The following is a 457,721-nucleotide window of genomic DNA, read 5'->3' as shown; positions in this document are numbered from 1 at the left end:
ACTTGCACCAGCCACTCCACGGTCCCGGGATCCAGCACGCCGCGCGCGTGCAGGTAGCGGGTCGCGGTGTTCACATCGAGGACCGGCATGTCGACGACGGCGTCGACGCCGCCCAGGGCAGGCACACTACGACCGACCAGCACCAGCTTCACGTGGCCCAGCGCCGGGTCGTCGACGAGTGCCTGGAGCGCGTGCAGAACCTCGGGATAGCCGGGCTGGCCCTCGAGCTGGTCCAACCCGTCCACGAGCAGCCGGACCGGATCGGGGTACAGGCTGAGCGGCCCGGTGAGCCGCTGCCACGGATCCAGGTCATCCCACCGTGCGGCGTTAGCCTGCCAGTACCGGCGCGCGACTTCAGGGAACCAGGCCAGCTTCTGCAGCTGCCCCCGCAACGTGGCGGCCAGCTCCGGCACGGAGGATGCCACCGCCATGAACCCGACGGCATGCACCAGTCCCAGCGGCACCTTCTCCACGCTGGCCGGCGGGTGCCGCAGCGCCGCCGCCAGCGTCGACTTCCCCGCCCCTGGACCCCCGACCACCGCAGTGACCCGATGGGCTCGGATTGAATCGGTGACCATGTCCACCGCGAAGGTCACGTAGCTCTCTGTCAGCCGCAGCAGCAGCGTCTCGGTGCCCGCATCCACACCCAGCGCGGCCCCCAGCTGGCTAGCCCGCCGGTTGCGGGCTACGAACAGCACCGGATTGTGGCTTTCGAACCCACCCAGCCGCGGCGCCTGGTCCTGGCAGCCCGTCAGCACCGGCTCCAGGTCGCTGGCCAGCAGGTCCGGCACTAGCGCCCTGCGGGGGTGCTCGGCCACGTCCAGGCCCTGCCCGAGCACCTGGACCAGCGTCTTGGTGAAACACCCATCCCACGCCGGCTGGTCCCCCGAAGAACCCAGCCACGCGGACAGCAGCCCGCCTTGCACCCCGCTCCAGGCGTCCACCTGCTGCTTGGCCCACGACGCGTAGCACGCGTCCACCAGCAGTACCAGACCCACGATGTTAGGTAGATGGTTGCGCCGTCGCCGGATCAGTTCATAGGGGTCCCAGCCGTTGCTCTCCGGCTCGGTGTCCACCGGCTTGGCGACCGTGTCCCAAACATGCAGCAGATGCCGTGCCGGCGCCGCGGGATCGTCCTGGTGCCGGCTGCCGTGCCCCACGAAATGCACCACCAGCACTGCCTGCAGCTCATCGGCCTGCTGCAAAGCCGCCAACAACGCCGCATCCGCGACCGCCTTCGTCGGGTTCAGCAGCAGCCCGGGAGCCGACTCACACTTCACGGACACCGGCGCACACCCACCCGGCCCGTCCACCAGCAGATCAAGTAACCCCAGGACCAGCCGCTGCCGAGCCGGCAAGCCGGCCGGCTCCACAGGACCCGGGGCGTCCGGCAAGAACGACAGCGGCCGACCCAACGCCGCGCACTGCGAACCCACCACCAACACCAACCGCCGGTCCCCCATAACTCCCAAACCTAGAACGGACAGAGCGCCTGAAACAGTCAAACAATCAAACCGAGGCACCGGCACGCACCGGGTCTGCGGGTGGTGTGGACGTGGAAGACTCTCGCTCGCATGGGGCCGGCTACCGCGGGTCCTACTCAGAGGGACACGCTGTTGTGGAGGCCTTGTGTCGACGACACCGTGCCCGGCACGCAAGCCCGCATCCACCTACTCCTTCACCCGGGCCGTGTCCCCTGAGTCAGGATTTGCGAGCCGTCGTCGGTCCTCCAAGAGAGCTCGAACAGTCATCATCTGCGCGTCCAAGGCGTCAGCGATACACCACTCTGCTCAGTGTCAAGGTGACGTGCAGGGCTCGGCTGGCTCGCTCCACCACTCTGTGCCGTTGGTGGCCATGTCCAGTTGTGCGGCCGTCCGGGTCCTGCTGGACCGGCCGGCGTGGCTTGATAGGAGCGTGGCGTCGCCCCAACTGAGCTGTGCCCACCGGCCGGTCCTGTCACCCATCACCGAATGAAGAGAACGGGAGACAGGTTCCATGGTCGTACTCGGAATCGATGCTCACAAGCGCAGCCACACCGTCGTCGCGGTCGACGACCTCGGTCGTAAGCTCGGCCAACGCACGACTGGAACAACCACCGACGATCACCTGGCCATGCTGACGTGGGCAGAGCAGTTCGGCGACGAGAGGATGTGGGCGGTCGAGGACTGTCGCCACCTGTCCCGACGCCTCGAACGAGACCTGCTCGGTGCAGGGGAACGCATCGTGCGCGTCCCTCCCAAGCTGATGGCTCATGTCCGCGACAGCGCCCGCAGCTACGGTAAGTCCGACCCGATCGACGCATTGGCGGTTGCGCGAGCGGCCCTACGCGAGCCGAACCTGCCGACCGCGCGTCTGGACGGGCCTGCACGCGAAGTCAGGCTGCTGTTAAGCCACCGCGACGACATGGTCGCCGAACGGACCCGTGTGATCAACCGCCTTCGCTGGCACCTCCACGAGATCGACCCGTCCTGGCAGCTCCCGCCCCGCACTTTGTGGAGGCCGAAGAACCTTGCCGGCGTCACCGCTCGCCTGATCGGCATCGATGGGCTGGTGGCCCGACTTGCCCGAGACCTCGTGGACCGCTGCCGCGACCTCACCGCGCAGATCCGTGCGCTCGACCGTGAACTCGAACCGCTGGTATCCCGCCTGGCGCCGAACCTGCTTGAGCTGCCCGGGTGCGCGATCCTGACCGCCGCAAAGATCATCGGAGAGACCGCCGACGTCACACGGTTCCGCTCCCGGCACGCCTTCGCACGCCACAACGGGACCGCCCCCGTCCCGGTCTGGTCCGGCAACCACGAACGGCATCGGCTATCCCGCATCGGCAACCGACAACTCAATGCCGCTCTGCACCGCATCGCAATCACCCAGGCCCACTACCACCCACAGGCACGAGAGTTTCTCCAACGACGACGGACTCAAGGCGATACCAAGACAGAGTCGATCCGTGCCCTCAAACGACGACTCTCCGACGTCGTCTACCGTGCCCTGCAAGCCGACGCCAACATCAACCACGACCCGGCCGTGACGGCCGCCGCTTGACATAGGAGCAACTGGACGCCACTGATCGTTGCCGGCTTCGCGTCGCCTCAGCTTGCTTGGCTTCTGCCTGTGCTCGGCGCCGCTGGTTGCGGTTGCTATAGCGAGCGCTCAGTCATTGCGGCTCTCCCTGCAAGGCGGTGCGGTGGGCGGGGTGGATGAAGTACGTGGGACTGGGCTTGCGCCCTGGCCGGTTGCCGGGTGGTGGGTCGGGTCCTCGGCGGATGTGACCGTGGGTTTCGAGGGTGTCGAGTGCAGGTTGGAGATCGGGGACCTTGGCGAACGTGCCGCGGTTGGCGCGGTAGGCGTCGCGGATGGTGAAGCTGGCTTCGCCGTTGCGGCGGATCCAGGTGAGGAGGGTCCGGGCGTCCTCGATGGTGGGGTCGGCGCCCATGTGGTCGTAGGCGGCGTAGGCGTGGGCGGCGTAGTAGCGGCCGATCTGTTCGGCGGCCTGCCAGGTGTCGGCGGTGATGGGGTGTGCCCAGCCGTCGGTGAGGTGGGTGGCGAGGTGGATGAGGCCGGCGATGCGGGCGGTGGCGCCGACCCATTTGCCGTACCAGTCGCGGGCGTGGCTCCACTCGGCGCCGGCGGCGAGCTTGGGTTCGGTCTCGGCCTCCAGGGCCAGGACGAGCTCGCCGGCTTCGGGGGTGAGGGTGAGTACGGCGGGATCGGTCCAGTCGGCCAGGGAGCGGGTCAGCGCGGCGAGGTTGGTTTCGTAGGCCTCGGCGACGTCGGCGGGTACGGGTGGTGGGCCGATCTGTCGGCGGCCTACCAGGTCCTCGGGGAGGGCGTAGAGGATGCGGCCGAGGAGGCCTTTCCCGCGGCCGCCCGGGATGTTGGCGATCTCGCGGAGTACGTCGGGTTGGAGCGCCAGGCCGAGGGTGAGGGCGGGGTGGCATTGGACCCAACTGCCAGATTAACCTCGGCGGAACAGGCCGGAGCCAACGGCGTCGGCCGTTTCTGGCAATAGCGTCAATTGCGTCCAAGTCCAAAGGGTCACGGATCACCCCCACATACGCGGGGAGCACGGCGCCGCTGGCCTACGTGTGGGACGACCACGACGGATCACCCCCGCGTACGCGGGGAGCACGGCTTGGCGACTTCCTGCCCCCACATCGGGTCCGGATCACCCCCGCGTACGCGGGGAGCACGCAGAGCTCGAGCGTCGGCGGGAACGCAACAACGGATCACCCCCGCGTACGCGGGGAGCACCCGAGGTCGTAAGGGTTCCACCGGTAGCAGGCCGGATCACCCCCGCGTACGCGGGGAGCACGCGACCACGGGCGCCGGTGCGACCGGCGGATCCGGATCACCCCCGCGTACGCGGGGAGCACGTGCGCTTTGGCGACCTCGGCGGCCTCTGCGGCGGATCACCCCCGCGTACGCGGGGAGCACGGTCGAGGCGCCTGACGCCGAGAGGCTCGGCGCGGATCACCCCCGCGTACGCGGGGAGCACGAGTGACCGCCCGCGCGGCCGAGGTGATCGGCCGGATCACCCCCGCGTACGCGGGGAGCACCGGCGCACTGCGTCGGACAGGCGGTCCCAGTTCGGATCACCCCCGCGTACGCGGGGAGCACGGCCTGATCCTGCTGTTCGAGAAGAACAAGACCGGATCACCCCCGCGTACGCGGGGAGCACGTTCCCGAACGTCACTGTGCGCACCGCCGGCGCGGATCACCCCCGCGTACGCGGGGAGCACGTCAGCGCGTTGGGCGCACTCGGGGCGCTGTCAGGATCACCCCCGCGTACGCGGGGAGCACTCTCCCAGCCCCAGGAGGGCACCCGCATGGCACGGATCACCCCCGCGTACGCGGGGAGCACCCCGTCTCCAGGGTGTCCACCATGTCGCGGTCCGGATCACCCCCGCGTACGCGGGGAGCACGCTCGGCAACGGCGGCACCGACCCGCAGGCCTTCGGATCACCCCCGCGTACGCGGGGAGCACTAGCAGTGGCGCAGCACGTGATGCCCCGTGATCGGATCACCCCCGCGTACGCGGGGAGCACAGGCCGCGCTGTCGGAGCAGGACAGCGCCAGCCGGATCACCCCCGCGTACGCGGGGAGCACGGGCTCTCCATGACCGCTATCCAGGACTACGACGGATCACCCCCGCGTACGCGGGGAGCACCTGCTCTGCGGGGTGACGGGGTTACGCGGGAGCGGATCACCCCCGCGTACGCGGGGAGCACCTCCCGGGGCGGGCGGGATGGGCGCGGTTCAACGGATCACCCCCGCGTACGCGGGGAGCACGTCAGCGGCGACACCTGGTCGGCGTGCCTGAACGGATCACCCCCGCGTACGCGGGGAGCACAACCTCTCTAACGCCGCGGTGTTCCGGTTGGAGGGATCACCCCCGCGTACGCGGGGAGCACGCGTTTCCGGTGGTGCTTCCCTTGCCGCGGTACGGATCACCCCCGCGTACGCGGGGAGCACGCTTCGATCTCGTGCCGGGCCTGGCAGTCGTTCGGATCACCCCCGCGTACGCGGGGAGCACAACCGGCGCCAGGACTACGTCCGACTCTTCGGCGGATCACCCCCGCGTACGCGGGGAGCACAGGGTGGACAGGGTTTCCTTCATGGCGGCGATCGGATCACCCCCGCGTACGCGGGGAGCACTCGTGTTTCCTGATCGAACTGGGCGCGAACGACGGATCACCCCCGCGTACGCGGGGAGCACACTTCTTGACCTGCGGGTTTGCTATGGCTCGTGGCGATTCTCAATCACTTTCAGGGCCCCTTCCCTGGAGATGGGGGTGTGCTGGTGCGACGGGCTGCCTGCTTTCCGAAGCGCTTCCGTTTAACTGCCTTGCTCCAGCCGGTCCGGCCACTCGACGGTGACGCCAAGTCGTGACTGGGCGGGCGGCGGATGAGCATGACACCGTCGTAGTCGACGGGTTTCCAATGATGTTCGTGGACCTTGAACTGGAGCCGTTGCTCGCCGTCGGTGCTGTACACCATCAGCGCTCGACCTTGCCCGGATAGCTCGATGACGCGTGCCCACATGAGGTCACGGACTCTGGACGTCACGTTGCCGACGAAGACGCCGGCGGAGATCTCAAGAAGCCACCGCGTGAGGTGGCCGCGAAGGCCTGCAGGGCAGGCTGTCAGGACGATGACGGTCATCAGAAGTCGACCTCGTCGTCGGATTCGTACGCGTAGTTTGTACCGCCCTCGATCGGCGCTACCTTCTCGTCCCACAGTCTGACGATGCTTGTCTCGAGGTGTTCCTGCCCGTTGGTCACCGGATCCTCCTCCGACAACAGCAGGCGCCGGATATCGCGCACGCATCGCTGAAGGAAGAGACCATCGTGGAGCCGCCCACGCACGGCTCGACGAGTCTCGCCCGCGACTTCGGCGGGCACTGATGCTGCAATGTCGAACGCGATCGGAATGGTCATCTCCGCCTTGTACAGGTCGGCGACGTCGTAGACGAACGAGCGTTCATGGCCGGTGTGGACGAACCCGAGGCCGGGAGCACAACCGAGCGCCACGATCACGGCGTGGCACACCCCGTAGAGGCTGGTATGCGCCGCGGACAGGGCCTGGTTGACGACATCTCCGGACGCGAAGTTGTCCATGTCGTAACGACGGCTTTCCCAGCTGACGCCGGTCCGCTCGGCGTGCTCGCGGTACAGCCGGCGGACGCGGACGCCTTCTCGACCACGCAACTGCTGCATCGTCAGCCCGGCGACGTCTTCCTCGTCGGGGAACCGCAGGGCGTACATGGCCCGGGCGACGGCCAGGCGGCGGTCTCGGTGAGAGACCGCCGCCGCTTGAGCTTCGAGCAACCTTGTGGAGTTCGCGAGCGATCGACCGTGGGCGTAGTAGCGGACTCCGCGTTCACCGACCCACACAGCGGTCGAAGCGCTCTCCGCCAGGAGCATCATGGCCTGGTGGGTGACTCTGGTGCCTGGCCCGATCAGCAGGGCACCGAGGGAGGCCGCCGGTATGTGCACCGTTCCTCGTTCGTCGGTTGCGGTGATCGCGTTGCTGTCACGGTGGACGATGCAACGTTCGACGTAGATGAACGAGAGCCTGTCCTGCGCCCGGACGAGTTCAGGCAGCCGCGGTGGCGGCGTTCCGGGCGGGCCTGTCATTCGGTCGGCGCCACGGTTAGCAGACCACACCCGTAGGCCTTGCCGTGCCCTAGGCCGGACATCATGACGCGGCGTAGCGCGTCCGGGTCGACGACCTCCAGCCGGCCGTCGTAGGTCGCTTGGCGGATCGTCACCCGCGAGCCGTTGCGCTGGAAGTTGAGGGTGGACCGTTCGCGAATGATCACGTCCGGTTCATCCATGGTTCCGAGCAGGACACGGAATCCGTTTCGTTCGGCACGTTGCAGCAGCCAGTCGTGCTGTTGGCTGACGGTCACGTGTCCGAACCGCTGGGACGACCGATTCTTCCCCTCCGACTGGTCTGCACCTGCCTTAGGGTCGGGCTGCTCAGCAGGCTTCTCCTTCGTGGTGTCGGGCCTTGGTTTGGTTCCGCTGCGGGCCGGGTTGGCGGTGAGGCGGAAGGCCCAGTGCTGGCCCCGTTCGAGTGTGGCCAGGAACTTGTCGTACGGGCGGGTCTGCCAGGTCTGAATGGTGGGCCATCCAGCCTGCTCCATCAAGTGCGTCAGGTCGGGCGCTGTTGGGCTCGAGATGTACAGCAGGACCTCGTGGGCGCCGGAGCGGTCGAGCCGCCACAAGACCCTGCCGTCGGCGTGGTCCTGGCGCGACGGGAAGCCGTTCAGTACCGCGGCGTGCATCGCCTGCGGTGAAGTCAGCAGCCGACGCGCGTCGCGACGTTGCGGATTGATCTGGAAGCGGGTGAGGAACACCGCTCATCCTCCCAACAGGGCCATCGGGTCGTGCCCGAACTGTTCGGCAACGGAATCGGAGATGTCAGGGTTGGTGAGTGACACGGTTTCCCGTACGACGGGCCGCCACCCGTACTCCCGACGTTGTGGATCGAAGCTCTCCGGCTCATCACGGACGACATCCCCCTGCTCGTCTGGATGTGCATCGCGAATCACCTCCAGGCTCACTTGTGGCTCTCGACGCCGACGTCGATACCACTGCGACGCCTGCCACGACACGGCACTGATCACCTCGGTGAGGCTTCCGTCGCGAACGCCCAAGCTGAGTGGTTGGACAGGTGGGCAGGAGCGCCGGCCCAGGTAGAGCGGGAACACCGGAGCGCGGAGCGCGGCGTCCAGCCCGGCCAGGAGCTGACAGTCCCCCTCCAGCACTGCGACGTAGACCGCGTCGGCCATGTAGTGCCGATACGACAACGGCATCGCCCGACTGCCGTCAAGAGAGCGGGCAGTCTGGAAGTCGCGGATCAGCGTGCCCGGCTGATCGACCCGGACAGCGAAACGGAGCCCGAGCAGCTCGGTCAGGTCATCGGTCCGCCGCATCCCCCGCGCCGCGGCGAGGATCCCGATGACACCGGACTTCGTGGGCGCCCGCTCGGTCTCACGCCGGACGAACCGGCTCCGGGACCCCCACGACTGCAGGGGTCCGGCGAGCCTAAGGACGAGCCCCGTCACGCTGTCCCCGCCAACCGCTGAGCAACCTCGTCCCCGACGCCCTTCACCAGTTCGTCGAGGGTGCCGTCCTGGCCAAGGCCGGCGAGCGCTTCGGTGGCGCGACCGACGTGAACGACCCACGACGCAGCCGGGGGCTGGTCGTACTTACGCTCCACTTCCACCGCGTACTCGGCAAGCCGGATGGCGGCCTGGCTGAGACGGCCAGCAGACGTGCCGGCCGTGACGGGCTCCTCGAACGCGCCGACGAAGCTGATCGGCTGCGTCTCCCGCAACCGGACCAGGACCGCGTCGGGCAAGGTGCGGTTGCCGAACGTGGTGATCTTCCCGGTCGGCATACTGGTCACGAAGGTGCGGGCGAAGGCCTCCACGGCGCGTTGGGCCGCCTCAGGGCTGCCCAGTGTCTCCGCCAGGCGATCCACGTCCACGGCCGCGTAGCGGTAGAGGGTGGCGGAGTTGAACTCCACGGTGCCGATCATCCCCGCACCGGTCCGCTCCTCGTCCTCATCGTGGTCATCGACCGCGGTGAAGTAGTCGTACTCGTTGTCCACCGCGTGCACGCTGATGGCATGTGCGACCTGAGCCGCGGCCTCGACGTTGATGTCGGACACGTCGGCGACCATTCGGCCGAACAGTGCGACGTCGATGGAGTGCTCGCGATCGGCAAGCGCCTTCACGTCGCGTTCCTTCAGCGCCTTGTCCAGGTTCCCGCCGGCTCTTGCAGCGGAGGCAGCGGCATCGGCGAGATTGTCGTACTGGCGGCTGCTCAAGAACACGAGGTAACCGGACTGTTCAGGCTCCTCCTTCTTCGCCGCAGACGTCTTGATCCCGACCGCCTTGAAGGTGGCCTTCGCCAACTCTTCGGCCCGGTCGGCCAGTTCGGGTGCCCGTTCACGGATCCGTCTGTCCAATACCTCGACCACGTGCCTGGTCCGCATGCCGAGGTCGCTGTCGTCGAGCTCGGTCTCGAACTTGTCGCGGACGGCGTGTTTCCATGCCTGACTGGACACCCTGGACCTGCGGACTCCCCCGTAGACGGCAGTCTTCGGGCTGCCGGTGTCGTCTCGGTTGAGGTTCGACGGCGGCACCGTCTGCAGGACGTGGATGTCGATGATCGTTCGGCTCATGTGGTGGTCTCCCCGTCTTCGGCTACGGCCCCCGTGGCCGCAGAGTTGTCTTGGTCTGTTGGTTCGCTGCCGGCCTGGTAGAAGTCGCGGCCCCAGGCAAGACGCACCTGGTCCCCGCGTCCTGGCCGTTGCAGCAGCACCAGGTCCTGTGCGAGCCGGCCGTAGTCCAACGGCACGTTGTGGGTCCGCAGGAGCGTTACCAGCGCGCGGCCGTGGTGCATGACCTCGCTGAAACTGACGGCTGTACCGATGGCCTCGAACCGCCGCCGCACGGCGTCCTCGCTGCCACCTGCTGCCTTCTTACGTGCTCGCAGGACTCGTGCCGCCGCGCCAAGTCCCTGCCCAGGCTGGTGCATGGGTTCACGCCGGGACTGCTGGTGAACCGCGTACAGGGTCAGCGCGGCGTACGCGGCGTTCTCGAAATCGGTGGGGGCGTCGGTGTACCAGGCGGGCAGCGGAACACCCTCCAAGGTGAGCTGCCACAGCTCCGGAACCGCCCCCGGTTCCTTTCCCACGCCGCGCCTGAGCTTCGCCAATGCGGCCGCAGCGTCAGGTCGGTGGTCCAAATACTCGCGTTGCAGACGTGCTACCCGGCTGGCCACAAACCTGGCCAGGTCACGTGGCTGGGACGGTTTTGGCGGCTGCGGAGGGACTTCCTCGGCTTGTGCCTGTGTGGTCGTGGTCATGCTGGCACCTCGTCCCTGTCTGGTTTGCCGGCGAGTTCGAAGGCTTTGGCAATCTGGCGGCGAAACGACAGGTCGGCTTCCGGGCTGCTGACGTGTCGCGTGTCTTTGCCTGGGCGTGTGTCATCGACCTCACGGCCCACCCATGCGGTCGGGCCGGCATCCGCGACCATCTGGCGTCCCAGGTCGCCAAGGATTCGCCGGGCGGCCAGCTGCCACTCCCGGCGGGCCTGCAGGATGTCGGTATCGGTGCGTAGGCCGGCCAGCCACGACCGGAACGGGCCGTCCAGCATCGAGTACCCAAGCTCGTGCGCCTTGCCTCTCGCGCCAGGTTGCCTGTCACCTGCAGCCTGCGCGAGGTTCGAAGCCAGGTTGCCAAGAGCCTGAACACCCCGTTCAGCATCGGCCACCGCGCCGACCGCACAAGCGCCAAGCTCGGTGTCCTGCTCCTTCAGCAGGGCCGCCGCCAGCGTCAACGAGTCGTCGAAAACCTCCGCTGTCGTCGCGGCCTGACTGCCGTACTCCATACCGATCGCCCGGGTACGGACTACGTAGTCGCCAGCCAGGAGCCCTTCTACCTCGAGTTGTGCGATCCACTCCAGGACCGCCGGGGCGACCGCGGTAGCGCCGTCGCGGCTACTGCGGCTACCGGTAGCGCTAGGCAGCAAAGCCCCCAGGCCCTGCCACAACGAGCGATCCGGGTCATGCGTCCTCGGCAGGTAGACCAGCGGCTCCTTACGGGCCTTCTCCTGCGCCGGGCTGCGCCGCCATGCCGTCAACGGCTCCACCCCATGAAGGTTGTGCGGATCCAGCTTGTCGCCGTTCGCGATCAGCACGCCGTAAACACCGTCAGCATCAGCGAACAGACGGATGCGCCTGCTCTGCCAGGTGTAGAGATCCACCTGCCCGTCAGGGCGCCCGGCGACGTCGGCTTCCCGCGCGTCGGAGGGTGGGCGTTCCCAAGCGGGCAGGTCATCCTCGGAAAGCCCGCCGCTCAGATTCAGCAGCAGCGTCTCCCGCACGTTGCGGCCTTCGGCGAAGAGCCCACCGAGACGTCCACACCATCCAGTGCCGATCGGGTAGCCACGGCCACCCTTCACCCTCGGGTCCCCGACCGCTCCAGACTTGATGCCGGACGGGTCGAACGCCTGACAGTGCACCACCCACCGCGCAGCCTCCGCGAACGACACCCGCGTCAGCCCGTCCTTGACTCGGCTGGTGAAGAACGGCTCACCGTTGGGCACGTCCGCGATCAACCGCTCCAGGCCGAAGAACTCGTTCTTGCTCGTGTGAAGGTCCGCGACCTGATAGAAGGGCGTCCGCGGGTGCAGGAGATCGAACCGGTCCCGGAATCCATCGAGGTAATCGGTGATGTCCTCCATCGGAAGCTCCCCGGACCGCCACAGCTCGTGCCAGTCCTCCGTCGTCTGCGGGCCATCGATCGCCCGATGCAGAATCGCCAGCAGCAGCCGGACGGTGGCGAAAGTCTGGGTGGGTACCTCACCCACGATCGAACGCAACTCCGCAGCCGAACCGAACAGTTCCAGGATCGACACTTCGGTCGGCCGACCGTCATGTCGAAGCGCCCGGATCCAAGGCGCTTCAATCAGGTCGAACGAAGCCTGTCCCCTCATTGACATCTCCCCGTTGTCATCCTCGACTCAGAACCGCAAGCCGCTCTGAGAGGGAGGCTATACCAAAATTTCTGAAGGTGGCTAGCCGTAGGGTAATGCGATAGTGGTACGGTCCGAATCGCAGCAACGTGGTTCCCGCTTGTGCGGGAGTGACCCAGTGGCAAGCCGCAGGGCGAAGTGCTCCCTCTATGAAGAGGGCGACAGTGCAGGCCACCTGCCGGACGTATGCAGTCCGGCAGGTGGCCTGATCGAGGTAGCGCCAACGTCTTCGGCGCAGATGACATCACTGACGAACGCTTTGAACTTGCGGGGTGGGCACGACGATGCACAGCAATGGGACAGCCATGCGCGAGGCCATGGCACCTTCTAGTTACCGGAAGCGAGCGAGCACGCGCACCCCACTGGGGTGGATGGCGAGTTCCACGGATGCTTGAACTCGTTCCCACGGTGGCTGTCAGCGTGCCTCTGCTGCTGCTACTAGCCAAACCACTCCGGGCGCTAGTCATCGGGGTAGTCGTTATCATCTTGGTGCTGCTTGCTGGGGACAGAATCCGGGCGATCCGCATCCTCGCTCCAGCACTACTCGACTCCAGTGGACGCAGACAGGACTCGAACGCGCCGCTCTCGGACACAAACCGCAGAAGATCCCGCAAACCAGTCCTACCTTCCAGCCCTGGCGAGGATGTCTGAGACCGCTTCAACCGAATTACTCATCGCCCACGGCCACGCGGTCAAGTCACACGGAATCCGAACCGTCGGTCGTAGTGCAGCATGTGATCGAGGATGGCGGCCCGACCGTCCTCGTCCAGAATCAGCACCAACTGCTCATCGAGCAGCGGGCTTTGCCGCCAGCCAGGCATGCACCCCAGCCGCTCGATCTCTTCGAGCACCGGTAGCCCACTGAGCTCGACAGGCAGTGCGAGGGTGCACGAGGCCACCGTCCGGGCGAGTTGCGGAGGTGGCGGTTGATCGACCGGAAGTTCCATGTCGGAATGCTTGTCGAGCCACGGAACGGTCGCGAGCGTACCGTCGGATCGCCGCATGACGACCAGCACTTCCACTGTCTCCGCGGGCGTGTCGCGCACCTGCGCGCGCCCCTTGGGATCATCGTCGCCCAGGTCCCCGACGTTCGCGCGGAGCCACCCGATCAAAGGTGTGCCGGCCTGCGCGGGGCCGGCGAGCCGAAAACTGTCAGCCTTCTTGCGCTTGTCCTTCTGCATCCGGGTGAATTCTTCGCGCGCAGCAAACAGCGCCGACTGCCACTCGACCGGCCCTATATCGTCCGGCCCGTAGGCGTCCTGGACGAGCGGCGCAATCCTCGATTGCAACTGCATGGGTTCACCATCAAGGAACGGTTTCAACACCGCGAGTGCGCGCAGCAGCGGGTACCGCTTGTAGACCGTCACCGAACCCCGCACTGGCTCAGGAGGCATGCACGCCCAGTCCACTCCTGTGATCAGGCAGCGCGGCCTTGCCACCCGATCCGGTCGGCCGGCGCGGTCGTGACGGTGCAGCCGGCCCATCCGCTGCAGCACCAGGTCAACTGGTGCAAGGTCGGTGACGAGCAGGTCGAAGTCGATGTCCAATGACTGCTCGGCGACCTGACTTGCAACCACCACATGACCCCGCGGCCGTCGCGCCAACCCGTCGTCGGCTTGGTCCTGCTGTGGCGGGCCGAAGCTGTCACGAAGCCACCTGTCGTTCGCCGCTCGGTCCGGCGCCAGGAACCTTGAGTGCGCCACCGACACCCGGCTCTTCCCTAGGATCTGCTCGAAGACGCGAGCCGTTTCCTGCACACGCCGCACGGTGTTGCGGACCACCAGCGCGCACCCACCGTCCTCCAACTCCACCCGAAGCATCTGCGCCAGTGCGACTGGATCATCGTCAGCGCGGTCGACGATGACCTGGATCGTTCTCGACGAAGGCTCGGTCACGCGGACGACCGGACGAGCGTTCCCACTCGTAGCGACGAGAACGGGGTAGCCGATGTCACCGTCGAGCGCAGCGTAGGGATCGGGAGCAGCTTCGGGCTGAGGCGTACGCCGCACACTGGCACGCTGTCGCGTCGGCCGGTCGGAGCGTCCTCGGTCGTATGCCTCCACCATCGCCTTGCGGCGTTGGGCGGGCAGTGTCGCTGACAAGACGATCACGGGAGTGCGGTACGCGCCGAGCCATTCCAGCGCCCGGTCCAGGTACTCGCTCATGTAGACGTCGTAGGCGTGTGCCTCGTCGATGATCACGACCTTGCCGGCCATTCCCAGATGGCGGAGCACGACGTGTCTGGCTTTCAGCGCGCCGAACAGCAGCTGGTCGACGGTGCCGATCACGAAAGACGACAGCATCGCCTTCTTCCGGCCCATCAGCCACTGATGCGCTGCCAGCTCCTGGGTCCGGGCGCAGCCGTCAACGTCGACTGAGACGCTCCGGCCTTTCCGAAGGAGCTCGTGGAACTCCTCGTTCAGCCGAGACTTGCCATGCGCCAGCGCGACAGCATGTGCGCCGCGCTCAACGTCGGCGTCCGGTAGACGGCCCAGCCACGACAACACCCGGGAGAACATCGCATCGCTCGTCGCCCTCGTCGGCAACGCAACAAAAACTCCGCCCGCACCTGACCGGGCGGCGAACACCTCGGCAGCCGCCAGCGCCGCCTCCGTCTTCCCCTCGCCCATGGGTGCTTCGATGACCAGCAGCCCCGGCTCCTCCATAGACCGTGCGAGCTCGACTGCAGCCTGCTGTACCGGCCGAATTACCGCCTCATCAGGGAGTTCGAACCGCGCCGCGAACGTCTCCGCCGGCGTGCCCGTACTCTCCACAGCCTGCCAGGGCGTGGGCAGGTCAAGCTCATCCCAGGCCGCCTTAAGCCGTTCCTGCTGGTCCAGCTCGAGCACGTCATAGGGGAACAGATCGTCGTTGCTCGCGATCCAGTCGGCGACGATCACCACGCCCATCAGCAGGGCCTGCGCCGGCTGGGACAACCGCACACCCCGCCAGTGCGGTAGGCGCTCCGACGCCCCAGTGAGGTCCGCTGTTCTGTCGAGGAGCTGGCGCTGTACTTCACGCCAGACCTCAGGTGCTCGTCGAACGCCGAGCAGAGATGCGCGGTCTCGAACAATCTTGAGGTCGACGTTTTCGGGTGGGACACCATGGTGGCCGCCCACCACGACGGTGAACTGCTGCGCATCTGCCTTCTCCAGGCCGTAGATGTCAGCGAGCCAGTCCTCCAGCAGCACCTGACCCGCCGTCGAGTGGGGAACGAGCTTCCGGTCCGGGTCAGGCCTCATAGCCAAGCCGTGGTCGCGCATCCGATCGGCCAAGTGCTCGACCTGGATCGAGAACGCCGGGGTTGCCTTCCCCACGTCATGAATCCCAGCCAGCCACACTGCCAGGACGCGGCCGTCCTCCTCCCCCGCTGGGAGGCCGGCACTGATGACCTGCTTGACCGCACGCGGCAGCCACTCATCCCACAGCCGACCAGCAACCGCGGCGCTATCGTCCAGGTGACGCCACAACGCCAGCCAGCTGCCATCATCTCGCTTCGACTTCGCCCAGACACTTGCAGCCGGTCCGACCGGCACTTTCCCCGTGTTCAAGTGCACGGGCGTCATCTAACACGACGGCACCGACAACCATCCTGCTTTTCGATCACTCCGGTTACTTCGCGCCGTCAGCTACAGGCGAAAAGACTACGGACTGCTACGCATCTCGTCGTCACACCGGGTCAGTCAGAGCCGATCCCTCGAGGATGGGAAATGCGCATCAACCCCGGCGCCGTCCGCAGACCGCCCCGGCGTACGCGGGGAACACACTTCGGGCGGCACCAGCGGCACCGCGAACGCCGGATCACCCCCGCGTACGGGGAGCACTCGATGCGGGTGCACGCCGCCTCGAACGCCGCGGCGTACCACTGCGCAGGATCACCCCCGCGTATGCGAGGAGCACGTGACGTTCCACTGCCAGCGCGGCTTGCCGTCCGGATCACCACCGCTTACGCGGGGAGCACTCGGTGTGGAGCACAACGCCAACCGGCTTAATCGGATCACCCCGCGTACGCGGGGAGCACCGTGGCCGGCCGTTGTAGCGCCGTCATGGCCCAGGATCACCCCCGCGTACGCGGGGAGCACTCGGCGGAGTCCTTCTCCAGTTGGTGTTCGACCGGATCACCCCCGCGTACGCGGGGAGCACGTCCAGTCGTTGAGGATGAACTGGCCCTCGTGCGGATCACCCCCGCGTACGCGGGGAGCACACCGCGAGCGCGGCGCCGATCGACATTTCCGGCGGATCACCCCCGCGTACGCGGGGAGCACGCTGCCTGCCGCTCGATTCGCTCGACCGCGGACGGATCACCCCCGCGTACGCGGGAAGCACAGGCCGAACATTTCGCCGCAGAGCATCAGGTCCGGATCACCCCCGCGTACGCGGGGAGCACTCAAGGGCGCTTCGCGTCCTTCGGATTTCACCCGGATCACCCCCGCGTACGCGGGGAGCACTCCGGGTCCGGCCTGCCACCACGACAGCGCCGAGGATCACCCCCGCGTACGCGGGGAGCACTCCCACTCGCCGTGGAAGGCGCGTACGTATCCCGGATCACCCCCGCGTACGCGGGGAGCACGGCTCGGGCACGCTGTCCGACGTCGGCGCCGGCGGATCACCCCCGCGTACGCGGGGAGCACGGATCCCGTACGGCCGGTGTCTGGTCAGGCGACGGATCACCCCCGCGTACGCGGCCAGGTCGAGCGCACCCGGATCACCCCCGCGTACGCGGGGAGCACTGGTGCGCGGGGTGCCAGTGGTTCGTCCCGCTCGGATCACCCCTGCGTACGCGGGGAGCACCACCAAGAAGGGCGACGCCAACCGGCAGATGCTCGGATCACCCCCGCGTACGCGGGGAGCACTGCCTCGGCCTCGTCGTCCGCGGTACCCACTACGGATCACCCCCGCGTACGCGGGGAGCACCGAAGTACGAACCCACCGCGGACGTTCCGAGTCGGATCACCCCCGCGTACGCGGGGAGCACTCTGGGACGTCGATCTCTTCGCCGTGCATGAGCGGATCACCCCCGCGTACGCGGGGAGCACGGGCGCGGTGGCACCCTGCAGGGGGTCTATCTCGGATCACCCCCGCGTACGCGGGGAGCACCGCCTCGGGCCAGTAGACGCCGCCGTACCGGTTCGGATCACCCCCGCGTACGCGGGGAGCACGACCGCTTCACCGGATCTTTGATCCCGCGGAGCGGATCACCCCCGCGTACGCGGGGAGCACGTCTCCCGCGGCGTCGCCGCCGTGGTCCGCTTCGGATCACCCCCGCGTACGCGGGGAGCACCCCTTGCATCCGTATCCAGTTGGCCGAGCGCGCGGATCACCCCCGCGTACGCGGGGAGCACAGGCGCGGCCGGATCCGCCCCTACCCACGCCCAGGATCACCCCCGCGTACGCGGGGAGCACGCGCGCTGGCCGGTCAGGCCCTCGCCGCCGATCGGATCACCCCCGCGTACGCGGGGAGCACCCCTTGACGATCAGGCCCCGGGTTCGGGTTCACCGGATCACCCCCGCGTACGCGGGGAGCACATCGGCGCTTTCGATGTCGTCTGGGTCCAGAACGGATCACCCCCGCGTACGCGGGGAGCACAGTGGCCCGCCTGCGCGGCCGTAGTGATCGGCCGGATCACCCCCGCGTACGCGGGGAGCACGATCTCCGACGCAGTGACACCGGCCCGCCGCGCGGATCACCCCCGCGTACGCGGGGAGCACGCCGTCGCGGCCCTGTCGACAGGGGCGAAGAGCGGATCACCCCCGCGTACGCGGGGAGCACGTCTACCACTCGTTCCAGATCGGCCGGGTCGCCGGATCACCCCCGCGTACGCGGGGAGCACTCGTGGTGGCCGCCAAGGTGTTCCAGCCGTGGCGGATCACCCCCGCGTACGCGGGGAGCACAGCCGCAGCCGGTCCAGCACTTTGCCGAGCGACGGATCACCCCCGCGTACGCGGGGAGCACATCGACGAGGCGTCGATGGTGTCGCGGCAGCACGGATCACCCCCGCGTACGCGGGGAGCACGGTTCCTGGCTGCCTTGGTGGCGTTCAGAGTCCGGATCACCCCCGCGTACGCGGGGAGCACACTTGTTGACCTGCAGCTTTGCAGCTGACGCAGCAAGTTCTCATTCACTTTAGTCGACCGCAGCCAGGGCCCAGGCAACCGATCGTCGCGCGGTCTCGCTTAGCGGGATGCTCCCTGACGCCCTGCTTCGCGGATGCGACGTCGGCCTGGGCTAGATGTTGTGGCTCATGAGGTTGTTGACGGTGGTCGGGGTGTGAGGGAGGGGTAGATCGCCGGTCGGCAGGATGGAAGTGCGACCAACCGTCCTCCGAAAGGGATCTACCCCTCGTGTCCCACGCTAGCGCCCCGTTGACTGCTGCCGGCCGGCTGCGTCTTGTCACCCGCTGCCAGACCCGCCCGATCGCCCACGTGGCCGCCGAGGCCGGCGTGTCGCGGCAGTGTCTGTCGAAGTGGGTGAACCGCTACCGGGCCAGCGGCGACGCCGGTCTGCTCGACCGGTCCTCCGCGCCGCATTCCTCCCCGTCCCAGACCCCGGATGGGGTGGTGGAGCTGATCGAGACCTGGCGCCGGGAGCACAAGTGGTCCGCCCGCAAGATCGCCGCCGAGCTCGCCCACCGCGGCCACCGGGTCTCTGTCGCCACCGTGGGCCGGTGGCTGGCCCGCCTGGGTCTCAACCGGCGCCGCGACCTGGACCCCACTGGCGCGTCGAACCGGCGGCCGGAGCGGATCACCGCCCGCTATCCGGGGCACATGGTGCACCTGGACGTGAAGAAGGTCGGCCGGATCCCCGACGGCGGCGGCTGGCGGGCCCACGGACGCGGCAGCGACGCTGACCGAGCCGCCCAGCGCGCCAAGGCCAAGAAGAAGGGCGCAGCCAAGGCTGGCTACGTCTACCTGCACTCGGCGGTGGACGGGTTCTCCCGACTGGCCTACACCGAACACCTGACCGATGAGACCGCGAAGACGTCGATCGGCTTCTTCCACCGGGCCCGTGCGTTCTTCGCCGACCACGGCATCGTCCGGATCACTCGCCTGGTCACAGACAACGGTGCGAACTACCGGGCCGGGGCGTTCGTGCGGACCGCGACAGCATTCGCCTCACGTCACCAGCGCACCCGCCCCTACACACCACGCCACAACGGCAAAGTCGAGAGATACCAGCGCACCCTCGCCGAAGAACTCCTCTACGCCCGGGTGTGGACCAGCGAAACCCAACGCGCACAGGCGATCCAGGTGTGGAACATCCACTACAACTACCATCGAGCCCACACCGCCGCCGGCGACCAACCACCCGCCTCACGCCTCCGGCAGACCGTCACCAACGTCATGACCCGCAACAGCTAGACACCGCAGCCAGGAGACCTAGACGATCAACCTGCGCCGAAAGCGCCGGCTCAGGCAGGCCACTCGTGGGCCACTTGCCAAGGCGAATGAGGGTCACTCTAGGCCGGTGCGGGACATTCATTCCCGCGCGCACGTGAGCCGTTCGTGGTCGTCTCGACATCTTCCAAGCTGGTCATGCGGGTTCGATTCCCGTCACCCGCTCCACCGCACCACCCCAGGTCAGAGCCGCCAGCGACTCGACGTGGATCTTCTCCACGTCATTCGGCGGCGTAGAGATCACCGCGCGACGTCGGACGTGAGTAATACTCGACCACGTCCTCGCGGCGTTGCCCTTTCCGCCACAGCGCGAGGGCGATATCGGCCGGTGCCGGTGCGTCGTCCGGACGCCAAGCGCTCGGGTCCCACGCGTCGGCGCGGCGGAACGCCTTCGGGCAGTGGAAGAAGACCTCCTCGACGTCGATGACGACGGCGAGCGCCGGGCGGTGGCCCCGCACCTGCATGGCGTCCATGAATGGTGCGTCGCGCACCAGCGTCGCCCTGCCGTTCAGTCGCATCGTGTCAGGCCGGCCGGGGATCACACAGATCATGCCTACGTGCGGGTTGGCGAGGATGTTGTGGTGGCCGTCCATCCGGCGGTTGCCGGGGCGCTCCGGCACCGCGACCGTGTGCCGGTCGAGTACGTGCACGAAGCCGGAGGGGTCGCCCTTCGGGGAGACGTCGCACCGGCCGTCGGCCCCGGCGGTCGCCAGAAACACCAGTGGCGTCGCGGCCAGCCACGCGATGTGTGCGTCGTGGAGTACGTCGAGCACCTTGTCGCGGACGACCGGTATCGGCGTACCCAGCTCTTCGAGCTCCTCGACCGTCGAGATCACGCGCGCCGTGTCGCGCCACCCGCGGGCAGTTCGGCGCGTGTCGGGGACGTCAGGCATCGGGTTCTCCTTGCTTCGGGTGTCGGTCGGACTGGCTGGACGGGTTGGATGGGCGGCCTCAGGTGTACTCGGCCCACCCTTTCTCCTCAGGTCATTAAGACGGCCAGCCGCCACGACCTGTGACACCTCCCTGCAGCCACGATGACCGAGAGGGACCTCTTCCAAGCTGGTCATGCGGGTTCGATACCCGTCACCCGCTCCACCGCAGAGTGATCAAGCGTTGCCGGAGGGCGGCGCTGCAGCGGCAGTCCTCCTTCTCACACAGCAACGCGGCAGGGTCGGCCCGGATCAGCCGGGTCGCGCACGCCAGCACGTCCTGGACGGCGACCAGCCGGGCCCGGCACCGACCGATCAGCGTCTGCGCCGTGAACGGCGCCAACTCCGGTTCGATCTCGTCGAAGGAGTCGCTGTCACCGGGGATGTTCGGCAGCTCCATCCACACGCCCGGCGCCGCCTTCGCGTACCGATGGAACAGCGACCGGCCCAACCGCTGCTCGGCCAGGTGGATCGTGGTGTTGGACGTGTGACCCACCCCGAGCAGCAGCACGTGGCCGCCGAGGTCGGCAAGCTCCTCGATCGGTCCGAGCGGCCGGTCCACCCGTTGGGCGGCGATCAGCCGCCCGGCATGGGTGCCGACAGCCAGGAACGAGAGGAACGGATGAACGCCCCGCTCGTGCGGGAAGCTCCGGCGCAGGGACTCGGCGATCCGTCCGAGCCAGCGGTCGACGGGCAGATCCGGGCTGAACGGAACGGCGCCGGCCAGGGCGGCATCGAAGCTCTCCCAGCTCTCGGCGGTGTAGTAGGCGTTGTTGGGCCGGACCAGACCCGGCGGGGCGGGCACCCGGGTGAGGTCCCCGCTGCCGGCGAGCATCATCACCGTTCCGCAGGTCCCGACGAGCGCCCGGCAGACGGCGTCAGCACCGCCGTCGACATGGCCGAACGACCGCAACGAGGCGTGCACGATGACCGAGGACGACTCGTTCAGTCCAAGATTTCGTAGCCCTTCGGCGACGTCTCGTTCGGTGACTGCCCGGCCGGTGTCCATGGCACCGGATTCGATCACCGACGGGTTCCACGGTCCAGCGAATTCGAGGCTCCGCTGACCTGTCCAGTTCTGGTCCGGCCGGCGGCTGTCCGATCCCTGCAGGTGTCTTACCTGCCTTCGTTCCGGCCCGTAGGTTTGTCACGCCTCAGCGCGCCGCATCCGCCGCGGGGCTCTCTTCGTTCATGTCTGGCACGTACCTCGAGAAGGCAGGCCGAGTCTTGTCCACCGCGCTTTCGCGTCGCCGAGTTCGTACTGTCCTCATCGGAGTCGTCGCCCTTCTCGTCGGCCTGGCGCCCGCCGCTGTCGCCTCCGCCGAGTCGGCCGGTACGACAACTGCCGACGGCCCGACCGCCGTGGCGCGGGCACGCGTCGCGGCCGACGTGCTGATGGCGTCCTACGACCCGGAGAAGGCGTGGTTCCCCTCCAGTTGGTGGAACTCCGCGGTCGCCCTGCAAACCATCGGCGACTACATGCAGCGGACGGGCGACCGGCGCTACCTGCCCCAGTTGAACAACACGTTCGTGAAGGACCAGGGCACGTTCCCGGCCGGTGAGTTGTCCGGCGACGAGCTGTGGGGCAACTTCACCAGCCGCGCGATCGACGACTCCGAATGGTGGGGCCTGACCTGGATCCAGGCGTACGACGTCACCGGCGACGCCCGATACCTCCGGATGGCGGTCAAGATCGCCGAGTTCACCAACGGGTACTGGGACAACACCTGTGGCGGCGGCGTCTGGTGGAACGCGGAGAGGACCTACAAGAACGCGGTGACCAACGGCCTGTACATCCGGCTGACCGCCGAACTGCACAACCGCATGCCGGGCGACCGGCGGTGGCTGGCCCGGTCGCAGGCCGCGTGGGACTGGTTCGCCGGCAGCGGCATGATCAACTCGTCGGGTCTGGTCGAGGACGGCCTGAACGACGACTGCAAGAGCAACGGGCAGACCGTGTGGAGCTACAACCAGGGGCTGGCCATCGGCGGGGCTCTCGAACTGTGGCGGGCGACCGGTGACCAGAAGTTGCTGAGTACGGCACGCCGGCTCGCCGACGCGGCGATCGACGGAGGCCTCACCACCGACGGCGTACTCACCGAGGCCTGCGACACCCTCGACCGGACCTGCGACGACAACGCCAAGCAGTTCAAGGGAATCTTCCTGCGCTACCTGATGGACCTGGCCGACACCACGCATGCCGACAAGTACAAGGAGTTCGTGACCAGGCAGGCGGAGACGATCTGGGCGCAGGACCGCGACGCCGCCGATCGGCTCGGTACGCGCTGGGCCGGCGGCACCAGCACCGAGCATCCGAACGTGTTCGACTGGCGTACGCAGGCCAGCGCCCTGAGCGCACTGGTCGCCGCGGTGCCCGTACCGGCGCCGAAGCGGTCGCTGGCCGCGACCACCTCACCTGCTCAGCCGGTCGTGATGCCGGCCGCCAACGGTTCCACGAAGATCACTGTCAAGATCGGGTTGTCAGTCACCGGGCCGGCCTCGCAACCCGTGACTGCCCGGGTGAAGGTCACGGCACCGGACGGCTGGACCGTCTCCCCCACCACCGGGACGATCGTCCTCAACCCCCGTGGCAGTGCGCACCCGGTCTACGGCACCTTCCCGGTACAGGTCACCGTCCCGGCGGCCGCCGAGGACGGCCACCACGACGTGTCCGCGACGGTCACCGACGACTCGGGACTGTCGTTCGCTACGCGGTCGGAGGTGACGGTCGCGCACGAGATCGACTTCGACACCGGCACGGCCGCGGAGATGCCGTGGCTGTGGGACGCCGACGGCTCACAGAGCAACGGCATCCAGAACCGCTTCGCCGACGGCAACCACTACTTCGTCTACAGGTTCCCGTTCCCGGCCGACACCGCGAAGGCCGCGGCCACGCTCACGATCGACAACGAGTACGTCGTCGAGGCCAGCGCGGACGGCGAGCACTGGACCACCGTCTCGAAGGAGGCCCGGCGCATCACCGACGGCTCCAACAAGGCCGACCAGGTGATCGACCTGACCGCGTACCTCGGTCCTGACAAGGCGACCTACCTGCGGGTCTCCGACTCGTTCCCCGAGGACGGCTGGGGAGGCCGCGTCTACCACGTCACCGCCACTACCACCGCCGGCTAGGGCGTGTCTCCCGAATGTCGGCCTTCCGGGCTGCGATGGTTGACCGATGTCGCGTTCAGCCGTGCTGTCCGATGCCCAGTGGGAGCTGATCGAGCCCTTGATGCCGTCCTCGGACGGCAAGCGGGGCAACAGGTTTCGGGACCACCGCAGGATCGTCGAGGGTGTCGTGTACCGGTTCCGGACCGGCATCGCCTGGCGTGACCTGCCGGAGCGGTTCGGGCCGTGGCAGACGGTCTGGAAGCGGCATCGCCGGTTCTGCGGCGACGGCACTTGGGACCGGATCCACACCGCGCTGCTCGCGCACGCCGACGCGGCCGGTGACATCGACTGGTCGGTCAGCGTGGACTCGACGATCAACCGCGCGCACCAGCACGGCACCAACCTGACCAGGCCCGCCACTGGCACAGGGGGAACTGTCGAATCACACGAATCTGCGGATCGAGCCGGCTGACCACGCCATCGGCCGCTCCCGCGGAGGCCTGAGCACGAAGATTCACCACTTGTGCGACGGCAAGGGCCGCCCGCTCGTGCTGCTGCTCGGGCCCGGCCAGGCCAACGACTCGCCGATGTTCGCGAACCTGCTCAAGGCGATTCGCGTACCCAGGCAGGGTCGAGGGCGCCCGCGGACCCGACCCGACGCGGTCCTGGCGGACAAGGCGTACTCCTCCCGCGGCAACCGGGCGCTGCTGCGCTCCCGTGGCATCACCGCGGTGATCGCCGAACCGTCCGACCAGACAGGAAACCGCAAACGCAAGGGCTCCAAGGGTGGCCGACCACCGACGTTCGACGCCGAGGCGTACAAGGGGCGCAACGTCATCGAGCGTTCTTTCAACGTCCTGAAGCAGTGGCGAGGCTTGGCCACCAGGTACGACAAGCTCGCCCTGACCTACCGCGGCGGCGTCGTACTCGGCGCGATCATCACCTGGCTACGCGAACTGGGAGACACGCCCTAGTTGCGAGCCGCTCCACGTTCCACCTGGCCTGCATCGCGAACCACGGGTCGGCGCGCCGGTTGGGCTTGATGGCCCACCAGAGCATCGACGACCACGCGAGCAGGATCGTCTCCAGCCGGTCCAGCGCCGACGGGTCACCGATCGGAAGGCCCAGCGACCGTCGCGCCTCGGCAAGGAGCGGGACCAGCCGAGGAGTCCCCTCCTTGCCCGAGAGCATCTGAGCGTAGGCGGCATCCCATGCCCAGTTGGAGGTCCGGGGAGTCGGGTCGATAAGCAGGACCGGGCCTCCCGGAACCTCCGAGAGCGCGTTGCCGAAATACACGTCGCCGTGACACCGAACGCGAGCAGAATGCTCGTCCACCCAGCTGAGGTCCTGATGCAGCCTGGCCAGGACTTCCGCGGCCGGGCCCGGACAGCCGGCCCTGATCGCTTCCGGCATGCACCATTCGAAGAAGGCGGCATCGATCGGGGCGTACGTCGGCTCGTCGATGTCGGATGCCACCTGCTGGAAGCGCGCCGCCGCGAGCATCAGTTTGCGCCAGTCGGCGTGGGAGCCGGCGTCGAGGTGGTGGGGCACCCTCCGCAGGACGAGCCAACCCACGTCCGCGTCGCCCAGACGCCGGCCACTGGCGTACACCTGAGGTACCAGGCCGGGCGCGCGTTGCGAGACCTCGAGCATCCAGTCGAGCTCGATCGCGGTGGCGTTCAGCTTCAGCACGACGGGCTCGCCCGTGGGTCCCCAGGCCGCCCGGAAGATCATGCCGATCTCGTTGGTGGTCCGAGGCTGGTACTCGATCTCCGTCAGTGCGGCGAGCGAGGGTTCGCGGCCGAGTTGTTCGTACAGAAACTCGGTGACCTCGGGTGTGTCCACCAAGGCTTCGCCGTTCCACAGATCCACGACACACTCCCGTTCCGGCGGCACGACCTGTAGAACCCAGGATGACAGCACGAAGGAGGTGGTCTTTCTGGATCTTCGGCGACGGTTCAGCCGACTGCGGGTGGCCGCTCGGCCCGACCGGCGGGAAGCTGGATCCCCGCGCCATTCCGTCAGCGTCGCGGCCGCCGTCCTCGACGGACACGGCCGCGTGCTGGCGATCCGGCGACGCGACAACGGTCACTGGGAACCGCCCGGCGGGGTCGTCGAACTCGGCGAGGCCATCCACGACGGCCTACGCCGGGAGGTCGAGGAGGAGACGGGTCTGCGCGTCGAACCCGACGTTCTCACCGGCGTCTACAAGAACATGCTTCGCGGCGTGGTCGCCCTCGTGTTCCGCTGTCACGTCGTCGGCGGGACCGAGCGGACCAGCGACGAGACCGACCGGGTTGCCTGGCTCACCCCGGACCAGATCCGCGACCGCATGAGCGAGGCGTACGCCATCCGCCTCCTCGACGCCCTCCCCACCGGCGAACCACGGCCGGCCGTCCGCACCCACGACGGCGAACACCTCATCCTCTGAACCTATGGCCGGCCCGCGCGATCCCAGGCTTCGTGGGAGGCGCGAACCCGTTGCCACAACTTGGAAAGTAGGTCAGCCCCGACCGCATCGACGCGAAGGCCGAACTCGTTGCACAGCAGCCCGAACCACTCGTCCTCCGCAGAGACATCCCGGTCCGTTCGCCCGTCGGCGTCGACCCGGGTGAGGACGCAGCCGCGCAGGACGAGAGTGTGGTCTGCTCGCCGCGCCTGGACGACGAACTTCCGTACGAACGAGGAGTCAGGCGCAGTCGACATCCACTCGTGCATCGGCCGGAACTCCCCCAGAGGCACAGGCCGAACATCGAGGTCGAATCCGGCGATCGACGAGCGCCGGTCGTGATGGAACCGCCAAGTGGGACCGCCGAGATGTTCGAGGCGGTAGGCGAACGGCGGTTGGTCGACCATGCCGGCGGCCAGTGGCGCGGGGTCGTGGAAGCCGTCGCCCAGGCCGACGTCCGCGAGCCACAGTCCCTGTGGGAACCGAACGAGTACGACGAGATGACTCCCCCACGGACGGCGGCCCACTGACGTTCGAATCGTCGCTCGTACCGGCGCGGCGTCGTAGCCGAGGCTGGAGAGAAGGGCACCGAAGGAACCGTTGAGGTGATAGCAGTAGCCGCCGCGCCCGGTGAGGATTCTCTGTACCGACTCGGCGGGATCGATCGATGTCGGCCACCCGAGTTGGATCTCGATGTTCTCGTACGGCACGTGATTCAGGTGGGCACGGTGGAGGAGCCTGAGGCCGTCCGGCGAGGGCGTGGACGGTGGCGGGATCTGGAGATGACGGAGATACCGATCGACCAGATCTTCATCCAGGCTCGGGAACCTCACGCGTCGACCGGAATCACCGGGACCACCATCGGCATCATGTGCTCACCGTAAGCCCGCTTGGGCATTCATGGCCGGGACGCAGATCGACTGTGACCGTCGAGTGGTCGGGCGGGCTCGTCAGGCGGGTTCGAGTTGCTCCGCCTCTTGTGCGACCTCGCGCCGGGCGAGCATCGCCAGGCGGGCAATGCCGTACAGGCTCAGCAGGCCGACTCCGAGGGCGAGCGAGGCGAGTACGTCGGTGGGCCAGTGCACGCCGAGGTAGATCCTGCTGGCGGCCACGAGCAGCACCACGCCGGCGGCGGCGGAGGCGACCACCGGGCGAGTACGCGCCGAGACGCCACTCAGTGCCAGGATGGCGACGATCCCCCATGCCACGGTCGCCTGGATCGTGTGGCCGGAGGGATAGGACCAGCCACCCGCGCCGGACAGCCAGTCCGCCGACGGTGGGCGGGCTCTGTGCACCCACTCCCGGACCACCGCATGGACCAACAGGGCGGATCCGTAGGACGCGACGATCGCGACCACCGGGCCCCACGATCGGCGCTGCCGGACCAGCACGATGGCCGCGATCGCCAAGCCAGGTAGCAGAAAGGTGTTCGATCCGAGCCAGGTCACGACCCGCAGGACGTCGTTCAGCCAGGCCACGCGGTGGTGGAGCACCCAGGTGTGGACGGTCGGGTCGATCGTCGCGAACTCCTCGTGAGCGAGCACGTCCTGGGTGATGCCGAGGAAAGCCCACGTCGACCCGACGGCCACCACCACGGAGACGGTCAGCGCGAGGCCCGTCGTCGCACTCGCGTCGAGCCGGGCGACGACCCAGTCCACCTGTCCGGGGAACCGGCTCATCACCCAGGTCGCGGGCCGACTCTCGCGGATCCGCTCCCCCTGCCGACGCCACCAGCCGCCGGACGCCCGGCGGAGCAGATACCCGGCCACCGCCAGCACGATGACGACGGCCAGGACACCCAGCCCGATGCGGGACGCCAGGTGTTCCACGTGCCGCCAACTGCTTCCACCCAGGTAGCCCAGCAGCACACACATGGCGCCCCAGGCGACACCACCGGCGATGTTGAACGCGGCGAACTTCGGGTAGCGCATGCGCGCCATGCCCGACAGGCCGGGGATCATCACCCGCAACGCGGCGGTGAAGCGGCCGAGAAACACCGCCTTCCCTCCGCGCTCGGCAAGGTAGCGCTCCGCGCGATCGAAGTGTTTGTGGTTGACCAGCTTGCCCAGCGTGCCCTCGAGCAGCCGCCGGCCGTACCTGCGACCGACCAGGTAACCGACGGAGTCCCCGACCACCGCACCACCGATCCCCGCGATCAGGACCGCGGCCAGGCCGACCCGGCCCTCGTACGCCAGCACTCCGCCCAGGATCAGCGCGATCTCGCCGGGAAAGACGAACCCCACGAACGCCGACGACTCCAGCGCGGGAAGCGCGAACACCACCACCAGCGCCACCCAGGCCGGCAGCGCCAGGATGTACGACGCAACCGTGTTGATCACGTGGCCACGCGATCCCCGGGCGCGTCGACCGTTTCGGGCGGAGGTACGACGGACAGCAGCGGACGCAACGGCGTACGGGCCAATGTGTCCACCAGCCATACCAGCGGACGGCGGCACAGGGCGAAGCCGATCACCGACACCGCCGCTCCCACCAACAGCCCGGCCAGTACGTCACCGGGGAAGTGTGCGCCGACATACACCCGCGCAAACGCCATCACCAGCGCGGCGAGGAGTCCGACCAGGCCGAGGCGGCGGCTGACCAGGAACAGGCCGGCCGCCACCGCTCCCGCCATCGTCGCGTGGTCGCTGGGGAACGAGGCGTCGGTACTGCGGGACACCAGGACCAGCACGTGCGGCAGCGCGGTGTAGGGGCGTGCTTCGTGTACGCCGTGCACGATCGGCTGGTTCAGCCCGACGGCGACGAGCATTCCCACCGGCGCCCACAGTGCCGCGGCGACTCTGGCCAGGTCGCTGGTCCCGCGGGCCGTCCACCATCCCCACAGCAGCAGGAGGGCGAACAACACAACGCCGAACTTCGCGTACGCGGTGATCGGCGCGTGCAGCCACCCGGTCGCCCGGGAAAAGGCGTTGACCGCCCGGAACCACGCCGGATCCTCCGGCAGCTGCCCGGCCGCGGAGGCAAGCATCACTGTGCCCATGAGGCCGTTCTCCTATCGGTAGTGCGGCCGCAGCCTCGAGATCACCTGGCGTCACCTACAGTCTTTGTAGGTGGAGGGTACTACTACAAGTTTTGTAGTCTCAGGAGGACGCGTGACTTTGCCTCGACGCGGGCACGGTGATCTTGAACAGGAGATCCTCACCGCCCTCGACCCGTCGGACGGTCCGATGACCGCGGGCCAGGTCCGCGAGCGGCTCGGCGACGCACTGGCGTACAACACGATCACCACGGTGCTCGGCCGGCTCCACCGCAAGGGACGGGTCACCCGCTCCCCGGTCGGGCGCGGATACCGCTACGAGATCGTGCGCGACCCTGCCCAGGTGACGGCGTTCCAGATGAGACGCCTGCTGGATGGCGACACCGACCGCGGCGCGGTCCTCACCAGGTTCGTCGGCAGCCTCTCCCCGGAGGACGAGGACCTGCTGACCCGGCTACTCCGCTCGACCGACCAGGAGTGATCCGATGATCGGATCCGTGGTTGTGGTCCTGGCCTGCGCCGGCGCGTACGGCTGGGTCGCGCCCGCGCTGGCTCGGAGCCTTCCCCCGGCCCTGGCGACCAGGCTGCTCGTCCCCGCCGGACTGGCGGTCAGCGCGGCGGCGTGGTTCGTGCTGGCGGTCACGGCGTTCACCTGGATCGGGCAGGACGCGGAGATCGCCGAACTCGGCCCCTGGTCACCACAGCGGCTACGTGCACTGGCACCGATCGCGCCCGCGATCGCCGAGATCGCCCTGGGTGTACTCGCCGTGGTGTGTGTACGGACGATGCTGCGGCTGGCCGCACGGACCCGCGCGTTGCTGCGGATCCACCGCGCCTGCGGACGGCTCGGCGAGCCCGGCGCGGTGGTGGTGGTCGACAGCGATGTCCCCGACGCGTTCGCCACACCGGAGGCCACCGGCCGGATCATCGTCACCCGGGGCATGCTGGCGCCCCTGACCGACGACGAGAAGGCAGCCCTGCTCGCGCACGAGCGGTCCCACGTCCGGCACCGGCACAGTTGGTGGATCCTCGCGGCGGACGTCGCGGCGGCGTCGAACCCGTTCCTCTCACGTATGTCCCAGGCCGTACGCCATGCGGTGGAACGCTGGGCCGACGAGGACGCCGCCGCGGACGTGGCGAACCGCCGCCTCGTGGCCCGGGCCCTGGCACGCGCCGCCCTCACCCGCCAGGCTCACACCCGGGCTGTGTCCACCCTGTCCGCTCTGCCCGCGCGGGCCGACGGCGCCGCGACCGCCGCGGTCGGAGGTGACGTACCGACGAGGGTTCAGGCCCTCATCGACCCGCCCACTCGGCACGTCCGCGCCGGGATCGCCGCCGTCGTCGCGCTCCTGGTCGTGGTGACCGTGGGCGGAGCAACCGTCGAACGCCAGGGCGAGCACCTCTTCGAACAGGCCACCACGACGTCGGCACCGCACCACTGACGTACGCCGTGCCTACCGAACTCTTCCCACGTATCCCCGCTTTTGTGTCGCACCAGGGCCGGCGTTGTGGTGGGCTCCGGGTATGAACAACCTGCTGATACGCATCGTGGATCCGGCGTTCGGACATCCACGGGGACTCCTCGGCCGGCTCGGCGGCCGGCTCATGGCGCGTGGCAACGCCGAACAGGAGAGGTGGGCGGTCGGTACCGGTGAGCTGAAGCCGGGCGAACAGGTGCTGGTGGTCGGCCACGGCCCGGGCGTGGGGCTGGCGCTCGCCGCGCATGCGGTGGGGCCCACCGGACACGTGGTGGGCGTCGACCCGTCCGAGACGATGCGCCGGATGGCGGCCGAACGCTGCGCGGCCGAGATCCGGAACGGCACCGTCGAGCTTCGCAGCGGGACCGCCGAGGTCACCGGCGCCGAGGCGGCAAGCCTCGATGTCGCCATCTCGGTGAACAACGTGATGCTCTGGCGGCTGCCGGACGGATTCGCCGAGCTCGCGCGGGTGCTGCGGCCTGGTGGTCGACTCGTCCTCACAGTCCATCGGCACGTCCTCGGCCGACCGCCGGAGGAGTTACGGCGGGCGGCAGAGGAGGCGGGCTTCGAGGACGTCGTACTCAACCTGCGCCCTCGCCGCAGGAACAGCCCCGCCGTCGAGCTCACCGGGCGGAAGGCCCCCGACGCCGCCTGAAGTGTCGGGTCTTCGCCGCCTGGGTAACCAGATGCACCGTGAGCCTGTCACGGAGCGGCGTTCGGCGCCCGTACCAGAAACTGACCCTGATGGCCGTCGCCACAGCGATCGGCGCGCTCCTCACAGGGTGCGGGCCCAGCGACCCGGGCACCACGCAGGAGCCCGGTGCCGCGTCCCCCACCGCGTCCGCGCCGGCCGGAAAGCACAACGCGCAGGACGTGGCGTTCGCGCAGGGAATGATCCCTCACCACGAGCAGGCGGTGGTGATGAGCGAGCTGGCCGCGACTCGTGCGTCCAGTCCACAGGTGAAGGCACTGGCCAAGCGGATCGAGAAGGCCCAGGAGCCCGAGATCGCGGAGATGACCGCCTGGTTGAAGGCCTGGGGCGAACCCGTACCCAGCCTGGGGCACGACATGGCGCCCCACATGGAGGAACCCGGCGAACACTCTCCGGGTCACGGCATGACGCCCGGCCACACCATGCCGGGCCCGCACATGACGAGCCACGGCATGACTCCCGGTCCTCACATGCCCGGCATGATGGACAACGAGGACATGGACGGGATGCGCCACGCTTCGGGGGCGGGGTTCGACCGGATGTTCCTGCAGATGATGATCCGCCACCATGCCGGCGCGATCGAGATGGCCAAGGTCGAAACAAAGAAGGGCATCTATCCACCGGCCAAGAGCCTGGCTGCCCACATCGCCACCAGCCAGGCCGCCGAGATCACCCAGATGCGCGCACTCCTGAAGAGCCTCTGACCCGGCAGCGTCTGGCAGCATGTCGCCGGTGACGGACGTTCGGTGTGGAAGCGCGGACCCGGAGCTCGCCGGTTTCCTCGCGGACCGGATCAACAGCTTCAACGTCGCGAAGACGGGGATCGTCTTCGGCGGGTCGGTGACAGCTGCCGTACGCGACGACGCCGGTGAGGTCATGGCCGGCGTGGCCGGCTGGGTCTGGGGCGGCACGTGCTGGATCGAGTCCCTGTGGGTACGGGAGGACCGGCGCGGATCCGGCCTCGGTTCCCGACTGCTCCAGGTGGTCACCGAGGAAGCCCGCACGCGCTCCTGCACCCAGATCGTTCTCCACACGCACTCGTTCCAGGCACCGGGCTTCTACCGGCGACATGGCTTCGAGGTGGTGGGGCGGGCCGACGGCTATCCGGCCGGGCACGCGTTTCTCCTCATGCGTAAGGACATCGCGGGCTGACGAGACACCCGCGACGGGCGCTGTGTGGGCAGGGTCCCAGGCAGGTGAGTTACCGTGAAGCGCCAAAGGCCACGAGCAGGGAGAACGCGATGATCGGCAGGTCGGGGTCCGCCGCGGTGCGGTTGCTCCTCCTTGGCCTGCTCACGCTCGGAGTTGTGGGGATGCACACGCTCGGGCACCCCTCCTCCCACGACGCGCCGGCGATGAGCACCTCAGCCGGGGCGCCTCACTCCCCTCACTCCAGCCAGCCCTCCGAGCACGTCGACCTGGCGACGGCTGACACGGCGGGCATGGGCATGGGTGGCGACGCCCCCTCGATCATTCCGGGCATGCACCTCGCGGTGTCGTCCCACCAACCTGGCGGGCCCGGCATGGGGCTGGATCCGCTGTCGGTCTGCCTGGGCGTACTCACGATGCTCGGCCTGATGATCGCCGGCCGGCTGGTACGGCTCCTCCGGGACGATGGCACCGCGGTGCGACGCCATCTCGGCACGGGCGTCGGCGGGTCCGGCACCCGCGGACCACCTGACCTGCCTGCTGTCGGTCTTCACCTCGCCGATCTGTCGGTGCAGCGGATCTAGGAACGCCCACCCGGTCGCGATCTCGTCGCGCCCGGACTTCGGCGTACTCCCACACCGCTGCACTTCGACGATCGTGAGGTAACTCCACCATGCGTCCAGTTGATCGACGTACCCTTCTGCGCACCGCGCTGGCCACTGCCAGCGCGGGCCTGCTCGCCTCCTGCGGCGACGACAACACCTCTGCCGGGTCCATGGACCACAAGTCGATGGGCCACGGCTCCATGGGCGAGGACTCCGCCGCCACTCCCACCGCACACGCCTCCGGACGGCTGCCGGCAGGGTTCGTCGACCCGGACGGGCCGCAGGTCCGGGCGGCCGAAGCGGCCCGCAAGCCGGGCAAGGTCCGCGACGTCCGCCTCACCGCCACCGCCGGCGAGGTCGACCTCGGCGGAAGGACGGTCACCACCTGGACCTACGGCGGCCAACTGCCCGGCACGCCGATCCGGGTCACCGCGGGCGAGGTGGTCCGCGCCCGGCTGACCAACGAGCTCCCCGCCGACACCACCGTGCACTGGCACGGCCTTTCCCTGCGCAACAACGCCGACGGCGTACCCGGCGTCACCCAGAAGGACGTTCCGGCAGGTAAGGACTTCACCTACGAGTTCACCGCGGCGAACCCGGGCACGTACTGGTTCCATCCACACACCGGCCCGCAACTGGACCGCGGCCTGTACGCACCACTGATCGTCGAGGACCCGAACGAGCCGCTCGACTACGACGACGAGTGGATCGTCGTCCTCGACGACTGGCTGGACGGCATCACCGGGACTCCCGAGAAGGTCCTGGCCGAACTCCGCCGCGGCATGGGTGGTGGCATGAGTGGCGACAGCGGCTACATGATGATGGGCGCCACGAGTCCCCTGCTCGGCGGCGACGCGGGCGACGTGCGCTACCCCCACTTCCTTGTCAACGGCAGGTTGCCCACCGCCCCGGCGACCTACCGGGGCAAGCCCGGAACCCGGCTGCGTATCCGGTTGATCAACGCCTCCGGGGACACCGCGTTCAGGGTCGCCCTCGGCGGCCACCGCATGACGGTCACCCACACCGACGGGTACGCCGTGAAACCGGTGCAGACCGACGCCCTCCTGCTGGGCATGGGCGAACGCTACGACGTCGTTGTCACCCTCGACTCCGGCGTCTTCCCGCTGGTCGCGCTGGCCGAGGGCAAGAAGGCCACCGCGCTCGCGGTCGTACGTACAGGCTCGGGGTCTGCCCCAACAGCACGTGTGCGGCCTCGCGAACTCGACGGCCACGTGGTCTCCTACCGCGAGCTGAAGCCCGCCGAGGACGTCCGGCTCGCCGACCGCGCCCCCGACCGTACGCGGACGCTGAAGCTGACCGGCTCGATGATGAAGTACGACTGGGCCTTCGACAACAAGCCCTACAACCTGTCCCACGTCACACCGGTGCGGGCCGGTGAACGCGTACGGCTCAACTTCGTCAACACCACCACCATGTGGCACCCGATCCACCTGCACGGCCACACGTTCGCCCTGGGCAACGGCCTGCGCAAGGACACCGCGATCGTGCTGCCCCGCAGGACACTCACGGTCGACTTCGACGCCGACAACCCGGGCATCTGGATGCTGCACTGCCACAACGTCTACCACGCCGAAGCAGGCATGATGACCCTCCTCGGATACCGAACGTAGGATCCCGCCGGGCCTGGTGCACATGTTTCGCGGTTGCGCCGGCATCGCTGTTCACGGGGTGCTGCAATCGGGTTCGGGTGTGATCCTTGTGTCGTGACCTCGTCCCACTCTGACAGTCAGAAGCATGCACATGGGCACGGACATGGACACGGGCACGGCCACGCGCACGGGTCCCGATCGTGGCTCGCCAGGCTCCGGCACGTCGTCGCCCCGCACGGTCATGACAGTGCCGACGTGATCGACGGGGCGCTGGAGGCCAGTAAGCGAGGCATGCGTGCTTTGTGGATCTCCTTCGCCGCCCTGACGGTCACCGCGCTCGCCCAGGCTGTCCTGGTCGGCGTGACCGGTTCGGTGGCTTTGCTGGGCGACACCCTGCACAACTTCGCGGACGCACTGACCGCGGTCCCTCTCGCGATCGCGTTCGTGCTGGGCCGCCGTGCCGCGAGCAGACGGTTCACCTACGGACTCGGCCGCACCGAGGACCTGGCCGGGCTGGTCGTGGTCCTGGTCATCGCCGCCTCCGCCGGTCTCGCCGCGTGGGAGGCCGTCGACCGACTCGCCCATCCTCGGCCCGTCACCAACCTGGGCTGGCTCGCCGTGGCCGGGGTGGTCGGCTTCGCCGGCAACGAACTCGTCGCCCGCTACCGCATCAAGGTGGGCAGGCAGATCGGGTCGGCTGCCCTGGTCGCCGACGGGCTGCACGCCCGCACCGACGGCTTCACCAGCCTCGCCGTTCTGCTGTCCGCCGGAGGCATCGCGGCCGGCTGGTCGTGGGCCGACCCGGTGGTCGGCCTGGCGATCACCCTGGCCATCGTGAGCGTGCTGTGGGGTGCCGCCCGCGAGGTCTTCGGCCGGCTGCTGGACGGGGTCGACCCGGAGCTGGTGCACCTCACCGAACAGGTGGCCGCCGAGACTCCTGGTGTCGGGGCTGTGCAGACCGTACGTCTGCGCTGGGTCGGCCATGCCCTCCATGCGGAGCTCGACATCGCCGTCGATGCACAGTTGAACGTCGTCGAGGCCCACGACATCGCCCACGAAACCGAACACCGTCTGCTGCACGCGGTGCCACGCCTTTCCCACGCCAACATCCACACCAATCCCCTCGGCCCGCAGGGTCAGCTCGCGCATCGCCGCACCTCGCACCACCACGAATGACCCGCCTCCGGGTGAACACGAGGCCGCTCACTCCTCTTCGGTACGGGACCGGGCCGGTGACCGTGGTTCGGTCACCGGCCCTCGAACCGTGGAGCTTCTTCGTCAGGCGGCGACCTTCTCCGCCGGGTCGGCGTCCGTCGCGGCGACGGCGCGCCTGCCCCGGACGGTGACGACGGCGAGTCCGGCCCCGAGGAGGGCCAGCACTGCCGCACCCACGAAGGCGGCCGAGAACCCGTCGGTGAGTGCCGTGACGTCGCCGATCCGGCCGGCTCCGTTGGCCGCGGCGATCGCGGTGACGACGGCGAGGCCGAGCGCGGAGCCCACCTGGTAACTGACGTTGACGATTCCCGACGCCAGACCGCCGTCCTCGGGCGGTGCGGCCGAGATCGCCGTGCCCAGCGACGGGATGAACGCGAGACTCATGCCGAGCGCGGCCAGCAGGCTGGCGGGAAGGACGTCCACCCAGAAGCTACCGTCGGGACGTACGAACGACAGCCAGCCCATCGCGACGGCGAGCAGCGCGAGGCCGGTCACGATTATCGTGCGTACGCCGAAGCGGGCCATCGCCCTGGGCGCGAGCACGATCATCCCGAGCATGATGAGTCCGGTCATCGGCAGCAGGGCCGCACCAGCCGGGAACTCGCTGTAGCCCAGAACCTGTTGCAGGTAAAGGTTGAGGAAGAACCACATCGGAATCCACGCGGCACCCAGCAGCAGCTGTGCGAGGTTCGCCCCTGCCAGGTCGGGCCGCCGGAAGATGGTCAGCCGCATGAGCGGCTCACGCCGGTTGGCCTGCACCACGACGAAGGTCACGAGCAGCAGCAGCGCCGCACCGAGCAGGCCCAGGGTCGAGCCGGAGAACCAGCCCACCTCCGGCGCGCGCACGATGCCGTAGACCGCGAGAGCCAGGCCGGCGGTGACCGTGACCGCGCCCACCACGTCGACGGATCCGCCGCGTCCTCCCCCGGCGGGCATCAGCGCCCGGCTGCCGAACAACGCGAGGAGCGCCACCGGCACGTTCACGAAGAAGACCCACGGCCACGACGCGTACTGCGTGAGCACCCCGCCGAGAAACACTCCCGCCGTCCCACCGGCCGGCGCGGCGGCCCCGTAGAGTGCCAGCGCCCTGGTGAGCTCCTTCGGGTCGGACCCGAACAGCATGAACAACAACGTCAGCGCGGACGGCGCGATCAGCGCGGAGCCGGCACCCTGGACGGCTCGTGCGGCGAGCTCGACACCGGGGCTGGTGGCCAGGCCGGCCGCCAGCGACCCGGCGAGCAGGGTCACCCAGCCGGCTCCGAAGACTCGGCGCGCACCGTACAGGTCCGACAACCGGCCACCCAGGAGCAACAACCCTCCGAACGCCACGACGTAGGCGTTGAAGACCCAGGACAGGTTCTCCTGGGTGAAGCCCAGATCGGTCTGGATCCTCGGCAGCGCGACCCCGATGATCGACGTGTCCATGATCACCATGAACTGCGCCAGGGCGATCAGCCCCAGCGCAAGCCCGCGCCGCCGCGCGGGTCTGTGGACGGCACCCATCAGTTCTCTTCTCCTCGACTCGACTACGACCAGATGACCATACCCTACGGGGGTACCCTATCCGGGACCGTCGAGCTCACTTCCACCCACCGGAGTGCTGTTCGGCGAGGGTGGGAGGTCCACCGAGCGAGGCGCGCCGGTCGGTAGCATCGGCGCGTGAATTCCGACCAGGTGCGGGAACTCGCAGCGAGCTTTCCTGGCGCCGAGGAGTACGACCACGGCGGCCGGCCGTCGTTCCGCGTCCACGGCCGGCCGCGCTTCGCCAGCGGACTGGACGAGAACGGCATCAGCCTGATGCCCGGCGAGGACGCGATCCGGGAGGCCGTCGCCGAATGGCCGGAGATCTGCACCGAGGACTGGCACGGCAGACGGCTCGTATCCGTACGCGTCGCCTATCCGAGGCTGCCGGACGCGGTGGTCGTGGAGCTGGTGACAGAGGCCTGGGCCCACCGGGCACCCGCGCGCCTGGTCCGGGCCTACAAGGCCAGGCCGGCGCACGAGGCATAGGCGGCGTAGGCGGCATAGGAGCCGCGAACTGGCTCACCAGTCACGGATCTCGGTGATGCGAGGCCTGCGAGGCCCCAAGGTGTCAAGCCACGGTTGTCAGGCGCCGGTCGGACGGGCTCAGGCGAGACCCGCTCGCCAGGGATGGTCCGGAGCGGTGAGCGCCAGCGCGTCGTCCAGCCACCGACGTGCGTCGGGGCTCAGCAGTGGCAGGACGGCGGCACGGTCGGCCTCGTCCTTCGGCCGCGCACCCCTGGCCTTGTAGAACAACTGCACCTCCGGCAGGAGGAACGGCGTACCGTCCGCTGAGCGAAGCCCCAGCGTGGAGATCGGACGACGGATCCGGGGATCGCGGCGAGACACCCACTCCTCGCCTTCGGCCACGTCCAGCATCACCTGGACGCGCCACGGACCGTCCGGGTGTTCGCGGCACCAGATGTCGTGCACCGACTCGGGCAGCGTCTCCCCCGCGGGCCACGGCCGGAGAGTGCCGGGAGGATCGGCCGCGTGGATGTCCCACCCCCGCAACACCTCGTGGACCACTCCCTGGTCACGGCGCAGGAGGAGTACGTCGATGTCGTCATGGGAGCGGAACGGCTGCCCGAGGTACAACTCGATCGCGTACCCGCCCGCGATCCACCACGGCGTCGTCACCTGGCCGAAGAGTCCGGCGACTTCCTCGACCGACATCGGCTCCCACCGCCCAAGGTCCGCACCCATGCGGGCAAGCCTCGCACTCGGACGGCTCGTTCGTCACGACGATTTGCGGCGCCCGGCCGAGATCCGGGTCCCCAGTACGTGCGCGATCACGTCGTCGACCATCCCGTCCGGGATGGGCCGGTGGGCGACGAACCGGCGGTAGAAGAACGGGCTGGTGAGCAGGTCGGTGACCAGCTCCGCGTCGAGGTGGTCGGGTAGCTGGCCGCGCTCGCGGGCGCGGTCGAGTACGACGAGGACCGGCTCGCGGCGGCGTTCGGTGAGATCGGCGTGCAGTGCGGCCAGCGCCGGGTCACGCTCGGCGGCGTCGACGAACGCGGCGAGCAGGCGCGGGAACGGCGTCTCCTCCAGCAACCTGACGAACGCGGTGAGCAGGTGCGCGAGATCGGTCTCGACCTGACCGGTGTCGGGTACGGGGAACGGCTGGAACGTCGCGTCCATGGCGTCGATCAGGAGTGCGCCGGCGCTGTCCCAGTGGCGGTAGAGCGTGGCCTTGCCGGCGTTCGCGCGCCGGGCCACCGCCTCCATGGTGAAGCCGGGCAGGCCGTGCTCGTCGAGAACCTCCAAAGCGGCGCGCAGCACCCGCTGCCGGGCACCGGCACCTCGCGAGATCGGCTCACCCTGCTTGGCCGAAGCGGGCTTGGCCGAAGAGGGCTTGGTCGACTTGGCCGAAGGCATTGCCCCACCTCCATCGGACGCGTAGCGTTCCATGCTATAGGAACGGCACCGTATCGATAGGATCCGGCCGATTCCGGCGGGAGGTTTCTCGATGAGCCGAACGACTACCGCGTTCCGGCCTACGGCTCCAGCGCCTTCGACGCGATCCCGTTGGCGCGCGGGCCTCTACTGGAGCGCCACCACACTCGTCGTCGCCGAATGCGCGATCGGCGGCGCGATGGACCTGTTGCGGATGCCGCCCTTCTACCCGGTGATGATCGCGCTCGGATACCCGGGCTACCTCGCCACCATCATGGGTACGGCGAAGATCGCCGCCGCCGTGGTGGTGGTGGCGCCTCGCCTGCCCCGGCTGAAGGAGTGGGCGTACGCCGGAGTCATGATCAACCTGGTCGGCGCGATCGCGTCGACCATCGCCGTGCACCAGCCGGCAAGCGGACTGGTCGTGCCGACCGCGTACACCGGCCTGACCCTGCTGTCGTGGGCACTGCGCCCGTCCACTCGCCGCCTCTGAACGCGCCGAGCACTTCGAAGAACCTCGCCTAGCATGGGCAACGTGCCACGCGCGGGAGTGATCATGGTCGAGAACGGATGCGTCGCGGCGATCGAGCGGGTCCGATCGGGCAGGCGCTATCACGTGCTGCCCGGAGGCCAGCTCGAACCCGGCGAGGACTACCCGCACGCGGCGGTACGCGAGGCCGCCGAGGAACTCGGTGTCGACGTGCGCATCGACGGGTTGGTCGCCGTCGTGCGTTTCCGTGGCCGCGAGCAACACTACTTTCTTGCCCGGTCGACGGGCGGCACGTTCGGCACCGGCGACGGACCTGAGATGGGGAGCCCGGTCGACTCCGATTCGGGAAGCTACCGAGCGGTGTGGTTACCGACGGACTCACTGCTCACTGCGGACCTGCGGCCACGTCCGCTTGCCGAACGCCTGCAGAAGTGCGCGTCGCGGTCGTCCTTCGAGGCGCTCCTGGCCGGTCCCCTGGTCATCCACGAGCACCCGGCAGACCTGTAGAACTGGCGCATGTCAGAGATCGACGTGCCCGGCTGTCACTTCTGCGACGAGGTGCGAGGGCGGACCACCGAGGCCCCGCGGGCCTTCTGCGACGAGAGCTTCAGCGTGTTCGTGGGCCGGTATCAGCCGACCGGTCCCGGCTACGCGCTCGTCGTACCCTCCTGGCACGTCGAGGATTTGCCCGCACTTCCCGAAGACCTGTGCGGGCCGATGCTGAGAATGGCCCGTCGTACGTCGGTCGCGGTCCAACAGGCCTTCGGCGCGACCGGCACGACGGTCCTTCAGAACAACGGCAAGCCAGGCCAGTCCGTGCCCCATCTGCACTTCCACGTGATCCCTCGCCGACCCGGAGACGGCTATCCGAGAAGAGCAGAAACCCCAGTACACGTTGACGAACTGACCCGGCAGGCGACCATACTCGCCACCGCTCTTGGCAATCCTGCTCCTCGACCGCGCCCTCGAGCCGGGCTCAGTTGATCCGGTCGAGGAAGTCGAGCACGCGACGGGTCAGCAGCTCGGTGGCGGCCTGGTCGTACGACCGCAGCGAGGAGTCGGCGAACAGGTGCTCCTTGCCCGGGTACAGGAACAACTCGGCCTCCTCGACCGAGCCGACCAGCTCCCGCGCAGCGTCGAGGTCACCCTCGTCGGCGAACATCGGGTCGCCCTCCATCCCGTGCACCTGCACGGGAACGCCCGCGGGCCAGGCGCCGAACTCCTCCACCGGCAGGCAGGAGTGGAAGAACAGCGCGCCCTTCGCGCCGGCACGGGTCTGGGCCAGCTGTTGCGCCGGCATCACGCCCATCGAGAAGCCCGCGTAGACGAGGGCGTCGCCGAGCGCCTCGGCCGCGGCGATCCCGCGCTCACCGACGATCCCGAACCCGGTCTTCTTCGCGTAGGCCAGGCCCTCCTCCAAGGTCCCGAACGTGTGCCCCTCGTAGAGGTCCGGCACGTGAACGGTGTGGCTGGCGCCGCGCAGCTCCGCCGCGAAGTCCTGCACTCCCTGGGTCAGCCCCTGCACGTGGTGGAACAGCACGACCTCGGCCATGACGCGACTCACTTTCGGTGCGAATGATCCAAATTTGTCGAACGATCGACGATGCTAGTCTGTTCGGACCATGGCGAGCAATACCCCTGCCCCGGACTACGACCTCGACGACCGGCTCGAGCTCACCACCGCCGAGCAGGTGCGGGCGATCAGCGACCCGTTGCGTACGACCCTCCTCGGACTGCTGCACGAGCGGGCCGCCACCGTCACCGAGCTGGCCGATGCGGTGAAACGCCCGAAGAGCACGGTCGCCCACCACGTCAACCTCCTCACCCGGGCAGGCCTGCTGCGCGTCGTACGCACCCGGCGGGTCAGGGCGATCGAGGAGCGCTACTACGGCCGCACGGCGCGGATGTTCTATGTCGGACTCGGCCGGCAGTCCGGCGCCGGGGACAAGCTCCCGCACGACTTCAACGACTTCGAGGTCGCGGCGAAGGAGTCGGCGGCGGCGTACGAGGACGGCCGGATGAGGGCGTTCATCCGGCACGCGCGGATCCCGGAGAAGCGCGCGAAGGAGTTCTGGCGCCGCGTCGACCAGGTGATCCACGAGTTCGACCAACTGCCCCGCTCCGGCGACACGGTCTACGGGTTCGCGGTCGGGCTCTACCCGATGCCCGACTACCCGACCCTGCCGCCCGCGCCCGGGGAGGACTCCGAGGAGGACTCGGCGTCGGACTCCGCGGAGGACTCGGGCTGAGCGACGTCCGCCGGGATGTCGCCGTCGCCGAGGTGCTTGCCGTACACGACCTGCGGGCCGTCCTTGTGCGGTCCCCCCGGGCCGAGCAGCGTCCAGCCGCAGCGTTCGTACAACCCTCGCGCTCTGCCGTTGGCAGCCTGCACGTGCAGCTGCGCACTCCGGTAGCCGGCGGCCGCGAGCGCTCGCTCCGCGAAGTCCAGCACTGCCCGGCCGTAGCCCAGTCCCCAGTACGGCGGCGCCACCGCGACCAGACTGACGTGCGCCTCGACCTCGGACGGAACGTTGTCGGCCGACCGCGCCGGACTCCCGAAACAGCAGGCCACCGTCTCGGCGCCGCGTTCCCCGACGACCACCACCGTGCGCGGCGCGTCCAGGCGGGCACGGAGCACCTCCACCAGCCGCCGGTCGGCCACGACGGGCTCGACCGCACCGAGCCGGCGCGCCGTCGCCCGCTCGTACACGAGGGTCACCGCCGCCGCCACCCGGCTGTCGGCCACCCGGAAGCCAACCTCTCCGTCCCGCAACGCCATGCCCGAGAGCGTAGGACGAGAGCCTGGACATCGAGCGCGTTCAGCCGGGGTCGGCCTCGAGTGTCCTGGCGTACCAGTGGTCGGCGCCGTCGTGGGAGGCCTTGTAGGACTGGGTTTCCCGGTAACCGTGTGCCTCGTACAACGAGCGCGCCTCGGACAGTTGCTTGTTGGTCTCCAGGACCATCCGGGTGGCGCCGAGCTTCCGGGCCACCTAGTCCCGGATCGCGTCGTCCACCCAGGGCCCGTCCACCGACTCGGGGCTGATCGTCCATGTGGGCATGGCGGTCACGCTACGACAGGGCGCCGACCCTCGGGACTCCTTCGGCGAACCTTGCTAGAAAGAGTCATGTCCACGAAGTCACTGCCCGACGACCCATCCGAAGCTCCCGGCCACACCGACACCGACACCGACTACGGCGGCTGGTTCCAGGACGAACTGATCGTCGAGGTCTACGACCGTCGCCCGCCCTACCCCGAAGAACTGATTCGGCTGCTCGCCGACCTCGCCGGTGACGCGCCCCACCGAACCGTGCTCGACATCGGCTGCGGGACCGGCGAGCTCGCACGAAGGATCGCTCCCCTCGCCGATCGGGTCGACGCCGTGGACCGCTCGGCGGCGATGCTGGCGCGCGGCCGGGAGCTCCCCGGAGGCGACAACCCCAACCTGCGCTGGCGGCAGGGCACCGCGGAGGACGCCGAACTCGATCCGCCGTACGCCCTGATCACCGCGGGCCAAAGCCTGCACTGGATGGACTGGGACATCGCGCTACCGCGGTTCGCCCTGGCGGCGGCACCGAACGCCGTGCTCGCCGTGGTCGAGCGCTCGTGGGACGGACCGCCCGCGATGAGCTCACAGCTGGGCGAGATCTTCTCCCGCCTTTCTCCCGTACGCGAGTACCGGCGGCGTGACGTGCCCGGTGAGCTGGAACGCCACGGCCATTTCACCAAGCTGGGTGAGCGGGTGTGTGGGCCCGAGGCGTGGCATCCGACGGTGGAGGAGTTCATCGAGGCCCGGCATTCGCAGGCAGGTGGATCCCGCACCCACATGGGAGAGGCGACCGTGGCGGAGTTCGACCGGGCGGTCCGCGACCTGCTCGACGATCTCGTGGCGGCAGGAGATGTCCGGCGCGTCGGCGACCGGCTCGACCTGTCAGTCGAGGGCCAGGTCACCTGGGGACGCCTCCACCTCTGAGGGCACGGCCTGTCACCCCGGTACGATGACGCGGACCGCCTACATCGATCGGTCACCCTGCCGGCCGTGATGGTCCACGAGCTTCGCCAGCAGGCGGGTCAGCTGTGCGCGTTGCGCCGAGGTCAGCGGCGCCAGCACCTCGTCCTCCACAGCGGCGAGCAGGCTGTCCAGCCTGAGCAGATGGCGTCGGCCCGACCTGGTCGGCGTGACGACGTTCCGCCTGCGGTCGGCAGGATCCGGTGCGCGTTCGACCAGGCCACGGCCGGCCAGTTCGTTGAGGACCCCGACCATGTCGCTGCGATAGATGCCCGTACGGGCGCTCAGCTCGGCCTGGCTCGCGGGCCCGAACTCCTCCAGCGTCGCGAGCACCGCGTAATGCCACTTGCGTGCATCTACGCGTGCCAACTCCTCGTTGACGCGGCGGTCGGAATGGACAGCGGCCAGGGACAGCAGCCGGGTGGGCAGCTCGCGTAGCCGCTCCGCACCCACCGCCCGGCCTCCCGGACCGGCCGCCCCGGACGGGTCACCGGGCGCTTTGTCGTTCATGCGGCCAGCATACCTCTTGTGTTAGTACGACTAACGGTTTAGCGTCGACCTCACAAAGCCGTTAGTGTGACGAACGAGTTGAGGTGTCATGCCGATCACCAACGTGCTGGACTCGACCATCTACCACCAGGAGCTGCCCGGCGACGGCACGCCAGTCGTGTTCCTGCACGGCAACCCCGCCTCCTCGCGCCTGTGGCGCAAGGTGCTGCCCGCCGTCGACCTCCCTGCCCGTCTCATCGCTGCGGACCTGATCGGAATGGGCCGCTCCGGCAAACCCGACGTGCCGTACCGCTTCGCCGACCACGCCCGCTACCTGGACGCCTGGTTCGACGCGCTGGGGCTGGACCGGGTGGTCCTGGTCGGCCACGACTGGGGTGGGGCACTCGCCTTCGACTGGGCAGCCCGGCACCCGGACCGGGTGCGTGGCGTGGCCTTCTTCGAGACCATCGTTCGGCCCATGTCCTGGAGCGAGCTCGGTGAACAGCCCCGCGCACGCGCGCAGGCCATGCGCGGACCCGAGGGAGAGGAACTCGTGCTCGACGGGACCTTCTTCGTGGAGTCCGCCTTCACCGGTGGCGTCCTGCACCCGGTCGACGAGCGTGACCTCGCGTCCTACCTGGCCCCCTACCCCACCCGCGAGAGTCGCCGACCCATCCTCGAATGGGCTCGGTCGCTCCCACTCGACGGTCAGCCGGCGGACGTGGCCGAGCGGGTCGAGCAGTACGACAGGTGGCTGGCCGGCAGCCACGACGTCCCCAAGCTCCTGCTCACCTTCGACTCCTCCCCGACCTTGCTGATCGGGGAGGAGATGGCCGCGTGGTGCCGGGCCCACATCACCGCGCTGGAGACCCTGCACTGCGGCCCGGCCGGGCACCACGCGGCCGAGGACCAGCCAGAGGCGATCGCCGGAGCCATCACCGCCTGGGCGGAGCGGCACCTGCTCATACGACCGGTGCCGGCCGACCACAGCAGCCCAGACAGCTACCTGGCCCCGGAGGCACGGCGGATCTCCTCGGCCAGGTCGGACTCGGTGGTCGGGTAGTCGCGCCACTCACCGGCACCGGTCGCGGCCCGGTCGGCGAGAATGCGCTCGTCCACGCGGATCGGCGCACCCGTGATGCAGGCAAGACACAGCGCGTCGCTCGGCCGGGCGTCAACCTCGCCTTGCCCGGCCGGACCGTCCAGCAGGACGGACGCGTAGAAGCTCCCACCGGCGAGTTCGTTGATCCGCACCTCCGTGACCCGCGCGCCGGCCGCGCCGAGCAGGTTCGCGGTGAACTGGTGCGTCATCGGGCGCGGCATCTCCACGCTCTCCACGATCATCGTCAACGCGACCGCGGCGTTGGCGAGTACGCCGATCGGGAGTTCCCTCCGGCCACCGTTCTCCCGCAAAAGCACGACGTGCACCTTGAAGGCGGCGTCCTCGCCGCCGGGCCGCCGGATCCCGGCGACGCTGACGTCCACCCAACGAGGCTCCGTCGGCGTTTCGGGCGGTGAAGTGGGTGACATGGAATCCTCCTGTACGAAGGGAGACAGCCGGGGCGCGAGCGCGGCCCGCGCCTGGTGCAAGCGAGCCTTGACAGCACCGGGACTGATACCGAGTTCGGCCGCGACCTCGCGGTGGCTCAGTCCCTGCAGGTAGTAGTGAAACACCGCATCGCGTTGCCCTGGCGCGAGGTCGCCGATCGCACGACGCACTCGATGCGCGAGTACGGATGTCTCGGCGAGGTCCTCAGGCCCGGGGCCGCGGTCCGGCAGGTCCGTCTCCGGCAACTGCCCGAACCGACCCGACTCCCGCAGCCAGCGGCGGGCGACGTTCAACGCGATGCCGCACAGCCACGGCCCGAAGCTGCGCGGGTTCGCGAGCCGCTCGAGGCTGACCAGCGCGACGACGATCGCCTCCTGGCTCGCGTCCCGAGCGAGGTCGCGATCGTTCAGCACTCGTTCGGCCAGTCGGCGCGCCTGGTCGCGGTGGCGGAGGACGAGCGTGGCGAACGCCGCCTTGTCACCCGCCCGCGCACGTACGACCAGCACGTCATCCGACGTGTCCGCCACGTCGTCTCCGGCATCCTCGTCGGGACCTTCGACCGCCGCACCGGACCGGGACATGCCCCATAGTGCGGTGGGGGGTCACGGAGGTTGGCTCCGCGCGCGACGGGTGACCGGAATCGGGCACGATACGGCGAGACGCATGCGGCAGGCGGCGAGCACAGGAGGGCAACCAGATGGAGCAGGAGACGAACGAGCGGTCCGGCCAGTTCGCCGTACGCCAGATCGGCCGGGTCGAGTCCCCGTTGCGGGACCCGGCGTCCGCGCCCAGGCAGGGCGACGAGGGCGCACCCGAGGCGACCATCGTCTTCGCCCCGGAGGTCGAGGACGGCCTGCGCGACCTTCGGCCCGGCGCCGACGTTCTCGTACTCACCTGGCTGCACCTCGCCGACCGGGACGTCCTCGCCGTCCACCCCCGTGGCGACGAGAGCAGGCCGCTCACCGGCGTCTTCAGCACCCGCTCGCCCGACCGCCCGAACCCGATCGGCCTGCACCGGGTGCGCGTCCTCGCGGTGGACGGCACCCGGATCCGGGTCGCCGGCCTGGAGGCGCTGGACGGCACCCCGGTCCTGGACGTGAAGCCGGTGCTCGACCCCGGCACCGAACGCTGACCCCCCGAGGCCCGACTCACACAGGGGCAGGCGCGGGCGACCAGCACCGGAAGCGGCCGGCGCGAGTCCGGTCGGCCGGTGGAAGGATGGCAGGGCCAGACCCGTACGCCATTCCCGGCGGTCCGGGTCCCGCGAGCAGAGCGAAGCAGAGGAGTCTCCGACCGTATGACGTCGCTCAAGGTCTTGTTCATCGGCGGTACCGGCATCATCAGTTCGGCGTGCGGGGCCCGCGCCGTCGAGTCCGGTGTCGACCTCACCATCCTCAACCGCGGCTCGACCTCGATCCGCCCCGTGCCCGACGGCGCCGAGGTGGTCCAGGGCGACATCCGCGACCCCGAGTCGGCACGGGCGGCACTCGGTGACCGCGAGTTCGACGTGGTGGTCGACTTCGTGGCGTTCACCCCCGACCACGTGCAGGCCGACGTCGACCTGTTCGCCGGCCGCACCGGGCAGTACGTCTTCATCAGCTCCGCCTCGGCGTACCAGACTCCCCCGGCCCGGTTGCCGATCGTGGAGTCGACGCCGCTGCGCAACCCGCGCTGGGAGTACTCCCGCAACAAGATCGCCTGCGAGAACCTCCTGGTCGAGGCGTACCGCGACAACGGCTTCCCGGCCACGATCGTGCGCCCGTCCCACACCTACGACCGGACCGCCATCCCGACCACCGGCAACTGGACCGACCTGGACCGGATGCGCCGCGGCCTGCCGGTCGTGGTGCACGGCGACGGCACCTCGCTGTGGGCGCTGACCCACCACGTCGACTTCGCGAAGGCGTTCGTCGGCCTGCTGGGCAAGCCGGCCGCCGTCGGCGACAGCTTCCACATCACCTCCGACGAGTCGCTGACCTGGAACCAGATCTACACCGCCCTGGGCACCGCCCTGGGCGTCGAGGCGAAGCTGGTGCACGTCGCCTCCGACACGATCGTCGCCGCCGAACCCTCGCTGGAGGGCGCGCTGCTCGGCGACAAGGCGCACTCGGTGATCTTCGACAACAGCAAGGTCAGGGCGCTGGTGCCCGACTACGTGGCGACGATCCCGTTCTCGGCGGGCGCCCGCGAGATCGTCGAGTGGTACGACGCCCACCCCGAACGCCAGAAGGTCGACGACGACCTCAACGCGACGTTCGACAAGCTGATCGCCGCCGCCGGCCAGTAAGGGCCCGCGGACCAGCCGGCGCGCCAGGACCAGCACGCAGCCCAGCACGCAGCACGCTCACCCGGGTCGGTGCCACATCCGACCCGGGTGAGATCTGTCCGCGTGACCCTCGTCCCGGTCCGCTCGGGACGGACCGGCCCGCCCGCCGTCCTTTGTCCCCTGGGTGTCCTCGCACCCAGAGCCGCATCGTGGGTGTGGCACCCACCGGCGAACAGGTACGCGACCACCGCGAGGGGGACGGTCCGGTCACGACCGACCGAGGCGGGCTCGGGCTCGAACCAAGCCCCACACGGTCCGTGCGACGCCCCGTCGGTGGGTGCCTCCTACCCGGCAGCGCGCCGCAAGGAGGCCGGACGTGGCGGTCATCGCTCCAGAGCGCCCCGAGCTCCCCGAACGCCCGTCGCGCCGAGGGCGCTGGAAACGGCGCAAGGCCGGCGAGCCCGGCATACATGGCAAGTTCCGCAAGCCCGGCAGGTTCCGCAAGCGCGGCCACAACGGCGACAACGGCCCGCACCCCAAGCGCCCGAAGCGCACGCCCGTTCACCGGCGAGTGCTTCGGCGGCTGGGGCGGCTGGTCGGGCACCGCCCCGTCTGGCGGAAACCGAAACCCCCGCTGCGGTTCCTCCCGCAGGCGACGAAGGTGTCCACCGTCGGGCTGGTGATCGTGCTCGCGCCGGGCGGCACGTTCCTCGGCCGGGTGGTGCGGCTGCTGGTGATCGTGGCCGTCGCGCTGCTGGTCCTGCGCGCCCAGCGTGGCGCCGCTCCGCGCAGGCGGGCGAAGCTGGCCGCCGTGGTCGGGCTGGTGGACGTGGCCGCCGGCTTCGGCATCGGACTGCCGCACGCGAGCGCCGACGGCCTGTCGTTGCGGTCGATGTTCGGGGTGGTCCTGGTCGTGGTGGGGTTGCCGCTGCTGCTGGCGGCCGTCCTGGCGTACGGCAGAACGGTGCGCCGTTGGCTGCGGCTTCCCGTCCTGCTCGCGTCGGCGGTCGCGGCGGCGGTGCTGCTGCCACCGGTCGTGTCCGGGGTGGCCGCGGTGAACCCGCCGCCGGCGCCGCTGGACAAGCTCGACCCGGGCGACAAGGGCTTCGTGTACGACGACGTGGAGCTGCACACCTCCGACGGCGTGCTCCTGCGCGGGTGGTACATCCCGTCCCGCAACGGAGCCGCGGTCGTCCTCGCCCCCGACGCCGGCATGACCCGCTCCAACGTCCTGCCGCAGGCGGCGCTGCTGGCCGACCACGGGTACGGCGTCCTGCTGTACGACCCGCGTGGCACCGGTGCCAGCGAGGGCGACGCGATGGACCTCGGCTGGAAGTGCGAGCGCGACATCTACGCCGGGGTGAAGTTCCTCGCCCACCACTACGGCGTACGGCGGTCCAAGATCGGGGTGATCGGCCTGGGCCGGGGCGGCGAGGCGGCGATGGCGGCGTCGGTGCACGACGGCCGGATCCGCGCGGTCGTCGCGGAGGGCGTCGGGCGGCGCTCCCCCGGCGACACCCTGCGGATCCCGGGCACGCCGACCGGCTGGCTGCAACGGGTCACCGAGAACGTCGAGTACGCCACGGCCGCCGTACTGCGGCGCTCACTTCCGCCGCGGAGCCTGCGGCACGACATCCGGGCCATGCACCCGCACAAGCTCCTGCTGGTCGCCGAACGCGGCGAGATCCGGGTGGGCCAGCTGTACCGGCGGACCGCCCCGGGCACGGTCACCTTGTGGAAGCTGCCCGACACCCCGCACCTACAGGCGTACGCGACCCGGATCGCGGCCTGGGAGGACCAGGTGGTCGGCTTCCTGCAGAAGAACCTCAGGCCTCGCCGGGTGCCGATGAGTTCCTGACCGGCGGGAACGCCAGCCGCTCCCGGATCGCCACCGACTCGTCGATCGCCACGAACGCCTCCACGAGGTAGCCGCGGGCGTCGTAGAGGTGGGCCATCTCCTCCAGCGCGTCGGCGAGCAGCGCCTGGTCGTCCAGCCACGCCCGCTCGCTCAGGTGCACCGGCCCGGCATGGGTCAGCTCGTCCTCGGTCAGCGGGTTGTCCAGCATGTCGTCGTCGAGGACGGCGTCGATCAGCGCGTCGTCGATCAGCGCGTTGTCGGGTCGTACGTCATCGCGCCGCCCGTCGTCGGGCAGGGCGCCGCCGTCGTCGGCGCGCCGGGACTCCTCTGAGAGTACGGCGTCCGCCGGCATCGCCTGGTCGCCGGCGAACCGCGCCGCCCGGGACCGCAGCAGCGCGATGGTCTCCTCGATCACCTGGGCGGCCTCCTCGGGCTGGCCGGTCGTCCGGCAGCGGGCCCCGAGCAGGTAGAGGTCGCGCGCGAGCAGGTGCTCGGCGTCCGCACCGGAGGCGTCGGTGCCGGCGACGTTCGCGGCGAGGAGCCGGCGGTCGACCGCAACGCGTTCGGCGGTGAGCCGGATCGCGGGCACCCGCCGTCCCATCGCCCACATCAGGTCGGCGAACTCCATCAGCAGCGCCGCCAGCGGCCACAGCTGGGCGGGCGAACCCGTCGCCAGTCTCCGGCGGAGAGCGACCGCCTCCTCCAGTGCGACGATCGCGTCGTCGGGCCGGCCCTGGGCGCGCAACTGGACGGCGAGGCACCGCAGGGCGTACGCCAGACCCGCGCCGGCCCGCTCCGGCTGGACGTCGAGCTCGTGCCGGAACAGCGACACCGCGAGGTCGGCGCCGTCCAGCGCCTCCGCGTGCTGGCCGAGGGCGCCGCGCCACCGCGCCACCTCGGTGAGCAGCGAGGCCTGGACGCAGCGGTACTCCGCGGGGTAGGCACCGGCCATCAGCTGGAAGTACGCCAGCGGCCGGGCACTCTGTTCCAGGGCCTCGGCGTAGCGCCCGAGGGCACCCAGCTGACGGGCCAGCTCACCCTGGGCGCCGAGGTAGGGGACGGTGTAACGCCAGCATCCCCGCCGGAACAGCCGTTGGTACCGCACGACCGCCTCGGCGTAGGCCACCAGCGCCTCCTCGTGCCGCCCGGCGGTGCCCAGCAGGCCGCCCAGCCGGCTCAGCCCCGCGGCCAGCACCGCCACCGCGGTCCGGCTCGGCGCGACGTCCAGCGGGAGCAGCAGGTTGACCGCGCGTTCGACCGCGGCCAGCGCCTCGTCGGGCCGCTCGGCCTGCGCGTGCACGACCGAGAGGGCGGACCTGGTGGCGGCCAGCGTCACGACGTCCACGCTCTCCTGGCGTTCGGCGAGCGCGACGGCCTCCTCTGCCAGCGCGAGCGCCTCACCGGCCGAGCCGAGATCGGCCAGGCGCTCGGCGAGCACCCCCAGGGCCCGCGCCAGCCCGGGGCCGTGCCGGCCGGGGCGGCGGGAGTCCAGCGCACGCCAGCAGTGCACGCCCGAACGCGCGGCCGCGGCCGCCTCCTCGCGCCGATAGTGGAACGCGAGCTGCTGGGCGGCCCGCACCCACACCGCGGCGAGCCACACCGGACCCCACACGGGCACCACCTTGGCCGCCACCCGGGCGGAGGCGATGCGAGCGCGGAGAACGATCACGGGGCTCCCTACCAGTCATGAGGGGACGAGCCGCCAAGGCCAGGGGCGAGCTCACCGAGCCGGTCGAGCATGGGACGTGTCCCGAGATCATCTCACCGCTTCGGCGCTTGGTCACCCCGTTGGTTCCGCAGCCAGCCACGTACCGAACATCTCCAGGGTGTCGTCCAGCTGGGAATGCCGAGGGCTGGGCAGCGCGTCCAGCGGGAACCATCCCAGGGCGTCGAACTTGTGCGGCTCCCCGATCGAGACCGTGTCCGGTTCGACCGCGACCGCGAACACGACCGCCACCCAGTGCGAGACCGGCTCGCCGCGCAGGACGTTGCGTACGCCGAGAGTCGTCACGGTCCGCGCGGCCGTGGCGTACTCCTCCCGCACCTCGCGCGCCACCGCCGCCTCGAACGTCTCACCATGCTCGAGCGCACCGGCGCCGCAGTCCCACGAGCCGGGCTCGTCCCGGGCGCCCGCGCTCCGCCGGGCCAGCAGCACCCGGCCGTGGCCGTCGTGGCAGACGAAGACGCACGACACGACGGGTTCGGTGAGTGCGCGGTCACGCCGGCCGGACATCGCCACCTCCACGTGGATCTCGGGTTGCACGGCTCAGAAGTCAGTACGGGCTCAGAAGTGGGTGACCAGATCGGTGAACGCGTCCAGCCGGAGTACGCCGTCGTCGGCGGGGTCCACCTCGTCGTGTTCGAGCACCCAGGTGTGCGGGTTGGGGATGAAGACCGCGTTCATCCCGGCCTGCCGCGCCGGGTTGATGTCGGACTTCGGCGAGTTGCCGACCATCCAGGTGCGGGCGGGCTCCAGCGCGTGGCTGGCGGCGAGCTCAACGTAGGTGTCCACCCGCTTCTCCGCGACGATGTGGATGCCGGCGAAGTGGTGCGCGAGGTTGGACACGTCGATCTTGCGTTGCTGCTCGTCGAGGTCGCCCTTGGTGAGCAGCCGCAACTGGTGCCGGCTGCCCAGGGATTCCAGGGTCTGCGCGACGCCGGGCAGCAGCTCGACCCGGTGCTCGATCAGCGCCACCGCGAGCTCGTCGATCTCGGCCCGCTCGCGGGCGGTCGCGGGTCGGGCGCGCAGGTGTTCCAGGCACTCGCCGAGGCTGCGCAGGAACACCTTGCTGCCGTACCCGTGCGCGGTGGCGTTGGCGGCCTCGATGTCGTCGAGGATGCGCCGGATCTCGGCCCGGTCGAGGGTGGGGTGTTCCAGCCAGTCGACGTAGTCCTCGATGACCCGCTCGAACAGCACGTTCATCTCCCACAACGTGTCGTCGGCGTCGAAGATCAGCACCTGGCCGGGCTGCACCTGCAGGGACGTGGTGGTGGCGGCGGGCGGGGTCGTCGGTGAGGTCATGCCGGAACCTTCGGGTAGGCGTCGTCGAGAACGCCGGCCAGTCGCCGGCGTACGGAAGGATCGGCGAAGCTCGCGGCCAGCGCCGCGCGGTTGACCTCGCCGAAGTCGGCGCGCGTCCAGCCGAACGCCTCGCCCAGCTTGGCGTACTCCCTGGTCAGGTCGATGTCGGTGACGGCCCTGGTGTCGGTGCTGACGCTCACCGGCACTCCTGCCGCCCGCAGGGTGTCGACCGGGTGTGCGGCGTAGCTCGCGACCGCCGCGGTCTGGACGTTGCAGCTCGGGCACACCTCCAGGTGGATGCTCTCGGCCGCCAGCCGGGCCACCAGGTCGGCGTCCTCGACGGAGCGGACGCCGTGACCGATGCGCCGGGTGGTGGTCTTGTCCAGCGCCTCCGTCACGCTGTCCGGACCGCCGCCCTCACCCGCGTGCACGGTGACGCCGAGCCCCGCGTCGGCGACCAGCCCGAACGCCGGCAGGTGGGTGTCGAGCGGGTGGCGTGCCTCGTCTCCGGCGATGTCGAACGCCGCCACCGGGCCGATCCGGGCGTGGCGCACCGCCAGACGCGCCGTCCGCAGGCTCTGCTCCGCGTCGTAGTCGCGCAACGTGCACAGGATCAGGGCGGCGTCGACCCCGGTCGCCTCGATCTGGCGTACGGTCTCGTCGCCGACGGCCTCGACCACCTCGTCGGCGGACAGGCCGTCCTCGACGTGGATCATCGGCGCGAACCGGAGTTCGGCGTACGCCGCGCCGTCGGCGGCGAGCTGGGCGAACGCGTCCTCCACCGCGATCCGCAACGCGCGCTCGGACTGCAGCACGGCGCGGTAGTTGAACGTGTGGGTGAGGTAGTCGCCGAGGGAGTCGCACACCGACGGCGCGACGAATTGCCGGTCGTAGTGCTCGCGCGAGATGCGGGGATCGATCCGGCGTACGGCGTCGTAGCTCAGGCCGCAGTCGAGGTGACTGTGCAACTCGATCTTGGGCAGGGCGCGCAGCTCGCCCAGGTCGTCCAGCTCGGTCATGGTCGGCACCACCTCCGGCGGGCAGGTTACACAGGGTGGCCCGCCGTTCCGAGGGGATAAGTCACTCCTGAGCGGGGTTCTGCCGCGTTACCTGACATTCTGCCGTCAGGTTCGCCGCCGGGCCTCAGGAGGCTGTGCGAGACTCTCGGGCCATGTCCACGATGCCGGCGACGCCCACGACGCCCTCCCCGCACAACTCCGCCCTTCCGCACCGGCACCAGGCCTTCATCGCGGGCCTGCCGAAGGCGGAGCTGCACGTGCACCACGTCGGCTCGGCGTCCCCGCGCATCGTGGCGGAGCTGGCCGCCCGGCACCCGAAGGCGGGGGTGCCGGCCGACGAGGCCGAGCTGGCGGAGTACTTCACGTTCACCGACTTCGCGCACTTCATCACCGTCTACCTCAGCGTGGTCGAGCTGGTCCGCGACGCCGAGGACGTCCGCACGCTGACGTACGGCGTGGCGGAGAACATGCACGCGCAGGGCATTCGGTACGCCGAACTCACGGTCACGCCGTACTCCCACATCCACCGCGGCATCCCCGGTGAGGCGTTCATGGAGGCCATCGAGGACGCCCGGCTGGCGGCAGAACGCGACCTCGGCCTGGTCCTGCGGTGGTGCTTCGACATCTCCGGTGAGTCCGGGATCCCGGCCGCCGACGTCACCCTGGACGCGGCCACCCGGCTGGCGCCGGAAGGACTCGTGAGCTTCGGCCTCGGCGGCCCGGAGATCGGCGTCGGGCGTCCGCAGTTCAAGCCGCACTTCGACGCGGCCCGGGCGACCGGACTGCACAGCGTGCCGCACGCCGGTGAGACGACCGGGCCGGAGACCATCTGGGACGCGCTGCGCGTCCTCGGTGCCGAGCGCATCGGCCACGGCACCTCCGCCACCCGCGACCCCGACCTGCTCGCCCACCTCGCCGAGAAGCAGATCCCGCTCGAGGTGTGCCCCACGTCGAACATCGCCACCCGGGCGGTGCCGACGCTGGCCGAGCACCCCCTCGCCGACATGGTCGCCGCCGGCTGCCTGGTCACCGTCAACTCCGACGACCCGCCGATGTTCGCCACCGACCTCAACACCGAGTACGCAGTGGCCGCCGACCTGCTCGACCTGGACGAGTGCGGCATCGCCGCCCTGGCACGCAACGCGGTCACCGCGTCGTTCGCGCCCGAGGATGTCAAGACGCGCTTGACAGCGGAGATCGACGGCTACCTCACGACGTGGACCTCCTCCTCGTAGTCGGCGCGCCTTGGTAGACGCAACGCGGTAGGCCCACCGCGACAAGCGCAACCCGGTAACCGCCGCGGACCGTTGCCGGAAACCTGTCGACGTTCGCGGCGACCGGTCAGGCGATCACGGCGCACCGGCCGCGGCACTTACCCGCCCGTTGCGCCGTAATGCGCGGCTCACCGTCAGCACCCGGGACGAACTGTCCCCGTACTGGTGGCCAACCGTCCTCGCGCCGACCCTCCCCCGGCCTGTAGGGCAGGTACTGAGGACGCGGGTACGGAGGAGTCGTGGGCGGGGAGGGCTCGGGACATGGCGTGGTGGAAGCCGAGGCGGTCTGGCTCCGCCTCCGACCCGTCGTCCTCCGCGCCGGAGCCGTCCGAGCAGTCGGAGCAGTCGGAGCAGTCGGAGCAGTCGGAGCAGTCGGAGCAGTCGGAGCAGCCCGGACCGCCCGGCTCCGGCCTGTGGTTGCCGCCGCAACGGCCCCGCCCGGCTCCTGCTCGAACTCCGCCTCCAGCGCGCGAGAACAGGGCGGAGTCCGAGCCGTCCGAGCCGCCGCGAACGCCCTCCGACGGCCGCCGGTGGGTGCGGGTAGAGCGGTTACAGGTCTGGCTGCGTCAGCACCTGCTGGTCGCGTTGCTGCTCGCCGGCCTTCTCGGTGGAGCGGTCAGCGACCTCGCCACGCGGTATGGCCCGCTGAGGGTCACCGGCGACCTGACCAGCGTCACCAACCGGGCGCTCGGCAGCGACTTCCCCGGGGGCGCGTCGGTCCGGATTCCACTCATCGTCCCCAAGCTCACCCCAAGCGTGGTGGAGATCCACGCACGCTCGCTCACGGGAACGTCCGTCGGCTCCGGCATCGTGCTCAGCGCGAACGGCCTGATCCTCTCCAACTTCCACGTCGTGTCTCCCGCCTCGCCGGCCGGAAGCCTCACCGTCCGGCTGGCGCGCGGCCAGCAGGTGCGTCAGGCCACGCTCGTGGGGGCGGACCCGGCCGCCGACCTGGCGGTTCTGCAGGTCCGGCAGACCGGTGGGCTCACCCCCGCCCCACTCGGCAACTCCAGCAGAACGCGGATCGGCGAGGCCGTCATCGCGATGGGCTCGCCCGAGGGCCTGCAGGGGTCGGTGTCGGAGGGGATCGTCAGTGCCCTGAACCGCACCATCCGGGTGGCCGGCGCCAAGTCGGGTCTCGCCGGGAACGGCCCGCCGGTCACGTACAAGGCAATCCAGACCGACGCCGCGGTCAACCCCGGCAGCTCAGGCGGCGCCCTGGTCAACATGCGTGGCGAAGTGATCGGGATGACCTCCTCGGTCTATCACCCGGTCGCCGGCGGCGCCTCCACAGGGCTGAACTTCGCCATTCCCATCAACGACGCGAAGGCTCTGGTGACGCGCATGCTCACCGCACACAGCTGAGCCGTCCGACCCGGACGGCGTACGGCATGGACCAGGCAGGGGGTGGAAGGAATGCGGAGAGCCGGGAAGTCGGCGCCGGGCTCCAGGTCGCCCGCCGCCCGACCTGAGACGGATCGACCACGGTTGGGCACCCTCGTCATCCCCGGCGTGGGCAGGGTGCTGACCGACGCTAGCCGCCACACGGTCTACGTCCACGACGGGCCGAAGGATCCGCGCAAACCGCACTGCATCGGTGTCTGCACCAACGTGTGGCACCCGGTCGTCGTCGCCGCCCGAACCCTCGCACCGGACCTACCGGGGACCGGCCTGAAGGTGTCCGTCCTTCCGCGACCCGGCGGACTCGACCAGCTGACGATCGGCGGCCGCCGTGCGTACACGTTCGTCGACGACAAGGTGCCCGGGGACGCCCACGGCATCAACTTCATCACCGGTATCGGGCCCAACGGCCCGATGGTCACCTGGGGGGTCGTCCAACTGCCGGCGAAGGCACCGGACAGCCTCCCCCTCCGCCCCGGCACCCCGGGGGCCACGCCCACTCATCCGCGCTGAGGTGGAGATGACCAACCGAACGATCCCGAAGCGAGCCGCGGCGGTACTCGTCGCCTGCCTGGTCGGCTGCCTGGTCATCGCGAGCTGTCAGGGCCGGGCCCCGTCACAGACGACGCCTGGCTCACCGGCCGGACTGGCCCCCAGCCAGCCGGCGACCTACCAGCCGACGGCGGGCCCGAACCTGGTGCACACGCGCGTCGTTCCGGGACTCGGGCGGGTGCTGACCGACGCGGCCGGCAACACGATCTACCACAACAACGGAACGCCGTACAACAAGGTCCCGCGTTGCGTCGGCGTCTGCACCAACGTGTGGCACTCCGTCCTTGTCCGGGTGCCGGACGTCCCACGGCATCCCGCCGGCCTCTCCCTCGAACTCTCCGTACTCCCCCGGCCCGGCGGGCTGCACCAACTGACGATCGACGGCCACCGCGCGTACACGTTCGTCGGCGACGAGAGGCCGGGTGAGGCACGCGGCGACGGCTTCGTCACGGGGACCGGACCTACCAAACCGTTCGTCTGGCGAGCCGTCCGAGTCCCTGCCGGCGCACCGGCCAGCGTCCCCCTGGACCGCTGAACCCCTGGACCGCTGAGCCCGATGCCGGGCCCTTCGCCCTACGAGCGGTGCGGTGGGCCGTTGCCGGAGTCCGCGCGGGAGCGGGGATCTGCCTTGCCTGGTGGGAGAACGACCACGCCACGGTCCAGGTCGACGCCGAAGCCCGGCGGGGCTCCCTGGGGGTCCTCCTCGCGGATCAGCGAGACCGACTCCCGGTGCTCCAGCTCGGTCCGCTTGGTCGCGTGGAACACCGCCGTGAACTCGTTCAGGTACGTCGACGACAGCGGCGTACCCTGCCGCCTGCCACGCCGCTGTTGCACCTTGTCGTACGCCCAGAAGACGACAAGGAGGACGACGACCGCCGGAACGGTCAGCCCGAAGACCAGCTCCACCCGGTCACGGTAACCGGCGATCGCGCGACCGGGGATCGAAAATCCACGTAAGTCCGCACAGGTGTCGGCGGGCCCTCGTAGGCTCCGGGCCATGAACGACCTCACCGCGTTCGCGGAGCTGATCCCCGCCGACCACGGCCTGTGCGTGCTGAGCACGTTGCGAGGCGACGGCAGCATCCAGTCGTCGGTGGTCAACGCCGGGGACCTGGAGCACCCGCTGCGAGGCGGGCGGGTGGTCGGCCTCGTCGCGATCGGCGGGAGCCGCAAACTGAGCAACCTGCGCGCCGACCCCCGGGCCACGGTCGTCGTCCGGGCGGGCTGGCAGTGGGCGGCCGTCGAGGGTGACGTCGACATCATCGGCCCCGACGACCCGCATCCCGATGTCGACGACGAGGCACTGCGGCTGTTGTTGCGGGACGTCTTCTCCGCCGCCGGTGGAACGCACGACGACTGGGAAACCTACGACCGGGTGATGGCACAGGAGCGGCGGGCCGCCGTGCTCGTCGTTCCCCGGCGCGTCTACACCAACGCCCAGACCTCGTGACCCGAGACGACCTGCTCGCCACCTGCGCCGCGATGCCCGGCGCGGTCGAGGACTATCCCTTCGGCGAGGGCGTGGCGGTGTTCAAGGTGGGCGGCCGGATCTTCGCGCTGGTGCCACTCGAGGGCAGCCCGACCACGAACCTCAAGTGCGACCCGGACGTCGCGCTGGAGTTGCGGGCCCGCCATCCGTCCGTCCGACCCGGCTACCACCAGAACAAGCGGCACTGGAACACCGTCGAACTGGACGGTTCCGTCGATGACGACGAACTGCGGTGGATGATCGACCACTCCTACGAACTCGTTGTCGCCAAGCTCCCCCGGGCCGTCCGCGCCCATATCCCCACCCCCTGACCGTCCCCGAGCGGACGTTCTGACGTTCTGCTCGCGTACGACCGCGCGGCGTGGTGTCAACTCGCTATTGTCAGCGCCGATCCGTGATTCGGACGGCCGCGATGGCCGTTGTGGGCCACGTTGCTCGTCATGATCGCTCCCGAAGTGCGTGGTTAGACCGCGTTGGAGTAGCGTTCGGGCACCGATCCGCTGGATCACATCACTGCCCCCGGCGTTCCCCCGTCGCCGGTGAGCGGTGACCTCCGTGTGGTCCAGCGGATCGGGCCCCCGACAGCAACTGCGCACGTGTGCGTGCCCGCTCGGGTTCGGACAGCCGTTCGAACGTGAACCACCGCAGGGAAATCTCCGCCAGCGAGTGGGACGAACCCGGTCTAGCCTTTCCGCAACCTCGGCCGAAGCCACCGACTTCCGCCGGGTGAACGGTGCGAGGAAATCCGGCAGCGGCGTTGGGATTGTGGATGGACGGGGCAGACGACCAGCGGCTCACGGATGCGCTCGACGGGTTCACCCACGCCCTGTCTTCCAACGAGTCCCCCGAGTCGTCCCTCGGCCGGCTGACCAGGGCCGCCGTGACGGCGGTGCCCGGCGCGGTCGCAGCAGGGGTCACGCTGCGCGATCAACAGGGCTCCCTGGACAGTTTCGCGGTCACCGACGACTTCGTGCTGCACGTGGACGCGGTGCAGTACCGCTTCGGTGAGGGACCGTGTGTCGCGTCGTTGCGCAGTGGACCCGTTCACCTGGTCAGTGACCTGGCCACCGACCCACGATGGCCGGCATTCGCGCCCGCCGCGGTGGCTCTGGGCGTCGGCGGCATGCTGTCGGCGCACGTGTTCGCCTGGGACGGCACGGCCGGCTCCCTGAACTTCTACGCCGACCGGCCGGACGCCTTCGCCGCGGGTGCGGAGTCCGCCGGGCGCCTGTACGCCTCCCAGCTCGCCATGATGTTCGCCCTCAGCCGGCAGCCGACGCGACTGCAGGACGCCCTGATCAGCCGGACCGAGATCGCTACGGCGATCGGGATCATGATGGAGCGCCACCGGGTCGACAAGGAACACGCGCTCAGCCTGCTGCGGCAGCGTTGCCAGAGCCGCAACCTCACGTTGCGGGAGGTCGCCCGGCAGGTCGTCCAGCCGCGGCAGAGCCCGAACCCGCCCGGCCAGGACGTCGGCGCCTGAACCGTGTCCCTCGAGGACACCGAACACGCGCCGCCGTAGCCCGGTCAGCGCAGCGAGCGCACCGCGTTCGATGGCAGTACGGAAGTGGTGCTGTGAGGTTTGCACGAGCCGGGAGACGGGCGAGGATGGGAAGGTGATCATTCCCGAGGTCCTAGCGTTCGGCGACCAGGTGGCGGACGCACTCTTCCGCATCCTCGGCACGGATCTTGTCGGCACGTACTTCGTCGGCTCGGTCGCCCTGGGCGGGTACGTCCCCGGTGAGAGCGACATCGACATCGCCGCCGTGTCGAGCGCCGCACTGACCGATCAGCAGAGGCGGTCGGTGGCGAGTGCCGTCGTCGAGGCGAGTGCGGGTTGTCCGGCCCGCGGCGTGGAGTTCACGCTCTACCGCCGCGACGTCGCGGGCTCGCGTCCCGCGGGCGCCGACTTCGAGGTCAATGCCAACGGCGGACCACGGATGCCGACGGCCATCCATCTGGACGCGGCTGCCGAATCCGGCTTCTGGTACGTCCTGGACCGGGCCATCGCGCACCGGTCCGGTGTCGCGATCAGCGGACCCCCGGCGCGGGAGATCTTCGCCGACGTCCCCCGCCACACCCTCCTCGACGCCATGTACGAATCCATGACCTGGCACCGCGCCCACGAGAAGGCGACTCTCTACTCGGTGCTGAACGCGTGCCGGGCATGGAGATTCGCCGAGGACGACGTACTCGGGTCGAAACTCGAAGGTGCCGCCTGGGCTCGTGCCCGCTGGTCCGACACGGGCGTGATCGATGCTGCGGTGGCGCTTCGGCGCGGGGAGGACGCCGCACTGGCCGACTCCGCGGTCGACGCGCTTCTCGCGGCGGTGGCGACCCGGCTCAGTGACGCTACGCGTGGATGAGCCGCGCGAGGCCACGCGAGGGGCTGCCTTCGACAGGCTCGGACGATGACTGCCGTACGGCATGAGAAGAGGCCGGTCCCGACGTGGGAAACCGGCCTCTGAACCTGCGGTGGAGCTGAGGGGATTCGAACCCCTGACCCCCTCCATGCCATGGAGGTGCGCTACCAACTGCGCTACAGCCCCTTTGCCCGTGTGGGCGCGGCCCACTCTATCGGGTCCACCCGGCACAGGCGAAACCGGGCACCCCCGGAGATCCCGACCGCTCGCCGCGGCCCCCGGACGACTCCGAACCCACCCGGCCGGCGGCCTCAGCGGTCGTCGCTGAGCACCGGCTCGGGCAGCGTGCCGGCGTTCCACTCCACGATCCGCCAGCCTCGCCGCCCCGGCTCGCAGACCACCCACGAGCAGTTGCTCAACCCGCCGAACGCGTCCCAGTGAGCCGGTGCGAGACCGACAAGGCGGGCGACTCCGACCCGGGTGGCGAGGCCGTGCGAGGCGACCACGACGGTCTCGCCGTCGGCGACGAGTTCGGTGGCCCGCCGGAACGCCTTCTCCGCGCGCTCGGCGACCTCGGCGACCGTCTCGCCGTCACCACCGCGGCGGACGTCCTCCCCCGCCTCCATCCGGGCGTGCAGGTCGGGGTGACGGGCAGCGAACTCGACCTTCGTCATGCCCGCCCAGGAGCCGACGTGGATCTCCCGCAGGTCGGTGTCGTACGACACTTCCAGCCCGGTCAACCGGGCCAGCGCCGCCGCGGTCTGGGCGGCGCGTTGCAGGTCGCTGGCCACGAGGGCGGCCGGACGCAGGGCGGCGAGCCGGGCCGCGGCGGCCTCGGCCTGCCGCAGCCCCACCTCGTCCAACGGGATGTCGGTCTGCCCCTGGAAGCGGTCCGTGTAGTTCCAGCCGGTCCGCCCGTGTCGCCAGACCACCAACCTGGCGGCGGTCACGCGTCGGTTCCGGTGGGACGCGGCCCCTCCGCGCCGCGGAGGCCGCCGGAGAGGTCACCCGGCATGTCACCCGGCATGTCTCCGGCCAGGTCACGAGGGCCACCGCCCACGGTGACGGCCTCGGGGAGCTTGATCTCGGGGCAGTCCCGCCACAGTCGTTCGAGCGCGTAGAAGGCGCGCTCCTCGACGTGCTGGACGTGGATGACGAGATCGCCGTAGTCCATCAGGACCCAGCGGTTTTCCCGGTCGCCCTCGCGGCGGGACGGCTTGTGGCCGGCGGCAGCCAGTCGGTCCTGGATCTCCCGGACGATGGCGCCGACCTGACGGTCGTTGGTGGCAGAGCACAGAAGGAACGCGTCGGCGATGGCGAGCCGCTCGGAGACGTCGAATGCGATGACGTCGCGGGCCTGCTTGTCAGAAGCGGCCAATGCGGCCAGCTGTGCCAGCTCGACGGCTTCGGTCGTTGCGGGCACGAGGTCCTTTCTCGCCGATTCCGGGACAAACGTTTCGGAACGGCGTATCTGTTCGGCGTAAGGTCCGTTCCAGGATCTCACGGCTTGAGGTACATCCGCCTCTTGTTGATGTACTGAACGATGCCGTCGGGGACGAGGTACCAGATCGGGCGACCCGCGGCGACGCGTTCGCGACACTCCGTGGAGGAAATGGCCAGCGCCGGGATCTCCAGGAGCGTCACCGCGTCGGGAGGAATCTCGTCGATCTCGAAGGTGTGGCCGGGCCGGGTGCACCCGACGAAGTGCGCCATCTGGAACAGCTCGTCGACGTCGCGCCAGGTCAGGATCTGGGTCAGCGCGTCCGCGCCGGTGATGAAGAAGAACTCCGCGTCCGGCCCCCGCGCGGCCCGCAGGTCACGCAACGTGTCGACGGTGTAGGTGAGCCCCGGCCGGTCGATGTCGACCCGGCTCACCGAGAACCTCGGGTTGGACGCGGTGGCGATCACCGTCATGAGATAGCGATCCTCGGCCTCCGCGACCTGCCGGGCGCCCTTCTGCCAGGGCTGACCGGTGGGTACGAAGATCACTTCGTCCAGGTCGAACGTGGCCTGGACCTCGCTCGCGGCCACCAGGTGGCCGTTGTGGATGGGGTCGAAAGTGCCACCCATCACGCCGAGTCGGGGACGTCGGTCGCTCACCAGGCCCTCCGGACCGCCGGGCTGTGCGTACGCATCTGCGTCGTCCAGTCCAGGCTCAGGCGTGCGGCCGGCCCTTGCCGAAGGCGAGCAGGATCGCCAGGAGCGCGACCAGGATCAGGAAGGCGATGAGCCCGAACACCGGCCCGGGGAAGGGCAGCTCCGGGCCTTCCTGTGCGAGAAGTACGAAGGACGCCATGGCCGCAAAGCCTACCCCGCACCCCTGCGGGCACGACGCCCCGGCCGACCGGCGGCCGCCCGTTGCCGGCGGGTGATCGCTCAGCCGCGGATCTGCCCCTCGCCGACCACGACGTACTTGGTCGAGGTGAGCTCGGGCAGGCCCATCGGCCCGCGTGCGTGCAGCTTCTGGGTGGAGATGCCGATCTCGGCGCCGAACCCGAACTCCCCGCCGTCGGTGAACCGGGTCGAGGCGTTCACCACCACCGCGGCGGAGTCGACCGCCTGGACGAACCGCCGGGCGGCCGGCTGCGACCGGGTGATGATCGCCTCGGTATGGCCCGAGCCGTGCCGGCGGATGTGCCGGCAGGCGTCCTCGAGTGAGTCGACGACCGCCGCGGCAAGGTCGAGGGAGAGGTACTCGGTGTCCCAGTCGGTGTCGGTCGCCGGAACGACCAGCTCGTCGTACGCCGCGACTCTGGCGTCGCCGTGCACCGTCACCCCCGCGTCGCGCAGCGCCGCCAGCGCACGCGGCAGGAACGCCTCCGCGGCGTCGGCGTGCACGAGCAACGTCTCCGCGGCGTTGCAGACGCTGGGGCGCTGGGTCTTCGCGTTCAGCAGGATCGAGACGGCCATGTCCAGGTCGGCGTCGGCGTCGACGTACACGTGGCAGTTGCCGACGCCGGTCTCGATCACCGGCACCGTGGAACCCTCGACGACGCTGCGGATCAGGCTCGCGCCGCCACGCGGGATGAGGACGTCGACCAGTCCGCGCGCCCGCATCAGGTGCCCGACCGACTCGCGGCTGTCGCCCGGCACCAACTGGACCGCGTCGGCGGGCAGTCCGGCGTCGACCAGCGCCTTGCGGAGCACGTCGACGATCGCGGCGTTGGACTCCCGCGCCGAGGACGAACCCCGCAGCAGGGCAGCGTTTCCGCTCTTCAGGCACAGGCCGGCCGCGTCCGCGGTCACGTTGGGACGGGCCTCGTAGATGATGCCGACCACGCCGAACGGCACGCGTACCTGGCGAAGCTCCAGACCGTTCGGCAACGTGAAGCCACGGACCACCTCGCCCACCGGGTCGGTCAGCGCGGCGACCTGGGTCAGGCCGTCGGCCATCGCCGCGATCCGGCCCTCGTCCAGCCGCAGCCGGTCGATGATCGCGTCCGGTGTCCCGGCCGCACGGGCGCGCTCCACGTCGGTCGCGTTGGCGGTGACGATGGTCGCCGCGTCGGTACGCAGCGCGGCACCCATCGCGGCCAGGGCGGCGTCCTTGTCGGCGCGGGACCGGCCGGCCAGGTCGACGGCGGCCTCCCGGGCGCGGGCAGCGGTGTCGAGGACGGCCGCGCGCTCACGGTCGGTGTCAGCGCCCGCGGTCACGGCGCCGGCGTTCACGGAAGCAGTCACGGTCCCGATCCTATTGCGGTCGCGTGGCCCTCCGGTTACTGACGTACGCCGAGATCAACCGGTCAGTACGGGCGGACGCTGCCGATGCCGGCGAACGGCGGCGGAGCGGTTCCCTCGTCCACGCGGGTGGTGAAGGTGTCCCGGTCGAGCACCTCCAGGCCGATGACCTCCCACTGGGGCAGGCCCGCGCTGTCGCGGTGCTCGGTCCACAGCCGCAACGCCAGCGAGGCCGCGTCCAGAAGATCGGTGGCCTGCTCCCAGTAGCGCACCTCCGCCCGGTTCGGCTGGAAGCGCACGGTCAGCAGGAACGGCCGCTCCTCGACCAGTCGTTCGAGCCCGGCGCGTACTTCGTCCGGATCGTGGGGTTCGCCGGCAACCGTCACGGTGATGTGCCACATCCGCGTCTCGTCGGAGCTCACACCGCCGCCTTTCTTCAGTGCGTGAGTCAGGTGTGCGCGATCGTACGGTCACGTTCGGGCAGAAGCACGAGATCGTCGCGGTGGACGACCTCGCGTTCGTAGGCGGGACCGAGCTCACGAGCGAGGTCCCTGGTGGAACGGCCGAGCAGGTCGGGAAGCTCGTGGGCGTCGAAGTTGACCAGCCCGCGGGCGACAGTACGGCCCTCGGGATCGACCAGGTCGACCGGATCCCCCACCTCGAACGTCCCGTCCACCGCCACGATCCCGGCCGGGAGCAGGGACGCACGGCGCTCGCAGACCGCGCGCACCGCGCCGGCGTCGAGCCGGAGCCGACCGCGCGGCGTGGTCGCGTGGGCCAGCCACAGCAGCCGGATGGGACGTCGCCGGCCGGTCCGGTGGAAGTAGGTGCCAACCCGCTCACCGGCCAGCGCCCGGCCCGCGTCGCCTGCCTCGGCCAGCACCACCGGAACCCCGGCGGCGGTCGCGATCCGGGCCGCCTCCACCTTGGTGGCCATGCCGCCGGTGCCGACGCCGGACCTTCCCGACCGGCCGAGTGACACGTGGGCCAGGTCGGCTTCGTTGCGTACCTCCTCCACCCGTTCGGTGCCGGGCCGGCGCGGGTCGCCGTCGTGGAGGCCGTCGACGTCGGACAACAGGACGAGCAGGTCGGCGTGCACGAGGTGGGCGACCAGCGCCGCCAGCCGGTCGTTGTCGCCGAACCGGATCTCCTCGGTGGCCACCGAGTCGTTCTCGTTCACGATCGGCACCACGCCGAGCTCCAGCAGCCGCGCCATCGTGCGGTAGGCGTTGCGGTAGTGGGAACGCCGGGTCACGTCGTCGAGGGTCAGCAGCACCTGCGCCACCCGGAAGCCGTGCCGGCCGAACGCCTCGGTGTAGCGGGCCACGAGGAGTCCCTGGCCGACGCTCGCCGCCGCCTGCTGGGTGGCCAGGTCACGCGGGCGGGTACGCAGTCCGAGCGGGGCGAAGCCGGTCGCGATCGCGCCGGAGGAGACCAGCACGATCTCGGTGCCGGCCGCGCGGCGGGTGGCGAGTGAGTCGACGAGCGCGTCGATGCGGTCCTGGGCGATGCCGCCGCGCGAGGTGGTGAGAGAGGACGACCCGACCTTGACGACCACGCGTTCGGCGGCCGTCACGTCGGTGCGCAACCCTCTGGTCACCGGTCGGTCACCGGCCGTCCAGCCGGGGATCGCTGCCTCGTGGACCCTGCAGCAGTTCGGCGCCGGACTCCACGCTGGGGTCGAAGTCGAACACCACGGCGTTGTCCTCCTCGCCGATCGCCACCGCGTCGCCACGCTGGGCGCCCAGCTTGCGGAGCTTGTCCTCGACGCCGAGCCGGTTCAGCCGGTCGGAGAGGTAGCCGACGGCCTCGTCGTTGCTGAAGTCGGTCTGGCGTACCCACCGCTCGGGACGGCGCCCGCGCACCCGCCACACCTCGCCCTCACGGTTGATGGTGAAGTCGGACTCGTCGACCGCCCGGGGACGGATCACGATCCGGGTGGGCTCGGCCGGTTCGGCGCTCGCGCGCCGGCCCTGGACCAGACGTGCCATGGCGTACGACAGCTCGACCAGGCCGGCGTGCGTGGCCGCGGACACCTCGAAGACGAGCAGCCCGCGCGCGGCGAGCTCGGGCTTCACCATCTCGGCCAGGTCGTGGGCGTCGGGCACGTCGACCTTGTTGAGTACGACGAGGCGCGGCCGGTCCTCCAGCCCGCCGTGCGCGGCGAGCTCGGCCTCGATGATGTCCAGGTCGGACAGCGGGTCGCGGCCCGGCTCGATCGTCGCGCAGTCGATCACGTGGCACAGCGCGCTGCAGCGCTCGACGTGGCGCAGGAACTCGTGGCCGAGGCCCCTTCCCTCGCTCGCGCCCTCGATCAGGCCGGGGACGTCGGCGACGGTGAAGGTCGTGTCGCCCGCGGTCACCACGCCGAGGTTGGGCACCAACGTGGTGAACGGGTAGTCGGCGATCTTCGGCCGGGCCCGGGACATCGCGGCGATCAGGCTGGACTTGCCGGCACTGGGAAACCCGACCAGCCCGACGTCGGCGACGAGCTTGAGCTCCAGCACGATGCTGCTGCGGTCGCCGGGCTCGCCGAGAAGCGCGAACCCCGGGGCGCGGCGGCGAGCCGAGGCCAGCGCGGCATTGCCCAGACCGCCGTTGCCGCCCGCGGCGACGACGTAGGACGTCCCGGCGCCCACCAGGTCGATCAGCACATCGCCCCCGGTGGTCTTCACGACCGTGCCGTCGGGCACCCGCAGCACGAGGTCCTCACCGTCGGCACCGGCGCGGTTGCTGCCCTGGCCGGGCCGGCCGTTGGCCGCCCGGCGGTGGGGTGCGTGGTAGTAGTCGGCCAGCGTGGTGAGGTTGGGAGCGACCTCGAGGACGACGCTGCCGCCCCGGCCGCCGTTGCCGCCGTCCGGGCCGCCGAGAGGCTTGAACTTCTCCCGGTGGACCGAGGCGCAGCCATGGCCGCCGTCACCGCCGGACACATGCAGCGTCACCCGGTCGATGAACGTGGGGACCGCCACGGCGCACCTCCTCCCTGCTGGAACCGCTCTACTGGAGCCAACCGCCTACGCCACTCGCGCGACTGCTGGTCAAAGACTGCTGGTCAAACAGGTAAGGGGCGGGCCCAGATGGCCCGCCCCGCCCCATGTGTGTCCGGGTGTGGCTTACGCGCTCGGGAGAATGCTGACGGTGCGACGACCGCGGCGGCTCCCGAACTCCACGGTGCCCGCGGACAGCGCGAACAGCGTGTCGTCGCCGCCCCGCCCGACGTTGAAGCCCGGGTGGAAGTGGGTGCCGCGCTGGCGGACGATGATCTCACCGGCGTTGACGAGCTGGCCGCCGTAGCGCTTGACACCGAGTCGCTTGGAGGTGGAGTCGCGCCCGTTCCGCGAGGACGAGGCGCCCTTCTTGTGTGCCATGAGATGTCAGCCCTTGGTCTTATTCGGTGGGTTGGTCCGGAGGTGGTGCCTGACGGACTAGCCCTGCTTGATGTCGGTGACCTTGACCTTGGTCAGCGCCTGGCGGTGGCCCTGGCGCCGGCGGTAACCGGTCTTGTTCTTGAACTTCAGGATATGGATCTTCGGGCCCTTGGCGGCACCGAGCACCTCAGCGGTCACCGAGACCTTGCCGAGCGCCGCGGCGTCGGACGTGACGCTCTCACCGTCGACGACGAGGACGGCCGGAAGCTGCACCGTCGAACCCGTCTGCTCGGCCAGTCGGTTGACCTCGAGGACGTCGCCGACGGCCACCTTGTGCTGCCGGCCGCCACTGCGCACGATCGCGTACACCGCTGGTCTCACTCTCTTCGGACGTTCGGGAGCGCGTCGCGGGGAACGGACGCGCGAAGATGGCGCGGACACCGCGCCGACGGATCAGACTACCGCAGGCCCTCGGCGCGGATCAAAGCCGGGCCACCCGGCGGGCGCCGGTGGACCTGCCACCGGGCACCCGCGTCGGGTGTTCTGCTCGGACCGGGCACCCGCGGACCTACTCGGCGGACACCCGACGGCGGCCGCGCCGACGGGCGGGACGGCCACCGAAGTCTTCCGGCGACTCCTCCTCGGGGGCGCCGGACGGTTCCTCGGACGTGGCTGCGGGCTCCGCGCCGTTGCGGGCCGCCTCCTGTGTCTCCTGCGTCTCGTGTGCGTCCTGGGTCGCGTCCTGCCCCGGCTCCGCGTCCTGGGTCGGTTGCGCTTCCTGGGTGGGCTGCGCCTCCTGGGCCGGCTGCGCTTCCTGGACCGGCTGTGGCGTACCCGACGCTTCCGGCGTACCGGACGTTCCGGGCATGCCGACCGCCGGCCCGGGGGACGCGGGCTCGGCTGCCTCCGGACGGGTAGCTCCGACGTCCACCCATGTGGCCACCGGCACGGTCTTGACCGGTGCGGCCTTCGCCGGCGCGGCGACAACCGGTGCGGATTCCGCCGGCTCGGCCTGCGGCTGCTCAGCTTCGGCCTTGTCGGCGATCGCGTCCTCGGACTCCGACCCGACCTCGGCTGCCTCGGACTCGACAGCCTCGGACTCGACAGCCTCGGACTGGACAGCCTCGGCGGACTCCGCCTCGACCGGCTCGGCGTCCACGGACTCCGCCTCGACCGGCTCGGCGTCCACGGGCTCGGCGTCGATCGGCTCGGCGACGCCGTTGCCGCCACCGCCGCCACCACGGCGCCGACGGCGGGAGCGCCGGCCGGGCTCCTCCTCACCGCTGGGCTGCGAGGGCGCCTCGACGGGCTCGAGGCGGACCTTCACGCCGCGTCCCGAGCACGCCTCACACGGCTCGCTGAACGACTCCAGCAGGCCGGTGCCGATCCGCTTACGCGTCATCTGGACCAGGCCGAGCGAGGTGACCTCTGCCACCTGGTGCTTGGTCCGGTCGCGGCCGAGGCACTCCACCAGCCGGCGGAGCACGAGGTCGCGGTTGGACTCCAGCACCATGTCGATGAAGTCGACGACGATGATCCCGCCGATGTCGCGCAGCCGGAGCTGGCGCACGATCTCCTCGGCGGCCTCGAGGTTGTTCCGGGTGACGGTCTCCTCGAGGTTGCCACCGGCGCCGGTGAACTTCCCGGTGTTGACGTCGATGACGGTCATCGCCTCGGTGCGGTCGATCACCAGCGAACCACCGGAGGGCAGCCACACCTTCCGGTCCAGAGCCTTCACGATCTGCTCCTCGATCCGGAACGAGGTGAACACGTCGTCGTGCTTCGCCCAGCGTTCCAGCCGGTCGGCGAGGTGCGGCGCCACGTGCTCGACGTACCCCTCGACCATCTCCCAGGCCTCGTCACCGGAGACGACCAGGCGGGCGAAGTCCTCGGTGAACAGGTCTCGTACGACCTTGATCAGCAGGTCGGGCTCGGCGGAGAGCAGGTTGGGCGCCTGGCCGTTGGCGGTCTTCTTCTCGATCGCCTCCCACTGAGCCTTCAGCCGGGCGACGTCGCGGGAGAGTTCGTCCTCGCTCGCGCCCTCGGCAGCGGTGCGTACGACCACACCCGCCTCGTCGGGAACGATGTCCTTCAGCAGTGCCTTGAGCCGGCTGCGCTCGGTGTCGGGAAGTTTGCGGCTGATGCCGTTCATCGAGCCGTGGGGTACGTAGACGAGGTAACGGCCGGGCAGGCTCACCTGGCTGGTCAGCCGGGCACCCTTGTGGCCGATCGGGTCCTTGGTGACCTGGACCAGCACGCTCTGCCCAGACTTGAGCGCGAGCTCGATCCGGCGGGGCTGGTTCTCGTGGCCCAGGCTGGTCCAGTCGACCTCGCCCGCGTAGAGCACCGCGTTGCGGCCGCGGCCGATGTCGATGAACGCCGCCTCCATGCTGGGCAGAACGTTCTGCACCCGCCCGAGGTAGACGTTGCCGATCATCGACGACTGCGACTCGCGGGTGACGTAGTGCTCGACGAGTACGTCGTCCTCGAGCACCGCGATCTGGGTCCGGTCACGCTGCTGACGGATCACCATCGTGCGCTCGACGGCCTCACGGCGGGCCAGGAACTCCGACTCGGTGAGGATCGGCGGACGACGGCGCCCGGCCTCCCGGCCCTCGCGCCGCCGCTGCTTCTTGGCCTCGAGCCGGGTCGAGCCCTCCAGGGCGCTCGGCTCGTCGTCGCCCTTACGGGGTTCGCGCACCTTGACGACGGTGTGCTCGGGGTCGTCGGGCGAGGCGTCCGCGGACTCACCGCGACGGCGGCGACGGCGCCGGCGGCGACGCGAGCCGCCACCGTCCTCGTCGGAGTCGTCGTCCTCGGAGTCGTCCGACGCCTGCGACTCCGGGGACTCCCCCGCGTCGTCGGTGCCGGCCTGGCCCCCGTCGTCGGAGGTGGAGTCGGTGGAGTCGTCGTCGGCGCCGGTCTTGTTCCTGCGGCGCCCGCCACGACGGCGACGGCGACGGCGTCCGCCCTCGGACTCCTCGCCGTCGTCGGAGTCGTCGCTGTCGGGTTCCTCCGCGACGGGCTCGGCCTTGCGGCCACGCCGTCCGCGGGTGGACCTGCCGGCGCCGTCGGCGGACTTGTCCGCCTCGGCGGCCTGGTCCTGCCGGTCCTGCTGGTCGGTGTCCGCGGTCTCGGAGGTCACCGAGGTCGCCGCGGTCTCGGAGGTGGCCGCCGGCTCGGCGGCTTCCGCGGCCGCCCCGCCGCGGGTACGCCGGCGCCGCGACGGCTTCTGCTCGCCGGACTCGGCCTGCTCTCCCGCAGGAGACTTCGCGGCGGGAGCCGTCGGTGCGGTCTCGATCGCCGGCGGCTGGAACAGCACGGTCGGCGGCTGGAAGGCCACCACCGGCGGTGCCTCGGTGGTCGCGGCGGGCTGGGTCACTGCCGGCTCGCCACCTGTGACCGGCGCCGACTCGGCCGGCACCGACTCGGCCGGCACCGACTCGGCCGGCGAGGAGGTCTCCGGCTGGGCGTTCTCCTGCGGAGTGTCGTCCGCCTGATCCGGCTTCGGCTGATCGTCCTTCGGGGCGGCGGCCTTCTTGGCCCGGGTGCGCTTGGCGGCGGCTCGCTTACGGGGCGCCGGCTTCTGCTCCTCGGCCGGACCGTCGGTCACGCCGTCGGGCGCACTGTCGGTCGCACTGTCGGCTGAGCCATCAGCCGAACCTGACGGGGACTCCGCTTCCGCGGCGGGCTCGGCCGGCGCGGCGGCAGCCTTCTTCGCCCGGCTCACACGCTTACGGGTGGTGCGGCGCGGCGTGGTGGGCTCCGCCTCCTGCGGCGGGCCGTCTGCCTGCGGCGGCGAGCCGCCGGTGTCGGCAGCGGGTCGATCGGAGTGTTCGGGTGTCGCGCCCGTTTCGGCGCCGGGCTCGTTTTCGAGCAAGTCTGTCTCCTGTCAGCCCCCGGGCTGGTGAGCCGCGCGGAGGCCTGTGTCGGTCGTCAGGGTCACCGGCAGGCGGCCTCGACGTAAGTCGCTTGTCAGTCCCGAGCGAGAGCCGTAGCTTCGCTTCGGAACCGCGACGGCGCCTTCGCCACGGCATCGCTCCCGATCGGTGTCCCCAACCGCGTCAACGGCTCCTGTCACTCACGAGGTGACGGAAGCGTCGCGGTCGGGGGCCAGCGGGTCGCCCACGGTGCCGGACTCCTCGTCCCACGGGCCCTGGCTCCGCCGGGTCATGCGATGTGGTGGCGGAAGCTCGAGCCCAGACGCCAGGCGGAGCCCAGCGAGGACGTCGTCGGGTCGCACAGCGGGCGTTCCGTGCCGCACGACCACCTGCAGTATCGCACAAGGAATCGAGAGGTCGGTCGTACCGCCGGACGGTGCGCCCGCGGCCGGTTCCGGCCGGGTCAGGTCGAGCCGCCGGACGGCGTCCCGAATGTCGAATACGCGAAGTCCGTTCTTGGTGAGACGCTCCACCTCCACTACGTCGCGGGCGAGGAACGCCTCGACCGCCGAGGCCAGGTCGCCGGCGGCTTCCACCGGGCAGGCGATCTCCCAGAACGAGGCCTGCAGCCGGTCCGCCAGCGCGCCCGACCCCGCCTCGACGACCTCCAGCACGTCCAGCCCGTCGGGCAGCGCGGCGTCCAGCCCGGCACGCAGCGCCTGCGGGTCGCAACGCACGGCGACACCGAGTTCGGCGTACTCCGCCTCACTGGCGGCCCCGGTCGGCGCGGCACCCGCGTAGGAGATCTTCGGATGCGGACTGAAGCCGGCGGAGTACGCGATGGGTACGCCGGCCCTGCGGACGGCACGCTCCAGCGCCCGCTGGAAGTCGCGGTGACTGGTGAAGCGCAGCCGTCCCCGCTTGGCGTACCGGAAGCGCAACCGCTGCACGGTCGGCGGGGTGTTGCGGTCGGGTGGCTTCGGTGTCCGGCTCATATCGCCGCAGACCCTATCGGTCGGCCCGCGCCGGCCGGTCGGTCAGCCGGTCAGCCGGAGTCACGGCTGCCGGCGGGGGCGACGAGCTCGGCCTGCCGGGTCTGGGAGACCCCCACGATGGGGAGCATCTTCTGCCCGGTCGGGCCGACCTGGATCTCCGTACCCATCTGCGGGCAGACACCGCAGTCGAAGCACGGCGTCCAGCGGCAGTCCTCGACCTCCACCTCGTCCAGCGAGTCCTGCCAGTCCTCCCACAGCCACTCCCGGTCCAGGCCGGCGTCGAGGTGGTCCCACGGGAGCACCTCGGTCTCGCCGCGTTCGCGGGTGGTGTACCAGTCGAGGTCGACGGGCTCGCCGGCCAGTGCCTCCTCGCACGCCTTCACCCACCGGTCGTAGGAGAAGTGCTCGCTCCAGCCGTCGAACCGGCCGCCGTCGGCCCACACAGACCGGATCACCCGGCCCACCCGGCGGTCACCGCGGGACAGCAGTCCCTCGACCACCGAGGGCTGCCCGTCGTGGTAGCGGAGCCCGATCGCCTTGCCGTACTTCCGGTCGCTGCGGATCGCGGACCTCAGCTTGGACAGCCGGGAGTCGACGTTCTCCCAGGACTCCTGGGCGGCCCACTGGAACGGCGTGTGCGGCTTGGGCACGAACCCGCCGATGGACACCGTGCACCGGATGTCGTTGCGCCCGGACACCTCGCGTCCGGTGGCGATCACCCGCTGGGCCAGGTCGGCGATGGCGAGCACGTCCTCGTCGGTCTCGGTCGGCAGCCCGCACATGAAGTACAGCTTCACCTGCCGCCAGCCGTTGGCGTACGCGGTGGCGACGGTGCGGATGAGGTCGTCCTCGCTGACCATCTTGTTGATGACCTTGCGCAACCGCTCGCTGCCACCCTCGGGCGCGAACGTCAACCCGGACCTGCGGCCGTTCCGGGAAAGCTCGTTGGCCAACGTGACGTTGAACGCGTCGACCCGCGTCGACGGCAGTGACAGGGAGACGTTGCTTCCCTCGTACCTGTCGGCCAGCCCCTTGGCCACCTCGCCGATCTCGGAGTGGTCGGCGCTGGACAGCGACAGCAGGCCGACCTCCTCGAAGCCGGACGCCTCCACGCCGTTCTGCACCATCTCACCGATCGTGGAGATGTTGCGTTCGCGTACCGGCCGGGTGATCATCCCCGCCTGGCAGAAGCGGCAGCCGCGGGTGCACCCGCGGAAGATCTCCACCGAGAAGCGCTCGTGCACCGTCTCCGCCAGCGGGACCAGCGGTTGCTTGGGGTAGGGCCACTTGTCGAGGTCCATCAACGTGTGCTTGACGACGTGCGACGGAACGCCGCTGCGGTTGGGGGCGACCCGCTTGATCCGGCCGTCGGGGAGATAGTCGACGTCGTAGAACTTGGGTACGTAGACCCCGCCGGACACGGCCAGCCGGAACAGCAGTTCGTCCCGCCCGCCCGGGCTTCCCTCGGCCTTCCACTCCCGGACCACCTCGCTGATCGCGAGGACGACCTCCTCCCCGTCGCCGAGGACGGCGGCGTCGAGGAAGTCGGCGATCGGCTCGGGGTTGAACGCCGAGTGGCCGCCGGCCAGCACGATCGGATGCTCGTCGGTGCGCTCGCAGGCCTCCAGCGGGATGCCGGCCAGGTCGAGCGCGGTGAGCAGGTTGGTGTAGCCGAGTTCGGTGGCGAACGACACACCGAGAAGGTCGAACGCACCGACCGGGCGGTGCCCGTCGACGGTGAACTGCGGGATGGCGTTGTCCCGCATCACCTTCTCCATGTCCGGCCACACGGAGTACGTGCGCTCGGCCAGGATCCAGTCGCGTTCGTTGAGCACCTCGTAGAGGATCTGCACGCCCTGGTTGGGCAGCCCCACCTCGTAGGCGTCGGGATACATCAGCGCCCAGCGGACCTGGGTGGAGTCCCACTCCTTGACGGTCGAGTTGAGCTCACCGCCGACGTACTGGATCGGCTTCTGTACCGCCGGTAGCAGGGGCTCCAGCCGGGGGAACAACGACTCCACGGCCATGGTTCTCAGCACACCTTCGATCGGGGTCTCGTCGGCCAAAGCATCCAGGGTAACCGCCGGCCGGGTCCCGGCCCGGGCCGCCGGTCCGCCGGGCGGGTTCGGCACGGGTTCGGCACGGGTTCGGGGCGGGTTCGGGGCGTCCGACGAGGCTTTGCCGCAGGGTCGGCCGGGCGGGCGAGGCCGTTCCCCCTCGAGAGGGAGGCAACACCAGGTCTGCTCCGGCCAGCGTGAAAGCCATGCGATTTCTCGACGGAACGCGGATCGGCCGCGACGCGGACGGCTTCGACAAGCTGGACGGCCTGGATCCCCTGAACTGCCTCGAGTGCCACCCGCGAGGAGATGCCGGGGTCCGGCGAGGCCCGGAAGCCGCCGCGAACCCGCCCCGACCCGAGGTCCACTGGTCGGCGCGGTTGCCGGCGCTGGTGATCGGGTGGGCCCTCGCGTACGGCGCACTTCGGACGTACTGGGCACTCGGCCACCGGCCGTGGTTCCCGCCGATCGGGCCGGACCTGCTGGCGTTCTCCGGCTGGGGCGTGGTCGTCCTGTGCGCGGCGGCGGCCGTGGTGGCGCTCGGCATCCGCCTGCTGGTCGGCCCGCTCGGCGTGGTCTCCGGACGCGGCGGTCCGGCCGGGCCGCGGGTCACCGGGGCCCGGGCGGTCGCCGGCTGGACCGTGGTGGCGCTCGCCTGGGCCGTGAGCGCGGTGATCACCTCCGCCGCCTGCCTCCTGCTGCTCGACGTCGTGGGACTGCTGTTCGTCGGCACCCGCGTTCCGTTCGACGTGGGTGCGCTGCTCAGCCGGGCCGGCTGCATGGCGGCCGCGGTGCTGGTGGGCGGGACCGCGCTGGCGGCAGGCCGGCGGCTGCGGGGAGGCTGCCTGGGCTGTGGGCGGCCGGCGCGTCGCACCCCGGCCGGGTCGTCCGGGTCCACCGGGCCCGTCGGCGCGGAGACCCCCGGGATCGCCGGGACCGACGGCGAGGTGCGGGCACCGTGGTGGGCGTTCGCGGCCGGTTACGCGGCGGTCCTCGGGTGCGTGATCCGGTTCGGCGCCCAGGCCCTGATCGGGTTCGGCCCGGAGGCGGCACCCGCGACCGGATCCGCGGGAAGGGTGGCGGGCCTGGCGTTCCTGGCGGCCGCCGCGCTCGCGGGCACGTTGCTGCCGCTGGCGCAGGTCCACCGCTTCGGGCGGACCTGGCCCCGCTGGGTGCTCGGCCTGGCCGGCCGCCGGGTGCCGCGGTGGCTGGTCCTCGGCCCGGGGCTGGGCGTCTCGGTGGGAATGACGGCGTACTTCGGGACCGGTCTGGTCCAGCTCCTCACCGAGCCGGCGAGCGCGGCGCAGGCCGACCCGTACCCGTCCTGGTTCATGGGAGTGGCCATGTCGGCGTACCTCGTGTGGGGAGCCGGCCTCGGCGTCGCCGCGCTCTCCTACCGGCTGCTCACCCGGCCGCGGTGCACCTGGTGCGGAGCGCGGGCTCGGTAGCCGAGGTCTGGCGGTTGAGGTAGATCCTGCCGGTGCGGGCGGAATCCTGGCGGCACGGGCAGGATCTGGGGTACGGCGGGATAATGTCCGCGCGGTGGGCAGGGCAGGGACGCAGTCCCGGCCCGTCGCCTGCGGAGCGCCCACCTCTACTGACGCAGCACGGGGAAGGCGGCCATGACCGACCAGCAACCCGAACCCAGCCGGTCCGAGCAGTCGGGACCTGACCACCCGGCGGTGGGCGAGGCCTCCATCCTGGCCTCCGACGCGGAGCGGGAGGCGGTCGTCTCCCGGCTCAACGCCGCGTGCGGTGAGGGCCGGCTGACGCTGGAGGAGTTCAGCGACCGACTGGAGCGTTCCTACACCGCACGCACCCGCGGCGAGCTCGAACCGCTCCTTCGCGACCTGCCGCTGGGCGCCGAGCAAGCCGCCGAGCCCGCCGTCCACCCTTCCGCGGGCCGCGGTCGCACCGACTGGCACGTGACACCACTGGGCGGACTGCGCCGGAGCGGCCGCTGGCGGATGCGCGACCAGCTGGTCTCGGTGACGCTGATCGGTGGTGTCGACCTCGACCTGCGCGAGGCGCAGCTGGACGCGCCGGAGGTCACCCTGACCTCGGTGTCGGTCATCGGCGGCGTCAGCCTGACCGTGCCGCCCGGGGTCTCGGTGGTGACCGAGGGGTTCAGCCTGCTCGGCGGCCGGCGGATCGACGTCGACGAGGTGGCCGGCGACGACGCACCGACCCTGCGGGTTCGTTCGTTCTCGGTGCTCGGTGGTCTGCGGGTGTCGAGCTCGCGGCCGTACGACGGGTTTCGCGCCGCCCGGGAGAGCAGGCGGGAGGCCCTCGCCGACGCCCGGTCCCAGCGTGGCGCGGCGCTCGCCGACGCGCGGTCCCAGCGCAGGTCCGCACTCGCCGACGCCCGGGCCGGACGCCGGGACGCTCGGCAGGCCCGGCGGGACGCCCGGCGCGACCGCCGGCGTGGCCGGTAGCCGGCGTACCGGGAAAAGCGGTACCCGCCACCCCTGGAGCCGGTCCGGGTAGGAGGTGCCGGGGTCTGATGGGAAGATGTGCCGCATGGCCGCGTTCCTGTGTCTCCCGGCAGGGTCGGGACTCACTCTCGCCGACATCGAAGACTGGGCGTCTCGCGCCCGCGCGCTCGGCGCCGGCGACGACGCCGAGGTGGTGGTCGGCGAGCCCCCGCTGGCCGACGGCGGCGAGCCGCCGACGCTGAGCGTCCCGGTCAACGTCAGCCGGACGGTCCTCCCCGACGCCTGACCGACCCGCGGCAGCACGATCCGCGCCCTTCCCCGACTCCGACCGCGTTTCCGGCCGGGTCCGGAGGCGGTTCGAGTGCACACGGGGTCACCGGCGCACAGACGTGAGGTAGGCGGCCGTCTCGGCCTGGCCGAAGTGTTCGGCCCAGCCGAGCGGGGTGGCCGCGAAGGTCGGGTCGGTGCGGTCCAGGTCGGCGCCGCGCTCGACCAGGAGGCGTACGACCTCGAGCGCGCCCGCCCCGGCCGCGTAGTGGAGCGGGGACGGCGCCGGCGAACGCTCGGGGGCGTCCACACCGAACCCGAGGTCGACGAGCAGGCGTACGGCGTCCCAGCGCTCGCGGGAGGCAGCCCGGGACACGATCCCGGGATCGTCCGCACCGAGGCGCTCGACCACGCCGGGATCCTGCTCACGCAGCCGCTGCGCCTCGGCCCGGTCACCGCGCAGGCACGCGTCGGCAAACGGGTCCTGGGGGCGCTGGTGCTGGTAGAGGTCGCGAACGACCCCGATCTCCGCGCCGTGGTGGATCAGCTCGTCCAGGATGTGCAGCGCGAACGCCGCGCCGTCGGACTCGGCGAACGGGCCGGCGATGTCACCCATCGGGCGGGCCAGCGCCTCGTCGGTCACGGCGGCGAGGCGACGGCGCCAGATCGCGTGCGCGCGTTCGAGCGCAGCGACCGCCGCGGCGGCGGTGCCCCGCGGCGCCGGCTCCTCGTCGGCACCGACCGGCAGGCCGAGCCAGGTGGCGGTCCGGTCCTCGCCGAGGACGTCCGCCACGTGGGCGATCCGCCAGGCCAGGGTGGTGAACGGCGCCGGCTGCGGGGGCATGGCCGACCCGTCGGCGGCGTACGTGCCGTCTCCGGACGGTCTCAGCGTCCAGGCGTCGGGCACCGGCTCCCAAAGGTATTCCTCGTCGGTGAGGCCACCGAGCCGGTGGTGCAGTCGTTGCCAGGCGAAGTCGGAGAGTTCGAGCAGGTGGGCCTTCATCGAACTGCTCGCCGGGTTCTTCGTGGAGGAGCCGGCCGAGGTGTCGTTCTGGGTGGTCATGGCCGCACGCTAGCCCCGGTGGCGGACAGCTCCGGTCCGGTATTTTCGGCGAACCACGTGGTCAGCGGGCGCAGCGCGGCGAACTCCGCGAGCAGCCGGTCGACCACCTCCGGCGTGTGCAGCCAGGCCTCGCCGCCGACCGGGCGGGCGGCGGTCAGCGACCGGTGGCGCAGCAGGTCCGCCCTGGGATGGCCGGGCGGGAAGCCGCGGGGCACCCGCTTGAGCAGATCGCCGCCGATCTCGTACCCCTCCTCCGCCAGGTCCTCGACGAGCCCCGCCAGCTCCGCACCGGCCTCCCCGGCCACCGCGTGCCGATAGCGCTCCACCTGCTCACCCGGCGCGTACCACCACGAGCACTGGACGGCCAGGCCGTCGAGGTCGAACGACACCCCCAGCTCGACGTTGGGCGCGACCCGGACCATGCCGACCTGCCGCTGCCAGGGCCACAGCATCTTGGCGAAGCCCCAGACGTGGAAGTCCTCGTAGGCCTCGTCGGCGCCGGCGACGTCTCGCAGCAACGCGATCATCGGCCCGCGGACCAGCCGCTCACGGTCGCCGCGATGTCGTTCGCGCTCGGCCTGGGTCGGGTCGCCGTCCAGCCGCAGCAGCACGTCGAACGCCTCCTCCGGCCAGCCGGTGCAGTGACGTTCGCCTGTTGGTTTCGAAGCTCGGTCAGGGGGCTGGTGGTCAGCAGGTCGTCCCACGGGGACCTCCCGGGCGGAAGCGCGATCGCTGGACATCGCTGGATGAGTGCGGAGCATGCCACCGCCCACCGACAACCGGCAGCGCGCGACCGCTCGGCACCTACCAGGGGCTGGCCCCCGGCGAGCGTGCGCGCAAGGATCGGCGATCTCATGGATGTCATGGACGTCAAGGACACCGCCGTGCGGCTTCTCCGGCTGCTCTCTCTCCTGCAGGCCCGCCCACACTGGCCCGGCGAGGAGCTCGCCGAACGCCTCGGCGTCACCCCGCGTACCGTCCGCCGCGACGTCACCCGGCTGCGCTCCCTCGGCTACCCCGTGCAGGCCGACCTGGGTACGCACGGCGGCTACCGGCTGGGCACCGCGGGCAGGCTGCCTCCGCTGCTGCTGGACGACGACGAGGCGGTGGCGATCGCGGTCGGGCTCGGCGTCGCCGCGACCACCGCGGTCTCCGGTGTGGCGGACGGAGCGGTCGCCGCGCTGGCGAAGCTGGACCAGGTGCTCCCGGCCAGGCTGCGGGAACGCGTGAGCGCCGTCCGGGCGAGCACCGTGCAACTGCCCGGGCGAGACCTCCCCCGGGTGGACGCCGACGTCCTGGTGGCCCTGGCCACCGGGTGCCGGCGTACGGAGGAAGTGCGGTTCGGCTACCTCGACCACCAGGGGCGGGCCGGCGAACGGACGGTCGAGCCGTACCGGATCGTGCACACCGGCCGGCGCTGGTACCTCGTCGCCCGCGACCGTGACCGGGCCGACTGGCGGACGTTCCGGGTCGACCGGGTGCGGGATCCGGTGCTGACCGGCCGGCGGTACGAACACACCGACCCGCCGGACGCGATCGCCATGGTGTCGGAAGGGACCAACCTCGCGCCGTGGTCGATCCAGGCCCGGCTCCGGGTGCCGTTCGACGTGGCGGAGGCCCGCCGGAGGTTTCCGCCCAGCGTCGGCGTCGTGGAGCCGGACGAGAGTCCCGGCGGCGGGGAGCCGGCGGCGATCCTGCGGGTGGCCGCCAACGAGCTGGGACCGCTGGTGTCGTTCGTCGCCGGGCTGGACTGCGAGGTCGACGTGCTCGGCCCGGAGGAGTTGCGGGCCGCCGTCCGCGACCACGGCGCCCGCCTGGCCGCGCGGCACGGCCACCCGCCACGCGGGTGATCACCGGCCTACCGGTCGTCGCCCGGAGGTGGTGCTCGCATAGGGTCGACGCAAGATTCCACCCGAGGCCAACCCCAGGCCGGGCACAGGCCCACCCCCACGCCCACCCCACGTCGTCGACGGAGATCACCAGCGATGCTCGACCGCGCCGAAATCGACGCCCTCTTCCCCGCGGACCTGCGCGAGCCGGCGTACTGGGAACAGCAGTACCCGCCCCGGCAGCTGCCCGAGGGTGCGAAGGTGACGCGGGTCGGTCCGTCGCCCACCGGGTCGCCCCACCTCGGCCTGCTCTACGTCGGGGCGATCGACCGGTCCGTCGCCGACGAGTCCGGCGGGCGCTACCTCTTCCGGATCGAGGACACCGACCAGGCGCGGGAGATGCCGGGGGCGCTGGAGCAGTTCGACCGGGCCTTCGCCTACTTCGCGGTGAAGCCGGACGAGTCCGACGAGCTGGGCGGCGACTACGGCCCGTACCGCCAGTCCCGGCGTTCGCACATCTACCTCAGCCACGTCCGCGAGCTGCTGCGCCAGGACAGGGCGTACCTCTGTTTCGCCACCAAGGAGGAGCTGGCGCAGATCACCGCGACGCAGCAGAAGACGAAGCTGCCGACCGGCTACTACGGGCGGTGGGCGATCTGGCGGGACGCCGAGCCCGACGCCGTACGGGCCAAGCTCGCCGAGGGCGCGCCGTACGTCGTCCGCTTCCGCGCGCCGGCCCGTCCGGGCGCGCGGACCCGCTTCACCGACGCCATCCGGGGCGAGCTCTCCCACGAGTCCAACCGCAACGACGTGGTGATCCTGAAGACCTCCGCCCAGGAGCCGCGGCTGCCGACGTACCACTTCGCGCACGCCGTGGACGACCACCTGATGCGGGTCAACCTGGTGATCCGCGCCGACGAGTGGATCTCGTCGGTGCCGCTGCACCTGCAGCTGTTCGAGGCGCTGGGGTTCGAGGCGCCGGAGTACGCCCACATCGCGCCGCTGAACAAGCAGGACGGCGGCAGCAAGCGGAAGCTGTCCAAGCGCAAGGATCCCGAGGCGTCGGTCGACTTCTTCCTGGAGGCCGGCTACCCCGCCCCGGCCACGCAGTACTACCTGCGCGGCCTGGCCAACGGCCGGCTCGCCGACCTGCCGATGGAGCAGGCGCTGTCGGCGCCGATCCGGCTGGAGGACTGCGGCGTGGCCGGTCCCCTGGTCGACCTGGTGAAGCTGTCCGACATCAGCGCCGACCACATCGCCACCCTGTCCGGTGAGGAGATCCTCGACCAGCTCTCCGTCTGGGCACGGACCTACGACCCGGAGCTGGTGGACGTCGTGGCGAACGACCGCGACCTCGCGCTGCGCGCGCTGGCGGTCGAGCGCGAAGGGGTGGAGAACCCGCGCAAGGACCTGCGCCGGTGGTCGGACTTCCGGCCGGTGTACGGCTTCTTCTTCCCCGCGCTCTTCCCGCTGGTCGCCGATCCGGGCGACGAGCGGCTGGGCGGGCTGGACCCGGAGATCGTCCGCACGCTGGCCGGTGAGTTCGCCGACGGATACCAGGAGCTGGACGACCCGCAGGAGTGGTTCGGCCAGATCCGTGAGCTCGCCGCCCGGCACGGCTTCGCCAAGAACGCCAAGGAGTACAAGCGCGACCCGGACGCCTTCCCCGGCTCCATCCGGGAGGCCTCCCAGGTGATCCGGGTGGCGCTCACCGGCTCCACCCGCAGCCCCGACCTGTTCTCGGTCGCCCGGGCGCTGGGTGCGCCGGAGGTGCTGCGGCGGGTGCGTGCGCTGACCGGCGCCCAGGCGTAGGGCCGAGGCGGGCCGCGACACCCCGATGCCGACCACGATCGGGGGTACGGGGGACGCACGCAGCCGGGCCCGTGCGCCGCGGACGGGGGTGCGAAAGCGCTCCGGGGCGGCGCTGATCGGTCCGGCGCTGGTCGCCGCGGTCGCCTACGTCGACCCCGGCAACGTCGCCACCAACGTCACCGCCGGCGCGACGTACGGCTACCTGCTGGTCTGGGTGATCGTCACCGCCAACCTGATGGCCGGGCTGGTGCAGTACCTCTCCGCCAAGGTGGGGCTGGTCACCGGGCGGTCCCTGCCGGCCCTGGTCGCCGACGAGCTCTCCCGGCCGGCCCGGTTGGCGTACTGGCTGCAGGCGGAGCTGGTCGCGGTCGCCACCGACCTCGCCGAGGTGGTGGGAGGGGCGATCGCGCTGGCGTTGCTGTTCGACCTGCCGCTGCTGCTCGGCGGGCTGGTCACCGGCACGGTGTCGATGGCGGTGCTGGCGGTGCACGACCGGCTCGGCCGGCGACCGTTCGAGCGCGTCATCGTGTCGTTCCTGCTGATCGTGACGGTCGGGTTCCTCGCCGGTCTGGTCGTCGCGCCACCGGCGCCGGGCGACGTCGCGGCGGGCATGGTTCCGGGGTTCGCCGGCCTGGACAGCGTGCTGCTGGCCACCGCGATGCTCGGCGCGACCCTGATGCCGCACGCGGTCTATCTGCACTCCGGCCTGTCCGCCGACGGTCCGGCCGCGCGCCGGCTCGCCGCCTGGACCTCCGCGGGACGGCACCCGGCAAGGCTGCTGGCGGCGGACCCCGCCGCTGCCCGGGTGCGCCGCCGTGCCGGCCGGGTGGTGCGCCGCTACCTCGCCGTCACCCGGATCGACGTGCTGGTGGCGATGGTGCTGGCCGGCACCGTCAACCTCGGCCTGCTGCTGGCCGCCGCCACGGCGCTGCGGGGCGTGCCGGGCACCGACCGGCTGGAAGGTGCGTACGCCGCGATCGCCGACCAGCTCGGCGGCGGGATCGCGGTGGTCTTCGCGGTCGGGCTGCTCGCCTCCGGGCTGGCGTCCACCTCGGTCGGCTGCTACGCCGGCGCGATGATCATGGAGGGGTTGCTGCGCCGGCGGATCCCGCTTCTCGTCCGGCGGCTGGTGACGCTGGCGCCGGCGCTGCTGCTGCTCGGGGCCGGCGTCGACCCCACCCGCGCGCTGGTGCTGTCCCAGGTGGTGCTGTCGTTCGGGGTGCCGTTCGCGGTGGTGCCGCTGGTGCTCCTCACCGCCCGACGGCGGCTGATGGGCGAGGCGACCAACCACCCGGCCACCACAGCGGCCGCGGGAGTGGTCGCCGCCGTGGTGACCGCGCTGAACCTCGGCCTGGTGGTGCTCACGTTCACCGGAACGGGTTAGCCGAGGACGCGCCGGAACGAGCTAGAGCTTAGGGAACCAGAGGGCGATCTCGCGGGCGGCCGACTCGGCCGAGTCCGAGCCGTGCACGAGGTTCTCCCGGTTGGACAGCGCGAGGTCACCGCGGACGGTGCCGGCGGCCGCCTTGCGCGCGTCGGTCGCGCCGTTGAGCGCCCGGACGACCTCGATCGCCTGGTCACCCTCCAGCACGGCCGCGAGCAGCGGACCGCTGGTCACGAAGTCGCGCAGCGGCGGGTAGAACGCCTTCTCGACGTGCTCGGCGTAGTGCACGTCAGCCGTCGCCGCGTCGATGGTGCGGAGTTCGGCGGCGACCAGCGCCAGCCCCTTGCGTTCGTAGCGGCTCAGGATCTCCCCGACCAGGCCACGGCTCACGGCGTCGGGCTTGATCAGGACCAGGGTGCGCTCGGACACGCGTACTCCTCGCGGTGGGACGGGCCTGCGTGCGGGGACGCCGGCCCGGAAGAACGGACAGAACTGATCAGACGGACAGGATGCGCAGCGTAACCGGTCACTCGGCGCGGTCCCGCTCGGCCCGGAGCGCGACGATCCGCCGGTCGAGGACGAGGCAGACGAACCACAGCACGGCGAAGATCCCGCCGAGGAAGAACATCAGGGGTACGAAGACTCCCAGCGCGATCGCCACCACCTGCAGCACCGACCCGATCACGCGACCGGCGGGGAACCGCAGCAGGCCCGCGGTGACCAGGCAGGCGACGGCGATCCCGCCGCCGACCGCACCGGCCTGGCCGCCGCCGACGCCCTCGATCGAGACGGCCACCGGGATGGCCAGCCCGACGATGATCGCCTCGAAGACGAGGACGGCCGCCAGTACCGAACGCACGCCGTCACCGTCCCCCGAGCAGGACCCGGGCCTCGCCGGCGGTGATGACCGAGCCGGTGACCAGGACCCCGCCGGAGCCGAGTGCGCTGGCCTCCTCCTCCGCCAGCCGCATGCCGAGGTCCAGCGCCTCGTCCAGCCGCGGCGCGAGGGAGACCCGCTCCTCGCCGAAGATGTCCATCGCGATCTCGGCGAGTTCTGCGGCCGGCATGGCGCGCGCGGTGGAGTTCTGGGTGACCACGATCCGGCTGAGCACCGGCTCGAACGCCTCCAGCACGCCCTCCACGTCCTTGTCCGCCATCACCCCGACCACGCCGATCAGCGGCTCGAACGAGAACGACTCGGTGACGGCCGCCGCGGTCGCGGTCGCGCCGTGCGGGTTGTGCGCCGCGTCCAGCAGGACCGTCGGGCTGCGCCGGACGACCTCCAGCCGTCCGGGCGAGCTGACGTTGGCGAAGCCCTCGCGTACCAGGTCGGCGTCCAGGCCTTCGCCCTCGGTGACCCCGCCGGCGAGGAATGCCTCGACCGCGGCCAGCGCCACCGACGCGTTGTGCGCCTGGTGGGCGCCGTGCAGCGGCAGGAAGATCTCACCGTACGTGCCGTGCAGGCCCTGCAGGGTCAGCTGCTGCCCGCCGACCGCGATGTCGCGGTTGACGACCCCGAACTCCAGGCCCTCTCTCGCCACCGAGGCGCCGACCTCCGCGGCCCGGCGCATCAGCACCTCCGCGACCTCGACCTCCTGCTGGGCGATCACCGCGACCGCGCCCGACTTGATGATGCCGGCCTTCTCCCCGGCGATCTCGACAGGCGTGTCGCCGAGGTACTGCGCGTGGTCGACCGCCACCGGGGTCACCACCGCGACCCGGCCGTCGGCCACGTTGGTGGCGTCGAAGCGCCCGCCGAGCCCGACCTCCAGCACCGCCGCGTCGACCGGGGCGTCGGCGAAGACCGCGAATCCGATGGCGGTGACGATCTCGAAGAACGACAGCGGGCGATCCAGCCGCGGGTCGGCGAGGTCCACGAACGGCATCACCTCGTGGTAGGCCTGCACGAACCGCTCCGGCGACACCGGCTCCCCCGACAGGCTGATCCGCTCCCGGATCTCGGCCAGGTGCGGGCTGGTCAGCCGGCCCGCCCGGACACCGAACGCCGCCAGCAGGGAGTCGACCATCCGGGCGGTGGACGTCTTGCCGTTGGTGCCGGTCAGGTGGATCACCGGCGCCGCGTGCTGCGGCTCACCCAGCAGCTCGCACAGCAGCCGGATCCGCTCGAGGGTGGGGCCTTCGACCGACTTGTGCTCGGGCAGCCGGCGCAGCAGCGCCCGCTCCACCTCGACGTAGGCCTGCTGCGCGGCCCGGTCGGTCTGCGCGCCCTGGCCCGCCCGGCCGGCGTCACCGCGTGCCATGGCGACCAGCTCCTGCTCGTGTAGTCACCCGGGCATTGTTTCGCGCGCGGGCGCCGGGCCGCCGCAAGGGGTCCCGGGGTCGACGGAAGGGGCCACAACCTCGCGGTTATCCCGGGTCATCGGTTCTGCTCGCGGACGAGTTCGACGAGGCGGGCCAGCAGCGCCGCGCGGCGGGGCAGCTGCGCGATCTCGACGTACTCACCGGGCGCGTGGGCGTTCGCACCGACCGCGCCCAGCCCGTCCAGGGTCGGGGTGCCAACGCCCGCCGCGATGTTGCCGTCGGAGGCGCCGCCGACGCTCGCGCCGGTCAGGGGTTCGAGGCCGAGCTCACCGGCCGCCCGTTCGGCCAGGGCGAACAGCTTCGCCGAGGCCGAGGGCTCCAGCGGAGGATGCGCCCAGCCGGCCAGCACCTCCACCGAGGTACCGGCGACCTTCGGGGCAAGGCGGCGGATCGCGGCGTCGATCCGGTCCCGGTCGGCCGCCGAGGACACCCGGACATCCACGTGCACAGACGCGTCGGCCGGCACGGTGTTGTTCGTCGTACCGGCCGCCAGCACGGTCGGGGTCACCGTCGGGCCGTCCGGCCCCTCGTCCAGTTCGGCGAGCGCCACCACCATGTGGGCCAGTGCGACGCCGGCGTTGGCGCCGTTCCAGGGTTCGAGTCCGGCGTGCGCCGCCCGGCCGCGCACGCGCACCTCGTAGTGGGACACGCCCCGGCGCGCGGTCTTCAGCGCACCTCCGTCCGCACTCGCCTCCAGCACGAACGCCGCGACGCTGCGGCGGGCCTCCTCCTCGATCAGACCGCGCGAGCTCGGGGCGCCGATCTCCTCGTCCCCGGTCACCAGGACGGTCACCCCTTCGCGGCCGGGCAGGACCGACAGAGCGTGGAACAGCTGCACCAGCCCGGCTTTCATGTCGAAACACCCCGGGCCGTACGCCAGTCCGTCGCGTACTCGCCAGGGGTGTTCGGCCAGCGAACCCACCGGCCACACCGTGTCGTGGTGCCCGAGCAGCAACACCCGCGGACCACTCGGCTCGCCGCCGAAGCGCCACCGCAGGTGCGAGCGCCCGTCCACGACGATCCGCTCCGGCGCCTGCCCGGTCAGGCGTTCCCCCAGCTCGGCCACGACGTCCGCGCTCGCGGCGACCGCGGCCGGGTCCGCCGACGGCGACTCCTGGCGCACGAGCCGCGCCAGGTCGTCCACCATCGCCGGCAGGGCGTGCGCGAGCAGAGCCGGTATCCCCGCGAGCGAGGACGATTCGGGCGTCACCGTGCCTCCCGGATCGCGTCGATGGCCAGCCGCGCGACCCGGCCGATCGCCCGGTCGGCGTCGGGGTCGCGCCGGGCGACTCGGTGCCCGCGGAGGTACACCGCGACCGCGTACGCCTCCCCGCCCCCGAAGTCGACCACGCCGACCTCGCTGCGGATCCCGCCGAAGAGGGTTCCGGTCTTGCCGGAGACGCTCGGACCGTTCGGATAGGCGGTCGACAGCCGGTGCGGCGCGAACTGGTGGCCCATGACCCGGCGTACCTCCGAGCACGCCTCCGGTGGTCCGGCCTCGTCCCGCCAGACGGCGCTCAGCAGGCTCGTCATGTCCCGCGGCGTCGTGGTGTTGCCGCGTTCGCCCCGCAGGGACGGGCTCCGGCGGAACCGCTCGGCGAGTTCCTCCGGCGTCAGCGCGTCCCGGTCGTCGCCGAGTTCGTCGAGCAGGGCGGCGATCAGGTGGTGGCAGTCCAGCTCGAAGCTGGTGTCCGTCAGGCCGAGGGCGCGCAGCCGGGCCGTGACGGCCTCGTGCCCCACGAGTTCGTGCAGGACGTCGGTCGCGGTGTTGTCGCTCACGTGGATCATCAGCATCGCGAGGTCCCGCACGGACATCTCCACGTCGTCGTTCAGGATGGAGATTCCGGTCGGTCCGGTGGTGCGGCGATCGGAGGGCACCCGGATCCGGTCGGCGGCCCCGATCCTGCCCTCGGCGGTCTGGCAGGCGACCTCGAGCAGTACCGCCACCTTGTAGGTGGAGGCGGCCGCCGAGCGCCGGTCGGCGTCGAGCCCGACCTCACCCGCACCGAAGATCGACCTGGCATGCAGGGCGGCGTCGGCGTGCGCGTCGCGGAGCACGGCGCGAATCCGTGTCGAGACGTCACCGCCCGGGCCGGAACGGTCGCCGGAAGGCGCGCCGGGCGGGTCGCCGAAACGCTCGTCCGGGGCGGCGGAGCCCAAGTCCCGAGCCCTCATGGGTCAGCCGGTGGGCAGGGCGGCCAGCTGGGCTTCCAGGCGGGCGATGTCGGCCTCGGCCGTGGCGTACTGGCGGTTCACCTTGTCAACCACAGGTTGCGGTGCCTTGGCGAGGAACTCGGCGTTGCCGAGCTTGCGCTGGGCCTGGTCGCGGTCCTTGTTGGCGTTGCCGAGGTCCTTCTCCAGGCGCCGCCGCTCGGCCGCCACGTCAATCGTGCCGGCGGTGTCGAGTTCGACGCGGACGTCGCCGACCGGCAGGGACGCCGACGCGGTGAAGTCCGGGCCCGCCTCCTCCAGCCGCAGCAGCGTGCGGATCGCCGGCTCGTGCGCGGCGAGGACGCCCGCCTCGATACCGGCCAGCCGGGCCGGGACCCGCTGCCCGGGGCGCAGGCCCTGGTCGGAACGGAACCGCCGGACCTCGGTCACCAGCCGTTGCAGGGCAGCGATCTCGGCCTCCGCGGCCGGGTCGGCGTACGCCTGCTCCGGCACCGGCCACGCGGCCACCACCAGCGACCGCTCCGCCTCACCCGACGCTCCGGCCACCGCTGCCTCACCGTCAACGCCGCCTTGCGTCAGCGCGAGCCACAACTGCTCGGTGACGAACGGCATCACCGGGTGCAGCAGCCGCAGCAGCCGGTCCAGGACGTGCCCGAGCACCGCCCGGGTGGCCCGGGCCGCGTCCCCGCCCGCTGTCAACGACGTCTTGGCAAGCTCGACGTACCAGTCGCAGAACTCACCCCACGCGAACGCCTGGATCGTCTCGCACGCCTTGGCGAACTCGTGGTTGTCGTAGGACGCGTCGACCTCGGCCATCACCGTGTGCAGGCGGGACAGGATCCACCGGTCCGCACTGGACAACCCCGCGGCCGGCGGCACCGGCAGCGCGGTGGACGCGCCGTTCATCAGCGCGAAGCGGGAGGCGTTCCACAGCTTGGTGGCGAAGTTGCGCGAGCCCTGCGCCCAGTCCTCGGTGATGGGTACGTCGGAGCCGGGGTTGGCGCCGCGGGCCAGGGTGAAGCGGGTGGCGTCGGCGCCGTAGCGGTCGATCCAGTCCAGGGGGTCGACGACGTTGCCGAACGACTTCGACATCTTCTTGCCGTGCGCGTCGCGGACCATGCCGTGCAGGACGATCTCGCGGAACGGCACGCTGTCGGCGGGGCCGCGGTCCTGCATGGCGTACAGGCCGAACATCGCCATCCGCACGACCCAGAAGAACAGGATGTCGTAGCCGGTGACCAGCACGCTGGTCGGGTAGTAACGCGCCAGGTCGGGTGTCTGCGCGGGCCAGCCGAGAGTGGAGATCGGCCACAGCCCGGAGGAGAACCACGTGTCCAGCACGTCCTCGTCCTGCGTCCAGCCCGGTCCGCTGGGCGGCTGCTCGTCCGGCCCGACGCACACCACCTCGCCGTCCGGCCCGTAGTAGACCGGGATGCGGTGGCCCCACCACAGCTGCCGCGAGATGCACCAGTCGTGCATGTTGTCGACCCAGGAGAAGTAGCGCTTGGCGAGCTCGGGCGGGTGGATCGCGATCCGCCCGGACCGCACGGCCTCGCTGGCGGCGCTGGCCAGCGGCTCCACCTTCACGAACCACTGCAGGGAAACCCGCGGCTCCACCACGGTGTCGCACCGCTGGCAGTGGCCGACGGCATGGCGGTACGGCCGGACCTCGCGTTCGATCCGCCCGTCCGCCCGCAGCGCCGCGACCACGGCCGGCCGGGCCTCGAACCGGTCCAGCCCCTGGAACGGCCCGTGCGCGGTGATCACGCCGTGCTCGTCCATGATCACCAGGCTGGGGAGGTCGTGCCGGCGGCCGATCTCGAAGTCGTTGGGGTCGTGGGCGGGGGTGACCTTCACCGCGCCGGTCCCGAACTCCGGGTCGACGTGCTCGTCGGCGACCACCGGGATCCGGCGGCCGGTCAGCGGGAGCTCGACCTCGGTGCCGACCAGGTGGGCGTAGCGCTCGTCGTCGGGGTGCACCGCGACGGCGGTGTCGCCGAGCATCGTCTCCGCGCGGGTGGTGGCGACCACGAGGGAGTTGTCGCCGTCGCCGTAGCGGATGGAGACCAGCTCACCGTCGTCGTCGGAGTGCTCCACCTCGATGTCGGACAGCGCTGTGAGACAGCGGGGACACCAGTTGATGATCCGCTCGGCGCGGTAGATCAGCCCGTCGTCGTACAGCCGCTTGAACATCGTCCCGACGGCCCGGGACAGTCCCTCGTCCATGGTGAACCGCTCGCGGGACCAGTCGACCGAGTCGCCGAGCCGGCGCATCTGGCCGAGGATCTTCCCGCCGGACTCGGCCTTCCACTGCCACACGCGTTCGACGAACGCCTCCCGGCCGAGGTCGTGGCGGGACAGACCCTCCTTGGCGAGCTCGCGTTCGACGACGTTCTGGGTGGCGATGCCGGCGTGGTCCATGCCCGGCAGCCAGAGGGCGTCGAAACCCTGCATCCGGCGCCGGCGGACCAGGACGTCCTGGATGGTGTGGTCGAGCGCGTGCCCCACGTGCAGGGAGCCGGTGACGTTCGGCGGCGGGATGACGATGGAGTACGGCGTGGCGTCGGGCTTGCCGCTCGGGGTGAAGTAGCCGCGCTCGACCCACCGCTCGTACAGCGTGCCTTCCACCTCGGCCGGAACGAACGTCTGCGGAAGCTCGGGCGCGGACTCGGGCCGCTGCGGCGCACTCATGCGGTGAAGTTTAGGGACCGGCTCCCGGGGTCCGATCACGCGGGAACGGCGTGCCGCGCCGATGCCGGTTTCGTACGAAATGGGCTGGCGGGGTTCCCGGCCGCCGGGCACACTGCCCGGGTGCACCCCATGAACTCCGCCGAGCCCGGCGCCGGCCGCCCGGCCTACGCCCTGCGCGCCGCCACCGCCGAGGACGCCGGCTTCGTCGCCGAGATGACCCTGGAGGCGTTCAACTGGTCACCGGACCGGCCCGCGTTCACCCTCGAGCAGATCTGGGCGGACCCGGCACTGCGGAAGTACGTCGAGGGCTGGCCGGCACCGGGTGAGCAGGGCGTGGTCGCGGTGGCCAGGGCCGAATCCAGGGACGCCGAATCCGGGGACGCCGAGGACGACGCCGGGAGCGGCGGTTCGCCGGGCCGGCCGGTCGGCGCGGCGTGGTGGCGTTACTTCCCCGCCGACGGGCCCGGGTACGGCTTCGTCGCCGAGGACGTGCCCGAGGTGGGCATCGCTGTGGCGCCGGACTGGCGCGGACGCGGACTGGGCCGGGCACTGATCCGGGCGATCGTCGACCAGGCGCGGGCGGCCGGGATTGCCCGGCTCAGCCTGAGCGTCGAACGCGCCAACCACGCCGCCGCGCTCTACGCCGCCGAGGGGTTCGAGGTCGTGGGCGGCGACGAGAACGCCGACACCATGGTCCGGAAGGTCTGAGGCCGCACGCGGATCAGCGCGGATCAGGCGTGGATCAGGCGGGCTCGGCCGCGGCGCGGCCGGTGTGCCTGAGCCAGGCCAGCCCGAGGATCGGCAGCACCAGCGGCACGAACAGATAGCCCCGCCCGAACACCGACCAGACCGTGGCGTCGGGGAAGGCCACCGGGTCGAACAGGCTGAGGAACCCGATTGCCAGCACCCCGGTGAGCTCGACGCCGCACGCGCACCAGGCGACCCTGCGGGCGGTCGGGCCGCCGCGGGCGAGCGCCACGGTGGCCACGACGTACACCACCGCGGAGAACGCCGACAGGACGTACGCCAGCGGGGCCTCGGCGAACTTCGTCAGCATCTGCACCGCCGCCCGCGACGTCGCGGCCACGGCGAACACCGCGTACACCGCGACCAGGACCCGCCCCGGGCCGGAGCGAGTGCTCGCCGGCACCCGTCCCTCCTCAGGCACCGGTCGCTCCTCAGGCACCGGTCCACACCTGCTGCATCCGCAGGACCAGCACTACGACCACCAGGCCGCCGACGCCGAGGACGACGCTGCTCCAGCGGTTGCGTTCGGAGGCCGCCCACAGCACGGCGACCGGCATCACCAGCACCGACACCACGAGGTAGGCGAGAAACGTGCCGAACTCCGCCGGCCGCTCCCCCAGCACGAGCTGGACGATCGCCGTCACGAGCTGGACCAGGGCGAGGAGTTCGACCAGAGCGGCGCCGCCGACCTGGAGTGTGCCGGGCAGCCGGTTGAGCGCCGCGCTCACCAGGGCCAGCACGGCGTACGCCAGGGCCACGACCATCACCGCGACCGCCAGGGGGCCGATCACCGCTGCTCCTCCGTCCGGTCCGATCGCCGTCGCCGGGCCGGAAGGTCCTCCGGGCCGGTCCGCCGGTCAGTCTACGAACAGGCGAGGACATGTCCTACGCCTGGTAGTACAAATGCCGCGCGCGCGGTTGGCTCCCTCGCGTACTATCGGCGGCGATGGCTACGAACGGTCCGTTCCTCCCTCGCGCCCGCTGCCGCGCCCTCGGCGCCCGGGCGCGAGTAACCGTGCGCCGCCAGGGCGCGTAGCAACACCTTCACGCGCATCCTCGCGGCGCGCCTTCGCCGACCGCACACACTTCCGGCGTACGCCACCATCCTCCAGCGGCGCCGCGACTCCAAGGTGAGCCATCGTGACTACCCACGCGACGACCACAACACCCGGATCCACCCGCGCCACCACCGCGCCCGACGCCACACCCGAAGCCGGCACACCCGCGGCCGGTACGTCCGCCATCCCGGACAAGCCGACCCTGGACGGCCTGCACCAGACCTGGGCGCGGCGCTGGCACGAGCAGGGCCTCTACCGCTTCGACCGAACCGCGGAGCGTTCGGAGATCTACGCGATCGACACGCCCCCACCCACCGTGTCCGGCAGCCTGCACGTCGGGCACGTGTTCTCCTACACCCACACCGACCTCATCGCCCGCTTCCAGCGGATGCGCGGCAAGGAGGTCTTCTACCCGATGGGCTGGGACGACAACGGCCTGCCCACCGAGCGCCGGGTGCAGAACTACTTCGGCGTCCGCTGTGATCCCTCGCTCCCGTACGACCCCGGCTTCACCCCGCCGGAGAAGCCGGACCCGAAGCGCCAGGTGCCGGTGAGCCGGCCGAACTTCGTGGAGCTGTGCGAGCGGCTCGTCGAACAGGACGAGGAGGCGTTCGCCACCCTGTGGCGCAAGCTCGGCTTGTCAGTGGACTGGGAGCAGTCCTACACCACCATCGGGCCGGTGGCCCGGACCGCGTCCCAGCGGGCGTTCCTGCGCAACTACGCCCGCGGCGAGGCGTACCTCCAGGAGGCGCCGACCCTGTGGGACGTGACGTTCCAGACCGCGGTCGCCCAGGCGGAGCTGGAGTCCCGGGAGTACCCCGGCCACTACCACCGGATCGCGTTCCACGGCCCGGCCGGACCGGTGTACGTCGAAACCACCCGGCCGGAGCTCCTGCCGGCAGCGGTCGCTCTGATCGCGCACCCCGACGACGAGCGCTACGCCCCGCTGTTCGGGAGCACGGTGACCTCGCCGGTGTTCGGGGTGGAGATCCCGGTGCTGGCGCACGAGGCGGCCGAGCCGGACAAGGGCGCCGGCATCGCGATGTGCTGCACGTTCGGCGACCTGACCGACGTCACGTGGTGGCGTGAGCTACGCCTGCCGGTGCGTACGGTCATCGGCCGCGACGGCCGGCTGCTGCGCGACACCCCGGAGTGGCTGGCGCACGAGCCGGCCTCCTCCGCGTACGCCGAACTCGCCGGGAAGACCACCCACGGTGCCCGACAGGCGACGGTGGCCCTGCTGCGCGAGTCCGGCGACCTCGACGGCGAACCCACGCCCACGCAGCGGATGACGAACTTCTACGAGAAGGGCGACAAGCCGCTGGAGATCGTCTCCACCCGGCAGTGGTACATCCGCAACGGCGGCCGCGACGACGGCCTGCGGGCCGAGCTGCTGGAGGACGGCGCGCGGATCACCTGGGTGCCCACCCACATGCGGCACCGGTACGACAACTGGGTCGGCGGCCTGAACGGCGACTGGCTGATCTCCCGGCAGCGGTTCTTCGGCGTGCCGTTCCCGGCCTGGTATCCCCTCGACGGCGACGGCGAGCCGGACTTCGACCACCCGCTGCTGCCGAGTGAGGCCGAGCTCCCGGTCGACCCGTCCGCGCAGGCGCCGCGAGGGTACGACGAGTCGCGGCGCGGCAGGCCGAACGGCTTCCTCGGCGACCCGGACGTGATGGACACCTGGGCCACCTCCTCGCTGTCCCCGCAGATCGCGGGCGGCTGGGAACGCGACCCGGACCTGTTCGCCCGGGTCTTCCCGATGGACCTGTGCACGCACGCGCACGACATCATCCGCACCTGGCTGTTCTCCCGGATGGTGCGCGCCCACCACGAGCACCAGACCGTGCCGTGGACGCACGCGCTGATCTCCGGCTTCATCGTCGACCCCGACCGCAAGAAGATGAGCAAGTCCAAGGGGAACGCGGTGGTGCCCGAGCAGATCATCGACACCTTCGGCGCGGATGCCGTGCGCTGGCGGGCGGCGATGGCCCGGCCGGGCCTGGACTCGCCGTTCGACGAGACCCAGATGAAGGTCGGCCGGCGCCTCGCGATCAAGATCCTGAACGCCAGCAGGTTCGTGCTCGGCCTGGGCGCGAACGGGAAGTCGAGCGCGGCCGACCCGGGTGCGGTGACGCAGCCGCTCGACCAGGCGATGCTGGCCGCACTCGCCGAGGTGGCCGCCCGCGCCACCAGCGCGTTCGAGGCGTACGACTACACCACCGCGCTGGAGGTCACCGAGCGGTTCTTCTGGACGTTCTGCGACGACTACCTCGAGCTGGTGAAGGACCGCGCCTACCGTGGCGACCCGTCTGTCAAGGCGGCCTTGGCACTGGCCCTGTCGGTGCAGCTGCGGCTGTTCGCGCCGATCATGCCGTTCGTCACCGAGGAGGTGTGGTCGTGGTGGCAGGACGGCTCGATCCACCGGCAGCCGTGGCCGCGCGCCGAGGAGCTGCCGACCGGGGGTGCGAACGCGCGGCTGCTGGCCCTGGTGGGTTCGGCGCTGTCGGCGGTGCGCGGGGAGAAGTCGGCCCGCAGGCTGTCCATGCGTACCGAACTGGACCGGGTGGAGGTGCGCGGCCCGGCCGCCGACCTCGACCTGCTGGCGTCGGCGCGTGCGGACCTCGCCGCCGCCGGCCGGATCCGCACGCTTGACCTCGCACCCGACCCCGCCGCGGACGGTCTGTCGGTGACCGTCGGCATCGACGATGGCAGCGAGGACAGCGACGACAGCAGCGACGCCGGAGACTGAACGTCAGTCGCCGAGCAGGATCGACCAGCCGTGGGCGGGGACCGTCGTGATCGGCGTGTCCTCGCCCCGGCCGGTCGCGGCGGCCGCTGCCGATGCCCTGTCGGAGCCGCCGCCCCGGTCGGTCTCGGCGAGGTGGAAGCCGGTGGCGTCGACCGGGAAGTCGTACGCCTCGTCGTCAAGGTTCAACAGCAGCAGGGTTTCCGTGCCCGCCGCTCCCTCTGCCGCACCACTCGCCGGCCTCGACCGCAGCGCCAACCCGCGGTTGACGACGTGCTCGGTGGTGGTGTGGGCGTGCGTCAACCACGGGTTGCGGCGGCGGAAGGCGAGCAGCCGCCGGTGCAGGTGGTACATCGGCCGGCCGGACGGCGCGAGACCGGCGGGCGTGAGCGGGAACTCGGGGCGGATCGCGTCGTCGCCGCCCTCGCGTTCCTCCTTGGTTCCCTGGAACGCCTGCTCGTCCCCGGCGTAGATGCTCGGCACCCCCGCCACGCACATCAGCACCGCGAGCGCGTGCCCGAGGTGGCGCTGGTCGTCCAGCCGGGTGGCGAGGCGGGTGACGTCGTGGTTGCCGACGAAGGTCTGCGGCAGCTCCGCGGCCGCGAACTCACCGTGCCGGCGCAGCGCCCACTCCAGCTCGAACAGGTTGCGGTCGTTCAGGCTGCTCCAGATCGCCTTCCACAGTTCGTACTGCGTGACCGAGTCGACAGTGCTCTCCGTGGCGAACTCCGCGTAGTCGCCGTGGATCACCTCGGCCAGGAACCACGCTTCGGGGTGCGCGGCGCGGACCGGCGCCAGCACCGTACGCCAGAACGCGGGCGGCACGGCGTAGGCCGCGTCCAGCCGCCAGCCGGAGATCCCGCGGTCCAGCCAGTACGTCAGCACCCGGGTCACGTGGTCGGCGACGGCCGGCTCGGTGTGGTCCAGGGCGACCAGCTGGTGGTGGCCCTCGAACGTCGCGTAGTCGTCCGGCCCGCCGCCGGTACGCCGGAACCACCGGCCGGCCGGTGAGTGCGGGCCCGACCGCTTCGCCTCGGCGAACACCGGGAACGACCGGCCGACGTGGTTGAACACCCCGTCCAGGACGAGCCGCAGCCCGCGCGCCCGGGCGGCGGCCACCAGCCGGTCGAAGTCCGCCTCGTCGCCAAGCCGGGGGTCGATCCGGAAGTGGTCCTCGGTGTCGTAGCCGTGCGTGCCGGAGGCGAAGACCGGACCGAGCAGCAGTCCCGAACACCCCAGGTCGGCGGCATAGTCCAGCCACGCCTCCAGCCGGTCCAGCCTGTGCTGAACCGGCCGGTCCGCACCGTCTCCGGGAACCTCACCAACAGAGGTCTCGGCGCCGACGAAGCCCAGCGGATAGAGGTGCCACAGCACCGCGTCGTCGAGCCAGGTCGGCACCGCTCCCCCGTTCGTACCTCAGGACGTGCCGGCGGTGATCAGGCCGGGGTCAGCGCAGGTCGCCGTTGACCATCGGCGACGCCGCCGGCGGCCAGGCCACCAGGCCGAGTTCGGCCGGCGAGCTGAGGTCGGCGTTCTTCGGCAGGATCCGCACGGTGTAGCCCACCGGGCCGGTCCGGTCGAAGCGCACCTGTCCCTCGTAGCGATAGCGGCCCGCCTCGTAGTCCTCGGCCCGCTCCAGCGACACCATGCTCGGGGTCTGCAGCCGGTCGGCCTCGTCGACCCGGCCGTGCAGGACCTGGATGTCCACGTCGTCGGGTGAGAGCCCGCCCAGGCTGACGAACACCCGCAGCCGCGCGGCTCCGCCCAGCTCGGCGCCCTCGCCGGTGCCGACGGACTCCACGTGGTCGACGTGCACGCCGCCCCAGCCCTCCCGGACCCGCCGCTTCCACGCGGCGAGCTGCCGGGCGCCGTCGAAGGAGGAGTTCATCGCCCGCGAGCTCAGCGCCGCCGGGGCGTAGAGCTTGGTCACGTAGTCGTCGAACATCCGGGTGGCCAGCACCTTCGGCCCGAGCGACTTCAGCGTGTGCCGGACCATCTCCAGCCACCGGCGCGGCAGGCCGTGCTCGTCGCGGTCGTAGAACCGCGCCGCCACCTGGTGCTCGAGCAGGTCGTAGAGCGCGTGCGCCTCGAGGTCGTCGCGCCGGTCGGGGTCGTTCACCCCGTCGGCGGACGGGATCGCCCAGCCGTTCTGGCCGTCGTACCACTCGTCCCACCAGCCGTCGCGGATGGAGACGTTGAGCCCACCGTTGAGGGCCGCCTTCATGCCGGACGTACCGCAGGCCTCGTACGGCCGCAGCGGGTTGTTGAGCCACACGTCGCAGCCGGTGACCAGCGGGTGGGCCAGGCCCATGTCGTAGTCGGGCAGGAACACGATCCGGTGCCGGACCTCGGGGTCGTCGGCGAACCAGACGATCTCCTGGATCAGCCGCTTGCCGCCGTCGTCGGCCGGGTGCGACTTGCCCGCGATGACCAGCTGGATCGGCCGCTCCGGGTCGAGCAGCATCCGCTTGAGGCGGTCCCGGTCCGACAGCATCAGGGTGAGCCGCTTGTACGACGGCACCCGGCGGGCGAACCCGATGGTGAGCACGTCCGGGTCGAGCGCGTCGGCCACCCAGCCCAGCTCGGCCTCGGAGGCGCCGCGGGCGAGCCACGACTCCCGCAGCCGGTCGCGGGCGTAGTCGACCAGCCGGGCGCGCATGGCGGCCTTGGTCTTCCAGATCGCCGACTCCGGAACCTGGTCGACGCCGGCCCAGTCCTCCGCGCCGTCGCGGTCGGTGGGGTCCACCTCGGGGCGGGACACCAGCTCGGTCATCTCCCGGGCCACCCAGGTCCCCGCGTGCACGCCGTTGGTGATCGACGCAATCGGCACCTCGGTCTCGTCGAAGCCCGGCCACAGGCCGGCGAACATGCCGCGGCTCACCACGCCGTGCAGGGCGCTCACGCCGTTGGCGCGCTGGCCGAGCCGGAAGCCCATCACGGCCATGTTGAACAGGCCCGGGTCGCCGCCCTCGTAGTCCTCGGCGCCGAGCGCGAGGATGCGGTCGACCGGGACGCCGTCCGCCTCGTTGTCGCCGCCGAAGTGCTGCTGGACCAGATCCCGGGCGAACCGGTCGATTCCGGCGGGTACGGGGGTGTGGGTGGTGAACACGGTGCCGGCGCGGGTGACCTCCACCGCGGCGTCGAAGTCCAGCCCTCGGTCCTCGACGTACTCCCGGATGCGTTCCAGCCCGAGGAAGCCGGCGTGGCCCTCGTTGGTGTGGAACACCTCGGGCGCGGGAGCGCCGGTGATCCGGCAGTAGGCGCGCAACGCGCGCACGCCGCCGACGCCGAGCAGCATCTCCTGCAGCAGCCGGTGCTCGGTGCCGCCGCCGTAGAGGCGGTCGGTGGTGTCGCGCTCGGCGGGCTCGTTGTCCTCGATGCCGGAGTCGAGCAGCAGCAGCGGCACCCGGCCGACGTGCGCGACCCAGACCTGGGCGACCAGGCGGCGGTCGCCCGGCAGGCCCACGGAGACTCGGGCGGCGGTGCCGTCGGCCTCGCGCAGCAGGCTGAGGGGCATCGCCTGGGGGTCGACGATCGGGTAGCGCTCCTGCTGCCAGCCGTCACCCGACAGTGACTGCTTGAAGTAGCCGTGGCGGTAGAGGAGGCCGACGCCGATCAGCGGGGCGCCGAGGTCGCTGGCCGCCTTCAGGTGGTCACCGGCGAGGATGCCGAGGCCACCGGAGTACTGCGGGAGGACGGCGGTCAGGCCGAACTCCGGCGAGAAGTAGGCGATCTGGCGGGGTACGTCCGATCCCAGCGTCTGGTACCACCGGTCCTGGTGCACGTAGGCGTCCAGGTCGGCGGCGACCGAGCGCAGGTCGGACAGGAAGGTCTCGTCCGAGCCGAGCTCGGTGAGCCGGTCGGTGGCGACCTCGCTGAGGAGCCGCATCGGGTCGTGCCCGGTCGACGCCCACAGTCTGGGGTCGACGGCGGCGAACAGGTCCTGGGTCGGCGGGTGCCAGGACCAGCGGAGGTTCATGGCAAGGTCGCCGAGCGGCGCGAGCGGCTCGGGTAGGACCGGCCGGACAGTGAATCGACGGATGGCACGCACGAGGGCAGAGGCTAACCCAGAGAAGGGTCCGACACGCCGTCGGCATGCCTTCCTGTTGCAGGAAGAGCAAGGTTTTGCAACGTTCCAGGGGGAACCACTCCGTTATGAGCACCCCCGGATCGCATGCCCGCAGGGACCGGCCGGACCACCTGGAAGGTCGACCAGAGGATCGACCGGAAGATCGACGAGGTGGACGCCCGGCCACAAACCCTGATACTGGGGTAGGTAGGTTCACCGATGTGCCTGCGCGCCGACAGAAAACCCGCCGACTCCCTACTCGGAATCCGATGCCTGCCAAGAACGAGCAGCCCAGGACCACGACCGGGACCGCCCCGACCGCCAGTCCGGTGACCGCGGCCACCGACGGCGGCGCCTCCGGCACCCCGAACAGTCCCAGTCCCAGCCCCGCCTCCCCTGCCGCGACCGCGGCGACGTCCACGGTCTTCGACACGGTCGTCGGCCGGATCCCGATCATCAACGTCACCCCCGACGTACGCGCCGGTGGGCGGCTGCCCGCGAAGGCCGTCGCCGGCGAGTCCCTCACGGTCGAGGCGACGGTGTTCCGGGAGGGCCACGACGCCCTCGGGGCCAACGTCGTGACCCGCGGACCCGGTGGCCGCACCCTCGGCTGGACGCCGATGCGGTGCGACGAGCCGGGCACCGACCGATGGTCGGCGCAGATCCGCCCCGACGCCGAGGGCGACTGGACGTACTCCGTGGAGGCGTGGAGCCACCCGGTGGCGACCTGGCGGCACGCCGCCGAGGTCAAGATCGCCGCCGGCGTCGACGTCGAGCTGATGCTGGCCGAGGGCGCGATCGTCCTCGAGCGCGCCGGCGCCAACCTGCCCGGTGAGGAGGCGCACGGCCGCGACCTGCTCCAGGCGGCGGTCCGGGCGCTGCGCGACGACTCGCGCCCGGCCCAGGCCCGTCTCTACGCCGCCACCGCGCCGGACGTCGAGGAGATCCTCGCCGCCCACCCGCTGCGCGACATGGTGACGACCTCGGAGGAGTTCCCGCTGCGGGTCGACCGCGAGCGTGCGCTCTACGGCAGCTGGTACGAGTTCTTCCCCCGGTCCGAGGGCGCCTACTACGACGAGCACCAGGGCCGCTGGGTGTCCGGCACGTTCAAGGCCGCCGCCGACCGGCTGCCCGCGATCGCCGACCTCGGCTTCGACGTGGTGTACCTCCCCCCGATCCACCCGATCGGGCGGGTCAACCGCAAGGGCCCGAACAACACCCTCGACCCCGCGCCCGGCGACCCCGGCTCCCCGTGGGGGATCGGCAGCGACGAGGGCGGGCACGACGCCGTGCACCCCGACCTCGGCACGTTGGAGGACTTCGACGCGTTCGTGGCCCGGGCCAACGAGCTCGGCCTGGAGATCGCCCTCGACCTCGCGCTGCAGGCGGCGCCGGACCACCCCTGGGTGAAGGAACACCCGGAGTGGTTCACCACGCTGGCCGACGGGACGATCGCCTACGCCGAGAACCCGCCGAAGAAGTACCAGGACATCTACCCGATCAACTTCGACAACGACCCCGCCGGGATCTACGCCGAGGTCCTCCGCGTCGTCCGGCACTGGATGAGCCACGGCGTCCGGATCTTCCGGGTGGACAACCCGCACACCAAGCCGGTGCGGTTCTGGGAGTGGCTGCTCGCCGAGGTCCGGCGTACCGACCCCGACGTGCTCTTCCTGTCCGAGGCGTTCACCCGGCCGCCGATGCTGCAGACCCTGGCCAAGGTCGGGTTCCACCAGTCGTACACCTACTTCACGTGGCGCAACACCAAGGAAGAGCTGGAGTCCTACTTCACCGAGCTCAGCCACGAGTCGTCGGACTTCGTACGCCCGAACTTCTTCACCAACACCCAGGACATCCTCACGTCCTTCCTGCAGACCGGCGGGCTGCCGGCGTTCCGGATCCGCGCGGCGCTGGCCGCCACCGGCTCGCCGACCTGGGGCGTCTACTCCGGGTTCGAGCTGGGCGAGCACGTCGCGCTCCGCCCGGGCAGCGAGGAGTACCTCCACTCGGAGAAGTACCAATACCGCCCGCGCGACTGGGCGGCGTACGAGCCGGGCGCCGAACGCGCGGGTGAGTCGATCGCGCCGTACCTCCGGCAACTCAACGAGATCCGCCGCCGGCACCCTGCCCTGCAGCGGCTGCGCAACCTCGCGCTGCACCAGGTGCCCGACCCCAACCTGCTGGTCTTCTCCAAGCGGGACGTGCTCCCCGACGGGCGCGACGACACGGTGATCGTGGTGATCAACATCGACCCGTACGGGCCGCACGACTCGGTGATCACCCTCGACATGCCCGCACTCGGACTGGACTGGCACGACTCGTTCGTGGTCCAGGACGAGTTCACCGGAGACAGTTGGCGATGGGGCCAACACAACTACGTCCGGCTCGACCCGGCGTACCACCCTGCCCACATCCTCACTCTTCAGCGGGGTTCCGCATGACCCAGACCCAGCTACTGCACGAGGGCGGCCTGAGCTCCGAGCCGGAGTGGTACAAGCGCGCCGTCTTCTACGAAGTCCTCATCCGGTCCTTCCACGACTCCTCCGGTGACGGCGTCGGTGACCTCAAGGGCCTGAAGGAGAAGCTCGACTACCTCGAGTGGCTCGGCATCGACGCCCTGTGGCTGCCGCCGTTCTACGTCTCCCCGCTGCGCGACGGCGGCTACGACGTGGCCGACTACACCGCCATCTCCCCCGACGTGGGGGCGCACGAGGACTTCGTCGAGTTCATCGAGGCGGCTCACCAGCGCGGCATCCGGGTGATCGTCGACTTCGTGATGAACCACACCTCCGACCAGCACCCGTGGTTCCAGGCGTCGCGGTCGGACCCGGACGGCCCCTACGGCGACTTCTACGTCTGGGCCGACACCGACGAGGGCTACGCCGACGCGCGGATCATCTTCGTCGACACCGAGACCAGCAACTGGACGTTCGACCCGGTGCGCAAGCAGTACTTCTGGCACCGGTTCTTCTCCCACCAGCCCGACCTGAACTTCGAGAACCCCGCGGTCCAGGAAGCGATCGTCGACGCGCTGCGCTTCTGGCTCGACCTCGGCATCGACGGGTTCCGGCTGGACGCGGTGCCCTACCTGTTCGAGGAGGAGGGCACCAACTGCGAGAACCTCCCCCGCACCCACGAGTTCCTCAAGCGGGTCCGCAAGGAGGTCGACGCCGACTACCCCGACCGGGTGCTGCTGTGCGAGGCCAACCAGTGGCCGGCGGACGTGGTGGAGTACTTCGGCGACCTCGGCAGCGGCGGGGACGAGTGCCACATGGCGTTCCACTTCCCGGTGATGCCGCGCATCTTCATGGCGGTGCGGCGGGAGTCGCGCTACCCGATCTCGGAGATCATGGCGCAGACGCCGAAGATCCCCGACGGGTGCCAGTGGGGCATCTTCCTGCGCAACCACGACGAGTTGACGCTGGAGATGGTCACCGACGAGGACCGCGACTACATGTGGGGCGAGTACGCCAAGGACCCCCGCATGAAGGCCAACATCGGCATCCGCCGGCGGCTGGCCCCGCTGCTGGAGAACGACACCAACCAGATGGAGCTGTTCACCGCGCTCCTGCTGTCCCTGCCCGGCTCGCCGATCATCTACTACGGCGACGAGATCGGCATGGGCGACAACATCTGGCTCGGTGACCGCGACGGCGTACGCACCCCGATGCAGTGGACGCCGGACCGCAACGCGGGCTTCTCCAACTGCGATCCCGGCCGGCTGGCGCTGCCGGTGATCATGGACTCGATCTACGGGTTCCAGGCGGTCAACGTCGAGTCGCAGCTGTCCAACGCGTCGTCCCTGCTGCACTGGGTACGCCGGATGATCCACGTCCGCAAGCAGAACCCCGCGTTCGGCTCGGGCAGCTTCACCGACCTCGGCGGCAGCAACCCCAGCGTGCTGTCCTTCGTCCGCGAGTTCGGCGACGACGTCGTACTCTGCGTCAACAACCTGTCCAGGTTCCCCCAGCCGGTCGAGCTCGACCTGCGCCGGTGGGAGGGTGCCGAGCCGATCGAGCTGCTGGGAGGGGTGCGGTTCCCGAAGATCGGCGAGCTGCCGTACCTCCTCACTCTCGGCGGCCACGGGTTCTACTGGTTCCTCCTCCCGAAGTTGGGTGGGGAGGAGGCCACGGGGTGAACCCGTCCGGTGGGGCCGGTCCGTCAGTGCGCTCAGCACGGTCAGCGCGGTGCGGGCTCGCGGGGGTGTGCGTTCCCCGTGAGCCCGGCCACCTAGTGAACGAAAGGCGATGATGGTGAAAGCCACTCAGACCACCGGCCTGCACGACTTCCTGGAACGGCAGCGGTGGTTCGCGGGCAAGGGCCGGGAGTTCACGGTCGAGTCCGTCCACCCACTGAGTTGGCTGTCCGAGCGCGGCGCCTGGCCCGCGGTGCGGGTGGTGCTGGTGTCCGTGCGGTACGCCGACGCCGACAACGCCGCCCCCGACGTCTACCAGGTCCCGCTCAGCTACTACCCCGAGCCCGCCGACCACCTCGGCCACGCCGCGGTGTCGGAATGGACCGAGGACGAGCTGTCCTCCGAACCCGTCTGGGTGTACGACGCGCCGCACGACAAGGCGGCCATGTCGCTGCTTCTCGGCGGGCTGCTGGGCGAGGTGGCGCGCACCGACCTCGCGTTCCACCGCATCGGCGAGCTCGACGTGCCCGCCGACGAACCCTCGCTGGTGCTGACCGGCGAGCAGAGCAACACCTCGCTGGTGTACGGCGAGGACGTTCTGCTCAAGCTCTTCCGCCGCGTGCACCACGGCCGCAACGCCGACATCGAGGTGCACGAGGCGTTCGCCCGCAACGACTGCGACAACGTGGCCCGGCTGTTCGGCTGGATGGACGCGGAGTGGCCCGACGCCGACGGCAAGACCGGCCGCGGCGACCTCGGCATGTTCAGCACCTTCTTCCGTACCGCCACCGACGGCTGGGAGCTCGCCATCGCCAGCGTGCGCGACCTCTACGCCGAGGCCGACCTGCACGCCGACGAGGTGGGCGGCGACTTCGCCGGCGAGTCGCACCGCCTGGGCGCCACCGTCGCGCAGGTGCACGCCGACCTGGCCCGGTACCTCCCGACCGGCGAGTGGGGCCGGGAGGAGCTGGCGGGACTGGCGGCGGCGATGCGGTCCCGGCTGGACGACGCGGTGTCGATCGTGCCCGCGCTGGGCGAGTACGCCGACCGGCTGCGCGGCGCCTACGACGACCTCGCCCGCACCGAAGCGCCGGTGCCCGTCCAGCAGGTGCACGGCGACCTGCACCTCGGCCAGGTGATGCGCACCGTCCTCGGCTGGCGGGTCATCGACTTCGAGGGCGAGCCCAACCGGCCGTGGGAGGAGCGCAACCTGCTGGACTCCCCCGTCCGCGACGTCGCCGGCATGCTGCGTTCGTTCGACTATGCCGCGCAGCACCTGCTCGCCGACCACAGCCGGGCAGACGAGCACCAGCTGAGCTACCGCGCGGCGGAGTGGGCCGAGCGCAACCGGACCGCGTTCTGCGAGGGGTACGGCGAGGTCGCCGGCACCGACCCGAACGAACACGCCGTGCTGCTGCGTGCGTACGAAACCGACAAGGCGGTGTACGAGGTCGTCTACGAGACGCGGAGCCGGCCCGACTGGGTGAGCATTCCGCTGACCGCGATCCAGCGCCTCGCCGGCTGACCGGGCCGGTTGCGGGCGCGGGTCCCGGGTACGACCCGCACACGAACGGAACACCCACCACGAAGCCAGCCGAAAGCCAGACCAAGCCAGACGAAGAAGGTGTCCCCCGGATGTCCGACCACCGCACCACTCCCGAACCGTCGAACGGTTCCACGTCGAAGCGGTCGAAGGGCGTCGGCACCACCCGCCCACGGTCCGGAGCCGCGGAGCAGGCCGGCACGGAGCAGACCGGCACGCCCCGCCCGACCGGCGAGCCGCCGAAGGTCGACCCGGCCGAGATCGACCGGCTGGTCGACGGTGACCACCACGCGCCGCACACGATCCTCGGGCCGCACGTGCACGAGGGTGAGGTGACCCTGCGGGTGCTGCGCCCGATGGCCGAGCGGGTGTCCGCCCGCGTCGGTGACCAGCGGGTCGAACTGGAGCACGAGCACAACGGCGTGTGGGTGGGAACGCTGCCCGGTTCGGAGGTGCCCGACTACCGGCTGGAGGTCGGCTACCCACACGGGGTGACGGTTCCCGCCGACGACCCGTACCGCTTCCTGCCCACGCTGGGCGACGTCGACCTGCACCTCATCGGTGAGGGCCGGCACGAGAACCTCTGGCAGGTGCTCGGCGCGCACGTGCGCAGCTACGAGACCCCGAACGGAACGGTCACCGGCACGTCGTTCGCGGTGTGGGCGCCGAACGCCCGCGGCGTGCGCGTCGTCGGCGACTCAACGGCTGGGACGGCCGGCCGCACCCGATGCGCTCACTCGGCAGCAGCGGCGTGTGGGAGCTGTTCGTCCCCGACGTCGGCGACGGCACCGTCTACCGCTACGAGATCCTCGGCCGCGACGGTGTGCGCCGGCAGAAGTCCGACCCGATGGCCTTCCACACCGAGGTGCCGCCGGCGAACGCGTCGGTGGTGCACACCTCCCGGTACGACTGGGGCGACGAGGAGTGGCTGGCCCGGCGGGCCGCCACCAAGCAGTACGCCGCGCCGATGAGCACCTACGAGGTACACCTCGGGTCGTGGAAGCGCGGCCGCGGCTACCGCGAGCTGGCCGACGAGCTGGTCGCCTACGTCGTGGAGATGGGCTTCACCCACGTCGAGCTGCTGCCGGTGATGGAGCACCCGTTCGGCGGGTCCTGGGGTTACCAGGTGTCGTCGTACTTCGCGCCGACCGCCCGGATGGGCGACCCCGACGGCTTCCGCGCCCTGGTCGACGCGCTGCACCGGGCCGGCATCGGCGTGATCCTGGACTGGGTGCCGGCGCACTTCCCGAAGGACGACTGGGCGCTGGCACGCTTCGACGGCACCCCGCTTTACGAGCACGCCGACCCCCGCCGGGGCGAGCACCCCGACTGGGGAACGCTGATCTTCGACTTCGGCCGGCGGGAGGTGCGCAACTTCCTGGTGGCGAACGCGCTGTTCTGGCTGGAGGAGTTCCACCTCGACGGCCTGCGGGTGGACGCGGTCGCCTCGATGCTCTACCTCGACTACTCCCGCGAGGAGGGCCAGTGGACGCCGAACGAGTACGGCGGCCGGGAGAACCTCGAGGCGGTGAGCTTCCTGCAGGAGGTCAACTCCGCCTGCTACCGCCGCGTCCCGGGAATCACCACGATCGCGGAGGAGTCCACGTCCTGGCCCGGGGTCACCCGGCCGGTCCACCTCGGCGGCCTGGGCTTCGGCTTCAAGTGGAACATGGGCTGGATGCACGACTCGCTGGACTACCTCTCCCGCGAGCCGGTCTACCGTTCCTTCCACCACCACCAGATGACGTTCTCGCTGGTCTACTCCCACTCGGAGAACTTCGTCCTGCCGCTGTCGCACGACGAGGTGGTGCACGGCAAGGGCTCCCTGATCAACAAGATGCCGGGTGACCGCTGGCAGCAGCTGGCGAACCTCCGCGCCTACCTCGCGTTCATGTGGGCGCACCCGGGCAAGCAGCTGCTGTTCATGGGCTGCGAGTTCGCGCAGCCACAGGAGTGGGCGGAGTCGCGCGAGCTGGAGTGGGGACTGCTGGATCTCCCCGAGCACGAGGGGATGCGGTCGCTGGTCCGCGACCTGAACGCGGTGTACGCGAACGCGCCGGAGCTGTACGCCACCGACCACCTGCCCGAGGCGTTCTCCTGGATCGACGCCAACGACGCGGTGAACAACGTGTTCAGCTTCCTGCGATACGGCCCCGGGGGCAGCGTGCTGGCCTGCGTCGCCAACTTCGCCGGCGTACCCCACCACAACTACCGGCTCGGCCTGCCGGCCGCGGGCAGGTGGCGGGAGATCGTCAACACCGACGCCCAGACCTACACCGGCTCCGGTGTCGGCAACCTCGGCGCGGTGGAGGCGCTCCCGGTCACCTGGCACGGACAGCCCGCGTCGGCGACGCTGACCCTGCCGCCGCTCGGCACCCTGTGGCTGCGGTTCGACCCCGAGGTCGAGCGGTCGTCCGGGGGCGGGCAGCCGGCGGAGAAACGTTCCGCGAACACCTGGTGAACGCCTGACGCGGGCGACGAAGCCCGGACAGCAAACGAACCGGCCCCCGGCGAAGTGATCGCCGGGGGCCGGTGCTCGTTGTGCCGCGAAGATCCGGTGGAGCTGATGGATCCCGGTGAATCTGGTGGATCCCGTTGGATCCGCGGCGTAGGTCTTGGGACTACAGGACGCTCAGGTCGGCGGGCGGCTGGTCATCAGGTGCGCTGATGCTGCCGGCGCCGAGCCGGAGGGGGCGCTTGCCGGTCAGCAGATCTCGGCGCCGGGACGCGGCGCGTCGAGCCGGTCGGCAAGCCGACCGAGCCGAACGCCGGTGCCGCGAAGCGACCGGACTACCCAACGGTTCTTCGGGGCGGTGACCGGAACCCGGGTCCGCCGAGCGAGCCGCTCGTTGTAGTCATCGGCGTAATTACCAATGGCAGGCCACATCTTGTTCTTGTCTCCAAAGCAGTTGCTTGCGGTTGGCCGAGATGAGGTGTCCCCCACGACCAGTCGTGTCGGGCTCGCAGGCGTCTTCGTTGACTCCCCCGATGGCGACCACCGACGTTCCTCAGCACACGCGTACCTGGTCACCACCTCGATGGTGACAGGGCAATGTGGCGCTGAGGTTTCCCCGATGCTTCGACTGGATGCACTCTCTTGCCGAGTGCACCTCTCGACTCACGTGTGCTCCAACGCCGGGGTCCGGCGGGGCATTCCCGAGCGGCGTCGATGTGGTCGTCGCCACACCTGCGGCCCGGTCTTGCGAACCAAGCCTAGTAGGTGGGCGTCGGCCGGCTCTTGGCCACCCTCGGTGTTGCCCGGCAAGGCTTCCACAGCATCCGGACCGCGTCGACGGGTTTTCTGCGTGTGACTGTCAACCTGGCCTTGCGCCGCAGCCGGACCGGTGGGCCGGTGGGCCGGTGGGCCGGTGCGAGGATGCGGACCATGCGGTTCGGCATCCTCGGCCCCACCCGGGCCTGGCGCGACGACGGCTCCGAGGTCTCCCTCGGCGGCCCGGTCCGCCGAGCCCTGCTGACCCTGCTGCTCGCCCGGGCCGGTGAGGTGGTCCCGGCGGACCGGCTGGTCGACGATCTCTACGGCGACCGGCCACCGGCCGGAGCCGGGCACGCCCTGCAGTCCCAGGTGTCCCGGCTGCGCCAGGCGCTGCGCCCCGAGGTCGCGGTCGAGGGAACAGCGACCGGCTACCGGCTGGCCGTACTCCCCAACGCGGTCGACGTGGCCGAGTTCGAACGGCTCGCCGGAGAGGGTCGGGCCGCCCTCGCCGCGGGCCGCCCGCGCCAGGCGGCCGAGGTGCTGCGCGCCGCGCTGGACCTGTGGCGGGGAGAGCCACTCGCCGACGCCGCCGAGGCGGAGTCGGTCCGAGGCGACGTCGTACGCCTGACCGAGGGTCATCTCGGCGCGCTGGAGGACCTGATCGAGGCGGACCTGGCGCTGGGCGGGCAACGGGCCGTCGTACCCCGGCTTCGGGACCTCGTGGGCCGGCATCCCCTGCGCGAACGCCTGCACCTGCTGCTGGTCCGTGCGTTGCGCGGGGACGGGCGGCAGGCGGAGGCACTGGCGGCGTACGAGGACGTCCGGCGGCTGCTGGCCGACGAACTGGGCACCGACCCGGGTCCGGACCTCACCGCGCTGCACCGTGACCTGCTGCGTGGCGAGGCGGGTCCGCGACCGTCGCCGCTGCCGGCCCAGCTCACCAGCTTCGTCGGCCGCGACGAGGACGTCGAGCGGGTCGAAGCGCTGCTCGGCTCCGGGCGGCTGGTCACGCTGGTCGGCCCCGGCGGCGTGGGCAAGACCAGGTTGGCGGTGGAGGTGGCGGGACGTCACCAGGAGGTGTGCCTGGTGGAGCTGGCCCCGCTGCGTACGGCGGACGGGCTCGCCCACGCCGTGCTCGCCGCGGCCGGCCTGCGGGAGGGCGGTCTCTTCGCCCGGGCCGCGGACGCCGACCCGGCCGACCGGCTGGTGGCGGCGCTGGCCGACCGGCCGCTGCTGCTGGTCCTGGACAACTGCGAGCACCTCGTCGAGCCGGTCGCGGCGTTCGCCCACCAGCTGCTGTCGGCCGTTCCGGCCCTGCGGGTCCTCGCCACCAGCCGCGAGCCGCTCGGCATCACCGGTGAGCAGCTGTGGCCGGTACGCGGACTGGCGGCGCCGGCCGCGGACCGGCTGTTCGCCGACCGGGCCGCCGCCGTGCGGCCCGACTTCGTTCCAGGACGGGCGAACGAGGACGTCGTACGCCGGATCTGCGCGAGCCTCGACGGGCTCCCCCTGGCGATCGAGCTGGCCGCGGCACGGTTGCGGACGCTCGACGTCGCCGACCTGGCCGACCGGCTGGACGCGAGCGTGAACGCCGGCGTGGGCGGCACGGTGAGCGACGGGGTGAGCGGCACACGGGACGAGCAGGTGGGCGATCGCTTCGCGGTGCTGTCCCGCGGCAGCCGGACCGCCGACGCCCGCCACCGGACGCTGCGTGCGGTCGTGGCCTGGAGCTTCGACCTGCTCACCCCGGCCGAGCAGGCGATGGCCCGCAGGCTCAGTGTCTTCGCCGGCGGCGCGACCGCCGCGTCGGCCGCGCACGTGTGCGGGTGGGGCGTGGCCGCCGCGGAGGAGCTGCTGGACTCCCTTGCCGACAAGTCGCTGGTCGAGGTCGAGCAGGGCCGCTACCGGATGCTCGCCACGATCGCGGCGTACGGCGCGGAACGCCTCGCGGCCGCCGGCGAAACCCAGGGCTGCGTCCGGGCGCACGCCGACCACTTCCTGAGCCTGGCCGCCACTGCCGACCCGCACCTTCGCCGGGCCGAGCAGCTGACCTGGCTGGGCCGGCTGGACGCGGAGCTGGACAACCTCCTGGCGGCGTTGCGGCGTACGGTCGAGGCCGGTGACGCCGAGCGGGCAGCCGGGTTGTTCGCGGCGACGGCGCCGTACCTGTGGATGCGGGGGCTGCGCGGCGCGGTCGCCGGCCCGGCGGTCGCGCTCCTCGACCTGCTGGGTTCGGACCCGCCGGCCGGCACCGAGGACGGCTACCTCCTCGCCGCGCTCACCGCGGCCGCCGACCGGGCCGGCCGTCCGGCCTGGGAGCGGCACCGGGCGACCGCCGAGTCGCTGGTCACTGCCACGCCGCGGCACCACCCCACGATCACCTTCCTGTGGCCGATGATCAACGCGGTCGCGACCGACGCCCGGATCGTGCTCGCGGTGCTCCGGTCCGGGCTGGACAGCCCGGACCCGTGGGAGCGAGCCGTCGCCCGGGTCATCTGGGGTTACCCGCTGCTGGCCGCCGGTGACCTCGACTCGGCCGGCCGGGAGTTCTCCGCCGCCGCCGACGGCTTCGGGGCACTCGGCGACCGGTGGGGTACGGCGTTCGCCCTGGACGCCCTCGCCGGCCGGGCCGACCTGAGCGGCGACCATGCCCGGGCGCTCGCGCTCACCGACGAGGCGCTCGCCCTCACCGAACAACTGGACGCCGCCGAGGACATCGCCGACCTCCTCTGCAACCGGGGCGACTACCGGCTGCGGGCCGCCGGGCCCGCCGCCGGCGAGGCGGCCCGGGCCGACTACGAACGCGCCGCCGCCGTCGCCGGTCGCGTCGGCAGCCGCACCTACACCGCGGGTGCGCTGCGCGGTCTCGGCGACGTCGCACGACTCGCGGGGAACCTCGACGAGGCGGCCCGGTGCTACCACCAGGCGCTGGACCGCCTCGACCCGCACTGGGTGAAGAGCAGCGGGCACCGGACCCGGGCCCTGGTCGGCCTGGGCCGGATTGCTCAGGAACGCGGCGACCTCACCACCGCACGTGCCCGGGTGAGCGCGGCGGCCGCGGCCGCGGTGTCCTGGGGGCCACTGACCGACTGCGCCCTTGCCGTCGAGGCGCTCGCCGGGATCGCTCTGGCGGACGCGGATCCGGCCGCCGCGGTCCGGCTGCTGGCGGCGGCCGGCGGCCTGCGGGGTGGCGACGTTCCCGACGCTCCGGACGTCGCCCGGATCCGGGCCGATGCCCGGACGGCGCTCGGCGAGGACGCCTACGCCGCCGCACACGCCGCCGGCACCGGGCTGTCCCAGGCGGCCGCCTGCCGGCTGGCGGGCGTACCGGAGGAGGTACTGGCGTCCTCCCCTCGCGACCTCGCCGAACCGCTCACCGGGCGGCCGCTCACCGGGCCGGCGGACGGCGGTGAGCGTTCGGTGTGAGCGCGGTGAGCGGGCCCGGCCACTGTCCTGCCCATGACGAACGAACAGCAGCCCCAGCACCGCCGGACCATCCCAACCGTCCAGACCACCCCGACCCGGAAGACCCCGAAGACCGAGAACCGCACAGTCCTGATCTCCGGCGCCGGGATCGCCGGACCCGCGCTGGCCTACTGGCTGCGGAAGTACGGCTTCCGCCCGACGATCGTCGAGCGCGCGCCCGCCCTGCGCGAGGGCGGGTACGCGGTCGACTTCCGGGGCGAGGCGCACCTGTCCGTCCTGGAGCGGATGGGCATCCTGGCCGGCGTCCGGGCCGCGCAGACACACATGGGCGCCATGGCGTACGTCAACAGTGCGGGGCGGGAGGTGTCCCGGATGCCCGCGGACGTGTTCTCCGGCGACCTGGAGATCCTCCGCGGCGACCTCGGCCGGATCCTCCACGACGCCACCAAGGAGCGGACCGAGTACGTCTTCGGCGACTCGATCGCGGCCCTGGCCGAGGACGCCGACGGTGTGACGGTGTCGTTCGAGCGGGGCGAACCCCGGCGGTTCGACCTGGTGGTCGGCGCGGACGGCGTGCACTCCACCGTGCGGTCGCTGGCGTTCGGGCCGGAGGATGCCTACGTCCACCCGACCGGGCTGTACTCCGCGATCTTCACCACGCCGAACCACCTCGGCCTCGACCATGCCGGCCGGGCCTACCTCACCCCCGGCAGGCTCGTCGCCGTCTACAGCGCACGGAACAACACCGAGGCCAAGGCGGTGTTCTACTTCGCCGCGCCGGACGCGCCGGGCCACGACCGTCACGACCGGGCCGAACAGCAGCGGATCGTCTCCCGGGCCTACGCCGGCAACGGGTGGGAGACCGAACGCCTGCTGGCCGCGATGCCGTCCGCGGCCGACTTCTGGTTCGACTCGATCAGTGCCGTACGGATGGACTCCTGGAGCCGCGGCCGGGTGGCGCTGCTCGGTGACGCGGCCTGGTGCCCGACACCGCTGTCCGGGATGGGGACCGGACTGGCTGTCGTCGGCGCGTACGTGCTGGCCGGCGAACTCGCCGCGGCCGACGGCGACCACCTGGTGGCGTTCGCGCGGTACCAGGAGGTGATGGACGAATACGTACGCGGGTGCGCCAAGCAGGCCGACGGCGTGGCCAACTGGATGGTGCCGGGCAACCGCTTCATGGCGTGGTTCGTGCACCAGAACTACCGACTGCTCCCGTACGTGCCGTGGAAGGGCCGGATCGCGGCGTCCATCCGCCGGACGGCGAACGCGATCGACCTGGCCGACTACGGTCCCCGCGGCAGCGCGCTGGCGGAGAGGGACGGCCCGGGCGGGCGGTAGCCTGCCCAGCGTGACCTCCTCAGCACCCACGCCCGATCCTGGCGAGCCCGCCGGACCGCTCACCGACGGCCTGGTGACCCTGCGCCCCACCGCGTCGGCCGATTCGTACCACTTCGCCGTCGTCACCGACGAGCGCGAGGTCGGCCACGTCGAGCTCCGCGACCTCGGTGGTGCGGTGGGCGAACTCACCTGGGGCATCGAGGAGGCAGACCGTCGGCAGGGGTACGCCACCCGCGCGGTCCGGCTGGTCACCGTGCACGCCCTGCGGACCCTCGGTCTGCACCGGGTCCAGGCCGAGGTCGCGGCGCACGACCGGGCGTCGCTGCGGATCGCCGCCCGGGCCGGGCTGCGCCGGGAGGGGCTGCTGCGCGCGCACCGTACGGCAGAGGGGGAACGACACGACGTCGTGGTGCTGGCCCGGCTGACCGGCGACCCCGAACCCGACACCCACGAAGGGTTCATCGGCCTCGTCAACTCCAGCTTGCCGCGGACCCGGCTGATCGCGCACGTGGTGATCCGCGACCCGCAGCAGCGGATCCTGCTCGCACAGGTGACGTACAAGCCCGACTGGGAGCTGCCCGGGGGCGTGGTCGAGCCGTTCGAGTCCCCGCGCGAGGGCGCTGCCCGGGAGACGTGGGAGGAGGTCGGCATCGAGCTTCCGATCGGGAAGCTGCTCAGCGTCGACTGGCTTCCGCCGTGGCGGGGATGGGACGACGCGGTAGAACTGCTGTTCGACGGCGGGATCCACGAGCCGGAGGCGCTGCTCTCGACGTTCACGCTGGCGCCGCACGAGATCAGGCAGGTGGAGTTCTGCACCCTCGACCAGGTGCGTGAGCGCTGCCTGCCCGGGACGTACCGCCGGCTGGCCGCCGTGCTGGGTGCGCCGGAGGGCGCGGTGCTCTACCTCGAACGCGGCGTCACCCCCGGCTCCCCCGAACCCCTGGTCTGAGGAAGCCGGCCGGATCGGTCTACTTCGTCTGCACCGACGCGAGCCCGCGGTCGACACCGAGCAGGCGCACCTTCCCGTCGCCCTTGCCCCTGGCGGGAACCCGCGCGACGACCTGCCACACCCACGTCGCCCGGACGAGGGCCTGCCCGGTCCGGTGCTCGGTGAAGGCGGCGATCGGGTCCGCCTTGTCGAACTCCAGGGTGGCCGGCGGCCGGGCCTGGAAGTTCTCGATCTCGTTCAGGGTGAACAGCTCCAGCGCGCCCCCGTCGGCGGTGGCCAGGGCGCGTACCGACGTCACCTCGTACCGGTGGCGGTAGACGAACGCCTTGGACTGCGCGTTGCGCGCGGCCGCCTGCTGTGCGCGGTCGGTCTGCGGATGCGGCACGAACGCCCAGGCCTGCGGCGACTTCGGGCCGCCGGCCAGCAGCAGGGCGTAGGCGCTCGCGGTCTTGTCCGCCGGCCGGATCAGCGTGCCGGCGGCAGCGGGCGGCAGTACGACCGGCGTACCTGCGGGGCCGGCGAGGGCGGGCAGCTGGACACCCTGGTCCAGGACCACCGACTGCGCGGCCTTCCACGTCGACCCGGCCCTCGGCCGGGACATCATGTCGACCACCTTCCGGGCACCGTCGGTGGAAACGGCAAGGAACCACACCGGGTAGCCGGAGAACCTCGGCAGCCGGACCACCGTGCCGGACCGCTTCGGCGAGGTGGGTGCCGACGTGCCCTCGGAATCCAGCCCGCGGGCGACCCGCAGAGCGCCCTGCCTGGCCCGCAGCAACGGTCCGGACTCCACCGACCTGAGCAGGTCCGCGTTGCCGGTGCGGAGCGCCTTCGCCTCGAGCCGGTCGTACTGGCGTACGACCCCCTGCGTGTCCTCCGCGCTGATCGGGGCCCACGCGGGTGCGGCCCCGGTCTTCTCCTTCGGCATCGTCACGCAGCCGGACGCGGTGGCGGCGACCACGGACGTCAGCGCGGCCAGCATCAGGACCGCCCGGCGCCGCCGGTTCGGCCGGCGCCTACCGGCGCTGGTCATCGCCGTCTCCGGTCCCACGGCTGTCCCCGCTGTCTCCGGTGGTTCTGGAGTTTCCGGTGGTCCTGGTGTCCCTGAGCTCATGGCCGTCCCCGGTGTCCCGCCTGCGCTGGCCGTCTCGGTTGTTCTCGTTCTGGGGGTCCGGACGTGGGGTGTCCGGCCGGCTGGGCCGGCCGTCGTGCAGCCGGTCCGGCCGGCCCGAGGTGCTGCCCGGTGAGGTCGGTGGGGGCGCCGGCTGCGCGGGCCGGCGGGTGCCACCGGGCCGCCAGGGCAGGGCCGGCGAGACAGGGCCGGACGTGGTGCCCTTTCCGGAGGACTCCCAGCCGGGGCGGGTACGGCGCGGAGCGGGCGAACCAGGCGGCGGTCCCGCCGGGACGCGGCGACCGTCACTCCCGTGCTCTCCGGACGGGTCGGGGTCGGTCGGCGCCTGGTCGGCCGGATCCTGGTAGGCCAAATCCTGGTCGTCCGGCTCCCGGTCCGGTGCTGGCTCGTCGGCCGAGCCGGGCGGCTGCGGCTCGGCGCCGTCGCCGTCCCTCGCACCGGACGAGTCGAGCCAGCTCGGCCGCTCGTCGACCGGGCGTTCCGCCGACGGCCCGGCGGCCCAGTACTCGTTCTCCTCCCAGGCCTCCCTGCCCTCCCACAGCAGGTCCTCGTCGTCCTCACGCCGCCGCCGGCGTGGGCGGGCCTGCCCACGCCCGCCGCGCCGCACCCGGGGCAGCCGATCCCACAAGAGCACGACCGCGGCCACGACGAGCAGGACCAGTCCGGCGACGAACACCACGACCGCGAGCCGGTTCGCGCCGGGGAACTGCACCGCGGCGGAGACCCGGACGTCCACGCCGGGCCGGCCGTCGGCGTTCATCACCACGATGTCGTACGGTCCGTCGGCCAGGCGCCACGACAACGTGCGGGCACCGGGACCGGACTCCTCGGCGACCCACCAGCCGAGCCGGCCAGGGGGTACGCGGCGGTTGGCCGCGCCGGAGACCGGACTGGTGCGCATGGTCGAGGGGAAGCCGAACTCCACCACCCGGGCGCTCGCGGACCCTGCGAGGTAGCTCGCCACGTCGATGTGGTTGCCGACGCCGACGAACACCTGCTGCCCGCGCCGCGACGGCTCGGCGGTGACCACCAGCCGGGCGTCGTAGTGGCGGATGAGGCTGGGCGCCGTGGCGATCGCCACGCCGTCGGTGGTGAGGCGGTGGGTGCCGGCGGTCAGCATGTCGCCGGGGCCGATCAGGGCGAACGCCGCGACCCCGCCCGCGACGGCACCGAGAAGTCCCAGGAGCCCGGCAAGGACACCTGTCACCGCCCGCACCACGCGCATGCTCACCCGCCGACCCCCGCGAACCATTGACACAGACCCTTGGGGGCGGGTCTCGAAGTGGCCACCCCGCCGGCCGCGGACGAACGGCTGACCGGCTGGCAGACGCTTCGATGCACCCCCAGGCCCGTTAGCCTAACCAAGCGACGGCGGGTAACGGCCCCACCTGCCGCCCGGCTGTGGACGAGTCGTCCCCGGGAGTGACCGTGGGGCCTGGGCGCTGTCCTAGAAGAGCGCGGCGCTGAGCTGACGCCGAGCCGTCCGGACGAGCTCGTCGTCGCCGCCGACCACCTCGAACAACTCCAGAAGATGCACCCGCAGAGTGTCGCGGTCGGCCCCGGCGGACCGGCGGACGGCGTCGATGAGGCGGTCGAACGCCGCTCGCGGGTCACCGTCGGCCACGTCCACGTCGGCGGCGAGGCACTGAGCCTGGGCGTCGTCGGGGCGGGCGGCGGCGTCAGAGCGCACCGCGGTCGGGTCGAGGGTGCGCACCCGGCGTACGAGCTGGACCTGGGCCAGCCCACTCTTGGCCTCCTCGTCGGCCGGCGTCTGGGCCAGGATCTTCTCGTACGCCGCGACCGCGCCGTCGAGGTCGTCCCGGCTCAGCGCCTCGTCGACCTCGGCGAACCTCGGGTCGCCGGCGTCCTCCTCAGGAGCCTCCTCCGCAGCGGACGCCTCGCCGCCGATGGGCTGCGCGGTGCCGGTGACGCCCTGCCCGGCCGCGAGCCGGAGCAGCTCGTCGAGGAACTGGCGAGCCTGCGACTCGGGGACCGCACCCTGGAACAACGGCACCAGCTGGCCACCGACCACGGCCACCACCAGCGGGATGCTCTGGATGCCGGCCGCCTGGGCGAGGCGCTGGTTGGCGTCGACGTCGATCTTGGCGAGGACGAACTTCCCGGCGTACTCCCCAGCCAGCTTCTCCAGCACCGGGCTGAGCTGCTTGCAGGGCTGGCACCAGGTGGCCCAGAAGTCGATCACGACCGGCACGCTCGCGGACCGGTCGACGACGTCGGCCTGGAAGGTGGCCTCGGTGACGTCGATGACGAATCCGCCGCCCGCGCCGCCGGCACCTCCCGGGGCACCGGTGGCGGCGGGAGCGCCCGCGGCACCGGCGGGGCCGGGGCGACCGCCCGGAGCGCCGGCCGGCTGGTTGGCCCGGTTCGCGAGCCCGGACAGGTCGACAGCGCCGTAGCGGGAGAAGTTTCCGGTCATGCTCACGATTGTCCCCGACCGGGGCCGCGCGGCCACACAGGCCCTCGGGGTGTCCGGCCAGTTGTGGCCGCGGACACCCGCGGACCGGGGTCGGGGCCGGTTCTGTGGATCATGCCCGGTTCGGTGGATCAAGGCCGGTCGCCTGGGCGGCGCGGGCCTCGGTGAGCAGGTCGTAGCTGCGCCGGAGCGCGGGGTACAGCTCGCGGTAGACGGCGTAGTAGCGCTGGTACGCCTCGTGCCGGCCGGGGTCCGGGCAGAAACGCGCCACCCGAGCGCCTCCGTCGCCGGTGCCGTCGCCGGTGCCGTCGCCGGTGCCGTCGCCGGTGCCGTCGCCGGTGCCGCCGACCTCCGGACGCGACCGCGCGGCGACCGCCTCGGCCAGGTCTGCCACCAGGCCCACCCCGGCGGCCGCCACCAGTGCCACCCCGACCGGCGCGCCCCGGGTGTTCGGGGGCACCTCGACGGGGAGCCCGGTGACGTCGGCCTTGATCTGGGTCCACGTACGGCCACGGGCGCCGCCGCCGACGCTGCGCAACTCTTTCGGGCGCAGGCCGAGCCGGGCCAGCTCCTCCAGGTTGTGCGCCAGGCCGTACGCCGTACCTTCGAAGATCGCCCGGACCACCTCGGCCCGGCTGCTGGCCATCGACAGGCCCACCAGCGCGCCGCGCGCGTCGGCGTCCCACACCGGTGACCGCTCGCCGAGGAAGTACGGCAACAGCACCAGGCCGCCGCTGCCCACCGGCGCCGTGCCGGCCAGCGCGTCCAGGGCCGCGAACACCGAGCCGGACCCGCCCGCCGACCCGCGTACCTCGCGGTCACCGAACTCGTCCCGGAACCACCGCAGGATCCCGCCGGTGGCCACCATCGACCCGTAGACCAGGTGGTGGCCCGGCAGGGGGTACGGCAGCACGCTCATCGTCCCCAGCGCGTCCCGGCGCAGCCGGGACGCCTCGACCGCGGCGTTCACCACGGTCGACTGGCCGGTCATCTCGCACACGTCGCCGTGCCGGGCAAGGCCCGCCTCCAGCGCGGCGGCGGCGCCGTCGACCGCGCCGGCCACCACCGGCGTACCGGCGAGCAGTCCGGTCACCCTGCTCGCCTCCGCGCCGACCCGGCCGACCACCGTGCTCGGGTGCGCCGCCTCGGGCAGCCAGCCGCGCGGGATCCCCCACAGGTCGACCAGCGCGTCGGACCATCGCCCGGTGTCCAGGTCGGCGAGCAGGGTGAGGCCCTGGTGGCCGGTGTCGCAGGTGGGTACGCCGGTCAGCCGGTGTACGACGTACCCGTTGGCCATCACCACCGCGGCACCGGCGCGGCGTACCTCCGGGTGTTCGGCCAGCAGCCAGGCGAGCTTCGGCGCCGCGAAGTAGGCGTCCATCCGGTTACCGGTGGTGGCCACGACGTCCGCGGCGGCCTCGGCTCTGGCCCGGCACTCGCCCTGGCCGCGCCGGTCCAGCCACAGCAGCGCCGGGCCGACGGGCGCGCCGGAGCGGTCCAGCACGACGACGCTGGGCGCCTGGCTGCTCACCCCGACGCACTCCACGTCCGCCGCGCCCAGGCCGGTGGTCTCGGCGGCGGACCGCAGCGCCTGCGCGACGCACCGCGCGGTCGCCGACCACCAGTCGCCGGGGTCCTGCTCGGCACCGTGCGGCGGAACGTATCGGGTGGGGTACTCCTCGCCGGCCTCGGCCAGCACCCGTCCACCGGCGTCGGCGACCACAGCCTTGACGCCGGTGGTGCCGACGTCCACCCCGACGACCACACCGCTGCCACCGGTGACACCGGTCATCGGCTGCCTCCTCCGCCCCCGAAGTTCCCCGTCACAGCATGCCGAGGGAGGAGGGCGTACGGGGGACCGTGCCCGGCACCGGCCGCCGGACGGTACGGCGAGTGGTGATCAGACGCCCGGGGAGCCCTTGCCGGTGAGCCCGGCCTCGTGCGCCAGGAGCCCCACCTGGGTGCGGTTCTCGCAGCCCAGCTTGTCCAGCATCCGGGAGACGTAGCCCTTCACCGTCGCCTCCGACAGGTGCAGCCGGCGCCCGATGCCCGCGTTGGACAGGCCTTCGCCGAGGCAGGTCAGCACCTCGACCTCGCGCTCGGTCAGCCGGGACACCAGGTCCTTGGCCCGGTCCCGGGCGGCGTGTGCGCCCGCGGACGCGCCGACCAGCCGGCGGGCGGCGTCCGGGGACAGCACGGTGTGCCCGTCCGCGGCGACCCGGACCAGGCCCACCAGGTCCTCCGGCGGCGTGGACTTCACCAGGAAGCCGGAGGCGCCCGCGCGCAGCGCCCGCATCACGTAGTGGTCGGCGTCGAACGTGGTCAGCGCGACCACCGCGGGCCGCTCGGCGAAGGTGTTGATGCGTTCGATCGCGGCCAGCCCGTCGACTCCGGGCATCCGCAGGTCCATCAGCACGACGTCGGGGCGGTGCCGGATCACCGCCTCGACCGCGTCCGCGCCGTCGTGTGCCTCGGCCACCACCTCGATGTCCTCGGCCGCGCCCAGGATCGTCCGCAGGTGCGCGCACACCATCGGCTCGTCGTCGACCAGCAGGACCGAGATCATCGCACCGCCTCCGTGGTCTCCGGTGTGTTCTCCGGGGTGGCTTCCGGGGTGGTCACCGGAGTGGCCGCGATCTTCCCCGCGCCGTTGTCCGCGGGCGCGGCCGTGGGTACGTACGCCGGCAGGTCGGCCACCACCTCGAACCCGCCGCCGGGCGCGGGCCGCGCGGACAGCGTTCCCCGGATCAGCTCGATCCGCTGCCGCAGCCCGGCCAGGCCGGTACCCGAACCGGACGCGGCCAGCGCGGGGTCGGGCGGCTCGGCGGGTGCGGTGTTGGCGACCCGCACGTGCACCCGGTCGGTGTCGTAGCGCACCTCCACCCGAACCGAGGCGCCCGGCGCGTGCTTGCGGACGTTCGTCAGCGCCTCCTGGACGACGCGGTACGCCGTCCGCCCGACCACCGGCGAGGCCCGGCCCGGATCGCCGACCTGGGCGAGCTCGGTCGCGATGCCCACCGACTCCGACTCGGCGACCAGCGTCGCGAGGTCGCCGACGGGCGGGTGCCCGGAGTCCTCGGTCATCCGCAGGATCCCGACCAGGTCCCGTAGCTCGTCCAGGGCCTGGCAGCCGGCCGCCCGCAGCTCCTCGGCCGACCGCCGGGTCTCCTCGTCCCGGGCGCGCACCCGCATCGCGCCGGCGGACAGCACCATCAGCGACAGCCGGTGGGTCACCACGTCGTGCATCTCCGCGGCGATCCGGGCGCGCTCGTCGGCCCGGGCCTGCGCGGCCAGGAGGTACTTCTCGCGTTCGGCGCGCTCGGCGCGTTCGCGCAGCACGGACACCAGCCGGTGCCGGGCGCCGAAGTACAGCGCGAGCAGCGGGCCGAGCGCGGTGCGCAGGACCGCGATGGTGATCACCGCCGCCGACGGGTCCCACAGCCGCGCCGACACGGCGGTGAGCAGGCCGACCAGCACCCAGCCCGGGCGGCGGATCGCCGGGTAGGCCACCGGCAGGTAGGCGACCAGGACCGCCGCCATCGGGGCCCAGACCGTCCACGGGCCGGGGCGTCCGCCGGTGGCGCCGGCGGAGACCAGCACGGTGACGAGGACGGTGAACGCGGTCACCGCGCCCAGCACGGCCAGCGGCGCCCTCCGGCGCAGGACCAGGGAGGCGCCCACCAGCACCTGCACGCCGAGCAGGACCCAGGCCACCGTGCCCGGCCGCTGCGGCCACCACGAGCCATGGGAGAGCGTGAGCAGGGTGTCACCCACCACGAACGCGAGCGCGAGGACGACGTCCCGTCCCACCGGTGGCAGCCACCGGCCCGCCCACCGGGGCAGCCGGGCCGGGCAGGGAGCCCGGTCACCGTCCGGGCCGGCGGTCTCGCGTTCACTCACCAGGCAACGGTAGGCGACCGTCCTCGTCGCGGGCCAGCGTCGCCGGGCAGGTCCAGACGATAGTGGGTACGCCGCGCACGGCGGCACGACTTTCGTCGTACTCGGGACTCCCGGGTTGGAACGCCCGCGGGGTGGGGAGGACGGCCACCCGGGGGGCCCGACCCCGGGGGGACCACGGTCGGGACACGAGCCGAACGTACGACCGGCGGATGCTCGGCCGGCCGGACGCACCCTCGACGGATGCGCCCGGCGGAGGCACCCCGCGGGTCGACCGGATGTCTGGGAGTCTCCCGATGTCACCGCGTCCCCGAACCACCGCCGTCGTCTGCGCGGCGCTGGCACTTGCCATGTTCTTCGTCCTGTCGCCGATGGCGACCACGTCCGCACCGGCGGCTCCCCCGCCGCCCGCTCCGCCGATGGGCCGGATGGCGACCTCGCAGCTGCTGCGCGGCTCCATCCCGGCGACCGGCGGGGTGGCCGTCCCGATCCTGCGGCTGCCCACGCGCTGGATGCGGGCCGGCCAGTCCATCTACGTCCGCGGCCAGATGGGCGCCACCACCAACGTCCCGCGGGGCCCGATGATGGGCATCCGGATCATCTGCCTGGGCGGCAGCGGCGGGACGTTCACGGTTCGCAACCACGACGGCCGTGCCCACGGCGTGCAGTACGTCGCGGTCCGGTGGGTGTTCACCGCGCCGCACGACGGCAACTACACCTGTGAGCTGCGCGCCGTCTCGGCCACCATGATCGACCCGCGGGTCGCCCGGCTGAACCTCGTACCGGGGCGCAGCCGGCTCGCGGTGAGCCCGGTCGGCCCCGGTGCGCAGGGCTGGTTCGCCGGCCAGGACACCTGCGTGGGCGCGCGGGCGATGCCCCGCCTCCCCCGCTGCTCGCGGGCACGGTCGGCGGTGTTCGTGATGGCCCGCCTGCTGCCGGCCGGTAGCAGGCGCTACGTCACCGCCGTGACCGACGTCCAGATGACCCGGGAGTACGGCAAGTACCCCGGCGGCCCCAGCCGGGTCCGGGTCACCCTGGAGGCGATCCCGGCGACGTCGGCAGGTCGCGCGTGCGCGGCGCCCGGCACCGTCTCCCGGCAGGCGACCATCACGACGTTCGTCCACCACTACAAGGTCAACCTGTCCCTGCCCGGCGTCCGGGTGAACCGGGGCGGCGGGTGCGGTGTCCGGGTGCTGGTGCGCACCCGGGTGGACCACCTGGCCGGCAACCCGGTCACCATCCACGACCACCGCTACTCCAACGCCGGCGCCTGGATCTTCTAGCCGACCCGGCGCCGATCCGGCGCCGACCTGGCGCCGACCTACTGAGCCGCGGCGCCGGCCACGGTCTGCCAGGCCCGAACCGCCTGGTCGTCCGTCGGCATGGTCGCGGCGTGCCTCTCGGCCTCCACGGCCGTGGTGTACGCCGCGACCTCGGCGGCGCGGCGTTCCTCGTCCCACCCGAGGACCGACGCCATCACCCTGGCCGCCTCCGGAGCGGCCGCCACGCCACGGTCCGCGGTCTCCATGAAGACGCGGGTCCGGCGGGCGAGCGCGTCCATCAGGTGCAGGGCGCCCTCGCTGCGGGCGGCGTAGGCGATCTCGGCGGCGAGGTAGTGCGACGCCCCGGGCAGTGGCCGGGCGAGCTCGGGCCGGTCGGTGAGCAGGTCGAGCACGTCCGGGGTGAGCGCGCCGTAGCGGCCGAGCAGGTGGTCGACCTGCTCCGGTTCCAGCCCGGCCTCGCGGGCGAGCCGGTCCCGCTGGTGGCGTACCGCGACGTAGCCGGTGGCGCCGAGCAACGGCAGCCGGTCGGTACTGGACGCCGGGATCGTCCGTCCCAGCGAACGGCCGGCCGCGTCCACGGCGTCGCGGGCCATCAGCCGGTACGTCGTGTACTTCCCGCCGACCACGGTCACCAGGCCGGCGGGCTGTTCGACGACGGTGTGGTCGCGGCGCAGCGCCGCGGTGGTCGCACGATCGGCCGATCCGTCCGACCCACCGCGCGTCCGGACGGGCACCCCGGCCAGCAGCGGCCGCAGCCCGGCGTAGACACCGACCACGTCGGCGTCGCCGAGGGGGTGCTTCAGCCAGCGGTTGGCCTGGCCGAGCAGGTAGTCGACGTCCTCGCGGGAGGCCACCGGGTGCCCACGGTCGTGGTCCCACGGGGTGTCGGTGGTGCCCATCAGCCAGTGGTCGAACCACTTGCGGATGATGAAGACGCTGTCGCTGGTACGCGCGATCAGACCGGTCTGCGACTCGATCCGGTCCGCGGGTACGACGAGGTGGACGCCCTTGGCCGGGCGGACCGCGATGCTCGGCGCCCCGCCCAGGGACTGCACCTCGTCCGCCCACACTCCCGCCGCGTTGACCACCACGCCGGCGAGTACGTCGACGTGGCCGCCGTCCTCGAGGTCCTGCAGGCGTACGCCGGTCACCCGCTGGCCGTCGCGGAGCATGCCGACGACCCGGGTCCGGGTGAGGACGGTGGCGCCGAGACCCGCGGCGGTGCGCGCCAGCGTCATCGTGTGCCGGGCGTCGTCCACGCGTACGTCGTGGTACTGCACCGCGCCGGTGATGTCGTCCGGGCGCAGGCCGGGCATCTGCGCCAGCGCCGCCCGGCGGGTCAGGTGCCGGTGGCCGGGGACGCTGCGCGGGCCGGTCAGCCGGAACAGGTCGTACATCGCGACGCCGGCGCCGACGTAGGGCCGCTGCCACCGCCTGGTGAACGGGAACAGGAACGGCTCGGGCTCGACCAGGTGCGGGCACAGCCGCTCGACCATCAGGTCGCGTTCCAGCAGCGCCTCGCGGACGAGCGCGAAGTTGAGCTGCTCGAGGTACCGCAGGCCGCCGTGGAAGACCTTGCCCGACCGCGAGGACGTACCACTGGCCAGGTCGTCGGCCTCCAGCAGCAGCACCGACAGGCCCCGGGCCGTCGCGTCCAGCGCCACCCCGGCGCCGGTGACGCCGCCGCCGACCACCACCAGGTCGAACTCGCGGCCGGCGGCACCGGCCAGGTCGCCGCGCCGGCGGCCGGCCGACAGCGCGGTGCGGTCGGCGGCGGCGGCCGCCACCTGGCTGCCCTGCGGGTGGGCCCGTCCGTTCGCGCTCACCGTCCGGCCTCGCCCGCGCCCTCGCCGGTGCCCGGCGGCGGCACCTGGCCGTAGCTGCCGAACTTCTCGATCACCCGGTCCAGCTCGTCGCCCGGCAGCTCGCGCGGGGAGACGCCGAGGGCGGCGCCCGCGGTCGCCGCGCGCAGCCACACCTCGCACAGCCACTCGAGGTACTGGTTGAGCAGGTACGCCTTCGCCAGCGAGTCGCCGACGGTGACCGTGCCGTGGTTGGACATCAGGCAGCCGGCCCGCCCCTTCAGCGCTTCGGTGACCGACGCGGCCAGCTCGGGCGTGCCGTACGTCGCGTACGGCGCCACCCGGACCGGCCCGCCGAACAGCGCGGTCAGGTAGTGCACGACCGGGAGCTCGTCCACCAGCGTGGAGGCGACCGCGGCGGCGGTGGCGTGGGTGTGCACGACGGAGGTGTGGTCGGTGGTGTTGTAGACCGACAGGTGCAGCGGCATCTCGCTGGTCGGGTCCAGCTCCCCCTCCAGTTGCTCGCCGTGAAGGTCGGTGACGCAGATGAGTTCGGGGGTGAGGACGTCGTAGTCCAGACCGCTGGGCGTGGCGGCCACCAGGTCACCGACGCGCACACTCAGGTTTCCCGACGTGCCCACCACGAGTCCTTCCGGGCGGAGCCGCTGGGCGAAGCGGACCAGCTCGGCGCGTTCGTTCGCCAACCTCATACCTGACGCTCCTTCCATTCGGCGCGCGCACGGTCCACCGCCGCGCGGTAACGCTCGTACTCTTCCGCGTACCGCTTGGCGGGTCCCTCACCGGGGTTGACCACCGTGGTGTCCGCGGCCCGGTCGCGGGCCCACGCCTCGGTGTCCACCGGGAGGCCGGTGGCCGCGATCCCGGCCAGCACCGCGCCGTACGCACCGACCTCCGGGCAGGCCGACACCCGGACCGGCCGGCCGAGCGCGTCGGCGAACAGCCGCAGCCACTCCCGGCTGCGGATCCCGCCGCCGCACACCGCGACCTCACCCTCCAGACCGGCGGCCTCGAAGCAGTGCCGCGCCGCGAACGCGATGCCCTCGCAGACCGCACGCACCACGTCGGCGGTGCTGGTCTGCACGGTCAGCCCGTCCAGCCGCGCGCGGGCGCCGGACTCCACGAACGGCGCGCGTTCACCGGCCGGGGAGAAGTACGGCAGGCAGCGCACGCCGTGCGCGCCCGGCTCGCCGGTGGCCAGCAGCGGGTCGACGTCGTCGTGGGTACGGCCGGCCAGCCTCAGCGTCCAGTCCAGCGCGGCGGTGCCCACCATGGCCGGCATCGACCGCAGCCAGCGGCCGGGGCCGAGCGGGATCGTCAGGCCGGCGGGCTCGCCACCCGGCCGCAGGTCGGCGACGGCGACCTGGCAGGCGAGGGTCGTACCGACGATCAGGTGACCGTCGCCCGGCGTGGCGGCCAGGCTCGACCCGAGTGCGCAGGCCGGCAGGTCGAACGGGCCGGCCGACACCGGCGTACCCTCCGGGAGCCCCACCAGCGCGGCGCCCTCGACGGTCAGCGTGCCGGTCGGCAGCGGTTCGGCGACCGGGGCGAGCAGGTCGGCCCGGTGCCCGAGGCCGCACCACTCCAGCACGTCGGGTGCGTAGTCGCGGGTCACCGGGTCGAGGAACGGCAGCGAGGCGTCGGAGGTGTCGGTGGCGCGTACGCCGGTGAGCCGCTGCATCACCATGTCCTTGCAGTACGCCGCGGTGACCGACCGGTCGAGCACCTCCGGCTCGTGCCGGTCGAACCACGCCAGCACCGGCGCCGGGCAGCCGGGGAACATCGCCCCGCCGGTACGCCGGAACACCGCCTCGGTGGTCCCGTCCGCGCGCCACCCGTCGGCGATCCCCGCGGCTCTCGCGTCCAGCCAGGACACCGCGGGGCGGACCGGGCGGCCTTCGGCGTCGAGCAGCCACACGCCGTCGCCCTGGCCGGTGAGGGCGAGCAGGGCGGGTGGCTCCCCCGCGCCCTCGCCGTCGCGATCCATCAGCGCCCGTACGACCTCACCGACCGCGGCGACGACCTCGTCCATGTCCTGCTCGAACCAGCCCTCGCGGGGGTTCACCACCCGGGCGGGCGCGGACCGCAGCGCGCGTTGTTCGCCGTGCGCGTCGAACAACGCGGCCTTGATGACCGAGGTGCCGATGTCCACTCCGACGTACGTGGTTCCGCCCGCCGTCTCACCGCTCATGGCCGTCCTCCTCAGCGCCGGTTCGGACCGGCCGGCCCCGCCGAACCGCCGGGACCGGAGAGTACCTCCGGGTTGGCGCAGTGCGCGGGTGGTTCGCCGTCCAGCCAGCGGCGTACCTCACCGGCACAGATCGCCGCCGCGCGTTCGGCCACCTCACGGCTGCACCCGGCGATGTGCGGGGCCATCACCAGCCGTGGCGTGCTGAACAGCCGCGAGTCGGCCGGAAGCGGCTCGGCCGGGAAGACGTCGATGCCGGCGGCCGCGAGGTGCCCGCGGTCGAGGGCGTCGCACAGGGCGTCGTAGTCGACGAGCCCGCCGCGTGCGGTGTTGACCAGGACCGAGCCGGCCGGCATCCGGGCCAGCTCGCGCGCCCCGATCAGGTGCTGGTTGTCCTCGGTCAGCCGGGCGTGCAGGCTCACCACCCGCGAGGCGGCGAGCAGGTCGTTCAGGTCCTCGACGCGTTCGGCCTCCGCGCCGAACGCCTCCGCCGGCGCCATCGGGTCGTACGCCAGCACCCGCGCGCCGAACGCGGCCAGCAGCTTCGCGACCAGCTGCCCGATCGCGCCGTAGCCGACGAGCCCCACGGTCGCGTCCCGGAGCTCGAACCCGGCCGACTCGTAACGGAAGTAGTGCCCGGGCCAGGTGCGCGAGCCGAGCTCGGCATGCCCGGCGGCGATGTTGCGGCAGGTGGACAGCATCAGGCCGACGGTGAACTCCGCGGCCGCGTTCGCGTTCCGGCCGGGTGCGTAACAGACCACGACCCCGGCGCGGGTGGCCGCTGTCAAGTTGACGTTGACAGGGCCGCCGCGGGAGACCACGACCAGGCGCAGGTCGGGTGCGCGCTCGAAGACCCTGCGGGTGAACGGCGCGAGATGGGTGACCGCGGCGTCCACACCGTCCAGCGCGGCGATCATCGTGTCCTCGTTGCCGGCCGCCTCCACGACCTCGCCGACCTTGCCCCACGGCCTCGTCGGCCAGCCGAGGTCGAGAGTGCGTACGGACACCCGGTGACGTGACCGGGCGGTCCGCTCGAGCTCGGCATCCAGCGCCCGCGTCAGCAGGTCGGTGCGTACGAACTCGTCCCCCGCGGCGAGGATCCGCGCTCTGCTCATCTGACCCGGCCTCCTGTCGTCGTGTCGAAGATGTACGTCCGGTCCCGCTGGAAGGCCAGACCGACGCTCTGCCCGGGCAGCTGCGCCGGACCCGGTCCAGTCTGGACGACGATCCGCTGCCGGGTCGCGGCGAGTTCGACCGTCAGCAGGCCGTACTCACAGAAATCCTCCACGACCACCACCTCACCGCCGACGTCGCCCTCGACGCCACCCCCGCTACCACCCCGTTTGCCTCGCCCCCCGCCTCGCTCGCCGCCACTCTCGTCGCAGACCACCGCGACATCCTCGGGGCGTACCCCCACGACCCGCTCCTGGCCGGCCGGCCCGGAGCCGGCCAGCCCGGTGAGCAGGTTCATCGCCGGCTCCCCCACGAACTCCGCGACGAACAGGTCGGCCGGATCGTCGTACACCTCGTCCGGCGTACCGACCTGGCGGACCCGGCCGCCCTCCATCACCACCACCCGGTCGGCGAGGCTGAGCGCCTCCTCCTGGTCGTGCGTCACCAGGACGGTGGTGTAGCCGAGCTCCCGCTGCAGGCGCCGCAGCTCACGCCGGGTCAGGTCGCGTTGCGCCGCGTCGAGGTGGGACAACGGTTCGTCCAGCAGCAGGACGTCGGGCTCGCGGGCGATGGCGCGGGCCAGCGCGACCCGCTGCTTCTGCCCCGAGGAAAGGTTGACCGGCCGGTCGTCCAGGATGTCGCGCAGCCCGATCCGCTCGGCGAGGTCCTCGACCCGCTCCCGCAGCGCCCGCGCGGACAGGCCGCCTCGCGCGCGCAGGCCGAAGGAGATGTTGTCGGCCACCGACAGCGGCGGGTAGAGCGCGTAGTTCTCGAACGCCACCCCGATGTTGCGCCGCTGCGGGCGCAGACCGAGCATCGACCTGCCGCCCACCCGGATGTCGCCGCCGGTGACGTCCTCCAGGCCGGCGATCATCCGCAGCGTGGTCGACTTGCCGCACCCGGACGGGCCGAGCAGGCCGACCAGCTCGCCGCTTCGCACCTCCAGGTCGAAGTGGGCCACCGCCTCCACCGGCGGCCGGCCCCGGGTGGTGAAGACCTTGCGTACGCCGTCCATCACCAGGTCGCTCATCCGGCCACCTCGCTGACCCGGGTCGTCTCCACCCGCCGGCCGGTGTCGTCGGCGAGGAAGACGTGCACCCGTCGCGGGTCCACCGTCACCACCACCCGGTCGTCGGTGCCGAGCCCGGCGACCTGCGTACGCGCGACCACCAGCGCCAGCAGGCAGGAACCCACGCGGACGGTGACTTCCGCCTGCCGGCCGAGGTGTTCGAGCACGTAGACGGTGCCCTCCAGCCGGGCGGTCTCCGGCGATGCCGCGGGCACGTCGCCGGCGCCGCGATGCAGGGTCAGGTCGCGCGGACGGATCCCGAGCTGTACGCGGGTGCCAGGTCCCACCCGCGGACCCGGCAGCGGCAGGTCGAGTGCGCCGTCGTCGGCGAGGAACCGCGGCCCGGCGACGTCGGCGACCACCCCGGGCACGACGTTGATCGCCGGTCGCCCGAAGGAACGCGCCACCACGACGTCGGCCGGTTCCTCCCACAGTTCGCGAGGCGTGCCCACCTGGCGGATCCGGCCGGCGTCCAGCACGCCCACTCGATCGGCCAGCGACAGCGCCTCCACGTAGTCGTGGGTGACGTACAGCGTGGTCGTGCCGCGGTCGCGGCTGATCGCCTTCAGCTCCGCCCGCATGGTGGCGCGCAGCTTGGCGTCCAGGTGGGACAGGGGTTCGTCCAGCAGGTACGCCGCGGCCGGGCGGACCAGCACCCGGCCGAGCGCGACCCGCTGCCGCTGCCCGTTGGACAGCTGGGTGACCGAACGCTCCAGCAGCGCGCCGATGCCCAGCAGCTCGGCCACCTCCTCGACCCGGCGCCGGGCATCGGCCTCGGGCAGCCGGTGGCGCGGAGAACGCAACGGCGAGACCAGGTTGGTGAACACGTCCTGCTGCGGATAGAGCGCGTAGCTCTCGAAGCACATGGCGAGGTCGCGGTGCGTCGGCTCCACGTCGGTCACGTCGGCGCCGCCGATCCGGACCGTGCCCGCCGTCGGCTCCTCCAGCCCGGCCACGACCTTCAACGTGGTGGTCTTCCCGGCGCCGGACGGTCCGAGCAGGCAGCAGAACTCCCCGTCGGCGACCTCCAGCGACAGCTCGTCCAGGGCGCGCAGCCGGCCGTACTCCTTGCGGATCCCCGCGAGCGCCAGACCCGCCATCAGTTCTTCCCGCCCATCAGTTCTGCCCGCCCATCACGCTTTCACCGCACCGAACGACAGGCCGCGCACGAGGTAGCGCTGGATGAACAACGCGAGCACCAGCGGCGGAAGGACCGCCATCACCGCGCCGGCGGCGACCAGGTTGAACCGCACCTGGTTGCCGCCGAGGAAGGCCAGCGAGCTCACCGTCACCGTCTGCGCGTGGCTGGAGGTCAACGTGAACGGGAAGATGAAGTTGTTCCAGGCGAAGATGAACGCCAGCAGGCAGACCGCCGCCACCCCGGGGCGCACGAGCGGCAGGACGATGCGTACGAACGCCTGCCGGCGGGAGTAGCCGTCCAGCAGGGCGGCCTGCTCCAGCTCCGCCGGCAGGTCGGTGAAGAACGACCGCAGGATCCACACCACGAGCGGCATCGTCACCAGCTGCAGCACCCAGATCATCCCGACATAGCTGTCGTACAGCCCGAGCTGCTGGTAGAGCACGCCCAGCGGGATGATCACCACCAGCTCGGGGGCGAACCGGAACGAGAGCAGGGTGAACAGCAGGCTCTCGCTGCCCCGGAAGCGATGACGCGCCGCCGCGTACGCCGCCGGGATCCCGATCACCAGCGAGACCAGGACGGCGCCGACCGCGCAGATAAGGCTGGCGACGAAGAACCGAAGGTACGGCGAGTCACCGGCGCCGAGCCCGAGAACCGTGCGGTAGTTGGCGAACGTGGGCGCGAAGCGCAGGTACGTCGAGGTCTGGTCGGCGTTCGACTTCAGGCTCAGGGCGACGATGAACACGACCGGCGCGAGGGAGAACGCGAAGTAGAGCAGGAGTGCGGCGTCGGCGAGGATCCCACCGGCCTTTCCGGACTTCTTCATCGTCACCCCGCCTCCGCCCCGGCCGCGGCGCCCGCCGGCGCACCGGCCTGCGCTCCCGCCGAAGGCCCGGCCGAGATGCCGGCCGCGCGGTTCTGCACCCGGCCGAGATAGCGCACGAGCACGAACGAGATCGCGTACACGACCACCCACAGGATCAGCATGAACGTCATGCCCCGGCTGTAGCGGGCGTAGGTGATCGCCTCCAGGTAGGCGCTGATCTGCAGGGTGGTGGTCGCGTCTCCGGGGCCGCCGGCGGTGAGCCCGTAGATGATGTCGAAGACCTTCAGGCAGTCCATGAAGCGGAAGATGACCGCGACCAGGACGTAGGGCCACAGCATCGGCAACGTGAGCCGGCGAAATGTCAACCACCAGTTGGCACCGTCCACCGCCGCCGCCTCGAACGGCGAGTTCGGCAGCGAGCGCAGCCCGGCCAGCGCGAGGATCGCCACGAACGGCGTGTACAGCCAGGCGTCCACGACCACCGACCAGAAGAACGCCGCACCCGCGCCGTCGGTGCCGCGGTAGCCGTGCACCCCCACCGCCGACAGGATCGGCCGGACCCAGCCCACCTCCGGGAGCAGGATCAGCTTCCACATGATGGCGGCGATGATCGGCGCCACCATCAACGGCACGATGAGCAGGCGTTCCAGCAACCGGCCCAGCAGACTGGACCGGTGCAGCAGCAGGGCGACTCCCACGCCGAGCACCGTTTCGGCGGCGGTGGCCGCGACCGCGAACGACACCGTGACCCGGGCCGAGTGCCACAACGCGTCGCTGCCGAGGATGTCGGCGAAGTTGTTCAGTCCGACGAAGCTGGGTTCGCGGTTGGCGTCGGAGAAGTTGTAGACGGTGTACGCGACGCCGACGAAGAACGGATACAGGATCCCGACGCACAACAGCACCGCCGGTGCGGCGAGCAGATAGGGCCGCAACCGGCGCCGCCACCTCGGGGTCGCCGTCATGGTGGGGATGGCCGCCCCCTCCCCGGTCGCCCCCTCCCTGGTCGCCTGTCGCCCGGTCGTGTCCATCAGCCGTTGACCCGGGGTTCGAGGTCCTTGGCCAGCTTGTCCAGGGTCGCCTTCGCGTCGGCGCCGCCGTAGATCTCCTGCAGGGCGGCGGCCCAGGAGGTGGTGGCGTCGAAGAAGTTCCGCTGCGGAGTGAACTGGATCTTCGTCTGGTCGATGACTGCCTGGAACGTGTCCAGGAAGCCCGGCACCGCCCGCAACCGTTTCTTGTACGCGGCGTCGTCGGCCACGGACTGGCGTACCGCGTCAATGTGTTGTTGCTTCGTGGCCGCCCACAGCAAGTGTTCATTGGATGTGGCCCACTGCAGGAACCACCAGGCGGCCGGCTTCTTCTTCGAGGACGAGTTCATCGCCAGCGACCAGATCCACATGTTCGTGGCCAGCGATCCGTCCTTGCCCTTCGGGCCGGGGTGCCAGGCCAGCTTGCCCGCGGCCGCGGTGTCGGTGTTCTGGAAGTACGACGCGGTGTCGGCGTCGAACAGCATCGCCGCCTTGCCGGCGCCGAGGTCGCTGGACGCTTGGTACCACGTGTACGACGTCCATCCCGACGGTCCGGCGTCCCGCACCATCTTCGCCCACTTACCGGTGAAGTCGACCGCCTCGGGAGTGTTCATGGTGGGGACGAGCTTCTTGCCGTCGACCCTGAAGTCCTTCAGGCCTTCCCGGGAGTACATCGTCATGAAGCCCGGGTGGATCGTCGCCCACTCCCGCGAGCCGCGCACGGCGATGCCGTACATCCCGTCGAACCCCGCACCGGGCGCCTTCGCCTTCAGCGTACGAGCGAGTTCGGTGAGGTCGTCGAAACTCTCGGCCGGCTTGAGACCCAGCTTGGAGAACACGTCGCTGCGGTAGCAGACGGTGTTGGTCTCAAAGCCCCAGGGGAGCATCCACTGCTGCTTCCCTCCCAGCGGTGCGCCGTTGACGAAGTTCCACTGCCCGGCCTTGATCAGGTTGGGGAAGAAGTCGTCGGGTGCGAACTCCGCGTGGGTGGCGGAGGAGTTGTTCATCCAGGGACCGAGGTCCTCGAGGTAGCCGGGTGGGCCGTACTGCCAGACCATGTAGGCGCCCAGCATGAACGCGTCGTAGTTTCCCTGCCTGGACTTGAGTTCCAGCGTCACCTTGTCGAAGTAGTTGGACTCGGGGAACTCGTCGATGACCAGTTTGATGCCGGTCTTGTCCTGGAAGTCCGCGCGGTGCGCCTTCAGCGCGTCGGTGTACGGATGCTTGTTCATCAGCAGCCGCAGGGTGGTCCCCTTGTGCTTCTTCCAGTCGAAGCCGCCGGAGACCTTCTTCGCCGCGGAGTCCTTGCCGCCGTTGCTCGCCGGTGACCCGAAGCCGCATCCGGTGAGGCCGGCCGAGCCGAGCACACCCGCGCCGACTCCCGCTCCGGCCAGCCGGAGGACGTCCCGGCGCCCCCAGCGCATCGGGCCGGTCGGCTCGGTCGGCTCGGTCATGGCAGCCCCCAGTGCAGGTTCGGCACACGCCGAGATCACCTCACGGCGTGATCGGGTCGCCTCACCTTGTGACCTCGGCGTCAGGCGGGTCAAGCCGCCAAGCCACACCGACCGCCTTCGGCCAGTTACCGGCTGCGACCGCCCCCGGTCAGCACGGAAGCCTCACCAGGCGTCGGTGCCGGCTGCCAGTGGTGGGTTCCAGGCGACCAGGCCCCAGTGCCCCGCGCCGTCACGGCGGAGCACGGCGCCGCTGGCGTTGCGGATCACCGGCAGCGCGGTGCGGTAGGTACGCGGGTGAATGCCGAGCAGGTCGCACACCACGATGCGCAGGAACGTCCCGTGCGCGACCACGAGCACGCGGTCGCCGTGGGATCCGTCGGCGAGGTCGTCCAGTGTGGCCCGGCCGCGGGCGAGCGCCGCCGCCGGAGACTCGCCACCCGGCAGCGGATTGGCGTACGGATCGGCCTCGAACGCCGCCCGCTCCCGCGGGAACCGCTCCCGCATCTGCGCGGCGGACAGGCCTTCGGCGGCACCGAAATCGAGCTCGACCAGCCGTTCGTCCAGAAGCGGTGTCAACCCCGCCTTGCGGGCGGCCGGCTCGGCGGTCTCCTTCGCCCGGCGCAGCGTCGAGGACGCCACCACCGTGAGCCGCGCGGCCGCTGCCCACTCCCCCAGGTCGGCCGCCTGAGCCTGGCCACGCTCGGTCAGCGGCGCGTCGGTCCTGCCGACGTAGCGGTTCTCCGCGTGCATGGGCGTCTCACCGTGGCGTACGAGGAACACGGTGACCGGGCCGGCAGCGGGGTCCGCGGAGCGATCTTGGGTCACGGGCTCGACGATAGACGAGGCCGCGACTGCCGTGGAGAAGGGCTTCCGTGCTCACGCCCGGATCCGACCCGCCCCGTCTTGGCGTCGGCCCCCGACCGGCCCCTTGGGTGAGGCGTCCAGTGCCAGCTTTTTGTCCACAGGTAGCTGATCGGCTTTCCCTTGTGGACAACGAGTTAGGTGTCGGTGGCAGCCGGTAGGCTTCGAACATGCATTCGACGGCGCAGGACCTTCCCGGTAGCGGTGGCCATGGCACCGTCGCCCGGTTGAAGGCTGCGGTCGGCATGTTCCGCGCCGGACTCGACGACGCCCTGTCCACCCCCACCACCTATGTGGAGGCCCGCGCCCTGGGTGAGCTGATCGGCGAACTGACCGTGGAGGAGTCCCGGTTCGACGCGCTGAAGCTCGGCTGGGTCCGTCAGGCCGAGGCCTGCGACATCGGCAAGACCACCGGCGCGGCCACCACGGCGGCGTGGCTGCGGACCGCGCAGCGGATGGGCACGAAGGACTCCTACGCCACCGTCAACCTCGCCCGCGACCTGGACCGCACCATCACCCTGACGGCCCGCGCCATGGCCCGAGGAGAGCTCTCGTTCCGGCACGCCCAGGTCATCGCCGCCGCGATCACCGACCTGCCCAAATGGATCAGCCTCGAACAACGCGTCAAGGCCGAGGAATACCTGATCGACGAAGCCAGGCGGCGTAACCCCGACGACGTGCGGGTGCTGGGGCGGGCACTGCTGCAGTACCTCGCACCCGAAGAGTGGGAGAAACGGCTCGGTAAGGAACTCGGCGATGAGGAACAGGCCGCGCAGCGTGCACGGTCCCTGAAATACGTCCCGAACGGCATCCCGGGGTCGGAAACGGTGGTGATCAAGCTGCCGGTGCTGGAGATGGAACAACTCCGCAAGATCATCGAGATGCTCATCGCCCGCGACAACGCCCAAGCACCCGACGACCGGCCCCTCGACCAACGCCGCGGGGACGCGTTCGCCGAACTCGTCGCCGCGATGGCCGAATGGGAAGCATCCCCCAACCGCGGACGCGGACGCGACTGCGTCACCGTCCTGATCCACCTGCAGCAACTCATGAACGGCATCGGGTTCGGCACCATCGACGACCTCAACCCCGTCCGCCCCATGCCATGCGGATGCCAAACCCCCGACGCCAAACGCCAAGCACAGCGCCAGGCCGCCAAGCGCAAGGCCCGCAAGCCCAGCAAGAACGCCGACGGCACCGAGGACAGCAAGCCCGCGAAGGCCACGCCCAGCACCGGCGATGCCTGCAAGCCCAAAAACGCTGCGCCCAGCAACGCCGAACCCAGCAACGCCGATCCCTGCGAGACCACAGATGACACCGGGCCGAAGCCCCGTCCGGGCCAGGGAGTCATCGACCCCGACGACACGAGCGGCCCCACCGCCGAGCCTGCTGACGTCGGCGAGACCGGCGACCATGAGGACGTCGGCGACGTCGACGACCCGGACGTGACAAGCGCCCCCATCCAGCCCAACACCCCGGCTGGCACTGGCGACCCGACGGCGACTCCCGGCGGCGCGGAGACCACAGCAACCGCCTCGAAAGGTCAACCGGACAACGAGAAATCCCCGCCCGACCAGCCGGACCCGCCGGTCGGGGCTGCGGAGCGGATACCCGCACCGCGACAACCCGGCCAGCACCCACAACCGAACACCGCCACCGGAACCGCCCCCGAAGCTGAACCGGGACCCGGGCACGACCCGGAACCCGAACCACACAACGGGAATCCGGAACCAGCTACCGGACCCGGGGACTGGAACCTCGGAGCGGAAGACGACGACGCCGAACCCGAATTCGACGAGGGTGCGGCGGAACCCGAGGCTGCCCCCGACTCCCACGCCTCAACCGACGGCTACGACCGCGGCACCCCTATCGATAACGACTCCATCGATCCCCGCGACGGTTGCCACAGGTGCGGCGGTGGCGGATCCGCCCGCATCACCGGACTGCGCGGAGAACCGCTCTCCGTCGCCACGATCCGCCGGATGGCGTGCGACGCGAACATCATCCCCGTCGTCCTCGGCGGCAACGGCGAAGTCCTCGACGTCGGCATGGCAGACCGGTTCTTCACCGAAGCTCAACGCCGAGCCCTCGCCGTCCGCGACGGCAGCCACTGCCACTTCCCTGACTGTCAGGTACCCGAGCGGCGTTGCGTCGCGCACCACATGACCGCCTGGGACGACCTCGGCCCGACCGACCTCGACAACGGAGTCCTCTTGTGCAAGAGCCATCACACTTTCGTCCACCACAAGGGCTGGACCGTCCGCATGGGCAGCCATGGCCACCCCGAATACATCCCGCCCGAATGGGTGGACGTCCACCAGAAAGTGCAACGACCGTGACAGCCGCCAGCCGAGGCGCGGCGCTTCCGAGCGCGATGTGGCGGCGCGACCCTGCCGCACCGCTCTCCGACATCGCCGAAATCAGGACGCGGATCGTCCGGGACGGTCCGTACCATCCTGGCCATGGCTATCGCACGCTTCCCGAGCATCGTCCTCGACTGCCCCGACCCGGGTGCCCTCGCCACCTTCTACGGCAAGCTGCTGGACTGGAAGGTCGACATCTCCGCCGACTGGGCAGACATCCGCGCCGACTACGGCCAGTGCATCTCGTTCCAGCAGGTGGATCCCTACACTCCGCCGGTGTGGCCGGACCAGGAGGTGCCCCAGCAGATGCACCTCGACGTGATCGTCGACGACCTCGACTCCGCCGAAGCGGCTGTCCTCGGGCTCGGCGCCACCAAGCACGACCACCAGCCCGGCACGACGTTCCGGGTGTTCCTCGACCCGGCCGGGCACCCGTTCTGCCTCTGCGTGAACTGACCCACCGGTCAGGTCCTGCCTGTCCGGTCCTGCCCCTTGGGGGTCGACCCCGTGCGAACATGCCCGCATGAGCGGCGGCATCGAAATCGACAGGTACAGTGACGTCAGCAGCGACGACAGGGACGGCAGCAGGGACGGCGACATCGAGGTAAGTGCTCTGGCGATCAACGTCACGGTCCCGGAGGCACTGCGCTGGACGGACACCCGGCGCGGTGAGGAGTTCACGCTGACCACCCTCAACGTGCGGCTCCTCCCCAGCGGGCACCTCGCCGCGAAGGCCTACGGCCGTCCCACCGCCGGCGGCCGGGGCAACTACGTGTCGTTCGCCGTCCCCGACCGGCCGGACCTGGCGAAGCTGATCGCCGGGGCCGGCGACCGCGCTGCGGCGATGTGGGCCGCCCATCAGGGTCTTCGCTGACCGTCAGCCCGGACAGCCGGGCAAGCCAGGCCGGACAGACCTATTGACGCTGCACCCAGCCGCGTGACGTGAGTTCGTCCAGCCATCGCCCGTACGCTTCGTCGAACCGTTCGACCGCCTGCCGCCGGGGCGCGTGGCGCACCCGCTCGCGCACCATCGCGGCCGCGGCGCCGGCGAGCGAACCGTGCGCCGGCGAGGCCGCGACGACCGCCATCCCGAACGCACCGTCGGTCACCTCGGGCACCACGATCTCCCGGTCGAGAATGTCCGCGTGCAACCTCGGCCAGTACGCGCTTCCCGCGCCGCCGCCGGTCAGGGTCACCACCGGACCGACGGGCGCACCCAGTCGCTGAACGTGTGCGAGGCACAGCCGCTCCACGAACACCACGCCCTGCAGGTAGGCCGCGTAGCTTTCCTCCGGACCCGACCGACTCGACGGACTGCCGGTCAGGAAGCCGGTCGCGTCCGGTCGGACGAACGGGAAGCGTTCCCCCTTGCCCACAAGGGGATACGCCAACGTGCTCGCAGGATCGAACGCCTCCGCTGCCGCGTCCAGCGCCTCGAGGTCGGCGTCGGGGAACTCCCGCGCCAGCACGCCGGCACCTGCACTGGACGCACCGCCCGGCCACCAGCCGCCGTCCGGGCTGCGATGGGAATAGACCGCGCCGCTCGGGTCGTGCACCGGCTCGGTGGTCGTGCCCTTGAGGACGAGCGTCGTGCCCAGTACGAAGTTCCACGCACCCGGAGCCAGGGCGCCCGACGCGACCTGGGCCGCGCACCCGTCGGTGAGGCCGGCGAGGATCGGCGTTCCCGCGGGGATGCCGGTGAGTTCGGCCGCTCGCGTACCCACCTCGCCGATCGGCGCTCCGGGCGCCACCACCGGTGGGAGCCGCTTGGCGGGCAACCCGTGCCGGTCCAGCACGTCGTACGGCCAGTCGGTACGCACCAGGTCGACGCCGCTCTTCAGGGCATGGCTCCAGTCGGTGGCAACCGCCGAACCGGCCAGCCGTGCGGTCACGACGTCGACCTGGTGGGCGAGGCGCGCGGACTCCGGCACGTCGTACTCCGCCAGCAACCACAGCGCCTTCGCCAGCCCCCAGGACGCCTGCGGTCGCGCGCCCGCCGCCGCCCATCCCGGCGCGGGGTCGGCGGCGAGCCGGGCGGCCTGGTCACCGGCCCGTCCGTCGTCGTACATCAGCGCCGGCGTCACCGGGCGGGCCGGGTCGCCGGGCACGTCCTCGACGAACAGCACCGTCCCGGACGTACTGCACACCGCCAGGCCCTCCACCGGCCGGCCGGCGACCCGCCCGGTCACCTCACCCGCGGCGCGCACGAACGCCGACCACCACTCCTGCGGGTCCTGTTCGTGACGAACGCCGTCGCGGGTGCTGTGCAGCGGCGCGGTGGCCTTCGCCACCACCGTCCCGGCGGCCGTCGCGGCGAGCACGCGAACGCCCTGGGTGCCGAGGTCGACGCCGAGCCACACCGGCTCGCGCGCGGTGCCACCACCGTGATCGGTCATGGCTCCATCACACCGACGCGGAGCCGACCCGTCAAACCGGACAGGACCGTCGCGGCCAGGCCCCGAACGAGCCCCGAACGAGGGTCCGCGCCCGATCGTTCAGAACCTCGCCGGCTCGCGGTAGTCGCCCCACTCGTCCTTGAGTACGCCGCAGATCTCGCCCAGCGTCGCCTCCGCCCGGGCGGCGGCCAGGATCACCGGCACCATGTTCTGTTCGGTGCGGGCAACCTCGGCCAGCTTCCGCAGCGCGGCGTCAACCTCGGCTTGCGAACGGGACCGACGGCGTTCGCCCAGTACGCGACACTGTTCGGCTTCGACCTCGTGGCTCACCCGGAGAATCTCCACCGGGCCGCTGGTCGTACTGGTGTGCGCGTTGACCCCGACGATCTTCTTCTCGCCCCGCTCCAGCGCCTGCTGGTACTCGAACGCCGCCTCGGCGATCTCTCCGGTGAAGTACCCGTCGTCGATGCCGCGCAGCAGCCCCGCGGTGATGGTGCCGTCGTCGCTCAGCTCCCTGATCCGGGCGAACACCTCCTCCGCCTCGGCCTCCATCCGGTCCGTCAGCGCCTCGACGTACCACGAACCGCCCAGCGGGTCGGCCACGTTGGCCACGCCGGTCTCCTCCAGCAGTACCTGCTGGGTACGCAGGGCCACCTCCGCGGACTGCTCCGACGGCAGCGCGAGCGTCTCGTCGAACGCGTTCGTGTGCAGGGAGTTCGTCCCGCCGAGAACGGCCGCGAGCGCCTCCACCGCGGTCCGGACGATGTTGTTGTACGGCTGCTGGGCGGTGAGCGAGACGCCCGCGGTCTGGGTGTGGAACCGCAACCAGGCCGCCCGGTCGGTCTTCGCGCCGTACACCTCCCGCATCCACCGCGCCCAGATCCGCCGGGCCGCACGGAACTTCGCGATCTCCTCGAAGAAGTCCACGTGGCTGTCGAAGAAGAACGACAGACCGGGCGCGAACACGTCGACGTCCAGCCCCCGCGACAGGCCCAGCTCGACATAGGCGAACCCGTCCGCCAGCGTGTACGCAAGCTCCTGCGCGGCGGTCGAGCCGGCCTCGCGGATGTGGTAGCCGGACACCGACAGCGGCTTGTACGCCGGGATCTCCTTGGAGCAGAACTCCATCAGGTCGCCGATCAGGCGCAGGTGCGGCTGCGGCGCGAACAGCCACTCCTTCTGCGCGATGTACTCCTTGAAGATGTCGGTCTGCAGGGTGCCGTCGAGAGTGGCGATGTCCACGCCCTGGCGCTCGGCAGCGACGAGGTACATGCAGAAGATCGGGACGGCCGGGCCGGAGATGGTCATCGACGTGGTGACCTCGCCCAGCGGAATGCCCTCGAACAGCACGTCCATGTCGGCAGCGGAGTCGATCGCCACGCCGCAGTGGCCCACCTCGCCGAGAGAGCTCGGCTCGTCGGAGTCGCGGCCCATCAGCGTCGGCATGTCGAACGCCACGGACAGTCCGCCGCCACCGGCGGCGAGGATCATGCGGTAGCGCTCGTTGGTCTGCCGGGCATTGCCGAAGCCGGCGAACTGCCGGATCGTCCAGGTGCGCCCGCGGTAGCCGGTGGGATACAGGCCGCGGGTGAAGGGGTGCTCACCGGGCCAGCCGATCCGCTCGAACCGGGGATCGTCCGTGTCCGGTGGCGGGCCGTAGACCGGGTCCACCTCCATGCCGGAAAGTGTCGTACGGCGTGCGCGGTCCCGCCGGTCGCGCCTTTCGCCGTCCTCGTCCGGCTTACCCTCGCCCGAGTTGCCCGCGCCCGGCTTGGCCCCACCCGGTTTGGCCCGTCCGGCCGCCGCGTCGTAACGCTGCTGCCAGCGGCGCCTGCCCGCCTCGATGTCTTCGGCCCGCATAGGTCCTCCCGACTGACGTGGCCGCCCTCGTGAGGCGCCACTGCCACGATAGTAGGATGTCCAACTATCCGCAGCCGGTAAGGGGTTCGGAAGGAATCGTCCCCCGGGGGGCGGGGGCCTGTCTCAGCGGCTCAGGTGAGGAAGTCGCCGGCCTCGCGGCGCACCTGGGTGAGCAGTTCGTGCACCGTGGCCAGGCTGTCGTCGTCGAGGGCGTCGAAACCGAACCTCATCCCCACCAGGTCCTTGGTGGTCTCCTTGACCACATCGCGCCCCTCGTCGGTCACCTCGGCCAGCACGCCGCGGCCGTCCTCCGGGTGAGGCGTACGCCGGACGAGGCCGTCGCGTTCGAGCCGCCGAACGATCGAGGTCACCGAGGTGGGGTGCACCTGGAGGCGTTCACCCATCTTCCCCAGCGGCAGGGCGCCGGTACGGGTGAACGTCAACAGCACCAGCGCCTCGTACCTCGCGAAGGTCAGGTCGTACCGCCGCAGGATCTCGTCCAGGCGGGAGAGCACGATCTGCTGGACCCGCATCAGGGAGGTGACCGCGCGCATCGGCTCGACAGCCGCGTCCGCGCCGAAGTGGTGTGCCCACTGACGAGCCGCCTCCTGCACGGGGTCGAACGGAAGGGGCCGCCTCTTCGCCATGAAAAGGAACGTAACAGGCGAGCCGTACGGCCCTTGGAACCGGTCCGGACCTGGGCGGCCACCCGGGCACGTTCGCCGACGGGTGGCCAGGTCGACCCGGGGTCTGTTCTAGTCGGGACGGCCCGTGCTGGAGGTCCCAGCTTCCGCGGGGTCGGGGCGCTCGTCAGGTCGCACACTCCCCCGGCGTTCGGGCCGGACGTCCGGCCGGACCTCGGCCCGCGTGCGGGTGGGGGCATCGCCCCGCACGCCGGTTCGCGCCGCACGCCGCACCTCCGGCCGCACCTCCGACCGGGCATCCGGCCGGGAACCGGACAGGCGCGGGTCCGTGCTGCCGGTGTGCACCCGCCGGGCGACCGCCTTCGCCGGAGGCACCACCCGCGGCCGGATCAACCCGACCGTCCACTCGACGGCCACCCAGGTCGGGCCCGCCAGCCGGCGAAGCCACCGGCGCACCTCGTTCCAGTGCAGGTCGGCCAGCAGCGACAGTTGCAGCACCGCGGCGCCGACCATCGTCCCCGCGATGAGATCGCTGAACCAGTGCGTGTGCCGGTAGACCGAGATCACCACCATCAGCACCTCGGCCGCCGCGACCAGCCCGATCAGCAGCCAGCGCAGCCGCCTGCGCACCTCGCCGTACCGCACCAGCAGCGCCACGACCAGCCCGTAGACGAAGATCACGTTGGCGGTGTGGCCGGAAGGGAAGAGCACGTTGTCGCCGGTGAACAAGGCCGGCCCGCCGGTACGTGGACTCTCCCGGCCGCTGGCGAGCTTGACGACGCCGATGGTGAAGTTCAGCCCAAGGGTGGCGCCCACCGCGATGACCAGCGGGCGGATGCTGCGGATGCGGCGACTGAGGTAGTACGCCACCCCGAACAGCAGGGGCAGACAGATGAGCCGCTGGCCGATCCGGTCAACCTTGTCGGCGTAGGAGTACTCGTACGGACCCTTGAACTTCCAGATGTGCGCGACGACCTCGTCCAGTCGGAGCAGAGGACCGCCGCGCGCCAGGTCGAGCAGGATGGCGACGACGCCGACGAGCAGCACGGCCGCCAGCACCGGAAAGCGCGGCGCCGGGCGGACGATCTCGTCGGTCCGGGACGGGGTGGTGGCGAGCTCGGCGTCCGGGGACTCCTCGCGACTGCCATCGTCGCGACGGGACTCGTCTCGGTGCGGCTCGGAGACTCGGCCATGCATCGACCAGCCGGCTCCTCTCGGTGCGGGTGGATATCGGCGGGATCTGGGTGTGGTGACGTGCCGATACCCAAGTGCCAGGTGGCACCCAGTCAGTCAACCTGACGATAGACGAGTGGTGACGGATGGTGGTTCCGCCACGAGTGTTGACCACTGAGCGTTATCTCATCATTCATCCACCCGTCGCGATGACCTCGCGAGCATACCCACAACGACTGGGAGCGGCCGGACTGGTGAACGGGCCGCTGGGCGCGGCCACGGCGGGCGCACGAGCGGCCACGCACGAAGAATTCAGGGCCCGAGGAGGGGCGCGGGCCCGAGGAGATCGGCGGCCCGAGGATGAGATCGGCGGCCGAAGGGAGCCGGCGCGGCGTTCGGTCGGCGGAACGCCGGCGCGGCCCTCAGCGCGGGAACCGGCGCGCGGTGGGCGGGCCGGGGCGGCGCGGATGGTTGGCGCGGGGCCGGGCGCCAGCCGGTGCCTTCACGTTCGTCGAACTCGAACCATCGCCCTCGTCCTCCTTGGCCGTGGCCCGCAGGCCGGAACGCTGCAGCAGCCGCTGGATCGTGAGGTCACGCTGGTCGGGTTTGCCGACGAACTTGATGTCGCGCAGCCCCTGCTCCTGCGCGGCGGACTCGAAGATGAAGTGCCCGTATCCGAGGATCCGGCCGACGAACGGCTTGTCCACGGTGATGTCGAGGATCCGCATGATCGGAGTCGTGGCGATCTTCTTGGTCATGACTCCGCTCACCCGGAACACCCGCATGTTGGTGATGACGAATCTGTCCATGTGTTCGATCAGCGCGCGTGCGCCGGCGTGGGCGAGCAGCACGAGCGCCGCGATGAACGGCACCCATGCCATGTTGACGGGGAGGTTGATCATGGCCCCCAGCAACAGCAGCGCGCCGACACACTCGAGTACCGGAATGATGAAGACCACCCAGTGGTGGCGTACTTCATCGACGACCACCTCGCCCTCGTCGGCGAGGAGGTGCCGCACGATCTTAGGGTCAGCGAAATTGAGCCTGACCCATCGAACGGGTCCGGTCACGCGAACACGGAACTGAGGAACTGGATGAGGGCCTGGAAGCCCTGTCCGATCAAGGCACCCGCGCCGCGGACGGCGCCGGCAGCGTTCTCCGGCCTGGTCACCAGATAGAACGCGGCAAAGGCGATCACAAGCCAGGTGACCACTTTCTTAGTACCGGCTGTCACGACCGTACTCCTCCCTCGTTGGGCTCCCTGCGGCCTTCGCGTGTTGTAGCCCAGCATGAACTCTAAGTGGTTTCGACCGGAAGGCAAATGGGGCACGGCACACTTGTCCACACCGCGGGCTCAGACGGCCTGAAGGTCTGACCAAACGGGCATCGCGGACGATGTTAGCGAGAACTCGCCGCCCTGGCACCCCCGTTGGGGTCACCCATCCGCGACGGCTGGTCACCGAGCATCTGGCCGACCAGTTCGTCGGCCGCGCGGTACGGGTCGAGCTCGCCGCCCGCGACCCGGGCGGCCACGGCGTCCAGACGGTGGTCGCGGGGCAGCCGGTCCAGGCGGGTACGCAGGTCGACCAGCGCCAGCGCCTCGACCTCCGCGCGGGCCCGCCGGACCCGGCGCCGGGCGAGTTCACCGGAGTCCACACCGTCGGCGTGGTGCCGGTCCACCGCCTCCACGACCGCGTCGACTCCCTCACCGGACGTCGCCACGGTCAACACGATCGGCGGCCTCCAGACGCCGTCGGGCCACGAGCCCAACGCCAGCATGTTGCGCAGGTCGCGGCGGACGCGTTCGGCGCCCTCCCGGTCGGCCTTGTTGACGACGTAGACGTCGCCGACCTCCAGCAGGCCCGCCTTGGCCACCTGTACGGCGTCGCCCATGCCGGGCGCGAGGAGGACGAGGGTGGTGTCGGCGAGCCCGGCCACCTCGACCTCGGACTGTCCCACTCCCACCGTCTCGATCAGGATCACCGCGCAGCCGGCCGCGTCCAGGACGCGGACCGCCTGCGGTGTGGCCCAGGCGAGTCCGCCGAGGTGCCCCCGGGTTGCCATCGAGCGGATGAACACTTCGGGGTCGGTGGCGTGGTCCTGCATCCGGACCCGGTCGCCCAGCAGCGCTCCCCCGGAGAACGGCGACGTGGGGTCGACCGCCAGGACACCCACCCGCAGACCCTGCCGGCGGTAGGCGGCCACCAGGGCGGAGGTGCAGGTCGACTTGCCCACGCCCGGCGCGCCGGTGATGCCGACCACCCTGGCCTGCCCGGCGTACGGCGCGAGCGTGGCCGCCACCTCACGCAGCTCCGGCGAGGCGTCCTCCACCAGGGAGATCAACCGGCCGACCGCCCTCGGGTCACCTGACCGTGCGCCCTCGACGAGATCGGCGACCGAACGCCGGCGCCGGCCGCTCACACGGTGTGCGGCTGCCCCGCCGGCCTCGGCCTTCGGGGCGGGCTCGCTCACCGGGATCCGCCGCCGGCCCGGACGACCAGTGCGTCGCCCTGACCACCACCGCCACACAGGGCGGCCGCGCCGACTCCGCCACCTCGGCGGTCGAGCTCCAGCGCGAGGTGCAGAACGAGCCGTGCGCCCGACATGCCGAGCGGGTGGCCGAGCGCGATCGCCCCGCCGTGCACGTTGACGCGCTCCTCGTCCACCCCGAGCTCGCGCACCGAGTGCACGGCGACCGCCGCGAACGCCTCGTTGATCTCGATCAGGTCCAGGTCGGCCGGAGTGATGCCCTCCTTGGCGCAGGCGGACGCGATCGCCGCGGCCGGCTGGGAGTGCAGTGAGGAGTCCGGTCCAGCGACCGTGCCGTGCGCCCCGATCTCGGCGATCCAGCTCAGCCCGAGCCGCCCGGCCACCGCCTTGCTGGCCACGACGACGGCGCACGCGCCGTCGGAGATCGGGGAGGAGGAACCGGCGGTGATCGATCCCTCGGGAGTGAACGCCGGGGAGAGCCCGGCCAGCCGGTCGGCCGTGGTGTCCGGGCGGATGCCCTCGTCGGCGCTGACCACCAGCGGCTCGCCACGGCGCTGGGGCACCTCGATCGGGGCGATCTCCGCCTCGAAGATGCCGTCCTTGGCCGCCGTCGCGGCCCGCTGGTGGGAGCGCGCGGCGAACACGTCCTGCTCCTCCCGCGTCAGCCCCAGCTCGGCGTTGCGCCGGTCGGTCAGGACGCCCATGGGCGCGTCGGTGTAGGCGTCCCACAGCCCGTCGTGCTCCATCGAGTCAAGGAGCTGGGCGTTGCCGTACTTCACGCCGGTGCGTGAGCGGGGCAGCACGTGGGGGGCGTTCGTCATCGACTCCATCCCGCCGGCCACCACGATGTCGAACTCGCCGAGCCGGATCAGCTGGTCGGCGAGCGCGATCGCGTCCAGCCCGGACAGGCACACCTTGTTGACCGTGATCGCGGGAACCGTCATCGGGATGCCGGCCTTCACCGCGGCCTGGCGGGCGGTCAACTGTCCCCCGCCGGCCTGCAGCACGTGGCCCATCACGACGTACTGCACCTGGTCAGGTGACACACCGGAGCGGTCGAGAGCCGCCTTGATCGCGATCCCGCCGAGGTCGACGGCGGAGAAGTCCCTGAGCGAGCCGAGCAGACGCCCCATGGGGGTGCGCGCGCCGCTGACGATGACGGTTTCCACGACCCCACCCTACGCGGGCGAGGTCTGCTCGTCCCGGTTCGTCGGCGGGCCTGGGACCGCCCGGACCGGCGATGGCGGAGGATGGGGCACATGCCCGACGAGACCTCCACTTCACGGCCGGCCTCCCCACCGGTCCCTCCGGTGTTCGGCTCGATCGACCACGTGGGCGTCGCCGTCCGCGACCTGGACGCGGCGATCTCGTGGTACGAACAGACGTTCGGAATGCGGCTCGTACACATCGAGACCAACGAGGAACAGGGCGTACGCGAGGCGATGCTCGAGGTGGGCACGTCCGGGCCCCAGCTCCAGCTGATCGCTCCCCTGCGGGACGACTCCCCGGTGGGCCGCTTCCTCGCCTCCCGCGGCGAGGGCCTGCACCAGGTGGCCTACTCCGTGGACGACGTGGCGGAGGCGTCGGCGACGCTGCGGGCACGCGGAGTGGAACTTCTGTACGACGAAGCGCGGCGGGGCACCGCGGGGACGCGGGTCAACTTCATCCACCCGAAGGCGGCCGGCGGCTTCCTCGTCGAACTCGTCCAGGCCGCACCGGACAGTGCCGACGGCGCGCCGGAGCCGGACCGGTAGGCCACCGCCGGCCCCGGGAGTCCGTCCGGGAAGGATCCCGGGCTCCGCGCCGGGCCGGCGGGACCGAATCCTTAACAGTTCCGCAGAAATCTGAGAATCCTGGCCACAGGCATCCACGGGCACACGGTCGCGTGCCAAGGTTGTGGAGGTGCCCTGCTCGCAGCGGGACAGGGCGTGGTCGAGGGGTTCACCGAACGGAGCGGTACGCGGGCTGGACGGGCCGGACAGATCTGTACGAGGGGCCGGACAGGCTCAGGACGGGACCTGGGCAAGATCTGGACGGGGGCTGGACAGGGCGGGTGGCGCGGATAGTGTCGTGCGCTTCGGTCGTACGATTCGGCGGCCTGTCCCCGGTGGGTGGCACGCTTGGTCACCGGCTAGGGTTCGTCGCCGCACCGGCGGCCGCCTGTCGGTGGTCCCGTCGTAGCGGGTGTCTGCCGGGCCGGGGCACCATAGGGGGAGTTCCACCGACGCTGTGAGGAGCGCAGATGTCTGAGCCGGACGAAGGCCTTTCCCTTCTGGAGAATGGTCGCAAGGTCGGCACGTTCACCACCGTCCTCCTCGGTTACGACCGGCAGGAAGTCGACCAGGTGGTCGAGCAGCTCGACTCCGCCCTCGACGAACGCGACCGGACCGTCGGTGACCTCCAACGAGACCTCGCGCTGACCAGGCGCGCCCTCGAGGACGCCGGCGAGCCCACCTGGGCCAAGCTCGGGCGGCGGGCGCAGGAGATCCTGCGCCTGTCCGAGGAGCAGGCCCTCGACGTGGAGACCCGCGCCGACGACGCCGCCGCCGACATCCGGGCCGAGGCGCAGGCGGAGGCGCGGCGGCTCACCGACGACGCCGAGCGGGCGGCCTCGGAGCTGCGCAGGCGGGTGGCGGACGAGACGGAGAAGATCCGCAACGCCTCCGACGAGGAGGCCGAGCGCATCATCAAGGCCGCACAGAAGCGGCGCGAGGAGATCCTCCGGCACGCCTCGGACAACTCCAACCGGCAGTTGCGCGACCTCGAACACCAACTCAGGACCCGGCGGCAGGGCGCCGAGCACGACGTCTCGGCCATGCGCGCCACCGCCGAGCGGGAGGTCATCGAGCTGCGCGGCCGCGCCGACCAGGAGGTGACCGAGCTCCGGTCGACCGCCGACCGGGAGGTCAAGGAGCTGCGTACCACCGCCCGGCGGGAGGTCGCCGCGCTCCGGGCCACCGCCGAGCGGGACGTGACCGAGCTGCGCACCACCGCCGAGCGGGAGGTCGCAGAGTTGCGGGCCACCGCCGAGCAGGAGGTGGCGGAGCTGCGGGCCACCGCCGAGCGGGAGGTCACCGAGCTGCGCACCACCGCGGAGCAGGAGGTCACCGAATTCCGCTCGACCGCCGACCGGGAGGTGGCCGAGAAGCGCGCGGACGTCGAGCGCGAGGTCGCCGAACGCCGCAACGCCGTCGCCGGGGTCCTGGAGCAGGCGCAGCGCGAAGCCGCGGCCGTGCACACCGCCGCCACCTCCGAGGCCCACCGCAACACCAGCCACGCCGAGCAACTGCTGCGGGACGCCGAGAAGCGCGCGCACGACAGCGACCAGCGCACCGAGGAACGCCTGCGGGCCGCGAACGACCGGGTGGCACAGGTACTGGCCCGCTCCCGCCGCGAGGCGGAGCAGATCCGCAGGGAGGCGCGCGCGGAGGCCGAGCGCATCGAGCGGGACGCGCAGGCCCGGGCACGGGAGGACACCACGGCGGCCGAACGCCAGATCGCCAACCTCCACCGGCAGCGCGACGAGCTGATCGAGAGCCTCACCCGGCTCAAGGACAACGTCCACGTGATCTCCGGCGCCAACGTCCCCGACCAGCAGCGGCCGGCGCCGGTCGGCGCCGCCAGCGGCACAGCCGCGCAGGCGGGGGCGCAGGACAGCAACCGGCCCGGCAACGGCGGGACGTCCGCGGAGTCCTGACGCTCGGGTCCCGGCACCCGGGTCCCGGCACTCGGGGTCGGCGATCGGGTCGGTGGTCGGCCAGTCGAGGAGCCGCGCCGAGCGGGCTCGGCCGGGCAGGTGCAAAGCCGGGTCGGTCGTGAGAACCTGCACTGGCGTACGCCGGGCAGGACACACCAGGAGCCCCCGGCAATGGTCGGAGGCGACATGGGTGAGCAGAACGCGCCGGGCGGAGCACGGTCCGGAGCCGGCGACGCCGGCCAGTCGTCCGGGGCCCCGGGCTCGGTGGGGCAGGACCGTCCGGCGCCGAACGGCGGCTCCGTGCCGAACGGCGGCTCGACGTCTGCCCACGAGTCGGGTCCGGGAGGCGCCACGCCGACCGCGTCGACAGCCACGCTGCCCGCCGGCCCGGGTGCCGAAGCCGAGGCCGGCGTCCGCGCCGGGGAGAGATCCGAGGCGAGGCCTGGTTCCGGCACCACCGAGCGAAGCCGGGGCGGGAGCGAGCCGGACGACCCGGCGGCCGACGGGGGCGACGACGGCGACGATGGCGACGGCCCGAGGTTCGGGCGGCCCGGGCCACGGATCAGCCGGCGTTCACCGTTCTATCTCGGCTTCTTCGGCGCCCTCGGTGCTTTGCTGGCCTGGCAGCTGTTCAACCTGCTGGCCTCGGCCAGCAGCGTCCTCGTGCTCCTCGTGGTGTCCTTGTACCTCGCCGTCGGGCTCAACCCCGCGGTCGAGTGGTTCGTCCGCCGGCGGATCGGCCGTGGTGTCGCGGTCGCGCTGGTGTTCCTCTGCCTGGTGGTGGTCTTCGCGCTGATCGGCCTGGCGATCATCCCGGTCGTGACGAAGCAGGTCACGTTGTTGATCAACCAGGTGCCCGACTGGTTCACCACGCTGCGCAACAACCCCAACCTCCTGTCACTGGACGACCAGTACCACGTCACCAAGAAAGTCCAGGACTACATCACCAGTGGCGGGCTGGCCGAGCGGCTGTTCGGCGGCGTCGTGGGCGCCAGCCGGATCGTGGCCAGCACGGTGTTCGGCGCGTTCACGATCCTGGTGCTCACGTTGTACTTCCTCGGCTCGCTGCCGACCACGAAGACCGCTCTCTACAAGCTGGTCCCCCGCTCCCGCCGGGACCGCGTGAGCATGCTGGGCGACGAGATCCTCGCCCGGGTCGGCAGCTACGTCGGCGGGCAGCTGGCGGTGGCGGCGATCGCGGCGTCCGCGTCGTTCGTGTTCTTCCTGATCGTCGGGCTGAGCGAGTACGCCCTCGCGCTGGCGATCGTGGTGGCGATCCTCGGCCTGATCCCGCTGATCGGCGGCGCCGTCTCGGCGGTGGTCGCGACCTCGATCGGCCTGCTCACCGACGTGAAGATCGGGATCGCCTGCATCATCTACTACGTCATCTACCAGCAGATCGAGAACTACCTGATCTATCCCCGGATCATGCAGCGCTCGGTGAAGGTGCCCGGCACGGTCATCGTCGTCGCGGCCCTGGCCGGCGGGTCGCTGCTGGGCATCGTCGGCGCCCTGCTCGCGGTGCCCACCGCGGCCGCGATCCTGCTGCTCATCCGCGAGGTGCTCCACCCCCGCCTCGAAGAGGCGTAGGGAACTTCCCGACGGCGGGAACCTTCCGTCGCCACGACCTTCCCGACGGCGGGAACGTATCGATGGCAGGAACGTACCGACGACGGGGAAGGAACGTACGGCGGAAACGTCCCGGCGGCCGGAACCTTCCCACGCAGCGGACCTTCCCACGCCGCGGACCTTCCACCGACGAGAAAGGTCCCGACGCCGGTGAGAATCCGGCGTCGGGACCTTCCCTACTCCTGAAACATCTCTTCGCGGGGAACGTCCCCACGCAGGCAGAATTCCTGCGCAGGATCCCCCGCTCCGGTCAGGACTGCGCGAGGCGCGGGTCCGCCGTCGGCAGGCTCTCGCCGGAGTCGTACCACCCGGTCGGGCGGCGGGACACGAACGGCGTGATCCGCTCGGTGCCGGTCGGAGCCGCCCAGGTGACCGCGTTGGACAGCACCCGCTGGATGTCGGGGTGGTGGTAGACGGGGTACTCCTGGTCGCCGGGGCTGAAGTAGAAGACCCGGCCACGGCCGCGGCGGTACGCGCACCCGCTGCGGAACACCTCGCCACCGGTGAACGAGCTGATGAACACCAGCTCGTCCGGCTGCGGGATGTCGAAGTACTCGCCGTACATCTCCTGCGCCGGGATCACGATGGGGTTCGGCACGCCCGCCGCGATCGGGTGGTCGGGCGCGACCGTCCAGACCATCTCCCGGTCGTTCTCGCTGCGCCAGTCCAGCGAGCAGGTGGTGCCCATCAGCTTGCGGAAGATCTTGGAGAAGTGGCCCGAGTGCAGGACCAGGATCCCCATGCCGCCGAGCACCGCCTCGTGCACCCGGTCGACGACCTCGTCGGAGACCTCGCCGTGGGCGGCGTGGCCCCACCAGGTCAGCACGTCGGTCTGCGCGAGCACCTCTGCGGTCAGCCCGTGCTCGGGCTCCTGCAGGGTGGCGGTGCGGACGACGACGTCCTCACCGAGGTGCTTGGCGATGCCGTTGGCGATCGCGCCGTGCATGCCGTCGGGGTAGATCTCCTTGACCGAGGCGTCCCGCTGCTCGTGGACGTTCTCGCCCCAGACTGTCACCCGGATCGGGGACACGCTCATGTGGTAACTCCCTGGTTGCTTGGTTGGGAAGGCTGTGCGGGGCCGGCCGGCCCCGGTGGTGAGGGTGGTGAGGGCGAACGGGAAGGACCCGCTGCTCAGGCCTCCACCACGGGGACCTCGCGGCCCTCCAGCGACGACAGGTAGCAGGCGTCGATGATGCGGGCGCGGGCCAGGCCGTCCCGGCCGGTGTGCGCCGACCAGTCTCCACCACGGATGACGCCCACGAAGTCGCGGACGACCGCGCGGTGCCCCTCGCCGCGGACGACCCGCGGACGCACCTCGGCGGGCGCTCCGGCCACGTCGGTGTAGATACGGAGCGTGTCCTCGGAGGCGTAGTTCTCCACGCCGATCTCGGCGCCGCCGTCGGTGCCGTACAGCGAGACGCCGAAGTCGTCGCCGGGCTTGCGGAAGGTCGCCCAGCTGGTCTCCAACTGCAGGACGCCGCCGCCCTCCAGCCGAAGGAACGCGGTGGCGAGGTCCTCCACCTCGTACGCCGAACCCACCGTCTGCTTGGCGGCGTACTCCGAACCGCCCAGCCCGCGCGGGCCGAGCTCGGAGAACGTCGACGCGCTCGCGGACAGCACCCGCGGCTCGCCGAGGAGGTACAGCGCCATGTCGAGCATGTGCACACCGAGGTCGATGAGCGGTCCGCCACCGGCCATCTCGCGGTTGGTGAACCAGCTGCCCATGCCGGGGATGCCGTTGCGCCGCATCCAGTGCGCCTTGGCGTAGTAGACGCGGCCGAGCTGGCCGGCATCCAACTGCTGCTTGAGGATCGAGACGTCGCCGCGCTCGCGGTGGTTGAAGCACACCTTGAGGACGCGGTTGGCCTTCACGGCCGCGTCGACGATGGTCTGCGCCTCCTCACCGGACCGGGCAAGTGGCTTCTCGCTCAGGACGTGCTTGCCGGCCTCGAGGGCGGCGATCGCGATCGGCGCGTGCAGGTGCGTCGGCGTGGCCACACTCACCGCGTCGAGGTCGTCACGTGCGATCAGGTCCTGCCAGCGCGCGTACAGGTGAGGAATGGCGTGTTCCTTGCCGAGCTCGGCGAGGCGGTCGGCCTCGAGCCCGGCGAGGGCGACGACCTCGACGTCCGGCAGGGCGAGGTAGCCCTTGAGGGCCGCCTGCCCGGCGAAGCCGAGGCCGACGACGCCGACACGGAGGGGACGGGAAGGATCTGGCTGCCCGGCGGCCGGAGGCTGCGCCGGATTCGAATTGGTGCTCATCGCCGCCCAGTTTATGGAGTGCACCTGTATGCCCCGAAGGCGCGGAGTCGGGGGCAGCTTGGCCAAACCCGGCCACCCTGCACGCGAGGTCGAGAGTTGTGCTCCATGATCGGGTCCGACTGTGTCAGGACGGCGACACGGTGGAACCGTCGCCGGGTACGGGAACGTCGGCGAAGGCGGCCACGGTCCGGTCCGCGTAGGCGCTGGCGTCGGCGTACTCCATCTCGCCTGCCCAGGTCCTCGGCAACGGACCCACCCCGGGCGCCACCCTGGCGACGATCTCGTCCAGGATCCGCTCGGCGTCACCGACCCACAGATGCTTGCCGCCGTCGATGCCGACCACCTCCGCCTGCGGAATCGCCGCGAACCGGTCCCGGGCCTCGGCAGGGCGCAGGTAGTCGTCGAACTCCGGCACGAGGGCGGTGACCGGCTTGCCGGAGTCCGCCCACACCGTCAGGTGCTCGGGCCGGGAGAACCGCAGCGACGGCGAGAGCAGGATCGCGCCCTCCACCACCGGGTCGCAGCCGTGCATCAGCACCAGGTCGGAGCCGAACGACCAGCCCACCAGCCAGATCCGGGGCAGCTCGGCGAACTCGGCGTACTCGAGCGCGGCCGCCACGTCGAACCGCTCGGCGTCCCCGCCGTCGAACTCCCCCTCGCTCGCGCCCTGGACGCTGCGGGTGCCGCGGGTGTTGAACCGTACGACGGCGATCCCGGCCAGCGCTGGCAGCCGGTAGGCGGCCTTGCGGTAGATGTGGCTGTCCATCATCCCGCCGTGGGTCGGCAGCGGGTGGACGCAGACCAGTGTCGCGGCCGGCGCGCGGTCCAGCGGCTGCGCGACCTCACCGACCAGGGTCGGACCGTCGGCGGTTTCCAGGGCGAGGGGGGTACGCCTGGCCGGGAGGACGCTGTTGGCCCGGATCGGGCGGGCGGCACCCTCGGTGTCGGCACGGCCCTCGGCGGCACTGCCCTGGCCGGCGGGCTCGGCGGGAGTTTCGGCGGAACTGGTCACCCACCGATTGTCGCCTCAGCGGCGGCGGCGCCGGTCGCGGGCCTGCCAGCAGCCGTTGTGCCAGTGCCGGCGTTCGTCCAGCCCGGTGCCGGCGAACGAGGCGGGATCCACCGGCCACGCCACCACGTGCGGCGTGGCGGGCGGGATCAACTGGTCGCAACCAGGACAGCGGTAGGGCTTCGTACTCGTCGAGCCGGTGAGCTTGCGGACCACCCAGTCGCCGTCGGGCCACTCCTCCACCTGCTGGTGACCGCCGAACAGCGGCCGCTGCGGAGGCTCGGAGCGGCGGGGTCGCGGGCGGCGGCGGGGCACGGCCCAATTGTCGCCTGCGCACCTGTGCCGTCGACGCGGCGGTCGCCTACTCTGGGCGCGTGCCGCGATACGAGTACCGCTGCCGCACCTGCGGCGACACGTTCGAGCGTGCCCTGCCGATGAGCGAGTCGGGCGCGCCCGCCTCCTGCCCCCAGGGTCACGGGGACACGGTGAAGTTGCTGTCCACCGTCGCGCTCGCCGGCCGGGCCGGCGCCGGTCCGGCGGCCGCGCCGCCGGGCGGGGGCGGTTGCTGCGGCGGCGCCTGCGGTTGCCGCTGACCCCGGTGCCGGTGTGCGGGGACGAGTCCTAGGACAGCCCGTACGCCCGGATCGAGGTCATCGTCAGCTCGTTGCCCCGGTCGTCCTCGGCCAGCGTCCGGACCGAGACGAAGCGGCCCGGCAGGTTCGGGTGGGCCACCTGCGCCGACCAGCGGCCGGAGGCGCCCGGCGTCGTCGGCACCTGCGTCCATCGGTGGCCGTCGTCGTACGACACCCACAGCAGCGTCCGAGTCACCGTGGCGGTCACGTCGGGGCTCGTCGTCATGAGGTTCAGCGTGAACGGCTGTCCCGCGCGCGCCCGTCCGAGCAGGTCGAACGTCCCGACCGCGACCGTGTTCAGCAGCGGGATCGGCTCGACGTAGCCCGCCGGCGCGGCCGAGGCGAACTCCCAGTGCCCGGTCACCGTCGTGGCGTACCTCGACCACGGCACGTGCTGGCCGGCACGGACGTCCAGCGTGTAGGACGCGCGCGTCTTGGGCTGGGCGCCCGCGTTCAGGATGAACGGGTCGGTCGAGGTGGCCACCACCGAGCCGGCGCGGCGCAGCGTGCTGGTGGCGGTGATGCCGGTCGAGTCGTTGACGATGAGCGTCCCGTCGCGCAGGGATGGTGACAGCGGCGCCATGGAGAAGTTCATCACTCCGTCGCCCTGCCGGTAGCCCTCCGCCTGTGGCCGGTACGCCGCCGGGCTGAACGTGTGCCGGACCTGCTGGCCGGACGCGTAGCGGAGCGGGTCGCGGACCTCGCTGTACCAGACCTGGGTGGGACTGCTCCGTGCGTCGAAGTTGTCCGACCACGCCAGCGACCGGCCGGCGTACTGCGGGCTGAACAGGTGCGTGCGCCGGGCGGGCAGCGGCACGTCGAAGTACCACCCCAGCCCGATCATGGAGTCGCCTGGCAGCTCCGCCTCGCGGAACCACACGCCGTCGAGGTTCAGCCCGGCCCCCGGGGCCGCGAACGCCGCGTCGTAGCGGGTCAGGGCCGAGTCGTGCACGACGTACGCCGGGTTGGCCGGCACGCTGCCCTGCTGCCCGAGCAGCAGGTCGTAGGTGACCGAGCCGGCCGCCAGGGAACGGAAGACGGTGAACTCGTACGTCCGGTCGGTGACGCTCCCGGTGGCCCGCGCGTAGAGCTGGTTGGGCACGTTCCCCTGCAGGGTCAGCAGCGTGGTGAATGGCCCGCCGGCGACGGTTTCCACCAGGCCGAACGTCGTCACCACGGTGGTCGGGGAGGCCGCGTCGACCTGGGTGGTGATCAGGTGCGCCTGCCGCGCGTCCAGGGTCACCGTGGTGGCGGCGCCGACGCTGATCCGTGGGGCCGACAGCAGCGTGTAGCTCGCCGGCGAGGTGCCCTGGGTGGTGGAGACGATCCCGCTGAAGCTGTAGGTGCCCGGCGCCAGCTGCGCCACCAGTCCGGTCGGGCCCCCGGCCAGGTCGATCAGGTCGCCGGTGTCGAGGTCGGCGACCACGGTGGGCGAGGGCTGCAGCCGGCTCGGGTCGGTGACCAGCCTGCCCGCGCGGTCGATCACGCGAAGGGTGAGCGTGTACGTCGCGTCCGCCTGTGCGGCGCCACTCTTCGCGCTCCTCGCGGTGCCGGCGGCCGGGGCACCGGCCCGCTTCGGCACGTCCAGCCACACGTGGCTCGGGGTGGTGGCGAGCCAGCGCCAGTTCCTTCCGGCCGCGGCCTTGGGTTCGGCGACGGCACGCCCCCTCAGGCTCGGCACGGCTCTGCCGGGCCGGAACGCACGCGGGATCCACGAGCGGGCGGAGTCGGTGGAAGTCGTGGAAGCGCCCGAAGCCGTCGGGTGGGCGACGACCAGCGGCAGGTGCCGCGTCCGCTCGTCGCCGAGACCCGCGCGCACGAGCCCGGCGACCTCGAACAGCCGCGGATCCAGCCGTCCGCTCGCCACCAGTGGGGCCGCGTCGGCCGGAACGACGTCCAGGTTGCGGCCGTGCTGGCGGATGCCGAACGTCGTTCCGCGACGGCCCGCCGCCGGGATCGGAGTGGCGGTGGAGACGCCGTCACTTCTGGTCGCGACGCGTACCCGGTCGCCGGTGACCAGTGTCACCGTGGCGACCTTCGGCTGCCGCGCGGCACGTCCGGCCCCGGGTCGATCCGCGCCTGCCGGATGTTCCGACCTGACCGCACCCGACGATGCCGACGGCCCCGTACGTACCGGCGACCCGTGGGGCACCGACACCACCGACGGCACCGACGGCACTGCCGCCCACGCGCCCGCCGTTCCCAGCGTTGTCAGGGTCGTCAGAACACCTGTGGTCAGGGCAAGCAGAACCGTTCGCGGCCGACGCATCGATACACCCCCGTGTCAGCGCCACACGCGGCAACCTGTGCGGCGATGCCGGAAGCATTCCACGCAGGGCAGGCGTTCTGTGCGTCATCACGCACGCATCCGGCAATCGGGGACCGACCACGCCCCGGAGCGGACGACGGGCCGGTCACCGCGCATGCCCTAGGGTGAGGCGTCGTGCGCCTCGTCATCGCCTCCTGCCAGGTCGACTACGTCGGCCGGCTCACCGCCCACCTGCCCCGCGCGAACCGCCTCATCCTGGTGAAGGCCGACGGTTCGGTGTCGATTCACAACGACGACCGCGCGTACAAGCCGCTCAACTGGATGAGCCCGCCGTGCAAGCTCGTCGAGCAGCCGGCGAGCGAGTCCGAGCCGGCCCGGTGGACGGTCACCGGCAAGGACGGCGGCCAACTCGTGATCACGCTGGACCAGGTGCTGCACGACTCCAGCCACGAACTCGGCACCGACCCGGGGCTGCGGAAGGACGGTGTGGAGGCGCATCTGCAGGAACTCCTCGCCGACCATCCCGCCACGCTCGGGGAGGGACTCACGCTGGTACGCCGGGAGTACCCCACCGCGATCGGCCCGGTCGACCTGCTCTGCCGCGACGCGGGCGGTGCGGCGATCGCCGTCGAGGTCAAACGGCGCGGCGAGATCGACGGCGTCGAACAGCTCACCCGCTACCTCGAACTCCTCAACCGCGACCCGTTGCTCGCGCCGGTCCGCGGGGTGTTCGCCGCGCAGGAGATCAAGCCGCAGGCCCGGGTCCTCGCGGGCGACCGGGGCATCGAGTGCGTGACGGTCGACTACGACGTACTCCGCGGGCTGGACGACCCGACCGCCCGGCTGTTCTGACGACTGTTCTGACGACTGGTCTGCCGGCTGGTCTGGCGGTAGTCGCCCGGCGGCACCCCGAACCGCTCCCGGAACACCCGGCTGAAGTGGAACGCGCTGACGAACCCCGACGCGGCGGCCACGCTGCCGACCGGCAGGTCGGTCGCCTCCAGCAGCCGTGCCGCGTGCCGCATCCGCGCGTCCCGCAGTGCCCGCATCGGCGTACGGCCGGTCTGCGCGGAGAACAGATGCGCCAGCCGCGACGGTGACAACGCGACCCGTGCGGCCAGCGACGCGACCGTGTGCGGCGCGGCCGGGTCGGCGACGAGCAGCGCCTCGACCCGGCGGACCCGCGGGTCGGCGTTCTCCGCAGACCTCGGACCGGCAGCGGGCCCGGGTCCGGCCGCGGCCACCGCCGCGGTCGTGAGCACCAGCACCTCCTCCACGCCGCCGAGGGCGAGTTCGCGGGCCGCCACACCGGTCGCCGCGGCGGGTACGACGTCGCGGCGGCGCGAGCTCACCGGGTCCGGTGGCGGGCCCTCGCCGGACCACCTGGCGTCCGCGTGCAGTCTCCGGAACGCCGACTCCACCCGCCCGCGGACGAACTCCGGCACCCCCGCCACGTGGTAGAGCCGCTCGCCCACCTGGTGCGGTGCCAGCCAGCCGTGCCAGCCGGGCCGGACCGGGCAGTGCACCCACCAGAACGACCAGCCCGGCGCGCCCGGCGCCACCGCGTAGTCGTGTGCGAGTTCGGGACCGAGCGCCACCAGGTCGCCGGGCTCCGCGCGGACGGTCACCCCGCCCTGCCGGAACCGCCCGCCTCCATCCAGGGTCCAGGCGAACAGCCAGCTCGGCGCGCCCCGCGCCCGGTGCACGGCGTACCCGCCGCCGACGTCGAAGCGGGCGGCCACCACCAACTCCGCCGGAGGAGCGGGCGTCCCCTCGCTGGCGCCGGTTTCCGCGCCGAAGCCGGGGCCGTCGGGATCCTCCCCCGTCGGCCCGGCAGCAGGATCAGGCAGGTCGGCAGCGGTCACGGGCATCCCCAGCCGCCGGGTCGCGCCGTACCGTCAGGAGTCACAGGCAGTTGCATCAGGTACGACCGTACTCACCAGGACCTGAGCCGAGGAGGCCCTCCACCATGACGGACGTCCGCACCAGCGCTCCCTCCGCGTCCACGCGCGGGCGAGAAGGCGTTCCCGTCGCCGCCGCGGCCCGGCAGTTCGCCGAGGACGGGTTCACCATCATCCGGTCGCTGTTCTCCCCCGCGGAGATCGCCGAGCTCCAGGACGAGTTCACCGCCCTGCACGCGCGCGGCCCGGTGCCCGGCCACTTCGAGCCGCGGCCGCACGAGCCCGGTGAGCCGGTGGACGTGCTCCGCGACTACCCCCGGGTGATGCACCCGCACAAGATCAGCGCCGTCGCCCGGCAGTACCTCCTCGACGCCCGTCTGCGGATGATCCTCAGCTACCTCCTCGACGAGGAGCCGCTGGCCGCGCAGAGCATGTTCTACTTCAAGCCCCCGGGCGCGCGCGGTCAGGCGCTCCACCAGGACAACTTCTACCTGCGGGTCGAGCCGGGCACCTGCGTGGCTGCCTGGGTGGCCTGCGACGTGATCGACCGGGACAACGGCGGGCTCGAGGTCGTACCCGGCACGCACCGGATGGACGTGTTCTGCCCCGAGGACGCCGACCCCGAGGTGTCGTTCACCAAGGAGTACGTCCCGCCGCCGCCCGGCCTGGCCACGGTGCCGGTCGACCTGCAGCCCGGTGACGTGCTGTTCTTCAACGGCAGCCTGGTGCACGGGTCGGGACCGAACACCACCACCGACCGGTTCCGGCGTTCGTTCATCTGCCACTACGTCGGCCGGGACTCCTGCGAGCGGATCTCGCCGTGGTACGCCACGCTCACCATGGACGGCGACCCGGTAGAGGTGCCGGAGAGCGTCGGCGGCGGCCCCTGCGGCACCGAGACCGACACCGCCGGGCCTCACTGAGCAGGTCCGGCCGACCAGGCCGGGCCTCGGCCAGGCCCTGGCCAGGCGGCGCCAAGCGTCTTCGCAACCCGTGCCGGCTCGGGCATCATCGGTGACATGGCGACCAGCCCCCAAGAGGTGACCGAGCAGGTGACCGAAGAGGTGACCGAGCCGGTGACCGGCGCCCCGGGCCCGGCAGGCCGGGGGGCGCGGGTGCTGGTGGTCGGCGCCGGAGTCGTCGGGCTGACCTGCGCGGTGGTCCTGGCCGAGGACGGGTTCGAGGTCAACGTGCTGGCCCGCGACCTGCCACCGGAGACGACGTCCGCGGTGGCCGCCGCGCTGTGGTTCCCCTACCGCGCACTCCCCCAGGACCGGGTGACCGACTGGGCGGCCACGTCGTACCAAAGGTTCGCCCGGCTGGCGCGTGAGGACGAGTCGGCCGGCGTCGACCTCGTTCCCGGCGCCGACCTGGCCCGTACGCCGGGCGCCAAGCCCTGGTGGGCCGCGGCGGTGCCCGGCCTGCGCCCGCTGGACGACCCGCCCGACGGATACGCCGGCGGCTGGGAGTTCGAGGCTCCCGTCGTGGACTCCGGCAGCTACCTGCCCTGGCTGGTCGCCCGGCTGTCCGCGCTCGGCGGCACGCTCACCCGGCAGGCGCTGCCCGCCCTTCCGGACAACGCCCCGATCCTGGTCAACTGCACCGGGCTGGCCGCCCGCGCCCTCGCTCGAGACCGCTCGGTGACGCCGGTCCGCGGTCAGCTCGTCGTCCTGGACCAGGTGGGGGTCACCCGCTGGTGGGCCGACGACACCGAGCCCGAGCGCCCCCTGTACGTCGTACCCCGGCGCCGTTCGGTCGTCGTCGGCGGCACCGCCGAGCCGGACGACTGGGACACCCGGCCCCGGCCGGAGACCACCCGGGACCTACTCGCCGCCGCCGCCCGGCTGGAGCCCGCGCTGGCCGGCGCGCGGGTACTCCGCGAACGCGTGGGGCTGCGGCCCGCCCGGCCGAGCGTGCGGGTGGAGGCGCGGCCGGGCGAGGCCGGCCGGCTGGTGGTGCACTGCTACGGCCACGGCGGCTCCGGGTTCACCGTGTCCTGGGGATGCGCGGCCGAGGTCGCCGGGCTGGTCCGCGCCCACGTCGGCTGACCGGCGCGGTCCGAGCCGCTCCGACCGCGCGCCCGCTACGGCTCGGGGCGCAGCAGGACGTGCGTGTCCACCGGGCGGAACCCGATCCGGCCGTACATCCGGTGCCGGTGCGACTCCGCGCTGAGCCACACCGCGCGCGGCTGCAGGCCGAGGGCGTACCTCGCCGCGGCCGCCGAGATCGCCGAGCCGATGCCGCGGTCGCGCCACTCGGGCAGGACGCCGACCGCCGAGACGTACGCCGTGCCGGCCACCTCCCGGACCTGCGCGCAGGCGACGGCCACACCGTCGACCCGGCCGACCAGGAGGTGGTAGGTGGGCGAGGCGAGTACGCCGGGCGTCACCAGCGGGGCGAGCTCCGGGCCGTAGACGCCGAGGAACTCCTCCGCGCTGTCGGGTGCGCCGACGGTGAGCCCGGCCACCGGGGCCGCGGCCGCGAGCCGGGCGACACTGCCCAGGACCAGGACGGGAAGCTCCAGCCACGGCCGGAACCCGCGCCCGGTGAACTCGGGCCGGCCGGCGTACCTCGTCCGGGTGGTCACCGTCCACAGCCCGCGCGCCGGCGCGTGCGCGTCCAGCCACTCGACCGCCTGGTCCAGCGCGGACGCCGACGGCGGCCCCATCGCCTTCGCCTGGGTCGCCCACGGCTGGCCGATCGGGTAGCTCACGCAGGCGATGCCGGCCACCACGGCGCTGGTGCCGCTGTCGGCGGGCACGTCGGCCAGCGCCGCCTCGGCCCGGGCCAGCAGGTCGGCGAGGTCGGTCATCGCCGGACCTGCCGGACCTGCCGGAGCCGGGGTGATCGTACGGGTGCCACGCCGTCACCCTAACGATCACGACCGCGCAGGTCCTCCCGGTTTCCGGTGGAGGTCAGATTGCCGGGAGGGTCAGCCGAGCCGGTTGTCCACGTAGCACCAGCGCCAGGCCTCGCCGCGTTCGAACGAACGGATCACCGGGTGGCCGGTCTCGCGGTGGTGCGCGGTCGCGTGCTTCCACTGGGAGGAGTCGCAGCAGCCGACGTGGCCGCAGGTCAGGCACAACCGCAGATGGATCCAGTCGTCGGTGCCCTGAGCCAGGCACTCCTCGCAGCCCTGCGGCGTCTTCGCGGTCACGTCGCCGGTCGCCTGCGCGAGATGCGTACAGGTCGGGCTGGTCACGAGTCGTCCTCCTCCTGTCGTCCACGGGCCATCATCAGCTGTTCCAGGTCCAGCTCCCGCTCCACCTCGCGGAGCACCTCCTCCGGGATCCGCTTCTCGTCCCGGGCCTGGACGAAAACGCCGCGTTCTGCGTCCAGCATTCCCAGCCGCAGCCGGCGCATGGTCTCGGTGGGGGGTTCACGGTCGGGATCGCCGAGGCGTTCCCAGACCTGGTTGGCGCGGATCTCGGCCGAGTCGCGCAACCGGTCGACGACGTAGTCGGGGGCGTCGCCGCGGTCGGTGTCCAGCCGGGCCAGGGCCGCGCGCATGGCGTCCTGGCGTACCTCCGCCTCGGCCAGCAGGTCCTCGCGCGGGTCGTCCCTGACGACGCCCACCAGACGGACCACTGCCGGCAGCGTCAGCCCCTGCGCGACCAGGGTCACCAGGATGACCACGAACGCGATGAAGACCAGCAGGTCGCGTCCGGGGAAGTCCAGCGGGAGGCTCAGCGCCGCCGCCAGCGTCACCACTCCGCGCATCCCGGCCCAGGAGACCACCACGACGTTCGGCCACGGCGGATAGGTGTGGTGTTCGCGGTCCAGGCGCAGCGCCGGCGGGAGGTACGCGCCGGGGAACACCCACACGAACCTCCCGATCACGACGGTGAGCACCACCGCCACCGTCGCCGCGGTCACCAGCTGCCAGCCCGACGACAGCGCGTCCACCACCGACCGCATCTGCAGGCCCACCAGCAGGAACAGCGTTCCTTCGAGCAGGAACTGCGTCACCTTCCACACCGCGTCGATCTGCACCCTGGCCGCCGGGTCGAGCATCCGGTCGCGCCGGTGCCCGAGGTAGAGGCCACAGGTCACCACCGCGACGATGCCGGAGGCGCCGATGTAGTTCGCGGGTACGAACGCCACGAACGGCGTGAGCAGGGAGATCGTGTTGTCCAGCAGCGCGTCCCGGGTGCGCTGGTGCATCCATCGGGCGAGCACCGCGACCACGCCGCCGATCGCGAGCCCGCCGAACACCGACAGGCTGAGCTGGCCGACCGCACCCGCCCACGTCACGGTCGTACCGAGGGCTGCGGACACCGCCACCCGCAGCGCGACCAGCGCGGTGGCGTCGTTGACCAGGCTCTCCCCCTCCAGGATCGTCACCACCTGGCGGGGAAGGTGCAGCCGGCGGGCGATCGCGGTGGCGGCAACGGCGTCGGGCGGCGCGACCACGGCACCCAGCGCGAACGTCGCCGCCAGCGGGATCGACGGGACGACGGCGTGCAGGACCAGTCCGACCAGCGCGGCGATGAACAGCACGTGGCCGAACGCCAGCAGCACGATCGGGCTCAGGTTGCTCCGGAACGCCGGCAGCGAGGTGCGGATCGCCGCGATGTAGAGCAGCAGCGGAAGGATGCCCTCGAGGATGAGGTCGGGCTCGAGGTGGATTTCGGGACCGATCGGGACGAACGAGAACGCGACACCCGCGACCACCAGCAGGATCGGGGCCAGCAGGCCGGTTCGCCGGGCCAGCCCGGAGACCAGCCCGACCACCGCCAGCAACAGAACTACGTCGAGCAGGCTCTCGCGCACGTCCCCGAGACTAGCCGGGGCCGCGAAACTCGCTCCCGGCCGCCGTGACCTGCGCTTTCCGCACCCGCGGCCGGGCTCCGGCGGATCATCCGCGGACGAGTCCCCCCGCCCGCCGGACCGCCCGGGATTCTTCCGCGGAAGAAGCCTGACGCGCTCGGTCAGGGCGAACTGGAAGGCCAGGGGGGCCGGGCGCTCAGGGCTGGTCGTAGTCGTAGAACCCGCGCCCGGACTTGCGGCCCAGCTCACCGGCCTCGACCATCCGGGTCAGCAACTCCGGCGGGAAGAACTTCGGGTCGGCCGTCTCGTCCCAGATGTTCTGGGTCGCGTGCCGCAGGACGTCCACGCCGGTCAGGTCGGTGGTGGCCAGCGGGCCCATCGTGTGCCCGAACCCCAGCTTGCAGGCGGTGTCGATGTCCTCGGCGGTCGCGACACCGTCCTCCACCAGCCGCACCGCCTCCATCACCAGGGCGGAGATCAGCCGGGTGGTCACGAAGCCCGCGATGTCGCGGTTGACCACGACACAGGTCTTGCCCACCGACTCGGCGAACTCTCGCGCCCGCTCCAGCGTGGCGTCGGACGTGCGGTGGCCGCGTACCAGCTCACACAGCCCCATCATCGGCACCGGCGAGAAGAAGTGCGTGCCCACCACAGACTCGGGGCGGTTGGTGGCGGCGGCGATGCGGGTGATCGGGATCGCGGAGGTGTTGGTGGCCAGTACCGTGCCGTCGGGGCAGATCCGGTCCAGCTCGGCGAACACCTCGCGCTTGACGTCGAGGCGTTCGAACACCGCCTCCACCACGATGCCGGCCTTGGCGACCGCGCCCAGGTCGGTGGTCGTGGTGATCCGCTCCAGGGCCGCCTCCACGCCGTCCTCGGGAATCCTGCCCTTGCGCGCGAACGTCTCCAGCGACCGCCGGATGCCGGCCGTCCCGCGTTGGAGCGCGTCGTCGGTGACGTCGCGCAGGATGACCTGCCAACCGGCTGTGGCGGCCACCTGCGCGATCCCGGATCCCATCAATCCGGAACCGACGACAGCCACCGTGCGACTAATGAGTTCCGTCATGCAGGCACCTTACGAGAAGACGGCGACCAACACGGTGAGTCGCTACCGTCGCGAAGTCGCGGCGTACGACCACCAGGAGGGAGACGTGTGAGCCGGATGAACGCGGACACCATGGAAGTGTCGGGCGGCACACCGCTGGCCGGGGAGATCTCCGTACGCGGGGCGAAGAACCTCGTCCCCAAGGCGATGGTGGCGGCCGTGCTCGGCGACCAGCCGTCGACGTTGACCAACGTCCCCCGGATCAGCGACGTCGCGATCGTCCGCGAGCTGCTCGAGCTGCACGGGGTGACCGTGCGCGACGGGGCCGACGGACCGCACTCGCTGGTCCTCGACCCCGCCCGCGCCGAGCAGGCGACGATGGGCGACATCGAGGTGCACGCGGGGTCCAGCCGGATACCGATCCTGCTGTGCGGGCCGCTGCTGCACCGCGTCGGGCACGCGTTCATCCCGGACCTGGGCGGATGCCGGATCGGCGACCGGCCGATCAACTTCCACCTGGACGCCCTCCGGCAGTTCGGCGCCGTCGTCGACAAGCGGCCCGAGGGGCTGCACATCACCGCGCCGGACGGCCTCACCGGGACCCAGCTCGAACTCCCGTACCCCAGCGTCGGCAGCACCGAGCAGGTGCTCCTCACCGCCGTCCGCGCCCAGGGCGTCACCGAGCTACGCAACGCCGCCGTCGAGCCGGAGATCATCGACCTGATCTGCGTCCTGCAGAAGATGGGCGCGATCATCAACCTCGACACCGACCGGGTCATCCGCATCACCGGCGTACGCCGGCTCGGCGGCTACATCCACGAGGCGCTGCCGGACCGGATGGAGACGGCCTCGTGGGCCTGCGCGGCGCTGGCCACGGGCGGTGAGGTGTTCGTCCGCAACGCCCGCCAGGTCGACCTGATGACCTTCCTGAACGTCTACCGCCGGGCCGGTGGGGAGTTCATGGTCACCCACGAGGGCATCCGGTTCTGGCATCCGGGCGGCAAGCTCAACGCGGTCGCGCTGGAGACCGACGTCCACCCCGGGTTCATGACCGACTGGCAGCAGCCGCTGGTGGTCGCGCTGACCCAGGCGACCGGACTGTCGATCCTGCACGAGACGGTGTACGAGAACCGCCTGGGCTTCACCGAGGCGCTGGTCCGGCTGGGCGCGCACATCCAGGCGTTCACCGACTGCCTGGGCGCCACGCCGTGCAGGTTCGGGCGGCGCAACTACACCCACTCGGCGGTGATCTCCGGCCCCACCTCGCTGCGCGGCGCCGACCTCACCGTGCCCGACCTGCGGGGCGGCTTCTCGTACATGATCGCGGCGCTCACCGCACAGGGCAGGTCGACGCTGCGCGGGATCGACATCTTCGCCAGGGGGTACGAGAACTTCCTGCCCAAGCTGGAAGGGCTCGGCGCCCAGGTCGACGTCCACTGACCGGTAGGCGCGGGTCGGTCGGCCGAGCGGGCCGGTCAGTCAGCGAGCGGTTGTCAGCCGAGCGGTCGGTCAGCCGAGGTCCACGTCGTCCGGCTCGCGCCGCACCTCGGCGCCCAGGCCCTGGAGAATCTCCACCAGCCGGGGGTAGCCGCGGTCGAGGTGGTGTACGCCGGACACCAGCGTCTCCCCCTCCGCGACCAGCCCGGCGAGCAGCAGGCCCGCGCCCGCCCGGATGTCGGTCGCCTCCACCGGAGCGCCGGACAGCGCCGGGCGCCCCCGGATCACCGCGTGGTGCCCGTCGGTGCGTACGTCCGCACCCAGCCGGGCCAGCTCCTGGACGAACCGGAACCGCCCGTCGAAGAGGTTCTCGGTCACCATCGAGGTGCCCTCGCTGACCGCGGCCAGCGCCACCATCATCGCCTGCAGGTCGGTCGGGAACCCCGGGTACGGCAGCGTCACGACGTTGACCGCCCGCGGCTGGCCCTCCATCCCGACCGTGAAGCTCACCGGCCCGGTCCGCACCGACGCACCGGCCCTGGCCAGCTTGTCCAGCACGATGTCCAGGTGGTCGGCCCGCGCGTCCCGCAGGGTGACCTCCCCGCCCGTCACGACGGCACCGATCGCCCAGGTGCCCGCCACCATCCGGTCCGGCACCACCGTGTGCTCGACCGCCGACAGGTCCGCCGGCCCCTCGACCTCGAGCGTGGAGGTGCCGATCCCGCCGATCTTCGCGCCCATCTTGGTGAGCATGTCGGCGATGTCGACGATCTCCGGCTCGCGGGCGGCGTTGTCGATCAACGTCGTGCCGCGGGCCAGGGTGGCCGCCAGCAGGAGGTTCTCGGTGGCGCCGACGCTCGGGAAATCCAGCAGGATGGTCGCGCCGTGCAGCCCCGCCGGGGCCTCCGCCACCACGAAGCCGTGCTCCACACCGATCTGGGCGCCCATGCGTTCCAGCCCGGACACGTGCATGCCCAGGCCGCGGGAGCCGATACTGTCACCGCCCGGCAACGCCACCTTCGCCCGGCCGGTGCGGGCCACCAGCGGGCCGAGCACCGTGATCGAGGCCCGCAGCCGGCGTACGAGGTCGTAGTCGGCCTCGTGGTGGATCGACTCGGGCACGTCGATGGTCAGCGTCCCGTCCTCGAACTTCGAGGTGTCGAGCTCACAGCCCATCCGTTTGAGCAACGCGCCCATGAAGGTCACGTCCAGGATGTCGGGCACATTGTGCAGCACCGTACGACCCTGCGTGAGCAGCGACGCCGCCATCAGTTTCAGGGCGCTGTTCTTGGCGCCGGTGACCGGCACCTCGCCCACGAGCCGGTTGCCTCCGCGAATTCTCAGCCGTTCCACCCGTGCATGCTATGAGCCCCCGTCCCCGCGCCGCGCGGCACACTCGTGCTTCGGGACGAGACCACCCGCCGAGGGTGAGGTGAGGTGCACCTGATCCGCACGACACGTCCTAGGCTGCGGACATGGTCAACCTCACTCGGATCTACACCCGCGCCGGAGACGGCGGCCGGACCCGGCTGGTCGACAACAGCCTCGTCACCAAGACCGACCGCCGGCTGGCCGCGTACGCCGACGTGGACGAGGCCAACGCGAGCATCGGCGCCGCGCTCGCGCTCGGCGACCTGGCCGGGGACGTCGCGGCGGTGCTGGTGGAGGTGCAGAACGACCTGTTCGACCTGGGTGCCGACCTCGGCAACCCGGTCGACCCCGGCGCCGCCCCCGGCGCGGCTCTGCGAATCACCCCGGAGTACGTCGAACGGCTGGAGGCGCACTGCGACGCCTTCAACGAGCGGGTCGAGCCGCTGCGCTCCTTCGTGCTCCCGGGCGGGACGCCCGGTGCTGCTCTACTGCACACGGCCCGCACGGTGACCCGGCGGGCCGAGCGCACCGCGTGGGCGGCCTGGGAGGAGCACGCGGACACGATGAACGCGGACACGATCAAGTACCTCAACCGGCTGTCGGACCTGCTGTTCATCCTGGCCCGGGTGGCCAACGCCGACCGGGGCGACGTGCTGTGGCAGCCGGGTGGCGGGCGGGCCGACCAGGCGGAGCGCTCGTAGGGGCGCCCAGGTGCGGGTGCCGCGGGCTCAGACTTAGAGCGGTGCGTGCCGGCGGCCCGGCGGGGCCGCCTCCAGCCACACCAGGAAGCCGGTCAGGGCGTCCTCGGCCATCGCCAGCTCGATCGTCCGGCCGGCCTGCTCACACTCGACCACGACGTGGCCGGCGTAGAGCCCGAGAGCCTCGTTGGCACCCGGGTCGCGGCGGGCCTGCACGATCAGGTCGTTCCGGGAGAACGACCGACGGGGCCGCAGACCGTACGAGAACACCGGAAACCACTCCACGGTGTCCCCGGCGTACCGGGCGACGCCGAGCGACCAGCCCTTGCCGTTGGGCTGCTTGTGCAACCTGAGGCTGGAGTCGAAAGTGCCGCCGCCGCGTTGCAGCAGGCGGCGGCGAAATGCCAGACCGGCAAGACATATGAGGACGAGCGCGAGGATCAGCCCGGCGAACTCGAGGATGATCTCGATCACCATCCCCGACCGCCCGGGAAGCGGCGCCTTCGGGCGGGCCGACCTACCTTCGCCGGACAGCATGCACCGGCGAGACCGTCGGGCTCACGGGAGGGCGTGCGCGGCGCGGCCGCATGACCTGTCGCTGCCACACCCACCCCCCGCCCGGCCGTCAGGAAGCCATCTCGACAGCGCGTACGCGAGCCTCGGCCCGGCGTACGTGTTCGAGAGCTTCCTGGTCGTTCTCCCCGGCCGCTCGGGCCCGCTCCAGCTCCTGCCGCGCGGCCTCGAGATCGATCTCGTGGGACATCTCGGCGTATTCGGCAAGAATCGACACCCGGTCGTTGGCGACCGAGAGGAATCCGCCCTGGACCGCGGCGACGTAGATCTCCGACTCCGGCGTGCGTACCTCGACCACGCCGTCGACCAGGAGACCCAGGACCGGTGCGTGCCCGGGCAGGATCCCGATGTCACCGTCGGACGTACGGGCGATGACAGTCGTCGCCTCGCCCGACCAGACCGTGCGGTCCGGCGCGACCAGCTCGACGTGCAGGGGCTCTGCCACCGTGAATCCTCCTGGCCTGAATTCGTTCTCGCCTGAATTCGTTCTGTGGAGAATACCCGCTCCCGGGCATTCCACTTCCTGCTACCCCGCACCACCGAAACCGTTGCCGGATCGGTGCGGGATCGGTGCCGGATCCGCCGACAGGGCCTCCCGGGCGACCTGCGCCCGGGAGGCCCCGATCGTCACATCTGTACCGCGTACTGCGAGCCGGTCACAGATCCTTCTGGATCTCCGCCCACTTGCGCTCCACGTCGTCCAGCCCACCGACGGAGTAGAACGCCTGCTCACCCACGTGGTCGTACTCGCCGTCGCAGACCTTCTTGAAGGCCTCGATGGTGTCCTCCAGCGGGACGAACGATCCCTCGATGCCGGTGAACTGCGTGGCCGCGAAGGTGTTCTGGGACAGGAACCGCTGCAGCTTGCGCGCCCGGGCCACGGTGATCTTGTCTTCTTCGGGAAGCTCGTCGATACCGAGGATGGCGATGATGTCCTGCAACTCGCGGTTGCGCTGCAGGATCTGCTTGACCCGGATGGCCGTGTCGTAGTGCTCCTGGGAGATGTAGCGCGGGTCCAGGATGCGCGACGTCGAGGTCAGCGGGTCGATGGCCGGGTAGATCGCCTGCGCGGCGAGGTCCCGGGAGAGCTCGGTGGTGGCGTCGAAGTGGGTGAACGCCGTCGCCGGAGCCGGGTCGGTGTAGTCGTCCGCCGGCACGTAGACCGCCTGCATCGAGGTGATCGAGTGCCCACGGGTGGAGGTGATCCGCTCCTGCAGAAGGCCCATCTCGTCGGCCAGCGTGGGCTGGTAACCCACCGCCGACGGCATCCGGCCGAGCAGGGTCGACACCTCCGCACCCGCCTGGGTGAAGCGGAAGATGTTGTCGATGAACAGCAGCACGTCCTGACGCTGCACGTCGCGGAAGTACTCCGCCATCGTGAGGCCGGCCAGCGCGACCCGCAGCCGGGTGCCCGGCGGCTCGTCCATCTGGCCGTACACGAGCGCGGTGTCCTTGATGACCCCGCTCTCGTCGAACTCGAGGATGAGGTCGTTGCCCTCACGGGTGCGCTCACCGACGCCCGCGAAGACGGAGGTGCCACCGAAGTTGCGGGCGACCCGGATGATCATCTCCTGGATGAGCACCGTCTTGCCCACACCCGCGCCGCCGAACAGGCCGATCTTTCCACCCTGGACGTACGGCGTGAGCAGGTCGATCACCTTGATGCCGGTGACCAGCATCTCGGTCTTGCCCTCGAGCTGGTCGAACGGCGGGGCCTGCCGGTGGATCGGCCAGCGCTCGGTGATCTCGAGCTCCTCGCCCTCCTCGGCGTTCAGGCACTCACCGGCGACATTCCAGACGTGCCCCTTGGCCACGTCGCCGACCGGCACCGTGATCTGGCTACCGGTGTCGCGCACCTCCTGGCCGCGCACCAGACCGTCGGTCGGCTGCAGGGAGATCGCCCGGACGAGGTTCTCACCGAGGTGCTGCTGCACCTCGAAGGTCAGGGTCTGGCGCTGGTCGCCGAGGGTGATCTCGGTCTTCAGCGCGTTGTAGATGTCGGGGATCGAGCCGGCGGGGAACTCGACATCGACGACCGTGCCGATCACGCGTGCGACACGGCCGACGCCGGCAGCCGACTTCTCGGCGGTGTTCTCGCCAATCGTGGCAGTCATCTCTCTCACTCACTCCCCAGCGCTTGTCTCGGCGAGCGCGCTCGCACCACCGACGATCTCGCTGATTTCTTGGGTGATCTCGGCCTGGCGGGCCTGGTTTGCTTCGCGGGTGAGCGTACGGATCAGCTCCTCCGCGTTGTCGGTGGCCGACTTCATCGCACGCTGGCGGGCCGCGAGCTCACTGGCCGCCGCCTGCAGCATGCAGTGGTAGATGCGGTTGTCGACGTAGCGCGGCAGCAACGCGTCCAGCACCTCGGAGGCCGAGGGCTCGAACTCGTACAGCGGCAGCACGTCCTCCTCCGCCGGGGGCTCCTCGCCCTCGACGACCTCCAGCGGCATCAGCCGGATGACTTCGGGCCGCTGGGTCATCATGCTGACGAACTGGGTGTAGACGATGTGGATCTCGTCCACTCCGCCCTCGTCGGAGCCGGCGAGGAACGCCTTGGTCAGCTCCTGGCCGACCGTTCGGGCGTCGTCGTAGCTCGGGCCGTCGGAGAAGCCGGTCCACTGCCCGGCGACCTCGCGGTTGCGGAAGCGGTAGTAGGCCGCCGCCTTGCGACCGCAGAGGTACGGAACGACTTCCTTGCCCTCGCTGCGCAGCAGCTCGCCGAGCCGCTCGCCCTCCCGCAGCACGCTGGAGGAGTACGCGCCGGCCAGGCCGCGGTCGCTGGAGATGACCAGCACGGCCGCCCGGCGCGGGTTCTCCCGCTCGGTGGTGATCGGGTGGTCGACGTGGGAGAACGTCGCCAGCGCGGACACGGCGCGGGTGAGCTCCCGGGCGTACGGCGTGGCCGCCCGCGAGCGCTCCTGCGCACGGCGGATGCGGGACGCGGCGACCAGCTCCATCGCCCGGGTGCTCTTCTTGATCGTCGTCACCGCACGGATGCGCTGACGATAGATGCGGATCTTGCCTGCCATGGCTCAGCCCCGCTTCTGCCGGACGATCTTCTCCTGCTCGACGCTCTCCTCTTCCAGCGCCTCGACCTCTTCGCGGCCCGGCTTGAGCAGCTGGCCGTCGGAGGTCTCGAAGGTCTGCTTGAAGTCGGTGACCGCCTCTTCGAGCGTGGAGACCGTGTCGTCGGTGAAGTTGAGCGTCTCCCGGATGCCGTTCAGGATTCCGGACCGGTCACGGCGCAGGAAGTCGAGGAACTCGCCCTCGAACCGCCGTACGTCGTCGACCGGAACGTCGTCGAGCTTCCCGGTGGTGCCGAGCCAGATCGAGACCACCTGGTCCTCGACCGGGTACGGCGAGGACTGCGGCTGCTTCAGCAGCTCGGTCAGCCGCTGGCCGCGCTCGAGCTGGCGGCGGGAGGCGGCGTCGAGGTCGGAGGCGAACATCGCGAACGCCTGCATCTCGCGGTACTGCGCGAGGTCCAGCTTGAGCTGGCCCGCGACCGCCTTCATCGCCTTCGTCTGCGCGGACGTACCGACCCGGGACACCGACTGGCCGACGTCGACCGCCGGGCGCTGGTTGGCGTTGAACAGGTCGGACTGGAAGAAGATCTGACCGTCGGTGATGGAGATCACGTTGGTCGGGATGTACGCCGAGATGTCGTTGGCCTTGGTCTCGATCACCGGGAAGCCGGTCATCGAACCGCTACCCAGCTCCTTCGACAGCTTCGCGCACCGCTCCAGCAGCCGGCTGTGCAGGTAGAACACGTCGCCGGGGTAGGCCTCGCGGCCCGGCGGGCGGCGCAGCAGCAGCGACATCGCGCGGTAGGCCTCGGCCTGCTTGGACAGGTCGTCGAACACGATCAGGACGTGCTTGCCGCCGTACATCCAGTGCTGGCCGATGGCCGAACCGGTGTAGGGGGCGATGTACTTGAAGCCCGCGGGCTCGGAGGCGGGGGCCGCGACGATGGTGGTGTAGTCCATCGCGCCGGACTCCTCCAGCGTGCGCTTGACCTCCGCGATCGTGGTGCCCTTCTGGCCGATCGCGACGTAGATGCAGCGGACCTGCTTGGTCGGGTCGCCGCTGTCCCAGTTGGCCTTCTGGTTGATGATCGTGTCCACCGCGACCGTCGTCTTGCCGGTCTTGCGGTCACCGATCAGCAGCTCCCGCTGACCGCGGCCGATCGGGATCATCGCGTCGACCGCCTTGATGCCGGTCTGCAGCGGCTCCTTCACCGGCTGGCGCGCCATCACGCCGGGAGCCTGCAGCTCCAGCGCGCGGTTGCCCTCCACGCCGGTGATCTCGCCCAGGCCGTCGATCGGCTTGCCGAGCGCGTCCACCACGCGGCCGAGGTAGCCCTCGCCCACCGGCACCGACAGCACCTGGCCGGTACGGCGGACCGTCTGGCCCTCCTCGATCCCGGTGAACTCACCGAGGACGACCGCACCGATATCGCGGACGTCGAGGTTCAGCGCCATCCCGAGCGTGCCGTTCTCGAACTCCAGCAGCTCGTTGGCCATCGCGGACGGCAGGCCCTCGATGTGTGCGATGCCGTCACCGGCGTCGACAACCTTGCCGACCTCTTCGGTGGCCAGCTCGGCGGGCTGGTAGCTCGAGACGAAACGCTCCAGCGCTTCCCGGATCTCCTCCGGGCGGATCGTCAGCTCCGACATCTTCGTGGTCCCTGCTCTCTCGGCAATCTCAGGTGTGTGCGGGGCGGTCAGCCGGCCAGCCGGCGCCGCGCGTCATCCAGCCGACCGGCGATGGTGCCGTCGATGACCTCGGCGCCCAGCTCGACGCGCAAGCCGCCGAGAACCCCGGGGTCTACCAGGATGTTGAGGTGTACGTCGTGGCCGTACTGGCGACGCAGCGCGCCGGCCAGCCGATCCTGTTCGGCGGCACCCAGCGGTGTCGCCGTACGGACGGTGGCCACCAGCCGCTCCCGCCACCCGGCGGCGAGTCTGGCGTAGGTGTCGAGCGCCTCGATGACCGAAAGCCCCCGGGGGGCCACCACGGCCTGCTCCACCAAGGGTACGGCCCCTTCGGGCGCCTTCCCGGCGAGCAGGTCGCGGACCAGGTTGGCCCGGTTGTCCGCCGGGATCCCCCGATCGGTCAGCGCCAGCTGCAGCCCGTCCTCGCGCTCGACCAGCCGGGCGAAGCGGAACAGGGCGTCCTCGAGGTCGTCGAGGCGTCCCTCCTCCTCCGACGCCCGCACCAGCACCAGCGCGCCGAGCTGTTCCACAGCGTCGGTGAGCTGGCGCGCCCGCGGCCAGGAAAGGCGGACCGCGGCGGTCACGAGGTCGAGCGTCCGGGCGCCGATCCGCGTCCCCAGCAGGTTGCCGGCGAGCGCGGCCCGGTCGTCCGGGGTACGGGTGGAGTCGGTGAGGGCCCGCCGCAACGCCGGTTGGGCGTCCAGCAGCCGGACGACGGAGAACAGCTCCCGTCCGGCCTCGACGAGTTCCGCGGGCGTGCCGGAGACGCCCCGCAGCCGCTGCCGCAGGGTCGCCACCGCCTCTCGCGAGGTGCCGTGGAAGTCCGTCATCGTGCCTCTCCGACCGGCTGCTGCTCCAGCTCGGTGATGAAGCGTTCGACGATGCGCCGCTGACGGCCCTCGTCCTCGAGCGCCTCACCGACGATCCGGCCGGCGAGCTGGGTGGACAGGTCACCGATCTCGCTGCGCAGCTGCAGCAGGGTCTGCTGCCGCTCCGCCTCGAGCTGGGTGTGCGCCTGGGTGACGATCCGCTGGGCCTCGGCCTGGGCCTGCTCCCGCATCTCCGCCACGATCGCGGCGCCCTGCTCCTTGGCTTCCTCGCGGATGCGGGACGCCTCGTGCCGAGCCTCCGCCAGCTGCTGCTGGTACTGCTCGAGGGCTGCCTTGGCCTCGGCCTGCGTCTCCTCGGCCCGCTTGAGCCCACCCTCGATGGCCTCGGCGCGCTCGGCGAACGCCTTCTCGAACCTCGGCGCGACCCACGTACGGACGACGTAGAACAGGATGCCGAAGACGATCAGGCTCAGGATGATCTCGATCGGGTGCGGAATGAGCGGGTTTACCGTCTCCTCCGCGGCGAGGATCGATGTCATGGCTAGTGCCCCTTAGTGTGCGGTCAGCCCTGGAACACGAAGGCGAGCGCGATACCGATGATCGCGAGCGCCTCGGCCAGACCGAACCCCAGAATTGCGATCGTCTGCAGGCGCGCCTGCGCCTCGGGCTGGCGGGCGACACCGTTGATGTACGCCGCGAAGATCAGGCCGATGCCTACGCCGGGGCCGATGGCCGACAGGCCGTAGCCGATGATGGCGAGCGAGCCTCTCATGGGCCAGTCCTTTCCTTGGTTACTTCGGTCGTTCGGTGCGGATGGTTCTCGGGTTGAACTGTGGAGCCGGTGGAGCTGGTGGAGCGGTGGAGCGGGTGGAACAGATCAGTGTTCTTCGGCGAGGGCGCCGGAGATGTAGTTGGCCGTCAGGAGCGTGAAGATGTAGGCCTGCAGCACCTGGACCAGGAGCTCGAGGAAGAAGAGCACGATGTCCAGGAGCAGCGACACCACACCGACGGGCTTGAAGAACCACACGTCGGAGTGGAGCAGGAGGTACTCGCCGCCGACCGCGAACAGGATCAGCACGAGGTGACCGGCGAACATGTTGGCGAAGAGTCGCAGCGACAACGTGATCGGCCGGACGAGGATGTTGGAGATGAACTCCAGCGGCACCAGCAGGACCAGCATGGCCGGTGCGACCCCGGAGGGCACCGTCTGGTGCTTGAGGTAGCCGAGGAAGCCCTTCTTCTTGATCCCGACCGCGTTGTAGACCACCCAGCTGATCAGCGCCAGCGGGTAGACGAACCCGATGTGGGAGAACGTCGGGAACTGCAGGAACGGGAAGATCCCGAAGAGGTTGTTCACCAGGATGAAGAAGAACAACGTCACGAGGTACGGCACGAACCTCATGAAGTCGTGCGACCCGATCACGTCGCGCGCGATCGAGTTGCGGACGAAGCCGTAGGCCATCTCGCCGCTGTACTGCATCCGGTCCGGCACCATGGCCGCGCGGCGCGCCGACATGACGAAGAAGACCCCGACGATCACCGCGGCCAGCACCAGCAACGTCATCGGCTTGGTGACGCCGGCGACGTAGGGCGGCAGGTCGAAGACGCCCGGCCCTGGTGGCGTGAAGCCGTCCGCAGCGAGGATCATCGCGCTCACACGCTCTCCTCTCGTACTGGTCGTACTGGTCGAGTGTTGGTGGCCGGGGTCACTGCTCGTCCTCGGGCTCGTTGTGGCCGTACCGCTTGAAGACGAGGTACAGCGCGAGCGCAAGACCGACCAGGATTCCCACGGGCACCAGGAAGGACGTTCGGAAGTAGTGGTCGCCGAGCCAGCCGAGTCCGCCGTACAGCCCCACTCCGGCCACGAGGTAGCCGAAGGCACCCCAGGGATCCTGCCCGCGGTGCGGGGGCGGCTCGTTCTGCCTCATCGCGCACCGAACGGTAGCAGTCGGCACCACTCAGGGGCCCGGCGGGGTAAAGGGACGGTAATGCCGCCCGGCAGCCGGCCGGTGCCCACCGACGGGCCCTCCCGGCGGTCACGACGCACCGCCGGAGGAGTTGGCGCCGCCGGTCGTGCTGGAGGCGCTGGGCCGGTCGTCGAAGTCGTAGATCGGCTGCCGCATGCGGACGAACGCCCGCAACTCACCGGCCAGCCAGGTGGCCACACAGGCCAGCACCGCGAGGGCGGTGGCGGTCCGGTTGAGCACGTCGTCGATCCCGTCGACCGTGCCGAGAATGGCCAGCAGGCCGCCGAAGATCACCACTCGCACGAAGTAGCTGCCCACCGCCACCAGCAGGACCACTTCGGGATACATCGTGCGTACCGCCCGCATGGCCAGCAGGCCGACACCGGAGAAGACCAGGACCACGGCCGCGCCGACGGAGGCGCCGACCAGCCCGCGGCTTCCGGCGACCACCGTGCTCGCCGCGACGACGAGCGCCGCGACCACCAGGGTCGGGAGCAGCGCACCGCGCAGCAGGGGGGTCACTCTGTCGGTCGTCATGACGGCGGCCGTCCTCGGGGGGAAGTCCATCAAGGTTTGTGAAACTTAGCACAAGGTCCGGGCAAATCTCGAATCTCTGCCCGCCGACCCGTGCCGGCGCCTCGGCCGGATCCGGTCCCGGCCAGCGTCCGCGCCCCCGATGGGCCGGGGATCACCCGGTCCGCAGCGGATGTGGCAGCTTACGACGCCGGGGCAGAACGGCCGTACACAGGATGGCCACCACGACCACCGCCCCCACGGCGGCGGCGGTGACCCAGCTCGTCCACAGGCCGATCGCGACCACCCCGAACGACAGCACCCCGGCCCAGAGGTACATCACCAGCACCGCCCCGGGGTGGGAGTGCCCGAGCTCCAGGTGCAGCCGGTGGTGCAGGTGCTTCAGGTCGGCGTCGAACGGCGACCGTCCCGCGCGGGTACGCCGGACCACCGCCAGCAGCAGGTCGATGAACGGCAGCGCCATCACCGCGATCGGCAGCACCAGCGGCAGCAGGGCCGGCAGCAGGCTCTGCCGTACGTTCGTGGCGGCCGTGACACTGGGGTCCAGCCAGCCGGTGAGGCTGATCGTCGAGGCGGCCAGCATCAGGCCCAGCAGGTAGGCGCCGGAGTCGCCGAGGAACACCCGGGCGGGGAAGAAGTTGTGCGGCAGGAAGCCCAGGCAGGCGCCCGCGACGACCACCGTGACCAGGGTCGCCGTGGTGGCGCGGTTGAGGGACAGCCCCACCGTCAGGCCGTAGGAGTACGTGAAGAAGGCGGCGGCGCCGACGCACACCACTCCGGCGGCCAGCCCGTCCAGCCCGTCCACGAAGTTGACGGCGTTCGCCATCCCCACGATCACCACCGCGGACACGATCGCGCTCTGCGCCGGCGAGAGCGACAGCGTGGTGCCGTCGGGCAGCGGCAGCCAGTTCAGCTGGATGCCGGACACCACCAGGATCCCCGCAGCGACGACCTGGCCGGCGAGCTTGGTGATCGGGTCCAGGTCGACCACATCGTCGACCGCGCCGACCACCGCGATCACGAACCCGGCGAGCAGCAGGGCCCAGACGTCTCCCCGCAACTCGGGCAACAGCCCCAGGAACGGCAGATGGGTGGAGACCACGAACGCCGCCAGCACCCCGCCGAGCACCGCGAGTCCCCCCAGCCGCGGGATCGGGACCGAGTTGATGTCCCGGTCCCGGATCTCCCGGACCGCGCCGATCCGCGCCGCGAAGCGCCGGGCGAGCCCGCCGAGGAGGTAGGTCGTGCCGGCGGCGACGAGGAGGACGAGCAGGTATTCGCGCACGCGGCCGCCTAGGAACCGGCCAGCGCGGTGACCGACACCCCGACGGCCTCGGCGATGACCGCGCCCACGTGTTCGTACACCTCCACCGACTGCCCGATGGGGTCGGGGATGTCGTCGTCGTCGAGCCGGGCCGGCCGTACGGTGCCGCGCGCCCGGGCGGCGGCCGCGACCAGCGCCCGCGCCCGCTCGACCGGCTCGGTCGGCAGGTCCGGCGGCGCGTCCACGGCGGTCCGGTCGGCGGGTGTTCGGCCGGTCTGTGCTCGGTCGGTACGTGCTCGGTCGGTCAGGGCCGCGGCCAGCCGGGCGAACTCGGTGAGGGTGAACGTACGCCGCAGCGCGCCCGGGACCAGGGTCACCACGTCACTACGGTGCGCGCGAGTGGCGGCCAGCACCAGGTCGGCGCCGCCCACGTGGGACTCCCTGAGCTCGGCGGAGACGAAACCGGCGGGGTCGGCGGAGTAGGCCTTGACCTGCGCGGCCGCCTCGGCGGTCATCGCCCGGCCGTCGACGGTGCCCGTCCCCGCGCTGTAGACGGTGAACCGGTCCGCGTCCGGTCCGAGCCGGGCCGCGAGGGCGGCCCTGGTCATCCGCTCGGCCATCGGCGATCGGCACATGTTGCCGGTGCAGACGTACAGGATCGCGAACGTGTCGCCCATCGTGCCGCTCCTCACCGGTCGTACTCCTTGCTCACGTTCCACTCACTACCCAGCCCCGCTTTCGCAGGACCGGCGGGCGATCAGCCGAGGTCCTCGATCTCGGGGACCACCGCGCGCAGCCGGGCCAGGGAGATCGCTCCGGCCCGCAGGATCCGCGGTGTGCCGCCGGTCAGGTCGACGATGGTGGACGCCACCGAACCCGGGGTCGGGCCGCCGTCGAGGTAGATCGACACCGCGTCGCCGAGCTGTTCCTCCGCGTCGTCACAGGTGGTCGCCGCGGGAGTCCCGGACTTGTTCGCGCTGCTCACCGCGAGCGGCCCGGTCTTCTCCAGCAACGCCAGCGAGATCTCCTCGTCGGGCATGCGCACCGCGACCGTCTCACCGGCCTCGCCGATGTTCCACACCAGGCTGGGCTGCTGGCGGCAGATGATGGTCAGGGCGCCCGGCCAGAACTCCTTGACCAGCGCACGGCCGGCGTCGGGAATGTCGGTGGCGATCCCGTCGAGGGTCGCGACCGAGCCGACCAGCACCGGCGGCGGCATCGAGTGGCCGCGGCCCTTCGCGGCCAGCAGGGCGTCCACCGCCGCCGGCACGAACGCGTCGGCGGCGATGCCGTAGACGGTGTCGGTGGGCAGCACCACGAGGTCGCCGGCCGCGATGGCGGAGGCGGCGATTTCCAACCCGATCGTGCGTTCGTCCCGATCCGCGCAGGAATAGCGTTCGCTCACAGTCGCTCATCGTGCCATGCCGACGTGGGAACCCACCGGGCAGCCGCCGGGGCACCGGGCGGCACGCCGGTCACCTTCAGCGAGCGACCCGCCACGCGGTGACGAACCGGTGCCGACCGGCCAGGTCCAGGTGGTCGCGTACGCGGTCCCACCGGCCGGTCCCGGCGAACACCGCGGGCGCGCTCTCCCCCTGCACGTCGGCGTGTTCGACGACGACGGCCCCGCCCGGACGCAGCAGCCGGGCGGCCGCCCGCTCGACCACCCGGATGGCGTCCAGGCCGTCCGGCCCGGACCACAGCGCCAGCGCGGGATCGTGGTCGCGCACCTCACGCTCGACCGACTCGTAGGCCTCCAGCGGGATGTACGGCGGGTTGGCGATCACCAGGTCGACCGTGCCGTCGAGGTCGGGGAACGCCGTCGCCGCGTCGCCGCGGGCCAGCGTCACGTCGGTGCCGGCGAGGTTGCGTTCGGCCCAGGCGTGCGCGTCCGGGTCGAGTTCGACCGCGTACACGCGCGTGCCGGGCACCTCCCCCGCGATCGACCCGGCGATCGCACCGGACCCCGTGCACAGGTCGACCACCACCGGAGTGCCGGTGAATCCGGCCAGGGCGCCGATCGCCCAGTCGACCACCACCTCGGTCTCCGGGCGCGGTACGAAGACACCGGGTCCCACCTGGAGCTCCAGATAGCGGAACGGCGCGGTGCCGGTGAGGTGCTGCAGGGGTTCGCGGTCCGCGCGGCGGCCGACGAGCTCGTCGTACCGGCGTTCCTGGTCCGGGCTGAGGTCGACCGACGACCACGCCAGCCGGGACCTCGGCACCCCGAGCAGGTGGGCGAGCAGCGCCTCGGCGTCGTGCCGCGGCGAGGCGACCCCAGCCTCTGCGAGGCGGCGGGCCGCGGGTTCCAGAACCGTCTGGGCGGTGGTCATCGAGGTGCGCTCACTGGGTTCGGGTTCACCGTAACTGCCTGGTTCGGGTTCACCGGGTCGGGTGTGATCGGCGGGCGCGGCTCAGCCGGCCGGGCTCTCCAGCGCGCCGAGGCGCTCGCGCTGGTCGGCCTCCAACAGCGCCGCGATCACCCCGTCGAGCTCGCCGTCGAGCACGTGGTCGAGGTTGTAGGCGGTGTAGCCGACCCGGTGGTCGGTGATGCGGTTCTGCGGGAAGTTGTACGTACGGACGCGCTCGGACCGGTCGACAGTGCGCACCTGGCTGCGCCGGGTGGCGGCGGCCTCCTGGTCGGCGGCCTCCTGGGCGACGGCCAGCAGCCGGGACCGCAGGATGCGCAGGGCCTGCTCCTTGTTCTGCAGCTGGCTCTTCTCGTTCTGGCAGGAGACCACGATCCCGGTGGGCACGTGGGTGATGCGTACGGCGGAGTCGGTGGTGTTGACGCTCTGCCCGCCGGGTCCGGAGGAACGGAACACGTCGACGCGCAGGTCCTTGTCCTCGATCTCCACGTCGACGTCCTCGGCCTCGGGCAGCACCAGGACCCCCGCGGCGGAGGTGTGGATGCGGCCCTGCGACTCGGTGACGGGCACCCGCTGCACCCGGTGGACGCCGCCCTCGAACTTCAGCCGGGCGTACGGCGTCTCCCCCGGCTCGGCGCCGTTGCGGCCCTTCACCGCCAGAGTCAGGTTCTTGACGCCGCCGAGATCGGACTCGGCCACGTCCAGGGTCTCGGTCTTCCAGCCGTGGCGTTCGGCGTAGCGGAGGTACATCCGCACCAGGTCGCCGGCGAACAGCGCGGACTCCGCGCCGCCCTCGCCGGCCTTGATCTCCAACAGGACGTTCTTGTCCTCGTGCGGGTCGCGGGGCAGCAACAGCAGCCGCAGGCGCTCGGCCGCCGCCTCCTCCTCACCGGCCAGGCGTTCGGCCTCCTCGGCGAAGCCGGGGTCCTCCCCCGCGAGCTCCCGGGCGGCCGCCGCGTCGTCAGCCAGTTCCCGCCAGGCGTTGTGCGCGCCCACGACCCGGCCCAGCTCGGCGTAGCGCCGGCCGACCTTGCGCGCGGTCGCCTGGTCGGCGTGGATCGCGGGGTCGGCGAGGCGGCGCTCGAGGTCGGCGTGCTCGGCGAGCAGCGACTCGACGGATTCGAACACCTGGGCCTCCTCAGGGGCGGGTACGGGCGGTACGGGCGGGGCGGTGGAGTGGTCGGCGTACCCCCGTGGTGGGTCGCACGGACGCAAACAGCGCCGGCCATGCGGACCCGGAAAGGTCCGCCGGCCGGCGCTGAACGCTCGCTACTTGCTCTTCTTGCCCTGGGCCTGCGCGTAACGCTTCTCGAACCGCGCCACCCGGCCACCGGTGTCGAGCAGCTTCTGCTTGCCGGTGTAGAAGGGGTGGCAGTTGGAGCACACGTCGGTGTGGATGCCGCCGGAGGTCGACGTGCTGCGCGTGGTGAACTCGTTGCCACACGTGCAGGTCACGGACGTCTCGGTGTATCGGGGGTGGATGTCAGGCTTCACGGTTTTCCTCCGCTCTCGGGGCGCCGGGTCGTCCGCCTTGAGGCGGGACGTGAACCGGGGCCAGCGAATCAGTGTGCCATCTTGGCGTCACGGCTGCTCAACCGGCCCGGCTCCGTCCGCATTCCCGTGGGAGCTGCGGACGGAGCCTCGGTCAGGGCCTCGGTCGTGCTCGGTCGTGCTTGGTCCTGCTCAGTCCTCGTCGCGGCGGTCGCGGGAGGAGGACGGCGCCGTCGGCATCGTCTTGTTGATCTGCATCAGGAACTCGACGTTGCTCCGGGTCTGCCGCAGCTTCTCCAGGACGAGTTCGAGCGCCTGCTGCCCGTCGAGCCCGGACAGGACCCGGCGGAGCTTCCAGACGATGCCGAGCTCCTCCTTGCCCATGAGGAGTTCCTCGCGCCGGGTGCCGGAGGCCACCACGTCGATCGCCGGGAAGATGCGCTTCTCGGAGAACTCCCGCCGCAGCCGCAGCTCCATGTTGCCGGTGCCCTTGAACTCCTCGAAGATGACCTCGTCCATCTTCGAGCCGGTCTCGATCAGGGCGGTCGCCAGGATCGTCAGCGAGCCGCCGTTCTCGATGTTGCGGGCCGCGCCGAAGAACCGCTTGGGCGGATACAGCGCGCTGGAGTCGACACCACCGGACAGGATCCGCCCGCTGGCCGGGGCCGCGATGTTGTACGCACGGCCCAGACGGGTGATCGAGTCCAGCAGGACCACCACGTCGTGGCCGAGCTCGACCAGGCGCTTGGCCCGCTCGATCGCGAGTTCGGCGACGGTGGTGTGGTCGTCGGCGGGGCGGTCGAACGTCGAGGCGATGACCTCGCCCTTGACCGTCCGCTGCATGTCGGTGACTTCCTCGGGCCGCTCGTCGACGAGCACGACCATGAGGTGAGCCTCGGGGTTGTTCTGCGTGATCGCGTTGGCGATCGCCTGCAGGATCAGCGTCTTTCCTGCCTTCGGCGGGGAGACGATCAGACCGCGCTGCCCCTTGCCGATCGGCGTGACCAGATCCATGATCCGCGTCGTGGGGTTGTTGGCGTCGACCTCGAGCCGCAAACGCTCCTGCGGGTACAGCGGCGTGAGCTTGTTGAACTCCGCCCGCTGCTTGGACAGCTCCGGGTCCGCGCCGTTCACCGTGTCGACCCGGATCAGCGGGTTGAACTTCTCCCGCCGCTCGCCGTCACGGGGCTGGCGGATGGCGCCGATGATGGCGTCGCCCTTGCGCAGGCCGAACTTCTTGACCATGGCCAGCGAGACGTAGACGTCGTTCGGGCCGGGCAGGAAGCCGCTGGTGCGGACGAACGCGTAGTTGTCGAGGACGTCCAGTATTCCCGCGACCGGGATGAGTACGTCGTCCTCGGACAGCTGCGGCTCCGGTTCGAACCGGTCCCGGCTGCCGCGCCGGCCACCGTCACGGTCGCGGCCACCGCTGTCGCGACCGCCGCCACCGCCGTCACGGTCGCGGAACCGGTCGCGCGAACGCCGCCGGCGCCTGCGGCCGCCGCCGTCCTCGTCGTCGTCGTTGCCGGGGCTGTTGTTGCGGTTGCCCCGCCCGCCGTCGCGGTTGGGATCGCGGTTGTCGCGGCTGTCGCGGTTGTTGTCGCGGTTGCTGTCGCGACCGGTGTCGCGGCCGTCGCGGTCCCGGTTGTCACGGGACTCCCGGCTGTCGCGGTTGCCGCGGCCGCCTTCCCGGTCGCCCTCGCGGGACTCGCGGTTGTCGCGGGACTCGCGGTTGTCCCGGTTGGAGTCACGGCCGTCGCGGCCGGTCTCCTGACCGGCGTCGCGACCGGACTCACGGCCTGCGTCGCGCCGGTTGTCCCGGCCGCCGTCGCGGTCGGTCTCCCGCTCGTCGCGTACGCGCTCGGAGGTCGCGCCGGTGGACTGCTGCTCGCTGGCCGCCACCTGGGTGCGGGTCCGGCGGCGCTGCCCGTTGCCGTTGGCCGTGGCGTCGGGCTGGGAGTCCGGCCCGGCCGCGGTGTGCTCACTCGCCGGCGCGTCCCCGCCGGCGATGTCGATCTGGGTCTGCTCACCGCGCCCTCGGGCACGGGCCGCTCTCTTCGCCGCGGGACGCGCGGCGGACTCGTCCGAACCAGCAGCAGGTGTCGGAGTGCCACCAGCCTGCGCCGCCTTGATGGCGTCGATCAGCTGGGACTTCCGCATCCGCGCGGTCCCGGTGATACCGAGGCCCTGCGCGACCTGCTGCAGTTCGGCGAGCACCATCCCCGACAGGCCACTCGCGCGACGCCGCGTCCGGGTCGAGCCGTCCTCCTGGGACGGCTGACCGGAGACAGAGTCGGGAGCCTGCGAGGTGGTGAGATCAGTGGTTTCGGTCACGTGAGGTCCTTCCCACGCGTGATGTCGGCCGTGGTGATCGCGTGCCAACCTGTCGATTGCCGGCGAATGCCGGGTCCTCCCTGGTGGAGTTCGCGCGCTGTGCGCACGAAGTGGATCTTCTCGACGAGTCCGGGTCCGCCGGCTGTGCCTTTGTTCGCACAAACAGTGCACAAAACCACAGAGGGGACGCCACAGAAACTGTTGACAGCGAAGAAACGCTTCCCGGATTCGTGGCGAGATGGCGCCAAGCCGAAACAAGGGCTCGGGCTCGTCACGGAGCCTAACAGAATCTCCGAGTTCTGGCTGCTCCCCCCTGTGAACATCCCTCCCGACGTTCTCATTCCCCGGTCGCGGCCCAGGTCACCCGCGCGCCCGCCCGGTCCACCGGGAGCACGTGCACGGCCCAGCCACCGGGCGCGTCGGCGCGTACCTCGTCCTCTCCGCCGGGCCGGGCGAACGCCAGCACCGTCGGCCCGGCGCCGGAGATCACCGCCGGATGGCCGCGTTCTCGCAGGTCAGCGACCAGTTGGGCGGACTCGGGCATGGCCGGGGCCCGGTAGTCCTGGTGCAGCCGGTCCTCGGTCGCGGCCAGCAGCAGGGCCAGATCGACCTCACCGGCAGGCGATCCACCCGATCCAGCCGATCCACCAGGGCCGCCCGCGGGCCGGCCGGCCGCACCCGGAGTTCCGGTGAGCGCGGCCACGAGGAGCGCGGCCCGGCCCGCGTTGGCGGCCGCGTCGACGTGGGGTACGACCTCGGGCAGCAGGCCGCGCGCGGTCCGGGTCGAGAGTTCGGTGCGGGGTACGAACACCACGGGCTGCACTCGGGCGGGTTCGAGGCGTACGGCCTGCCCGGCCCGCCGACCGGCCGCCGGCGCCGTACCTCCCCGTATGTTCGAATCCGTCATCCAGGCGATCGTCAAGCCGCCACGCAGACAGGCGGCGACATTGTCCGGATGTCCTTCGAGTTCGGTCGCCAGCGCCATCACGTCGGCGTCGCCCATCCCGGAGTCGCCGGAGTCCCCGGAGTCCCCGGAGTCCCCGGAGTCGACCAGCGCCCGCCCGGCCAGGACACCGGCCACGATCGCGGCCGCCGAGGACCCCAGGCCGCGTCCGTGCGGAACGTGGTTGGTGCACGACAGGGAGAGCCCCGACGGCTGGCCGCCGAGCCGGTCGAGGGTCGCCCGCAGGGCTCGTACGACCAGATGGGTCTCGTCGGTGGGCACCTCGCCGGCACCCTCGCCGCGGACGGTGACCGAGAGCCCACCGGGCGCGACCCCGACCTCCACCTCGTCGTACAGGCCGAGCGCGAGGCCCAGCGCGTCGAAGCCCGGACCGAGGTTGGCGCTGGTCGCGGGCACCCGGACACGGACCCGTCCGGGCACGAACGCCGTCGCACCCATCAGCGCCTCTCCTCCCACCGGACTTCGAGCAGGTCCCGTCGGCCCCGCTGCCCGGTCAGCGCAGCTCCAGAGCCCGCGCGGTGGCCTCCGGGTCCGGGGGTACGACGAGCTTGACCAGGTCTCCGGCCGCCGCGAGCGCGGTGTCGACGTCCTTCAGACCGTGCCCGGTCACCGTGATCACGATCCGTTGCCCCGGGTCGACCAGGCCGTCGGCGTGGGCGCGCAGCAGGCCGGCCACTCCGACCGCGGAGGCCGGCTCGACGAAGACGCCCTCGCGGGCGGCGAGCTTGGCCTGCGCGGCGAGAATCTCCTCGTCGGGCACGGCGTCGATCAGGCCGCCGGACTCGTCCCGGGCGGCGACCGCCTGGGTCCAGCGGGCGGGGCGGCCGACCCGGATCGCGGTGGCGACCGTCTCCGGGTGCTCGACCGGCTCACCGGTGACGATGGGGGCGGCGCCGGCCGCCTGGAACCCCCACATCCGCGGGAGCCGGGTGGCGTGCCCGGCCGCGGCGTACTCCTGGTAACCCGCCCAGTAGGCGGTGACGTTCCCGGCGTTGCCCACCGGCAGGAGGTGCAGGTCGGGCGCGTCGCCGAGGACGTCGACCACCTCGAACGCCGCGGTCTTCTGCCCGGCCAGCCGGTAGTTGTCCTCGTTGGCGGAGTTGACCAGGACGACGGGGTACTCCTCGGCGAGACCGCGGGCGAGCTTCAGGCAGTCGTCGAAGTTGCCGCGCACCTGCAGCAGGCGTGCGCCGTGCACGATGGCCTGGGCCAGCTTGCCCTGCGCGATCCGGCCCTCCGGCACCAGCACGACCGGCTGCAGACCGGCGCGCGAGGCGTACGCCGCGGCCGAGGCGCTGGTGTTGCCGGTGGAGGCGCAGACCACCATCTTCACCCCGGCCTCGGCGGCCTTGGACACGGCGACCGTCATGCCGCGGTCCTTGAAGGAGCCGGTGGGGTTGTCACCCTCGACCTTGATCCACACCTCGCAGCCGGTGACCTCGGCCAGCCAGGCCGATGGGACCAGCGGGGTGCCGCCCTCGCCGAGGGTGACCACCGGCGTGTCCGGACCCACCGGAAGCCAGGAGCGGTACTCCTCGATGACACCTCGCCAGGGCCGAGGCACCGTAACCACCACGCCTTCTCGTTCGATGACCTGCTGGAAGATCTGCTGTTCGGGAGTGCCGGTCCCGGCTCACCTGTCGCCGAGGCCCTCCACCCGCATGACGCTGGTCACGTCGCGCACGCTGTCCAGGTCCTCGAGCTCCTCGACCGTAGCGGTGAGGGCACGGTCGGGCGCCTGGTGGGTGACCACGACGAGCTGCGCGTCGGCGCCACGTCCTTCCTGGCGTACGGTCTGGATCGACACGCCGTGGCGGGAGAACGCGTTCGCCACACTGGCCAGCACGCCCGCGCGGTCGTCCACGTCGAGGGAGATGTGGTAGCGCGTCGGCGTCTCCCCCATCGGGTGCACCTCGAGCTGGGCGTACGTCGAGGCGGCCGCACCGCGCACCCCCTGCACGCGGTTGCGGGCCACGGTCACCAGGTCGCCGAGCACGGCGCTGGCGGTGGGCGCGCCACCGGCTCCGGCGCCGTAGAACATCAGCTGCCCGGCGGCCGCGCTCTCCACGAACACCGCGTTGTACGCACCACGCACGCTGGCCAGCGGGTGCTCGCGCGGAATCATCGCGGGGTGGACGCGTACGCCCACACCGGTGCCGTCGGTGCCGAGCTCGGCGATGGCGAGCAGCTTGACCACGCAGTTCATCGCCCGCGCGCTCTCCACGTCGACCGAGCTGACCTGGGTGATGCCCTCGCGGTGGACGTCGGAGGCCAGCACCCGGGTGTGGAACGCCAGGCTGGCGAGGATCGCGGCCTTTGCCGCCGCGTCGAAGCCCTCCACGTCGGCGGTCGGGTCGGCCTCGGCGTAGCCCAGCTCCTGCGCCTCCTCCAGCGCCTCGGCGAAGCTGGTGCCCTCGGTGTCCATCCGGTCCAGCACGAAGTTGGTGGTGCCGTTGACGATGCCGAGCACCCGGCGTACCCGGTCGCCGGCGAGGGACTCCCGCAGCGGGCGGATCAGCGGGATGGCCCCGCCGACGGACGCCTCGTAGTAGAGGTCGGCGCCGCGCTTCTCGGCGGCGGCGAACAACGTCGCGCCGTCCTCGGCGAGCAGGGCCTTGTTGGCGGTCACCACGGACGCGCCGTTGTCCAGTGCGGCGAGGATCAGCGAACGCGCGGGCTCGATGCCGCCGATCACCTCGACCACGAGGTCGATGTCGGTACGCCGCACCAGGGCGTGCGCGTCGGTGGTGAACAGGGCCGGGTCGACCGGGACGTCACGGTGCCGGCCGCCTCTGCGGACGGCGATCCCGGCCAGCTCCAGCGGCGCGCCGACCCGGGCGGCGAAGTCGGCCTGGTGTTCGACGAGGAGGCGGACGACCTCGCTGCCGACCACGCCGCATCCCAGCAGGGCGACCTTCAGGGGCCGGTCCGGCAACGGCTGCTCCGCGGACTGCTCCACCATCTGTTGTCGGCCCCTCGTCTCCTTGTCGGCGTTCTGCCCGTCCAGTGTCGAAGACGCCGCAGATCCTTGCGCGCTGCGTCCAGGATTCGAGACGTTGTCTCAGTGAACGGTCACCATACGTCCAGCCGCATGAGATCATCCTCGGTCTCCCGCCGGACGATCACCCGGGCCGCCCCGGCACGCACCGCGACCACCGGCGGGCGAGGCACGTGGTTGTAGGTGCTGGCCAGCGAGCGGCAGTAGGCACCGGTCGCCGGCACGGCCACCAGGTCGCCCGGCCGGACGTCCGCGGGCAGAAACTCGTCCTTGACAACGATGTCGCCGGACTCGCAGTGCTTGCCGACCACCCGGCTCAGGGCCGGCGGCGCCGTCGAACGCCGGGAGGCCAGCGTGCAGGAGAAGTCGGCGTCGTACAACGCGGTGCGGACGTTGTCGCTCATCCCGCCGTCGACGGCGATGTAGGTGCGCACCGCGCCGGCGTCGAGTTCGACCCGCTTCACCGTGCCGACCTCGTAGAGAGTGAGCACGGCAGGACCGGCGATCGCGCGTCCTGGCTCCACTGACAACCGCGGCTTGACGACGCCGTAGCCGTGGCACTCGTGCTCGACGATCGCGGCCAGCTCGTTGGCCAGCTGGGCGGGCGACTCCGGGTCGTCCTGGGTGGTGTAGGCGATGCCGAAACCGCCACCCAGGCAGAGTTCGGGCAGGTCGACTCCGTGCCGGTCGCGGACCTGCGCGTGCAGCCCGACCACCCGGCGCGCGGCGATCTCGAACCCCGCGCTGTCGAAGATCTGCGAGCCGATGTGGGAGTGCAGGCCGCGCAGCTCCAGGGACGGCTCGGCCAGCACCCGGTCGACGGCCGCGGCGGCGTCGCCGCCGGTCAGGGAGAAGCCGAACTTCTGGTCCTCGTGCGCGGTCGCGATGTATTCGTGGGTGTGCGCCTCGACGCCCACGGTCACGCGCACCAGCACCGGTGCGGTGACCCCGCGGTCGGCGGCGAGCTTCGCCAGCCGGCCGATCTCCTCGTGGGAGTCGACCACGATCCGGGCCACCCCGGCGTCCAGCGCGCGGGCGAGCTCGGACTCGGACTTGTTGTTGCCGTGGAAGGCGATCCGGTCCGCCGGGAAGCCCGACCGCAGCGCCACCGCCAGCTCGCCGCCGGTGCACACGTCCAGGCGCAGCCCCTCCTGGGCGACCCAGCGGGCGACCTCGGCGCACAGGAACGCCTTGCCGGCGTAGTAGACGTCCCATCCGGCGAAGCCGTCGCGGAAGTCCCGGCAGCGCGCGCGGAAGTCGTCCTCGTCCACGACGTAGGCCGGGGTGGCGTACTCCTCCGCCAGTTTCGTGACCTCGACACCCGCGACGGACAGGACACCGTTGGCGCCCTTCGTCACGTTGGCGGGCCACAGGGAGGGCGTCAGCGCGTTCGGATCTTCCGGCGCCACCAGCCAGGCCGGGCCACGGTGGCCGGCGCCGGCGTGCAGCGCACCGGCTTCGTGGGCTCTACTCACGCAGACCATCCTGACGGCTGCGCCCACGCCGGGTGAGACCGGGGCGGCCGGTTCGTCCCGTCAGCCCGTCCCGGGGACGTGCGAGCCGTGCCCCGGCCGGCGCGGCCTGCGCAGCAGCGCGGCGTTCTTCTCCAGGCTCACGCGTTCGGCGTGGTAGTCCGGACGCGCGGCCAGCCAGCGTTCGAGCACCTCCTGCTCGTCCGGGCGGATCAGGTCGTCCAGTACGACCACGGCGTCCGGGGCCAGCTTGTCCACCAGCAGGGGGAACGCCGGGAAACGTGCGTGCCGTCCCAGTTCGCCGGGCGGCCCGTCGACGAACAGCAACCCGATGCCGTCCAGCTCCTCCCACGCCTGCCGGGAGTACCACTGGTAGGTCGTACCGTCGAACTCGAACGACTCCAGCGGCGCGTACCTCACCTCGACGTACTCCGCCAGGTCGTGCCGCAGCACCGTCGCCCAGGCCGCCTCCACGAACGGCTCGTGGTGTTCGAGCGAGACCACCCGGCCCTTGATCTCGAAGCGACGCAACAGCATCGCCAGCCACAGCGTCGACGTGCCACTGCCGCACTCGACGACCAGGCTCGGCTCCTCGCGTTCGACCAGAGTGGCCAGCAGGAGCAGGAGGTCCGGGGAGGACGCCCAGCCGCGGGTCGGCGGCATCGGCCGGTCGACACCGCCCAGCGCGTACAGGTTGTGCAGCGCCTCGAGTTGCCGGAACGTCAGCAGCAGGTCGACGGCCACGCCCTTGCGGGTACGGGTGATGATGTCGGCCGCCGCCGCCCGGAACTTCGCGTCGAACTCCTCCCGGTGCGGCAGCGCGTCCATGGTCGTACGCAACGCGTCGAGGTCGGTGGCCAGTGAGGGGCCGAGGTCGGCGAGTCCCTCGACGTGCTCGCCGACGCGGGCGACGCGCTGGTCGGCGCGGACGGCGTGGCTTTCCAGGATCGCCGTCTGCCGGTCCAGCAGTGCCGTCTGCCGATCGAGCCGGGTGAGTACGGTGCGGTGCTGGCGGTGGGTCTGCACGAGGCCGGCGACGAGCGGGCCGAGCGCCACCAGAACGACGGTGGTGCCGGCCGTGGCCCGGGCAAGAACGGCGTAGGCCACGGCCGCGACCGTCCAGCAGACCAGCGCGAGGGCAACCCACGTCCTGGTGGGTTTCATCGGGAGGTCCGGCGCAGTCGGCGGCGCAGGCCGCCGCGCGCCTGCCAGTAGCGCAGGGTGATCGCACCCAGCCTGGAGGACCGCAGCCGCTGGTGCTGGCGGTCGAGCGTCTCGAACCGCTGCTGGAGTTGCGCGTGGTCGCGTTCCAGCCGGGACCGGGCTGCCTGTTCGGCGGCGAGGTCGGCGCTCAGCCTGGCCAGGTGCCGCAACAGGGCGGCCTCGCTGTCGGCGCGGCCGGCGAGCGCGGCCTCCTGGTCGGCGCGCCTGCTCCGCTCGGCGAGGTCGAGGGTCTGGGCCATCGTCGCCAGCCGGCCGGCCACGTCGGCGGACTCGGCGGGGTTCCCGGGGGTCTCGGGGTTCTCGGGGTTCCCGGGGGCTTCGGCGCCGGGCTGCCGGCGGGGCAGGCCGACGTCCTTCCGCAGCAGCGCGCACGGCCGGTGGGCGAACAGCGCGAGGCCGACCCAGCGCATGCCGAGCTCGGCGGGGGGCGGAGGTGGCGAGGCGTCGCGGTGATCGGTGGGCACGACCACGAGGTGGCCTCCCGGGCGCAGGCATCGGGCGGCCGGCGCGAGCACGTCGGCGGTGCGTACGGCGCCGATCGCCGGGCCGTCGACCACGACCGCGTCGAAGGACTCGGCGTCGACACGATCGAGGTCGCCGGGCCCGGCGACCGTCGCCCGCTCGAACGGGATGCCGAGCCCCGGAGTCGCCGAACCGGTCGTCACGAGCAGCAGCCGACCGGCGGTCCAGTGCCGGGCCGCGATATCGGCGAGGTCGAGGGATTCCGGATCCGCGAATTCGCGATCTTCGAACGTCAGATCTCCTGAGTTGGGCGCCGAATGTGGCACCGTCGTCCTCCTGCCACCAATTGACGCGACCACCGCGCCAGACACCGAGCACGCACCCTGTGCGAATGCGGGCAGTGAATTCATCCACACGTTGATACCGTACGCGCGCTACGTCACAACGCCTGGCAGGCTTGCGGAGTGGGCGTTCCCGCTCCGGCAGGCACCGCAGAGTGTGGTCGACGAACGGCGCCCGGGTCAATTACCCGCGCCGGGCCGAGGAAAAAGGAAAACACGTGGTGAACAACAGGGCGACGGACCGAGAAGAAAGCCCGGCTAATCCGGGTGACCGGCCGTGGGTCGCGCATTCGGACAACCGGCCGGTGGACGAGTCGGTGGTCGCCGACTGGACCCGCGCCCTCAGGGGCGCGCGGCCGGTCGAACCCTCGGACGTCGCACCGGACGCGCCGTCGGCGACGGGTGGCGACGGCCTCTCCCCCGGCGTGACCGTGGTGGTGCGGAGCGGTGCCGGCGAGGACGTCACCGGCTGCCTGGACGCACTGACCGGACAGGAACGCGCGGCCGACGGGGAGCGCCGGGACGTGCTCGTGGTGGTCGACGGGCCGGCCTCGCCGGACGTCGCCGAGGCGGTGCGGCGGTTCGCCGAGGACGGCCGGGTGGCCGCGCGACTGGTCGACTCCGCCCGGGCCGGCACGCTGTCCGCCCGTGACGCCGGACTGGCCGCCGCCCGCACGGAGTTCACCTGTTTTCTGGACGCCACCGACCGCCCTGGCCCGGAGTTCTGTGCCGCCGTGCTCACCGCCGCAGCACCCACCGTCGTGGTCGTCGCGGTGGACCGCGCCGACGCGGAGGCCCGACTGCCCACCACTGTCGCGGGCACCCTCGTGCCGACCGGCGTCGCGCGGCGGGCCGCCGCACGCGTCCGCGACGCCGACACCGACACCGGTCCTGGCACCGGCCCGGACACCAGCACCGAAACCGCACTCGCCGCCGACGCGGACACGTTGTTCCTCGCCACGCTGGTCGCGGCGTACGACTGTCAACTCCGTCTTGCACCGGTCACCGGGCCCTGCCCCGGTGCCGGCCACCGGCAGACCGTGCCGCAGGAGGACCTCACCTCCGGCGTCACCGTCCGGATGGAACTGCTGCGCCGCCTGGACGTGCTCGGCCGGGGCGCCGCGCCCGAGGCCCTCGCACTCGTCCGCTCCCACGTCCACACCGAGGTCGACCGGCTCAACGCCCACCTGCGGACCCACCCGGACGAGCACGCCGAGGTGGTGGCGGCCCTGGACCGGCACGCGTTCGACGACTTTCCGTACGACCGGCTCAACCGCGGGCGCGCCCGGGCGCTCGCCGTCGCCTACTGCTTCCCGCCCTACAACGACGCCAGCGCGGTGGTGATGGCCAAGCGGGTGCGTGAGCGTCAGGACATCGTTGACGCGGTGTTCAACGCGATGGACGGCAACCGCGAGCAGGATCCGAGCATCCGCCGGATCAGCGGGCCGTACGTCGAGAACGAGATCGCCACGGACACCCCGACGTACTTCTCCCACTGGGGCGCGATCGAGGCCTACTGCACCGCCGGCCTGGAACGCATCGCCGAACTCGAACGCCGGAAGGGTTCCTACGATCGCGTCTACAGCCGGGCGATGTGGCCCGCCTCGCACTTCCTCGCCGCCGCGTACAAGCTGCACAACCCGGCGACGACGTGGACCGCGGAGTTCTCCGACCCGGCGGCTCGCGACGTGCAGGGGCAGCCGCGGGTCTCCCCGCTCGGTGACAGCGAGCTGCTCACCCGGGCGGGCGAGCGGATCCGCGAGCTCGGCCTGCCGGTGCTGGAGTCGGACAACGTGCTGGACTGGTGTGAGTACCTCGCGTACGCCCTCGCCGACCGGCTGGTCTTCACCAACCCCAACCAGCTCGACTACATGCTGAGCTACACGCCCGTGCCGCAGATCGCCGCGACGGTTCGGGAGAAGGCCGTCATCTCGCCACACCCCACCCTCCCCCCGGCCTTCTACGCCATGGCCGACCAGACGTACTCCCTGGAGCCCGGTGTCGCACACGTCGGCTACTTCGGCAACTTCTACGCCACCCGCGGCCTGGGTGACGTGCTCACCGCCCTGGCCGGCCTGGACCCGGCGACCCGCGAGCGGCTCCGGCTGCACATCTTCACCGGCAAGGCCGACGCGCTGCGCGCGCACGTGGCGGAGCTGGGGATCGCGGAGCTGGTACGCATCAACCCGTACGTGCGGTATCTCGCGTTCCTCAACCTGGCCTCGAAGTTCGACTGCCTCGTCGTCAACGACGCATTGACGTCGGACACGCACGCCAGGAACCCTTACCTGCCGTCGAAGTGGAGCGACTACGCCGGCAGCGGGCGGCCGGTGTGGGGTTTGGTCGAGGAGGGCAGTCCGATGAGCACCAGGCCGCTGGACCACCTGTCCCCCGTGGGTGACGTGGGCGCCGCCCAGGACGTACTCCGCAAGCTCGCCGCGGCCGCGAGCGAGTCCCGTTCAGGCGTCTAGGGTCCCGAGCAGCACCTCGCGGAACGTCGGCTCCACCACCGGCCAGTCGAAGTGCTCCACGACGTACCGCCGGGCGGCGTCCCCCGCCTCCGCGCGGCGCTCCGGGTCGGCGTGGGCGAGGATCCGGTCCGCCGCCTCCTCCGGGCTGCGGACCACCCAGTCGGCCGGGAAGATCCCGCCCGCGCCCGCGTAGTCGGCGTACATCGGCCAGTCGCGCACGACCGGCACCGCACCGGAGGCGGCGCCCTCGGTGGGCCCCACAGGGAAGCCCTCCCGGCGGCTCGCACTGAGCACGAACCCCGCGTCGCGCAGCACGTCGGGGAGTTCGGTGGTGTAGCCGACGTAGACCAGGCCGTCGCGTACGTCGTCGGCGGCGGCGCGCTCGCGGAACTCGTCCTGGTAGCGCAGCGCACCGGCGTGCTGGTGCGGCGAGAAGTCCCGGCCGATCAGCAGCAGCCGCCACGTCGGGTCCGATGCCCGCAGGCGGGCCAGCACCTCCAGCGCCCACAGGGGATCCTTCACCCGCTGCGCCCAGCCCACCATGGCCAGCGTGCGCTCGGCGCCGGCCCGCTTGGGCGCGCCGAAGCGTTCCAGCCGCATCTCGTTGGGCACCACGTGCCGGCCGGGCACCCGGGTGAGTTCGGGCACGGCGCGTTCGACGAGTTCGCGGACGTGCCGGCCGACGAAGATCACCTCCGACACCTGGGACCAGTCGACCATGTGCGGCTGGGACGAGATCGCTTCCAGGCTGTGGAATCTGACCACCAGCCGGGTCGTCCGCGGCGCGTGGATGCCGACCCACTGGGCGGCGTTGTCGCACCAGTCGACGAAGATCGTGTCCGCCCACTCCAGCAGGTCGGCGTCGGGCTGGGCAGGCGCCGGGACCGGACGGCCCACGGCGTCCCGCAGCCGGTCCAGGACGAGGGCACCCCGCTGGTAGCGCCGGCGTACTCCCGGCTCGCGGAGGTTGAGCACCCGCACCTCGAGGTCGGGTTCGTCGGCGAGCGCGTTGATGATGCCCTGCGTGAAGTGCGGATAGTCGCCGGGTACGACGAGCACGCGGTGCGGCGCCGGTGTCCCGGGCAGCCTCGGCGGCGGACCGGTGAGGGTGGTCGCCGGGGCGAGGGACGCCGGGAGCTCCGGCGCGACGGGCGACTCCGACGACGACTCCGGTGACGACTCCGGCCCGGCCGAGGGTTCCGGCCTCGGGTCGGAGCCGGTGCCGCTCAGCACCCAGGCCATCGACCCCGCCGGCGCCCGCAGCGCCCGGAACGTCAGGGACTCCCGCAGCGGGGCGAGGAACCCCTCCGGGTCCGCGAGCAGCGGGCTGGTCAGCACGTCGGCGTGCAGCTCGCGGTGCAGTACCGCTTCGGTCGCCTGGACGGCCATCCGGCCGGCCGCCTCCAGGTCCCCCGCGCGCAGCGCGTCGTCGGCGAACCCCAGCAGTTCCCGGACCGCCTCGCCGAGTTCCCGCGCGGGGTATCCGCCCGCGGCGATCTGGTTGGCGGCCAGCTCCACCCGCAGCGCGGCCCGGTCCACCGGCGGCAGGTCCAGGCTCTGCGCGGTCCGGGCCACCACCTCCGCCTCCTCGAACGCGTGGCCGCGCCGCAGCGCGTGCACGACGCGCACCGCCTCGCCGGCGAAGTCGCCGAGGTGGGGGTCGGCCGGGTCGGCGACCACCCGCTTCCAGGCCAGCACGACCTCCTCGGCGGTGGTGCGGGCCAGGCCCTGCCGGAGCACGCGGCGCAGCGGAACGGTGGTGGCGAGCTGGGCGAGTACGCCGTCCAGGGCCGGATCGGTGGCGGTCAGGCGTACGGCGTCCCGGTTGTGCCCGGCCGCGAGCTCGGCAGCGCGTTCGGCGTCCTGGTCGGCGGCGAGGATCAGGTCGGCGACGCGCGCCCGGCGGCGGATCCACGGGTCGTACCGCACCATCAGCCAGCCGCGGCGTTCGTCGTCGGCGACCCGGACGCCGCCGCGGACGAGCAGGTTCCGCGCGACCACCTTGGTCCAGCGGCGGGAGAACCGTGCCGGGGCGACGCCGCCGCGCCGCCCGCTGAGGTTCATCCGGACCAGCCGGACCTCGGCGACGTCGCCGCCGAGTTGTTCCTCCACGTCCGCCGCGGCGGCCGAGGCGGGGACCGCGAGCGCGACCCGGATGGTCAGCCCGGCGGAGCACAGCCGTTCGACCAACCCCAGCAGGCGGGGTACGTCGGCCAACGAGACGACGATGAGCAGGACCTCTGTCATGGAACGTCCACAATCCCCCGGGGTCGTTCGTACTCGGGCGCAGGCAACGTGCTCCGTCGGCTGCAGAATATCGACGGACAGCGGCTGTGGGCCGGATTCGGGGTGGCCCGGCAAGCGCGCCGCGGCAGCTTCACCCAGGCCGGTTCAGAACGCGTTGGTACGGGGTTCGGGCCGGGTTCGCGTGGTGTTCAGCCGAGTCCGGCCGGCTGCCACGGGCGTCGGACGGCGAAGCCGCGGATCGGACCTCACAGCCGGTCGGGGGCGTCCAGGCCGTAACGCGCCAACACGCTCGCCAGGACGATCCGGGCGGCGTCCACCAGGACGAGCCGGGTGCCGTGGGCCGGCGTGGAGGGCTCGTCGCCGCGTGGGAGCACCGGGACCGAAACCTCGAATTCCTCAACCCAGGAAAGGATCTCGCTGAGGTAGGAGTGAAGGGCACGTGGGTTCTCCCGCGCCGCCACCCGGGGAAGCTCGGCCAGGGCACACACCAGGCGGCGAACCGAGGGGTCCGCGAGGACGGCGGCGTCGAGCCGGTCCGGGGCGTACGGAACGTCCAGCGCCACACCGGCGCGGAGCAACCCGGCGAGCCGGGCGTGGGCGAACCGCGCCCGGTGGCCGAGTTCACCCTCCGGCGGCGCAAGGATCACCGGATGTTCGCCGTACGCCGGACCGGCGGCGACGACCTCGCGGACGGTCTCGGCCAGCGCCGCGTCGGTGACGACGACGTTCACGAACCCGCCATCAGCCCCGGCGCCGGCTGTCTCCGGGCACTCCTCGAGCCCGGCGGCGACCAGCCGGGCCACCTCCTCCGGCGTGCTGCCGGAGGCTCCGGGAAGTCGCAACGCGACGGGGCTGGCGTAGTCTCCGCGGGCGTTCCGGAACGGCCGCTCGACCCGGATCTCGCCAGGGATCCTGGTGGTCGACGGAAGGTGTCCGGACCGTACGAGGGCGCGGAGAACACTGCCGATCTGGTCGGCCAACCGGTCGGGAAGCACCGCGCCAGCGTAGCCACCGGAGGACCCTGCTAATCTGTCTCCGCCCCGAGCCCCCGTAGCTCAGGGGATAGAGCAACGGCCTCCGGAGCCGTGTGCGTAGGTTCGAATCCTACCGGGGGCGCACTTCCTCACCCAGGCTGATCGGCCTCCTGAGCCGCGGCGACTGCACATCCTCGCTGATGAAAGCCCTTTGCTACGCGCTCTTTCCACATCCGCCTGCCGAGGCGCCGGCGGATCCGGCCATGCACCCACTGGGCGGTGAGCGGGTTCAGCGGGCGGGGCGGCTGAGCGCAGCCGTGAGTGCGGCAGCCGCGCCACGGATCGCCCCAGCGAGGGCTTCCGGCGTTGCCGGTTGGTCCTGGTCGAGCCACAACAGGATCGCTTCGAACAGTTGCCGAGTGGTCAGGTGGGCAACGAACTGGGTGACCCGCGGCACGTTGTAGCCGTCGGGCAGTGCGTCGAGCACGTAGTTGGCGCTGGCCTCGGCGAACTCTTCGTAGTAGCCGGCGAAGTCGGGTTCGTGGCGGGCGCGGCCGAACAGCAGGCGGAACCGGTCCGGGTCCCGGCCGGCGGCGTGGATCAGCGCGGTCACCGAGTCCGGCCCGACCTGTCGGTCGGCCTGGAGTTCGTCGCGGATCGCGGCCCGCGCGGCGTCGAGGACGGCTCGGTAGAGCTCTTCCTTCGAGTCGAAGTGTCGGTACACCACCGCACGCGTGATGCCCGCCTCGGCGGCGATGTCGTCCAGGGATGCGTCGCGGAACCCGTGCCGTGCGAACACCGGAACGGCGCTGGCCAGGATCTGTGCGCGGCGGTCTGTGCGCCGCATCAGCTTCCGTCTCTCCGGAGACCGCTCGTGAACCATGCCGCTCAGTCTGTGAACTCTATGTGTATACTCGCAAGTCTACACTTTGAAGTTAGGACCGTGGTCATGGAGCTGACGTTCCTCGTGCTGAACCTTCTGATCCTCGCGATCACACTCGAAAGCGACCTCGGCGTACGGAGGATTCGCTGGTTCCGGGTGCTGCGCCCCGCCGTCAGCGCGCTCGTCGCGGTGCCGTTCTTCTTCAGAGGAATGGACACCTCCCCGTGGGGGCTCCTCCTCGAGGCTGCCGCGCTCGCACTCGGTCTCGGCCTGGGCTACGGAGCCTGCCGGCTGATGACGTTTCGCACCGACCCCGCCGACCGACAGCCACGCACCGAGGCCGGGTGGCGGTACGCGCTCGCGTGGAGCATCGTCAGCGGGCTCAAGATCCTGCCGGTCTACGCGGTCACGACCTGGTTCTCGCGTGACGTGGGCCGTTTCATGATCGTCCACCAGCTCTCCCCGAACAGCATCCGCGCCGCGTTCGTCTTTCTTGCGCTCGGATCACCACTGGTCCGTCCGGCCTACCTGTGGATCGGCGGCGCCCGCCACGCACGCTCACACGGACACGCCCTGCACCTGTTCCGACGCCGGCCCGAGCCTGCACCCAACGCCTGACCAGCCCGGGCGAGCACGCACCCGACGCCGGAGCACCTGCCTTGGGACAGGACGTCCGGCAGATCTCCGTCACCCGATGTGCGACCCACCCACCGGCACGGCCGGTACGAGGAGCGCCACCATGAATCGTCTCCACGAAGATCTCGCCAGAGCGCGGATACAGGCACGCCTCGACGCCGGCCGGGCACACCGGCAGGCGGCCGAGGCACGCCGGTCCCGGCGCCGCAACCGTGAGAAACGCAAGCTCACCCTGCGGGCTCTCCTGGTCCGATTCCTCACGTCTGACCGGGACGTTCCGGCGAACGTCCCCGATTGACGGGCGGCACCACTCGCTGGGGTGGTTCCCGCTGCACTGAGCGTGGATCGGGCACACTGGGTTCCCTGAGCAGCCGCAAGGACCAGCCGTTCTTGTACGCGGACGTTCGCCCGAACGCGGTCGCGGAGTCGTTGGAAAATTCCGCGGCCCGACTCATGGCCTCCTGGCCACGGTGGCCGGGACCACTGTCAATCACGCCTTGACGAAATCGGCGTATCCGACAGGACGAGCAGTACCACGCCCCTGCACAATCCCCTGGAGACGATCAGGCGACGGTGACCGGGGCGAGGATGCCGGCGAGACCGCTCAGCGCGTCGCTCACCGCCCGGTAGTAGGTGACGTTGCCGACGACGCTCTGCTCGCCGCCACCGCCCTCGCCGCCACGGGGCCCGCCACAATCCTCACCTCGGATCCGGAGGACCTTGCGGTGCTGTGCGGCGGATGAGCCACCGTGATCACGGTCGGACTCGCGCCCTACGGCGCGGGTCGGCGCGGCTCAACTGTCGATCGGGCACACTTGGTTCATGAGCAGCAAGGATCAGCCGTTTTCGTACGCGGAGGTACGCCCGTACGCTGTCACGGAGTCACTTGAGGAACTCCGCGGACCAGATCATGGCTTCCTGGACCTGCCTCAGCACCTTGCCTGGAGCGGCCGACGCCGATTCGACCTTGATGACGACTATGACCGCGCAGCGGCCTACAAGATCATCCTTGAAGAAGGCCGTGAGGACGACTTCCGGCACTATCTCAATGCGAGCCTTCTCCGCAGCAACTGGAACGACATCCTGCCCGCCCGGCGAGTTCAGGCTCTGTGGGAAGGGCGCTTCCCCGATCTTCGCCGCGCCGCCTGATGGATCCGCTGCAGGAACGCCTCGCGCACATCGCGCTGCGTGTGTGACCGCGGGTTCGTGCTCGGCGGCGGACATGCGATCGAACTGCACCACATGGGAACTCGCCCTTCCGAGGACATCGACCTGTTCAGCACGCGCCGTGGCAGCCCAGGCGAGGTAGCCGACGAGGTGATGGACTCATATCGTCGCGAGGGGTTCGAGGTCGTCTTCCGCCGACGCTCCGACGACTTGGTGCAGATGCAAGTGATCGACGCTCAGGGACGCACTTGCATGGTCGACCTCGGAGTGTTCTGGCGTGCACGCTCGCCTGTACTAATGGAAATCGGCCCCGTTCTACACCCAGACGACGCCGCCGCAGGCAAGATGGACGCGCTGTACAACCGCTGGGCGCCGCGAGACTTTCTCGACGTAGACGCCATCCTGGCCAGCGGTCGCTACTCGAAAGAGCAGCTGTTGTCCGTTGCCGCAGAACACAACCCGGGGTTCAGCCCGGCCATGTTCGCCCAGTCTCTCTCGTACCTGCATCGCGTCCCCGATCGTGAGTTCACGGCTTACGTGGCTGGCGAATCGCGAATCGCAGCGATGCGGGCGCGGTTCACGGCCTGGGAGAAGGAACTTCAAGGGAAAGGCTGACGGATCTCCGGGGGCTTCGCCCTTCGCACGTCAGGCGGCGGTGACCGGGGCGAGGATGGCGGCGAGGCCGGCCAGGGCCTCGCCCACGACGCGGTAATAGGTGAAGTTGCCGACCCGGCGTTCGGGGACGACCAGGCCCGCCGCCGCGAGCTTGCGCAGGTGGTGGGTGATGGTCGGCTGGGTCAGCCCGAGCGGCTCGGTGAGATCGCAGGTACATGCCTGCATGTCCGGGCTCGCCAGCATCAGGGACAGCAGCCGGAGCCGGGTCGGGTCCGCGATCGCCTTCAGCCGTACCGCGAGTTCCTCGGCCTGCTCGGCGGTCAGCGGCGCCTCGGTGAGCGGCGCGCAGCACGCCTCCGCGTTCGGCACGGGCTGGATCAGGGGCAGCGGCTTCGGCATGGACCCCATAGTGCCACGAGATAGGTGACCGTCTATCAGCTCAAGGTCGGCTCGGGGCGCGGGACAGCCGGCAGGAAAGTTCAGATAGACACTTGTCAATGCGCTTCACATCGACCAGTATCTATCTCGTGGCGCCGGGAAGGCCCGGTGCCAACCGAAGGAGAAGGCTCATGCACCCCATCCTGATCGAAGCCGTGGCGCGTGCGCACCGGGACGACCTGCTCCGCACCGCGCGGGCACAGGACCGGGCGGCACACCTCACCCGTTCCGGCGGCTCCCGGTTCGCCGGGCTGTCGAGCAGCCTCCTGCAGGCCGTGACAGCTCACCGGCACCGGGCCTCGACAGCCGGAGCGTGCCCCGTTCCCTGCTGCTGACGCCACAGACGTTCACCAACCCGACCTTGCCGACCTCATCAGGAGGAACCATGTCCCGTCTTCAGCTGGCCCTCAATGTCAAGGACATCGACGCGGCCGTGACGTTCTACTCCACCCTGTTCGACACCGAGCCGGCCAAGCGCCGTCCCGGTTATGCCAACTTCGCGGTCGACAACCCGCCGCTGAAGCTGGTGCTGTTCGAGAACCCCGAAGCGACCGGCACCCTGAACCACCTCGGCGTCGAGCGGGAGTCGATGGAGGAGGTCGAGGAGCAGGCCAACCGGCTCGAGGCCGCGGGCCTGCGCCTGGACACCGAAGGCGACGTCGTGTGTTGCTACGCCCGGCAGGACAAGCACTGGGTCACCGGCCCGGACGGGCAGCGCTGGGAGAACTACGTCGTTCTCGCCGACGCCGGAGCCGAGCTTGAGGGCAGGACGACGGCCGACCTGGCCGTCGAGCCGGTCGCTCCCACCGGTGGGTGCTGCGCGAGCTGACCTCAGCAGGGGCGCTTGCGGGTCCGGGCGGCGTCGGCGGCCGCCGCCAGCCGGCCCACCTCGCCGGCCAGGTCGTGCAACACCTCCGGGCGCAGCCGGTAGTAGGTGAACCGGCCGCAGGGTTCGGTGTCGACGACCCCGGCCTCCCGGAGCAACCGCAGGGCGTTGCTGACGGTGGTCTGGCCGGCGCCGGTCTCCTCGACCAGGTGGCAGGTGCACAGCTGCTCCTGCGCGAGCAGGTCGACGATGCGGCGGCGGAGCGGATCGGCGAGCACCTTGAAAAGGATGCCGGCTGAGATATCAGCACTTGGTGATGTCATCATCGGTTGATATGTTATCGGCCGCCGCCCGGCCAAGCAGACCGGCCAAGCAGATCGGCCAAGCACCGAGGAGATCCGTTGAGCCCCAAGTCCTCCACTGTCGTCGACGCCCGCTCGACGGGCGCAGCCCCTCACGGGGTGGTGGGTGGCCTGTCGCGGCTGGACCGGTTCCTGCCCGTCTGGATCGGTGTCGCGATGGTGGCGGGGCTCCTGCTCGGACGCTGGGTCCCCGGCATCGCCGGTGTCCTGGACGCCATCAAGGTCAGCTCGGTGTCCCTGCCGATCGCCCTGGGCCTGCTGGTGATGATGTATCCCGTACTCGCCAAGGTCCGCTACGACGAGGTGGGCCACGTCGCCCGCGACCGGCGCACCATGATCTTGTCGCTGGTGCTGAACTGGCTGGTCGGCCCGGCCCTGATGTTCGCCCTGGCGTGGACGTTCCTCGCCGATCTTCCCGAGTACCGCACCGGCCTGATCGTGGTCGGGCTCGCCCGCTGCATCGCCATGGTGATCATCTGGAACGACCTGGCCTGCGGTGACCGCGAGGCGGCCGCGGTCCTGGTGGCGCTGAACTCCGTCTTCCAGGTGCTGGCGTTCGGCCTGCTCGGCTGGTTCTACCTGACCGTGCTTCCCGGGTGGCTCGGCCTGGACACCACCGGCATCGACGTCTCCCCGCTCCAGATCGCCGGCAGTGTCGTCGTCTTCCTCGGCATCCCGCTGCTCGCCGGCTACCTGACCCGACGCCTCGGCGAACGCCGTCGGGGACGTGAGTGGTACGAGTCGCGGCTGCTCCCCCGCCTCGGACCGTGGGCGCTGTACGGACTGCTGTTCACCATCGTCGTCCTGTTCGCGCTCCAGGGCCGGGCGATCACCTCCGAGCCCCTCGACGTCGCCCGGATCGCCCTCCCCCTCGTGGTGTACTTCGCGCTCATGTGGGGCGGCTCCATGCTGATCTCCCGCGCCGTCAGGCTGGGCTACAGCCGTTCGACCACGGTCGCGTTCACCGCCGCCGGCAACAACTTCGAGCTCGCCATCGCGGTCGCGATCGCGGTGTTCGGCGTGACCAGCGGCCAGGCCCTGGCCGGGGTCGTCGGGCCGCTCATCGAGGTCCCCGTCCTGGTCGGCCTGGTCTACGTGAGCCTGTGGGCACGCCGCTTCTTCCCCGACCAGCCACCCGGAGAGAGCGGCGCGCAAGTGCCGGTTGACACCGATGAAGAGCGCCGCGACCACGGGGTTCGCCTGTCGAAGGAGTCCGCGTGAACGACCGTCCCCAGATCGTCTTCGCCTGCGTACGCAACGGCGGCCGATCCGTCGCGGCTCGCGTCCTCACCGAGCACTACGCCGGCGGCCGCGTCGTCGCCGTGTCGGCCGGTACCCAACCGGGTGAGCACATCCATCCCGAGGTTGCCAGGGTTCTGGAGCAACTCGGGATTGACACGTCCAGGGAGCATCCGAAACTGCTCACCCGAGAGACCGTGGCGGCGAGCGCTCTTGCCATCACCCTCGGGTGCGGGGAGGAATGCCCTTACGTGCCAGGGGTGAAGTACGTCGACTGGCCGGTCGACGATCCCGGCGGCCAGGACGAGGCCACCGTCCGCCGCATCGTCGCCGACCTCGACGCCCGTGTACGTACTCTGCTCGTCGAACTCGTCCCCGACATCACGCTGCCTCCCTCCGTGCTCGGCCGCGACTGACCGAGTACGCAGACCGAGTACGCAGGGAGGCGGCGGCGGCTCGATCGCTCAGCTGACGGGAGCGCCGAACCACTTCGGCAGGTGGTCGAGCAGCTCCTGCTGGTCGTCACCGGCCCACGCCACATGGCCGTCCGGCCGGAGCAGCACCGCGGGCAGGTCCAGCTCCTCGCTGACGTCGACGACGTGGTCCACCCGGTCCGCCCAGCCGGCCACCGAGAGCCGGCCGGTCTGGTCGAGCAGCAACCCGCGTCCGCCACGCATCAGCTCATACAGCCGGCCCTGCTTCAGCACCACGTCCCGCAGCCTGCGGCCGACCAGCTCGTGGCTCCCTCCGAAGTCGTAGCGGATCCCGACCGCGGTGATCTTCTCGATCAGGAAGCGGTTCACCTCCTCGAACCTCATCAGCTGCGCCATCAGCCGGTGCAGCGCCTGGGATCCCGGTTCGCCGGACGTCAGCTCCGACTGCGCCCGGGTGGTGTCCAGTACGTCGGCGGCCACCGGGCGACGTTCGGCGCCGTAGCTGTCCAGCAGGTCCCCGGGCGCCCAGCCGTCGATCTCGGCGGCGAGCTTCCAGCCCAGGTTGAACGCGTCCTGGATGCCGAGGTTGAGCCCCTGCCCACCCAGCGGCGGGTGCACGTGCGCGGCGTCGCCGGCCAGCAGCACCCGGCCGACGCGGTAGCGCTCGGCCAGCCGGGTGGCGTCGTTGAAGCGGGACAGCCAGCGCGGCGAGTGCGCGCCGAAGTCGGTTCCGGCGAACGCCCGCAGCCGCTGCCTGATCTCCTCCAGCGTGGGCGGGACCAGCCTGTCCTCGGCCACCTCGGCCGCGGGGACGACGGCGCGGTAGGCACCGTCCCCGATCGGACCGACACCGAACCCGTGGTGCTTCTCGCGGACCGCCGCGACCACCGAGGTCACCTCCTCCAGCGGCGCGGTCACCTCCAGCTCGCCCAGCAGCCACTCGCGCCCGGCGGGCTCGCCGGGGAAGCCGACACCGAGCAACGTGCGTACGGTGCTGCGGCCGCCGTCGCAACCGACGAGATACCGCGCGCGCAGCGTCGTACCGTCGGCGAGTTCGGCGGTCACGCCCTGGTCGTCCTGGCTCAGCCCGACAAGCGCGGTGCCCCACCGGATCTCGGCGCCGACCTCGGCCGCGTGCTCGGCCAGCAGCCGGTCGGTGATGGTCTGCCGGATACCGAGGATGTACGCGTGTGCGCTGTCCATCCGGTCCGGCCACGGCTGCTGAATGCCGGCGAAGTAGCCACCGAGTTGGTACTTCTTGCCGTACGTGAGAAGACGTTCCAGCAGGCCGCGCTGATCCATCACCTCGATGCTGCGCACGTGCAGGCCGAGTGCGCGGTCGATTCGGGTCGGCTCGTCGTCCTTCTCCAGTACGACGACGCCCACCCCGCGCAGTCGTAGTTCGGCGGCCAGCATCATGCCGGTCGGCCCGCCGCCGGCGACGACCACGTCGATGACATCGATCACGTCGATCATGAATCCCCCACTGTGTTCTGGCTTCGGCGGGAGATTCTCCGGCACGACCGGGGTCTTGCGGCAAGCCCCCAGGTGCGCTATATCTTGGTAGTGGCAGGGAGCTGACGCTCCTTGCCCTTTCTTTTTCTGACAGCCGTTTTTCTGTCACTCGCTCTTTCTGTCAACCGCGTCTTGTCATGCGGGGACTCCTCACCGATCGCCGGACTCTCCGGGTGTGAGGGCGCCGGCGAGCAGGCGGGCGGTGTCGGCGAGCACCCGCGGGTCGGCCTCGACGCCCTTCATCTCCTTGGTGGACAGGACGGAGAGCAGAAGGGTCGTGCCCTTCGGTGTCCACACGATGCCGATGTCGTTCACGGTGCCGTAGCCACCGTTGCCGGTCTTGTCGGCGAGCACCCAGTCGTCCGGCAGCCCGGCACGAAAGCGCGGGCCGCTGGTGGTGTTCACCTTCAGCCAGGACACCAGCTGGTCGCGGTGGAAGGGCTTCAGCACCCGTCCCAGCACGAGCCGCGCGTAGCTTCGTCCCATCGCCTCCGGAGTGGTCGTGTCCCGGTCGTCGCCGGGCTTGGCCTCGCTCATGTCCGTCTCGTAGCGGTCCAGGCGGGTGTACTCGTCGCCGATGGCACGGCAGAACCTGGTGAAGCCGGGAGGCCCGTCGGTCGCCCGCAACAAGACGTTGGCCGCGCCGTTGTCACTGAAGGCGGTGGCGGCCAGGCAGAGGTCGCGGACGGCCATCCCGGTCTCCAGGTTGTTCTCGGTGATGGGTGACCAGCCGGCCAGGTCGTCGCGGGTGTAGTGCAGCACGCGTTCGAGGAACTCGCCACGGCGGTCGTAGTCGCGCATCATGTGCGCCGCGAGCAGTCCCTTGAACGTCGAGCACATCGGGAACCGCTCGTCGCCGCGATACCTCACGGCCTGGCCGGTGCCGACGTTGCGCGCGTAGACGCCGAGCCTCGTGTCGTACCGCTTCTCCAGCGCCCTGAGCTCCCTGGTGAGGTCGGGGTCGGGTCGCCTGGTGGCGGGCGACTTCGCGGCCGTCGTGCCGGCGGTCTTCGTCGCTGCGCTGGTCGCGGACGCCACCGTGGCATCCGCGCATCCGGGAACGACCAGGCCGGCGGCCGAGACGGCGAGGCCCTTCCCGAGCAGCGAACGGCGGGACAGGCGTGCGGTGGTGAACATGCGGAACTCCCCGTGACTGTGAGAGGTGTGCCTGTGAGAGGTGTGCCTGCGAGAGGTGCGGTTGTGAGAGGTGCGGTGACACCGTGGAGCCAACCAGCCCGGCCGTACTCATGTCCAAGAGACGACGTTGAAGGAACTATGCCGTTCTGATATGAGTCGACCGTGGACCTGCTCCTGCACCTCGAAGCGTTCGTCGGCGTCGCCGAGGAACGCAGCTTCTCCGGCGCCGCCGACGTCCTCGGCATCGCCCAGCCGCTGCTCAGCCGCCGCATCCAGACTCTCGAACGCTCGCTCGGCGGTGAGCTCTTCGACCGGTCCAGGCGGCAGATCGAGATCACCGGGTTCGGCGACCTCCTGCTGCCGCACGCGCGGGACCTGCTGAGCAGGGCGGAGCACTTCCGCGGGGTGGCCAGATCCGCCACCGAGTCCGCGGTGCGGGTTCTCGGCGTACCCCCTGACTGTGACCCGCCGGCACTGGCCGGCGTGCTGCGGGCCGCCGCCGACCGCGGCGTCGCGCTGAGCGTCCGGGAGCTGCCCGCGCGGGCCCGAAGCGACGCACTGGCGGACGGTTCGCTGACCCTCGCGCTGGTCCGCGTCCCGCCCGGCACCGGATCGCTCGACGTCCCCCTCGGCCTGGCCGGGGTGACGCCGCCGCACGGTCACGCCATCCACCTCGAAAGCCTCCGGCCCCGCAGGGGCGCCGGCGCCACGACAGGAACCGAACCGGCACTGCTCGTCACTCCGGAGGACGACCTTCCGCGGTTCGTCGACCACCTGCGCCTGGAACTCGCCCGAGCCGGCCTGCCGGAGGAACGGGTTCAGGTGGCCTCGTCGACGTCGGTCGCACTCGCCGAGACGTTCGCCGGAGCGGCGTTGCTGGTGTGCACCGAGCAGTTCGCCGTACGCAACGGGATCAGCTGGTCACCACCGGCCGACGTCGTGCTGCGCCGGAGCTACGACCTGGTGCCCGACGCACCCGACTGGCTGCTTCCGTTGCTCGGCGCCGCGATCGGCAGCGTGGCCGCACCCCGGCCCGACGACGGCGAAGCCCGGGTACGTCTGGCGGTGCACTCGTGACCCACCCCCGGCCGGCGTTCGTCGCCGGCTCACCGGACCTCCTCCCCCTCGCGGAGTCCATCGCCTCCGACTGGCGGCGGCTTGGGGTACGGGGTCACCTGCTGGCCCGCAACATCGACACCGGCGAACAGCTCGGCTTCGACGTGGAGACGCCGTTGCCGCTGGCGTCGGTCGCCAAGGTGCCGATCGCGCTGGCCGTCCTCGAACGCATCGCGACCGGCTCGCTCGACCCGGCTCACCGGATCACGGTCGACCCGGCGGCGAGCAGCTTCGGGCCGACCGGCATCTCGGCGTACCGTCATCCGGTCACCCTCGCCGTCGCCGACCTCGTGTACCAAACCCTGTCGGTCAGCGACAACGCGGCCGCGGACGCGCTGGTCGACCTGGTGGGTGTCGACGACATAGCGGAGAGCCTGCGCGAGTGGGGCTGCGGCGGGATCGCGTTCAGGCACCGGCTCCAGCGGATGTACGACTGTGCCGCCGGTGTCGCCGGGGACGACTTCGGCCTGGCGCTGGAGCTCGCCACCACCTCGGGGAGCACCGGGCGGTACGCCATCGAGACGCTCGACCCCGAGCAGGGCAACGTCGCCGACGCCCGGGCCCTCGTCGACTTCCTGCAGCAGGTGTGGCTCGACCGGATCTCGGTCCCGGCGGCGACGGCCGAGCTGCGCCGGCTGATGGCGCTGCAGGTGTTCACGTTCCGGCTGTCCGCCGACCTGCGGACCGACACCGTACGGGTGGCCGGCAAGACCGGGTCGTTCCTGCACCTGCGGCACGAGATCGGCGTGGTCGAGGCGAGGTCCGGCGACCGGGTGGCGATCGCAGCCATGACCCGGTCGGCCCGCCGGGCCAACATCGCTCCCGACATCGACCTGGCCATCGGCGCCGCCGCGCGGTCGGCGTTCGAGGCGTTGCGGTCCACGACCGGTGCTCAGGCTGTCGATCCGGCTGCTCGTCGTTCGTGTGGAGGGTGAGGGGCCGGTACGAACGCCGGCCCACGACGAGGGAGACGCGGACATGGGCAAGGTCATCGCGGTGGACCATCTGACCCTCGACGGCGTGATGCAGGCGCCGGGCCACCTGAACGAGGACTCCAGGGACGGATTCGCGCACAGTGGCTGGGCGAACCGGCACCCGGATCCGATGATGGCGAAGGGATCGGCTCGCGCATGGGGAGCTCCTGGGCGCTGCTGGCCGGACGGCGAACGTACGACCACTTCGCGGCGTACTGGCCCACGCAGAAGGGGAACCCGATGGCCGAGTCGCTGACCCGGGTGCGGAAGTACGTCGTGTCGAGCACGCTGACCGAGCCGCTTCCCTGGCAGAACTCCGTTCTGCTGAAAGGCGATCCGGTCGACGCGGTGACCCGCCTGCGAGCCGAGGAGGACGACAACCTCGTGGTGTTCGGCAGCGGTGAGCTGGTCCGGTCGCTGCTGCCGCACGGACTGGTGGACGAGCTCGTCCTGATGGTGCACCCGCTGGTGCTCGGCTCGGGCCGGCGGCTGTTCGCCGAGGCGGGCGCGGACCTGTGCGCCTTCGAGTTGGCCGAGTCGGTGACGACGGACGACGGGGTGTTCGTCGGCGTCTACCAGTCGGCACCAACGTCTTTGCGATGAATCGCGCCGTCGGCGACGAAGTCCCGGAACCGTCGTGCGGGCGCGGACAGCTTTCGGTCCGTACGCCAGGCGAGGCCGATCGTGCGCCGGGCGGCCTCGGCGGCGATGGCGATTCCCACGGTGCCGGACTGCCCGGCGAAGGGCTGGGGAACGATCGCCACTCCCAGCCCGGCCGCGACCAGGCCCTCGATGGTGGCGAGGTCCTGGCTCTCGAACGAGATCGCCGGGGACACGCCCGCGTCGTCGAGCAGGGTGTCCACCATCGCGCGGAAGCCGAAGCCGACCGGGGTGGTGACGAGGTCCTCACCGGCCAGCTCCCGCAGCGCGATCCGCTTCCGGCGGCGCAGCCGGTGGCCCGGCGGCACCACGAGCACCAACCGCTCCTCCTGCAACGGATGCCAGCCGAAGTCGCCGGCCGGGCGCGGGGACAGGATGGCCAGGTCCACCGCGCCGACCTCCAGGTCGCGGACGATCTCGTGCGCCGGCTCCTGGCTGAGCATGACCCGCACGCCGGGGGCGTGTTCGTGGAAGGTACGCAGCACCCGCGGCACCAGCGAGGAGGCGATGGAATCCAGGAAGGCCAGCCGCACCACACCGGTGTCCGGGTCCAGCACGCCGGCGAGGTCGGCCAGCAGTTGGTCGTACCTCGTGGTGAGGTCGCGCGCGGCGGCGAGCACGAGCTGACCGGTGGGGGTGGGATGCACACCGTCGGACGCGCGCTCGAACACCCGGGTGCCGAGCTCGGCCTCCGTCCGGGCCAGTGCGCGCGACAGGGTGGGCTGGCTGGTGTGGAGGACCGCGGCGGTGTCGGTGACGTGCTGGTGGTCGGCGAGGGCGACCAGCCAGGCCAGATCGCGAAGCTGCACGGCGTCATCATACGCTTCATGCATGGATCATCGTCGTTCTCGACATTGGACGTATGGCCCGCGGTGACGCACAGTCGAAGATATGTCCGCCGTCGTGGAGACACCCACCGAGCAGGGCCACCAGCCGGGGACGGCGGGCTACCGGCGTGTCGTCGGAGCGTTGTTCGCGGCCGGGGTGGCGACCTTCGCCCTCATCTACAGCACGCAGGCCATCCTCCCCGAACTCGCCCACCGGTTCGCGGTGTCCACCACGGCCAGCACTCTGACCGTGTCCCTGACCACCGTCGGGCTGGGCATCATGTTGCTGGTAGCCGGTCCCCTGTCCGACGTCGTGGGGCGTACCCGGCTCATCCACCTGTCGCTGGTCGCCTCCGCCGTGGTGGCGGTGGCCGGAGCGCTGGCGCCGAGCTGGCCGGCGCTGCTGGCGTCCAGGCTGGCCGAGGGTGCCGTGCTCGCCGGGCTCCCCGCCGTGGCCACCGCCTACCTGCGGGAGGAGCTGCACCCGTCCACCCATGCCCGCGCCGCCGGCCTGTACGTCGGCGGGACGGCGCTCGGTGGCATGGTCGGCCGGCTGCTGACCGCGTCGGTGGCCGAGTTCGCCGGGTGGCGGTGGGCGCTCGCCTCGACCGCCTGCCTCGGCCTGGTGTGCGCGCTCGCCGTACGATCCCTGCTTCCGCCGTCCCGGCACTTCCTTCCCCGGCCGACCGGTCTGCGTGCGCTGGCCCGGACCAGCCTGCGGGCGGTGACCGACCCCGGCCTGCTCGCGCTGTACGGCGTGGGCGGCTGCTCGATGGGCGCGCTGGTCGCGGTGTTCAACACGATGGGCTTCCGGCTCACCGACGGGCCGTTCGGCCTCGGACTGGGCGCCGCCGGTCTGGTGTTCCTCGTCTACCCGGTCGGGTCGCTCAGCTCGACGGCGTTCGGGCGGCTGGCCGACACGTACGGGCGGCGCACCGTGCTGCCGCTGGCCTGCCTGCTGGCCGTGGCCGGCGCGCTGCTCACGCTGTCGTCGTCGCTGGCGCTCGTGATCGCCGGCCTCGCGGTGTTCACCGGCGGGTTCTTCGCCGTGCACGGTGTGGCCAGCGGGTGGGTTCCGGCGCGGGCGCACGCCGGCGGGGTGTCCACCGGCCAGGCCGCGTCGCTGTACCTCTTCACGTACTACCTGGGTTCGTCGGTGTTCGGCTCCGTCGCCGGGCGCGCCTGGACCGGTGCCGGGTGGCCGGGGGTGGTGGCTCTGGCCACCGTGCTGCTGGCCGCCACCGGAGCGCTCACGTTGCTGCTGCGCCGCACCCCCGCCCTGGTGGGTGGATCCCGCTGAGGGCGGCCGCACACGTCGTCGTCAGCGGGACAGTTTCGCTATGCCCAGCAGGGCTTCCGGCTTGTGATCCGGATCCCGGAACACATAACCGTCCCGCTTGCGGTCCGCCCGGCCCTCGTACTGGTGCACCACCTCGCGCAGCCGCGCGGCGTCGTAGACGAGCAGCAGGTCGAGCCGGACCGGTGCGCCGTGAACGGCGATCGAGGAGTGGTAGAAACCCCAGCTCATCGCTCCGAACAACCGCATCCGCGACGTGACCTTGCGCCGGAACGCGAAGAAGTCGATGCGCTTGTTCTGCAGGTTGTCGTAGCGGTCGCCCGCCCGCGCGGGGTCGTAGCGGTCGGTGCCCAGGCGCCGGATGATCTCGACCAGCTCGTCAACGCTGCGTCCAGGATGGTGCTGGGCGCCGATCCCGCGTACGACCACGGAGCGGCCGAGGAAGTGCCTGCGCAACTCGGCGTCCACGACTCTGCCGACGCCCCGGTGGTCGGGTTCGGTGTCAACCCGGTATTGCGGTACGTCGATGTCGAACACCACGGCCCGCCCGGGGGCACGGTCCTCCGGTGTGGGGCCGGAGTCGCGGTGATCGCTCACCGGACCAGGATGCCCGAACCTCCCCCGGCAGAGGGAGTGGTTTCCTCCGCGCGGGCAGGGCGACCGCCGCGGCCCGGCTGGGATGGTCGGGCCATGAGCGCTTCCGTAGCCGTTGGTTCCAAGGAGTCCGGCCTGTCCTCGCGGCTGCGCGCCGCCTGGCGCGCGGCCCACGATCCGGTCCCCGGTGTCCCACGCTGGGTCCGGATCGCCGCGTACGCCGTGCCCTTCACCGTGCTGCCGTCCGGCCTGTGGCGCGTCGCCGCGGTCACCTTCCACCTGCCCATCGTCACCGATCCGCCGCGTGGCGGGCACACGCTGGGCATGCCGGACGAGGCGTACGTCGTCGTGTTGTCGGCGGTGTCGGAACTGCTGGCGTTCACCGCGGTCGGCCTGGTCGCCCGCTGGGGTGAGGTCTTCCCGTGGTGGGTCCCCGGGCTTCGTGGCCGGCGGGTGCCGACCGCCGCCGCCGTCGTACCGGCCGCACTCGGCGCCACCGTGCTCACCGTGTTGTGGACCAAGGTGTTCGCCGGCCTGCCCGCCTCGCTGCGAGAGCCGGCACCGCCGGGCGACCCGATCGCCGAGCACGGCTGGCGGCTCGTCGTGTTCGTCGGCAGCTACGCCCCGCTGCTGCTGTGGGGGCCGCTGCTCGCGGCCGTCACCGTCGCGTACTGGCGGCGCCGGACCGGCCGATCCGAGGAGGAGTGACCGCAGGTCAAAACGGGCTCAGACGAACTGCTCGTCGACGAAGCACCAGCGCCAGTCCTCGCCGGGTTCGTACGACGCGACGATCGGGTGCTCCACCTCCTCCGCGTGCGCGCGGGCGTGCCGCAGTGGCGAGGAGTCGCAGCAGCCGACGTGGCCGCAGGTCAGGCACAGCCGCAGGTGCACCCACGGCGAGCCCATTCGCAGGCACTCCTCACACCCGGTGGGTGTGCGGGGTTCGACCGGACGGATCTGTTCCAGATGGGGATCCACCGTCACCGGCATGTCGTATCTCCGTTCCTCCGTTGGGGTTCAGGCCGCTTCGGGCCGGGCCGCCGAGGTGGGGTTCTGGTAGGTGACGGCGATCTCGCCGTCGTGGGCGTCGACGGTGATCACCGCCCCGTCGTGGACGTCGCCGGCGATCAGGGTGCGGCCGATCCGGGTCTCCACCTCCCGGGAGATGAACCGCCGCAGCGGACGCGCGCCGTAGATCGGGTCGAATCCCTCCGCCGCGATCAGCCGGCGGGCCTGTTCGGTGACGTCGAGGGTGATCCGCCGGTCGGCCAGGCGGGCCCGCAGCTCGTCGAACATCAGCTCCACGATCTGCTCGATCTCGGCCTCGGTGAGCGGCTTGAACAACACGATCTCGTCCACCCGGTTGAGGAACTCCGGCCGGAACCGCGACCGCAGGTCGGCCATCACCCGCGCCCGGGCGTCCGGGGCAATCTCACCCTTAGCGGTCGCGCCTTCGAGGAGGTACTCCGACCCGACGTTCGACGTCATGATGATGACCGTGTTGCGGAAGTCCACCGTGCGGCCCTGGGCGTCGGTGAGCCGGCCGTCGTCGAGCACCTGCAACAACAGGTTGAACACGTCGGGGTGCGCCTTCTCGATCTCGTCGAACAACACCACCGAGTACGGCTTGCGGCGCACCGCCTCGGTGAGCTGGCCGCCCTCCTCGTAGCCGACGTAGCCGGGGGGCGCGCCGACCAGCCGGGACACCGTGTGGCGCTCCTGGTACTCGCTCATGTCGATCCGGACCATGTTGTCCTCGGTGTCGAACAACGCCCGCGCAAGAGTCTTCGCCAGCTCGGTCTTACCGACACCGGTCGGCCCGAGAAAGATGAACGACCCGATCGGGCGGGCCGGGTCCTTGATACCCGACCGCGCCCGGATAACCGCGTCCGCGACGAGGTTGACCGCCTCGTCCTGGCCGATCACCCGCTCGTGCAGCACCTGGTCCAGGGTCAGCAGCTTCTCGCGTTCACCTTCCTGCAGGCGGCTCACCGGAATGCCGGTCCACCGGGACACGATGGAGGCGATCTCCTCCTCGGTGACCACCTCCCGCAACAGCCGCCGCTCACCCAGCCTCTCGGTCAGCTGCTCCTCCTCGCCATGCAACCGGCGTTCCAGCTCCGGCAGCCGGCCGTGGCGCAGTTCCGCGGCCCGGTTCAGGTCGTAGTCACGCTCGGCCTGCTCGGCGTCGCGGCGTACCTGCTCGATCTCCTGCCGTAGCTCCTGCACCCGCCGCAGCGCCTGGCGTTCGGCCTCCCACTGCGCGCGCATCGCGTCCGCCTGCGCGTGCAGGTCGGCGAGCTCCCGCCGCAGCTGTGTCAACCGCTCCTTACTCGGGGCGTCGGACTCCTTCGCCAGCGCGGCTTCCTCGATCTCCAGCCGGCGCACCCGCCGGGTCAGCTCGTCGAGTTCGGCCGGCATGGAGTCGATCTCCGTCCGCAGCATCGCGCACGCCTCGTCCACGAGGTCGATCGCCTTGTCCGGCAGGAACCGGTCGGAGATGTAACGGTGGCTGAGCACGACGGCCGCGACCAGGGCGGCGTCCTGGATCGTCACGCCGTGGAACACCTCCAGCCGCTCCCGCAGCCCGCGCAGGATGGAGATCGCGTCCTCCACCGACGGCTCGTCCACCATCACCGGCTGGAACCGGCGTTCCAGGGCGGCGTCCTTCTCGACGTTCTTGCGGTACTCCTCCAGCGTGGTGGCGCCGATCATGTGCAGCTCGCCGCGGGCCAGCATCGGCTTCAGCATGTTCCCCGCATCCATCGCCCCCTCGGCCGCACCCGCACCCACCACGGTGTGCAACTCGTCGACGAACAAGATGATGCGCCCCTCGGCGGCACGCACCTCGTTCAGCACCGCCTTGAGGCGTTCCTCGAACTCACCGCGATACTTCGCACCGGCGACCAGCGCACCCATGTCCAGCCCGAAGACCACCTTGTTGCGCAGGCCTTCCGGTACGTCGCCATTGGCGATCCGCTGTGCCAGCCCCTCCACGATCGCGGTCTTCCCGACCCCGGGATCTCCTACCAGGACAGGATTGTTCTTCGTCTTCCGGGACAGGATCTGGATCACCCGCCGGATCTCCGCGTCCCGGCCGATCACCGGGTCCAGCCGGCCGGCCGCGGCGTCGGCCACCAGGTCGCGGCCGTACTTCTCCAGCGCCTCGTACGCCGCCTCCGGCTGGGCCGAGGTGACCCGCTGGTTGCCCCGGATCCGGGTGAGTGCCGCGAGGAACCGGTCCCTGGACAGGCCGAGGTCGTGCAACATCCGGCCCGAGGCGCTGGCCGGCCCCTCCTCCAGCAGCGCCACCACGAGATGCTCCACCGAGACGTACTCGTCCTTGAGCCGTTTGGCCTCCCGGTCGGCGGAGTCCAGCAGCCGGGCCAGCCGCTGGGTGACGTACACCTGTCCCGGTTCCGCACCCGGCCCGCCGACCCGCGGCCGGCGTTCCAGCTCGTCCTCCACCTGCTTGCGCAGCAGGTCCGGGTCCACACCAGCCTGCCCGAGCAGCCGGGGCACCAGGCCCTCGGGCTGGTCGAGCAGGGACAGCAGCAGGTGGTCGCCGTCGACCTCGGTGTGCCCGAACCGCAACGCGGCGGACTGCGCCTCCTGCAGTGCCTCCTGGCTCTTCTGGGTCAACCGGTTCGGGTCCACGTGGTGCCTCCGTAGCGTCGGGCGGCGCGTTCGGCCGCCTCCAGTTCGGTGATGCGGTCCAGCAGGTCGAGCACCACGCCGATGCCCGCGTAGTTGAGGCAGAAGCCGGCCCGCAGCCGCTGGATCCGCGCTGCCCGGGCGACCTGGGCGGGCGCGAAGTGCAGCCGCCCGGTCGGGTCGGCGTCCGCGTCCAGCAGGCCGAGCACCACCAGCCGGCGTACGTGGTCCGGGTGCAGGCTCACCCTGGCGGCGAACTCCTCCAGGTCGAGGTGTTCCTCCCGGCGGACCCGCACACGGACGAGTGCGAACGTCATCGGGGCCTCCCTACGCGCGCGTCGAACCCGGACGCCCGGGCCAGCTCCGACCACAGCCGGCGTTCCTCTTCGGTCGGGTGCGGCGGCACCCTGATCCGGACCTCCGCGTAGAGGTCACCCGGTTGGCCTCGCGGGTTCGGCATCCCCCTGCCGCGTAGCCGCAGCGACCTCCCGCCGGAGGTGCCCGGCGGCACCCGGACCTTCGCCTCACCGCCCGGGGTGTCGACCGCGACGGTGGCGCCGAGGGCCGCCTCCCACGGAGCGAGCGGCAGGTCGAGGTGCAGGTCGCGCCCACGTACGCGGTAGCGGGAGTGCGGGCGGAGGCGGACCACGAGGTAGAGGTCGCCGGGCGGCGCGCCGTCGGTCCCCCGCCCGCCCTGGCCGGCCAGCCGGATCCGCTGCCCGTCGGTGACGCCGGGCGGAACGTTCACGTCGTAGCGCCGGGTGCCGCCCTGCCCTGACAACGTCGACAACGTCATCGACCGGGGACCGCCCCGGTAGGCGTCCTCGACCGTCAGCGGGAGCTCGGCCTCCTGGTCCGCGCCCGGGACCGGACCGAAGCCGCGACCGCCCCGGCCGGCCCGTCCACCGCCGGCACGACCTGCCCGCCGCCCCCCGAACATGCCGCTCAGCAGGTCCTCCAGGTCGACCTCCTCGCCCTCACCGCCGAAGCCCTCGAAACCGCCGCGCTCCTCGAAACCGCCGAACCTGCCGGGCCCGGGCCCGCCACCGCGAGCTCCCGCGCCCGCCCGGGCACGTGCCTGTGCCCTGACCCAGGTGTCCGGGTCGACGTCGTCGGGCACCCGCCGGAAGTCCGCGCCGAACACGTCGTACCGCTTGCGCAGATCGGGATCGGACAGCACGTCGTACGCCTCCGAGACGTCCTTGAACCGGTCCTCGGCACCGGGATCCTTGTTGACGTCGGGATGGTTCTCCCGCGCCAGCCGCCGGTAGGCGCGCTGGATCTCCTCCCGGGTGGCCGTCCGGGGTACCCCGAGAATTCGGTAGAAATCGCGGTCGGCCATCACACCTGCCCTCACGCCGCCTTCGTGGCCACCACCACGCCCGCCGGTCGCAGCTGCCGCTCCCCCTCGCCGTAGCCGGGACTCACGACGTCCAGCACCGTCCCCGCCGGCACTTCCGCACTGGGCACGGTGGCCACCGCCTCGTGCCGGGCCGGGTCGAACACCGTGCCCACCTCGTCGTCCTGGCGTGGGTAGCCGAGGCCGGCGAGCACCGCGACCGCCTGCTCCAGAACGGCCCGAACGCCTTCCAGCAAGGACCCCTGCTCTCCCTGGTCCCCCTGCGCGCCCTGCGCCGCCTGCGCGTGCGACACCGCCCGGTCGAGGTTGTCCACGACGGAGAGCCACTGCGCGGCCTGGCTCGCCGTGACCTCGGCGCGCTGCCGGTCGAGCTCACGGGCGTACCGCTTGCGCTGGTTGTCGGCGTCGGCCAGGGCACGCTGCCACCGGTCCTCGAAGTCGGCCGCGCGGGCCCGCGCCTCCGCCAGGGCGGCGTCGCCGGCAGCACCCATCCCGGCGCCTACCTCAGTGCCCCCGGTGCCCTCGGCACCCTCGGCACCCTCGGCACCCTCGGCGCCCTCGACACCCGCCTCGAGATCTCGCCGGTGCCGCGGCGTGTGTTCGGTCATCGCAGGCCCTTGTCCCGTCCGCGGTGCGAGCGTTGTGTGTAGGTACGTCCGTACGTCAGTCGGTGGTGAACTCCGCGTCGATCACGTCCTCGTCCTCGGTCGCTCCACGCTGCCCGGGCACACCTTGACCACCGGGACCGCCCGGTCCGCCGGCATCCGGGCCCCCGGTCCCTTCGGGCCCGCCCGCTTCGCCGCCGGTTCCCGCGGTGCTCAGGCTGTGGTAGATCTGCTGCAGCTCACCGGTCAGCGACCGCAGCCGTTCCAGCGGAGCGCTGTCGTCCTTGACCGCCTGACGGGCATCGCCCAGCAGGAGTTGGGCCCGTGCGCGTTCGTGTTCGGGTGCGGTGTCGCCGAGTTCGCCCAGCCGGCGTTCGACCTGGTAGGCCGCCGTGTCCAGACCGTTGCGGGCGTCCACCACCTCCCGGATCCGGTTGTCGTCGGCGCGGTAGCGCTCGGCGTCGGAGACCATCCGGTCCACCTCGGACTTGTCCAGGTTGGAGCTCTCGCTGATGGTGATCGCCTGCTCGGCCCCGGTGGCCTTGTCGCGGGCGGAGACGTTCAGGATGCCGTTGGCATCGACGTCGTAGGTCACCTCGATCTGGGGTTCGCCGCGCGGCGCCGGGCGGATGTTCTCCAGCCGGAACCTCCCGAGCACGCGGTTGTCGCTCGCCCGCTCACGTTCGCCCTGCAACACCACCACGTCGACCGCGGACTGGTTGTCCTCGGCCGTGCTGAACGTCTCCGTGCGCCGTGCCGGGATGGTGGTGTTGCGGTCCATCACCTTCGTCATCACCCCGCCCAGGGTCTCGATCCCGAGCGAGAGCGGGGTGACGTCGAGCAGTACGACGTCCTTCATCTCGCCCTTGAGGACCGCCGCCTGGATGGCCGCGCCGATGGCGACCACCTCGTCGGGGTTGACGGTCATGTTCGGGTCCTTGCCCCCGGTCATCCGCCGCACCAGGTTCTGCACCGCGGGCATCCGGGTGGCGCCGCCGACCAGGATCACCTCGTCGATGTCGTCGGCGGTGACCTTCGCATCAGCCATCGCCTGCTCCACCGGGCCCCGGCAACGTTCGACCAGATCATGGGTGATCTCCTCGAACGTCGACCGCATCAACGTCGTGTTCAGATGCTTGGGGCCGGTGGCGTCGGCGGTGATGAACGGCAGGTTGATCGTGGTCTGGGTGACCGAGGACAGCTCGACCTTCGCCTTCTCCGCGGCCTCGAACAACCTCTGCAGTGCCTGCGGGTCCCGGCGCAGGTCGATCCCGTCGGTGCGCTGGAACTCGTCGGCCAGGTAGTCGACCACCCTGCGGTCGAAGTCGTCGCCGCCGAGGTGGGTGTCGCCCGCGGTGGCACGCACCTCCACCACGCCGTCGCCGACGTCGAGCAGGCTGACGTCGAACGTCCCGCCACCCAGGTCGAACACCAGGACGGTCTCGTGTCCCTTCTTGTCCAGCCCGTACGCCAGTGCCGCCGCCGTCGGCTCGTTGATGATCCGCAGCACCTCGAGACCCGCGATCCGCCCCGCGTCCTTGGTGGCCTGGCGCTGCGCGTCGTTGAAGTACGCCGGCACCGTGATGACCGCCTCGTTCACCTTCTCACCGAGGAACTTCGCCGCGTCCTCGGCGAGCTTGCGCAGCACCAGCGCGGAGATCTCCTCCGGGGAGTACATCTTTCCGTGCACGTCGAACCGCACCGCGCCGTCCGGGCCGGCCACCACGTCGAACGACACCGCGTGGATCTCGCTGCTCACCTCGTCGAACCGCCGCCCGATGAACCGCTTCGCGGAGGTGATCGTGCCCTTCGGGTTCAGGATCGCCTGCCGGCGGGCCAGCTGGCCCACCAGCCGCTCGCCCTGTTCGGTGAAGGCCACCACCGACGGTGTCGTCCGCTGGCCCTCGGCGTTCGGGATCACGGTGGCCGTTCCGTCGACCACCGCGGCGATCACCGAGTTCGTCGTACCCAGGTCGATTCCAACCGCTTTCGCCATGGTGTCCGTCCTCACGTGGGGTCTCGGTCCAGTGTTCGCCGCCCGCGCGGACAACGACAGACGCAGCGGCCCGAGTGGGATCCAAGTGGGATCCAAGTACCCGTCGGACCGGGACCGCGAGGCTGCAGGGCTCCTGTGTTCCGGGACCTTCGGGTTCACCCAAGTGGGGTGGCGCGAAGTGCCGCCCGCGCTCGCACGCTGGAGCACGTACGCCACCCGTCGCGAACCCGGTCCCCCACGGGCGATCGAGCCACGGGGCACGGAGTTCACCCCGTCCGGGTGAGGTGGCCGGCCGGGGTCTGCACGCAGCGTGGTGTGTGGACCCCTCCGTCGAACGGAGGGCGCGAACCACCAGGGGGTTATGGGCCATGACTGAACACGGCGACATGGGCACGCCGGCGCAGGAAGGGCGCCAGCGGGCACAGCAGGCACAGGGCCAAGCCGAGGGGATGCGCGAGCAGGCGCAGGGCCAGGCCCAGCAGGCGCGTGACACCGGGCGTGACATGGGGCGTGGTGACTCCGGACGTGACACGGGGCGCGACACGGGCCAGACCAAGCAGGCGGAGGCCCAGGCCACCGTGCCCAAGGCCCGCCGGTCCGCCGAGGCCGAAGCCGAGGGGCGAGGTGGCCGGATGAGCACCATGCCCGAGGCGGTCGGGGGCACCGGCTGGCTGGTCTATGCCGGGGTCGTCCTCATCGTCCTGGGATGTCTGCAGGCGATCTGGGGATTCACCAGCCTGTTCAAGACGACCTACTTCCTGGTCGCCAGCAGCGGACTGGTCATCCCCTGGGGCTACACCGCCTGGGGATGGTTCCACATCGGGCTGGCCGCCCTGCTCGTGATCACCGGTCTCGCGCTGCTCGCGGGACAGACCTGGGCACGGTACGTCGGTATCGCGATCGCGGCCGTCTCGCTGCTCGCGAACTTCCTTTCGCTCGCGGCGTTCCCGATCTGGTCGGCCATCATGATCGCGGTCGACATCCTCGTCATCTACGCCCTGTCGGTGCACGGCCGGGAACTCTCGGCGATGCGTGACTGACCTGGGCGAAACACCAGCAACACAAGCAACACAAGCACCACCGGGACGGCTCCGCGAGATCGGAGCCGTCCCGGTCGCTGTGTGTCCGTGGCGAAACGTGTGGCGGTCAGCGCAGCAGGTCGATCTGCAGGGCGCGGGCGATCGCCTCTCGCCGCGACGTCACCCCGAGCTTGCGGTAGAGCGTGCGCAAGTGTGACTTGACAGTGTTCACCGACAGGCACAGGTCCTGGGCGATCTCCTCGTTGGTCAGGTGCGAGGGCAGGTAGCGCAGGACCGCGCGCTCGCTCGCGGTGAGCCGGATCGCCTGCTCGGCCGGCTTGGCCTTCCACCCGGCCGCGGGGGCCACGTCGAACCGGTGCAGCAGCGCACTGCGGAACGCCGCGTGGCGGCCCTCCGGCGCCACGACTACCGTGAGCAGTGCGCGTACTCCCCGGCCCGCGTCCAGGAAGACCCGGACCAGGTAGTCGCGCTCGGCCAGCGCCAGCGCGCGTTCGAGATACTCACCCGCCGGCGCCTGCGCGCCCAGCCGGCGCTGCGCGGTCGCCGCGACGAGCAGGGCGCCCACGGTGTCCAGCGGCCGCGCGGGAGACCTGTCGGCGTCCAGGCACGGCGCCACGGCGGCGAGCGCTCCGGCGGAGTCACCGGCGGCCAGCAACGTGCGTCCTTCGGCGACGAGTACGGCCGTCGGCGGGCCGGCCGGGCCGGCCGGCCCGCCCGTCGCGGGAGCGGATCCGGCCCGCAGGCCGGCGAGGATCTCGGTCGCCCGCTCGGTGGCGCCTTCGTGGGTGGAGATCTCCACCTCGAGCAGCGTGGCCGCCTGGTCGACCACCGGATGCAGCCGGCCGGCGGCGTCCCTGGTCGCGGCGAGTTCGGTGCGCGCCGCGCCGAGATCGCCACGGTGGAACAGGATCCGGGCGCGGAGCACTCCGAGCAGATCCCCCAGCGGGGGATCGGCCGGATCGTCGGCGGCCGCGGAACTCCGCAGGCCGATCCGGTCGGCCGGACCTGCCGCCGCGTGGCCGTCGTGAGCCGGCCCGGTCGGGTCAGTGGGATCGGTGGGGTCGGTGGGATCGGTGGGATCGCTGGCGGGGCCGGTGGAGTGTTCGAGGAGGGCCCAGGCCTGGTCCAGCCGGTCCCGTTCGAGCTCGATCGCCGCGCTGGCCAGATTCCGTACGAGCGAAGGGCCCGGCCGGATGCCGGGTGCGCGTTCACCGGGTACGCGTTCACCGGGTACGCGTTCACCCGCCGGGCCCGCGTCCGGTTCGGGAGGCCGTTCGGCGTCGTGGTCCGGGCCGGCAGCGTGCAGCGCCTCCTCGGCGGCCGCCAACCTGCCCTCCAGGGCGTTCAGCAGCGCCAGCCAGTCACGCGTACGCCACTCCCAGCGGTGCAGCCCACCCGCGGTCAGCCGGCCGAGAGCGTGCCCGAACGCCTCCTTCGCCTCGGGCAGGGCACCCCGCCAGAGTTCTGCGACCCCGACCCAGTACGCCAGCGCCCCCACGTCGGCCTGACGGTCCGCGGCGACCCCGGCCGTGCGTGCCCGGTCGAGGATTTCACGTCCGCGCACCACGTCCGGTGGGGTGATCCGGCCGCGCAGGCAGGCCTGCCGAAGCCGTAGCTGCGCGGTGCGCAACAGCCGGACGAACGCCTGCCGTACGTCCGGTCCGTCAGCCCCGTCAGCCCCTTCAGCCCCGTCAGCCGGCCGTGCCTCCTCGGCCAGCCGGAGCAGGGCCTCCGCGCCGTCCGGGTCCCCCGCGTTCAGCCGTACGTGCGCGCAGGCGGCGGCCAGGTCGGCGTGCGCCGCGACGTCCTGCGCGGGGATCGACGCCAGCAGCGGCTCGAGCTCGGCGCCCTCGCCGTTGGCGAAGACCCGGTTGCCGTGCCGCCCGAGGATCTCGCCGGTGAGCGCCCAGTCGCGTGCGGCCACCGCACAGCGCACCGCGCCCGCCACCATCCCGGCGTTCGCGTACCACCGGGCGGCGCTGCACCGAAGGTCCGGCTCCCGTGCCGGCCGCTCCCGCCGTAGCCGGTACGTCAGGAACTCCCGCAGCAGCGGCGCGTACGCGAACCACACCCGCCCCGCGCCGACACCGTTGACCAGCGCGTTGTCCCGGTCGAGCTCCTCCAGCGTCCGGGCACCGTCACGCTCACCCGTCATCGCGTCGGCGAGGTCGCCGCACACCGGCTCCACCAGGCAGGTCGCCAGCAGGAACTCACGTACCAGCGGCGGCTGCGGGCGCAGGATCTCGTCGTCGAGGTACCCCGCGACCAGCGGCTCGTCGCCGGTGAAACCCGCCAGGTCCCGGTCCGAGGCCGGCTGCGCGTGCCACCACAGGGCGGCCAGCCGCAGGCCGGTCGTCCAGCCCTCCGTACGCCGCCACACCCGGGAGACCTGGGCATCGTCGGCCTGGACGCCGTACGCCGCCAGCAGGTCGCGGGCCTCCTCGCGAGTACAGGCCAGGTCGGCCGACCCGAGGTCGGCGAGCTCGCCCGCCACCCGCAGCCGGGCCAGGGGAAGCGCCGGCTGCCCACGCCCGGCGAACACCAGGCGCAGACCTGCCGGGCCGTGCCGGAGCACCGTCTCCAGTCCGGCCAGCAGCCGCCAGTCGGTGATCTCGTGCGCCTGGTCCACGATCAGGACCACGGGTTCGCGCAGCCGGCCGACCGCGTCCAGGAACCGCCGCGGAAACTCCTCGGCACCCAGGTCCGCCCCGCCGAGGTCGGCCAGAACGGCGGCGTCCTCGGCATCGCACGCGCGGCGGAGGGACTCCACGACGTACGCCCAGAAGAACTTCGGCTCGTTGTCACCGCTGTCGAACGAAACCCAGGCCGCCCGCTGGTTCACCGACCAGCGCAGCCACGAGGCGAGCAACATCGTCTTGCCGGTGCCGGCGGAGGCGTTCACGACCGTCACCCGGCGCTCCGCGGCCGCGGTCAGCGCGGCGAACAGCCGGGGGCGCGGGAGCACCGGCACCGTCGGCACGGGCAAGGTCACCTTGGCGTCAAGGAAACCTTGCGGTGCGGACGGCGGCGGACGTCGTGCGTGCGGGATCAGCGAGGGTGCCGAGGAGCCCACATCGCCCACCTCGGACCTCGCAGGCATTCCCCTCCCCTTCCGCCCCTGGGGACGCAGCGCCCGCCACACAGTGCGGGGTGGCAGCCGGGCGAACCTTCTTCGACTATGGCCCGCGACCGCCGGGTCGCGGGCCTTTTTCACATTGTTTCCCGGCGCTGGACCCAGCCGGAATGACGATCACCAATAGTTCGGCAAAGGACATGCGATGACAATTCGGGGCCGACCGGGAACGGGACTTCCGGTCATCTTCAACCCCTTGTGCACAAGGCGATCTTCAGGCGATGCGGCAGCAGTGGAACCGGACGAAACTCGCTTGGGAATCCGTACGGCTCTTGTGTCGAACCCCGATGGAATGCGCCCTACCAAATGCGCAGGTGTGGAATTCCCGTCCGGACGAGGAAACGTGCGTCGTCAGGAATTCGCGCACCTGTGAGGCCGTAAGAAGGAGCCTCAGTCAGGGCGATCGTCCCGGTCCGGCCGGCGCCGGAACATCCCCTCCCAGCGCTCACGCGGCAGGTGACCCTCGCGCGGTGCGTACTCGTCCCGCACCTCGTGTTCTTCGTCCGCTCGGCGACCCTCGTCCGCGGGGTCGTCGCCGTACGCCGGCTCGTCGCGCGACACGTCCTCGCCGACCGCCGGCCCGTCGCCGAACGAGAGATCGTCGCGCACCGAGGCGTCGCGGGCCAGGTCGTCGCGTACGACAGGTTCGACAAAGGGGGGCGGCTCGTCGCCGATGGCGCCCGGACCGGCCGGGCCACGCGGCAGACCGGGCGGCTCCGGCGCCTCGCGGCCGGCGAACGCCGCCACGTCCGGCAGCCCCGTCGAGCGGGCCAGCCGCGCGCGAAGCTCCTCACCGACCCGCGTACCGATCTCGTCCACCCCGAAGTCCGGCCGGCGAAGGGAGGTCGTGGCGTCGCGTTGTTCCTGGGAGAGCTCGGGTCCGCAGTCGCCCAGCCGCGGGCTGCCCGGGTCACGGGGGTCGACGAGCACGAACGCCGTCGGCGACAGCGCCTGCAGGAACGCGGGCTCCACGCTGAACTCGTACACCCGCTGGTAGCCCATCGCCTGGCCCTCGGTGGTGGCGGACTGTTCGGAGCGGGTGGTTCCGGTGGTCGCCGACGTGCTCCGTCCGGTCGAGGTCGACGACTGATCCATCCTGGTGCGGGCGCCGGAGTCGTGCGGGAAGTCCATCAGCGCGCCGTAGTGGTACTCCCGGCTGCGCGACCACTGCTTTCCGCTCGTCTTCGCCTGCTGGTCGCTCACGCTGTCGGCCCGGGACGTGCCGATCGTGGTGGCCAGGGCGGCGCTGCGCGACACCGTGAACTGGCTCAGCACCAGCCGGTGGTCGCGGCCGATGAACGCCGCTGCCTGCTCGGCCTCCCGCGCGTTGCCGAGCCGCAGGAACATCACCGCCTCGCCGCCGCCGAGCACCTCCACCGCGTCCTCGCGCAGGTGCCGGAAGAGCAGCACGAGGCGGACACCACGGCGGCGGGCGAGCCGGTCCAGGCGTTCGAGGTGCGTACGACGGAACCGGTCCGCGCCGACCAGCGCCACCACCTGGCCGGACCACGTGTCACCTTCCTCCTCACCACGCTCGGCACGCAGGCGGTACAGCAGCACCTGGAACACCACGTGGGCGAGCAGGTCGCCGGCGAGGTCGCCGACGCGTTCGGACAGCTCCCAGACCTTCAGGGCGGGAGCTGCGGCCGCGCCGGGCGACGACTCCGCCCGGGATTCGGACTCCAGCGCCGCGAGCCGCCGCAACGCCGCGGCCAGCCGGAACAACCGGGCCTCGGTGGACCGCCGGGCGCCCTCGCCCAGCAGGCCGGCCAGCCGGTCGTACTCCTCCCGCGTCAGGTCCTGCGGGCACGCCTCCTGGTAGGCGACCACGCGGACCGACGCGTGCAGCCGGGTGAAGGTCAGCGGGCCGCGCAGGCAGCCGCAGACCTGCTCGATCAGCGTGGCGTCCAGGGTGCGGTCACCGCCCGGGCCGCGTTCGCGTTCGGTCACGTGCACCGCCTCCGCGACCACCCCGCCGACGTCCTCCGCGGACAGTCCGGCGAGCAGGTCGAGCGCGGCCAGGCCGTCGGGAAGCAGAACCTCCTCGACCTCCCGGCGATCCTCGCGCGCCCGCCGGGTCACCGGGTGGGAGATCCCGTCCTGGGACAGGTCCACCACCGTGATCTGGGCACCGGTGTCCAGCAGCGAACCCGCCACGCTCAGCAGCAACGCGCCCGCGCCCTCGGGATCACCGCCGTAGACGTCGACGCGATGCGTGGTCACCGGACGCACCGGCTCCCAGCGCTGGGGGCGTTCGGCGGCCGAGCGGACGCGTTCGTGTTCTGCCCGCCGGCGTGCCCAGTCGCGGGTCTGGGCGAGCACCGGACCCTGGTCGGCGAGTACGGTCCGCCGCCAGCGGCGGTAGCGCAGGTCGCTCCACCACGGCAGGGCGAGCGGCCGGACGGTGAAGTAGCCGACGACTGCCGTACCCACGCCGAGCGTCCCGGTCGTCCAGTGCCCGACGTCGCCGGACAGCGCCGTGGACATCCAGGTCGCACCGCCGCACAGGGCGAGCCCGCAGACCCGGCGTACGTGCGACCACCAGCCCAGCGGGGTGCGGTCGCGGCGACCGGCCAGCCTGGTCAGCCACGGCGCGTCGGCGGGCGGGAGTCCGGGCGGCTGGTCGGCGAACGGCCGCGGCGGGGCCACCTCGGGTGCCCGCAGCTCCCAGCCCCACCGCTCGCCGATCACCGGTCCGCGTCCCGGTCGGCGCCGCCGTCCGGCCTGGCCGGCCAGTCGGCGAACAACCCGGCGCCCGAACCCAGCTCGGCCAGCTCGCGTTCGGCCCGGGCCGACTCCTCCGCCGCGACCCGGCCGCGCTCGTCCCGCTCGGCGTCGTCGGCGGGAGCGAACCTGCGCGCACATCCGCAGCAGTGGAGGACGCCGTACGCCGACCATTCGCCGCAGCCGCCGCAGTGCCGGCACTCCAGCCAGGTACGGCGTTCCTCGATCACCTGGCGGAGGGCGACCGCGCGTTCCCAGCGTTCGCGGCTCTGCGCCAGCACCCGCGACAGGTCAGCGTCGGGCAACGTCCGCGCACCGGCCGCCCGCGCGGCGTCCACCACCCGGCGCAGCGCCCGGCGGGCCCGGATGGACGCCGCCTGCTCCGGCCCCACGGTGACCACCAGTGGGTACCACCCGAGGACCACCAGCAGCAGCGAGTCGCCGCCCGGATGCCTCCACTGCCGGCGCAGCACCGGCAGCCCGGGCTCGGCGTCGGCCTCGGCGTTGACCACCTGCCAGGTGCGGTCGCCCCGCCCGGGCCGGATCTCGCCGGTGCCGCTGTCGTGTCCGTCATCTCCGTGATCTGTGTCGCGGCCGGCCTGGCCGCGTACCGCCCGGTCGAGGAGCTCGCGATGGCGCTCGTCCAGGTGCGGAACGGGCAAAACCAGATGCGCGTACGAACGACCGACCCACGGCTTGCGGGCGGACTCGCGGTCGGAGCTGCGAGCGGAGTCTGCCGTGCCCCGGACGAGCGAGCGCGGCAGACCGGCCGGTCGGCCGCGCGCCGGCGTGTGGGTCACCCCGGTCTTCATCCGCCTCACCCCGTGACGAAGCCGGCCGTCGGGCCGTGGCGGCGGCCTGGCCGGCCGGTGAAGCGCCAGGGCCCGACGGCGAGGAACTTTCGCACAAGGTACCCCGATTTCGGCCCGCACGAGACGTATGACCGGCCTGTCGGGGAGACCCGCCGGGAGGGCTGCGAAGCATCCGCGCGAGTGTCCCGAACGGCCCGGCCGGGCGCCGTGACAGCAGGGTCGGACACCGCGCCGACAGGTGCTCGGGAGCGCCTCGGAGGCGGCTTGACAGAGGGTCACAGGTGCACGAGGCTGCCCGGGACCAAGCGGTCAAACCTTCGCAATCCAACAGCTTTTCGCAGGTGGGAGGAACGTTCGATGAAGGACGTCCAGAAGGGCCGGAAGTCATGGCTGGAGCGGCTCACCTCGCCGCCTGAGGAGGGCGAGGACAACGAGCAGTACGACGACCAGACCCAGGCGTTCCAGCCGTTCCCGCCCGACGGTGGGCCGCGGGAGGGGAGCTCGGGTGACGAGCACCCGGAGGACCAGCGCCCCGAGGACCGGCGACCAGAGGACCGCGGCGGCCAGGACCACTCCCCCGAGTACGGCCGGCGGCCCGAGCCGGGCCACGACCAGGAGCGCCAGGCGTTCGGTCCCGGACCGCACCAGCAGGGATCCCGGGTCGCCGGCGCCGAGGGCAGGCAGCCGGACGACTTCGATGCCGCGTTCCACCCGCGCGGACTCCGTACTCCCCCCAGCGACTTCCGCACCGGGCCGCAGGATCGGGTTCGCTCGATGGGCCGGTCCCCGCAGGCACCCGGTGCGTTCCGCCCCGCAGGCGGCGACGCGGAGGCATCCGAGCGGCCGGGGTTCCGGCGCACCCAGCCAGGCTCGGTAGGTGAGCCCGCCTGGGGCGGTGAGCCGCCGCAGGCTCCCGGCGGTGGCGCGTTCGGGCGGCACGACGCCGAGCGGCCCGAAACCGGGCCGGACGACGCCGAGCACCGCGAGACCGAACGAACCGACGCCGAGCGTCCCGAGACCGGGCCGGCCGACGTGAGCCGACCCGACCCGGACCGACCGGACACCGACCGGCCCGACACCGGGCTCGGCGAGCCGCAGGGCCACGCACCGGCGGACCGCGAACAGGAGGCAGCAGTGGACGAGGTGACCGAGCGCCCGTTCACCGGCCGGGCCGACTCGCCCGAAACAACCGGACGCGAGCGGGACAGCTGGGCCCGGCCGGCCGGAGACCACAGCTCCGCGGTCGCGGACTCGAAGCCGGGCCGTGACCGCCAGGACGGCCCGGACAGCTCCGATGGCCCAGATGTCCCGGCTCTTCCGGACACTTCGGACGTTCCGAACCACTCGTACGGCTCGGACGAGTCGGACCGGCAGTTCGGCGACCGCGCCGGAACCGACCGGGACGACGCGCTGCCCAGCGGCATCGGTTCGGACGAGGGGCTCGCAGGCGACGGCGCCGGCCCGGACGACTCGGTGAACGGCCATGCGGAGCGGGACGACGCCGAACACCGGCGCCGGATCGACGATCTCCAGCAGCGGTGGCTGGACGCCCAGGCCAAGCTCCTGGACGACCCGCGCGACGCCGCGCACGAGGCCGGCCTGCTGGTCGGTGAGGCCATGGTGTTCGTCACCTCGACGTTCACCGAGCACCGGGAGCGGATCGAGCGCGACTGGCGCGACGACGCCGATCTCGGCACCGACGAGCTACTGTCGATCATGCGCCGTTACCGCAGCTTGTTCCGGTCTGTCCTGGCGGCCTCGGAACTTCCCGAGGACCGCCGCTGACCAGGGCCGAAACCGGCTTCGACGACACCGTGTGGGCGGCTGCCCACACGGTGTCGTCGCCCGCGGTCCGGCTCGTAACCAAAACCACTGCTCCGGGACCAACGGAGTTGAAGTCGGCGACTAGGCTTGGTTCCCGGAAGCCGAACAATCGGTCCAAACGATCATGGTGAGCGGAAGAGGCGATCAACGCCGTGGCGTCCCAGTCCTCGCACAACGACCCGCTGTCCCAGTTCGGGACGAACGAGTGGCTCGTCGACGAGATGTACCAGCGCTACCTGAACGACCCTGACTCCGTGGACAAGGCCTGGCTGGCCTTCTTCCGCGACTACCAGCCCGACCGCAACGGCAGTGGCGCCGACGCGGGCACGGATGGTGGCTCGGCCAAGGCCAAGGGGTCCGGTGGCGCGTCCGGGACGAACGGCACCTCGGCCGCACCCGCGAAGGCGGCTCCCGCGAAGGCGGCTCCCGCGAAGGCGGCCCCCGCCAAGTCCGCGCCGGGCAACGCTCCTGCCGGAAAGTCCGCGCCGGAGAAGCCCGCGCCCGCCAAGCAGGCCCCTGCCAAGGCGGCCCCTGCCAAGCCTGCCGCCGCCAAGCCGGCGGCTGCCAAGCCCGTCGCCGGCAAGCCCTCCGCCCCGGCGGCGGAGACCAAGGCGGCCGAGCCGGAGCTCGTCACCCTGCGCGGTGCCGCCGCCCGTACGGCCAAGAACATGGACGAGAGCCTGGCCGTCCCGACCGCGACGAGCGTGCGTCAGGTGCCGGTGAAGCTGCTCATCGACAACCGCATCGTCATCAACAACCACCTCGCCCGCTCCCGCGGCGGCAAGGTCAGCTTCACCCACCTCATCGGCTACGCGATCGCCAAGGCGGTCCGGTCGATGCCGGAGATGAACCACGGCTTCACCGAGGTCGACGGCAAGCCCACCCTGGTCAAGCCGCCGCACCTGGCGCTCGGCCTGGCGATCGACATCCAGAAGCCCGACGGCACCCGGCAGCTGCTGGTCCCCAACATCAAGGGCGCCGAGACGCTCGACTTCGCGTCGTTCTGGAGCGCGTACGAAGACGTCGTACGCCGCGCACGGAACAACAAGCTCACCGTCGAGGACTTCCGGGGCACCTCGATCAGCCTCACCAACCCGGGCACGATCGGCACCAGCCACTCGGTCCCCCGGCTGATGGCCGGGCAGGGCGCGATCATCGGCGTCGGCGCGATGGAGTACCCCGCCGCCTACCAGGGTGCCGCCGAGGAGACGATGAACCGTCTCGCGGTGAGCAAGGTGATGACGCTCACCTCCACCTACGACCACCGGGTGATCCAGGGCGCGCAGTCCGGTGAGTTCCTCCGCCGGGTGCACCAGCTGCTGCTCGGCGACGAGGACTTCTACGACGAGATCTTCGCCGCGCTGCGGATCCCGTACGAGCCGGTGCGCTGGGTGTCCGACATCCCGACCTCGCACGACGACGAGATCGGCAAGCAGGCCCGGGTGCTGGAGCTCATCCACGCCTACCGCGTGCGCGGGCACCTGATCGCCGACACCGACCCGCTCGACTACAAGGTCCGCCGGCACGAGGACCTCGACGTGGTGACCCACGGCCTGACGCTGTGGGACCTCGACCGCGAGTTCGCCACCGGCAGCTTCGGCGGCGGCAAGCGGTTCATGATGCTGCGGCACATTCTGGGGCTGCTGCGCGACGCCTACTCCCGCACCGTCGGCATCGAGTACATGCACATGCAGGAGCCGGACGAACGGCGCTGGATCCAGGACCGCGTGGAGCGTCCCCAGGACCGGCTGCCGCAGCAGGAGCAGCTCCGCATCCTGTCCAAGCTCAACCAGGCCGAGGCGTTCGAGACCTTCCTGCAGACGAAGTACGTCGGCCAGCGGCGGTTCAGCCTCGAGGGCGGCGAGTCGACGATCGCGCTGCTGGACGAGGTGTGCGAGCAGGCCGCGATGGCGGGCCTGGACGAGGTCACGATCGGAATGGCCCACCGCGGCCGGCTCAACGTCCTGGCCAACATCGCCGGCAAGCGGGCCGCGCACATCTTCCGCGAGTTCGAGGGCAACATCGACCCGCGGACGATCCAGGGCTCCGGCGACGTGAAGTACCACCTCGGCGCGGAGGGCGAGTTCTCCGCGGACAGCGGCGCCAAGATCAAGGTGTCGGTGGCCGCGAACCCCTCCCACCTGGAGGCGGTCGACCCGGTACTGGAGGGCATCGCCCGGGCCAAGCAGGACCTCCTCAACCGCGGCCTGGAGTTCCCGGTCCTTCCGGTGCTCGTGCACGGTGACGCGGCGTTCGCCGGCCAGGGCGTGGTGGCGGAGACGCTCAACCTCTCCCAGCTGCGCGGTTACCGCACCGGCGGGACGATCCACGTGATCGTCAACAACCAGGTCGGCTTCACCACCTCGCCCACGGCGTCGCGTTCCTCGACCTACTGCACCGACGTCGCGCGGATGATCCAGGCGCCGATCTTCCACGTCAACGGCGACGACCCCGAGGCGTGCATCCGGGTGGCCCGGCTGGCGTTCGAGTACCGCCAGACGTTCCACAAGGACGTCGTGATCGACGTCATCTCCTACCGCCGCCGGGGCCACAACGAGACCGACGACCCGTCGTTCACCCAGCCGAAGATGTACGACCTGATCGAGGGCAAGCGCTCGGTCCGCAAGCTCTACACCGAGGCTCTGATCGGGCGCGGCGACATCTCCGTCGAGGAGGCCGAGCAGGCCCTCCGCGACTACCAGGAACGCCTGGAGCGGGTGTTCGCCGAGGTGCGGGCCGCCAAGAACGCGCCGTCCGACGACTACCTCACCGCCCCGGACTACCCCGGGAAGCCGGCCGCCGAGGCCGACACCTCGGTGTCGCTGGAGACGCTGAAGCGGATCGCGGACGCGCACGTGTCGACGCCGGAGGGGTTCACCGTCCACCCGAAGGTGCTGCCGCAGCTGCAGCGCCGGGCGGCGGCCATCACCGACGGCCCGATCGACTGGGCGACCGCGGAGATCATCGCGTTCGGCTCCCTGCTGATGGCGGGCCGGCCGGTCCGGCTGGCCGGGCAGGACAGCCGGCGGGGCACGTTCGTCCAGCGGTTCGCCACCATCGTCGACCGGCACACCGGCGAGGAGTGGAGCCCGCTCCAGCACCTCGACGAGGACCAGGGGCCGTTCTACATCTACGACTCCCTCCTCAGCGAGTTCGCCGCGATGGGCTTCGAGTACGGCTACTCCGTGGCCCGGCCGGACGCGCTGGTGCTGTGGGAGGCGCAGTTCGGCGACTTCCACAACGGTGCCCAGACCATCATCGACGAGTTCATCTCCGCCGGTGAGGCCAAGTGGGGCCAGCTGTCCGGTGTCGTGCTGCTGCTGCCGCACGGATACGAAGGCCAGGGGCCCGACCACTCCTCCGGCCGGATCGAGCGGTTCCTGCAGCTCGCCTCCGACGACTCGATGACCGTCGCCCAGCCGTCCTCCCCGGTCAACTACTTCCACCTGCTGCGCTGGCACAGCCTGGGCGCGGTGCACCGGCCGATGATCGTCTTCACCCCGAAGTCGATGCTGCGGAGCAAGGCGGCGACCAGCCGGCCGGAGGAGTTCACCAAGGGTCGGTTCCTCCCGGTGATCGGCGACGACACCGTGGATCCGGGCAACGTCGAACGCGTCGTCATGTGCTCGGGCAAGATCGCCTGGGAGCTGCTGGCCGAGCGCAAGCGGCGCGAGGGCGCGGAGCCGCGCACCGCGATCGTCCGGGTGGAGCAGCTGAGCCCCCTGCCGGCCGAGGCGCTCCGGGTGGAGCTGGCGAAGTTCGACGGGGCCAGCGACCTGGTGTGGGCGCAGGACGAGCCGTCGAACCAGGGTGCCTGGCCGCACATGGCGCTCAACTTCTTCCCTCATCTCGGCCAGTCCGTCCGGCTCGCCGCCAGGCCCGCCTCGGCGGCACCGGCCGTCGGCTCGGGTGCGGTGCACAAGACCGAGCAGGCGTCGCTGTTCGACAACGTGTTCGGCCAGGACAGGTCCTGATCCGCCGGACGCCGGCGGCACCCGCGTACGCAGACCGGAGTTCGTAGCCACGATGTACTTCACCGACCGCGGCATCGAGGAACTGACCGACCGCCGGGGCGACGACGAGGTGTCGCTCGCCTGGCTGGCCGGACGGCTGCAGGAGTTCGTCGATCTCAACCCCGAGTTCGAGACGCCGATCGAGCGGCTGGCCACCTGGCTGGCCCGGCTGGACGACGAGGACGAGTGAGCACCGGCCTGTCCGACCGGCGGGTGGTCCGCCGGGCGGTGCGCCGCGAGAGCGCGGACATCGATCCGGAGGCCTGGCCGTACACCCTCCCGGCGGTCGCACAGGTGCTCCGCGACGGGCTGGACCTCGCGCCGGGGGTGACGTTCCGCCGTACCTCCTTACTACGACTGGACCGTGAAGACGACCTTGCCGAAGAGGTCGCCGTCGGCCATCGCCGCCAGCCCGTCCTTCACCTGCGACAACGGCAGCACCCGGTCGATCACCGGCCGGACGCCGGACTGGTCGCACAGCCGGAGCAGCGCGGCAAGCTCGTCCCGGGTACCCATCGTCGAGCCGACCACCCGCAGGCCGAGGTAGAAGATCCGGTTCAGCTCGGCCGGCGGGTTCGGACCACTGGTGGCACCCGAGCACACCAGCGTCCCGCCCGGTCGCAGCGCCTTCAGCGAGTGGCTCCAGGTGGCCTCGCCGACCGTCTCCATCACCGCGTCGACCCGCTCGGGCAGCCGGGCTCCGGACTCGAACGCGGCGTCCGCGCCCAGCGTGTCCACCGCGCGCGCCCGCTTGGCCTCGTCCCGTCCGGTCACCCAGACCCGCAGGCCGGCGGCCTTGCCGAGCACCACCAGCGCGGTCGACACGCCACCCCCGGCGCCCTGGACCAGGACCGTGTCGCCGGGCCGCAGGCCGGACTGGGTGAACAGCATGCGGTACGCCGTCAGCCACGAGGTGGGCAGGCAGGCCGCCTCCTCGAACGACAGCGAGGCGGGCTTGGGCAGGAGGTTGGCGCGGGGCACCGCCACCTGTTCGGCGAACGTGCCCGGGTGCCGCTCGGACAGCAGCGAACGCCGCGGGTCGAGCGTCTCGTCACCTCGCCAGTGCGGGTCGCCGACGACCGCGTGCACGACGACCTCGTTGCCGTCCTCGTCCACCCCGGCGGCGTCGCAGCCGAGGATCATCGGGAGCTGCTTCTCGGCCAGGCCGACACCGCGCAGGGACCACAGGTCGTGGTGGTTCAGCGCGGTGGCCCGGACGTCGACCCGCACCCAGTCCGGCGCCGGTTGCGGCTCGGGGCGCTCACCCCACTCCAGTGCGGACAGCGGGTCACGGGCGTCGAGTCGTGCGGCGTAGGCGGCTAACACGTTCCGACCCTACCGACGCGGGCCGGGTGGCGTCAGCCGGTCGCGACCCGGCACCCGCACCGCATCCGCACCAGCGCGCCGACTCAGCGCCGGGCGAGTCCCTCCGCGCGGGCCGCGTCGGCGACCGCCGCCGCCACCGCGGGCACCACCCGGGCGTCGAACGGCGAGGGGATGATCCGGTCGGCGGCGAGGTCGGTTCCGACCAGCCCGGCCAGCGCCTGGGCCGCGGCCAGCTTCATGGCCTCGCTGATCCCGCTGGCCCGTACGTCCAGCGCTCCCCGGAACACCCCCGGGAAGGCCAGCACGTTGTTGATCTGGTTGGGGTAGTCCGAACGCCCGGTGGCCACCACCGCGGCATGCCGGGCGGCGACCTCCGGATGCACCTCGGGCGTCGGGTTGGCCAGCGCGAACACGATCGCGTCCGGCGCCATCGCGGCCACCAGGTCCTCCTCGACCTGCCCGCCCGACACGCCGATGAAGACGTCGGCGCCGGCGAGGACGTCCGACAGCGGGCCGCTCACCCCGGTGGGGTTCGTGGTCAGCGCCAGCGTCTGCTTGATCGGGTTGAGATCGGTCCGTCCGGGGTGCAGCGCACCGCCGCGGTCGGTCACCACGATGTTGACCACGCCGGCCGCGAGCAGGATGGCCGCGACCGCGACGCCGGCCGCGCCCGCACCGGAGATGACCACCCGGATGTCCACCGGCTTGCGGCGCGTCAGCTCGAGGGCGTTGGTGAGTGCTGCCAGGACGACGATCGCCGTGCCGTGCTGGTCGTCGTGGAAGACCGGGATGTCCAGCCGGTCCCGAAGTCGTCGTTCGACCTCGAAACACCGGGGTGCGGAGATGTCCTCCAGGTTGATGCCGCCGAACGCCGGCGCGATCCGGGCCACGGTCTCCACGAGCTCGTCGACGTCGGTGCAGTCAAGGCAGATGGGTACGGCGTCCACCCCGCCGAACTTCTTGAACAGCAGGGCCTTGCCCTCCATCACCGGGAGCGCAGCCTTCGGCCCGATGTCACCCAGTCCGAGCACCGCCGTGCCGTCGGTGACGACCGCGACCGAACGGGACTTCCAGGTGTAGTCGTGGACGAGTTCGGGCGATTCGGCGATCGCGGTGCAGACCCGGGCGACACCCGGGGTGTAGGCGAGGGAGAGGTCGTCGCGGCCACGCAACGGCACCGCCGAGGCGACCTCGAGCTTGCCGCCGCGGTGGAACGGGAACGCCGGATCCTCCTCACCGCCCATCGGCACCGCGGGCGGCGGAGCCGGATTCGACGGCGAAAGTCCGGACACGGACGAGTCTGTCAAGGAGTCTGTCGACATGAGGACCCTGCGGGTTGGAAGGGAGAACGGACCGGATCGTGGCGGGGGCACGCGTTCGGTGCCCGGCCGGCGCACGAGAAAGACGAGATCGCGGCGGCGACGGGAGGGTCCGGGTCGGTCGCTGCGTCGAACGGGGATCACCCGTATCAGAGGAGTCTGTCATACCATGTTCGGCCTCGCGGGGGACAACGCGAACTCGCGGGACCCCGCGGTAGTCCGCACCAGCAGTTCACACGCAAAGGACGTGCCATGCCCAGGCAGTTCACCCGCCTCGCGACCACCTCGTGCGCGGTGCTCGTCGCCGCCGCGACCGTGCTCGCCGGCTGTGGCAGCAGCAGCCAGTCCGGTTCGGCCACCAAACCGACCGTCACCACCAAGGCCGACAGCAAGCTCGCCGCGATGGTGCCGCAGGAGATCAAGGCGGACAAGAAGATCAGGGTCGGCACCGACGCGTCCTACGCGCCGAACGAGTTCATGGACGCCGACGGCAAGACGGTGATCGGCATGGACGTCGAGCTGTACGACGCGATCGCCGCCAAGCTGGGCTTGCGGGTCGACTGGGTGCCCAGCGAGTTCGGGAACATCCTGCCCGCGGTGCAGTCGGGCAAGTACGAAGCGGGCGTGTCGTCGTTCACGATCAACCCCGAACGCACCAAGCAGGTGCTGATGATCTCCTACTTCAACTCCCCCATTCAGTGGGTCACGGAGAAGGGCAACCCCAAGAAGGTCAGCATCGACAGCGCCTGCGGTCTGCAGGTCGGGGTGCAGAAGGACACCGTCGAGGTGCCCGACCTGGAGGCCCGGTCGAAGAAGTGCGTCGCCGCCGGCAAGCCGAAGATCGGCGTGCAGGCGCTGCCCGGGCAGGACACCGTGACCAGCAACGTCGTCACCGGCAAGTACGACGCGATGACCGCCGACCTTCCGATCGCCGTGTACGCCGTGCGGCAGAGCCAGGGCAAGCTGGCCTTGCTCGGTGAGCCGTACGGCCAGGCACCGTACGGCTTCATCGTCGGAAAGGACCAGAAGAAGTTCGCCGACGCGATCGCCGCCGCCACCAAGGCGATCATCGACGACGGCACCTACGCCAAGATCCTGAAGAAGTGGGGCAACGAGAAGGGCGCCATCACCGCCGACCGGGTGAAGGTCGAGTCCGCCTCCTCATGAGCGAAGCACGCACCCAGACCCCGTCCGGGCAGGCGCACGACGTCGAGGCGGTCCCGGTCCGCCACCCGTGGCGGTGGGCCGCTAGCGCGGTCATCGTCGTACTCGCGGCGATGTTCGCGCACATGCTGCTCACGAACAAGGCGTTCCAGTGGGACTTCATGGCCCGCAACGCCTTCTCCGGGCCGGTCCTCGACGGCGCCCGCACCTCGATCGCACTCACGGTCGTGGCGATGGCGATCGGGATCGCGCTCGGCGTGGTGCTCGCGGTGATGCGGCTGTCGGTCAACCCGATCCTGTCCGGGATCGCGTGGCTGTACATCTGGTTCTTCCGTGCCGTACCCCGCGTCGTGCTGCTGGTGCTGTTCGGCAACCTCGGGATCCTCTACCGGCGGTTCGAGTTCGGCGTTCCGTTCGACTGGGCGCTGGCGGACCTGCTGGGGGTGGACCTCGGCGGACGGCTGTTCGGTTTCGACGCGCGTACGGTCATCTCCGGCTTCGTCGCCGCCATCCTCGGCCTCGCACTGTCCGAGGCCGCCTACATGGCGGAGATCGTGCGCGCGGGCATCCAGTCGATCCCGCAAGGCCAGCTTGACGCGGCCGGGTCTCTCGGCATGTCCCGGGCGCTCACGCTGCGGCGGATCATCCTCCCGCAGGCGATGCGGGTGATCGTGCCGCCGACCGGCAACGAGACGATCGCGATGCTGAAGGACACCGCGCTGGTCGCCTACGTCCCCGCGTACGAACTCTGGTTCCAGTTACAGGGCATCGGCAGCCGTACGTTCCAAGTGTTCCCGATGCTTGTGGCCGCGTGCCTGTGGTATCTCGCGATGAGCAGTGTCCTGATGCTCGTCCAGCACTTCGTCGAACGACACTTCTCCCGCGGGGGGCCGTCCCGGTCGGGGCGGTCCACGGGTGCGGCCCGCACGACCTGGATGCGGCTCGGCCGCGGTGGGGCAGGTGGCTCATGACGACACCGGCGAGCACGAGCACCGACGGCACCGGGGGCGTGCCGAACACCGGGGAGATGGTGCGGGCCGAACAGGTACGCAAGCGCTTCGGCCGGCACGAGGTGCTCCGCGGCGTCGACCTCAGCGTCCCCACCGGCCAGGTGTGCTGCGTGATCGGGCCGTCGGGCTCGGGCAAGTCGACGTTCCTGCGCTGCATCAACCACCTGGAGAAGATCGACGGCGGCCGGCTGTGGGTCGACGGCGAGCTCGTGGGCTACCGCCAGCGCGGCACCCGGCTGCACGAGCTGAAGCCGAGCGAGGTGGCGGCGCAGCGCCGCGAGATCGGCATGGTCTTCCAGCAGTTCAACCTCTTCCCGCACATGAGCGCGGTGGAGAACGTCATGGAGGCGCCGGTACGCGTGCGACGTGAAGGGCGCTCGGCCGCCCGACAGCACGCAGAGCACCTGCTGGAGCGGGTGGGACTGCGCGACCACCTGCGCAAGCATCCCGCCCAGTTGTCCGGCGGCCAGCAACAGCGGGTGGCCATCGCCCGCGCGCTCGCCATGCGGCCGAAGCTGATGCTGTTCGACGAGCCGACGTCGGCGCTGGACCCCGAACTCGTGGGCGAGGTGTTGGAGGTGATGCGTCAACTCGCGCTGGACGGCATGACCATGGTCGTCGTCACGCACGAGATGGGGTTCGCCCGCGACGTCGCCGACAGCGTGGTGTTCATGGACGACGGCGTGGTGGTGGAGTCCGGCAGGCCGTCGGAGGTGCTCACCGACCCGCGCCACGATCGCACCCGCGCGTTCCTCCAGCGGGTCCTGCACACGCGCGCCGAGGAGGACCGGGCCGGCCGCTGACCTCAGCCCAGTCGTCCACCGCGGCGGGCGCGCACCCGGCGGGCGACGGCGTTGAGGAGCCGGAGCCGGCTGACCACGACGGCGACCAGGTCCTGCGGCGGAACCGCGCCGACCTGCCAGGAGTCGACACCTTCGTACGGGTTGTCCCGCTCCACCCACCAGCCCTCGGGTTCGCGGCGGACCAGCCGTTTCACCGACAGCGGACGGTGTGGCAACCGGACCAGCACAAGTGAACCCGGCCGGACGGGGACCTCCGGCTCCCCTGCCGTCCCGGTGCCGCCCGCCGCGCTCGTGTAGCGCACCACCAGCCGGTCTCCGTCCCGTAGCGTCGGCAGCATGGACCGGCCGCGTACGACGGCGATTCCGAACAGCGGCACAAGCTCCCCCGCTCACCAGTGTTTGAATGCGGTAGTAGTGTCACAAGACGTTGCAAGGGAACATAACCACCCAGACACGGTTGGGAAGGAAGGGCGAGGATGTTTTCGCGTCTGATCGCACCGGCAGTGGAAGTTTCGGCACACTGTGATCTGCCGTGCGGGGTGTACGACCCGGCCCAGGCACGGATCGAGGCCCAGTCCGTCAAGGCGATCATCGAGAAGCTCGAGGGCAACTCCGACCCCGACTTCCGGGTTCGGGCACTCTTGATCAAGGAGCAGCGGGCCGAGCTCGTCAAGCACCACCTGTGGGTGCTGTGGACCGACTACTTCAAGCCGCCGCACTTCGAGAAGTACCCGCAGCTGCACGCGCTCGTCAACGAGGCCACCAAGCTCGCCGGCGCCTCGGGCACCAAGGGCTCGGCCGACCTCAAGGCCGCCGACCAGCTGCTCGCCAAGATCGACGAGATCGCGGACATCTTCTGGGAGACCAAGAAGGCCTGAGCGCGTACGCCGACGGCGACCGCACAGAACAACGAACCGCATCGACCCCCGCGCCGCGGGAGCCGGTGCGGTTCGTGCTTTCCGACGGCGCGGCACCGACACACCGCGTCGACACGCCGCGCCGACGCGGTCCCAGCGCGGCACGGCAGCCACATCGCGTCGTCACATGCAGCGATGCGCTTTGCACTCCCCGTCGCCAAACCCGCCACCAGCAGGTAGTCTCCCGGCGTACGGTGGGGCTGTCGCGACCGAAGCCTGCGACCGAAGACCCGCCCGACAGGTTCGACCCCCTCGACGACGCGCACCCGGACCCTCGCGCGCACACCCGTCGAGCGCCCCCTGCAACCACCTGCGGAGGAACCCCCAGTGACCGAGGTACCGCACAGCGCCGAGGCGGAACACCGCGACCAGGACACCGACGTCGTGGAGCTCGGCGTACCCGCACGAACCGCGTACGTCTCGGTCCTGCGCACAACGGCGGCCGCACTGGCTGCCCGGCTCGACTTCACCCTCGACGAGATCGAGGATCTGCGCATCGCCGTCGACGAGGCGAGCGCACTCCTGCTCCACCAGGCAGTGGCCGGCTCGCAGCTGCAGTGCCGGTTCGAACTCTCCGGTGACGAGCTCACCGTCGCGGTGACGGTCCACTCGCGCAACCCGCGGGTGCCCGCCCGCAACTCCTTCTCCTGGACAGTGCTCACCGCACTCGCCGGCCAGGTCGACACCCTCGTCGAGCCCGAACACCAGCGGGCCACCGTCACGCTGACCAAGCGTGGCGAGACCGCGGGCCTGGCGCACCCATCGGGTGGCGCCGTCCGCACCCTCGACGACGCGCGCAACCAGCGCAGCCGAGGTCACCGTAAGCACACTGGCGAATCCGGTACGTCGCCCGAGGGCAGCGCCGCGTCCGGCGGCACCTCGGCGGAGTTACCGCCACGGGGAAGAGGCGCGGCAGAGAAATGATCGAACACCCAGTGACGCACGACTACGGGCCGGCACCGGAAGACCTGCCGGGCCTGGACCGGGTGCTCGACACCCGGACCCTCACCCGCGAGCTCTTCGCCCACCTCGGGCGCATCGACAGCGACGACCCGCGCCGGGGCAAGGTCCGCGACCGGCTCGTGGAGATGCACCTGCCACTGGTCGAGCATCTCGCCCGCAGGTTCCGCAACCGCGGCGAGCCGCTGGACGACCTGGTGCAGGTCGGCACGATCGGCCTGATCAAGTCGGTGGACCGGTTCGACGCCGAACGCGGCGTGGAGTTCTCCACGTACGCCACACCCACCATCGTCGGCGAGCTCAAGCGGCACTTCCGCGACCGCGGCTGGGCCATCCGGGTTCCCCGTCGGCTGCAGGAGCTGCGGCTGTCCCTCGCCACCGTGACCGGCGACCTCACCCAGGAGCTCGGCCGGGCACCGACGGTCGGCGAACTCTCCGGCAAACTCGGCGTGCGGGAGGAGGAGGTCCTCGAGGGGCTCGAGTCGGCCAACGCCTACAGCACCCTGTCCCTGGACGCACCAGACCAGGGACAAGACGACGCACCCGCGGTCGTGGACTCCCTCGGCAGCGAGGACGAGGCCTTGGAGGGCGTGGAGTACCGCGAGGCCCTCCGGCCACTGCTGTTGCAGCTTCCCGAGCGGGAGAAGCGCATCCTGCTGCTGCGCTTCTTCAAGGGGATGACGCAATCACAGATTGCCTCGGAGGTCGGCATCTCGCAGATGCACGTGTCCCGGTTGCTGTCGCGTACGCTCGCGCAACTTCGCGAACGCCTGTTGCAGGACTGAGGATTCGGCGCGCTCGACCGTACGGCCCGCGCGACCGCGGTGCCCTACTCCCGGAACACCGCGGTCGACGGCGGCGCAAGGACGAGCACCAGCGTGAGGATCGCCGCCACCAGCATGGCCGCGCCGACGACGGTCGTGCTCCCCGACAGGAGCTCGTACCCCAGCGGCAGCATCAGCAACTGGATCGCGACCACCGGACCGCGACTCCAGCGGCGCCCTCGCAGCAGACCCCACGCCAGAAAACCGAGTCCCACCCCGGTGGCGAGCACGAACACACCCGCACTGGCGGCGATACCCAGCCCGCGGGTCCGAGTGATGATCGCCTCGACGGTCAGCCAGCCGCCGGCCGCCGCCGCGCCCAGCGCCTCCAGCCCGGCCACTGCGGCCGCGGCGTGCAGGGTCGCAGGCGTGCGTCCGGGCCGGTCGGCCGGACGGGACCCTGCCACCGCGGGCTGTTCCTCCGGCTGGTCCACCGACCGGTCCACCGGCTGGTCGGCCGGCGACTTCGGCGAGGGCTTGGTGCGACGGCGGGACATACCGCGAAGGTTACCGACCGCGGGGTCCGCGGATACCGACGCAGCGCTCGCGCGAGCCCGTCGATATCCTGTGCGGTTTGCGGAGACATGTTCGGTGCGTGTAGATCAAAATCACACTCGGTGACCGTTGGGCCTGGATTGTGACGTAACCGACATGGACTTTTCCGCGGCATAACGCGGAAAGGGTCTTGTGTATCGCTGGCAGAGTTGAAACTATCGAGCCTGCAGAGAGGCGCAGTCACCCGATCGGTGCGTGCGCCGGGGGCTGACGTACCGCGATCACATACGTGTGACCGCCACCAGAGATTGGTGTGCGCTCATTGTCACGCAAAAGATCGTGAAAGTGTTCACACAGCAGAATCCAAGCCAACTGCGAGGCCGGTGGATCCGGCACGCAACGAACTGAGGAGTGAAGCCTTGATGGACTGGCGCCACCGGGCCATCTGCCGGGACGAGGACCCTGAGCTGTTCTTCCCGATTGGGAACACCGGGCCCGCGCTCCTGCAGATCGAGGAGGCCAAGGCGGTCTGCCGTCGTTGTGAAGTCGTCGACCTCTGTCTGCAGTGGGCCCTTGAAACCGGCCAGGATGCCGGTGTCTGGGGCGGAATGAGCGAAGAAGAGCGACGGGCGCTCAAGCGCCGCGCCGCCCGCTCCCGGGCCCGCATCATCTGATTTCGCGACGCCTCGGAACAGCCCTCGCCCAGTGGGCGGGGGCTTGTTTCACGTCCCCGGATTTCGTGTTCCCGGATTTCATGTCCACGGACGGTCGGCGACGTCAGAGCTGTGCGTGCCGGCCGCGACCGCGTGGCTGCCCCTCGTCGGGAAGATCGACCACGACCCGCGTTCCGCTGCCTTCGTCCCGGCCGCCGATCGACAGCACCCCGCCGAGTTCGCTCTCCACCAGGGTGCGCACGATCTGCAGGCCCAGCTGACCCGAACGCTCCACGTCGAAGTCGGCGGGCAGGCCCTGACCGTCGTCCTCGACCACCACGCGCAACCGGCCCGCCGACCGGTCGGCGATCACCTCGACCCGGCCGCCCCGCCGGCCCACGCCGTGCTGGACGGCGTTCTGCGCGACCTCGGTGATCACCATCGCCAACGGTGTCGCCGTTTCCGCCCCGAGCAGACCGAACGAGCCGACCCGCCGGGGCACCACCCGGGTCTCCGGAACCGACACCTCGGCCACCATCGCCAGCACCCGGTCGGCCACCTCGTCGAACTCCACGCGTTCCTCGAACGCCGTCGACAGGGTCTCGTGCACGATCGCGATCGTGCCCACCCGCCGGACCGCCTCCTCCAGCGCCTCCCGGCCACCGGCCGCGCCGATGCGACGCGCCTGCAGGCGGAGCAGGGCCGCCACCGTCTGCAAGTTGTTCTTGACACGGTGGTGGATCTCGCGGATGGTCGCGTCCTTGGTGAGAAGCTCGCGCTCGCGCCGGCGTAGGTCCGTGACGTCGCGAACCAGCACCAGCGCGCCCACCTGGCTGGCGTTCGGCACCAACGGGATCACCCGCATGGTGACCACCGCGCCGTTGTTCTCCACCTCGGTCTGGCGAGGTGCGCGACCGGAGATGAGCACCGGAATGGCCTCGTCCACCGGCAGGCGCGACGGCGGCAGCAGGCCCGCCGTGATCGTTCCCAGGTGACAGCCGAGGAGGTCACCGGTCAGGCCCAGCCGGCGATACGCCGACTGCGCGTTGGGACTCGCGTACGTCACGACCCCGTCCACGTCGAGCCGGACCAGACCGTCACCCACCCGGGGCGCCGCGTCGAGGTCGGCTCGCTCCCCCGGCAGCGGAAACCCGCCCTCGCTGATCATCTGCGCGAGATCCGCCGCGGTCTTGAGGTACGTCAGCTCCAGCCGGCTTGGCGTTCGGACCGAAAGCAAGTTGGTGTTGCGGGTGATGACGCCGAGCACCCGGCCGGCGCGCCGCACCGGAATGGTCTCGACCCGGACCGGCACCTCGTCGCGCCACTCCGGGTCGCCCTCCCGGCAGATCCGGCCCTCGTCGAAGGCGGTGTCCAGCAACTGCCGGCGGCCCCGCGGCACGAACGAGCCCACCAGGTCGTCCAGGTGGGCGGTCGGTCCCGTCGTCGGGCGCATCTGCGCGCACGCCCAGAACCCCAGCCGCTCCCGGTCCGGAACCCACAGGACGAGATCGGCGAACGACAGGTCCGCGAGCATCTGCCATTCGGCCACCAGCCGGTGCAGCCACTCACGATCGAGCTCGGCGAGCTCGGTGTACTGGCGGACCACGTCATCGAGGGAGGGCACGCCGAGAGCGTAACCGGAGGGCGCGCTACTCTCGCCGCCTGCGGCGGTTCGATCACGCCCGGGCGGTCCTCGATAGCACGCGGAGTACGCGTATGTCTGGAAGGATGTCCCCGTGGGGGTTCGGTCAGGTTACTGGGAACACATCCGCGCCAGCGGTTTCAGGCTGCCCGACGACCGTCCCCTCGACGACCTGACCGCCGAGCTCGTGCAGATGCTCGGCGACCCCGACCCCCGGGTGCGCGACGGAATCGCCCTGCCGGTGCTCCTCACCTGGATGAGCGACGGGGTGTACGACGACCTGCTGACCGGGTTCGGCGACGGGGTGGCCGAGGGCCTGTACACCGGGCTCGGCGATGACGGCACCGACACCGTGTTCCGGCGGGCCGGCTCGGCCAGGTTGCTGGCCGAGGCGGTGCTGCGCGACCAGACGGCCAGGGTGCTGCACTCCGACGCGGTCTTCCGCTGGGGCGACCGTGCGGCGTCGTGGTTCGTGCGGGAACGCGATCTCCGCGGGTATGTCGACGGGCGCGGCTGGGCGCACGCGATCGCCCACGGCGCCGACCTGCTCGCCGCGCTGGCCCGCTCCGAACACTTCGACAAGCTCGAGCTCACCGTGCTGCTCGACGTGGTGGCCGACCGGTTGCTCACGCCCTCCGGGCTGCACTTCCGGGGCGGTGAGGACGACCGGCTGGCGTTCGCGGTGATGACCGTTCTCCACCGCAACCTGCTCGGCGTCGACGTGCTGGAGCCGTGGATCGAACGCCTCGCCGCCACGTTGGTTCCGCCGAAGGTCGACGACGGCGAGCCCTGGCCCGAGTGGCCCACTCCGGTCGCCGGCAACACCGGTTCGTTCCTGCGGGCGCTTCACCTTCAGCTCGCGCTCGGCGTCGTGGGGCAGCAGACACCACGCGACGTGGCGTTGTTCGGAACACCTCCGCACGTACGCGCCGACCTGCTGCTGGTGCTGTTGCGGGTGCTGCGGGCCAGCAGGCCGGGGCTGTTCTCCGCGCCCTCGCGCTGACGTTCCCAGGCCTTCGCCGCCGACGCGAAGGGCGCGTCGCGGTCACAACCCTTTCCCCGAACCGGGTCGGGCACTACTCTCGTCGCGGCTGTCCAGCGCGGAGGGTCGTCGTACGTCGTCGTAGGCCGACGGAGGTTGTCATGGTGGCACCAGCAACACGCAGCTCCGCACCACTGGTCACACCCACCCGGGTGGTGGTCGCGGTGCTGCTCGCCGCGCCGTTCGTGGGCACGTTGTGGGTGACGTCGTACTCCAGGGTGGAGCCCCGCCTCGGGGCGTTCCCGTTCTTCTACTGGTACCAGATCCTGTGGATCTTCCTTTCCGCCCTGTGCACGATCGCGGCCTACCTGCTGGTGCGGCGGGAGAACCGCCGGCGCGGCGTCTCGGCGTCGACCGGCGCGGGTGGCACGACCCAGACGATGCGGCCGACCGACCGGACCGAAGGCGGTACTCGATGAAAGCCGGGATTGACGCCACCGCCCTCGCGGTGGTCGTGGTGTTGTTCGTCGCGGTGACCGTGCTCGGCTTCAAGGCCGCCCGGTGGAAGCGGGGTGACTCGCTGGCCAGCCTGGACGAATGGGGCCTGGGCGGCCGGCGGTTCGGTACGTGGGTGACGTGGTTCCTGCTCGGCGGCGACCTCTACACCGCGTACACCTTCGTCGCCGTACCCGCGGTGATGTTCGCCTCCGGCGCGCAGGGCTTCTTCGCGGTGCCGTACACGATCATCGTGTATCCGTTGGTGTTCTTGTTCCTGCCGAGGCTGTGGTCGGTGTCGCACCGCCGTGGCTACGTCACCCCGGCCGACTTCGTGCAGGGACGCTTCGGCTCCCGAGCCCTCGCCCTGGCCGTCGCCCTCACCGGCATCCTGGCCACGATGCCCTACATCGCGTTGCAGCTGGTCGGAATCCAGGCCGTGTTCGAGGTGATGGGCCTGGGCGGCTCGGGCAACATCCTGCTCGCCGACGCCCCGCTCTTCCTCGCGTTCGCGGTCCTCGCCGCCTACACCTACTCGTCCGGGCTGCGCGCACCCGCGCTGATCGCGTTCGTCAAGGACCTGCTGATCTACCTCGTGATCGTGGTGGCCGTCGTCTACATCCCCACCAGGCTGGGCGGTTGGGGCGGCATCTTCGACGCGGCGGAGAAGAAGTTCACCGCCGCGGACGGCGCCGGCGGGCATCCGGTGGGCTTCTCCTTCGCCGCCGTCGGCCAGGCCTGGCCGTACGCCACGCTGGCGCTGGGTTCGGCGATGGCGTTGTTCATGTACCCACACGCGATCACCGCCGTCCTGTCGTCGAAGAACCGTTCCGTGCCACGCCGCAACGCCGCGATCCTGCCGGCGTACTCCTTCCTGCTCGCCCTGCTCGCCCTGCTCGGCTTCATGGCGATCGCGGCCGGGATCAAGCCGGTCGGGCTGAACGGCAAGCCCAACGCGCAGCTGTCGGTGCCGATGTTGTTCGACGCGATGTTCCCGAGCTGGTTCGCCGGGGTGGCCTTCGCCGCGGTCGCGATCGGCGCGCTGGTGCCGGCCGCGATCATGTCCATCGCCGCGGCCAATCTGTGGACCCGCAACGTCTACAAGGCGTTCCTGCGCCCGGGCGCCAGTCACGCCGCGGAGGCCAGGCAAGCCAAGCTTGTCTCGCTGGTGGTGAAGTTCGGCGCGCTGATCTTCGTGCTGGGCCTGGACAAGAGCTACGCCATCAACCTGCAGTTGCTCGGTGGCATCTGGATCCTGCAGACCTTCCCCGCGATCGTCTTCGGGCTCTACACCCGGTGGTTCCACCGCTGGGCGCTGTTCGCCGGATGGGCGGTCGGGATGGCCTACGGCACCTGGACGGCGTACAACATCCCCAACCCGCTCACCGGGGCGCAGCACTTCGGCGGATCCACGGCGAGCATCCCGCTGCTGGGCGAGAAGGGCTACGTCGCGATGACGGCGTGGGTGCTCAACGTCGCGGTGACGGTCGTGGCGACCGTGGTCCTGCGGGCGCTGAAGGTGCCGAACGGTCAGGACCACACCGAGCCCCACGACTACGTCGCCGATGCCGGAGAGCCGGGGGTACGGGACGTGGTGACCCCGGGTACGGCCGGAAAGTCCGGCGCGGCCGCGGAGGCGTAGAGATGTACCCCAATAGTGGATGGATGCGGGCTACCGCAGGGTAGGTTTCGGGCATGACCGAGATCGAGCAGACCGGCTCCGGGGGCTCGCAGGGCTCGGTGGTGCGTGAGGGGCACGGCGGCGACCTCGCGGTCGCGGTGGCCCGGGCACACGGGGTCTCCGCGATGTTCACCCTGTCCGGCGCCCATGTCTTCCCGCTGTACGACGCGGCTGTCGGCGGCGCCGAGCGGCCGTCGCCTCCCCCGCTGCGCCTGGTCGACGTCCGGCACGAGCAGACCGCGGTGTTCGCGGCCGAGGCGATCGGCAAGCTCACCCGCACCCCCGGCCTGGCCGTCGTGACCGCGGGCCCGGGCGTCACGAACGCGGTGAGCGCGGTGACCCAGGCCCACCAGGCGGGGTCGCCGCTGGTGCTGCTCGGTGGCCGAGCGCCGACCCAGCGGTGGGGTGCGGGCAGCCTGCAGGAGCTGGACCACCCGCCGCTGCTCGCCCCGGTCACCAAGCTGGCCGCGACCGTCCCGACCGTGGACGAGATCGTCCCGGCGGTGGACCGCGCGTTCCGACTCGCCGGCACCAGGCACCGGGGCCCGGTCTTCCTCGACGTACCCATGGACCAGCTCTACAGCCGCACCTCCGCGTCCGTGCCCGAGGTGGCCGAACCCGACCTCGGTGTGCCGGATGCCGAGGCCGTGGGTGAGATCGCGACCCTGCTCGGGTCCGCCCAGCGCCCACTGCTGGTGCTCGGCTCCGACGTCTACCTCGATCGAGCCGACTGTGCCGCCCGCACGCTGGTCGAGGAGCTCGAGCTACCGGTGGTCACCAACGGCATGGGGCGCGGGGTCTTCCCACCCGGGCACCCGCAGCTGGTGTCCCGGGCCCGCTCGGTCGCCGTGGGACGCTGCGACCTGGCCATCGTGGTGGGCACGCCGCTGGACTTCCGGCTGGCGTACGGCTCCTTCGGCGGCCGTGACGGTACGCCGCAGGCGAAGGTCGTGCACGTCGCCGACGCACCGGACCAGCTGGCCCGCCACGTTCCCCTCGCGGCCGCCGCGGCCGGGCCGCTGCGGATCACGCTGGCCACTCTGGCCACGGCGTGGGAGCAGGTGCTGCGCCGCCCCGGCTGGACGGCCTGGTCCGCCGAGCTGCGGGCGAGCGAGCAGGCGGCGCGGGCCCGCGACGCCGCGCTGCTGGCCGTGGACAGCGACCCGATCCACCCGGCCCGCATCTACGGCGAGCTGCGCCGCGTGCTGGCCGAGGACGCCGTGGTGATCGGTGACGGCGGTGACTTCGTGTCGTTCGCCGGGAAGTACGTCGAGCCGGGCCGCCCGGGCTGCTGGCTGGATCCCGGGCCGTTCGGCTGTCTCGGCGCGGGCCTCGGCGCGGCGATCGCCGCGCGGGTGAGCCGGCCGTCCTCGCAGGTCGTGCTGCTGCTCGGTGACGGCGCCGCCGGGATGTCGCTGCTGGACGTCGACACGCTGGTGCGGCACCGGCTGCCGGTGGTGATGGTCGTCGGCAACAACGGCTGCTGGGCGCTGGAGAAGCACCCGATGCGGATGCTGTACGGCTACGACGTCGCCACCGACCTGGCGCCGGCCACCCGCTACGACGAGGTCGTGCGCGCCCTGGGCGGGGCCGGCGAGACGGTGGCCCGCCCGGACGACATCGGGCCGGCGCTGAAACGCGCGTTCGACTCCGACGTGCCGTACCTCCTCAACGTGCTCACCGACCCGGAGATCCCGTACCCCCGGTCCACCTTCGGCGTCTGAGGAGCGGCCGGGTCCATCCCGCCCGGGCTGTCCGACGGGCTGTCGGTCGCCTCGGCTATAACGGACGGATGCTGGTCCGCGACGCCCGCCCGAGCGAGTACGCCGCCGTGAGCCGCCTGCTGGGCGAGGTCTACGGCGGCGAGAGCCTGGTCCATCCCCACTACCTCCCGGCCCTGGCCGACACCCGGCGGCGGGCGGAGGACCCCGCCACCGACGTGCTCGTCGCGGTCGACGCCGGCCGGGTGGTCGGCACCGCGACGCTCACCCTGCCCGGCACGCGCTGGACCGAGGTTCCGCCGCAGGAAGCGATGCTGCGGATGCTCGCGGTCGCCCCGCAGGCGCGCCGTGGCGGCGTCGGCACCGCGTTGATCGAGGAGTGTGCCGTACGTGCCCGGCTGGCCGGGGAGACCACGGTCGCGCTGACGACCACCGATTCCATGGTCGATGCCCACCGCCGCTACGAACGCCTCGGCTTCGTCCGCACACCCGTGCGCGACTGGGTGACGGAGTCCGGCGAGCCGCTGCGTGCCTACGTCCGCTCCCTGCCGCCCGCGCCGGTGGTCCGGGAGGCACGTCCGGAGGAGTACGCCGCGGCGGGCCAGGTGACGCTGGCGGCGTACCAGCGGGACGGCCTGCTGGGCGACGCGGACGACTACGCCGAGGCGCTGCTCGACACCAAGCGGCGGGCCGTCGAGGCGTCCCTGATGGTGGCCGTCGACGAGGCTGCCGACAGGGCTGCCGACGGGGCTGTCGAGGGGGCTGTCCCGCGGACCGGGGCCGCCGTGCTGGGCACGGTGACCTACTGCCCGGCCGGGTCGACGTACCAGGAGCTGAGCGGGCCGGGCGAGGGAGAGTTCCGGATGCTCGCGGTGGCACCGCCCGCCCGGGGCCGTGGCGTCGGCGAGCTGCTCGTCCGCACCATGCTTGCGCGCGCCCACGCCGACGGCCACCACGCGGTGGTGCTGTCGACGACAACAGTCGGGCACCGGTCGCACCGGCTGTACGAACGCCTCGGCTTCGGCCGGGTGCCCGACCGCGACTGGCGTCCCGTGCCGGGTGTCACCCTGCTCGCCTACCGCCGCGAGGTCTGAGGGCGACGCGGCCTCCGGCGGCGGCACGGTGTGCACGCGGCTCAGTCGAGGACGACGAGCACGTCACCTTCCTGCACGACCTCGCCGGGCTTGACGGTGACCTCGCGGACCCGGCCGGCGTGCTCGGCGAGGACGGGGATCTCCATCTTCATCGACTCCAGCACCAGCAGCATCTGCCCCGCCTGCACCGGGTCGCCGGAATGCACCGCGACCTCGAACACGTTGGCGACCATTTCCGCTCTGACCTGCTCGGCCACGGCCTCTCCTTCCCCTGGACCGCCCGCCATCCAATCACGCCGAGCGGGACCGGCACGATGGCCCGCCGTCCGGCCCGCCGTCAGCGTGGGGCCGGCGTCACCCGGTCGAGGACCCTCGCCAGCGAGGCGACGACCCGCGGGTCGTACTCGTACGCCATCCCGAGCCGAAGCCCCTCCAGCGCCTCCAGCCGGGCGTCCTCGCTGGTGGCCCGGCCCACCATGTCGTCGTAGGCGTTGACGACCTTGATGATCCGGCTCTCCTGCGGCACGGTCGGGTCGTCGGGCAGGTGCGGGCGGCGGTACGGCTCGGACTGCGCCTCCACCACCTCCGCGACGTCCTCCAGGACACCGGCCTGGCGGACGACCTGCGCGCCGAAGGTCGCGATGCGCCGACGCTCGTCCGGAGTCACCAGTACGGTCGCGCCGCCGGGGATGGCGTCGGCGAGGGAGAGCTGGCCGAGGTCGTGCATCAGACCGGCGTACTGCAGCACCCGCATCCGGCGTTCGGGCAGGCCCAGGTCGCGGCCGATGGCGAGGGCGAGGTCGGTGACCCGGCGAGCGTGCCCGGCGTCGGTGTAGCCGCCGACCTCGGTGGCCCGCGACAGCGCCTGGATGGTCTGCACCTGCGTACGCCTGATCGCGGCGTAGCGGCGGTAGGACAGCTGGGCCAGCAGCAGCGGGATGGTCACCAGCGGCAGGCCCCACAGACCGACCTCCCAGGTGGCCAGCGGGATGAGCACACCGGTGGAGGCGATCGCCGCGCCGATGCCGAAGAACGCGCCGAGCTCGTTGCGCAGCAGCGCCCGGAACGGCCCCCACTGCTGGCTGGCCGCGACCCCGGCGGCCAGCACCGCCTCCAGTGGCCAGGCGACCAGGCCGACGACCACCGTGAGCAGGACGTAGTCGGAGGGGACGTGACTGTCGAACGCGGCGAACAGGTCCTCGTCCAGAACCAGCGGGCGGAACAGCAGGGCGACCCCGGCCACGACGAGCACCCGCCGGGCGATGCCCTCCAGCTCGGCCGACCGGCCGGCGAGCACGTGCGGGAGCGCGCCGGCGAGCATGCCACCGGAGGTCACCGCGACGGTCTGCAGGATCGAGTGGGACGCCCGCCCCTCGGTGGGCAGGTGACTGAGCAGGGCGTATCCCAGGGCCGTGGCGAGCCCGATCGGCGCCTGCACCCGGTCGTCGGGCAGCCGCAGTCGCACCATCTCCCCGACCGCGACGAGGCACCCGAACACGCCCGCCACGGCGGGTGCCGCGACACCGCGGACGGCCGTCTCGACCACCGCGACCAGGACCAGGACGCCGGCGCAGACCGCCAGCAGGACCGAGCCGTCCAGTCGTGGGTGAGAGCGGTACGGCGACAGTGCGCCGCTCACGAGGCCGCCTCGGCCGAGCCCTCGACCTGGGGCGGGTGCACCGGGTCGTCGTGGTCGAAGACGACCTTCTGCTCGGCCGGCGGCACCGGCTGCACCGCCTGGACGGGCGCGGGCTGCCACCCCTCGTGCTCGACGGCGGTGACGAACCGGTCGACCAGCTCGGGGTCGAAGTGGCTTCCGCGGCAGCGCTGAAGCTCGGCCAGGGCTTCCGCGACGGGGCGGGCGGCGCGGTAGGAACGCACGCTGGTCATGCAGTCGAAGGCATCGGAGATCGACAGCACCCGGGCGAAGACCGGGATGTCCTCGGCCCGCAGTCCGGAGGGGTAGCCGGTTCCGTCGTAGCGCTCGTGGTGGTGCATGATCCCGGCCCGGGCGTCCTCCAGGAACGCGATGTCACCGACCACCTCGACGCCGTACAGCGGGTGCTGCTTGATGGCCTCGAACTCCTCCTCGGTGAGCCGGCCGTCCTTCTGCAGAACCCGGGTGGGTACGCCGATCTTGCCGACGTCGTGCAGCAGACCGGCCTCGGCGACGGCGTCCAGCCGGTCGCCGTCCCAGCCCATCTGGGTGCCGAGCATGCGGGCGGCCCGGGCGACCCGCTCACCGTGGCCGCGGGTGTAGAGGTCCTTGGTCTCGATCGCCTGGGCGAGTGCCTGCAGCGTGGACTGGTGGGACTTCTGCTCCGCGGCGTACTGCGCGAACGCCCACCGCGCGACCAGCAACGGCACCAGGAGCAACAGACCGGCGAACGGGCCGAGCTGGCCGAGCCACAGCACGGCGAGCAACAGGCCGAGGTAGGAGTAGCCGAGGAAGGAGAGGAAGACCTCGAAGAAGTTGGCGCGGAGCACGCGCACGGGCGCTCGGCCGCCGTCGAGCCAGAGAACGCCCATCAGCAGGCCGGCATTCGCCACGTGGTAGGCGACGATGGCCAGCGTGATCGGGAGCAGGATCTGCGGGAACGAGCTACGGGCCAGGTCACCGACCTCACCCCCCAGCGCGACGTAGGTGGCACCGCCGAGGAAGGTGCAGACGACGTTCTGGGCGACGTTGTAGGTCCGTTTGTAGAAGGAGGTCTGCTGCCTGGTGGCGAATAGGGCGCCGATCAGCGCGGGAGCGCCCCACATCCCGAGGACCGGGTAGGTCGCCACCGCCACCACCGACGTGAGCGACACGTCGACGTTACGGCCGAGCGGCGCCTTCAGCTGCACCGTCAGCAGAACCAGAGCAGCGAACCACGCGATGTCCGTCGGCCGCGAGACGTTGACGATCGAGATGACCGAGACCGAGGCGGCGACCACACACAACCCCAGAACGTAAGCCCGGGTGGACCGACTCGGCATGGATGACCACTCTTCCTGACCGGCTGCGGTGCAGCTTAGCCGCAGCGGCAACCATCCTCACGCCCACTCCCAGCCGCTCCAGTTCATAATGTCGCCTCCTCCTCGGGTATCGGCAGAGTTTCCGTAACCGCCTCCTGCCGGTTCCCGGCAGGCATCCGCGGCGGGCACATCCCCTTCGGCCGAGTGACAGCCGTGTCATCCGGCGAAGGCACGTGCGAACTTCACAGGTTCAGGTCAGGCACGCGTGCATGGTCGCCTCTGACCGGGTCGCCCGGCCGGGCCCACGGTCAGCTCCACTCCCAGCCACGCTTGGCCGCCGGTGCGCTGGTGCGAGAGCCGTTCATAAGACTGCCTTCCTTGGAGTGATGACGTGGGGCGAATCGACAAGGACCGGGGAAGCCACCACGGAGAGCTACATCGGAGGTAAGGGTCCGTGGGCACGATGATCACTTTCTGCCACCGAAACATCACCTCGGTCGCGGCTCCGCTCCTCGCTCGTGACCCGGTGATGACGAGTCAACGGAAAAAGATCAGTGCGGTCAACTCGGTACTGGAGCCGCAACTCCGAAGAGTAGTGACTACTCTCGGTGAGTACTCGTGGGTAATGGTTTGTCCGCAGAATCCCCCAAACCGTACGAACCAAAGGAGTTCTGGTTACGCCTCGTTCATATGGTCAGACCGAGAATCCGGCAGATCGACCACTCGAAGTTACATAGAGTCAACGGCGCCATCGGGCGCGTGTGAGTGCCGACGAACCCGGCCACAGCCGGCGTTCCGTCCCCCGCAGGCGTGCCCGCCACGGTGATGTGAGCGGTTCGAAGGTTCATTACTGAAAGTGACCAATCTCCGCAGATCCGGCGGCCCGCGGGCGGACCTGGGCGCAAAATTTCTCTACGCAGAGTCACAGGTTTTTTGAGCGCCACACCCTCGCTCCGATCTCCTTCGGCAGGATGCCCTGCTGGAGGAAATCGGAGGTCGTGGGAGGATGCCCGGGCGTACGAACGCATCGGTGCACCGTGCGCGACACACGGACCACGAGAGGGTGACGAGATGGCGAAGAACGGAAGGCGACGTCGGGCCCGGCGCAAGAAGGCCGCCAACCACGGCAAGCGCCCCAACACCTGAGCCGCCGCCAGCGCAGGCCACCAGGGTCCGAGCGCGGTCCCGCGCCCTGTCCCTGGAAAACGAACGGACCCCACCGCCGATGGCGTGGGGTCCGTCTTCGTCTGTGGCGACCTCGGAGTGTCCCGGAGTGTCCTGGGGGTGCGGCGGCCCGGACTCGCGGGCGGAACGGCCGGGGGTCAGCCCGCCTGCGGCCCGGAGTCCTCGCTGATCTCCACGTGCACCGCACGAATGCGCAGGAGCACCTTCTGGCGAAGGTCGCTCGGCGGCCTGTCCTGTCCGCAGGAGCGCGCCACCAGGGACTTCACCAGGCCCTCGAGGTCGTACTTCTGCAGACACGGTGCGCACTCGTCCAGGTGCCGCTGGATCTGCGAACAGTCCGCGGCCTCCATCTCCCGGTCGAGGAAGAGGAAGACCCGCTCGAGGACCTCCGAACAGTCGGTCTCGTGGGGCTTGCCGCAGCTCATGCGTTCTCGCCACCCTTCGCGTCCGCCGCCGGCACCAGCCCGCGCCCGCGGGCGTAGTCCTGCAGCAGCTCACGCAACTGGCGCCTGCCCCGGTGGAGCCGGGACATCACGGTGCCGATCGGTGTTCCCATGATGTCGGCGATCTCCTTGTAGGAGAAGCCCTCCACGTCGGCGAGGTAGACGGCCATCCGGAAGTCGTCGGGCACCTGCTGCAAGGCCTCCTTGACGTCGGAGTCGGGCAGGTGCTCCAGCGCCTCCGCCTCGGCGGACTTCAGCCCTGCCGAGGTGTGCGACTCCGCGCGCGCGATCTGCCAGTCCTCGATCTCCTCGGTGGCGGCGCGCTGCGGCTCCCGCTGACGCTTGCGGTAGGTGTTGATGAACGTGTTGGTCAGGATGCGGTACAGCCACGCCTTGAGGTTGGTTCCCTCGCTGAACTGGTGGAACGAGGAGTACGCCTTGGCGAAGGTCTCCTGCACAAGGTCGTCCGCGTCCGCCGGGTTGCGGGTCATCCGCAGGGCAGCGTTGTACAGCTGATCCAGGAAGGGCAGGGCATCCCGCTCGAATCGGGCGCTCCGCTCCTCCGGCGTCTCGGCGTTCACGGCAGCTGTCATCGCCCGCGAGGATAGCCCCACCGAGGAGGAGCCGTCTTCGGGAGTCCACTCACGCCAGACCGCGACCGCCTCCGGCGGCGGCTGGGTGGAGGGCGTCGGGCGGTTCTGGCACGCGGCAACCACTGGACCTCCTTCGTGGCGGCACCCGACACTCGCGCGGCACCGTCGCAGACCGGAACGCTTCCCGGTCCGCCGAACATTCCCTGCCGCCGGGCGAAACCTCCACAAACCTCGCGGGCCGGACATCCGCGTCGGCGAGTCCGCCCGGCGGGTCGCCACGAGTCGCTCACGGCTGCGGCAGCTCGGCCCCGGACGTCCGGGCGATCCACTCCAGCGCGGACTCGGCGATCAGGGTGAGCGCCTCCTCCTGGGTGAGCGGCGCGGAGCGCGGGACCACGAAGCTGTGGTCGGCGCCGGGCACGGCCACGACCTTCTGCTGCCGCAGGCCCCTCGGCATGTTCCTCGGCCCGCCGAAGGCGTCCCGCTCCCCCTGGATGACGAGCGTGGGCACCCCGGTGTTGCGAAGCTCGTCGGCGCGGGACCTGTCCGGACGGCCCGGCGGACGCAGCGGGAACGCCAGCGCCAGGCAGCCGATCGCGCCGAGGCTTCGGGCGGTCCGGCAGGCGACCCGGGCGCCCGCGCTGCGCCCGCCCACGATCAGCGGCGTCCTCGTGCGCATGCTGTTCAGCGCGGCGATCCAGCCCTGGTCCAGCTTCTCCGGCGGGGACGCGATCTTGCGGCCGGCCACCCGCCAGGGCTGCTCGACGCGGATCACGGTCACGTCGTACTCGGGCAGCGCCTCGGCGAGCACCGCGAGATCCCAGGCGTCCACCCCGCCGCCGGCGCCGTGCCCGAGGACGAGGGTGACGGCCGTCCGGCGGCCCCGGTTGTAGATCAGGCGGGCGGGACCTTCCGGGGTCTCCACCACGCGTTCGCTCACGGTGTTCATGACGTCCTCATCCGCAGGGGTGGACACACCCTAACGGGGGTCCGCCACGTCGCCCGCCTCTTCCGCCGGGAGTGGATCGAGCAGCTGTGGGCCGTTGTTACGCACGTTGTTGACCTCGGTCGAGACGGGGTACGCGTCCAGCCGTCCGGGCGCCGCGGGCACCAGCACCGAACGCAGTTGGTCGGCGTCGTCGCGGCGCGGGTCCAGCCAGGTGGAGTACTCCGCGGGCTCGACCAGCAGCGGCATCCGGTCGTGGATGCGGCCCAGTTCGTCCTCGGCGGTGGTGGTGAGCACCGTGCACGTCCACACGAACCGGTCGGGGTCGTCCTCGCCCTTGTCCGGGTCGCGCCAGATCTCGTACAGGCCGGCCATCGCCAGCACACCGCCGTCGCTGCGGTGGATGAAGAACGGCTGCTTGTGGCCCTTCTTCTCGCCGTACCACTCGTAGTAGCCGTCGGCGGGCACCAGGCACCGGCGGGACGCGAACGCCTTGCGGAACGCGGGCTTCTCCGCCGCGGTCTCCAGCCTGGCGTTGATCAGCCGGTTGCCGATCTTGGGGTCCTTGGCCCAGAAGGGGATCAGGCCCCAGCGGACCGTACGGAGATGGCGTTCGAGCCCTGCGTCGTCGCCCTCGCCGCCCTTGCCGGTCCTGGCGTCCTTGGCTGTCGTGGCCGGCTTGGCGTCGTCGCCCCTGCGCGGCGGGCGGTCCACCACCACCGCCACCTGCTTGGTGGGTGCGACGTTGTAGTCGGCCAGCTTCTCCCGCACGTCGACCTGGGTCACCTCGAACTCGCGGGCGAGATCCTCAGGGTCCCGGCTCAGCGAGTATCTTCCGCACACACCGACCACCTCCCGTGACCGGTCCGGGCGGACCGGCGCCGCCCCCATTGTTCTCAGCAGCCCGGCGGGGTGCCAAATCCCGGGTGCGGGACTGTCGCCGCCACGCGTACGCTGGGCGCCAACGGCGACGACGGAGACAAGTAGCGCGGGGCACCCCGGAGCCCAGAGAGCCGGCCGGCAGCTGAGAAGGCGGCCTCCGAACCCCACGCGAAGACACTCCCGAGCCGCGGGGAAGAACGCCGGTCACCCGGCTGGTAAGCCCCGCCGACCGGCCCCCGTCAACGGGCCCGAACGAGGCCGCCGGGCCCCGCGCTCAGCGGGATCGGCGGCGAAGGTGTGGTGGCACCGCGAGTCCCCCTCGCCCACACCCCAGGGGACGCAACCAGGCAGGGACCCGCCCAGTGACTGCGCAGCAGTCCAGGGGTCCCGCACCCGTGGGAGGTGACCACCATGCAGCGACCTGTCCATGCGTTCGAGCAGACCTCCGAGCAGTCCTCCGAGCAGACCCTCGAGCAGGCAGGTGTCCGTACTCTCGCCGCCGAGCTGCCCGCCCGGGCCGGTGAGGACGTCCGGCTCGCGGGCTGGATCCACCGCCGCCGGCGCCTCGCGTCCGTCACGTTCGTCGTACTCCGTGACCGCTCCGGGCTGGCCCAGGTCGTCGTGCGCGACCCGGCCACCGTGGAACGCATCGAGGAGTACGCCGAGGAGACAGTCGTCGAGGTGACCGGGAAGGCCGTGGCCAACCCGCAGGCACCAGGAGGGGTCGAGGTCGGCGAACCGGCCTTCACACCCCTCACCGACCCCGCGCCGACCCCGCCGATCGAGCTGTGGCGCCCGGCTGTCAACGCCGGCCTGCCGACGTTGCTCGACCACGCGCCGGTCACGTTGCGGCACCCGCTGCTGCGGGCGCCGTTCGAGCTGGCGGCGGCCGCCGTCGCGGGCTTCCGGGAGACGCTGACCGGCCTGGCGTTCACCGAGATCCAGACCCCGAAGATCGTGGCGTCGGCCACCGAGAGCGGCGCGAACGTCTTCAAGCTGGACTACTTCGGCCGGCCCGCCTACCTCGCCCAGTCGCCGCAGTTCTACAAGCAGACGATGGTGGGGGTGTTCGAGCGGGTCTTCGAGGTGGGCCCGGTGTTCCGGGCCGAGCCGCACGACACGGTCCGCCACCTCGCGGAGTACGTCTCCCTGGACGCGGAGTTCGGGTTCGTCCGGGACCACCGGGACGTGATGGAGGTCGTCTCCTCGGTCGTCGGCGGGATGCTGGCGGCGGTGGGCGAGCGGGCACCGGCCGCGCTGGACCGGCTCGGGGTGGAGTTGCCGAAGCTGCCGCCGCGGATCCCCGAGTTGCACTTCGCCGACGCGCTGGCGCTGGTGGGCGCCGACCCGGACGAGCCGGACCTCGCGCCCGCGCACGAACGCGCGATCGGTGAGTGGGCGCTGCGTGAGCACGGCAGCGACTTCGTGTTCGTCGTCGGCTACCCGATGAGGAAGCGGCCGTTCTACACCCACCCGCAGCCGGACGACCCGCGCTGGTCGAACTCCTTCGACCTGCTGTTCCGCGGAGTCGAGCTCGTCACCGGCGGGCAGCGGCTGCACAGGTACGCCGACTACCTCGCCGCGCTGGAGGCGGCGGGCCAGCCGGCGGAGCCGTACGCGACGTACCTCGAGACGTTCAGGTACGGCATGCCGCCACACGGCGGGTTCGCGTTCGGGCTGGAGCGGTTCGTCGCCCGGCTGGTCGGCGCGGAGAACATCCGGCAGGTGACGCTGTTCCCGCGTGACCTGCACCGCCTGGCGCCCTGAGCCCGTCCGAGTCGAGTCCGGGTCGGTCGCGTCCGGGTGCCGTGCCGTTCGGTGCGGCACCCGGACGCCGGGTCGAGTTCGAGCCCCGCCCGGGAGCCACGCTGCGTGGTCACCCGACAGGTTTCGGCCAGTTGGTGTGCCGCCGGAGGGAGTCGGAATGTTCGGACCACCCCCGGACGCGGTATGAAGATCCCATGACGCTCGTACGAATGCTCGCTCGTCCGATGCTCGCGTCGACCTTCGTGGTCCACGGGGTCCGCGCGATCCGCAACCCCGACCCACTGGTGCCCAGCGCGAAGTCGGTGACCGACCAGCTGGTTCCGGCCGCCAAGCGGGTGGCCCCGCCCGCGATCGCCGACCGGATCCCCGAGGACCCGCGCACGCTCGTCCGCATCAACGGCGTTGTCCAGGTCGTCGGCGGGATCGCCCTCGCCACCGGCGTCGGCCGCCGTTGGGGCGCGCTCGCGCTCGCCGCCTCGGTGCTGCCGACGACGTACGCCGGTCACGCGTTCTGGCAGGAGGACGACGCCGAGTCCCGCGGCAGCCAGCAGGTCCACTTCCTGAAGAACGTCAGCATCTTCGGCGGGCTGCTCCTCGCCGCGGTGGACACCGAGGGCAAGCCGGGACTGGCCTGGCGGGCCAGCCACAGCGCCGAGCACACCCGCGCGGCGACGAAGCGGATGACCCGCGGCGCCCGCCGGGAGGCGAAGATCGCCACCCGGACCGCCCGGCAGGAGGCCAAGCTCGCCAAGCTGTTCGCCCGCCAGGAGGCGAGGCTCGCGGCCAGGGCGACCAGCCCGTCCCGCCTCACCCGCGGCGCCAAGCGCGACGCGAAGCGGGCCGGCAAGGCGGCGAAGGCCCTGGGCTCGGGTGCCACGCACGCGGCCAAGCCGGTGCTGGCGAAGGCCGGCATCGGGAACTGACCCGGGGCGAGGTCGAGCGACTTTCCGGCGCCGACCGGTCGGTGAACCCTGTTCGCCGACCGGTCGGCGCCGGCTGGCTTCTGCCGGTGTGTTCCGGGCCGGCCGCGATGCGGGGCGACACGAGTCGGGCATCCACCGCGAACCACGGCCTAGGGTCGGGTTCATGGCTCGCACCGCACCCTCCGGCCGTATGCCGCCCGCACGTCGCCCGGGCGGGCGCCGCCGTTCCCAGATCACTCTCGAGGACCCGCGCGCCATCCGGGCACTCAGCCATCCCGCGCGCCTGACCGTCATCGACGAGCTGTACGGCGGACGGGTGGCCACGTCCACCGAACTCGCCGAGCTCACCGGCCTGACGCCGAGCGCGATGAGCTACCACCTGCGCGCCCTGGCCGACCTCGGCATCGTCGAACGCGACGAGTCCGCCGCCGCCGACGGCCGGGCCCGGCCCTGGCGGGCGGCCGCCAGGGCGCTGAACGTCGCCTCCCTCGCCACTCGCGCCCAGCGGGCGGCGGTCACCCTGCTCGGCGGCGCGTTGCTGGACGCGCAGCGTGCCGACCTGCACGCGTACGTCGCCGGGGAGTCCACGCTGCCGGCGGAGTGGCGGGGCAAGGTCGGGCTGGACACCGGCACGGCCTACCTCACCGCGGCCGAGACCGAACAACTCCTCACCGCGCTGCACGCGGCCGCGGAGCCGTTCCAGCGGCTGGGCCGGCGGCGGCGCGAGGGAACCCGGCGGGTTCGCACCTCGCTGATGGTGGTGCCGATCGTCGACCAGGGCGGGTCCTAGGCAGGCGTGCTCGAACCCGGGCGGCGACCTGACCGGTGACCCGCCTGGTGACCCGGCCGATCGCACAGCCCCGGTGAAACTCTCTTGCCCCGGACAGATGTGAAGCATTACCTTCACAACTGACCGTCGCGCCGGCGTCGGCGTGGACCGCAGGGGGCGCGGATGGCCAGCGACACGACCGACGGCGCCGAGCGGGTCGACGACGCCGAGCGGGCCGGCCCGGCTGTGCGGGCCGATGGTGCCGAGAGGGCCGACGGCGCCAAGGGGCCTGACCCGACCGGCGAGGCGCCGGCGGATCCGCCGGTCCCCCTGCACCGCAACCGCGACTTCCGGCGGCTGTGGATCGGCCAGGCCTGTTCCGAGCTCGGCTCCGGCGCCGCCGGACTGGCGTATCCGCTTCTGGTCCTGGCACTCACCGGCTCACCTCTGCAGGCCGGGCTGGCCGGCACCGTACGGATGGCGGCGGGCACCGTGCTCGGCCTGCCGGCCGGCGCACTGGTGGATCGCTGGAACCGGCGCCGCGTCCTGATCGGCTGCGAGGCGCTGCGGGCGGGCGCGGCCGTCGGACTGGTACTCGCCATCGTCGGCGGGTGGGCGTCGCTGCCGCTCATCCTCGTGGTGGCGGTGATCGAGGGCGGAGCCGGCGCGTTGTTCGGACCGGCACAGACCGCCGCGGTCCGCCACATCGTTCCGGCCGGGCAACTGCCGACCGCGGCGGCACGCAACGAGGCGCGCGGTTACGCGGCCGAACTTGCCGGGCCGCCGCTGGGGGGCGCGTTGTTCGCGCTGGCCCGCTGGGCACCGTTCCTCGCCGACGCGATCTCCTACGTCGTCTCGCTGGTCGCTGTGTGGCTGATCCGGCGCCCCCTGCAGGAGGTACGCACAACCAGGCCGGAGCCCCTCGGGCGCGCGGTCCGGTCGGGGTTGCGGTTCGTGGTCGGCGACCCGTTCCTGCGGGCGGTGCTGGTGCTCGCACCGCTGGCGAACGCGGCGTTCGCCGGGGTGTTCTTCGTCCTCGTGGTGGTGCTGTTGCAGCGCGGGACGCCGCCCGCGGCCGTCGGCGCCGTGCAGTCCGCCATCATGGTCGGCGGCCTGCTCGGTGCGCTGGCCGCGCCGTGGCTGCAGCCCCGGATCCGCATCCAGACGCTCATCGTCGGCTTCCTCTGGGTCATCACCGGCCTGGTCGCGGCGGCGGCGTTCGTGCCGGGCACCTACCTGGTGGCCGGACTGCTGGCGCTGGCGATTCTGCCCAGCCCCACTCTCAACGCCGGCATGGTCGGCTACCAGATCGCGATCACACCGGACCACATGCAGGGCCGGGTCGACAGCGCTATCGGTCTGCTCGCCCAGTGCCTGCAGCCGCTGGCGCCGCTGCTCGGCGGCGCGGCCGTGACCTGGTGGGGCGGCCGCGGCGCGTTCCTCGTGTTCGCCGGGATCCTCGCGGTGGCAGCGGTGGTGGCCAGCCTGTCCAAGGGCGTACGAAACCTTCGGCCCCTGTAGTCGATCCCCTACAGCCGACCTCTGCCGAGCTCCCGGTCCTCGAGCCCGTCGTCGCGGTCCGGCGACGATCCGGCATCGTCCGCCCGCGCAAGCCGCGGTTGACACCGCGTACCCCGATGCGGCCGGATCGGCAGCGGGCGATCTTCCCGACCGGGCGGTGATCGCTCCGCCGGGCGGTGACCTCACCGCCGCGGCGTGACGTGGCGGAGTACGCGGCCCGACCGGTCGGCTACGCTCGGCGTTCGATGGGAAGACTCGCCAGCGACCTGTGGACCGCGCCGCTCGCCGCCGCGGCGGTGGACGCCGACGTCCGCGTTCCCGGGTCGAAGTCGATCACCAACCGCGCGCTGCTGCTCGCCGCACTCGCCGACGGGCCCTCCGACGTCCGGCACCCGCTGCGGGCCCGGGACACCGCCCTGATGGCCGGGGCGCTGCGCGCGCTCGGTACGCGGATCGAGGAGACCCCGCGGGGCTGGCAGGTCACGCCGGAGCCGTTGCGCGGTCCGGCCCAGGTCGACTGCGGGCTGGCCGGCACCGTCATGCGCTTCGTCCCGCCGGTCGCGGCGCTGGCGGACGGCGACATCGACTTCGACGGTGACCCGCGGGCACGGGAGCGGCCGATGGGCCCGATCCTGTCCGCGCTGCGCACCCTCGGCGGCACGGTCGACGACGCCGGCCGCAACGCACTGCCGTTCACCGTGCGCGGCACCGGCGCGATGCCGGGCGGCACGGTCGAGATCGACGCCTCGGCGTCTAGCCAGTTCGTCTCCGCGCTGCTGCTGGCGGGCGCCCGCTACGACGCCGGCGTGACGGTCCACCACGTCGGCAAGCCGGTGCCCTCGCTCCCCCACATCGACCTGACGGTGGCGATGCTCCGCGAGCGCGGCGTGGCCGTCGACGACAGCGACGCGCACACCTGGCGGGTGGACCCGGGTCCGGTCCGGGCGTACGACACCGACGTGGAGCCCGACCTGTCCAACGCCGCGCCGTTCCTCGCCGCGGGCCTGGTCACCGGCGGCCGGATCCGGGTGCCCGGCTGGCCCGGGACCACCGAGCAGGCCGGGGACGCGCTCCGGGAGATCTTCACCCTCATGGGCGCGGACGTACGGCTGGACGGTGAAGGGCTCACCCTGTCCGGCCCGGACACGATCACCGGCGTCGACCTCGACCTGCACGACGTGAGCGAACTGACCCCGGTGGTGGCCGCCGTGGCGGCGCTGGCCACCGGGCCGTCCCGGCTGCGCGGGATCGCGCACATCCGCGGCCACGAGACCGACCGGCTGGCCGCCCTGGCCACCGAGCTCAACCGGCTGGGCGGGGACGTACGCGACACCGAGGACGGCCTGGAGATCTCGCCGCGCCCGCTGCACGGCGGCGACTTCCGCACCTACCACGACCACCGGATGGCGCACGCCGCCGCCGTTCTCGGACTGGTCGTCCCGGGCCTGCGCGTCGAGGACATCGCCACCACCGGCAAGACCCTGCCGGACTTCGCGGCCATGTGGACGGCCATGCTCGGCCCGGAGGCGGCTGCGTGACTCCGCGGCAGCGCCGGTTCGAGGTCGACGACCACGAGAGCTACGGCAGGCCGGCGCGGCGGACCCGTCCGCGTACCAAGCAGCGCCCGAACTACGCCGGCGCCACCACGGCGGTGGTGGTCACCCGCGACCGCGGCCGCTACACCTGCCGGGTGGAGGACGGCGACGACGCCGCCCGCCAGGTGCTCGCGATGCGGGCCCGAACGCTCGGCCGCACCAGCGTCATCGTCGGCGACCGGGTACGCCTGGTCGGCGACGTCACCGGGGACCAGGGCACGCTGGCCCGGATCGTGGAGGTGGAGGAGCGCGCCACCGTCCTGCGGCGTACCGCCGACGACGACGACCCGATCGAACGCCCCATCGTCGCCAACGCCGACCAGCTGGTGATCGTCACCGCGCTGGCCGACCCGCCGCCGCGGCCACGGCTGATCGACCGGTGCCTGGTCGCCGCCTTCGACGCCGACGTCGAGCCGCTGCTGTGTCTCACCAAGGCCGACCTGGCCTCCCCCGACGACCTGCTCGACATCTACCGCCCGCTGGGCGTGCAGTCGGTGGTGACCCGGCACGACGAGGAGCTCGGCGAGCTGGTCCGCGAGCGGCTCGCGAACCGGGTCAGCGTCCTGGTCGGTCACTCCGGGGTGGGCAAGTCGACGCTGGTCAACACGTTGATCCCGGACGCTCACCGGGCGACCGGCGAGGTCAGCGACGTCACCGGCCGGGGCCGGCACACCTCGACCCAGGCGGTGATGCTGGCGTTGCCGTTCGGCGGCTGGATCGTGGACACGCCGGGCATCCGGTCGTTCGGGCTGGCGCACGTCGACCCGTACCGCCTGATCGGCGCGTTCGGCGACCTGGACGACGTGGCCGAGGAGTGCCCCCGCGGCTGCACCCACCAGCGGACCGAACCTGAGTGCGCCCTGGACGAGGCGGTGGCGGAGGGCCGGCTGGACGCGGCCCGGGTGGAGTCCTACCGCCGGCTGCTGGACTCCCGCGAGTTCCACGCCGGCGACTGACCGGCGACCGGCAAACCGGAACGAGGGCTGCTATCCGCCGGCGCCCCACACCGCGCGGGCACCCGCGTCACCGGTGAGGACGACCTGGATCCCCGTCGCCACCGCGAGCACGACGAGAACCACCGCCACCACGATCCGGACCGGCCGGGCGATTCCCGCGGCCCGGCGCCGGCCCACCTCCCAGCGCGGGGTCGGCGCACCCGGGCCGCCGAGGACGTACGCCGAGACCAGGCACCAGACGACGAACGCCAGGACGATCCACTGCAGCAGTTGGCCCCGGTGCTCGTGCACCTCGACCACGGCCGGCCTGTTCAGCCGGTCGTACAACGCGTAGCCGCTGCGCACTGTGACGAACGTGGCCACCAGGGAGATCACCGCACCGGCCACCATGGGCAACCGCAGCAGCCACCGCCACCGTGGGACCACCGCGAACGCCAGTGCGGCGAGCACCGTCAGCGGGACGAACACAATGGTCAGGTGGTTGACGAGCACGTGCAGGGGAAGTCCGAAGGCCCGGTCGAACATGCCACCCTCCAGGGTTCGTACTGCTTCCGCGGCATCACCGCGCGGCCACCTGCGCCGGTACGCCACGTGCGCCGACCGGTGGTTTCCTACCCACACGTCCGAGCCCCACCGGCGGTTCGATCAGCGGGTCGAAATGTGCGATCATCACGGGCCCACTACCGTGTGCACCATGGCCTCGACGCACACCGAAGATCTGCGGCTCGCTCACATGATCGCCGACGACGCAGACGCGCTCACGATGAGCCGGTTCCGTGCGCTTGACCTGCAGGTGTCGACGAAAGCCGACGAGACTCCGGTGAGCGAGGCCGACACCGCCGTCGAGGAGGCCGTCCGCCGCACACTCGGCCGGGCCCGCCCCCGCGACAGCATCCAGGGCGAGGAGATGGGCCGCAGCGGTTACAGCGCCCGCCGCTGGATCGTCGACCCGATCGACGGCACCGCCAACTACGTCCGCGGCGTGCCGGTGTGGGCCACCCTGATCGCCCTCTCCGTCGAGGAGGAGATCACCGTCGGGATGGTGTCGGCTCCCGCACTCGGCCGGCGCTGGTGGGCGTCGAAGGGCGACGGTGCGCACGCCGGGCGCAGCATGCGGCTGGCGCAGCAGTGCCAGGTGTCGAAGGTCGCCACGCTGCCCGAGGCGTTCCTGTCCTACTCCGGTCCCGGTGAGTGGATCGACGAGGGACGCGGCGCCGGGTTCGGGCGACTGCTGGAAAGCTGCGGACGCACCCGCGCGTTCGGCGACTTCTGGTCGTACATGCTGGTGGCGGAGGGCAGCGTCGACATCGCCTGCGAGCCCGAGCTCGAGCTGCACGACATGGCCGCCCTGAGTGTCATCGTGGACGAGGCCGGCGGACGGTTCACGTCCCTGGCCGGTGTTCCCGGCCCGTACGGCAACGGCGCGCTCGCCACCAACGGCCTGCTGCACGACGAGGTCCTCGGCCTGATCGGCGACCCGAAGGACTGACCCGGCGATCACCAGGCCCGCGATCACCAGGCCCGCGATCACCGGGCTCGCGATCATCACGCCGGCGATCACCGCACCTGGTCGCCGGTCGCGCCGCGTGATCGTCGCGCCGATGATCGGGTGACCGCCAAGGCCGCCCTCGCCGGTGTCGGGGGCGAGCCCTCCCCATGGCGGGCCGGCGGACTTCCCGGTAATTACGCGCATACGCCACCGCGGGGGATTTCTTTGCGGCCCGGTCCGGGCTAGCGTGCCCAACACGGAACGTTGGCCGGTGCTGGCCGCAGGTCGGACCGGCAGGGCGCGAAGGGAGCCGGTGATGCGGATCAGCGACGTGCTGCGCGGCAAGGGCCCCAAGGTCGTGACGATCAGACCGGACGCCGCCGTACGCGACCTCCTCCAGCTGCTGGACAGTGCCAACATCGGCGCGGTCGTGGTCAGCGAGGACGGTGCCACGATCACCGGCATCGTCTCCGAGCGCGACATCGTGCGGCATCTCACCGACCCGTCCCGGCTCCTCGACCAGCCGGTGTCCACGATCATGACCAGCCAGGTGCACACGTGCGCACCGCACGCCACCGTCGACTCGCTGATGCGGCTGATGACCGAGCAGCGCGTACGCCACGTGCCGGTCGTCGCCGACGGCCGGCTCGCCGGGCTGGTGAGCATCGGCGACGTGGTGAAGACCCGGATCGGTGAGCTGGAGTTCGAACGCGAGCAGCTGGAGAACTACATCGCCCAGGCCTGACCGCCGGGCCATCATTGGTGCATGCGCTCCGACAGTCCCACGTCCGGTCGTACGTCCGATGTCGTCGGGTGCGATGTCGTCGTGTGCGGCCCTGCCTCGTGGAACCACATCGTGCGGGTCGCCGAACTCCCCGAACCGCGCCCGCACATGGTGGTCGCCGACGGCGACGTCGAGACGCTGGGCGGCACCTCGGCCGGTAAGGCGCTGCACCTGGTCGACCTCGGCCGGTCGGTGACGCTGCACACGGTGCTCGGCAGCGACGACCATGCCGAACGCATCCGGACCGCGCTGACCGCGGCCGGCGTACCGCTGCGGGTGCGCCGGGTGCCCGGCGCCAGCGAGCGGCACCTGAACCTCATGGACTCCCACGGCGGCCGGCTGTCGATCTACCTCGACCTGCCGAAGGTTCCCGGCGGCGGTCCGCCGGACGGTGGCTGTCCCGATCCCGGCCTGCGCGCGCAGCTGGCCGGCGCCCGCGCCGTGGTCCTCGACCTGTCCGAGCACTCCCGGGACCTGATCGACGTCGTACGCGCGACGAACGTGCCGATCTGGACCGATCTGCACGACTACGACGGCAGCGCCGCGTTCCAGCGGCCGTTCGCCGCCGCCGCGTCGTACGTCTTCATGAACGCGGACAAGCTCGACGACCCGCTCGCGCTCCTGCACGCCCTGGTCGCCGACGGAGCCAGGATCGCGGTGTGCACGCTCGGGGCGCAGGGGGCGGTGGCCGTCGACGACCGCCACGACGTGCACCGGGTGCCGGCCGCGCCGGTCGCCACGGTGGTGGACACCAACGGCGCGGGCGACGCGTTCATGGCGGGTTTCCTGCACGCGCACCTGGCCGGCTCCCCGGCACCGCGGGCTCTGCGGGCAGGCGCGGAGCAGGCGGTCCGCGCACTGACGACCGTGCACCTGAGCCCGCTGCTGGAGCGACCGACCTCCTGAACGGGCCCGGCTGGAGTCACCGCGCCCACGCGTGACCCGAGACCGGGCGGCCGTCCTTCCACACCTCGCGTACCAGCGGAACGCCCGGACGGTAGGCGAGGTGGACGTACGACGGCGCGTCGAGCACCGTCAGGTCCGCCCGCGCACCCGGGCGGAGCACGCCCACGTCGTCGCGGCGCAGCGCCCTCGCGCCACCGGCGGTCGCCGCCCACACCGCCTCCGCCGGCGTCATCCCCATCTCCCGGACGGCGAGCGCGACGCAGAACGCCATGCTCGAGGTGTACGACGAACCCGGGTTGCAGTCGGTGGCCAGCGCCACGGTCGCTCCCGCGTCCAGCAGCCGGCGCGCGTCCGGGTAGGGCGAGCGGGTGGAGAACTCCGCGCCGGGCAGCAGCGTCGCCACCGTCGCCGAACCGGCCAGCGCGGCCACGTCCTCCTCCGACAGGTGCGTGCAGTGGTCCACCGAGGCGGCGCCGATCTCGACGCCCAGTCGCACGCCGGGTCCGGGCCCCAGCTGGTTGGCGTGCAGCCGCGGCAACAGCCCGGCCGCGATCCCGGCGGCGAGCACCGCGCGGGACTCGTCGGCGTCGAACGCGCCCCGGTCGCAGAAGACGTCGACCCAGCGGGCCACCGGCGCACAGGCCGCCAGCATGTCGCCGCGTACGAGATCCACGTAGTCGTCGCGGCGGCCTGCGTACTCCGGCGGTACGACGTGCGCGCCGAGGTAGGTGGTCTCGGTGGTGAGGGCGGCGGCCACCGCGAGCGAACGCGCCTCGTCGCGCACCGTGAGGCCGTACCCGCTCTTGATCTCGACCGTGGTCGTGCCGCCCGCGAGCATCTCCGCGACCAGTGCGCCGGTCCGCGCGTGCAGCACCTCGTCCGGCGCCGCCCGGGTCTCCCGCACGGTGAGACCGATGCCGCCCGCGTCGTAGGGGCGGCCGCTCATCCGGGCGGTGAACTCCTCCGCCCGCTCACCCGCGAACACCAGGTGGGCGTGGCTGTCCACGAAACCGGGCAGCACCGCCCGGCCGCCGCATCCGATCCGGCTGTCCGCGACCGGCGCCGACGTGGCCGGCCCGACCCAGCGGATGACACCGCGCTCCACGAGCACCGCGGCGTTCCGCAGCTCACCGAGCGGGGCGTCGCGCTCCGGGTCGTTGGTGACGAGCAGACCGATGTCGTCCAGCAGGACCGAGACCATCCGTCGAGCCTGCCCCAGTCCGGCCCGGTCTGCCCGCCCTTTCCGCACCCCACCCTCGGGTGTGCCGTGAGAATCGTGGCGGGCACGCGAAGGTGGCCGCGCCCGATGAGTTTCCGGTCCCCGGCCGGTCTTCCCCGCATGAGCACACCCACGAACGCCACGTCCGGCCCGCGAGTGGTCGAGCGCCCCGAGCAGCCCTACGCCGGGATCACCGGGCGGGTCACGATGACCACGATGAACGAGATCGCCGACCGGATGCCGGGGGTCTTCGGGTGGCTGGCCGAGCGCGGGATCGCGCCGGCGGGTGCGCCGTTCTTCCGCTACCACGTCATCGACATGGAACGCGAGCTCGAGGTCGAGGTCGGCGTCCCGGTGGCCTCGCCGGTGGACGACGACGGACCGATCCGTGCCGGCGTACTCCCGGCCGGGAAGTACGTCACTCTGACGCATGTCGGCCACCCCGACCGGCTGATCGAGGTCACCGCGAAGCTGCTGGAGTGGGCCGCCGACCGGGACCTCGCGTTCGACGTCGAGAAGTCCGAACGCGGCGACCGCTGGGGATCGCGGCTGGAGATCTGGCACACCAACCCGGCCGAGGAGCCCGACCCGTCGAAGTGGGAGACCGAGCTCGCGTTCCGCCTCGCCTGAAGGGCCCTCGTTGCTCAGGACCTCGGGCCGCAGACCTGGATCGGGATGGCGGTCTGCTCGTAGGTTTCTTCCTCCGGCACCTGACCGAGCGGGATCTGGTCGCGGTGCTCGACTCCGAGGGCGGACCAGCGCAGTCGGACCGTCCAGAAGGTGACCGTGATGCCCGGGCCGCACTTCGGCCGGACGGCGGTGAGCCACACGTTGACCGCCTCGCCCGGGCGGATCGTGACGGGGAAGTTCCGCAGGTCGCTGCGAAGTCCGCCGCCCACCCGGTTCGCGGTCAGGAACGGCGTCCACCCGGCCGCGAGGAGTGTGGTGTCGGCACTGTCGTAGGGCGCCAGCCCGGACAGCCGTACCGCGTGCCGGCCGTCGTTTCTCAGCATGTAGGCGACCTCGCCGCGCTGTCCCTGGTGCCCGTGCAGCACGAAGCGCGACGCGCCCCAGTCGTCGGACTCCAGGGTGACCGAACCGCTCTTCGTGCCGGCGTAGGAGTCGACGTGCAGGGGCGCGTACGACCGGGCGTACGCATACCAGCCCGCGACCACCACGACCGCTGCCAGCAGAGCCGCCACGAACGGCCACACCATCCGGTGGCTGCGCTCACCGGTGGCCACACTCTCCGGCACCGGCGTTTCCGTAGCAGTTGCCATCCGACTCCCCCGTCGACCGCATCTCTCGACCGGCACAACCTGGTTGTCAGGCTGCCCGGCTGACCGTGAGTATCGGCCATGCTCGTGCCGCTGACCAGTGCGAAGCAACGATGGGAGCAAGAGGCCGGATGAGTTCCACGACGCCCAACCCGAACCCCAGCCCACGTGAGGTGTTCCTCCGCCTCGTCCACGGTGTGGCCGACGGCCGGTTCGAGGAGTTGGCGGACCTGTACGCCGAGAAGACCGACGTGCGGCATGCGATGGCGACACCCGAAGTGTCGCCGCTGACAAGCCGGAGCTCGCTGCGCGCACACTTCACCGTCCCGCCGGACACCGCGGTGTCGATCCCGCGGAGGCGGGTCGTCGATGTCGTCGTCCACGAGACCACCGATCCGGAGGTGATCGTCGCGGAGTTCGGCTACGAGTTCTTCCGGCCGGACGGTCCGGTGACGAAGGTCCCGTGCGTCTTCGTTCTGCGCGTACGAGACGGCGAGATCGTCGAGTCCCGCGACTACATCGACCCGATCCGGAGCGCCCAGGCGGCCGACGAGGTCGACGCCCTGATCGCGACGCTGCAGCCGTGAACCGAAGCACCGACCCGCGTGCCGCGGCGGCGGAGGGCCCGCTCGCCCAGCTGCCGCCCGAGGTGCTCACCCGGCTGCTCGACGGCCACACCGTGATCCGGGCGGCGGCCGGCAACGTGCTGTACCGGCCCGGGGAGAGCGCGGGTCTGCACCTGGTGGTCGAGGGACTCCTCCGGGTCTCGATGGTCTCGGAGGAGGGACGCCAGGTCACGGTGCGGTACGCGCGGCGGGGTGACCTGCTCGGCCTGCCCGTGGTCGTCTCCGGAGCCGCACCGGTCTATGCGTACGCCGTCACCAACGCGGTGGCGGTGGCGACCCGCCCCGGGGTGCTGCCGCAGCTGGCCCGGCGCGACCCCCGCGTCGGTACGTGGATGGCCGACGAGCTCGCCGTACGCGTCGACGGTCTGCTCCAGGAGCTGGCGATGAACGCGTTCTGGCCGGTACGCCGGCGCCTCGGCCGGCACCTTCTCGACCTCGCCACCGAGCACCAGCAGGGTGAGGCGCTGGTCGTACGGGCGAGTCACCAGGAGCTTGCCGACGCGGTCGGCACCGTACGCGAGGTCGTCGCCCGCACTCTTGCCGCGCTCCGTGCCGACGGTCTCGTCTCCGGCGGTCCCGGCGGCATCCGGCTGCTCGATCCGGACGCGCTCGCGCACCTGCCCGACTGACGACCGCGGCGGTCACGTCGATGAGCGGTCGGCGCCGAGCTCGAGGAGTTCCTTGAGCACCCGCAGGTTCTCCGCGACGGCCGACCGCACCCTCGGCCCGGCCAGGGTCGCCAGTGGCAGGATGCCCGGCCGCTCCAGCCGCATGGAGTTGGTCAGCAGAGTGGCCTCGCCCACCGGTTCGAGGCGGTAGCTGCTGGTCGTGTCGAACGGTCCCAGCAGGCCCCGGATGGCCACGGCCCGGTCCGGGCGGTGCTCGACCACCTCGAACCTCTCGACGGCGGACCGGGGAACCGTCCGAGCCTGGACGTACTGCGCGCCGACGCCGACCGGCCCGGTGCCGACCCGCTCGGTCCGGTCCAGGGCGTAGTTCCAGCGGGGCAGGTTCTCGAAGTGGCTCAGGAACGCGAAGACGTCCTCCGGCCGGCGTTCGATCCGCACGGTGTTGCTGAACTCCATGACCGTTCCCCTCATGCTCTCGGCCGCACGGTGGCGTCCGGCCGGACCGGGCCGGCGGCCAGTGCGTCGCGGAGCCGAGCTGCGGCACCAGGGTCGTGCACCGGGAGTACGACGAGACCCGGCAGGTTCGTGCGCAGCTCGTTGACCATCCGTACGGCCCGGCGCATCTGCCTTTTGTCGCCCACCCCGGGCAGGTGACCGGCGTTCAGGAGCCGGTCGTCGTAGGTCAGGTCGCCCACCATCAGCAGCGGGCGCCGATCCAGACGCCGGACCAGCATGGACAGCGATCCGGGGGTGTGCCCCGGGGTCGGCAGCAGAACGACGCTCCGGTCGCCGAAAACGTCGTGGCCGTGGGTGAACGGCGCGACCGCCGCGTCGCCGAGGGGTTCGGCGTCCACCGGGTTCCAGCGCAGCCCGGGCAGGTCGATGTGCCGGGGCATCAGGCCGCGCGCCTCCGGGAACGGCTTCGCGAGCGTCGCCCACTCGGGCCGGCTGACCAGTAGGTGGGCGTGGCCCAGCTCGCGCAGGCCGCCGATGTGGTCCTGGTGGAGGTGGGAGATCACCGCGGTCCGCACGTCCCGGACGTCGTGTCCGAGACGGGCGAGCCCGGCGGTGAGCGTCTGGTCCTCGGCGATGGAGAACCTGCTCAACCGCGAGTAGACCAGCCCGTTGAGCCCGCCGGGGAAGTAGCCGGCGTCGGTGACCGATGCCCGGTCCTGTCCGGTGTCGAACAACACCAGGCCGTCGCGATGCTCGACCACGTACACGTTGATCGGCAGTGATTTCGTCCAGCGGCGCGAGGTCGCCAGCCAGACGTAGGTGTTCAGCTTGGTCGGGCCCACGTGTTCGGGACGGATGACGACCGATCCGGTGCTCAGGACGGACACGTCGGCTATCGGGTCAGGCAGCTTGCTCACGAGAGTTCCTTCGTCGGCGACACCGCTCCTCTCGAGCGGCTACGCGACAACTCTGACCTCGCGCCACCCGGTGCGCTGTGACGAAAGTCCGCACAGGTGTGACTTCGGTACCCGCCGGGCCGTCAGCTCTCCACCCTCTGGGCGATGCGCTCGAGGGCAGCCAGGTCCGCCGGATCGAGGCGATCCACGAAGTGGCGCCGGACCGAGGCGACGTGGGCGGGAGCGGCCTCCCGGAGAGTCCGCAGACCATCGGGGCTGAGGACCAGCAGACAGCCCCGGCCGTCGTCCGGGTCGGGCAGGCGTTCGATCAGCCCGCGCGCCTCCATGCGGCTGGCGTGCCGTGACAGGCGGCTACGTGACCAGGCCATCTTGGCCGCCTGCGCGTGCAGGGTGCTGGTGTGGTGCGTGGCTTCCGACAGAGTGCTGAGCACCTCGTAGTCGGCCTCGGACAGACCCACGTCCGCCAGATCCCTGGCGGTTCGTTCCTGAACGGCGATCATCGTGCGCCGGAAGGCCCGCCATGCCCGGTCCTCGTCCTCACTCAGCCATCGCACGGACTTCGGCGGCAATTTCTTTGACATGTAATCAATCTAGCAGCTACAGTTCATTTCCATGTCAACGAAACCCCTGCGGATACTCGTTCTCGTGTGCAGCACCCGTCCCGGAGCTCTCGGCCCGGTGATCGGTGAGTGGCTGACCCGGACGATGGCCCCGACCGCCGCCGAACACTTCGTCGAGCTCGTGCCCGTCTCCCTGGCGGACGTCGATCTGCCGTTCCTCGACGAGGAGGAGCATCCTTCGACGGGCATCTACCGGAACGAACACACCAGGAGGTGGAGCGCGATCGTCGGCGCCGCCGACGGCTTCGTCGTGGTGACGCCGGAGTACAACTACGGCATGCCCGCGACCCTCAAGAACGCGCTGGACTACCTCTCCGGCGAGTGGGCGTGGAAGCCGGTCGGCTTCGTCAGCTACGGGAACACCTCGGCCGGCACGCGGTCGGTCCAGCACGCCAAACAGGTGGTGACCACGTTGCGGCTGGTCCCACTCGGCGCCACGCTCGCGATCCGCATCGGGGAAGCGGTCGAGAACGACCGGCTCCGTCCGGATGCGTATCGCGACCAGGCTGCCGTTCAACTGCTGGAGGAGCTGGTGCGGGTCTCCCACGCGCTTCGGCCCCTGCGTGAACGAGAGCAGAACGAGGCCGTGCCAGGCCCACTCCCCGGGTCGTACCTGCGGCGCCTGGCCCCGTTCGACGCCGCCCAGGTCGCGGTTCTGCAGCGATGCTGCTGGGTCGACGAAGCATTCGCCAACGACACCCTGGCCATCCCCGCCCTGCAGGAGTCGCTGGAGGACGTCGAGGCGTGGCTCACGACCTGGCACACCTGGGGTCTGTGGCAGGACGGTCGACTCGTGGGCATGGTCAGGGCGCGCCGGGTCGACGACACCTGGCACGTCGGCCGGCTGGGCGTCGTACCCGACCTGCGTGGCCGGGGCCTTGGCAGCTGGCTCCTCCGCGTCGCCGAGGACGCCCGCGAGCCCGGCTGCCGTCACATCGTGTTGTCCACCGGCGCCCGCAGCGAGACGAACATCCGGCGCTACGAGAGCGCCGGGTATCAGCAGGCTGCCGGCACCCACGAGGCCGGGGCGGTCCGACTGGCCAAGCTCGCCGTCGGCCAGGGCGTGTCCTAGGCCGGAAGGTGAACATCAGTCCGAACCCCGAAGTTCGTCGCACTCGTCGAGGCGTACCGTCGGCGTCCGGCGCTCCGGGTCACAGCCGAGGGTCGACCGGCTCGGACTCCAGCGCAAGCACCGCGAAGACCGACTGGTGGACCTTCCAGAGGGGCTCGTGGCCGACGAACGCGGTCAGTGCCTCCAGCCCCAGCCCGTGTTCACGTTGGGCGAGCTGGCGCTTCTTTCCGAGGTGGCGGCCACGGAGCACGTCGAGGGAGTCGGTGTAGTCGGGGCCGTAGATGATCCGGAGGTACTCCCGGCCACGCACCTTGATGCCGGGCTGAACTCTTCCCTCGACGAGGTGCGCGGGCTTGACCACCATGCCCTCTCCGCCGTCGGCCGTCAGGTCGAGCCACCACCGGGTGGCCGCGTCGCGTTCGTCTCCGGAGGCGAGGTCGACGAACCGGTGCCGCGTCGGCGTGATCAGGTCGCCCTCCAGCTTCGCCAGCTCGGCGAGGTGCCACTCGTGCGACTCGGTGAGCGCGAGCGCGCGGCCTTCGCAGGCGAGGATCTGGAACGGCGCGAGCGTGACTCCCTCGAGCCCGTCGGTGGGCCGGACGTAGGCCGCGTAGGCGTCCCGGAACGCCCCGGCGTTCTTCAGCCGCCGCCGCGACTTGTCGAGGAGGCCGCCGACGTCGAGCCCGCGCGCCGCGGCCCGCTCCAGCACGTCGAGCGCCTCGGGCAGCGCGCCGCGGGCGGCCGCACCCACCGAGGCGTACTGCGCCTTGATGAGGTCCTCGGCCTTGGCCGACCAGGGCAGAAGCTCGCAGTCCAGCGCGAGCCAGTCGGTGTCCAGTGACTCGAACAGCGGCCCGGCCGTATCGCGCAGCCGGTCGACGAGTTCGGTGGTGTCGGTGAAGAACGGCCTGCCGGTACGGGTGTACACCACGCCGGTGGTGCCGTCCCCGACTCCGAAGCGCCGTTCGGCGGCGTCGGCGTCCTTCGCGATGACCGCGACGGCGCGCGAGCCCATGTGCTTCTCCTCGCACACCACGCGGGAGACTCCCCACCCGGCGTACTCCTCGAAGGCCTGCTCGGGACGCTCCAGGAAGCCCTCGGTGGTGGCGGTCGCGACCGGCGACATGGTGGGCGGGAGGTAGACCAGCCATCGCGGGTCGACCGCGAAGCGGCTCATGATCTCCAGCGCGGCGGCGGCGTTCTCCTCCGGAATCTTCACCTTGCCGGCGTGGGTCGTTTCCAGCCAGCGGGTGCCGGCGACGTCGCCGATCCGCAGGACCGAGGCCTCCCGGTCCGCCGTGGCCGGGGCAAGGGGACGGACCGGCTCGTACCACTGCTGTTCGGCGGGTACGGAGACGATCTCGCGCTCGGGGTAGCGCAGCGCGGTGAGCGCGCCGCCGAAGACGACGCCGGTGTCCAGGCAGATGGTGTTGTTGATCCATTCCGCCGCCGGGACCGGGGTGTGGCCGTAGACGACGACCGCCCGGCCGCGGTACTCCTGCGCCCACGGGTAACGGACGGGCAGGCCGTACTCGTCGGTCTCGCCGGTCGTGTCGCCGTACAGCGCGAACGAACGCACCCGGCCGGACGACCGTCCGTGGTAGGACTCCTTCAGCCCGGCGTGCGCGACGACCAGCTTCCCGTCGTCGAGCACGTAGTGGCTGACGAGGCCGTCCATGAACGCGTACGCCCGGGAACGGAACTCCTCCGGCTCGCTGTCCAGTTGGGCGAGCGACTCCGCCAGGCCGTGGGAGACGCTCACCTTCGAGCCCCTGAGAGCACGTAGGAGTTTGGCCTCGTGGTTGCCGGAGACGCACAGGGCGTTGCCGGACGCGACCATGCCCATCACGAGCCGGAGTACGCCCGGCGTGTCCGGGCCGCGGTCGACGAGGTCGCCGACGAACGCGGCCTGGCGGCCCTCGGGGTGGGTGGCGTCGACCGCCGCACTGCCGTCGTACTCGATCTTCCAGCCGAGTTCGGTGAGCAGGGTGCGAAGCTCGGAGGCGCAGCCGTGGACGTCGCCGATGATGTCGAAGGGGCCGTGCACGTCCCTGCGGTCGTTCCACGGGCGCTCGCGAACGATCTCGGCCGCGTCGATCCGGTCGGCACCACGCAGCACGTGGACGCGGCGGAAACCCTCCTTGTTCAGCCGCCGCAGCGACTGCCTGAGGTCGCGGTGCTGGCGGGAGACGACATGTGCGCCGAACTCGCGTTCGGGCCGCTGCCGGTTGCGTTCGACCGCGACCGGCTCGGGGACGTCGAGGACGATCGCGTCGACCAGCACGTCGTGGCTCCTGGCCAGCTTGACCAGCGCCGCGCGTGCCGCCTGCTGGACGTTGGTGGCGTCGACCACGGTGAGCAGCCCGCGGCGCAGCCGGGTGCCGACGATGTAGTGGAGTACGTCGAAGGCGTCGGGGGTGGCCGACTGGTCGTTCTCGTCGTCGGCCACCAGGCCACGGCAGAAGTCGCTGGAGACGACCTCGGTGGGCTTGAAGTGGTGGCGGGCGAAGGTGGACTTGCCGCTGCCGGAGACGCCGACCAGGACGACGAGTCCCATGGCGGGAACGCCGACCTGCTGCCTGCCGGTCGGCACGTCAGTCATCGTCGCCTTCCTTCCGGGTGAAGATCGCCAGCTGGGTCGGGGTGCCGAGCGTCTGGTCGAGGTCGCCGACGCCTCGCAGGTCGACGAGGTAGCCGTACGTCGCGGCGACCCGGCCGGACCACTCGGTGAACTCCTCCCGGGTCCACTCGAACCGGTGGTCGGGGTGCCGCATGCCGGCCAGTCCTTCGTACAGCACGTTGTACTCGGCGTTGGGGGTCGTCACGAGAACGGCACCGGGCCGCGCCGCGCCGAACACCACCCGTTCCAGCGCCTCCAGGCGGGACGGGTCGACGTGCTCGACGACCTCCATCAGGACGGCGGCGTCGAAGCCGGCGATCCGGTCGTCCTCGTAGGTCAGGGCGCTCTGGAACAGCGCGACCCGCTCGGCCTGCCGCTCGCTCATCCGGTCCAGCCGCAGCCGCCGCGCGGCGTACTGGAGGGAACGCGTGGAGACGTCGCTGCCCGCGACGCGCGTGAACGCCGGCGTCTTCACCAGCCGGTCCATGAACTGGCCCGGGCCGCAGCCGAGGTCGATCACCGTCCTCACCCCCAGGTCGAGCAGGGCCTGGTGGACCGCCTCGTGGCGCGCGACGTTGAGCGGGATCCGCTTCTCCTCCGGCTGCGAGACGTCCTCCTCCTCGGCCCGCTCGAGGGCCTCCTCCGTCTCGTCGCCGAGCTCGGCCAGCCGGGCCAGCGCGGTCCGGGTGAGGCCGCTTCGACGGCCGAGATAGCGGCGGGTGATCAGGGCGGCGTCCGGGTGGGTGCCGAGCCAGCCCTCTCCCGACCTCAGCAGCTTGTCCACCTCGTCCGGGCCCTGCCAGTAGTGCTTGGACTCGTCCAGCACCGGCAGCAACACGTGCAGCTGGTTCAGCGCGTCGGCCAGCCGGACGACGCCGGTCAGCCGAAGGCGGACGTAGCGGGAGTCGCCCCACTCGGCGAAGGCCTCGTCGAGGGGGATCGGGTCGGCCTCGACCGCCCAGCCGAGGGGCTCGAAGAGCCGGTGGGCGATGTCGGCGCCGCCCCGGCACGGGAGTACGGGAACGGCGATCTCGAGCGGGATCGCCGAGTCGGCCAGCTCCTGCCGGGAGGCGCATCGGCCACTCCGGGCGGTGCTGAACACGTCGGCCATCGCCACACCCAGCAGTGACGAGGCGGCATAGGACCGGTCGTTGACGTACTGCGCGAGACTGAAGTCGGGAGAGTTCCTGGCCTGTGAACGCGCCAGCCGGACCGGGTCGACGTCGAGCAGGAGCGCGGCGGTGCAGCGTTCCGCGGTGGCTTCGGGATAGAGAACCGTCACGGTGCCGAACGACTGCCTGAACTCCTGCACCCGGTCGGGGTGCTTGTGCAGGAGGTAGCCGAGGTCGGTCGCCGGCTGGTGCGTGGTCGAGACGGTCAGAAGCACGCGCTCAGTCTGCCCGACAGGTGCGGGAATCCCGCCCATGCCGCCCGACCTCGGCGAATGCGTCTCGATTCAGCGTGTTGGCAGTCCCCACTGACAGAACTCGTGCCTGAGCCGTAGCGCGGCCTGCTTCCCCAGTGTCATTCTCACGATGAAGACGAAGTTGGCTCGCCACGCGTGATGGTGGCCCCTGCTGCTGTCCCTGCCGTGAGCAGGCTCGCGGAGCTCCCCGTCCGAGCCACGATCAGGGGTCACCACGCGGGCCAGTTCATGAAGACACGCGTGCTCGCACCGGGATGGGTTCCACCGGTCGTTCGTGTCGATCTTCACCCGCCGCTGAGCGGCATCAGCACCGCTGCTCCCCCTGCCACCCACGACGACTACCGGGTCGCCATGTGCAGTGAACGCCGCCTTGAACCAGTCCATGTTCTGGATGGCATGAACATAGGACGCGCAACACCGAAGGGGGATCGCTCCGTCGGTCTGTACGAACAGGGTGCGTGCCAGCTCACTGATCGGTAAACCGGCCGCCAACTGCGAGTTGTACGCCGCTTCCTGGAGCTTGGTCGTGTCCGGCCCCTTGCTCTGGTTCTCGAAGGACGAGTAGCGGGCCACAACCGTCGCCGACCTGATCCTCGGCCACATCGAGGCCGCCGCCCCGGCTGTCCGGGATCCCAGCCCGGGACACACCCCTGCTGGAATGCAAAGCCGGCCCGGGCGATAGCCCGGGCCGGTTTCGATTGGTAGCGGGGGCAGGATTTGAACCTGCGACCTCTGGGTTATGAGCCCAGCGAGCTACCGAACTGCTCCACCCCGCGTCGACATGTAGAAGACTACGGGCACTGATCGCGGAGTGCAAATCGGCCCCCTCCGCCGCGGGCTGGGAGCATTCGCCCGGGTTTGCCCGGGTCGGAACTCCACCTGCCAGCCCGCGGCGGAGGCCTGGGTGCGTCGCCTATCCGGGGCGGGGTGCCGGCGTGGGCGTCCGCTTCGGCGTCGCCTTGGGGGCCGGCTTCGGCGTCGCCTTGTCCGCCCGGTCACGCTCCGCGGCCTGGGCCTTCGCCGCCCGGCCCACCGCCTCCTGCGCCCGCGCCACCGCGTCCGCGTACCCCTTGAGGTCGCCCTTCTGCAACGCGGCCTGGGCCTGGTCGAACGCCTTGCTCGCCTCGGCCAGCGCGGTGGCCACCGTCTCCGAGGGCTGGTTCGGCTGGTTCGGCTGCTTGCCCGGTTGTTCGGGCTGGCTCGGCTGGTCGCCCGCGTTCTCCCCGGTGTCGGCGCCCGCGTCGCCCTGGAACACCATGTTCAGCGCTTCCTGCAGCGTCGTGCCCACACCCGTCTGCCCGCCGAAGGACGCGAGCACGAGCCGGAGCAGCGGGTAGGACGCGTCGCCGGAGCCGCTCTCGACGTACACCGGCTGGACGTAGAGCAGGCCACCGCCGACCGGCAACGTGAGCAGATTGCCCTTCGTGGGACGGCTGTCACCGCGGGTCAGCGGCAGCAGCGCGCCGGCCACCCGGGTGTCGGAGTTGAGCTTGTTGGCGATCTGGCTCGGCCCGTCGATCTGGGTCTTGTCGGCGAGCTGCAGCACCCGGATCTTGCCGTAGTTCTTCGATCTCGCGTCGGCGTCGACGGCCACGAACGCCGCGAGGTTCTCCCGGTTGAAGTAGATGTAGGTCGAGGTGAGCGAGAACGCCGGGCTCTTCTCCCCCGGCATCCGCACCGACAGGTAGTACGCCGGCTGCTTCGCGCCCTGCTGGGTCGGGTCGGACGGCACCCGCCACCGCTCGGTGCCCTGGTAGAAGGACCCGGCGTCGGCGACGTGGTACTGCGCGAGGATCTCCCGCTGGATCTTCATCAGGTCCTCGGGATAGCGCACGTGGTCCAGCAACGCGTCGGGCATCTTCGACCGCGGCTGCACGGTGTTCGGGAACGCCTTCATCCAGGTGCGCAGCACCGGGTCCTTGGTGTCCCACTGGTACAGCGAGACCGTGCCGTCGTAGGCGTCGACCGTCGCCTTGACCGAGTTGCGTACGTAGTTGAGGCGTTCGCTGGGCTGGCCCGCGATCGCCGGCTGCCGGGTCAGCGACGTCGAGGTCGCGTCGTCCAGCAGCAACCGCTGCGACAGCGGGTAGTCGGCCGACATGGTGTAGCCGTCGACGATCCACTTGATCCGGCCGTCGACGACCGCGGGGTACGGGTCGGAGTCGAGGCTCAGCCAGGGCGCGACCTTCTGCACCCGCTCGCGTGGCTCGCGGTCGTACAGCACCTTGGAGTCGGAGTTGATCCGGGACTGGTTGAGCAGGATGTTGAAGTCCTGGAACTTCGCGGCGTAGAGCAGCCTGCTGCCGAACGACCCGAGCGGCACCCCACCCTTGCCCTGGTAGGTGTTGGTGGTCTTCGCGTCACCGCTGCCGCCGGGGATGTCCAGCTCGACCGGCTTGGAGCCCTTGGGCGCGCCGACGATGGAGTACGGCGGCGACTCCTCGCCGAAGTAGATCCGGGGCTCGAACTTCCCGAGCTCGCCCTGGGTGGGGATGCCGCCCTGCAGCCACTGCGGACTGCCCTCGTTGGTGCGCTGGTTGCCGTACGCGCCGACGATGCCGTAGCCGTGGGTGTAGACGGTGTGGTCGTTGTTCCAGTTGCGCTGGTCGGCCGGGACGCCCGCGAGGTTCAGCTCGCGCACCGCCACCACCGCGTCGCGCGACTCGCCGTTGATCTTGTAGCGGTCGACGTCCAGCGGCTTGTTGAAGGTGTAGAAGCCACGCACCTGCTGCAGTTGCTCGAACGTCTCCCCCACGATCGCGGGGTCGATCAGGCGTACGCCCGGCAGGGTCTCGGCGTCGTCGGCCAGCTGACCGGCGGTCGTGGTCGTCTTCGCGGTGTACTCGGTGACGTCGGTGCCGTTGACGCCGTACGCCGCGCGGGTGGCGTCGATGTTGCGCTGGATGAACTTGTTCTCCTTGACCGGCTCGTTCGGGCGGACGGTCACCTGCTGGATGATCGCCGGCCACGCCCAGCCGAGCAGCACCGTGGACAGCACCAGCAGGCCGACCCCGAGCCCGGGCAGCAGCCAGGTGCGGCGGACGACGTTGGCGAAGAACAGCAGCGCGCAGATCGCCGCGATCACTGTCAACACCGTCTTGGCAGGCAGGACCGCGTGCGCGTCGGTGTAGGTGAGGCCGGTGAACGCCTGGTTGGACATCCGGTGCCCGGCGGTGACCAGGCCGTAGCGGTCGAACCAGTAGGCGACCGCCTTGAGCAGAACGAACAGCCCGAGCAGCACCGACAGGTGCGCCTGTGCGGCGGAGGACGCCTTCTGCCCCTGCGTCTGCAGCCGGATCCCGCCGTAGAGGTAGTGCGCGACCAGGGCGGCGATCAGCGACAGGACGATGACGGAGAAGCCGAAGCCGATCAGGAAGCGGTACCACGGATAGCCGAACACGAAGAACGACACGTCCAGCCCGAACTGCGGGTCCTTGGTGCCGAAGCTGGTGGCGTTGCGCCACTGCAGGAAGGTCTCCCACCGGCCGGCCGCACTCGACCCCGCGATCAGTGCCAGCAGCAGTGCGGCGACTCCCCCGATCAGCTTGCGGTGCGGGTCGACCACGGCGCGGTAGCGGTCCAGGGTCTGCTGCTCGGTCGACATCGCGCGGTAGCGGGGCCGCAGGCGGTACGCCAGGGCGAGGTTGGCGAACACCACCGCGCCCAGGAACACGCCGAAGACGGCGAACATCCCGACCTTGGTGACCAGCGTCGTGGTGAAGACCCCGGAGTAGTCGACCGCGCCGAACCACAGGCGTTCGGTCCAGAAGTTGGTGAAGATCCCGAAGACCGCCATGAGGACGACCAGGACCACGATCGTGGGAACCAGTGCCCGCGTGCGGACGTTGCCCCGGGGGAAGCCTCGCCTGGACGGATCGCGCGGGGCGGAGAAGCTGCTCACGTGGTCCTCGTTCCTCGGTGCGGGGTGGTTCTTCGGCCTGGGTTCTTCGGCCTGGCCTTCGGTCGGGATCTTCGGCGAAAGTCGGTAACAGCGGGTACACCGAAGCGGACGCACGGGACGTCCCGCCGTCAGTCAGGCAACTTCGGGCCGGGCCGCGGAGTTCCCGCCCTCCCGGTCGATCGTCGTGCCGCGGCCGGGTCAGCCCCTGCTGCAGGTCGGCACGGTGGCCCTGGGGTTCTTGTTCAGAGCCTCCAACGCCGAGACGGCATCACGCAGTGTAGCGATCCGTACGAGCCGGATGTCCTTGGTGGACGCGCCGGCCGCCGCCGGGCAGTTCGCCGCCGGGACGAGGAACGTCGTGGCGCCGCCCTCCTTGGCGCCCGCGATCTTCTGCTGGATCCCGCCGATCGGGCCGACCTTGCCGTCCGCGTCGATGGTGCCGGTGCCCGCGACGTGCCGGCCTCCGGTCAGCTCGCCGGCGGTGAGCTTGTCGACGATCGCCAGCGCGAACATCGTGCCCGCGCTCGGCCCGCCGATGTCCTGACCGAGGTTGATCCGCACGGCGAACGGGAACTGGAAGCCGTCGAACGGCTGGATTCCCACGAACGCCCGCTTGGCGTCGGTCGGCGACTTCGTGGTGGTGACGCTGACCTCACGCGGCTTGCCGCCCCGCCGGACGGAGAACCTCAGCTTGTCCCCCGGCCGGTGCCGGCCGACGAGCGCCACGACCTGCTGGGCGCTGGTGACCTTGGTGCCGTCGACGGCGAGGATCACGTCGGCGGCCTTCAGCCGGCCCACCGCGGGCGACTTCTCCACGACGGCCTTGACCTGGACCACCGACGTCACCTTGTCGCCGGTCTGGCGCAGCGCGGCGGCCACCGCCGCCTGCTGGGAGGTCTCCATCTGCTCGGCGTTCTGCTGCTGCACCTGCGCCGGGGTCTGGTTCGGCGGGTAGACGTAGTCGCGGGGAATGACCGCCACCCGCGGGTCGAGCCACCCGGCCACCATGCCGGCGAGGTCGAGCTTCTGGTCCGGGCTGGTGACCGCCACCGTGGTGAGGTCGAGCTGCCCCTTCGTGGGGTAGGTCCGGTGTCCCTGGATGGTGACGACCGGCTTCCCGCGGAACTTCCCCAGGGTGTTCTCGGTCGGCCCCGGGCTCATCGCGACGTACGGAACCGGTACCAACCACGCGAGAGCGACCAGGGCGACGAGCAGGACGGCGGTCAGCGCCATCGTCGCGGTACGGCGGGACATGGGGGCAAGGTTAGGTGACGACGCCCCGGTGACATCGGCAGGCGTGCTCGAGACGCGCGCCGGACCCGTCCGGGCTCAGTCCTGCGCGCCGACCCATTCCGCGTCGCCGCCGGTGAACCGCTGGTGCTTCCACAGCGGGACCCGCGCCTTCAGGTCGTCGATCAGCATCCGGGCGGCCGCGAACGCCGCGTCCCGATGGGGCGCGGACACTCCCACGACGACCGCCGCCTCGCCGACCGCCAGGTCACCGGTGCGGTGCACCGCCGCGAGGCCGCACACCGGATGCGCCGCGACGACCTCCTCGGCGACGGCGCGCAGCTCCCGCAGCGCGAGCGGGTGTGCTTCGTACCCCAGCTCGGTCACCGAACGGCCGTCGTCGTGGTCGCGGACCGCACCGACGAACAGGCAGAAGCCACCCGCGCGCGGGTCGGCGATCGCAGCGAGCACCTCGTCGGCGGACAGCGGGGTCTCACGCAGGTCGAGCAACCGGATCCGGTCCGGCGCCGTCCCACCGGCGGACGTCGCGGTGACAGCGGTGGCCGCCGTCGGCTCGGTCGAGTCGGTCACGTCGGTCACGTTCCCCCTCTGGTCTTGCGGCGCCGGGCCCTGCGGACGACCGCGGCCGTACCCAGCAGCGCCACCGTCGCACCGGCCGCGCCCAACGTCGCGGTCTCCCGCCGGCCGATCCGCCGGCCGAGCGCGGTGTGCCGTCCGGCCACGTCGGTCGCGAGGGCTTCGCACGCGGTGGTGTTGTCGTGAACGGGACGCCAGCCGGCGGCCAGCAGCTTGTCCGAGGAGACTACCCAGGGGTGACTGACGTAGGCGAGGTCGCTGGCCGGCGCCGGGGTGAGCCCGAGCCGGTGCAGGCGTTCGGCCGCCCCCAGCGCGAGGCTCTCGGGGAGTTCGAGCCGGGGCAGGCCGACGAGCTTCTCCACCTCGTCCTGCTCCAGGAACCCCTCGCTGCCGACCGTCACCGAACCCTCGACCCGCCCGAGCGTCGCCCACTCCAGCCCGCTCAGCAGGTCGTCTACGTGGCAGAACTGCCAGCTCGGCCGGCTGCCCCGGATCACCAGCAGCCGCGCCGCCTCGAAGTGCCGGGTGAGGAAGGTGTCGACGGCGCCGCCGACCACCATCGCCGGCCGCACCACCGTCACCGACAGACCCGGGTGCGCCCGCGGCGCCCGCCGGGCCAGCCACTCGATCTCCAGCAGGTCGGCCACCACGCCCTCGGGCCGGGCGCGCAGCGGCGCGTCGTCGGCCAGGGGCACCGGGTTGTCGGCGAGCGCGCCGTACACCATCGCGCTCGTACACAGCACGATCCGGGGTACGCCGGACGCCGCCGCCGCGGTCAGCACGGTCTGCGCGCCACGGACATTGCGGGCACTCCGCTGCCGCGGCTCCGTATCGGGCGAAAGGTCGACGTCGAGGTGGACCACCACGTCACACCCGGCGATCCGCTGCGCGACCGCGGGGTCCCGGATGTCGAGTACCCGCCACTCCACGCCCTCAACGTCACCGCGCCGCTCGTCCAGGCCGACGACGCGGTTGATCTCGGCCAGGCCGGCCAGCCGCTCGACCAGTGCCCGGCCCAGCCCGGAGGCAGCACCGGTCACCGCGACCACCAGACCACCGCCACGACGGGCCGGCGCGGTGCGACGCGTGGTGCGCCGGGGGCGCCGGGCACCAACGGGGGTGGGTTCGTCGTTCAGTGGGAAACTCCCGGGCTAGGTTGGACGACATGAACTGCTCGCTTCGTGCGGCTGGGACACGTCGGGCGGCACAGCCCGAACCCGATCCCCACCACACGCAGCTGTCCCTCATCCTGCCGGAGGTCCAACCGTGAGCAACGACGAGCCCGGCCCGGGTCGCGAGGGCGAGGAGCCCGAGAAGCGTCCACCCGGCGGCCCGGACAACCCGTTCCCGGGGTTCGACCTCGGCGCGATCTTCGGTCAGCTGCAGAACATGTTCTCGTGGCAGGGCGGCCCTATCAACTGGCAACTCGCCGTCGAGACGGCCAAGCAGACGATCCGCCAGACCGGTGACGCGTCCCTCACCGCTGAGGAGCGTGCCCAGGTCGACCAGACCGTACGCCTCGCCGAGCACTGGCTCGACGACGCCACCAGCCTGCCGGCCGCCTCGGCCGGGCAGGCGCTGGCGTGGAACCGCGCCGAGTGGCTGGACGGAACGCTGCCCGCGTGGAAGAAGCTGGTCGAGCCGCTGGCCGCACACGTGGTCGGTGCGATGGGCCAGGCGCTGCCGGAACAGGCGGCCGGCATGGGCGCCCAGCTCACCGGCGTCCTCACCCAGGTCGGCGGGATGATGTTCGGCGCCCAGGTCGGTCAGGGCCTCGGCCAGCTCGCCACCGAGGTGGTCGGCGCGACCGACATCGGGCTGCCGCTCGGACCCGCCGGTCAGCCGGTGCTGGTGCCCGCCAACGTCGCGGCGTTCGGCAGCGGGCTCGACCTGCCCGCGGACGACGTACGCCTGTATCTCGCGCTGCGCGAGTGCGCACACCAGCGGCTCTTCCACCACGCGCCGTGGCTGTCCGCGCACCTGTTCTCCGCGGTCGAGGAGTACGCCCGCGGGATGCACGTCGACACCTCCAAGCTCGAGGAGGCCGTCGGCACCATCGACATGTCCAACCCCGAGGCGCTCAACGACGCACTCGCCGGCGGGCTCCTCGAGCCCGAGGAGACTCCCCGGCAGAAGGCCGCGCTCGCCCGGCTGGAGACCGCGCTCGCCCTGGTCGAGGGCTGGGTCGACGACGTGGTCACCTCCGCCGCCGGACCGCGGATGCCGTCCGCCCCGCTGTTGCACGAGGCGATCCGCCGGCGCCGCGCCGAGGGCGGGCCGGCCGAGCAGACGTTCGTGACCCTGGTGGGGCTGGAGATCCGGCCGCGGCGGATGCGGGACGCGGCCACGGTGTGGGCGTCGTTGCGGGAGAACCGCGGCATCAGTGGCCGGGAGGCCCTGTGGGCCCACCCCGACATGCTGCCCACGGGCGAGGACCTGGACGACGCGAAGGGCTTCGCCGAGCGGGCCGCCTCGCCGGACCGGATGGACATCGGCGACCTGGGCTTCGACGACCTCGGCCAGGTCCACGGCGACGAGTCCGGTGACGACCGGCCTGACGACGACCGGCCGGAGGACGAGGGCCGCGGCGACGGCACCGCCCGGTGAGCGCGCCGTACACCGGCCAGGCGCACTCCCTGCACGCCGACGCCGTTCGCGTCCTGTCGTCGTGGGAGCCGCCGTCACCCGAACAGGCGACGCTGCGGCAGGCGTACCTCGACCATCTCGCCGCGCGGCCGGACGGCGTGTGGCGCGCGTGCCGGCCCGCGCACGTCACCGCCAGCATGGTCGTCGTCGACCCGACGGCCGAGCACGTCCTCCTCGTCCTGCACGGACGGATCCACCGGTGGGTGCAGCCGGGCGGGCACTGCGAGGAGAGCGACGTCTCACTGGCCGCGGCGGCCACCCGGGAGGCGGTGGAGGAGACCGGCCTGGCCGGCCTGCACGTGAGCGACCAGCCACTCAGGTTGTCCAGGCACGGCGCGCCCTGCCACGCGGAGACGCACCTCGACGTGCAGTACCTCGGGACCGCTCCCTACGGCGCGAAGCCGGTGGTGAGCGAGGAGTCGGCGGACGTGCGGTGGTTCGGGGTCGGGGAACTCCCCGGCGACCTGGCGTCGGGAGTCGTGGACAGCGTGGCGGCCGCGCGGCGGGCGGTGTCGGCGCTCGCCTGAGGCGCTTCCCCGCTCAGGACAGCGCGAGGTAGGCGACTACCAGGAGCACCACGAGAACGGCCGCACCTGCGACCACCGTGATCATCCGGGTACGGCCGCCGGGCGGCTCCGCGCCCCGCTGGTCGACGTACTTCTGGAACATCACCGTGTTGGCGCCCGGATCCTCCTCGGATCCGCCCGGCTGGGCCTCCGGTCGGGGCGCGTTCACCGGTGGCTGGGTCAGGTCTGCCGGTGGCTTGTTCGGATCCGCCATGCGAGGACCATACCGATGTGTCCCCGTTCGGCGTGGGTCGGTGCTACCCCGACCCGCTGCGTGTCGCCGCCCTCGCCGGGGGTGAGCCGCCGGGGATCCGGCCCCCGGTGTGGCATACGGTGATCGCCGAAGGCCCGAACCGGCGCCCGATCCACCGGCCCGACCTTGCTGAGGTGAGGAGACACCGTGGGCACGTTGCCCGAGGGCGGAACCGTCCGCCCGATGACGCGGTGGGGCGACCCCGTCATGCACCGCCCCTGCCGGCCGGTCGAGACGTACGACCCCGGCCTGCACGCGCTCGTGGCCGACATGACCGCGACCATGGACGCCGCGGACGGCGTGGGCCTGGCCGCCAACCAGGTCGGCGTGGATCTTCGGGTGTTCGTCTTCCGCTGCGCCGACGACGGTGGGGTTCTCCACCAGGGCGTGGTGTGCAACCCCGTCCTCGACGTGCCGACCGGCCCCGGCCGCCGCCTGGTGGAGGAGGAGGAAGGCTGCCTGTCCCTCCCCGGCGCGTACGCACCGTGCGCGCGGCCCGACGAGGCGACCGTCCGGGGCGCGGACGAGTACGGCAACCCGGTCGAGTTCCACGGAACCGGCATGCTGGCCCGCTGCCTGCAGCACGAGACCGACCACCTGGACGGAACGGTCTTCGCCGACCGGCTGTCCCGGCGGGTACGCCGGAGGCTGTTCGGGGAGGCGGAGATCGTCGCCGAGGACTTCCCCGACGACTGGCCGGTCTCGTCCCGGCTGGCCGGCGGCTGACCCGCGAGCCCGCCACCCCGCCAGGGACCCGACCCGCCGGCGGGCGGTCAGATCGGCAGCGGCGTGAGCCGGTTCTCCAGCTCCGTGAGCACGTCGCGGGTGGTGACGGCCGGTCCGGGCAGGTCCTCGAACGCCGCCAGCAGCGCGGTCCGCAGTCTCAGGTGGGCCGTGCCGGCCAGCATCCGGTTCACCGCTCCGGTCGCCCGCAGCCGGTCCAGCACGGTGGTCGAGCCGGTAGCGACGTACATCCGCATCCCGCTCGCCCGCAGCGAGTAACACAGTTCGACCAGTGCCTCACACCCGTCGTCGTCGATGTCCGGCGCCTGGTCGAGGGTGAGCACGACGACGTACGGAAGCGGCCGGCAGGCCCCGATCCGTCGCAGCACCGCGGTGACCAGGACCGACGCCGACGGGCACAGCAGCGCCTCGGTCGGCTGCAGGCAGAGCACGTCCTGCGGGACCGCCGCCCGGCCGGTCAGCGGCCGTGGGCGGGCGGGTTCGACGGGCTGGGCGACGGCGGGGTGGATGAGTGGTGGTGCGACCTGGCCTGGAAACCGCTCGGTTCCCGAACGTCCGGTCCGGCGTTCACCTTTGGTCCCACGCGGTGCGACCTTACGGGCCAGTCCGAACACGTCATCCAGGATCATCAGCCAAGCCCCCGCACCCGACGTCTGTCCACCAGCTCCTGAGGGGAGTCTCGGCAACCCGGAGCGACTTCACCTCACCCGGCCGGGATGAACCCCGGACGGTCACAAGCCGCGGGATCAGGTCCGGGCGCCGGCCCGGAGATCAGCCGCGCTCGGAGGGGTGGAGCTGGGCGGCGATGTAGGGCCCGACGAGCTCCGAGCAGGCCCGGCGCGGCGCGGCGACCTCCACCATCGCCCCGTCGTCCAGCCGGATCCGTAGCAGCAACGGGCACGGCCCCAGCCGGCGCAGCGTCGACGGGGCCACCTCGAGGTCCTCGGCGAACCGGCATTCGAGGACGAGCACCTCGTTCAGGGCGAACCGGCGGTACACGACCAGCACGTCGTGGGCCCAGACGGCGTACGACGGCCGGCGCGGCCAGCGGTAGCCCAGGGCCTCCACGCCCCACGACGTACTGCGCACCTTGCACCGGAACACCCCGGATGCGTTGAGGATGCGGCGTCTGCGGGCGAGGATCCGGATGCCGAGGTAGATCCACACCAGCACGGCGCCGGTCAGCAGCCACAGCATGAGCACCTCCCCGCGCGAAGTCGCCAGACTCGCCACTCCCCCGCTCCAGCCTGGGTCGGCACCCGAGGGCCGCACCACACCCGTCGCGGATGAAACGCGGGGGCTACGACAGGGCCGACAGGCCGACGGGGCCGCTCACGGGTTGATCACACCGGGCGGGCGACGGGCGGAGCGATGCCGGGGCGATGTCGGGGCGATGGGCGGGCACGTGGCCCGGCGGGGCGACCAGGGGCGCGGGTCAGTCCGCGCACTCCTCCAGCGGCAGCTGAGCGGCCGCCGCGACCCCCTCGAGGTAGCCGCGCGCCCGATCGGCCTGCGGGTAGTTGCGGACCAGCGACCAGAATCTGGCCGTGTGCCCGGGTTCGACCAGGTGCACCAGCTCGTGGATCAGCACGTAGTCGATCACCCAGGCGGGCATCCCCCGCAGCCGGGTGGACAGCCGGACCGTGCCGTCGCTGGGTGTGCACGAACCCCACCGCATGCCCTGGTTTCCGACCCATCGGACGCTGGTCGGTAGCGGAGCGTCACCGAGATGACGGCGGGTGAGTGTGCGGGCGCGCGACAGCAACTCCTCGTCGCTCGGCCGCCGGCGCTGCTCCATCGCCGAGAGCCGGTCGAGCATCACCCCGACCCAGCGGCGCTCCTCGTCCACGCTCATCCGCGCGGGAAGCAGCACCACCACCCGGTCGCCCTCGCGGTAGGCGCTCACCGTGCGGCGCCGGCGCGGGCTCCGGCGTACCTCCACCTGGCGCGGCTCACAGCGCGAGGGGTCGGTCTTCCCGCCCGGTCGCGGCTCCACGCGCTGCCTCGGTGCCGGCTTGGCCACGAGTGCAACGTACCCCGCCGGACCGACAGGAGCGGCTCAGGTTCGCCGGGTGAGTTTCTTCTCCACACCCGGTGGACAGCCAAACCTGCAGGTCACAGAGATTTTTGGCCGAGATCGCGCACATTGTCCACAGCCGGGTCCCCAGCCTGTCCACCGCCGTACGGCCGCCGTACACAACCTCTCCACAGATCCGTCCACATCGGGAGGAAAGCAGACATTGACGCCCTGTCGGCTCCGGTCGTAGGTTCGGCAGAACGAGGCCCCCGGAAGGCCCGAGCCGTTCGCAAGGGGAAGGCGAACGGACCGGACAACTCCGGGGGTTTCGTACGTCCGGATCCCGGCTCACCGGACTCGGTCGCCGCTCCGCCCCCGCCTGGGGGTAACGTCGACACGGCGCTGCGCCGATCGACCCCTTCCCGGGCCATCGGTCACGCACAGGCATAAAAGTGCACACCATGGGCAGGACGTGAGCCATCCGCGTGCCGAGCACTCGTCGGTGAGCGGCGCTGCAATAAAGTGACCCGAGATCGGGCGGCCCGGGCTGGTCCGCCCTGCCCCGACCCAGCACAGCGAGGAGGGCCGTCATGGCGGAGACCTACACAGGCGAGTTCTACTGTGTGAAATGCAAGGCCAAGCGCAACGCGACCGGTGAGATCAAGGTCAACGACAAGGGCACCAGGATGGCCAAGGCCACCTGCCCCGAATGTGGCACCAACCTCAACCGGATCCTGGGCAAGGCCTGACGAAACCCAGACGCTTCGTGCGGGCGGTCACCCCGGTGGCCGCCCGTCCGAGTGTCCGGCAGGCCGTCAGGCGCGCGAGGAGCGTTCCTGGAGGGCCGCCAGGTAGCGGTTGTACGCCGTGAGCGCCGCCTCGTCCGTCGCGTCATCCGGGTCCTCCGACTCACCCGGCCCGGTCGGCACAGCCGGCACCGCCGAGTCGTCTTCCCCCCCGCTCGGCCGCACCAGCCGCTTCGGCGGCAGTGGCGGCACCTCGGTCAGTTCGTCGCCGGTACGCCGGTCGGCTCCCCGGCGAGCGCCGGGCCCCGGATCGGGCTGCCCCTCGGCGGTCTGTCGTTCCATCGACTCCCGTCGGCTCTCCCGCAGCAGCCGCCACCACACGTAGACCGTGAACACCGCGAAGAACGGCCACTGCAGCGCGTAGCCGAAGTTCTGCCAGTCACCCGCCCGCGACTCGAACCGTCCCAGCTGCCACCAGGCGAGGAACAGGAACGCCGCGACGGCCAGGACGACCACCAGCGTGAAGGCGACCCACTGCCAGCTGAGCAGCCGGCGGGCCAGGCTCGGGGGCGCGGGCCGGGACTCCTCGGAGTCGACCAGCGTGCTCGCGCCGGGCTTGTCGTCCACGTCGATTCCACTCCCCGCGCGCATCGCGGTCGCCCACATCCTGCGCCGACGATAACACCGCCTGTGGACAACTCCGCCTGTGGACGACGCCCACCGGCGGCCCCTCGGTCGTGGCAGGCTTCGTTCCCGACGCCGCCGACTCCTCCGGGGAGGTCACCCGTGCGCCCACAGATCAAGCCCGCCCTGCGCCGGGTCTGGCGGGACGGACAGACCGTCCAGATCGGGCTGGACCCCGCCTACGCTCTGGTGGTCACCGGGGTCGACCCCGGCCTGCGGCACGTGGTCGAGAGCCTGTCCGGCGCGTGCTCGGAGGAGGATCTGATCACCTCCGCGCTCGCCCACGGAGTCAGCCTGCCGCGGGTGCACCGGCTGCTCCGGCTGCTCGACGAGGCCGGAGCCCTGCAGGACGCCGGCTCCGCCGAGTCGGTGTGGGAAGGGGTCGGGCCGGCCGAACGCGAACGCCTGACCCCCGACCACGCCGCCCGCCGGCTCGGTATGCCGGCGGACGACGGCGAGTGGCTCCGCCGTCGCCGGGACGCCGCCGTCTGCGTGTTCGGCGCCGGCCGGATCGGCGCGTCGGTGGCCGCCCTGCTCGCCGCCGGGGGGCTGGGCCGCGTCGACGTGAGCGACCGCACGGTCACCCGGCCCGCCGACCTGGCGCCGGCCGGACTCTGCACGGGCGACGTCGGCCGTCCGCGAGCCGTCGGCGCCGCCCGTGCCGCGAGGGTCGCCGGGCCCTCGACCGAGGTCGGCGCCGGAGGCGTCGGCGGTACGACCGAACGTCCCGACCTCGCGGTGCTCGCGCCCGACGAGGAGCCCGACCGCAACCTCGCCGACGCGCTCGTCCGCGCGGGGGTCCCGCACCTCGTGGTCCGGATGCGGGAGGGCCGGGCGATCCTCGGACCGTTCGTCCTGCCCGGTACGTCCTCCTGCGTACGCTGCCACGACCTGCACCGCACCGCCCGCGACCCTCGATGGCCGGACATCCTGGCCCAGACCGTCGAAGCGCCGAGTGGGATGCCCGCCTGCGACGTCGTACTCGCCACCGCGGTCGCCGGGCACGCCGTCCTGCACGTGCTGGCGTTCCTCGACGGCGGCCGGCCGCCGTCGGTGGACGCGACCCTGGAGATGACCCTCCCGCACGGAACCATCCGGCGGCGGTCGTGGGCGGCCCACCCGGCGTGCGGCTGCCACTGGGATCCCGAACCCGCACCGGTCGCCGCCTGACCGCACTCCGCCCGGCCGGCCCTCCCGGTGGCCGGCCCCTGTCGGTGGTCGCCTCTAGGTTCTGTCCATGAGATACGGATTCGTGCTGCCCTACGGCGATGCCCGGGCGGCGGCGGAGCTGGCGGAGATCGCGGAGACCCACGGCTGGGACGGCTTCTTCGTCTGGGAGGGCATCTGGGCGATCGATCCGTGGGTCGTCCTCGCCGCGGCGGCCACCCGCACCAGGCGGATTCGCCTAGGCACGATGCTCACCCCACTTCCCCGGCGCCGGCCGTGGGAGCTGGCCGGGCAGACCTCCACCCTGGACAACCTCTCCGGCGGCCGGGTCACGCTGTCGGTCGGCCTCGGCGTCGCCGGCGAGGACCGGTTCTGGCTGTTCGAGGACGACCCCGGCCGGCGAGTGCGCGCCGAGCAACTCGACGAGGGCCTGGCGATGCTGCAGCGGCTGTGGGGCGAGCGGGCGTTCGACTTCCACGGCCGGCACTACCGCTCCCGCGTGATCGGCGAGCTCGCTCCGCCGCCACCACCGGCACCGGTGCAGCGGCCCCGCATCCCCGTCTGGGTCGTCGGCGCCTGGCCCCGCCCGAAGTCGATGGCCCGGGCCGCGCGCTGGGACGGCTGGTTGCCCCATCACGCTCCCACCGATCCGGACCGGCAGGGCGGTGAGTTCTCCCCCGAGCTGCTCCGGTCCGGCGTCGAGTGGATCCGGTCACATCGGGCCGGGGCCGGGCTCGGCATGGACGACTACGACGTGGTGGTCGAGGGCAGCACGCCGGCGGACGATCCTCGGGCCGCGGCGGAGCGGGTCCGCCCGTGGGCGGCCGCCGGCGCGACCTGGTGGCTGGACGCCGACTGGAGCCTGGGCTTCGACATCGAGCAGGTGCGCGCCGAGTCCGAACGCCGGCTCCGCGCCGGGCCGCCCCGGGTCGACGCGTGACGCCCAGGTCACCGGGCGTACGAAACTGTGACGGTCGCCGTGACCGAAGCGTACGGAGGAGGTCACCCTGCGCACGAACGCGCGGGTCGGCCCTCGGGAGCAGGGCGGCATACATCCCTCGGCCGACGCCCAGGTTGACTGCTACCTGGACAATGGATCCGTGAGCGATCTTCCCCGACACACTGTCGCCCGGACCGCGCGGCTCGCGAGTCTTCCCATCGGCATCGCCGGCCGGACGGCGCTCGGACTGGGCAAGCGGCTGGGCGGCAAGCCCGCCGAGGTCGTGCTCTCCGAGGCTCAGCGGCGCACCGCGGACCAGCTGTTCAAGGTGCTGGGCGAGCTCAAGGGCGGCGCGATGAAGTTCGGTCAGGCGCTGTCGATCTTCGAGGCAGCCCTACCCGAACACCTCGCCGGGCCCTACCGCGCCACGCTGACCAAGCTGCAAGACTCCGCGCCGCCGATGTCGGCGGACCGGGTGCACAAGGTGCTCGAACGCGAGCTCGGCCCGCACTGGCGACGGCGGTTGCGCAACTTCAGCGACGAACCGGCCGCGTCGGCGTCGATCGGGCAGGTCCACCGCGCCCAGTGGCCGGGCGGACGAGACGTCGCCGTCAAGATCCAGTACCCCGGGGCCGCGGAGGCGCTGCGCTCCGACCTCAACCAGATCGCCCGGCTCAGCAGGCTGTTCACCACCTGGATGCCCGGCCTGGAGGTCAAGCCGCTGGTGGCCGAGCTCAAGGCCCGGATCAACGAGGAGCTCGACTACAGCCTCGAGGCGGAGGCCCAGGAGCAGTTCGCCACCGCCTATGACGGCGACCCCGACTACGCCATCCCGCACGTCCGGCTGCACACCCCGCATGTGCTGGTCACCGACTGGCTGGACGGCACGCCGCTCAGCCAGGTGATCGCCCACGGCACGCAGGAGGAACGCGACCGCGCCGGCCTGCTGTTCGTGCGGTTCCTGTTCTCCGGACCCGCCCGCGCCGGCCTGCTGCACGCCGACCCGCACCCCGGCAACTACCGCATCACGCCCGACGGACGGCTCGGCGTGCTCGACTTCGGCCTGGTCGCCCGGCTTCCCGGCGGCTTCCCGCCCCAGATCGGCCGACTGCTGCGCATCGGCCTGAACGGCGACGCCGAGAACATCCTGGAGGGCCTGCGCGCCGAGGGATTCGTCAAGCCGCACATCGATCTCGACGCGGACGAGCTGTACACCTACCTCCAGCCGTTCGTCGAGCCGGCCCAGCACGAGACGTTCACGTTCAGCCGGGAGTGGATGCGGTCGCAGTTCCAGCGGATCACCGACGTCCGCAGCACGAGCGCGAAGACGGCGTTCAAGCTCAACCTGCCGCCGTCGTACGCCCTCATCCACCGGGTGTGGAGCGGCGGCATCGGCGTGCTGGCACAGCTCGGCACCGAGGCGCCCTTCCGGGCCGAACTCGAACGCTGGCTGCCCGGGTTCACCGACGAACCCGCGATCGGCGCGGCCGACGGTCAGGCGTCGCCGGCGCCCTGAGCCGGACCGGCCTGGTGGCGCACCGCGACCGGCCGGCCGTCCGTCACCAGTAGCTGCGCGCCAACCTGCACTCGATGTTGCGTACGTTCTCGCGCGCGCAGCGGTCGCAGTAGTGCTGGACACTTCCCCGCTCCCGTGACACCACCCAGCCGAGTGGGGGCACTTCCCCCGGAGCGGTCGTTCCACACAGGTCGCAGTCGATCATGATCGCCGTCGCCTCTCGCCAGCGGCCGCTCCCCCGCGGCCGCGCCCGGTCGATGCACCCATGGTCCACGCCGAATGTGACAGCAACGCTACGGACACCTGCTCATGGCCTTTTCGTTATCCGGCGTTCGGTCCGCGACCGGTCACCGTCCGACACATCCCGTCGCTACGGGCGGCAGACATGCGACGGCCGGGGGCATCACCCCGGGCGACGGGTGGCAGACATGCGACGGCCGGGGCACCCCGTGTGGGGTACCCCGGCCGGATCAGTTGCAGACGGTGCCGTTACCTACCGGTCAGACGTAGCGCGTCCGAACCAGGAGGGTCCGCAGGGTGAGCTTGCGCTCCTCGCGGTTGCGGCGCCGTGCCCGGCGCGCCTCGGCGGCCCGCCGGTGCTCCCGGCCGGCGTCGAGGCGCGCCTGTATCTGCGCTCGTGCCAGGTCTTCGTGGAGAAGATTCATCGTGGTGCTCCTTGTGCTGGCGGTGCTGGTGGACCTCCCCCGAAGTGCCGGGGTGAGGGAGTGCTCGGTGTGGAGGTGATCGGTCATCGGATTCCCTGTGCGAAGGGAGGCGACGGTCCGGCGCGGCCGGGCCGACGTGCTCGGTCGGATGGTGGTCATGCGGCGACTTCGTTCTTACGGGGACGTCCGCGCGGCCTCTTGCGCGCGACGACCACTCCTGCGATGAAGAGTTCGCCACCCCAGACTCCCCACGGCTCTCGCCGGGCGAGCGCGCCTTCGAGGCACTCCCGCCGGATGGGGCAGTCATGGCAGATGGTTTTCGCGAACTCGACGTCCGCCGGGGACTCCGCGAAGAAGAGCTCCGGGTCGGAAGAGCGGCAGGGAAGCTCTGCCTCCGTCACGACGTCCGTTGTCACGGCGTCGAGGACGCTAAGACTCACTTCCAGTCACCTCCTTGTGTCTGGTGTCGTGCTGGGCCCGTACATCCGGTGGCCGGCCACCCCGTGCTCGGTGACCAACCGGTGGTGCTGTGCTGCGGGTGGAGCGGGTGCTGCGGGTGAAGCGGGTTGTAGCGGTGGGGCGGATGGTGCTGTGGTGCGTATCTGCGGTGGTGCTGGCTCATCGACTGCCGCCTTTGGGTCCGGAGAAACAAGAAGGCCGCGGATCCCGGTTCGGGATTCCGCGGCCTTGGAGGCGCCAGTCGTGATTTCTCATCGATCTGGTGGGCTCCAGGCTGGAACACCCGACACGGGGGCCTTGGCGATCGGGGCGGAAACGCCCTTCAGGAAGGCCGGGAGGGACTTGGTCACGACGTCGTCACGGACATCGAGCGCGCGGACGCGAACGTCGACACCGCCGCCGGACACAGTGGTCCCCGGGCGCGGCAGCTTGACGGGCGAGACGCAACGGCTCGCGATCAGGTGAACCGAGACGGAGGTGTCGACCATCAGCTCGCGCGACACGTCGGTCGTAACGATCACTGGGACCCCCTCCTCTCGGTCTAGACATGCGGCGCCGCAGAGCGGCGGCGGGAGTGATGATGACACTAGTGCCTGCTGTCTGAGCCAGGCAACGGAATTAACGAGGGAGTTTTCAACGTTTCCGGGCCGGGCGGATCGGCCGCCGATCGGCTCCTCGAGACGCCCGGTGGTCAGCCGGGCTCGCCCGCACAGATCGCCAGCACGTCGTCGGCGTAGCGCTTGAGTTTGGTCCCACCGACCCCCGGGATGCCGGCCAGCTCGGACTCTCCTGACGGGCAGGCCTCCGCGATCGCGATCAAGGTGGCGTCGGTGAAGACGCAGTAGGCCGGAACGCGTTGTTCCTGGGCCTGTTCGGTACGCCAGGTGCGCAGCCGCTCGAACATCGACTCGTCGTAGGTGGCCGGGCAGTCGGTGCAGCGGCCCACCTTGCGCTCCGCGGCATCGTGCAGCGGCTGGCCGCAGGCGCGGCAGCGCGCCACCGACCGGGTGGTCGTACGCCTGCCCGATCGTTCGCCCCCGCCGCGGACCTCGGTGGCGTCGGCGGCGGCGGACCCCTTCGGCCGGACCGCGGCGAGGAACCGGGACGGCCCCCGACGGCCCCGCCCGCCGGGGATGCGGGACCGCGACCAGGACACGGCCAGGTGCTCCCGCGCCCGGGTCACCCCGACGTACAGGAGGCGGCGCTCCTCCTCCACCTGCTCCTCTGTCTCGGCGTACGTGATCGGAACGGTGCCCTCGTGCACACCGGCCAGGAACACCGCGTCCCACTCCAGACCCTTGGCCGCGTGCAGGGTGGCGAGGGTGACTCCGTCGGCGGCGGGGGCGTGCTGGGCGGCGACGCGTTCGTCGACCACCGTGAGGAACGCCGCGAGATCGGCGTCGGGGTACTCCTCCGCGAGGTCGCCGGCGAGCGAGGCCAGCGCCGTCAGCGACTCCCACCGCTCACGCACCGCACCCGAGCCGGTCGGGGCCTCCTGCGTCCAGCCGGTGGCGGCGAGGACCGCGTGCACGTCGGCGACCAGCCCGGCGCCGGACATCTCCGCGGCCCGGACGGCTCCGCGCAGCAGGACGATCGCCTCGCGTACCTCCGGCCGATCGAAGAACCGTTCCCCGCCGCGCACGAGGTAGCGGACACCACGCTCGGCGAGCGCCTGCTCGAAAGCCTCCGACTGCGCGTTGACCCGGAACAGGACGGCGATCTCCCGCAGGGGTGTGCCCTTCCGGGCCAGCCGCTGGATCGCCCGGGCGACGTCCTCGGCCTCCTCCACCTCGTCGGCGTACTCGGTGAAGGTGGGCTCGGGGCCGTCGGGACGCTGTGCGCGCAGGGTGAGCCGATGCCGGCTGGCCGGGCCGCGAGCCGAGGCGAGCAGGCCGTTGGCCACCCGGACCACCTGCGGGGTGGAGCGGTAGTCGCGCTCCAGCCGGACGACGGTGGCGCCGCTGTGCCGCTTGGTGAAGTCGAGGAGGTACGCCGGGCTGGCGCCGGCGAAGGAGTAGATCGTCTGGCTCGCGTCGCCGACCACGCAGATGTCGGAACGGTCCCCGGCCCACAGGTCGAGCAGGGTCTGCTGGACCGGGCTGACGTCCTGGTACTCGTCCACGACGAAGTGGCGGTACTGGGAGCGGACGGCGGCGGCGACCTTCGGCGAGTCGGCCAGCAGCGCCACGGTGCACAGCAGGACGTCCTCGAGGTCGAGGTGGCCGCGGTCGCGGCGTACCTCCTCGTAGGCGGCGAACACGTGCGACACCGTGGCGGCGTCGTAGCCCGCGACCTGCCGGCCCGCCTTGGCGGCCACCCGGGGGTAGTCGTCCGGGCGGACGTTGCTGACCTTGGCCCACTCGATCTCGCTGGCGAGGTCGCGGCGGCCGGCGAGGTCGGCCTGGACGCGGCACCGCGAGGCGGCCTCGGCCACGAACCGCAGCTTGCTGTCGACGATCGGCGGGAGCTCACCGCCGTACACCTGCGGCCAGAAGTAACGCGCCTGGCGCAGCGCCGCGGAGTGGAAGGTGCGGGCCTGCACCCCGGCCACCCCGAGCTCGCGCAGCCGCCCGCGCATCTCGCCGGCCGCGCGGGTGGTGAAGGTCACCGCCAGCACGGTCTGCGGCTGCCAGCGGCCGGAGAGGACGGCGTAGGCGATCCGGTGGGTGATCGCCCGGGTCTTGCCGGTGCCGGCGCCGGCCAGGATGCACAGCGGACCGGAAAGCGACGTGGCCGCCTCACGCTGCTCGGGATCGAGCGCGGCCAGCACCTCGTCGGCGGTCGGTGCGGGCCGGGATCCCGGGGCGCCGGCGAGTCCGGCGAGCCCGGTGAGAAGGTCGGTCACTTCGCCCATGATTCCAGTTCGCTCCGACAGCTCGCCCCGACACCCGGGTCAGGGTGCCGGGGCGAACCGGGAGGAAGGGGTAAGGAAAGCAGGAGGGTTGCCGCTCAGACGGCGGCGAGCCGCTCCTGCACCTGGGCCAGCGACGGGTTGGTCAGGGCCGAACCGTCCGGGAACACCACGGTCGGCACGGTCTGGTTGCCGCCGTTGACCTTCATCACCAGTTCGGCCGCCTCGGGCTGCTGCTCGATGTCGACCTCGGTGTAGGCGATCCCGGCGCGTTCCATCTGCCCCTTGAGCCGGCGGCAGTAGCCACACCACGGTGTGGAGTACATCGTGATCGAGTTCGACGTCTGTGACATCGGGGTCCTTCCAGACGGGCCGGACATGTCGTTTCTGCCGGGCGTTTCGCTTCTGTCGGTTCTGCCGTACGCGGCGTAGTGGTCAACGACCGGGCGGCCGTGCTTCTTCCCGGGAGGAGGCGTTCGGGCCCGCGCGGGACAGGAGGGGCGCGGAAGGGCGAGTCACCACGAGCCGGACAGCGGCGAGCCGTACCACGTCTCGATCAGCCGGCGGGCGATCGACACCTCGCCGGGCAGCAGCAGGTCCCCCGACTCCACCGCGGCCCTGAGGTCGGCCCGGCTCAGCCAGCGAGCCTCGACGATCTCCTCCTCGTCCACCTTGATGTCGGTGGAGATCGCCCGGGCGAAGAAGCCGAGCATCAGGCTGGACGGGAACGGCCACGGCTGGCTGCCGGCGTACTCCGCGTCGACGACGTCGATGCCGGTCTCCTCGTGCACCTCCCGGGCCACGGCGTGCTCCAGCGGCTCACCCGGCTCCACGAAGCCGGCCAGCGTGGAGAACCGCCCCACCGGCCAGCTTCCCTGCCGGCCGAGCAGGCAGCGGTCGTCGGCGTCGGTGACCAGGACGATGATCGCCGGATCCGTACGCGGGAAGTGCTGGGTCTCGCAGTCCGGGCAGCGGCGCACGTGCCCGCCGTCGGTCGGCCGGGTCCGCGCGCCACACCGCGCACAGTGCTGGTGAGCGGCGTGCCAATTGACCAGGGCGACGGCGTGCACGACCACGCCCGCGTCCCGGTCGGGCAGGGTGCCGCCGACCTCGCGCAGTCCCGCCCAGCCGACCTTCACCGCGGCCGGGCCGCCGAGGAGCGCGTCGAGATCCGGGTCGCCGGGGTCGCCGGCCAACGCGACGGCGAAGTACGGCACGTCGTCGGAGTCCAGGCCCAGGAAGTACCGCTCCCCCGCACTCGCGGCGGGGTCCGCCCCGCCGGCCGGATCGTCGGGCGTACCGGCGCCGGCGCCCACGACAGCGAGCGAGTCGAGCACGGCCGGGCCGACGTAGACCAGCGACGTGAGGTCGTCGCTCACCGGCACCTTCCCCGCGAGGACGGGGACGGCCCGAGCCCTGGGGTCGGCCCACAGTGCGGCCACCCAGTCGGGGTCGCGGCGACGCTCCGTCGCTCGGTCGAGGGTGGCGCGGGCAAGGGCGAGCGAGGAGAGGCGAGGCACGGTCGACCACTGTAACGGCGCTACCGCGGCCCCGTCGTCCGCGCGTCCACGGCGGGCCACGGTGGACCGCCGGCCGACGACCGTTCCCGGCCGAGCCCCGCATGCGGGCCGTACGTCAACTTTGGGGAAAGAGGGGAACGAACTGTCCGAAGGCGGGACTACCGTTCCCGCTGCGACTTCCAGCGCTCAGCTCCGCGGCCGGCCCAGGTCGCTCGCGGACCTGACCCGACGCCTCACGAAGGAGGCACGGTATGCGTTTCGCTTCGCTCTCCGGTTCCCCGCCCGGCTCTCCGCCGGGTGCCGCGCCCGGCGCCCCACCTCGTTCCCCTCGGCCGGCTCGCGTACGCCGCCAGGCGCTGCTCGCGGCCGGAGCCCTGCTCACCGCCGGACTGCTGCCCGCGGCGAACGCCTTCGCCGCCTCCCCGCAGACGGCCCAGCCGCACAGGTCCGCCAGGCCGGGCCACCCGGCCGGCGCCCACTCCCCGGGGTCGCCGGTGGCGTCCGGCAGCCGGCAGACCGGCCCCGGCGACAAGCCGGCGTTCTACGACTCCCGCACCCCGCCCGCCGCCAGGGCGAGCCTGCAGCGCCGGGCCGCGAAGTTCGCCGCCCGGCCGGCGGTCGCGACGCTGCGCAGGTCCCTGGGCCGGGAGGGCATCGTCGACATCGACCCGGTGACCGGCACGCCGCGCCAGGTCGCGCGTACCGACGGCTTCCTCACCGCGCCGAGCACGGCCGCGCCGAAGTCGGTCGCGCTGTCCTACGTCCGCGCGCACCTGACCGGGCTGGGTCTGTCGGCCGCCGACGTGGACCGGCTGACCCTGCGCCAGGACTATGTCGACGTCGGCGGCACCCACCATCTGTCGTTCGTCCAGTCGGTGGGCGGCGTCCCGGTGTTCGGCAACGGGCTGAAGGCGCACGTCGCCCGCGACGGCCGGCTGGTCTCGCTGGACGGCTCTCCGGTCGCCGGGCTTCCGACGGGTCTGCCCGCGCCGCAGTTGTCCGCCGATCGCGCCCGGCGGGCCGCGGTCGCCGACGTGTTCGCCACCCCGAAGCGGGCAACCGCCAAGCCTGGCAGGGGTCCGGCGCGCGAGACGGTCTTCTCTGGCGGTGACCGGGCGCAGCTGGTGGTCTTCGTGACCACTGCCGGTCCGCGCCTGGCCTGGCAGACCATCACCTCCCCCAGCCGCACCGCGATGTACCTCCACGTGGTCGACGCGGCGAGCGGCCGGGTGCTCTACCGGCGCGACCTGGTGCAGCACGACCGCGCCGACGTCGTGGACAACTACCCCGGCGCGCCGCGCGGCGGGCGTACCCACACCGTGAACCTGCCCGCCAGGTGGCTGCCGACCGACTCCCCGAAGCTGGCCGGCAACGTCGCCCACGTCTACACCGACGCCAACGACGACGACTTCGCCGAGCCGACCGAGGAGATCGCGCCGGCCGGCAGGGGTTCGTTCCGGTTCCCACTCAGGGCGTTCGCGCTGGGCGGTGACTGCTCGGCGCTCTTCCCGTGCACCTGGGACCCCGCGACGCCGAAGTCCTGGCAGGTCAACCGGCGTCGAGACGGCGCCCAGCTGTTCTACTTCCTCGGGAAGTACCACGACCACCTCGCCGCCTCCCCGATCGGCTTCACCCGGCAGGCCGGCAACTTCGAGGCGGTCGACGACGACGCCGTGCAGGGCGAGAACCTCGACGGCGCGGCCACCGCGAGCGGCGGGCTGCCCGACCCGCTGCACATCGACAACGCCAACATGGCCACCCCGCCCGACGGCATCCAGCCGCGGATGCAGATGTACCTCTGGCGGATGCCCGGCGACCCGAGCGACCCGTTCCTCGCCGCCAGCGGCGCCAACGACGCCGGGATCGTCTACCACGAGTACACCCACGGCCTGTCCAACCGGCTCGTCGTGGACGCCGACGGCGTGTCCACGCTGGGCAACGTCCAGGCCGGCTCGATGGGCGAGGCGTGGAGCGACTGGTACGCCGAGGACTTCCTCGTCCGCACCGGCCTGGTCAGGGACACCCGCGCGCCCGGTGAGGTGCGCGTCGGCGAGTACGTCGGCCACGGGCAGGACCTGATCCGCAGCCAGCCGATCGACTGTCCCGTGGGGTCCACCTCGCCGAAGTGCCCGGGTACGCCGGCGACCGGCCCCGGTGGCTACACCTACGGCGACTTCGGCCGGATCGGCGGCGGCCCGGAGGTGCACGCGGACGGCGAGATCTGGGCAGCCACGCTGTGGGATCTGCGTACCCGGCTGGGGTCCACCCGCACCGAGTCGCTGGTCACCCGGGCGATGGAGCTGTCGCCGGCCAACCCGTCGTACCTCGACATGCGCAACTCCATCCTGCAGGCCGACCTGGTGGTCGACCACGGGCGGGCGCACACCGCGATCTGGCAGGTCTTCGCCCACCGGGGCATGGGCTACTTCGCCGGCTCGGTCGACGGAGACGACACCTCGCCGGTGGAGGACTTCTCCACCCCGCCGCCGGCCGGCACTCCCACCGGAACCCTCGCGGGCCGGGTGACCGACGCGGACTCCGGCGGCCCGGTGGCCGGAGCGACGGTGGCGTTCGGCGGCCACAACTCCGGTTTCGCCGGCGACTACGCCGCGGTCACCGACGCGCAGGGGCGCTACACCATGTCCGGCGTGGTCGCGGGCACCTACCCGAAGGTGTTCGCGCAGGGAGCGGGCTACGACCGGGTGACCCGGACCGTGTCCGTACACCGGGGAGCCAACACGCTCGACTGGTCGATCCGGCGCGACTGGGCCGCGCTCGCCGGAGGCAGCGCGGTGACCGACGCCAACGGCGACGACTACAGCGACTACGGCTGCGGGCCGGAGTCGATGTTCGACCAGTCGCTGGGCTCGGGCTGGTCGACCGACGCGGTGCCCGGCACCCCGGCGAGCTCGGTCGACCCGAGGTACGTCGTGGTCCAGCTGCCGCGGGCGGTGGACATCTCCGAGCTGGCCGTCGACCCCACCGCGACCTGCGGCGACGGCGGCAGCTCCTCCACCGGCGACTACCGCGTGGAGACCTCGAGGGACGGCACGGCCTGGACGACGGCGGCCCAGGGCCACTTCGGCCTGGCCAACCGCAACAAGCTGAACGCCGTGCCGCTGTCGGCGGGCACCACCGGCGTGAGGTACGTCCGCTACACCATGCTGGGCACCCAGCTGGCCGAGGCCGGTGGGTCCACCTGCCCGGGCAACTACACCGGTTGTGAGTTCGTCGACTCGGTGGAGCTGGCGGTGTACGGCACAGGTCACTGACCGGAGTGCACAACCGGAGTACACGAACTGGAGCACACGACCGGGGCGCCGACCACGTGGCCGGCGCCCCGGTTCGTGGGTGCGGTCAGGGTCAGTAGCCGTCGAGGTCGAGCACGACGAGCAGGGCGTACTCCACGTCGAAGAGCATCCCCTCCCGCGTGGTCGGCACGGCGACCCATCGTTGGCGGTGCGTTTCGTACCACAGCAGGTATTCGCGGGCTCGGTCGAGACGACGCACGGTGAAGGCTCCTCCCCGTCGCGGAACGCAAGGACACCCCCACCCCGGGACCACGTCCGCCCGCGCCCCCACCCCGCATCGCCGCCCGCCGGACCGGTCGACGACGAGAACCGCTGGGAGAGGTTGCGGTCGAACGTATGGTCGAATGCTAGGTGGTGTCAGCGGGCAAGTGGGGTCGACACGACGGAGTGGAGGTCACGAAGTCGGTGGGTTTGGGCGACGGCGACGAGCACCGGCACGATCAGCGCCACCCCGGCGATCGTCACCACGCCCACCAGGACGCACAGCCCCACCAGCAGCCAGGTGACCAGCGCGCGTTCCGGCGCCTGCCAGACCAGGCGTACCGACTCGGCCGCGAGCCGCGCGGGCGACAGCGAGGGGTCGGCGGCGAACAGCGGCCCCCAGTACGTCCCGCACACCGACCAGACCAGCACGGCCAGCGTCAGCACCGTGACCAGCGGGGTGAGCCCGGCCGCCGAGGCGGCCCACGCCGACCAGACGAGAACACCGAACGTCCCGTAGAGCGGGGCCAGGTTGCGGAGGGAGGATACGCCGAGCTCACGGAGAAGTTCGCCGGCCAGCCCGAGGTCGACCTGCTGGCCCCGGCAGGCCGAGGCGGCGGCGCCGTACACCACCGCGGTGGCCGGTGGCAGTGCCGTCGCGCTGACCAGCCCGAGGATCACCCGCAGCCACCCGGGCAGCCCGGTGAACGCCAGCGCCACCACGCCGGGCGCGAGCACCGCCGCCCAGGCGAGGTTCGTCATCACCATCCGCTCCACCTGGTCGGCGACGGTGGCGAAGGTCGCCCAGCTCGGGCTCCGGCGTTCGTCGCCGGGCCCGATGTCATCCAGGAACGGCACCGGCGGCCTCCTGCCCACTCGAGGGGTTCGCGCCGGCGGCGACGGCCCCGTCCGCGGCCGGCAGCGACGCACCGGTCTCGGCGTCGAACAGGTGCACCTTCGCCATGTCCACGCCGAGCGGGATCTCCTGGTCGAGGTAGCTGGCCGGCACCCGCACCTTGAACGTCGCCACGAAGTCCTGGCCCTCCGCGCCGCCCGGCCCCTCCGGCAGGCTGAGGTAGACGGTGCTGCCGCTGGACGTGGGCTCGACCAGGTTGACCACGCCGTGCACGGTGTTCTCCTCGGTGACCTCGAACGGCGCCATCCGCGGCACGTGCAGGTGCTCGGGCCGCACGCCCAGCTTCACCGGCCGGTCGACGTACGGGCGCAGGCGTTCGGTCGCGCTCGGATCCAGCGGCAGCCGCAGGCCCGCGCCCTCGGCCACCAGCCCGCCGCCGTCGCCGCGCACCACCATGTCGAACAGGTTGATGCTGGGCGTGCCGATGAAGTACGCCACGAACAGGTTGGCGGGGTGGTCGTACAGCTCCGCCCCGGTGCCGATCTGCTGGATCCGGCCGGCGTTCATCACCGCGATCCGGTCGCCGAGCGCCATCGCCTCGGACTGGTCGTGGGTGACGTAGACGGTGGGCCGGCGCTTCTCCCGGTGCAGGGTGAGGATGTCCTCGCGGGCCTGGTAGCGCAGCTGGGCATCGAGGTTGGACAGCGGTTCGTCGTAGAGATACAGCGCGGCGTCCCGCACCATCGCCCGTGACAGCGCCACCCGCTGGCGTTCGCCACCGGACAGCTGCCGGGGCTTGCGGGCCAGCAGGTGGTCGATCCGGAAGGTCGCCGCGGCCTTCGGCACCGCGGTCCGGACCTCCGCGCGGGGCGTACGCCGGGACCGCAGGCCGTAGGCGATGTTCTCGAACACCGTCATGTGCGGCAGGATCGCGTAGTCCTGGAACACCATGGCGATGTTGCGGTCCCGCGGCCTGATCTCGTTCACCAGCCGCTCGCCGAAGCGGATCTCACCGGAGGTGGCGGGCTCCAGGCCGGCCAGCAACCGCAACGTCGTCGTCTTGCCGCAGCCCGAGGGGCCGACCAGGACGAGCAACTCACCGGCGGCGATCTCGAAGCTCACCCCGTCGACGGCGCGTTTCTCCGCGAACTGCTTGACCAGGTTGTCCACCGCGATCGCGTTCACCGTGCCGGCCCTCCTCGTTCCGGTCGTTCTGGTCGTTCCGGCCGTTCTGGTTCCGGTCGTTCAGGTGCCGTCTCAGAACAGTTCGAGTACCCCGGGGACATGGTGCGGCTCCTCTCCGTCGGCGGCGAACACGTACGCCCGCTCCCAGTCCGGGGTGATCGCCACCTCGGACCGGTCGGGGTAGTCGACGGGCGCGGTCACCGCGACGTTGGCCTCGCCCAGCCGGCCGTACAGGAAACTCGCCCGCTCGGTGGGGATCCGCTCGCGGTGCCGCACCCGCAGCGGCGCGCCGTCGGCGGTGTCCAGCAGCCACCCCTCCGGGCGTACGCCGACCCGCACCGGCCCGGTCGGCAACGACCCGGCGAGATTGTCCGGCAGCTGCCAGGCGCCTCCGGGCACGGTGACCCGGCCCGCGTCGATCGCCGCCGGGATCACCGCCATCGGCGGGGCGCCGACGAACGTCGCCACGAACAGGTTGGCCGGGGTGGAGTACAGCTCGTCGAACGTGCCGACCTGCTCGATCCGGCCGTCGCGCATCACCGCGATCCGGTCGCCCATGAAGATGGCCTCCTGCTGGTCGTGGGTGACGTACAACGTGGTGATCGCGAACTTCCGCAGCAGTTTGCGGATCTCCACCCGGGTGCGTTCGCGCAGCTTGGCGTCCAGGTTGGAGATCGGCTCGTCCATCAGGAACAGCTGGGGTTCCCGGACGATGCACCGCCCGATCGCCACCCGCTGCTGCTCGCCGCCGGACAGGGTGTCGGGCACCCGGCCGAGCAACTGCTCGAAGCCGATCCCCATCCGCTCGGCGGTCTCCCGGGTGCGCTGCTCGGCCTCCTCCTCGGTGCGGTCGTGCACCTCGAAGTAGTAGGCCAGGTTGCCCTTCCCCTTCATCGACGGGTAGAGCGCGTAGTCCTGGAACACCATGCCCACACCGCGTTCCTGCGGGCGTACGTAGGTGACGTCCTGGCCGTTGTAGAGGACGCGGCCGGACTCGGGGTACTCGAGCCCCGCGACCACCTTGAGCAGGGTGGACTTGCCACAGCCGGACGAGCCCACCACGCTGACCGTCTCACCCTCGGCGAGGGACAGGCTCACCCCGTCCAGGGCCGGCCGGCCCCCGCCGTGCGGGTCGACCACCTGCTCGGCCTGGTAGCGCTTGCGTACCTGCTCGATCTCGATCGACGCCATCGGCCATCCTCACTTCAGGCCGCGCAGGCGGATGCCGCGCAGCAGGTACTCACGGCAGACGATGAACGCGATGAACACCGGCAGCGACTGCAGGATGCCGAGCACCATCAGGCCGTTCCACGACATGCCGGCGGACAGGATCTGCTGCATCTGCTGGGCCGCCGCGCTGGCCTGGTTGGCGTCCGTCGCGCCCGCCTGGGTGAACTTCTGCAACAGGTTGTAGATCTCCACCGAGGCCGGCATCTTGTCCGGACTCTGCAACACCACCAGCGGCCACAGGAACTGGTCCCAGGCGCCGCTGAACGCACCCCAGATCGCCACGGCGTACACCGGCACACTCATCGGCAGCACGATCCGGCGGAAGATGTTGAACTCCGAACCGCCGTCCACTCGGGCCGCCTGGATCACGGAGTTCGGGATCGTGTCGAAGAACCCCTTGAAAAGAAGGAAGTTGAATGCCTGGAACACGATCGGCAGGATCACCGCCCAGTGGGTGTCCCAGATCCGGACGTTGGGCCAGACGAGGGTGTCGCTGCCGAAGAACGACGGCGCGTCCGGAAGGGCGAACGGGAAGTTGCGGGTCAGCAGGTAGTTGGGGATCAGGGTGAGCGCCGCCGGCATCATCAGCGTGCCGATGAAGAACAGGAACGACCAGCGGGCAAGGGGACCCGTCTGCAACTTGGAGTTGGCGTACGCCGCCAGCGAGGTGATCGGAATGCCGAGCACCAGCACCCAGAAGGTGATGTTCACCGAGTTCAGGAAGAACTGCCAGAACGGCCCGTCCATCAGGGTCGTCGCGGCGGTGTTGCTGCCCTGGACCAGGCTCACCACCAGCCGCCAGCCGGCCAGGGTCCCGTCGTGCGGCCACCAGGTCGGCGGGAACTGCAGCACCTCCTGGCCGGACTTGAACGACGTGATCGCCATGAAATAGAAGGGAAACAGGTGCAGGGTGATGCCGAGGCACAGGAACGCCACGACCAGCCACCAGGCGATCCGCAGCATCGGCTGCTTACGCCCCACGCGTGGGAAGAGCATGTCTTCGGTCCTCCTACCGTTCTACTGGTCCGTGGCCTACTGGTCGGGGTCCTCGCGGAAGAACCTGCGCTGGATGACGACCAGCACCATCGTCACCACGAAGAGGAAGACGCCGAGTGCGGTCGCGTCGGCGTAGCGCAGGCTGCGCATGAGCTCGTAGAGATACATGACGACGGTGCGGCTGGCACCGCCCGGCCCGCCGCCGGTCATGATCAGCGGAAACTCGAACGCCTGTGAGGATCCGATCACCGCGAAGATCAGCAACATCGAGATGACGGGTCGCAGCCGGGGCAGCGAGATGGTCCAGATCTTGCGCCAGAAGCCCGCGCCCTCGATCTCGGCCGCCTCGTAGTAGGAGGCCGGAATCCCCTGCAGGGTTGCCATGTAGATCAGCCCGGGCCCGAAGAACAGGATGCCGGGGAAGACCAGCCAGAACAGCACCTGGTTGCCGCTGTTGAGGAACGGCTGCGGCGACAGGTGCAGGACCTCGGTGGCCACCCACTGGAACAGGCCGTACTGCGCGTTGAACATGTACCGGAACAACAGCGTGCTGGCGATTCCCGACAACGGCAGGAACCACAGCAGCATCATCCAGCGGATGTGCCGGCGCGGCATCTCCATCAGCAGGATCGCCACCACCACCGGGATCATGAACGTCAGCCCGAGGCTCAGCACCGTGTAGATCGCGGTGACCTTGAACGCCTCGCCGACCAGCGGGTCCCGCCACATCCGCAGGTAGCTGGTCAGCCCGGTGAACTCCACCGGGCCGCGGAAGCGGGCGTTGGTGAAGCTGATGACGAACGCCATCAACAGGGGGTACCACCCCCACGACAGCTGGAAGAGGAACGCCGGCGCGACGAACAGCGCACCCTCCAGCCGGCGCCGGCGGCTCAGCCTGGGCGCCGCCACGGTGCTCTTTCCCTGCGTGGCTTGGGAAGTCGCGGTGCCGGGAGGTTCGGTCACCGCGGTCGGCGCCGCGGTCGGCGCCGCGCCCCGCGTACCTGGAGAGTTCCGGTCGTCGCCGGAGTTCTGGCCGGAGCCCGCGGCCCCGGGAATCACTCGTTCACCAGTCATCGGTGCCGCTCATCCCTTCAGGGCCGGCAGGACGGAGTTCTGGTACCACGGCGAGAAGACGTCGCGGTGGTAGTCCGGTGCGTTGTCCCGCCAGTAGGTGTCGTGCGCGCCGAAGTACTCCCGGGCAGCCTTGACGAAGTCCGGGTCGGAGGTGCTGGAGGAGAAGCTCCCCGCCTGCGCGTTCATCGTCGCCTGCATCTTCGCCAGGTCGCCGCGCAGGTCGAGGGTGCCGCGTTCGTTCGCCCACCGCGACGTCATGTCGTCGCGGGCGGTCCCGGTCGGCCCGGGGCTGAGCTCCGCAGGGAAGTAGAACGCCTCGTTCGGCACCAGCGGGATCTTCGACGCCCGGCGCACCTGATCCATGAACGGCTTGCCCCACGCGTCGTCGGGAGTGACCGGCATCTGCTCCAGCAGCCCGGCGAACAACGGCATGAAGTCGGCCCCGTCGAAGACCCGCTTGGCATCCTTGGTGGCCGCGTACGTCGCCTTCTTCTGCTCGACCCAGCCCGGTCCCTTCATCCACGCGTGCAGGCTGATCGCCTTGTCCAGGGCGAGGTCGTCCATGTCGGGTGAGAAGCCGACCAGGTCCACCTGTCCCTGGGTGGTGCCGGTACGCCCGTTCAGGCCTACCGGCTGGGTCATCCACCCCACGACGTCCTCCATCGGCTTCTTCAGCCGGGCGGCCAGGTCGGCCGGTGCGGTGTCACTGCCCGGCGTGTTGGCGAAGAAGATCACCGTGTTGTTGTGGATCGCGGCGTCGCCGCGGACGAACGCCGCCAGCGTGTCGCCGTCGCCCATGCTCACGTCGGCGAGCACGCTCTTGTCCTTGTAGACCATGTCCCGCATGCCCTGGATGAGCGGCACCCAGCGGTCCGCGCCGGACAGGTAGTCCCAGCGCCAGTTCCAGTTCGTCGACGGTGCGGGCAGCTTGCCGTGGAAGTCCATCCCGTCCGCGCTCATCCGCATGTTCAGGCCCCAGCCCTGCAGGACGATTCCCTTGCGCTTGCCCTCGGTGAGGCCCTTGGCGAGGGTGCGTACGTCGTCCCAGGTCCAGTCCGGCGTCGGTTCCTTCAGCCCCAGTTCGCGAACCAGGTCGACGCGGTAGTGCAGGCCGGTCCCGACGTTGTAGATCCACGGCGCGGCGTAGAACTTCCCGTCGACCTGCCACTTCTCCCAGATGGGCTTGACGTAGGTCTCCAGCTTGCCGACGATGTCGTGCGCCTTCAGATGCTCGGTCACGTCGGCCGACAGCCCCTGCGCCATCGCCGCGCGCACCGCCTGGCGGTTCCAGCCGCCGAGCACGTCACCGGGGAACATCGAGGGCGCGGTGCCGCCGGTGATCGCGGTGGACAGCGTCTGCTGGTTCCACACGTCCAGCTTGACGTCCTGGATCGTGACGCCGGGGTTCTTGTCCATCCAGGCGCCGAGCACGTCCGCGTAGGACTTCGTTCCCGGGTTGGCCTTCTGTTCCTTCTTCGTCGGCATCGGGCCCCACGGCCAGCCGCCCGACGTCTTCAGTACGACATGGCCGTCGGTGCTGGCACCCCGGCGCGCGCACGAGCTCAGTAGCCCGCCGCCGGCGGCGAGGAAGGTCCCCGACGCCATCAGGGACAGCATCTGCCGTCGGGTGGGCGCAGCCGCGGATCCTTGCGGCGCGGGCGTTCTCGGACTTGCGGGATCGGTGTTCATCGTCCCCTCCTCGTCGGAATCGAGGTCCACACGCCGCCGCCCGCGAGCAGGACGAGGAGCTCGTCGCCGCGGCCGGCAAGGTCGTACGCCGACGCCGGGTCCGGGGCGTCCTCGACGCGGCGCCAGCCGGTGTCGTCGGTGCCATCGGTACCGTCGGTGCCGGTCACTCGGCTGGTGCCCGGGCCGGGTGCCGGGCCGGACCCCGAGCCGGTGCTGGTCGGCAGGTCGTACGACCAGAGTCCGTCCCCGGTGAGGACGGCCAGGCCGGTTGGCGTACCGGTCATCGCCCGTACGCCTGTCTCGAAGGTCGCCAGGTGTTCCCAGCCGCCGTCGCCATCGCGGCGGAGCACCAGCCGCCCGATGCCGAGCACGGCCGGGCCGTCGGCGCCGGCGCGGGCGACGTGCACGTCCGGCCACGCCGTCTCGGCGGTGAGCTGCGTTCGCCAGGTCCGGCCGCCGTCGCCGGAGTCGAAGACGGTCACGAGATTGCGCCGGTGGTCGAACGTCGCCGCCACGAGTGCATCCTGCCCGGCCCAGCCCAGCGCGGCGAGCGGGAAGGTGCCGAACGGCGCCGGGTGCCGGCTCCAGGTACGCCCGGCGTCGGCACTGTGCAGCAGCGTGTCACCGTGCCGGGCCGGCGCCGCCCAGCCGCGCCCGTCCGCGGCGAACGCCAACCGGCCGACCTCCCCGACACTCCCCTCCACCACCGGGGTCCAGTCGGCGTCGGCCGGCGTCCGCCGGAACAGCCCGTCCGGCCCGGACGCCAGCAGCGCACCGTCGGGCGCGACTCCCAGCCCCAGCAGGGGAAACGGCACTCCCGGCAGCGACTGCCACTCGTTCGGCGCGGCGGCCGGACGGACGATCCCCGACCGGGGCCCGGCGAGCAGCGGCCGGTCGTCCCACCAGACCATCCGGTCCAGGTCGGCGGTGGAGGGCACGCCGACCTCGGACCAGGTGCGGCCGTCGTCGCGGCTGACCAGCAGGCCGGTGTCGGTGCCGGCGTACGTCGTCGTGCCGTCGGCCAGCAGGCAGTACACCGTCCCTGCCGGCTTCTCCGGTGCCGTCTCGTACCAGCCGGCGCCACCGGCGGACCGCCACACCCCCGCGCCGGACGTACCCGCGAGCAGGGTTCCGGCCGAGGTCGCGACCAGCGCGGTGACCGGCGCCGGGAGCGAGCCGATCGGCGCCCAGGTCCGCCCGTCGTCGGCGGAGCCCCACAGGTCGCCGGACTCCAGTCCGGCGACGACCGTGCCGTCCGCGGCCACCGCGAACGCCGCCACCGCGAACGCCGCCACCTGCTCGTCCGAACCCGGCAGATCGTGCCCCGGATCGTGCCCGGCCGGTCGCCAGGCCCGGCCGGCGTTCTCGCTGGCGAAGACGCCCTCCGGCGTACCCGCGAGCAGCCGCCCGCAGGGCGTGCGGGCCAGCGCGGTGACCTCGATGTCGGCCAGCCCGAACACCGGCTCCCACGTACGCCCACCGTCGGCGCTGCGGAGTACGCCGTCCCCGAGCGTGGCCGCGAGGACGACGTCGCCGTCGTGATCCTCGCGGTCCTCACGGCTCTCACCGGGGCCCGCCGGATCCACATCAGCTCCGGGCATCCGTACGTCGAGGAATGCCACCACGGGGGCGCCGCTCCCCTGCACCTGGGCGAGGTCCCAGCCGCCGGCGCCGCGGCGCGCGATCCCCTCAGCGCCACCGGCGAGCAGCCGGCCCGCCACGGTCCCGAGCGCGGCCACGCAGGTCAGCGGACCGTTCACCCCGGCCGCCGCGCCGCCGGACGCGCCGGACGCGCCGGCCTCGCCGGACGTGCCGGTGGACACCACCCCGCCGACCCCGCCCAGCCACAGTTCTCCCGGCCGGGGACCCGCCGCGGCGGACAGGATCGGGCTCGCCGGTTCACCCACGGCCGCTCACCACCGATGCCGACACCAGGACACCGGCGGTGGCGCCGGCCGCCTCCAATGCGGCGACGGCCACGCCCGCGACGTCGAGCACCCCGGCCGCTCGCATCGGCAGGCACCGATCGGTCAGTACGTCGATCCCGTGGCCGGGCCCGAGCGCGCGAACCGCGGCCAGTGCCACCCGGGGTTCGCGGCGGCCGGCGTTGGCGACCATCCGCAGGAACGGCGTCTCCAGGGCGGCCGCCACCGCGTCCATGCCGGCGGCACGGTCGGAGTCGGTGCAGTGCGCCCGCGCCGTGCGTACGGCATCAACGCAGTCCAGATAGGCCACCCCGCCGCCGGCCACCACACCGTCCCGCAGCGCGGTCCGGGCGAGCCGCACGGCCCGGCGGGCGGTCCGCAGCCGGTCCTCGCGTTCGGCCTCGGTGTCCGCACCCACCTTGACCGCACCGACCCGGCCGAGCAGACGCGCCTGACGCAGCCACATCCGGTCGGCGGTACGCGTGGTCGCCTCCGCGCCGTCGCCGAGCTCCCAGGCCCGGGTCCGCAGCCGAGCGGCCAGTTCGACGAGCGTGCCCCGGTCGCCGGCACCGCCGGCGACGGACAGCTGACCGGACCGCACGACGGCGCGCCGCGACCGGCCGGCGTACGCCGGGACGAACCGCTCGGGCGGGCGGCCGGACTCCGGCGACAGCACGGTGGCACCGGTCAGCAGCGCCAGGTCGGCGAGGTCCTCACCCTGCCGGACGCCGGCCGTGGTGAGGACGACCGGCGCGGTCACCACCAGCCCGCGGCGGTCGTTCAGCAGGCACGTCGTGGCTGCGCCGCCGGTCACGTCCCGGGCCACCAGCAGCAGCGGCGGCCGGCCGGGCAGCGCACGCACCGCCTCCAGGATCGGGACGACCTGCGCCGGGTCGTCGAGTACGACGTCCGCGACCACTACCGCCGGGTCGGCCAGGGTCAGCTCGGTGTGCGAACCGCCGAACGCGCCACCGCCGGACAGCAGCTCGGGCCCGGCCGGGCGAGCGGGCCACCGGCTGCCGTCCACGTAGTCGTGCGTCACGCCGGTACGTACGGACTCCTCCACCACGACCGCCCCGTCGGGGCCCAGCACGTCCAGCAGTTCCCCGACCGACGCAGCCAGCGCCCGGTCACCGCCGGCCGCCGCGACCAGCCCGGCCAGGTCGTCCCGCCCGGTGACCGGACTCGCCTGGCCCTTCAGCTCGTCGGCGGCGCACCGGACCGCGGCCGTGATCCCGTCCCGGACCAGCACCGGGTTGGCGCCGGCGGCCACCATCCGGCGCGCGTGCCGGACGATCGCCGCGGTCAGCACCGCGGTGGTGGCGCCGCCGTCGCCGTGCCGGGCGACCACCGTGCGTACCGCCTCACGCAGCACCGCGGCGCCCGCGTTCGCACCGCGTTCGGGCAGGGCGGTGACCCGGCGCGCGATGGTCGCCGCATCGGCCAGGCCCTCGGCGGTCCCGCCGCCGGCGTCGTTGAGCACCACGCCCCGGCCCGGGCCGAGGGTGAGCGCGAGCAGCCGGGCGAGAGTGTCGAAGCCGGCCGCCAGCCCATCGGCCCGGCCGGCAGCCGATGCAGTCGCGGTGGTCCTGGTTGTCATGGCATCAGCGCCTGTTCGCTGTCGTGGTCGAACAGCCGCAGCCCCTCGGGGGCGACGTCGAGGCGTACGGAGTCGCCGGGGGCGAGCGAGCCTTCCTCGCCGGCCCGGAAGATCGCGGCCATCATCCGGCCCGCTGTCCGCAGCCGGACCACCGTCTCCCCGATCAGCGGCTCCACGTCGGTGACCTCGCCGCTGATGGCCGCGTCGCCGTCGGCGGCCGGCACCAGCGCGTCGGGGCGGATGCCCACCGTCACTTGCTCCTTGCCGTACCGCGACAGCGTGTCGCTCCACGCCGGCGGCAGCGGGAGGGCCGTGTCTGATCCGTCCGGCCCGTGCGCGACGTACGCGCCGTTCACCGGCCGCAGCCGGGCGGGCAGCAGGTTCATCGGCGGGGAGCCGACGAAGCCGGCGACGAACACGTTGGCGGGGCGTTCGGCCAGCTCGTCCGGCGGGCCGATCTGCTGTACCCGGCCGTTGGCCAGCACCGCCACCACGTCGCCCATCGCGAACGCCTCGGTCTGGTCGTGGGTGACGTAGACGCTCGGGCGGCCCTTGTCGCGGTGCAGGGCGAGAATGTCGCGGCGCAGCCGGTACCTCAGCTTCGGGTCCAGGTTGGACAGCGGCTCGTCGAAGAGGTACGCGTCGGCGTCCTTCACCATCGCCCGGCCGAGCGCCACCCGCTGCTGCTCGCCGCCGGACAGGTCGGTGATCGGCGAGCTCAGCAGCGGGCCGAGGTCGAGCCGGTCCGCGGCCGCCCGGATGCGGCGTTCGATCTCGTCCTTGGCCACGCCGCCGCGGGCCTGCAGTCCGTACGCCATGTTGCCGAAGACGTCCATGCTCGGGTAGAGGCCGTACTCCTGGAAGACCATCCCGAGGTTGCGGTCGCGCGAGGGCAGCGAGGTCACGTCCCGGCCACCGATGACGACCTCGCCCGCGTCGGGATGCTCCAGCCCGCAGACGATCCGCAGGGTGGTCGTCTTGCCGCAGCCGGACGGGCCGAGGAGTACGAAGAACTGCCCGTCCTCGACCGTGAACGACATGCCGTCGACCGCCCGGTGGTCACCGAGCTGCTTCACCAGGCCGCGTACCTCCAGGGTGGGCACGGCAACCACTCCTTCCGGGATCAGTTCGCGGGTCGGATCGCTTTGTCGGTTGGCGATTCGGTTGGCGGATCGGTTGGCGAGTCGGCTCGCCTTGTAGGTAGACGGATCGGTCGGGGTCAGGTGGCCGGCGCGTCCGCCGCCACGTCGCGCATCCCCGCCCACTCCCGCCAGATGTCGGTCATGCACTCCCAGCGCACCGACTGGTGGTCGACGTGACTGAGCCGGAAGAAGATCGCATACCTGATGTGCGGGGAGGCGTTGCCGGCGATGCCGTGCCCGAGCTGGTAGTGGGCCAGCACCGCGTCACCGGCCCGGGCGGTGACCTGCACCGGCTCGGCCACCTCCACGTCCGGCATACCGTTTAGCAGGGAGTCCGGGCCGTGCTCGCGGAAGTAGCTCTCGTACCGGCGGTGGCTTCCCGGCCAGACGGTGAAGTTCCCGGCGTACGGCGTGGGTACGTCGCTGAGGAACACCCCCACCAGTGCGGTGAAGTTGGCGATCGTCCCCTTGGGCACACCGTTGTGCGGGCTGTACATGCCGTCGATGTGGGCGTGCGGGTCGTGTGGCGCGTCCGGGGTGGGGAAGCGCAACGCGATCTGACCGCCGTTCACCGGCGTGATCGCGCCCTCCCCGATCGCGGACTCCGCGACCTCCCACAGCGGGGACCGGTACAGCAGGTCGGTGATGGCCGGCGAGGTCTGCAGTTCGGGGGTGTAGGACCGGGACCGGAAGGTCACCAGCTCGTCGGGATGGATGCCCTCGGAACCGAGGGATCCGTTGATCGCTCGCAAGGCCGCGTTGACAAGCTCGCTGGGAACGATCCCGGGCAGGCGGACGAGACCGTCGTCGTACAACGCCTGTTTGTCGGCCGTGGTCAGCCGCATCTGTCGATCACCCTTGTGTGGTTGAGGTCGTGGAGGTGGTTGAGGTCGCCGAGGTGGTGAGGTTCGTGGTGGCCGAGGTCGTGGTGGCCGGCCGGGACCGCCGGACCGGCTCGTGTGGCGGTGCGGGAGGGTTGCGTGGTGCGGTGGATCCGCGGACCACCAGGTGCACGCCGACCCGGGTCTCCCGCCAGCCCATGTGCGGAAAGCGCAGCCGCTCGGTGAGGTTCCACACCGCCTGCATGCCGAGCAGTTCCTTGTCGACGGCGATGGTGGTGAGCCCGGGAACGCTGTGCGCGGCCATCGCGATGTCGTCGTACCCGATCACCGAGACGTCCGTGGGCACGGCGATTCCTCGTTCGCGGAGCAGGTCGATCGCGCCGAGGGCGGTGTTGTCGTTGCCGCAGAAGACCGCGGTCGGCGGCACCGGCAGGTCCAGCAGCGCGGCCATCTCCTCCCGCCCGCTCTCCGCGCACAACCGGCCCCCGCGGACGTAGGCGGGGTCGGCAGGGACGCCGTACTCCGCCAGCGCCCGGTGATATCCGGCCAGCCGCGCGGTGATGGAGTACGCCGTCGACGGCCCGGTGATGATGGCCGGTGGCGGGTCGCGGTGCCCCAGGTCGAGCAGGTGGGTGGTGGCCAGGTAGCCGCCACGATGGTCGTCGGCGCGTACGCAGTCCACCGGCAGGTCCTCGACCAGATGGTCGATCAGCACGCAGGGTGTCCCGGTCTCCAGCAACCTCGCGACGTAGCGGTGTTCGTGGTAACCCGCCAGCAGCAGCCCCTGCGCCTGCCGGCGGCGCAGCACCAGCGGAAGCCCGCGGCCGTCGAGGTCGCCGTCGTGCAGGGTTTCCATCACCAACGACACCCCGAGCGCCGCGATCGCCGACTGGGCGCCGTAGAGAACCGGGCCGTAGAAGGGGTTTGCCGGCCCGACGTAGTGCTCACCACGGGCCAGCAGGCCGAACGCCGAAACGCCCGCGGCGAGAGTGTCCGCCGGCCGCCGGCGCGGTTGGTAGCCGATTTCCTCCGCGGCCGCCAGCACCGCTGTGCGGGCCTGTTCGGAAACGGACGCATTGCTGGTGAAGACACCCGAGGCAGTGCCGATCGAAACACCGGCACGCGCAGCGACCTCGCGCAGTGTCGACCGCCGCCGTGCCCCCATCCGCACTCCTCGCGTTTCACTGAACATTCGGCAGATCCCTGTCTGCGTGGACGTTACGTGCACATGTCCGTAGCGGGGAACGCCCCTGTCCTGTCGTGGACAGGAGTCGGGCAAGCACTTTCGCACTCATTTCGACAAGTGAAGAGAACACTGAAAGTTCAGCCGTATTCGGCCGTCTGGAAACCGGCAACGCGCTTTCCGGAAAGCGTTCCGCGCGGTCGAATATGGCCATGCCGAAATGCGTTCGCCATTCGACGACGCGGCCGCGATGAGCCCCTACACCGGTCCCGTCGTCGACGCGCACCACCACGTGTGGGACCTCGGCCTGGGCGGGCAGCCGTGGCTGGTCGAGGAACCGATGATCGCGTTCCGGTACGGCGACTACGGGCGCATCCGGCGCGATTACCTGCCGGCCGACTTCCGCGCCGACGTCGCCACCGTCGCCGGCCGCGGGCTCGACGTGGTGGGCAGCGTCTTCGTGGAGACGGAGTGGCGGGTCGACGACACGCTGTCGGAGATCGCCTGGGTGAGCGGGCTGGCGGAGAAGACGGGCGTGCCCAGCGTGGTCGTCGGGCACGCGGTGCTGGACGCACCCGACGTCGCCGAACACCTGGCGGCGGTCGCCGCCGCGCCGCTGACCCGCGGGATCCGGCACAAGCCCGGCGGCGCGCCCACCCCGGACCGGGCGCGGTCCGAACCCACGTCGATGACCGACCCGCGCTGGCGGGAAGGGTTCGCGAGGTTGGCGCCGCTCGGCCTGCACTACGAACTGCAGGTCCCGTGGTGGCACCTGCACGAGGCGGCCGACCTCGCGGCGGAGTTCGACCGCACCCGGATCGTCCTCAACCACACCGGGTTGCCGGCCGACCGGTCACTACCCGGACTGGCCGGTTGGCGGAACGCGATGCGACTGGTGGCGCGAAACCCCAACGTGTACTGCAAGATCTCCGGGTTGGGGGTTCCACACACCACCTGGACACCGGACCTGCAGCGGGAGGTGGTGCTCACCACCCTCGAGCTGTTCGGCCCGCAGCGGTGCATGTTCGCGAGCAACTTCCCGGTGGACGCACTGTGGGCGACGTACGCGCAGATCTTCGGCGGCTTCCAGGACCTCACCGCCGACCTGTCGGCGAGCGAACAACGCGCGGTGTTCTTCGGCACCGCGTGCGACTTCTACCGAATCGGCCCGGACCGGCTGTGGGCGGCGCCGACCGCCGGCTGACGCGCCGGTCCCGCTCCTGGTGCTTCGCAGGACACCCGGACCCGGGGTTCCCGGTCGCCACCCGCGTCAGTCGCCGTCCTCTTCGGGGACACCGGCGATGAGTGCCTCCAGGCCCTCGGCGTCGAGCAGGTCGACGGGCCGGACGGTCCGGTTGTGGCGTACGTAGTGGAACGCGGCCCGCACCTGCTCCAGCGGCAACCCGGTCAGCCGGGCCCACGCCAGCCGGTACGCGGCCAACTGCACCGTGCGGGCGGCCTCGTCCTCTGCGTCTCGTGGCGGTCGCCCGGTCTTCCAGTCGACCACCTCGATCGCGGTGACCGACCGGCCGCCGACGACCGCGGTCACCGACCCGGGTGAGCCGCCGCCTCTGACCGGGAACACGGCGTCGGCGCGACCGCGAACGACCACGCCGCCGACCAGAAGCTCGAACGGCACCTCGACCTCGAGCGGCTCACGGTCGGCCCACTCCGAGGCGAGGAACGCCTCCTGCAACGCGATGAGGTCGTCGTCGGGTTCGGCCTCCGCGTCGGCCGAACCGGGCAGCTCGTCGATGTCGAGCAACTGCTGCAGGCCGTACCGCGACTCCAGCCAGGCGTGGAACGCGGTGCCCCGCCGGGCCAGCGGATTGGGCGCGTGCGGGACCGGCCGGCGGATCGACCGCGCCAGCGCCTCCGGCTCGCGCTTCAACTGCACCAACTGGCTCACCGACATCCGGTCGGGCAGGGTGACGACGATCTCGTCGCGGTTCACCCGGCGGGCTCGTTCGGTGAGCAGCAGGTCGACGTCCCGCTGCCATTCCAGGGCCGCCTGCGCCACCTCCGTGGGAAGCTCACGCTCGGCCTCGAGCTCGGCCTTGGACCGGCGGACGAGCTCGGCTCCCACCTCCAGCTCGGTGCGGCGCCGCGAGGTGAGCGGGTCGTAGGGCCACGCGTGCCGGCGTGGCTGTGCGGTCAGCGGGTTCCCCGCCTCCAGGTCGACCTCACCGTGCCAGATGCCGACCTTGCCGGCACCGGCGCGGCAGGCGTCGGCGATCTCCAGGAGGTACTCCCCCGGCTCCCGCGGCCGTTGGGTCTCGTCCCAGCGGTAGCCGGAGCAGACCAGGAACTGCCGCGCGCGGGTGACCGCGACGTAGGCGAGCCGGCGTTCCTCGATCCGGGCACGCTCGCCACAGTCCTCGACGAACTGGTCGAACGCCTCCTTGACCTCCTTCTGGTCCAGCGTGTGCTCGACGTCGAGCACCGGGAGTGCGTCCCGGTCTCCGCGGAGCGGGAACGGCAGCGCGCCCAGGTCGGTCAGCCAGGCCTTGTCCTTCGCGCCGGCGGTCGGGAAGACGCCCTCCACCAGGCCGGGTACGAACACGACGTCCCACTCCAGACCCTTCGCACCGTGCACGGTGAGTACCTGGACGCGTTCCTCGGCGACCTCCACCTGCCCGGGCTCCAGGCCGCGTTCCTCGGTGTCGGCCGCGTCGAGGTAGGCGAGGAACGCCGCCACCGAGACGCCCTCGCCGCTCTCGGCGAACCCGACGGCGACGTCGAGGAAGGCGTCCAGGTCCGCCCGGCTCACCGCCACGTCGCCGGTACGGGCGGCGATCTCCACGTCCAGTCCGAGAGTGCGTACGACGTCGGCCACCAGGTCGACCAGCGGCTGTGCGGCCCGCCGGCGCAGCGATCGCAGCTCGTGGGCGAACAGCGTGAGCCGCCGGCGCCCCTCCGGTGAGAACCAGCCGTCTGCGGGTGCGGTGTCCACCGCGTCCAGGGCGTCGATGATGCTGGCGTTGTCCACGTCGTCGGGCTCGGCCTGCTCGTCCGACCCGGCCGACCCCGTTGACCCTGCCGACCCCATTGACTCTGCCGACCCTGCTGACGCTGCCGACCCTGCTGACGCTGTTGGCTCGGCCGATCCGGCTCCGTCCGTTCCACCCGTTCCTTCCGAGCCCTCCGATCCACTCGATCCGGCGCCGGACAGCCCGGGGGCGGCGGCCAGCCGGCGAGCCCACCGGCCGAGGGCGTCCAGGTCACGTGGGCCGATCCGCCACCTGGCCCCGGTGAGCAGCCGCATCAGCGCGTCGCCGCGGCCCGGGTCGGCGAGCACCCGCAGGGTCGCCACCACGTCGGTGACCGCGGGCGCCGACAGCAGGCCGCCGACGCCGACCACCTCCACCGGCAACCCGGCATCGCGCAACGCGTGGGCCAGCCGGTCGATCTGGCTGCGGCGCCGGACCAGCACCGCGACCGTACGTCCCGGCTTCCCCTTGGCGCGGTTGTCCGCGTCGGCGTCCCACACCGTCCGCGCGCGGACCGCGACGTCGGCCGCCTCGTCCTCCACGGTGTGGTGCAGCGACACCACGACCCGGCCCTTCGGGTTGGCCGGATGCGCGGCCAACTCTCGTACGTCGAGGCCGCCCTGACGCAGCGGCGTGGCCAGGACGTTGGCCACCGCGAGGACCGAGGAGCCGTTGCGGAAGCTGGTGGTGAGCGAGCGGGTCGGCGCGGACGCACCGCCGGAGGTGCGGAAGTGGCTGCCGAACGACGCCAGCGTCGCGGCGCTGGCGCCCCGCCAGCCGTAGATGGACTGGCACGGGTCGCCGACGGCGGTGACCGGGTGGCCGGTGCCGTCACCGAAGAGCCCGCGCAGCATCGCCAGCTGGGCATGGCTGGTGTCCTGGTACTCGTCCAGCAACACGATCGGGTAGCGCTCGCGTTCCCGCTCACCGACCTCCTCGAAACCCTCGGCCAGCTGGGCGGCCAGCGCGGCCTGGTCGGCGAAGTCCACCGCTTCCCGCTTGCGTTTCTCCGCCTCGAACGCCTGCACCAGCGGCAGCAGGGCGACCCGTGCCTGCTGGCGGGCGAGTGCCTCCGCGACGTTGCTGTACAGCGCCTTGCGGGTGCGCGCGACCGCGGGCTTGCTGGTCACGGTGGCCACCAGGTCGGCGGTGAAGTCGGCGATCTGCCTGGCCGTCACCAGGTGGCCGCTCATCTCGCCGTGCAGGGCGAGGACAGCGTCGACCACGGTGGAGAACGCCGCCTCCACCGCGTCCATCGGCCCGTCGTAGGTCTCCACCACCCGGGTGGCGTACTGCCAGGCGGTGGCCGGGGTGACCAGCCGTGAGGCCGGCTCGCGCCCGAGCCGCAACGCGTGTTCGGACACGATGCGCTGGGCGTAGGCGTCGTAGGTGGCGACGTTGACCTCGCCGGGCGGTGCGTCCCCGTCGGCTTCCACGCTGACGTGACCGCGGGCCCTCAGCTGGCCGAGCCGATGCCGGATGCGGGCCGACAACTCCCGTGCCGCCTTGCGGGTGAACGTGAGGCCGAGCACCTGCTCGGGCAGCACCAGCCCGTTGGCGACCAGCCACACGACCCGGGCGGCCATCGTCTCGGTCTTGCCCGAACCGGCGCCGGCGACGATCACGCCCGGCTCCAGCGGCGCCTGGATCACCGCGGCCTGTTCGGCGGTCGGCGGGTGCTGCCGCAACAGCCGGGCCAGGTCGACGGCGGTGTAGCGGACACCGTCGGCGCGGACCAGCGGCAGCGCGAGCTGGGTGGCGGACAGTCGGTCGGTCACGGGGTCACCTGGCCACCCTCGACGTGCAACGGGCAGGACCTCCGGGACGGGCACACCCCGCACCAGCGGTTCTCGGTGGCGTCGAAGTCGGCCGCGGCCATGCCCTCGGCCGTCTCCTCGACCAGCCGCTGCGCCCACTTCGGGTCCTCGGCGCCGGACAGCGGCGGCTGCGACTGCTCGGTGACCTTCGACCCGCTGCCGAGCTGGACCAGAACCGCGCCACCCGACCGCGGGCCGCCCTCCGCGCCGTCCTCTGGGCTGCTCTTGGAACCATCCCCGGGGCCGTCCGCCGTACCCTCCTCGGGGCCGCGCTCGAACCCGCCCTGCTCGACCGCGAGCTGGTAGGCGCCGAGTTGCGGGTGCATGGGCAGGTCGGCGGCCACCGGCTTGCTCTTGCCGGTCTTCAGGTCGACCACCACCAGCCGCCCCTCGGCGTCGCGTTCGAGCCGGTCGACCCGGCCGGACAGCACGGCCCGGCCGACCTCGACGGCGAACGTCTCCTCGGCCGCGGCCAGCTCCCGCGGGTTGCTCCGCAGCCAGCCGGAGAGCCGCTCGACCAGGGTGCGGGCGTGTTCGTGCTGGCGGCGGGAGTGCCAGCCGGTGCCGCTGTCCAGCCGCGCCCAGCGGGTCTCGAACGCCGACATGATCTCGTCGGGCACGACCGCGCCGATCGCCACGTCGTACGCCAGGTCGTGTACGAGGGTGCCGACACCCTGGCTGAGCAGATCCCCGGCGTTGCCGCCGCAGCTTTCCAGCAGCCAGCGCAGCGCGCAGCGGGCGAACGCCTCCACCTTGCTGGGCGAGACCCGGACCTGCTCCTCCGGTCCGCGCAGCGGCGCGTCGTCGGTGAGCGGCGCCACGGCGTACCACTCGGCCGGATCGGCGCCGCGGATGCCGGCGGCGGCCAGCCGGGCGAGCTGGTGCGCGGCGGCCAGCCGGCGCGGGTCGTCGGGTTCGTCCGAGCCGGTGCCGGCGCCGGTCCCGTTGCCGGGGGCGCACACCACCGACCGCAGTTCGGCCACCACCGCCGCCAGCTCCAGACCGCGGGGCACCCGGGTGAGCGGACGCTCCTCGCCCGGGCCGCTCCAGGGCACCAGCTCGTCGACGAACCGGGACGGGTGCGTCTCCTCGCTGGACACGGCGGTGACGATCAGCCGCCGCCGCGCGCGGGTGACGGCGACGTAGAACAGCCGGCGCTCCTCGGCGAGCAGATGGCTCACCGTGACCACCGGCGACGGGTCACGCCCGGCGACCAGGTCGACCAGCGACTCCGAACCCAGCAGGGAGCCGCGCAGCCGCAGGTCGGGCCACACCCCCTCCTGTACGCCGACCACCGCCACGACGTCCCACTCGAGCCCCTTCGAGGCGTGTGCCGTGAGCACCGTGACCGTGTCGCCCTCCGGTGCCCGGGGCGCGAGCGTGTCGGCGGGAATCTCCTGGCCGAGCAGGTGGTCCAGGAACACCGCCGGACCTGCCGCCGGCATCCGGTCCACGAACCGCGCGACCATGTCGAACAGCGCGGTCACCGCGTCCAGGTCACGGTCGGCCGCGGACGCGCCCGGTCCACCGGACGCGGCGCGGCGTGCCCAGCGGTCGGACACCCGGCCGGCCGACCACACCGCCCACAGCACGGTCTCGGCGGTGGCGTTCGGCGCCTCCACGGCCTCGACGGCGGCGGTGAGCAGGTGCCCGATCCGGCGCGCCGGTGCGGTGGCGGCGGGATCGAGCGGGATCAGCACCCGCGGGTCGGCCAGTGCCTCGACCAGCAGGACAGTGGAGGACCGCTTGCCCCCGGCGGCCAGCTCGCTGCGGCGCAGCTCCTGCCGCAGCCGGCGCAGGGCGAGCGCGTCGGCGCCGCCGTACGGGCTGACCAACAGGTCGAGGGTTTCCTCCGAAGTGAGCTCGGTGCGTTCCGTCGCGATCGAGAGGACGGTCAGCAGCGGGCGTACGGCCGGCTGGTCGACCAGCGGCGTCTCCTCCAGCCGGACGGTCGCGGGCACGCCGGCGGCGGCGAGGCTGCGGCGCAGCAGCGGGATGTACGACGCGGCGCGGACCAGCACGGCCATCCGCGACCACTCCACGCCGTCGACGAGGTGCGCCTCCCGCAGCCGCTGCGCGACGAACGACGCCTCCTGGTTACGGGTGTGCAGCAGATGCGCCTGCACCTCTCCCGGCGACGAGCCGGGCTCGGCGACCAGGCGGCGGTGCGCCGGCGGCCCACCCAGCCGGTCGGTGATCCGACGGGACGCCTTCAGCAGCGTGGCCCCGGCCCGGCGGCTGCGGGTCAGCGCCACCGTGGGCGCGTCGGTCCCGCCGACGGTGGGAAAGCGTTCGGTGAACCGGCGGATCGCCTCGCTGTCCGCACCACGGAAGGCGTAGATGGACTGATCGGGGTCGCCGACCACCACCAGCTCACGGCCGCCGCCGGCGAGCAGCCGCAGCAGCTCCTCCTGGGCGGGGTCGGTGTCCTGGTACTCGTCCACGAACACCACGGCCCGGTTGGCCCGCTCCCGGGCGAGCAGCTCGGGGTCGGCGCGCAGCAGGTCGACCGCGGCCCGGACCAGCTCGGCCGGGTCGTAGGCGGGAGTCTCCGGGCGCAGCGCGGTGATCGCGGCGTACTGCCGGGCGAACCTCGCCGCCGCCCGCCAGTCGTCGCGGCGCTGCTGCCGGCCGAGGGCACCCAGGCCCGGCGGCTCGATCCCCCGCTCGGCCGCCCGCAGCAACAGGTCGCGCAGCTCCTGGGCGAACCCGCGGGTGCCGAGCGCCGGCCGCAGCCGGGTCGGCCAGTCCTTCGCCCCGAACTCCTCGACGTCGCCGCGCAGCAGGTCGCGGATCATCAGGTCCTGCTCCGGGCCGGCCAGCAACCTCGGCACCGGCAGGTCGTTCAGCACCGCGTCGTTGCGCAGCAGACCGAAGGCGTAGGAGTGGAAGGTGCGGGCGAGCGGCTCGCGGATGGTGCGGTCGAGCCGGGCGGCGATCCGGTCGCGCAACTCGGCGGCGGCCCGCCGTCCGAACGTCAGCAGCAGCACGTGCTCGGGCTCGATGCCGTCCCGCTCGATCCGGTCGACCGCGGCCTCCACCAGCGTGGTCGTCTTTCCGGTGCCCGGCCCGGCGAGCACCAGCAGCGGACCCCCGCGATGCTCCACGACCCGCCGCTGGGACTCGTCGAGCTCGGGGCCGGTCAGCCGTGCCGGGTCGCTGGACCGGGGGCGCCGGACGAGGCGGTAGGCCGGCGCGCCCGAACCGCCGGGCGAGGCCGGGGAACCGGGCGAACCGGAGGAACCGGAAGAGACGGAAGAGACGGAAACGACCGACACGCCCCGCATTCCATCAGACCGCGCCGACAGCTCCTTCGGACAGCCCCGGGGGACAGCCCCCTTGGACAAGCCGGTCGGCAGCCGCCCGCGTCGTCCGCGAACGGCTGCCGACCGAGCGTGCCGCCGGGCCAGCCTCAGCCGACCGGCACGTCCCGTCGCCGTACGCCGGCCAGCCCGGCGACCACGAGCACCGCGGCGACCAACGTCAGCCACAGCAACGGCGTGGCGGACGCGTGCCCGCCCGGCAGCCGCGGGATGTGGGTGAAGGGCGAGAGGTCGAGCACCTTCTGGCTCAGGCCGAGCAGCACGCCCACCTGACCCACCAGCAGGAACGCCGCGAACACCGCCCAGGCGACCCCGGCCAGCCGCGGCGCCAGCCCGACCAGCGCCATCGCGACGCCGGCGAGCACCCACACCGCGGGCAACTGCACCATCGCACCGGCGAGGACGCGGGGCAGCTGACCCGCCACGTCGCCGGTGTTGGCGCCGTGCGCGAGTCCGGCGGTGATCCCGGCGGCGGCCAGCGCCACCGTCGGGCCGAGCAGCGCGAACCCGAGGTGGCTCGCCACCCAGGTCACCCGGCCGACGGCGGTGGCCAGGACGGGTTCGGCCCGGCCGCCGGTCTCCTCCGCGCGCATCCGCAGTGCCGCCTGCACGGCGTACGCCGACGCGATCAGGCCGAGCGTGCCGAGCATGGCCGCGAGGGTGGCGTCGACGATGGCGGACTGGCCGCCCATGCGCTGGAACATCTCCGTCAGCTGCGGGCTGCCGTTCATCATGTCGCGTACGCCGTCGGCCACCCCGCCGTACACCACGCCGAGCAGCGCCAGCGTGATGGTCCAGCCGAGCAGCAACCCGCGGTGCAGCCGCCAGGCCAGGCCGAACGCACCGGACAGTCCCGGCGAGGCCTGCGCCGGGCCCAGCCGCGCCGGCAGGATCCCCGCCCCGAGGTCGCGCCGCGCCGACAGGGCGGCGGCCACCACGGCGAGGAGTACGGTCACCGCGGCACCGAGGCCGAACACCCACCAGCGCTCGTCACCGTACGCCCGGACCGCGTGCGACCAGCCGATCGGCGAGAGCCAGGACAGCCAGGCCGCACCCGAGTCCGGACCGCCGATGTCGCCGGCGACCCGCACCACGAACGCCGCCCCGAGCACACCGAGCGCGATCGCGCGGGCCGCACCCGCCCCCTCGGTGAGCTGGGCGGCCAGGCCGGCCAGCGCGGTGAACACGCAGCCGCCCAGCGCGCACGCGAAGCCCAGCGCGTACGAGCCGGTGGCCGGCAGGCCCGCACTAACCAGGCCGGCCGCCATCAGCAGCCCGAAGGCGAGGTTCGCGCAGACCGTGACGAGCAGCGCGGCGGCCAACCCGGCCTGCCGGCCGAGGACGGTGGCGCCGAGCAGTTCGCGCCGACCGGCGTCCTCCTCGGTCCGGGTGTGCCGGACGACGGCGAGGATGCTGATCACCGCGACCACCACCGGGAAGAAGCCGACCCGCTGGGCGACCAGGCCGCCGAGCCCGCTGGCGTGCAGTGGGCCGTACAACGCCAGGAAGGTGGGGTTGGTCCCGGCCGTCTGGGCGTACTGCTCCTGTTGGGCCAGGGTGGGATACAGGTCGCGGGTCCCGGTCGCGAGGCTGGCCGGGAGCAGGCCGAGCAACACGATCCACAACGGCAGGACGAATCGGTCGCGGCGCAGGATCAGCCGCACCATCCGGCGGGTGCCGACGAGGGCGCTCATCGGGCCACCTCCGCCGGCTCGGCCCCGGACACGTCGTCCTGGTAGTGCCGCAGGAACAGCTCCTCCAGGGTGGGCGGCTGGCTGGTCAGCCCGCGCAGGCCGGAGCGGGTGAGCTCGGCCATCAGTCCGTCGAGTTGGCTGGTGTCCACCTCGCACCGCACCCGCGTGCCGTCGATCCGCAGATCGTGTACACCCGGCAGCGACGCCAGACCGTTCGGCGGGCTGGCCAGGTCGGCCTGGATGGACGTACGCGTGAGGTGGCGGAGCTCGGCCAGCGTGCCCGACTCGACCGTGCGCCCCCGCCGGATGATGCTCACCCGGTCGCACAGCGCCTCCACCTCGGCGAGGATGTGACTGGACAGCAGGACCGTCCGGCCACGCTGGCGTTCCTCGTGGATGCACTGCTGGAACACCTCCTCCATCAGGGGGTCCAGGCCCGACGTGGGCTCGTCCAGCAGCAGCAGCTCGACGTCGGAGGCGAGCGCGGCGATCAGCCCCACCTTCTGCTTGTTGCCCTTGGAGTACGCCCGGCCCTTCTTGCGCGGGTCGAGCTCGAACCGCTCCAGCAGGTCGGCCCGGCGGTGCGGGTCGAGCCCGCCCCGCAGCCGGCCGAGCAGGTCGATCACCTCACCGCCGGACAGGCTGGGCCACAGCGTCACGTCGCCGGGGACGTACGCCAACCGCCGGTGCAGGGAGGTGGCGTCCTTCCACGGGTCGCCACCGAGCAGGTTCACCTGGCCCGCGTCGGCGCGCAGCAGGCCGAGCAGGACGCGGATGGTGGTGGACTTCCCGGCGCCGTTGGGGCCGAGGAAGCCGTGTACTTCACCGGCGCGGACGCTCAGGTCGAGGTCGTCCAGGGCGACGGTGCGGCCGAAGCTCTTGCGGAGCCCGGACACGGAGATTGCGAGGTCGGTCATCGAAGTGTGTCCTTCGTCGTACGTGGAAGTCGTGGAGTCGGGGAGATGCGCTGCTACCGCTCGCGGGTGCCGGACCGGACCGGACCGTCCGGAGGTCCGTACGGATTCATTACGTCCGTCCGGATTCGTTCGGCTTGGCCGGCCCTGGCGTGGCCTAAGCGGCGGGGTCAGCGCGGCGGGTCGGAGTCGGCCTTGCGGGCGGCCGCGGTCAGCGCCCTGGAGGGGGCGACCAGGCGGCCGGTCGGCCGTACGGATGGGTGAGCGTTTGTCCGCCACGGCGCCGGAGCGCCCTGCAGCGAGCTCATCGCGGTTCTCCTCTGCCCCGGCGCAGTCGACGGATCGCGGCTGGCAACCTCCGAGGCGTACGATTCGCACGCTACATGAGATTCACACACTCGTGAAGTTTGTTTACAGCGTTATGCTGAGGAAGTTCGTGACCGGCTGCTGAAGGGTGAGGCGAGCATGACCACCGAGACCACGAGGGACGCCGGCCCGGCCGCGGAGCGCGACGAGGAGAAGGTACGCCGGTTCGTCGAACACATGGCGATGGTCTTCGAGGACTGGGGTTTCCCCAGGATGGCGGCCCGGGTGCTGCTGACGATGATGGCCGCCGACGAGGAGACGCTGACCGCCGGTGAGCTCGCCGAGCGGCTCGAGGTCAGCGCGGCCGCGATCTCCGGCGCGGTGCGCTACCTGCAGCACCTGGGGATGCTGAGCCGGGAGCCGGTGCCCGGCTCCCGCACGCATCGCTACCGGCTGCCCGACGACGTGTGGTACGAGACCTCGATCAACAAGCGCGGAGCTCTGGCGAACGTCGCCGCGCTCGCCGACGAGGGCGCTCGTTCACTCGGCGGCTCGGACACCCCGTCCGGACGGCGGATGGAACAGATGCGCGACTTCTACACCTTCATCGACGGCGCCCTGGTCGACCTGATGGCGAAATGGGAGGCGGAGCGCACCACGAAGGCGGAGCACAGGGCCAAGGCGAGGCGGAGCTAGGTCGGGCCCTCCTCGACCATGGGACCGTCCGCGGCCGCGCCGTCCCAGCGGGCCGCGGCCATGTCCACCCGGCCGGAGGTTTCCCGGAACGGCGCGCCTTCCGCGCGCAGCCGGCGCACCGCCTCGCCGGCGTGGCAGTCGGCGGGCCGCCCGTCCGCACGGACGACCCGCCACCAGGGAACGCTTCCGCCGTAGTGCGACATCACCCAGCCGACCTGCCGGGGACCGCCGTCCCCGAGATACTCCGCGACGTCGCCGTAGGCGAGCACGGCGCCGGGCGGGATGCGCTCCACGACGGAGAGCACCCGCTCGACGTACTCCTCGGACGGCATCGGCTCGGTGGTCCTGCGGGTTCAGCCGCGGAAGCGGATCAGGCGGATCAGTAGGACGGCTTCTCGGGCTCGATCTGGCTGACCCAGGCTGAGATGCCGCCCGCGACGTGCACGGCGTCGGCGAAGCCCGCGCCCTTGGCCGCGGCCAGTGCCTCCGCGGAGCGGCCGCCGACCTTGCAGTGCAGCACGACCTGCTTGTCCTTCGGCAGCTTCTCGAACGCCTGGCCGTTGAGGAACTCGCCCTTCGGGATCAGCACGGCGCCGTCGATGTTGACGATGTCGTACTCGTTGGGCTCTCGCACGTCGACCAGGAAGAAGTCGCGCTCGCCCCGCTCCCGGGCGTCCAGCCACTGCTTCAGGGTGCGGACGTCGATGGTGGAGTCGACCACCGCCTCGGCCGCCTCGTCGGAGATCACGCCGCAGAACGCCTCGTAGTCGATGAGCTCCTTGACCGGCGCGGTCTCGGGGTCGCGGTTGACCTTGAGCTCGCGCCAGCTCATCTCCAGCGCGTCGAAGATCAGCAGCCGGCCGATCAGCGGATCGCCGATGCCGGTGATCAGCTTGATCGCCTCGTTGACCATCACCGAGCCGATGGAGGCGCACAGCACGCCGAGCACGCCGCCCTCGGCGCAGGAGGGAACCATGCCGGGCGGCGGGGGCTCGGGGTAGAGGTCGCGGTAGTGCGGGCCGTGCTCGGCCCAGAACACGCTGACCTGGCCCTCGAACCGGAAGATCGAACCCCAGACGTAGGGCTTGCCGAGGATGACCGCCGCGTCGTTGACGAGGTAGCGGGTGGCGAAGTTGTCCGTGCCGTCCAGGATCAGGTCGTAGTCGGCGAAGATCTCCAGGGCGTTGTCGGAGTCGAGCCGCTCCTCGTGCAGGTTGACCTTGACGTACGGGTTGATCTCGGCGATCGACTCCTTGGCGGACACCGCCTTGGGCTTGCCGACGTCGCTCTGCCCGTGGATCACCTGGCGCTGGAGGTTGGACTCGTCCACCACGTCGAAGTCGACGATGCCGAGCGTGCCCACCCCGGCCGCGGCGAGGTAGAGAAGGGCGGGACTGCCGAGCCCACCGGCCCCGATGACGAGGACCTTGGCGTTCTTCAGGCGCTTCTGCCCGTCCATGCCGACCTCGGGGATGATGATGTGCCGGGAGTATCGGCGTACTTCGTCCACACTGAGGTCGGGGGCTGGCTCGACGAGCGGCGGCACGGACACGTCTGACTCCTCAGATTGTCGGGTGTTCCTCTTCGGGGGCAACCACCGGTTTGCCTCCCATGTTCCCGCGCCCCACCGACAGGCCCCGGACGGGGTGGTCGGCACCGGTCCCGAGCGGGACGCATCGTCGTGGCGTCGCCGGGCGGTGACGCCACGCAACCAGGTCGGACGGATCGAGGCGGCGCCGGACGCGCGGACCTCAGCGTCCGGGCGGCGGCACCAGCTGGTCGATCTCGGCGAGCTCCGCCTCGGTCGGCTCCCACTCGGCCGCGGCGGCGTTGGCCCGCACCTGCTCCGCGGAGGTGGCGCCGGCGATGACCGACCCGCAGACCGGGCGCCCCGCCAGCCCGCCGACGGCGACCTCCAGCAAGGACCGGTCGTGCTCCTTCGCCCAGGCGGCCAGCGCCTCCACCCGGTCGAGCTTCTCCTCGGTGACGTAGCCTTCCCGGCCGGCCAGCCGGGAGTTTTCCGGAATCGCGCCTCCGCGCCGGACCTTGCCGGTGAGCAGGCCGTTGGCCAGCGGGAAGTAGGGCAGCACGCCCACGCCGTAGTGCGCGGCAGCGGGCACGAGGTCGGTCTCGGCCGCCCGCTCGAGCAGGGACCAGTGGTTCTGGGCGGAGACGAACGCGGTCGTGCCGAGCTCGCGGGCGACGTGATGGGCCTCGGCGAGCTGCCAGCCGGAGAAGTTGGAGTGGCCGAGGTAGCGGACCTTGCCCTCCTTGACCAGCTCGTCCAGCGCGGCCAGGGTCTCCTCGATCGGGGTGTCCGGATCCGGACGGTGGATCTGGTAGAGGTCGATGTGGTCGGTGCGCAGCCGCCGCAGTGACGCCTCGACCGCGCGACGGATGTAGGCACGCCCTCCCGGCGCACCCGCGACCGGGCCGTACCCCATGTCCCCGGCGAACTTCGTGGCCAGCACCACCTCGTCGCGGTGGCCGGCGAGCGCCTGGCCGAGCAGCTCCTCCGAGCCGCCGCGGCCGCCGTAGACGTCGGCGGTGTCGAACAACGTGACGCCTGCGTCGAGGGCGGCGTCGACGACCGCACGGGTGGCGGCGAGGTCGAGCCGGCCGCCGAAGTTGTTGCAGCCGAGGCCGACGACCGAGACCAGCAGACCGGAACGTCCAAGAGATCGATAGCGCATGCGGCGACCTTACGACCTCGCGCCGACAGACGTTCGCTCACGAAAGTCTTCTGCGAACGACCGGACAGATGTGGCCATCTTGTGCCAGTTTGTGGATCGTTGTGGATCATCGTCGGTGAAGTTGCCGATCATCGACCATCGACAGCGACCGTTTCCAGCACGCCCGTGACCGGCGAACCCGGAGCCGGGCGTTCCGAAGGAGTCCAGTGAGAGTTCGCAGAGCCACCGCCGCCGTGGCCTCGGTGGTGACCGTCGCCGCCCTCGCCGCCGCCGCGGCCGGGATGCCGGCGTCCGCGTCACCGCCCGCAAAGCCAGGGCCCGCGCGCACCCACGCGCCCGACGACATGCCCAACCCTCTCGGCGACAAGATGCGGGCAACCCGCAAGGTCGCCCTGGAGAAGGTCCTGCGCGGCGAGGCCAAGGTGCAGCGCCGGGGCAAGTCCGACGTCGTGCAGTTGGGCAAGAACAAGTTCGCCCAGCTCAGCATGGAGAAGACCGACAAGATCTTCACCATTCTGGTCGACTTCGGGGACAAGACCGACCCCCGCACCGGCGGCTCCGCCGGTCCGGTGCACAACCAGATCCCGGAGCCCGACCGCAGCCGTGACAACACGACGTACTGGACGCCCGACTTCAGCCGCGCGCACTACCTCGACATGTTCTTCGGCCAAACCGGCGAGTCGATGTCGACGTTCTACCGCGCGCAGTCGCAGGGCCAGTACACCGTCGCCGGTGACGTGAGCGACTGGGTGCGCCTGCCCTACAACGAGGCGCGCTACGGCAGCAACGAGATCCCCTCCTCCGACGGCTACTGGAACCTCGTCAAGGACTCCGCCACCGCGTGGTACAACGCGCAGCGCGCCGCGGGCAGGACGCCCGCGCAGATCCGCGACTACCTCGCGCAGTTCGACAACTGGGACCGCTACGACTTCGACGGCGACGGAAACTTCGACGAGCCGGACGGCTACGTCGACCACTTCCAGGTCGTGCACGCCGGCGAGGGTGAGGAGGCCGGCGGCGGCGCTCAGGGAGCGGACGCGGTCTGGTCCCACCGGTGGTACGCCTTCCCCGACGGGCAGAGCGGGCCCGAGCTCAACCAGCGCGGCGGCGTGCAGTTCGGCGACTCCGGCATCTGGGCCGGTGACTACACCACCGAGCCGGAGAACGGCGGCCTCGGCGTCTTCAGCCACGAGTTCGGCCACGACCTCGGGCTGCCCGACCTCTACGACACCGCGGGCGGGGACAACGGCACCGGGTTCTGGACCCTGATGTCGTCTGGTTCGTGGCTCAACCACGGCAAGGACAGCATCGGCACCACACCCGGCTACATGGGCGCGTGGGAGAAGCTGCAGCTCGGCTGGGTCGACTACGACGTCGCCTCCCCCGACGCCACCTCCACCAACGTGCTCGGCCCGGCGGAGCTGGAGACCGGCAACCCGCAGGCCCTGGTCGTCCCTCTGCCCAAGGACGAGGTCGTCGACCACTACAACGACCCCTACTCCGGGTCGTACGAGTGGTGGGGAGGAGCCGACGACAACCTGAACAACGTGCTGCGCCGGCCGATCGACCTGCGCGGCAAGTCCGGCCCGGTGACGCTGACCACCAAGGCGTGGTACGACATCGAGAAGGGCTACGACTTCCTGCACGCGGAGGTCTCCGCCGACGGCGGCACCCACTGGAGCCGGGTCGCCGCACCTGTCACCGGCAAGTCCGACGGCTGGACCACGCTGACGTACGACCTGTCGCAGTACGCCGGCAAGTCGATCGTCTTCCGGTTCCGCTACGCCACCGACGGCGGCCTGCACTACGCCGGCCCGATGCTCGACGACATCGCGGTCACCGCGGCCGGTGCGACCGTCTTCTCCGACAACGTGGAAGGCGGCACCAACGGCTGGACCACCAACGGCTGGAAGCGCATCAACGGCACGGTGACGACGTACAAGGGCAGCTACTACATCGCCGAGAACCGCCAGTACATCGGCTACGACGACACTCTGCGGACGGGCCCGTACAACTTCAACCGGGGCATCACCCGGCCGGACTGGGTGGAGCACTACCCCTACCAGAACGGCCTGCTGGTGACCTACTGGAACGAACGCCAGGAGGACAACAACACCAGCGAGCACCCGGGCGAGGGCCTGATCCTGCCGGTCGACGCGCGCCCGAAGCCGATCCGCTGGGACAACGGCTCGACCCTCAACCTGCGTGCGCAGACCTTCGACGCGACGTTCGGGCCGGAGTCCACCGACCCGCTGTCGCTGAGCCGTGAGGTGCGCAACGGCCGCCGGGTGCAGATCCTCTCGGCGTACGTGCCGAAGCAGGCGCCGGTCACGGTGTTCGACGACTCCAAGCCGAACAACTACTGGGACGCGTCGCTGCCCAACAACAGCGTGAAGGTCGCGGGGTACGGCGTCCGGATGAACATCACCGGGCAGTCGGCGGACAAGCAGCAGATGACCGTCGTCGTCGCGCCGGTCACGAAGAAGCAGCTGACCAAGAAGACCCAGACGACCAGGTGACCCAGGTGACCCAGGTGACCAGGTAGTCGGGTAACCAGCAGACGGGTGAGCCGGTCGGCCGGGCATCGACCGACCGGATCATCCGCGGTGACCACCGGGCCCCGCCACGCGAGACGTCGTGGCGGGGCCCTCCGCATGTTCACGGCGCGTCGCGGGCGGCTCGCCTGGCCGAACCTGCCGCGACCGAGCAGGATGGAGCCCATGGCAGACAAGGCGACCCGCGTCCGCATCGACGGGCACGTGCTCTCCCTGTCCAACCTCGACAAGGTGCTCTACCCCGAGGTCGGGTTCACCAAGGGTGAGGTCATCGACTACTACTCCCGGATCGCGCCGGTGCTGCTCCCCCGGCTCACCGACCGCCCGCTGACCCGCAAGCGGTGGCCGGACGGCGTGAGCGGGCAGCCGTTCTTCGAGAAGAACGTCCCCCGCGGCACCCCCGACTGGGTACGCACCGTGACCGTCGCCTCCCCGGGCAGCACCCGCGACCGGGAGGAGGTCGAGTACGTCGTCGCCGACGACCTGCCGACGCTGGTGTGGCTGTCCAACCTCGCCGCCCTGGAGTTGCACGTCCCGCAGTGGCGGGTCGGCCCGCGCGGCGGCGTCCGGAAGCCGGACCTGCTCGTGGTCGACCTCGACCCGGGCCCGCCGGCCGACCTGGTGGCCTGCTGTGAGGTGGCGCTGCTGCTGCGCGACCTCTTCGACGCCGACGGACTGCGCGCCTGGGCCAAGACCTCCGGCGGGAAGGGCATGCAGCTGTACGTCCCGGTCGCCGAGACCTCCGGGGAGACCACCTCGGCGTACGCCAAGGAGCTGGCCGAGAAGCTGGCCCACGACCGCCCCGAGCTGGTGGTCTCCTCGATGCGCAGGTCCCTGCGGCCGGGCAAGGTGCTGCTCGACTGGAGCCAGAACAACCCCGCGAAGACGACTATCGCGGCATATTCCCTGCGCGGGCGGGAGACCCCGACGGTCTCCACCCCCCTCACCTGGGAGGAGGTGGAGGGCTGCGAGGACGCCGCCGAGCTGTCCTTCGGGCCGGCCGACGTCCTCGACCGGGTGGAGGAGTTCGGGGACCTGTTCGCTGACCTGTCGACGCTGGAGCAGCGGCTGCCCTGACCGGAACCCGCCGGGAAGGGTGGTTGCGGACGTTCACCCGATTCGCGCGGTTCGGGCTGCCGCCGACCCACCGTCGCGGTTACTGTCGGGTTACTGTCGGGAGGAAGGCGGTGGGTACGCCGGACTCGAACGCTCGTACCACCCGGGTCGCGACCGGTTCGCGCACGGATGGAACGGAACGAATGAGGAGGCAGGCCATGTCCGAGACCGAAGTACCCTTCGACGGCGAGGCCCAGGCGCCCGCCCTGGAGGAGGAGTCCGCCGACACCGGGGAGTCCGACGAGCCCGACCTCGAGACGCCCGAGGCCGACTTCGCCGAACAACACCGCGAGGTCGACCTCGATGACGACGACTACCGCTGACCGCCGGCACTGAGGAGCGCACGTGACCATGTCCGAGGCCCGCCCCCGCGGAGGCCGACTCCCCCGGCTGGCCCGACGTGCCCAACTGCTCGACGCGGCGCGCCAGGTCTTCGTGGCGGTCGGCTACCACGCGGCGGCGATGGACGACATCGCCGACCGCGCGGGAGTCAGCAAACCCGTGCTCTACCAGCACTTCCCGAGCAAGCTCGAGCTGTACCTCGCGCTGCTCGACGCCACCTGCGACGGCCTGGTGGACGCCGTACGCGCCGCATTGGCCTCGACGACCGACAACCAGCAGCGGGTGGCGGCGACGATGCGGGCCTACCTCGACTTCGTGAGCGACGAGGACGGCACGTTCCGCCTGGTGTTCGAGTCCGACCTCACCGGCGAACCCGCCGTCCGCGAGCGGGTGGACCGGGTGGCCCACCAGTGCGCGGACGCGATCGCCGACGTCATCCAGGAGGACACCGGGGGCCCGCGGGAGCAGGCGCTCCTGCTGGCGGCCGGGCTCGCCGGCACCGCACAGGTCACCGCGCGGTGGTGGCTGTCCTCGGAGGGTTCGATCGGCCGGGACGAGGCCACCCGGCTGCTGACCACGCTCGCCTGGCGGGGCCTGCGGGGATTCCCACGGGCCGAGTGACCACTCACTCCGGCACCGGTTCCGCACCGGTTACGCACCGGTTCTGCTCGGTTCGGGGGCGGCTCGTCCGCGCTCGACGGCCGTCGCGGCACCGGGACGAAGTGGGATGTTCCGGCGCGACTTAGTGCACGTTGTCGGCTAGCCTCGTCCCGCCGGTGCACCATGGGGGTGAGAGGCCGCCGAAATTGGGGCACCGGAGGTCAACCGACCGACGAAGCGCCCCGACAGACGGACAATTCGACCAAGAAGAGAGGGCGACCTGTGGAGGTCAAGATCGGTGTCCAGCACGCTCCTCGGGAGATCGTGTTGGAGAGCAACGACAGTCCCGAGGCCGTCGAGGCCGCGGTGAGCAAGGCTCTCCACGGTGACGACGGGTTGCTCAGCCTGGCTGACGAGCGAGGCCGCCGCGTCGTCGTTCCCGCCGCCAAACTCGCCTACGTCGAGATCGGTCCCGAGTCGGAGCGTCGCGTCGGTTTCGGCGCCATGTAACCCTTCGGCCGCGCCAACCACGGGGGACGAACGGCTTCGGTCGAAGGAGCACCGCCCCAGGGCCCGAACGGGCCCCGGGGGGAACAACTTTGCAGCTCCATGGAAGGTGACCTAGATGAGCCTTATCGGCCTTCTGATCGCAGGCATCATCATCGGTCTGCTCGGGAAGTGGGTAGCCCCGAGCAACCGGGACAACATCCCGATCTGGCTGACCATCATCTGCGGAATCGTCGGTGTCCTGGTCGGCTACTACGTCGCCGGCGCCCTGGGTGTCGCGGCGACCTCTGGCCCGGACTGGATCCGCTGGCTGATCAGCATCATCCTCGCCGCCATCTTCGTGGCCATCGCGTCGGCTCTGACCAGCCGCCGTGGTGCCCGGAGGTAATGCGTCACAAGGTGAGGTACGTACGAGTCCGCACGTGAGTTCCCGGATTTCCGGGAAGTCCGGTTCGGGACAGCTGCCGAGCTCGCAGCGCCACCCGCGCCAGGCGGTACGACAGAACGCGCAGGTCCGGGCCCGCCAGGCCCGGCCGGCGCGTTCTTCATTTTCTGTCCGGTCTGTCCGGCTACTTCTCGCCGGCCCGGTTCCCCCGCCCGCCCGGCGCCGTGGGCCTAGGCCTGCAGGCCGAGCGTCGCCATCCGCTGGGCGTGCTTCTCGGTCAGCCGGGCGAACATCCGGCCGATCGCCGCGAGGTCCATGCCGGGGCGGTCCACCCCGCCGACCAGCAACGCGGTGAGCACGTCGCGTTCGGCGGCGACCCGCTGGGCCTGCGACAGCGCCTCCCCGACCAGCCGCCGCCCCCACAGGGCCAGCCGGCCGCCGACCCGGGGCTCCTCCGCGATGGCCTTGCGGACCCGATCCACCACGAACACCGCGTGCCCGGTGTTCTCGAGCACCTCCAGCACCAGCCCGCGGGTGTCGGCGTCGACGTAGGCGGCCACCTCGCGGTAGAAGTCGGTCGCGATGCCGTCCCCGACGTAGGCCTTCACCAGCCCCTCCAGCCAGTCGGCCGGTGCGGTGTGCTGGTGGAAGGTGTCCAGCGCCGCCTGGAACGGCCGCATCGCCGAGACCGGCTCGACGCCGAGGTCGCGCAGCCGGTCGCGCAGGCGTTCGTAGTGATGGAACTCCGTCACCGCCAGGGCGGCCAGCTCCGCCTTGTCCTCCAGCGTGGGCGCCAGGGTGGCGTCGTCCGCGAGGCGTTCGAAGGCGGTCAGCTCGCCGTACGCCAGCACACCGAGCAGGTCGATCACCGCGGGCCGGTAGACCGGATCGTCGTAGGCCGCAACCCCGGCGGACGACGTGCGGGCAGGCGAACTTTCCGGGCTGTCGCTCATGGGCCGAGCTTAGGGCGTTTCCGGTGGATCAGGCGGCGAAGGGTGCGGTGATCAGGGCGGCCGCGTCGGCTCCGCGAGCCCGGTCCGGCCGCCTGGTCAAGGAGCCGGAACGGGCGGCGGATACACTCACGGTGGCGGGGAGCCGTCCCGGCAGCCATTGATCATCTGCTGGCCGCCGCGCGGATGTCGCAGCCCCACCCCTACGCGCACAGTCCAGATCCAGCACACCACCGAGTGTGACGAACCAAGAGGCGAAACGCTCTGACGACCTTCAAAGAACTTGGCGCGCTGCCCGACATCGTCGAGGCCCTCGCGCACGTCGGGATCATCGAACCGTTCCCGATCCAGGAGATGGCGGTTCCGATCGCGCTCACCGGTTCCGACCTGATCGCTCAGGCGCGCACCGGTACGGGCAAGACGCTGGCGTTCGGGGTTCCGCTGCTGCAGCGGATCGTCGTACCCGCCGACCGTGACTTCGACGACCTGGACGCGCCGGGCAAGCCGCAGGCGCTGGTGGTCGCCCCCACCCGCGAGCTCGCGCTGCAGGTGACCGCCGACCTCAAGGTCGCCGCGTCCGTGCGCGCCGCCCGCATCCTCACCGTCTACGGCGGGGTCGCCTACGAGCCCCAGCTGGACGCGCTGACCGCGGGCGTCGAGATCGTCGTCGGCACTCCCGGCCGGCTGCTCGACCTCGCCGACCGGAGGGCGCTCGACCTGTCCCACGTCAAGCTGCTGGTGCTGGACGAGGCCGACCGCATGCTCGACCTGGGCTTCCTGCCCGACGTCGAGCGGCTGATCGCGAAGACGCACGAGATGCGGCAGACCATGCTGTTCTCGGCCACCATGCCCGGTTCGATCGTGCAGTTGGCGCGGCGGCACATGCGCCACCCGATCAACGTCCGGGCCGAGTCGGCCGAGGAAAGCCAGACCGTCCCCGCCACGGCGCAGTTCGTCTACCGCTGCCACGACCTGGACAAGCCCGAGGTGATCGCCCGGATTCTGCAGGCGGAGGGCTGCGGCCGGGTGATGTGCTTCTGTACGACCAAGCGCGCGGCGCAGCGACTGGCCGACGACCTGGCAGACCGAGGGTTCTCCGTCGCCGCCATCCACGGCGACCTGGGCCAGGTGGCCCGGGAGAAGGGCCTCGAACGCTTCCGCTCGGGCAAGGTCGACGTCCTGGTCGCCACCGACGTCGCCGCCCGCGGCATCGACGTCGAGGGCGTCACCCACGTCGTCAACCACACCTGCCCCGACGACGAGAAGACCTACGTCCACCGCATCGGCCGGACCGGTCGTGCGGGCGCCTCGGGCATCGCGGTCACGTTCGTCGACTGGGCGGACCTGACCCGCTGGAAGATGATCAACAACGCTCTCGGGCTGCCGTTCGAGGAGCCGGTGGAGACGTACTCCACCTCCGACCACCTGTTCACCGACCTCGGTATTCCGAAGGAGGTGACCGGCCGGGTCGGCGCACCGAAGGGTGGCACCCGTTCCGGTGACCGCGAGGGCGCCCGCGACGGCGGCCGCGACCAGGGTGGGCGTTCACGGGAGCGGCGGCGCTCCGGTGGCGGTGGCAGCGACGGCGGACGCGGCCGGACGGCCGAGGCCGGGCAGTCCACCGACGCGCACGAGGAGAGTGGCGACCGTCCGAGGTCCCGGCGCAACCGGTCGCGCCGGCGCACCCGTGCCGGCGTGGTCGTCGCCGAACGCGGCGACGGTTCCGGTGAGGCCGAGGCCGTGGCCGCCGGCCCGACCGGCAGCGGATCCGAAGCGGGCGGGGACGAGTCCGGAGCGAGCGCACCGAGGCGGCGTCGTACGCGTACCCGCCGGCGCGGTGGCAGTGGTGGCAGCGGGGAGACCAACGGGAGCGGTGCGAACGCGCCCGACAGCACCGCCGACTCGACCGCCGACTGAACCGAACGAATGAAGAACCCGCGGGCCGGTTGACGATCGGCCCGCGGATCTGTCTGCGGATCTGTCTACCGGGACGCCGCGGCGACTCTTCCGGGAACCCGCGCTAGCGCAGGACGACGACCTTGGTGCCCACCGGCGCGAACTCCCACAGCGCCTTGGCGTCGGCCGGATCCTGTCGTACGCATCCGTCCGACAGCGACTGGCCGAGCTGCAGCCGGGTCTGGATCGCCCGTCCGGTGGAGATCACGATCGGGATGTCGTGGAATCCGATCGCGGCGTTCCGGCCGTGGGTGAACGTCACCATGTACTGCATGCGATCCGCGCCGTCGTAGCTCGTGGTGTGCCGGCGCTTGCGCAACACCTGGTAGCTGCCCGGCGAGACCTGGCCGAACTTCGTGCCGGACACGAGGTAGGACCGGCCCACGGTGTCGTCCGCGCCGACGAGCCACACCCGGTTGGCGGACAGCGAGTAGACGATCCGCTTGCCGTCGCCGGTCCCCGCGGGCATCTTGTCGCCGACGGTCGCCGACACCGCGTCCAGGGCAACCGTCGCGTCGGCCACCCCGGCCGGCGCCTGTTTGGTGGCCGTGGTGTGGCTGGGCGAAGGAGCGGCCGTGGGCCGTGCGGTCGCCGCCGGCCTGCTGGTCGGCTGCTCGCCGCCGGCGCGCTGGGAACGGTCGGCGATCTGCCGCGAGCGATCGACCAGAACGGAGTCTCCGGCCGAGGCAACCATGCGGACGTTCCCGAGAGGCAGCACGCCGGCAGCACCGAGGAGTGCGACGGCGACCACGAGCGCGGACCCGCTCGCCGCCAGCAGTCGCCACCTACGAAGCCGGGTGCGCGGACGCTGGCGCTCGCGCGACACGGCGTGCCTCATGGCAGCACCTCTCCTTACGGGGAACGGAAAACCGCGATGATCACGGGCCGCCCATCCTAGTGCGTTTCGGTGGCGCAATTTCACGCCCTGTCGCCGCACCGAACTCCGGCAACGCTAGCGTGGCGTTCCATGAGCACGCCGAGGTTCCTCGACTTGCCCGCGGGTGTCCGCTCCGCCCGGCTCGGCACGTCCCGGGGTGAGTTCGCGGTGCTGGAAGCCACGCCGGCCGAACGAAGTTCCGACGGTCCCGGCTCGGTTGCTCTGCTGCTTCCCGGCTGGACCGGAAGCAAGGAGGACTTTCTGTCGTTGCTGCCCGCGCTGGCCCGAACGGGGCGGCGTGCGGTGGCGGTCGACCAGCGCGGACAGTACGACACCGCCGGACCGGACGAGCCGTCGGCGTACGACCTGAACGAGCTCGGGCTGGACGCGTACGCGATGGCGGAGGCCATCGACGCCGGCCCTGCCCACCTGGTCGGTCACTCCTTCGGAGGCCTGGTCGCCCGGGCCGCGGTGCTCGCCAGGCCGGACAGGTTCGCGTCGCTCACCCTGCTCGGGTCCGGCCCGGCCGGGCTGGGCGGTCAGCAGGCGCAGTTGCTCAACCTGATGGTGGAGGCCATACCGACGCAGGGGCTGCCCGCGGTGTACGCCGCCAAGCGCGAACTCGAACGCAGGAACGGCGCGGCCGAGGAACCCGCGCACATCGAGGAGTTCCTCGCCCGGAGGTTCCGCGCCAACAACCCGGTCTCGCTCACGGAGTTCACCCGCCAGCTCGTCGAGGCTCCCGACCTGGTGGCCGAACTCGCCTCGACCGGCGTACCCACGATGGTCGCCTTCGGGGTCGACGACGACGCGTGGAGCCCTGCCGTACAACGCGAAATGGCCGACCGGCTCGGCGCGCCGGTGCACGAGATCGACGGTGCGGGCCACTCCCCCGCGGTGGACCGGCCCGACGCCACGGCGGAAGCGCTCACGGCGTACTGGGACTCTCTCCACCGCGACGCGGCGGGGTCAGCCGGGTAGCTTCAGCCCGCCCGGGAACAACGCGCCGTAGGCCACGAACGCCAGCGCCCACGCGAAGAAGAGGTAGATCCAGCCGCGGCCGGCCCGGCGCTGCTTCCACGCCAGCACGCTGAGGATGACGACCGGCAGCAGGAGCACGAGACCCGCGGGCAGCCTGCCGTTGTTCTGACCGAACACCCACACCGCCGCCAGCGCCGACAACACGACGGTCGCCCCGCCGAGCAACTTGCGTGGTGTGGTCAACAGGCGAAGCAGATCCATGTACATACCGTAGGTGCCGCACTACGCCGGTGCGAGCGGGCCACGATGACAATCCCGGCACCTTCCCCACCGCCCGGAGTTCGGGGTTCGCGCCTCACACGTTCGAGTCGAGGCCGTCCCAGGGTCGCTTCGCCGGATAGGCGGAACGTCCCTGCGGGCAGTGTGCGGAGAAGTCGCACCACTGGCACAGCGGACCCGGCCGGGGTGGGAACACCTCGTCGAGGTCCGCCGCGGACAGCCCCTGCGCGAACGACTGCTCGGCGCGTGCCGCCTCCGCCCCCATCTGGTCGGCCCGGTGGAGGTGCCGGCGCAGCGACTCCTCGGTGTGCTCCCAGCCGACGACAGTGCCCGAGGCGAGGTGGTGCAGCTCGACCTTCCGGCACGGCCGGCGCAGGGTGCGTGCGGTCGCGGCGGCGTAGACCGCGAGTGCCAGCGAGCTTCGCGCGTCGGCGGTGGTGAGCACCCGGGCGCCGCTCTTGTAGTCGACCACGACGAGTTCGAGGGCGTTGTCGTCGTGACCCGCGGCGGCGCCGTCGGGCTCGTCCGCGTTTACCGGAGCGCCGACTTCTTCGTCGCCGTCGACCACTTCCTCGTCGTCGTCCTCGTCGCGGTAACCATCAGCGGTGACCGGACGCAGGTCGATGCGGTCGACCCGTCCGGACAACGCGAGCGTGGACGTGGTGAGGGCGACGGTGCGTTCGACGCCGACGGGTTCGTCGGCCGGATCCAGGTCGGTGACGTAGTCCTCCACCAGCCGGCACGCGTGCATGCGCCAGCGCTGGCTCTGGGCGTCGTCACGGAAACCCTCGTCGATCCAGGCCCGCCAGGCGATCCGGGCGGCGGCCACCGGTGTGCGTTCCTCCACCGGAAGCCGCCACCACGCCGCCAGCGCGGTGTGCACGCACGCGCCCACGCTGTTGTGCGCCCACGGCGGACCCTTCGGTGGCGTGGGCCGGTCGAGATAGGTGAACCGGTAGCGGCGCGGGCAGTCCAGCCAGTTCACCAGTCTGGTCGGCGTCGCCCGGAACAACCGGCGCGGCATCGCCTCGAAACCCAGCTGCTCCATCGCGCTCATCCGGCCATCCTGCCAAGGCCCACCCCCAGGACGGCCCCCGGAGTCGGCCCCGGAGTCGACCGCCGGACCTCAGAGAAGGTAGGCCGCCGGACCTCAGGGAAGGTAGGGCGCCGGCGTCTGCCGGCCGGAGCGTTCGGCCGCGGACCGTGCACGGTCCAGCAGCCGGGCGAACTCCTCCTCCGACGTGCCGAAGCAGCCGAGGTCGTGGTCGGTCTTGCCGGCACCGTGGTGGTCGCTGGCACCGGTGACCACGAGGTCCAGCGCACCCGCGAGCTCGCGCAACCTCGCCCGCACCTGCGGGGAGTGGTCACGGTGGTCGACCTCGAGGCCCGTCAGCCCCGCCTCGGCCAGGTCACCGATCACCTCGTCGGTGAGCACCCGGTGGCTGGAACGTCCACGAGGATGAGCGAGTACGCAGACCCCGCCGGCCGCGCGGACCTGCCCGATCACCTCGGCCGGCTCCGGGGCGTACCGCGTGACGTACCCCGACTTGCCCTCGCTCAGCCACCGGTCGAAGGCCTCCCGCCGGTCCCGCGCGTACCCTCGCGCGACCAGCGCGTCGGCGACGTGCGGGCGGCCGAGCGAGGTGGCCGCCCGGGACTGTTCGGCGACGTCCTCCGGCGTCAGGTCGATGCCGTGCTCGCGCAGCCGGTCGACGATGAGGGGCACGCGCGCGTTGCGGCCCTCGCGTACCCGCGCGAGTGTGCGGTCCAGCTCCGCGTCGGCGGGGTCGGGGAGGTACGCCAGCATGTGCACGCTCACCCCGCCCAGCCGGCAGGACACCTCCGCACCGGGTACCAGTCCGACGCCCAGGCGGCGCGCCTCGGCGCGGGCCTCGTCCCAGCCCGCGAACGTGTCGTGGTCGGTGAGCCCGAGGACGTCCACACCGGCAGCGGCGGCGTGGCGTACGAGCTCGGCCGGCGGGTCGGTCCCGTCCGAACAGTTCGAGTGGGTGTGCAGGTCGATGAGGCGCACCGGTTCTCCAGCCGACGGGTGCCCGGCTTCACGACGGTGTGCGGCGGCGGGCGCGGAGTGTGGATCGTGCGGGGGCGGGTCCGACCCTAGGGTCTGCGCGCCTTCGGGGTCCACCGCCCGGCCGGTCAGGGTTCGCGCAGCCTCGGCGTGAGGGCGCCGTAGGGCAGTAGGTCGACCTCGTGCCCGAGCGCGCGGACGTCCATCAGCTCGATCGGCTCCAGCAGCAGGGCGCCTGCGGTGTCGGGATGGAAGACCAGCCACAGCCACGACGCGGCCGACTCACCGACGTAGACCGCGCGGTCCGGCGGTGTCTCGGCCAGCCACAGTGCGGTCGGGTGGGAGTCGGCATCCACCTTCGCCTGCGGAGTTCCCCGGCCGACGCGTCCGCCGGGGTCGGTGCCCTCTATGCCGGCGTACGCCGCACCGAGCCCGACGCCCATCTCCTCCGCGACCAGCAGGAGCTCACCGGCCCCGCCCAGCGGGTTGGGGCCCGAACACGCCACGACGGTGGCGCGGACTCCCTCGACGTCGCTACCGGCGTGGCCGATGCCGGTGATCACCCAGGCGTGCGGCAGCGGCCACGGCACCCACAGCGGCAGCCGCGACCGGGCGGCGAGCCAGCGCACCAGGTCGGCGCTGGGCTGGACGAACGGCTGCAACGGGGGCACCGCACCGTGCACCGGGCAGGTCCACCGGTCGGCCCAGGCGGACGGTGTACGCACCGCCCGATGGCATCTCGGGCATACGGGGTGGCCCTTCATGGGTACGACGGTTCCCGTTCCGGCTGCGCGCGTCAAGGGTCGTTCGGACGTGTCGCACCCCGGGCGCCCTAACCTGGCGGAATGGACCGGCGACGGGTGCTGTGCGTGGGTGCGGTCGTTCGCGACGAGGAGGACCGGCTGCTGGTGGTACGCCGCGGCCGGCCGCCGGACGCCGGCCGCTGGTCACTGCCCGGCGGCCGGGTCGAGCCCGGTGAGTCCGCACCGTCCGCCGCGGTGCGCGAGGTGGCCGAGGAGACCGGCCTGGCCGTCGCCGCCGGCCGGTTGCTCGGCTCGGTCGAGCGGCCCGGGCCGGGTGGCGTCACCTACCTGATCCTCGACTACGTGTGCACGCCGTGCGCGCCGGACCGGACGCCGCGGGCGGGCGACGACGCGGCCGACGCGCGCTGGGTGAGCCCGGCCGAGCTCGCGGCGCTGCCCACCACACCAGGTCTGCTGGAGGCGCTGCGCGGCTGGGGCGTGCTGGACTGAGCGTCCTGGCCTGGGAGTCCTGGCCTGGGAGTCCTGGCCCGAGAGTCCTGGCCCGAGAGTCCCGGCCTGGGAGTCCTGGCCCGAGCGTCCGGTTCGCCTGGGTGATCATGGCGTGTGTGGTCATGCCACGATTGCCCGCATGCCACCGAGTCGCCGCTCGTTCCTGTCCGCGGGTATCGGAACTCTCGCCGCGGGCGCCACCGGGGTCGGGCTGGTCGAGTCCGGGCTGATACCCGGCCGGACGATGTTGCACACCGCGCTCGGGCTCACCGGCGAGAACGGCGTCGTGCCCGACGTCGAGCCGGGCCCGACGGTCACCGGCACCTTCACCTCCGCGGCGCGGGCCGGCACCCAGGTGGCCTGGACCGTCGTCTACCCGCCCGGGTCCCCCGCCGACGCCCCGCTGCCGGTCGTACTCGCGCTCCACGGGCGTGGCGGCGACCACCGTTCGGCGTTCGACGAACTCGGCCTGGACCGCTTCATGGCCGCGGCCGCCGCCGACTGGCGGACGCCGTTCGCGCTGGTGTCCGTCGACGGCGGCGCCGCGACGTTCTGGCACCGCCGCCGCAACGGGGACGATCCGCAGTCGATGCTCCTCACCGAACTCCTTCCGCGGGTGGCCGAGCGCGGCCTGCGCACGGATCGGATCGGGCTGATCGGCTGGTCGATGGGCGGTTTCGGTGCCCTGCTGTTCGCCGGCGCCCATCCGGACCTGGTGGGGGCGGCGGCGGTCCTCAGTCCCGCGCTGTGGCGGGAGTACGCGGACGTACGGCCCGGCGCGTTCGACGGCCGTACCGACTTCGCCGCCAACGACGTGTTCGCCGACCAGCGGCCGTTCGCCGGACTCCGGCTGCGGGTCGACTGCGGTCGCGACGACCCGTTCGCGGCGGCGACCCGGGAGTTCGTCGACGGGCTGACACCACCTCCGGCCGGCGGTTTCCAGCCGGGCGCGCATACGGTCGGCTACTGGCGCCGGATGGCACCCGAGCAGCTCCGCTTCCTCGCCTGGAACCTGTGAGTCCACCAGCTTCGAAGCGACCGGGCTTCCCGGCCGCCGCCTGGTGCTCAGGTTGCTCAGGAGTTCCAGCGGTCGAACGTCGGCGTCTCGCGTTCCCAGCCGAGCACGCTCACGGTCGCCACGTCGAGCAGAAAATGCGCGCCGGCGCGTGCCGACAGGCCGAGCCAGCGCGCGCCGAGCACCCGCAGGAAGTGCCCGTGAGCGACGATCAGCGCCCGCTCGGCCACGTCGTCCCGGATCCGTTCGATCACCCGGTCGGCGCGGGCGCCGACCTGCTCGGCGGTCTCCCCGGCGGGCACCGGGTCGTTCCACACGCTCCACCCCGGCACGTCGGTACGGATGTCGGGAGTGGTCCGCCCCTCGTACTCGCCGTAGTCCCACTCCCGGACGTCCGGCTCGACCATTGCGCGGTCACCGAAGCCGGCCAGCCGGGCGGTCTCCCGGGCGCGCGCCAGCGGGCTGGTGACCACCAGGTCGAACGGCGTACCGGCCAGCCGGTCGCCGAGCGCCCGGGCGGCGCGCTCGCCTGCCTCCGTCAGCGGCAGGTCCGTCCTTCCCGTGTGGCGCCCGTCCCGGCTCCACTCGGTCTCGCCGTGGCGGGCCAGCCACAGGTCGGGCTGCCGCGCGCTCACCCGCGCCTCACAGCTCGCCCCGCTGGAGCGCGAGCCGGGCCAGCAGCTGCCGGGCGTCCTCGGCGTGGTCGGCCTTGCAGATCACGTCGTACGTCCCGGCGACCACCTGGGTCATCGAGGTGAAGTCGCGCTGGCCGCCGGTCGCGCGGTAGCCGATCCAGCCGAAGATGATCCCGAAGATCACACCGATCACGATGCCGAAGAGGAGCAGCAGGACGGTGTTGGCGCCGCGCGGGGCGAACAGGCTGAGCAGGATGCCGACGAACAGGCCCCACCAGGCGCCGCCCGCGGCCCCGACCCCGATCGCGCGGCCCTCGGTCAGCCGGCCGGTCACCCGCTCGACCAGCCGCAGGTCGTTGCCGACGATGGAGACGTTCTCCACCGGGAACTTGTTGTCGGACAGGAAGTCGACGGCCCGCTGTGCCTCCGCGTAGGTCTGGTAGGACCCGACGGGCACGCCGGTGGGCAACTCCGGCAGTGGTCTCGGCGTGGTGCGCATGGGAACCCCTCGTCGTCGCTGGGCTGCTCGCCCTCGGCCGATGGTTGGTGGGATCGCTGTGACCAGTCTGCTCCGCGCCCGGCGCTCACGCGTTCCCCTGAGGATGCCCGTCGATCCTTCGAGGATGCGCGCTGTCTTCGGGTTTGCGCTGATACCCTGTCCGTCGGTCGCCGTGAACACTGGTGAATGTCCGGATTTGCTCGTTGCGAGCACTGTGGACGCAGTTGGGTGCGATCTTCGAAGTGTTCCCGCCCTCGTGAGGGCCCGGTGTGAAGGAGGTGCTCGGGTGAAACCTGCCTGCCCCCGGAGTACCCCCGTCCTCCGTCACCGGCCGATCGCGCCGCGTTAGACCCGGTTCACCCCGGTCCCGCGACTCACCGGCAGCCCGGCCACGGAGGACGTCCGCCGTCCATCCCAGATGGACGAGTTCGTCTGCCCCGTTCGGGACCCGTCCCGGACAAGCTCGGGACAAGGAGGTGGCCTCCCATGGCCCTGCCCGGTGTTCGTGAGCACCGCAACGCCGTCCTCGGCGGACGCCGCGCCAGCGCCATGATGCGCGCCATCCGCCGCCGGCCCGACTCCCACCTGAACGGCCACCAGACCAGCCCGCGAACCGACAGCGTCCGTACGGCGGTCGTCGACTGGGCCTTCTACCGCGACGGCAGGCGCCAGGACGACCTCGGCTCCTACACCGAGGCGGTGGACCGCGCCCGGTCCGGTGGCGGCTTCGTCTGGATCGGGCTGTTCGAGCCGACCGGCGACCAGCTCGCCGGTATCGCCGAGGAGTTCGACCTGCACGCGCTCGCCGTGGAGGACGCCGTGACCGCCCACCAGCGGCCGAAGCTGGAGCGGTACGGCGACTCGCTGTTCGCGGTGTTCAAGACGGTGCGCTACTGCCCGCACGAGGAGTTCACCGCCTCCAGCGAGGTGGTCGAGACCGGTGAGCTGATGGTGTTCGTCGGGCCGGAGTTCGTGGTCACCGTCCGGCACGGCGACCACAGCGAGCTGGGACGGGTGCGGCGCCAGCTCCAGGACAACCCCGACCACCTGCGGCACGGGCCGAGCGCGGTGCTGCACGCCGTCGCCGACCGGGTGGTCGACGACTACCTGACCGTCGTCGACCAGCTCCAGGACGACATCGACGAACTGGAGATCTCGATCTTCTCCGCCCGCGGCGCCCGCAACGTCGAGCGCGTCTACCAGCTCAAGCGCGAGGTGCTGGAGCTCAAGCGCGCGGTCGCTCCTCTGGCCGGTCCGCTGCGGCAGCTGGCCGAACGCCCGGTGCGGCTGGTGGCGCCGGAGATCCGGGAGTACTTCCGCGACGTCGAGGACCACCTCGCCCGGGTGCGGGAGCAGGTGTCGGCGTTCGACGAGCTCCTCACCTCGATCCTGCAGGCGGGCCTGGCGCAGCTCACGGTCGCCGAGAACGAGGACATGCGCAAGATCTCCGCCTGGGTGGCGATCCTGGCGGTGCCCACGATGATCGCCGGGATCTACGGCATGAACTTCGACTACATGCCGGAGACGCAGTGGCGCTACAGCTACTACATCCTCCTGGTCCTCATCGTGACGATCTGCTTCGGCCTGCACCGCTACTTCAAGCGCAACGGCTGGCTGTGACGGCGGGAGCGGCCGTCACACCGCCACGGGTGTGTCGCGGGGCTCCCCCTCACGCCGGTCGGCATCGAGCCGCTCCTGCTCGCTTCTGGCCCGCGCCCTGCGTACGAACGCGGCCGCTCCGGAAACCATCAGCCCCACGGTGGCAATACACAACGGACACATGTCAGCACTCTCCCTGCCGTAGTCGACCCTCGTAGGACCGGCCTGCCGGGTAGAACTCATCGCCGCCCCTCGCCGCGTGGCTTGGTGTGTGGGCAACGGTGCGGCGTGTGAGAACCTCACCCCATGAGTGACGCCGAGCGCGCCGGGCACGCCGGGCAGGCAGACGCCGAGCGCGTGGACGCCGACCGCGCAGACCCCGACCGGGCGGTACGCGACGCGCTGGTCGAGGAGGCCTGCCGTCGCTCGTCGCTGCTGTGGTTGACCTACGCGGGCCTGGACCGGCCCCGCCCGGCCTGGCACGTCTGGTCCGACGGCGCGGCGTACGTCGTGGCCGAAGCCGCCGAGCCGTCCCAGCCGTCCCAGCCGTCCCAGCCGTCTCAGCCGTCCCAGCCGTCTCAGCCGTCCCAGCCGTCTCAGCCGTCTCAGCCGTCCGAGCGAGCCGGCGAGCACCCGGTGCACCCCGCGGCCCGGCCCGAGCAGGCGCTGCCCGGGCTGGGCGAGGCCACCGAGGCCACCGTGACGTGCCGCTCCAAGGACACCGGCGCCCGGCTGGTCACCTGGCGCGCCGGCGTACACCGCCTCACGCCCGGCACGCAGGAGTGGGACGAGGCGGTACGCCTGTTGCGCGGCGACCGGCTCAACACCACCGACTCCGGGGAACTCCCCGCCCGCTGGGCGCGGACCGCGGTGATCGTCCGGCTCGCACCGAGCGGTGAGGTGCTGGAGGAGCCCGGGACGATGCCGGGCGACCGCGCCGCCGCGAGCCCGCCGGGCAGTCCCGCGACCACCGTCGGCCGGCTCCCCTGGGTGGTGCACAAACGCCCCCGCCACCGCCCTCGCCTGTCCTGAGCGGGCCCGCCCGCCTCCTCGCTCTCCTCAGGGCGCCTGGGACGTTAGCCTGACCCTGGCGACGAAAGGGGTAGGTCCTGTGGTGAGCGGTTCCCCCACCAGGGTGTTCGTCGCGAAGCTGGCATCGGCGGTGGTTTTCGACCCGCGCGGTGACCAGGTGGGCAAGGCGCGCGACGTCGTGGTCATGCTCCGTCCGCGCAACCAGCCGCCGAGGGTGCTCGGCCTGGTGGTCGAGGTGCTCGGCCGGCGCCGGATCTTCGTGCCGATGACCCGGGTGATCAGCATGGACGCCGGGCAGATCGTCACCACCGGCCTGGTCAACATGCGCAGGTTCCAGCAGCGCCAGACCGAGACCCTGGCCCTCGGCGAGCTCCTCGACCGTACGGTGACCCTGCGCGAGACCGGCGAGGACGTGACCGTCATCGACCTCGGCATCGAGGCGTCCCGGGCCCGCGACTGGCAGGTGACCAAGGTCGCGATCCTCAAGCGGGGCAAGCGGTTCGGGCGCCGCGGCCAGACGTCCGTCGTCGACTGGGACGCGGTCACCGGCCTGGGCATCGTCGAGGAGGCCCAGGGTGCCACCCATCTGCTGGCGACGCTGGAGAGCATGCGCCCACCGGACCTGGCGGCGGTTCTGCACGACCTGACTCCCAAGCGGCGGCTGGAGGTGGCCTCGGCGCTGGCCGACGAGCGCCTCGCCGACGTGCTGGAGGAGCTGCCCGAGGACGACCAGGTGGAGATTCTCGGCGCACTCGACGTCGAACGCGCCGCCGACGTCATCGAGGAGATGTCCCCCGACGACGCCGCCGACCTGATGGCCGAGCTTCCCCAGGAGACCGCCGACCACCTGCTGCGGCTGATGGAGCCGAAGGAGGCCGAGGATGTCAGGCGCCTGCTGACGTACGAGGAACACACCGCGGGCGGCCTGATGACCAGCAGCCCGGTCGTACTCCCTCCGGACGCGACGATCGCCGACGCCCTCGCCCAGGTGCGCAACCCGGAGTTGACACCCGCCCTGGCGGCGATGGTCTACGTCTGCCGCCCGCCGCTCGAGGCGCCGACCGGCCGGCTGCTCGGCATCGCCCACATCCAGCGGCTGCTGCGCGAACGCCCCTCCGACCTGATCTCCGGTGTGCTCGACACCGACCTGGAGGCCATCCGGCCCGAGGCCTCACTCGAGGACGTCACCAGCTACCTCGCGACCTACAACCTGGTGGCCGCGCCCGTGGTGGACGAGTCCGGCCGGCTCCTCGGCGCGGTCACCGTCGACGACGTACTCGACCACCTGCTGCCCGACGACTGGCGCGAGCGGTTCGCGGAGGTGAGCCGTGGCGGGTGAGGAGCCCCGCGAGCCCCGCGAGCCCGAGCACGCGCGCGACAGCGAGCGCCGCCGGGCCCTGGAACGCCGCCGGGCGCTCGAGCGCCGGCGGGCCAGCGAGCGCCGCCGCGACGACGAGCGCCGCAAGGAGAGCGAACGCCAGCGGGAGTCCGACCGCCAGCGCGAGGCCGACCAGCGCAACGAGGAGCTCCGCACCGAAGCCGAACGCCGCTTCCGGGAGTCCGGCGGCACCAAGCGGGACCGGCGGCGGCTGGACACCCCCAGGGCTCCCGCCCGGGCGTTCCGTCCCCACTACGACCCGGAGATCTTCGGGCGGTTCGCCGAGACTTTCGCGAGGTTCATGGGGACCGCCCGGTTCCTCGCGTACATGACGGTCTTCGTGATCATCTGGATTGCCCTGAACCTCATCGGGATCTTCGGCCTCCAGTGGGACCCGTACCCGTTCATTCTGCTCAACCTGTTCTTCTCCACCCAGGCGTCGTACGCCGCACCGCTCATCCTGCTGGCCCAGAACCGCCAGGAGGCCCGCGACCGGGTGCAGTACGACCAGGACCGCGACATGAACGTCCGCACCCGCGCCGACATCGAGTTCCTCGCCCGTGAGGTCGCCTCGCTGCGGCTCGCGGTCGGCGAGGTGGCCACCCGCGACTTCCTCCGCTCCGAGCTGCGATCGCTGCTCAGCGACCTGGAGGACCTCCGAGACGACGCCGACGGTGATCACGTACGCGCCGACACCGGACCCCGGCAGGGGGCCGCCGGCGGGCAGACGTCGCGTACGTCACGCTCCCGGGGGCGAAGCGGCCGGGACGGCAGCCCGTAGCATCGAGGTATGGCGCCCAACCAGGAAGAACTCCACGCTGCCCTCGGCGGCGTCCTCGACCCCGAGATCCGCCGGCCGATCACCGAGCTCGGCATGGTCCGGTCGGTGCAGGTACGCCCGGACGGCACCGCGGAGGTCACCGTCCTGCTGACCGTCGCGGGCTGCCCGATGCGCGAGACGCTCACCCGCGACGTCACCAAGGCGCTGTCCGCGGTCCCCGGCGTGCGCGACGTCGAGGTCACCCTCGACGTGATGAGCGCCGAGCAGCGTCAGGAACTGCAGGGCAGACTGCGCGGCGGTGGCAACGCGCCGGCCAAGGAGAACCCCTTCGCCCGCGCCGACTCCCTCACCCGCATCTACGCCATCGCCTCCGGCAAGGGCGGCGTCGGCAAGTCGTCGGTGACGGTCAACCTCGCGGTCTCCATGGCCGCCCAGGGGCTGAAGGTCGGACTGCTGGACGCCGACGTGTACGGCCACTCCGTCCCCGCCATGGTGGGCATCGCCGACCAGCGGCCCACCCGGGTCGAAGAGATGATCATGCCGGTGCCGGCGTACGACGTGAAGGTGATGAGCATCGGGATGCTCAAGCCCGGCCGTCAGCACGTGGTCGCCTGGCGCGGGCCGATGCTCGACCGGGCCCTCGGCCAGATGCTGTCCGACGTCTACTGGGGCGACCTCGACGTCCTGCTGCTCGACCTGCCGCCGGGCACCGGCGACATGGCCATCTCCGTGGGCCAGCAGCTAGCCAACGCCGACGTCGTGGTGGTGACCACGCCGCAGGAGGCCGCCGCCGAGGTGGCCGAACGCGCCGGGACGATCGCCTCGATGCTGAACCAGAAGGTCGTCGGCGTGGTGGAGAACATGTCCTGGCTGCCCTGCCCGCACTGCGGGCCGAGCCACCGGCTCGACGTGTTCGGCACCGGTGGCGGTGCACGGGTGGCGTCGACGCTGAGCGAACGGTTCGGGTACGACGTGCCACTGCTGGCGGAGGTCCCGCTGGACCCGCGGCTGCGTACCGGCGGCGACACCGGCCGCCCGGTCGTGCTCGACGACCCGGGCGCGGCGGCGTCGGACGTGCTCGCCGGGCTCGCGAAGCAGCTGGCCGACCGCCGGCCGACTCTGGTGGGCAGGTCGCTGGGGCTCACCCCGACCGCGCGCTGATCCCGATCCCCTGAGCGGTTGCGCGGGGCCTGCCGCCGGCGGGCCCCGCACGGTCGCGCTCCGTGCTCAGGTCGCCTCGAGGTCGAAGACCGGGCGGCGTTCGGCCGTCCGGTCCCGCTCCCCGTCGTCGGCCAGGTCCGCGTCGGTCCGGTCCTCGGATCCGGTGCCCAGGTCATCGGCGGAGTTCAGGTGGTCGGTGTCGTCGACGTGGACGGAGCCGTTCACCGGGTCCTTGCCGAAGTCCGGGTCGTGGTCGGTGTCACGGTCGGTGTCGTGGTCGGCGTCATGGTCGGCGTCGTAGCCGTTCGTCGAGCCGCTGTCCCAGTCGTGGTCGTCGCCGGCGCCGTTGCTCGAACCGTTCCGGCTGCTCCTGGACTCGGTGTCCACCCGCAGGTCGTCGCGCAGGTCGAGGTCGCGGTCGATGCGCAGGTCGTCCTCGTCCAGACCGGACAGGACGTGCTTGCGGACGAAGTTGCGCGGGTTGAGGTCGGCGATGTCGAGGTCCTCGAACTCCGGCCCGAGCTCGCGGGACAGCTCCCGGCGGGCGTTGTTGGCCATGCCCCGAACCTGCCGGACGCCGCGCGCGGCCTGCCGCGCTATGTCGGGCAGCCGGTCGGGCCCGAAGATGAACAGCGCGGCGATCGCCAGGACGATGAGCTCCGGAGCGCCGATGTCGAACACGGGCCCAGAGTAACCTCCCTCGCTGATCTCCGTGCGGGGCCCGGCAGACCGGTTTAGGCCCGGCCGTACCCGCCTCCCCGTCCGGTGGCCGGCGTCGGGAGTGATCGAACCGAGCGGAGTGGCGTACGCTCAGCCGGTCTGCTGACCGAGAGTGACGATCACCTTGTGCTGGTCGGCGCCCCGGTCGTAGACCAGCTCCACCCGCTGACCGGGCACGTGGCTGCGGATCTGGACGATCAGGTCGTCGGCCCCGGTCACCCGGTGGCCGCTGATGACCTTCACCACGTCGCCCTTCTGCAGGCCGGCCCGGGCCGCCGCGCTGCCCGGCTGGATCTCGCCGAGGCGGGCGCCGGGGCCCTGGTGGTTGACGTCCACGACCGCGCCGACCACGGGATACACCGCGTGGCCGGTCTTGATGATCTGGTCGGCGGTCCGGCGGGCCTGGTCGATCGGAATGGAGAAGCCCAGCCCGATGCTGCCCTGCTCCTGGTCACCGCTGAACGGGCTGCGCTGGCTGATCGTCGCGATCGCGGAGTTGACGCCGATCACCTCCGCCCGCAGGTTGACCAGCGGGCCGCCGGAGTTGCCCGGGTTGATGGCCGCGTCGGTCTGCAACGCGTTGATGAACGACATCTCGCTCTGCCCGCCGCCGGCGGTGACCGGACGGTTGCGTGCACTGACGATCCCGCTGGTGACCGTGCCGGCCAGGCCGAGCGGGGAGCCCAGCGCGACCACCGGCTCGCCCACCCGCACCGTGCCGGAGTTTCCGAGCGCCACCGGCTTGAGGTTGCGGACACCCTTGACCCGGATCACCGCGAGGTCGTACGCCGGGCTGCGGCCCACCACGCTCGCGGTCGCCTCCTGGCCGTCGTTCGTCGTGATCTTGATGCCGTTGCCGCCGGAGGCCGGGGCCACCACGTGGTTGTTGGTCAGGATGTAGCCGTCGCCGCGGAGGACGAAGCCGGAGCCGGTGGCCCGTCCCTGCGCCGCGGTCACCGAGATCTGCACCACGCTGGGGAGCAGGGCCCTGGCGACGTTGGCGACGCTCTCCGGCTTGGGGAACGCCGACCCCTTCGAACCGAGGTTGTCGTCCGGGGCCTGGGGCTCGCTGGTGATCAGCGCCGGACCCCAGCGCAGCGTGGCGAGCACCCCGGCGGTGGCGCCGAGCGTCGCCGCGAGCAGGGCGAGGACGACACCCACCACGATCAGGACGTTCCGCCGCGGCAGCCGGCCAGGACCGCCGTCGCGGCCCGCCGGACCGTTGGGAGACGGCGCGAACGCCGGCTCCGCCCGGTGCGCGCCGTTACCGTTGGCCGGGCGTGCCCACGGCGGCGGAGGCTCGAAGTCCGGGCGTTCGGTGGGATAGCCGGGCAGCCGGGTGGTTCGCTGCGGCGGGACGCCCCGGGGCCCCGGCTGGTGCGGCGGCGCGAACCACGGCGCCGGGGTGGCCTGCGCCGGCGGATCCGGCTGTCGCGCGGCCGTGGAGTCGGCCGGACGCGAAGCCTGGGACCGCGGCTGCGGCCGGGCCTGCGTGTGAGGCTGAGAGGGAGGCTGCGAGGGACCGTGCGGCTGCGGGTGAGGCTCGGGCTGTGAGGAGGGCTGCTGGGCGTTCGGCGCCGACCACTGCGACTGCTCGGACCGGGGCGCCTGGGGCTGGGCTCCCGGGGCGACTCGTCCGCCTTCGTACGCCTCGCTGCGCTCGGTCATCCCGGCCTCACCCCTCCCTCGTCGAACCCCGCGGAGCGCCCGGCGCGCCCCACACCTCGTCAGTCGAAGGGATTCAACCAGGACACCATCCTGGCGGCGCCTCGGTCCAGTCGTTGCGTCAGGCCGGGTCCTGTGGTGGTCACCCGGTCGCGGGGAAATGCCGCAAGCACCGCATCCAGCCCCTGCGGCGTATCGCACACCGCCGTGTAAACCAGGCCGTTGGCGGCCCAGACGGCGTACGACGACAGGCCGTACCTGACGTACACGTCACCGGCGTCCGTCGTACGCCTGGTGAAACCGCGCATACCCGCCTCGTCCAGCTCACCTCGCTGCTCGAACACCGACGTGCTCACCAGACCGTCGGTGTAGGACAGGTGGAGTCTCGCGCCGTCGTCGGAGCGGCGTACGTCACGCAGGGCGGGGCCCGAGCCCAGCCGGGACTCGCAGCAGTTCCAGCCCTGGGCGGCCAGCCGGGGGTAGTCGGCCGCCGCCACGACCGGCCCGTCGTCGGCCGCCGGACTCGACGTCACCTGCGCGGGCTGCCCACCGGGCCGGGCGGGAGCCGTAGCCGAGCCGAGGTCCAGGTCGACGAACGCGTTGGCCCGGACCAGCGACCCGTCGTGGTCGTAGAGTTCCCGGCGTACCAGCACGCCGGTGCGCCGGTCGAGCCAGAACCGCGCCGCGACGGCGCCGTCGGCGCGGACCGCCTCCACCACCTCGGTCGTACGCCCCGCCGAGTGGCCGGGCGCCGCGAGCCGCACCTGGTAGGCGCCGGTGAGCAGGTCGAGGTTCTCCACGTGGTCGCCGGAGGCCTCCGACCCGTCCGCACGCGCGTCCGCGGACCTGTCCACGAACGCGGTGGGTCCGTCGCCGCCCCGCCGGGCGAAGGTGGTCCCGCGACCGGGGAGGTTGGCGACGTCGACCAGCTCCGAACTGTCGGCGGACCGGGACCAGACGGCCACGAACTGCGTTCCGCGGTAGGCGACGGTGTGTTCGGCCACCACCGCGCGGCGCAGCAGGCGCAGTGCCCGCGGGTCGTCGGGCGTGCTCGGCGATCCGGGCGGCACCACCCGCGGCTCCCGCGCTGCCCGCGCGTTGCCGGCGGCGGATCCGGCCGGCACAGCGCCCGCGAGCAGGAGACCGGTGAGGAGCGCCACCACCAGCAGGCGTATCGAGGCGGCCGACGGCCGCCGGAACGTCGGGGCCCGGAAGGTCCGGGACCTCAGGTCACCCGGCCCAGGGGGACGGATCGACATGGCGTCACCGCCCGGCCGTTGGCGCGAGGAGCCCCCGATCGAAGGATGCGGTGGCGGCACCGGGATCGGTCAGCGGGACCTCGGCCGCGGAGCCGGCGTGGTCGACGGCGTACCGCTGCACCGGCGGCACCACGCTCACCTGTGCGGGCTCCTTCGGCTGGCCCCCGGCGGCGAACGCCACCACGAACGTCATCGTCGCCATCGCCGCGGCCCCCGCCACACCGACCGTCAGCCGGCGACGGGAACGCCCGGCGGGCCGGCTGTCCCGGCGTGGCCGGCGGGTGCCGGGCTGGCCGGGTGGACGGTGTGCGGCGGACGGCCCGAGTCGCGGCGCGCGGGCCGGGACCCGGACGCCGGCCTGGATCGGCGTACGGGCGAGGTCGCCCCGGGTCGCGCTCGCACCGGAGCCGAGAGGCCGAGGGGACTCCTCGCCGGACACGCCGGCCGGCTCGGCCAGCGCGAGCAGGCCGGCCTCCAGGGATGCCGACGCCGTGGGCGCGGGCATCCCGGACAGCAGCGACTTGACCCGGCGTTCGGCGTCCACGGCGTCGCGGCACTCGGCACAGTGGGCGAGGTGGGCATGAACCTGGTCGCGGGCCTCGTGGTCCAGCTCCCCGTCGACCAGCGCGGACAGGACTGCGCGGTCGTGGGTCACCAGGAGGTCCTTTCGGCGGCGACCGTCCTTTCGGCGGTGTCGGCCGTGCCGGCGGACCCGGCGGTGGGGGTGACGTCGGTGACATCGGTGAGGTCGGAGACCTCGGACACGGGGGCGGACGTGGCGGTGGCAGCGGCGACCGTGGCCGCGGCAGCGGCCGGCTCGGGGCGGCGCTGCGGCATCCGGTGGGCCAGCGCCTCCCGCAGCTGCGAACGGCCGCGGTGGATCCGGCTGCGGACGGTGCCCAGCTTGACGCCGAGCGTCGCCGCGATCTCCTCGTACGAAAGGCCCTCGATGTCGCACAGGACGACCGCCGCCCGGAACTCCGGGGGCAGCGCTTCCAGCGCGGCCTGGATGTCGGCGTCGAGGTGGCGGTCGTCGTAGGCCTGGGCCGGGCTGGGCTCCGAGCCGGGCAGCCGCTCGGGGGCGTCGTCGGGCAGCGCGTCGAAGCGGATCCGCTGCCGGCGGCGGGCCAGGTCGAGGAAGAGGTTGGTGGTGATGCGGTGCAGCCAGCCCTGGAAGGTGCCCGGCGTGTAGGTGGACAGCGACCGGAAGACCCGGACGAAGACCTCCTGGGTGAGGTCCTCGGCGTCGTGCCGGTTGCCGGTCAGCCGGTATGCGAGCCGGTAGACCCGCGAGGAGTGTGTGCGGACGATCTCGTCCCAGGACGGAGGCGTCCAGGTCTCTGCCGGCACCGTGCCCGCGAGATTGTCGGCCATCGGACCACCTCCCCCAACTTCCACCGCCGTCGGGGCGCTCCCGCCGCGGTATCGTCACTCCGTTCGCCCGCATGAAGCAGGCGACGCCCCGCCGCAGGTCCGGCGGTGCTCTCCCATTGTCCCCGCGGGTCGGCCAAAACGCCTCGGATCCACCCCTGGTCTTAGCCCCTTCTTAGCTTCGGGGACCTCAGGGTTTGTCCCTTACCGGGTCTCAGGGTGCGGGTCGGATGTGTCCTCCAGGTCACGCCGTCGTCACCGAATGCCACCCGGACGTGCCCGGATGCGACCAGAACCGTCCTGACCAGGCGTTGCAGACAGATTCCGGGCAGGAGGGGACTAGGCTTCCACCCGGACCGGATCTCTGCGAACGACGTGCCGCCCAGACGTGCGCGCCGTGCCACCAAGGAGGCAGTTATCTCCACGATGAAGCCCGACACCTGGGCCTACGCCGAGGGTTTCGTCGCCGAGGACGACGTGCTCACGAAGGCCCGGGCACGCGCCGCCGAGGTCGGGGCGAGTCCCATCGGACAAGGTGGCGGGGCGGCGCTGCGGTTTCTCACCTCCGTGCTGCGCGCCCGGACCGTCGTCGAGATCGGCACCGGCTGCGGGGTCTCCGGCATCTGGATGCTGCGCGGTATGCGCCCCGACGGCACGCTGACCAGCGTCGACGTCGAGGCCGAGCACCAGCGGCTGGCGCGGGAGTCGTTCCTGGACGCCGGCATCGCCTCCCAGCGCACCCGGCTGATCACCGGCCGCGCCCTGGACGTCCTCCCGCGACTCACCGACGGCGCGTACGACCTCGTCTTCTGCGACGGGGACAAGAACGAGTACGCCGAGTACTACGAGGAGGCGCTGCGTCTCCTGCGGCCCGGCGGCGTCGTGGCCATCGACAACACGCTGTGGCACGACCGGGTGGCCGACCCGGCGCAGCGCGACCCGGTGACCGTCACGATCCGCGAGCTCGGCAGGCGGATCCTGGACGACGACCGGGTGGTTCCGGTGCTGCTGGCGGCCGGCGACGGGCTGCTCTGCGCGACCAAGCTCTGACCGCGGGCCTTCGTGACGTCCGCTCCCCTCGGGCGCGGACGTCACACCCGGCCCACAGCATGTGCTAGTTGTCGGGGAGCCGGCGGCCCTTGCCCAGCACGGTGATGCCGCTGTCGGTCACCGTGAAGCCGCGGGCCCGGTCGTGGTCGGGGTCGACGCCGATCCGGGCGCCGTCCGGCACCACGATGTTCTTGTCCAGGATGGCGCGCCTGACCACCGCACCCTCACCTATGACAGTGCCGTCGAGGATCACCGCGCTGCTCACCTCGGCGCCGCGCAGGATGCGCGTTCCCGGCGACAGGACGGACTGGTCCACCCGGGCGCCCGCGATGATCGACCCCATCGACAGGATGGACTCGGTCGCCTGGCCACCCTCGACCAGCTTGGCGCCCGGCAGCTGCGGGAAGCTGGTGAAGATCGGCCACTGGGTGTTGTAGAGGTTGAAGACCGGCTCGATCGAGACGAGGTCCATGTGGGCCTCGTGGTAGGAGTCGAGGGTTCCGACGTCGCGCCAGTAGCTGCGGTCGCGGTCGGTCGTACCCGGCACGTCGTTGTCGGCGAAGTCGTAGACCTGCGCCTCGCCCTTGTCGGTGAGCATCGGGATGATGCTCCCGCCCATGTCGTGGACGGAGCCCTCGTCGTCGGCGTCCATCCGCAGCGCGTCCAGCAGCACGTCGGTGGTGAAGACGTAGTTGCCCATCGACACGAACGTCTCGTCCGGGCTGCCCGGCAGGCCGGGAGGGTTCGCGGGCTTCTCCAGGAACGCCCGGATCGACCGTCCGTCCGCATGGGTCTCGATCACACCGAACGCCGACGCCTGGTCGCGCGGCATCCGGATGCCGGCCACCGTGACGCCCGCGTCGCCGGCGATGTGCGCGTCGACCATCTGCTCGACGTCCATGCGGTACACGTGGTCGGCGCCGAACACGACAACGTAGTCCGGCTTGTCGTCGTAGATGAGGTTCAGCGACTGGAAGATCGCGTCGGCGCTGCCTTGGTACCACCGCGGGCCGAGCCGCTGCTGGGCGGGAACCGGCGTGACGTAGTTGCCGAGCAGGGTGGACATCCGCCAGGTCAGCGACACGTGCCGGTCGAGCGAATGCGACTTGTACTGCGTCAGCACGCAAAGTCGGCGGATGCCGCCGTTCACGAGGTTGGAGAGTACGAAGTCGATGAGCCGGTAGGTGCCGCCGAAGGGCACGGCGGGTTTCGCACGGTCGGCTGTCAATGGCATGAGGCGCTTGCCCTCGCCGCCGGCCAACACGATCCCGAGTACCCGCGGTTCCTTACCCATACCGGCACCCTAGTCTCCGGCGATTACGCACGCGTCACAATGGGCGCCATGCCTGATCTGGTCACGCCGACACCCACTGTGCGGGTTTCGTTCCTCCAAGCCATGCAGGAGTTCCTCGCCGAGGGGCGGGGCACGGCGGAGGACAACTCCATGATCGGCCACGAGTTCCGGGAGTACGCCGCGGTGTGGTCCTCCCCGGTCGGGTTCGCCGCGTACGTCGCCGACCTGCGGGCTGCGGCGCGGGAGGAGACGCCGCGGCCGAACGGCTTCGTACCCTCCACCACGCTGTGGTACGTCGAGGACGAGGAGTACCTCGGCCGGCTGGCGATCCGGCACCGGCTGACGCCGTTCCTGCTGGAGGTCGGCGGGCACATCGGTTACGACGTACGCCCCGGCGCCCGGCGCCGCGGGCACGCGACGGCGATGCTGGCGGCGGCACTGCCGACGAGCCGCGACCTCGGGATCGACCCGGTGCTGGTCACCTGCGACACCGACAACGAAGGGTCGCGCAAGGTGATCGAGGCCAACGGCGGCGTGCTGGAGGACGAACGCAACGGCAAGTTGCGTTACTGGGTGCCGACCTCGCGGTCCTGATCCGCCGCCCGGTCGAGTTCGGCGACCAGTCTCTTCGGGGCGATCTGCCGGTAGGCGTCGGTCACCACCTCGGCCACCCGGTCCCAGTCGACGTCGACGTCGAGGTAGACCCCGAGCCAGCCGCGGTGGCCGACGTAGGGCGGCCGGAAGAAGCTGTCCGGCTCGGCCGCGACCAGCAGTCGCTGCACACCTTCCGGCGCGGCCGCCCAGAACCCGAGCCGGTCGTCGTGGTGGTGGTCGGCGTACATCACGAACACCTTCTTGTCGCGTACGAACCACGTGGGCTCGCCGTGGCTCGGGCGTTCGGTGACCTCGGGCAGCGCGGTGCACAACGCCCGCAGCCGCGCCAGTGGTTCCGTCATCCGCCGATGATGCCACGGCCTGGCTCGGTCAACGGGGCAACCGAAGGCTTCGCCCGGCCGCACCCGGGTCGTAGAGTCCGGGCATGAGAGTCGCGATGCTCACCCGAGAGTTTCCGCCCCAGGTCTACGGCGGCGCCGGCGTCCACGTCGACTACCTCAGCCGGGCCCTTCGCACGCTGGTCGACCTCGACGTCCACTGCTTGGGCATCCCCCGCGACGGCGCCGTCGCACACAGCGAGGACGACCCGCGACTGGCCGGTGCCAACCCGGCCTTGCGGATCTTCGCCGCCAACCTGGAGATGGCGGCCGGGGTGGAGCGCGCGCAGGTGGTCCACTCGCACACGTGGTACGCCAACCTGGCCGGACACCTCGCCAAGCTGCTGTACGGCGTACCGCACGTGGTCACCGCGCACTCCCTCGAACCACGCCGGCCGTGGAAGGAGGAACAGCTCGGTGGCGGCTACCGGCTCTCCTCGTGGGCGGAGCGGCAGGCCTACGAGAGCGCCGACGCGATCATCGCGGTCAGCGCGGCGATGCGGGCCGACGTGCTGGACTGCTACCCGGCGGTGGACCCCGAGCGGGTACGCGTGATCCCGAACGGCATCGACACCGTGCAATACGCCCCCGACCGGCGTACCGACGTGGTGGACCGGTTGGGCATCGACCCGGCCCGGCCGAGCGTCGCCTTCGTCGGGCGGATCACCCGGCAGAAGGGGGTGCCGCACCTGTTGCGCGCGGCCGCCGACTTCGACCCGAAGGCCCAGCTGGTGCTGCTCGCCGGTGCGCCGGACACCCCCGAGCTGGCCGCGGAGTCCGCGGCCGCCGTCGACCGGCTGCGGGCCGAGCGCGACGGAGTGGTGTGGGTGCAGGAGATGCTGCCGCGCGAGGACGTCATCCAGGTGCTCACCCACGCCACGGTGTTCTGCTGCCCGTCGATCTACGAACCACAGGGCATCGTCAACCTGGAGGCGATGGCGTGTGAGACGGCGGTCGTCGCCAGCGCGGTCGGTGGTATCCCGGAGGTCGTGCAGGACGGCCGGACCGGGCTGCTGGTCGACTACGACGAGGCCGATCCGGCTGCCTTCGAGCGCGGCCTGGCGGAGGCGGTCAACACGCTGGTCGCCGATCCCGAGCGGGCCGCGACGATGGGCCTGGCAGGACGGGCCCGTGCGGTCGAGGACTACGGCTGGGACGCGCTGGCGCGGCGGACCGCGGAGGTCTACGCCGGGCTGATCGGCTGAGAAGGCCGGAATCGAAAAAGCCGAGCCAGGCCCTGACAGGGCCGGTCCGGCTGCGGAGACCCGATGCCGCTCGCCGCCGGGTCGAGCGGCACCGGGCGTCTCCACTGGCGATCTGAACCGACATGTCGCGTGCGGAGGTGGTGGTCCGGTCCGCCGCGCCGTTGTCGTGTCCGTCGCTCGCAGCCACACCTACCCCGCACCCGCGGGAGCCGAAACCACCTGGATCCAAGACGGTGGAATTCGGCTCCCGCGAGCGGTGCGTCACTTACCGATGGCGTACGCGTGGTGCACGGTCAGCTCGGCGGTGTTGCCCGAGGTGTCGACCGCCTTGGCCCGCAGTGAGACATATCCGGACCGGTGCGGCGCCGGTGGCACCAGGACCACCCAGCGGCCGCCCCGATCACGCCGGACCGGCGCCTTCCGCCAGGTTTTGCCGTCGTCCCAGGAGACGCCCGCCGTCAGGCTCTTGGTCGGGCCGGCGTTCGACCCCGCCTGCGGAGTGACGGTCACCGGGACCTGCGTCACGCCGCGCCGGTGGTCCTGGTTGAGCTGGTCCAGCCTCGGCGAGAACCGGATCACCGACAGCGGCAACGCGACCCCGTGCTCCTCGTCCCCGGCATGCCCGGAGGTGAAGGTCCACGTGGCGGCGAGCTTCGTGGACAGTTTGGAGTACGTCGGCCGGGTGGCGGTGACCTCGAGCCGGTAGTCCGACGTCGCCCGGGGCACGGTCACCAACTCGTCGATGTATCCGGCGTAGGCCGACTCGGCGATCTTGTGCCCGTCGCGGTAGAGCCGGGTCCGGGCGGTGTCCACCAGGGAGTCGCCCGGGTGGCCGGCGGCGTCGGAGTACATCAGGGCGTTGACCAGAAGGTCGTCGCCGTACCGTCCCACGGACGGGCCCCACGAGTCGCTCGGGAGCGTCGGCCCGAACACCGCGGAGTTCCACTGCTCGCGGTAGTCACCACCCGCGCGATAGCTGTGGTCGGCCGAGACGAGCACTGTCTGGGCCTGCGGCCAGCCGTCCTGGTCGACGGCGAACTCTTCGAACTCGGTGGACCAGGTCGTCGGACCGGACTCGAGGTAGCTGGTCACCTGGTTCGGCAGGTCCAGGACCAGGCCGACCGCCGACCTGGACGCGGTGGGATCGGCCGCGCCGAACACCGATCGGAAGGCCTGACGTCCTGGCTGCTGGCGGGCGAACCTGGAGACGACCTTGCCCAGCTGGCTGTCCTTCACGTCCTTGCGCTGGAAGCCGGTGAAGAACCGTCCCGGGAAGTTGTTCAGCAGGCCGTAGAAGTACGGGCTGTTGGCGAACGAGCCGTCCTTGCCGGGCACCGCCCACTGGCTGCCGAGGTGGGAACTCATCCCGGAGACCGGAGCCGTGGCGCCGAGCTGGCCGGTGTAGAGCCCGTCGAAGGAATCGGACCAGAGCGTGGAGCTGAAGGCCATGTCCGGCCCGGTGCGGTCGTAGCTGATGTCGACCAGCGCCGGGCGCACCGACGAACGGTGCACGGTGGTCGACACCGGCCGGGCGATGCGGGCGTCGGCGTCGATCGTGGTGTTCCGGGTCAGCGCGACGGTGGGCTGCACGAGCCGGACCCACGCCGGGTCCGACGACTCGAAGTCGGCGACGTCGGTCTCGAGAACGTACGTCCCCTTCGCCAGCCTGACCTTGGCGATGCCGTCGGCGTCGGGCTCGAGATCGACGAAGGCTTCATTGTCCAGACCGATCACCGATCCGAAGGCGTCCGCGGTCGGCTTGCCGTTCCGGTCGCGGTGGCGGATGGTGAGGTCGTAGCTCTCGACCTCCTTCTCCACCCCGAGTGGTGTGCCGAGTGAGGTGCCGCCGGGTCCGGTGGCGAGGAGGCGGCCGCTGTAGGCGCCGTCGGGTCCGTTGTGGCGGGTGTCGGAGGTGACCGACACCGACGCCGACCCGCCGGCGGGGACAGTGACCGAGGACGCGCTCACCTTCATCGCCGAGACGGGTGCCGGGCGCCCGTCGGGGCGGGTGAGTTCGACCTTGAGGGCGAGGGTGACCGCCTTGGTGGCGGTGTTGCGGTAGGAGACCTGCTTGGTGACCGGCGTGTCGTCGGAGTGCGGCCAAGCCGCGAGGCCGAACGACAGGCTGACCGGTGTTCCGAGGACGGTCTGGGTGATCGCCTTGGCGACGTCGACCCGGCCGGAGCCCTGTTCGTAGACGGACAGGTCGGGGTTGTTCTTCGCCGAGGCCATCAGGACCGGCTTGAGGCGGGACGCGTTCCAGGTCGGGTGCTGCTGGGCCAGCAGGGCCGCCGCCCCGGCGACGTGGGGGGTGGCCATCGAGGTGCCGCTGAGGCGGATGTACTTGTCGCCCACCGGGTCGCCGAGTTCGGTGCCTGCGGCGCGGGCGGCGACGATGTCGACACCGGGTGCGGTGATGTCCGGCTTGATCCCGCCGTCACCGATGCGGGGGCCGCGGCTGGAGAAGTCGGCGAGGTTGTCCTGCTTGTCCACCGCACCCACGGTCAGCGCGGCTTCGGCCGCCCCCGGAGACTCGACCGTGTGGTCGCCGGGGCCGCTGTTGCCGGCGGCGATGACGAACAGGGTGCCGGTCTGGCGGGTCAGCGTGCCGACCGCGGCTTCCAGCGGGTCCTCACCAGGGGTGTCGCTGCCACCGATGCTGATGTTGACCGCGGTCGCCTTCTGTGCCGCGGCCCACTGCATCCCGGCCAGGATCGCCGAGTCCTCGCAGAAGCCGTCGTTGTCGCACACCTTGCCGTCGAGGAGCTTCGCGTCGAACGCGACACCCTTGTACTTGCCGGCCGACGCCTTCGCCGTGCCGGCGATGATCGACGCGACGTGGGTGCCGTGGCCGAAGCCGTCACCGGCCGGCCCGGCGGTGAAGTTGTGCGCCGCCTTGACCTGACCGGCCAGGTCGGGGTGGGTGGCGTCGACACCGGTGTCCAGGACACCTACCGTCACGCCCTTGCCGGTGAAGCCGGCCTTCCACGCCGCCGGCGCACCGATCTGCGGCACGGACTGGTCCAGCGCCGGGTGGTGCACACCGTCCAGCCACACCTTGGTGATGCCGGGCCCGAACGTTCTGGCTTCGGGTTGGGTCTTCAGGTCGGCCCAGAAGGCTCCGGCCTGCTTCTTGTCCACGCTCAGTGCGGCACCGTCGACCGCCGGCAGCGTACGCACCTGGCGGGCACCCGCCGCGGCCAGCCGTGCACCGGCGGCCGACCGTCCGGACGCGCCGGGGTAGGTGACGATCAGCGGCACGGTGGCGCGGTGGGCGTCGTCGTACCTCGACTTCACCAGGCCGGTGACGTCGAACAACCGCCGGTCCAGCAGTCCGGACCCGAGCGCGGGCAGCGCGTCGGAGGGAAAGACGTACAGGTGCCCACCGGTCCGGCGGGCCAGGAACCTGATGCTCTTCCGGCCCTTGCCCGGGACGACCGACGCCGAGGTGCCGTCGCTCTTCGGGAGCAGGACCCGGTCGCCGGTGACCAGCGTCACCGAGACCGGCCGGGACCGCGCGACGGTGATGGCGGTCGCGGTCGCCCGCGGGTGGGCCGCCCGATCACTTGACTGTCCCGACGCGCCGGGCGTGCCCGCCCAGCCGGCCGGGCCGAGCGCGGTGACCATCCCGGCCACCAACCCGCCCACGGCCACCGCCCGGAAGCGATGCCTGGAAACGCTCATGCAACCTCCCCGTTCGGACACGGGGGGCCAAGGGCACCGGGCCAAGCCACAGCACCCTCGAGATCTGAAGTGGCGAACCTTCCCCCGTGTCACCAGATACACAACTCGAATGAGTGCCGTGATCGTGGCACAAAAAGGACCCCCCGGGAAGACAACGCACGACAGTTTCGTTCTGGCCGAATCATCACGAACCCCGGCCCGAACCGGGAGCATGCGAAAGCCCCGGCCGGGACCTCAGGGCCCCGGCCGGGGCAGGTGCTTGCTGTGCTGGTGTTCTGGTCGAGCTAGCCCACGACCGACTTGAGCGCGTCACCGAGCTCGCGGGCCTCGTCGGCCGAGAGCTCGACGACGAGCCGCCCGCCACCTTCGAGTGGCACGCGCATCACGATGCCCCGCCCCTCCTTGGTGACCTCAAGCGGTCCGTCGCCCGTCCGCGGCTTCATGGCCGCCATCCGCGCACTCCTTTCGTGTCGTCCGTGCGCGACGGCTCCACACCGCGAGGGGTGCGAGGCCGCCGAAGCGTGCCGTTACGCCGGGCCATTATCCCGCATCGCGCATCGACACCGAAAGTCAAGATCGCCGCGGGGCCGCGCAGTGTGTCCGGATCGATGCCACTCGGTGGCATCCGGGCGGCTCGGCGTCACTCGGTGCCCACCCGCCGCAACTCAGCGCCACGCCGTCGCCGCGCGGAACCGTTCGAAGTCGCCGGCCGCCGGCCCGTACCGCTCGATCCCGCTCGGTGCGCCCTCGGGACCGGCATCTTCCGGCAGACTTCGCTCATGCAGGCACGTTCGGCGCTTTTCGACCTCTACGGCGACCACCTCCGGTCACGTGGCGGCCGGGCGCCGGTGGCCGCGCTGGTCCAGTTGCTGGCGCCGCTCGGAATCACCGCCGCGGCGGTGCGGACCGCGGTGTCCCGGATGGTCCGGCAGGGCTGGCTGGCGCCGGTCCGTACGCCGGGTGGGCCCGGCTACGCGCTCACCGACCGTGCCGTGCGCCGGCTCGACGAGGCCGCGGCCCGCATCTACCGCACCCGCGGCAGCGAGTGGGACGGAACCTGGCATCTGCTGGTCCTCCCCCACGTACCCGACCGGAGCCTTCGCGAACGACTGCACGCCGGCCTGGCGTTCCTCGGGTACGCCCGCCTCGGTGGGGACACCTGGCTGGCGCCACGCCGGTCCGGCGAGGCGGAATCCCTGCTGGCAGCGGACGGCGTACGCCCGGACAGCTTCACCGCCCGCGACCTCGGCGACCCGGCCGACCTGGCCGCCCGGGCCTTCGACCTGGCCGCGCTGGGTAGGGCGTACCAGCAGTGGCTGCGCGACGCCCGGACGCACGGACGGGAAGACCCGGGTGCCACTGCCGCGGAGGGAGGAGCCATGGAGGGAGCCATGGTGGGCGAGGACGGCGACCGGCGGGCGTTCGCGGACCGCAGCCGACTGGTGCACGAGTGGCGGAAGTTCCTGTTCACCGACCCCGGCCTGCCGCCGGCCCTGCTTCCCGCCGACTGGCCCGGGGACACGGCCGCGGCGTACTTCGACACCCACGCCGCCGCCCTGCTCCCGGCCGCGGCCAGATTCGTCGACACCTGCCTCGCCCAGACCGGAGGAACGACATGACCTCACCGACCGACTCGCCCACCGACACATCCACCGAGGCGGCGGCCGTGCGGGCCACGCCGGTCCGGTACGCCGTGGAGGCGGGCGTGGCCACGATCACGCTGAACCGCCCGGACGCCGCGAACTCCCTGGACCTGGCCACCAAGGAGGCACTGCGCGACGCCGTCGCGGCCGCGGCGGCCGACGACTCCGTGCGCTGCGTCCTGCTCACCGGCGCCGGCGACCGGGCCTTCTGCGCCGGCCAGGACCTCCGCGAACACGTCGCCGCGCTGCGCGACCGGCCGCTGGAGGAGGTCTGGTCCACCGTCCCGGAGCACTACATCCCGATCGCGCGGGGCCTGGCGACCATGCCCAAGCCGGTGGTCGCGGCGGTCAACGGCGTGGCCGCCGGGGCCGGCGCCGCGCTGGCCTTCGCCTGCGACTTCCGGGTGCTGTCCGACACCGCGGGGTTCAACCTCGCGTTCACCGCGATCGGGTTGTCCTGCGACACCGGCACCTCGTGGACACTGCCCCGGCTGGTCGGGCACGCCCGGGCGGTGGACCTGCTGATGCGGCCGCGCACCATCTCGGCGGAGGAGGCCGAACGCATCGGGCTGGCCACGTCGGTGGTTCCCGCGGCCGACCTGGCCGGCGCGGCGTGCGCACTGGCCCGCGAGCTCGCCGCCGGGCCGACGGTCGCCTACGCGGCGGTACGGGAGGCACTCGCGTACGCCTCGCACAGCTCGCTGGAGGAGGCGCTGGAGTTCGAGGGCGCGACCATGCGGCGCTGCGGCGCCACCGCCGACCACGCCAACGCGGTGGCGGCGTTCGTGGCCAAGCGCCGGCCGGAGTTCGAGGGCCGCTGAGCGGTTCGTCGTACCTCCCTCACGGTTTCGGGGGCTGGAACAGCAGCAGCTCACCGATCTGCTCGTAGCCGGCGTTCCGGTAGAGCTCGGTGCCGGCTCGGCTGGCGGTGAGGACCGACGCGGTGGAGGCGTACTTCCGGTCGTCGCGCAGCACCCGCGCCACCAGGGCGCGGGCGATGCCGCGCCGCCGGTGCTCGGCCGGGACGTACAGGTCGGCGCACCAGGTGGCAACCGAGTCGTCGGTGAGGCGTACGACGACACTGCTGACCCAGCCGACGACCTCCCCCGCGGCGAGCGCGGCGTACTGGCGCCGCGGGCTTTCCTCGGCGAGAAGCTCCGGCCCGAGCGGCCGCCGGCGGGTCGCGGCGCCCAGGCGTTCGGCGAGCTCGGACGTCGTCACCCGGGTGGTCCGCACGGCCCTCCCGTCGGCGGTGCGCGCGGCCGGCGAGGTGGGCACCCGGCCGAGCCGGTGGACCATCAGTGGCTCGCCGCCGCCGAACCGGAAGCCACGGGACTTGTACGCCTCGCGCAACGGCCCGGCCGGCTCGTCGAGCGCGCGGATCACCGACAGGACGAAGTGGGTACGGGCGTGGGCACGAGCCGGGGCGTCGAGGTCGGCCGCGCCGGGACCGTGCCCCACCCACTCCTCGCGGCGGTACCTGCGAGGGTCGCGCCTCGGCGCGTCGCGGAGCACCCACACCGCGCCCGGCCTGCCCGTCCCGCCCTGGCGTTCGCGTTCGGGGAGGCGCTCGGGCAGGTAGGGGTGGGTCACGCTGCGCGTGAACGCATAGCCTCGCGCGAACACCTCGACCGCCCGGGAGAGCTCCTCGTCGGGCTCGGGCCGGTGAGCGCGCGCCATGCTCAGCGGCCGCCGATGACGCGGCCCCACTTGGTGCGTTCGTTCAGCATCATCGCCTCGGCCTCGATCTCGACCTTCCAGCGCGGGTCGAGCAGGCCGGCGACGACCACCATCGAGGTGACCGGGCGGATCTCGCCGAACACCTTGCCGTGCACCCGGCCCACCGCGTCGGCGTGGGCCGCGTCGGTGACGTACATCCGGGTGCGGACGACGTGCTCGGGTCCCGCGCCGACCTGGGCGAGCGCGGTCAGGATGATCTCGATGCAGCGGAACGCCTGCACCCCGGGATCGGGGTCGACCTCGCCGTCCTCCCAAACCGGTGCGGTGCCGGCGACCAGCACGCGGTTGCCGATCGACACCGCCCGGCTGTAGCCGTACTCGCGCTCGAGTTCGTTCCCGGACGCAACTCTTCGACGGGCCACCTGATCACTCCCTCGGCTTCACGCTGCTCGCCCCGGCGGACAAGTCTTCGGCGGGCACGTCACCGGCGGCCGGCCCACGGGCCACGCACTCCAGCAGATGGTCGTCGACCATGCCGGTCGCCTGCATCAGGGCGTAGCAGGTGGTCGGTCCGACGAACGTGAACCCGTTGCGTTTGAGCGCCTTGGCCATGGCCTTGGACTCGGCCGTGGTCGCGGGCACGTCGGCGGACGTGCAGGGCGCGGGCCGGGTCGCCGGGTCGGGGGCGAACGACCAGAGCAGCGCCGCCAGCCCACCGGGCAGGTCGTGGGCCGCCCGGGCGTTGCGGATCGCGGCGTTGATCTTGGCGGTGTTGCGGACGATGCCGGCGTCGGCCAGCAGGCGGTGCACGTCGGCGTCGCCGAACCCGGCCACGGCGGCGATGTCGAAGCCGGCGAACGCCGTCCGGAACGCCGGCCGCTTGCGCAGGATCGTCAGCCAGGACAGCCCGGACTGGAACGCCTCCAGCGTCATGCGTTCGAACAAGCCGCGGTCGTCGCGGATCGGCCGGCCCCACTCCAGGTCGTGGTAGGCGATGTAGTCGGGCGCCGAGGTCGCCCAGGAACACCGCAACAGCCCGTCCGGACCGGTCACCGCGGTCACGGCCGTCATCGCTCGCCCTGGTCGCCGGCGGGTTCGTCCGCCGGAGCGGGCGGAGCGGGCCGCTCGTCCGGGTCCAGCCGGTCGTCCAGCCGGTCGTCCAGCCGGTCGTCCAGCCGGTCGTCCAGCCGGTCGTCCAGCCGGTCGTGCCGCCAGCGCTCGCTCTCGGCGACCTCCCGCTCGCGGTCGGCCACCCGCTCCTCCCGCTCGGACAGGTCGCGGCCGATCCGCGAGATCACGTCGTCCACCTCGTCCATGCGGTAGCCGCGCAGCACGACGGAGAACCGCACGTCGTCGAGGTCGCTCGCGCGGACCGGACGGTCGGCAGGCAGCCGGACCTCCCGTCGGTCGGGATAGGCGCGCGCCATCGCACCGCCGCGCCCGACCGCCACCGCGGCGGTTGATCCGAGCACGACCAGCACGAGGACGACCCACAACCAGGTCATGCGCCCGATCGTGCCATGCGCCACCCCCGGGCAGGCGGGTAGGGGACGCCGCCGCGCCGCCGCGGCCGCCCCGCCCGCGCGCCCTCGCCTGCCGGCGCCCTGCCGGGGCCTGCCAGGCTGGGAGCACGCGGACGCCCGGACCCGGGCAACGCTGGGCAGACCGGTGGCCACGCCGGTCACGGAGGTGCGGATGTTGCGGCTGGGCGGGCGGGAGTTCGGCGCCGGGGAGTACGCCGTGATGGCGATCGTGAACCGTACGCCGGACTCGTTCTTCGACGCGGGTGCGACGTTCGCCGAGGACGCGGCCCTGGACCGGGTGGCGGCCGTGGTCGCCTACGGCGCCGACATCGTCGACATCGGCGGGGTCAAGGCCGGGCACGGCGCGGAGGTCGGGGTGGCCGAGGAACTCGCCCGGACCGCGCCCTTCGTCGCCGAGGTCCGGGCACGCCACCCCGACCTGGTGATCAGCGTGGACACCTGGCGCGCACCGGTCGCCCGGGAGCTGTGCGCCGCCGGGGCGGACCTGATCAACGACACCTGGTCCGGCGCCGATCCGGGCCTGCCGGAGGTGGCCGCGGAGTTCGGCACCGGGCTGGTCTGCTCGCACACCGGCGGCCTGCCCCCGCGTACGGACCCGCACCGGGTGGCCTACGCCGACGTGGTCGCCGACGTGGTGGCCAGGGTGACCGAGCTCGCCGAGCGGGCGGTCGCGGCGGGGGTGCGCCGGGACGGGATCCTGGTCGACCCGACCCACGACTTCGGCAAGAACACCTGGCACTCCCTCGAGGTCACCCGCCGGCTGGACGAGCTCGTGGCCACCGGCTGGCCCGTCCTGGTCGCGCTGTCCCGCAAGGACTTCGTCGGGGAGACGCTGGACCTGCCCGTCGGCGAGCGGCTGCCCGGAACGCTGGCCGCCACCGCCGTCTCGGCGTGGCAGGGCGCGCGAGTCTTCCGTGCCCATGACGTACGCGAGACCCGGCAGGTGCTGGACATGGTGGCCTCGATCCGCGGCGCCCGCCCGCCCGCGCGTCCACGCCGCGGGCTGGCCTGACGACCCGGGCGCCGGGCGACCCTCGCACGGGTCAGTCGGGCGGGACCTGCGCGCCGTTCCCGCCGTTCCCGGCAGGCCCGCCGTTCCCGGCTGTCCCACCGTTTCCACCGGCGCTGCCGTTGCCGTCCGTGCTGCCCGTACCGCCGTTGCCGACGGCGACGGCGTCTCCCTCGGCGCTGCCGTTCCCGGTGTCCGCGGCCGGCCTGCGCGAGGCCTGGAGGACGAACTCGACGGCCTCGTCGGCGTCGTCGGTGAGGTGCAGCATCTCCAGGTCGGCCGGCTTGATCTTGCCGTCGGCGAGCACGGTGTCGCGCAGCCAGCTCAGCAGGCCCGACCAGTAGGACGTGCCGATCAGCACCAGCGGGAACGACGTGACCTTGCGCGTCTGGATGAGCGTGAGCGCCTCGAACAGCTCGTCGAAGGTGCCGAACCCGCCGGGCAGCACCACGAAACCCTGGGCGTACTTCACGAACATCGTCTTGCGGACGAAGAAGTAGCGGAAGTTGATGCCGACGTCGACCCAGGGGTTCATGCCCTGCTCGAACGGCAGCTCGATGCCCAGGCCGACCGAGACCCCGCCGGCCTGGCTGGCGCCCTTGTTGGCGGCCTCCATCACTCCCGGCCCACCGCCGGTGATGACGGCGTAGCCGGCGTCGGCGAGGCCGCGGCCCACCCGCTCGGCCATCGCGTACATCGGGTCCTCGGGTCGGGTGCGGGCGCTGCCGAAGACGCTGATCGCCGACCCGAGCTCGGCCAGCATGCCGAAGCCCTCGACGAACTCCGACTGGATCCGCAGCACCCGCCAGGGGTCGGTGTGCACCCAGTCGGAGGGGCCGCGGGTGTCCAGCAGCCGCTGGTCGGTGGTGCTGGACTCCACCTGGGTACGCCGCGTGACGACCCGGCCACGCTGCTTCTCCGGGGGCCGTCTCTCCGGGGCCGGTGCGGGCTGGGCCGGCGCCGTCGTGTCCGGCGTACGGACCGATGCGTCAGGTGTACGGACCGATGCCGCGGAGGTGGACGGGTCGTCCTGATCTGGCCACATGGGACCGAAGGGTAACCGGCGCTGCCGACAGCCGGGTGAACCATCGGGTAATCAGCCCCGAAGCCAGGCTCCCATGCGGTCCTCGCACGAGTGGAGTTCGGCGACCCGGACGTACTCGTCGCGGGTGTGCGCGAGCGCGGACTCCCCCGGCCCGTAGTTGACGGCGGGCACGCCCAGCTCGGCGAACCTCGCCACGTCGGTCCAGCCGAACTTCGGGTGCGGCTGGACCCCCAGCGCCTCGATGAAGGCGGCGGCCGCCGGGCGGTCCAGCCCGGGCGCCGCCGCCGGGGCGGAGTCGCGCAGCTCGACGACGTACCCCGCGAACGTCTCCTGCACGTGGGCGAACGCCTCCGCCTCGGAACGGTCCGGCGCGAAGCGGTAGTTGACGGTGACCCGGCACTCGTCCGGGATCACGTTGCCGGCGACGCCACCGGCGATCCCCACGGCGTTCAGCCCCTCGCGGTAGACGAGGCCGTCGACCGGGACCTGGCGCGGTTTGTACTCGGCCAGCCGGGTCAGCACCGGCGCGGCCGCGTGGATGGCGTTGGCGCCCATCCACGCCCGGGCACTGTGCGACCGGGTGCCCCGCAGCAGGATCTCGGCCCGCAGCGTGCCCTGGCAGCCACCCTCCACCTGGGCGCTGGAGGGCTCCATCAGGACGGCGAAGTCGGCGGCCAGCACCTCCGGCGAGGTGTGCGCCAGCCGGCCGAGGCCGTTCTTCTCCGCCTCGATCTCCTCGCAGTCGTAGAAGACGTACGTCACGTCACGAACCGGCTCGGTGAGCGTGGCGGCCAGTCGCAGCGCCACCGCGACGCCGCCCTTCATGTCGCAGGCGCCGAGGCCGTACACACGGTCCTCGACCAGCCGGGACGGGAGGTTGCCCGCCTCCGGAACGGTGTCCAGGTGGCCGGCGACGACGACGCGCTCGGGCCGGGACAGCTCCGTCCGGGCTACCACGGTGTTGCCGAACCGCCGCGTCTCCAGGTGGGACAGACCGGACAGCGCCGCCTCCACCGCGTCGGCCAGTGCGCGTTCGTTCCCGCTCACGGACTCGACGTCGACCAGGGCGCGGGTGAGGCTCACGACGTCGGTGTGGAGATCCAGACTCGGCATGGCCCGCAGTCTGCCAGGAGTGGCGCCCGCCGTCCGGCGAGGTGGCGTGCAACTGGTGCCGTCGTACGACGAAAGTGCCCGAATCCAGCCGTCCGGCACTTGTCGGACCCGGGCTCGTCCGCTTGCCCGGCTCTGGCAGGCTGACCACATGACTGACACACCTGGTGCCTGGGGCTTCGGACTAGCGACGACGACCCACGACGGCAAGGTCCTCGACACCTGGTATCCCGCGCCCGCCCTGGGCGCGCCCGGGTCGGGCGACGAGCGGCCACCGTCCGAGCTCGTGGCGCTGGAGGGCGAGGACGACGCGCGGCGCGTCCGCACGACCGTCGTCCACACCGTGCTCGCCGACCTCGACTCACCTCCCGCCGACGCGGCCGACGCCTACCTCCGGCTGCACCTGCTGTCCCACCGGCTGGTCCGCCCGCGCGAGGCCAACCTGGACGGCATCTTCGGCGTACTGGCCAACGTGGTGTGGACCAGCGCCGGCCCCTGCGCGGTGGACGACTTCGAGCAGACCCGGCTGCGGCTGCGGGCCGGCGGGCGCGCGGTCACGGTGTACGGCGTGGACAAGTTCCCCCGGATGGTCGACTACGTGCTGCCGGCGGGAGTACGCATCGCCGACGCCGACCGGGTGCGCCTGGGCGCCCACCTGGCCGAGGGCACCACGGTGATGCACGAGGGCTTCGTCAACTACAACGCCGGCACCCTCGGCGCCTCCATGGTCGAGGGCCGCATCTCCGCGGGCGTGGTGGTGGAGGACGGCTCCGACATCGGCGGCGGCGCGTCCGTCATGGGCACGCTGTCCGGTGGCGGCACCGAGGTCGTCTCCATCGGCAAGCGGTGCCTGCTGGGCGCGAACGCCGGCGTCGCCATCTCCCTCGGTGACGACTGCGTGGTCGAGGCCGGCTGCTACGTCACCACCAACTCCAAGGTGAAGATGCCCGACGGCGAGATCGTCAAGGCGCGGGAGCTGTCCGGCACTCCGGGCCTGCTCTTCTGGCGCAACAGCCTCTCCGGAGCGCTCGAGGCCCTCCCTCGCAGGACCGGAGGGGTCGAGCTCAACGCCGCGTTGCACTCCAACGGCTGATGACCGCGTCCGGGGGGAAGCGGGTCGCCAGGATCGCCGCCATCCTGGCGATCGCCTGTGGGCTGGTCGTCGCCGGCGCGATGCTGGCCTCGGAGTTCCTCTTCCGGCAGCCGTTGGTGGAGGCCTGCCACGTCACCGCCAACGGCATCCGGACCGAGCTCCCGCTGGAGGAGTCCCAGAACGCCGCGCTGATCTCCGCGGTGTCGGTACGCCGTGGCCTGCCGCCGCGGGCGGCGAGCATCGCGCTGGCCACCGCCTACCAGGAGTCCGGCCTGCGCAACATCGACTACGGCCACCTGGACTCGGTGGGCCTGTTCCAGCAGCGGCCGAGCCAGGGCTGGGGCACGGTCGAACAGATCCAGGACCCCTACTACGCCACCGGCCGGTTCTACACCGCGCTGGCCAGGGTGCCCGGCTACACCGCCATGGACATCGCGGCGGCGGCGCAACGCGTCCAGCTGTCGGCCGACGGCGGCGCGTACGCCCAGCACGAGGGCAACGCCCGCGCGCTGGCCTCGGCCCTGACCGGGCAGACACCGGCGGCCTTCTCGTGTGAGTTCACACCGGCCCAGCGACCCGGCCCGACCACCACCGCCGACCTGTCCGCGGAGCTCGCCAAGGCCTACGGCAGCGAGCGGGGGCGGGTCACCGGCGCGACCGTCGGCCAGGGCGGCAACGACGGCCTGTCGGCCGGCAACACCGCCGCGCTGGTCCTCGACGTACCCGTACGCACCGGCGAGGGCAGGTTCGGCTGGTCGGTCGCACAGTGGTCGGTCGCGTACGCCAAGCAGTTCGGGATCGCGTCGGTCTCCTACGCCGGCCGCACGTGGACGACGGACCGGTCCAAGGACGGGTGGCGCACCGACCGGGCGGCCGCACCCACCCGGGTCCGCATCGTCGTGGGGTCACCGCGCTGACACCGGGGCCTACATCGGGGCAGACACCGGAGCCGGGACCGGCCGCATCGCGAACGCCGCCACGATCTGCACCCCGGCCGCCCCGAGCGAGCTCACCGCGGTCATCGGCACCACGGTCGACAGCGACAGGTCGGGCAGCAGCAGGAACGCCACCCCCACGCCCACCGCGACCAGCCCGGCGACGAACTGCCAGCCGCGCCCGCCGGGCCGCCCGGCCAGCGCCGCCATCAGCTCGCCGAACCCGCTCAGCAGCCAGTGCAGCGCGACCAGGACCACGAGCAGGACCACGGTGGTCACCAGGCCGCGCAGGCACAGGGCCGAGGACGCGACGAGGAGTACGCCGAGCAGGGCGGAGTACACCGACTCACCCGACAGGCGGGCCCGCCCGGCCACCAGCATGGTCGTGGCCAGCCGGGTGGTGCCCACGGCGAAGAACCAGCCGCCGACGAGCGTCTGGAACTCCACCACCGGGAGCCGCGGCCAGGCCAGCACCAGCAGACCGAACACCAGCGTCCACCCGCCGAGCGCGGCCAGGTGCGCCCAGGTCTCCACGCCGGGGCGGGGCGCCCTCCGGAGCGGCTGCGCCCGGGTCGCGGAGCCGGAATCCGAGCCGGAGCCGGAGCCGGAATCGGCCCGTCCGGCCCGCCGGGGCCGCGGACCCTCCTCCACGACGTCGGTGCCGGGATTGCCCGGGTTGCCGGACATCGGTCGCCTCCTCCGGATGAACCTGACAGCCCTGACAGCGTCGTACCCAGCTGGCCCGAAGTCCGCACTCCCGGCACTTCGGCCGGACTCGCGCGGGGGGGCGTGGACTGCGCCCGCGCCGGCGCCGCGGGAGGCATAGACGACGGGCACGGTGGAGAAGACCTCACCATGAGCGACGTCACCGGGCAGGCCCCGCGCCAGGCCGGGCCGGACGAGCCATCCGGTACCGACGAGCCCGCCGGCACCACCGACACCACCGCGCCCACCGCGACCGCGCCCACAGCGCCCAGCGCGACCGCGCCCACCGCACCCACAGCGCCCACAGCGATGCCCGCACTGCCCGGCCGGCCCCCGGGCCAGCGCCGCGGGCTGATGTCGTACGCCTGGGGTCGGTTCCTGCTGGCCGGGCTGGCCCTGTGGCTGGTCGCCGCCCTGGTCACCCTGTCCGGCGGGGACACGCCGATGCTGCCCGTCGTGGTTCTGCTGGGCGCGTTCCTCGGGCCGCTCGCCTACGCCCGATGGGTGCACGAACGCCGGCCCGTGCCGGATCTCGACCTCTCGCTGCTGGTCCGGGCGTACCTCGTCAGCGGGGTGCTCGGCCTGCTCTGCGCGTCGCTGCTGGCCGGGTACTTCCGGGCGCCGAGCACCTTCGCGTACGTCGGGGTGGCGCTCGGCGAGGAGATCGTCAAGGCCCTGGTGCTGCTGTACCTCGCCCGTGCACTGCCCACGCGAACGATGAGGTCGGGCCTGGTGCTCGGCGCCGTCGTGGGGTTCGGCTTCGGCGCCTGCGAGACGGCCGGCTACGGCCTGCAGGCGCTGCTGAACGTGAGCGGGCTCTCCCTGCGGACCGTGGTGGAGACCGAACTGCTCCGCGGCCCGATCGGTCCCGTCGGCCAGGCGCTGTGGACCGCCCTGCTGGGTGGGACGATCTTCGCCGCCACCCGCGGTGGTCGGCTGCGGCCGACCACCGGCATCCTCTTCACGCTGCTCGGCGTGGGCCTGCTGCACGCGCTGTGGGACTCCCTGCGGAGCGTGGCGATCGTCTTCACCCTGCTCATCACCGGGACGGCCTGGGAGCCGCGGTTGCTGTCGCTGGGCGTCATCCCCCGGCCGACGGCGATTCAGATCCAGCTGTACGCCGTGACCTGCGCGGTCGGGTTCGTCCTGCTCGTGGCGCTCGGCGTGCTCTGGCTGGGCATCCTGCGCCGCCGCCCCGCCGGACCCGCGCCGGTGACCGTGACCCCGGACCAGGCCCTCCGTGCGGGCGGTCCGAGCACCCCCACGACCACGCAGGCGCCGGTCCCGCCGTCGCCCGAGGAACGGACTCCGGACCGGACCGACGCCTGACCGTGGCTCAGTCGCTGGTCGTGACCACTGGGTGGTCCGACTCGTCTACCGCTGCTCCATCCCGAGGAAGGACCGCTCCCGCTCACCGGTGTAGACCTGCCGCGGCCGGCCGATCTTGTTCGCCGGGTCGACGACCATCTCCCGCCACTGCGCGATCCAGCCGGGCAGCCGGCCGAGGGCGAACAGCACCGTGAACATCTGGGTGGGGAAGCCCATGGCGCGGTAGATCAGGCCGGTGTAGAAGTCGACGTTCGGGTAGAGCTTGCGCTCGACGAAGTAGTCGTCGTTGAGCGCGACCTCCTCCAGCTGCTTGGCGATGTCCAGCAGCTGGTCGGACTTCCCGAGCCGGTCGAGCACGTCGTCGGCGGTCTTCTTCACGATCGCCGCGCGCGGGTCGTAGTTCTTGTAGACCCGGTGCCCGAAGCCCATCAGCCGGACGCCCTTCTCCCGGCTCTTCACCCGCTCCACGAAGTTGGCGACGTCGCCGCCCTCGGCGACGATCTGCTCCAGCATCGACAGGACGGCGGAGTTGGCGCCGCCGTGCCGCGGGCCGGACAGCGCGTGGATGCCGGAGGAGACCGAGGCGAACAGGTTGGCCTGGCTGGAACCCACCAGCCGCACGGTCGAGGTGGAGCAGTTCTGCTCGTGGTCGGCGTGCAGGATGAACAGCAGGTCGAGGGCCTCCGCCACGGCGGGGTCGACCTCGTACGGCTCGGCCGGCAGCCCGAAGGTCATCCGGAGGAAGTTCTCGATGTAGCCGAGGGAGTTGTCGGGGTACAGGTTGGGCTGCCCGACGGTCTTCTTGTAGGCGTACGCCGCGATCGTCGGCAGCTTGGCCAGCAGGCGGACCGTGGAGATCTCCACCGACTCGGCGTCCGCCGGGTCGAGGTTGTCCTGGTAGAAGGTCGACAGCGCGCTCACGGCCGAGGACAGGACCGGCATCGGGTGCGCGTCGCGGGGGAAGCCGTCGAAGAACCGCTTGAGGTCCTCGTCCAGCAGGGTGTGCCGGCGGACCTGCTGGGCGAACTCGTCGTACTGCGCCTGCGTGGGGAGTTCGCCGTAGATGAGGAGGTACGACACCTCCAGGAAGTTGCTCTTCTCGGCGAGCTCGGCGATGGAATAGCCGCGGTACCGCAGAATCCCGGCGTCGCCGTCGATGTAGGTGATGGCCGAGGTGCAGGCGCCGGTGTTCACATAACCCGGGTCGAGAGTGACATGCCCGGTCTGCTTCAGCAGCGCCGAGATGTCCACGCCCGAAGCACCTTCGCTCGCGGCCACGACCGGGAGTTCGATCTCACCGTTCGCGTGCTTCAGCGTGAATTGTTTGTCGGTCACGCTCGTGTCCTCCGTCCTGCCCTGTTTCGGCCCGGCTCGGGACGACACCGGCCGTGGAGGGAGTCGGGCCATGCCGTCCCGACGGGTTGCCGCAAGGCGCCCGTCTCAACTGTCGTCCCAACGAACGACGCCCGTCCCACATCTCCACGACTCGCGAGCCGTCGCCGGTCGGCGCGGCTCACGTGGTCGGCATCCTCCGCTTTTGATGTCATGTCACTCCCCGGGGTGCCGGGGAGATCGGTGTACCTCGGATCACCCGCGATCGCGCGTGCCCCGCAGACGGCTCGCCGCGGCGGTGACCCTCTCGTCAGTCGCGGTGAACGCTACCCGGACATGCCGGACACCCGCCGTTCCGTAGAAATCACCGGGGGTGACCAGAATGCCCAGTTCCGCACACCACCGTACGGTGTCCATGCAGGACTCCCCACGCGTGGCCCAGAGGTACAACGACCCCTCGGAGTGGTCGACCTCGAACCCCGCGGCGGTGAACGCCTCCCGCAGGACCTCGCGCCTGGCGGCGTACCTCGCCCGCTGCTCGTCGACGTGGGAGTCGTCGGACAGGGCCGCGATCATCGCCGCCTGGACCGGGGCCGGCACCATCATCCCGGCATGCTTGCGAACGGCCAGAAGCTCTTGCACACAAGCCGAATCGCCGGTGACGAAGCCCGCGCGGTAGCCGGCGAGGTTGGACCGCTTGGACAGCGAGTGGACGGCCAGCAGGTTGGCGTGGCTGCCGCCGCACACCTCCGGGTCGAGGACCGACACCGGCTGCTCGTCCCAGCCGAACTCCGCGTAGCACTCGTCGGAGACGACCAGCACGTTCCGCTCCCGCGCCCAGGCGACCACCTTGGCCAGGTGGGTGGCGGGCAGGATGCGCCCGGTGGGGTTGGAAGGTGAGTTGAGCCACACGAGTTTGACCTGCTCCGGCCCCAACGCGAACGTCGAGTCGGCCGGAACGACGGTGCAACCGGCGATCTGGGCACCCACGGCGTACGTCGGGTAGGCCGTCTCCGGGACCACCACCACGTCTCCGGGGCCCAGGCCGAGCATCGTGGGCAGCCAGGCCACGAACTCCTTCGAGCCCACCGTGGGGAGCACGGCGTCCGGGTCGAGGCCGGACAGGCCGAAGCGGCGTTCCAGGTAGCCGACCACGGCCTCCCGGAGCCTGGGTGTGCCGTAGGTCTGCGGATAGCCCGGAGCGTCGGCGGCGTCGCACAGGGCGGCGCGGACGACCTCCGGGGTGGGATCGACCGGGGTGCCGACGGAAAGGTCGACGATGCCGTCCTGGTGTGCGGCGGCGCGTTCTTTGTCGGGAATCAGTCGATCCCAGGGAAAGTCCGGGAGCGGACTTCGCACGGTGCCCCTCTCGCTCGCCTCGTCGGGGGCCCCACCGGCGCCCGGTGGAGCCCCCGCGGATGTCACTCCTCGGTGCTCTGCGGCGGCAGCGCCGCGACGAGCGGGTGATCCTTCTCGATCACCCCGGTCTTGGCGGCGCCGCCGGGCGAGCCGAGATCGTCGAAGAAGTCGACGTTGGCGGCGTAGTAGTCCTTCCACTGGTCGGGCACGTCGTCTTCGTAGAAGATCGCCTCGACCGGGCAGACCGGCTCACACGCACCGCAGTCGACACACTCGTCCGGGTGGATGTAGAGCATGCGCTTGCCCTCGTAGATGCAGTCGACGGGGCATTCGTCCACACACGCCCTGTCCTTCAGGTCCACACACGGCTGTGCGATGACGTAGGTCACCGGGTTCCTCCTCTGTCGAACTGACCCTCCTAGTATCGCCAGGTCGGTACAACCAGTGACAACGAAGGGTCCATTTACGGTGCCACTGTCCCCTGACGACGTCGGCCACCGGGTCGTCGTCCGCCGCCGGCTCGGCGTCGAACACGGCCGCACGGTGTACGGCGACGTCCTGGGCGTCCTCGAGTCCTGGGCCGGCGGACGGCTGGCCGTGCGGCACCGGGACGGCCACCTCGTCGAGGTGGCCGAGGACGACGTGGTGGCGGGCAAGCCGGTTCCGGACGCGCCCGCGCGCCGGCCGCGGCGCGGCGACCCGCCCGAGAGCGGGGCGGACCTGGCGCTGGTCGCCGCGCGGGGCTGGCCCGCGACCGTGACCGAGCGGCTCGGCGGCTGGCTGCTGCAGGCGGCGGACGGCTTCACCGGCCGGGCCAACTCCGTCGTGCCCGCGGGCGACCCGGGCTGCGGTCTGGACGAGGCGCTTCGCCGGGTGGCCGCGTTCTACGCCGCCGCCGGTCTCCCGCCCCGCATCCAGGTGCTGGTGGGCACACCGCTGGAGGACGAGCTGCTCGCCCGGGGCTGGCGGCCGAGGGCCAGCGGCAAGCGCGGCTTCGACACCACCGACGTACGGGTCGCGCCGGTGGCCGACGTGCTCTCCCGTACCGGCCCGCCGGCGGTCGAGGTCACCCTGGCCGGCGAACCGGACCAGGCCTGGCTGGAGCTGTACGGGCGCTCGGGCCCGGCCGCCCGGAAGGTGCTCGGCGGTGGCGACCACGTAGCCCTGGCCCGGCTCACCGCGAGCGCGGCCGGGGAGGCCGGGGAGGCCGGGGAGGCCGGGGACGACCTGGTGGGGATCGGCCGCGGCGTCGTCACCGGCCGGTGGCTCGGGCTCAGCGCGGTGGAGGTCGTCCCGGCGTACCGCCGTCGCGGCCTGGCACGGTCCGTCCTGGCGGCTCTCGGCACCTGGGGCCGGGACCTGGGCGCGACCTGGGCGTACCTCCAGGTGGCCGCCGACAACACCGGCGCGCTGGGGTTGTACGACCGGCTCGGCTTCCGGCTGGACCACCAGTACCGCTACTACGGCCCGGCGGACTGACAGAGGCGACCGGCCGGTCGGCGCGGTCAGTTCCCCGCGGCCGGCGGCTTCGGGGGCTTCGGTGTCGTCGCGGCCGGAGGCTTGGGCTTCGGCGTCGGAGTCGGAGTCGGCGTCGGGTTCGGGTTGGGCCCGCAGGTGACCCGGTCCTCGGGGCTGTACCGCACGTGGTCGGTCTCGGTCCTCTCCAGCGTGCTGCCGCGGTAGAGCCGGCGGACGACGTCGACGTCGAACCCGCGCACGCCGTCCTGGGGAACGCAGCCCTTCTTCTCGTCGAAGATGATCTTCGGCTCCCGGAAGTTGTGCCGGGCCGAGGTCTGCCCCTTGACCGTCCAGTACTTCGTACTCCACAGCCGGACGCTGATGCTGCCCTTCTTTCCGGGCGAGCTCTGCTTGTTGACCGACTGGACGAGGACGCCGTACGGGGTGTTGTTGCGCCACTTCAGGTCGAGGTAGCCCCAGTAGACGGTGGCCTCCCGGCCGACGGGGTAGCGATCGATGTAGAAGGCGTGCGGACGGTGCTCGACGTCCTCCATCCCGGCGAAGAAGGCGGCGTTGTACGTCGTGGTGGCCACCTGCGAGACACCGCCGCCGAGTTCCTCACGCAGCCGGCCGCCCACGATCACGAACCCCTTGGCGAAGCCGTTGGCCTCGGTGCGCTCACCGAGGATGCCGTTCAGGCTGAAGGTCTCACCGGGCTTGATCAGCCGGTTGTTGATCAGCTGACCGGCCCTGCCGATGTTGGTGTTGCGGTAGGCGGCGTGGGGGTAGTAGGTCGTGAACTCGCCGACGACCTGCTTCACCCCGAGGTTCTGCGCATCCTTGGTGGTGAACTTCGCGTCGGTCGCCTGGGTCCGGACGGTCGCGACCCGCTCCGCCCCGGACTTCGGCAGCGCGGCCAGCACGGCGCGCGCGAGGCCTGCCGGCGGGACGGTCTGGCCCTGGGTGGCGGGCACGACGGTCGGCCGGCCGGCGAAGATCCGCACCGACGCGTCCTTCGGCTGGATCTCCATGACCTTCAGCCGGTCGGCGACCGCGCGTTCGAACGCCGCCGCGTCGAGCCTGGGGGTCAGCCGGCCGGACTGGCCGGGCACCATCGTCAGCGCGGAGCCCACCTCGGCCGACGACACGTCGAACGACCTGTCGTTGATCTTCACCGTCACCGACCCGGACATCGCGGGAGTGGCGAACTCCCGCATGGCCCGGCGTACCTCCGCCCGGCCGACCTTCGGCTTCTGCTCGGTGACGGGCAGGTCGATCGGCGCGTCCGTACGCAGGAACTCCTGCTCGATGCGGTCGGCCGACCCGGCGGTGTCCAGCCGGTATCCGATCACCGGCTCGGCGGCCTTGGCGGTGCCGCCGGTGAACGTGATGCCGCCCGGGCTCCCGGCCTTGCGGACCTCCTTGGCGAGCCTGCCGACCGCGGCGTCCAGCCTGGCGTGGTCGACGGTGAGCACGGGCGCGACGTCGCCGCCACCCCCGAGCGCCTTGGAGATCTCGACGGGGTTGAGGGAGCGGGGTACGTAGACGGCGTCCACCGTCGCGGGCACGTCGAGGACGAGCCCGGCCTGGGCGGGAGTGAGGGTGTAGGTCCTGTCCCGCACGGCGACCCGGAAGGGCTTCTCCGCCCTCGGCAGCAGACGGTCGCGCAAGCGCTGGCCGGCCTGGTCGCGGGTGAGCCCGCTGACGTCGACCCCGCTCACGGAGGTGCCGCGCGGGACGCTGCCCCCGAGGGTGATCGCGAGGATGGCGTAGCCGCCCAGGAGCACGGCGAGGACGCCTACCGCCGCCAGGACGATGACGCGCCCGCGGCTGGGCGCGGACTCCTCGTCGGGCGCCGGGCCGGGCTCTGCCGACGGGTACTGGGTCGGCTCGGGGGTCGGCTCAGGCGTCGGCTGACCGGGTTCGCCCGGTTCTCGCACGGCTCCTCCGCGTTGCTGTGGTGCGTGGCCGGGGTCCGCGGCAGGCGGGCCTCGGTGACAATTCCGCCAAGGGTAGAGGCTGTGGTCCCGCTCCGCCGGGACCGCACCCCGCGCGTTTCCGGTCCGGGCGCACTTGGGCAGGTTGCCCGCGATGTGGCGTTCTGCCGGATCAAGGACCAGAACGCCGGTCGGCCGGGCGGGCCGCTCTAGACCTGGAGCTCAGGGTCGGCCCGGGCTCCGACGGCGTGGTAGCCACCGGCGTAGTAGACGAGCGCCGGTGCCGGATCGGCCGGAACGTCGGTGCCGACGACCTCGCCGACCACGATCGAGTGGTCACCGCCGTCGTGGACGGCGACGGTGCGGCACTCCAGCCGGGCCGCGGCGGCCGACAGCAGAGCCGCCCCGGTGCGCCCGCGGTGCACCGGGATGCCGTCGAGTTGGCCGTGCAGCGGACGTCCGCGGCGGGCCAGCCGGGTGGCCACCTGGTGGGCGTCGTCGGTCAGCACGGACACGGCCCAGGTGCCGGCGGAGAGTACGGCCGGGTGGAACCTCGCGATCTTCTCCACACAGACCAGCACCAGTGGCGGGGAGAGCGAGACGGAGGTGAACGCGCTGGCGGTCATCGCGTGGTCCACCCCGTCCAGGCAGGTGGTGACGATCGTCACGCCGCTGGCGAACCGGGCCATCGCGGAGCGGTAGTCCGCCTCGCCCACGGGCGCGAGCCGGTCGTGAGCGGCGCCGGACTCGGGCCGGTCGTGGTCGACGGGCCGGTGGTCAGCGGTCACGGTCCCCTCCTCTCGTCGTACTCCCGGACGCTCCCGAGCCGCGCGGGCCACGCGGGCCACGCGGCCCGCCGGGGCCGGTCCGGTCGCCGCGGTCACCACGGCGCAGGAGCTGCCAGCCGACCAGGAAGAGCCCGGCGAGTACGAGACCCAGGCCGTACCAGTCGCCGGCGAGCACGACGTCGCCCTCCGGCCGAGGCCACAGTGCGGCCACGACCGGCGCGACCCAGCCCAGGGCGGCGGCCACCCCGCCGCCCTTGCCGAGGAGGTACCTGCACTGGGCGAACAGCAGCGCGGCCACCACGAGCGCGAGCACGATGCCGTAGGGCAGCCGGACCCCGAGCACGGTGAGGCTCGCCCGGGAGGCGGCGACGCCACAAGTGCCGGCCACCAGGCCGAGAACCGCGGCGGCGACCAGTCCGGCCGCGCGCGAAAGTGCTGCCACGCGGCGACCTTACGCGCAGCGGGAAACGATCAGGCCACCCCGGCGAACAGGTCGTTCTCCTGACCGGTCGCCGGATCGGCCGGTCCCGGGCGGCCGTGTACGAGGCGGTAGCACTCGGTGCCCCAGACCTGGTTGCCGAGGTTGTTGGACAGCGCGAAGAACGGCCCGTCGACCGCGATCTGGGTGGCGTGCGCCCGCATCGCGGCCAGCTTGCGCTCGACGTGGTGGTTGCCGTCGATGCGGGCCGAGATCAGCTCGTCGGGGACGAACGTCCGCGGCAGCTCGCCGTCGGGGTCCATACCCTCGAACGCCGTCTCCCCCATGTCGCGGAGCCGGCGCAGCCCCTCGCGCATCATCGACTCCGGCATCGCCCCCCAGTAGACCTTCGGGATGCTCCACGCCTCGCCGAGGTCGGGACGGTAGGACGGCGCCCCGGCCAGGAAGTGCGCGTAGGTCGCCACCCGGTGGGCCTGGATGTGGTCGGGGTGGCCGTACCCGCCGAACTCGTCGTAGGTGGCCAGCACCTGCGGGCGAACCTCGCGGATCACCGCCACCAGGTGGTCGGACGCCTCGCACAGGTCGGCCCGCCAGAAGCAGTCGGGCCGCTCGTTGGCGGGGGTCCCGATCATGCCGGAGTCGCGGTAGCGGCCGGCCCCGCCGAGCCAGCGGTGGTCGGTGACACCGAGCTCGGCCATGGCCGCGGCCATTTCCTTCTCCCGGTGGTCACCGAGGGTGTCGTCGCGGTCGGCGGCCAGGTGGGCGAGCTCGGGGACGAGCACCTCCCCCTCCTCGCCCCTGGTGCAGGTGACGAGGGTGACCTGCGCACCCTCGGCGGCGTACTTCGCCATCGTCACACCGTTGCCGATGGTCTCGTCGTCCGGATGCGCGTGCACGAGCAGGATTCTGCGGTCTGCCATGGGGCAACCATACGGACCGGCTCCCCCAACCGGCTCCCCCAGCACGCCGGGGTCCGGGCATGCCAGGATCGACCTTCGTGACCACACCGCAGCCGCGACCCGCCGAGTCCGCGGGCGCCACCTCCGCCCCGACCTATCCCCGGCTGAACGCCCGGACCCTCCGGTTCACCCTGGGCGCGCCGCGTACGTTCAGCATCGCGCCGGACGGAAGCCGGATCGTGTTCCTGCGCGCACCCTCGGGCACCGACCGGGGCATCGAGCTGTGGTCGTACGACGTCGACTCCGGCACCGAGCACCGGGTCGCGGACCCCGCGACGCTGCTCACCGACGGCCGGGAGGACCTCTCCCCCGCCGAACGCGCCCGCCGCGAGCGCTCCCGGGAGGGTGCCGCGGGCATCGTCGGGTACGCCTGCGACCGGGACGTCAGGCACGCCGCGTTCGCGTTGTCGTCCCGGCTGTGGCTGGCCGACCTCGACAGCGGGCAGGTCCGCGAGCTTCCGTCGGTGGCGCCGGTGGTCGACCCGCGCCCGGACCCGACCGGACGCTACGTCGCGTACGCCTCCAACGCCGGCCTGCGGCTGGTGGACACCCAGGCGTCCCCGGGCTCCGGTGACGGCACGCCGGAGGAGCGCGTGCTGGTGGGACCCGAGCCGGGTGAGACCACCGTCTCCTGGGGCGTGGCGGAGTTCGTCGCCGCGGAGGAGATGGACCGGGTACGCGGCTACTGGTGGGCGCCCGACGGCACGTCCCTGCTGGTCGAGCGCTACGACGAGGCGCCGGTCCCGCAGTGGCACATCGCGAACCCCGCCCAGCCGGACCAGCCGCCGGTCCCGGTGCGCTACCCCGCCGCCGGCACCGGCAACGCCGACGTCTCGCTGTGGCTGGTCGACCTCGCCGGTGAGCGCCGCGAGGTCCGCTGGGACTCCGCCGCGTACCCCTACCTCGTCGACGTGAGCTGGACGTCGTACGGCCCGCCGCTGCTGCGCGTGCTCAGCCGCGACCAGAAGTCCGCGCGGGTGCTGACCGTCGACCTGGCGTCCGGCGCGACCGCCGCGATCCGCGAGGACAGCGACCCGGCGTGGGTGGAGATCGTCTCCGGTACGCCGCGCTGGCTGCCCGACGGCCGCCTGCTCACCACGGTGGACACCGGGCAGACCCGTCAGCTCGCGTTCGACGGCGAGCCGGTGACGCCGGTCGGCCTGCAGGTGGGTGCCGTCCTCGACGTCGACGACGACGGCGTGCTGGTCTCGGCCACCACCGAACCCACCGAGCAGCACGTGCTGCGGGTCGGGCTCGACGGCACGGTCACGCCGCTGACCCGCGAGCCGGGCGTGCACCTGGGCCGGGCGTCCGGTGGCACGGTGCTGCTGGTGTCGCAGTCGCTGGACCACGACGGGTCGGTCGTCCGGGTGCTGCGCGGCGGCGCCGAGGCCGGGCGGATCGAGTCCCGGCAGGAGAAGCCGCCGTTCACACCCGACGTCACCCTGTTGCGCCTAGGGCCGCGCGAGCTGCGGACCGCCGTCCTCTTCCCCCGCGACCACACGCCCGGCTCCCGGCGGCTGCCGCTGCTGCTGGACCCGTACGGCGGACCGCACGCGCTGCGGGTCCGCTCGGCCCGGGCGGCGTTCCTCGCCAGCCAGTGGCTCGCCGACCAGGGGTTCTGCGTCGTCGTCGCGGACGGGCGCGGCACCCCCAACCGCGGGCCGGCCTGGGAGCGGGAGGTGCTGAACGACTTCGGGAGCACGCTCGACGACCAGGTGGAGGTGGTCCAGGAGATCGCCCGGCGCTACCCCGACGACGTCGACCCGGGCCGGGTGGCGATGCGCGGCTGGTCCTACGGCGGCTACCTGTCCGCGCTCGCGGTGATCGCCCGGCCGGACGTCTTCCACGCCGGCGTCGCGGGCGCGCCGGTCACCGACTGGCGGCTGTACGACACCTGCTACACCGAGCGCTACCTCGGCCACCCCGACGAGCAGCCCGACGTCTACGCCCGCAACAGCCTGCTCGACGCGGCCGCCGGGCTGGAGCGGCCGCTGCTGCTCATCCACGGCCTGGCCGACGACAACGTCGTGGCCGCGCACACGCTGCGGCTGTCGTCCGCGCTGCTCGCGGCGGGCCGGCGGCACACGGTGCTGCCGCTGACCGGGGTCACCCACATGACGCCGCAGGAGGTCGTCGCGGAGAACCTCCTGCTGCTGGAGCTGGACTTCCTGCGCGAGGCGCTCGGCTGACCCGACCGCCCTGCTCCCGGCCGGCGGGTCCGCCACCGGCCGGGAGCCGGGCCATCACCCGTCGAGGCCCTTCGCCTCGCGGAGCAGCGTGAAGTAGTGGTCGCCGCGCACCGCGGCCACCTTGTCGCCCAGTTTCGCGCGTACCTGCTCGACCACCCAGACGATGTCCCCCGGCGTGAGGTCCCACGCCGGTACGCCCACCGCGACGAACACCGGTGCGCTGCCGTCGAAGTCCTCCGCGTTGGCCAGGATCCGGTCCCGCATCACCGCGCGGTCCCCGATGGCGAGCTGGGTCGAGACCGGCAGGTCGCCGTCCATCACGGTGGTGTCGCTGCGTACGAACCACATGTTGTAGAAGATGCCGCGCAGGTCGAGGTTGTCGTTGTACGCCGCGGCGGAGGCGTCGGTCAGCGCCGGCCGGTCGTCCAGCGCGTACATCACGTCCAGGCCGGGCCGGTCGAGGTAGGACCGGGTGGCGGCGAGGAACTTCGGCAGCTCCTTCTCCGGCCACAGCGACGGGAAGAAGTAGCCCGGACCGCTCGGCCCGGCGACCAGGGTGTCCGCGGCGGTCGCGGTCGTCAGGTAGTGGCTCATCATCACCGGTGCCACGTCGGCCAGCAGTGGGCTGACCGACCAGTTCAGCGCCACCCTGCCGCGGTCGGGGTGGTCCCACAGCTGCCGCATCCGGTGCTGGTCGAACTGCAGGTTGTCGCCCTCGCTGAAGGTGAAGCTGAGGTAGACCTTGTTGGCGAGCTTCGGCGCCGCCGGCACCCGCTGCGGCCGGATCGGCGCGCGCACCCCGCCGAACACCGAGGCGTTCTCCAGGAAGTCCGCGGCCAGCACGTAGACGCCGTGCCGGGACGCGAGCCGCACGCCGTTGAACTCGTCGGTGAACCAGCCGAGGTACGGCGTACCCATGTCGACCGCGGCGAAGATCCGCTCCATCAGCGCGGTCTCCTCCGGGCTGTCGTTCGACGCCAGCCAGAACGGCATCGCCTGGGTGGCCACCGCGTAGTCGCGCAGCTGCTGGGAAGCCGGGCGGCGGTCGTCGGAGGACACGGCCGGGGCGGTCATCGAGGCGGAGACGAGGTACTGGTTCCACATGTCGACCGAGACGACCAGCTTCGCGGTGCCGGCAGGGACGGCCAGCCGGTAGACGAAGTAGTTCGTCCCGTCGGCGAACCGGTGCGCGTCGTTGGTGTCCGACTGCGGCTTGAGGGTCGACCCGCCCTTGTCGAACAGCGCCGCCCGCTCGGGGTCGGTGCCCGCGGTGAGGTCGGCGACGACCGTGCCGTCGGCCCGCACGGTGACCTGGTGCACCGCGGCGCCCCACCCGTCGGCCGGCTGGGAGTCCGCGAACCGCAGGTAGACGGCGTCCCCGCCGAGGAACGCCGACAGGTCCAGGTCGTGCACGGCGCGGTTGGACGAGTCGCGGATCGGCCGGTCCTCGCGGGCGACCTCCTCGAAGTCCTTCCAGTTGTCCGGCGGGATCGGGACGCTCTGGCCGGGGTTGACGCCGAACAGCACCCGGTGGCTGGTCCGCGGCCACAGGTGCTCGAACGCCCAGGTGGTGGCCGCCAGGTTGGAGTCGAACCGGCCGCGGAGGTCGTCCAGCACGGGCAGGTCGTACGGCGCGGCGGTGAGCTTGCCGGCCAGCTCGGGACTGGCGATCACCCCGCCCCGCAGCGCGCCGATCGTGGTGGCGACGTTGACGGTCTCCACCACCTCGGGGTCGTACACGACGATCCCCTTCGCCCGGTGCAGGTGCCGGTCGAGCAGCTGCCAGGGATCGGTGAACGTGGTGTACGGGACGTGGGTGTCCTTCAGCCAGGTGTCCGCACCCTCGCTGGGTTTGCCCACGACGACGTAGATGCGGGGCCGCTCGCGGTTGACCAGCCCCTGCAGCGTGGTGACCAGCAACTTCACGTCCTCGGCGGTGTCACCGGCCATCATCAGCGCGTCCAGGTGACTCGGCCGGGTGAACGCCGGCAGCTCCCGCCGCGCCGGCCAGGAGATCCCGTGCGCCTGCTCGGCGTACGCCGGTGAGGGAACCGCGAGGAAGGTGCCCGCGGCACCGGCGGCGAGCCCGCCGGCCAGGAACGCCCGTCGGGAGGGCCGGCTTCGCGGCTGGGCTCCGGGCTGGGTTCGCGGCTGGGCTCCGGGCTGGGTTCCGGGCTGTATTCGGAAGGGTGACGTCCTTGTCATGGCGGCGGCTCCGCGGCTCACGTCCGGGCCACCGCCTGGCGAAACCCCGGGCACACCCGGGTCCGGCTTGGTGGCAGAAGGTGACCGGACACTACCTGTCGGACACCGCGGCAACGCCCGGCCTGGCCGCTTTTCGCCATGCGTTCGGAGCGCGTACGCAGCGCGCGGAGAACCCCCGGAGCCGGAGTGTGGCCGATCACACATTCCGACCTGGCCCCGCCGCCCACTATGTGCCGCCGGAAGGGTGCACCATGCCAGACGAAGCTGACACACGGGTGGCGTCCGTCACATCGGCCCTGTCATCGGCCCTGTCGGTCTCCCTGACCGCGGGTGACGACCTGGGCGATCACGGTGGCCGCCCGTGCGGCAGACTCTCCCCACCCGCACCGTCGGCGTTCGAACCCGGGGACCACGCCCGGGACGCTCCACCGGCGGCCGGACCGGCACGCGAGAGGAATTGGGCGAGATGGCAACGGGAGTGTTGGGTCCCGAACGCGCGGACATCGGCAAGGGCACGCTGCGCCAGGATCGCTGGTGGATCTCCCCGGCGGTGACCTTCGTGGTGTTCACGGCGTTCATCGTCTACTCCACCTGGCGCGCCTTCTCCGGCGCCAACTACTACGCCTCGCCGTACCTCTCGCCGTTCTACTCGCCCTGCCTGAGCACCCACTGTGTGGCCGGGGCCAGCGACTTCGGGCAGCCGCTCGGTTTCCTGCCGACGTGGTTCTCCCCCGCCCTGGTCATCCTGATCTTCCCCCTGGGCTTCCGGCTCACCTGCTACTACTACCGCAAGGCCTACTACCGCGCCTTCTGGTTGTCGCCGGCGGCGTGCGCGGTGCCCGAGCCGCACAAGAAGTACACCGGTGAGCGGCGGTTCCCGCTGATCCTGCAGAACGTCCACCGCTGGTTCTTCTACGCGGCGTTCGTGATCGCGCTGATTCTCACCTACGACGCGGTGATCGCGTTCCGCAACCCGCAGCACGAGTGGGGCCACATGGGTCTGGGCACCCTGATCCTGCTGGCCAACGTGGTGCTGATCTGGCTCTACACGCTGTCGTGCCACTCCTGCCGGCACATCACCGGCGGACGGCTGCGCAACTTCTCCAAGCACCCTTTGCGCTACCGCCTCTGGACGTTCGTGTCGAAGCTGAACGGCCACCACGCACGTTTCGCCTGGGCCTCGCTGATCTCGGTCGCCGTGGCGGACTTCTACGTCTACCTGCTGGCGACCGGTGCGATCACCGACGTCCGGTTCTTCTGAGGAGACCGAGGTACATCGCATGAGCACAGTCGAACCACGCAACACAGGCGAGCGGCACTCCTACGACGTGGTGGTGGTCGGCGCCGGCGGCGCGGGCCTGCGGGCCGCGATCGCCGCGCACGACGCGGGCGCCCGGACGGCCATCGTGTGCAAGTCCCTGCTCGGCAAGGCGCACACGGTGATGGCCGAGGGCGGGATCGCCGCGGCCATGGGCAACGCCTGGCCGGAGGACAACTGGAAGGTGCACTTCCGCGACACCATGCGTGGCGGGAAGATGCTGAACAACTGGCGGATGGCCCAGCTGCACGCCCAGGAGGCGCCCGACCGGGTGCTCGAGCTCGAAGAGTGGGGCGCGCTGTTCGACCGTACGAACGACGGGCTGATCTCCCAGCGCGACTTCGGCGGCCACCGGTACGCCCGGCTCGCGCACGTCGGTGACCGTACCGGCCTGGAGATGATCCGCACCCTGCAGCAGCGCGCGGTCGCCCTCGGGATCGACGTGTTCATGGAGTGCACGATCACCGAGATCCTCAAGGACGGCGACCGGGTGGCCGGCGCGTTCGGCTACTGGCGCGAGAGCGGGCGGCTGATCACGTTCGAGGCTCCCTCGGTGGTGCTGGCGACCGGCGGCATCGGCAAGTCGTTCAAGGTGACGTCGAACTCCTGGGAGTACACCGGCGACGGGCATGCGCTGGCGGTGCGGGCGGGCGCAAGCCTGATCAACATGGAGTTCGTGCAGTTCCACCCGACGGGCATGGTGTGGCCGCCGTCGGTGCGCGGGATCCTGGTCACCGAGTCGGTGCGCGGTGACGGCGGAGTGCTGAAGAACTCCGAGGGCCGACGGTTCATGTTCGACTACATCCCGGACTTCTTCAAGGCGGAGACGGCCGACTCCATCGAGGAGGCCGACCGGTGGTACACCGACAAGAAGAACAACCGGCGCCCACCTGAGCTGCTCCCCCGCGACGAGGTGGCCCGGGCCATCAACTCCGAGGTGAAGGCCGGCCGGGGCACCCCGCACGGCGGGATCTACCTCGACATCGCCTCCCGGCGCGACCCGGAGTACATCATGCGGCGGCTGCCGTCGATGTACCACCAGTTCAAGGAGCTGGCCGACGTCGACATCACCAAGGAGCCGATGGAGATCGGGCCCACCTGCCACTACGTGATGGGTGGCGTGGAGGTCGACCCGGACACCGCCGTCTCGATCGTGCCCGGGCTTTACGCCGCGGGCGAGGTCGCGGGCGGCATGCACGGCTCCAACCGGCTCGGCGGCAACTCGCTGTCGGACCTGCTGGTGTTCGGCCGCCGGGCGGGCCTGAACGCCGCCTACTACGCCGCGCGCACCCACGACGCGCCGGTCACGGTGGACGAGGACGCGGTGGTGGCTGCGGCGGACGCGGCGCTGGCGCCGTTCTCGGAGGAGGGTGGGGAGAACCCCTACTCCGTGCAGAAGGACCTGCAGGAGGTCATGCACACCCTGGTCGGCATCATCCGTACCGCGGAGGAGCTGGAGCAGGCGCTCGGGGAGATCGAGAAGCTGGCCGAGCGGTCCCGGCACCTCACGGTGGAGGGCAACCGCCAGTACAACCCGGGCTGGCACCTCGCGATCGACCTGCAGAACATGCTCTGGGTGTCGGAGTGCATCGCCAAGGCGGCGTTGACGCGGACCGAGAGCCGCGGCGGGCACACCCGCGACGACTACCCGATGACGGACCAGGACTGGGGCACGAAGAACATCGTGCTGCGGCGGCACGACGACTCGGTCGAACTCGCGATCCAGCCGCTTCCGCAGATGCCGGCCGAGCTCAAGGCGCTCTTCGAGGAGAAGTGATGGGATACAACCTGTCCATGCGGTTGTGGCGCGGCGACGTCGACGGCGGCTCGCTGGCCGACTTCACCGTCGAGGTCGAGGAGGGCGAGGTCGTCCTCGACGCGATCCACCGCGTCCAGGCGACCCAGGCCGGTGACCTCGCCGTCCGGTGGAACTGCAAGGCCGGCAAGTGCGGCTCGTGCAGCGCGGAGATCAACGGCCGGCCGAAGCTGATGTGCATGACCCGGCTGTCGGAGTACGACCAGTCCGAGACGATCACGGTGACGCCGCTGCGGACGTTCCCGGTGATCAAGGACCTGGTGACCGACGTCTCGTTCAACTACGAGAAGGCCAAGGAGGTCCCGGCGTTCGCGCCGACCGCGCCGGACGCCGACGGCAAGCGGCGGATGTCGCAGGTGGATGTCGAGCGGGGCCAGGAGTTCCGCAAGTGCATCGAGTGCTTCCTGTGCCAGGACACCTGCCACGTGGTGCGTGACCACGAGGAGAACAAGCCCGCGTTCGCCGGGCCGAGGTTCTTCCTGCGGTACGCCGAACTCGACATGCACCCGCTGGACACCAACGACCGGCGCAAGCTGGCACAGTCGGCGGCGGGCCTGAGCATGTGCAACATCACCAAGTGCTGCACCGAGGTCTGCCCCGAGCACATCAAGATCACCGACAATGCGATCATCCCGATGAAGGAACGCGTCGTCGACCGCAAGTACGACCCGCTGGTCTGGCTGGGCTCGAAGATCTTCCGCCGCGACCAGCGCGAAGAGGTCTGAGACCCGGTTCGGTACGCCCGGGGCTGACGAAGCCGAAGGGGCGTGGATTCTTCCGCGGAAGAATCCACGCCCCTTCGCCGTCGGTGGCCGGTTCACCCCGCGGCGCGCCGCCGGTGGAGGTCGGAAACTCGTTGAACGCCTGCGAGCGCTTCGCGCATCGCCTGCGCGGACTCCGCCATCGCCCGCCGGGACGTGTCGGTCACCTCGTCCAGCGTTCGGCTGAGTTCGGCAAGCGGCGGTACGCCCGGCAGACCGACGGTCGCCTGCTCGTTGTGCGCGTCGATGGCAGCGTTGACCGCCTCCTGGATCGCGCCCGCGAGGTCCTCGCTGCGGACATGCCGGAACCGTAACGGCTCGATGCCACAGCGCGTACGGCCAAGATCCGCGCACTGTGGAAAACCACGCCGCTCGCGTGTCCTGTGGAAACTTGACCGCGACGCACGGACAGGACAACGTTCAGTCATGGCACAACTGCTCAGCGACGACCAGATCACCGAAGCCCTGCGCGACCTGCCCGGCTGGGAGGCGCGTCCGGGTGCGTTGTTCCGCGCGGTCACCGCACCCAGCTTCATGACCGGCATCGGACTGGTCGACCGGGTGGCGCAGGCCGCCGAACAGATGGGTCACCACCCCGACATCGACATCCGCTGGACGACGATCTCCTTCTCGCTGACCACGCACGCCATGGGCGGGGTGACCGACAACGACGTCAAGCTGGCCGGACGGATCAGCGCGCTGGCCGAGGACACCCCCGGTTAGCGCACGCCCGGGCGCGCGCCGCACGGATCAGCCCTTCAGCGCGCCCGCGGTCAGCCCGGCCATGAACTGCTTCGCCGCCAGCAGGAACGCCACGAAGATCGGCAGCACGCTGATCACGCTCCCGAGCATCACCGCGGCCGTGTCCTGTCCGTACAACGTGTTCAGGTTGGCCATCGCCAATGGGAGAGTGAAGTTCTCCTGGGAGTTCAGGACGATCAACGGGATCTGGAACGCCGTCCAGGTGCCCATGAACGTCCACACCCCCAGCGCGCCGAGGCCGGGCCGGATCAGCGGCAGCACCACCGTCCAGTAGGTCCGCCAGTCCGAGGCGCCGTCGATGCGCGCCGCGTCGTACAGATCGGTCGGGACGGTCTGGGTGATGACCTGCCGCATCCAGAACACCGCGAACCCGTTCGCCGCGCCCGGGATGATCAGCGGCCACAGCGTGTCGATCCAGCCCAGCCGGGCGATCAGGACGTACCACGGGATGAGCCCGACCAGGCCCGGGATGAAGATCGTCGCCAGCAGCATCCGCCACATCCAGCGCGCGCCGGGCGCCTGACGAAAGCGCGAGAAGCCGTACCCCACCAGCGAGGCCAGCACCAGGACGAGCGCGGTGTGCGTGACCGCGACCAGGATGCTGTTGCCCATCGCGCGGAGGACGGGAACGACCTCGACCAGCCGGGTCCAGTTCGCCGAGAGGTTCCCGCCGGGCAGCAGGGGCGGCGGGAAGTGGTAGATGGACGCGTTGTCGTGCGTGGCGAGGACGGCCATCCAGTAGAACGGCAGGACGAACACCAGCACCACGAGGTAGATGAGCACCGTGATGGCCCGGCGGGTCACCGGCGATCCCGTACCGTTCATCCCACTCCCCTCCACGCCGGCAGCGTCAGCAGTGTCAGCAACGTCAGCAACGCAGCCGCCGTCATGTCCGCACCCGCAGCAACCTGCTGTTGACGATGGTGAACACCGCGATCAGCGCGAACATCACCCACGACAGCGCCGACGCCGTACCGAACCGGAAGTCGGTGAACGCCGTCCGGTAGAGCATCGTGCCGAGCACCTCGGCCGCCTGGTCGGTGCCGCCGGTGCCGTTGGTCAGCACGAAGGGCTCGTCGAAGAGCTGGAACGCGCCGACGGTCGAGGACGTGGCACTGAAGAAGATGATCGGCAGCATCAGCGGCACCGTCACCCGGGCGAACACCTGCCGCCCGCCCGCTCCGTCCACCCGCGCCGCGTCGTACAGCTCCCGCGGGATCGACTGCAGCCCGGCGACGAACAACAGCATGTGGAAACCGAGGAACCGCCAGGTGATCATCACGATGATGATCGGTTTGATCCACACCGTCGACGCCAGCCAGTCCAGGGTGACCCGGTCGCCGCTGACGAACGACAAGAACGCGTTGACAAGGCCCGCGTTCGTGGAGAACAGCACACTCATGATGATCGCGATCACCGCAGGAGCTGCCAGCAGCGGAAGCAGGAACACCATCCGCAGGAAGCTCCGCCCGAAAACGACGTACTCGTTGATGAGATAGGCGAGTACGAACGCCGCGCCCACCGTCACCAGGGTCGAGCCCAGCCAGATGTAGACGGTGTTGAAGACCGCCTTGCCGAACGTCGGGTCGGTGACGATGGACACGTAGTTGTCCAACCCGACGAAGTGCGCCGGGTCGAGCCCGTCCCAGTCGGTGAAGCCGATCCAGAAGGCCGCCACGATCGGCACCAGCCCGAAGACGCCGAAGAGCACGAAGAACGGCGCCACCATGAGGTAGAAGTTGCGGTGCGCCCGCACCCGGTCGCCGAGGCCGGCCGGCGACGCCACCGCACTACCGGAGCCGGAGCCGGCGGCAACGCGACCGGACCCCGTCCGGGTGTCGACCTGTCGCCCGTTCACGAGATCTTGTCCTCGAGGTCGGACTGCGCCTTCCGCAACGCCGCCCGCACCGTCCGGACGCCGTGCACGACGTCGGTGACGGCGTTGCTCAGCGCCGTGCTGGCCAGCGCGTCGTTGGGGTTCGTCACCGGCGGTCGCATCGTGGCGGACACCTCGCTGAAGACGGTGTTGACGTTCTCGTTCGCGTAGTACGCGTCGGGCTTGTTGATCCAGTCGCTCTTCCACGCCGGTTTCCAGGCGGGGTAGAGATCGCGGCCGTACATCGCCGCCAGGCTCACCGGATCCTGGGTGACCCATTTGACGAACTCCCAGGCGGCCAACTGGTTCGCGCTCGCCCGCAGCACGCCGATGAAGTCGCCGCCGTAGTTGAACGCGCTCACGCCGTCGGTGGCCGGCGCCAGCGCCACACCCCACTTCCCGGCGCTCTTCGGCGCGTACTGCGCCTTGAGCAGGCCACCGAACCAGTTGCCGGAGAAGAACGTCGCGATCGAGCCCTCGTTGATCGCCGCACCGCGTTCCTGGGAGGACATGTCGGGCGCGAGCAGGCCGTCCTTCTGTAGCCCGACCGCGAACTCCAGCGCGTTCCTCACGATGTCGCTGTCCAGTTGTGGCGTACCGGACTCGTCGAAGTACGACACACCTGCCTGGTTACGCAGGACGGCGACCAGCTGGCCGGGATCGTCCAGCAACCAGCGTTCGCCCTTCACCGCGAGCTTGCGGCCGGCGGACACGAACGTCGGCCAGTCCCGCATCGCGGCATGCACGTCCGCGGGTTCGGTGGGCAGACCAGCGGCCCGGAACAGGTCGCGGCGGTAGAACATGCCACCCGGACCGGTGTTCTTCGGCAGCGCGAATATGCGGCCGGACCGGTCGTCCGCGACGTACTTCCAGGAGAAGTCGGCGTACTTCCCGGCCATCGAGCCCGCGCCGAACGGCTTGCGGGACAGGTCGACGAACCCCGGTTTGCTCTTGAAGTTGGAGACGTTGGTGATCTCCACCATCGCGACGTCGGGCCCGGTGCCGGACACCAGGGCGCCGAGCAGCTTGCTGTTGAACGTCCCGCTGAACCCCTGCACGCGAACCTTGATCCGCGGATACCGACGTTCGAACGACGGGATCGTCTGGAGGAACATCCGGTCGTTGTCGGGCCAGGTCCACACGGTGATCTCGCCGGTGCCGTCGCCGAGAGCGCCGTCGCGGTCCAGCCCGCAACCGGCCGTCAGAGTCCCGGCGCCGGCCAGTCCGGCAGCCGCCGCGACGCCCCCGGCCGTGTGCGCGGCGCCGCGAAGAAACCCCCGGCGGCTGATCCGGTCGGTCCGGCGGATCCCGCGGATCCCGCGGATCCCAGCAATCTCGCCGATCTCACCGGTCTGGCGGGTTCCCATGCTCCTCCCCGGCTTCGGACGACGTGTGCGTGGGAATTGGCGCGCCGAATCTATGTGATGTTGATCAGGAGAGGACAGGCCGTGACCGAAGGCAGCCATCGTGTAGGCATTCGCCGGCCGTCAACGTGAGGTGAAATCCCGGCCGGGATGAATATGCGCTCACATATCTCTTCGATTAACGCGTTGACCTGTCGGTCATTTCGCGCCGATGCTGGTGTCAGGCGACGGTCACGGCTCCCGACGAAGCGTGCCGACCGCGAACCCGAGGGGGTTCTCATGAGGGAGCTCTACACCTACGAGATCGCGTCCACGACTCCTGAGGGGCGATGGACGCCGGTCGTGATCCGCACCGGCTGGTTCAGCCGAGACCCCGAATCCATCGCTCGCGGACTGATGGAGAGCTGGATTCTCGACTACCGTGGCCGCCTCACCAGCGGCCAAATTTATGCCTTCGGCAAACCAGAGCGGGCCAACTCGGCCCGGCTCGTCGCGAGTGTGCGCGTCCGCGTCTTCAGAGGCGGGGACGTCGACGTCTCCACCGCGAAGCCGGTCGCCATCGCCCTGCTCGGCCGGCCCGACCTGAGCCGGCAGCGGGACCGCCACCCCGGCGGTACGGCCGGCGGAGGATCACCACCGGCCGAGGAGACCGACCCCAACCGCCGGCCGCGGGTACGCGACCGCCTCCGGCTGCCTCGGGCGCGGCCCGAGGAAGAACATCCCGGTGACCGGCACCTCCACCGGCTGGTGCCCGGCTAGGTCCGGCTCCGGCAGCTCGGCAGATTCCTCGAGAAAGGTTCGGGAGCGGTGTCGATCCCGCCGCTCGTTGTTCGAAGGAGGGGTGAGCGGCGGGGTCGGCCCGCCGTCCCGACACATCGAGGAGCACACCCATGCCGCGTTTCCTGACCATGATCCGTATCGACGAACAGACTCTGCCCGGCCAGGAGCCCGACCCCGGATTCGGGGAGCGCGCGGCGGCGCTGTTCGAGGAGATCAACAAGGCCGGCGTGATGCGGGAGACGCATGGTCTCCTCCCCACCGCCGAAGGGACCCGGCTCACCTGGTCCGACGGGAAGATCAGCACCACCGACGGCCCCTTCACCGAGACCAAGGAGGTCGTCGGCGGCTACGCCATCACCGAGACCAGGGACAAGGCCGAGGCGGTGGAGTGGACCCGCCGGTTCCTGGAGATCCACCCCGAGCATTGGACCGTCAGCGCCGAGGTACGCCAGATCGAGGAGGGCTGACCCGGGCGCGGGGGCAGGAGAGCTAGGCCGGGCGGGCGACGAAGACGTACTCCCGCCCGGGCCGGTCAGGTGTGTCCCTGACCTCGTCGACGGCGAATCCCGCCGCGTCCAGAGACTCCTCGACCTCCTCGCGGCTCCGGAAGCGCAACGTGGAGTGGGACGTGTGCACGGAGCCGTCGGCCTCGAAGACGTACGTCCCCTGGAAGCTGACCAGCGACCCGTCGACCTCCGTGGTCTCCACCCAGGTGTCCACCGCGCCGATTCCCGGTACGTCCGTACGGCTGCGGGAGTGGTTCGGGTGCCACTCCCGCCACGCCTCCCGCTCCGGCACGCGGGTCTCGAACACCAGCCGGCCGTCCGGGCGAAGCGCCGCCCGGACCCCGCGCAACGTCGCCGCCCAGTCGTCCTCGGTCAGGAAGACCTGCGCGACGTTGCCCGTCATCGTGGCGAGGTCCACCTGCAGCGGCGGCAGCGTGGTGGCGTCCCCGTGCAGCCAGCGCACCCGGTCGGCTCCGGCCTTGCGCCACGCCACGTCCAGGGAGGCCGCCGCCGGGTCGACGCCGATGACCTCGACGCCCCGCTCCGCAAGCAGACAGGCGAACGTTCCCGTACCGCATCCGACGTCGAGCACGCTGCGGGCACCGAACTCGGCGACCATCGCGGCGTACACGTCCAGATCACTGCGGTCGGCGTCCACCCAGTCGTAGATCTCGGCGAGGCGGGATTCGGCGAACAGCGCGTCAGGCACGATCACACCGTAGCGGGCCCGTCCCGGTCAGGCGCCGACGTCGAGACCGACCGTCACCACGTCGCCGAGCTCCAGCCCCTCGGCCCGGCGTACCCCGGCCTTGACCGGCACGATGTACCCGCCGTCCTTCGGCCACAGCGACGTGGCCCACTCCGTCGCCCCGATCCGGGCCGCGACCGGGATCATCCCCCAGCCGTAGGTGACGTACGACGAGGTCGCCGCCAGCTCGCCGCACTCCTCCTCGGGGACGGTGACGAAGTGCCACGGCGCCGGCCCGCGCCAGAACCACAGCTCGCCGCTGAACTCCAGATGCACGCGGCACAGGATAGGCGCGGACCGGCCAGCCAGCAGGTCCGGTACGTGGCGACTCGGTCCTGACCCGACGGCCGCCGGATCTTCGTGCTGTCGGTGAGCTTGAGCCAGACGACCCCGCCGATGATGACGGCGAGCCAGAACGCGCGGACTTGCGTGAGGGTCTCGTCGAAGAAGACCGGGCCGAGCAGCGCTGCGCCGACGGCGCCGATGCCGGCCCAGACGGCGTACCCGATCCCGACGTCGATGCGCTTGAGCGCGACGCTCAGGGCGAACAGGGTCAGCAGGAAGAACACGACCGCGGAGACGGACCAGCCGAGTGCGGTGAATCCGTGACTGCCGCCGACGCTGAGTGCGTACCCGATCTCGAAGACTCCGGCGAGGAGCAGTACGACCCAGGGCCCCAGCCGTCTCTCGGTGCTCGGAGTGGTCGTGGCGGCTGCGGAGGGCGTGGCGTTCGGAGTGGTCGTGGCGTTCGGAATGGTCATTGCCGATGTCCTTTCGGTACGCGTGGTGGTTGGTTCGGGCGGGATCATGCGGCGCCGCTGAGCTGGAGGCCGACGACCCCGCCGATCACGACGGCGATGCCGAGGGCCTTCTTCCAGTCCAGGCGCTGGCCGAGGAGCATCGCGCCGACGACGACGATCCCGACGCCCGCGACGCTGGTCCAGATCGCGTAGCCGACGCCCACGTCGAAGGTGAGCAGGGCGAGGCTGAGGAGGAAGGTGCCGACCGCGCCGCTGGCGAGGGTGGCGAGTGTCCACCACAGTCGGGTGAACCCTTGCGCCTTGCTCGCGAAGAGGCCGACGGCGACCTCGAAGATGACGGCTATGCCCAGGTAGAGCCAGCTCATTGCGGTGTCCTCTCGTGATGTTTGCGGGCTTGTAGTTGTCTGTACATGCAGCTATTAGTGCAAGGTGCGGCCCCGGAAGGAGAACCCCACTCCCTAGCGGTCGAGCAGTGCCCGTACCTCACCGATCGCGTCCACCAGGCGTCGCAGATCGACGTCCGGGAAGTGTGCGCCCGCCTTGACGAGCAGCTCTCGCACCCGTTCCTCGTACGGCGCTCGCAGGTCGCCGAGCAGCACCTCGCCCCGCTTGGTGAGGACCGCGTAGATCCCCCGGCGGTCGTCGGGACAGGTGTCGCGGCGCACCAGATCCTTGGCTTCCAGCCGGCTCACCAGGCGGGTCGCGGAACTCTGGTTCAGGCCCAGCCGCTGTGCGAGCTCACTGACCCGAAGCTCCTTGTCCGGCGCCTGGCCCAACGACGCGAGGGCGCGGCAGTCGGTCAGCCCGATCCGATACTGGTCCGCGAGCCACCTGTCCAGATCGGCGTCGACCGCGGACGCGAACGCCGCGACCTTCGACCACGCGGAGCTCGCCCCCGCGCCGGACGACACCTCGGACCGGGATACCTGCGTGTGCATGCATCGATGCTAGCCCAACCCCGCGGGGAAGCGCACGTCGATACCTGCGGCTTCTGCCGTCCGGGCTCAGACGTTGAACTTGAACTCCACCACGTCACCGTCGGCCATGACGTAGTCCTTGCCCTCCAGGCGCACCTTTCCGCGCGCCCGCGCCTCGTTCATCGAGCCGGCGTCGACGAGTTCGTCGTACGACACGATCTCGGCCTTGATGAACCCGCGCTGGAAGTCGGTGTGGATCGCGCCGGCCGCCTCCGGTGCCGTGGACCCCTTGCGGATCGTCCAGGCCCGCGACTCCTTCGGCCCGGCGGTAAGGAAGGTCTGGAGGCCGAGGGTGTCGAACCCGACCGTCGCCAGCATCTTCAGCCCGGACTCCTCCTGCCCGGTCGAGGCCAGCAGCTCCGCGGCCTCCTCGGGCGCGAGCTCCAGCAGCTCCGACTCGATCTTGGCGTCCAGGAAGATCGCCTGCGCCGGCGCCACCAGCTCGGTCAGCTCGGCGCGCATCGCCTCGTCGGACAGCTCGCCCTCGTCGCAGTTGAAGATGTAGATGAACGGCTTGGCGGTGAGCAGGTTGAGTTCGCGCAGCGCGGCCAGATCGACACCGGCGGCGAACGCGGTGACCCCCTTCTCCAGGGCGGTCTGCGTCCGGCGTACGACCTCGATCGTCTCGACCAGGTCCTTCTTCAGCCGGGCTTCCTTCTCCAGCCTCGGCAGCGCCTTCTCGATGGTCTGCAGGTCGGCGAGGATCAGCTCGGTTGTGATCGTGCCGATGTCGCCGGCCGGAGAGACCTCGCCGTCGACGTGTACGACGTTGGGGTCGCGGAACGCCCGGGTGACCTGGCAGATCGCGTCGGTCTCGCGGATGTGGGCCAGGAACTGGTTGCCGAGGCCCTCCCCCTCCGACGCGCCGCGGACCAGGCCCGCGATGTCGACGAACTGCACCGTCGCCGGCACCAGCTTCGCCGACTCGAACATCCGGCCCAGCACGTCCAGACGCGGGTCGGGTACGCCGACCACGCCGACGTTCGGCTCCAGCGTCGCGAACGGGTAGTTGGCGGCGAGCACGTCATTTGCGGTGAGAGCGTTGAAAAGGGTCGACTTCCCCGCGTTGGGGAGTCCGACGATTCCGATCGACAGGGCCACGGGCCGCAAGCCTACGCGAGCGGGTGACCGGCACAGCGGGCGCACGGTCACTGCCTGGGCGGCCGTACCTCCGGCGAGCAGGCGCCCGGCGCGCCGGACAGGGACTTGTCGGTGGTCTCCGTCACAGTGGTCGCCATGAACGGGACGATCTTCCTCGCCTTCGTCGTCGGGATCGCGGTCGGGCTGGCCATCGGCGCGCTGCTGGTGCGGGTCCGGATCGCGGAGTCCCTCGCCCGGGCGGGCGCCGAGCGGGACGCCGCGGAGAGCCGGCTCGCCGAGCTGACGGCCGACCGGCGTTCGCTGGCCGAGCAGTTCAAGGCCCTGTCCGCCGACGCGCTCGCCCAGTCCAGCCGGCAACTGCTCGACCTCACCGACGCCCGGGTGCGGGCCGCGGAGACGGTGGTGGCGCCGGTGAAGGAGAGCCTGGACCGCTTCGACGGGCGGCTTCGCCAGCTGGAGGAGTCCCGGGTGGCGCTGCAGTCGTCGCTGCGCGAGCAGGTCGACGCCGTACGCCTCACCGGTGAGGCCCTGCGCAAGGAGACGGGCGCCCTGGCCTCCGCGCTGCGCAAACCACAGGTGCGCGGGCGCTGGGGAGAGCTGCACCTCGCCCGGGTGACCGAGCTCGCCGGCCTCGTCGACCACGTCGATCTCAGCTTCCAGCACAGCGCGACGAACACCGACGGCGACACCGACGCCGTCCACCGGCCCGACCTGGTGGTCCACCTGGCCGGCGGCAAGCACGTGGTGGTCGACGCCAAGGTGCCGCTGGAGGCGTTCCTGGATGCGGCCGAGGCCGGCGACGACCAGGTCCGGGCCGAGCGGCTGGCCCGGCACGCCAGGCACGTCCGTCACCACGTCGACGCGCTCGCGGGCAAGGGTTACTGGCGCAGGCTGCCGGCGACGCCGGAGTTCGTGGTGCTGTTCATGCCGGGTGAGGCGTTCCTGTCCCATGCGCTGGAGGCCGACCACACGCTGCTGGAGTACGCCGCCGAGCGCCGGGTGATCCTGGCCACCCCGAGCACCCTGATCGCCCTGCTCCGGACGGTGGCGTACGCCTGGACCGAACAGGCCCTCACCCACAACGCCCGGGAGGTCTTCGAACTCGGCCGCGAGCTCTACCAGCGGCTCGGCCGGCTGGGCCGCCACCTCGACCGGTTGGGGCGGTCGCTGACCGGAGCCGTCGGCTCCTACAACGAGGCCGTCGGGTCGCTGGAGACGAGAGTGCTGGTCAGCGCCCGTCGGCTGCACGAGCTGAAGGTCACCGACGAGGACCTCCAGGCCCCCGCGCCGATCGAGCAGGCGGTCCGGCCCCTCGCCGCGGCCGAGCTGGTCGGAGCAGCCGCCGAGGCGCGCGCGGTCCGCCGGGTCGGCGAGGGCTGACGTGCTGCTGCACGCTGCCGCGGGGTGCTGGGCCCGGGCCGGGCGCGGAAGTCACTCCGAACCGTTCAGCGATTCTCATGATCGTTTCGGCCGGGCCGGATGACGCCGCGCCGGAGGTCCCAATATCGTTCTGGCGTGCAGGAGCCACGGGTGCAGGGTCGGTCGCCGTCGGCGTCAGCCGAGGCGACGTCATGGGTGGAGCCGCTCGCGGACCGGCGGTCCGCGCTTGTGGCAGCCGAGGAGAACCAGCGCGGACGGGACGACGACGCGTCGAGCCCGCCGCCACCGCGCGCCGAGCGCGCTCAGACCGGGGTTTCCCGGTCGGTGCGCCCGCCGATCGAGGCGCCGCGGCGGGAACGCCCGCCGATCGACCCGACCTGGCGGGAGCGTCCTTCGGACCAGCCCGTCCGGCGGCCCGGCGGTCGGCGTGTCGCCACGTCCGCAGCCGAGGTCCCGCCCTCACCGGAACGCCCGGCGGTCCGTGGCCGGCGGGTGGCCTTTCCGCTGCCGGCCGACCTGCCCACCCGCGCGGAGCGAGCCGCCTGGCCGCCGCCGACGACCGGCATCCCCCAGTCCGGTTCGGTGGTGGACGAACGCTCGTCCCGCGCGGACCGGGCGGCCCGCCCGGGACGGCGGGCCAGGGTCTCCTCGCCGACCCCGGACACAAGCCCGGACGTGGAGCTCGACGAGCACGAGGTCGTACTCCCCCGCCTTCCCCGGACCGGTGAACACCGGCCCCACCCACTGCCGGTCGCGCTGAGCGACGACCATCCGTTCGAGCCGGACCTCGACCCGAGGTCGGTCGGCGGCCGGCGTGGACCGGCACATCCGTCACCTGAGGTGAAGGAGACGGGAGCGGACTCCGCCGCCGCGGGCAGGCGACGCCGTGCCGACGAGCCGTCCGAGTCCGCCGAACCCGAACCGGACTGGCGATCCGTACTCGCCCAGCCGGCCACGTCAGGGTCGGACGACCTCACCCGGGCCGAACGACCTCAGCCCGAGCCGGAGCAGCAGCCCGAGCCGGAGCGGCAACCCCAGCCGGACTGGCGGTCCGTACTCGCCCAGCGGCCGGAGGCGGCGCAACCCGAGCCCCCGTCGGCGGACCGTCCCCTGAACGACGTCGCCGAGCGCGACGCAACCCCGGTTCCGTCCCCCGCGACGCGCCGGCCCGTCGACCGCGACGACCGCGACGACCACGCCGACATTCCGCAGGACCTTCGGCCGAGGGGCCTGCGCCGCGCAGAGGACACCGAGGAGAGCGGTTCACAGACCGTGACGGACACCCGACGGCAGGCGGCCCGGCCCCCGGCACGCCCACAGCCGGAGCTCCGAGGGCCCGTGGAACCGGCGCAACGTCGCACCGGTCGGCGGAACACCGATCCGCACGAGATGGGGATGCCGGCTTTCGTCGCGGTGCTCGTCGGCGTGGGCGGCAGCGTGCTCGGCGCGTTCCTGGACATCCTGGTGACCGGCGGCGTCGGCCTGTTGTTCAGCCTGTGCTTCGTGCTGACGGCGTTCGGGGTGGCGGCCGCCGTACGACGTACCGGCATGTTCACCGCCGGCGTCCTGCCGCCGTTCGCAGCTCTGGCAAGCCTGGTCGTGGTCGCCGCCGTGGACCCGCAGCGGATCGCCACCACCGCGTCGCCGGTGCGCGCGGTACTGGTCGGACTGGCGTGGGAGTCGTGGACGATCGTCGCCGGCTGCGCCGTGGCGCTCGTGACGATCGCGGTGCGGGCGGTGTTCGCGCGCCGCGCCCGGGTCAGCCCGCCGAGGCGGCCCGCCGAGGCGTACGCAGCTCCGGAGGCAGCGCGAAGATCAGGCTCTCCTCGGCGGTCCTGACCTCCTCGGCGGCGGGGAAGCCCCGTTCGGTCAGCAGGTCGAGCACACCCTCGACGAGCGAGTCCGGCACCGACGCTCCGCTGGTGACACCCACGACCTGTACGCCGTCCAGCCAGGCGTCCTCGATCTCCTCGGCGTTGTCCACCCGGTAGGCGGCGTGGGCACCGGCCTCCAGCGCGACCTCCACGAGGCGTACGGAGTTGGAGGAGTTCGCCGATCCGACCACGATCACCAGGTCCGCCTTGTCGGCGATCTCCTTCACCGCGACCTGGCGGTTCTGGGTGGCGTAACAGATGTCGTCGCTCGGCGGGTCGATCAGCTGCGGGAACCGCTCCCTGAGCCGATCGACCGTCTGCATCGTCTCGTCGACCGACAGCGTCGTCTGGGACAGCCACGCCACGCGGGACGGGTCGCGAACCTCGATCCGGTCCACGTCGTCGGGTCCCTCGACGAGCTGGATGCTGTCGGGGGCCTCCCCGGCGGTGCCCTCGACCTCCTCGTGCCCGGCGTGACCGATGAGGAGGATGTCCTGGCCACCGCCGGCGAACCTGCGCGCCTCGTTGTGCACCTTGGTCACCAGCGGGCAGGTCGCGTCGATCGTACGAAGCGACCGCTCCTCGGCCTCCGCGTGCACGGCGGGTGAGACGCCGTGGGCGGAGAACACCACGGTCGCCCCCTCCGGCACGCTCTCCAGCTCGTCCACGAACACCGCGCCACGGGCCTCGAGGCTGCTGACCACGTGCTTGTTGTGCACGATCTGCTTGCGGACGTAGACGGGCGGGCCGTACTTGTCCAGAGCCTTCTCGACCGTGATCACCGCCCGGTCGACTCCGGCGCAGTAACCGCGCGGGGCAGCGAGCAGGACTCGGCGTTCGCTCGACGTCATGGCACTCATGGTAGGTGGCCCGCCGGGCAGGGGCTCCCGCCCGGCGGGGTGAGGCGTGCCACGTGCACCGCGGGCGACTCCCCGCCGACCTCCCGCAACCGCGCGTGACCTCGCCTGCGGCCGCCTGCGGAAGGGGACGAAAGGGGCACCTCCACCCGTACGTCGGAGGCGGCCCGTAGGGTCTGGCCATGGCTTTGCAGACGTCGCCGGAAAGCCCCGCGCCAGTACGCCAGGTCGCCAACCTGATCGGTCAGTGGATCGGCCGGCTCGGAGCGATCTGGGTCGAGGGCCAGGTGGCGCAGCTGACCCGGCGGCCCGGCACGTCCACGGTCTTCCTGACCCTGCGCGACCCGGTGGCCGACATCTCCGTGCAGGTCACCTGCCCGCGCCGGGTGTTCGACATCGTGGACCCGCCGGTGGTCGAGGGCGCGCGGGTGCTCGTCCACGCCCGGCCCGCCTACTACGCGCCGAGGGGCACGCTGTCCCTGGCTGCGTCCGACATCCGCCCGGTCGGCCTCGGCGACCTGCTCGCCCGGCTCGAGCGCCGCAAGCGGCTGCTGGCCGCCGAGGGGTTGTTCGCGCGCGAGCGCAAGCGCCCGCTGCCGTTCCTGCCCACCCGGATCGGCCTGGTCTGCGGCCGCAACTCCGCCGCCGAGCACGACCTACTCGAGAACACCCGGCGCCGGTGGGCGGCGGCGAGGTTCCGGGTGGAGAACGTCGCCGTCCAGGGACCCCAGTCCGCCGGCCAGGTGATGGAGGCGCTGCGACGGCTGGACGCCGACACGACCGTGGACGTGATCGTGGTGGCCCGCGGTGGCGGGTCGGTGGAGGACCTGCTGCCGTTCTCCGACGAGGGCCTGATCCGTGCCGTGGCGGACTGCCGTACGCCGGTGGTGAGCGCGATCGGGCACGAGCAGGACTCACCGCTGCTCGACCTGGTGGCCGACGTACGCGCCTCCACACCCACCGACGCGGCCCGGCGGATCGTGCCCGACGTCGGCGAGGAGACCGCGAGGGTGGAAGCTCTGCGCGGCCGGGCCCGCCAGCTGTTCGGTGGGTGGCTGGACCGCGAGCTGACCGGCCTGCACACGCTGCGGGCCAGGTCGGCGCTCGGCGACCCGGAGCGTGACCTGGGACGCCGGGCCGAGCAGATCGTGGCGCTGCGCGACCGCGCCGACCGTTGTGTCGGGCAGTTGCTGGACCGCGCCGACGACAACCTGCACCACCAGCTGGCCAGGGTGCGTGCGCTGTCTCCCAAGGCGACGCTGGACCGCGGCTACGCCGTCGTACAGAAGGCCGACGGGCACGCGGTACGCGATCCGGCCGAGGTGAGCGGGGGCGAGCTGCTCGCCGCCCGGGTGGCCGGCGGGCAGTTCTCCGTCCGCGTACAGGACGCCGACGGCGCGCCGGACGCCGCGGCCGAGCCGGGGTCGCAGGCGCAAGCGGAGCCGGAGTCGGCGCGCGCCACCGGTGCCGGCCGATGAGGTCGCCCGGGTTCGGACCATCGGCACCTGCCCGGGGGTGGGCGTCGATAGGGTCTGGAGGGTGAGCAAGCCCGACACCCGCGAGCCCGAGACCGCACTGTCGTACGAACAGGCCCGAGACGAGCTGGTCGACGTCGTACGCCAGCTGGAGGCCGGCGGCACCACCCTCGAGGAGTCGCTGCGCCTGTGGGAGCGCGGCGAGGAGCTGGCGGCGATCTGCCAGGGCTGGCTCGACGGCGCCCGCGCTCGGCTGGAGGCCGCCCGCGCGTCGAAGGAGCAGGACGAGATCGAGGATCTCGACGAGGACGAGTAGCAACACATCGGAGCGCGGAACCGCACAGCGGCCAACGCCGGCGACGGACAGCAGGGGAGACCATGGTCAGCACGAGCACCACCGCCAGCAGCGACGGCGTGCCCCCTCCGCTCCGGACCGACGCGGACGCACCCGACCGCAACCTCGCCCTCGAACTCGTCCGGGTGACCGAGGCGGCCGCGATGGCGGGTGGCCGGTGGGTCGGCCGCGGCGACAAGAACGGCGCCGACCGGGCGGCCGTCAACGCCATGCGCACGCTCATCGCCTCCGTCGGCATGCACGGCGTGGTGGTCATCGGCGAGGGCGAGAAGGACAACGCGCCGATGCTCTACAACGGCGAGGAGGTCGGCTCCGGCGAAGGACCGGAGTGCGACGTCGCCGTCGACCCGATCGACGGCACCACCCTCACCGCCAAGGGCATGAGCAACGCCGTGTCCGTGCTCGCGGTGGCACCGCGCGGCGCGATGTACGACCCGTCCGCGGTCTTCTACATGGAGAAGCTGGCCACCGGTCCCGAGGCGGCCGACGCCATCGACATCACCGCGCCGATCACCGAGAACATCCACCGGGTCGCCCGCGCCAAGCACGAGTCGCCCGAGGACGTCACGGTGGTGATCCTCGACCGGCCCCGGCACGAGGAGCTGGTGCAGGAGGTCCGGGCGACGGGCGCGCGGATCAAGTTCATCACCGACGGCGACGTGGCCGGCGCGATCATGGCGGCCCGCCCGGGCACCGGCGTCGACCTGCTGGCCGGCATCGGCGGCACGCCCGAGGGCATCATCGCCGCCTGCGCGATGAAGTGCATCGGCGGCATGATCCAGGGCCGGCTGTGGCCGAAGGACGACGTCGAACGCCAGAAGGCGATCGACGCGGGCCACGACATCGGCAAGGTCCTCACCACCGACGACCTGGTCGAAGGCGACGACGTGTTCTTCGTGGCGACCGGCATCACCGACGGCGAGTTGCTGCAGGGCGTCCGCTACAGCGGCGACGGGGCGACGACGCACTCGCTGGTGATGCGGGCCCGCAGCGGCACGATCCGGTCCATCATGTCCGAGCACGCGCTCAGCAAGCTCCGGGCCTACTCCACGATCGACTTCGGCCGCGCCGGCTGAGCGTCCTCGCTCGGCCCCGCCGGCTGAGCGCTCCGGTCGCTCGGGGCCTGAGCGCTCCGGTCGCTCAGCGGCGGAACCACCCGCGGCGCGGCGGCTTCGCCGTGAGCTCACCGAGGACGACGGTCCCGCGCACCCTGATCACCGGGGTGCCGGGCCCCTGCACCCCACGGGTCTTGTTCTTGCGTTCGGCGAGGACGGTCGTCCCACGCTCGAAGTCCACGGCGATGTCGTCGGGAACGATCAGCGTGAGCTGGCCCATGCCCACCTGGACGTCCAGGACGACCTCGTGCGGGATGGCCGCCTCGGTGAAGTCCAGGGTCACGTCGCCGAGATACGCGCGGGCGGACAGCCGCGGCGGCACCAGCCAGCGGCCGTTCACCTTCTGCGAGCTGAGCAGGGCGTTCACCTCCGCGGGTCCCGGACGGGCCGGGGCGTTCGCGGCGGTGCCGCCCTGCTGACGGGACGGCCGCTCGGCGGCCTCGGGCAGGTCCGCGGTCAGCGGCACGAGTTCGGCGTAGGTCCTCGCCGCGTAGGTGCGTTCGAGCCGGTTGTCCAACTCCTCGAAGTCCAGCCGGCCGGCCCCGGCGGCGCGCCTGAGCACCTCTGCGGTCTGCTCGCGGTCGGCGTCGGAGGCACGAAGCTCACCGGAGCCGCCGGACGCCCACGGGGTGTTGCTCATCGTCACTCCCTCGACCTCACTGTCACAGCCTCTGAAGGTTAGCCGCTGAGCGCGGCCGTGGCCTCCTCCCGACGAACGACAGCCAGGACGCGCCCGGCGGATCACGCATCACCCGCGCCGGCACCTTCGCGGCCCAGCCTAGGGTGGGGCCGTGCTGCCCGACCCCGTTCCCGACCCTGTTCGCGGCCCTGTTCCTGACGCTGGTGTGGCCTTCGACCCGACGCGGCCGGTGACCCTGGCCGCCGACGAGACGCCGCGGGGCTCGGTCGCCCTGCGCCGCCGGTCGCTGGAGCCCGACGGCACCGGCGAGGTGTACGAGCTGATCACCAACGGCACCTTCGTCATGGACACGCTGGAGACCACCACCGAGCGCCTGCTCGCCCGGGCCGCGCTGGCGTACGCACCGGCCGGCGCCGCCTGGTCTGTGGTCGTCGGTGGCCTGGGCCTGGGGTTCACGGTGCGCGAACTCCTCGCCGACGCCCGGGTCGCCCGGGTCGACGTGATCGAACTCGAGCCCGCCGTCGTCGACTGGGTACGCGACGGGCTGGTCCCGCCCACGGCGGGCGTCCTCGCCGACGAACGGGTACACGCCCACGTCGCCGACGTACGCCGCTGGCTGCCGGCTCTGCCCGCCGGTGGCGCCGACGCGATCCTGCTGGACGTCGACAACGGCCCGGACTTCCTCGTGCACCGCGCCAACACCGAGGTGTACGAACGCCCGTTCCTCGGCGTCGTACGGCGCGCCCTGCGGCCGGGCGGGGTGGTCGCGGTGTGGTCGGCCACCCGGTCCACGGGCCTGCGCCGCCGGCTGGAGCGGGAGTTCGGGACCTGCCAGGAGCTCCACCGGGTGGTCCCCCGGGAGGGCCGGCAGCTGGACTACTACCTCTACGTCGGCCGGAACGTCGGCTGAGCCCTGACCACGGCCGGAACGCCGCCTGAGCCCCGGACCGCGGCCGGACCTCATCCGGGCGTGAAACGCGTCACCTCCGTACGGATCCTCCGCGTAGCAACGCCACAGGTTGATCCGATCAACATTGACAAGGTATTTCGTTCGGCCGGACGCTCCTGTCATCCGCATCCACGGGAGGTCACCCATGCCGTCCACCGCCGCCACCACGCGCTCCCAGTCCGGCGACCCCGGCAGCACGCGCCACGACGCCAAGCCCGGCGCCCCGACCGCCACAAGCGCCAGTGCCGGCGCTGGCACCGGCGCCGACGCCGACGCCGGTCAGATCGTCGTCCCGCCCGGCCTGGCCGGGGTGAGCGTCACCGACACCTCGATCGGCCACGTCCGCGGGCGGGAGGGCTTCTACCACTACCGGCAGTACTCCGCGGTCGACCTCGCCGAGCGCCGTACGGTCGAGGACGTCTGGCACCTGCTGTTCGCCGGAGAACTGCCCGACCGCGCACAGCGCGCGGAGTTCACCGCCCGCCTCGCCGCCTACCGCGAACTGCCGGCCGGCGTACGGGACGTACTGCCCGCGATCGCCGCCGCGGCCCCCGCGCCCCTCGACGGCCTGCGGACCGCGCTCTCCCTCGCCGGCGCGGCGCAGGGCATGCGGCCGGTGTGGGACCTGGACGAGGAGGCCCGGCGCGAGGACGCGCTGCGCCTGTGTGCACAGGTGCCCACCCTGCTGACCGCGCTGCACCGGCTGGCGCGCGGCGAGCAGCCGATCCCGCCCCGCCCGGATCTGCCGTACGCCGCGAACTACCTCTTCATGCTGACCGGCACCGATCCCCGCCCCGAGCACGCCCGCGCCGTCGAGCGCTACCTCGTCTCCACCATCGACCACGGCTTCAACGCCTCCACGTTCACCGCCCGGGTGATCGCCTCCACCGGCGCGGACGTCGCGGCCTGCCTGGTCGGCGCGGTCGGCGCGCTGTCCGGTCCGCTGCACGGCGGTGCGCCGAGCCGCGCGCTGGACGCGTTGGACGCGATCGGTACGCCGGACCGGATCGACGGGTGGGTGCGCGAACGCATCGAGCGCGGCGAGCGGATCATGGGGTTCGGCCACCCCGTCTACCGCACCGAGGATCCGCGCTCGCGCATGCTGCGCGGTACCGCCCAGGAACTCGGCGGCGACCTGGTGGAGTTCGCGATGGCGGTGGAGAGCCGGGTGCTCGCGCTGCTCGCCGAACTCAAGCCGGACCGGGAGATCCACACCAACGTGGAGTTCTACGCCGGCGTGGTGATGGAGCTGTGCGGACTGCCGCGGAGCATGTTCACCCCGACGTTCGCCTCCAGCCGGGTGATCGGCTGGTCGGCGCACGTGCTGGAGCAGGCGCGCGACCGCAAGATCATCCGGCCGGACGCGAAGTACGTCGGGACGCCTCCCCCGCAGCCGGTGCCGGACCTCTGACGGCTCAGCCCCGGGTGCTCGGCGCATCGGGCGGCGCACCGGGCGGCGGGCCGGTGTAGAGGGCGCGGGGCCGGAACCGTACCCGATGGGGGTACTCCTCCAGCGCGTGCGCGACCAGCCCCGCGATCCGCCCGAACAGGAAGACCATCTCGCCGGACCCCTCTGTCAAGCCGAACTTGACAGCGAGTGCGGCCAGCGCCAGGTCCACGTTGGGCGCCGGGCCGCCGTGCCGGCCGACCACCCGCACCAGTTCTGCCACAACAGCGTCAACCCCAGCTTGCGCGGAGTCCCCGTCGGCCTCGCGTACCAGCTCCAGCAGGGCGTCCGCGCGCGGATCCCGGCCGGTGTAGACCTTGTGGCCGAACCCCGGCAGGTGTTCTCCGCCACGCAGCCGGTCACCGACCACCCGGGGCACCGCCGCCGGGTCCGGTGTCGTACGCAACAACGACTCCAGGCCCGAGGCACTCGCACCGTGCAGGATCCCGCCGCCCGCACTCAGCCCGGTGAGCACCACGAGGTACGGATCGGCCCACACCGACGCCGCGACCCGGGCGGCGAGGGTGGAGGCGGCGAGCTCGTGGTCGGCGAGCAGGACCAGCGCCGCGTTCAGCGCCCGGATCTCACCCGGCCCGGGTGCCCGGTCGGCCAGCCGCGACCACAACCGTTCGGCAACCGACGACCCGGTGACGGGCGAGCGTTCGGGCAGGGAGTCGACGATGCCGGCGACCAGCGCCCGGGCGGACGCCACCACCGCCGCCGGGCGCCGGTCGTCGCGCATCGGGTCCGCGGCGGCCAGCGCGGCCACCACCACCCGCATCCGGTCCACCGGCCGGGTGGACGCGGGCAACGCCTCCTGTGCCCGCCGGCCCACCTCGACCGCCGCGGCGGAGGCCTGCCACGGCCCGGCGTACGCGCTCTCCCACAACAGCCCGGCGACCGCCTCGAACGACTCCGTCCGGGCGAGCGCGATCGCGTCCCGTCCGCGGTAGTACAGCGCGCCCTCCGGGTCGAGCAACGTCAGCCCGGTGTCGACGACCACCTCCAGCGCGCCCGCCCGGCCGCCGCGGCGGTTCCTCCGGGCCAGGCGTTCGACCTCGATCCGGTCGAACCGCGACGACCGCCGGTCCGCACCCGGGTGCCGGGTCAGCACGCCCCGGCTCACGTAGGCGTACACCGTCTCGGCCTTCACCCCGAGCAGGTCGGCGGCCTGGGCGGTGGTCATCCAGCGGGTGGACTCGCTCACATCGGCAACCTCATCACATCGACGACGAGGCGGGCGGAATAGAGTCGGGCCATGGCGCAGGAGCGAGAGCAGGACTACCGGATCGAACGCGACACCATGGGCGAGGTCAGGGTTCCCGCCGAGGCGAAGTGGCGGGCCCAGACCCAGCGCGCGGTGGAGAACTTCCCGATCTCCGGCTCGATGCTGGAGGCCCAGCACATCCGGGCACTCGCCCTGATCAAGGGCGCGGCGGCGAAGGTCAACGCGGAGCTCGGCGTCATCGACGCCGACCTCGCCAAGGCGATCCAGGAGGCCGCGGCCGCGGTGGCCGCCGGCACCCACGACGTGCACTTCCCGATCGACGTGTTCCAGACCGGCTCGGGCACCTCCAGCAACATGAACACCAACGAGGTGCTGGCCACGCTGGCCACCGAGGCGCTCGGCCGGTCCGTCCACCCCAACGACCATGTCAACGCCTCGCAGTCCAGCAACGACGTGTTCCCCTCCTCCATCCACATCGCCGCGACGTATGCCGTCCTCAACGACCTGATCCCGGCGCTGTCGCACCTGTCGGACTCGCTGGAGACGAAGGCGACGGAGTTCGCCACGGTGGTGAAGTCGGGGCGTACGCACCTGATGGACGCCACGCCGGTGACACTCGGCCAGGAGTTCGGCGGTTACGCCGCACAGATCCGGTACGGCATCGAGCGGGTGGAGTCCACGCTCCCCCGCGTCGGCGAGCTGCCGCTCGGCGGCACCGCGGTCGGCACCGGCATCAACACCCCGCCCGGGTTCGCCGAGAAGGTGATCGCCGAACTCGTCGAGACGACCGGGCTGCCGCTGCGGGAGGCCCGCAACCACTTCGAGGCGCAGGGCGCCCGCGACGCGCTGGTCGAGCTGTCCGGTCAGCTGCGTACGATCGCGGTCGGCCTCTACAAGGCGGCCAACGACATTCGCTGGATGGGCTCCGGCCCGCGCGCCGGCCTCGGTGAGCTGGCGCTGCCCGACCTGCAGCCGGGGTCGAGCATCATGCCCGGCAAGGTCAACCCGGTCATCCCCGAGGCCGCCCGGCAGGTGGTGGCGCAGGTCGTCGGCAACGACGCCGCGGTGGCGTTCGCGGGTTCGCAGGGCGACTTCGAGCTCAACGTCATGCTGCCGGTGATCGCCCGCAACCTGCTGGAGTCGATCCGGCTGCTCACCAACGTGAGCGTGCTGTTCGCCGACCGGCTGGTGGCCGGCATCACCGCCAACGCCGAACGCTGCCGCGAGTACGCCGAGTCCTCGCCGTCGGTGGTCACCCCGCTGAACCGCTACATCGGCTACGAGAACGCCGCGAAGGTCGCGAAGACCTCACTCGCCGAACGCAAGACCATCCGGCAGGTCGTGATCGAGCAGGGGTACGTCGAGCGCGGCGATCTCACCGAGGAGCAACTCGACAAGGCACTCGACGTCCTGTCGATGACGCATCCCTGATCTGGGACCGGCGATGCTGGACGGGGAGCGCGAGCCGACGGCCCGGGTGGCCGCGGTCGCCGGGGTGGCCGTGATGGCGCGGGAGTTCCACGAGGCGTTCGGGCTCGGAGCCTCCGACGCCCCGGTGCCGCGCCCGGACTCCTGGCGGCTGCGGATCGCCTTGCTGCGTGAGGAGTTCGAGGAGTACGTCGAGGCCGCCGCGGCCGGTGACCTGGTGGCGGTGGCCGACGCGCTCGCCGACATGACGTACGTGATCTACGGAACGGCGTGCGAGTACGGCATCCCGCTGGATGCCGTACTCGCCGAGGTGCACCGCTCCAACATGAGCAAGCTCGGCCCGGGCGGCCGCCCGATCCTGCGGGCGGACGGCAAGGTGGTGAAGGGGCCGGGATTCGCCGCACCGGACATTGCCCCCCTCCTGCGAGACGCGGGCCACGCGGATTCTTCCGCGGAAGAATCCAGCTGAGACGACAAGTGGTACCGTCATTCGCGAAAAGCCCCGGTAGGCCTCTGCTCTTCGGATCATGCCCCGGGGCCACGCCTTTTCCCGGCACCAGAATCTCTTCTCGCGCAGCACTCCCGACGCGGCCGGACCATTCTGCGGAGGAGTCGGCGGCGAGATTTCTGGGTAGCGTCTTGCACGAAGAGCCCCGGTCGGCCCCTGATCCTCAGATCATGTCCCGGGGCTATGTCTTCCATCGGCGGGATTCTTCCGCGGAAGAATCCCGCCGGACCCGCAGCGTCGGTGCCTGCTGAGCCGGTTGGCCGAGGATGACCACGACCCGGGTACCGGCGATCGTTCGCGACTAGGATCGCGATGGTGAACGTTTCCTCCGGTACGACTCCCGATCCGGGCGGTCTGCCCGCCCAGCGTCCCGGGACCGCCGGGATGCGCCCGTCCGGCCCACCGCCGTACTGGCAGCCGGGCACGCACATCTGGTGGCACTACCGTCGGCGCACCTGGCTGCCGGGGAGTCCGGAGACCGTCCGGCCGATGACTGTCGTACGCGACGACGCCGACGCCCTGGTGGCCTGGCTGGCGCCGGGGACCCCGGTGCTGCGGCCGGTGCTCACCGACGGCCGCGACCTGCGCGCCGCCCAGATCGACGACTGGTACCGAAGGCCGGACAACCGCGCGCTCAAGCGGGACCGCTGGCGCGGAACGGGCATCCTCAAGGTCGCGCCGACCGGTGTCCCGTGGTCGGTCTGGCTGTTCTGGCTTCCCGACGGGAGATTCCGCAACTGGTACGTCAACCTCGAGGACGTCCACGTCCGTGACGACCTCCACGTGGTGACCCAGGATCACGTCCTCGACGTCGTGGTGCATCCCGACCGCACCGTGCGCTGGAAGGACGAGGACGAACTCGCCGCCGCCGTCCGCTGGGGCCGCTACGACGCCGCCGACGCCGCGGAATTCGAGAAGGACGCCCGTGCCGTCGAGGAGGTGGTAGCCCGGTGGGGTTCGCCGTTCCGCGACGGCTGGGAGGACTGGCGTCCCGACCCGAGGTGGCCCATCCCCGCACTGCCGCCCGGCGCCCGGGCCGATTTCTGACCGACAGTTTCTGACCACCAGCCCGCCGCGCGACCCACACCTGCTCCGGCCTTACTCCGGCCTACTCCGGCCGGCGACCTGATCGTGCTCTGAGTACGCCGGACGCGGTACTAGCAGGACCTTCCGGGGAAGGACGCGGGCGACCGGTCCCCTCGGCGAGGCTGGACCGCGACGAGCCGCGGAGCAGCCGCGGCCGCAGCGAGCCACGGCGCGGCCGCGGCCACCACGGGCGAGAAGGGCTCAGGTCATGGCGACACACGACGCTTCGGCAGGCACCAGGAGTACCCGCACCGGCGGGCAGCAGGCAGCGGGCGGGCCCGCGGGAGCGCCGGCGAAGGCCTGGCCGTTCACCGCGTTCCGCACCCTGGTTGCCCTGCAGGCGGTCGCGATCTTCGTGCAGGCGATCACCGCCGGGATGATCGTCGCGGGCCGGTCGGGTGCGAAGGACCTGCACGGCGGCACCGCCACCCTGGCGTTCGCGTTCTCCCTGCTCACCGTGGTCGCGGCCATCCTGGTGTGGAAGCCCGGTGGTGGTCCGGCCCGGATCATCGTGCCCAGCGCCGTGATGCTGGTCCTCGTCGTCGTACAGGCCGTCCTCGGCGGTGAGCACCAGAAGCTGCTGCACGTACCGCTCGGGGTGGCGTTGTTCGGCGGCATCATCGTGATGGTCATGCGGGCGTGGTCGCGTCCGGGCGGCGGCTCCCTCGCCGCCTCCACCGCTGCCTCCCGGCCGTGAGCCTGACCCGCCGGCAGGCGCTGCGGCTGTTCGGCGCGGGGACTCTCGGCGCGCTGACGGCATCGTCAACCGCGGCTTGCTCCCTGCTGGGGACCAGCAGCCCCGCGCCCCGGCTGCTGCCCAGCACCGCCGAGCTACCGTTGCCGTTCCGGGTGCCGTTGCCGATCCCGCCGGTGGCCCGGCCCACCCGCAGCGACGCCACCACCGACTACTACGACCTGTCGCCGCGGGTGGCCGAGCAGGAGATCCTGCCCGGTACCCGTACGCGGATCTGGGGGTACGCCGGGCGGTTCCCCGGGCCCACGGTCGAGGCGCGCAGCGGCCGACGGGTGGTCGTGCACCAGACCAACGAGCTACCGGTGCCGGTGGTGACCCACCTGCACGGCGGGCGCACACCACCGGCGAGCGACGGCTACCCGACCGACCTGCTGCTCCCCCGGCACGGCGACTTCCCGACCGGCACGGCGGGCGCGGCGGGCAGGGCAGGCATGGCCGACCCGCGGGCGCGGGTGACGCGCGGCAGCAGGACGTACGACTTCCCGCTCGACCAGCCCGCCGCGCCGCTGTGGTACCACGACCACCGGATGGACTTCACCGCGCCGCAACTGTGGCGCGGGCTGGCCGGCATGTGGTTCGTCCGCGACGACGAAGAGGACGCGCTGCCCCTGCCCAGGGACGAACGCGAACTCCCGCTGATGATCTGCGACCGGTCCTTCGGCCCGAAGGGCAACCTGCTCTACCCCGCGCTCGACCCGCACCTGCGCGACCGGCCCGGTGTGCGGGAGGCGTACTCGGGCGGTGTGCTCGGCGACGTCATCCTGGTCAACGGCGCACCCTGGCCACATCTCGACGTCAGCGCGACGCGTTACCGGCTGCGGATCCTGAACGCCTCCAACGCCCGGCGCTACGAGCTCACGCTGCGCCCCGCGCCCGCCGGCGAACCCGCGTTCGTGCAGATCGGCAGCGACGGCGGCCTGCTGGCCCGCCCGGTGCCGCGGTCCACGCTCACTCTCGCGCCGGGCGAACGCGTCGACGTGGTGGTCGACTTCGGCCGGTTTCCGGTGGGTACGACCGTGGTGCTCGCCAACGCCGCCGGTGAGGACGGGGCCGCGCGGGTGATGAGGTTTCGGGTCGTACGCCGAGAACGCGACACGACTCACGTGCCGGCCCGGCTGGCGAAGATCGAGCGGCTCGACCCGGCGAAGGCGAGCGTCACCCGCGAGTTCGCGTTCGAGTCCGGGGACGTGCACGGGCACGCCGGCTGGACCGTCAACGGCGAGGCGTTCGACCCGGCGAAGACCCTCGCCCGGCCCCGGCTCGGTGCCACCGAGGTGTGGCGGCTGACCAGTGACGTGGAACATCCGGTGCACCTGCACCTGGTGCAGTTCCAGGTGCTCACTCTCGACGGCGAACCGCCGAAGGCCGACCTCGGCCGCAAGGACACCCTCGACCTGCGTCCCGCACAGACGGCGGAGATCATCGCCCGCTTCGACGGCTACCGCGGGAGGTACGTGCTGCACTGCCACAACCTCGAACACGAGGACATGGCGATGATGGCCAACTTCGAGGTCGTCTGACCCCGAAGTCGGCCATCATCCAACTCGCCCCTTGCCAGGCAGAAAAGCCCAGGCAGAAAAGCCCAGGCGGAAAAGCTCAGGCAGGCGTGGGCTCGCCGCTGGTCGCGTTCGAGTTCTTCCGTGTCAACCCGAGGTTGGCACCGTCCTTGGGGTCGAACAGGTGGATCTTCGACACGTCCAACCAGAACCTGCCCGGCTGCCCCTCGCGGATCCGGCTGGCGGGGTCGAGGGAGATGATGAGCTGCGGGCGCATCGCCTCCATGTCGAGTTCCTGTGCCAGCGTGTCGATCTCGGCACGCAGGTCCTGCTCGGACTCGTACGGCACGTAGGCGTACTGCTCGTTGCCGAGCCACTCGATCACGTCGACGGTCGCCTCGAACGTCTCACCGCGCGGGTGCTTGGCCGAGTCGACGTACTCCGCGTCCTCGAACGAACCCGGCCGGATGCCCGCCACCAGCAGGCGGCCTTCCAGGGCCGCCGCGTCGTAGACGTCGGGCAGCGGCACGGTGGCGAACGGCAGCTCGATCCGGCCGTCCTTCACCGTGGCCGGTAGGAAGTTCATCGGCGGCGCGCCGATGAAACCCGCCACGAACAGGTTGATCGGCTGCTCGTACAGCTCGCGCGGAGACGCGCACTGCTGCAGAACACCCTTGCGCAGAACGGCAACCCGGTCCCCGAGGGTCATCGCCTCGGTCTGGTCGTGGGTGACGTAGACGGTTGTGGTGTCCAGCTGCCGCTGCAGCCGGGAGATCTCGGTTCGCATCTGCCCACGCAGCTTGGCGTCGAGGTTGGACAGCGGCTCGTCGAACAGGAACGCCTCCGCGTCCCGGACGATCGCCCGCCCCATCGCCACCCGCTGGCGCTGACCACCGGACAGCTGGCTCGGCTTGCGCTGCAGGTGCTCGCCCAGCTCGAGCAGGTCGGCGGCGCGCTCCACCTTCTGCCGCACGTCCTCGTCGGACTGCTTGGCCAGCCGCAACGGGAACGCGATGTTCTCGTAGACGGTGAGGTGGGGGTAGAGCGCGTAGTTCTGGAAGACCATCGCGAGGTTGCGGTCGCGCGGCGCCTTGTCGTTGACGCGTTCGCCGCCGATCAACAGGTCACCGGAGGTGATGTCCTCCAGCCCCACGATCATCCGGAGCAAGGTGGACTTGCCGCATCCGGACGGGCCGACGAGAATCATGAACTCGCCGTCGGCGATCTCCAGGCTCACGTCGTTGACGGCCGGATAACCATCGCCGTACTCCTTGACGATGTTCTTCAACTCGATGACTGCCATGGCGCATCAACCCTTCACCGCGCCGGACGTCAGCCCGGCCACGATCTTGCGCTGGAAGAAGAGGACGAGCACGATCACCGGGATCGTGACGACCACCGCGGCCGCCGCGATCGCGGCCGTGGGTTGTTCGAAGAAGGACTCACCCGTGAAGAACGCCAGCGCCGCGGGCACCGGCCGGGCCGCGTCGGAGGCGGTCAGCGAGATGCCGAACACGAAGTCGTTCCAGGCGAAGAAGAACGTCAGGATGGCGGCGGTGAACACACCGGGGGCCGCCAGCGGGACGATCACCTTGCGGAACGCCTGCCACTGGGTGGCGCCGTCGACCTGGGCGGCCTGCTCCATCTCCCAGGGGATCTCCCGGAAGAACGCCGAGAGCGTCCAGATCGCCAGCGGCAGGGTGAACGACATGTAGGGGATGATCAGCCCGAGCCAGGTGTCGTACAGCCCGAGCGTCCGCCACATGTCGAACAGCGGCGGCACCAGCGAGATGGTCGGGAACATCGCGATCGCCAGCGCCATCGACAGCACCAGCTTCTTGCCCCTGAACTCCAGCCGCGCGATCGCGTAGGCGGCCAGCGTGGCCAGCACCACCGACGCGACGGTGGAGATCAGCGAGATGCCGACGGAGTTGCGCAGCGCGCTGAGGAACAGTCCCGAGTCGAACACCGTGCGGTAGTTGTCGAAGGTGGCCTCGGTCGGGAAGAAGCCCGGCGTGTTGGCGTCCTTCTTCAGTGACAGGGAAAGGATCCACGCCACCGGGAACAGCGTGTAGAAGACGATCGCCAGCCCGGCGACCGCCCACCACACCTTGCGGGCGTTCATCACCGATCACCTCGCACCTGGGACAGGTCGGTCCGGAACAGCTTGATGAAGACGAACGCGATGATCAGCACCGTGAGGAACAACAGCACCGACACCGCCGAGCCGAGACCCACCGCCGTGCGGGTGATCATCTGCCGGTACGCCAGGAAGGAGACCGTCTCGGTGCCCTGCGCGCCGTTCGTCATCACGAACACGCTGTCGAAGATGCGGTAGGCGTCCAGCGTGCGGAACAGCAGGGCGACCATGATCGCCGCCCGCATGTTGGGGATGGTGACCTTCCACAGCCGCTGCCACCAGGTGGCGCCGTCGACCTTCGCGGCCTCCTGCAGGTCCTCGGGGACCTGCGCGAGCCCGGCCAGCAACAGCAGCGACATGAACGGCGTCGTCTTCCAGATCTCCGACATCGAGATCGCCGCGATCGAGGAGCCGAACTGCGCGAAGACGTCGTAGTTGTCCAGGCCGAACCAGGAGTTGAAGAACCCCGAGTCGGGCGCGAACGCGAACTTCCAGGCGAACGCCGAGACCACCGTGATGATGCCGTAGGGCACCAGGATGGCGGTGCGGACGATGCCCCGCCCGAACAGGATGCGGTGCATCACCATCGCGAACGCGAAGCCGATGATCAGCTCCACGATCACGGTGACGATGGTGATCAGCACGGTGACGCCGACGTCGCGCCACCACAGTCCGTCGCTCAGCACCATCGTGTAGTTGGCCAGGCCCACGAACCGCCGGGACTCGGGGTCGGTGATCCGGTAGCTCTGCAGGGAAAGCCACACCGCCTGCAGCATCGGATAGGCGGTGACCGCCAGCATCACGATGAAGGCCGGGGCGCAGAGATACCACCCCAGCCGCTGCTCGTGGCGGGCCCGGTCGGTCAGCCTGCGCCGCCTGGCGGTCGAGGGAGCCGGTTTCTCGAGTGTCGTTGTCGTCATGGTTCCTCCCTCCGCCTCAGATCAGCTCTTTGTCGTGGAGGACCGCGACGATCAGCTTCGCGGTGGCCTCGGGAGTCCTGCTCGGGCTGACCGCCGACGCCGGGTGCCAGGTGCGCTGGACGGCCGCGGTGATGTCGGGGTAGTACGGCGTGATCGGCCGGGGCGCGCCCTGGTCGACCGACTTCCGCAGCAGGCCGGCCATCGGGAACGCCTTGCGGATCTCGGGATCTGCGTACACCGACTCGACCGTCGGCAGCAGGCCCTCGCCGAGCATGTACTCCTTCTGGCTGGCCGGTGAGGTGATGCAGCGCGCCGCCTCGACCGACTCCTTGGTGTGCTGGCTGAACGCGCCGACGGCGAGGTTGATGCCGCCCAGCGGCGGCGCGCTCGGCCTGCCCTTGACGACGCCGGGCCAGCGGGCGTAGCCGAAGTCGTCAACCTTGGCTTGCTGTTCCCTGATCTGCTTGTCCAGCGCGGCCCGCTTGCCCGCCGGAGCGCTCTTGCGCTGCGTCTTCAGGTCGTTCAGCGTGCCGGTCTCGGCGGTGTAGACGAACGGCCAGTTGGTCATGAAGCCGCCGTTGTCGGCGTTGAACCCGGCCTGGCTGGTGCCCTCGTCGGAGTTGCTGATATCGGCCGACGCCGCCTTCGAACGCCCCAGCGTGCGCAGCACGTCGGCGGCGGCACGGCCGGCGGCGGAGTCGATGGCGGGCGTGACGTCCTTGCCCGCTTCGGGATTCTTCAGGATCTTCCCGCCCGCGGAGGCCACCAGCGAGTTGATCAGCACGGTGTAGCCCTCGTAGCGGGACGCCTGCACCTGCACCGTGGTGCCGGACTTCTCCGCGGCCGCGATGACCTGCTTCCAGGTCACGTCGGAGTTGGGGCCGATGTCCAGGCCGGCCTTCGCAGCGACCGACTTGTGGTACCACAGCACCTGGGTGTTGGAGTTGAACGGGACAGCGTAGAGCTCGTCCTTCCACTTCGCCGCCTCCAGCGGCCCGGCCAGCATGCCCTTGGTGAGCTCGCTCGCCTCGCTGCCCTGGAACTTGTGCAGGAAGCCCGCGTTGGCGAACTCCGCGAGGTAGGGAAGGTCGAGGCTCATCAGGTCGATGCCCTTGTCACCGGCGGCGAGCCGGCGGACGAGTTGCTCGCGCTGGGCGGTGGAGTCGCGGGGCAGCAGCGCGGTGGCGATGCGGTACTTCCCGCCGGCCTGCTGCGTGCACTTGGCCGCCAGCTTCGCCTGGCCGCCGTTGTCGGGGTTGACGTACCACGTCACGACCGGCGGCCCGGAGTCGCTCCCGCACCCGGCCAGGGCCGCCGCGGCCGCGAGGGTGAGCGCCGCGAACAGCGCCGCCCGGCGGCGCCCGGCAGGTCGTTCGGCGTACTTGGACTGCGGTCTCCGGCCCTTTCGGCCGGCTGCGTCACGCACTGCGCCTCCAGGTCGACTCGCCTGCGCGTTCCTTCGGTCAGATCACGATCAGACAGGATGAACGAATGGTCGTGGAGGACTTTTGTCCCGTTCCTTCATCCTGTCGCACTTGACCGATTCCGCAACACGCCACACCACGAGAGCGCAGGCCGCTGCGCCGCGTTCGCGACCGTGGGCCTGCGGAAACGCGGGGAGAGTATCAGGCAAGGCGTGCTTGCGTCGTTGGCGACGGCAGCCGGAAAACCGTGCCCCTACAGCCGAATGCCGGGCACTCCGGACGAAATGAGAGCTGTGATTCAGGTCTCGCGGACGCGCTCAGACAGCAGCGGACGTGCTCAGTACCAGTTGTGGGCCTGCCACCACGACCATGCGCCGCAGGGGGTGTTGTAGCGGGACTCGATGTAGGCCAGGCCCCACTTGATCTGGGTGGTGGGGTTGTCGCGCCAGTCCGAGCCGTACGCGGCCATCTTGCTTCCGGGCAGCGCCTGGGGAATGCCGTACGCGCCCGAACCGGCGTTGACCGCGTGGTGGTTCCAGCTGCTCTCCCGCGTCCACATGGTCACCAGGCATTGGTACTGCGCGTCGCTCCAGCCCCGCGCGGCGACCAGGCGGGCGGCGATCTCCTTCGGCGACCCGCTCTCCATCCGCGCCCGCTCCTTGGCGGCCTGCTCGCGCGCGAGGGCCTCGCGCTCGGCCGCACGGGAGGCGCGCTCGGCGGCGCGAACCCGCTCGACGGCGGTGCGGTCGATGACGTCCTCGCCCGTCGCCGGAACGACCTTCTCCGGCTTCTCCGTCGCCGTCGGTGTGGGCGTGGGTTTCGGGGTCACGGTGCGGGTGGTGTGCCGCGGTGTCGCGGACTTCGGCTTGAGCTCGGCGGCCCGCTTCGCGGTGAGTGCGCCGCGGCCACCGAGGTCGGACACGGCGAGGTTGTTGATCGCGCCGGTCCGGTGGCTCCCGGCCACCAGGACGCCCGCGCCCACCGCCCCGGTCACCCCGAGGCTGGCCGCGGTGACGGCGGCGAAGGCGGGGCTGATCCGGAACCCGCGGCGGGCCGCGGGCTCCGGCTCGGCCTCCGGCATCACGGCGGGAAGGGCGACGACCTGCGGCTCCCGGGCCTCGACCGCCGGGCGAGGCGCCACCACCCCGCGTCCGCCGGCGACCGCGGGTGTGTCGACCAGCTCGCGGACGTCGGCGACGTCACGTACGTCGATCACCTCGCGGGCCGTGACCGGCGAGGTCTGCGCGACCTTCGGGGTGACGTCGGCCCGTCGCGAGCCCCCAGGGGAAGGGGCCGCCTGCCGGGTCGTGAATCCTGCGCCGCGTCCGCGCTCCCGATGCTTCGCGGGTGCCCGGTGCTTACCGGCGTAGCTCGCCACACACGCCTCCAGAGATCTCTCGCGGCCCGGCCGGAGCCACACCGCGTCGGACTACAGTGCGTTCGGTTTGCGTACCGCTCGCGTACGAACGCCTACGGTACGAAACGAAGTGGAGGCTTTCGGCCACCTCGCGGTGGTGTCGGGGTCGTCTTCTCGGCGACCACGCCGGCCGTCCTCACAACGAGATGTCCTCGAGCATCTCCGTCACGAGGGCGGCGATCGGGGAACGCTCGGAGCGGGTCAGCGTCACGTGCGCGAACAACGGATGCCCCTTGAGCTTCTCGATCACGGCCACTACTCCGTCATGGCGTCCGACTCGCAGGTTGTCCCGCTGACCAACGTCGTGAGTCAGGACAACTCGGGAACCGGAACCAATCCGGGACAATACCGTGAGCAGTACGTTGCGTTCCAGCGACTGTGCCTCGTCGACCACGACGAAGGCGTCGTGCAGGGACCGGCCGCGGATGTGCGTGAGCGGAAGCACCTCGAGCATGCCCCGGTCGATGACCTCCTCCACGACGTTCGCGTTCGTCACCGCGCCCAACGTGTCGAACACCGCCTGTGACCACGGGGCCATTTTCTCGGCCTCACTGCCCGGCAGATAGCCCAGATCCTGCCCGCCCACCGCGTACAGCGGCCGGAACACGACGACCTTGCGGTGCTGGCGGCGCTCCATCACCGCCTCCAGACCGGCGCACAGTGCCAGTGCGGACTTTCCGGTTCCGGCCCTTCCGCCGAGGCTCACGATGCCGATGTCGGGGTCCAGCAGCAGGTCGAGGGCGACGCGCTGCTCGGCCGAGCGGCCGTGCAGGCCGAACGCCTCCCGGTCGCCGCGGACCAGGCGTACCCGCTTGTCGGGGGTGACCCGGCCCAGGCCGCTGCCGCGTTCGGACAACAGCACCAGGCCGGTGTGGGTGGGGAGCTCGCGGGCGGTTTCGAGGTCGATCGTCCCCTCCGCGTACAGCGTGTTCAGGTCGGCGCCGGCCAGGTCGACCTCGACCATGCCGGTCCACCCGGTCTCGACCGGTAGCTCCGCGCGGTACTCCTCCGCGACCAGGCCGACGGCCGACGCCTTCACCCGCAGCGGCAGGTCCTTGGAGACGAGGACCACCTCGCGGCCCTCCGCGGCCAGGTTGAGTGCCACCGCGAGGATGCGGGTGTCGTTGTCGCCCAGCCGGAAACCGACCGGCAGCACCTCCGGATCGGCATGGTTGAGCTCGACCCGCAGGGAGCCTCCGGACGTACCGATCGGCACCGGCTCGTCCAGCCGGCCGTGTCGTACCCGGAGTTCGTCGAGCAGCCGGAGGGCGGTGCGGGCGAAGTAGCCGAGCTCGGGGTGGTGGCGCTTGCCCTCGAGTTCGGTGACCACCACGACCGGCAGCACGATCTCGTGCTCCTCGAAGCGCCGCAGCGCGTTCGGGTCGGCGAGCAGAACGCTGGTGTCGATGACGTACGTGCGGTTGGCGTTCGGGTCCTGGTCCGGTGCCGGGTCGGGCCCGGTCCTCAGGTCGCCCTCGTTCGACTGACCGGCATTCTGGTGACTGGCATTCTGGTGACCGGCGTTCTGGTGACCGGCGTTCGGGTGACCAGCGGAGGTGTCCACAGTCCCGGCCGAGGTCGACAACGCCATCGACGACTCAGACGACTCAGATGCAGCCACGTTCGGTCCCCTTCGGACCCGCGGCGCGCACCCGGCGCCCGGTCCTGAGTGCGAGCAACTGGCCGGTACCGGCCGTCGGGCCGGGTGCCGGCCCGCCTCGTGCCCGGGGTCTGCCACCCCTGGGCGCGATCGTCGTGCGTGGCCCGCTCCGCCTTCCGGCGGGAGGAGGTCTGCTGCACACGCATCGATGGGCCTCCCGGACGGCCGGGATGATCCGGCCCGTCAGCTTCGACGGTACGTGCCGAGCGGGCGGCCGAACAGGGGGACACGCGAGCCGGTGGATGAAGCCCGCGTTGCGCCCGCCTTGCCGGCGAGCGAATTCGTCAAAGGCCGTAGCGGCGGTTTCGGGCTGCGTACGCCCGGATCGCCCGGAGAAAATCGACCTTCCGGAAATCCGGCCAGAGCGCTTCGCAGAAGAAGAACTCGCTGTAGGCGCTCTGCCACAACAGGAAGTCCGACATCCGCAGCTCCCCCGAGGTACGGATCACCAGGTCGGGGTCGGGCTGGCCCTTGGTGTAGAGGTGGGCGGCGATGTGCTCGACGTCGAGCACCTCAGCGAGGTCCTCGATGGTCGTGCCCTTGTCGGCGTGCTCGTGCAGCAGCGCCCGCACCGCTTCGGTGACCTCCCGCCGGCCGCCGTACCCCACCGCGACGTTGACCAGCACGCCGTCCACCTCGGCGGTGGTCTCCTCGGCGTCCTTGAGTACCTGGGCGATCCGCTCGGGCAGCAGGTCGCGCGCGCCGACCGGGTGGATCCGCCAGCGGCCGGTCGCGGCGAGCTCGCCGACCAGCCCACCGATGACCTCCAGCAGCGGGTCGACGTCCTCGGCCGGGCGGCGGAGGTTGTCGGCGGAGAGCATGTAGATCGTGACGACGCGTACGCCCACCTCCTCGCACCAGCCGAGGAAGTGCGGCACCTTGGCGGCGCCGGCGTCGTAGCCGAAGCGCACGTCGTCGGCACCCGCCGCGCGCGCCCACCGGCGGTTGCCGTCGATCATCACCGCGACGTGCCGCGGCACCCGCTCGGACGGGATCGATGCCGTCAGGCGGCGCTGGTAGATGCGGTAGAGCAGGCCGGGCAGGGCCATCGTCACCTCCGAAACGCTGGACCGAGGCTACCGCCGGTGCCTTCGGCTCCGCTCGGTGACCGGCTGGTACGGCGCCGCGACCCCGCCGTACCCGCGGAACAGTCCCTAAACTTCCCGCATGCGGATCCTCAAGTACACCCACTCCCTGGTCCGGCTGGAGAAGAGCGACCGGGCGCTGGTGATCGACCCCGGCTCCTTCAGCGAGGAGGAGCCGCTGGACGGGGCCGAGGCCGTCCTGATCACCCACGAGCACACCGACCACCTCGACGTGGACAAGCTCTCCCGGCACCCCGACCTGCAGATCTGGACCAACGCCGCGACCGCCTCCCTGCTGACCGACGTCGACCCCGACCGGCTGCACGTGGTCGCCGCCGGCGAGGACTTCATCGCGGCCGGCTTCGAGGTGAGCGTGTACGGCGAACTGCACGAGGTGATCCACCCCGACCTGCCGCCGGTGCCCAACATCGGCTTCTTCGTCGACGACTCGTTCTTCCATCCCGGCGACGCGTTCACCGTGCCCGACCGGCCGGTCGACACCCTGATGGTGCCCACGTCCGCTCCCTGGCTGAAGTCCTCGGAGTCGATCGACTACATCCGCGCTGTGCGGCCACGGCTCGCCGTGTCGGTGCACGACGGGCTGCTGAACGACATCGGGCTGGGCTTGGTGGACAACCTCGTGGGCGGGATGGCCGAGCAGGCCGGGTCGGAGTTCCGCCGGCTCGCGTCCGGTGGGTCGATCGACATCTGACCTGCCTGGTGCCGGCCCGGGGCGGTCCGGGGTGGCCTGGGCCGGCACGGGCCGACACCGGGGCCTGGGAGCGGCGGCGGGAGCCGGACCTGGGATCGTGGAGCCCATGCCGCGTTACGCCCTGCTCGTGCTGCCCGCCACCAACCGGGTGTACGCCGAGGCCTCGATCGACCTCACCCGCGCCGAGCTCGGCGTCTTCTCCCGGGCCGTGCTGGACGGGCGGCTCACCGACGTCGCCGAGGAGCGGCTGGGCGGGGTCCCGTACGTCACGTTCGGGGTCGCCGAGCCGCTGGGTGGCCGCGACGTCGCGTACCTCTCCCTGCTCTCCTCGGCGTACGCGCTGTTCGAGCTACACGAGCCGCGCGACCCCCGCGAGCCGGGCGGTTCCGGGGCAGACGCCCCGCTGCTGAGCCCGGTGACGCTGACCCCGCCGGACCAGTTCGACGACGACCTGCTGACCATCCAGAAGTACGTCGGGAAGACCAACGAGTTCTTCACCAAGCTGTTGCTCAACGTCACCGTGCTGGCCTCGTCGTCCGCCGGTGACATGCTGGACCGCCGGCTGCGGATCCTGGATCCGCTGTGCGGGCGCGGCACCACGCTCAACCAGGTGCTGATGTACGGCTGGGACGCCGCGGGCATCGAGATCGACGGCAAGGACGTCGAGGCGTACTCCGGCTTCCTGCGTACCTACCTCAAGCGCAAGCGGCTCAAGCACCAGGCGGAGCTGACCCCGATCCGGCGCGACCGCAAGGTGCTGGGCCGGAGGTTCCACGTGACGCTGGCCGCGGACAAGGCGGCGTACAAGTCCGGGGACGCGCTCGACCTCACAGTGGTGAACGCCGACACCCGCCGGGCACGCGACTTCTTCCGGTCCGGTTCGTTCGACGCGATCGTCACCGACGCGCCGTACGGCGTCCAGCACGGCAGCCGCTCCGGCGGGCCGGGCGAGCTGTCCCGCTCGCCGCTGGACCTGCTGTCGGCCGCGCTGCCCGGCTGGGTCGACCTGCTCAGGCCGGGCGGCGCCCTGGGGATGTCGTGGAACACCCACGTGGCCCGGCGCGAGGACGCCGCGGCCGCGCTCAGCGCAGCGGGCCTGGAGGTGTGCGACGACCCGGCGTACCTCGGCTTCCGGCACCGGGTCGACCAGGCCATCCTGCGGGACGTGCTGGTGGCGACGAAGCCCCGCGGCTGACCTGGCCGGGCCGAACCCCCGGGGTCAGCTCTTCGGCTCGTCCCCCGGCTTGGTCTCGGGCGGGTTCTCGTGCGGGTCCTCGACCGCGAGCGGATCGTCCGCCGCCGTGGCGTCCGGGCCCTCCGCGCGCACGCGTTCGACGTGGGCCATCGCCGTGCGCAGCTCACCCAGCCAGCTCTCCGCGTGCTTGCCGACCAGCTTCACGCACCAGGCCAGCGCCTCCGACCGGGTCCGGGCCACCCCCGACTCCACCAAGGTGTCCAGCACCCGCCGCTCGGACTGCCGCAGCCGGGTCATCACCGGCACCGACAGCGTGGTGAACGACTCGCGAGTCTCCCCGCACAGCGCGCCCCAGGCGACCTTCTGGCCGGTGGCGTGCTCGAGCTCGCGGGCGATCCGGATCCGGTCGTCGCGGGTGCGCTCCCGGAACTCCTTGATCCTGCCCAGCTCGGCGGCCGCCCGCTCGGCCGGTGACACGTCACCGTCGTGGCGGGGCGCGGGCAGCGTCCCGACGACGGTGATCTCCTCCCGGTCGGTGGTGAGCTCGACGATCTCGAACCACTCCTGCGGGATCCGGCCGGAGAGCCAGCCGCGGATGCGTTCCTCGCGTTCCTGCCGTGTCATGTAACGATGATTACACCGTTACGAGCTCCCGACAAGGCTGGGGACCGGGGCGACCGCCGAGGAGGTCAGACGTACGTACTACGACGTACGGGGGACGCACTGGGGGGTATTGCGGCGTACTAGGACGCGCTGCCCACCGACTGGCGTTCTTTCCGCTCGGCGAGCTTCTGCTGGCCAAGCGTCACGACCCGGCCGAAGTTGACGTCCCACCCCACGCCGAACACCTTGGGCATGAACAGCCGCCGGTCCTCCGGCGCCCACCAGGCCGACCGCACCTTGTCCACGCTCGGCACGCGGTAGTCGTACGGAACGCCGACGATCCGGCCCTGCCAGGTCCGCTCCGCCGAGGGCCGGCGCAGCTCCCGGGTCACGGACGCGGCCACGAGTGCCCCGGTCGTCGCCCAGAGCAGCGAGTCCAGCTTGCGTCGCTTCTTGTTCTTGCGCTTCGCCATGGTCTCTCCGTTTCCTGATCGCCTGCTGGATCGGATGTCAGGTGGTGCCGCGTACGCCGAGCCGACGGGCGAGCTCGGCCGGCTCGGTGAGCGGACGGTCGCAGACGAACCCTCGGCAGACGTAGGCCGCGGCCCGGTCGTCGACGAGTCCACGATGCGCCAGCAGCGGAACCTGACCGTCGCCATTGTTGCCGGTTTGCGGCGTTGCGTCGCGCGCCGACGCCTCCGGCGCGCCGACGACCACGACGGCGCCCGGCGCGGGCGAGCGCAGCGCCAGCCGGTGCAGCCGCTCGCGGTCCGGGTCGTCCGGCGTACCGACGACCGCCACCTCGACCGGGCCGGCGAGCAGCGCCTCGGCGACCGCGAGCCCCCAGCCGGCCGCCCTCGGCGCACGGTCGGCGAGCCGGCCCGCCACCGCGAGGGCGCTCTCCGCGGCGGCCCGGTGGCGGTCGGACCCGGTGAGCGCGGCGTAGGTGAGCAGCGCGCCGGCCGCGGCCGAACGTCCGGACGGAACGGCGTTGTCGGTCGGGTCCTGCGGGCGGCGGACAAGGCGTTCGGCGTCGTCCGCGGTGTCGAAGAAGCCGCCGTCGCCGGTGCCGAACCGGTCGAGTACGACGTCCAGCAGACCGCCGGCGCGATCCAGCCAGACGGGGTCGCCGGTGACCGCCAGCAGGGCGAGGTATCCCTCCGCCACGTCGGCGTAGTCCTCCAGGACACCGGGGCTGTCCCCCGCCGCGCCGTCCCGGGACGTCCGCACGAGCCGCCCACCGACGTCGGTGTGCAGCCGGACCAGCAGGTCGGCAGCCTCCGTCGCCGCCCGGACGTACTCGGGCGCCTCCAGTAGCGCGCCCGCCTCGGCCAGCGCCGCGATCGCAAGGCCGTTCCACGCCGCGACCACCTTGTCGTCACGCCCCGGACGGACGCGCTCCTCCCGTGCGCGGGCCAGGCGGGCACGGACGTCGGCGAACCACCGCCGGTCTTCGGGGTCGCGCGGAAGTTGCAGGGTGGAGGCGCCGTGCTCGAACGTGCCCTGCTCGGTCACCGCGAACGTCCGCGCGGCCGCGGCCCCGTCGTCGGAGCCGAGCACCTCGCGCAACTGGTCCGGCGTCCAGGCGTAGAACTTCCCCTCCACGCCCTCGCTGTCGGCGTCCAGAGCGGAGGCGAAGCCGCCCTCGGCGGTGCGCAGCTCGCGGAGCAGGAAGTCGGCGGTCTCCCGGACCACCCGCTCGGCCAGCGGAGCGCCGGTGAGCCGCCACCAGTGGACGTAGACCCGCAGCAGCAGGGCGTTGTCGTACAGCATCTTCTCGAAGTGCGGAACGACCCAGCCCGCGTCCACGCTGTAGCGGGCGAACCCACCGCCGAGCTGGTCGTACATCCCGCCGCGGGCCATTCGGTCGCAGGTCTGCTCGACCATGGCCAGAGCGGTGTCGGCGGTGTCGGCCGTGTCCGCACTGTCGGTGTCGGAGGGTTCGGTGTCCGACTGCTCGCCGCGGCGTACGGCGGCCCGGAGCAGGAACTCCAGCACCATCGACGGCGGGAACTTCGGCGCCCCGCCGAAGCCGGCGTTCCGTAGGTCGAAGTCGTGCCGCAACACCTCGACCGCCGCGTCCAGCCGGTCCACGCCCGGCGCGTCGCCGGACGGGAATCCAGAGCCGGCGAGCTGGGCGACGATCGACCCCGCCGACTGCACGACCTCCTCGCGCCGCTCGCGCCAGGTGCGCTCGACCGCCTCCAGCACCTGCGCGAACGACGGCAGCCCGTGGTGCGGCGTCGGCGGGAAGTAGGTGCCGCAGTAGAACGGCTCACCCGTGGGGGTGAGGAAGCAGGTCATCGGCCAGCCACCCTGGCCGGTCATCGCCTGGGTCGCCTCCATGTAGACGGCGTCGACGTCGGGCCGCTCCTCGCGGTCGACCTTGATGTTGACGAAGTGCTCGTTCATGTACGCGGCGGTGGTGTCGTCCTCGAACGACTCGTGCGCCATCACGTGACACCAGTGGCAGGCGGAGTAGCCGACGGACAACAGGATCGGGACGTCACGCTCGCGCGCCTGCACGAACGCCTCCTCCCCCCAGGTGTGCCAGTCGACCGGATTGTCCGCGTGCTGGCGGAGGTACGGGCTGGTGGCGTTCGCGAGACGGTTCACGCCTCCCAACCTACGCACGCACTCCGACACCCGCCCCACCCGCCGGTCATCACCGGTGTACAACCGCGAGGGGCACCGCGTCGGTACAAGGTCGGGCGGCGGGCGGCCTTCGTTCAGCCGCTGACCCGAAAGTACCGTGGATGGCTGCCGATCCGACAGGATGCGCAAGTTGAAGTTGACACGAAATTCCTTGTGGACAAGCGGTTTCCCGCAAGCCTGAGCCGATCTTGTGCGGTAGACTCGAACACATGAGCGACGGCGGTGGATACTTCGGCGGCGACCCGGGCGATGGTCCGGGTCGTCGTCGGGTGCTGCCTGCCGGGTTTGCTGATGTGCCGGGTGGGCCGCGGCTTGCGGTGCTGCTCGCCTCGGTGGATCGCGGGGTGTGTAACGGGTTCGAGGTGGAGGAGCGGGCCAGGGCGTGGCGGCGGCTGATCGGCTGGGCGGAGGCGGAGTGTCTGGCCGAGGTGAACGAGCTGGCCTACGCCGAACCCGGTATGCCCGACGAGCCGGCGCAGCGCAGTCCCGAGATGGACCCGATGACCCAGGCCGTGCTGGAACCTTTGCTGCGGTGGTCGGGCTACCACGCCAGCTGGTATCTGGCGCTGGCCCTCACCCTGCCCCGCCTGCCCCGTGTGCGTGTGGCGCTGGCGTCCGGTGGGCTGGAGCTGCCCGACGTGCGGGCGATCGTGGACCGGATCACCGACGCGAAACCCGACCTGTGGGGAGCCATCGAGGACGCCATCTTCCCCAAGGTGCTCGAGCTGCGCGGCGGGCTGTTGCGGGCCAAGCTCGAAGCCGAGGTCATCAAAGCCGACCCCGAGGCTGCCGGCAAACGGCACCGCGCCGCGCGGACGGGGCGGAACGTCGCGATCTGGCCGGCTGTCGACGGTGTCGCCGACCTGGCGATCCGAGGCCTGTCCGCTGACCAGGCCGCGGAGGCGTACGGGTACATCGACGCGATTGCCCGTGCCGTGAAGTCTGCCGGCGACCCGCGCAAGCTGAGCCAGCTACGCGCGGACGTCGCCTTCTCCCTGCTCAGCGGCACCGCCGACATCGGCGACTGCTCCGCCCCAGTCGGCAAGGAGAACCACGCCGACCAGGGCCAGAGCACGCAGGACCGGGCCGCGCAGGACCACGCCGCGCAGGACCACGCCGCGCAGGACGAGGCTAAGCAAGACGAGGCGGTGCAGGACGAGTCTGTCCAGGACGACTTTGGGCTGCGGCCCGCGGAAGGCTACGCCCCGCAGGAGAAGGCCGACGCCGAACAGGTCGAAGACGAACCCCCGGCCGAAGACGGCGTCTCCCCGGAGAGCGAGAACGCGCAGACGCACAGCGAGAACGAGGCCGAGACCCGGCGCGCGCAGGGCGAGACTGACCAGGGTGGGGAGGGGCACTGTGCCGTGCACCGGTTCCCCGACCACGACCTGCACGACAGCTGGTGTGAGTGTGGGAACTGTTCTCCGGCACCGGTGGCCAGCTGCACAGTGTGTGGTGCGGCCGCGATGAACGGCGTCCGAGTCCACGACACTGCCGCCCACGAGGCCGCCGCACGCAACGCCGAGCCGCCAGGACAGGCCGATCCACCTGATCCACTTGATCCGCCTGATCCGCGGGGTCGGCCTGATCCGCCGACAGACAACTCCACACCGCCACCACCGCCGTGGACCTCTTCGCAGCCGAGCTGGGGTCCGATCAAGACGCGCGCCAAGGTGCAGCTGAACATGCCGTTGACCACCCTGATGGGGCTGTCCACCCGGCCCGGTGAGCTCGGCGGAGTCGGACCGATCATCACCGAGGTGGCTCGCCGGATCGTGGCGAACCATCTCGACAACCCCGAAGCCCGATTCAGCGTCGGGGTCACCCATCCGGTCACCGGACGGTTACTGCACCTGCATCCGATTCCTGCGAGGTTCCTGCGCGGACTGCAGGCAGAGCTGGTGCATGCCCGCGACCAGCGCTGTGTCTGGACCACCTGCCGCAGACCCGCCGCGACGTGTCACCTGGACCACAACACCGAGTACGCCGACGGCGGAGAAACCTCCGTCGACAACATCGCCCCACTGTGCCCACGCCACCACAAGGCGAAAACCGAGAGGGACTGGAAACTGAAGCAGACCGGCCCCGGCGAGCACACCCTCACCGATCCGTTCGGGCGGAATTACCGCAGCAGCGCACCTTCCCTCACCGACCCGGTGGCACCAGCCGAGCCGGCAACCGCCGCCGGCACGAGCATCAGGACGGTCGACGATGGCCTGCCACCGTTCTGAGATCAGGTACGCCCGTGGCCCGGCTCGCCTAGGAGATGAAGTACTGCTCCGGCATCGTCGGACCTGGACCCGGATACATCCACGCATTCAACAACGACTTCGGCACGTTGTGGAAGTTGTTGCGGACGATCGCGTAGCCCTTCGGCGGCAGCACGGTCCCGATCGCGTAGAACTGCTCCTTGGCGATCTTCAGGATCTGCCGGAGGATCTCGTCCCGCCCGTCGGCGTCCGGCGTCGTCATCAGCTTTCGGTACAGCTCCATCTGCTGCAGCGCCGCGGCGGGCGGCTTCTCCTTGGGGGCGATGTTGTTGAACCAGTTCGCCCAGGGGATCGCGTAGTTGGACTCGCCGCTGAACGGGAAAAACCACCGGGGGTCGAGGATCGCGTCGGCCAGGCCGCCGTCACCGCCCCACACGTTGGCGTCCTGGGAGTTCGCCGTCTTGCGGTCGTACATCAGCGTACGGTCGATGCCGTTGACGCGGATGTTCACGCCGACCTCCTGCCAGTACTTCCGTACCAGCTCCATCCCGTCGGTCCACAGCGCCGACGGGACGGCGACGTCGACCTGGAACACGATCGGTTTTCCGTCCGGGCCGATCCGGGCACCATTGGCCCCGCGCTTGTAACCGGCACGGTCGAGGTGCTTGTTGGCGAGTGCGACGTCGTACTGCGTGTACTGCGTGGCGAGTTCCTCGTCGTGGTAGTCCGACTCCGGCCGGGGTGCGGCCTGCCACGGCGTGCCCTGCCGCTGGAACGCCGCGTTGATCATCTCCTTGCGGTCGATGGCGTGGGACAGCCCGATCCGGAAGTCGCGGTTGCCGAAGACCTCGCGCAGCGCGGCGTTCTTGTGGGTGAGGTTGAGCGCGATGATCAGGTTGTTCATGGAGCTGCCGGTCTCGGGGACGAAGTGGAACTCCCCCTTGTCCCGGCCGGCGGCGAGAACCGGCTTGTTCTGTGGGGTGTTGATCGTGCGTTCCTGCATGTCGAGCTCGCCGTTGACGGCCTTGAGGACCATCGTCTCCTCGTTGTTGATGACGTTGAAGATCACCCGGTCGATGTAGGGCAGCTGCGAGCCGTCGGTGTCGACCTTCCAGTAGTACGGATTGCGTTCGACCACCATCCGCGAGCCGGTGCCGAGCGCGTCCGTGACGACCCAGCCGGTGATCCTCGGCAGCCCGACGTGGTTCCACGGGTCGGCCATCGCCCCGAACAGGTCCACCCAGTCGTCGAATTTCCCCTTCTTCGTGAGGGTGGCGACGTCGGGGTTGTACTTCTTGTGGAACCGCTCGAGGTAGTGGCGCGGCTTGTTGGTGAGGCCCTCGCCCGCGGGCTGGGCGATGTTCGCCAGGAAGAGGCCGTTGGGCGCACTGAAGACGAACTTCACCGTGGTGTCGTCGATCTTCTCCATCCTGCCCGGCCTGCCGTCGGTGACGAGCCACGTCGGCGGCTGCGGGTTGAGCTCCTTGTTCATGTACACGTCGTCGTAGGCGAAGACCAGGTCGTCGGCGGTGAACGGCTTGCCGTCCGACCACTTCATGCCGGCCCGCAGCCGGAAGGTGAACTCCTTGCCCGTGGGGTCGGTCTCGACCGACTCGGCGATGTTGGGGATCGGCTTCGTCCAGCCCGGATCCCAGTTCACCAACTGCTCGTACCCCACCGTCCGGTACGCCCAGGCCGTGTCGCCCGGCCCCAGCAGGGCGGTCCGCCAGTCACCGCCGTACGTGCCGAGCTTCTCGACAGGTTTGATCACCCGCGGTTTCTTCGGCAGCCGCTGCCCGAGCGGAGGGAGCTTCCCGGCCTTCACCTGGGCGGCCAGGTCCGGTGCCTGTTTGGTCCGCGGACCACCGGCGCCACCCTTGCCGCCCTTGCCGGTGGGATCGGTGGACAGCAGGCTGCACCCGGACAGGGACAGCGCGGACAGCGCGGACAGCGCACCGCCTCCCCAGGCCAGCAGGTCGCGCCGGCTCACGCGCCGGGCCTGGTCGTCGTACGGGATGCCCATGGCCACTCCCTGCTCTCGCGTCCGCCTCCGACACGTCGCCAGGACGGCCCACCGGGTCCGCGCTCCGGGTCGGCCCGATGTGCCGGCACTCTGGGAATGCGCTTACCAGGGTCACAAGATCGCACACGGCGCTTCCGGCCGCCACGGCCCGACTTCGAAGCGTCCTGCTCCGGTCACCCGCTCCGGTCGCCTGTCCGGTCACCGTTCGGTCCCTGGTGGGGTGTGCCCGGGCGAGCCGGAGGAGTGCTGTCGGTGGCGGCGGATAGCCTGCGGGGCGTGGAAGAAGACCGTGGCGTCCGCGCGCCGCTGCCGGGCCGGCGCGGGCCCCGGGCGTACGACCTGTACACCGGCGACGTCGCCCGCGCCTACGCGCGCTGGCCCACCCCGACGACGATCATCAGCGACGGCGCCTACGGCGTCCGCGGCTTCCACGGCGACACGACCGGCCCCGAGGGACTCGCGGAGTGGTACCGCCCGCACGTGGAGTCCTGGTCGGCGGCCGCGCACCCGTCCACCACGCTGTGGGTGTGGAACACCGAGGTGGGCTGGGCGACGATCCATCCACTGCTGGCCGAGCACGGCTGGGAGTACGTCCAGACCATCACCTGGGACAAGGGGATCGCCCACGTCGCCGGCAACGTCAACGGCAAGACGATCCGCAGGTTCCCGGTGGTGTCGGAGGTCTGCGTGCTCTACCAACGCAGGTTCGCGATCGACACGCCCGAAGGCCCGATGCCGGTGCGCCGCTGGCTGCGGCACGAGTGGGTCCGCAGCGGGCTGCCGCTCTACCGCGCCAACGAGGCCTGCGGCGTACGCAACGCCGCCACGCGCAAATACCTCACCCAGGACTGGCTGTGGTACTGGCCGCCGGGTGCGATGTTCGAGAAGCTCGCGACGTACGCCAACGAGCACGGCACCCGCACCGGCTGGCCCTACTTCAGCCTCGACGGCGAGGCGATCGTCACCGCGAAGGAGTGGGACGGCCTGCGTTACCGCTGGAACCACCAGCACGGCCTCACCAACATCTGGCACCGCGGCCCGCTGCACGACGACGAACGCCTCAAGGGGACGCTGCGCCGGGCCGCGCCCCGCGTCTACAAACCGACCGCGGGTAGTTCCGCCCACCTCAACCAGAAGCCGCTGGAGTTCATGGAGCGACTGGTCCGCGCGGTGACCGAGCCGGGCGACGTGGTGTGGGAGCCGTTCGGCGGGCTGGCGTCCGGCTCGGTCGCGGCGGTCGCCCTGGGCCGGCGCGCCTACGTCGCCGAACGCGACAAGGGCTTCGCGAAGCTCGCCCGGGAACGGCTCCGGGTCGCCGCCGCCACCGCCGACCCGTCCGCCGAAGAGGCCGCCGTCCCCGCCGAGCACCACCGCCGGCCCACCACGCAGGAGGCACCGTGACCGCCGGATCCCCCGCCCCGCGCGGCGACGTCAGCGGTGCCAGTAATGCCAGCGGTGCCAACGGCGTGGGCGGCGTCGGCGGCACCAGCGGCGTCGGTGATGTTGGCGGCACCAGCGGCGTCGGCGACCGGACGGACGGGCCCGCCGTCGGTGGCGGTCCCGACCTGGAGGCCGCCGCCGCGGAGGCGGACGGACTCTTCGCCGCCGAGCCGGAGATCCTGGGGCCGGGCGCACCGGCCGAGCCCGACCTCGACCCGGACGACCCGCTGACCCACCTGCAGGCGAGGCTGCGCACCCTGCTGCTCGGCCTGCCGGCGTACTTCGAGTTCAGCAACCACGTCGCCGGCGTCAACGCCACCGACCTGCACAGCCTCAACACCCTGCTGGGCACCTCGATCGAGGGCCAGGTGGTGAAGGCGCTCAACCAGCAACGTCCGTTGTGGGATCCGGACAACGAGTGGCTGGGGTACACCTTCGAACGCCAGTCGCAGCGGTTTCCCGACGTACGCCTGGTCCGTAAGAGCTCGACGGGCGGGCCGGCCATCGCGCTCGGCATCGAGCTGAAGGGCTGGTTCCTGCTGGCCAAGGAAGGTGAGCCGAGCTTCCGGTTCAGCACCACGGCCGGCGCCTGCGCGGACCACGACCTGCTGGTCGTCGTCCCGTGGTACCTCGACAACGTCCTGTCCGGCTCCCCCGTCGCCGCGCAGCCCTTCGTCGCATCGGCGCGCTGGGCCGCCGACTACCGCACCTACTACTGGCAGCACGCACGCGACGCCGCGCGCGGCACCGACCGCGGCATCCACCATCCCGCCGGCGCGCGGCCCTACCCCGCCCGGGACGCCCAGATCGCCGACGTGCCCGCCTATGACGGCGGGAAGAACTTCGGCCGGGTCGCCCGGGTGCGCGGCATGATGGACGACTTCATCCAGGCCTCGAACGAACTCGAGGTGCTCGGCATCCGGATCCAGGACTGGCACCGCTTCCTGCGTCTCCACAGCGACCAGGCCGACCCCGACGTCGTGTCCGAGAAGGTCGAACGCAGCCTGCGTCAGGCGCTGCACGACCGGTCCGCCGCCGCGGCCGCGGAGGCAATGCGCGCCGTACGCACGCTCGGCGACGTACTCGGCTCCGGCTGAGCCTCGAGGTCGCGATCCGGTGCTGGCATTCGTCCTGGTGTCGCTGATCGGCCTGGCCGCGTACGTCATCGGACTCGTCCACTGGATCGCCACGCTTGCGTCCGGACGCTGGCGGACCAGTCCGGGATGGTTCGCCGGGACCAGCGCGCTGCTCCTGCCGGCAGCCGGTCTCACCTATCTCTTCGGCGCGTTCGCGGGCGGGTTCGACGAGGCGGAGGCGTGCGCGCTCTCCGGCCACGCGTACGACGCCGACTACGTCCTCACACATCGCAGCGACCTGTTTCCGATGACCCACCCGTGCGACGCCCAGTACGACCTGGTCGGCGCCTGGGTCAACCCGGTGCTCGCGCTGGTCGTACTCGTCATGGCCGGGTGCCTCGGCATCGCCGTCGTACTGGCCTTCAGGCAGCGACAACCGAGAGCGGCCCCCGAGGCGCGGCCGGATCGGGGATGACGAGGACTCCGAGGTTCACCGCCACGCAACCCGGGGAGCCGGTTGGCTACATACCTGGCTGGGGTATGGTGGAGCACGCCCGAAGAGATACCCCTTGGGGGTAGCAGGGAGACAGCCATGGCCAGCACACCGCCGTCCCGCCGGTCCAAGGCGGGCAAACCGAGCAACGCGGATCTATCCCCCGTTCAGGACGCAGCGGACACCGCTGCCGATGTCGTCGCCGACAGCGACGAAACCGGCAGTCCCGGCAGCGTCCGGACTCCCAGCCCGTACGCCGGTCACCGGCCGCCGGGCTACCTCGACCAGAAGGACGCGCACCTCAAGCGGCTGCGCCGGATCGAGGGCCAGGTTCGCGGCCTGCAGCGGCAGGTGGAGAACGACACGTACTGCATCGACGTCCTCACCCAGGTGTCGGCGGCGACCAGGGCGCTGGAGTCGTTCGCGCTCGGACTGCTGGACGAGCACCTCGCCCACTGCGTGAGTGCGGCGCTGGCCAGTGGCGACCAGGACGCGCAGGGCAAGGTCAAGGAGGCCTCGGCCGCCATCGCCCGCCTCGTTCGTTCCTGACGACCCCCGCGAGACCCCTCGAGACCCCGCGAGACCCGCAGCACCACCCAGCACACCCACGCATCCCCGGAACCCAGAATGCACAAGGAGACTCCTGTGTCGCTCACCTCGACCTACACCGTGTCCGGCATGACCTGTGAGCACTGCGTGGCCGCCGTCACCAGTGAGCTCAAAGCCGTCGACGGCGTGTCCGACGTCTCGGTCGACCTGGTGCCCGGCGGGAACTCCACCGTCACCGTGACCAGCGCCAACGAGGTTTCACCCGAGGCCGTGTCCGAGGCCCTGGACGAGGCGGGAGACTACCGCCTCGTCACCTCGTGAGCTCGGGCGCGCCGGTCACGACCGGCGCCGAGCAGACGAACACCCAGCCGACAAGCACTCAGGGGACGACCACCCAGGAGGCGCCCCCGACCCGCGACGTCGAGCTGCTGATCGGGGGCATGACCTGCGCCTCCTGCGCCGCCCGGGTGGAGAAGAAGCTGAACAAGCTCGACGGCGTAATGGCCACGGTCAACTACGCCACCGAGAAGGCGAAGGTCAGTGCGCCCGCGTCGGTGACCACCGACGAGCTGGTCGGGGTCGTCGAGGCCACCGGCTACACCGCGACGCTGCCGGCCCTTCCAGCCCAGTCGCCGGACGCCGCCGACGGCGCGGCGACCGCAGCCGGATCCCCCGCGGCGCCACCCGAGGCCGACCCGACCCGGGCCCTGCGCACCCGCCTGCTGACCAGCCTCGCCCTCGCTCTCCCGGTGGTCGTGCTCGGGATGGTGCCGCCCCTGCAGTTCACCAACTGGCAGTGGCTGGCCCTCACCCTGGCGTCGCCGGTGGCGGTGTGGGGAGCGTGGCCGTTCCACAAGGCGGCGTGGACCAACCTCCGGCACGGCGCGGCGACGATGGACACGCTGATCTCGCTCGGCGTCGGCGCCGCCTACCTCTGGTCGCTGTACGCGTTGTTCTTCGGGGAGGCCGGCACGCCCGGCATGCGGATGGAGTTCTCGCTGCTTCCCCGGCAGGGTTCCGGGGCGGAGGAGATCTACCTCGAGGTGGCCGCGGCGGTGACGACGTTCATCCTCGCCGGCCGGTACGCCGAGGCTCGGGCCAAACGGCGTTCGGGCGCGGCGCTGCGGGCCCTGCTGGAGCTCGGCGCCAAGGAGGTCACCGTCCTCCGCGACGGCGTGGAGACCCGGATCCCGGTCGACCGGCTGGCCGTCGACGACACATTCGTCGTGCGTCCGGGCGAGAAGGTCGCCACCGACGGCGTGGTCGTCGACGGCGCCTCGGCGGTGGACGCGTCGATGCTCACCGGCGAGTCGGTCCCGGTCGACGTGCGCCCCGGCGACAACGTGGTCGGAGCCACCGTGAACGCCGGCGGCCGGCTGGTCGTACGCGCCACCCGGGTGGGGTCGGACACCCAGCTCGCCCAGCTCGCCCGGCTCGTCGAGGACGCGCAGAACGGCAAGGCCCGCGTGCAACGGCTCGCCGACCGGGTGTCCGGCATCTTCGTCCCGGTGGTGATCGTGCTCGCGGTCGCGACGTTCGGGCTGTGGCTCGGATCCGGCGGCGGGGTGACCGCGGCGTTCACCGCGGCGGTCGCGGTGCTCATCATCGCCTGCCCCTGCGCGCTCGGCCTGGCCACGCCCACCGCGCTGATGGTGGGCACCGGCCGCGGTGCGCAGCTCGGCATCGTGATCAAGGGACCGCAGGTGCTGGAGTCGACCCGCCGGGTGGACACCATCGTGCTGGACAAGACGGGGACGGTGACCACCGGGCAGATGAGCCTGGTCGACTTGTTCCCGGCCGCACCGACCGGCGAGGCGACCCTGCTGCGGCTGGCCGCCGCGGTCGAGCACGCCTCCGAGCACCCGATCGCCCAGGCGGTGGTCGCGGGTGCCCGCGAACGCGGCACCGAACCCGTGGCGGTGACCGACTTCCGCAACACCGAGGGCCTCGGGGTGTCCGGGCTGGTCGAGAGAGCCGACGGTGCCGACGGTGCCGACGGTGCTGCTGGTGCTGCTGGCGCTGACCGGTCGTTCGTCCGGGCCGGCCGGCTCAGCTGGCTGCGGTCGGAAGGAGTCGAGGAGCCGGCCGAGGAGTTGCGGGCGGACGCCGAGCGGGCCGAGGAGTCCGGGCGTACGCCGATCTGGGTCGCCGAGGGCGACCGGGTCGCGGGGGTGCTGGTGGTCGCCGACACGGTGAAGCCGACGTCGGCTGCCGCGGTGGCGGACTTCCGGGCGCTGGGGCTTCGGCCGGTGCTGCTCACCGGCGACAACGCCCGCGCCGCCCGGGCGGTGGCCGCCGAGGTCGGAATCTCCGCCGAGGACGTACGCGCGGAGGTGCTGCCTGCCGACAAGGTGGCAGCGGTCCGGGATCTGCAGGAGGCCGGCGCGGTGGTCGCCATGGTCGGCGACGGCGTGAACGACGCGGCCGCGCTGGCCCAGGCCGACCTCGGGATCGCGATGGGTTCGGGCAGCGACGTCGCCATCGAGGCGTCCGACCTGACCCTCGCCCGCGGCGACCTGCGGGTGGCCGCGGACGCGATCCGGTTGTCGCGTTCGACGCTGCGCACCATCCAGGGCAACCTGTTCTGGGCGTTCGCGTACAACGTCTCGGCGCTGCCACTGGCCGCGCTGGGCTTCCTCAACCCGCTGGTGGCGGGGGCGGCGATGGCGTTCAGCTCGGTGTTCGTGGTGACCAACAGCCTGCGGCTGCGCAGGTTCACGCCCCGGGCGAACGCCTAGCGTCGCCCGGCGCCTGGTGCGGCGCCGCCCCGCAGCGCCAGGTCGGCGAGCTGCACCAGGAAGTCCCCGCAGGCCACCCACACCGGGGCGGACTCCTCGATCGGACGGCCGTTCAGCGTGGTGCGGCCCTGCGCCACCACGGCGGGAATCGCCGGGGCCAGCCAGCCGTACTTCGCGGCGGCCCCGGCGGCGACCATCCGGGCGACCTCAGCCCCTCCCGACCCCGGCAACCCGGCGGCGGACAGCCCGTCGGCGTACCCGCCCACCAGCGTCTCGAACAGCTCCGGCAGCTTCGCCGGCGGCAGGTGGAAGTCGGTCACCGCGTCGACGAGGAGGTTGCCGAGGTCCTCCCCCAGCGCGCCCACCCCGGCGAACGCCCAGTCGATCACCACGGTCTGCCCGGCCACGTCGAAGAGATTGCGCGGGTGGAAGTCGAGCTGGCACAGGGTTCGCGGCAACCCGTCCACCACGTCGAGCAGCCGGTGGCGGTCCGCCCACAGCGCCTGGAACGCCGGCACCCGGTCGGCCGGGACGAGCCGCCGCACCGGTGGGGGCGACCAGACCCGCGGGTCGGCGGGGTCGGCCTCCGCGGCACCCCGGGCGGTCCGGCGTTCGACGTACATGCGCAGCCACCCGCGGCTCAGCCACGGGCGATCCAGCACGGGGGCGCCCGCCAGCTGCGCCAGCGCCAGGTGCCCCTGCACCCGGCCGAGGTGAACGGCCGCGAGCCGGTACCGCGGCAGCGCCCAGGTCGATCCCTCGCGGCCGGCGACGTCCTCCATCCAGATCGCGAGGGTGCCGTCGGGGCCGGGTACGACGCCGTGGCACGCCGGTGCCCGCAGGTCACCGGGCAGCGCGCCGAGCAGACCGTCCGCGAACGCGTCCGCCTCCCGCCGCCAGTGGAACGGGTGCGTGGGGTCCGCGTCCGTTCGCCACACCGACAGGCCGCCGTCGGCGACGTGCCGAAGCACCTTGACCACGGCCGACCAGCCCGCGCCGCGCACCCGCCAGATGCCGGCGGTGGCGATGCCGTCGACGGCGGGCGCGGCCAGCGGGTCGACCTCGGCGGCCCGGACCTCCTCGACCGTACGCCCGAGCGCGGTGGCGACCTGACCGGAAACCTCGAACGGCACACCGAGACCGGCACCGGTGAGTTCCATGCGGACAAGTGTCCAGGAGACCCTCGCCGTGCGGAGGGCAGGTCAGTGCGTGTACGGGCGGTGCAGCGCGCACTCGGGATTCAGCCGTACGCCGAACCCCGGGGTCTCCGGCACCCGCAGCCGCCCACCCACCGGCACCGGCTCGTCCAGCAGCAGCGGGTGGAACATCGGCACCACCTCGGTGGCCTGCGGATGCATCATCAGGAACTCCGAGAACGGGCTGTTCCGACGGGTGAGCACGAAGTGGTAGGAGTACACGCTCGACCCGTGCGGGATCACCGGCACGCCGTGCGCGTCGGCGAGGGCGCTGATCCGGGCGAGCTCGGTGATGCCGCCGCACCAGTTGACGTCCGGCTGGATCATGTCGGCACAGCCCATCTCCAGCAGCAGGCGGAAGCCGTACCTCGTCCACTCGTGTTCGCCGGTGGTGACCCACATGCCGGTCGGCACCCGGCGCCGCAGCTCGGCGTACCCCCAGTAGTCGTCGGGTGGCAGCGGCTCCTCGATCCAGCGCAGGCCGAACTCCGCCGACCTCTGGGCGAGCCGGGTGGCGTAGTCCAGGTCGAGCGACATCCAGCAGTCCCAGCTGAGGAAGAAGTCCTCGCTCACCCGTTCGCGCATCGAGGCGAGCCTGTCCAGGTTGGCGCGCATGCCCTCGGGGCCCTCGGCCGGCCCGTGCTGCAAGGGCAGCTTGCCCCCGACGAAGCCGAGCTGCTCGGCGATGTCCGGGCGCGCACCTGTTGCGTAGAAGACGAGTTCGTCGCGGACGGGACCGCCGAGCAGCGCGTAAACCGGCTCTTGACGGAGCTTGCCGAGCAGGTCGTACAACGCGAGGTCCACGGCGCTGATGCAGTTGACCGCGATTCCCTTGCGCCCGTAGTAGAGCGTCGAGGCGTACATCTGGTCCCAGATCTTCTCGATCGAGGTGACCGGGGCGCCCTCCACGAAGCGGGCAAGGTGTTTCTCCACGATGTACGCGCCGGGTTCGCCGGCCGTCGTGGTCGCGAACCCGACTGTCCCGTCGTCGGCCTCCACCTCGACCACGAGGGTGCCGAGCACGTTGAGGCCGAACTTCTGCCGGCTGTCGCGGTAGTCGGGGTAGTACGCCATCGGCGTGGCCACGTGGTCGTCGATCCAGTGCTGCCCGGCCTGGTCGTGGTAGTCCGCACCTCCGCCGCGCACGACGTACGCGCGGACCTCCCGTACCTTCGGCATCGCCATCGCACTCACTCCGTTCCTGCCAAGGGTTCCTGCCAAGGGCGGACACGAGCCTGACTCAGGTCGCCATGTCGGCGTAGGTTATGCGCAGTTTCAGCTCGGTGAACCTGAGTTCACGTATCCGAACGATCGACGTCCGGAGGTCGCCGTGAACGACCCGACCACCGGCGTGGTGAAGTCGGCCGAACGCACCCTCGCGATCCTGGAGCTGCTCACCCGGCACGAGGAGCCGCTCACGTTCACCGCGATCGCGCAGGCCCTGCGTTATCCGCGCTCCAGCCTGCACGGGCTGCTGCGGACGCTGGTCGAACGCGGCTGGGCGGAGTTCGATCCCGGCGGGCGGTGTTACTCCCTCGGCCTTCGCACGCTGGAAGCAGGCAACGCCTACACGCGCACGCTCGGGCTGGTCGAACGCGCGCTGCCGCTGATGGAACGCATCCGCGACACCATCGACGAGACCGTCCAGCTGGCGGTGCTGGACGGACTGCACAACGTCTACGTCGCGAAGGTCGACGGCCGCCAGACCCTCACCCTCGCGTCCGAAGTCGGCCGCCGGCTGCCCGCCCACGCCACCGGCGTCGGCAAGGTGCTGCTGGCCGGTCTTCGCCACGACGACCTCGACGCGCGCCTGCCCGCGGAACCACTGCCGGCGTTCACCCGGCACACGGTGACCGACAAGGCCAGGTTGCTCGGTCAGCTGCGCACCGTGGCCCGGCGCGGGTTCGCCGTCGACAACGAGGAGTACACGCTCGGCATCCGGTGCGTCGCCGTGCCGGTGTACGACGTCAGCCGGCGTACGGTCGCCGCGCTGAGCGTGTCCGTCCCGGCGATCCGCTGCACACCTGCCCACCGGGAGAACGCCCACCGGCTGCTGGCCGAGGCGGCCCACCGGCTCTCGGCCGCGCTGGGCTACGGACGCCAGCACCGGACACCCGCACAGACCCAAGGAGTGTGACCGTTCATGAGTGAGTTCCGCGTCGACGTACTGCCCCTCGGCCGGGGCGAGGTGCCGGGGCCGGAGCTGTTCTGGATGAGCGGCTGGGACGAGTGGCACACGTTGTTGTTCCAGTCGGTCCTGCTGCGCGGCGACGGTGTCGTCGCGCTGGTGAACACCGGTCCGGCGCGCGATCTCGAACCCATGAACGCCCACTGGGAGCAGGTGCTCGGCGCGCGTGCCCGGATGGGGCGCGAGCCCGGTGAGTTCGTCGTCGACCAGCTGGCCCGGTTCGGCCTCACGCCGGAGGACGTCACCCATGTCGTCCTGACGCCGTTGCAGCTCTACACGGTGAGCAACGTCGCGTTGTTCACCCACGCGCGGATCTGCGTCGCCGAACGCGGCTGGGTGCACTTCCACACCACGCACGCGCACCCGCACGACAACCGGGCGACGTCGCTGCCCGACGACGTGCTCGTCCACCTGGTGACCGAGGCCTGGCCGCGGGTGCGGCTGCTGGCCGACGAGGACGAGCTCGCGCCCGGCCTGCGCACGTGGTGGTCCGGCGTACACCACCGTGCGTCCGTCGTGGTGGAGGCGGACACCGCCCGTGGTGTGGTGGCGATCTCGGACAGCTTCTTCGTGCTGGACAACGTGGAGAAGAACATCCCGATCGGGATCAACGAGAACCTGTACGAGGCGATCGCCGCCTACGAGCGGGTACGCCGCACCGCCGACGTGATCGTTCCGCTGTACGACCCGGACAACCTCGAACGCTTCCCCGAGGGGAGGGTGGCATGAGCGGCGGGGCGAGCCGCGACACAATCCGCGCGGGGCCTCGCACCGTGCTGGTGACCGGCGCGGCCCGCGGCATCGGCCGGGCGACCGCGGCGAGGTTCGGCCGCGAGGGTGCCCGGGTGGTCGTCAACCACCCACCGGGCGAACGCGAGTACGCCGAGCAGACGGCCGAGCTGGTCCGCCAGGAGGGCGGTACGCCGCTGGTGGTGGAGGCGGACGTCGCCGACCCGGCCGCGGTGACGGAGCTGGCCGCGATCGTGCACGCGACCTGGGGTCCGCTGGACGTGCTGGTCAACAACGCCGGCATCTGCCCGTTCGCCGACTTCTTCGACATCGACGTGGAGCTGTGGGACCGCGTCCAGCACGTCAACCTGCGCGGCGCGTTCCTGGTGACGCAGGCGTTCACGAAGGCGATGGTCGAGGCCGGACGCGGCGGCCGGGTGCTGTCGGTGTCGTCCATCTCGGCCTGGGTCGGCGGCTCCCAGCAGGTGCACTACTGCACCACCAAGGCCGGGATCAGCTCGCTGATGAAGAGCCTGGCCATCGTGCTCGGCCCGCACGGCATCACCTGCAACGCCGTTCTGCCCGGCGCGATCGCCACCGACATCAACAAGGCCGACTGGACCGACCAGGGGAAGGTCGACTACTTCCGCTCGCGCATCCCCGCCGGCCGGATGGGCGAGCCGGCCGATGTGGCCGGGGTGCTGTGGCTGCTGTCCCAGCCGGAGTCGGCGTACATGACCGGTGCCGACGTACTGGTGGACGGCGGTATGTTCGTCAACCTGCAGTAGGGACGGCTGGTGGGGAGGCGGAAAGTTGGTCGACTTCGGTGTCGAGGTGGCGTCTGCGGAGGACGAGGCGCGGTGGCACGCCGACTGGCTGGCACGTCGCGGGGAGGAGTGGCGCCGGCAGGGCCTGGCAGACGACGACGTCGCGGGCCACGTGGAACGCCTGGACCGGATGCGGGCCGAGGCCGCACAGCACCCGGTGTGGACGTTGCGGACCACCGGGCCGGCCGGCGAGGAGGTCGTGGGACTTGTCGCCGCGGGGAGCCGGACGGACCCGGCCAGCCCGCGGGCGTTCGTGTACGACATCTGGGTCGGCCCGCAGTGGCGCCGGCACGGGGCCGGCTCCGCGGCCCGCGCACACGTCGAGGACTGGGCCCGGGCGAACGGTCTGCCCCGGGTGGCGACCACCATCGACCCGAACGACCCGGCACAGTCGGCGTTGTTCGGCGCGTACACCGTCACCGCCCAGCGCATGCAGCGGACACTCACCGACGCGCCGCCACCCGAACTCCCCGAGGGCCTGGCCGGCCGGGCGATGACCGAGGCGGAGTTCCCGGCCTGGCGGGAGGGGTCCGTCGCGGGGTACGCCGAGGAGATCGCCGTCGGCCGGGCACTGTCCCCCGAGGAGGCGCTGACCCAGGCCAACGCGGAGTTCGACGAGCTGCTGCCGGACGGCCCGGCCACCGAGAACCACAGCATCCTGGTGCTGGAGACCGGCGACGAGCCGCCCGGATCGACGTACTCCGCGGAGATCTGGGTCCGGCACCACCTCGACGCCGGACGTGCGTTCGTCTTCGGTGTCTCGGTGGTGCCCGAGCTGCGCGGCCGCGGGCTCGGCCGGGCGGTCATGCACCTCGGCGAACGCGCGGTGCTCGCCGCGGGTGACCCCGTGCTGGCGCTGAACGTCTTCGGCCCGAACACCACGGCGATCAACCTCTACACCAGCCTGGGCTACCGGATCACCGACCAGTCCCGGGTCAGGGAGCTGACCGACTGAGCCGAGGATCCCCGCGAGGGTCCAGGTCGGGTCTCAGGCCACGCAGAACTCGTTGCCCTCCGGGTCGGCGAGCACTGTCCAGCGGGAACCTCCCTCCTCGTTGCCCTCGCCCAGCCGGGTCGCGCCGAGGCCGCACAGGCGCGCGACCTCCGCGTCCACCCGGTCGGCGCCGACGTGCAGGTCGAGGTGCAGGCGGTTCTTGCCCTGCTTGGGTTCCGGCACCGTCTGGAAGAGAATCCGGCCGCCCTGCCCGACGCCGGTCCCGGCGTTGACCGGGTGGTCGGGGTCGCGGATCCCGGCGGCGGTCCGCCAGGCCGGCCGGCCGCCGACCTCGACGAGGTGGTCACGGATCGGCGCGCCCTCGGCCAGCAGCGACTCGATCAGCGGCGAGTGATCCTCGACGACGTAGTCCAGCGCCCGCGCCCAGAAACTCGCCAGCAGGTGAGGGTCTGAGCAGTCGACGCACACCTTGTATCTCACGGCCATGCGCAGACCCTAGAACCCACCACCGACAGGCGCCGTAGCCCCTGGTGAGGGCGCTGTCCGTCACCCCGGCAGCAGCCGGATCCGGGTCGCCGCGGACCGCTCCACCGCCGCCCGGCTGTACAGCAGCGGGACGTACTCGCCGTCCCGCCAGCGCTCGGCGAGGTCGCGGTAGTGCGGGCTGCGCGGGTCCCCCGACTGACCCGGGGTGTTGACGAACACCGAGTTGTCCCACTCCCCGACGTCGATCACCACCCGGGCGGACGCGCCGATGGTCTGCACGAAGTCGTTGGGAAGGTAGGGCGCGGCGTTCAGGGTGGTGCCGGAGCCGCCGACCGGGAACGGTCCCACGTCCAGCGCCGGGTCCAGGAACCCCAGCGGGTGCGGCTGGTGGTTGCGGTGCAGCGCACCCCAGCTCCAACCGCGCGGGTCCGGACCCAGCAGGTCCTCCAGGTCCGCGACCGCCGCACGCAGGGTGCCGAGGAGCAGGTCGTCCCGGCGCCGGTCCGCGTCCCCATCCCCGCCGTCGTCCCCGCCGTCGCTCCACACCGTGGCCGGGTCGGCCAGCGCGGACCGTACGGCGGCCTGGTCGAAGGTGGGCAGCAGGGGTGGTACGCCGGGCGGAAGCACCGCCTCGGCGAAGCCGGGCAGCAGGTGCCGGGAGAACCACACCTGGTACAACGCCGCCGCCGCGGACTCGGGCGCCTCCACGCCGTCCCAGTCGCGCAGCATCGCCAGCGCGGTCGCCAGCCGCCGGTCGCCGTTCGGGCGCAACCCGGCCACCAGCGCCAGGACCTGCCGGGTGCCCACCGAGCGGCGGTCGTTCTGCAGCCGCATCGAGTCCTCGAGCCGGTGTGGTTCGGGCCGTTCGAGCACCTCGGTGATCCGCTGCTGACGGGCCGGGTCGGACCATTCGTACGACAGCTGCCGGTCGGCCGGATAGTCCGCGGGCAGGTTGTACTCGTTGGCCGTGGCGACGAAACCGGTAGCGGGGTCGGCGGAGCCGGGCAGCTCCTCCGGGGAGTGGAAGCCGGTCCACTCGTAACGCCCGTCGCCGGGCACCGGCAGCAGGCCGTCCCAGCCGGTCCGCCGCGGCGCCAGCCCGGCGGTCTGCCAGCCGACGCGGCCGCCTGCGTCGGCGAAGACGTGGTTCTCCCCCGGACCGCCCCAGGCGCGCAGCGCGGCACGGAACTCCTCGCCGTCGCGTGCGCGCAGGTACTCCAGACTGCCCAGGTACGGCGCGGTGCCCGGCTCCGACCACGTGATCCGCACGGCGTAGGCCCGCAGGCGTTCGGCGTCGACGTGGACCACCGGGCCGTGCCGGGTGAACGCAAGGTCGAGTTGACACGGGCCGGCGTCGCGCACCGGCACGGTCTGGCGTTCGGTCCGCATCGGCTCCCAGCCGTCGCCGTGGCGGTAGCGCGTCGGGTCGCCCGGATCGAGCTCGTACACGTACAGGTCCACGGTGTCGATCGGGAAGATCGTGTAGCCGAACGCCACCCGGCCGTTGTGTCCCAGGGTCACTCCCGGCACCGCCGGCTCGCCCGCGCCGATCACGTCCAGGCCGGGCGCGGACAGGTGCGCGAAATACCGCAGCGACGGCGTGGCGAACGGCCGGTGCGGGTCGCTGGCGAGGATCGGCCGCCCGGTCGCCGTACGGGTGCCGGCCACCACCCAGTTGTTGCTGCCGCCGTCGAGATCACCCGTCGAAGCGGCGGCGGTCTCGGTGCTGAGGGGTGTCCGCGGGTCGCCGGTGAACACCACCGGCGTGGTGGCGAGCTCCCACACCCGCAGCACGTCGTCGGGCAGGTCGAGGTCCATCCCGTCCGCAAGGTGGGGTTGACGGTGCGGCAGCAGCGACTGGCGTACCAGGTCGGACTCCCAGCCGCCCGCGTGCGTCACCCGGGCCCGGGCCACCTCGTGCAGCAGGTTGTACGCCGTACCGTGGCTACGGATCCGTACGACGTCCTCGGGGCTCCAGCGGTCCGGCCGGTAGTCCAGCAGCCCGAACTCCGGCGGCAGCGCCTCCGGATGGCGTTCCAGCCAGTCCAGGTAGGCGTTCACGCCCCCCACGAACCGCGTGACGGTCATCCGCGCGTCGGCGCCGTAGGACGCCCACTCGGCGTCGAGATCACCGCGGTACAGGAACAGCCGGGCGGCCCGGTCGCGGTCGAGGTGGTCCGGCCCGAACGCCCCGGCGAGCAGGCCCAGCCCCCGCCGTCGCCACAGGTCGATCTGGAACAGCCGGTCCCGGGCGGCGTTGAAGCCCTGGGCGAAGAACACGTCGCGGTCGTTCTCGGCGTAGATGTGTGGAACGCCCCAGGTGTCGACGACGATCTCCACCGGTGCGGACAGTCCGGGCACCGTCTCGATCAGTTGCTCTTCGCAGGTCTCGCCGAGGTCGCTCACGGGTCCGATTGTCCCGTCCCGGTCGAACGGGCTTCCCCACCGCGGCGCCTTCCGTCCGGAGCAGGCCGCGAAATTGCCGGCCCCGGTGTCCGCGCGGTGCACAGCGCGCAGGAACCTGGTCGCGTAGCGTGCGCGGCGAGGGGAAGGACAGTCCCCGGAACCTACGTAGGCCAGTCGCGCCGGAGGCGGACGATGCAGCTCGGACACCGAAGCGTCCCGCACACCGCGGACGCCCGGATCGAGGCCTGGGGGCCGACCCGGGAGGCCTGTGTGGCCGAGGCGGTCGCCGCGATGGTGGAGACGTTCGCCGACACCTCGGCGGCCCGGCCGACCGACTCCGCGAGCTTCGAGGTCACCGCGGACACCGACGAGGACCTCCTGGTCGCGGTGCTGGACGAGGTGGTCTACCTCCTCGACACCGCCGACGTGATCCCGCTCGCGACCCGGGTCGAACCCGCACTGGAGGAGGGGTACGACGTGCACTTCGACGTCACCGGGACCGGCGAGGTGGAGCTGGTCGGCGCGGTCCCGAAGGCGGTCTCGCTGCACGGCCTGCGGTTCGAGCAGGGCCCCGACGGCTGGTCCTGCGCGGTCACCCTCGACGTCTGAGCGACCAGGCAGACAAGCGACCAGGCGACGGTCCCCAGAGCCGTCGGTCAGCCCTTGACCACCCCGACCGGCACCAGCCGGGCCACCGCCCGGGCCAGCCCGGCGCCCTCGGCCGCCTCGACCACCGCGTCGATGTCCTTGTACGCCTCGGGCATCTCCTCGGCCAGCCCACGCCACGACGCCCCGCGCACGGCGACTCCCCTGCGCTCCAACTGGGTGCGGAGCTCCTGGCCGCGGACGGACCGGGCCGCCTGGTGCCGGCTGAGCGTGCGGCCCGCGCCGTGACAGGTGGAGGCGAACGCCGGACCGCCCGGCACGCCGGTGAGGACGTACGACGCCGTGCCCATCGACCCCGGAATCAGCACCGGCTGCCCCACGTCCGGGAGGTCGCGCAGGTCGGCCGGCAGGTCGGCATGGCCGGGCGGGAGCGCTCGGGTCGCGCCCTTGCGGTGCACGCACAGGCGCCGCGACTGCCCCGCCACCACGTGCGTCTCCACCTTCGCCAGGTTGTGGGAGATGTCGTAGACCAGGTTCAGGCCGGCGCCGGTGAGGCGTTCGAACACCTCGCGCGCGGCCTGGCCGAGCAACTGCCGGTTGGCACGGGCGTAGTTGGCGGCCGCCGCCATCGCCCGCAGATAGGCCCGTCCGGGATCGGAGTCGACGGGCACACACGCCAGCTGCCGGTCGGGCACGGTGATGCCGAACCCCGCCATCGCCTGCTCCATCGTGCGTACGTGGTCGGTGCAGATCTGGTGGCCGAGTCCGCGCGATCCGCAGTGGATCATCACGCACACCTGGCCCGCCCGGAGCCCGAAGGCCTCCGCCGCAACCCGGTCGCGCACCGCGTCGACGACCTGGACCTCCAGGAAGTGGTTGCCCGACCCCAGGCTTCCCAGCTGGTGCAAGCCGCGGTTGACAGCGCGTTCGCTCAGTCCGGCAGGGTCGGCGTCATCGACCGCGCCGAGGTCCTCACACCTGTCAAGGTCGCGTTGCACCCCGTGTCCCTGCTCGACGGCGTACCTCGCGCCGGACGCCAGCACCTTCGCGAGCTGGTCGGTCCCGGACAGCTCCCACACCGCGCCCTTCCCCATGCCGCGCGGTGTCGACCGGCTCAGTCCGTCCAGCACCGCCTCCTTCCTCGGCGCGAGGTCCGCCGCGTCGAGGTCGGCCGCGTACAGCCGGACGCCGCAGGAGATGTCGAAGCCGACCCCGCCCGGGGACACCACGCCACCCTCGGCGATGTCGGTGGCGGCCACCCCGCCGATCGGGAAGCCGTAGCCCCAGTGCACGTCCGGCATGGCGTACGACGCGTCCACGATTCCCGGCAGTGTCGCCACGTCCGCCACCTGCTGCAGCGCCTGGTCACCGCCCACCTCGGGCAGCAGTCCGGGAGAGGCGAACACCACGCCGGGCACCCGCATCCGCCCGATGGGGTCGATCCGGTAGCGGTACGCCGTCTCCTGGACCAGTGCGGGTGCGCTCCCCCGGGTCACGGTTCCTTCCGTCCCTTCCGTGCTTCCCGGCCCATGCCTGCTTCCCGGCCCATGCTTACTTCCCGGCCCATGCTTACTTCCCGGCCCTTGCGCAGGAACGTCCGAAGCCGGCGGAGCGGCCAGGTGTTGATCACCTCGTCCGCGGTGAGCCAGCCCCGCTGGGCGGTCCCCACGCCGTACCGCAGGTAGTCCAGGTGGGCGACCGCGTGCG

General features: G+C 71.6%; 417 protein-coding genes, 3 tRNA genes, 5 pseudogenes and 2 CRISPR repeat arrays (2 of these 427 cut by a window edge). Of the genes and pseudogenes, 172 read left to right on the top strand and 253 right to left on the bottom strand.

Annotation, left to right across the window (positions count from 1 at the left end; all coding sequences use genetic code 11):
* Positions 1-1,358 carry the 5' portion of a tetratricopeptide repeat protein gene (locus tag FHR37_RS04685; protein ID WP_179770982.1) on the bottom strand. 1,963 nt of this gene lie to the left of the window's left edge, so only the first 1,358 of its 3,321 coding nucleotides appear in the window; its start codon is at positions 1,356-1,358; its stop codon lies off the left edge, out of view.
* A gap of 637 nt (positions 1,359-1,995) precedes the next feature.
* Between FHR37_RS04685 and FHR37_RS04680 the strand changes: the two genes are divergently transcribed.
* Positions 1,996-3,042, top strand: a complete 1,047-nt coding sequence (locus tag FHR37_RS04680; RefSeq protein WP_179770981.1) for an IS110 family RNA-guided transposase — start codon at positions 1,996-1,998, stop codon at positions 3,040-3,042.
* A 112-nt stretch (positions 3,043-3,154) separates the two neighbouring features.
* Here the strand turns inward: FHR37_RS04680 and FHR37_RS31290 are convergent, their stop codons facing one another.
* From FHR37_RS31290 to FHR37_RS04635, 10 genes and pseudogenes are all read right to left on the bottom strand, one after another.
* On the bottom strand, positions 3,155-3,433 hold the full coding sequence (locus FHR37_RS31290) for a hypothetical protein (protein ID WP_237769142.1): 279 nt from the start codon (positions 3,431-3,433) through the stop codon (positions 3,155-3,157).
* Positions 3,434-3,496: 63 nt separating this feature from the next.
* Positions 3,497-3,874, bottom strand: a pseudogene (locus tag FHR37_RS33420) (DUF3987 domain-containing protein); the annotation flags it as partial.
* A 164-nt stretch (positions 3,875-4,038) separates the two neighbouring features.
* Positions 4,039-5,716: direct repeats of the CRISPR family, unit length 29 nt; unit sequence CGGATCACCCCCGCGTACGCGGGGAGCAC.
* A gap of 50 nt (positions 5,717-5,766) precedes the next feature.
* Positions 5,767-6,162, bottom strand: coding sequence for a type I-E CRISPR-associated endoribonuclease Cas2e (cas2e, locus tag FHR37_RS04670; protein ID WP_092890795.1), 396 nt, complete (start codon positions 6,160-6,162; stop codon positions 5,767-5,769).
* Positions 6,162-7,136 (bottom strand): type I-E CRISPR-associated endonuclease Cas1e, encoded by a 975-nt coding sequence (cas1e, locus tag FHR37_RS04665; RefSeq protein ID WP_092890792.1) that lies wholly within the window; start codon positions 7,134-7,136, stop codon positions 6,162-6,164. The genes cas2e and cas1e overlap by 1 nt, the downstream gene beginning before the upstream one ends.
* Entirely contained in the window at positions 7,133-7,861 is a 729-nt protein-coding gene (gene cas6e, locus FHR37_RS04660; protein ID WP_092890789.1) for a type I-E CRISPR-associated protein Cas6/Cse3/CasE, read from the bottom strand. Before cas6e ends, cas1e begins: the two co-directional genes overlap by 4 nt.
* Positions 7,862-7,864: 3 nt before the next feature.
* Positions 7,865-8,572 (bottom strand): type I-E CRISPR-associated protein Cas5/CasD, encoded by a 708-nt coding sequence (cas5e, locus tag FHR37_RS04655; RefSeq protein ID WP_092890786.1) that lies wholly within the window; start codon positions 8,570-8,572, stop codon positions 7,865-7,867.
* Positions 8,569-9,696 (bottom strand): type I-E CRISPR-associated protein Cas7/Cse4/CasC, encoded by a 1,128-nt coding sequence (cas7e, locus tag FHR37_RS04650; RefSeq protein ID WP_092890783.1) that lies wholly within the window; start codon positions 9,694-9,696, stop codon positions 8,569-8,571. Before cas7e ends, cas5e begins: the two co-directional genes overlap by 4 nt.
* Positions 9,693-10,382 carry a type I-E CRISPR-associated protein Cse2/CasB gene (casB, locus tag FHR37_RS04645; protein WP_092890780.1) on the bottom strand — a complete coding sequence of 230 codons (690 nt, stop codon included), beginning with the start codon at positions 10,380-10,382 and terminating at the stop codon, positions 9,693-9,695. Before casB ends, cas7e begins: the two co-directional genes overlap by 4 nt.
* Complete coding sequence (gene casA, locus FHR37_RS04640; RefSeq protein ID WP_092890798.1) at positions 10,379-12,013, bottom strand: type I-E CRISPR-associated protein Cse1/CasA; 1,635 nt, start codon at positions 12,011-12,013, stop codon at positions 10,379-10,381. The genes casB and casA overlap by 4 nt, the downstream gene beginning before the upstream one ends.
* Positions 12,014-12,744: 731 nt before the next feature.
* Positions 12,745-15,618 carry a CRISPR-associated helicase/endonuclease Cas3 gene (locus FHR37_RS04635; protein WP_092890777.1) on the bottom strand — a complete coding sequence of 958 codons (2,874 nt, stop codon included), beginning with the start codon at positions 15,616-15,618 and terminating at the stop codon, positions 12,745-12,747.
* Between the two features lie 486 nt (positions 15,619-16,104).
* Positions 16,105-18,127: direct repeats of the CRISPR family, unit length 29 nt; unit sequence CGGATCACCCCCGCGTACGCGGGGAGCAC.
* A 267-nt stretch (positions 18,128-18,394) separates the two neighbouring features.
* On the opposite strand from FHR37_RS04635, the gene FHR37_RS04630 reads away from it, so the two are divergent.
* The gene (locus FHR37_RS04630) at positions 18,395-19,411 is read left to right on the top strand and encodes an IS481 family transposase (protein WP_179770980.1); all 1,017 of its coding nucleotides are present in this window, start codon (positions 18,395-18,397) and stop codon (positions 19,409-19,411) included.
* A gap of 257 nt (positions 19,412-19,668) precedes the next feature.
* Here the strand turns inward: FHR37_RS04630 and FHR37_RS04625 are convergent, their stop codons facing one another.
* Positions 19,669-20,340, bottom strand: coding sequence for an MSMEG_1061 family FMN-dependent PPOX-type flavoprotein (locus tag FHR37_RS04625; protein WP_092890824.1), 672 nt, complete (start codon positions 20,338-20,340; stop codon positions 19,669-19,671).
* A gap of 190 nt (positions 20,341-20,530) precedes the next feature.
* The gene (locus FHR37_RS04620) at positions 20,531-21,403 is read right to left on the bottom strand and encodes an AAC(3) family N-acetyltransferase (protein WP_237769143.1); all 873 of its coding nucleotides are present in this window, start codon (positions 21,401-21,403) and stop codon (positions 20,531-20,533) included.
* Positions 21,404-21,603: 200 nt separating this feature from the next.
* Here FHR37_RS04620 and FHR37_RS04615 point away from each other — a divergent pair, with 200 nt between their 5' ends.
* Together FHR37_RS04615 and FHR37_RS04610 are read left to right on the top strand one after the other, a co-directional pair.
* Positions 21,604-23,508, top strand: coding sequence for a glycoside hydrolase family 76 protein (locus FHR37_RS04615; protein ID WP_237769144.1), 1,905 nt, complete (start codon positions 21,604-21,606; stop codon positions 23,506-23,508).
* A 46-nt stretch (positions 23,509-23,554) separates the two neighbouring features.
* Positions 23,555-24,461, top strand: a pseudogene (locus FHR37_RS04610) (IS5 family transposase).
* Here FHR37_RS04610 and FHR37_RS04605 read toward each other — a convergent pair.
* Positions 24,427-25,359 carry a phosphotransferase gene (locus FHR37_RS04605; RefSeq protein ID WP_092887658.1) on the bottom strand — a complete coding sequence of 311 codons (933 nt, stop codon included), beginning with the start codon at positions 25,357-25,359 and terminating at the stop codon, positions 24,427-24,429. The pseudogene FHR37_RS04610 and the gene FHR37_RS04605 sit on opposite strands and share 35 nt — an antisense overlap.
* Positions 25,360-25,417: 58 nt before the next feature.
* Between FHR37_RS04605 and FHR37_RS04600 the strand changes: the two genes are divergently transcribed.
* A complete protein-coding gene (locus tag FHR37_RS04600) occupies positions 25,418-25,918 on the top strand; it encodes an NUDIX hydrolase (protein WP_237769033.1) in 501 nt (166 codons plus the stop codon).
* Positions 25,919-25,920: 2 nt separating this feature from the next.
* On the opposite strand, the gene FHR37_RS04595 is transcribed toward FHR37_RS04600, so the two are convergent.
* From FHR37_RS04595 to FHR37_RS04585, 3 genes are all read right to left on the bottom strand, one after another.
* Positions 25,921-26,769, bottom strand: a complete 849-nt coding sequence (locus tag FHR37_RS04595; RefSeq protein ID WP_092887655.1) for an arylamine N-acetyltransferase family protein — start codon at positions 26,767-26,769, stop codon at positions 25,921-25,923.
* Between the two features lie 117 nt (positions 26,770-26,886).
* Positions 26,887-28,275, bottom strand: a complete 1,389-nt coding sequence (locus tag FHR37_RS04590; protein WP_237769032.1) for a bifunctional DedA family/phosphatase PAP2 family protein — start codon at positions 28,273-28,275, stop codon at positions 26,887-26,889.
* Complete coding sequence (locus FHR37_RS04585) at positions 28,272-28,934, bottom strand: phosphatase PAP2 family protein (protein ID WP_092887648.1); 663 nt, start codon at positions 28,932-28,934, stop codon at positions 28,272-28,274. Before FHR37_RS04585 ends, FHR37_RS04590 begins: the two co-directional genes overlap by 4 nt.
* A gap of 112 nt (positions 28,935-29,046) precedes the next feature.
* Here FHR37_RS04585 and FHR37_RS04580 point away from each other — a divergent pair, with 112 nt between their 5' ends.
* The 8 genes from FHR37_RS04580 (at position 29,047) to FHR37_RS04545 (ending at position 35,661) form a co-directional block, all read left to right on the top strand.
* On the top strand, positions 29,047-29,412 hold the full coding sequence (locus FHR37_RS04580; RefSeq protein ID WP_092887645.1) for a BlaI/MecI/CopY family transcriptional regulator: 366 nt from the start codon (positions 29,047-29,049) through the stop codon (positions 29,410-29,412).
* A gap of 4 nt (positions 29,413-29,416) precedes the next feature.
* Entirely contained in the window at positions 29,417-30,373 is a 957-nt protein-coding gene (locus FHR37_RS04575) for a M48 family metalloprotease (protein ID WP_092887642.1), read from the top strand.
* Between the two features lie 82 nt (positions 30,374-30,455).
* Complete coding sequence (locus FHR37_RS04570; RefSeq protein ID WP_092887639.1) at positions 30,456-31,064, top strand: class I SAM-dependent methyltransferase; 609 nt, start codon at positions 30,456-30,458, stop codon at positions 31,062-31,064.
* Positions 31,065-31,153: 89 nt separating this feature from the next.
* On the top strand, positions 31,154-31,825 hold the full coding sequence (locus FHR37_RS04565) for a DUF305 domain-containing protein (RefSeq protein ID WP_092887636.1): 672 nt from the start codon (positions 31,154-31,156) through the stop codon (positions 31,823-31,825).
* A gap of 28 nt (positions 31,826-31,853) precedes the next feature.
* The gene (locus FHR37_RS32315) at positions 31,854-32,273 is read left to right on the top strand and encodes a GNAT family N-acetyltransferase (protein ID WP_175542743.1); all 420 of its coding nucleotides are present in this window, start codon (positions 31,854-31,856) and stop codon (positions 32,271-32,273) included.
* Between the two features lie 89 nt (positions 32,274-32,362).
* Positions 32,363-32,854, top strand: coding sequence for a hypothetical protein (locus tag FHR37_RS04555; RefSeq protein ID WP_092887630.1), 492 nt, complete (start codon positions 32,363-32,365; stop codon positions 32,852-32,854).
* A gap of 89 nt (positions 32,855-32,943) precedes the next feature.
* Positions 32,944-34,506 (top strand): multicopper oxidase family protein, encoded by a 1,563-nt coding sequence (locus FHR37_RS04550; RefSeq protein WP_092887628.1) that lies wholly within the window; start codon positions 32,944-32,946, stop codon positions 34,504-34,506.
* A gap of 234 nt (positions 34,507-34,740) precedes the next feature.
* A complete protein-coding gene (locus FHR37_RS04545) occupies positions 34,741-35,661 on the top strand; it encodes a cation diffusion facilitator family transporter (protein ID WP_237769031.1) in 921 nt (306 codons plus the stop codon).
* Between the two features lie 102 nt (positions 35,662-35,763).
* On the opposite strand, the gene FHR37_RS04540 is transcribed toward FHR37_RS04545, so the two are convergent.
* On the bottom strand, positions 35,764-37,203 hold the full coding sequence (locus tag FHR37_RS04540; protein WP_092887622.1) for an MFS transporter: 1,440 nt from the start codon (positions 37,201-37,203) through the stop codon (positions 35,764-35,766).
* Between the two features lie 156 nt (positions 37,204-37,359).
* On the opposite strand from FHR37_RS04540, the gene FHR37_RS04535 reads away from it, so the two are divergent.
* The gene (locus tag FHR37_RS04535) at positions 37,360-37,710 is read left to right on the top strand and encodes an MmcQ/YjbR family DNA-binding protein (RefSeq protein ID WP_092887619.1); all 351 of its coding nucleotides are present in this window, start codon (positions 37,360-37,362) and stop codon (positions 37,708-37,710) included.
* 117 nt (positions 37,711-37,827) lie between these two features.
* Here FHR37_RS04535 and FHR37_RS04530 read toward each other — a convergent pair whose 3' ends face one another.
* Together FHR37_RS04530 and FHR37_RS04525 are read right to left on the bottom strand one after the other, a co-directional pair.
* Positions 37,828-38,427, bottom strand: coding sequence for a nucleotidyltransferase domain-containing protein (locus tag FHR37_RS04530; protein ID WP_092887616.1), 600 nt, complete (start codon positions 38,425-38,427; stop codon positions 37,828-37,830).
* A gap of 33 nt (positions 38,428-38,460) precedes the next feature.
* Positions 38,461-39,102: a TetR/AcrR family transcriptional regulator gene (locus tag FHR37_RS04525; protein ID WP_175542742.1), complete on the bottom strand. Its 642-nt coding sequence runs from the start codon at positions 39,100-39,102 to the stop codon at positions 38,461-38,463.
* A 91-nt stretch (positions 39,103-39,193) separates the two neighbouring features.
* Here FHR37_RS04525 and FHR37_RS04520 point away from each other — a divergent pair, with 91 nt between their 5' ends.
* The 3 genes from FHR37_RS04520 to FHR37_RS33415 are packed head-to-tail and all read left to right on the top strand — an operon-like array spanning position 39,194 to position 40,594.
* Positions 39,194-39,613 carry a DoxX family protein gene (locus FHR37_RS04520; RefSeq protein WP_092887610.1) on the top strand — a complete coding sequence of 140 codons (420 nt, stop codon included), beginning with the start codon at positions 39,194-39,196 and terminating at the stop codon, positions 39,611-39,613.
* A gap of 33 nt (positions 39,614-39,646) precedes the next feature.
* A complete protein-coding gene (locus FHR37_RS04515; protein ID WP_092887607.1) occupies positions 39,647-40,117 on the top strand; it encodes an NUDIX domain-containing protein in 471 nt (156 codons plus the stop codon).
* 9 nt (positions 40,118-40,126) lie between these two features.
* Complete coding sequence (locus tag FHR37_RS33415) at positions 40,127-40,594, top strand: HIT family protein (protein ID WP_092887604.1); 468 nt, start codon at positions 40,127-40,129, stop codon at positions 40,592-40,594.
* On the opposite strand, the gene FHR37_RS04505 is transcribed toward FHR37_RS33415, so the two are convergent.
* Positions 40,587-41,162, bottom strand: a complete 576-nt coding sequence (locus FHR37_RS04505; protein ID WP_092887601.1) for a dienelactone hydrolase family protein — start codon at positions 41,160-41,162, stop codon at positions 40,587-40,589. The genes FHR37_RS33415 and FHR37_RS04505 overlap by 8 nt on opposite strands.
* Before the next feature lie 70 nt (positions 41,163-41,232).
* Between FHR37_RS04505 and FHR37_RS04500 the strand changes: the two genes are divergently transcribed.
* Complete coding sequence (locus FHR37_RS04500; protein ID WP_092887598.1) at positions 41,233-41,859, top strand: ArsR/SmtB family transcription factor; 627 nt, start codon at positions 41,233-41,235, stop codon at positions 41,857-41,859.
* On the opposite strand, the gene FHR37_RS04495 is transcribed toward FHR37_RS04500, so the two are convergent.
* Both FHR37_RS04495 and FHR37_RS04490 read right to left on the bottom strand, forming a co-directional pair.
* Positions 41,781-42,389, bottom strand: coding sequence for a GNAT family N-acetyltransferase (locus FHR37_RS04495; protein ID WP_092887595.1), 609 nt, complete (start codon positions 42,387-42,389; stop codon positions 41,781-41,783). The two genes, FHR37_RS04500 and FHR37_RS04495, sit on opposite strands and share 79 nt — an antisense overlap.
* A gap of 40 nt (positions 42,390-42,429) precedes the next feature.
* The gene (locus tag FHR37_RS04490) at positions 42,430-42,600 is read right to left on the bottom strand and encodes a hypothetical protein (RefSeq protein WP_175542741.1); all 171 of its coding nucleotides are present in this window, start codon (positions 42,598-42,600) and stop codon (positions 42,430-42,432) included.
* A gap of 135 nt (positions 42,601-42,735) precedes the next feature.
* Between FHR37_RS04490 and FHR37_RS04485 the strand changes: the two genes are divergently transcribed.
* Entirely contained in the window at positions 42,736-43,581 is an 846-nt protein-coding gene (locus tag FHR37_RS04485) for a class I SAM-dependent methyltransferase (RefSeq protein ID WP_092887592.1), read from the top strand.
* A gap of 39 nt (positions 43,582-43,620) precedes the next feature.
* Here the strand turns inward: FHR37_RS04485 and FHR37_RS04480 are convergent, their stop codons facing one another.
* Positions 43,621-44,127: a MarR family winged helix-turn-helix transcriptional regulator gene (locus FHR37_RS04480; RefSeq protein ID WP_092887589.1), complete on the bottom strand. Its 507-nt coding sequence runs from the start codon at positions 44,125-44,127 to the stop codon at positions 43,621-43,623.
* A gap of 88 nt (positions 44,128-44,215) precedes the next feature.
* Here FHR37_RS04480 and FHR37_RS04475 point away from each other — a divergent pair, with 88 nt between their 5' ends.
* A complete protein-coding gene (locus tag FHR37_RS04475; protein WP_092887586.1) occupies positions 44,216-45,169 on the top strand; it encodes a haloalkane dehalogenase in 954 nt (317 codons plus the stop codon).
* Here the strand turns inward: FHR37_RS04475 and FHR37_RS04470 are convergent.
* Complete coding sequence (locus FHR37_RS04470; protein ID WP_092887583.1) at positions 45,109-46,236, bottom strand: bifunctional nuclease domain-containing protein; 1,128 nt, start codon at positions 46,234-46,236, stop codon at positions 45,109-45,111. The genes FHR37_RS04475 and FHR37_RS04470 overlap by 61 nt on opposite strands.
* A 116-nt stretch (positions 46,237-46,352) precedes the next feature.
* Here FHR37_RS04470 and tsaA point away from each other — a divergent pair, with 116 nt between their 5' ends.
* From tsaA to FHR37_RS32915, 3 genes are all read left to right on the top strand, one after another.
* Complete coding sequence (gene tsaA, locus FHR37_RS04465; protein ID WP_092887580.1) at positions 46,353-46,787, top strand: tRNA (N6-threonylcarbamoyladenosine(37)-N6)-methyltransferase TrmO; 435 nt, start codon at positions 46,353-46,355, stop codon at positions 46,785-46,787.
* A 165-nt stretch (positions 46,788-46,952) separates the two neighbouring features.
* The gene (locus tag FHR37_RS04460) at positions 46,953-47,942 is read left to right on the top strand and encodes an SDR family oxidoreductase (RefSeq protein ID WP_092887577.1); all 990 of its coding nucleotides are present in this window, start codon (positions 46,953-46,955) and stop codon (positions 47,940-47,942) included.
* Positions 47,943-48,297: 355 nt separating this feature from the next.
* The gene (locus FHR37_RS32915; protein WP_092887574.1) at positions 48,298-49,779 is read left to right on the top strand and encodes an alpha/beta hydrolase; all 1,482 of its coding nucleotides are present in this window, start codon (positions 48,298-48,300) and stop codon (positions 49,777-49,779) included.
* Here FHR37_RS32915 and FHR37_RS32910 read toward each other — a convergent pair.
* The 4 genes from FHR37_RS32910 to add form a co-directional block, all read right to left on the bottom strand.
* Positions 49,748-51,448 (bottom strand): tetratricopeptide repeat protein, encoded by a 1,701-nt coding sequence (locus FHR37_RS32910; RefSeq protein ID WP_092887571.1) that lies wholly within the window; start codon positions 51,446-51,448, stop codon positions 49,748-49,750. The two genes, FHR37_RS32915 and FHR37_RS32910, sit on opposite strands and share 32 nt — an antisense overlap.
* A gap of 111 nt (positions 51,449-51,559) precedes the next feature.
* Positions 51,560-52,042 (bottom strand): NUDIX domain-containing protein, encoded by a 483-nt coding sequence (locus FHR37_RS04445; RefSeq protein WP_202818318.1) that lies wholly within the window; start codon positions 52,040-52,042, stop codon positions 51,560-51,562.
* 21 nt (positions 52,043-52,063) lie between these two features.
* Positions 52,064-52,801, bottom strand: a complete 738-nt coding sequence (locus FHR37_RS04440; RefSeq protein ID WP_092887568.1) for an HAD family hydrolase — start codon at positions 52,799-52,801, stop codon at positions 52,064-52,066.
* Positions 52,798-53,820, bottom strand: a complete 1,023-nt coding sequence (gene add / locus FHR37_RS04435; RefSeq protein WP_139239134.1) for an adenosine deaminase — start codon at positions 53,818-53,820, stop codon at positions 52,798-52,800. Before add ends, FHR37_RS04440 begins: the two co-directional genes overlap by 4 nt.
* 152 nt (positions 53,821-53,972) lie before the next feature.
* Here add and FHR37_RS04430 point away from each other — a divergent pair, with 152 nt between their 5' ends.
* The 4 genes from FHR37_RS04430 (at position 53,973) to FHR37_RS04415 (ending at position 57,582) form a co-directional block, all read left to right on the top strand.
* Positions 53,973-55,055 carry an adenosine deaminase gene (locus tag FHR37_RS04430; RefSeq protein WP_175542740.1) on the top strand — a complete coding sequence of 361 codons (1,083 nt, stop codon included), beginning with the start codon at positions 53,973-53,975 and terminating at the stop codon, positions 55,053-55,055.
* Between the two features lie 300 nt (positions 55,056-55,355).
* On the top strand, positions 55,356-56,459 hold the full coding sequence (locus tag FHR37_RS04425; RefSeq protein WP_092887562.1) for a S1C family serine protease: 1,104 nt from the start codon (positions 55,356-55,358) through the stop codon (positions 56,457-56,459).
* 123 nt (positions 56,460-56,582) lie between these two features.
* Positions 56,583-57,008, top strand: a complete 426-nt coding sequence (locus tag FHR37_RS04420) for a COG4315 family predicted lipoprotein (RefSeq protein ID WP_092887559.1) — start codon at positions 56,583-56,585, stop codon at positions 57,006-57,008.
* A gap of 7 nt (positions 57,009-57,015) precedes the next feature.
* The gene (locus FHR37_RS04415) at positions 57,016-57,582 is read left to right on the top strand and encodes a COG4315 family predicted lipoprotein (RefSeq protein WP_139239133.1); all 567 of its coding nucleotides are present in this window, start codon (positions 57,016-57,018) and stop codon (positions 57,580-57,582) included.
* A 38-nt stretch (positions 57,583-57,620) separates the two neighbouring features.
* Here the strand turns inward: FHR37_RS04415 and FHR37_RS04410 are convergent, their stop codons facing one another.
* Positions 57,621-57,953: a DUF6191 domain-containing protein gene (locus FHR37_RS04410; protein ID WP_175542739.1), complete on the bottom strand. Its 333-nt coding sequence runs from the start codon at positions 57,951-57,953 to the stop codon at positions 57,621-57,623.
* A 91-nt stretch (positions 57,954-58,044) separates the two neighbouring features.
* On the opposite strand from FHR37_RS04410, the gene FHR37_RS04405 reads away from it, so the two are divergent.
* From FHR37_RS04405 to FHR37_RS32905, 4 genes are all read left to right on the top strand, one after another.
* On the top strand, positions 58,045-58,497 hold the full coding sequence (locus tag FHR37_RS04405; RefSeq protein ID WP_092887553.1) for a TIGR03618 family F420-dependent PPOX class oxidoreductase: 453 nt from the start codon (positions 58,045-58,047) through the stop codon (positions 58,495-58,497).
* Complete coding sequence (locus FHR37_RS04400; RefSeq protein WP_237769029.1) at positions 58,494-58,847, top strand: MmcQ/YjbR family DNA-binding protein; 354 nt, start codon at positions 58,494-58,496, stop codon at positions 58,845-58,847. Before FHR37_RS04405 ends, FHR37_RS04400 begins: the two co-directional genes overlap by 4 nt.
* 458 nt (positions 58,848-59,305) lie before the next feature.
* Complete coding sequence (locus FHR37_RS04395) at positions 59,306-60,022, top strand: GAF and ANTAR domain-containing protein (protein ID WP_092887550.1); 717 nt, start codon at positions 59,306-59,308, stop codon at positions 60,020-60,022.
* Between the two features lie 133 nt (positions 60,023-60,155).
* Positions 60,156-60,905: an aminoglycoside adenylyltransferase domain-containing protein gene (locus FHR37_RS32905; RefSeq protein WP_175542738.1), complete on the top strand. Its 750-nt coding sequence runs from the start codon at positions 60,156-60,158 to the stop codon at positions 60,903-60,905.
* 110 nt (positions 60,906-61,015) lie between these two features.
* On the opposite strand, the gene FHR37_RS04385 is transcribed toward FHR37_RS32905, so the two are convergent.
* From FHR37_RS04385 to FHR37_RS04320, 14 genes are all read right to left on the bottom strand, one after another.
* Positions 61,016-61,088: transfer RNA gene (locus FHR37_RS04385), tRNA-Ala, on the bottom strand.
* A gap of 125 nt (positions 61,089-61,213) precedes the next feature.
* Positions 61,214-61,852, bottom strand: coding sequence for a histidine phosphatase family protein (locus FHR37_RS04380; RefSeq protein WP_092887544.1), 639 nt, complete (start codon positions 61,850-61,852; stop codon positions 61,214-61,216).
* Positions 61,849-62,325: a ribosome silencing factor gene (gene rsfS, locus FHR37_RS04375; RefSeq protein WP_092887541.1), complete on the bottom strand. Its 477-nt coding sequence runs from the start codon at positions 62,323-62,325 to the stop codon at positions 61,849-61,851. The genes FHR37_RS04380 and rsfS overlap by 4 nt, the downstream gene beginning before the upstream one ends.
* A 77-nt stretch (positions 62,326-62,402) precedes the next feature.
* Positions 62,403-63,005: a nicotinate-nucleotide adenylyltransferase gene (gene nadD / locus FHR37_RS04370; RefSeq protein ID WP_237769036.1), complete on the bottom strand. Its 603-nt coding sequence runs from the start codon at positions 63,003-63,005 to the stop codon at positions 62,403-62,405.
* 52 nt (positions 63,006-63,057) lie between these two features.
* Positions 63,058-63,198 carry a hypothetical protein gene (locus tag FHR37_RS04365; RefSeq protein ID WP_175542737.1) on the bottom strand — a complete coding sequence of 47 codons (141 nt, stop codon included), beginning with the start codon at positions 63,196-63,198 and terminating at the stop codon, positions 63,058-63,060.
* 80 nt (positions 63,199-63,278) lie between these two features.
* Positions 63,279-64,556: a glutamate-5-semialdehyde dehydrogenase gene (locus FHR37_RS04360; protein WP_092887721.1), complete on the bottom strand. Its 1,278-nt coding sequence runs from the start codon at positions 64,554-64,556 to the stop codon at positions 63,279-63,281.
* A gap of 89 nt (positions 64,557-64,645) precedes the next feature.
* On the bottom strand, positions 64,646-65,002 hold the full coding sequence (locus tag FHR37_RS04355; RefSeq protein ID WP_237769028.1) for a hypothetical protein: 357 nt from the start codon (positions 65,000-65,002) through the stop codon (positions 64,646-64,648).
* 26 nt (positions 65,003-65,028) lie between these two features.
* Complete coding sequence (proB, locus tag FHR37_RS04350) at positions 65,029-66,180, bottom strand: glutamate 5-kinase (protein ID WP_237769027.1); 1,152 nt, start codon at positions 66,178-66,180, stop codon at positions 65,029-65,031.
* 7 nt (positions 66,181-66,187) lie between these two features.
* Positions 66,188-67,549: a GTPase ObgE gene (gene obgE, locus FHR37_RS04345; protein WP_092887535.1), complete on the bottom strand. Its 1,362-nt coding sequence runs from the start codon at positions 67,547-67,549 to the stop codon at positions 66,188-66,190.
* A 144-nt stretch (positions 67,550-67,693) separates the two neighbouring features.
* Positions 67,694-67,948 carry a 50S ribosomal protein L27 gene (gene rpmA, locus FHR37_RS04340; protein ID WP_092887532.1) on the bottom strand — a complete coding sequence of 85 codons (255 nt, stop codon included), beginning with the start codon at positions 67,946-67,948 and terminating at the stop codon, positions 67,694-67,696.
* Positions 67,949-68,005: 57 nt separating this feature from the next.
* A complete protein-coding gene (gene rplU, locus FHR37_RS04335) occupies positions 68,006-68,317 on the bottom strand; it encodes a 50S ribosomal protein L21 (protein WP_092887529.1) in 312 nt (103 codons plus the stop codon).
* A gap of 199 nt (positions 68,318-68,516) precedes the next feature.
* Positions 68,517-71,828, bottom strand: coding sequence for a ribonuclease E/G (locus tag FHR37_RS04330; RefSeq protein ID WP_092887526.1), 3,312 nt, complete (start codon positions 71,826-71,828; stop codon positions 68,517-68,519).
* A 201-nt stretch (positions 71,829-72,029) separates the two neighbouring features.
* Complete coding sequence (locus FHR37_RS04325) at positions 72,030-72,824, bottom strand: TIGR03936 family radical SAM-associated protein (protein ID WP_092887523.1); 795 nt, start codon at positions 72,822-72,824, stop codon at positions 72,030-72,032.
* Between the two features lie 50 nt (positions 72,825-72,874).
* Positions 72,875-74,851, bottom strand: coding sequence for a TIGR03960 family B12-binding radical SAM protein (locus FHR37_RS04320; RefSeq protein WP_092887712.1), 1,977 nt, complete (start codon positions 74,849-74,851; stop codon positions 72,875-72,877).
* Positions 74,852-75,087: 236 nt separating this feature from the next.
* On the opposite strand from FHR37_RS04320, the gene FHR37_RS04315 reads away from it, so the two are divergent.
* The 3 genes from FHR37_RS04315 to FHR37_RS04305 all read left to right on the top strand — a co-directional run bounded on the left by FHR37_RS04315 (position 75,088) and on the right by FHR37_RS04305 (position 77,602).
* Positions 75,088-76,329 (top strand): hypothetical protein, encoded by a 1,242-nt coding sequence (locus FHR37_RS04315; RefSeq protein ID WP_092887520.1) that lies wholly within the window; start codon positions 75,088-75,090, stop codon positions 76,327-76,329.
* A gap of 174 nt (positions 76,330-76,503) precedes the next feature.
* On the top strand, positions 76,504-77,316 hold the full coding sequence (locus FHR37_RS04310) for a DUF1707 SHOCT-like domain-containing protein (RefSeq protein WP_092887517.1): 813 nt from the start codon (positions 76,504-76,506) through the stop codon (positions 77,314-77,316).
* Between the two features lie 85 nt (positions 77,317-77,401).
* Positions 77,402-77,602: a hypothetical protein gene (locus tag FHR37_RS04305; RefSeq protein ID WP_092887514.1), complete on the top strand. Its 201-nt coding sequence runs from the start codon at positions 77,402-77,404 to the stop codon at positions 77,600-77,602.
* 87 nt (positions 77,603-77,689) lie between these two features.
* Here the strand turns inward: FHR37_RS04305 and FHR37_RS04300 are convergent, their stop codons facing one another.
* On the bottom strand, positions 77,690-78,646 hold the full coding sequence (locus tag FHR37_RS04300; RefSeq protein ID WP_092887511.1) for a DinB family protein: 957 nt from the start codon (positions 78,644-78,646) through the stop codon (positions 77,690-77,692).
* Positions 78,643-79,257, bottom strand: coding sequence for a DUF2461 family protein (locus FHR37_RS04295; protein ID WP_237769026.1), 615 nt, complete (start codon positions 79,255-79,257; stop codon positions 78,643-78,645). The genes FHR37_RS04300 and FHR37_RS04295 overlap by 4 nt, the downstream gene beginning before the upstream one ends.
* 243 nt (positions 79,258-79,500) lie before the next feature.
* On the opposite strand from FHR37_RS04295, the gene FHR37_RS04290 reads away from it, so the two are divergent.
* The 3 genes from FHR37_RS04290 (at position 79,501) to FHR37_RS04280 (ending at position 83,671) form a co-directional block, all read left to right on the top strand.
* Complete coding sequence (locus tag FHR37_RS04290) at positions 79,501-80,496, top strand: helix-turn-helix transcriptional regulator (protein WP_202818317.1); 996 nt, start codon at positions 79,501-79,503, stop codon at positions 80,494-80,496.
* A gap of 135 nt (positions 80,497-80,631) precedes the next feature.
* Positions 80,632-82,287: a glutamate--tRNA ligase gene (locus FHR37_RS04285; protein WP_092887502.1), complete on the top strand. Its 1,656-nt coding sequence runs from the start codon at positions 80,632-80,634 to the stop codon at positions 82,285-82,287.
* Positions 82,288-82,402: 115 nt separating this feature from the next.
* Complete coding sequence (locus FHR37_RS04280) at positions 82,403-83,671, top strand: Nramp family divalent metal transporter (RefSeq protein ID WP_202818322.1); 1,269 nt, start codon at positions 82,403-82,405, stop codon at positions 83,669-83,671.
* Between the two features lie 21 nt (positions 83,672-83,692).
* Here FHR37_RS04280 and ndk read toward each other — a convergent pair whose 3' ends face one another.
* From ndk to FHR37_RS04250, 6 genes are all read right to left on the bottom strand, one after another.
* Entirely contained in the window at positions 83,693-84,100 is a 408-nt protein-coding gene (ndk, locus tag FHR37_RS04275) for a nucleoside-diphosphate kinase (protein WP_092887495.1), read from the bottom strand.
* A 97-nt stretch (positions 84,101-84,197) separates the two neighbouring features.
* Positions 84,198-84,530 (bottom strand): DUF4233 domain-containing protein, encoded by a 333-nt coding sequence (locus FHR37_RS04270; RefSeq protein ID WP_092887492.1) that lies wholly within the window; start codon positions 84,528-84,530, stop codon positions 84,198-84,200.
* 4 nt (positions 84,531-84,534) lie between these two features.
* On the bottom strand, positions 84,535-85,932 hold the full coding sequence (locus tag FHR37_RS04265; RefSeq protein WP_092887489.1) for a bifunctional folylpolyglutamate synthase/dihydrofolate synthase: 1,398 nt from the start codon (positions 85,930-85,932) through the stop codon (positions 84,535-84,537).
* 116 nt (positions 85,933-86,048) lie between these two features.
* Positions 86,049-87,203, bottom strand: coding sequence for a M20 family metallopeptidase (locus FHR37_RS04260; RefSeq protein WP_237769024.1), 1,155 nt, complete (start codon positions 87,201-87,203; stop codon positions 86,049-86,051).
* Positions 87,200-88,051, bottom strand: coding sequence for a serine hydrolase (locus FHR37_RS04255; protein WP_175542735.1), 852 nt, complete (start codon positions 88,049-88,051; stop codon positions 87,200-87,202). Before FHR37_RS04255 ends, FHR37_RS04260 begins: the two co-directional genes overlap by 4 nt.
* A gap of 120 nt (positions 88,052-88,171) precedes the next feature.
* Positions 88,172-90,856, bottom strand: coding sequence for a valine--tRNA ligase (locus FHR37_RS04250; RefSeq protein ID WP_092887483.1), 2,685 nt, complete (start codon positions 90,854-90,856; stop codon positions 88,172-88,174).
* 129 nt (positions 90,857-90,985) lie between these two features.
* On the opposite strand from FHR37_RS04250, the gene FHR37_RS04245 reads away from it, so the two are divergent.
* Positions 90,986-91,564, top strand: coding sequence for a GNAT family N-acetyltransferase (locus FHR37_RS04245; RefSeq protein ID WP_092887480.1), 579 nt, complete (start codon positions 90,986-90,988; stop codon positions 91,562-91,564).
* 34 nt (positions 91,565-91,598) lie between these two features.
* Here FHR37_RS04245 and FHR37_RS04240 read toward each other — a convergent pair whose 3' ends face one another.
* Both FHR37_RS04240 and FHR37_RS04235 read right to left on the bottom strand, forming a co-directional pair.
* Positions 91,599-92,024 carry a hypothetical protein gene (locus FHR37_RS04240; RefSeq protein WP_092887477.1) on the bottom strand — a complete coding sequence of 142 codons (426 nt, stop codon included), beginning with the start codon at positions 92,022-92,024 and terminating at the stop codon, positions 91,599-91,601.
* 10 nt (positions 92,025-92,034) lie between these two features.
* Positions 92,035-92,394: a hypothetical protein gene (locus tag FHR37_RS04235; RefSeq protein WP_092887474.1), complete on the bottom strand. Its 360-nt coding sequence runs from the start codon at positions 92,392-92,394 to the stop codon at positions 92,035-92,037.
* A gap of 349 nt (positions 92,395-92,743) precedes the next feature.
* Here FHR37_RS04235 and valS point away from each other — a divergent pair, with 349 nt between their 5' ends.
* Positions 92,744-95,416, top strand: coding sequence for a valine--tRNA ligase (valS, locus tag FHR37_RS04230; RefSeq protein WP_378079689.1), 2,673 nt, complete (start codon positions 92,744-92,746; stop codon positions 95,414-95,416).
* 3 nt (positions 95,417-95,419) lie between these two features.
* On the opposite strand, the gene FHR37_RS04225 is transcribed toward valS, so the two are convergent.
* Together FHR37_RS04225 and glgP are read right to left on the bottom strand one after the other, a co-directional pair.
* Positions 95,420-96,811, bottom strand: coding sequence for an alpha-amylase family protein (locus tag FHR37_RS04225; RefSeq protein ID WP_092887471.1), 1,392 nt, complete (start codon positions 96,809-96,811; stop codon positions 95,420-95,422).
* A 49-nt stretch (positions 96,812-96,860) separates the two neighbouring features.
* Positions 96,861-99,464, bottom strand: a complete 2,604-nt coding sequence (glgP, locus tag FHR37_RS04220) for an alpha-glucan family phosphorylase (RefSeq protein WP_092887468.1) — start codon at positions 99,462-99,464, stop codon at positions 96,861-96,863.
* 287 nt (positions 99,465-99,751) lie between these two features.
* On the opposite strand from glgP, the gene FHR37_RS04215 reads away from it, so the two are divergent.
* The 7 genes and pseudogenes from FHR37_RS04215 to FHR37_RS04185 all read left to right on the top strand — a co-directional run bounded on the left by FHR37_RS04215 (position 99,752) and on the right by FHR37_RS04185 (position 114,090).
* Complete coding sequence (locus FHR37_RS04215) at positions 99,752-101,923, top strand: alpha-1,4-glucan--maltose-1-phosphate maltosyltransferase (RefSeq protein ID WP_092887465.1); 2,172 nt, start codon at positions 99,752-99,754, stop codon at positions 101,921-101,923.
* Positions 101,920-103,620: a maltose alpha-D-glucosyltransferase gene (gene treS, locus FHR37_RS04210; protein WP_092887462.1), complete on the top strand. Its 1,701-nt coding sequence runs from the start codon at positions 101,920-101,922 to the stop codon at positions 103,618-103,620. The genes FHR37_RS04215 and treS overlap by 4 nt, the downstream gene beginning before the upstream one ends.
* Positions 103,621-103,729: 109 nt before the next feature.
* Entirely contained in the window at positions 103,730-105,142 is a 1,413-nt protein-coding gene (locus FHR37_RS04205) for a maltokinase N-terminal cap-like domain-containing protein (protein WP_092887459.1), read from the top strand.
* Positions 105,143-105,420: 278 nt separating this feature from the next.
* Positions 105,421-107,621, top strand: a pseudogene (gene glgB, locus FHR37_RS04200) (1,4-alpha-glucan branching protein GlgB).
* Between the two features lie 924 nt (positions 107,622-108,545).
* On the top strand, positions 108,546-111,800 hold the full coding sequence (locus tag FHR37_RS04195; protein WP_092887456.1) for an ATP-binding protein: 3,255 nt from the start codon (positions 108,546-108,548) through the stop codon (positions 111,798-111,800).
* A gap of 33 nt (positions 111,801-111,833) precedes the next feature.
* The gene (locus FHR37_RS04190; RefSeq protein ID WP_092887453.1) at positions 111,834-113,141 is read left to right on the top strand and encodes an FAD-dependent monooxygenase; all 1,308 of its coding nucleotides are present in this window, start codon (positions 111,834-111,836) and stop codon (positions 113,139-113,141) included.
* Between the two features lie 10 nt (positions 113,142-113,151).
* Positions 113,152-114,090: an NUDIX hydrolase gene (locus FHR37_RS04185; RefSeq protein ID WP_092887450.1), complete on the top strand. Its 939-nt coding sequence runs from the start codon at positions 113,152-113,154 to the stop codon at positions 114,088-114,090.
* A gap of 19 nt (positions 114,091-114,109) precedes the next feature.
* Here the strand turns inward: FHR37_RS04185 and FHR37_RS04180 are convergent, their stop codons facing one another.
* From FHR37_RS04180 to FHR37_RS31260, 6 genes are all read right to left on the bottom strand, one after another.
* Positions 114,110-115,123, bottom strand: coding sequence for a hypothetical protein (locus FHR37_RS04180; RefSeq protein ID WP_139239132.1), 1,014 nt, complete (start codon positions 115,121-115,123; stop codon positions 114,110-114,112).
* Positions 115,107-116,453 carry a hypothetical protein gene (locus FHR37_RS04175; protein ID WP_139239131.1) on the bottom strand — a complete coding sequence of 449 codons (1,347 nt, stop codon included), beginning with the start codon at positions 116,451-116,453 and terminating at the stop codon, positions 115,107-115,109. Before FHR37_RS04175 ends, FHR37_RS04180 begins: the two co-directional genes overlap by 17 nt.
* Positions 116,454-116,669: 216 nt before the next feature.
* Positions 116,670-117,659, bottom strand: a complete 990-nt coding sequence (locus tag FHR37_RS04170; protein WP_092887441.1) for a tetratricopeptide repeat protein — start codon at positions 117,657-117,659, stop codon at positions 116,670-116,672.
* Between the two features lie 109 nt (positions 117,660-117,768).
* Entirely contained in the window at positions 117,769-119,448 is a 1,680-nt protein-coding gene (locus FHR37_RS04165) for a xylulokinase (protein ID WP_092887438.1), read from the bottom strand.
* A 108-nt stretch (positions 119,449-119,556) separates the two neighbouring features.
* Complete coding sequence (locus tag FHR37_RS04160) at positions 119,557-120,222, bottom strand: response regulator (protein ID WP_092887435.1); 666 nt, start codon at positions 120,220-120,222, stop codon at positions 119,557-119,559.
* Positions 120,219-121,556 carry a sensor histidine kinase gene (locus FHR37_RS31260; RefSeq protein ID WP_202818316.1) on the bottom strand — a complete coding sequence of 446 codons (1,338 nt, stop codon included), beginning with the start codon at positions 121,554-121,556 and terminating at the stop codon, positions 120,219-120,221. The genes FHR37_RS04160 and FHR37_RS31260 overlap by 4 nt, the downstream gene beginning before the upstream one ends.
* A gap of 293 nt (positions 121,557-121,849) precedes the next feature.
* On the opposite strand from FHR37_RS31260, the gene FHR37_RS04150 reads away from it, so the two are divergent.
* Positions 121,850-122,836 carry a hypothetical protein gene (locus FHR37_RS04150; RefSeq protein WP_092887432.1) on the top strand — a complete coding sequence of 329 codons (987 nt, stop codon included), beginning with the start codon at positions 121,850-121,852 and terminating at the stop codon, positions 122,834-122,836.
* Positions 122,837-122,874: 38 nt separating this feature from the next.
* Here FHR37_RS04150 and FHR37_RS04145 read toward each other — a convergent pair whose 3' ends face one another.
* The 10 genes from FHR37_RS04145 to FHR37_RS04100 all read right to left on the bottom strand — a co-directional run bounded on the left by FHR37_RS04145 (position 122,875) and on the right by FHR37_RS04100 (position 134,357).
* Positions 122,875-124,662: a glycerol-3-phosphate dehydrogenase/oxidase gene (locus tag FHR37_RS04145; protein ID WP_237769023.1), complete on the bottom strand. Its 1,788-nt coding sequence runs from the start codon at positions 124,660-124,662 to the stop codon at positions 122,875-122,877.
* Complete coding sequence (locus tag FHR37_RS04140) at positions 124,659-125,348, bottom strand: class II aldolase/adducin family protein (protein ID WP_092887429.1); 690 nt, start codon at positions 125,346-125,348, stop codon at positions 124,659-124,661. The genes FHR37_RS04145 and FHR37_RS04140 overlap by 4 nt, the downstream gene beginning before the upstream one ends.
* Positions 125,345-126,847, bottom strand: coding sequence for an FGGY-family carbohydrate kinase (locus FHR37_RS04135; protein ID WP_092887426.1), 1,503 nt, complete (start codon positions 126,845-126,847; stop codon positions 125,345-125,347). Before FHR37_RS04135 ends, FHR37_RS04140 begins: the two co-directional genes overlap by 4 nt.
* Positions 126,848-126,858: 11 nt before the next feature.
* Positions 126,859-127,959, bottom strand: a complete 1,101-nt coding sequence (locus tag FHR37_RS04130; protein ID WP_092887423.1) for a 2-hydroxyacid dehydrogenase — start codon at positions 127,957-127,959, stop codon at positions 126,859-126,861.
* Positions 127,956-129,047, bottom strand: a complete 1,092-nt coding sequence (locus FHR37_RS04125; protein ID WP_092887420.1) for an ABC transporter ATP-binding protein — start codon at positions 129,045-129,047, stop codon at positions 127,956-127,958. The genes FHR37_RS04130 and FHR37_RS04125 overlap by 4 nt, the downstream gene beginning before the upstream one ends.
* Positions 129,044-130,186: an ABC transporter ATP-binding protein gene (locus tag FHR37_RS04120; RefSeq protein ID WP_092887417.1), complete on the bottom strand. Its 1,143-nt coding sequence runs from the start codon at positions 130,184-130,186 to the stop codon at positions 129,044-129,046. Before FHR37_RS04120 ends, FHR37_RS04125 begins: the two co-directional genes overlap by 4 nt.
* Before the next feature lie 33 nt (positions 130,187-130,219).
* Entirely contained in the window at positions 130,220-131,053 is an 834-nt protein-coding gene (locus FHR37_RS04115) for a carbohydrate ABC transporter permease (protein WP_092887414.1), read from the bottom strand.
* A gap of 2 nt (positions 131,054-131,055) precedes the next feature.
* Positions 131,056-132,015 carry a carbohydrate ABC transporter permease gene (locus FHR37_RS04110; RefSeq protein ID WP_175542734.1) on the bottom strand — a complete coding sequence of 320 codons (960 nt, stop codon included), beginning with the start codon at positions 132,013-132,015 and terminating at the stop codon, positions 131,056-131,058.
* A 65-nt stretch (positions 132,016-132,080) separates the two neighbouring features.
* Complete coding sequence (locus FHR37_RS04105; protein WP_202818315.1) at positions 132,081-133,532, bottom strand: extracellular solute-binding protein; 1,452 nt, start codon at positions 133,530-133,532, stop codon at positions 132,081-132,083.
* Between the two features lie 162 nt (positions 133,533-133,694).
* The gene (locus tag FHR37_RS04100; RefSeq protein WP_202818314.1) at positions 133,695-134,357 is read right to left on the bottom strand and encodes a histidine phosphatase family protein; all 663 of its coding nucleotides are present in this window, start codon (positions 134,355-134,357) and stop codon (positions 133,695-133,697) included.
* Between the two features lie 206 nt (positions 134,358-134,563).
* Here FHR37_RS04100 and FHR37_RS04095 point away from each other — a divergent pair, with 206 nt between their 5' ends.
* The 3 genes from FHR37_RS04095 to FHR37_RS04085 all read left to right on the top strand — a co-directional run bounded on the left by FHR37_RS04095 (position 134,564) and on the right by FHR37_RS04085 (position 137,630).
* Positions 134,564-136,732 (top strand): HNH endonuclease signature motif containing protein, encoded by a 2,169-nt coding sequence (locus FHR37_RS04095; protein WP_092887408.1) that lies wholly within the window; start codon positions 134,564-134,566, stop codon positions 136,730-136,732.
* 123 nt (positions 136,733-136,855) lie between these two features.
* Positions 136,856-137,212, top strand: coding sequence for a VOC family protein (locus tag FHR37_RS04090; protein WP_092887405.1), 357 nt, complete (start codon positions 136,856-136,858; stop codon positions 137,210-137,212).
* Positions 137,213-137,279: 67 nt separating this feature from the next.
* Positions 137,280-137,630, top strand: a complete 351-nt coding sequence (locus FHR37_RS04085) for a hypothetical protein (protein WP_237769022.1) — start codon at positions 137,280-137,282, stop codon at positions 137,628-137,630.
* A gap of 40 nt (positions 137,631-137,670) precedes the next feature.
* On the opposite strand, the gene FHR37_RS04080 is transcribed toward FHR37_RS04085, so the two are convergent.
* From FHR37_RS04080 to FHR37_RS04045, 8 genes are all read right to left on the bottom strand, one after another.
* Positions 137,671-139,152 (bottom strand): FGGY-family carbohydrate kinase, encoded by a 1,482-nt coding sequence (locus FHR37_RS04080; protein ID WP_092887402.1) that lies wholly within the window; start codon positions 139,150-139,152, stop codon positions 137,671-137,673.
* 99 nt (positions 139,153-139,251) lie between these two features.
* A complete protein-coding gene (locus FHR37_RS04075; protein ID WP_092887399.1) occupies positions 139,252-141,012 on the bottom strand; it encodes an acyl-CoA mutase large subunit family protein in 1,761 nt (586 codons plus the stop codon).
* Between the two features lie 131 nt (positions 141,013-141,143).
* Positions 141,144-141,659, bottom strand: coding sequence for a MarR family winged helix-turn-helix transcriptional regulator (locus tag FHR37_RS04070; RefSeq protein ID WP_092887396.1), 516 nt, complete (start codon positions 141,657-141,659; stop codon positions 141,144-141,146).
* 108 nt (positions 141,660-141,767) lie between these two features.
* On the bottom strand, positions 141,768-142,853 hold the full coding sequence (locus tag FHR37_RS04065; protein WP_092887393.1) for a phosphatase PAP2 family protein: 1,086 nt from the start codon (positions 142,851-142,853) through the stop codon (positions 141,768-141,770).
* A gap of 398 nt (positions 142,854-143,251) precedes the next feature.
* Positions 143,252-143,848, bottom strand: a complete 597-nt coding sequence (locus tag FHR37_RS04060; RefSeq protein ID WP_237769021.1) for a PH domain-containing protein — start codon at positions 143,846-143,848, stop codon at positions 143,252-143,254.
* 47 nt (positions 143,849-143,895) lie between these two features.
* Positions 143,896-144,063 carry a hypothetical protein gene (locus tag FHR37_RS04055; RefSeq protein ID WP_175542733.1) on the bottom strand — a complete coding sequence of 56 codons (168 nt, stop codon included), beginning with the start codon at positions 144,061-144,063 and terminating at the stop codon, positions 143,896-143,898.
* A 164-nt stretch (positions 144,064-144,227) separates the two neighbouring features.
* Positions 144,228-145,250, bottom strand: a complete 1,023-nt coding sequence (gene meaB, locus FHR37_RS04050; protein ID WP_092887688.1) for a methylmalonyl Co-A mutase-associated GTPase MeaB — start codon at positions 145,248-145,250, stop codon at positions 144,228-144,230.
* A 47-nt stretch (positions 145,251-145,297) separates the two neighbouring features.
* Positions 145,298-146,488: an acetyl-CoA C-acetyltransferase gene (locus tag FHR37_RS04045; protein ID WP_092887387.1), complete on the bottom strand. Its 1,191-nt coding sequence runs from the start codon at positions 146,486-146,488 to the stop codon at positions 145,298-145,300.
* Between the two features lie 90 nt (positions 146,489-146,578).
* On the opposite strand from FHR37_RS04045, the gene mce reads away from it, so the two are divergent.
* The 3 genes from mce (at position 146,579) to FHR37_RS04030 (ending at position 150,606) form a co-directional block, all read left to right on the top strand.
* Positions 146,579-147,073: a methylmalonyl-CoA epimerase gene (gene mce, locus FHR37_RS04040; RefSeq protein ID WP_092887385.1), complete on the top strand. Its 495-nt coding sequence runs from the start codon at positions 146,579-146,581 to the stop codon at positions 147,071-147,073.
* Positions 147,074-147,561: 488 nt separating this feature from the next.
* On the top strand, positions 147,562-149,016 hold the full coding sequence (locus FHR37_RS04035) for a DivIVA domain-containing protein (RefSeq protein ID WP_092887382.1): 1,455 nt from the start codon (positions 147,562-147,564) through the stop codon (positions 149,014-149,016).
* Between the two features lie 186 nt (positions 149,017-149,202).
* Positions 149,203-150,606, top strand: a complete 1,404-nt coding sequence (locus FHR37_RS04030) for an AI-2E family transporter (RefSeq protein ID WP_092887685.1) — start codon at positions 149,203-149,205, stop codon at positions 150,604-150,606.
* 289 nt (positions 150,607-150,895) lie between these two features.
* Here the strand turns inward: FHR37_RS04030 and FHR37_RS04025 are convergent, their stop codons facing one another.
* From FHR37_RS04025 to FHR37_RS04010, 4 genes are all read right to left on the bottom strand, one after another.
* Positions 150,896-151,681, bottom strand: a complete 786-nt coding sequence (locus FHR37_RS04025; RefSeq protein ID WP_092887379.1) for a ThuA domain-containing protein — start codon at positions 151,679-151,681, stop codon at positions 150,896-150,898.
* 95 nt (positions 151,682-151,776) lie between these two features.
* Positions 151,777-152,907, bottom strand: a complete 1,131-nt coding sequence (locus FHR37_RS04020) for a Gfo/Idh/MocA family protein (RefSeq protein WP_092887375.1) — start codon at positions 152,905-152,907, stop codon at positions 151,777-151,779.
* Between the two features lie 124 nt (positions 152,908-153,031).
* The gene (locus FHR37_RS04015) at positions 153,032-153,919 is read right to left on the bottom strand and encodes an alpha/beta hydrolase (protein WP_202884474.1); all 888 of its coding nucleotides are present in this window, start codon (positions 153,917-153,919) and stop codon (positions 153,032-153,034) included.
* A 15-nt stretch (positions 153,920-153,934) separates the two neighbouring features.
* Positions 153,935-154,231, bottom strand: coding sequence for a hypothetical protein (locus tag FHR37_RS04010; RefSeq protein ID WP_092887373.1), 297 nt, complete (start codon positions 154,229-154,231; stop codon positions 153,935-153,937).
* Between the two features lie 59 nt (positions 154,232-154,290).
* On the opposite strand from FHR37_RS04010, the gene FHR37_RS32305 reads away from it, so the two are divergent.
* Positions 154,291-154,509, top strand: coding sequence for an FmdB family zinc ribbon protein (locus FHR37_RS32305; protein ID WP_092887369.1), 219 nt, complete (start codon positions 154,291-154,293; stop codon positions 154,507-154,509).
* Between the two features lie 28 nt (positions 154,510-154,537).
* Here the strand turns inward: FHR37_RS32305 and FHR37_RS04000 are convergent, their stop codons facing one another.
* On the bottom strand, positions 154,538-156,574 hold the full coding sequence (locus FHR37_RS04000; RefSeq protein ID WP_092887366.1) for a hypothetical protein: 2,037 nt from the start codon (positions 156,572-156,574) through the stop codon (positions 154,538-154,540).
* Positions 156,575-156,991: 417 nt separating this feature from the next.
* On the opposite strand from FHR37_RS04000, the gene nucS reads away from it, so the two are divergent.
* Complete coding sequence (nucS, locus tag FHR37_RS03995) at positions 156,992-157,669, top strand: endonuclease NucS (protein ID WP_092887363.1); 678 nt, start codon at positions 156,992-156,994, stop codon at positions 157,667-157,669.
* Here the strand turns inward: nucS and FHR37_RS03990 are convergent.
* Positions 157,621-158,682: an AraC family transcriptional regulator gene (locus FHR37_RS03990; RefSeq protein ID WP_237769020.1), complete on the bottom strand. Its 1,062-nt coding sequence runs from the start codon at positions 158,680-158,682 to the stop codon at positions 157,621-157,623. The two genes, nucS and FHR37_RS03990, sit on opposite strands and share 49 nt — an antisense overlap.
* A 104-nt stretch (positions 158,683-158,786) precedes the next feature.
* On the opposite strand from FHR37_RS03990, the gene FHR37_RS03985 reads away from it, so the two are divergent.
* Positions 158,787-159,641, top strand: coding sequence for a phytanoyl-CoA dioxygenase family protein (locus FHR37_RS03985; protein WP_092887357.1), 855 nt, complete (start codon positions 158,787-158,789; stop codon positions 159,639-159,641).
* 96 nt (positions 159,642-159,737) lie between these two features.
* Positions 159,738-160,766: an NAD(P)/FAD-dependent oxidoreductase gene (locus tag FHR37_RS03980; RefSeq protein ID WP_092887345.1), complete on the top strand. Its 1,029-nt coding sequence runs from the start codon at positions 159,738-159,740 to the stop codon at positions 160,764-160,766.
* A gap of 35 nt (positions 160,767-160,801) precedes the next feature.
* Here the strand turns inward: FHR37_RS03980 and FHR37_RS03975 are convergent, their stop codons facing one another.
* The 4 genes from FHR37_RS03975 to FHR37_RS03960 all read right to left on the bottom strand — a co-directional run bounded on the left by FHR37_RS03975 (position 160,802) and on the right by FHR37_RS03960 (position 164,554).
* The gene (locus tag FHR37_RS03975; protein ID WP_092887342.1) at positions 160,802-161,530 is read right to left on the bottom strand and encodes a GNAT family N-acetyltransferase; all 729 of its coding nucleotides are present in this window, start codon (positions 161,528-161,530) and stop codon (positions 160,802-160,804) included.
* Between the two features lie 120 nt (positions 161,531-161,650).
* On the bottom strand, positions 161,651-161,920 hold the full coding sequence (locus tag FHR37_RS32900) for a UBP-type zinc finger domain-containing protein (RefSeq protein WP_092887339.1): 270 nt from the start codon (positions 161,918-161,920) through the stop codon (positions 161,651-161,653).
* Positions 161,917-163,491, bottom strand: coding sequence for a Na+/H+ antiporter (locus FHR37_RS03965; protein WP_092887336.1), 1,575 nt, complete (start codon positions 163,489-163,491; stop codon positions 161,917-161,919). The genes FHR37_RS32900 and FHR37_RS03965 overlap by 4 nt, the downstream gene beginning before the upstream one ends.
* A 193-nt stretch (positions 163,492-163,684) precedes the next feature.
* Complete coding sequence (locus FHR37_RS03960; protein ID WP_202818313.1) at positions 163,685-164,554, bottom strand: 3-hydroxyacyl-CoA dehydrogenase family protein; 870 nt, start codon at positions 164,552-164,554, stop codon at positions 163,685-163,687.
* A gap of 96 nt (positions 164,555-164,650) precedes the next feature.
* Between FHR37_RS03960 and murA (FHR37_RS03955) the strand changes: the two genes are divergently transcribed.
* On the top strand, positions 164,651-165,973 hold the full coding sequence (gene murA, locus FHR37_RS03955) for a UDP-N-acetylglucosamine 1-carboxyvinyltransferase (protein ID WP_092887333.1): 1,323 nt from the start codon (positions 164,651-164,653) through the stop codon (positions 165,971-165,973).
* 69 nt (positions 165,974-166,042) lie between these two features.
* On the opposite strand, the gene murA (FHR37_RS03950) is transcribed toward murA (FHR37_RS03955), so the two are convergent.
* The gene (gene murA / locus FHR37_RS03950; RefSeq protein WP_092887330.1) at positions 166,043-167,323 is read right to left on the bottom strand and encodes a UDP-N-acetylglucosamine 1-carboxyvinyltransferase; all 1,281 of its coding nucleotides are present in this window, start codon (positions 167,321-167,323) and stop codon (positions 166,043-166,045) included.
* A gap of 122 nt (positions 167,324-167,445) precedes the next feature.
* Here murA (FHR37_RS03950) and FHR37_RS03945 point away from each other — a divergent pair, with 122 nt between their 5' ends.
* On the top strand, positions 167,446-168,042 hold the full coding sequence (locus FHR37_RS03945; protein WP_092887327.1) for a cob(I)yrinic acid a,c-diamide adenosyltransferase: 597 nt from the start codon (positions 167,446-167,448) through the stop codon (positions 168,040-168,042).
* Between the two features lie 33 nt (positions 168,043-168,075).
* On the opposite strand, the gene FHR37_RS03940 is transcribed toward FHR37_RS03945, so the two are convergent.
* The 24 genes from FHR37_RS03940 to FHR37_RS03825 all read right to left on the bottom strand — a co-directional run bounded on the left by FHR37_RS03940 (position 168,076) and on the right by FHR37_RS03825 (position 191,565).
* Complete coding sequence (locus FHR37_RS03940) at positions 168,076-168,516, bottom strand: DUF2550 domain-containing protein (protein WP_092887324.1); 441 nt, start codon at positions 168,514-168,516, stop codon at positions 168,076-168,078.
* Positions 168,517-168,664: 148 nt separating this feature from the next.
* On the bottom strand, positions 168,665-169,057 hold the full coding sequence (locus FHR37_RS03935; RefSeq protein ID WP_092887321.1) for a F0F1 ATP synthase subunit epsilon: 393 nt from the start codon (positions 169,055-169,057) through the stop codon (positions 168,665-168,667).
* Between the two features lie 211 nt (positions 169,058-169,268).
* Positions 169,269-170,726 (bottom strand): F0F1 ATP synthase subunit beta, encoded by a 1,458-nt coding sequence (gene atpD / locus FHR37_RS03930; protein WP_092887318.1) that lies wholly within the window; start codon positions 170,724-170,726, stop codon positions 169,269-169,271.
* Positions 170,727-170,735: 9 nt separating this feature from the next.
* Positions 170,736-171,644: a F0F1 ATP synthase subunit gamma gene (locus tag FHR37_RS03925; RefSeq protein WP_092887315.1), complete on the bottom strand. Its 909-nt coding sequence runs from the start codon at positions 171,642-171,644 to the stop codon at positions 170,736-170,738.
* Positions 171,645-171,647: 3 nt separating this feature from the next.
* On the bottom strand, positions 171,648-173,291 hold the full coding sequence (atpA, locus tag FHR37_RS03920) for a F0F1 ATP synthase subunit alpha (RefSeq protein WP_092887312.1): 1,644 nt from the start codon (positions 173,289-173,291) through the stop codon (positions 171,648-171,650).
* Between the two features lie 47 nt (positions 173,292-173,338).
* Entirely contained in the window at positions 173,339-174,160 is an 822-nt protein-coding gene (locus tag FHR37_RS03915) for a F0F1 ATP synthase subunit delta (RefSeq protein WP_092887309.1), read from the bottom strand.
* Positions 174,157-174,699 carry a F0F1 ATP synthase subunit B gene (locus FHR37_RS03910; protein WP_092887306.1) on the bottom strand — a complete coding sequence of 181 codons (543 nt, stop codon included), beginning with the start codon at positions 174,697-174,699 and terminating at the stop codon, positions 174,157-174,159. Before FHR37_RS03910 ends, FHR37_RS03915 begins: the two co-directional genes overlap by 4 nt.
* A 23-nt stretch (positions 174,700-174,722) precedes the next feature.
* Complete coding sequence (gene atpE, locus FHR37_RS03905; protein ID WP_092656466.1) at positions 174,723-174,932, bottom strand: ATP synthase F0 subunit C; 210 nt, start codon at positions 174,930-174,932, stop codon at positions 174,723-174,725.
* 105 nt (positions 174,933-175,037) lie between these two features.
* Positions 175,038-175,808: a F0F1 ATP synthase subunit A gene (gene atpB / locus FHR37_RS03900; protein WP_092887676.1), complete on the bottom strand. Its 771-nt coding sequence runs from the start codon at positions 175,806-175,808 to the stop codon at positions 175,038-175,040.
* 58 nt (positions 175,809-175,866) lie between these two features.
* Positions 175,867-176,088, bottom strand: a complete 222-nt coding sequence (locus FHR37_RS03895; protein ID WP_092887303.1) for a hypothetical protein — start codon at positions 176,086-176,088, stop codon at positions 175,867-175,869.
* Positions 176,089-176,196: 108 nt separating this feature from the next.
* Entirely contained in the window at positions 176,197-176,664 is a 468-nt protein-coding gene (locus FHR37_RS03890) for a hypothetical protein (RefSeq protein WP_092887300.1), read from the bottom strand.
* A 151-nt stretch (positions 176,665-176,815) separates the two neighbouring features.
* Entirely contained in the window at positions 176,816-177,946 is a 1,131-nt protein-coding gene (locus tag FHR37_RS03885; RefSeq protein WP_092887297.1) for an MraY family glycosyltransferase, read from the bottom strand.
* 8 nt (positions 177,947-177,954) lie between these two features.
* Positions 177,955-178,602: an arsenate reductase/protein-tyrosine-phosphatase family protein gene (locus FHR37_RS03880; protein ID WP_092887294.1), complete on the bottom strand. Its 648-nt coding sequence runs from the start codon at positions 178,600-178,602 to the stop codon at positions 177,955-177,957.
* Positions 178,603-178,682: 80 nt separating this feature from the next.
* Positions 178,683-179,330 (bottom strand): L-threonylcarbamoyladenylate synthase, encoded by a 648-nt coding sequence (locus FHR37_RS03875; protein ID WP_092887291.1) that lies wholly within the window; start codon positions 179,328-179,330, stop codon positions 178,683-178,685.
* A 76-nt stretch (positions 179,331-179,406) separates the two neighbouring features.
* Positions 179,407-180,258: a peptide chain release factor N(5)-glutamine methyltransferase gene (gene prmC / locus FHR37_RS03870; RefSeq protein WP_092887288.1), complete on the bottom strand. Its 852-nt coding sequence runs from the start codon at positions 180,256-180,258 to the stop codon at positions 179,407-179,409.
* An 81-nt stretch (positions 180,259-180,339) separates the two neighbouring features.
* Positions 180,340-181,422, bottom strand: a complete 1,083-nt coding sequence (prfA, locus tag FHR37_RS03865) for a peptide chain release factor 1 (RefSeq protein ID WP_092887285.1) — start codon at positions 181,420-181,422, stop codon at positions 180,340-180,342.
* A 141-nt stretch (positions 181,423-181,563) separates the two neighbouring features.
* Positions 181,564-181,788, bottom strand: a complete 225-nt coding sequence (gene rpmE, locus FHR37_RS03860; RefSeq protein ID WP_092887282.1) for a 50S ribosomal protein L31 — start codon at positions 181,786-181,788, stop codon at positions 181,564-181,566.
* 189 nt (positions 181,789-181,977) lie between these two features.
* Complete coding sequence (gene rho / locus FHR37_RS03855; RefSeq protein WP_092887279.1) at positions 181,978-184,119, bottom strand: transcription termination factor Rho; 2,142 nt, start codon at positions 184,117-184,119, stop codon at positions 181,978-181,980.
* A 337-nt stretch (positions 184,120-184,456) separates the two neighbouring features.
* Entirely contained in the window at positions 184,457-185,521 is a 1,065-nt protein-coding gene (locus tag FHR37_RS03850; protein ID WP_092887276.1) for a homoserine kinase, read from the bottom strand.
* A gap of 55 nt (positions 185,522-185,576) precedes the next feature.
* Entirely contained in the window at positions 185,577-186,656 is a 1,080-nt protein-coding gene (thrC, locus tag FHR37_RS03845; protein WP_092887673.1) for a threonine synthase, read from the bottom strand.
* 60 nt (positions 186,657-186,716) lie between these two features.
* Positions 186,717-188,045, bottom strand: a complete 1,329-nt coding sequence (locus FHR37_RS03840) for a homoserine dehydrogenase (RefSeq protein ID WP_092887273.1) — start codon at positions 188,043-188,045, stop codon at positions 186,717-186,719.
* A 110-nt stretch (positions 188,046-188,155) separates the two neighbouring features.
* Positions 188,156-189,556 (bottom strand): diaminopimelate decarboxylase, encoded by a 1,401-nt coding sequence (lysA, locus tag FHR37_RS03835; RefSeq protein WP_237769019.1) that lies wholly within the window; start codon positions 189,554-189,556, stop codon positions 188,156-188,158.
* A 60-nt stretch (positions 189,557-189,616) separates the two neighbouring features.
* Positions 189,617-190,717, bottom strand: coding sequence for a class I SAM-dependent methyltransferase (locus tag FHR37_RS32300; RefSeq protein WP_139239130.1), 1,101 nt, complete (start codon positions 190,715-190,717; stop codon positions 189,617-189,619).
* Entirely contained in the window at positions 190,714-191,565 is an 852-nt protein-coding gene (locus tag FHR37_RS03825) for a hypothetical protein (RefSeq protein ID WP_139239129.1), read from the bottom strand. The genes FHR37_RS32300 and FHR37_RS03825 overlap by 4 nt, the downstream gene beginning before the upstream one ends.
* Positions 191,566-191,798: 233 nt before the next feature.
* Between FHR37_RS03825 and FHR37_RS03820 the strand changes: the two genes are divergently transcribed.
* Positions 191,799-194,051 (top strand): glycosyltransferase, encoded by a 2,253-nt coding sequence (locus tag FHR37_RS03820; protein WP_175542732.1) that lies wholly within the window; start codon positions 191,799-191,801, stop codon positions 194,049-194,051.
* Here FHR37_RS03820 and FHR37_RS03815 read toward each other — a convergent pair.
* On the bottom strand, positions 194,040-196,298 hold the full coding sequence (locus tag FHR37_RS03815) for a glycosyltransferase family 4 protein (protein ID WP_092887263.1): 2,259 nt from the start codon (positions 196,296-196,298) through the stop codon (positions 194,040-194,042). The genes FHR37_RS03820 and FHR37_RS03815 overlap by 12 nt on opposite strands.
* 245 nt (positions 196,299-196,543) lie before the next feature.
* Entirely contained in the window at positions 196,544-197,293 is a 750-nt protein-coding gene (locus tag FHR37_RS03810) for a DALR anticodon-binding domain-containing protein (RefSeq protein WP_092887260.1), read from the bottom strand.
* A gap of 49 nt (positions 197,294-197,342) precedes the next feature.
* Between FHR37_RS03810 and FHR37_RS03805 the strand changes: the two genes are divergently transcribed.
* Positions 197,343-197,414, top strand: a tRNA-Arg gene (locus FHR37_RS03805).
* Positions 197,415-197,561: 147 nt separating this feature from the next.
* Here FHR37_RS03805 and FHR37_RS03800 read toward each other — a convergent pair.
* Positions 197,562-198,119 (bottom strand): TetR/AcrR family transcriptional regulator, encoded by a 558-nt coding sequence (locus FHR37_RS03800; RefSeq protein WP_175542731.1) that lies wholly within the window; start codon positions 198,117-198,119, stop codon positions 197,562-197,564.
* Positions 198,120-198,221: 102 nt separating this feature from the next.
* Between FHR37_RS03800 and FHR37_RS03795 the strand changes: the two genes are divergently transcribed.
* The 4 genes from FHR37_RS03795 to FHR37_RS03780 all read left to right on the top strand — a co-directional run bounded on the left by FHR37_RS03795 (position 198,222) and on the right by FHR37_RS03780 (position 200,573).
* Complete coding sequence (locus FHR37_RS03795; protein ID WP_092887254.1) at positions 198,222-198,773, top strand: hypothetical protein; 552 nt, start codon at positions 198,222-198,224, stop codon at positions 198,771-198,773.
* A gap of 121 nt (positions 198,774-198,894) precedes the next feature.
* Positions 198,895-199,089 (top strand): hypothetical protein, encoded by a 195-nt coding sequence (locus tag FHR37_RS03790; protein ID WP_139239128.1) that lies wholly within the window; start codon positions 198,895-198,897, stop codon positions 199,087-199,089.
* Between the two features lie 524 nt (positions 199,090-199,613).
* Positions 199,614-199,940, top strand: coding sequence for a hypothetical protein (locus FHR37_RS03785; protein ID WP_139239127.1), 327 nt, complete (start codon positions 199,614-199,616; stop codon positions 199,938-199,940).
* A 39-nt stretch (positions 199,941-199,979) separates the two neighbouring features.
* The gene (locus tag FHR37_RS03780) at positions 199,980-200,573 is read left to right on the top strand and encodes a nucleotidyl transferase AbiEii/AbiGii toxin family protein (protein ID WP_175542730.1); all 594 of its coding nucleotides are present in this window, start codon (positions 199,980-199,982) and stop codon (positions 200,571-200,573) included.
* A gap of 30 nt (positions 200,574-200,603) precedes the next feature.
* Here FHR37_RS03780 and FHR37_RS03775 read toward each other — a convergent pair whose 3' ends face one another.
* The gene (locus tag FHR37_RS03775; RefSeq protein ID WP_237769018.1) at positions 200,604-200,972 is read right to left on the bottom strand and encodes an ArsR/SmtB family transcription factor; all 369 of its coding nucleotides are present in this window, start codon (positions 200,970-200,972) and stop codon (positions 200,604-200,606) included.
* Between the two features lie 170 nt (positions 200,973-201,142).
* Between FHR37_RS03775 and FHR37_RS03770 the strand changes: the two genes are divergently transcribed.
* Entirely contained in the window at positions 201,143-201,346 is a 204-nt protein-coding gene (locus FHR37_RS03770; protein ID WP_092887245.1) for a hypothetical protein, read from the top strand.
* Positions 201,347-201,396: 50 nt separating this feature from the next.
* Positions 201,397-201,840, top strand: a complete 444-nt coding sequence (locus FHR37_RS03765; protein WP_092887242.1) for an ArsI/CadI family heavy metal resistance metalloenzyme — start codon at positions 201,397-201,399, stop codon at positions 201,838-201,840.
* Between the two features lie 2 nt (positions 201,841-201,842).
* Here the strand turns inward: FHR37_RS03765 and FHR37_RS03760 are convergent, their stop codons facing one another.
* Positions 201,843-202,163 (bottom strand): ArsR/SmtB family transcription factor, encoded by a 321-nt coding sequence (locus tag FHR37_RS03760; RefSeq protein WP_237769017.1) that lies wholly within the window; start codon positions 202,161-202,163, stop codon positions 201,843-201,845.
* A gap of 75 nt (positions 202,164-202,238) precedes the next feature.
* On the opposite strand from FHR37_RS03760, the gene arsB reads away from it, so the two are divergent.
* Positions 202,239-203,420 (top strand): ACR3 family arsenite efflux transporter, encoded by a 1,182-nt coding sequence (gene arsB, locus FHR37_RS03755; RefSeq protein ID WP_202884471.1) that lies wholly within the window; start codon positions 202,239-202,241, stop codon positions 203,418-203,420.
* Entirely contained in the window at positions 203,417-203,854 is a 438-nt protein-coding gene (locus FHR37_RS03750) for an arsenate-mycothiol transferase ArsC (RefSeq protein ID WP_092887239.1), read from the top strand. Before arsB ends, FHR37_RS03750 begins: the two co-directional genes overlap by 4 nt.
* Positions 203,855-203,902: 48 nt before the next feature.
* Here the strand turns inward: FHR37_RS03750 and rox are convergent, their stop codons facing one another.
* Both rox and bla read right to left on the bottom strand, forming a co-directional pair.
* Complete coding sequence (gene rox, locus FHR37_RS03745; protein WP_092887236.1) at positions 203,903-205,348, bottom strand: rifampin monooxygenase; 1,446 nt, start codon at positions 205,346-205,348, stop codon at positions 203,903-203,905.
* A 189-nt stretch (positions 205,349-205,537) separates the two neighbouring features.
* Positions 205,538-206,524: a class A beta-lactamase gene (bla, locus tag FHR37_RS03740; RefSeq protein WP_092887233.1), complete on the bottom strand. Its 987-nt coding sequence runs from the start codon at positions 206,522-206,524 to the stop codon at positions 205,538-205,540.
* Between the two features lie 162 nt (positions 206,525-206,686).
* Here bla and FHR37_RS03735 point away from each other — a divergent pair, with 162 nt between their 5' ends.
* The 3 genes from FHR37_RS03735 to FHR37_RS03725 all read left to right on the top strand — a co-directional run bounded on the left by FHR37_RS03735 (position 206,687) and on the right by FHR37_RS03725 (position 209,217).
* The gene (locus tag FHR37_RS03735; RefSeq protein ID WP_092887230.1) at positions 206,687-207,601 is read left to right on the top strand and encodes a LysR family transcriptional regulator; all 915 of its coding nucleotides are present in this window, start codon (positions 206,687-206,689) and stop codon (positions 207,599-207,601) included.
* A complete protein-coding gene (locus tag FHR37_RS03730; RefSeq protein ID WP_092887227.1) occupies positions 207,598-208,575 on the top strand; it encodes a serine hydrolase in 978 nt (325 codons plus the stop codon). The genes FHR37_RS03735 and FHR37_RS03730 overlap by 4 nt, the downstream gene beginning before the upstream one ends.
* 195 nt (positions 208,576-208,770) lie before the next feature.
* Positions 208,771-209,217, top strand: a complete 447-nt coding sequence (locus tag FHR37_RS03725; RefSeq protein ID WP_202818312.1) for a dihydrofolate reductase family protein — start codon at positions 208,771-208,773, stop codon at positions 209,215-209,217.
* Here the strand turns inward: FHR37_RS03725 and FHR37_RS03720 are convergent.
* Positions 209,187-210,083 (bottom strand): LysR family transcriptional regulator, encoded by an 897-nt coding sequence (locus tag FHR37_RS03720; protein ID WP_092887224.1) that lies wholly within the window; start codon positions 210,081-210,083, stop codon positions 209,187-209,189. The two genes, FHR37_RS03725 and FHR37_RS03720, sit on opposite strands and share 31 nt — an antisense overlap.
* 82 nt (positions 210,084-210,165) lie before the next feature.
* Here FHR37_RS03720 and FHR37_RS03715 point away from each other — a divergent pair, with 82 nt between their 5' ends.
* Positions 210,166-211,401: an MFS transporter gene (locus FHR37_RS03715; protein ID WP_092887221.1), complete on the top strand. Its 1,236-nt coding sequence runs from the start codon at positions 210,166-210,168 to the stop codon at positions 211,399-211,401.
* 21 nt (positions 211,402-211,422) lie between these two features.
* Here FHR37_RS03715 and FHR37_RS03710 read toward each other — a convergent pair whose 3' ends face one another.
* Positions 211,423-211,995 carry a hypothetical protein gene (locus tag FHR37_RS03710; RefSeq protein WP_092887218.1) on the bottom strand — a complete coding sequence of 191 codons (573 nt, stop codon included), beginning with the start codon at positions 211,993-211,995 and terminating at the stop codon, positions 211,423-211,425.
* Positions 211,996-212,088: 93 nt separating this feature from the next.
* On the opposite strand from FHR37_RS03710, the gene FHR37_RS03705 reads away from it, so the two are divergent.
* The gene (locus tag FHR37_RS03705; RefSeq protein ID WP_092887215.1) at positions 212,089-212,700 is read left to right on the top strand and encodes a hypothetical protein; all 612 of its coding nucleotides are present in this window, start codon (positions 212,089-212,091) and stop codon (positions 212,698-212,700) included.
* An 18-nt stretch (positions 212,701-212,718) separates the two neighbouring features.
* On the opposite strand, the gene FHR37_RS03700 is transcribed toward FHR37_RS03705, so the two are convergent.
* The 6 genes from FHR37_RS03700 to dnaK are packed head-to-tail and all read right to left on the bottom strand — an operon-like array spanning position 212,719 to position 219,607.
* Positions 212,719-212,982, bottom strand: coding sequence for a UBP-type zinc finger domain-containing protein (locus FHR37_RS03700; protein WP_092887212.1), 264 nt, complete (start codon positions 212,980-212,982; stop codon positions 212,719-212,721).
* Positions 212,983-213,009: 27 nt separating this feature from the next.
* Positions 213,010-215,649: an ATP-dependent chaperone ClpB gene (gene clpB / locus FHR37_RS03695; protein WP_179770977.1), complete on the bottom strand. Its 2,640-nt coding sequence runs from the start codon at positions 215,647-215,649 to the stop codon at positions 213,010-213,012.
* A complete protein-coding gene (locus tag FHR37_RS03690; RefSeq protein ID WP_179770976.1) occupies positions 215,631-215,963 on the bottom strand; it encodes a chaperone modulator CbpM in 333 nt (110 codons plus the stop codon). The genes clpB and FHR37_RS03690 overlap by 19 nt, the downstream gene beginning before the upstream one ends.
* Positions 215,960-216,988, bottom strand: a complete 1,029-nt coding sequence (locus tag FHR37_RS03685) for a DnaJ C-terminal domain-containing protein (RefSeq protein ID WP_179770975.1) — start codon at positions 216,986-216,988, stop codon at positions 215,960-215,962. Before FHR37_RS03685 ends, FHR37_RS03690 begins: the two co-directional genes overlap by 4 nt.
* A gap of 11 nt (positions 216,989-216,999) precedes the next feature.
* On the bottom strand, positions 217,000-217,614 hold the full coding sequence (locus FHR37_RS03680) for a nucleotide exchange factor GrpE (protein WP_092883259.1): 615 nt from the start codon (positions 217,612-217,614) through the stop codon (positions 217,000-217,002).
* 55 nt (positions 217,615-217,669) lie between these two features.
* Positions 217,670-219,607, bottom strand: a complete 1,938-nt coding sequence (gene dnaK / locus FHR37_RS03675) for a molecular chaperone DnaK (protein ID WP_179770974.1) — start codon at positions 219,605-219,607, stop codon at positions 217,670-217,672.
* A 368-nt stretch (positions 219,608-219,975) separates the two neighbouring features.
* Between dnaK and FHR37_RS30820 the strand changes: the two genes are divergently transcribed.
* Positions 219,976-220,647 carry a DUF7144 family membrane protein gene (locus FHR37_RS30820; RefSeq protein ID WP_202818307.1) on the top strand — a complete coding sequence of 224 codons (672 nt, stop codon included), beginning with the start codon at positions 219,976-219,978 and terminating at the stop codon, positions 220,645-220,647.
* Positions 220,648-220,753: 106 nt separating this feature from the next.
* Here the strand turns inward: FHR37_RS30820 and FHR37_RS32895 are convergent, their stop codons facing one another.
* The 3 genes from FHR37_RS32895 to FHR37_RS03655 all read right to left on the bottom strand — a co-directional run bounded on the left by FHR37_RS32895 (position 220,754) and on the right by FHR37_RS03655 (position 227,316).
* Positions 220,754-223,627: a helix-turn-helix transcriptional regulator gene (locus FHR37_RS32895; protein WP_092887121.1), complete on the bottom strand. Its 2,874-nt coding sequence runs from the start codon at positions 223,625-223,627 to the stop codon at positions 220,754-220,756.
* Between the two features lie 543 nt (positions 223,628-224,170).
* Positions 224,171-226,471, bottom strand: coding sequence for a hypothetical protein (locus FHR37_RS03660; protein WP_092887118.1), 2,301 nt, complete (start codon positions 226,469-226,471; stop codon positions 224,171-224,173).
* Positions 226,468-227,316 carry a hypothetical protein gene (locus FHR37_RS03655; protein ID WP_092887116.1) on the bottom strand — a complete coding sequence of 283 codons (849 nt, stop codon included), beginning with the start codon at positions 227,314-227,316 and terminating at the stop codon, positions 226,468-226,470. The genes FHR37_RS03660 and FHR37_RS03655 overlap by 4 nt, the downstream gene beginning before the upstream one ends.
* Positions 227,317-227,673: 357 nt before the next feature.
* Here FHR37_RS03655 and FHR37_RS03650 point away from each other — a divergent pair, with 357 nt between their 5' ends.
* The 3 genes from FHR37_RS03650 to FHR37_RS03640 all read left to right on the top strand — a co-directional run bounded on the left by FHR37_RS03650 (position 227,674) and on the right by FHR37_RS03640 (position 233,343).
* A complete protein-coding gene (locus FHR37_RS03650) occupies positions 227,674-229,101 on the top strand; it encodes a hypothetical protein (RefSeq protein WP_092887113.1) in 1,428 nt (475 codons plus the stop codon).
* Between the two features lie 191 nt (positions 229,102-229,292).
* Entirely contained in the window at positions 229,293-233,114 is a 3,822-nt protein-coding gene (locus FHR37_RS03645) for a multifunctional oxoglutarate decarboxylase/oxoglutarate dehydrogenase thiamine pyrophosphate-binding subunit/dihydrolipoyllysine-residue succinyltransferase subunit (protein ID WP_092887110.1), read from the top strand.
* 52 nt (positions 233,115-233,166) lie between these two features.
* Positions 233,167-233,343 (top strand): DUF6104 family protein, encoded by a 177-nt coding sequence (locus FHR37_RS03640; protein ID WP_092887107.1) that lies wholly within the window; start codon positions 233,167-233,169, stop codon positions 233,341-233,343.
* Between the two features lie 161 nt (positions 233,344-233,504).
* Here FHR37_RS03640 and FHR37_RS03635 read toward each other — a convergent pair whose 3' ends face one another.
* Together FHR37_RS03635 and FHR37_RS03630 are read right to left on the bottom strand one after the other, a co-directional pair.
* Complete coding sequence (locus tag FHR37_RS03635; protein ID WP_092887104.1) at positions 233,505-234,479, bottom strand: zinc-binding dehydrogenase; 975 nt, start codon at positions 234,477-234,479, stop codon at positions 233,505-233,507.
* Positions 234,480-234,562: 83 nt separating this feature from the next.
* Complete coding sequence (locus FHR37_RS03630) at positions 234,563-235,723, bottom strand: NAD(P)-dependent malic enzyme (protein ID WP_237769016.1); 1,161 nt, start codon at positions 235,721-235,723, stop codon at positions 234,563-234,565.
* Between the two features lie 327 nt (positions 235,724-236,050).
* Between FHR37_RS03630 and FHR37_RS03625 the strand changes: the two genes are divergently transcribed.
* Genes FHR37_RS03625 through FHR37_RS03615 form a run of 3 tightly spaced genes read left to right on the top strand, consistent with a single transcriptional unit; the run spans position 236,051 to position 238,775 of the window.
* Entirely contained in the window at positions 236,051-236,965 is a 915-nt protein-coding gene (locus FHR37_RS03625; RefSeq protein WP_092887098.1) for an ABC transporter substrate-binding protein, read from the top strand.
* Complete coding sequence (locus tag FHR37_RS03620) at positions 236,962-237,933, top strand: amino acid ABC transporter permease (protein WP_092887095.1); 972 nt, start codon at positions 236,962-236,964, stop codon at positions 237,931-237,933. Before FHR37_RS03625 ends, FHR37_RS03620 begins: the two co-directional genes overlap by 4 nt.
* The gene (locus FHR37_RS03615) at positions 237,930-238,775 is read left to right on the top strand and encodes an amino acid ABC transporter ATP-binding protein (protein WP_092887092.1); all 846 of its coding nucleotides are present in this window, start codon (positions 237,930-237,932) and stop codon (positions 238,773-238,775) included. Before FHR37_RS03620 ends, FHR37_RS03615 begins: the two co-directional genes overlap by 4 nt.
* A 2-nt stretch (positions 238,776-238,777) precedes the next feature.
* Here the strand turns inward: FHR37_RS03615 and FHR37_RS03610 are convergent, their stop codons facing one another.
* On the bottom strand, positions 238,778-239,152 hold the full coding sequence (locus FHR37_RS03610) for a S24 family peptidase (protein WP_092887089.1): 375 nt from the start codon (positions 239,150-239,152) through the stop codon (positions 238,778-238,780).
* Positions 239,153-239,251: 99 nt separating this feature from the next.
* Between FHR37_RS03610 and sodN the strand changes: the two genes are divergently transcribed.
* The 3 genes from sodN (at position 239,252) to FHR37_RS03595 (ending at position 241,437) form a co-directional block, all read left to right on the top strand.
* Positions 239,252-239,653 carry a superoxide dismutase, Ni gene (gene sodN, locus FHR37_RS03605; RefSeq protein ID WP_092887086.1) on the top strand — a complete coding sequence of 134 codons (402 nt, stop codon included), beginning with the start codon at positions 239,252-239,254 and terminating at the stop codon, positions 239,651-239,653.
* A 366-nt stretch (positions 239,654-240,019) separates the two neighbouring features.
* Positions 240,020-240,616: an ATP-binding protein gene (locus tag FHR37_RS32890; RefSeq protein WP_237769012.1), complete on the top strand. Its 597-nt coding sequence runs from the start codon at positions 240,020-240,022 to the stop codon at positions 240,614-240,616.
* Positions 240,613-241,437: an RNA polymerase sigma factor SigF gene (locus FHR37_RS03595; RefSeq protein WP_092887083.1), complete on the top strand. Its 825-nt coding sequence runs from the start codon at positions 240,613-240,615 to the stop codon at positions 241,435-241,437. The genes FHR37_RS32890 and FHR37_RS03595 overlap by 4 nt, the downstream gene beginning before the upstream one ends.
* 44 nt (positions 241,438-241,481) lie before the next feature.
* On the opposite strand, the gene FHR37_RS03590 is transcribed toward FHR37_RS03595, so the two are convergent.
* Entirely contained in the window at positions 241,482-241,973 is a 492-nt protein-coding gene (locus tag FHR37_RS03590; protein WP_092887079.1) for a hypothetical protein, read from the bottom strand.
* 420 nt (positions 241,974-242,393) lie between these two features.
* On the opposite strand from FHR37_RS03590, the gene FHR37_RS03585 reads away from it, so the two are divergent.
* Positions 242,394-242,645, top strand: a complete 252-nt coding sequence (locus FHR37_RS03585; RefSeq protein WP_092656556.1) for a WhiB family transcriptional regulator — start codon at positions 242,394-242,396, stop codon at positions 242,643-242,645.
* Between the two features lie 103 nt (positions 242,646-242,748).
* On the opposite strand, the gene FHR37_RS03580 is transcribed toward FHR37_RS03585, so the two are convergent.
* Entirely contained in the window at positions 242,749-244,248 is a 1,500-nt protein-coding gene (locus FHR37_RS03580) for a sensor histidine kinase (RefSeq protein ID WP_092887076.1), read from the bottom strand.
* 112 nt (positions 244,249-244,360) lie between these two features.
* Here FHR37_RS03580 and FHR37_RS03575 point away from each other — a divergent pair, with 112 nt between their 5' ends.
* The 5 genes from FHR37_RS03575 (at position 244,361) to FHR37_RS31235 (ending at position 250,239) form a co-directional block, all read left to right on the top strand.
* Positions 244,361-245,269, top strand: coding sequence for a DUF2785 domain-containing protein (locus FHR37_RS03575; RefSeq protein ID WP_092887073.1), 909 nt, complete (start codon positions 244,361-244,363; stop codon positions 245,267-245,269).
* A gap of 140 nt (positions 245,270-245,409) precedes the next feature.
* Positions 245,410-245,727, top strand: a complete 318-nt coding sequence (locus tag FHR37_RS03570; protein WP_092887070.1) for a DUF3311 domain-containing protein — start codon at positions 245,410-245,412, stop codon at positions 245,725-245,727.
* Entirely contained in the window at positions 245,724-247,385 is a 1,662-nt protein-coding gene (gene mctP, locus FHR37_RS03565; protein ID WP_092887067.1) for a monocarboxylate uptake permease MctP, read from the top strand. Before FHR37_RS03570 ends, mctP begins: the two co-directional genes overlap by 4 nt.
* A gap of 53 nt (positions 247,386-247,438) precedes the next feature.
* Positions 247,439-249,148, top strand: a complete 1,710-nt coding sequence (locus FHR37_RS03560; RefSeq protein WP_092887064.1) for an acetolactate synthase — start codon at positions 247,439-247,441, stop codon at positions 249,146-249,148.
* Positions 249,149-249,216: 68 nt separating this feature from the next.
* Complete coding sequence (locus FHR37_RS31235) at positions 249,217-250,239, top strand: GNAT family N-acetyltransferase (protein WP_237769011.1); 1,023 nt, start codon at positions 249,217-249,219, stop codon at positions 250,237-250,239.
* A 41-nt stretch (positions 250,240-250,280) separates the two neighbouring features.
* Here FHR37_RS31235 and FHR37_RS03545 read toward each other — a convergent pair whose 3' ends face one another.
* The 3 genes from FHR37_RS03545 to FHR37_RS03535 all read right to left on the bottom strand — a co-directional run bounded on the left by FHR37_RS03545 (position 250,281) and on the right by FHR37_RS03535 (position 253,218).
* Positions 250,281-250,496 carry a biotin/lipoyl-binding carrier protein gene (locus FHR37_RS03545; protein WP_092887061.1) on the bottom strand — a complete coding sequence of 72 codons (216 nt, stop codon included), beginning with the start codon at positions 250,494-250,496 and terminating at the stop codon, positions 250,281-250,283.
* An 80-nt stretch (positions 250,497-250,576) separates the two neighbouring features.
* Complete coding sequence (locus FHR37_RS03540) at positions 250,577-251,878, bottom strand: HD-GYP domain-containing protein (protein ID WP_092887058.1); 1,302 nt, start codon at positions 251,876-251,878, stop codon at positions 250,577-250,579.
* The gene (locus FHR37_RS03535; RefSeq protein ID WP_092887054.1) at positions 251,875-253,218 is read right to left on the bottom strand and encodes an HD-GYP domain-containing protein; all 1,344 of its coding nucleotides are present in this window, start codon (positions 253,216-253,218) and stop codon (positions 251,875-251,877) included. Before FHR37_RS03535 ends, FHR37_RS03540 begins: the two co-directional genes overlap by 4 nt.
* A 1,050-nt stretch (positions 253,219-254,268) precedes the next feature.
* On the opposite strand from FHR37_RS03535, the gene FHR37_RS33410 reads away from it, so the two are divergent.
* The gene (locus FHR37_RS33410) at positions 254,269-254,343 is read left to right on the top strand and encodes a 50S ribosomal protein bL37 (RefSeq protein WP_378079813.1); all 75 of its coding nucleotides are present in this window, start codon (positions 254,269-254,271) and stop codon (positions 254,341-254,343) included.
* A gap of 176 nt (positions 254,344-254,519) precedes the next feature.
* On the opposite strand, the gene rsrA is transcribed toward FHR37_RS33410, so the two are convergent.
* The 4 genes from rsrA to FHR37_RS03515 form a co-directional block, all read right to left on the bottom strand.
* Complete coding sequence (gene rsrA, locus FHR37_RS03530) at positions 254,520-254,807, bottom strand: mycothiol system anti-sigma-R factor (RefSeq protein ID WP_092887051.1); 288 nt, start codon at positions 254,805-254,807, stop codon at positions 254,520-254,522.
* Positions 254,804-255,418: a sigma-70 family RNA polymerase sigma factor gene (locus FHR37_RS03525; protein WP_092887048.1), complete on the bottom strand. Its 615-nt coding sequence runs from the start codon at positions 255,416-255,418 to the stop codon at positions 254,804-254,806. The genes rsrA and FHR37_RS03525 overlap by 4 nt, the downstream gene beginning before the upstream one ends.
* A 286-nt stretch (positions 255,419-255,704) precedes the next feature.
* The gene (locus FHR37_RS03520; protein ID WP_092887045.1) at positions 255,705-256,367 is read right to left on the bottom strand and encodes an alpha/beta hydrolase family protein; all 663 of its coding nucleotides are present in this window, start codon (positions 256,365-256,367) and stop codon (positions 255,705-255,707) included.
* Positions 256,368-256,397: 30 nt separating this feature from the next.
* Entirely contained in the window at positions 256,398-257,207 is an 810-nt protein-coding gene (locus tag FHR37_RS03515) for an SOS response-associated peptidase (RefSeq protein WP_092887204.1), read from the bottom strand.
* Positions 257,208-257,657: 450 nt separating this feature from the next.
* On the opposite strand from FHR37_RS03515, the gene aspS reads away from it, so the two are divergent.
* From aspS to rsgA, 6 genes are all read left to right on the top strand, one after another.
* Entirely contained in the window at positions 257,658-259,013 is a 1,356-nt protein-coding gene (aspS, locus tag FHR37_RS03510) for an aspartate--tRNA(Asn) ligase (RefSeq protein WP_092887042.1), read from the top strand.
* 194 nt (positions 259,014-259,207) lie between these two features.
* On the top strand, positions 259,208-259,936 hold the full coding sequence (locus tag FHR37_RS03505; protein WP_092887039.1) for a DoxX family protein: 729 nt from the start codon (positions 259,208-259,210) through the stop codon (positions 259,934-259,936).
* A 163-nt stretch (positions 259,937-260,099) separates the two neighbouring features.
* Positions 260,100-260,726, top strand: coding sequence for a winged helix-turn-helix domain-containing protein (locus FHR37_RS03500; protein WP_092887036.1), 627 nt, complete (start codon positions 260,100-260,102; stop codon positions 260,724-260,726).
* 162 nt (positions 260,727-260,888) lie between these two features.
* Complete coding sequence (locus tag FHR37_RS03495; protein WP_092887033.1) at positions 260,889-262,226, top strand: MFS transporter; 1,338 nt, start codon at positions 260,889-260,891, stop codon at positions 262,224-262,226.
* A gap of 245 nt (positions 262,227-262,471) precedes the next feature.
* The gene (aroA, locus tag FHR37_RS03490; RefSeq protein ID WP_092887201.1) at positions 262,472-263,764 is read left to right on the top strand and encodes a 3-phosphoshikimate 1-carboxyvinyltransferase; all 1,293 of its coding nucleotides are present in this window, start codon (positions 262,472-262,474) and stop codon (positions 263,762-263,764) included.
* Positions 263,761-264,777, top strand: a complete 1,017-nt coding sequence (rsgA, locus tag FHR37_RS03485; RefSeq protein ID WP_092887030.1) for a ribosome small subunit-dependent GTPase A — start codon at positions 263,761-263,763, stop codon at positions 264,775-264,777. The genes aroA and rsgA overlap by 4 nt, the downstream gene beginning before the upstream one ends.
* Before the next feature lie 30 nt (positions 264,778-264,807).
* On the opposite strand, the gene FHR37_RS03480 is transcribed toward rsgA, so the two are convergent.
* Positions 264,808-265,302 carry a DUF2231 domain-containing protein gene (locus FHR37_RS03480; protein ID WP_092887027.1) on the bottom strand — a complete coding sequence of 165 codons (495 nt, stop codon included), beginning with the start codon at positions 265,300-265,302 and terminating at the stop codon, positions 264,808-264,810.
* A 169-nt stretch (positions 265,303-265,471) separates the two neighbouring features.
* Between FHR37_RS03480 and FHR37_RS03475 the strand changes: the two genes are divergently transcribed.
* The 3 genes from FHR37_RS03475 to FHR37_RS03465 all read left to right on the top strand — a co-directional run bounded on the left by FHR37_RS03475 (position 265,472) and on the right by FHR37_RS03465 (position 267,956).
* A complete protein-coding gene (locus FHR37_RS03475; protein WP_092887198.1) occupies positions 265,472-266,266 on the top strand; it encodes an inositol monophosphatase family protein in 795 nt (264 codons plus the stop codon).
* A gap of 316 nt (positions 266,267-266,582) precedes the next feature.
* Entirely contained in the window at positions 266,583-267,011 is a 429-nt protein-coding gene (locus tag FHR37_RS03470; protein WP_092887024.1) for a CBS domain-containing protein, read from the top strand.
* A 21-nt stretch (positions 267,012-267,032) separates the two neighbouring features.
* A complete protein-coding gene (locus tag FHR37_RS03465) occupies positions 267,033-267,956 on the top strand; it encodes a carbohydrate kinase family protein (protein WP_092887021.1) in 924 nt (307 codons plus the stop codon).
* A gap of 16 nt (positions 267,957-267,972) precedes the next feature.
* On the opposite strand, the gene hutI is transcribed toward FHR37_RS03465, so the two are convergent.
* Entirely contained in the window at positions 267,973-269,157 is a 1,185-nt protein-coding gene (gene hutI, locus FHR37_RS03460; protein ID WP_092887018.1) for an imidazolonepropionase, read from the bottom strand.
* Between the two features lie 138 nt (positions 269,158-269,295).
* Between hutI and FHR37_RS03455 the strand changes: the two genes are divergently transcribed.
* Positions 269,296-269,805 (top strand): GyrI-like domain-containing protein, encoded by a 510-nt coding sequence (locus FHR37_RS03455; RefSeq protein ID WP_092887015.1) that lies wholly within the window; start codon positions 269,296-269,298, stop codon positions 269,803-269,805.
* 14 nt (positions 269,806-269,819) lie between these two features.
* Here FHR37_RS03455 and FHR37_RS03450 read toward each other — a convergent pair whose 3' ends face one another.
* On the bottom strand, positions 269,820-270,455 hold the full coding sequence (locus FHR37_RS03450) for a hypothetical protein (protein ID WP_139239123.1): 636 nt from the start codon (positions 270,453-270,455) through the stop codon (positions 269,820-269,822).
* A gap of 128 nt (positions 270,456-270,583) precedes the next feature.
* On the opposite strand from FHR37_RS03450, the gene FHR37_RS03445 reads away from it, so the two are divergent.
* A complete protein-coding gene (locus FHR37_RS03445; RefSeq protein ID WP_092887009.1) occupies positions 270,584-271,039 on the top strand; it encodes a nuclear transport factor 2 family protein in 456 nt (151 codons plus the stop codon).
* Complete coding sequence (locus FHR37_RS03440; RefSeq protein WP_092887005.1) at positions 271,036-271,707, top strand: Crp/Fnr family transcriptional regulator; 672 nt, start codon at positions 271,036-271,038, stop codon at positions 271,705-271,707. Before FHR37_RS03445 ends, FHR37_RS03440 begins: the two co-directional genes overlap by 4 nt.
* A 12-nt stretch (positions 271,708-271,719) precedes the next feature.
* Here FHR37_RS03440 and FHR37_RS03435 read toward each other — a convergent pair whose 3' ends face one another.
* The 3 genes from FHR37_RS03435 to FHR37_RS03425 form a co-directional block, all read right to left on the bottom strand.
* Positions 271,720-272,163, bottom strand: a complete 444-nt coding sequence (locus FHR37_RS03435; protein ID WP_175542722.1) for an SRPBCC family protein — start codon at positions 272,161-272,163, stop codon at positions 271,720-271,722.
* Positions 272,164-272,174: 11 nt separating this feature from the next.
* Entirely contained in the window at positions 272,175-273,080 is a 906-nt protein-coding gene (locus FHR37_RS03430) for an N-acyl homoserine lactonase family protein (RefSeq protein WP_237769010.1), read from the bottom strand.
* A gap of 122 nt (positions 273,081-273,202) precedes the next feature.
* On the bottom strand, positions 273,203-273,661 hold the full coding sequence (locus FHR37_RS03425) for a MarR family winged helix-turn-helix transcriptional regulator (protein WP_092886999.1): 459 nt from the start codon (positions 273,659-273,661) through the stop codon (positions 273,203-273,205).
* A gap of 31 nt (positions 273,662-273,692) precedes the next feature.
* Between FHR37_RS03425 and FHR37_RS03420 the strand changes: the two genes are divergently transcribed.
* Positions 273,693-274,772, top strand: a complete 1,080-nt coding sequence (locus tag FHR37_RS03420) for a bifunctional NAD(P)H-dependent oxidoreductase/GNAT family N-acetyltransferase (RefSeq protein ID WP_092886996.1) — start codon at positions 273,693-273,695, stop codon at positions 274,770-274,772.
* Positions 274,773-274,851: 79 nt separating this feature from the next.
* Here FHR37_RS03420 and FHR37_RS03415 read toward each other — a convergent pair whose 3' ends face one another.
* From FHR37_RS03415 to FHR37_RS03380, 8 genes are all read right to left on the bottom strand, one after another.
* Entirely contained in the window at positions 274,852-277,374 is a 2,523-nt protein-coding gene (locus FHR37_RS03415; protein WP_092886993.1) for a polynucleotide kinase-phosphatase, read from the bottom strand.
* Positions 277,367-278,779 (bottom strand): 3' terminal RNA ribose 2'-O-methyltransferase Hen1, encoded by a 1,413-nt coding sequence (locus FHR37_RS03410; protein WP_092886990.1) that lies wholly within the window; start codon positions 278,777-278,779, stop codon positions 277,367-277,369. Before FHR37_RS03410 ends, FHR37_RS03415 begins: the two co-directional genes overlap by 8 nt.
* Positions 278,780-278,848: 69 nt before the next feature.
* A complete protein-coding gene (locus FHR37_RS03405) occupies positions 278,849-279,391 on the bottom strand; it encodes a hypothetical protein (RefSeq protein WP_092886988.1) in 543 nt (180 codons plus the stop codon).
* Positions 279,392-279,517: 126 nt separating this feature from the next.
* A tRNA-Met gene (locus FHR37_RS03400) sits at positions 279,518-279,594 on the bottom strand.
* Positions 279,595-279,731: 137 nt separating this feature from the next.
* Positions 279,732-282,719 carry a UPF0182 family membrane protein gene (locus FHR37_RS03395; RefSeq protein WP_092886985.1) on the bottom strand — a complete coding sequence of 996 codons (2,988 nt, stop codon included), beginning with the start codon at positions 282,717-282,719 and terminating at the stop codon, positions 279,732-279,734.
* A 198-nt stretch (positions 282,720-282,917) separates the two neighbouring features.
* The gene (locus tag FHR37_RS03390) at positions 282,918-283,973 is read right to left on the bottom strand and encodes a YlbL family protein (protein ID WP_092886982.1); all 1,056 of its coding nucleotides are present in this window, start codon (positions 283,971-283,973) and stop codon (positions 282,918-282,920) included.
* Between the two features lie 75 nt (positions 283,974-284,048).
* Entirely contained in the window at positions 284,049-284,540 is a 492-nt protein-coding gene (locus tag FHR37_RS03385; RefSeq protein WP_092887192.1) for a molybdenum cofactor biosynthesis protein MoaE, read from the bottom strand.
* Positions 284,541-284,545: 5 nt separating this feature from the next.
* Positions 284,546-285,586, bottom strand: coding sequence for an NAD-dependent epimerase/dehydratase family protein (locus tag FHR37_RS03380; protein WP_237769009.1), 1,041 nt, complete (start codon positions 285,584-285,586; stop codon positions 284,546-284,548).
* Between the two features lie 226 nt (positions 285,587-285,812).
* On the opposite strand from FHR37_RS03380, the gene FHR37_RS03375 reads away from it, so the two are divergent.
* Positions 285,813-287,153, top strand: a complete 1,341-nt coding sequence (locus FHR37_RS03375; RefSeq protein WP_092886976.1) for a zinc-dependent metalloprotease — start codon at positions 285,813-285,815, stop codon at positions 287,151-287,153.
* The gene (locus tag FHR37_RS03370) at positions 287,150-287,719 is read left to right on the top strand and encodes an NUDIX hydrolase (RefSeq protein ID WP_092886973.1); all 570 of its coding nucleotides are present in this window, start codon (positions 287,150-287,152) and stop codon (positions 287,717-287,719) included. Before FHR37_RS03375 ends, FHR37_RS03370 begins: the two co-directional genes overlap by 4 nt.
* Before the next feature lie 13 nt (positions 287,720-287,732).
* Here FHR37_RS03370 and FHR37_RS03365 read toward each other — a convergent pair whose 3' ends face one another.
* The gene (locus FHR37_RS03365) at positions 287,733-287,972 is read right to left on the bottom strand and encodes a hypothetical protein (protein ID WP_092886970.1); all 240 of its coding nucleotides are present in this window, start codon (positions 287,970-287,972) and stop codon (positions 287,733-287,735) included.
* A gap of 186 nt (positions 287,973-288,158) precedes the next feature.
* On the opposite strand from FHR37_RS03365, the gene def reads away from it, so the two are divergent.
* Positions 288,159-288,737, top strand: coding sequence for a peptide deformylase (def, locus tag FHR37_RS03360; RefSeq protein WP_092886967.1), 579 nt, complete (start codon positions 288,159-288,161; stop codon positions 288,735-288,737).
* A gap of 47 nt (positions 288,738-288,784) precedes the next feature.
* Here the strand turns inward: def and FHR37_RS03355 are convergent, their stop codons facing one another.
* The 3 genes from FHR37_RS03355 to FHR37_RS03345 form a co-directional block, all read right to left on the bottom strand.
* Entirely contained in the window at positions 288,785-289,384 is a 600-nt protein-coding gene (locus FHR37_RS03355; RefSeq protein ID WP_092886964.1) for an STAS domain-containing protein, read from the bottom strand.
* Positions 289,385-289,526: 142 nt separating this feature from the next.
* Positions 289,527-289,952 (bottom strand): hypothetical protein, encoded by a 426-nt coding sequence (locus FHR37_RS03350; RefSeq protein WP_139239122.1) that lies wholly within the window; start codon positions 289,950-289,952, stop codon positions 289,527-289,529.
* A 238-nt stretch (positions 289,953-290,190) separates the two neighbouring features.
* Positions 290,191-290,778 (bottom strand): M48 metallopeptidase family protein, encoded by a 588-nt coding sequence (locus FHR37_RS03345; protein ID WP_092886958.1) that lies wholly within the window; start codon positions 290,776-290,778, stop codon positions 290,191-290,193.
* Positions 290,779-291,362: 584 nt separating this feature from the next.
* Between FHR37_RS03345 and FHR37_RS03340 the strand changes: the two genes are divergently transcribed.
* Positions 291,363-291,521 (top strand): DUF5679 domain-containing protein, encoded by a 159-nt coding sequence (locus tag FHR37_RS03340; RefSeq protein WP_020575848.1) that lies wholly within the window; start codon positions 291,363-291,365, stop codon positions 291,519-291,521.
* 66 nt (positions 291,522-291,587) lie between these two features.
* Here the strand turns inward: FHR37_RS03340 and FHR37_RS03335 are convergent, their stop codons facing one another.
* A complete protein-coding gene (locus tag FHR37_RS03335) occupies positions 291,588-292,184 on the bottom strand; it encodes a hypothetical protein (RefSeq protein WP_202818306.1) in 597 nt (198 codons plus the stop codon).
* A gap of 120 nt (positions 292,185-292,304) precedes the next feature.
* Here FHR37_RS03335 and FHR37_RS03330 point away from each other — a divergent pair, with 120 nt between their 5' ends.
* From FHR37_RS03330 to FHR37_RS03320, 3 genes are all read left to right on the top strand, one after another.
* Positions 292,305-293,372, top strand: coding sequence for a ThiF family adenylyltransferase (locus FHR37_RS03330; RefSeq protein ID WP_092886954.1), 1,068 nt, complete (start codon positions 292,305-292,307; stop codon positions 293,370-293,372).
* 67 nt (positions 293,373-293,439) lie between these two features.
* On the top strand, positions 293,440-294,309 hold the full coding sequence (locus tag FHR37_RS03325; RefSeq protein ID WP_092886951.1) for an LLM class flavin-dependent oxidoreductase: 870 nt from the start codon (positions 293,440-293,442) through the stop codon (positions 294,307-294,309).
* A 160-nt stretch (positions 294,310-294,469) separates the two neighbouring features.
* Positions 294,470-295,825: an ABC1 kinase family protein gene (locus FHR37_RS03320; RefSeq protein ID WP_092886948.1), complete on the top strand. Its 1,356-nt coding sequence runs from the start codon at positions 294,470-294,472 to the stop codon at positions 295,823-295,825.
* A gap of 43 nt (positions 295,826-295,868) precedes the next feature.
* Here the strand turns inward: FHR37_RS03320 and FHR37_RS03315 are convergent, their stop codons facing one another.
* The 7 genes from FHR37_RS03315 to nudC form a co-directional block, all read right to left on the bottom strand.
* The gene (locus FHR37_RS03315) at positions 295,869-296,030 is read right to left on the bottom strand and encodes a hypothetical protein (protein WP_175542721.1); all 162 of its coding nucleotides are present in this window, start codon (positions 296,028-296,030) and stop codon (positions 295,869-295,871) included.
* A 295-nt stretch (positions 296,031-296,325) separates the two neighbouring features.
* Entirely contained in the window at positions 296,326-296,490 is a 165-nt protein-coding gene (locus FHR37_RS03310; RefSeq protein ID WP_175542720.1) for a hypothetical protein, read from the bottom strand.
* A 155-nt stretch (positions 296,491-296,645) separates the two neighbouring features.
* A complete protein-coding gene (locus FHR37_RS03305; RefSeq protein ID WP_092886939.1) occupies positions 296,646-296,930 on the bottom strand; it encodes a WhiB family transcriptional regulator in 285 nt (94 codons plus the stop codon).
* Between the two features lie 270 nt (positions 296,931-297,200).
* Complete coding sequence (locus FHR37_RS03300; protein WP_092886936.1) at positions 297,201-297,470, bottom strand: hypothetical protein; 270 nt, start codon at positions 297,468-297,470, stop codon at positions 297,201-297,203.
* 170 nt (positions 297,471-297,640) lie between these two features.
* The gene (locus tag FHR37_RS03295) at positions 297,641-299,803 is read right to left on the bottom strand and encodes an ATP-dependent DNA helicase UvrD2 (protein WP_092886933.1); all 2,163 of its coding nucleotides are present in this window, start codon (positions 299,801-299,803) and stop codon (positions 297,641-297,643) included.
* 95 nt (positions 299,804-299,898) lie between these two features.
* Positions 299,899-300,153: a mycoredoxin gene (locus FHR37_RS03290; RefSeq protein ID WP_092886930.1), complete on the bottom strand. Its 255-nt coding sequence runs from the start codon at positions 300,151-300,153 to the stop codon at positions 299,899-299,901.
* Between the two features lie 162 nt (positions 300,154-300,315).
* Complete coding sequence (gene nudC / locus FHR37_RS03285) at positions 300,316-301,320, bottom strand: NAD(+) diphosphatase (protein WP_092886927.1); 1,005 nt, start codon at positions 301,318-301,320, stop codon at positions 300,316-300,318.
* A 251-nt stretch (positions 301,321-301,571) separates the two neighbouring features.
* Here nudC and FHR37_RS03280 point away from each other — a divergent pair, with 251 nt between their 5' ends.
* Positions 301,572-304,592 carry a M36 family metallopeptidase gene (locus FHR37_RS03280; protein WP_092886925.1) on the top strand — a complete coding sequence of 1,007 codons (3,021 nt, stop codon included), beginning with the start codon at positions 301,572-301,574 and terminating at the stop codon, positions 304,590-304,592.
* 91 nt (positions 304,593-304,683) lie between these two features.
* Here the strand turns inward: FHR37_RS03280 and FHR37_RS03275 are convergent, their stop codons facing one another.
* From FHR37_RS03275 to FHR37_RS03220, 12 genes are all read right to left on the bottom strand, one after another.
* The gene (locus FHR37_RS03275) at positions 304,684-304,830 is read right to left on the bottom strand and encodes a hypothetical protein (protein ID WP_175542719.1); all 147 of its coding nucleotides are present in this window, start codon (positions 304,828-304,830) and stop codon (positions 304,684-304,686) included.
* 158 nt (positions 304,831-304,988) lie between these two features.
* The gene (locus tag FHR37_RS03270) at positions 304,989-305,690 is read right to left on the bottom strand and encodes a hypothetical protein (RefSeq protein ID WP_092886924.1); all 702 of its coding nucleotides are present in this window, start codon (positions 305,688-305,690) and stop codon (positions 304,989-304,991) included.
* Positions 305,674-306,873: an ABC transporter ATP-binding protein gene (locus tag FHR37_RS03265; RefSeq protein ID WP_092886922.1), complete on the bottom strand. Its 1,200-nt coding sequence runs from the start codon at positions 306,871-306,873 to the stop codon at positions 305,674-305,676. The genes FHR37_RS03270 and FHR37_RS03265 overlap by 17 nt, the downstream gene beginning before the upstream one ends.
* A 72-nt stretch (positions 306,874-306,945) precedes the next feature.
* Positions 306,946-308,064, bottom strand: a complete 1,119-nt coding sequence (locus tag FHR37_RS03260) for an ABC transporter ATP-binding protein (protein WP_092886920.1) — start codon at positions 308,062-308,064, stop codon at positions 306,946-306,948.
* Between the two features lie 9 nt (positions 308,065-308,073).
* Positions 308,074-309,099 (bottom strand): carbohydrate ABC transporter permease, encoded by a 1,026-nt coding sequence (locus FHR37_RS03255; protein ID WP_092886918.1) that lies wholly within the window; start codon positions 309,097-309,099, stop codon positions 308,074-308,076.
* 36 nt (positions 309,100-309,135) lie between these two features.
* A complete protein-coding gene (locus tag FHR37_RS03250; RefSeq protein ID WP_139239121.1) occupies positions 309,136-310,173 on the bottom strand; it encodes a carbohydrate ABC transporter permease in 1,038 nt (345 codons plus the stop codon).
* 9 nt (positions 310,174-310,182) lie between these two features.
* On the bottom strand, positions 310,183-311,778 hold the full coding sequence (locus tag FHR37_RS03245; protein WP_175542718.1) for an ABC transporter substrate-binding protein: 1,596 nt from the start codon (positions 311,776-311,778) through the stop codon (positions 310,183-310,185).
* Between the two features lie 80 nt (positions 311,779-311,858).
* Positions 311,859-313,769 carry a WD40/YVTN/BNR-like repeat-containing protein gene (locus FHR37_RS03240; RefSeq protein ID WP_092886912.1) on the bottom strand — a complete coding sequence of 637 codons (1,911 nt, stop codon included), beginning with the start codon at positions 313,767-313,769 and terminating at the stop codon, positions 311,859-311,861.
* The gene (locus FHR37_RS03235) at positions 313,762-315,387 is read right to left on the bottom strand and encodes a TCP-1/cpn60 chaperonin family protein (RefSeq protein WP_092886910.1); all 1,626 of its coding nucleotides are present in this window, start codon (positions 315,385-315,387) and stop codon (positions 313,762-313,764) included. The genes FHR37_RS03240 and FHR37_RS03235 overlap by 8 nt, the downstream gene beginning before the upstream one ends.
* Positions 315,384-316,490: an ABC transporter ATP-binding protein gene (locus FHR37_RS03230; RefSeq protein ID WP_139239119.1), complete on the bottom strand. Its 1,107-nt coding sequence runs from the start codon at positions 316,488-316,490 to the stop codon at positions 315,384-315,386. The genes FHR37_RS03235 and FHR37_RS03230 overlap by 4 nt, the downstream gene beginning before the upstream one ends.
* 116 nt (positions 316,491-316,606) lie before the next feature.
* Positions 316,607-317,374, bottom strand: a complete 768-nt coding sequence (locus tag FHR37_RS03225) for a phytanoyl-CoA dioxygenase family protein (protein ID WP_092886906.1) — start codon at positions 317,372-317,374, stop codon at positions 316,607-316,609.
* Between the two features lie 7 nt (positions 317,375-317,381).
* A complete protein-coding gene (locus tag FHR37_RS03220) occupies positions 317,382-318,536 on the bottom strand; it encodes a LacI family DNA-binding transcriptional regulator (protein WP_175542717.1) in 1,155 nt (384 codons plus the stop codon).
* Between the two features lie 238 nt (positions 318,537-318,774).
* On the opposite strand from FHR37_RS03220, the gene FHR37_RS03215 reads away from it, so the two are divergent.
* The gene (locus FHR37_RS03215) at positions 318,775-319,758 is read left to right on the top strand and encodes an amidohydrolase family protein (protein ID WP_202818305.1); all 984 of its coding nucleotides are present in this window, start codon (positions 318,775-318,777) and stop codon (positions 319,756-319,758) included.
* Between the two features lie 66 nt (positions 319,759-319,824).
* Here the strand turns inward: FHR37_RS03215 and FHR37_RS03210 are convergent, their stop codons facing one another.
* From FHR37_RS03210 to FHR37_RS03190, 5 genes are all read right to left on the bottom strand, one after another.
* Entirely contained in the window at positions 319,825-323,322 is a 3,498-nt protein-coding gene (locus tag FHR37_RS03210; RefSeq protein ID WP_175542716.1) for an ATP-dependent helicase, read from the bottom strand.
* Positions 323,319-326,639: an ATP-dependent helicase gene (locus FHR37_RS03205; RefSeq protein ID WP_202818304.1), complete on the bottom strand. Its 3,321-nt coding sequence runs from the start codon at positions 326,637-326,639 to the stop codon at positions 323,319-323,321. Before FHR37_RS03205 ends, FHR37_RS03210 begins: the two co-directional genes overlap by 4 nt.
* A 134-nt stretch (positions 326,640-326,773) precedes the next feature.
* Positions 326,774-328,378 carry an ABC transporter permease gene (locus FHR37_RS03200; RefSeq protein ID WP_092886900.1) on the bottom strand — a complete coding sequence of 535 codons (1,605 nt, stop codon included), beginning with the start codon at positions 328,376-328,378 and terminating at the stop codon, positions 326,774-326,776.
* A complete protein-coding gene (locus tag FHR37_RS03195; RefSeq protein ID WP_092886898.1) occupies positions 328,375-329,295 on the bottom strand; it encodes an ABC transporter ATP-binding protein in 921 nt (306 codons plus the stop codon). Before FHR37_RS03195 ends, FHR37_RS03200 begins: the two co-directional genes overlap by 4 nt.
* Before the next feature lie 167 nt (positions 329,296-329,462).
* Positions 329,463-329,600, bottom strand: a complete 138-nt coding sequence (locus FHR37_RS03190; RefSeq protein WP_175542715.1) for a hypothetical protein — start codon at positions 329,598-329,600, stop codon at positions 329,463-329,465.
* Between the two features lie 157 nt (positions 329,601-329,757).
* Here FHR37_RS03190 and FHR37_RS03185 point away from each other — a divergent pair, with 157 nt between their 5' ends.
* The gene (locus tag FHR37_RS03185; RefSeq protein WP_092886896.1) at positions 329,758-330,294 is read left to right on the top strand and encodes a GbsR/MarR family transcriptional regulator; all 537 of its coding nucleotides are present in this window, start codon (positions 329,758-329,760) and stop codon (positions 330,292-330,294) included.
* Here FHR37_RS03185 and FHR37_RS03180 read toward each other — a convergent pair.
* The 3 genes from FHR37_RS03180 to FHR37_RS03170 form a co-directional block, all read right to left on the bottom strand.
* Complete coding sequence (locus FHR37_RS03180; protein WP_092886894.1) at positions 330,291-330,626, bottom strand: MGMT family protein; 336 nt, start codon at positions 330,624-330,626, stop codon at positions 330,291-330,293. The two genes, FHR37_RS03185 and FHR37_RS03180, sit on opposite strands and share 4 nt — an antisense overlap.
* Positions 330,627-330,673: 47 nt before the next feature.
* Positions 330,674-331,846, bottom strand: a complete 1,173-nt coding sequence (gene moeZ, locus FHR37_RS03175) for an adenylyltransferase/sulfurtransferase MoeZ (RefSeq protein WP_092886892.1) — start codon at positions 331,844-331,846, stop codon at positions 330,674-330,676.
* Positions 331,847-332,045: 199 nt separating this feature from the next.
* Complete coding sequence (locus FHR37_RS03170) at positions 332,046-332,987, bottom strand: aldo/keto reductase (RefSeq protein WP_092886890.1); 942 nt, start codon at positions 332,985-332,987, stop codon at positions 332,046-332,048.
* A gap of 206 nt (positions 332,988-333,193) precedes the next feature.
* Here FHR37_RS03170 and FHR37_RS03165 point away from each other — a divergent pair, with 206 nt between their 5' ends.
* From FHR37_RS03165 to FHR37_RS03140, 6 genes are all read left to right on the top strand, one after another.
* Positions 333,194-335,506 (top strand): immune inhibitor A domain-containing protein, encoded by a 2,313-nt coding sequence (locus FHR37_RS03165; protein WP_092886888.1) that lies wholly within the window; start codon positions 333,194-333,196, stop codon positions 335,504-335,506.
* A 201-nt stretch (positions 335,507-335,707) separates the two neighbouring features.
* Positions 335,708-336,619: a non-homologous end-joining DNA ligase gene (ligD, locus tag FHR37_RS03160; RefSeq protein WP_237769007.1), complete on the top strand. Its 912-nt coding sequence runs from the start codon at positions 335,708-335,710 to the stop codon at positions 336,617-336,619.
* Between the two features lie 197 nt (positions 336,620-336,816).
* Positions 336,817-336,981: a hypothetical protein gene (locus FHR37_RS03155; protein ID WP_175542714.1), complete on the top strand. Its 165-nt coding sequence runs from the start codon at positions 336,817-336,819 to the stop codon at positions 336,979-336,981.
* 28 nt (positions 336,982-337,009) lie between these two features.
* The gene (locus FHR37_RS03150) at positions 337,010-337,621 is read left to right on the top strand and encodes a TetR/AcrR family transcriptional regulator (RefSeq protein WP_092887177.1); all 612 of its coding nucleotides are present in this window, start codon (positions 337,010-337,012) and stop codon (positions 337,619-337,621) included.
* A 261-nt stretch (positions 337,622-337,882) separates the two neighbouring features.
* On the top strand, positions 337,883-338,110 hold the full coding sequence (locus FHR37_RS31230) for a DUF3107 domain-containing protein (RefSeq protein WP_092656676.1): 228 nt from the start codon (positions 337,883-337,885) through the stop codon (positions 338,108-338,110).
* A gap of 115 nt (positions 338,111-338,225) precedes the next feature.
* On the top strand, positions 338,226-338,495 hold the full coding sequence (locus FHR37_RS03140; RefSeq protein ID WP_092886886.1) for a GlsB/YeaQ/YmgE family stress response membrane protein: 270 nt from the start codon (positions 338,226-338,228) through the stop codon (positions 338,493-338,495).
* Between the two features lie 227 nt (positions 338,496-338,722).
* Here FHR37_RS03140 and FHR37_RS03135 read toward each other — a convergent pair whose 3' ends face one another.
* Positions 338,723-339,445: a ferritin-like fold-containing protein gene (locus tag FHR37_RS03135; protein WP_092886884.1), complete on the bottom strand. Its 723-nt coding sequence runs from the start codon at positions 339,443-339,445 to the stop codon at positions 338,723-338,725.
* A 351-nt stretch (positions 339,446-339,796) separates the two neighbouring features.
* Here FHR37_RS03135 and FHR37_RS03130 point away from each other — a divergent pair, with 351 nt between their 5' ends.
* Positions 339,797-341,359: a DEAD/DEAH box helicase gene (locus FHR37_RS03130; protein ID WP_092886882.1), complete on the top strand. Its 1,563-nt coding sequence runs from the start codon at positions 339,797-339,799 to the stop codon at positions 341,357-341,359.
* Between the two features lie 103 nt (positions 341,360-341,462).
* Here FHR37_RS03130 and FHR37_RS03125 read toward each other — a convergent pair whose 3' ends face one another.
* Complete coding sequence (locus FHR37_RS03125; RefSeq protein WP_092886880.1) at positions 341,463-342,236, bottom strand: L,D-transpeptidase; 774 nt, start codon at positions 342,234-342,236, stop codon at positions 341,463-341,465.
* Positions 342,237-342,365: 129 nt separating this feature from the next.
* On the opposite strand from FHR37_RS03125, the gene FHR37_RS03120 reads away from it, so the two are divergent.
* The gene (locus FHR37_RS03120; protein WP_092886878.1) at positions 342,366-343,256 is read left to right on the top strand and encodes an alpha/beta fold hydrolase; all 891 of its coding nucleotides are present in this window, start codon (positions 342,366-342,368) and stop codon (positions 343,254-343,256) included.
* Here the strand turns inward: FHR37_RS03120 and FHR37_RS03115 are convergent.
* The 4 genes from FHR37_RS03115 to FHR37_RS03100 all read right to left on the bottom strand — a co-directional run bounded on the left by FHR37_RS03115 (position 343,245) and on the right by FHR37_RS03100 (position 346,328).
* On the bottom strand, positions 343,245-343,517 hold the full coding sequence (locus FHR37_RS03115; RefSeq protein ID WP_139239118.1) for a hypothetical protein: 273 nt from the start codon (positions 343,515-343,517) through the stop codon (positions 343,245-343,247). The two genes, FHR37_RS03120 and FHR37_RS03115, sit on opposite strands and share 12 nt — an antisense overlap.
* A 94-nt stretch (positions 343,518-343,611) precedes the next feature.
* Positions 343,612-344,592: a RecB family exonuclease gene (locus tag FHR37_RS03110; RefSeq protein ID WP_092886874.1), complete on the bottom strand. Its 981-nt coding sequence runs from the start codon at positions 344,590-344,592 to the stop codon at positions 343,612-343,614.
* 93 nt (positions 344,593-344,685) lie between these two features.
* On the bottom strand, positions 344,686-345,567 hold the full coding sequence (locus FHR37_RS03105) for a PHP domain-containing protein (RefSeq protein WP_237769006.1): 882 nt from the start codon (positions 345,565-345,567) through the stop codon (positions 344,686-344,688).
* Between the two features lie 125 nt (positions 345,568-345,692).
* Positions 345,693-346,328, bottom strand: a complete 636-nt coding sequence (locus tag FHR37_RS03100) for a DUF6758 family protein (protein ID WP_092886872.1) — start codon at positions 346,326-346,328, stop codon at positions 345,693-345,695.
* A gap of 81 nt (positions 346,329-346,409) precedes the next feature.
* Between FHR37_RS03100 and FHR37_RS03095 the strand changes: the two genes are divergently transcribed.
* Positions 346,410-346,817: an NUDIX hydrolase gene (locus FHR37_RS03095; RefSeq protein ID WP_092886870.1), complete on the top strand. Its 408-nt coding sequence runs from the start codon at positions 346,410-346,412 to the stop codon at positions 346,815-346,817.
* A 139-nt stretch (positions 346,818-346,956) separates the two neighbouring features.
* Complete coding sequence (locus FHR37_RS03090; protein WP_092886868.1) at positions 346,957-347,835, top strand: alpha/beta hydrolase; 879 nt, start codon at positions 346,957-346,959, stop codon at positions 347,833-347,835.
* A 56-nt stretch (positions 347,836-347,891) separates the two neighbouring features.
* Here FHR37_RS03090 and FHR37_RS03085 read toward each other — a convergent pair whose 3' ends face one another.
* Positions 347,892-348,467: a histidine phosphatase family protein gene (locus tag FHR37_RS03085; protein WP_092886866.1), complete on the bottom strand. Its 576-nt coding sequence runs from the start codon at positions 348,465-348,467 to the stop codon at positions 347,892-347,894.
* Between the two features lie 7 nt (positions 348,468-348,474).
* Entirely contained in the window at positions 348,475-348,966 is a 492-nt protein-coding gene (locus tag FHR37_RS03080; RefSeq protein WP_092886864.1) for a general stress protein, read from the bottom strand.
* A gap of 486 nt (positions 348,967-349,452) precedes the next feature.
* Here FHR37_RS03080 and FHR37_RS03075 point away from each other — a divergent pair, with 486 nt between their 5' ends.
* The 5 genes and pseudogenes from FHR37_RS03075 to FHR37_RS03055 all read left to right on the top strand — a co-directional run bounded on the left by FHR37_RS03075 (position 349,453) and on the right by FHR37_RS03055 (position 354,917).
* Positions 349,453-350,586: a magnesium and cobalt transport protein CorA gene (locus FHR37_RS03075; protein ID WP_175542713.1), complete on the top strand. Its 1,134-nt coding sequence runs from the start codon at positions 349,453-349,455 to the stop codon at positions 350,584-350,586.
* A 285-nt stretch (positions 350,587-350,871) separates the two neighbouring features.
* On the top strand, positions 350,872-351,597 hold the full coding sequence (locus FHR37_RS03070) for a hypothetical protein (protein WP_092886860.1): 726 nt from the start codon (positions 350,872-350,874) through the stop codon (positions 351,595-351,597).
* 82 nt (positions 351,598-351,679) lie between these two features.
* Positions 351,680-352,936, top strand: a complete 1,257-nt coding sequence (locus tag FHR37_RS03065) for a magnesium transporter MgtE N-terminal domain-containing protein (protein ID WP_092887168.1) — start codon at positions 351,680-351,682, stop codon at positions 352,934-352,936.
* Between the two features lie 250 nt (positions 352,937-353,186).
* A pseudogene (locus FHR37_RS03060) lies at positions 353,187-353,627 on the top strand (DUF1003 domain-containing protein); the annotation flags it as partial.
* A 138-nt stretch (positions 353,628-353,765) separates the two neighbouring features.
* Complete coding sequence (locus FHR37_RS03055) at positions 353,766-354,917, top strand: Mrp/NBP35 family ATP-binding protein (protein ID WP_092886858.1); 1,152 nt, start codon at positions 353,766-353,768, stop codon at positions 354,915-354,917.
* A 66-nt stretch (positions 354,918-354,983) separates the two neighbouring features.
* Here the strand turns inward: FHR37_RS03055 and FHR37_RS03050 are convergent, their stop codons facing one another.
* From FHR37_RS03050 to sigE, 5 genes are all read right to left on the bottom strand, one after another.
* The gene (locus FHR37_RS03050; protein ID WP_175542712.1) at positions 354,984-355,598 is read right to left on the bottom strand and encodes a sec-independent translocase; all 615 of its coding nucleotides are present in this window, start codon (positions 355,596-355,598) and stop codon (positions 354,984-354,986) included.
* Between the two features lie 129 nt (positions 355,599-355,727).
* Entirely contained in the window at positions 355,728-357,305 is a 1,578-nt protein-coding gene (locus FHR37_RS03045) for a S1C family serine protease (RefSeq protein WP_092886856.1), read from the bottom strand.
* A 59-nt stretch (positions 357,306-357,364) separates the two neighbouring features.
* Entirely contained in the window at positions 357,365-358,561 is a 1,197-nt protein-coding gene (locus FHR37_RS03040) for a sigma-E factor regulatory protein RseB domain-containing protein (RefSeq protein WP_139239117.1), read from the bottom strand.
* Positions 358,562-358,565: 4 nt separating this feature from the next.
* On the bottom strand, positions 358,566-359,216 hold the full coding sequence (locus tag FHR37_RS03035) for an anti-sigma factor family protein (protein ID WP_175542711.1): 651 nt from the start codon (positions 359,214-359,216) through the stop codon (positions 358,566-358,568).
* Positions 359,213-359,935, bottom strand: a complete 723-nt coding sequence (gene sigE, locus FHR37_RS03030; RefSeq protein WP_237769005.1) for an RNA polymerase sigma factor SigE — start codon at positions 359,933-359,935, stop codon at positions 359,213-359,215. Before sigE ends, FHR37_RS03035 begins: the two co-directional genes overlap by 4 nt.
* 423 nt (positions 359,936-360,358) lie before the next feature.
* Between sigE and FHR37_RS03025 the strand changes: the two genes are divergently transcribed.
* Positions 360,359-360,982 (top strand): O-methyltransferase, encoded by a 624-nt coding sequence (locus tag FHR37_RS03025; RefSeq protein WP_092886850.1) that lies wholly within the window; start codon positions 360,359-360,361, stop codon positions 360,980-360,982.
* A gap of 64 nt (positions 360,983-361,046) precedes the next feature.
* Here FHR37_RS03025 and glgC read toward each other — a convergent pair whose 3' ends face one another.
* On the bottom strand, positions 361,047-362,276 hold the full coding sequence (gene glgC / locus FHR37_RS03020) for a glucose-1-phosphate adenylyltransferase (RefSeq protein ID WP_092886848.1): 1,230 nt from the start codon (positions 362,274-362,276) through the stop codon (positions 361,047-361,049).
* A gap of 48 nt (positions 362,277-362,324) precedes the next feature.
* On the opposite strand from glgC, the gene FHR37_RS03015 reads away from it, so the two are divergent.
* A complete protein-coding gene (locus tag FHR37_RS03015; protein ID WP_092887162.1) occupies positions 362,325-362,870 on the top strand; it encodes a GNAT family N-acetyltransferase in 546 nt (181 codons plus the stop codon).
* On the opposite strand, the gene FHR37_RS03010 is transcribed toward FHR37_RS03015, so the two are convergent.
* Positions 362,843-363,232, bottom strand: a complete 390-nt coding sequence (locus FHR37_RS03010) for an MmcQ/YjbR family DNA-binding protein (RefSeq protein WP_092886846.1) — start codon at positions 363,230-363,232, stop codon at positions 362,843-362,845. The two genes, FHR37_RS03015 and FHR37_RS03010, sit on opposite strands and share 28 nt — an antisense overlap.
* 83 nt (positions 363,233-363,315) lie before the next feature.
* On the opposite strand from FHR37_RS03010, the gene glgA reads away from it, so the two are divergent.
* Entirely contained in the window at positions 363,316-364,473 is a 1,158-nt protein-coding gene (gene glgA / locus FHR37_RS03005) for a glycogen synthase (RefSeq protein WP_092886844.1), read from the top strand.
* A gap of 261 nt (positions 364,474-364,734) precedes the next feature.
* On the opposite strand, the gene FHR37_RS03000 is transcribed toward glgA, so the two are convergent.
* Both FHR37_RS03000 and FHR37_RS02995 read right to left on the bottom strand, forming a co-directional pair.
* On the bottom strand, positions 364,735-368,157 hold the full coding sequence (locus tag FHR37_RS03000) for a S8 family serine peptidase (protein WP_092886842.1): 3,423 nt from the start codon (positions 368,155-368,157) through the stop codon (positions 364,735-364,737).
* Positions 368,158-368,441: 284 nt separating this feature from the next.
* A complete protein-coding gene (locus FHR37_RS02995; protein WP_092656719.1) occupies positions 368,442-368,609 on the bottom strand; it encodes a DUF3117 domain-containing protein in 168 nt (55 codons plus the stop codon).
* A gap of 327 nt (positions 368,610-368,936) precedes the next feature.
* Here FHR37_RS02995 and FHR37_RS02990 point away from each other — a divergent pair, with 327 nt between their 5' ends.
* Together FHR37_RS02990 and FHR37_RS02985 are read left to right on the top strand one after the other, a co-directional pair.
* The gene (locus FHR37_RS02990) at positions 368,937-369,776 is read left to right on the top strand and encodes a PaaX family transcriptional regulator (protein ID WP_092887159.1); all 840 of its coding nucleotides are present in this window, start codon (positions 368,937-368,939) and stop codon (positions 369,774-369,776) included.
* A complete protein-coding gene (locus FHR37_RS02985; RefSeq protein ID WP_092886840.1) occupies positions 369,773-370,621 on the top strand; it encodes an enoyl-CoA hydratase-related protein in 849 nt (282 codons plus the stop codon). The genes FHR37_RS02990 and FHR37_RS02985 overlap by 4 nt, the downstream gene beginning before the upstream one ends.
* 19 nt (positions 370,622-370,640) lie before the next feature.
* On the opposite strand, the gene FHR37_RS02980 is transcribed toward FHR37_RS02985, so the two are convergent.
* From FHR37_RS02980 to FHR37_RS02965, 4 genes are read right to left on the bottom strand one after another with little or no spacing between them, the layout of a single operon-like run.
* Positions 370,641-371,480, bottom strand: a complete 840-nt coding sequence (locus FHR37_RS02980; protein WP_139239116.1) for a GNAT family N-acetyltransferase — start codon at positions 371,478-371,480, stop codon at positions 370,641-370,643.
* Between the two features lie 2 nt (positions 371,481-371,482).
* Positions 371,483-371,902 carry a RidA family protein gene (locus tag FHR37_RS02975; RefSeq protein ID WP_092886836.1) on the bottom strand — a complete coding sequence of 140 codons (420 nt, stop codon included), beginning with the start codon at positions 371,900-371,902 and terminating at the stop codon, positions 371,483-371,485.
* A gap of 4 nt (positions 371,903-371,906) precedes the next feature.
* Positions 371,907-372,551 carry a DNA-3-methyladenine glycosylase I gene (locus FHR37_RS02970; protein ID WP_092886834.1) on the bottom strand — a complete coding sequence of 215 codons (645 nt, stop codon included), beginning with the start codon at positions 372,549-372,551 and terminating at the stop codon, positions 371,907-371,909.
* Positions 372,548-372,985 (bottom strand): DivIVA domain-containing protein, encoded by a 438-nt coding sequence (locus tag FHR37_RS02965; RefSeq protein WP_092886832.1) that lies wholly within the window; start codon positions 372,983-372,985, stop codon positions 372,548-372,550. The genes FHR37_RS02970 and FHR37_RS02965 overlap by 4 nt, the downstream gene beginning before the upstream one ends.
* A gap of 190 nt (positions 372,986-373,175) precedes the next feature.
* On the opposite strand from FHR37_RS02965, the gene folP reads away from it, so the two are divergent.
* Positions 373,176-374,036: a dihydropteroate synthase gene (gene folP, locus FHR37_RS02960; RefSeq protein ID WP_092887156.1), complete on the top strand. Its 861-nt coding sequence runs from the start codon at positions 373,176-373,178 to the stop codon at positions 374,034-374,036.
* A 31-nt stretch (positions 374,037-374,067) separates the two neighbouring features.
* Here folP and FHR37_RS02955 read toward each other — a convergent pair whose 3' ends face one another.
* Positions 374,068-374,913 (bottom strand): LOG family protein, encoded by an 846-nt coding sequence (locus FHR37_RS02955; RefSeq protein WP_237769014.1) that lies wholly within the window; start codon positions 374,911-374,913, stop codon positions 374,068-374,070.
* 216 nt (positions 374,914-375,129) lie between these two features.
* Positions 375,130-376,191 (bottom strand): succinyl-diaminopimelate desuccinylase, encoded by a 1,062-nt coding sequence (gene dapE, locus FHR37_RS02950; protein WP_092886829.1) that lies wholly within the window; start codon positions 376,189-376,191, stop codon positions 375,130-375,132.
* 148 nt (positions 376,192-376,339) lie between these two features.
* Between dapE and dapD the strand changes: the two genes are divergently transcribed.
* A complete protein-coding gene (gene dapD, locus FHR37_RS02945; RefSeq protein WP_092886827.1) occupies positions 376,340-377,281 on the top strand; it encodes a 2,3,4,5-tetrahydropyridine-2,6-dicarboxylate N-succinyltransferase in 942 nt (313 codons plus the stop codon).
* Positions 377,281-378,198: a hypothetical protein gene (locus FHR37_RS32885; RefSeq protein WP_092886825.1), complete on the top strand. Its 918-nt coding sequence runs from the start codon at positions 377,281-377,283 to the stop codon at positions 378,196-378,198. The genes dapD and FHR37_RS32885 overlap by 1 nt, the downstream gene beginning before the upstream one ends.
* A gap of 9 nt (positions 378,199-378,207) precedes the next feature.
* Here the strand turns inward: FHR37_RS32885 and FHR37_RS02935 are convergent, their stop codons facing one another.
* Positions 378,208-378,903 carry a DUF308 domain-containing protein gene (locus tag FHR37_RS02935; protein WP_092886823.1) on the bottom strand — a complete coding sequence of 232 codons (696 nt, stop codon included), beginning with the start codon at positions 378,901-378,903 and terminating at the stop codon, positions 378,208-378,210.
* Positions 378,904-379,071: 168 nt separating this feature from the next.
* Here FHR37_RS02935 and FHR37_RS02930 point away from each other — a divergent pair, with 168 nt between their 5' ends.
* A complete protein-coding gene (locus FHR37_RS02930) occupies positions 379,072-380,250 on the top strand; it encodes a PrsW family intramembrane metalloprotease (protein WP_092886821.1) in 1,179 nt (392 codons plus the stop codon).
* A gap of 45 nt (positions 380,251-380,295) precedes the next feature.
* On the opposite strand, the gene FHR37_RS02925 is transcribed toward FHR37_RS02930, so the two are convergent.
* From FHR37_RS02925 to fdxA, 3 genes are all read right to left on the bottom strand, one after another.
* Entirely contained in the window at positions 380,296-381,585 is a 1,290-nt protein-coding gene (locus FHR37_RS02925; RefSeq protein ID WP_237769004.1) for a citrate synthase, read from the bottom strand.
* Between the two features lie 252 nt (positions 381,586-381,837).
* Positions 381,838-382,941: a succinyldiaminopimelate transaminase gene (gene dapC, locus FHR37_RS02920; protein ID WP_092886816.1), complete on the bottom strand. Its 1,104-nt coding sequence runs from the start codon at positions 382,939-382,941 to the stop codon at positions 381,838-381,840.
* Between the two features lie 62 nt (positions 382,942-383,003).
* Complete coding sequence (gene fdxA, locus FHR37_RS02915; protein ID WP_092886814.1) at positions 383,004-383,330, bottom strand: ferredoxin; 327 nt, start codon at positions 383,328-383,330, stop codon at positions 383,004-383,006.
* A gap of 79 nt (positions 383,331-383,409) precedes the next feature.
* Between fdxA and FHR37_RS02910 the strand changes: the two genes are divergently transcribed.
* Positions 383,410-384,420: a GNAT family N-acetyltransferase gene (locus FHR37_RS02910; protein WP_202818301.1), complete on the top strand. Its 1,011-nt coding sequence runs from the start codon at positions 383,410-383,412 to the stop codon at positions 384,418-384,420.
* Between the two features lie 26 nt (positions 384,421-384,446).
* On the opposite strand, the gene FHR37_RS02905 is transcribed toward FHR37_RS02910, so the two are convergent.
* From FHR37_RS02905 to mshB, 4 genes are all read right to left on the bottom strand, one after another.
* The gene (locus FHR37_RS02905) at positions 384,447-386,339 is read right to left on the bottom strand and encodes a VanW family protein (RefSeq protein ID WP_092886810.1); all 1,893 of its coding nucleotides are present in this window, start codon (positions 386,337-386,339) and stop codon (positions 384,447-384,449) included.
* A 206-nt stretch (positions 386,340-386,545) separates the two neighbouring features.
* Positions 386,546-387,124: a flavin reductase family protein gene (locus tag FHR37_RS02900; RefSeq protein ID WP_237769003.1), complete on the bottom strand. Its 579-nt coding sequence runs from the start codon at positions 387,122-387,124 to the stop codon at positions 386,546-386,548.
* Positions 387,114-387,566 carry a hypothetical protein gene (locus FHR37_RS02895; RefSeq protein ID WP_092886808.1) on the bottom strand — a complete coding sequence of 151 codons (453 nt, stop codon included), beginning with the start codon at positions 387,564-387,566 and terminating at the stop codon, positions 387,114-387,116. The genes FHR37_RS02900 and FHR37_RS02895 overlap by 11 nt, the downstream gene beginning before the upstream one ends.
* 29 nt (positions 387,567-387,595) lie before the next feature.
* Positions 387,596-388,483 carry an N-acetyl-1-D-myo-inositol-2-amino-2-deoxy-alpha-D-glucopyranoside deacetylase gene (gene mshB, locus FHR37_RS02890; RefSeq protein ID WP_092886806.1) on the bottom strand — a complete coding sequence of 296 codons (888 nt, stop codon included), beginning with the start codon at positions 388,481-388,483 and terminating at the stop codon, positions 387,596-387,598.
* A gap of 77 nt (positions 388,484-388,560) precedes the next feature.
* Between mshB and FHR37_RS02885 the strand changes: the two genes are divergently transcribed.
* Positions 388,561-390,714, top strand: a complete 2,154-nt coding sequence (locus FHR37_RS02885) for a prolyl oligopeptidase family serine peptidase (protein WP_237769002.1) — start codon at positions 388,561-388,563, stop codon at positions 390,712-390,714.
* A 54-nt stretch (positions 390,715-390,768) separates the two neighbouring features.
* On the opposite strand, the gene FHR37_RS02880 is transcribed toward FHR37_RS02885, so the two are convergent.
* Complete coding sequence (locus FHR37_RS02880; protein ID WP_092886802.1) at positions 390,769-392,919, bottom strand: GxGYxYP domain-containing protein; 2,151 nt, start codon at positions 392,917-392,919, stop codon at positions 390,769-390,771.
* A 466-nt stretch (positions 392,920-393,385) separates the two neighbouring features.
* Here FHR37_RS02880 and FHR37_RS02875 point away from each other — a divergent pair, with 466 nt between their 5' ends.
* Genes FHR37_RS02875 through FHR37_RS02865 form a run of 3 tightly spaced genes read left to right on the top strand, consistent with a single transcriptional unit; the run spans position 393,386 to position 396,778 of the window.
* Positions 393,386-394,180, top strand: a complete 795-nt coding sequence (locus FHR37_RS02875; RefSeq protein ID WP_092886800.1) for a hypothetical protein — start codon at positions 393,386-393,388, stop codon at positions 394,178-394,180.
* A gap of 19 nt (positions 394,181-394,199) precedes the next feature.
* On the top strand, positions 394,200-396,014 hold the full coding sequence (locus FHR37_RS02870; RefSeq protein WP_092886798.1) for a fumarate reductase/succinate dehydrogenase flavoprotein subunit: 1,815 nt from the start codon (positions 394,200-394,202) through the stop codon (positions 396,012-396,014).
* Positions 396,014-396,778: a succinate dehydrogenase/fumarate reductase iron-sulfur subunit gene (locus FHR37_RS02865; protein ID WP_092886796.1), complete on the top strand. Its 765-nt coding sequence runs from the start codon at positions 396,014-396,016 to the stop codon at positions 396,776-396,778. Before FHR37_RS02870 ends, FHR37_RS02865 begins: the two co-directional genes overlap by 1 nt.
* A 92-nt stretch (positions 396,779-396,870) precedes the next feature.
* On the opposite strand, the gene FHR37_RS02860 is transcribed toward FHR37_RS02865, so the two are convergent.
* Entirely contained in the window at positions 396,871-397,242 is a 372-nt protein-coding gene (locus FHR37_RS02860; protein ID WP_139239115.1) for a hypothetical protein, read from the bottom strand.
* On the opposite strand from FHR37_RS02860, the gene FHR37_RS02855 reads away from it, so the two are divergent.
* Positions 397,241-397,537 (top strand): 4a-hydroxytetrahydrobiopterin dehydratase, encoded by a 297-nt coding sequence (locus FHR37_RS02855; RefSeq protein WP_092886792.1) that lies wholly within the window; start codon positions 397,241-397,243, stop codon positions 397,535-397,537. The genes FHR37_RS02860 and FHR37_RS02855 overlap by 2 nt on opposite strands.
* A 27-nt stretch (positions 397,538-397,564) precedes the next feature.
* On the opposite strand, the gene FHR37_RS02850 is transcribed toward FHR37_RS02855, so the two are convergent.
* The 3 genes from FHR37_RS02850 to FHR37_RS02840 all read right to left on the bottom strand — a co-directional run bounded on the left by FHR37_RS02850 (position 397,565) and on the right by FHR37_RS02840 (position 400,819).
* On the bottom strand, positions 397,565-398,401 hold the full coding sequence (locus FHR37_RS02850) for a carbohydrate ABC transporter permease (RefSeq protein WP_092886789.1): 837 nt from the start codon (positions 398,399-398,401) through the stop codon (positions 397,565-397,567).
* A 61-nt stretch (positions 398,402-398,462) separates the two neighbouring features.
* Complete coding sequence (locus tag FHR37_RS02845; protein ID WP_237769001.1) at positions 398,463-399,434, bottom strand: carbohydrate ABC transporter permease; 972 nt, start codon at positions 399,432-399,434, stop codon at positions 398,463-398,465.
* The gene (locus FHR37_RS02840) at positions 399,431-400,819 is read right to left on the bottom strand and encodes an extracellular solute-binding protein (RefSeq protein ID WP_175542709.1); all 1,389 of its coding nucleotides are present in this window, start codon (positions 400,817-400,819) and stop codon (positions 399,431-399,433) included. Before FHR37_RS02840 ends, FHR37_RS02845 begins: the two co-directional genes overlap by 4 nt.
* Positions 400,820-401,095: 276 nt before the next feature.
* On the opposite strand from FHR37_RS02840, the gene FHR37_RS02835 reads away from it, so the two are divergent.
* The gene (locus FHR37_RS02835) at positions 401,096-401,575 is read left to right on the top strand and encodes a hypothetical protein (RefSeq protein ID WP_092886785.1); all 480 of its coding nucleotides are present in this window, start codon (positions 401,096-401,098) and stop codon (positions 401,573-401,575) included.
* Positions 401,576-401,706: 131 nt separating this feature from the next.
* Positions 401,707-402,063: a YciI family protein gene (locus FHR37_RS02830; protein ID WP_092886783.1), complete on the top strand. Its 357-nt coding sequence runs from the start codon at positions 401,707-401,709 to the stop codon at positions 402,061-402,063.
* 22 nt (positions 402,064-402,085) lie between these two features.
* On the opposite strand, the gene FHR37_RS02825 is transcribed toward FHR37_RS02830, so the two are convergent.
* The 6 genes from FHR37_RS02825 to ychF form a co-directional block, all read right to left on the bottom strand.
* The gene (locus tag FHR37_RS02825; RefSeq protein WP_202818300.1) at positions 402,086-402,811 is read right to left on the bottom strand and encodes a class I SAM-dependent methyltransferase; all 726 of its coding nucleotides are present in this window, start codon (positions 402,809-402,811) and stop codon (positions 402,086-402,088) included.
* Between the two features lie 27 nt (positions 402,812-402,838).
* On the bottom strand, positions 402,839-403,102 hold the full coding sequence (locus tag FHR37_RS02820; RefSeq protein ID WP_237769013.1) for a DUF1905 domain-containing protein: 264 nt from the start codon (positions 403,100-403,102) through the stop codon (positions 402,839-402,841).
* A complete protein-coding gene (locus FHR37_RS31220; RefSeq protein ID WP_237769000.1) occupies positions 402,994-403,611 on the bottom strand; it encodes a DMT family transporter in 618 nt (205 codons plus the stop codon). The genes FHR37_RS02820 and FHR37_RS31220 overlap by 109 nt, the downstream gene beginning before the upstream one ends.
* Before the next feature lie 44 nt (positions 403,612-403,655).
* A complete protein-coding gene (locus tag FHR37_RS02810; protein WP_092886779.1) occupies positions 403,656-403,976 on the bottom strand; it encodes a DMT family transporter in 321 nt (106 codons plus the stop codon).
* A gap of 93 nt (positions 403,977-404,069) precedes the next feature.
* A complete protein-coding gene (locus FHR37_RS02805) occupies positions 404,070-404,549 on the bottom strand; it encodes a MarR family winged helix-turn-helix transcriptional regulator (RefSeq protein WP_092886776.1) in 480 nt (159 codons plus the stop codon).
* Between the two features lie 66 nt (positions 404,550-404,615).
* On the bottom strand, positions 404,616-405,689 hold the full coding sequence (ychF, locus tag FHR37_RS02800) for a redox-regulated ATPase YchF (protein ID WP_092886774.1): 1,074 nt from the start codon (positions 405,687-405,689) through the stop codon (positions 404,616-404,618).
* A gap of 135 nt (positions 405,690-405,824) precedes the next feature.
* Here ychF and rmuC point away from each other — a divergent pair, with 135 nt between their 5' ends.
* Complete coding sequence (gene rmuC, locus FHR37_RS02795; RefSeq protein ID WP_202884462.1) at positions 405,825-407,069, top strand: DNA recombination protein RmuC; 1,245 nt, start codon at positions 405,825-405,827, stop codon at positions 407,067-407,069.
* A gap of 135 nt (positions 407,070-407,204) precedes the next feature.
* On the top strand, positions 407,205-408,908 hold the full coding sequence (locus FHR37_RS02790; protein WP_139239114.1) for a DUF6542 domain-containing protein: 1,704 nt from the start codon (positions 407,205-407,207) through the stop codon (positions 408,906-408,908).
* On the opposite strand, the gene FHR37_RS02785 is transcribed toward FHR37_RS02790, so the two are convergent.
* Positions 408,829-409,803 (bottom strand): 4-hydroxy-3-methylbut-2-enyl diphosphate reductase, encoded by a 975-nt coding sequence (locus FHR37_RS02785; protein ID WP_092886768.1) that lies wholly within the window; start codon positions 409,801-409,803, stop codon positions 408,829-408,831. The two genes, FHR37_RS02790 and FHR37_RS02785, sit on opposite strands and share 80 nt — an antisense overlap.
* A 179-nt stretch (positions 409,804-409,982) precedes the next feature.
* On the opposite strand from FHR37_RS02785, the gene xseA reads away from it, so the two are divergent.
* The 3 genes from xseA (at position 409,983) to glpX (ending at position 412,706) form a co-directional block, all read left to right on the top strand.
* Positions 409,983-411,278 (top strand): exodeoxyribonuclease VII large subunit, encoded by a 1,296-nt coding sequence (xseA, locus tag FHR37_RS02780; RefSeq protein ID WP_092886766.1) that lies wholly within the window; start codon positions 409,983-409,985, stop codon positions 411,276-411,278.
* 61 nt (positions 411,279-411,339) lie between these two features.
* Entirely contained in the window at positions 411,340-411,591 is a 252-nt protein-coding gene (locus FHR37_RS02775) for an exodeoxyribonuclease VII small subunit (protein ID WP_092886764.1), read from the top strand.
* Between the two features lie 62 nt (positions 411,592-411,653).
* A complete protein-coding gene (gene glpX, locus FHR37_RS02770) occupies positions 411,654-412,706 on the top strand; it encodes a class II fructose-bisphosphatase (RefSeq protein WP_092886762.1) in 1,053 nt (350 codons plus the stop codon).
* Between the two features lie 64 nt (positions 412,707-412,770).
* On the opposite strand, the gene FHR37_RS02765 is transcribed toward glpX, so the two are convergent.
* On the bottom strand, positions 412,771-413,385 hold the full coding sequence (locus tag FHR37_RS02765; RefSeq protein WP_139239113.1) for a DUF1707 SHOCT-like domain-containing protein: 615 nt from the start codon (positions 413,383-413,385) through the stop codon (positions 412,771-412,773).
* Positions 413,386-413,536: 151 nt separating this feature from the next.
* On the opposite strand from FHR37_RS02765, the gene FHR37_RS02760 reads away from it, so the two are divergent.
* Together FHR37_RS02760 and FHR37_RS02755 are read left to right on the top strand one after the other, a co-directional pair.
* Positions 413,537-414,295, top strand: a complete 759-nt coding sequence (locus tag FHR37_RS02760; RefSeq protein ID WP_237768999.1) for a spermidine synthase — start codon at positions 413,537-413,539, stop codon at positions 414,293-414,295.
* 184 nt (positions 414,296-414,479) lie between these two features.
* The gene (locus FHR37_RS02755; protein WP_092886756.1) at positions 414,480-415,745 is read left to right on the top strand and encodes a citrate synthase/methylcitrate synthase; all 1,266 of its coding nucleotides are present in this window, start codon (positions 414,480-414,482) and stop codon (positions 415,743-415,745) included.
* Between the two features lie 4 nt (positions 415,746-415,749).
* Here the strand turns inward: FHR37_RS02755 and FHR37_RS02750 are convergent, their stop codons facing one another.
* A complete protein-coding gene (locus FHR37_RS02750) occupies positions 415,750-416,988 on the bottom strand; it encodes a citrate synthase (RefSeq protein WP_202818299.1) in 1,239 nt (412 codons plus the stop codon).
* 51 nt (positions 416,989-417,039) lie between these two features.
* Between FHR37_RS02750 and FHR37_RS02745 the strand changes: the two genes are divergently transcribed.
* From FHR37_RS02745 to FHR37_RS02725, 5 genes are all read left to right on the top strand, one after another.
* Positions 417,040-418,440 carry a class II fumarate hydratase gene (locus FHR37_RS02745; RefSeq protein ID WP_092886754.1) on the top strand — a complete coding sequence of 467 codons (1,401 nt, stop codon included), beginning with the start codon at positions 417,040-417,042 and terminating at the stop codon, positions 418,438-418,440.
* A gap of 13 nt (positions 418,441-418,453) precedes the next feature.
* The gene (locus FHR37_RS02740; protein WP_092886752.1) at positions 418,454-418,906 is read left to right on the top strand and encodes a pyrophosphohydrolase domain-containing protein; all 453 of its coding nucleotides are present in this window, start codon (positions 418,454-418,456) and stop codon (positions 418,904-418,906) included.
* A 351-nt stretch (positions 418,907-419,257) separates the two neighbouring features.
* Entirely contained in the window at positions 419,258-419,992 is a 735-nt protein-coding gene (locus FHR37_RS02735; protein WP_202818298.1) for a DUF402 domain-containing protein, read from the top strand.
* A 247-nt stretch (positions 419,993-420,239) separates the two neighbouring features.
* On the top strand, positions 420,240-420,728 hold the full coding sequence (locus FHR37_RS02730) for a hypothetical protein (protein WP_092886749.1): 489 nt from the start codon (positions 420,240-420,242) through the stop codon (positions 420,726-420,728).
* The gene (locus FHR37_RS02725) at positions 420,725-422,305 is read left to right on the top strand and encodes a multicopper oxidase family protein (protein WP_092887139.1); all 1,581 of its coding nucleotides are present in this window, start codon (positions 420,725-420,727) and stop codon (positions 422,303-422,305) included. The genes FHR37_RS02730 and FHR37_RS02725 overlap by 4 nt, the downstream gene beginning before the upstream one ends.
* A gap of 76 nt (positions 422,306-422,381) precedes the next feature.
* Here the strand turns inward: FHR37_RS02725 and FHR37_RS02720 are convergent, their stop codons facing one another.
* The 7 genes from FHR37_RS02720 to FHR37_RS02690 form a co-directional block, all read right to left on the bottom strand.
* The gene (locus tag FHR37_RS02720; protein ID WP_092886747.1) at positions 422,382-423,584 is read right to left on the bottom strand and encodes an ABC transporter ATP-binding protein; all 1,203 of its coding nucleotides are present in this window, start codon (positions 423,582-423,584) and stop codon (positions 422,382-422,384) included.
* A 6-nt stretch (positions 423,585-423,590) separates the two neighbouring features.
* Entirely contained in the window at positions 423,591-424,406 is an 816-nt protein-coding gene (locus FHR37_RS02715; protein WP_092886745.1) for a carbohydrate ABC transporter permease, read from the bottom strand.
* Positions 424,406-425,341 (bottom strand): carbohydrate ABC transporter permease, encoded by a 936-nt coding sequence (locus FHR37_RS02710; RefSeq protein WP_092886743.1) that lies wholly within the window; start codon positions 425,339-425,341, stop codon positions 424,406-424,408. Before FHR37_RS02710 ends, FHR37_RS02715 begins: the two co-directional genes overlap by 1 nt.
* A gap of 16 nt (positions 425,342-425,357) precedes the next feature.
* Complete coding sequence (locus FHR37_RS02705; protein WP_179770973.1) at positions 425,358-426,767, bottom strand: extracellular solute-binding protein; 1,410 nt, start codon at positions 426,765-426,767, stop codon at positions 425,358-425,360.
* Positions 426,768-427,102: 335 nt separating this feature from the next.
* A complete protein-coding gene (locus FHR37_RS32880) occupies positions 427,103-428,143 on the bottom strand; it encodes an aggregation-promoting factor C-terminal-like domain-containing protein (protein ID WP_237768998.1) in 1,041 nt (346 codons plus the stop codon).
* Between the two features lie 175 nt (positions 428,144-428,318).
* Positions 428,319-429,803 carry a PhoH family protein gene (locus tag FHR37_RS02695; RefSeq protein WP_237768997.1) on the bottom strand — a complete coding sequence of 495 codons (1,485 nt, stop codon included), beginning with the start codon at positions 429,801-429,803 and terminating at the stop codon, positions 428,319-428,321.
* Positions 429,804-430,126: 323 nt separating this feature from the next.
* On the bottom strand, positions 430,127-430,891 hold the full coding sequence (locus tag FHR37_RS02690; protein ID WP_092887127.1) for an isoprenyl transferase: 765 nt from the start codon (positions 430,889-430,891) through the stop codon (positions 430,127-430,129).
* A gap of 118 nt (positions 430,892-431,009) precedes the next feature.
* Here FHR37_RS02690 and FHR37_RS02685 point away from each other — a divergent pair, with 118 nt between their 5' ends.
* Both FHR37_RS02685 and FHR37_RS02680 read left to right on the top strand, forming a co-directional pair.
* Positions 431,010-431,639, top strand: coding sequence for an MBL fold metallo-hydrolase (locus FHR37_RS02685; RefSeq protein ID WP_092886742.1), 630 nt, complete (start codon positions 431,010-431,012; stop codon positions 431,637-431,639).
* Between the two features lie 106 nt (positions 431,640-431,745).
* Complete coding sequence (locus FHR37_RS02680; protein ID WP_092886740.1) at positions 431,746-432,834, top strand: TRM11 family SAM-dependent methyltransferase; 1,089 nt, start codon at positions 431,746-431,748, stop codon at positions 432,832-432,834.
* A 24-nt stretch (positions 432,835-432,858) separates the two neighbouring features.
* On the opposite strand, the gene FHR37_RS02675 is transcribed toward FHR37_RS02680, so the two are convergent.
* The 3 genes from FHR37_RS02675 to FHR37_RS02665 all read right to left on the bottom strand — a co-directional run bounded on the left by FHR37_RS02675 (position 432,859) and on the right by FHR37_RS02665 (position 436,053).
* Entirely contained in the window at positions 432,859-433,458 is a 600-nt protein-coding gene (locus tag FHR37_RS02675) for a hypothetical protein (protein WP_092886738.1), read from the bottom strand.
* 119 nt (positions 433,459-433,577) lie between these two features.
* A complete protein-coding gene (locus FHR37_RS02670; RefSeq protein WP_092886736.1) occupies positions 433,578-433,910 on the bottom strand; it encodes a DUF5808 domain-containing protein in 333 nt (110 codons plus the stop codon).
* Positions 433,911-433,947: 37 nt separating this feature from the next.
* Entirely contained in the window at positions 433,948-436,053 is a 2,106-nt protein-coding gene (locus FHR37_RS02665) for a thioredoxin domain-containing protein (RefSeq protein WP_092886734.1), read from the bottom strand.
* Positions 436,054-436,301: 248 nt separating this feature from the next.
* Here FHR37_RS02665 and FHR37_RS31215 point away from each other — a divergent pair, with 248 nt between their 5' ends.
* Positions 436,302-438,323, top strand: coding sequence for an HNH endonuclease signature motif containing protein (locus FHR37_RS31215; protein ID WP_238344781.1), 2,022 nt, complete (start codon positions 436,302-436,304; stop codon positions 438,321-438,323).
* Between the two features lie 28 nt (positions 438,324-438,351).
* On the opposite strand, the gene FHR37_RS02655 is transcribed toward FHR37_RS31215, so the two are convergent.
* On the bottom strand, positions 438,352-440,325 hold the full coding sequence (locus FHR37_RS02655) for an ABC transporter substrate-binding protein (protein ID WP_092881759.1): 1,974 nt from the start codon (positions 440,323-440,325) through the stop codon (positions 438,352-438,354).
* Between the two features lie 276 nt (positions 440,326-440,601).
* Here FHR37_RS02655 and FHR37_RS02650 point away from each other — a divergent pair, with 276 nt between their 5' ends.
* From FHR37_RS02650 to FHR37_RS02625, 6 genes and pseudogenes are all read left to right on the top strand, one after another.
* Positions 440,602-441,726, top strand: coding sequence for a DNA methyltransferase (locus FHR37_RS02650; protein WP_175542382.1), 1,125 nt, complete (start codon positions 440,602-440,604; stop codon positions 441,724-441,726).
* Entirely contained in the window at positions 441,723-442,862 is a 1,140-nt protein-coding gene (locus FHR37_RS02645) for a hypothetical protein (RefSeq protein ID WP_092881755.1), read from the top strand. Before FHR37_RS02650 ends, FHR37_RS02645 begins: the two co-directional genes overlap by 4 nt.
* A gap of 19 nt (positions 442,863-442,881) precedes the next feature.
* Positions 442,882-443,316 (top strand): hypothetical protein, encoded by a 435-nt coding sequence (locus FHR37_RS02640; RefSeq protein WP_092881753.1) that lies wholly within the window; start codon positions 442,882-442,884, stop codon positions 443,314-443,316.
* A gap of 285 nt (positions 443,317-443,601) precedes the next feature.
* Positions 443,602-443,883 (top strand): annotated as a pseudogene (locus tag FHR37_RS31210) (metal-sensitive transcriptional regulator); the annotation flags it as partial.
* A gap of 96 nt (positions 443,884-443,979) precedes the next feature.
* Entirely contained in the window at positions 443,980-444,204 is a 225-nt protein-coding gene (locus FHR37_RS02630) for a heavy-metal-associated domain-containing protein (RefSeq protein WP_237768609.1), read from the top strand.
* 119 nt (positions 444,205-444,323) lie between these two features.
* A complete protein-coding gene (locus tag FHR37_RS02625; RefSeq protein WP_092881910.1) occupies positions 444,324-446,621 on the top strand; it encodes a heavy metal translocating P-type ATPase in 2,298 nt (765 codons plus the stop codon).
* Here FHR37_RS02625 and FHR37_RS02620 read toward each other — a convergent pair.
* Together FHR37_RS02620 and rhmD are read right to left on the bottom strand one after the other, a co-directional pair.
* Positions 446,618-447,781: a phosphotransferase gene (locus FHR37_RS02620; protein WP_092881747.1), complete on the bottom strand. Its 1,164-nt coding sequence runs from the start codon at positions 447,779-447,781 to the stop codon at positions 446,618-446,620. The genes FHR37_RS02625 and FHR37_RS02620 overlap by 4 nt on opposite strands.
* A 42-nt stretch (positions 447,782-447,823) precedes the next feature.
* Positions 447,824-449,002 carry an L-rhamnonate dehydratase gene (rhmD, locus tag FHR37_RS02615; protein WP_092881745.1) on the bottom strand — a complete coding sequence of 393 codons (1,179 nt, stop codon included), beginning with the start codon at positions 449,000-449,002 and terminating at the stop codon, positions 447,824-447,826.
* 145 nt (positions 449,003-449,147) lie between these two features.
* Between rhmD and FHR37_RS02610 the strand changes: the two genes are divergently transcribed.
* The 4 genes from FHR37_RS02610 to FHR37_RS02595 are packed head-to-tail and all read left to right on the top strand — an operon-like array spanning position 449,148 to position 452,516.
* Positions 449,148-449,954, top strand: a complete 807-nt coding sequence (locus tag FHR37_RS02610) for an IclR family transcriptional regulator (protein ID WP_092881743.1) — start codon at positions 449,148-449,150, stop codon at positions 449,952-449,954.
* Between the two features lie 6 nt (positions 449,955-449,960).
* Entirely contained in the window at positions 449,961-450,734 is a 774-nt protein-coding gene (locus FHR37_RS02605; protein ID WP_092881741.1) for an MBL fold metallo-hydrolase, read from the top strand.
* The gene (locus FHR37_RS02600) at positions 450,731-451,522 is read left to right on the top strand and encodes an SDR family NAD(P)-dependent oxidoreductase (RefSeq protein WP_092881739.1); all 792 of its coding nucleotides are present in this window, start codon (positions 450,731-450,733) and stop codon (positions 451,520-451,522) included. Before FHR37_RS02605 ends, FHR37_RS02600 begins: the two co-directional genes overlap by 4 nt.
* A 25-nt stretch (positions 451,523-451,547) precedes the next feature.
* Complete coding sequence (locus tag FHR37_RS02595; protein WP_092881737.1) at positions 451,548-452,516, top strand: GNAT family N-acetyltransferase; 969 nt, start codon at positions 451,548-451,550, stop codon at positions 452,514-452,516.
* Positions 452,517-452,549: 33 nt separating this feature from the next.
* Here FHR37_RS02595 and FHR37_RS02590 read toward each other — a convergent pair whose 3' ends face one another.
* Both FHR37_RS02590 and FHR37_RS02585 read right to left on the bottom strand, forming a co-directional pair.
* On the bottom strand, positions 452,550-453,002 hold the full coding sequence (locus FHR37_RS02590) for a VOC family protein (protein ID WP_092881735.1): 453 nt from the start codon (positions 453,000-453,002) through the stop codon (positions 452,550-452,552).
* A gap of 60 nt (positions 453,003-453,062) precedes the next feature.
* A complete protein-coding gene (locus FHR37_RS02585) occupies positions 453,063-455,408 on the bottom strand; it encodes a penicillin acylase family protein (protein ID WP_237768608.1) in 2,346 nt (781 codons plus the stop codon).
* Positions 455,409-455,600: 192 nt separating this feature from the next.
* Between FHR37_RS02585 and FHR37_RS02580 the strand changes: the two genes are divergently transcribed.
* Positions 455,601-456,017 carry an archease gene (locus FHR37_RS02580; RefSeq protein WP_092881733.1) on the top strand — a complete coding sequence of 139 codons (417 nt, stop codon included), beginning with the start codon at positions 455,601-455,603 and terminating at the stop codon, positions 456,015-456,017.
* Positions 456,018-456,064: 47 nt separating this feature from the next.
* On the opposite strand, the gene FHR37_RS02575 is transcribed toward FHR37_RS02580, so the two are convergent.
* Together FHR37_RS02575 and FHR37_RS02570 are read right to left on the bottom strand one after the other, a co-directional pair.
* The gene (locus tag FHR37_RS02575) at positions 456,065-457,510 is read right to left on the bottom strand and encodes an RtcB family protein (RefSeq protein WP_275936393.1); all 1,446 of its coding nucleotides are present in this window, start codon (positions 457,508-457,510) and stop codon (positions 456,065-456,067) included.
* Positions 457,507-457,721: the final stretch of a helix-hairpin-helix domain-containing protein gene (locus tag FHR37_RS02570; protein ID WP_092881730.1), read on the bottom strand. It continues 1,702 nt past the right edge of the window; only the last 215 of its 1,917 coding nucleotides appear in the window; the start codon falls outside the window, past its right edge; it ends in the stop codon at positions 457,507-457,509. The genes FHR37_RS02575 and FHR37_RS02570 overlap by 4 nt, the downstream gene beginning before the upstream one ends.

Origin of the sequence: Actinopolymorpha cephalotaxi, assembly GCF_013408535.1 — a bacterium.
GTDB lineage: Bacteria > Actinomycetota > Actinomycetes > Propionibacteriales > Actinopolymorphaceae > Actinopolymorpha > Actinopolymorpha cephalotaxi.
The sequence above is the reverse complement of the archived record's forward strand: the minus strand, read 5'-3'. Positions and strand labels throughout refer to the sequence as shown.

Excerpts from the sequence above, each read along its gene's own strand:
- FHR37_RS04680 (WP_179770981.1), top strand. The coding sequence starts at position 1,996 with ATGGTCGTACTCGGAATCGATGCTCACAAGCGCAGCCACACCGTCGTC.
- FHR37_RS31290 (WP_237769142.1), bottom strand. The coding sequence starts at position 3,433 with ATGGGCGCCGACCCCACCATCGAGGACGCCCGGACCCTCCTCACCTGG.
- cas2e (WP_092890795.1), bottom strand. The coding sequence starts at position 6,162 with ATGACCGTCATCGTCCTGACAGCCTGCCCTGCAGGCCTTCGCGGCCAC.
- cas1e (WP_092890792.1), bottom strand. The coding sequence starts at position 7,136 with ATGACAGGCCCGCCCGGAACGCCGCCACCGCGGCTGCCTGAACTCGTC.
- cas7e (WP_092890783.1), bottom strand. The coding sequence starts at position 9,696 with ATGAGCCGAACGATCATCGACATCCACGTCCTGCAGACGGTGCCGCCG.
- casB (WP_092890780.1), bottom strand. The coding sequence starts at position 10,382 with ATGACCACGACCACACAGGCACAAGCCGAGGAAGTCCCTCCGCAGCCG.
- casA (WP_092890798.1), bottom strand. The coding sequence starts at position 12,013 with ATGAGGGGACAGGCTTCGTTCGACCTGATTGAAGCGCCTTGGATCCGG.
- FHR37_RS04635 (WP_092890777.1), bottom strand. The coding sequence starts at position 15,618 with ATGACGCCCGTGCACTTGAACACGGGGAAAGTGCCGGTCGGACCGGCT.
- FHR37_RS04625 (WP_092890824.1), bottom strand. The coding sequence starts at position 20,340 with ATGCCTGACGTCCCCGACACGCGCCGAACTGCCCGCGGGTGGCGCGAC.
- FHR37_RS04585 (WP_092887648.1), bottom strand. The coding sequence starts at position 28,934 with ATGGGCACAGTGATGCTTGCCTCCGCGGCCGGGCAGCTGCCGGAGGAT.
- FHR37_RS04575 (WP_092887642.1), top strand. The coding sequence starts at position 29,417 with ATGATCGGATCCGTGGTTGTGGTCCTGGCCTGCGCCGGCGCGTACGGC.
- FHR37_RS04570 (WP_092887639.1), top strand. The coding sequence starts at position 30,456 with ATGAACAACCTGCTGATACGCATCGTGGATCCGGCGTTCGGACATCCA.
- FHR37_RS04565 (WP_092887636.1), top strand. The coding sequence starts at position 31,154 with ATGGCCGTCGCCACAGCGATCGGCGCGCTCCTCACAGGGTGCGGGCCC.
- FHR37_RS04555 (WP_092887630.1), top strand. The coding sequence starts at position 32,363 with ATGATCGGCAGGTCGGGGTCCGCCGCGGTGCGGTTGCTCCTCCTTGGC.
- FHR37_RS04550 (WP_092887628.1), top strand. The coding sequence starts at position 32,944 with ATGCGTCCAGTTGATCGACGTACCCTTCTGCGCACCGCGCTGGCCACT.
- FHR37_RS04540 (WP_092887622.1), bottom strand. The coding sequence starts at position 37,203 with ATGGGTGCCGTCCACAGACCCGCGCGGCGGCGCGGGCTTGCGCTGGGG.
- FHR37_RS04530 (WP_092887616.1), bottom strand. The coding sequence starts at position 38,427 with ATGGGTGCGGACCTTGGGCGGTGGGAGCCGATGTCGGTCGAGGAAGTC.
- FHR37_RS04525 (WP_175542742.1), bottom strand. The coding sequence starts at position 39,102 with ATGCCTTCGGCCAAGTCGACCAAGCCCTCTTCGGCCAAGCCCGCTTCG.
- FHR37_RS04520 (WP_092887610.1), top strand. The coding sequence starts at position 39,194 with ATGAGCCGAACGACTACCGCGTTCCGGCCTACGGCTCCAGCGCCTTCG.
- FHR37_RS04515 (WP_092887607.1), top strand. The coding sequence starts at position 39,647 with ATGGGCAACGTGCCACGCGCGGGAGTGATCATGGTCGAGAACGGATGC.
- FHR37_RS33415 (WP_092887604.1), top strand. The coding sequence starts at position 40,127 with ATGTCAGAGATCGACGTGCCCGGCTGTCACTTCTGCGACGAGGTGCGA.
- FHR37_RS04505 (WP_092887601.1), bottom strand. The coding sequence starts at position 41,162 with ATGGCCGAGGTCGTGCTGTTCCACCACGTGCAGGGGCTGACCCAGGGA.
- FHR37_RS04500 (WP_092887598.1), top strand. The coding sequence starts at position 41,233 with ATGGCGAGCAATACCCCTGCCCCGGACTACGACCTCGACGACCGGCTC.
- FHR37_RS04495 (WP_092887595.1), bottom strand. The coding sequence starts at position 42,389 with ATGGCGTTGCGGGACGGAGAGGTTGGCTTCCGGGTGGCCGACAGCCGG.
- FHR37_RS04485 (WP_092887592.1), top strand. The coding sequence starts at position 42,736 with ATGTCCACGAAGTCACTGCCCGACGACCCATCCGAAGCTCCCGGCCAC.
- FHR37_RS04480 (WP_092887589.1), bottom strand. The coding sequence starts at position 44,127 with ATGAACGACAAAGCGCCCGGTGACCCGTCCGGGGCGGCCGGTCCGGGA.
- FHR37_RS04475 (WP_092887586.1), top strand. The coding sequence starts at position 44,216 with ATGCCGATCACCAACGTGCTGGACTCGACCATCTACCACCAGGAGCTG.
- FHR37_RS04470 (WP_092887583.1), bottom strand. The coding sequence starts at position 46,236 with ATGTCCCGGTCCGGTGCGGCGGTCGAAGGTCCCGACGAGGATGCCGGA.
- tsaA (WP_092887580.1), top strand. The coding sequence starts at position 46,353 with ATGGAGCAGGAGACGAACGAGCGGTCCGGCCAGTTCGCCGTACGCCAG.
- FHR37_RS04460 (WP_092887577.1), top strand. The coding sequence starts at position 46,953 with ATGACGTCGCTCAAGGTCTTGTTCATCGGCGGTACCGGCATCATCAGT.
- FHR37_RS04440 (WP_092887568.1), bottom strand. The coding sequence starts at position 52,801 with ATGACCTCACCGACGACCCCGCCCGCCGCCACCACCACGTCCCTGCAG.
- add (WP_139239134.1), bottom strand. The coding sequence starts at position 53,820 with ATGACCGAGCTGGACGACCTGGGCGAGCTGCGCGCCCTGCCCAAGATC.
- FHR37_RS04430 (WP_175542740.1), top strand. The coding sequence starts at position 53,973 with ATGTCCACGATGCCGGCGACGCCCACGACGCCCTCCCCGCACAACTCC.
- FHR37_RS04425 (WP_092887562.1), top strand. The coding sequence starts at position 55,356 with ATGGCGTGGTGGAAGCCGAGGCGGTCTGGCTCCGCCTCCGACCCGTCG.
- FHR37_RS04415 (WP_139239133.1), top strand. The coding sequence starts at position 57,016 with ATGACCAACCGAACGATCCCGAAGCGAGCCGCGGCGGTACTCGTCGCC.
- FHR37_RS04405 (WP_092887553.1), top strand. The coding sequence starts at position 58,045 with ATGAACGACCTCACCGCGTTCGCGGAGCTGATCCCCGCCGACCACGGC.
- FHR37_RS04395 (WP_092887550.1), top strand. The coding sequence starts at position 59,306 with ATGGACGGGGCAGACGACCAGCGGCTCACGGATGCGCTCGACGGGTTC.
- FHR37_RS04365 (WP_175542737.1), bottom strand. The coding sequence starts at position 63,198 with ATGGCGTCCTTCGTACTTCTCGCACAGGAAGGCCCGGAGCTGCCCTTC.
- rpmA (WP_092887532.1), bottom strand. The coding sequence starts at position 67,948 with ATGGCACACAAGAAGGGCGCCTCGTCCTCGCGGAACGGGCGCGACTCC.
- FHR37_RS04325 (WP_092887523.1), bottom strand. The coding sequence starts at position 72,824 with ATGAGCCGGACACCGAAGCCACCCGACCGCAACACCCCGCCGACCGTG.
- FHR37_RS04320 (WP_092887712.1), bottom strand. The coding sequence starts at position 74,851 with ATGGCCGTGGAGTCGTTGTTCCCCCGGCTGGAGCCCCTGCTACCGGCG.
- FHR37_RS04315 (WP_092887520.1), top strand. The coding sequence starts at position 75,088 with ATGCGATTTCTCGACGGAACGCGGATCGGCCGCGACGCGGACGGCTTC.
- FHR37_RS04310 (WP_092887517.1), top strand. The coding sequence starts at position 76,504 with ATGACCGACCAGCAACCCGAACCCAGCCGGTCCGAGCAGTCGGGACCT.
- FHR37_RS04305 (WP_092887514.1), top strand. The coding sequence starts at position 77,402 with ATGGCCGCGTTCCTGTGTCTCCCGGCAGGGTCGGGACTCACTCTCGCC.
- FHR37_RS04300 (WP_092887511.1), bottom strand. The coding sequence starts at position 78,646 with ATGACCACCCAGAACGACACCTCGGCCGGCTCCTCCACGAAGAACCCG.
- FHR37_RS04290 (WP_202818317.1), top strand. The coding sequence starts at position 79,501 with ATGGATGTCATGGACGTCAAGGACACCGCCGTGCGGCTTCTCCGGCTG.
- FHR37_RS04285 (WP_092887502.1), top strand. The coding sequence starts at position 80,632 with ATGCTCGACCGCGCCGAAATCGACGCCCTCTTCCCCGCGGACCTGCGC.
- FHR37_RS04265 (WP_092887489.1), bottom strand. The coding sequence starts at position 85,932 with ATGGCACGCGGTGACGCCGGCCGGGCGGGCCAGGGCGCGCAGACCGAC.
- FHR37_RS04250 (WP_092887483.1), bottom strand. The coding sequence starts at position 90,856 with ATGAGTGCGCCGCAGCGGCCCGAGTCCGCGCCCGAGCTTCCGCAGACG.
- FHR37_RS04245 (WP_092887480.1), top strand. The coding sequence starts at position 90,986 with ATGAACTCCGCCGAGCCCGGCGCCGGCCGCCCGGCCTACGCCCTGCGC.
- FHR37_RS04215 (WP_092887465.1), top strand. The coding sequence starts at position 99,752 with ATGCCTGCCAAGAACGAGCAGCCCAGGACCACGACCGGGACCGCCCCG.
- treS (WP_092887462.1), top strand. The coding sequence starts at position 101,920 with ATGACCCAGACCCAGCTACTGCACGAGGGCGGCCTGAGCTCCGAGCCG.
- FHR37_RS04205 (WP_092887459.1), top strand. The coding sequence starts at position 103,730 with ATGATGGTGAAAGCCACTCAGACCACCGGCCTGCACGACTTCCTGGAA.
- FHR37_RS04195 (WP_092887456.1), top strand. The coding sequence starts at position 108,546 with ATGCGGTTCGGCATCCTCGGCCCCACCCGGGCCTGGCGCGACGACGGC.
- FHR37_RS04190 (WP_092887453.1), top strand. The coding sequence starts at position 111,834 with ATGACGAACGAACAGCAGCCCCAGCACCGCCGGACCATCCCAACCGTC.
- FHR37_RS04180 (WP_139239132.1), bottom strand. The coding sequence starts at position 115,123 with ATGACCAGCGCCGGTAGGCGCCGGCCGAACCGGCGGCGCCGGGCGGTC.
- FHR37_RS04170 (WP_092887441.1), bottom strand. The coding sequence starts at position 117,659 with ATGACCGGAAACTTCTCCCGCTACGGCGCTGTCGACCTGTCCGGGCTC.
- FHR37_RS04165 (WP_092887438.1), bottom strand. The coding sequence starts at position 119,448 with ATGACCGGTGTCACCGGTGGCAGCGGTGTGGTCGTCGGGGTGGACGTC.
- FHR37_RS04160 (WP_092887435.1), bottom strand. The coding sequence starts at position 120,222 with ATGATCTCGGTCCTGCTGGTCGACGACGAGCCGATGGTGTGCGCGCAC.
- FHR37_RS04150 (WP_092887432.1), top strand. The coding sequence starts at position 121,850 with ATGTCACCGCGTCCCCGAACCACCGCCGTCGTCTGCGCGGCGCTGGCA.
- FHR37_RS04140 (WP_092887429.1), bottom strand. The coding sequence starts at position 125,348 with ATGAGGTTGGCGAACGAACGCGCCGAGCTGGTCCGCTTCGCCCAGCGG.
- FHR37_RS04135 (WP_092887426.1), bottom strand. The coding sequence starts at position 126,847 with ATGAGCGGTGAGACGGCGGGCGGAACCACGTACGTCGGAGTGGACATC.
- FHR37_RS04130 (WP_092887423.1), bottom strand. The coding sequence starts at position 127,959 with ATGAGCAGAGCGCGGATCCTCGCCGCGGGGGACGAGTTCGTACGCACC.
- FHR37_RS04125 (WP_092887420.1), bottom strand. The coding sequence starts at position 129,047 with ATGAGCGACCTGGTGATGGACGGCGTACGCAAGGTCTTCACCACCCGG.
- FHR37_RS04120 (WP_092887417.1), bottom strand. The coding sequence starts at position 130,186 with ATGGCGGGTCTGGCGCTCGCGGGGATCCGCAAGGAGTACGGCCGGCTG.
- FHR37_RS04115 (WP_092887414.1), bottom strand. The coding sequence starts at position 131,053 with ATGAAGAAGTCCGGAAAGGCCGGTGGGATCCTCGCCGACGCCGCACTC.
- FHR37_RS04110 (WP_175542734.1), bottom strand. The coding sequence starts at position 132,015 with ATGACGGCGACCCCGAGGTGGCGGCGCCGGTTGCGGCCCTATCTGCTC.
- FHR37_RS04105 (WP_202818315.1), bottom strand. The coding sequence starts at position 133,532 with ATGACCGAGCCGACCGAGCCGACCGGCCCGATGCGCTGGGGGCGCCGG.
- FHR37_RS04095 (WP_092887408.1), top strand. The coding sequence starts at position 134,564 with ATGCATTCGACGGCGCAGGACCTTCCCGGTAGCGGTGGCCATGGCACC.
- FHR37_RS04090 (WP_092887405.1), top strand. The coding sequence starts at position 136,856 with ATGGCTATCGCACGCTTCCCGAGCATCGTCCTCGACTGCCCCGACCCG.
- FHR37_RS04085 (WP_237769022.1), top strand. The coding sequence starts at position 137,280 with ATGAGCGGCGGCATCGAAATCGACAGGTACAGTGACGTCAGCAGCGAC.
- FHR37_RS04080 (WP_092887402.1), bottom strand. The coding sequence starts at position 139,152 with ATGACCGATCACGGTGGTGGCACCGCGCGCGAGCCGGTGTGGCTCGGC.
- FHR37_RS04075 (WP_092887399.1), bottom strand. The coding sequence starts at position 141,012 with ATGCGGGCCGAAGACATCGAGGCGGGCAGGCGCCGCTGGCAGCAGCGT.
- FHR37_RS04070 (WP_092887396.1), bottom strand. The coding sequence starts at position 141,659 with ATGGCGAAGAGGCGGCCCCTTCCGTTCGACCCCGTGCAGGAGGCGGCT.
- FHR37_RS04065 (WP_092887393.1), bottom strand. The coding sequence starts at position 142,853 with ATGCATGGCCGAGTCTCCGAGCCGCACCGAGACGAGTCCCGTCGCGAC.
- mce (WP_092887385.1), top strand. The coding sequence starts at position 146,579 with ATGCCCGACGAGACCTCCACTTCACGGCCGGCCTCCCCACCGGTCCCT.
- FHR37_RS04035 (WP_092887382.1), top strand. The coding sequence starts at position 147,562 with ATGTCTGAGCCGGACGAAGGCCTTTCCCTTCTGGAGAATGGTCGCAAG.
- FHR37_RS04030 (WP_092887685.1), top strand. The coding sequence starts at position 149,203 with ATGGGTGAGCAGAACGCGCCGGGCGGAGCACGGTCCGGAGCCGGCGAC.
- FHR37_RS04025 (WP_092887379.1), bottom strand. The coding sequence starts at position 151,681 with ATGAGCGTGTCCCCGATCCGGGTGACAGTCTGGGGCGAGAACGTCCAC.
- FHR37_RS04020 (WP_092887375.1), bottom strand. The coding sequence starts at position 152,907 with ATGAGCACCAATTCGAATCCGGCGCAGCCTCCGGCCGCCGGGCAGCCA.
- FHR37_RS03985 (WP_092887357.1), top strand. The coding sequence starts at position 158,787 with ATGACGGACGTCCGCACCAGCGCTCCCTCCGCGTCCACGCGCGGGCGA.
- FHR37_RS03980 (WP_092887345.1), top strand. The coding sequence starts at position 159,738 with ATGGCGACCAGCCCCCAAGAGGTGACCGAGCAGGTGACCGAAGAGGTG.
- FHR37_RS03975 (WP_092887342.1), bottom strand. The coding sequence starts at position 161,530 with ATGACCGACCTCGCCGACCTGCTGGCCCGGGCCGAGGCGGCGCTGGCC.
- FHR37_RS03960 (WP_202818313.1), bottom strand. The coding sequence starts at position 164,554 with ATGACGGAACTCATTAGTCGCACGGTGGCTGTCGTCGGTTCCGGATTG.
- murA (WP_092887333.1), top strand. The coding sequence starts at position 164,651 with ATGAACGCGGACACCATGGAAGTGTCGGGCGGCACACCGCTGGCCGGG.
- FHR37_RS03945 (WP_092887327.1), top strand. The coding sequence starts at position 167,446 with ATGGTCAACCTCACTCGGATCTACACCCGCGCCGGAGACGGCGGCCGG.
- FHR37_RS03940 (WP_092887324.1), bottom strand. The coding sequence starts at position 168,516 with ATGGTGATCGAGATCATCCTCGAGTTCGCCGGGCTGATCCTCGCGCTC.
- atpD (WP_092887318.1), bottom strand. The coding sequence starts at position 170,726 with ATGACTGCCACGATTGGCGAGAACACCGCCGAGAAGTCGGCTGCCGGC.
- FHR37_RS03925 (WP_092887315.1), bottom strand. The coding sequence starts at position 171,644 with ATGGCAGGCAAGATCCGCATCTATCGTCAGCGCATCCGTGCGGTGACG.
- atpA (WP_092887312.1), bottom strand. The coding sequence starts at position 173,291 with ATGTCGGAGCTGACGATCCGCCCGGAGGAGATCCGGGAAGCGCTGGAG.
- FHR37_RS03915 (WP_092887309.1), bottom strand. The coding sequence starts at position 174,160 with ATGACGGACTTCCACGGCACCTCGCGAGAGGCGGTGGCGACCCTGCGG.
- FHR37_RS03910 (WP_092887306.1), bottom strand. The coding sequence starts at position 174,699 with ATGACATCGATCCTCGCCGCGGAGGAGACGGTAAACCCGCTCATTCCG.
- atpE (WP_092656466.1), bottom strand. The coding sequence starts at position 174,932 with ATGAGAGGCTCGCTCGCCATCATCGGCTACGGCCTGTCGGCCATCGGC.
- atpB (WP_092887676.1), bottom strand. The coding sequence starts at position 175,808 with ATGATCCTCGCTGCGGACGGCTTCACGCCACCAGGGCCGGGCGTCTTC.
- FHR37_RS03895 (WP_092887303.1), bottom strand. The coding sequence starts at position 176,088 with ATGAGGCAGAACGAGCCGCCCCCGCACCGCGGGCAGGATCCCTGGGGT.
- FHR37_RS03890 (WP_092887300.1), bottom strand. The coding sequence starts at position 176,664 with ATGACGACCGACAGAGTGACCCCCCTGCTGCGCGGTGCGCTGCTCCCG.
- FHR37_RS03880 (WP_092887294.1), bottom strand. The coding sequence starts at position 178,602 with ATGGGCGACACGTTCGCGATCCTGTACGTCTGCACCGGCAACATGTGC.
- prmC (WP_092887288.1), bottom strand. The coding sequence starts at position 180,258 with ATGACCACCGCCCAGACGGTTCTGGAACCCGCGGCCCGCCGCCTCGCA.
- FHR37_RS03850 (WP_092887276.1), bottom strand. The coding sequence starts at position 185,521 with ATGGGTGCGACGGCGTTCGTGCCCGGACGGGTCCGTGTCCGGGTGCCC.
- FHR37_RS03840 (WP_092887273.1), bottom strand. The coding sequence starts at position 188,045 with ATGGTGGAGCAGTCCGCGGAGCAGCCGTTGCCGGACCGGCCCCTGAAG.
- FHR37_RS32300 (WP_139239130.1), bottom strand. The coding sequence starts at position 190,717 with ATGAAACCCACCAGGACGTGGGTTGCCCTCGCGCTGGTCTGCTGGACG.
- FHR37_RS03815 (WP_092887263.1), bottom strand. The coding sequence starts at position 196,298 with ATGACAGAGGTCCTGCTCATCGTCGTCTCGTTGGCCGACGTACCCCGC.
- FHR37_RS03800 (WP_175542731.1), bottom strand. The coding sequence starts at position 198,119 with ATGCGGCGCACAGACCGCCGCGCACAGATCCTGGCCAGCGCCGTTCCG.
- FHR37_RS03795 (WP_092887254.1), top strand. The coding sequence starts at position 198,222 with ATGGAGCTGACGTTCCTCGTGCTGAACCTTCTGATCCTCGCGATCACA.
- FHR37_RS03790 (WP_139239128.1), top strand. The coding sequence starts at position 198,895 with ATGAATCGTCTCCACGAAGATCTCGCCAGAGCGCGGATACAGGCACGC.
- FHR37_RS03785 (WP_139239127.1), top strand. The coding sequence starts at position 199,614 with ATGAGCAGCAAGGATCAGCCGTTTTCGTACGCGGAGGTACGCCCGTAC.
- FHR37_RS03775 (WP_237769018.1), bottom strand. The coding sequence starts at position 200,972 with ATGCCGAAGCCGCTGCCCCTGATCCAGCCCGTGCCGAACGCGGAGGCG.
- FHR37_RS03770 (WP_092887245.1), top strand. The coding sequence starts at position 201,143 with ATGCACCCCATCCTGATCGAAGCCGTGGCGCGTGCGCACCGGGACGAC.
- FHR37_RS03765 (WP_092887242.1), top strand. The coding sequence starts at position 201,397 with ATGTCCCGTCTTCAGCTGGCCCTCAATGTCAAGGACATCGACGCGGCC.
- FHR37_RS03760 (WP_237769017.1), bottom strand. The coding sequence starts at position 202,163 with ATGATGACATCACCAAGTGCTGATATCTCAGCCGGCATCCTTTTCAAG.
- rox (WP_092887236.1), bottom strand. The coding sequence starts at position 205,348 with ATGATCGACGTGATCGATGTCATCGACGTGGTCGTCGCCGGCGGCGGG.
- bla (WP_092887233.1), bottom strand. The coding sequence starts at position 206,524 with ATGTTCACCACCGCACGCCTGTCCCGCCGTTCGCTGCTCGGGAAGGGC.
- FHR37_RS03725 (WP_202818312.1), top strand. The coding sequence starts at position 208,771 with ATGGGGAGCTCCTGGGCGCTGCTGGCCGGACGGCGAACGTACGACCAC.
- FHR37_RS03715 (WP_092887221.1), top strand. The coding sequence starts at position 210,166 with ATGTCCGCCGTCGTGGAGACACCCACCGAGCAGGGCCACCAGCCGGGG.
- FHR37_RS03705 (WP_092887215.1), top strand. The coding sequence starts at position 212,089 with ATGAGCGCTTCCGTAGCCGTTGGTTCCAAGGAGTCCGGCCTGTCCTCG.
- FHR37_RS03700 (WP_092887212.1), bottom strand. The coding sequence starts at position 212,982 with ATGCCGGTGACGGTGGATCCCCATCTGGAACAGATCCGTCCGGTCGAA.
- FHR37_RS03690 (WP_179770976.1), bottom strand. The coding sequence starts at position 215,963 with ATGACGTTCGCACTCGTCCGTGTGCGGGTCCGCCGGGAGGAACACCTC.
- FHR37_RS03685 (WP_179770975.1), bottom strand. The coding sequence starts at position 216,988 with ATGGCCGACCGCGATTTCTACCGAATTCTCGGGGTACCCCGGACGGCC.
- FHR37_RS03680 (WP_092883259.1), bottom strand. The coding sequence starts at position 217,614 with ATGACCGAACACACGCCGCGGCACCGGCGAGATCTCGAGGCGGGTGTC.
- dnaK (WP_179770974.1), bottom strand. The coding sequence starts at position 219,607 with ATGGCGAAAGCGGTTGGAATCGACCTGGGTACGACGAACTCGGTGATC.
- FHR37_RS30820 (WP_202818307.1), top strand. The coding sequence starts at position 219,976 with ATGACTGAACACGGCGACATGGGCACGCCGGCGCAGGAAGGGCGCCAG.
- FHR37_RS03655 (WP_092887116.1), bottom strand. The coding sequence starts at position 227,316 with ATGAAGACCGGGGTGACCCACACGCCGGCGCGCGGCCGACCGGCCGGT.
- FHR37_RS03650 (WP_092887113.1), top strand. The coding sequence starts at position 227,674 with ATGAAGGACGTCCAGAAGGGCCGGAAGTCATGGCTGGAGCGGCTCACC.
- FHR37_RS03640 (WP_092887107.1), top strand. The coding sequence starts at position 233,167 with ATGTACTTCACCGACCGCGGCATCGAGGAACTGACCGACCGCCGGGGC.
- FHR37_RS03630 (WP_237769016.1), bottom strand. The coding sequence starts at position 235,723 with ATGGGCGGTGAGGAGGATCCGGCGTTCCCGTTCCACCGCGGCGGCAAG.
- FHR37_RS03625 (WP_092887098.1), top strand. The coding sequence starts at position 236,051 with ATGCCCAGGCAGTTCACCCGCCTCGCGACCACCTCGTGCGCGGTGCTC.
- FHR37_RS03620 (WP_092887095.1), top strand. The coding sequence starts at position 236,962 with ATGAGCGAAGCACGCACCCAGACCCCGTCCGGGCAGGCGCACGACGTC.
- FHR37_RS03615 (WP_092887092.1), top strand. The coding sequence starts at position 237,930 with ATGACGACACCGGCGAGCACGAGCACCGACGGCACCGGGGGCGTGCCG.
- sodN (WP_092887086.1), top strand. The coding sequence starts at position 239,252 with ATGTTTTCGCGTCTGATCGCACCGGCAGTGGAAGTTTCGGCACACTGT.
- FHR37_RS03595 (WP_092887083.1), top strand. The coding sequence starts at position 240,613 with ATGATCGAACACCCAGTGACGCACGACTACGGGCCGGCACCGGAAGAC.
- FHR37_RS03590 (WP_092887079.1), bottom strand. The coding sequence starts at position 241,973 with ATGTCCCGCCGTCGCACCAAGCCCTCGCCGAAGTCGCCGGCCGACCAG.
- FHR37_RS03585 (WP_092656556.1), top strand. The coding sequence starts at position 242,394 with ATGGACTGGCGCCACCGGGCCATCTGCCGGGACGAGGACCCTGAGCTG.
- FHR37_RS03570 (WP_092887070.1), top strand. The coding sequence starts at position 245,410 with ATGGTGGCACCAGCAACACGCAGCTCCGCACCACTGGTCACACCCACC.
- mctP (WP_092887067.1), top strand. The coding sequence starts at position 245,724 with ATGAAAGCCGGGATTGACGCCACCGCCCTCGCGGTGGTCGTGGTGTTG.
- FHR37_RS03560 (WP_092887064.1), top strand. The coding sequence starts at position 247,439 with ATGACCGAGATCGAGCAGACCGGCTCCGGGGGCTCGCAGGGCTCGGTG.
- FHR37_RS31235 (WP_237769011.1), top strand. The coding sequence starts at position 249,217 with ATGCTGGTCCGCGACGCCCGCCCGAGCGAGTACGCCGCCGTGAGCCGC.
- FHR37_RS03535 (WP_092887054.1), bottom strand. The coding sequence starts at position 253,218 with ATGCCGAGTCGGTCCACCCGGGCTTACGTTCTGGGGTTGTGTGTGGTC.
- rsrA (WP_092887051.1), bottom strand. The coding sequence starts at position 254,807 with ATGAGCTGCGGCAAGCCCCACGAGACCGACTGTTCGGAGGTCCTCGAG.
- FHR37_RS03525 (WP_092887048.1), bottom strand. The coding sequence starts at position 255,418 with ATGACAGCTGCCGTGAACGCCGAGACGCCGGAGGAGCGGAGCGCCCGA.
- FHR37_RS03520 (WP_092887045.1), bottom strand. The coding sequence starts at position 256,367 with ATGAACACCGTGAGCGAACGCGTGGTGGAGACCCCGGAAGGTCCCGCC.
- aspS (WP_092887042.1), top strand. The coding sequence starts at position 257,658 with ATGCAGCGACCTGTCCATGCGTTCGAGCAGACCTCCGAGCAGTCCTCC.
- FHR37_RS03505 (WP_092887039.1), top strand. The coding sequence starts at position 259,208 with ATGACGCTCGTACGAATGCTCGCTCGTCCGATGCTCGCGTCGACCTTC.
- FHR37_RS03500 (WP_092887036.1), top strand. The coding sequence starts at position 260,100 with ATGGCTCGCACCGCACCCTCCGGCCGTATGCCGCCCGCACGTCGCCCG.
- FHR37_RS03495 (WP_092887033.1), top strand. The coding sequence starts at position 260,889 with ATGGCCAGCGACACGACCGACGGCGCCGAGCGGGTCGACGACGCCGAG.
- aroA (WP_092887201.1), top strand. The coding sequence starts at position 262,472 with ATGGGAAGACTCGCCAGCGACCTGTGGACCGCGCCGCTCGCCGCCGCG.
- FHR37_RS03480 (WP_092887027.1), bottom strand. The coding sequence starts at position 265,302 with ATGTTCGACCGGGCCTTCGGACTTCCCCTGCACGTGCTCGTCAACCAC.
- FHR37_RS03475 (WP_092887198.1), top strand. The coding sequence starts at position 265,472 with ATGGCCTCGACGCACACCGAAGATCTGCGGCTCGCTCACATGATCGCC.
- FHR37_RS03470 (WP_092887024.1), top strand. The coding sequence starts at position 266,583 with ATGCGGATCAGCGACGTGCTGCGCGGCAAGGGCCCCAAGGTCGTGACG.
- FHR37_RS03465 (WP_092887021.1), top strand. The coding sequence starts at position 267,033 with ATGCGCTCCGACAGTCCCACGTCCGGTCGTACGTCCGATGTCGTCGGG.
- hutI (WP_092887018.1), bottom strand. The coding sequence starts at position 269,157 with ATGGTCTCGGTCCTGCTGGACGACATCGGTCTGCTCGTCACCAACGAC.
- FHR37_RS03455 (WP_092887015.1), top strand. The coding sequence starts at position 269,296 with ATGAGCACACCCACGAACGCCACGTCCGGCCCGCGAGTGGTCGAGCGC.
- FHR37_RS03450 (WP_139239123.1), bottom strand. The coding sequence starts at position 270,455 with ATGGCAACTGCTACGGAAACGCCGGTGCCGGAGAGTGTGGCCACCGGT.
- FHR37_RS03445 (WP_092887009.1), top strand. The coding sequence starts at position 270,584 with ATGAGTTCCACGACGCCCAACCCGAACCCCAGCCCACGTGAGGTGTTC.
- FHR37_RS03435 (WP_175542722.1), bottom strand. The coding sequence starts at position 272,163 with ATGGAGTTCAGCAACACCGTGCGGATCGAACGCCGGCCGGAGGACGTC.
- FHR37_RS03425 (WP_092886999.1), bottom strand. The coding sequence starts at position 273,661 with ATGTCAAAGAAATTGCCGCCGAAGTCCGTGCGATGGCTGAGTGAGGAC.
- FHR37_RS03420 (WP_092886996.1), top strand. The coding sequence starts at position 273,693 with ATGTCAACGAAACCCCTGCGGATACTCGTTCTCGTGTGCAGCACCCGT.
- FHR37_RS03415 (WP_092886993.1), bottom strand. The coding sequence starts at position 277,374 with ATGACTGACGTGCCGACCGGCAGGCAGCAGGTCGGCGTTCCCGCCATG.
- FHR37_RS03390 (WP_092886982.1), bottom strand. The coding sequence starts at position 283,973 with ATGTCCCGCCGTACCGCGACGATGGCGCTGACCGCCGTCCTGCTCGTC.
- FHR37_RS03365 (WP_092886970.1), bottom strand. The coding sequence starts at position 287,972 with ATGGCGGATCCGAACAAGCCACCGGCAGACCTGACCCAGCCACCGGTG.
- FHR37_RS03355 (WP_092886964.1), bottom strand. The coding sequence starts at position 289,384 with ATGATCCTGGATGACGTGTTCGGACTGGCCCGTAAGGTCGCACCGCGT.
- FHR37_RS03350 (WP_139239122.1), bottom strand. The coding sequence starts at position 289,952 with ATGCTGTGGCTGCTGACCGGCGCCGTGCTGGTGTGGATCTACCTCGGC.
- FHR37_RS03340 (WP_020575848.1), top strand. The coding sequence starts at position 291,363 with ATGGCGGAGACCTACACAGGCGAGTTCTACTGTGTGAAATGCAAGGCC.
- FHR37_RS03335 (WP_202818306.1), bottom strand. The coding sequence starts at position 292,184 with ATGTGGGCGACCGCGATGCGCGCGGGGAGTGGAATCGACGTGGACGAC.
- FHR37_RS03325 (WP_092886951.1), top strand. The coding sequence starts at position 293,440 with ATGAGATACGGATTCGTGCTGCCCTACGGCGATGCCCGGGCGGCGGCG.
- FHR37_RS03315 (WP_175542721.1), bottom strand. The coding sequence starts at position 296,030 with ATGATCGACTGCGACCTGTGTGGAACGACCGCTCCGGGGGAAGTGCCC.
- FHR37_RS03310 (WP_175542720.1), bottom strand. The coding sequence starts at position 296,490 with ATGAATCTTCTCCACGAAGACCTGGCACGAGCGCAGATACAGGCGCGC.
- FHR37_RS03295 (WP_092886933.1), bottom strand. The coding sequence starts at position 299,803 with ATGGGCGAAGTGACCGACCTTCTCACCGGGCTCGCCGGACTCGCCGGC.
- FHR37_RS03290 (WP_092886930.1), bottom strand. The coding sequence starts at position 300,153 with ATGTCACAGACGTCGAACTCGATCACGATGTACTCCACACCGTGGTGT.
- FHR37_RS03280 (WP_092886925.1), top strand. The coding sequence starts at position 301,572 with ATGCGTTTCGCTTCGCTCTCCGGTTCCCCGCCCGGCTCTCCGCCGGGT.
- FHR37_RS03260 (WP_092886920.1), bottom strand. The coding sequence starts at position 308,064 with ATGGCGTCGATCGAGATCGAGCAGGTACGCAAGCGCTACCAGGCCGAG.
- FHR37_RS03255 (WP_092886918.1), bottom strand. The coding sequence starts at position 309,099 with ATGCTCTTCCCACGCGTGGGGCGTAAGCAGCCGATGCTGCGGATCGCC.
- FHR37_RS03250 (WP_139239121.1), bottom strand. The coding sequence starts at position 310,173 with ATGACTGGTGAACGAGTGATTCCCGGGGCCGCGGGCTCCGGCCAGAAC.
- FHR37_RS03245 (WP_175542718.1), bottom strand. The coding sequence starts at position 311,778 with ATGGCGTCGGGGACCTTCCTCGCCGCCGGCGGCGGGCTACTGAGCTCG.
- FHR37_RS03235 (WP_092886910.1), bottom strand. The coding sequence starts at position 315,387 with ATGACAACCAGGACCACCGCGACTGCATCGGCTGCCGGCCGGGCCGAT.
- FHR37_RS03225 (WP_092886906.1), bottom strand. The coding sequence starts at position 317,374 with ATGCGGCTGACCACGGCCGACAAACAGGCGTTGTACGACGACGGTCTC.
- FHR37_RS03220 (WP_175542717.1), bottom strand. The coding sequence starts at position 318,536 with ATGGGGGCACGGCGGCGGTCGACACTGCGCGAGGTCGCTGCGCGTGCC.
- FHR37_RS03215 (WP_202818305.1), top strand. The coding sequence starts at position 318,775 with ATGCGTTCGCCATTCGACGACGCGGCCGCGATGAGCCCCTACACCGGT.
- FHR37_RS03200 (WP_092886900.1), bottom strand. The coding sequence starts at position 328,378 with ATGAGCGCCCTCGTCGGCACCCGCCGGATGGTGCGGCTGATCCTGCGC.
- FHR37_RS03195 (WP_092886898.1), bottom strand. The coding sequence starts at position 329,295 with ATGACCGACCTCGCAATCTCCGTGTCCGGGCTCCGCAAGAGCTTCGGC.
- FHR37_RS03190 (WP_175542715.1), bottom strand. The coding sequence starts at position 329,600 with ATGAGCTCGCTGCAGGGCGCTCCGGCGCCGTGGCGGACAAACGCTCAC.
- FHR37_RS03185 (WP_092886896.1), top strand. The coding sequence starts at position 329,758 with ATGACCACCGAGACCACGAGGGACGCCGGCCCGGCCGCGGAGCGCGAC.
- FHR37_RS03180 (WP_092886894.1), bottom strand. The coding sequence starts at position 330,626 with ATGCCGTCCGAGGAGTACGTCGAGCGGGTGCTCTCCGTCGTGGAGCGC.
- FHR37_RS03170 (WP_092886890.1), bottom strand. The coding sequence starts at position 332,987 with ATGCGCTATCGATCTCTTGGACGTTCCGGTCTGCTGGTCTCGGTCGTC.
- ligD (WP_237769007.1), top strand. The coding sequence starts at position 335,708 with ATGGCAGACAAGGCGACCCGCGTCCGCATCGACGGGCACGTGCTCTCC.
- FHR37_RS03155 (WP_175542714.1), top strand. The coding sequence starts at position 336,817 with ATGTCCGAGACCGAAGTACCCTTCGACGGCGAGGCCCAGGCGCCCGCC.
- FHR37_RS03150 (WP_092887177.1), top strand. The coding sequence starts at position 337,010 with ATGTCCGAGGCCCGCCCCCGCGGAGGCCGACTCCCCCGGCTGGCCCGA.
- FHR37_RS03140 (WP_092886886.1), top strand. The coding sequence starts at position 338,226 with ATGAGCCTTATCGGCCTTCTGATCGCAGGCATCATCATCGGTCTGCTC.
- FHR37_RS03135 (WP_092886884.1), bottom strand. The coding sequence starts at position 339,445 with ATGAGCGACAGCCCGGAAAGTTCGCCTGCCCGCACGTCGTCCGCCGGG.
- FHR37_RS03130 (WP_092886882.1), top strand. The coding sequence starts at position 339,797 with ATGGCGGTTCCGATCGCGCTCACCGGTTCCGACCTGATCGCTCAGGCG.
- FHR37_RS03125 (WP_092886880.1), bottom strand. The coding sequence starts at position 342,236 with ATGAGGCACGCCGTGTCGCGCGAGCGCCAGCGTCCGCGCACCCGGCTT.
- FHR37_RS03120 (WP_092886878.1), top strand. The coding sequence starts at position 342,366 with ATGAGCACGCCGAGGTTCCTCGACTTGCCCGCGGGTGTCCGCTCCGCC.
- FHR37_RS03115 (WP_139239118.1), bottom strand. The coding sequence starts at position 343,517 with ATGGATCTGCTTCGCCTGTTGACCACACCACGCAAGTTGCTCGGCGGG.
- FHR37_RS03110 (WP_092886874.1), bottom strand. The coding sequence starts at position 344,592 with ATGAGCGCGATGGAGCAGCTGGGTTTCGAGGCGATGCCGCGCCGGTTG.
- FHR37_RS03100 (WP_092886872.1), bottom strand. The coding sequence starts at position 346,328 with ATGAAGGGCCACCCCGTATGCCCGAGATGCCATCGGGCGGTGCGTACA.
- FHR37_RS03095 (WP_092886870.1), top strand. The coding sequence starts at position 346,410 with ATGGACCGGCGACGGGTGCTGTGCGTGGGTGCGGTCGTTCGCGACGAG.
- FHR37_RS03090 (WP_092886868.1), top strand. The coding sequence starts at position 346,957 with ATGCCACCGAGTCGCCGCTCGTTCCTGTCCGCGGGTATCGGAACTCTC.
- FHR37_RS03080 (WP_092886864.1), bottom strand. The coding sequence starts at position 348,966 with ATGCGCACCACGCCGAGACCACTGCCGGAGTTGCCCACCGGCGTGCCC.
- FHR37_RS03075 (WP_175542713.1), top strand. The coding sequence starts at position 349,453 with ATGGCCCTGCCCGGTGTTCGTGAGCACCGCAACGCCGTCCTCGGCGGA.
- FHR37_RS03070 (WP_092886860.1), top strand. The coding sequence starts at position 350,872 with ATGAGTGACGCCGAGCGCGCCGGGCACGCCGGGCAGGCAGACGCCGAG.
- FHR37_RS03055 (WP_092886858.1), top strand. The coding sequence starts at position 353,766 with ATGGCGCCCAACCAGGAAGAACTCCACGCTGCCCTCGGCGGCGTCCTC.
- FHR37_RS03045 (WP_092886856.1), bottom strand. The coding sequence starts at position 357,305 with ATGACCGAGCGCAGCGAGGCGTACGAAGGCGGACGAGTCGCCCCGGGA.
- FHR37_RS03040 (WP_139239117.1), bottom strand. The coding sequence starts at position 358,561 with ATGTCGATCCGTCCCCCTGGGCCGGGTGACCTGAGGTCCCGGACCTTC.
- sigE (WP_237769005.1), bottom strand. The coding sequence starts at position 359,935 with ATGGCCGACAATCTCGCGGGCACGGTGCCGGCAGAGACCTGGACGCCT.
- FHR37_RS03025 (WP_092886850.1), top strand. The coding sequence starts at position 360,359 with ATGAAGCCCGACACCTGGGCCTACGCCGAGGGTTTCGTCGCCGAGGAC.
- glgC (WP_092886848.1), bottom strand. The coding sequence starts at position 362,276 with ATGGGTAAGGAACCGCGGGTACTCGGGATCGTGTTGGCCGGCGGCGAG.
- FHR37_RS03015 (WP_092887162.1), top strand. The coding sequence starts at position 362,325 with ATGCCTGATCTGGTCACGCCGACACCCACTGTGCGGGTTTCGTTCCTC.
- FHR37_RS03010 (WP_092886846.1), bottom strand. The coding sequence starts at position 363,232 with ATGACGGAACCACTGGCGCGGCTGCGGGCGTTGTGCACCGCGCTGCCC.
- glgA (WP_092886844.1), top strand. The coding sequence starts at position 363,316 with ATGAGAGTCGCGATGCTCACCCGAGAGTTTCCGCCCCAGGTCTACGGC.
- FHR37_RS03000 (WP_092886842.1), bottom strand. The coding sequence starts at position 368,157 with ATGAGCGTTTCCAGGCATCGCTTCCGGGCGGTGGCCGTGGGCGGGTTG.
- FHR37_RS02995 (WP_092656719.1), bottom strand. The coding sequence starts at position 368,609 with ATGGCGGCCATGAAGCCGCGGACGGGCGACGGACCGCTTGAGGTCACC.
- FHR37_RS02990 (WP_092887159.1), top strand. The coding sequence starts at position 368,937 with ATGCAGGCACGTTCGGCGCTTTTCGACCTCTACGGCGACCACCTCCGG.
- FHR37_RS02985 (WP_092886840.1), top strand. The coding sequence starts at position 369,773 with ATGACCTCACCGACCGACTCGCCCACCGACACATCCACCGAGGCGGCG.
- FHR37_RS02980 (WP_139239116.1), bottom strand. The coding sequence starts at position 371,480 with ATGGCGCGCGCTCACCGGCCCGAGCCCGACGAGGAGCTCTCCCGGGCG.
- FHR37_RS02970 (WP_092886834.1), bottom strand. The coding sequence starts at position 372,551 with ATGACGGCCGTGACCGCGGTGACCGGTCCGGACGGGCTGTTGCGGTGT.
- FHR37_RS02965 (WP_092886832.1), bottom strand. The coding sequence starts at position 372,985 with ATGACCTGGTTGTGGGTCGTCCTCGTGCTGGTCGTGCTCGGATCAACC.
- folP (WP_092887156.1), top strand. The coding sequence starts at position 373,176 with ATGTTGCGGCTGGGCGGGCGGGAGTTCGGCGCCGGGGAGTACGCCGTG.
- dapE (WP_092886829.1), bottom strand. The coding sequence starts at position 376,191 with ATGCCGAGTCTGGATCTCCACACCGACGTCGTGAGCCTCACCCGCGCC.
- dapD (WP_092886827.1), top strand. The coding sequence starts at position 376,340 with ATGACTGACACACCTGGTGCCTGGGGCTTCGGACTAGCGACGACGACC.
- FHR37_RS32885 (WP_092886825.1), top strand. The coding sequence starts at position 377,281 with ATGACCGCGTCCGGGGGGAAGCGGGTCGCCAGGATCGCCGCCATCCTG.
- FHR37_RS02935 (WP_092886823.1), bottom strand. The coding sequence starts at position 378,903 with ATGTCCGGCAACCCGGGCAATCCCGGCACCGACGTCGTGGAGGAGGGT.
- FHR37_RS02930 (WP_092886821.1), top strand. The coding sequence starts at position 379,072 with ATGAGCGACGTCACCGGGCAGGCCCCGCGCCAGGCCGGGCCGGACGAG.
- mshB (WP_092886806.1), bottom strand. The coding sequence starts at position 388,483 with ATGGCAGACCGCAGAATCCTGCTCGTGCACGCGCATCCGGACGACGAG.
- FHR37_RS02880 (WP_092886802.1), bottom strand. The coding sequence starts at position 392,919 with ATGACAAGGACGTCACCCTTCCGAATACAGCCCGGAACCCAGCCCGGA.
- FHR37_RS02875 (WP_092886800.1), top strand. The coding sequence starts at position 393,386 with ATGGCAACGGGAGTGTTGGGTCCCGAACGCGCGGACATCGGCAAGGGC.
- FHR37_RS02870 (WP_092886798.1), top strand. The coding sequence starts at position 394,200 with ATGAGCACAGTCGAACCACGCAACACAGGCGAGCGGCACTCCTACGAC.
- FHR37_RS02865 (WP_092886796.1), top strand. The coding sequence starts at position 396,014 with ATGGGATACAACCTGTCCATGCGGTTGTGGCGCGGCGACGTCGACGGC.
- FHR37_RS02855 (WP_092886792.1), top strand. The coding sequence starts at position 397,241 with ATGGCACAACTGCTCAGCGACGACCAGATCACCGAAGCCCTGCGCGAC.
- FHR37_RS02860 (WP_139239115.1), bottom strand. The coding sequence starts at position 397,242 with ATGACTGAACGTTGTCCTGTCCGTGCGTCGCGGTCAAGTTTCCACAGG.
- FHR37_RS02850 (WP_092886789.1), bottom strand. The coding sequence starts at position 398,401 with ATGAACGGTACGGGATCGCCGGTGACCCGCCGGGCCATCACGGTGCTC.
- FHR37_RS02840 (WP_175542709.1), bottom strand. The coding sequence starts at position 400,819 with ATGGGAACCCGCCAGACCGGTGAGATCGGCGAGATTGCTGGGATCCGC.
- FHR37_RS02835 (WP_092886785.1), top strand. The coding sequence starts at position 401,096 with ATGAGGGAGCTCTACACCTACGAGATCGCGTCCACGACTCCTGAGGGG.
- FHR37_RS02830 (WP_092886783.1), top strand. The coding sequence starts at position 401,707 with ATGCCGCGTTTCCTGACCATGATCCGTATCGACGAACAGACTCTGCCC.
- FHR37_RS31220 (WP_237769000.1), bottom strand. The coding sequence starts at position 403,611 with ATGACCATTCCGAACGCCACGACCACTCCGAACGCCACGCCCTCCGCA.
- FHR37_RS02810 (WP_092886779.1), bottom strand. The coding sequence starts at position 403,976 with ATGAGCTGGCTCTACCTGGGCATAGCCGTCATCTTCGAGGTCGCCGTC.
- FHR37_RS02805 (WP_092886776.1), bottom strand. The coding sequence starts at position 404,549 with ATGCACACGCAGGTATCCCGGTCCGAGGTGTCGTCCGGCGCGGGGGCG.
- rmuC (WP_202884462.1), top strand. The coding sequence starts at position 405,825 with ATGAACGGGACGATCTTCCTCGCCTTCGTCGTCGGGATCGCGGTCGGG.
- FHR37_RS02785 (WP_092886768.1), bottom strand. The coding sequence starts at position 409,803 with ATGAGTGCCATGACGTCGAGCGAACGCCGAGTCCTGCTCGCTGCCCCG.
- xseA (WP_092886766.1), top strand. The coding sequence starts at position 409,983 with ATGGCTTTGCAGACGTCGCCGGAAAGCCCCGCGCCAGTACGCCAGGTC.
- glpX (WP_092886762.1), top strand. The coding sequence starts at position 411,654 with ATGGTCAGCACGAGCACCACCGCCAGCAGCGACGGCGTGCCCCCTCCG.
- FHR37_RS02765 (WP_139239113.1), bottom strand. The coding sequence starts at position 413,385 with ATGAGCAACACCCCGTGGGCGTCCGGCGGCTCCGGTGAGCTTCGTGCC.
- FHR37_RS02755 (WP_092886756.1), top strand. The coding sequence starts at position 414,480 with ATGCCGTCCACCGCCGCCACCACGCGCTCCCAGTCCGGCGACCCCGGC.
- FHR37_RS02745 (WP_092886754.1), top strand. The coding sequence starts at position 417,040 with ATGGCGCAGGAGCGAGAGCAGGACTACCGGATCGAACGCGACACCATG.
- FHR37_RS02740 (WP_092886752.1), top strand. The coding sequence starts at position 418,454 with ATGCTGGACGGGGAGCGCGAGCCGACGGCCCGGGTGGCCGCGGTCGCC.
- FHR37_RS02735 (WP_202818298.1), top strand. The coding sequence starts at position 419,258 with ATGGTGAACGTTTCCTCCGGTACGACTCCCGATCCGGGCGGTCTGCCC.
- FHR37_RS02730 (WP_092886749.1), top strand. The coding sequence starts at position 420,240 with ATGGCGACACACGACGCTTCGGCAGGCACCAGGAGTACCCGCACCGGC.
- FHR37_RS02720 (WP_092886747.1), bottom strand. The coding sequence starts at position 423,584 with ATGGCAGTCATCGAGTTGAAGAACATCGTCAAGGAGTACGGCGATGGT.
- FHR37_RS02715 (WP_092886745.1), bottom strand. The coding sequence starts at position 424,406 with ATGAACGCCCGCAAGGTGTGGTGGGCGGTCGCCGGGCTGGCGATCGTC.
- FHR37_RS02710 (WP_092886743.1), bottom strand. The coding sequence starts at position 425,341 with ATGACGACAACGACACTCGAGAAACCGGCTCCCTCGACCGCCAGGCGG.
- FHR37_RS02690 (WP_092887127.1), bottom strand. The coding sequence starts at position 430,891 with ATGGCCCTGCCCGGCCTGCTCTACCGCATCTACCAGCGCCGCCTGACG.
- FHR37_RS02685 (WP_092886742.1), top strand. The coding sequence starts at position 431,010 with ATGCGGATCCTCAAGTACACCCACTCCCTGGTCCGGCTGGAGAAGAGC.
- FHR37_RS02680 (WP_092886740.1), top strand. The coding sequence starts at position 431,746 with ATGCCGCGTTACGCCCTGCTCGTGCTGCCCGCCACCAACCGGGTGTAC.
- FHR37_RS02675 (WP_092886738.1), bottom strand. The coding sequence starts at position 433,458 with ATGACACGGCAGGAACGCGAGGAACGCATCCGCGGCTGGCTCTCCGGC.
- FHR37_RS02670 (WP_092886736.1), bottom strand. The coding sequence starts at position 433,910 with ATGGCGAAGCGCAAGAACAAGAAGCGACGCAAGCTGGACTCGCTGCTC.
- FHR37_RS31215 (WP_238344781.1), top strand. The coding sequence starts at position 436,302 with ATGAGCGACGGCGGTGGATACTTCGGCGGCGACCCGGGCGATGGTCCG.
- FHR37_RS02655 (WP_092881759.1), bottom strand. The coding sequence starts at position 440,325 with ATGGGCATCCCGTACGACGACCAGGCCCGGCGCGTGAGCCGGCGCGAC.
- FHR37_RS02625 (WP_092881910.1), top strand. The coding sequence starts at position 444,324 with ATGACCTGCGCCTCCTGCGCCGCCCGGGTGGAGAAGAAGCTGAACAAG.
- FHR37_RS02620 (WP_092881747.1), bottom strand. The coding sequence starts at position 447,781 with ATGGAACTCACCGGTGCCGGTCTCGGTGTGCCGTTCGAGGTTTCCGGT.
- rhmD (WP_092881745.1), bottom strand. The coding sequence starts at position 449,002 with ATGGCGATGCCGAAGGTACGGGAGGTCCGCGCGTACGTCGTGCGCGGC.
- FHR37_RS02605 (WP_092881741.1), top strand. The coding sequence starts at position 449,961 with ATGAGTGAGTTCCGCGTCGACGTACTGCCCCTCGGCCGGGGCGAGGTG.
- FHR37_RS02600 (WP_092881739.1), top strand. The coding sequence starts at position 450,731 with ATGAGCGGCGGGGCGAGCCGCGACACAATCCGCGCGGGGCCTCGCACC.
- FHR37_RS02590 (WP_092881735.1), bottom strand. The coding sequence starts at position 453,002 with ATGGCCGTGAGATACAAGGTGTGCGTCGACTGCTCAGACCCTCACCTG.
- FHR37_RS02580 (WP_092881733.1), top strand. The coding sequence starts at position 455,601 with ATGCAGCTCGGACACCGAAGCGTCCCGCACACCGCGGACGCCCGGATC.